Raw genomic sequence first — 461,373 nt, forward strand, 5'->3', positions numbered from 1 at the left:
TATATGAATGCAGAGTTGCTTGGGAATACACAGCACGAACCATGTCCATTAAAACCGGGAAGCAGACGATTTCTTGAGGCCTCAGCCCTTTGTCATCTTCTATAAAATTAACATCTGCACCCATATCCAGCAAATAAGAAATAATTTTTGTATCGCCAAAACCACCACCGCGCTTAATTGCAACTTGTAAAGGGGATTGTCCATCATCGGATTTAGGCGGTGATTTTGCAACACAATTCACAAGTCCAGGATTCTTCTCTAAAATACGTTGTACTTCTATCAAATCATTTTGCCGAATAGCAACAAATAGTTTTTTCATGTTAAGCATCTCCTTTATTGTCTTACTTCGTATGGGATGTAAATATTCTTATATATATGCCTTATAAAAATATTCTTTGTCAACCATCTACTTCTAAAACGTACTACCATGTACCCTACCACAACACCCAGCCTTGTCATTTCCGTTTTTTCCTGCCCTTTTTCTTGCCCGTACTTTTCAAATGCTTGGACTTTTGCAGCACCCGCATCATCACTTCAAATTCAACATCAGTCAGCTTGGTATAGTCAATCCCCAACCGCCGGCAATACAGGGCAGCCTGTTTCTTCTGTGCGCTCCCCTCAATGCTGGAAACAAACTCCATGTCCTGCTTCAATTCTCGCACAAAATCAGTTTCCGGGGCGCTGGTGCTGTCTTGCCTGTGGGTTTCCTTTATGTCTTTGATGATACCGTCCATATCGTCATGAACCGTATGACGGAAATACTCGTCCTCGTTGATGTGGGTAGCGTTCAAGATACGGATATGGCGGTCATGCTTGCCGGGGCGGTATTTCTTTTCTATGGTGTCCCTCGCCAGATTAACATAGGCGTTCAGGTTCTGCACTTGCATACTTGCAATCCCGTCCACATAAATCTCAATGTAAGCCAATAGTTTTACAAAATCCTTGTGCCCCGCCATTTCACAAAGAAGCCGGGTGTTGATGTTCCCACTTTTGAGTAGCTCTATCATTCCATCGCTCAAATGCAGTTCCGCAAGGTCTGCGTTTGGGTGATTTTTTGATTCGGTCAGACCCAGCAGATAATCAGCGGATACGCCGTAAAATTTCGCCAGTGTCACAATGCTGGTGTGGCTAATGTCCTTGTAATCTTCTGTTTCATAGTTGCCCAAAGCAGATTTTGAAATGCCTGTCCGCTGTTCCAACTGTTCCAGCGTCAGGCTCCGTTCCACCCGCAAATCCTTTAACCGCTCCTGTATCGTCAAGGCCACATTCATAGCCGTATCCTCCTTTCCCTGCCTCGATTTTCTGCTTGCCCCCATTATACCATACCTTTCCACAAGCGTGGAAATTTTTCATTTTCAGGCTGTTTTCCAGCCTTGTGGATATACGGGAGGGGCGGTCAAAAAAGTATACACTTAGGTTAGTTCATCGATGGACAGCACAAGTGAATGACCGTCTGAAAGGGATACCACCCGCAGGGGAAGCACCGCCACGAACCACACTTCGGGCCAACTTGGCCCGAAGTCGGGATAGCGTGCCAATACGGGGAAACGCCGCCATAAGGGGGCAGGAACGGCTTTCGGGAGAAACGGCGCAGGACAAAGAAAACGGAGGATCCCCATGAGAGAGAAAATAAAACCCCTAGAGCGCAAGCCGGGACGTTTCCCTGCCCCATATGACACCGGGACAGCGCAGATGGGCAAACGCCCTCATACGCCGGGAGTGCTGCAACTATGACAACGGCAACTGCATTTTGCTGGACGACGGGGAGGAATGTATCTGTGTCCAGAGCATTTCCTATTCCGTCTGCTGTACATGGTTCCGTCATGCGGTTTTGCCGCTGGACAAGCCACTGGAAGCGGAGCTTTTCCATAGCGGTGATGTGAAGCGGTGCGCCGTTTGCGGGGCGGCTATCGTCCCCGGCTCCAACCGTGCGAAATACTGTGAAGCCTGTTCCAAAGAGGTACACCGCAAGCAGAAGAACAAAAGCAACCAAAACAGACGGAACAAAAAGGACAGTTAAGGACTGAAAAGGCCCCATTTTACAAGGTTTTTTGAAGCCCGTTCCGGGGTAGGCGGTATATTTGTACTCCCACCCCGGAAAACGGGCTTCTAACCGTCCACAGGAGGGAGGATTGATAGATTCCCCAACACGCAATCCTACGCTTTGAAAAGCACAAGGGCAACCCGGCAAGGCCGCTGGAAGCCCACCATGAACGGCAGAAAGAGAAATACGCCAGTAACCCGGACATAGACACCAGCCGTAGCAGGTGCAATTTCCATATCGTCAAGCCGCAAGGCAGATACTACCACTTCATTCAAAACCGTATCAAACAGGCCGGGTGCAGGACACGCAAGGACAGCACCCGGTTTGTGGATACCCTGATAACCGCCAGCCCGGAATTTTTCAAGGGCAAATCCCCAAAGGAAACGGCGGCATTTTTCCAGAGGGCGGCTGACTTCCTTATCCAGCGGGTAGGCCGGGACAATATCGTGTCGGCGGTGGTTCACATGGACGAGAAAACGCCTCATATGTACCTGACCTTTGTGCCGCTGATACAGGACAACCGCCTGTCCGCAAAAGAGATTTTAGGCAACCGGGCCAGCCTTTCCAAATGGCAGGACAATTTTCACGCTCACATGGTGGAGAAATACCCGGACTTGGAGCGTGGGGAAAGTGCGTTCCAGACAGGCCGCAAGCATATCCCCACCCGGTTATTCAAACAGGCGGTTTCCATTTCCAAACAGGCAAAAGCCGTTGAAGCGGCACTGGACAATATCGGGCCGCTGAACGCCGGGAAGAAAAAAGAGGAAGCCCTCACCCTGCTGAAAAAGTGGTTTCCCCAGATGGAGAATTTCAGCGTCACCTATCATTACAATGCCAAGGGATTACTCCATACAGAGGCGGAAACCGGAGGCGTGGTAAAGACCTATTCATACGATGCCAACGGCAATCGCACCGGCTTTGAAATGAAAAAAGGCTCCTCTGTGGAAATGAGCCTTGGTTATGACTATGATCGCTTGAACCGGCTGAAAACTGTTATGCGCAGCGGCGCTGTCATTGCGCAGTATAAGTATACCATTGACGGTAACCGAGACACCCTTACTTACACCAGCAATAATAGCTCTATGGTGACCAGTTATAGCTACAACGATGCTAATCTTGTTCTGTCCCTGACAAATCGCAGCGGGAGCAATACTTTGTCCTCCTTCACCTACACCTATGATTTGGATGGGAATCAGAAAAGCAAGACAGCGGCGGTGAAAAACAAGGCCGCCAAGACCACCAACTATACGTATGATACCATGGGGCGGCTAAAGTCCTTACCGTTTATGTGCTGCTGTTACAAACTTGGAAAAATCAATGTTGAAGAATGTGAAGATCGATTAGAAGCGGTACTTATTGAGAATGCAGTGAGGAATAATCACACTATTCTTGACGACTTAGATAAAGTTTTTAGAGAAAATCTCCTAAACAGAGATGATAGTGATGAGTCTAGAAACACCATAACCGCAGTAATTAATGTTATCACGCGACTACAGAATTCACCGTTTTCGGAGATGCGCAATTTTTTATCTTCTGGGTATATGAATTTACTTATATTGTGCCGTCGTTATCAAAGCAATGAATTTGATGTGTTAGAATTTCGGGATCATCTTCAAACAGTAATCGCTTTACCCAACATTTCTATGAATGAAGAGGTAGAGAATCTTTATGAAGAGGCCTTAACTAAGCTGGATGATATTGAATATCTTTATAGTATGGCTAAGGCCGAAGAAATCGGAAAAGAATTCGCAGATAAACTGATAACCGCAATAAACAGAAAATAGACATTGAGCCGCTGGATTCAGATCGAATCCAGCGGCTATGTATTATTAATTATTCAATCCAAGATGGAATAGGGCTATAATCAGCTTAACCAATGGCATAACACAATATTAATCCGACTATCATCTTAAAGTGATAGTAACACCCGAAGTCCTACAGCGTATGGGAAGGCGAAAGCTTAGTACCCCGCACATCACTCCTAAGATTGGAAAGCTGTCTTCATAGATAGAAACATCTCCTTTTAAAAAGGTTCATATTGTTACCCTCCAATATTTTGATTGTAACCTAAGTACTGCATCGATACCGGGTGTTGGTCACGAAAAACAGGTTACGATAGAATAGAAAAAAGGCGCTCTAATTTCTCAAGCGCCTTAAAAGTGTGAAATCTCTCTTGTTTCGCCGACCGAAGCAGATCGGCGTGTTGAAGGAGTAAATACAGGTTACATTTTTTATTGCTCGATCCGTTCTTGCACCGGGCATAGTTTTTTCTTCTGTAACATATCGTGACTAGCATTCCTATTGACAAACTTTTTCGGGTTCAGGTCAAACTTCTCCTGCGAGAAAATGCAAGGTGCTTACTAAGGTGAGTTTACAGCGAATTATAAAACGCCCTCAAGTCCTGCTTTGTATTTTCAGAAAGCTCGGTATCCCTAATATTTTCAATTGCACCCTGAATGCCATAAAGCATATGCAGACAGGCCCCGTCATCGACCTCAATCCTGATGCGGAAAAAGGCTTCTTTGCTTCCCATCTGTATAAGCTGCTGTGATGTATAAACCCCTATCGCATTCAGATTTTTTTCTAAAACCTTGCCCACATTAGGCATTGAAGATAACGTTGCCACAAAACCACCTACTCAAAATATTTTTCCCAAGCCGGGAGTTTTCTCATACTACTTTCAGTTATCTCCCGAGCTGCTTTTTCATCAAAACCCTGTGTTTTGATTATAAAATTAGCCATAGCCTCTTTCTTTTCTTCAAATGACTGCATAGAACCATCTGAGTGGGCACAATGCACACAGTAATCTTTAGCTACATCGCCGTTGGGGTAGTCAGATATTTCCTGCATTGGCATCCCACAAGATATACATACTTTCATTTTTAAAGCCTCCTATTTTCCAATTAATTTTAAAAACATTCCGGTCAGTTCTTCACTATATCTATCAATAAGGGGATCTTCTGGTGAGAATAACTCTTTGTTCTGTAAGTAGTAGTGGATTAATCCCATCCACGTATTAAACAGTAGGTGTATTGGAATATCTTTGATCCCCTGCCTTTCATAATCTTGTTCAATGATTTTACTAAAGTGATAGGCCGTGATCGATTGTAATTTTACTAAGCTGATCCTTGTTTCATCTGGCAACAAATTTTTTTCGGTTATTAACCGAAGATAAAAGTTTTCGTGCTTCGATAAAACATTCAAATGTGTTCTCAGAAACTCTCTAATATCACACTTTTTTTCTGCCAAAGTATGCAACTCAAGCCCCAGACTATCTCCAAAATCCTCTATAACAGCACATAGCAACTCATCTACTGATGGAAAATGCACAAAGATCGTGCCATGCGATACGCCTGCTTCTTTTGCAATTGTGGCAGTTGTTGCAGAAAACCCTTGTTCCGAATACACGATATAAGCTGTTTCAACAATCTTATTTCGTGTATTCTCTTTTTGTAATTGTCTTTTTGATTTCACTCAATAACCTCCAACTCAATGAGTACAAACTCATTATATAGCAAATACAAATTGAAATCAAGATAAAATTTCTTTTTCAGCTTTCCTAAGTGTAATGGGTCAACTGGCGAAACGAATAATAAAGAACAAGAGTACGAAGATTCGTTTCCATAATGCGTTTATCCAATTTAGATCCAAGGCCGCTTTGCTGTCATGAAACGAGAGCATATGATGGACAAAATCAGGAAGAGAGTCCTTTTTTGGGCGTGCGATGAATGTCTTCTTTCCGCCTTATCGGAACGCTAAAGTTTTCTCTTACAAAAAAGCAATCCGGTTTGCATCGTTCAAGCCGGATTTGCTTTGTCTTTGAATAATAAATGCTGTATAATTGAAGCCAGATGAAAAACTGTGGGGCAAAATACAAATTAGCTATGGACACCTGCGCGTGAAAAGATGCACAAAGAAGGAATGATAGTACATGAAAAGAAAGCAGGCACTTTTTTTGATCCTCATTCTGGTTGCTTTACTTATGATAGCCGGGTGCACACCGCCGGAAGAAATCCGTCCTGAAGAACCTGCGGTTTCGGAGCTGCCTGCATCATCGCCTGCCCCTTCTTCATCGGCAGCGGAACTGCCCCGATCGGATAGCGAATCAGCAGAGGTCTCTATTGAGGATGACAAGAACCCTGACGATGACTTTATGAATGACGACGGTTCTATCAATATTGGAGTGAGAGACGCCGCTATTCAGAAGGTCTTGGATTCTGTGGAAGAAGGAACGTATGTAACGTATAGCGCAGTGGGCAACACAGAGCATGTGGAATTACTGAATGAGTGGGTCACGTGCTTTCAAATGGGTGAATCCGCCCAGCCCCTCTATCTTTTTCACTATGGGTATGGCTGGGGCAACGCTTTGAGGTTGCTGGAATACAAGGGGGGCAGCCATTACACGGTGACGGACTGCGTCTCAGGGGAATCGTGGAAATCGGCGGTGATTGTCAAACGCGCTGTGGACTTTGTGTTTGGCACTGACTTGCCACTAAATGAATATATGGCGAAAGCCGAGGCTTGCATTGTACGCCATGTGCCTTATTCGGCGGCAATGCTGAAATATGACCTGGACTTAACCCCCGCATTGGGCAGCATGACAGCAAAAGAAGCCTGCGAACGGGCGATTCTACACAACAGCGATGGTCATTACGGCGGCGGCTATATGGGAGGCGGATGGAGTTCGGATCACTGGGAACCGAAAACTTCTGCGGGTGAGGCCGTTGTGGACGGGTCTAGCGTTGCAACCATTACAGGAGCAGTTGAGTTGATGGGAAGGCCTTGCTATCTGATTACAATTGAATGTGAGATGGTGAATGGCTTTCCCGCGCGGGGGGATCTGGCGATCAGCGCCGATGGAAGACTAATATTCACCGATCATCGTATGGGGGGCGACGATTGGTACAGCTTGAGAACCGATTATGATGAACAGTATATCGTTACGGCACATTGATTCGATAGGGCTGCCAATACGCAAAATCAGCCGAGTGCGTTCTAACTGACAGCCAATCTCTGCTATCTCAAGTGATAACCGAATACAATGAATCTCAAAAAGCTGGCAATGTTGGCGTAGAAAGGCCCTTTTTTCTTGCCAATTCTTGCGTTGGCATAAGGTGAACCCCGGTTTTCGTTGCTGAAAACCGGGGTTCTTTGACACTCTGAAACAGACAGCATATTATGCTGTCTGTATTTTGTTATACCGCTTGTTTTTACCACGACTTTGCCAACAGTTAGACCATATTTGCTTTTCTTGCGCAACAAGCTCCATCATGGAGGAAAGTCTGTGAATCCCAACATTCTCTTTACTGGCTTGTAGGTTTATACTGTCACTCAGAATTTTCTAGTAGTGGATCTCTGCCATCACCTGAGATGCTCCTATTTTCTCTTGAATGAGCCCAGCGCTATACATCCAGTCAATGTTGGTCTCCCAGTTTTCAGCAGTTTGGCTCAAAAAAGGGGCATTGGCAGCTTCCATCAAAGGCAGCAATGTCTGGCAGGATTTCCCTTCCACCGAGGGAGACAAGGGGAAATTCTCCTCATTCTGATTGTCCAGCAAGATTTGCAGGCAAGCCTCCCTATCCGCCTGAAAGTCCTTAAAGCCTTTGGATGAGGCTCGCAGGAAGCCAGCCAGTACCTCCGGCTCGGCTTCAATCATTTCATTACCGGCCAGAAATACGGCCTCATAGTAATTGGGGATGCCATATTCATTGACCATAAAATGGTTTACTTCAAAGCCCTCTTCCTCCATCTGCGGAACCTCGTGGTTCACAAGGCAGCCAATGGTGGCATCCACATTGCCAGTGGTCATGGAGCTCATCAGTTCAAAGCCTACGTTTACCATCTCCACGCTGGAAAAATCCGCACCGCTGGCTTGCATCATGGTCTGTACCAGCGCCTCGCTCAACGCAGTACCGGCATAGCCCACGGTTTTGCCATCAAGGTCTGCGGGCTTCTGGATGTTCTTATCCGCCAGAGACAGGATGATATTCAGGGGCGACTGCACCACAGCACCAATCGACTTCACGCCGATGTTCTGGTTTGCAACTGCTTGAATAACATCATGCTCATAGTATACGCCGATTTCCGCCTTTCCGGCAGCAACCAGTGACAAAGCATCGTTGTCATTGGCAGGAAACTGGATTTTCACATCCAAGCCCTCATCCTTGTAGTAACCACGCTCAATTGCGGTGTATATAAAGGTGTGCAGGGCGTTGGGGTACCAATCCAGTACTACGTTGATTTCCCGGAGCGCCTCCCCTTCTCCTGCGTTTTCCGGCTGGGCACAACCAGTCAGCGGGGTTAGCAACAGCATCGCTGCCAGAAGCAGCACTGTTATCTTTTTCATGGATATTCCTTCTTTCTTTATTGGCCACGCCAGGTTATGAGGCGTTTTTCAAGGATGCTTACAATGGCCACAAGGAGCATGGCTACCACAGACAGCAGTAAGATGGGTGCAAAGACACCGGCTCCATCCAGCTGTGTCATCATACGGCGGCTGAAATAGCCAAGCCCCCTCTGAGCACCCAGCCACTCTCCGATTGCCGCTCCGATGAGAGACAAGGGCACCGCCATTTTGATGGCGGAGAAAAAGTAGGGCAATACAGCCGGGAGCTTTAGCTTCCAGAAAATCTGCCGCTTGCTGGCTCTAAATGTAAAAAGCAGCTCAATCATCTCGGACTTTACCGACCGGAATCCATCAAACACCGTGATGGTGATGGGGAAAAATGTCATCAGCACCGCCACCAGAACCTTGCTCCACAGGCTATAGCCAAACCACAGAACAAAAAGCGGAGCCAACGCCGTAACAGGTATAGTCTGCGATGCGATAATCAGTGGGTATAACGCCTTTTCTGCAACAGGGCATCCATCCATAAGGACAGCAAGCCCCAGCCCCAAAACAACGGAAATCGCAAGGCCGACACCCACCACAGACATGGTTGCAGACAGATGTGCACCAAACAAAGGTTGGCGCAGCTCCCACAGCCGCCGAAGCACCTGCAGGGGACTTGGCAGAATATAGGCCGCATCAATGCTCATGGCAGAAGCCTGCCAGAGCATCAGCAGTGCCAGCGCCAGTGCGGCAGCGGGGAGATTCCCCCGGTTGGATCGTCTCATAGATTATCCCTCCGCAGCATGGCGATCAATTGTTCCTTTAGTGCCAGTATTTCGGGCTGTCGTAGGGTTTGCGGCGTCCGGGGATATTCGGCGGGGACTTGGAAAGAGCGCAGTTGGGTAATGGGTGTTCCCTCCGCCACCAATACCCGACCGGAAAGGAATAGAGCTTCCTCAACATCATGGGTAATAAACAAAATTGTTTTGCGTTCTCGCTCCCATTGCCGGAGCAGCCACTCCCGCATGGTTAGGCGGGTCAGGTAATCCAGAGCAGAAAATGGTTCATCCAGCAACAGAAGGCTGGAGCCGGTGAGTACCGTCCGGGCAAAGGCAGCCCGCTGGCGCATACCGCCGGAGAGCTCTTTTGGAGATTTTTTGCTCCAGTCCTCCAAGCCAACAGCGGCTAGTGCCTGCCTGACACGCAAATCCATTTCCGAATCGGAAAAGCCACCTTGAATCTCCAACGGCAGCCGCACATTTTCCGCCACGGAACGCCAAGGAAACAACATATCCTGCTGAGGCATATAGCCGCAGTAATGCTTCTGGCTTCCAATATTCGTTCCGTCCACCAGTATCTCGCCGCTTTTGGGCTCCAGCAGCTGGTTCACCAGACGAAAAACAGTGCTTTTCCCACAACCGGAGGGACCCACAATGGATACGAACTCCCCCTTCTCCACATGAAAGGAGAGGTCATCAATGATGGAGAAATCCTCCGCCTTATATTGAAAAGCTACGTCTTTAAAGGTCAGCATAGGCTTACACGCTCATTTTCCATGCCATATCCCAGAAAGCACCTTCGTACCGGGAGCATGTGATGAAAATTTCTTCCAGCCGCCGCATTTGTGCTTCGGAATAGTTCGCTGTCAGCCGCTCAAGCAGATCAATTAAGTTCTGGTTCGCCTGCGCATAGCCAGGGTCCGCATAGCCATGTATCCACTCGCCATAAAAGGGATGATCGCCACAGGCAGGATACGCTTTCATCATCTCTTTGGCAATGACCTCGTAGCTCAGCGCACAGGAAAGGATAACCCCGGCAATCTCCCCCGGGCCTTCTTCGTAGGCCACCCGAAGCATGTAGGAAGTATACGAGAGGTTATCCAGAGCCACGGGAGTCTGCTCCGCATCCTTTAGAGAGATGCCAAGCCGCTGCATATAGCCTTTATGAATATCCATTTCGCCATCAAGAATCTGGGATACATAGCTTGCAAACAGGCGCATGGCTCCTATATCTTGTGCCTTGGCCACACCAATGGTGAATACCTTGGCATAGTCAATCAAGTACAGATAGTCCTGCACCATGTAATATTGAAACGTCTCACGATCCAGGGTACCGTTGGCGATCCCCTGAACAAAAGGGTGGGTATGGTAGCCCTCCCATATTTCTTTCGAGGCGTCCAACAGACGTCTCGTTGCTTGCATATTCATTCCTTCGCCTCCTTAGTAAACTCGCCAGTGATAGCGAAAGCGTGGTTCATAGGCCCGGAGCCTGTGCCCAAATCCAGCATGGCCCCCAGTGCCCCGGAGATATAAGCCTTAGCACGCTCCACAGCTGTTTCCAAATCGTAGCCCTTTGCCAAGTTCGAGGCAATAGCGCTGGATAGGGTGCAGCCAGTTCCGTGAGTATTGGGATTGTTGATCCGTTTTCCGTAAAACCATCGGTAATCTCCATCCTGATACAGCAGATCGTTGGCATCGCTCACTTGGTGCCCGCCCTTGCACAGCGCGGCGCAGTGATAGGTCTCACTAATATATTGGGCGGCGGTCAGCATATCTTCTGCACTTTTTACCTTCATGCCAGAGAGGACTTCCGCCTCCGGGATATTCGGCGTCAGCACAGTAGCCAGAGGCAGCAAGTGTTGCTTTAGTGTGACTATAGCATCCTCACTGATAAGTCTTGATCCGCTGGTAGTCACCATCACTGGGTCCACCACAATGTTGACCACCTCATACTGCCTTAGCTTTTGCGCAATTACCATGATAAGCTCCACAGAGGATACCATGCCGATCTTCACCGCATCAGGGCGGATATCGGAAAAAACGCTGTCGATCTGTTGGGCAAGAAATGCTAGGGGAACCTCTAAAATCCCCTGAACGCCGGTAGTGTTCTGCGCAACCAAAGCGGTGATGGCACTCATGGCATATACGCCGTTGGCCGTCATAGTTTTGATATCTGCCTGAATACCGGCGCCTCCGCTGGGATCGGTTCCAGCGATTGATAATGCTGTTCTCATAAGTCAAGAACTCCTTTCATGTTTAAGCACTATTTTTATTGAGCGACAAAGAGTGGTGCCCCCGGTTTGCCGCTATTTCAAGGCTCTCCTACCTGTGAAATCAGTGGAATGTAATGGTTTCATCCGCCAAACGGCAGATTTGATCCCAGTGGTCGTCCTCTTCGGTGTCGTATACAGCTACCACATAAAAATTGGCTTTCTTAGCGGTTTCGATGGCATAGAGGGCATCCTCATATACAGCCATTTCGCTGGGAAGCGTACCCAACCGACTTGCTGCCTCCAGATAAATGTCCGGCTCCCTCTTGCTGGTTCCCATGCTTTCGCAGGAAAGCACAAACTCAAAATAGGAAAGCACCCCTAAGCGTTGCAAACAGACCTCCATAAGATGCTGTGCAGTGGCAGAAGCCACGCACATCCGAACCCCCGCTTGCCTGAGCCGCTCAAGGTGTTCTCTCACCCCCGGCTTTAAAGGGATATCCTTGCGGTAATGGGCATCCATGATGTGATTCATCTCATCTGCAGCAGCCTGGGGTGACACCAGGAGACCAAAGCGGGCCACAAACAGCGCCGCAGACTCGCTCATTGTCAGCGGCCGCATTTCCTCCCGAATGCTCTCCAAGCCTTCCGTGATGCCCTTGGATTCCAGATATTCCTGCCCGAGGCTTCTCCACAGCTGCATCGAGTCAATCAGTGTACCGTCCATGTCAAAAATGGCAAAGGGTTTATGCATGGCCCTGCACCATTTGGTTTGCAAGCGCCAGCAGCTCGGCGGTGGCCGCACCGGGATCATCCGCTGCAAAAATAGCGGATACTACAGCGACGCCATCCACGCCGCTGCCGGAAAGCTGCAAGATATTCTTTTTGGAAATGCCGCCGATGGCGACGGTGGGAACCCGAACGGCATTGCAGATATCCTTGAGGGTTTGGTAAGACATCTGATCCACATCGGTTTTGGTAGAAGTAGAGAACACAGCGCCCAAGCCCAGATAATCCGCCCCATTTTTCACTGCCTCCAGCGCTTCCTCCACGGTGTGCGCCGAAACACCGATGATCATGCCTTCACCCACACGTGCCCGAACGTCGGAGGCAAGCATATCCGCCTGCCCCACATGAACCCCGTCGGCACCGCACTGAATTGCAATATCCACATTGTCGTTGATAATGAACGGTACACCGTACCGTTTGCAGAGATCTGCAAGCGCTATGGCCTCCGCCAAAAATGCATCCCCGTCCAGATCCTTTTCTCTGAGCTGGATGCAGGTAACACCGTTTTTCAGGGCGGCTTCCACCTGCTCATACAGGCTTTGCTCCCCAACCCACGCCCTATCCGTTACTGCATACAGCAGCATTGCCTTTTTATCGCACTTCATAGTTCGCCCCTCTTTCCAGCTCATCCGCAGACAGATTGCAGATGGCATCAATAATATAGTTTCGATAGCTGGAATTGCCGTCCAGCTCGGTCATTCGCTGCTTCGCTTTTTCTCCGCAAAAGCCCATGGCGCAGACTGCGGCGGCAGCCGCTTCCAGCACATGCCCCGGATTGGCCGTTACATACGCCGCGATCAAGGCGGAGAGCTGACAGCCGGTTCCGGTGATTTTGCTCATATCCGCATGGCCATTGCGAATGCAGTATGCTGTGTTCTGGTCAGCAACAATGTCAATCTCTCCGGTGATGGCAATTACTGCGCCGGTCTTTTGGGCAAACGCCTTTGCAAAAGCGATCGCTTCCTCTAAATTTTGCTCGGTGACCCGATCAGAGACATCCGCATCTACCCCTTTGGTGGTGCCGTTTCCGTGGGCAAGAGCCTTGATTTCGGAGATATTGCCCCGAATAACCGCAAACTGAATGTCCTGCAGCAGTTCCAGTGCGGTATCGGTGCGAAGGAAAGATGCCCCCGCCCCCACAGGATCGAGGACTACAGGATGGCCCAGCAAATTTGCCTTTCGTCCGGCGGCAAGCATAGCCGGGATGGTGCGCTGGTTCAGGGTGCCAATATTGATGTTGAGGCCGCCGCAGATCGAAGTAATCTCCTCCACTTCACCCACATCATCGGCCATAATGGGCGAACCACCACAAGCCAAAAGGATATTGGCACAGTCATTCACGGTGACATAATTGGTAATATTGTGGATCAGCGGCGACTGCTTCCGAACATTTTCAAGCATTTCCTTTATCATGATTAGTTTCCTTTCATACTGTCGGCAAATTGGTTGAGGCGAGACTGAATGGTTGCGAGAGCTCCGGTTTTTTTTAGTGAGTAGATCAAAGCCCCCGACAGGAGCGAACCGGCAGCTGTAGAAATAAGGAAAGGGATGATATAGGCATAAAACGCTAAGTCACCGGCTGCTCGTCCCATAAAGAAAATGGCAACCGGATAGGCACTGAGCCCGCCTACAATTGCAGTGCCAAATACCTCAGCGGCCAGTGTCGGAAAAATCTTTTGGCTCTTCCGATACATCAAGCCGCAAAGGAGAGCGCCAAACATACTGCCCGGAAAAGCCATCAGACTGCCAAGACCCAGCAAATTTCGAATCAGGCTTGCACCAAAGGCAACACCCACCCCATAACCGGGGCCGAGCAAAACGGCGCAGAGGATGTTGACCATGTGCTGTACAGGGGCACACTTGCTTCCGAATACAGGAACAGAAAACAAACTTCCGACAACAGCTACCCCACACAAAACTCCCGCAATGGATAGCTTTTGAATATTCAGTTTTTTCATGATGTAAGCTCCTTTTTAATTGTGTTAGCGAAAACGGCAATAACAGCGTCGCTTTCCTTTTAAGTGGAAATGGGCAAGCTTCACCCACAAAGGTCGGTCGAGACTTTCTGGTCTCCTCTCACGCCGGAACACGGCTTCCCATCGCTGTTATACAAGACACAGGGCGCTCCCCCTTGTCCGTCACGGTCACCCGTGAATGCCGCCATCACATCCTTTCAAAAAAAGAGCAATAAAAACAGAGGCCCCCTGATGCAAGGCCTCCGAAAGAATCAAATTATGACTCCCTACGGCGGCATTATCCGCATCAGGTTCCAGGGTCGAAGTTTGGTAACTTCCTCTCAGCCTGTCTCACAAGCTCCCCATTTTTGTTTTGTGTGTTGTTATGAATAAAAATAGGAGACACCGATACGGTGCCTCCGAAAGAATCAGAAAATGATTCCCTACGGCGGCATTATCCGCATCAGGTTCCAGGGTCGAAGCCTAATGACTTCCTCTCAGCCCGCAACACGAGCTCCCCATATCTTAGATATAGTATACTCCATCCAATTTAAAAAAGCAAGACTACTAGTCTGGGGCCCATAAAAGAAGCAGATGTTTCATAATCAAAACAGAAAAAGCTTGTTTCTGTCTTATTACAAGAAAGGGGGGAAATAAATTTTGTGCTCGAGAACATGTTTTGAATTATATTTTATATTCTTACATAATATTCTACGTTTTATTAAAAAATGCTTAAAAGTACTAGAAAAAGTTCAATTTTCCTCTATCAAGAAAATGACATTTTTTGTATAATAAAAACAAAAAAACTATTTATTATTAAAAATAACATTAATTTTGTTTAAAATACGAAACTAAAAATACACTCCAAAGATAATATATAAAATTTAAAATTACTGATAATTATAGCAATATCCATATGCCGGTTTCCTCTTCATGTCATAAATCTGCGAAATACCATTTTTTAAATGTGCTCGTACACTTAAACTAAATTTTGTTGTTTGCAGAGGTATCAACACAACAGGGCAGCTTACTCCTTTGCCCTGCTGTTCGGCAAAGGCTTTTCTAAAATAAGGCGAAGAGCCATTGTATATGGCTTTGCAATATAAATGAAAAAGTCTGGTTTACATCATGACAAAAGAAAGGTGGTCGAGGCATAGCCGAAAGGACAAGACGACAATGGTTGCTATCTATAAAAGGAATTTAAGGAGGATCGTAACAATGAATACTAAGCCATTAAAAAGGGTACTGTCATTGTTAGTGACAATTGTAATGCTGCTGTCGGTTTTCCCTCTCGCCGCGCTTGCGGATGAAGGCGCCTCTAACAGCGAACAAACCAACACTGAACACCTCAAAGATGAAGTTACGGGCAAAGAGGGCGAGAAAGAGAATGAGACTCCAGCCGCTGCATCTGCCGCAGCGCTGGGGCAATCCAGCTCATTTGCTGAGGCAAGGGCCGCTAAAGAGGCTCTATCCGCCATCACATCCGAAAATGATCTTGAGCTTGTGGAGACTCCCGGAGATGGCTTCTTTTTGGGTAACGCTTCGGCCGGAGCGGTCGACATCTATGTGTCTACCAACTCGGATTCAGATAACTATTTCGGTATCCGCCGTGTAGCGGATAACCTTGCCACAGATATCGGCCAAGTCACAGGAAAGGCCGCAGCTGTTAAGACTGGCAGCGAATCCGTCTCTTCTACAGCGGTTATCGTTGGCATGCTGGGAGAAAGCCCCTTGATAGACGGTTTAGCGGCATCCGGCAAGCTGGATGTAAAGGAAATTGAAGGCTTGTGGGAAAGCTATGTCCTTCAGGTCGTTGATAACCCTATGCCGGGTGTCACCAAAGGGTTTATTGTAGCCGGCAGTGACAGGCGCGGCACCATCTATGGCATTTACAAAATCTCCGAGACCATCGGAGTTTCACCCAACGGCTTTTTTGCAGACAGTGTGCCTGTTCGCAAGACAAGCCTGACTCTTTCTGCCGATCGTGTTGTCAAGGGTGAGCCCTCGGTTAAATACCGTGGGATTTTCCTCAACGACGAAAGAAGCACACAAAGATGGCAGAATGAATACAACAACAAAGTATCCCAATACAAAGTTACAGGGCCAGATGCAGCGGTTAACCTGACAGGTTCAAAATGCATCTCCTGCCCTCCCGAAGATAACTGCACCGCCACCGGCGGCAACCACAGCGCAGAAGACTGGTCACCTGTTAATGTAGATGGCGAGCTCTACGCCCCCAGTTACCGCGGGTTCGATTACGAAGGATACTATACCTATGTGTTCGACTTTATCCTGCGTACCGGCGGAAACTATTTATGGCCAACCATGTGGAACAACGCTTTCTGGAAAGATGATCCCATGAACCCCATTATGGCCGATAAATACGGCGTTGTAATGGGCGCCTCGCACCAAGAGTTCATGGGCACCTCCGACAAGGAATGGGTGTGGAGTGACAGCGGCGCCTGGGACTGGATCGGAAACAGAGAAGGCATGATCGATTTCTGGCAGGAGGCCATGAACGAACGGGTAAACATGGAAAACATTTTCCAGTTTGGCCTGCGGGGGCTTAACGACAGCCCAGCCCCGGGCGCTGGATCAACCACACACAATGTCAATACACTGGAGGATGTTGTAAACGAGCAGTACGAAATTCTGCGAAGAGCGCTGGAATACAACAACGACCCAAGACCAATTGAAGATATTCCTAAATCATTGACTGTGTATAACGAGGTCGAGGCCATCTACTATTCCGGCGTTAACCTACCCACCGACATCACGCTGATGCTGATCAACGATAACCAGCAGCACGTGCGCACACTGCCTACCGATAAAATGCGGGAAGAAAGATATGCTGACGGCGGTTTGGGCATGTATTATCACTTCGACTACAATGGCTCTCCACGCTCCTACCGCTGGGTAAACGCCCTGCCCATGGAGAAGGTACGGGAGCAAATGACCATGGCCTATGATTATGGCGTGGATCGCATCTGGATCGTAAACGTAGGTGACCTGAAATTCAATGAGATGCCTATCAACTATTGGATGAAACTGGGCACCGACATTGAAAAATGGGGCGCTTTGGATGGCCCTGAAAACTTCTACCGTAAGTTTGCTTCGCTGGAATTCGGCGAAGAAATGGCGGATGAAGTTGCCGATATTCTGTTCAACTACAGCCAAATCAACGACATCAGAAAGCCTGAATGGCTTGCCTTTAACACTTTCAGCCTCAACTATTTCAACGAAGCTGAAACGATTCTTAACCGTTATCTCGACCTGCGTGAGCGGGCAACATACCTTTTTGAAAATGTAGTACCTGAGTATCAGAAAGACAATTTCTATAACATTGTCATGCATCCTGTGAACGTTTCAAGCAACGCTTGGGAGGTCATGGTCAACCTCCAGAGAAGCAAGCTTTATGCCAACGCCACAACAGCCGGTGGAATTGCAGGGCCGGCGGCCACTGTGGCCAACGATTACGCCACAGTCGCTATGAATGGCGTAACCCGTGACACAGAGTGGATGTGGTATACATACGGTGCGCCCGGTCTCGGTACCCCCACCACACTGGAGGGCGGCGAGGATTACTACACCGTGGCCAACGGCAAGTGGTATGGCTACTATCCCAGACTTTCCAAACAATATCCGCATACAGAGGTTCGGGATGCCAATTCCCACGATGCCAGCCAGAATATTTACTACCTGAATATGGGCACCGGCAACAACGGCTCATGGCAGCATGGAACCTGGCAGTTTAACATCACCCCGGATAAGCTCACCAGTTTCTCGAACGAGCCCAACCCACCCAACTCCGCTACTCAGCAGCTGCGCGGCTGGATTGACAGCCCTGCACAGGCTGCAACCATGGTTGTTCTGCCTCAGTCATGGGATATGGGCTTCTATGATGGGTTTGTCAACAACAATGTGATGAACCTTCCCAATGCAAGAACGGGAAGCATTGACCTGTATCCCTTTGACAGCAATGAGAATGAAACCCGATACGTGGAAGTGGCCAATGCAGGTGCACTGGCGTTTGATTATACAGTCACGGCACCTTCTTGGATCATGCTTGACAAGAAGACCGGCACAATTGGCGGTATAACCGACTCCAACAAGCTGGATCGGGTTCATGTCAGCATCGACTGGTCCAATATTCCCGCATCAGCTATTCAAGATGGCGTTGCAGAAGGCAGCATCACAGTCACCGGTGCCGGTGCTGCGGTTACCGTGAACGTAACAGCCAATGTGTTTGATCCTGCCCTTCTGGATCAGCTGCCTTTGGGAACCTTTGTGGAAACCAACGGCTATGTATCCATCCTTTCCAAAAATTACACCAAATCCGTGGCAGGCTCAGGCTATGCGGAAGACGCCAAATGGACTGTACTGCCAAGGTATGGGCGTGAGCAATCCTCTGTGAAGGTTCAGCCGAGCCTGATCTACGCCCAGCATACCGGCGTTCTTGAACCGGGTGTGGATTCGCCGTATGTGGAATACCCGGTCTATATCGAAACACCCGGCGATATCAGCATCGTTACCCAGTGGGCAGCCACAAATCCTCTGCATCACGAAGAACTGGGCAGCCTTAGATATGGCATAACCTTTGGCAACGACCAACCTCAGATCATCGACATCGTAGTTGAAAACCACGCTGTTCGCGGCACCGGCTGGACAATACCGGTAGAAACGGCAGTTCGTACCCTGACTGCTACATCCTCTCAGTCCGGTATATGCACTTCTGTGCACAAGGTCAGTGAGCCGGGTCTTTATACTCTGCGTGTCTTTATGGTAAACGACGGCATGGTGCTTGAGAAAATACTCGTAGGCACAGAAGCCAGAGACGATATTGTGTCTACCGGCTCCGGTGCCCGTGCCAGAAGTGTCCCCAATATCTTTATTGGCCCCGCACAGGGCGGACCAAGCGGCGGCAACGCTGCCAACAACCCCTATCGGCAAGTTGTCACCAATCCCGCCGCACGCACATCCTTCCTGGGCGCTCCCCAAACCTATTTCAAGAATTCCGGCACAGACGGCAATATGGAGGTTAAAGATATCCCCGGCCCCATTGCCACACGCCCCAACCTTGTCACCGACAACAGGGCTCCCGCCCCGTTGATCAGCGATCCCGTGGTGCTTGCAGGTCGTTCCAGCGCATCTTCCGGCTTAGCCGTTAATGCTTTTGATAACGATTCTGCAACTGTGTGGACACCTTCCACCACTGCCAACGAATGGGTTGCCTTCGACTTTGACCAGCCATATACTTTCGATAGCGTATCGATTACAGAAGTAGGAAACAATGTAAAATCCTTTGCCCTGCAAATGTGGACAGGCACTGCATGGAGCGATATCTTCACCGGAACTACAATAGGGCCTGATTATGGCGAGAAGATATTCCCTGCTACAGGAGCGGTTGCCTCTACCACCTTCACCAGAACCACCAGCCGAATTCGGCTGCTGATTTTAAAAGCAGACGCACCGCCTGTTATCAGCGGCATTCAGTTGGCACCGTTCACCAACCACGCTCTCGGCGGAACAGCCAGTGCAGGTGCAACCACCTCAAATCAAGGCTCCCCTGCCTATGCAATCAGCGGCAACCGTGTGAACAACAGCTCTTCCAGCCGCTGGCAGTCCAACAGCGTACCAAACCACCTCCAAGTAATTTGGGGCGAAGCAAAACCCATTTCAATTGTCAACATGTTCGTTCCCAGAACCGCAACCGGTGTCTCCTATAACCGTGACATCATTTCAACAAACGGTTTCTCTGCCGTTAACTATGAGTATACGGATGATGGCGGCACAACCTGGAAACCCCTTGGGTTGCTGAGAACCAACGGCAAAGCATGGCTGGCTCTTAATCTGCAAACCCCTGTTACTATGAACGGCGTAAGAGCCAAGTTCACCCAAAACGATGCTCACGCCGACAACCTTATTGTTGTTGAGCTTGAGGCACTTCAGGTGCATTCCCTTACGGAGGCATCGACTATAAGCAACATGGATAAGCTCAAGACAGCGCTCACCCAAGCAAAGCTTGTGAGCACCACCGACTGGTCGGAAGAAGACAAGCAGGCCCTTAAGGATGCGATAGCCACCGGACAGGCACTGGTTGATGCAAGCTCCACCGACGATGAGGCGATTCTTGCCGCCATTGCCGCTCTGGAAGCCGCCGCATCGGCACAGCCGATCCCCAGATACGGCTATGTACCTTATGGCACTCCCGAGCTTGCAACCGGAGTCATCGATCCCCTGTGGGACGATGCAAAGAGCCTCCCCGTCGACCGGCACCTGACCATGGCCAACGGGCCTGCCAGCGGTCTTGGCAAGCTTCTGTGGGATGATCAGAATCTGTATGTTCTGGCCGAGATCACCGACCCTGTGCTGAACAACAGCAACAGCAACACCTACCAGCACGACTCGGTGGAAATCTTTGTAGACGAAAACAATTCCAAAGCCAGCTCCTTTGGCAACGGTATGGGCCAGTACCGTGTAAGCTTTACCAACCAGCAGTCCTTTGGCAATACCAGCTACAGCACAGGCTTTGAATCCTGGGCATGGACCACCGACACCGGCTATGTAGTCTTAGCCAAGATTCCCTTTAAGTACTACACACCAGCGGCAAACAAAGAGATCGGCTTTGACCTGCAGATCAACGATGCAGGCGTATCCGGCAGCCGTCAGGATGTGGTCATGTGGTACGATACCTCCGGTTCCTCTTACAACAACGGCTCGGGATGGGGAACTGCCCGGCTGATGGAGAAAGATACTGTTCCGGTTGACAAAACCAACCTGAACGCAGCCATCGCGAAGGCATCCGGCCTGACCGAAGGGGAATACACCGCTGAGAGCTGGGCCGTCCTTGCCAATGCCCTTACAGCAGCGCAGGGCGTAGCGGCCGATACCGCAGCCACTCAGGAAGCGGTTGATTCTGCAGCTCAAACCCTTACCCAAGCCATAGAGGCTCTGGTAAAAGCAGTGGAACCTGTTGACAAGTCTGCTCTGGAAGCCCTGATTGATGAAGCAGAAGGGTTGAAAGAGACCGACTACACCGCTGAAAGCTGGGCAATCTTCGCCAATGCCTTCGCAGCAGCCAAGAGCGCAGCAGCGGATGCTACAGCTACTCAAGAGGATGTCAATGCAGCGGTTATCGCCTTGCAAGGCGCCATGGATGGATTGGCAGAGGTTGATCCCGGTGAGGAAATTCCCGTAACCGCTCTCAAGATCACCGGCAGCTCCACCGTTAAGCGCAACAAGACAGCACAGCTGACCGCCGTAATCACCCCCACCAATGCAACGGATAAAGAGGTTGTCTGGACCTCTGTGAACCCCAACGTAGCGGAAGTGGATGAAAACGGATTGGTAACCGCTACCAGCCAAACCGGCTTTGCTATTATTCAGGCAACGGCCAGCAATGGTGTTACAGCGCAGTTTACGATTCGTGTGACTGCGTAAGGCAAACGATACAGGGCAAGAGATAAAGCAAAGCTTTTGCCCTGTTATAATTTCAAAATTTACAACCATAAAGTCAGTTTAGACCTAAACCATAGCCACCTGTTGGGCACCGATGAGCCAACAGGTGGTCTAATCGAAAAAGTGTCTTAAAACAGAGGAGGATAAAAGGTGAAGAAATTTGTTGCATCTCTGCTCGCATTGCTTATCATTTGCACTACAGTGGGCCCAGTTATTGCCTCGGCCAGCGAGGCGGCCAACGCCGCCCACACGAATTCCGAATCTAAAAATTGGGTCGGAACATGGGCCAGCGCACAGTATTATGGTGACCCAAGTGGCAGTGACGGAGGTGTGAGCAGTGCAGGTACCATAGCGCTAACCTTACCTAACTCTACGCTTCGTCAAATGATCCGCACTTCCGTAGGCGGTGACCAGCTGCGCTTCACCTTCTCCAATGAGTATGGCGCCACGGCAATGACCATTAATGCGGCAAGCGCCGCTAAAGCCAACGGAAGCAACAATACTTCCAGCATTGATGTTTCGACCAATACTGCGATTACTTTTAACAATGGCAGTGCAAGTGTGGTTATTCAACCCGGAGAGTTCATGACATCCGACCTCATTCATTTTCCCGTAAATGCACTTGAAAGAATTGCGGTATCCACGTATTTTGGAGAGACGCCCACAAGAATCAGCTCTCACATAGGCGCCAGAGCCAACAGCTACGTGGAGGCAGGGATAAATGCAACTTCAAATGCAACATTAAGCGGTTCCACCAATACCCATTGGTTTGCTTTGTGTAACGTGGATGTGAAAGCGCCGGAAAAAAACAAGTCAATCGTCTTGTTTGGCGACTCCATCACAGACGGATACGGCGTGACAAATGAACGGTATACACGGTGGGGGGATGTCCTGATGAACAATCTTCAAGGCAACCCAATCACCAGCCATCTTTCTGTCATTAATATGGGTATCGGAACAAACGCCCTGCTCGGCGGTACAAACCCGCTGGCGGCGAAAGACCGGTTTGCAAGAGATGTTTTGAATCAACCGGGTGTTGGTTATGTCGTGTTCTTAATCGGCGTCAACGACCTTCCCGGAAGCTCCCAAACTGCAACGAACATGATCGCCGCTTTTGACACCATGTTTAAAGCCGCAGCGAATAAAGGGATTAAAGTATACGGCGGCACGATATCGCCCCGGGGCTCCACGGCAGCACAGGATGCCAATCGGCAGACTGTAAACGCTTGGATTCGCCAGCAATATGCAGAAGAAAAGATATATGGGCTGGCTGATTTTGATACATTGCTGCGCAATCCCGACAACCAAAGTGCATTGATCCCCTCCTATGCAGCGGATAGTATCCACCCCAATGCGACTGGATATAGTTTGATGGGCGATTATGTGTATTCTTTGATACTGGACGACAGTATGGAAGGGAAAGACGCTCTGGCTGCGTTGATTGCCAAAGCAGAACTTCTTGTGCCGGCAGATTATACCCCTGCTTCTTGGGCCGGTGCGCAAGCCGCCCTTAATGCCGCCAAGATTGTGATGGCAGACGAGGAAGCAACGCAGGATGATGCAGATGCTGCTGCCGTTACCCTACAGGCGGCACTGGATATCCTTGAAGAAAGCAATCTTAAAAAGCTTAAGACAGCGCTCACCCAAGCAAAGCTTGTGAGCACCACCGACTGGTCGGAAGAAGACAAGCAGGCCCTTAAGGATGCGATAGCCACCGCACAGGCACTGGTTGATGCAAGCTCCACCGACGATGAGGCAATTCTTGCCGCCATTGCCGCACTGGAAGCCGCCGCATCGGCACAGCCGATCCCCAGATACGGCTATGTACCTTATGGCACTCCTGAGCTTGCAGCCGGAGTCATCGATTCCCTGTGGGACGATGCAAAGAGCCTGCCCGTCGACCGGCACCTGACCATGGCCAACGGGCCTGCCAGCGGTCTTGGCAAGCTTCTGTGGGATGATCAGAACCTGTATGTTCTGGCCGAGATCACCGACCCTGTGCTGAACAACAGCAACAGCAGCACCTACCAGCACGATTCGGTGGAAATCTTTGTAGACGAAAACAATTCCAAAGCCAGCTCCTTTGGCAACGGTATGGGCCAGTACCGTGTAAGCTTTACCAACCAGCAGTCCTTTGGCAACACCAGCTACAGCACAGGCTTTGAATCCTGGGCATGGACCACCGACACCGGCTATGTTGTGCTAGCCAAGATTCCCTTTAAGTACTACACACCAGCGGCAAGCAAGGAAATTGGATTTGACCTGCAGATCAACGATGCAAGCGCATCCGGTAGCCGTCAGGATGTGGTCATGTGGTACGATCGATCCGGCTCTTCCTATAACAACGGCTCGGGCTGGGGCACCGCCCTTCTGTTGGAAGGCGATGCCGTTCCAGTTGACAAAGCCAGCCTGAATGCGGCCATTGCGAAGGCATCCGACCTGACCGAAGGGGACTACACCGCTGAAAGCTGGGCAATCTTCGCCAATGCTTTCGCAGCAGCCAAGAGCACAGCAGCGGATACCGCAGCCACCCAGGAAGCGGTTGACGAAGCAGTCATTGCCCTGCAAGCAGCTGTGGAAGGATTGGAGAAAGCGGGCGAACCGGGTGAAGAAATTCCCGTAACCGCTCTCAAGATCACCGGCAGCTCCACCGTTAAGCGGAACAAGACAGCGCAGCTTACCGCCGTGATCACACCCACCAATGCAACGGATAAAGAGGTCACTTGGACATCTCTGACACCCGATGCGGCCACAGTGGATGAAAACGGACTGATAACCGCCACCAGCCAAACCGGCTTTGCTATTATTCAGGCAACGGCCGGCAATGATGTTACCGCGCAGTTCACGATCCGTGTGACTGTATAGGCAGAATCTCCTTGATATATAAGAACGACCCATACGGTGCAACCCGTATGGGTCGTTCTCTATTGACCACAGAATTCTTGACAACCATATCTTCACAATCAGAGTGAATCTACATCCCGCCATATGAGCCAATACAGGCTCATTGTGAAATGAGGTAGACCACTACTTCCCTCTTGATCATACATCTGCTTGGCCAACACATACGCCCCCATAGGTATACCAGCTCCCTCCATTGATTTATCTTGCATCCCCCTTCGCGCTGTGCTTTATGTGGCTTGCAGCAGCATCCAATTGCTATCAGAAATGCGGAATGCCGCCTCAACAGAGGTTATGGCGCTTACCGTCAAGACTCCAGCCAAGAACAGCGCTTTTAGCATATCTTTTATTTTGATAAATACAGCACGCTCCGTCTTCATATCTGCCACAATACTTTTTGACATAACAAAAGCCCCGGCTGAGCCGGGGCTTTTGTTATGTATTCAGTTGAATCTTACAGTTTAAAAAGAACTTACTTACGGATTGATAACGCCCTGAACTTCTGCAGAATCAACGTTTTCAGGTGTAACAATCATAACGCCGGTGTCGATTTCCTTCTGGGTAACGGTTCCGCCGTTGGCCAGATCAAGGGCCAGCTTAACGCCGTCATAACCCATGAAATACTGGCGCTGGAGCACGGAGGAAACGTTGTATTCGTTGGAGCGAATCATGGTCTCAATTTCGTTGGAGAAGTCAAAACCGATCATGGTAATATCGGTGCGTTTTGCTTCGGTCAGGCCGGTAACAAAGCCAACGGTAGAGCCGTTGTTAGGGCCAAACACGCCAATGAGGTTGGGATAGGTGGTCAGGAAATCCTGGCAGAAGCCAACTGCCTTGGCAATATCGCCGTCATTGATTTTAACGTCGTCTTTCAGAACCTTCCAAGCTGCCGGAGCTTTGGCATCCCAATACTCGTAGAAGCCTTCAAGACGGTCGTTAATCGCCTGAGAACCGGTGGAACCGGCCTGAATGGCAATAACGCCTTCTTCGGTTTCCGCATGTCCAGCTGCTTTGAGCCTGCGGATCATTTCTTCGGCAGACATACGGCCAGCTTCAATATTGTCGGTCAGCAGAGCGGCGCTGTAGTCATCACCGTCGACTTTGGAATCGATCAGAATGAGGGGAGTGCCGGATGCAAATTGCTCTTGGATTGGTGCTGCAAGAGCGGTTCTATCCAAGGGTGCAATAACAATGCCATCAGCCTTGGCTGATACAGCATCTTGCAGGTAGCGAACCTGGCCTTCAATGTCGGATTCAGCAGTGGTGCCCAGAATAACTACATTGCAGCCTAAATCGGCCCCGGCTTTTTCTGCTCCGGCCTGTACGATGGACCAATACTGATTGCCAAGAACCTTAACAATAACATAGATGGTTTTTTCGCCGCTGGAAGCGGGGTCCGCAGTGGAAGGTGCCGTGGAAGAAGTCGCCGGAGCGGTGCTTGATGCGGGTGTAGGATCGGTGGGACTGCCACCACAGGCTGTCAGTCCCAGTACCATGGTAACGCAGAGAATCAGCGCAAATATCTTTTTCACGATTGCATTTCCTCCTTTAATAATTCTAGCTTTTTGTATTTATAGCTACCGGCTTTTTAAAGAACCGGTTCACTAACTGCTGCAATGGGGTCTGTGCGGTAGAGCCACTCTTGCGGTGACGGTAAACCTCAAGAGCAACGGCGATGACAAGAATAAGACCAATGATAACCTGCTGCCAGAAGGAATTCACCTTGTTCAGGTTAAGGCCATTGCGGATAACACCCATCATCAAGGCACCAATCACGGTGTTAAGGATCGTTCCTTCGCCGCCGGCGATGGAGATTCCACCAAGAACAGCCGCTGCAATGGCTTCCATTTCATAGCCGGTACCGGCTGTGGGCTGTGCGGATTTAAGGCGAGAAGTCACCAAGATTCCACAGATAGCGGCCGAAAAACCGCTCATGCAGTAAGCAAACATACGCGTACCCACCGCATTGATCCCAGAAAGCTTAGCAGCCTCCAAGTTGGAACCGCAGGCATAAATCTGGCGCCCAATGCGGGTCTTGGCCAACAACACACCCACAATAATGGCATAAACCAAGGCGATAATCACGCTGTAGGGCAGCCCATTGGCAAAACGCCCGCCACCCAATAAATAAAACTGAGCCTGTACTTCCTCGCTGGGGATGGTGGTGGTATAAACCGGCGCACCGTTTACAATGGCGTTGGCCATGCCCCGATAAACCCATTGGGTTCCCAGTGTGGCCACAAAAGGCATAACACCCAGAATTTCGATGAAAAAGCCATTCATTATGCCGGTAAGCAGTCCCATCAGCAAGCAGCATATAATGCAGAACCATAAGGGATAGCCCTGTGCCAGCAAAAGAACAACAATGATGCCGGATAATGCCATAGATGCACCTGCCGAAAGGTCATTACCGCCGCAAACCAAACAAAATGTAAGCCCGCAGCCGATAATGGTGTATGTAACGATTTGTTGCAGCAGGTTTTGCAGATTAACAACAGATAGGAACAAACTGGGCTGAAGTGTAGCAAACAAGCTAAACAGCACAATCAGCACGACAGTGGAACTAATAGCCCGCTTCATCGAAACGCCCAGATTGCCGTAAAATCTGACCAATGCATTACCCTCTTTCTTCTCAAGGGTTACGGTTGAAGTAGAGTTTTCCATGATTTACCTTTCCTCCCTATATCAAACGGAGCCATTCGCCGGGAGCTTCCCCCCACACCCCATTTGTGTATGCAGCAAAAAAATTTCGTTTCTGTCTAATGCCCCGCATTGCTGTAAGCGACTGTCGGCGCCTCTTTGCCCTCCAATTTATTGTATCCGGCGGCCAAATAGAGGATTTCTTCTTGGGTGGTTTCCTTTGCCATCAGTTCACCGTTAATGGCTCCCTTGTGAATAACGAGTACCCGGTCACTCATTCCAAGAATTTCAGGCAATTCGGATGAAATCATAACAATTGCCACACCCATGTCGCTGAGCTGATTAAACAGCTGGTAAATTTCGAACTTAGCACCAACGTCAATACCTCGAGTAGGTTCATCCACAATCAGTATCTTCACATCGTTGCAAAGCCATTTAGACAAAACCACTTTCTGCTGGTTTCCACCCGAAAGGTTATTACAGATCTGCCGCAGAGACGGGGTCTTGGTTTTGAGCAGCCGCCGGTATTTCTCGGCGTTGGCAGAGCCTTTTTTATCGTCTACAAAGCCAAACCGGGTGATCTCCCGCAGGTGAGCCATGTTGGTGTTGTATTCCACATCCAACCCAAGAGCCAGACCGTCAAACTTTCGGTTCTCTGTGGCATAAGCCATTCCGTTGCGGATAGCTTGGATGGGAGACCGAATCTTGACCGACTTGCCAAAGAGGGTAATATCCATAGACTCGGATTTATCAGCACCAAACACACAGCGCATAATCTCGGTGCGCCCCGCTCCCACAAGCCCGGAAATGCCTAGGATTTCGCCTTTGTGCACCTTAAAGTAATCAATATGTACCTTGCCGGTGACATGCAGATTGCGAACCTCCAGAGCCACCTCGCCAATCTGGCGATCATGCTTGGGGAATTTATCCTCCAAGGAGCGCCCCACAATCATATTGACCAGTTCGTTCAGGGTAATCTCTTTAAGGCTGCGTGTTCCAATGTATTGGCCGTCCCGCAGAACACTGGCCCGTTCGCAAATCTGGTTCAGCTCCTCCATTCGATGGGAGATGTATACCATGCCCACGCCCTTCTTTTGCAGGTTGCGTATAATATCAAAGAGCTGCGCAATTTCCCGCTCGGTCAAAGTTGCAGTGGGTTCATCCAGCACGAGAATGCGGGAATTATAAGAGATCGCCTTGGCAATTTCCACCATCTGCTGCTTGGCAACGCTCAGGGTGCTCACGGTGGTGTAGGTGTTGATGTCAATGCCCAAATCATCCAGAATCTTTTTGGCTTCCTTGTGCATCTGCTTATCATTAATGAACCCGGCCTTAATATGGGGCCGGCCAATAAAGATGTTATCCGCAACGGTCAGATGCCGGCAAAGGGTCATTTCCTGAAAGATAATGCTGATCCCCAGCTCATGGGCCTTGGATACCGAATCAATCTGCACCGGTTCTCCCTCAATGAAAATAGAACCTGAATCAGCCCGGTAAACCCCTGTCATAATCTTCATTAGTGTGGATTTTCCAGCTCCGTTTTCTCCAACAAGGCCGTGCACCTCCCCTTTGTTGACCGAAAACGATACATTGTCCAGCGCTTTTACGCCCGGGAAGCTTTTACTTATGTTTTCCATGCGGAAAAGCTCATTGCCCATATCTTTTTCTCCCCTTTTTTCTAAAACAATTGCAGGCAAATATATATAGCATGTTATTGGCAGCGTTCGGGCAACTCCCAGATAGCCGCTTTAACTCTATTCCATTATAAGCTTGTATGATTTAACATAAAATAGTAAACAATTTATAAATGATAGTAAATAATTGCTACATTTGGTGGTTGGGCATACCCGGGCACAGGGAAACAACGCTCTCTTATGGTTGGATATTGCGTGATTTCCATTTATGGCCAGGCCCTTTAGCACACTATTAAAAAGGCAATTTCCGCAGCAGGTCAGAAAACGATCTCTCCCACTGAGACTTTCAGGATAATCGCCCTGTTTTGTCAATTTTATTGTTAAATTCTCCTTTGGCAATACATTTTCGCCTTTGCAAAATGATTATAGTAAAATTATGCTGTCTATAGTAATTTTCTCTAATTCCAATCTGAGGTACACCATAAGAAGCCAGAGCGGCGCAAAGCTGCTTCAATGTGTCATAATGACTTTTGCATTAAATCTTCTCTTCGCTTACCGCCGCTAACTGGCAGCTATGGTTTAGGTGTAAACTGACTTTATGGTTGTAAATTTTGAAATTATGACAGGGCAAAAGCTTTGCTTTATCTCTTGCCCTGTATCGCTTGCCTTACGCAGTCACACGAATCGTAAACTGCGCGGTAACACCATTGCTGGCCGTTGCCTGAATAATGGCAAAGCCGGTTTGGCTGGTGGCAGTTACCAGTCCGTTTTCATCCACTTCCGCTACGTTGGGGTTCACAGAGGTCCAAACAACCTCTTTATCCGTCGCATTGGTGGGGGTGATTACGGCGGTCAGCTGTGCTGTCTTGTTCCGCTTAACGGTGGAGCTGCCGGTGATCTTGAGAGCGGTTACGGGAATTTCTTCACCCGGTTCGCCCGCTTTCTCCAATCCTTCCACAGCTGCTTGCAGGGCAATGACTGCTTCGTCAACCGCTTCCTGGGTGGCTGCGGTATCCGCTGCTGTGCTCTTGGCTGCTGCGAAAGCATTGGCGAAGATTGCCCAGCTTTCAGCGGTGTAGTCGGTCTCTTTCAACCCTTCTGCTTCATCAATCAGGGCTTCCAGAGCAGACTTGTCAACAGGTTCCACTGCTTTTACCAGAGCCTCTATGGCTTGGGTAAGGGTTTGAGCTGCAGAATCAACCGCTTCCTGAGTGGCTGCGGTATCGGCCGCTACGCCCTGCGCTGCTGTAAGGGCATTGGCAAGGACGGCCCAGCTCTCAGCGGTGTATTCCCCTTCGGTCAGGCCGGATGCCTTCGCGATGGCTGCGTTCAGGTTGGTTTTGTCAACCGGAACAGTATCTTTCTCCATCAGCCGGGCAGTTCCCCATCCCGAGCCGTTGTTGTAAGAGGAACCGGAGGTATCGTACCACATGACCACATCCTGACGGCTGCCGGATACGCCTGCATCGTTGATCTGCAGGTCAAAGCCGATCTCTTTGTTTGCCGCTGGTGTGTAGTACTTAAAGGGAATCTTGGCTAAGACTACATAGCCGGTGTCGGTGGTCCATGCCCAGGATTCAAAGCCTGTGCTGTAGCTGGTATTGCCAAAGGACTGCTGGTTGGTAAAGCTTACACGGTACTGGCCCATACCGTTGCCAAAGGAGCTGGCTTTGGAATTGTTTTCGTCTACAAAGATTTCCACCGAGTCGTGCTGGTAGGTGTTGCTGTTGCTGTTGTTCAGCACAGGGTCGGTGATCTCGGCCAGAACATACAGATTCTGATCATCCCACAGAAGCTTGCCAAGACCGCTGGCAGGCCCGTTGGCCATGGTCAGGTGCCGGTCGACGGGGAGGCTCTTTGCATCGTCCCACAGGGGATCGATGACTCCGGTTGCAAGCTCGGGAGTGCCATAAGGTACATAGCCGTATCTGGGGATCGGCTGTGCCGATGCGGCGGCTTCCAGAGCGGCAATGGCGGCAAGAATTGCCTCATCGTCGGTGGAACTTGCATCAACCAGTGCCTGTCCGGTGGCTATCGCATCCTTAAGGGCCTGCTTGTCTTCTTCCGACCAGTCGGTGGTGCTCATAAGCTTCGCTTGGGCTAGGGATGCCTTGAGCTTGACCATGCTGGTATCGGCCAGAGTGCTCAGAGCTTGTTGGAGAGCTAGGACAGCTGCATCAACAGCTTCCTGAGTAGCTTCTTCGTCCGCCATTAAGAGCTTGGCAGCGTCAAGGGCGGTTTGTACAAGAGCCCAAGAAGCAGGGGTATAGTCTGTTGGCACCAGAAGCTCGGTCTGGGTAATCAAGTTGCTGAGGGCGTTTTTATTGGTAGGAATCACCCCACCAAACGGAATCTCTTCACCCATGGTTGTAATGGTAAAGTAATCGTAGGATGCATTGAGAGTGTTGGATGTGCCATTCTCGTTCATAGCAACCACGCCAACCTTGGTGGGGGTCTGTCTTAACGTTGTCATGGCTGGGGTTCTGTTGGTGGCTGTGCTGTTATAGATGCGGCAAGGCTTCCAAGTTTGGCCGTCATTGGCAAAGTAACCAAGATAGCTGTTGCCACGCTTTTCGATTCGCAGCCAAATCTTATCCTTATTGGGTCCAGCTGCCAGATTGTTTACATCCGACATCGAGCTGGTAAAGGTAGTGGCTGTTCCATTCTCCTCGCGGATAAACTCAACCACATTGGAAGAACTGCCCCGCTTCCAACTGGTCATCAAATAGTTATTGTCGTCCACATAGGCAATGATGCCGCCCTGCTCACCATTGGAGGCGGGAGCACGGGAGAAATCGATCTTGGTTTCGATAATCCAGTCGCCTTCACCGGGAGCATCCTGCAACAGGATGTTTTGGGCGGTGTTGGTGCTGCCACGCAGATTGCCTGCTTGAGAGGTAATGGTCATGGCTCCCGGAACCGAGGTTAGGCTCCAGTTGGAATTGTTTTCCCGCACCCAAGACCACTTGTAGTCGAGAATGTTGCTCTCAAAATCATCTTTCTTGTTTGCAGGAGGAGCCAGGTTTACCTTGTAGGTCGTAGTTGGTGCACCATTGTTGCTGACCGTAATGGTTGCGGTACCGGGAGCTTTGGTGACCTGATTCACCACCACAGTGGCAGCAGGGTCGCTGGCCACAGCAGAAACCACCGGTGCTGGGTTCTTGGTGTAAGCATCGTAAACAGTTTTGTTACCTGCAAAGGATTCCATAGCTGTTCCGTCGACGCTGATACTTGAAAGAGTGGTATCATACTGGAACTCAAAGGTATAATTCTGTACGATAGAACCAAAGGATTCGCCGGATTCGGAGTTGAAGTAATTGTCTTTGGTCACCTTGACCACTGCAGTATCGCTCATACTGGCAGCCTGTTTGATAATTTCAAACGAAGCGTCTTGGTCGTAAGGAATGACATTGTCAATTGTAGGAACAGTGGTGCCGTAGGGAACATAAATTACATACTTCTGGGTTCCCACACCAGAGGCTGGCGCATTGATGCCGGTGGTGCTGGCAGGCACACTCTGGCTGGGATCAGCAGCCGCCCAGGAGGTGATGGCGCGGCCCAGATCAAATCCACGGTGCTCCTTGCCGCCTGCTTCAATGGTGATAGAAAGTGGCGCAGTGTCGGTAGGCATATCCCGACCGCTTACAATCAGCCAATATTTGATCTGCTCATCACGCCAGCGGGCCATATCAAACTCTTGGCTGATCAGCTTTTTCATGGTGTGTTCCCAGCGGTACTGGTCGATTTTACCTTCCAGATTCTCCCAAGTCTCCCGCAGGTAGGTGGCATACTGCACGCCCTCCTGATTTTTGTAAATCAGGTTTTCCCACATGGTGAGGCCATTTTCCAACTCATAGTCCCAAGGCACATGGTGGAAAGTAAGGAGGTATTCTTCGGGGCAGGTTTCAATGTTGGAGAACATTTCGGTCAGTTCAGGGAAATACTGGTTGGCCAGAGGATAGTATTTTTCATCAACAGAGCCTTCCTTCGGAACAGGCAGGAAATCGGCGATTCTGCCCTCTATGGTGCGGCGGAAACCGATGCCATCCTTGGAGGCTTTGTTATAGTAGGCAGGACCCCAATCGTCTTGGGTAGCGAAATCCCACTGGCCGGGGCCGTAGTGGTCGGTATCGATACTCTGGGATTGCTGGTGCAGAAGGCCATAAGCGCCCTGTGTATCCACAACAGCTTCCCGAGACCCCATCATCATATTTACGAGGGTATCAACGGTTTCTTCGTCGTTGCCCCAGGTCATACGGGTCCACTCATCGGCAATGTCTTCGGCATTGAGTGTCCAGTTCCAACTCTGGCGGCCAAAGGAATATGTATTGGCCTGCAAGAAATTGTGGCCGGTAACCGTTTCGTGATTGCCCATGTTGTTGACACCCACAATGGCAGTATCAGCCTGCCCCTGAGCAGAGCCATCAAGAATATTGCCCACGAGGGTGCCCTCGCCATTGGCGTAGGTATCGGATTTGAAAATTTCCTCCCACATGGTGCCCAGATAGGTCATATAGGTGGAATGCCCCAGATATTCCATGGTAATCTGCAGCTCAATGGCTTGGTTGGTGTTAGTCATCCGGCCAAACATGGGGTGGAAAGGCTCTCGTGACTGGAAGTCGAGGGGCCCGTTCTTTGTCTGGACAAATACATTATCCAAGAAGGATACGTCCCTGTCGTCTTCCGTGTCATCGGCGGGGCCGAATTCCATATAAGCACGGTTGAGACGATCGTTATCCACAGAAGCATCGTACACGAAAGACCGCCAAAACACCGTCACACCCAGCTCACCCAGCTTGGCAGCCATATGGTTGGCGCCTTCCGCATGGGTGTTGCCGTAAGACTGCGGTCCTGCTTGGCCTTCCGAGTTGGCCTTGACAGTATAACCCGCAAAATCGGGAATTTTCTTTTGAATCTGCACAGTCTTGTCATACCACCACTGCTCGTAATCCTTATTGTTGATGTCCATGGTGGTGGAGTTGGCAGCGGTGCCAATCCGGGTGGTTTCGTCTGCCCAGTAGGTCACACCGGTAGAGGTGGTGCCGCCGGTGGTTTGATTGCAAAGGGCAAGAACAGGGTTTGCGTAGTTAACAGACAGGCAAAGCTTAATGCCGTAAGGCCGCAGAAGGTCGGCCAGAGCGGCTTCCTGCCGGATAACATACTCGGTAATCCACGCAGAGTTGGAGTTAACGTTATTCAGGTTAAACTCGTTAATGCCCACCGAAGCAAGAGCACGAGCCGCCACAACATATCGATCCAGAATATTGGGCAGAATAACGGCTCCTGCGTTTTTGTTGCTGTGAGCAACATTTCCGCCGGTGCTGGAGCTCAGCGAAAGATCAAAGTTAAAGAGGAAGCCGCTTTCGCCGTTGAGGCCGCCTTTATCGTAGTTGGTGCCTACGTTATTGCCTGCATAAAAGCGCTCTTTTTCCCAACTGTTAATGCGACGGTGATTCACCTTTGGAAAATCAGAAATATTCAGATCAGAGATGGATTCCTGAGTCTGAATCAAGCGCAGGAAAGCATAGGTGCCATAAAGGGCGCCGATTTCGGTGTTACCGGCAATGACAGTCACCTTACTGCCACTAACGGAAAGTGATTTAATAATATAGCCCTCATCGCCGACTTCGCCCAGTGCGCTGTCTAGGTTCAGCCCGGCAATAATGTCAGAAGTAGCCGGGGTACCAACGATAACAGCACCATCCGAAACTTTAGTTGCCTTGGGGATCTTAGAACCAAGCAGGCCTTCAAAAGCCTGATCCAACTCTATGCGTGCGGCTTCTAAAGTGGTCTGAGGAATGACTTCAGTGGAGCCTGCCGGCTGCTGAAGTCCCTTATAGCCATAGGATTCATAGAACAGGTCTGTCTCGGAGAATTTGTAGAGAGCCGCTGCATTCTCCTCGGGCACAATAATACTCTTAATGGTATTCTTATAAGATTGCAGCAGATCATTATCATCGACCAAAACATACCGCAGCCACATTTCAGCTCCGTTGTAATCGTCGCTGGAACCGGTTACCGTCTTTGCATCCGCCGCAAATGCGATAATACCGCCAAAGAGGTTTAGAGGAATTGCCAAAACCAATACTAGGATTAATGAAATAATTCTTTTTGTGTTCATGAAGAACCCTCCTTCATCGTACTGTTCCATTGCTGTAAGCCTAGCTGTCTGCCTTCCCCTAAGCAAGCCGCAGCCTAGCTAGAAACTCCTGCCCAATGATTTGACATCGCTCCCCATGGAGGAGCCGATGTACTCCCGCAAAATGTCATTCAAAGCTTTTCATAACGCCAAAGAGGATTGTAGGGGGCAATTCTCTCACCTTCTCATCGCTTATAAGGAGGTTATGGCATCCATTGTGCGGTCGGCGACGGAAAGATACCAGCCGGCCTTGCCTTCCGCCAAAGGCACTTATGTACAGCTCATCTGTAAAACCGACGAAGCAATCTCGTCGTCCTTTCACGCCGGAATAGGCAGTGTGCCGACCATTAGCCACTGTTAGTTCCGTAGCTTACCTCTCCCCCTTTCATTTGAATTCAAATCAATTCAATTCATACCAGCAGCAATATACACCACCGACATAAATTTTCTCACCATAAGCTAAGGGGCAACTCCAATATTGATTGTGTGTGAATGTGAGACAATTACAAAACCCTCCTTTATTATTGGGCACGGGCACATTTTTTTAAAATAATATTGCTATTTTAAAAAATAATTTTTAAGACAAAAAACAAAAGCAGCATAACAACCGCCTGTTCTACATTGCACCGGAATATGCGATCTAAAAACAGAAAATTCAAGCAATAGCACTATTTTATTTTGCATATTACCTATAAATACAATAATAAATCGCTCTTTGATTATATAAAAAACACCCTTTTATGGATAGAGGAAAATCGAACGATTTCTAGAACATTTCACCACTTTCTATAAATAACGTCAAATTGAACATAAAATCGGCAAAAACATATGCATAAAATCCAATAAAAAATTGGTATCTAATAGAATAAATACTATTTTTATTCGTTTATGTTCTCGAGCACATATATTAAATAGAATTTTGCAAATTTTATTGACATAACTTCCAAAATATGTTAAAAATATTATAAAGATATGTAAAATTTTACATTTTACGCCAGCTTCAAAAATTTGCGGATATGAAAATCAGAAATTGGGGGAGTGCCGATATGTACAAGATAATTGTGGCAGACGACGAACCCATGACCTGCTCGGTTGTTAGTCAGTTAATCTTCTGTCATTTCCCTCAGGCCGTGGTGCCTGTTGTTGCTGCCAATGGCAGACAGGCGGTAGAGAAAGCAGTAGAATATCAAGCCTCTGTTGTAATTTTGGATATTGAAATGCCGTTGCTCAATGGAATTGAAGCAGGCAAAGAGATCCGAAAGGCTTTGCCTGACTGCCAAATTATCTACCTGACCGCCTATGCCCAGTTTGAGTATGCCCGTCAGGCTATCGTTTTGGGGGCAACGGCTTTTATACTCAAGCCGATTGTAGAAAACGAATTGGTTTCCGCCATCTATCAGGCATTGCAGAAAGTGGAAGCCAACCCTATGGCTTTTTCACAGTCTGAATGTTTCTCCACCCCACAGGAAGAAGCTATGTCATGCGAACATACCGATCGTCTGGCGGCTACAGCCCGGAAATATATAGACGAACAGTATGCCAAGGATCTTACAGTAAAATCCATTGCCCACAGGCTGAATATTACCCCCAATTATTTCAACCGAATATTCAGGCAGTCTTATCACATTTCCTGCATGGATTACATCATCAACCTGCGGATCTCCCAAAGCAAAGAGCTGCTGGAAAACCCTGTGCTGCGAATAAGGGAAATCAGCGCCTTGGTGGGATATGAGGATGCCAATTACTTTGCAAAGCTCTTTCGCAAAAAGGTAGGCGTGACTCCCACCGAATACCGGGACCAACTTTTTTTCGTCGGCTAAGATGCAGGTGAATATTGCAGCGGATACAGATGTGGTAAATATCCCTCAGATAAAATTTTCACGCTTATCATTCATCCAGAAAACTAAATTCAAAGAGGACAGAGCCACCCAATATTTGGATGGCTCTGTCCTCTTTTCAGCTCTTACACAAAAAAGCCACCTAAAATGTAGGTGGCTACAAACTGTGGACATAACTGCCTTTAACTTGAAGACCTTATGGTTTTGATGTGTAATTCTTCCGGAGTCGAATTGATTTCAACGCAGGAATCCCATTTTTTTTGCGCCCGAGTGGCGCAATCCGGGGGGAATATGGAGGGCATTGGATACCCCTCATAAAGGGTGTAGACCTTTGTCTGCACCCACAAGCCACCTGAAATGTAGGTGGCTTGGTATGAATTTCTTTATTGGTTTTTCGCTTCTCCCATAACCCCGGGAGCTTCCTCCAGCCCCATTGCAAAGATTTGCTCAACAATATCCATGTAGTCGGCGGCATATTTTTCATAAAGAGGTCGGCAGAGCTCCTGCATAAGTGCAATGTCTTCTGCCTTTGGAAGAATAACTTCCACGCCATTTTCATAGCATATTTTTTTTGAGCGCTCTGTGCGCTTCCCCCATTCTTGCCGCTGGAACAGGGCGGATTCCTTTGCGCATTCCCGAATAATCTCCATATCTTCATCCGAAAGCTTTTGCAGTGCCTCCTGAGAAATCACCTGCATTTCGGGGACCCGTGTATGCTCGGTCCAATAATAATACTGTGCCACCTCATAATGGGATGTGGATTCATAGGAGGGCCAATTGTTCTCAGCCCCATCAATCCGGCCGGTCTGCAGTGCGGAATAAACATCGCTAAAAACAATGGGACTGGCGGTAGCTCCAATCAGCCTGACCATCTCAGCGGCCATGGTTGATTCCTGCACACGAATGTTCAGTCCCTTAAAATCCCCAAGACTCTCAATGGGCACAGTGGTATAAAAGCTCCGGGAGCCCGCAGTATACCACGAAAGCCCCAGAATGTTCTGCTTCTCGAGGGCACCTAAGAAATGGTTGCCGATTTCACTATCCAACACCTGCCACATGTGTTCCTCGTCACGATAAAGGTAGGGCAGATGCAGTACATTAAAGGATGGCTCAACTTCGGCAAGCTGTGTCAGTGATAGGCGAGCAAAATCAATACCGCCAATGCGCAGCTGCTCAATGCACTCCACCTCGCTGCCCAACTGGGCGCTGTGAAAAACAACGATTTTAATGCGCCCGCCTGTACGTTCCTCCACCAGTTCTGCAAATTTATTGGCCCCTAGTGTGGTGGGATAATCCGCTGCCTGATTTTCCGCATAACGAAAAACGAATTGGGGTACAACTTCATTTTCGCTGCTTAAAGAACGGCCGCACCCTATCTGCACACTCATAAGCAAAGTACAGATAAACAGATAGGAGATGATTCGTTTGCGCTTCATTGTCAGTCTCCTTACATATCACCGGGAAGACATTCTCTCTCCCGGTATTCCGAGGGACATATCCCCACCGCTCTGCGAAACACCTTGGTGAAATAATTGGGGTCCTTATACCCTACTCTTTCGCCAATCTCCCGTATGGTAATATCCGAATTCTGCATCAATTCCTTGGCCGCCTGAATTCTGACATCGGTCAGGTAAGTTATAAAATTGCGCTGAAAGCACTGCTTAAACAGCTTGCTGAAATATGCGCTGGAATAGTTCATGGCCCAAGCAATGCCGGGCAGAAAAATATCCTCGTGATAATGCTGGGCCACATATTGCTGAATCTCATTTTTCACCTTTCGCAGATGCACCGTATCTTTTTCAGTTCCCAGTGCCAACAGCTGATCTGCCAGATAGCACAGCCTGGAGGTTACCGTATGGCTCAGACTTTCTATATCCGTTTGCTCCATTGCGGTGGGAATTACGACATCCGGGATGCTGAGGCCGGTTTGCTGCTTTAAAGATTGTACAGTCTTGGCAAGATGAACATTTAGCCGAATGATGATGGTTTCCCATTCCAATTGCTGGGCAAACAGGCTTCTGACAAAGCCGGATGCGGCTCGCCCAATTTCCTCGATATCACCAAATAAAATGCTGTTTATAATAGGGTTGTCCGAAAATTCTGCCGATTCTGTCTCACCACCATCTTCGTGGATGTTAATCGGGTTTTCGGCCGTGCAGCGCCCCAGCGCAACCTGGGCCTGAAAGCAGGAAAGCTGCGCATATTGAATATTGGAAAAGCTCTTCCCAACTGCCGCAAAAATGGGATACCCCCACAAGGTTTTGGCCGCTTGAGAAATAATAGGCAAATGGGTCAGGGTGGCCGCCTGCGCATCCACCTCCGAATGGTCGCTGACATTGATAATATAGACCTTGCCGTCATAACAATATGCAAAAAGGTGGATATGGGCGGGCCATGTGTTGCGGTGCAGTGCCGAGACGATATCTTTATCACTATTAGCCGAGGCACCATGGAGAACGGCAAAAACACCATTGTTAAAGGCCACACCGTAATTTTCCATCTGGGCTGTCATATATTCAGGGGTAATATGCCCACCCATGATGGTGCGCACAATTTGTTCCTCCACCTGGAGGGAAAGGCTGTGTATCCGTTCTATGGAGCGTTCTTTTTCCGCTTCCCCGTCACGTCGGCAATCAATTTGATGCAGAACCTTATCCAAAGCGCTGCACAGTGCTTGGTCCGTGCAGGGCTTGAGCAGATAATCGGCTGTCCCCAAGGCAATAGCGGTTCGGGCATATTCAAACTCACTGTAGGCGGTCAGCATAATGATTTTACAGTCAGGGAGCTTTTGCGCTATGATCTGAGCCGCCTCCAACCCATTCATGCCAGGCATGTCAATATCCAGGATGGCAAGATCAGCTTCGGAGAGCAGAGCACTTTCCACAGCCTCCCGCCCATTGGTTGCAGCTCTCACAACGCAGCGGTCGCTCAAGTGGTCTTCCAGCACCTGCCTCAGAACCATAAGCTCCAGTCTCTCGTCATCTGCAATCACGATATTATACATAAGCTTCTCCCTCCTTGTGGACTGGCAGAACCAGCCGAACGGATGTGCCCAAACCTATGCGGCTATGCACCCGAAAGCTGCTGTCGGCAAACAGCAGTTCCAGCCGTGACCGCACATTGCCCATGCCTATATGGGAGAGATGCCCTTTATATGCCGCTGTTTCTTCCAGCAGCTTTTGTAATGCTTGCCGGGAGATTCCCATGCCCGTGTCGGTAATTGTAATATGCGAGTATTCGCCTTTCCTGCGAATACGAACCCGCACGCTCCCCCCTTCTTCTTTTGGGGAGATTCCATGGATAATGGCATTTTCCACCAGCGGCTGCAAGGTAAAAACAGGGATAAAAACAGCTTTTTCATCCACCTTACTGTCCATAAAAAAGGTAAGGCGGCTGCCAAATCTGCGCTGCTGGATGTACATATAATCCAGAATAATGTTGATTTCCCGCTCCAAGGGCACAATAGCATCGGAGGCCTGCAAGTTATAGCGAAAAAGATTGGCAAGTTTTTGAATAAGCTCCTCGGTATAGCGGGCCTCCTCTATTTTGGCGGTGCTGCAAATTGTGTTCAGGGTGTTAAACAAAAAATGAGGGTTAATCTGGCTTTGGAGCATGGAAAGCTGCATTGATTTCAACTGCTTTTCCATTTCCATCTCCTGCAAAGCTTTCTGGTGTAAGCGAACCTCCATTTTAATAACTTCCTGAAGGGCTGCAATGTATTCCCGCATGGAGCCTTTCATCTTGTTGAACAGGTTCACCAGCTGACCAATCTCATCCTGATTTTTTACATGAATATCGGGTATATCCAGCTGGTTGTCAGCAATCTGCTGTGCGTTGTTTGCCATCTTCAAAACCGGGCGGATAATTTGTCGCATAACCATTGCGCCCAAAAGGGCGGCTAAAATCAAAATAACAACCGCAAAAGAAATGGTAATCACCGGCAATAACTGTAAGGACTGCATTTTGCGGGCATAGTTGTTGGTGCCTTCGTCCAGCGTTTCTTTCATTAAATCCTGCAAATAGCTGTTGATATAACCTGCGGCATCAAGGGTATTGTAATACTGGTTGGCGTAGGCGGTATCCTTCAGAGCAACCTGCAGCAGCTGTTCGCATTTGCCGCTGTAATACACATAGGCAGTTTGTACTGCCTGCGTTAACAAATATCGCTGCACTCCGGTTTTTTGATAGTCAAGCTTCAACGTGGAAATGGCAGCTTGAGTCTGCTTTTTGGCCGCGTAATATTGAGCAAAATTATCTTCAGTTTTGTTTCGGGAACATGTAATGAAAGCTGAATTTTCAGCTTCAAAGCAAACCAAAGAGTAATTCACCTGATAGCTATCACCCAGAATTTCATTGAAATCCTGCGTGTGAATATAAACTGCGCCTAAGGCAAAAAGGCATATGGTTACAACCATCACCACGATTATTCCAATAAAAATGCCTATTTTATATCGTATCGAAAGGGACAGCCACCAATTCTGGACGCTGCGCCTATATGTCATGTGCAATCACCTGCTTTTTCTTTTACTATATGATAACACATCCGCCGTTTATTTAGTAGACAATCGCCATAAATAAAAATCATTCGCTATATATTTTGGCAATTTTTTGTATCTTTATCTAAATAAAGGCCTAGGGGTAAGGTAAAAAGCATAGAACTAAGCAGCACAAGTTGCGTGACAAGGTACAGCATTTTTAGCGAAGCCTCGTCTATTACCTTGCGCAGCTGGCAGCGGCAGCTTTTGTTTATATCACTTTCTCTGAAGAGGCAAAGCACACTTTATTTTATATTGCCGTTTCCCGATGGCAGTAAATGTCATTGGCTTCTTAGGGCCCTTTACAATTTATTAACAGCCGCCTTACTGTTATAATGGAGAGAGTTTGAATTATTTATAACAATTCTGTAAAATTTTCGATTGACTTTAGGAATTTCCAGATATATACTATGATTTGTATTTTGTTATCCTCAGATTACAATTTCAACTGATCAAAATTCGCCCTTTCGGCGAATTTTCTTTGTTGTTATTGTTTCTAGCGGGTAACTTATCGTATTGATACTTCTTTTTTCTTTCACACCCCATACCCACTTGCCGGAGTTGAGCAGCGTGTGTCCAGGTATGAATGATAAAAAGAATGTAAAAAAGGAGACTTGCATTGCATGAAAAACACAAAAACAGTTTTTAAGACAACGGCAATTCTGTTAGCTGTTTCACTATCCTTTGGGCCTTTTAGCAGAGTTGCATATGCCTCGGATACACCCCTGCAATCCGATCCAGGCACTTCTGAAACATCTCTGTCTGAAGTCCAAACCGAGTATAGCTTGGCTCTGGGGCAATCCGGTGAGCCGGTTTTGGGAGAGTCGGGCGCAGACAACACCACACTTGCCATCACAACTTTGAATATTGCGGCTTTGGATACAATTATTGAAGCAGATGGTATTACATACAAAATTCTCAGCTTACCCCAAGAATCTTCCAAGGGCACTGTGCAGGTGGGCAACGGCTCAACTGCAATCACAGTGGGCTCTTCCAATCTCACTATACCGGATACCATTGCATATGAGGAAAATGAGTATAGTGTGGTTGCAATAGGATACCGTGCCTTTATGCGCCAAACTTCCCTCAAAACCATTTTTTTACCCGATAGCCTTACCTCAGTGGGAGAAAGCGCTTTTTGGGGTAGTGGCCTGACAGAAATTACATTACCCGATACCGTCAATACCGTTGGGAAAAGTGCATTTGCCAACTGCACTTCCCTAAAAACAGCTGTGCTTTCTTCTGGGATGACAGAAATTCCCCAGGAGCTGTTTTCTGCCAGTTCCAGTGAATACGGCTACGAAACCGTATTGTCAAGTGTCACCATTCCCGAGGGTATTACCAGTATTGGTCAGAAGGCCTTTCTGGGCTGCGAAAAACTAAAAACAATAGAAATTCCCGCCAGTGTCACCGTTATTGGAGAAAGCGCTTTTAAAGAGTCTAAACTCACTGCGGTAAACTTTGCGGCAAATAGCCAGTTGGAAGAAATAGGCGCAGAGGCATTTTTGGAGTGTACTTCCTTAACAGAAATCACTCTTCCAGAAGGCCTGCGGCACATCCGTGGAAATGCCTTCAAAAAAACCGGGCTAAAAACAGCAGCACTCCCCTCCAGCCTGGAAACTTTGGAGTATAATACTTTCAGTGACTGCAGCAGCCTTACCGCTATCAACGTAGGAGCAGAAAACACTTATTTTGAAAGTGTGGATGGTGTTCTTTTTACAAAAGGGATGCAGACCTTGCTAAACTATCCCATAAAAAAGGCGGATACCAACTACACAATTCCCGCCAATGTTGAGACTATCCTGAAATATGCATTTAATAAAGCGGCTAACCTTGAGACTCTCTCTTTTGGTTCCGCTGTTACAACAGTTGAAAACAATGCCTTTGAAGGGGCTTCCAAGCTGAAAAACGTTACCATGGGCAACTCAGTAACCTCCATGGGGAAAATGGCTTTTTATAACAACAGCGCATTAGAATCTTTGGTCTTATCCGATAACATCACAGAGATTGCGCAATATAGTATTTACAATTGCAGCAAGCTCAAAGCCATAACCATGCCAGCCAATTTAACTAAAATTAACTCCGGTGGTATTTCCGGAATTGCCAGCGATGCAATTTACACCGTTAAGAACGTAGCTGTAAAGGCAGTGCTCGTAAGTTACGGCATCTCTGAGGCAAATATTGCACTGACCAATACCGAGCCTGAGCCTGTCAGTGAATTCACAGTAGATGGCTTGCTGTATACAGTGTTGACAGCGGCAGAAAACGGCACACCCGGTACTGTTCAGTTGGGCAATGGCAAAACTGCACTGGCAGCCACAGATCAGAACCTGACCATTCTGGCTTCGGTGGAACATCAAGGAAAAAGCTATAATGTTACCACCATTGGCTCTCGTGCTTTTATGGACAACGATCAAATCCGTAAGGTAACCATTAGCAGTGGAATTACCAAAATTGACAATGGCGCTTTTATGCGGTCTTCGCTAACCAGCATTGTAATCCCGGATTCTGTAGAAGAAATCGGCGCCAACGCTTTTATGCTCTGTCAGCAGCTGGGCAATATTTCACTGCCCGCTAACCTAACAAAGATTTCTGAATATACTTTTTCTGCCTGCAAAATGCTCAACAGCATTGTCATTCCTGAGGGTGTTCTCACCATTGAAGCAAATGCCTTCAATCAATGTGAAAGCCTGACCACTGTTTCGCTGCCTGCATCTTTACAGGAAATCGGCGACTCAGCTTTCTGGTCTCTGGAAGCTTTGCATACGGTTAATATTGCTTCGGGCAGCAACCTTAAAAAAATCGGAATAAGAGCGTTTAATTTCTGCAGCGCTTTGACCACCATTGCTTTGCCCCAATCTCTGGAAAGCGTTGGTGAAAATGCCTTTCAAAAGAGCAGCAATCTGGTTATCACTTTCCCCCAAGGCAGTAAGCTCAATTACTTGGGCGACAGTGCCTTTGGATCCACTCAAATGAAGCAGTTTATGGTTCCCGCCACACTGACCAACTTTAACACCAATGCGCTCAATGGGTGCACCAAGCTGACCTCCATTACGGTAGAGGAGGGGAACCCCTCTTACAGCAGCATCAATGGTGTCTTGTTTGATAAAGGTGCATCTACACTGCTCAAATACCCTGCCAGTAAAGCGGAAGAAGAATATACTGTGCCTTCCAGTGTTCGAACAGTAGGAGTTTACGCCTTCCATCAAGCGGCCAACCTGGAAAAGATAACTGTGCAAAGCGGTACTCTCGCAATCAGTTCTTATGCTTTTCAGGATGCAGCCACGCTGAAAACCGTTATCTTGCCTGACAGCATCACCTCTATTGGTAAACTGGCCTTTTACAATTGCAGCAATCTACGTTCTGTTCGCCTTCCGGCAGGCGTGGAAGAAATTGTGGATAACCTGTTCTATAATTGCCCCAAGCTGACTAGCATCGCCATCCCCACAGGTGTTAAAACCATCAATAGCAATGCCTTTGGAGTCTGCGCACAGCTGAGCCAAATTACAATTGAATCGGCTCTAGTTACTTCTATTGCCTCTGGTGCCTTTAGTGGTGTGGCAGCCGATGCTGTTTTTACTGTAAAGACTGAGGCCATCAAAGGACTTTTAGCCAACAGTGGAATTGCAGCAGCAAACATTACTGTGGATAACACCACCCCTCAGCCCATTGCTGAATTTACAGTGAATAATATTGTGTATAAGGTGTTGGCCGATCCCATCGGCGGCAGTAACGGCACAGTCAAAGCTTCTAATGGAGATGCCGCTGCCGGTCAAGTGGTCATTCCTGGTACTGTGCAAAATGCAGGGCTTACTTATGATGTAATTGAAATTGGGAATAACCTGTTCTACAACAATTCCAAGGTGACGAGCATTACAATCTCCGAAAACGTTGTTGCCATAGGTGATCATGCTATCCACGGGTGTGGCAATGTGCTGGATGTAAAACTGCCCGCCAGCTTGGAACGTATCGGAACCAATGGTATTTCCAGCAATATTAAGCTGCGCAGCATCACTTTTGCACAGGGCAGCAAGCTGAAGGAGCTATCGAATGGTTCTCTAAGTGACAATATGGCCTTAACAAGTATTGTAATCCCTAAATCGGTCACCACTACACATGACTATGTTTTGGGTTGGAACTATGGCCTGAAAAGCGTTACTTTTGAAGAGGGAAGCCCGCTGACTAAGCTGAGCAAGGGGATGTTTTTCCGCAATACCAGCTTGGAAACAGCGGTTCTCCCCACCAATATCACAGTAATTGAAGAAGAAGCCTTTTATAGTTGTGGGTCGCTCCAATCCATCGACCTTGAAAAAATAACGCAAATTGGCGAAAATGCTTTTTATGATTGTGCATCCCTTAAATCTGTCGTGATTTCCGATAAAGTTCAAATACTGGAAAGTGGCACATTTTTCCAGGCAAAGTCGCTGGAAACACTGGTCATTGGGCAGGGTGTTACAGAAATTGGAGAATTAATTTCTCATGGTGAACACGAAGCAGAGGGCGTGTTCGATGGAACCATCAGTCTGCGCTCCGTAATCATCCCGGCCAATGTCAGAGTAATCGGAAAAAATGCCTTTAAGGGCGCAGAAAAGCTGGAATTGATTGAGCTGCAAATGGATGTCTTAGAGAACCTTGGTGCCAATGCATTCTATTTGCTGCCTGCCAATGCAAAATTCTATGTTAAAAACCAGGCTGTTAAGGATATGCTGATTACCAGAGGTGCTATTGCCGCCGATTCCATTATTATTGGTATATTAACGACCAATAAAGTGCAGTTGGTTGAGGCAATTAATAAGGCAGCTGTAATTGGTTCCGCTGGTTACACCGCTGCCAGTTATCAAGCATTGCAGCAGGCAATCAGTGCAGCAAGGTCTGTAAATAGCAACACAGCAGCGACACAAGCACAGGTCAATCAGGCGGTTGCCAATCTGACAAATGCGGTGGCTGCACTGGTGCCGATAACAGCAGGCGAAACAAATAAGGAACAGCTCTATCTGATGTTAAGTCTTGCCGAACAGTTCGTCAAAGCACAATACACCGCAACAAGCTATGCAGCTCTGCAAGAAGCGGTTATTTATGCTCAGGCCGTTTATGACAGCCCCAAGGCGGATCAGTTTGCTGCAGATAGCGCGGCGGCAAAGCTAAAGGCAGCTGTTTTGGCACTGGTTCCTGCCTCTGTAGGGGAACCGGCTAATAAAGAGGCTCTCCATTCTTCTCTGATTTTGGCAAAATCCATTCCTGCACAGGGATATACAACCTTCAGCTACGGTAAAATGGAAAAAGCCATTGTGTTTGCGCAGGCTATCTTTGATAACCCCATAACAGCCCAAGGCACAGTGGATCAGGCCACTAACGAATTAACAGCCGCCATATTGGCTCTGAGTAAAATATCCATCGTTGACCGCAGCGATTCCTCTTCAGGGGGCGGATCTTCCGGAGGATCGGGGAGCCGTGCAACTACAGGCAGCTCCACAACCTCCGAAACCAAACCACCGCTTCCTTCTCTACAGCATGTGGAATCTGTATTGGCTGCCAGCACAGGAAGCTGGGTAAATATCAATGCAAGGAATCAGGAATCTGTTAGTTTTTCAGATCTTCGTGCAATGATGAACACCTCCAAAAAACAGAATTCACAAAACCCCAAAACGGTCTTCTTTGTTTCTGATATTGTAGAAAACGGTAAGGTGCTTTCCCGTATTTCTCTGGATTCCTCCAAGGTAGTACCTGGTAAGGGTACCTTTAATCTGGGTATTGCCCTCAACGACTCCACTCTGCAGAGAACCTTCGAAAAATTCTACAACAACGAAATGCAGTTTGTAAGCTTTGCCCAGCAGGATTCATGGGGTATGGAGGTTAAAGTGAGCGTTAAGCTGGATCTTTCCAAGCTGGATACCACTTCTCTTCGTTTCTATTCCTATGACAAGAAAACAAATACCTATGCCCAGTTAACAGCTCCCTCATATTGGGTAGACACCAATGGGTATCTCCACTTTTCTACGGCTCAGGGAAAGGATGTTGTGGTCACGGATTATCCTTTAACCCGAAAATAGACATAGTGGTAGCAGTCTAAAAAGCTCTGGGTAAAAAATCAATATCGAAGCGAGTTGAGGATGTCAATTATGGCATCCTCAACTCGCCTTTTGTTTAGAAAAAGCAATGGGAGCTATCCCCTATTTTTCTTAACCAAAGTTAAAATAGACATTCAGACCCTTCAGTTCCTCAAAGCAGCTCTCCCAAAATGCAGTGGAGCTTCTGTATACATGAGGCAAGATGAAAAGCGGGCCGATAAAAAGAGTGCAGACAAAAGTCTGCACTCTTGATGAAAGCCCCCATATTTAAGAAGGTTCTCTTCTGGCTACAACAACAAAACGCCCGTTTTCGATATGATAAGAGCAGGTCATCAGTGTAATGAGCTCATCGCCATATTTTGTGTCAACGCCTGTATCGTAGAGCGAAAGAGCCTTAATTTGCTCAATATAGGCATTGAATGACTCTTCGCTTTCAGCATTCAAGAAATTATAATGTTTGAACACGGTATCATTCTTAAAATAGACCTGGCTTTCAAACACGGCAACAATGTCATAGTTCTGGGCTTTGTATAGGGTATCAAACTGAATGGTTGGATGATTGCTGTAAAAGGCTTTATCCTTATAAAGGAGCAGTTCTGAAAACATGGTGCTGTTTTTCATGTTGTGGGAATAAATGATTGTATTGGTTCCAAAGGGCTCCACAGAACAGCGCTTATCAACAAAGGGAACGCCGTTTTTGGCCTCCTGCCGGTCAAAACCATGGCTTAAATAAAAATCATCCGCTGTATACATAACAGGATAGTTGATCGCTGTATCAGCTATTTTGATCCATCCAATCATATCAGGGTTCTGTTCATGGAGTTGCCTATATTGCTCCAACACAGTGGGTTCTGGCGGTTCTGTCTCGTTTTGTGCTGTTTCGGCCGCCGCAGCGGATGAGGGAATTGGCGGATTATTGTTTTCTACGATTCCAGCCAAATCTTCAAGTGCTGCTTTTTCTCTCTCATGTTGCCGATAATCGAATAGGAGAATAACAGCCGAATAAGAAAGCATCGCAACCAAAGCAACAATCAGAAGATTGCGCAAACCTGTATATATCTTTTTACTGGACATATTAATATCTTGCTCTGCCTCCCTTTCATGTGCTGCCCAATTATCCTTCCACATACTGAAGTTCTGTCATTTTGCAGATATCCTGTATGCTGTATTTTTTTAAGGAATGAACGATATCATTTTGCACCGTTTCCAGCACTCTATGTACAGAACATTGAACAGTGCCGCTGCCAAATTGGCTGCAAATGCCGCCGTTTCCCAGACAGCGATTGATGCAGATATCGCCCTGCACAGCGGTGATAATATCATAAAGCGTAATATCCTTTGCACTTTGAGCCAAGCGATAACCGCCTCCGGGCCCTTGCACCGATTTAATAAACCCGGCCTGCTTGATGGATGAGGCTACCTTATTGAAATAGCTGTAGGTCAAGCCTAGTCGCTTTGCTGTTTCCGCCGCAGGCAATAGCCGTGGGTCATGCTGTGCCAAGTGAAGGATGATTCGAATTGCGTAATCTGTTGTTAGATAAAGCTTCATGGGATTCACTACTTTCTATGCTGATTTTCCAATATATTTGTCAGTAGTTTGCTTCGGAAAGAGATCCGAGTAAATAATTATACTGAAAAATGGCAGTAATTTGTTCTGCGATGCTCTGAAATTATATTGATGTGTTCCGAATTTTTCTCGCTTAGGTTAAGATATCCTCTCATAACCGGAAAAGATTTTTGTTGAAAAGGGGATAACCGAAGGCAATTTTGCTCATCGGTTATCTCCACAGTCCTTATTCCTTATTGTGCCGCTTTACGCTTCCCTGCCGTGAACAGCATGGTTATACCCAGCAGCGATACCAGACCGCTCCACAGCCAAAAAGAACGCAGGCTGTCTCCACCGGTATTGGGGAGCTCATCCAATTCATTTGAACTAAGAGGGATTTTATCTTCAACAATTTCAATCATTTCGACAGTCGTAGCTTTACGATCGGATTTATCTCTTCCGCTTGTATCGGTGCCTCCACCCGGCTTAGTGTTTCCGCCGGATCCAGACTCGCCCTCGGGTTCCCAGGCAGCCCAGAGGGTTGTATTCTCTGTTACAGTATCTGTTTCAAAATTCCAGAACACTGGGCTGTCGTTTCCATCCAAATAAGCATACCATCCCTTGAACAAAAAGCCATCACGGGTGGGGTCTGCAGGCTGGTCGGTTATGGTGCTTCCAGCAGCAACAGTCACTTTGTAAAAATCATTGTATTCTGTGCCATCAGCTGGATCAAAAACCACAATATAGCTTTTTTCCCATGCGGCCCAGGCGGCCCAGAGAGTTGTATTCTCTGTAACAGTATCCGTTGCAAAATTCCAGAGCACCGGGCTGTCGTTTCCATCCAAATAAGCATACCATCCCTTGAACAGAAAACCATCACGGGTGGGGTCTGCAGGCCGATCGGTTATGGTGTTTCCAGCAGCAACAGTCACTTTGTAAAAATCATTGTATTCTGTGCCATCAGCGGGATCAAAAACCACAATATAGCTTTTTTCCCATGCGGCCCAGAGAGTTGTGTTCTCTGTAACAGTATCCGTTGCAAAATTCCAGAGCACCGGGCTGTCGTTTCCATCCAAATAGGCATACCATCCCTTGAACAAAAAGCCGTCACGGGTGGGGTCTGCGGGCCGATCGGTTATGGTGCTTCCGGCAGCAACGGTCACTTTGTAAAAATCATTGTATTCTGTGCCATCAGCTGGATCAAAAACCACAATATAGCTTTTTTCCCATGCGGCCCAGGCGGCCCAGAGAGTTGTATTCTCTGTAACAGTATCCGTTGCAAAATTCCAGAGCACCGGGCTGTCGTTTCCATCCAAATAAGCATACCATCCCTTGAACAGAAAACCATCACGGGTGGGGTCTGCAGGCCGATCGGTTATGGTGTTTCCAGCAGCAACGGTCACTTTGTAAAAATCATTGTATTCTGTGCCATCAGCGGGATCAAAAGCCACAATATAGCTTTTTTCCCATGCGGCCCAGGCGGCCCAGAGAGTTGTGTTCTCTGTAACAGCATCCGTTGCAAAATTCCAGAACACTGGGCCGTCGTTTCCATCCAAATAAGCATACCATCCCTTGAACAAAAAGCCGTCACGGGTGGGGTCTGCGGGCCGATCGGTTATGGTGCTTCCAGCAGCAACAGTCACTTTGTAAAAATCATTGTATTCTGTGCCATCAGCTGGATCAAAAACCACAATATAACTTTTTTCCCATGCGGCCCAGGCGGCCCAGAGGGTTGTATTCTCTGTTATAGTATCCGTTTCAAAATTCCAGAACACTGGGCTGCCGTTTCCATCCAAATAAGCATACCATCCCTTGAACAAAAAGCCGTCACGGGTGGGGTCTGCGGGCCGATCGGTTATGGTGCTTCCGGCAGCAACGGTCACTTTGTAAAAATCATTGTATCCTGTGCCATCAGCAGGATCAAAAGCCACAATACAGCCTTTTTCCCATGCGGCCCAGGCGGCCCAAAGGGTCATATTTTCTGTTACAGTATCCGTTTCAAAATTCCAGAACACCGGGCTGTGGTTCTCATCTAAGTAGGCGTACCATCCCTGAAAGAAATAGCCATTACGGGTAGGATCTTCGGGCTGGTCTGTCACGGTGCTCCCGGCAGCAACGGTCACTTTGTAAAAATCATTGTATCCTGTGCCATCAGCGGGATCAAAAGCCACAATACAGTCTTCGTCTTCCGCAAAGGCCTGAATGGGAAATATCCCCATAACCATAACAAGCACCAGCAGAAGACTGACCAGCTTGCCTATTGCACCATATTTTTTTTGTTTCATAGTTCCTCCACAATTTTTCATAAGTTTAAATGTTGTTTTTAACAATTGATACCAGCTTCATACTCATATCCATACAACGCCTGTTTACGGGCAAAGTAATGTTGCTTCTACCAGTAGAAAGCTTATTTCCGGCCCATGCCGCCTCACTCCTTCGGTATCAGGGAAGTGTTGACCTTTACAGGTACAGTATAATAAAGCATCTGCTCCAAATGGCGATTGTGTCATGAATGAAGGAGTTCATGTAACGAATTGATGAATTGAATGATATTTTTATTTTTTCAATTTCAAACCTAAAAAACGAGCCCAACACCACCGGTATTTTGGTGGCGTCGGGCTCGTTTATACTGCTTGCTTGCAAAGCCAATTTTAGATAACTTGAGTAAAGGTTTTGATAGCAGGTGCCACAGAACACAGGGCTGCAAATTCCGGAACAAGCGCAGCAAAATGGGCAGATGCGGAATGCTTCTGCAATGCTGCTTGTGATTCCCATGTTTCAAACATCACAAGAACATTTTCATCATCATTGGATTTTGCCAGATCGTAGGCAACACAGCCTTTTTCCAAACGGGTCAGCTTAATCAGCTCATTTGCAATGGATATCGCTTTCTCATAAGCCCCCGCTTTCAATACGAACTCTGCTGTTACTTTGATCATGATAAAAACTCCTTTCAATGACCTATATTTTCTATGTTTGGGGGGTAGGGTATCTTATCGAACACAAATTCCAACCCCAATATAACCGCACACTTTTTATATATCCAAAATATTCCAGAAAACCAAGTGGAATCCGCCCAAAACAGAACAGGTGGCGCAAATCAGCCGGTTAAGCAAGCCAATTCACACATCGGGGTGATCATCGGCCTTTGTTTGCGGAATAAAAACCCGAACCGTAAAGAGTTTGTTTTCAGGAGCAATGTCATATAAAACAAACCCGCCAAGATTTTCAGCAATTTCATTCACAATACCCAAGCCCAATCCATGCATGTCTTTTTCTTCTTTGGTGGTAATCAGCTTTCCAGCATTCTCCACAGTTTCTCCGTTGTAGGAATTTTCAACCTTCAGAACCACCCACGAGGGCTCGGCGGTACTGACAATATGCATAAACCGTTCTGAAACCGGCAGCTTATCGCAGGCTTCCACAGCGTTGGTGGTAAGATTTGAAAAAAGTCGAATTGCATTAAGCCTGGACAAATCTGTGTTGCGGGGAGCAAAAACCTGAAAGGAAAATTCTATTTCCTTTTCGGCACATTGATTGGCCAAATCCTGCAGCATGGCATCCAGCACTACATTGTCGGAATACTTTTTGTGAAGGTGAACTTTTTTCTGCATATCGTCATAAACATCATCAACCAGTGCAATTGCCTTTTCAGCTTCCCCTGCACGGATCAGCGACTTCACCGATGCCATCATTGCTTTGTAGTCATGCCGAAAGGCCCGAAAACTTTCGGTGTATTTCTGATAGGACTTGTAGTGGGCCAGCTGCCGATTATACTGCTGTTCCAGCATCTCACTTTGCAGCCGATATTCCAAAAGCTCTGCACTGTAAATCGATTGGTAGATAGCAAAAACAAGCATGCCTAAGGCCAATACACAGGCTCCAAGGGCAACCTGCACATACCACAAATTGTTGGGTGAAGATTGTCGGCCTGAATTAATGGCCACCAGATTAATCGTCGCCACCATTTCATAGGCCACAATTGTCTTGAGCTGGCCTCTGTTTTTCAGAAAGCGTTTCATCTTATGATCGGGGAAAATAGTTCTGCGCAGAACAGAAAAAGAAAGAAGTGCAGCAGGAAGGGCGGCAAGGGTAATGGCATAGTATGCATCGGCATCGGATAATAGATCACGCCCCCGAAAAATCAAAGCGCCGATGGCTGTGAAGATACCCCGAAAACAATAAGCGCTCAGGATGCTGGTGGCTCCGCCATATACCGCCTGAAGCCAATCCATGCTGGTGGAAAAACGCAGCCCGATGATCATAATAACTATAATAACCGGCATATTCAGCACAAGCAGGCCATGCGCATAAAAAACAGAATAGGATACCACAATCAGGGAAAGGGCCGCCATAAAGGCAGCGAGCTGGATTCGGGAAGCAGGAAAAAGCGACCTATAGTAAAACACAAGCAAAGAGCAATATATAAGAGTGAATAAAATTGAAACATACATCATCTCTTGTTTTCTCCATTGTGCAGATTCTTGTTATAGATATGAAGCCGTTTGATATACTGGGCAAAGGCTTCTTTTAAAGGCTGCATATAAGTGGTTCCCACCGGTATCGTCTCGCCCGTTTTTAATACAATGCTTTGGGCCTGAAACTTAGAGATATACGGCAGGTGCACCAAAAAACCCCGATGAGGCCGCACAAAATGATGATCGGCAAGGTTTCTTTCCAATTTATCCATGCTGCTGTAAAACTCGGCTGTTTTATCGCTTTCATAATGGACTGTTACAAGTCTTCGCCAAATCTCAAAATATGAGATAGCATGGAATGGAATGACACTTGTTTTACCATCAAAAGCATAGCTAAACAGTTCTTCCTCTTTTTGAGAAACATGCTCCGCCGCTCGCAAAAATACACTCTCAAATTTGGCTTGGCTGGTATCCTCTTTAAGCAGATAATGTATGGCATGTACATCAAAAGCCTCGAATACATAATCTTCAAAGCTGGTCAAAAAAATGATCTGTGCATTGCAGCCGCAGCTGCGAAGCTTCCGGGCGGTTTCCATACCATCCATTTTATCCATAAGTACATCCAAATAGATAATGTCCACAGTCTCCGGTGCATCTCCATATTGAAACAGAAGGGATTCTCCGTTTTTAAAGCAAGCAAGCTCCATTTTGATTTGATGCTTTTCGGCTATATCGTGAAGCAATGCAGCACATTGTTTGATCCATTTATTGTTATCATCGCACAGCGCTATTTTCATCATACATAACACACCCTTTATGTTGAAATTCGCAGTCTGCCATTGCACAGACCTAAACTTGCTATAGGATGGGCTTTAACCCCAGTCTATAGCATTTCCCCCTCTTATTTACTGCACAGAATACACTGACTAAAAGCTGTATAGTGCACATTCCTTATTTTTATGAATACTAATAGTATGCCATGCAGCCCCGGAATACACAACGCTTTTGTGCTAATATTTTCATTTTTATGTAACAGGCTTTGGGTGTTGCTCCATTTATTCTATTTTATCCAGAGTTTTATACCGGCTCTTGCTTTTAAAACAGAATTGTATTAAAATGGCGGTGATAAAGGTTATATGAGTATGAAGTCGGTATAGACCGCCTATGGCGGTCAGCGGCAAATGGCCGCTGTTTCAAACCACGTTGTGGTTTTAATGCTATACAATTATAAGGGGTGAGGCATTGTGGATATCCAAACGGCAAAGCTCATGACCGCCATGGTCCAGTATGATCAAGGAGATGCGAAGCGGATTCAGCATTTTATAAAAGTGCACAATTTGGCCGCTGTCATTGGCAAGATGGAAAGCCTTGAAGAAGATATGCAGTGTATCCTTGAAACGGCGGCAATTCTCCACGATATTGGCATTCATATCAGCGAGCAGAAATATGGCTCCAGCAGTGGAAAATATCAGGAAATAGAAGGCCCCGCCGAGGCCGAAAAGCTGATGCTCCAAGTGGGCGGATACTCAAACGAGCAAATAGAGCGTGTAAAATACTTGATCGGGCATCATCATACCTATAAAAACATGGTGGGGCTGGATTATCAGATTCTTGTGGAAGCCGATTTTCTTGTGAATCTTTACGAAGATGCCTCTCCCCATTCGGCTGTGGAAAGTGTACGCTCTAAAATCTTCAAAACCCAAACGGGTATTCGCCTGCTGGATGATATGTTTGGGGAAAAGAGCTGTGAATAGCACACGCTGAAAGACGAAAAAAGCCCTTCCAACACATTAAAAAGCTTATGTCGTCAACTAGGCCGGTCAATTGCAAAGAGAGAAACCCTACACATTCAGTTTGAATCTGTAGGGTTTCTCTCTTTGCATGAGGCTTTATTCGGTTTTGATTACACCGCCTTCAACCATCTAAAATGATTATCCCCCTGAAAAAAACAAACTATAACAGGGCTGGAACCCAATCAGCAGACTCAGGTTCCACAAAAGGTCTGATAATTACAAAATTCAGGTGTGGGCGGCTGTGAAAATTCTTCCTGCTCCGGTGTATATCCATAAGGATTCTCTAAAACGTGAAGGAGCTGATGCATTTTACTGAAATCTCCATTTTCAGCAGCAGCCAACACTTCTTCAACCCGATGATTCCTCGGGGTAATGGCGGGATTATGGCTTTTCATAAGCACTTTGCTTTCTTCCCTGGATTCTGGTTGCCGGCTCAGGCGCTCTTTCCATCGCTGATTCCAAAGATGATACTCGGGGCTGGCAAACAAAGCCTGACCATCGTTTCTATCCAATGTTAACGACTGAAAAGTTTGGCTATAATCCGCCTTGTACTGCTCCATAAGCTTTAAGAGGTCTTGGATCAACACTTTATCTTCAATTTCTTCGTTGCACAGCCCCAGCTTGGAACGCATTCCCGACAGCCAATGAGCCTGATATAGATTCTCAAAATTTGCAATCTCTTTTTGCCCAAGCCTGACAGCCTCATTTGGATCAATGTGCAAAAGGGGCAGCAAGGTTTCAGCAAAACGGGCTAGATTCCATGCGGCCAGCTTTGGTTGATTTCCATAGGCATAGCGCCCATGTATATCAATGGAGCTGAAAACTGTAGCCGGATGGTAGGCATCCATAAATGCGCATGGGCCATAGTCAATGGTTTCACCGCCAATGGCCATATTATCTGTATTCATTACACCGTGAATAAAGCCAACCAATTGCCATTTGGCAATCAAAGATGCCTGCCGTTTTATCACTTCTTTTAACAGCAAAAGATATTTATTCTCGAGAGCGGCAAGGCTTGAGAAATGGCGTGTTATGGTATAGTCGGCTAAGCCGCGGACATTCTCTGCAGTCCCAAACTGTGAAGCATATTCAAATGTTCCTACTCGAATATGGCTTGCTGCAACACGTGTTAAGACCGCTCCGATAAGATCCTTTTCTCGCCTCACCGTTTCTCCGCTGGTGACGACCGCTAAGCTCCTTGTTGTCGGAATTCCCAATGCATGCATTGCCTCACTGATGATATATTCCCGCAGCATGGGGCTTAAAGCAGCTCGTCCGTCACCACCCCGGGAGTATGGCGTAAGCCCGGCACCTTTAAGCTGAATATCAAAGCGTTCCCCAGAAGGAGTTATCTGTTCGCCAAGAAGGATAGCACGGCCATCACCCAGCATAGTGAAATACCCAAACTGATGCCCGGCATATGCCTGCGCCAAAGGCTCGGCTCCCTTTGGAATCTCATTTCCAGCAAACACCTCCAACTGCAAGGGTACTCCTAAAGAAAGCGCCAACACTTGGTTGAAAATAACAAGCTTAGGGGCAGGCGCAATGGCGGGATGCTGTTTTGTGTAGAAAAATTCTGGCAATTCTTTATAGCTATTATGAAAGTTCCAACCTACCTTTTCCAATTTACCATTCTCCCTAAAAGCGATATACTCAACACTGCTAGTATCTACACTATTTGATTTTTTATGTTTTAAATACAGCGCTTGCCTGGTAGGCAGCGGCGACAGATTTCATCAGTCGTTGTAGCTTTAAGGACTGTCCCATGTTTATTATAGGCAGTGAGAAATAAATAGTCCAGCGCTTCCCCGTTTTGGTGCCAAGAGCCGCAATCTTGTTTTAATGCCACTTTAAATAAACATTCGCCTTCTCTTCTGCCTGCGCATTCTATAAGTGCAAGCAGGATGTTGTTATTCTGGAAAAGCGGGGGTATAATGGGTTTAATCGGCTTGCTTGCCTGTATCGATATCCCTTGGCAGCGAGCCATACCTGCCGTCCGGAGGACCCGTGAAATAAAAAGATGTTTGCCGTGGGCAACCATCCATGCCCACATCCCATATGAGCAAAGTATGGTCAAAACAGCTGGAATGAGGCGTTGCCAACAAGCCAATACTTTGTTATACTCAATTTATCCAAACAATTATTCCTTACGAACGGAGACTGCTATGGAACCGAAGACCGAGGATTTTGTCCCAAATTATGTGAAAATTCAAAACTTTATTTTAGATAACATTCAACAGGGCATCTATACTCCCGGAGACAGAATTCCTTCCGAAAATGAATTGGCACAGAAGTTCTCTGTCAGCAGAATCACTGCCAATATGGCTATTAAGGAACTTTCCATTACCGGTGTGGTGGAACGCAAAAAGGGAAAGGGAACCTTTGTCTGCGAGCCTGTGAATCTGCCCACTTCGGCTAAAATGCTTTCGCACAATCTGCGTTTGAACCCTCTGGCTCCCAAACGGCATCATCTGGATCAGGTTCGGATTGTGGAGGTCTATCCCGAGCTGCTGAGCAAGTTCCACTTGCAGGAGCATGCCCTGATGTATGAAATCATTCGTACCATCCGCCGGGATAACGAGCTGATGGCTATTGATTATAGCTATATACCGTTGGATTTGGTTGGTGAGGTACTGATCTACCCAGAGGAAATCAGCAAAAGCTATCTGCACAAATACCTTGAAAAGCACAGCGAATGCCAGCCCACCTATCTGGAAATCTATATAAATACCCCTCGGTATTCTTTTTTGCAAAACGATCATTTGAAATTCGAAGGTGACTGCTCTCTGATTTATTGGGAAACCGATATTTTGGACAAGCAGAAGAAAATCCTCTCCACCACCTTTACCATTTCCCCTGACGGCACAGAAGTTGAGCCTTTTATGTCATTTGCTATCAAGTAATCCTCTTTTTGAGTCAATGCTATAGAAGCGGCCGTCTCTATGCAAAAATACAAAACGATCCCCCCGCTGCTTGATACGGTACCCCGTATGCAGAAAAGCAATGAGGGGATCTATTTTTGCGCGCTTACATGTTTGCGTGGCAATTTTTCACTATGGGAATAAACATAGACTGCTTTCTCATTGTATGGAATCTATGGTGAGATAGGCTTTTCGATTGTGTATTATATATAATTAATAAAAACACGAGCTAAAAATTAGGCAATAATAAACTAAAAACTATTGGACAATTGCAAAACAAGATGTTAATATAGGTTGTATAGATGTATATACATTAAATAGTCAATATATCTATATAAGGAGGAGCTATGACCAGAGAAGAACGTATCAGAAAAGCCCTTGCAGGTGATGAAGTCGACCGTGTTCCCTGTAACGTGTGGATGCACCTTTCAGAGGTGGATCAGGACCCTCGCTCTCTAGCGGAGGCAATGGCCGCTTACAATGAGGAGTATGATTTCGACTTTATTAAAATGATGCCTTTTGGTGCTTACAGCACACAGGATTGGGGCGCAAAAATAAAAATATATTGCGACTGCTACAAAGAACCTGTTATTGTAGAGTCGGGTATTCGGGATGTGCGGGATTATACCTGCATTGAGCCATTATCGGCCACTTATGGCACATGGGGCAAAACACTGCAGGTTGCACAGCATCTTTCAAAGGTGGTTGCTGCAAACACACCATTTTTGCAGACCATCTTCAGCCCTGCCACAACGCTGAAGAAGCTTGCCGGCAACCGCCTACTTGCGGATATGATGGAACACCCTCTCGAAGTGCATCAGGCACTGCGTGCCATTACAGAAACAACTGTTAACTTTGTAAAGGCCAATATTGAAGCAGGTGTAAGCGGCTTCTTCTTTGCCACCCAAACCGCAACCTACGATTATATGACCGATTTGATGTACGCCGAATTCTGCAAGCCCTATGACTTGGAGGTTCTTGATACATACAAAGATCAAACATGGTTTAACGTGATTCATATTCATGGCTCCAACATTATGTTCGACACAGTCAGCCAGTATCCCTGCAATTGCCTCAATTGGCACGACCGGGATACGGCCCCTGATATGAAAACGGCAAGAGAAACTGTATGCAAGACCTTCCTGGGCGGCATACAGGAAGTTCCCAACATTATCAACGGTGTGTTGGATTATGACAGCTTTTTGCGCCGAAGCACACCCGATCAGGTAACCACCCATGTGCAGGAAGCCATTGCTATGGTGGATGGCAGAGGGCTTATCATTGGCCCTGGCTGTGTATGCGACCCCAAAACCACAAAAGAAAACCTTCATGCAGTTAGAAAAGCCGTTGAGCGCCAACCGGTGTTAAGCCAGTCGTAAAATTTTGAGGAGGTGTAGTTATGAATGTTCAGAAGGGCCTAGAAGTTGAAGCAAAAGCAGAGGCAAAAGAATTTCCAAGTGGCTTAGTAATCATTTGCGGATTGATTTTACTTGCCGCACTGTTGACCTACATTATTCCCGGAGGCGAGTATGTAAGAAATACCGTTGACGGCCGAGAAGTGGTTGACCCCAATTCCTTTAGTTATGTAAAATCCACGCCCTCTACCTTAATGGATATTTTCACTTCGATTCCCAAGGGCTTTCAGTCCACCAGCTGGATCTGCTTTTTGATCCTTATTGTGGGCGGAGCCTTCAACGTGATCAGCGATACCGGTGCCATACAGGCCGGGCTCCACTCTCTTTTGCGCAAAAGCAAGGGCAGGGATATTTACTTTATTCCATTTATCGTGCTGCTTTTCTCCATTGTCCCCACAATGATGGGTACATTGGAGGCGTATCTGGCCTTTGTTCCCTTGGGGGTTATGCTGGCACGGTCTATGGGCCTGGATGCGCTGGTGGGTATTGCCATCACCGTTTGCGCAGGCGGTGCCGGTCTGGCCAGCGGCATTACAAATCCCTTTAACATCGGCGTTGCCCAAGGGTTGGTGGGGCTGCCTGTTTTTTCAGCTATGTGGCTGCGTGTGCTGGCCTTTATCGGGTTTAACGCTTCGGTTTCTTTTTGGACCATGAAATATGCCTTGAACGTTAAAAAAGATCCCAGAAACAGCTGGATCTATGACGTTGAGCAAAGAGCCGGCGGAGCTGGTGGCGATATTGAGGCTCCTGAATTTACTCTTCGCAGAAAATTGGTTTTGCTCACCATCTTTGTAGGTATTTCTTATGTCATCTACATGGCTCTTACCGGCGGAGATTTCAAAAATGGAATTCCTGCTGTCTTCCTGATGATGCTGGTTGTGGTTGGCATTATCATGAAATACTCCCCCAACGAAGTATTCCGCCAGTTCGGAAAAGGCGCACAGAGCGTTGTAGGCGGTGTGCTGGTTGTAGGGTTTGCAAAGGCAATTGCCCTTCTGTTGGATAATTCCGGTACCATCGACACCATCATTCATGGTGCTGTGCAGATGCTCAACGGTGCTTCGGGTGTGCTGACTGCGGAAATCATGTATTTGATTGGTCATATCGGTAACTTCTTCATTATTTCCGATGCAGGTCTGGCAACCGTTATTGTTCCTATCCTTTCGCCCATCGGCGATATGGCCGGTATCACCCAGCAGACTGTCTGTGCGGCGGCTATCTTTGGCGGTGCCCTTGGCAACATGATTATGCCAACTTCCCCTCTCACCTCAGGTGCCATTGCCATGGCCGACATCGACTACCGTGTGTATCTTAAATTTGTACTTCGAATATTCCTTACTAACAGTGTGTGGGCGGCCATACTGGTTGCTGTTGCTGCCATTGTTCAGGTAGGACCCTTTTAACAGAGGAGAACATGCACAATGAACGAGCTGCTTAAACGAGCCCTTTCGCTGAAAGATGAGCTGAAAGCAAACCGCAGATATCTGCATCAGCATGCCGAATTGGGTATGCATCTGCCGGTAACAGCTAACTTTGTAGAGGCAAAACTTCAGGAGATGGGTTACGCGCCGCAGCGGCTTGGAGAATATGGGATTATAGCGCAGGCGGGTAAAGGCCATAAAGGCAAAACGATTCTCCTCCGGGCGGATATGGATGCCCTTCCCCTGCTTGAAGAAAGCGGCCTGCCTTTTGCATCACTGACACAAGCAGCCCATTGCTGCGGGCATGACCTGCATACAACAATGCTTTTGGCCGCAGCGAAACTTCTAAAAGAACAAGAAGGCGCCCTTAGGGGAACCATTCGGTTTCTGTTTCAGCCCGGTGAGGAAACCGGCGAGGGTGCAAAAGCGATGATCGAGGCAGGGGTTCTTCAAGATCCCTGCCCCGATGCAGTTGTTGCTTTGCATGTCAATGCCAAAGCGCCGCTGAACCAATTGAGCTATGGAATAGGGCGAACGTTTTCTTCCAATGATCAAATCGACATTGTGGTGCAGGGTGCAGGTGGCCACGCCGCGCGCCCCCATGAGGCTGCCGACCCGATTCAAGCCGCAAATCATATTTGTTTGGCGCTGCAAACAATTCGCATATCCAACATTATGCCCATGGAGCCGTTTATTTTGACCGTAACTGCCATTCAAGGGGGAACCGGCTATAACACCATTCCCGATGCAGTGACCATCAAGGCCACTCTTCGGGCCTATAACGAGGCTATCCGGATTCAGGGGCACAAGCGGATCAAAGAAATTTGCAGCACTACGGCACAAGCCTTGGGAACCACCGCCCGGGTGAGCTTTTCGGCCGGTATCCCGCCCATGGATTGTTCCCCTGATTTCACAAGGGAGCTTCTGGGCTATGCGGGAGAGGTTCTATCCGCCGAAAGCATTGCAAATCAAGGCGAAGTGAAAATGGGGTCGGAGGATTTTGCGTTTATCACCAGCCTTTACCCAGACAGCAGCGGCTATCTCTTTATTGGAGCCGGGCCGGATAAGGCAACCGGATACCCCTATGGGCAGCATAGCTCAAAAGTGGTTTTCAACGAAGATGTATTGCCTTATGGAGCTGCCGTGATGGCGCATTGTGCAGTGAAATGGCTGGAAAATACAGAAAAATAGGCGGGTCTTAATCCACCTGCACCTCCATACGTAAGAAATAGAAAAACAGCTTGCCTTTTTCAGCGGTCATGTGCCAAAAGGTCACTTTGCTGAGAAAAGGCCAAATAAAGGATTGGGAGGATGGAAATGGAAAAGCATTCGGGACTGTATAAGGCTTATGTAGACATTATGGAAAAAGAGCTGGTCCCTGCCATGGGGTGCACCGAGCCGATTGCCATATCATACGCAGCGGCAAAGGCCCGTGATTTGCTGGGAAAGCTGCCGGAACGGGTTGTGGTAGAGGCCAGCGGCAACATCATCAAAAATGTAAAAAGCGTGGTTGTTCCCAATACAAAAGGCCTCAAGGGCATTGAAGCGGCAGCCGCTGCCGGTTTAATCGCCGGGAAATCCGAGCTTCTTCTTGAGGTTATCAGTCAGGTCAATCCGCAGCAGCGCACGGAAATTCAAGATTATCTGCAAAAAAACCTCATTGAAACCCGGGTGGCGGATTCCGATCTTGTCTTTGACCTTATTGTCAGAGTATATGCCGGAAAAGACAGCGCAGTGGTGCGAATTGTCAACGAACACACCAATATCGTATATATGGAAAAGAATGGTGCCATTCTGCTGAAAGATCTGTTCCGCTCATCCGACAGCGATGAAGAGACAAAAGAAAACATCCTGACAGTAGATGGTATTCTGGATTTTGCCGAAACCTGTGATCTGGAAGATGTGCGGCATATTATCAGCCGGCAAATTGAATACAACATCAATATCGCCGAGGAGGGTCTCACAAACGATTGGGGAGCCAACATCGGAAAAATTATTATGAAAAGCAACGATCCAAGTGATATCCGAACAAGAGCCAGAGCCAAGGCCGCAGCAGGCTCGGATGCGCGAATGAGCGGCTGTGAAATGCCCGTGGTGATCAATTCGGGCAGCGGCAATCAAGGTATTACTGTCTCGGTGCCTATCATTGAATATGCAAAAGAGCTGGGCAGCACAGAGGAAGAGCTCTACCGGGCCTTGGTTCTTGCCAACCTGCTGGGCCTGCACCAGAAGGCGGGAATCGGACGTCTTTCCGCCTATTGCGGGGCGGTCAGCGCCGGCTGTGCATCAGCTGCTGGGATTGCTTATCTGATGCATGAAAGCGACTGGGTCATCCAGCATACAGTGGTAAACTGCTTGGCGATTACCTCCGGCATTGTGTGCGATGGAGCAAAGCCCTCCTGTGCTGCCAAAATTTCTTCTGCAATCGAGGCCTCTTTTCTGGCGCTGGAAATGGCCAAAAATGGGCAGCAATTCAAAGGCGGAGACGGAATTGTTAAAAAAGGCATCGAAAACACCATCCAAAGCGTTGCCAAGCTGGGGAAAGACGGCATGAGAGGAACCGATAAGGAAATTCTTCAAATTATGGTAGGCAGTAACTAACCGCACAACCGTTCATCAAGAATATCCGGGAAGTTAGAGCATAGGGCTGGTCTATAGGCTTTAAGCTATTTCTCTCGGGTATCTTTAAGCAAAATGCAGCCCCTATACTTATACCTTTCCAAGAGCAAACTGCTCTCCCTTTTTTAGATCGTTATGATGAAAGTGTGTCATATCGTCTGATCTTGGGGGAACGGTTTGTTTTTTGTTTTGGGCCTATGAACAAAGAGGCCAATATTTATTTTATATCACTGTGAATTTGACATTCCATATTAAATAAAGTTCATTTTCCTAATAACTATAAGGGGCACGGCAAAAATTCTTACTTTAAGACTGCACAAGTTTAAAAACCGGCTGTTGGCAGGCCTAATTGGCATTTCACGCAGAGGCAGGCGGACAGCTCCCCCGTTGCAAAGCGCACACATTTTGGAACAAATAACCGTATGATAAGCTAGACAGCTGTTTGCATTTCCCTACCACCATGTACGGAAGGAGCACCCGGAGCGATGATTGTACAAATAAACAATGTCGACCTGACATACCAAGCGCCGGACGGAGAAATAGATGCGCTGCGCGGGGTTGATTTCGAAATTTACGACAGAGAATTTGTCAGTATAGTGGGACCATCAGGATGCGGCAAATCCACTTTACTGTCTGTAATCGCCGGGCTTGAGCCGGTCTCGGCAGGCTCGGTATATGTAGATGGCGATGCCGTTACGGCACCATCACCCAAGATCGGCTATATGCCTCAAAAAGACCAACTGTTTTCATGGAGAAATATTTGGTCCAACGTCACCTTGGGGCTGGAATTACAGCACCAAAACACAGCGGAACGTCAAAAATATGTTCATGAGCTTTTAGAGCGTTATGGGTTGAGCGAATTTCTTCAAAAAATACCATCCCAGCTGTCCGGTGGTATGCGTCAACGATGTGCACTAATCAGAACCTTGGCAACAGACCCAAAGATACTATTGCTGGATGAACCATTTTCAGCCTTGGATTACCAAACAAGACTGTCTGTGTCCACCGATATCTATACAATTATCCGCCAAGAATGCAAAACTGCTTTGCTGGTTACCCACGATATTTCAGAGAGTATCAGTCTTTCGGATCGGATTATCGTTTTAAGCAAGAGACCGGCTGCTGTAAAATCTATTCACAGCCTTGAGGAGCTGGCCGGAATTTCGCCTATGCAGCGGCGGGATCACCCTGCATTCCGAAAGTATTTCAATACCATCTGGAAGGAGTTGGATATCAATGTCTGAGCCAGCCATCTCCCAACAGCGAAAAATGTACTTAAAAAAGAGAAAGCAAACCAAGGCAACCGTTACCGCACTGCGTATCGGCATTTTGGTCGTTCTGTTTACCGGCTGGGAAATTGCCGCACGTCTGGGCGCCATTGACGCATTTATCGTCAGCAGCCCTTCGAGAATGTGGAATACCTTCATGAGCCTATACCATTCCGGTGATCTGTGGCTTCATGTGGGTACTTCTGTTATGGAAACCATCGTGGGCTTTATCCTTGGTACTTTGGTTGGTACTGTTATAGCCATTTTTCTTTGGTGGAGCAATTTTTTATCCAGAGTGTTAGACCCTTATCTGGTCGTTCTGAATGCTCTGCCTAAAACAGCACTGGGGCCTATCTTTATTGTTTGGATCGGCGCCGGCCCCTCCTCTATTATTGCTATGACACTGGCCATATCCTTGATTGTGACAATTCTCGATATGCACAACGGCTTTTTGGATACCGACCCCCAGAAGATTCGTTTGATGCGTACATTAGGCGCCACTCGAATGCAGATTTTAATGAAGCTGGTGCTGCCCGCAAACTTCACTACAATGATCAATGCCTTAAAGGTAAATGTCGGTTTATCTTGGGTGGGTGTAATCATGGGCGAATTTTTGGTTTCCAAAGCTGGCCTCGGTTACCTGATCGTCTATGGTTCTCAGGTCTTTAAAATGGATCTGGTTATGACAACGGTTTTGATTTTGGCCGCAGCGGCTGCACTTATGTATCAGTGCATCCTGTGGATCGAAAAAATTATGAAAAAACATTTGGGAGTGACAGTATGAAGAAACTACTTGTTCTGGGATTAACGATTGTGCTGCTGGCAACTCTGTTTTTAGGATGCAGCAAAAAACAAGAAGTAACAACGATACAGCTGAATGAAGTGACACATTCCGTGTTCTACGCCCCGCTGTATGCAGCGCTGGAACTGGGCTTTTTTGCCGAGGAGAACCTGAATGTGGAGCTAACCAATGGCGGCGGCGCCGACAAAGTCATGACCGCCGTTTTGGCCGGGCAGGCCGATATTGGTTTTGCCGGACCGGAAGCTTGCCTTTATGTTCTCAATGAGGGCCGAGAGGACTATCCGGTTATCTTTGCTCAGCTCACCAAGCGTGATGGTTCCTTTTTGGTTGGCCGCACGGATGAGGACTTTAAATGGGAAAACCTGAAAGGCAAAACCATCATTGGCGGCCGCAAGGGTGGCGTTCCTGAAATGACGCTGGAATATGTAATGCGTCAAAATGGTGTGATCCCTAATGTGGATGCAGTGGTGGATACCTCTATACAGTTCAACATGATGGCAGGTGCCTTTACAGGCGGCAGCAGTGACTATGTAACCCTGTTTGAACCCATTGCCACCGAGGTTGAGCTGGAAGGCAAAGGTTATGTACTTACCTCCATTGGTCAGGAAAGCGGCGAAATTCCTTACACAGCCTTCTTTGCTTCTCAAAGCTACATCAAGAAAAACCCTGCCACCATACAAAACTTCACCAATGCCGTTGCCAGAGGGCAGAAGTGGGTGCAGGAACATAGCGCAGAGGAGATTGCCAAAGCGATTGTTGACCAGTTCCCCAGCACCGAGCTTGATGTGTTGACCCTCGTTGCCCAGCGCTATAAGGACATTGATGCATGGAACGAAACCCCTGTCATGAAGCAGGAATCCTTAGAGCGTCTCGAAACCGTTATGGAAACCGCCGGTGAGTTGGATAAGCGAGTTGACTTCAATAAGCTGGTGGATAACAGCTTTGCTGAGAAAACAAGCAAATAACCGTTTCTCAAAACACCGAACCAAACATTTCCAACCGAGCGCATCAATCCATAGAAAAACAAGGCTGGCGGTTTATATTCGCTGGCCTTGTTTTAATTCAACATAAAACAACCACCATATTGGCCCCGAATCATTTCAAACAAAGCGTTGCCAAAAGAATATAGAACCTTAAAAATATTATTAATACTCCGGCATAGCTGCATACACAGCGCCGACAAATGCAAAAACCCGTCCAAGAGAATGCACTGATTGGTTCAGTGCATTCTCTTGGACGGGTTTTTGCATATCATCAAGACCTTTTTAAAGACTGTAGAGCTTAATCTGCCACCTGTGCTATTGCTTCGATCTCACACAAAGCACCCTTTGGCAGGGCTTTTACAGCAACACAGCTGCGTGCCGGCTTGGAGGTGAAATATTTGGCATAGACCTCATTGAAGGATGCGAAATCTTCCATGTTTGCAATATAGCAGGTTGTTTTGATCACCTGCTCAAAAGAACTGCCCGCAGCTTGCAAAACAGCACCGACATTTTTGCAGCTTTGTTCGGTTTGAGCGGCTATTCCCTCCAATATATTCCCGGAAACAGGATCTGTGGGGAGCTGCCCGGAAGTATAGACCAATTCTCCCACTACATAGCCTTGAGAATATGGGCCAATCGCACACGGCGCATTGGGAGTGGATACGATTTTCATGTTGCCTTTCCCCTTAATTAAAGATATTACCTACCACTTGGAAGCCGAATCGCATGATGGCCCCGGAACCTAAAGCAGCAACGCCGCAAGCTGGCTGCTATCGGGGATATCCCCTGCGCTTTTGCCGTAATGAACATGAAGCAGCTGGCCCTCACGATTTGCAACAAACAAAGCGGGCAGCTGAAGCTCTTCCCCTTCGTAATCACCATGCTTGATTCCACGGGCGCTGCTTTTTACAATTTTCCCTACTGTTTTAAAATCCAGCATGCCCAAAGTTGCCGAAGCCTTGCCGATCCCGAGCATCGAATACAATGCGCCGTTGGGATCACAGATAATATCAAACGGCAATTCTCCCAGAGAAAGCTGTGCTGCGAGCTTATCAGGGGAAGACTGCAACACAATGAGGATTGCTGTATCCTCGGCAACGATTTGATCGTAGTTTTGTGCGATTTCCTGGATATCCAGCTGGCAAATCGGGCACCCATAATACCGCAGAAACAATATTGCGGTCTTCCGGTTTGCACGCAGCGTGTGGCTCAGCTTTAACCCTGATGCAAAAGGTGTTTGATATTCAAAATCCGGCATGCACTTTCCTGCTGTGAGCTGGCTATTTACTTTCATATCCTTATTCATCGGCCACCGTTGCCGCAAGAGCTGCCTGGGCATGTCTAAGGATGAAAAGGTGCGGCTCATACACAAGCTGAGCGATATGGGAATCATGTCAATGCGTGGGGCCGCAGAAGCGATTATGGAGAAAATCAGCATTTCTAAAACCACTTTATACCGGTATCTTGGTGAATCCGCTAAGTGAAGGCTTGCTGTGGAATATAGCAAATATAAGCGGTGTTTTTAAGGCCGCAACAAAAAAGTGAGAACCTCCAGCTCAACCGGAGGTTCTCACTTTTTTAAATCATTCTTCTTTTGGGCAGTTTCTATCGGATATGCTTTACCGCTGCGCTCTGCACAGCAAGGCCCTGCCTATAGCGCAAAAGATATTCTGCGAAACCCTGCACATCACGTTCCATAGGCTCAACACAGGTGACTTGGGTATCCGCAAAAATCTGTTCCTGCAAATATTGCTCCAAGGGTAAGGCCGAAGCATGGCCAGAAGCAAGATAAGCGGCCAGCAGGGCAATGCCCCATGCTCCACCCTCGCTTGCGCCGGACATCACCGCCACAGGCGCATTCAGTGCTCCCGCCATTAGCTGCTGCCCGACACGCTCGGTCTTGAACAGCCCGCCATGGCCCATCATTCGTGTCAGACGAACCTTTTCTTGCTCGGTTAAAATATCCATTCCGATACGCAGCACAGCCATGGTGGAAAATAAAATGCTGCGCATAAAATTAGGCAAGTTAAAGGCCGCATCCGGCAGACGTGCAAAGAGGGGTCTCCCCTCCTCCAGGGCTGTGATCGGCTCACCGGAGTAATAGTTGTAGCTCAAAAGTCCGCCGCAATCCGGGTCGCCCTGCAGAGCAGTCTCATAGAGCAAATCATAAAGCCGGGGCTTGCTGATCTGCGCACCGGATAAATCAAGCACCTGACGAAACAGCTTGATCCATGCATCCAAATCGCCGGTGCAGTTGTTGGCATGCACCATGGCAACGTTTCGGCCTGCGGGTGTTGCCACAAGATCAATCTCGGGATACATCCGGCTCAGGGGGCCATCCAGCACCAGCATAGCGAAGATGGATGTCCCAGCCGATACATTCCCCGTTCCGGAAGAAACACTGTTTGTCGCCACCATACCGGTGCCCGCATCCCCCTCGGGAGGGCAAAACGGAATACCCGCCCGCAAGGAACCGGATGGATCAAGAAGCCTTGCCCCCGCATCGGTTAAGGCTCCGCCGCTTTGCCCGGCTGTGAGCACACGGGGCAAAACCTGCTCCAGCTTAAAGGAATAACCCCGTTCTGCCAGAATGCGGTCGTAAGTATCCACCATAGAAGCGCTGTAGCCACCGGTTGCATCGTCCACAGGGAACATGCCGGAGGCATCACCAATACCGAGCACCTTTTCGCCGGTCAGCTGCCAATGCACATAACCGGCCAGTGTGGTTAAATAAGAAAGCTCGGCCACATGTTCCTCACCATCCAGCACCACCTGATGCAGGTGGGCAATGCTCCACCTCAGGGGGATATTAAAGGCAAAGGCTTTGGTGAGCTGCTCCGCCGCCTGCTCGGTTGTTGTGTTCCGCCACGTGCGAAAGGCCGCCAACTGCTTCCCTTCGCAATCAAAAGGCAGGTAGCCGTGCATCATGGCGGAGATGCCCATGCTTCCGATTTGAGAAAGCGCTGTGCTGTATTGCTTCTGTACATCCTCAGCCAAATCGGCATAACAGTGCCGCAGGCCGTTCCAAACATCGTCCATGCTGTATGTCCACATGCCATTGATCAACTGATTTTCCCAATCAAAGCTTCCACTGGCAAGAGGGGTGCCGTTCCAGTCAATCAAAACCGCTTTGATCCGGGTGGAGCCAAGCTCAATACCAAGGGAAGTCTGCCCCGCCTCAATATGCTGCTTTGCATTTGCCGCCATACCCGCTGCCTCCTTACTTTATTTTCATCCGGCAGGTGCACCAATGCAGACCTGCACCTTATTCATAGAGTGGGCCATATAGAGCACAGGCTCTGTAATCGGCACCAACGGGATCGGTGGCACCAAAAGCACCCCATGCATGGGGACGGAACAGTGCTTCCTCCGAAAGGTTATGCAGGCTTACGGGAATGCGCAGCATGCTGGCAAGGGTCACCAAATCCGCCCCTACATGTCCGTGGGCGAAAGCGGCGTGGTTGCTGCCCCATGCGGCCATCAGACCGTATACATCCTTGCAGGGGCCATTCTCTGTCAAGCGGGGCGTAAACCAAGTGGTTGGCCAAGTGGGATCAGTACGCTGATCCAGCACCTGATGCACCCCGTCCGGCAGCACAACGCTCCAACCCTCAACAATTTGAATGGTAGCCCCAATGCCTGCGACAAGGTTGAGGCGAATCATGGTCAGCGGCATTTCAGCCTGTGTTTTGAAATGGCTGGAAAAACCGCCGCCGGGGAAATAATCCAGTGCAGCCGGGCACCAGTCGGTGGCTTTAAGGCAGGCATCAACATCCTCATCCTGCATTTCCCACCATTTTTTCATCACACCATTGCCGTTTTCATCCTTGGAGGCACCGGTGGCATCCAGCGCAGCGGAGCCGCTGTTGATCATATGTATAGATCCGTTTGCCGCTCTATCCTGTGGGGTCCATCCGGTAACACGCTCAATGGCATCGGGGCTCCAATAGGTGCGGACATCGGCAAACAGGCTTGCCTTTCCGGTCAGCAGATTGGCAAAGAGCATGCTGATGCCGTTGCTGCTGTCGTTCTCGGTTGCAAAAATAAGGGGTGCTCTTTTCCCGTTCCAATCAAAGCTGGTGTTCAAAATGGCCTCGCAGAAATCCGCGTTAGGCATCCAATCACTCCACATGCGCTGGCCTTGGAATCCGCCCAGAATAGCGTTGCGCCCAAGGGCCGCCTCGTGGTAACCATCTTTGGCAAGAGCCTCGTTGCCGATCATGATGTCACGCATAATCATGCTCATTTTAACAACGGTGGCCAGTTCCTCTGCTTTTTGTTCCTCGCTGTGCTGCCAATCTGCCGGGTTTTTATCAAAGCCGATGGGGCACTTTTCTTTGGCCCATGCATAGGCCTTTTCAAACTCGGCCTTATCATACAGCTCCAACTTCAATCGGCGGCTCACTTCGCTCATATCCACCCATTCGGCTCGAATGCCGAAATAATCCTGCATAAACTGAGGGTCCAAGAAGCTGCCCATAATGCCCATGCTGACAGAGCCGATGCCAACATAAGCCTTGTTCCGCATCTGCCCCACTGCAACGGCACACTGGGCAAATCGTAGAATTTTTTCCGCCACATCCGCAGGGACAGACGGGTCGTCCGCATCCTGTACATCACGTCCATAAATGGAATAGGCTGGCAGGCGGCGCTGGTTGTAGGCGCTCAAAACCGCTGCCAAATAGACTGCGCCCGGCCGCTCTGTGGCGTTGAGACCCCATACCGCCTTGATGGTGAGCGGGTCAAGATCCATTGTTTCGCTGCCATAGCACCAGCAGGGTGTTACGCTCAGGGTAGCGCAGACATCCTCCTTGGCAAACTGGGCAGCACAGCGGGCCGCTTCTTCGCCACCACCAATGGTACAGTCGGAAATCACTACCTTTGCCGGGGTTCCATCGGCATAAAACACCGATGCTTCGATCAGTTCCTTTGCCGCTCTTGCCATCTGCATGGTTTTTTCTTCCAAACCGCTGCGGACTGCCTGCCGACCGTCGATAATCGGTCGAATGCCAATTTTAGGATACTGTTTCATAACAATCCTCCTTTGTTGATTGGTTTCACCGTTATATCTACTTTATAGTTGTATAGGTTTATAACCACTTCATACTCATCTGCGCGCAAGGCGTGTCTGCGAGCTTCGCCCGCAGCTTCAAAATTGCATTGCAGTTTTGAAGCTATATGAGTATATGTTTTGAACAAGCATATAGAACAACTCAGGCTATTTTACTATGCGCTCCCGCAGAGCAAGGGCCGCTTCCTTCATAATCCGTGCATACTCCTGCACCGCTTCATCTGTAGAAAAATCCAGATTGGGTGAGGACATGCTCAGCGCGCCATACAGGGTATTGGAGCCTGTCAGAATGGGCACACCCATACAGCGCAGGCCATATTCGTGCTCTTCACGGTCAAGTGCATAGCCCTGCCTGCGAACGGTACTAATTTCCTCACGAATTACCGCCTCGTCTGTAATGGTATACTCTGTATAGGCAATTCGATCCTGCCGGAGCACCCGCTCCAATTCATCGGCAGGAAGATGCGCCATCATCGCTTTGCCCAGCGATGTGCAATACATGGCGGCTGTCTCGCCAATGATGCTGCGGTAAGGATAGTCATACGCCTTGGCTTGGGGATAGCTGTTGCAGAGATAAAACACTTCTCCATTGCGATACTTGGCAAAATAAGTAATCACATTCAGCTGCTTTGATACATCCTGCATTACATCGTGAAACAGCCTCTGATAGCCCAAGCGCTCATTGATAATGTAGGAAAATTCCAACAGCTTCAGATCCAAGCTGTAACGGCCTGTTTCGGGATTCTGCTCCAAGTAGCCCAGCTGCTCATAAGTAGATACAATGTTGCTTACGCTGCTTTTTCCCATGTTCAGCATCTTGCTGATTTGTGTGATCCCCAGCTCCGGGTTCTTGGAATTAAAGCACTCCAAAACCTTTAAAGCCTTTGCCAGAGACTTTACCTTGGTCTCCTCCATTCTGCTACACCTGCCTATTGATTAATCTTCTCTTAAGGCCTCTCATCCGCTGCTGCTCCACATTTTTCAAAGTATATCGGCAACAAAGTAGCCTTGCAGAGCGTGTATACGGTCATTATACCATACAAGCGAAGCGCTATGGCATAATTGCCCATGGCCATAGGCCGGGCATAAAAATGGTGTGTATAATGACTGCTTTGCAGTTATTATACCCTGTGGGGACCTGTTTAGAAAGAATTTTCATTCTATTATGCACCGATTCTGCGTTTTTTCGCAAATTGGGCCTTTAATTGAGCCTGTTTTCAGGGTTTTTACCATTAAAAACATCCAGAAGTGCCTGCGCTGTCATCAGCCCCACATTTTCACAAGTTGCATAAGTCTCAGCCGCTGTGTGAGGTGTGGCGATAAAGGTATCCAGCTCAAAGAGCGGATTCTCTGTGCCGGCAGGCTCACTCTCATAGACATCAGATGCAGCCGCCAAAAGCCTGCCCCCTGTGAGTGCATTAAACAGGGCACTTTCATCCACCAAAGCACCCCGGGCCGTATTGATGAAAACGGAGCCCGGCTTCATTTTAGCAAAGGTCTCGGCATTCATGATATGCTGTGTCTCCGGGAGGCTGGGCAAATGCATACTCACAATATCCGCCTTTGCAAGCACTTCATCCATGGATACCATCTCGGTGTTAAGCTCTTTCGCCAGCTCCATATTGGGGTACAGATCATATGCAATCAGCTTAACATCAAAACCACTAAGCTTTTTGGCAACCTTCCGGGCGATATCACCAAAGCCCAGAAGTCCCACGCACATGCCGGTTAAATCCCGGCCCATAAACCGTTCCCATGCGCCTTCTCTGGTTGAACGGTTCAGATTCGGAACATTGCGCAGGCAGCTTAACATAAGCGCAATGGCCATCTCTGCTACCGAGCCGGAGTTCATGCCACGGGCATTGCTGACCGCAATACCGTGAGCGGCAGCACTTTGCAAATCAATGTTATCCACCCCAACGCCAAAGCGTGCGATGACTTTCAGCCGGGGAGCCTTTTGGAAGATCGTCTCATCCCAAGTATCCACGCCGGCAACGACTCCATCAATATCCCCGACCACTTGCAGCAGCTCCTCTTGGGTAAAGGGGCGTCCATGGGGGTTTTCAATTACGTTAACACCGTTTTGCTCCAAAAGCTGTTTCGCCTTCTGGCAGTAAATGGAGTAACCTGTTGCAGTGACCAGAACATTTTTGCTCATATTCTTTACTCCCTTTTCTGTATGATCACAGTGCGTCGTATTCTTCCATCACGGCGGCAATTCTGCGCATTTGCTCATCGCTGAGGGTCAGACCCGGCTGGCGCATATAGCGGCTTCCACGGCCTGCCAATTCACCAACGGCCTTAATGCCTGCATTTCCGTTTTTAAATCCGCCAACCGGCACGATTTTATACAGTACATTGATCTTGGCTTGGCACCGGGCTACGGTGGCAGTATCACCGGCCACAGAGGCGTTATACATCTCCACAAATGCCTCTGCCCGTGCGTTGCTCAAACCGGTTACAACACCGTTCGCACCGCAGAGAAGTGCAGGTGCCGCCAGATAATCTTCGCCCTGAATCCATGAAAAGCCTTCCTTGCGGGGGCCAAACAAACCACGGCTGAACTGGCAGAAATCACCGGAAGAATCCTTGACACCAGCCACATTGTCCATCTCGCTCAGTGTGAGAATGGTTTCCAGGGCAATGGGGTTTGCCGTGGCAGAGGGGATGTTATAAACAATAACCGGTGCAAAGGAATGCTCAATAACCCGACGATAGTGCTCCAAAATCACATTCTGGTCGGCGCCATGGTAATAAGGGGTAGTGGAAACTAAGAAATCCGGGTCCAGATCGCTGAAAGCATCGATTTCTTTCAAGGCCGAATGTGTATTGGAGCTGATGGCCGCAAGGCAGATGAACAGATCATGCCCCACCACATTGCGCACACATTTATAAACTTCCTTTTTCTCTTCTATAGATAGGTAAGCACCTTCACCTGTTCCGCCACAAACAAACAGACCGTGAACACCCACATCTTTTAAATACTGCGCCTGCTTTTCCAGCAGGGAAAAGGAAATCTCACCATCTTCCTTCATGGGTGTGACAATGGCGGGAACAACTCCGCGCAGCGTATGTTTTTGGTTTTTACTCATCTTGAAAATCTCCTTATTTTGAATTCTTTCCATTACCAACGGTTAAAGCCACGCATGGTCAGCACCTGGCTGCTCATACCGGCAGAAAGATCGCTTGCCAAGAACAGAATGCCGTTTGCAATGGTTTCAGGCTCAAAAAGGTCGCCCCCCGCCTGCAAGATAAACTCCCGGCGTTCGGATTTCTGGAACAGTTCGGTATCAATAGGGCCGGGGCAGATTGCGTTAACCCGCACGCCCTGACTGCGCATCTCGTCACCTAGTGACATGCTCAGAGCCAATAAGGCGGCCTTAGAAGCGGAATAAGCCGAGCTTCCGGGCAGGCCACGCAGGGCAGCCGCTGAGCACACATTGACAATATTACCCCCGCCTTGCTCCACCATAGCCGGTAAAACCGCCTTGGTTACCATAACGGCTGTGGTCAGATTGGTTGTCATGATACGGTTCCAAATATCCATAGGCATCTCAAGCAGAGGCATTTCCTTAGACATTCCGGCGTTGTTAACCAAAACATCAATGGCTCCATGCTGCTCCAGCACAAACGCTGTCATAGCGGCCACTTCATCCGGGTTTGTAAGGTCTGCAACAAAGCAGCTGGGTTTATGATCGGTGCCTGTGATAGAGGCAGTCGCTTCACGCAGCGGCTCCTCAATATTTCCTACTAAAACCACCTTGGCACCCTGCTGGGCAAACAATCTGGCAACCGCTTTGCCAAGACCGGTGCCTGCGCCGGTAACAACTGCAACCTTATCCTGCAAATTTTTCATACGTCTCTTCCTTTTCAGTTTATATTTTTGTTCAAGCGTTTTTCCTGCCGAATGTCCATATAATAGTTGAAGATCATGAACAAAATCATCAGCGCACCAATGACCAGCTTATTATAATAGGAGTTGATTTGGCGGTATTGTGCCAGCGTGGTGGTAATCAACTGAATCAGCATGGTGCCAAGCACAACACCTTCTACCCGGCCTTGCCCGCCGCTGGGGTTAATGCCGCCAATCATACAAATCAGCACGCCCAGCAATGCATAGCTGCTGCCGTTGACCATATTAACCGAGTTGAAACGGCCCACCATAATCATACCGCCCAACACACTCATACACCCGGCAATGATATAAGGCTTGAATATAATTTCACGGCTGTTGATACCCGCAAACTCGGAGGCTTTCATGCTGGTTCCCGATAAATAAAGCTGCAAACCAAAGCTGGTTTTGTAGAGCAGAAAGGCCATCACAGCCGCACTGATTACATAGACAATCATGGTCAGCGGAATCGGCCCAAAGGTTTTGGTAATCAGCTTTTGATAGGCCTCGGGCACACCGCTGACAGTGGTTCCCTTGGTAAGAATCATGCCGATACCGGTATAAAAGGAGCCTGTGCCAATGGTGGCAATAAATGCCGGCATCTCCAGCCTATAAATCAGAAATCCATTGAATGCACCGCACAGTGCACCAATGCACAGAGCAATAACAAAAGCAAGAAAAATGCCAAGAACTGTTCTGCCTGCTCCTGCGCCTTCCCCAATAAAGCTGCGCATAAAGAAAGTGGCCACTGCGGAGGACAAATTTGCTGTTCCCACCACAGAAAGATCAATGCGCCCTGAAATACGGGTGAGCATAATGCCAAGAGAAATAACACCGAACTCGGGCATTTGGCGAAGCATGTTGCTCACCACAGGCCCGCTGATAATCATCCAATTGTTGCTGACACCGGATAGGATCAACACCCCGAGAAACAAAATGATCAGGCGGGTTAAATGTGCATTGGAAAATCCCGGCTTTTTAATTGTGCTTTGCTTTTCCATTACAGCACCTCTCCCCTCGCTCGCATTTGCTCTTCTTCATTTCGTTTAATGCGTTTTTTGCGCTCCATCATCACCTGAAGGCCGGTTACACCAATGCCTAAGATGATAATGATGCCGGTTGCCGCATTGGCCCAATAGGGAGACAACCCCAGAAGCAGCAAGCTGTTTGTCAGGATAGTGAGAAATACCGTTCCCAGCAGCGCACCGCCGAGTGTTCCAACACCACCGGTAATCCGGACACCGCCCAGCACAACACCGGCAATAATGGTCATTTCGGTGCCATCGGTAAAGACTGTGTTTAAAATCCGGGCTGTAACAACACGGTTATAACCGGCAATACCTGCAAACCCACCAGCAAGTGCATAGACAAGCACCTGCAAAAGCAGTACGTTGAAGCCCACTCGGGAAGCCGCATCAATATTGCCGCCAATGGCATAGAGGCCACGCCCAACCATGGTCTTGTTCATCAGAAACCAAGCCAAAATAATAATGGCAATCGTGGTGATCGCCAAAGCCGGCAAGGTCGCCGAGATGCCTGTTTCGGCGTTGGTTGCTGTAAATAAATAGGTACGGGACCATTTGTTCAGGTTGGCAGGCAGATTGAAAGTCAGATTTTTGAGCGGCCCAAACAAAATGCCCCAATACAGATTGGAGGTACCCATTGTGACAATCATGGCTGGCAGCCGGTAATAGCTGATAAGAAAGCCATTCAGCGCACCGAACAGCCCACCGATAATCAGGCACATCACATAACCCAGCAGCACATTGCCATCACCGCCCGGATCAAGCTGAAGCTGACCAACTACAACAATGTAGGATGTAAGTGCTGAAATCGCCGGAAAGGAAAGATCGATTCCCCCGGAGGCGAGCACCATATATGTACCAACGGCGAAGGTGCAGGGTGTGATGCTGGCCCGAGCCATATCCACCAAATTGTTTGAATCGAAGAACTGGCCGCTTCGGGCCTGAATAATCATACCCAGAACAAAAATAGCCAGCACCATAAAAACCTCATGCCGGGTTAATTTTTCTTTTAGAAATGATTTTGATTTCATTTTCATATCCCCCATCATACGGTATAGAGAATTTTGTTGATCTCTTCTTCGTCGGTGTCACGGGTTACCAGCTCCGCAATAAACCGCCCGTCACGCATAACCATAATGCGGTCGCTGCAGGCCAGCACTTCGGGAATATCATCCGAAATCATAATAATGCTCATTCCCTGCTCAGAAAGTTCACGAAGAATTGCGTGCAGATCAAACTTGGCTCCAATATCAACACCCACCGTTGGGGAATTGAGAATAAAGATTTTCGGTTCCGTAGCCAGCCATCTGGCCAGTATGACCTTTTGCTGATTGCCTCCGCTGAGGGTCGAGACAGCCCGTTCATATTTATCGGTATTCAGGCGCATGGCCTTCATCCACGTGGTCCCTTCTTCTTCCGCCCTCTTCTGATTGATAACACCCAGCTTATTGGTGTGGCTGTCAATATTGGTTACAATGGCATTATCCATAATGGAGCGGCGCATAAACAGCCCTTCTGTTAAGCGATCCTCCGGAATATAACCGATCCCATGCTTTTCCGCATCTTCCACGCCTTTTATAACGGTTTCTTTTCCGTCGATGTAAACGCTCCCGCTATCAGCAGGTGTAATGCCGAAGATGGACTGAGCAAGCTCCGTGCGCCCGGAACCCAAAAAGCCGACGATCGCCAGCATTTCCCCCCGATTGAGAGTAAAGCTTATATTGGAAAAGGCTCCCTTGACCGAAAGGTTTTTAACCTCCATGATCGTATCCTGCTCAATGGTGCGTTCCATTTTAGTAAAACGAAGATCCCGGCCTGTCATATAGTATGTAAAAGAATCTCGTGTCAGCTCGGCCACATTTCCGCTTGTAATATGCTGCCCATTGCGCAAAATGGTGTATTTTTCAGAAATATGGAAGACCTCATCAATCTTATGGCTGACTATAACAACCGCAATTCCCTCTTTTTTCAGCCCGTCGATGACATCATACAGGCGCAGAACCTCTTTATAGGTCAGTGCGGAGGTTGGCTCATCCATCACAATTAGTTTGGCGTTGTGGTGAATGGCTCTGGTGAGTGCCACCAACTGTTTATCCGCAACCGAGAGCTGTTCCACCCGGACATCGGGATCCAAATTCAGGTTCATTTTTTCCAGTGCCGAAGTGGCAATGTGGTTGATGCGCTTTTTATTGACCAGCTTGCGGTTTGTCATAATTTCTGCACTGAGTGCAATATTCTCCCGAACCGTTAAGTTAGGGAAAATAGAAAAATCCTGATAAATAATCTGAATGCCCAGCCGTACTGACTCCAACGGTGTCATTTTTTTGAATTCCTGGCCGTTTATCTCAATGGTACCCGAATCCGCCTCATAAACACCGGATAATATCTTAATGAGGGTCGATTTTCCACATCCATTTTCGCCCGCTAACGCATGTACCTCTCCAGGGTATAGATCTAAATCTACATTCTTTAGCGCCTGAACACCGCCAAAGGCTTTTGAGATTCCCCTCATACGAATAAAAGGTGTAGCCTGCGCTTGTTCCATATCCTTGCCCCACTTCCTCTCACGCATCTTTTCAGGCCTGTATTTCCAACCGATTCTATCGTTGTAAAGGCACTTCACCAACAAAGGCCTGCTGCCATCTCAACAATCCCATTGTCTATAGAATGGCAGCAAGCATTATAGTTGTATAGGTTTAAAACCACAACGTGATTTTAAACAGCGGCAATCTGCCGCTAACCGCCATAGGCGGTCTATACCGACTTCATACTCATCTACACGCAATGCGTATTTACGTGCGAAGCACGCAGCTTCAAAACTGCTATGCAATTTTGAAGCTGTATGAGTATGTCAAAGTTCTTATGCCCTATGTCCGCATCAGTTAGAAGCCGAAGCTTGCCCAGTTTTCGGCGGTAATCAGGTTAATATCGCTGCCGATTACCACGTTGCCGTCCACCTTAACAGCGTCATAGCCTTGGCCAAGGTTAGTGCCTTCGCTAATGGTTTCACCCTGCAAAGTCAGCTTGGCCGCCATGCAGGCAGCATAGGCCGCATTTTTGGGGTCCCATGTGATGCACGATTTAACCGATTCATTTGCGAAATATTGCTCCATATAAGAGGGAATGCCCAAACCGCCTACGGCAACCTTACCAATCAGGTTGGCTTCCTCCAAAGCATTGCAAATGCCGGGCAGATCGCCGGAAGAGGAGGCTTGAATGGCCACAAGATCCGGGTAAGCCTTGATCAGCTCCATGGTTTTTGCCTGTGCACCCTCGAAGCTTTCGGTGGATTCTACCCGCTCAGCTACAGTCAGGTTTGGGAATTTGGCTGCTCTGGCTTCGGCCGCATCTCCCCATGCATTGTGAGAGCCATTGGTGAAGTAACCGACCATATAAACATAAGTACCCGCTTTGTCACCCACCTGCTCTGCGATGGTTTCCATACCAAAGGTGCCAAAATCCTCGCTGGTTACAGCCTCGATGTCATAGTCGGTTTCTTTGCTGGCAGATGCCTCGTGGGTGATAACTTTGATGCCCTGCTCCCGTGCACGTTTCAACGTGGGCTCCATGGCCTCAACATCAAAGGGAACAACAATAATGGCATTAACTCCCTGCGCCATATAGGTTTCAACCAACGCAATCTGCTGGGCCGAATCCTTGGAATCAGGTGCATCGTAAATAACTTCATAGCCAAATTCATCGTTGAACTTGGTTACACCCTCACCCTGACGCATGCCCCAGTTGCTGGTGGCAGATTTTGCGATAAAGGCAATGGTATATACTTCGTCTGCTGTGGAGGTCTTCTCTGCTTCGCTGCCCGCAGGGGCAGAAGCTGCTCCACTGGCAGATGGGGTGTTATTGGCTTGTGCTGCCGAGCCTCCGCCACACGCAACAAGGGTAAACAGCATAACAAGAGTGAGCAGTGATGCAATAAGCTTTTTCATTTTAGGTTCCCCTTCCAATTCTCATAACACGTTTTATTTATACTAGAGTCTTATTTCCCCTGGGCCTATATACCTTTTCCCTCCTTTTATTACAGCAGATACTTTTTTGTGGCACATCGGCCTGTATCAAAGTTGAGCCTAACAGTTTTCGGTGTACCCCATATATCGTACTGCGCGGCACTGAACACCGCTGTTTTTGGTTAGTTGTTCATTATTTATGAACAGTGTTCTTTATATTTTAATATTACCATGACTAAATAGCAATTTCAATTAGCTTTTTTATTAAAGATTCGATTAAAGAATCATATACAATGACAAATTTTTTCAATCAGCGTTCTTTTTTGTTCATATATAACTGTAAAATTTGGCGGAGCCACCCCACTCATACAAGGTCATATTAGCCGCTCGGAACATACAATTGCTTATAGCCCCTAGCCCAGCTTCACCTATGCACTGGATACTTTCCTTTACACCTTGGGGGAAGAGGGGTCTATCCGGTTTCATGCCTCTACATGCGGCCTGTTTGTGGCTTTTGTCGGAGAAGGCACAGAGGCATAGTAGAATCTCATAATAGAGAAAAGGACAGCCTCTGCATAACAGAGACTGTCCTTTTGTGTAAAAATTTATTCAGTTATATGTCGGTCGCGGTACAGTGTTTCAGGCCTAAAAAGCTGCAAGCAGACTTTTCCCTTGCAACACCGGCAGTCCGAAATTCTCGCAGATGGTGGCGCTTATATCATAGAAATTACCATCCGGCAAATGTCCGCCTCCCTGCATGGAGGGGGAATAGGCCAGCAGCGGCACATATTCCCGGGTGTGATCGGTGCCGGGCTGGGTGGGGTCGTTGCCATGATCCGCTGTGATCAAAAGCAGATCATCCTGCCGCAGGCCCTTGATAATCTCAGGGATGCGCCGGTCAAATTCCAGCAGACACTGCCCGTAGCCGGGGGTATCCCGCCTGTGGCCGAATTTGGCATCAAAATCCACCAGATTCAAAAAGCTCATGCCGTTAAAATCCTCGGCCAGCACCGAAATCAGCTGGTTTACACCATCCATATTATCGGAGGTGGGAATGCTCTTGGTAACACCCTGTCCGCTGAAAATGTCGTTGATTTTGCCAATGGCAATCACATCATGGCCACTTCCCTTCATATGATCCATCGTTGTTGCGCCATGGGGCAAAACAGCATAATCGTGCCGGTGGGAGGTGCGAGCAAAATGGCCCGGGGTGCCGATATAAGGCCGTGCAATGATACGGCCAATCAGGTGCGGCGGCTCCAGTGTGATGGAACGCACATATTTGCAGATATCATAGAGCTCTTCCAAGGGGATAATTTCCTCATGGGCGGCGATCTGGAGCACCGGGTCAGCGGAGGTATACACAATCAGGGTTCCCTTTTCCAGCTGCTCCGGGCCGTAATCATCGATAACCTTGGTGCCGCTGTAGGGCAGGTTGCACACAACCTTGCGGCCGCTGTAGGCTTCAATTTTATCCAGCAGCTCCTTATCAAAGCCGTTTGGATAGGTGGGGAAAGGGTTCTTTGTAAGCAGCCCCATCAGCTCCCAATGGCCAGTCATGGTATCCTTGCCGCAAGATTTTTCGGCCAATCTGCCCGCATACCCCTTTTCCGGCAATTTCGGGCCTTTGGCCGCCGCCACAATGCTGGAAAGGCCCATTTTCTCCATATTTTCCAGCAAGACACCGGTCTCTTCTAAAATATGCCCCAAGGTGTTGGCATCGGCATCGCCATACTCACGAGCATCGGGCAGGGCACCCACGCCTACAGAGTCCATTACAACCACATGAATTCGTTTATACATAAAGCACCTCCTGAAAAATGCGCTTTGATTTGGCAGAGAATACAATCATAGTATACTACTTATCTGCGATTAAACAATCGACAAAAATATCCTATTGTTTAATCCGGTAAGCAAAGCTTGCCGCTGCACTGAAAGCGCAGGCAGAACGCATTGAACAACATCTCCACGGGCTGTACCCGCTGCCGCATTTCATGCGGTCTATGGAAAAGTCTTATCAACTTTTCCATAGAAGATTAGTATAAGCCTTTTTTCAGCTTTATTATTAGTATACAAGAATAACCAAGATTTTTACAGGACATATGTCCTCTTACTGCCGTGTTTCCTATAAAAAGGTGAAGATTTTGTCTGTTTTTATCCCCATCCATTACGGGGCACAAACCACCACTTTTGTTCTTTTTGAAAATAGGTTATACTTAAGTGGTCATATGTCCTTTTAAAATAGCAATATGTTTCATAAAATAGAATCAAGGAGACCGAGAAGTATGAATATTTTAGAGAATTTCACCGCTTTGCTGGAAGCCTCTGCACAAGATCAGGTAAACAAGCTGTTTGCGCATTTTCCTGAAGCATTCATGCCTTATCTATCCTTCAAAGAATATGCGGCAGAGCACGTTCTGCTGCGAGCCTATGATAAAGCCGAAAGCATCTGCTTTTTGCTGGCCGGGCAGGTTCGGGCAATCAAGGAGCACGAAAACGGCAGTGTATATTCCTTTGCAAGATTTGAGCCGCTTTATCTTTTTGGGGAATTCGAAGCCTTTGCGGGCACCGCGGTTTTCAAAAGCACCCTCATATGTGAGACAGACTGCTCCATTATGAAAATGCCTGCGGAAATTTTTTTGCAGTGGATGGGGGGCGATGCAAAGGCACTGTTTCTGCGCACCCAAAGCATCACCCAGCAGTTGTTGGAGCAAACCCGCAACGAACGCAGCTATCTGTTTTTTTCGGGGAAAGAAAGGCTGCTCAGCTATCTGGCCGCTGAATATCGCAAAAATCACAAAAATAAGTCTTGTATCATAGAAGCAAGCAGGCAGCAAATAGCCGATGAAATTGGCTTCAGCCTCAAAACAGTTCAGAGAAACCTCAAGGGTTTAAAGGAAAGCGGCCTGATTCAAACCCAAGGCAGGGCAATCAGCTTGGATGAATCCCAGTATGACAAAATTGTTGCTCTTTGCGATGCCAATGCCATGCAAACCATGGAGGAACTATAAAAGAAGTCCTTGTAACAACCAAACCAAAGGGGAGAATTGCAGTGGAAAACCAAGTCTATGACATTATAAGTTCCACACACCTGAATTACCGGCAAAAGCTGAATGCTCTTTGCCTCCAGGCTGAAAACAGCATCGATGTTTTGAGCATATCGCCAAAATTCCAATATTACTACGAGCATGGCGCTCTTTGCGATATGAACGAGGGGCATGCCCCTTACCGCCCCCGCTATGTCATGCCGGATTACCAGAAGTTTGTTCGGCAGGGCAGCGAGTTTTTGAAGCTGGCTCCACCCAAAACATTGGATGAGCTTCTTTCAGCCTTGCAGATTCTTTATCATTATGTTCCTTCCATCACCACCAAGCCGGTTTATCTGGGCAATCTGGATGAGCTGATTGATCCCTTTTTGGAGGGGGTTGACGACAAGGATGCCAAAGAAAAGCTCACCCGGTTTTTGATCTACTGCGACAGAACCATCGCCAATGCCTATAGCCACGCCAATCTTGGCCCCAAGGCTACCCGTGCAGGCAGGCTTCTGCTGGAGCTTGAGCAGGAGCTGCTGCTGGAGGTTCCCAACTTTTCTCTGAAATATGACCCTGACATCACCCCGGATGATTTTGCAGAACAGGCCATACTCTGCTCTCTCAAATGCGGCAACCCCGCCATTGCAAATCACAAAGCCCATAAGGATACCTATAGCTTTGACTACGGCATTTCCTCCTGCTACAACGTGCTGCCTCAAAGGGGCGGCGCCTATACCCTTTCCCGTGTGGTTCTCCCCCGGCTTGCTAAGCTTGCTACAAGCGCCGAGGATTTTGTGGAAAACCTCCTGCCCGATGCCTTGCAGGAGCTGGGCACCTATATGAACGAGCGCATTCGCTTTTTGGTGGAGGATTCCGGCTATTTTAAATCCGACTTTCTGGTCAAGGAAGGTCTGGTGGACAGAGACCGCTTTGTGGGCATGTTTGGCGTTGCCGGATTGTGCGACTGCGTGAACAATTTGCTGAAAGATCAGGATAAGCGCTATGGCCGGGATAAAGAAGCGGATGATCTTGCCGAGCGGATTCTCCAGACCATTGCAAAGTTCACCTCGGAATTTGAAGCCGTTTATTCAGAAGTAGCGGGAAACCGCCTGATGATGCACGCACAGGCAGGCCTTTCCACCGATGAGGGGGTCACCTCCGGTGTTCGCATTTCGGTTGGAGGCGAGCCGGAAAATCTATTGGATCATTTCCGCCACTCGGCCCGATTCCATCAATACTTCCCCACCGGATGCAGTGATATCTTCCCCTTTGATTACACAGCCAACCGCAACCCGGCTGCCCTGCTTGATATTGTGAAGGGTGCCTTCTCCATTGGGGATAAATACTGCGCTTTTTATGGGGCGGATGGCGACCTGGTGCGCATCACCGGCTATCTGGTGAAGAAAAGCGAAATGGAAAAATACAACAGCGGTGAAGTGGTGCTGCAGGATAACATCATCAACGGCAGCAGCAACTATAAGCTGAACCGACTCAAAGACAGGAAGGTACGTGTAGTTTAAAATGGCCAATGCCCCTGTAAATAAAATCCTGCCTTATAGTGTGGTGGATGGAAAAGGCAGCCGGGTGGCTGTGTTTTTGCAGAAATGCAACATCAAGTGCGCCTATTGCCACAATCCCGAAACCCAGAATATGTGCATTCATTGCGGGATTTGTGTCCCTGCCTGCCAGTATGGTGCGCTGCAAACCGTTGACAAGAAAGTGGTCTGGAATCCCCAAAAGTGCGTGAATTGTGATGCCTGTATCGCCGCCTGCCCCCACTATGCCTCACCTAAAATCAAGGATATGTCGGCGGCAGCGGTTTTTGAAAAGGTAAAGGAGAGTATGCCTTTTATCAGGGGAATCACGGTTTCCGGGGGTGAATGCGGGCTTTACCCGGCGTTTTTGACCGAGCTTTTTACACTAGCCCAAGAGCAGGGGCTATCCTGCTTTATGGATACCAACGGCACCATCGATTTATCCCTGTATCCCTCCTTAATGGAGGTTTGCAGCGGCGTGATGCTGGATGTGAAGGCATGGGACCCAGATGTATTTTTCAGTCTGACACAGGGAGATAATTTTGCTGTGAAGCAGAATCTCTCCTTTCTGTTTGCTCTTAATAAACTGGAGGAGCTGCGGATTGTGGTGGTTCCGGGGAAGATGGATGCCAAGGCTGCTATTCTTGGCATTCAGCGGCAGCTTGGCAGAAAAAACGTCAGGGGTATTCCATTGAAGCTGATCTCCTTCCGGCCCTATGGTGTGAAAGGTGATTTTGCCCAACTGGCTCCCCCCTCAAAATCGGAGATGGATGTTCTCTATCGGCTCGCCGCGGATGTGGGTTTTGAAGATATCACGGTGATTTAATAGTATAAAAAGCCTTTCATTTTTATAATGGGAGGCTTTTTTGCTGCTATACCCTTGGAGAAAGGTAAAGCCTGTGTGCTGAAACCAGAAGTTCAGCATACAGGCTTTGACCATGTTGATGCACATTACAGTTAGTATTTATCCGATCCGGCTGACATGGCAAACCCAGTGAAAATATTGGGTATTTCAGACTCAGAAGAGGTGTAAAGAACAGAATCTTGCCTCAAACGGAACCTTTCTACAACGCCATTGAGCACACCAGCCTGTGCGGACATCTCCTCGGATGCGGCGGCCGATTGCTCGGATGCGGCCGAGTTGGCCTGAACCACCTGTGCTATTTGATCAATCCCCGAATTCAGCTCAACGATGGCCTGATTCTGGCTTTCTGAAGCGGCGGCAATCTGCCGAATCCAGTTTTGGTTTTCTGCGGAGGTTTTGGTAACAGCGGCCAGATCGGAATTGGCCCGCTCAACAATTCGGTTGCCCTCCTGAACATTTTGAGAGCTTCCTTCTATAAGGAGCGCGGTTTCTTTTGCAGCAGCTGCTGATTTAGCCGCCAGATTGCGAACCTCGTCGGCTACCACGGCAAAGCCCTTGCCGTGCTGGCCAGCCCTGGCCGCTTCTACAGCCGCATTGAGAGCAAGAATATTGGTCTGGAAGGCAATGTCATCGATTACCTTGATAATCCTTGTAATGTTCTTGGAGCTTTCATCAATGCTCTGCATGGATTCCAAGACACGGTTCATGGAGCCAATGGTGTTGGACATTAAAGCCTCGGATTCACGGGTCAACTCCAATGCCTTTTGAGCAGCGGAGGCATTATCGGCAGTCTGGATACGAACACTATCCAAAGTGGCAGAAAACTCCTCCACACTGGCGGCCTGCTGGCTGGCTCCGGAGGCAAGCTCCTGAGCTCCCTGCGCCACCTGCTGTGCACCTGCGGAAACCTGCCCCGCCGCACCTCTGATCTCGGAAATCAGCTTGTTGTTGCTATCCAGCATTTGAGAAATGGCACGGTTCACTACATCCTTTTCAGAGCGAACCTGAATGCTGCTGGTGTAATCCCCAGTAGCAATAACCGAAAGAACCCCGGCCTGCTCCTGAATGGCACCCGCCATTTCATTAAAGGCTTCTGCCAAAACACCAAGCTCGTCCTTAGAACGTACCTCCAACTGGACATCCACATCACCGAGGGCAATACGCCGGGCCGCCTCTGCCAATTCTTGGGTGGGAGCTGCAACGATATTGGCTATGTAAAGCCCAGCCACAATCGCATATGCTATCGCCACAAGCACCAGCGCTATTGTGACCACAGTTGCAAAAGTTGCAGTGCGGCTGCCCTCTTCAAAGGTTTCCTGGGCATAACGCAGATTATAAGCGCTCAGATCACTGGCACTGGAAAACAATTTTTCCGCTACAGGGAGCACCTCAGCCAGAGACTTATTGACCCCACTCACATCACCACGTTCCGCAGCAACAGCAATGGCCTCAAGAGCTGGCTGATAGCTTTGGCCAAACTGGGTAGAAATATCCTTCAGAAGCTGTTTCTCTTCTCCATGTTTGTCAACGGTAAGGTGGCTATATTGATTCAACAGATCAGAATATGCCGTATTACTTTGGCGGATAGTGTTGGTGTAACCCTTTATTTTTTCGGCATTATCAATATTGATGATAATCTCCCGAACCGCAACACGATTCTCGTAAAGAAGGGCTTCCATTTGTGAAGAATAAATAATCCCCTGTATAGGGCCGGTATACATATACTCCTGCTCATGGTTGAGAATATATAGGCTGATTCCCGCACTAATCCCAACAATTACTGTCAAAAGAGCCACTGTAGAAAATGACAGCAGTAATTTTGTCCGCATTTTTAGATCCTTAAACCTGTTCATTGATACCTCTCCTCAATTTTGGTGTTTTACATCCCTTTGCTTTAAAGCACCTTTTATGGTGGTTTCAAAGCTGCAGTCCCTGCAGAGCACAGGTTAGCCGCAAGTTGATAAGCGAACTGGCCGTACGGTTTGGAGCAATATGTATAAAGCAGGCAAAGCCGCTTCTAAAATGTGGATAAGATCATTACATTCTAATCTGTATATTCATAATTGTCAAGAATCAATCTATACTTTTTTGCTAGATATTGTAAATAAAAATTACCATAAAATCCCATTGTTGACTGGAATTAAGTCACCGACAGCAATTCAGTGACAGCATTATAGTAAAGTAGTATTTCACCAATATATATCTTTTGGCCGCATACCAAAAAGAAAAATTTAGCTAATTTTAATAAAACCCATTGAATTTTTGCCATCTAAGGGTATAATATAATGCTGTGTAGCTGTATCCAAGCCATCCGATTTAGGATAACACAAGCAGCTTACAGAGAGGTTTTTGAAATGCAACACAAACGAATACACCTTAAAGATATTTTCCTTGGGAAAGCTCTGAAAAATGCTGATTTAAGCCACGAAAAGCTTAATCTGGCGTGGGGGCTTCCCATCATGGCTTCAGACGCGGTTTCCTCAGTCGCCTATGCTATAGAGGAAATCCTGCTGGTTCTGGTTCCGGTTTTAGGCTTTGCAGCCGTAGGCTATGTGGATTATGTGGCGCTCCCTATCCTGCTTCTTTTGCTGATTCTGGCTTTTTCTTATTCCCAAATTATTGACAGCTACCCCAATGGCGGGGGCTCATACATTGTTTCTGCTGAAAACATAGGAAAAAAGGCCTCCCTCTTGGCGGCCTCCTCCCTGATTATTGACTATGTCATGACTGTGGCGGTGAGCCTTTCCTCGGCGACAGCTGCTTTTTTGGTGGCTTTCCCCCAATTTATGGAATACCGGGTTCTGGTGGCTCTGCTGTTCCTTTCAGTGATTACCTTGTTGAATCTCAGGGGCATCAGTGAATCTTCCAAGGTATTTGGGATTCCCACCTACTGCTTTATAATTGTAATGTTTCTGCTGATTGTAACAGGCCTGGTTCGTTTTTTCAGCGGAACTCTGGTTCCCATCTCCTACAGCCATACCCTGCCTCAGCAGCAGGCTCTAACCAGCGGTATGCTGCTGCTCCTGCTGCTCAAGGCCTTTTCCTCCGGCTGCTCGGCTCTGACTGGTATTGAGGCGGTCAGCAATGCGGTGCCTTCTTTTAAAGAGCCTTCCACCAAGGTGGCAAAGCATGTGCTGTATGTTCTTGTGGGCATCATTCTATTTATTTTTGGCGGCTCTATTTTGCTGGCTACCCGGCTTGAAGTGGTTCCGGCGCAAGGCCAGACTGTTATTTCCCAGATGGGTGAAGCGATCTTCGGCAAGGGCTTCCTCTTTTATATTCTACAGTTTGCAACCTCTTTGATTCTGCTTCTTGCCGCCAATACAGCCTATAACGGCCTGCCCACTCTGCTGGCTCTTTTGGCTCACGATGACTATATGCCCCATCAGTTTGCCCAACGTGGAAGCAAGCTGAGTTTTTCCAACGGCATTATGTTCATCTTTGTGGTAGGCGGCATTTTGCTGATTGTTTTCAAAGCGGATACTCACCATTTGATCCCCCTGTATTCGGTTGGCGTGTTTCTTTCCTTTACACTGGCACAGCTGGGAATGGTTTTTAGATGGATTAAAACCAAGCAGCCCGGTTGGAGGCATAAGTTCATCATCAACGCTATTGGCACCTTTATGAGCCTTGTGGGTATGGCAATCGTGTTCCTGACCAAATTTGCAGATGGAGCGTGGATGCTGGCCATCGCGATTCCTCTGCTCTCCCTGATCATGCTGTATATTCAAAGGCACTATTCTTTTGTAAAGCAAGATGTCATTATCGATGCCGAGACTGCTAAAAAGCTGTACAAGCCCTGTACAAGTGCCGACCACCTCCCTTGTATTGTGCTGGCCTCCTCCTTCTCCAAGCCTGTTATCAAGGCTCTCAACTATGCCAATACTATGAGCGCCAATGTAACAGCGCTCCACATCTCGGTGGACAGTGAATCCACCGAGCGCTTCAAGCAGCTTTGGGAACAGACCGGGATTGAGGTTCCTTTGGAAATTGTGGAAGCACCCTATCGGGATATTATTCCACCGCTGGAGGAATACATTTCACAGGCGGAAGAAAAACTGGCCAACGGGCCGATTCTTTCGGTGGTGTTTATCAAGTTTGTGGAAAACCGCTTTATGGATAAGATTCTGCACAACCAAACCACCTATTTTATTGAGCGCAAGCTTCGCTCCTATCGGCGGGTTGCTTCGGTAATCATCCCTTATCACTATAAAAAGCCGGAAAAATCCGTTCAGCAATAAAAACAACAAGGCCCGGAAATCAGCGCAGCCCCTCTGCTGATTTCCGGGCCTTTCAGTAAATGTTAGGAGTGATAATATGGCTATTAAAAGTCTTTCCATCCGCATTGAAGAAGAAATGCTCAACAAGCTTCATGTTGTGGCGGATTATGAGGGTTGCTCGGCCAACAGCCAAATTCTGATCCTGATTCGGGATTGCCTTGAAGCATACGAGCAGAAGCATGGAAAAATCGAGCTGTCAGGCGGCTCCAAGCAATAGAGAACCGGTAAGACAGATCTGGGCGAAAAAAATATATTCTGCGCAAAAAATGCGGATACAACTGCCTAAACAATGTCTTTGGCCATATTATTGGGCCAAAGCGGCTGACCATTTTACCCCAACATCGCATATACTGTTTCAGGGTGATTACTGTGACTCCTTGTGAGCTGAACGTATTGATTACGGCACTGACCAACTATTTCTTTACCCATCTTACAACAGATGAATTCTATTGCCTGAGCGTTTTTTTCAATGAGCTGAGCAAATCTATGTTTGCCACCTCCTTGTTTCAAAAACTATGCCCCGGGGATGATTGCAACCGCCCGAAATGACCTCTTCACTTGTATGAAGCCATATGATTTGGGAAAGCTAACGTTAAAATATCCTCAGGAGGTCTTATCATGGCCAAGGCAGGTATGCGCCGCCCTGATCCTAGGGAGCCCCACGGTACTGAAAGCAATCACAAACCTCATTACCCCAAAAACGATGTTCAGCCCGTTCCCGAGCTTCAGGGAAAGGCCAAACACACAAAAGAAAAGGCTGGCCCCATTCAGTAAATTGGGACAAGCTATCCCCCAGAAATATCAAAAGCGCAGAAACGAGGATTCATCCCTCCATTTCTGCGCTTTTTCTCTTTTATATGCCCGTGGGTTTTCTGCTTTGCGGCTCACCGGGTTCAGTTCACCCCAAGTTTTCCTCCGCTCTGCATGCAAAGCCCGTTTTTGCTTTTTTGAAAGTTTTTCCAAAGGAACAAACTTTTCCATACTCTTTCTCCTGTTACTATATATTTGGTTGGTGGCGCAGCATCCAGTTGCGCCATTATCCATTTCATTGCCTAAGCTGATAGAATGAGAGGACAATAGGCCTGGCGGTTATCTCCAAGGACTTCGCGTCCGTTGAAAAGTCAGTCAGTCATCCTCTCGCTCGCAGCGTTCGATTTGTGCAGGTAGAGCCGCCATCCGGCGCGTTCGTGTCATCAAACAGATAGAATCGGCAGTGAGAAAAGGATGGTACGCCAATTGTAAATCTGTGATGGGAGCGTGGGGTTATGAACGCAGTCGGGATAGATATTTCCAAAGGGAAAAGCATGGTGTCGGTTCTTCGTCCCTTTGGGGAGCTGGTGGCAAAGCCCTATGAGGTACGCCACACCTCCAGTGAACTCAGCGAGCTGACAAAGCGGCTGAAAAGTCTGGAGGGCGAGACGCGGGTGGTTCTGGAACACACGGGGCGGTACTATGAACCGGTGGCCCAGATGCTGCATGACGCCGGAGTTTTTGTCAGTGCGGTCAATCCGCTGCTCATCAAGGAATACGGGAATAACTCGCTCCGTAAGGTCAAGACGGACAAAGCGGATGCGCTCAAGATTGCCCGGTATGGCCTTGACAACTGGGCCGAATTGCGCCAACATACTCCTATGGATACGATTCGCTACCAACTGAAAAGCATGAACCGGCAATATGGTCTGTACACCAAGAACAAGACGGCGCTGAAGAACAATCTCATTGCCCTGCTTGACCAGACCTACCCCGGAGTCAACGCCCTCTTTGAAAGCCCCGTTCGTGCGGATGGCAGCCAGAAGTGGGTGGATTTCGCCGCGTCCTTCTGGCACGTGGACTGCGTAAGGGGTATAGGACAGATCTCCTTCGTGGAGCGTTACCGCAAGTGGTGCAAGCGGCACGGATACAATTTCAGTACCGCCAAAGCTGCCCAGATTCACGCGGAAGCGAAAGAACTGATTGCCATGCTGCCGAAAAATCCGCTGTCCAAAGTGATGGTGCAGGAAGCAATTACACAACTGGGTACCGTTTCCAAAACCGTGGAGGTGTTCCGCGCGGAGATGAACCGGCTCGCACAGGAGCTTCCTGAATACGAAGTGGTTATGGGGTTGTATGGTGCCGGAAAATCTCTCGGGCCGCAGCTTATGGCGGAGATTGGCGATGTTCGCCGCTTTGCACACAAGGGCTCCTTGACGGCCTTTGCAGGGGTTGACCCGGGCGCAAACCAGTCCGGAAGCTACGAGGCGAAAAGCACGCGTTCGTCAAAGCGGGGCTCTCCGGAACTGCGAAAGACGCTCTTTATCCTCATGACAATCCTGCTGCAAAAAGCGCCCCCAGACGACCCTGTGTTTCAGTTTTTGAACAAAAAACGAGCCGAGGGTAAGCCCTATCATGTCTACATGACCGCTGGCTGTAACAAATTCCTGCGTATTTACTACGGCAGGGTAAAGGAATACATGAATACTCTGGACAAGCCTGTGGATATGGATTCCACTGGGCTATCTCGCTAAACTCGTTCCGCATAGCTTTGGTCGGCGCTACTGGCGGCGGCCTATTAGTGTTCCACCTTTTCGCGTTGCTGTTTTTCTTCATTTTCCTATTGACTTCTTATTTGCAGGCTTTTCACAACAGATTCAAGGTGGAATGAGTATAGCACAAAAACAAGGTGCCGTCAAAGGAAAACCTCTCCTGCATCCGTTAGGCCAAAACAATCTGGGCGGCATGCCGCCTATTTTGCTTCGCTCTCTTGGCTCAGACCCGAAAGCCGTTTAGTGCATAGAAATAACCCAATCCCACAAAGAAGCAAGAGCGGAGACAGCCAATGAAAAGAGCTCCGCTCAAAAATCTGACCAAACAGCGGAGGGATGAGGGTAATACCCGCATAGGCGCTGGCCATTTGCAGGCTCATAACTCCCTGTGCGTTCTCTTTGCCGAAATAAACCGGGGTTTGGTGCAGCAAAGAAGGAAAAACAGGCGCAAACCCTGTGCCCACCAGCACAAATGCCGCCAATGCAAAGGGAACGGGCAGAGGCAGCAGCAGCAAAATCAGCCCGGTGAACATGGTCGCCTCCCCTATACGAATTAAGCCTTCAGAGCCAATCCGCAGCGAAGCAAAGCCGCTTATAAAACGCCCAAGCGTGATTCCCACAAAGAAAAGGGAGCTCCACCCAGCGGCCGATTCTCCCCCTAGCCCCCGTGTGTTGACTAAATAACTGGCACCCCAAAGCATAAAGGTGTTTTCCGCCGCTGTATAAAAGAAGAAGGCCAGCATAGCACTGGGCGCACCAGCCAGCCGCAAGGAATTAAACAATCCCACTCTTTTTTCCGGGAGCTTCTCGGCCTGATTGGGATTAGGCAAGGCTTTGGCTGCCATTTTTTTCCACATAGGCAGAGAAAAAAGAAGCAGAACCACCAGCACAACCTGAATCATGGCAACGCCAAAATAACCGCTGCGCCAGCCCCCACCCTGCCGGGATAAAAAGGAAATCAGAACCGGCCCCAGCATAGCGCCCACTCCCCAAGAGCAGTGCAGCCAGCTCATATGGTAAGCCTCATAATGCTCAGCCACAAACTCATTGAGGCCGGAATCCACTGCACCTGCACCCAATCCAAGGGGAATAGCAAGAAGCAACAGCCAATAAAAAGACGGCGCATAAGAAAATCCAAGAAGCGCCAGCGCTGTCATGGCAACGCTGACCGCTGTGACTTTTCCGGTGCCAAACCGCTGTATAACTCGGTGAGAAAACAGGCTGGAAACAATGGTGCTGCAGGAAATGGCCACCGAGATATACCCGGCATTTCGCACCGGTACCCCAAAGGTCTGCTGCATCAAAGGCCACGATGACCCCAAAAGAGAATCGGGAAGCCCCAGACTGACAAATGCCAGATAGATGAGTGCCAAAAAAACCATATATAAGTGCCTCCTGCCGCATTTTATTTAGTAATCTTAAAATACCGGGGAGATATTCGAACATAAACAGATGATAGCACTACTACCAAATTCTGTCAATTGTAAAGAGCCAAAGTGTTTTCTTAGCCTTACATGAGACAGACCTTTTGTTGTTTTGCTCTATATATTTCCCTGAAAGATTTTACCTTCTCTTATATATCGCCGATTTTCCCCTCATCAGGTGGACTTGCTGGTAAAAAGTAGTATAATAACCTTATATTTTATAGGAGAATTGTAGCTTTTATTTTTTAACCCCGCTTTTGTCTCACAATCGCTCCCCTCCTTTTTGCGGCATGCGAGGGAGAGCACTTTTTGGCAACATTTCCACGATCTAAGGAGGAGTAGGTGTGTTTATGAAAAGAAAAGACAGCCCAAGCAGCACTTCCGGCAAAAAACTCAAGGGAATGAAGACCCTGCGGTCTAAGATTCTGCTTTTTTTGGGTGGATCTGTTATTCTTTCCTATCTGGCAGTCGGCGGCATGCTGTTAAGCTTAGTAGCAAACTCGGTTTCACATTTGAGCAACAATGAGCTGAGTGCGAAATCTCAATCCGCCGCCAACGACATTAAGGGCTATTTTGAGCGATACCTTGAAGTCTCAAAACAGCTTTCTTCCAACAGCCAAATGGAGGCTCTTTTTAACGGAGTGAAATCAGGCGGAAAAATCGACCGTTATAAGGATTTCACAGCTGTTCGGCGAACTTTGGAAAATGTACATAAATCCAACGAAAGCACCATTCTTTCCGCTTGGGTGGCGGATGTTGATTCCAGCACGCTGGCCCAGTCGGATGGCTATATTTCCGGGTCTGACTTTCATGTAACCCAGCGCCCTTGGTTTTTAGAGCTGGATATTGCAAAGCAGCCCATTATGACCGAGCCTTATGAGGATTTTGTAACCAAATCCCAGATTGTAACCATTGTGGCTCCTGTATTCAAAAGCGGAACACAAGAAATCATCGGGGCAACCGGCGTGGATATTCTTCTCGATGATTTGGCCAAGACAATCCAATCCTACACACTGGGCGATACCGGTTTTTATGTTCTGGTTACCGGAGCCGGCAAGGTTATTTATCACCCTGTGGGCGAGATCATAAACCAAAGTATTCAAGATGCAGATATGTCCCCCAACATCAAGGAGGCACTGCTCTCTAAAAGTGAAGGCAGTGTTGAATATTCTTCTTATGGGGTGGATGCCCACGGCTATGTTACCCCGGTGGGAGACACCGGCTGGGTGGTGGCAACCGGGCTGCCTGCCACTGAATTTTATCAGGAATATACCCAAGTGCTGCGTACTATGCTGATCAGCTTTATCCTTGCACTTGTGCTGGTCTTGATTATTCTGGTGATGATCTCCAACGGTATTGTTACCCCCATCAGGAAGCTGACCAAAACAGCGGATCTTATTGCGGAAGGCCGGCTGGATATAGCGGTGGATGTGCAGACACGGGATGAGATCGGGCGTATGGGAATCGCTCTCAACCGCACTGTTATGCAGCTTAACCAGTATGCCTCTTACATCGCAGAAATCACCCATGTATTGGACCGTATGGCACAGGGCGATATGTGCATTCGCCTTGAGCAGGATTATGCAGGGGAATTTTCCGCCATTAAATCCGCTTTTCATCGTATCTCCGAATCCCTGAACCACACTCTGCTTTTAATCAACACCTCTGCCAATCAGGTGTATTCCGGTTCTTCTCAGGTTTCCAGCGGCGCACAGGCACTGGCAGCCGGTTCCACCCAACAGGCCTCCTCAATCCAGCAGCTTTCTTCTGCCATCCACCTGGTGGCTGATCAAGCTGCCGGGAACGCCGCTAATGTCCGCCAAGCCTCCGAGCATATGGGCGAAGCCGGTGAAAACCTCAGCGAAAGCAACCGCTATATGGAGCATTTGATTACGGCAATGAAGGAAATCGGAGATGCCTCCGCCCAGATCACCAACATTACCAAGGTCATAGAGGATATCGCCTTCCAGACCAACATTCTGGCTCTCAACGCCGCTATTGAAGCCGCTCGTGCAGGTGCTGCGGGTAAAGGTTTTGCCGTTGTTGCAGATGAGGTCCGCAATTTGGCGGCAAAATCCTCTGAGGCTGCCAAAAAGACAGCGGAGCTGATCGGGCATTCCGCCCAAACCGTGGCCAACGGTGAGCAGATCGCACACGACACCGGACTGATTCTGGAGAAAACAGCGAAAAATTCCGCCATGGTGGAAAAGCTGATCAAAGAAATTGATATTGCCTCTGCCCAGCAAGCAAGCGCCATTGAGCAAATTACCCAAGGCCTTTCGCAAGTATCCGCTGTTGTGCAGACCAATGCGGCCACCGCCGAGCAAAGCTCCGCAGCCAGCGAGGAGCTGACCGCACAGGCCTCTATACTCCGTCAGGAGGTTGCCAAATTCCGCCTGGAAGAAGAAACCGCTCAGGATTTTAGCCCGGCCCCTGCCCTTTTCAGTGAACCCAATCGAGCAAACGGGTTTGCTCTGAATGCGCCATCGACAAAATATTAATATGAGCTTCTCTGCTGACAGCTAAAAAAACTGCCCCTGCCGGGTTTCCGGCAAGGGCAATCTTTTTATGCAAGCTATAGAATTAACGATTCACAATAAAGGGGCATTCTTTTCCGCTGAGAACATCAATCAGATTCTGCACCGACATATTGGCCATATTGTTCATAGCCTCGGCAGTGTGAGCAGCGGTGTGAGGAGTCAGCACTACATTATCCAAATCGAACAGAGGAATGTGCTTGGGAGGCTCATCCACAAAAGCATCAATTCCCATGCCGCCCAGATGCCCGGATTTGAGCAGCTCATAGGCTGCGCCATCATCAATAATACCGCCGCGGGCAGTGTTGATAATGATAGCACCCTTCTTCATCTTGCTCATGGCCGCTTTATCCAGCAGGTTGAAGGTTTCGGGAGTGGCAGGCAGATGCAAGCTGATAAAATCAGACTGCTCCAACAACTCATCCAGAGAAACAGGGGTAATGTTGTTGCTCTTGGCATATTCCATGTTCATGAACGGATCATAAGCCAGAACCTTCATGGAAAAGCCCTGTGCACGCTTGGCAACACCCTTGCCGATAGCGCCCAAGCCCAGAATACCAATGGTCTTCTCATAAATTTCCACACCATCGGATTTAAGCCATTTATCTTCCTTCATGCCTTTATCCAGACGGGGAATTTCCCGGGCAACAGCCAGAAGCAAGCCTATTGCCAAATCAGCCACAGCCATGGCGTTGGCGCCGGGGGTATTGGTAACCACAATGCCATTTTCCTTGGCGGCAGCAATATCTACACGATCATAGCCTACGCCATAACGGGAAACCACTTTCAGCTTGGGGCAGGCGTTCAGAACTCTGGTAGTAATAAAATCAATACCGGCTACCATACCATCACAATCCTGAAGCAGCTCTATCAGCTCGTCTTCTTCCAAGGGGCGGTGCTGGGGGTTGATGACAATTTCATCCGCAAATTCCTTCAAAGCGGTCAGAGCAGGGATTTCCTCCTTGGATTTAAAGGAAGATGGTGTACAAAGCACTTTCATAATCAGCATTCCTTTCCATTATTCTAATAACAGGCAAATCGGCACGGTCCGCACAGTCAAAAATCAGTCCCTTTACCGGATGCTGCTGAACGTTTACAAAACGCCCTCCCGCTTGCGGTGTATACAGGGAATAAGGCATCCCCCTATCATCTGCGGAGAGGCTATGTAAATACAAATTTAGTATACCAGCCTGCATGCTCCGTGTCAACGGATTTTCTTCTCTTACCGGCCGTCTTCGCAAGAATTTGTTTAAAGAGATGCACACCCAATCGTTAGGGTTCTGCGAAATAGGGCTGTGCACTTTAAGCTGATTGTGATACAATTACCCAAGAAACGTGCGTAATAATATACCGCTTACAGCTCTAACAAAGTTTTCGCTATAAGATAAGGAGACTGCCACTTGGATATTATTGAAACCCGCCGCCTGCGTCTGCGGCCAATGGAAGAACCGGATGCTCCCGCCCTTTTTCTATGGGCCAGCAGCCCTCATGTGGGGCCGGATGCCGGATGGAAGCCCCACCAAAATGAAGAAGAAAGCCTCCGGGTCATTCGCTCACTGAGAAAACAGGAGGAGCTATGGGCCATCGAAAGCCTGGATACCGCAGAATTGCTGGGCAGTATCAGCCTGCGAGGCGATGCAAGGCGCCGCAGTGTTGCGGGTGCCTATTCCATGGGATATGCGCTGGCGGAAACAGCATGGGGCAACGGTTACATGACCGAAGCGGCCAAGGCGTTGGTTTCCTATACCTTTGAGGTGCATGGTGCACAGCTGCTTTCGGCAGATCATTACCCTCACAACCAGCGCTCCCGGCGGGTGATTGAAAAATGCGGCTTTTCCTATGAAGGTTTGCTGCGCAAGGCGGCCCAGCTCTATGATGGGCAGGTGCTGGATGTGCTGTGCTATTCCATCACAAGAGAGGAATATGCCGCCGGTAAAAAGCACTCTCTTCCCTCACTCATTTCTCTCGGCGGAGCCAAGACTAAAAACTAACTGGTTTTGGATATACCCAACACTTTCTCAATTTACCAACAACAAAAGCCGTCCTTTAAAAGACGGCTAAAAGGGCGACCAAAACTGAGTCATTGATCGAAACGTTTTTTATTCAGTTTACTAAGCTTTATTAAGTAAAATAAGCTTCTCTAACCAACACTCTTGTAAGTGCCAGAGGTCATTCTGCCACATAGAGAGCCTGATTGTTGCCTCTAAGATGGCTGAGAATGCTATCCGGGGGCTGTTGATCGGTAATCATGGCGTTCACGTGTTTGAGAGAGCAAAAGGTCATCAGGGAAACCACATAAAACTTGCTGGCATCCACCAACAGATAAACCTGCTGGCTGTTTTGCGCCACCATGCGCTTAATATCATACTCTAAAGGAGAAGAATGCGTCACATCCCCATTGCTGGAAATACCGGTGGAACTCATAAACGCTTTGCTGATATTAAAACTTTGCAGCACATCAACAGCACTTGGGCCCACAAAAGACAGTGTCTTGCGATCAAGGGTACCGGATAAAGAGAGCACATTGATGTTTTTATAACGCACGGCCCGAACAATCACCTCCAAATTATTGGTGATGATGGTCAGGTTGGGGACATTCTTTAAAAACTCGATCATATGCCGGGTAGTGGTACCCGAATCGATAAAGATAACATCTCCATCCTCAACCAGCTGAGCAGCTTTGGCTGCTATACGCTTTTTGGCCGCCAAATTGCGAACATTGCGCTCATCAAAGGAGGTCATTTCCTTAGCAGTACGGACACTGACCCCGCCATATATTTTACGGATGGTTCCCCGGGCCACAATTTCATCCACATCCCGGCGAATTGTATTCTTGGAAACACCGAATTTCTGGCACAAATTATCCAGCGATACAGTACCATTTTCAAAAATGTAGTTTTCAATCTCGTTAATTCGTTTGGAACGCATATCAGCGTCACCTTTCCCGTCAGCTGCCGGAGCAGCCAAGCATACGATGATAGTCTAGCTATTTAAGTATACATGTAAAGCAAATGCTAGTCAAGTTTCAGATATATTTAATTCGCATTCAACTGTTTTTCAGCAGTATATCTTAATTTTTTTGCAATTTTATTGTATATATTGTCGAATAAAGCTGTAAAAATAAGTGGGGTTTATAGTATAAGCGAATGGATTCGGGAGGATTACGCCAATAATTCTCCAAGTTGTACTTTATAATTACCCAATTGATTCCAATAATATATCCAAGAAGAACTCATTTTTCGATTTGTCAATAGCTTTTTATCGCCGCCACTCTGTCAATACGCCAAATATGGGATGAAAGAAATAGCAGAGAAGGCAAATTCTTCAGTTTAAAAAATCCATAAGGGTTTTGTTGAAAACTTCCGGCTGATCACAATTTAAAGCGTGGCCGCTCTGATCGAAGGGATAGAGAACGCTTTGGGCAATTTCCCGATGCAGCACCTCCGCCATAGAAAAGGAGCATATTCGATCCAACCTTCCATGTAAAATGCCGCAGGGTACACAAATGGATTTCAAATCCGCCTGCACATCTTCATCCCGAAGGGCCTCCAACGCCTTAATGGTGGAATATCCCGCTGCTTCCAAGCAAAGGGAGCGCATCCATTCTTTAAAGGCCGCAGGCGGATTGGAGGCAAAAAGCTGCTCCACAAACTCCCGGACCGTTTCCGGGCGGTCCTGATAAAGACTTGTGATAATGGAATTGACTTCCGCAAGGGTTTTTCCATAGGGGTAGCCGGGCCTCTGCACAAAGGAGGGAGCCGCCGCACCGCACAGAGCCAGCTTCTGAACCCGATACCCTTTATACCTTGCCATATAGCGGATGCAGATCGCTGCACCCATGGAAAAGCCAATAAGCTGCACGCTCGGCACCCCAAGGGAACAGATCACGCTGTGGAGATCATCCGCCATACGGTTATAGCCATAGCCATCCCATGGCCGGTCAGAGCCGCCAAAGCCTCTCAGATCAAGCAGCACACACCGATAGCCCATTTCGGGCAGGACATTGGTTTGCAGCTCATACATATCCATACTTAGGGGCCAGCCGTGCACAAACACACAGGTTTTGCTGCCCCGGGGGTTGATATCCGAAATTTGCAGACGAACATTGCGTTCCACACACAAATAATACATACAGCAGCCTCCCATTTCAAGCGGATACCTTGCAAGTGCTGATCCTGTCTAACCCTATGCGCTCAGGGAAGTCCGCTAGAACCACTATGCTGTCATTTTTCTTGGTGGAGTTGCGCAAACAGCTTGGACGATGTATACTTGCCCTGAAACCACTCAAAGCAAGGAGGAGAAAACGCTGTGAATGCAAAGCAAGACCGTGTCATCCTGCACTGTGACTGCAACGCTTTTTTTGCCAGCGTGGCGGAAATTTCTCATCCTGAGCTTCGCAAAGTACCCATGGCCATCTGCGGTGATCCAGAGAGCCGCCGGGGCATCATTCTGGCCAAAAATCAGCTGGCCAAAGGCTTTGATGTTCAAACCACCGATACAGTCTGGCAGGCACGCCAGAAATGCCCGGAGCTGGTGCTGATGGCCGCTCAGCATCACCTCTATTCCCACTACTCCCGTATCATCAACAGCATTTATGAGCAGTATACCGATCAGGTGGAGCGCTTTGGTATTGATGAAAGCTTTTTGGATGTAACCGGCAGCCTGCACCTGTTTGGCGGCGACGGTGTGGCGCTGGCCCATCAAATCCGCAGGCGTGTGGAAAAGGAAGTGGGCCTGACCATTTCTGTGGGCGTATCCTACAACAAAATTTTTGCTAAGCTGGGCTCGGATTACAAAAAGCCCAACGCTGTCACCCACATCAGCCGCGAGAATTACCATGAAATTGTCTGGCCTCTCCCCGCCTCTGCCATGCTGATGGTGGGGAAAGCCACGCAGGAAAGCTTGGATAAGCTGTATATCCACACCATTGGAGAGCTTGCTGTTGCGGACGAAGAAATGCTCAGCAGGCGGCTGGGAAAGATCGGTTCCCAGCTGCACCTTTACGCCAACGGCTTGGAAGATAGCCCGGTGCTCCATGCCGGTGAGGAACCGGAGCTCCAGTCGGTGGGCAACGGCATGACCTTTCGCCGTGACTTGGTGACTCAGGAGGATATCAAAACGGGCCTGACCGCTTTGGCAGACAGCGTTGCGGTGCGTCTGCGCAAGGCGGGGCTCCAATGCATGACTTTGCAGGTTACCATTAAGGATACCAACTTGAAGGTGATTACCCGGCAGAGAGGTCTGAGAAACCCCACCTTTCTGGCGGCAGAGCTGGCCCGGGAGGGGCTTGAAATTGTGCTTGCTTCTTGGAAAATCGGCGTGCCCATCCGCATGCTGACTCTGACTGCCTCCAAGCTGGTGCCTATCGGCGAGGCCCCCACACAGCTTTCGCTGTTTGAAGCCAATGCTCCGGCGGATACTGCCCGCAGGGAACAGCTTGAAAAGGCTATGGACCGCATCCGTGACCGTTTTGGTGCTGAAAGCATCTCGCCCGGCAGCATTCTGAAAAACGATTTGGGCATTCAGGATCATCACGAAAAAGAGGATTAAAACCCTTTCTTGCTCTAAGAAATAAAAAAGCGCAGACCTCGCACCAATCAAGGTGAAGGGTCTGCGCTTCTTTCGTGATGCAGTCGGTTTATTTCTGCTTTTGCCGACGGCTGAAAACCCAGATACATACAGCGGTGCTGATTCCCAAGAAAGAAAGGAACAAGCCGGTATTCCATCCGGCCGGTGTATAGACCATTTCCACCGTATGCTCGCCTTGTGTCACCGGAACGCCCAGAAAAACTTCTGCTACAGCTTCGGTGGGAATTTCTTTGCCATCCACCTTCACTCGCCAACCATTATCAAAAGGGATGGTGGTGGTGATAATCCCATCGTCGGGAGCGGATAAAGTTCCCCGGAGGGTGCGGTCATCAAAATAAGAAAGCTCCATAGCACTCTCATTGGCCTGCTTAGCCGCTTGCGCCAGCAGTTCTGTATCCATACAGTAAAAATCAGCCGATTGATAGCGCAGGCGGTCGGAATTCACATTAAAAGTAAGGTTTATATTTTCTTCGCTGCCCAATGTCAGCACTCCATCGTGGCGGTAAGAGAAATAAGGCCCAGCCTCCCTATTGTTAATAAAGGTATCCGCCGCCTTGAAATATTTGTTTTTATAAACCTTGATCAAACCATAGGCCGGCTTTCTCTGGGGGTTTTCCACGATAAAACGCAGCTTGGCTCCATCCAGCAAGCTCAGCTTCTCCATTTGAGTAAAGTCTTCGGCTTCAATCTTTTGCAGGTTCGCTGCTTTGATATCCGAAACCTCCAGCGGTGTAAAGATATCGTCGTATTCCTCTCCCAAAAGAGAGCTGAGGAGATAATTCTGAGCCACAAACGCATCGTAGCCCTCCAAGGAAATACCAACAACATCCTCGTTGGCAAAGAATGCCATCGGGAACACAGCGGGGTTCTCATACACATAGGTTTGGCCATCGTAATCCAGAAGGGTATAGTGATTCTCCAGAGGGGTTTCCGACAAGATATATTTGATACCCAGCAGGGAATTGGTCACAGGAGTGGCTGTATTAAAGCGCACCTCATTGATGGTGCCGATATCATAGCCCAAAAGGTGAAGCAGGCGGTTGAGGCGTTGGTCGGTGGTGGTGCTGTAGTGGGAAATCCCCCTATAGCCCAGCCCCATTCCCCCATTGGCGGAGCGCAGCTTTGTCAGCTCCATGCGGTAAAGCCCTTGATCCTGCTGCTGGAGCTTCTTGACAACCGGTTCATACTGCTGGCGATACTCTGTATAGCTTTGATATTCGGTATAGCCGAACTGTTTGGAAATGCCATCAATAATTGTAAAGGAATTGAGATAGGTTTCGCAGCAGATCACGGTGAGCATAAACACCGCCAGCACTCTGGCATTGTAACCGGAGCGCCCTGCCATAAACAGAAGAATGGTATAAATCAGCGCAAAAAGCCCCGTAACAACAAGCTGCTGCCAAGTGACCTCTTCGAACTGCTCCAAAGCCACCAGCCCCAAAATCAACAGCAAAATACCACAGGCCACCCCCAGCACTTTAGCGCTGATTTGCTCAATATGGCTGACACAGCGAAGCCCCATATGCAGCAGTAAAAATCCGAAAACGAAGGAATAACGTGCGGGATACCAAGTGGGATATTCAAAGGCGTGCCATGCCAAATCCAAAGCACTGTAGGAAAAGCTCACCAGCATAAAAAGGGTGAACAGGCCAAAAATCACCTTTTCCCGCCCGGATATGGCCTTGCTGAGGAAGAAGACAATCACCAGCAGCAGTGCCAGCGTTGTGCAGAAAATATTGGGTGAGCCTGAATTGGTCAGCGAATCATAGGCACCCACTGTCATTTTGGCCATCAGTTCAGTGAAGGTATAAGTCAGCTTGTGGGTAATGGTAAGCTCCCACATGCCCTCCTGCCCGTCCCGCAGGTTCATAAAGGCAGGCAGCAAAAGAGCGGCACAGCAGCAGGCCGCTAAAAAAGCCGAACCAACAAAGCGCCCCAGCTTAGCCAGATACTCCCGAAAGCTGTGGCTGTAGCGGCTATCCGCAAAATAAACGGCAGTGAAGTAGAGGAAAATAAAAACCCCAGCCATAAAAGAAATATAGTAGGTGGTGATAAAGATATAGATCAGGCTGAGAAAGAAAAGCCTGCACTTATTTTCCCGCAGAAGCTTTTCCGCTCCCATGGCCACCAGCGGCAAAAAGGCTACTACATCCAGCCACATCAGATTGGAGGTATAGGCCAGATTGTAAGAAAGAAGGCTGTAAGCCACCGAAAAAGCGACGTTCATATGCCCCTTCAATTCAAAGGTATAACGGGTATAACTCGAAAAAAGCAGCCCGGCCAAGCCCAGTTTGAGCAAGGTCATAAGCAATACGGCCTCAGTGATTTTCTCCAACGGAAACAATACAACCAGCAGCAAAAAAGGGCTTGCCGTATAAAAGGCCACCAGCCCCAGCATATCCAGCCCCATGCCCATATTCCAGGAGCGAAGAAGACTCCCCTCTCCCCGGAAAAAACGGTGAATCTGCGCATAATAGTCAATGTATTCGCTATCCATATCCAGAGTCAGCAAAGTGCTGTCTCCAAAAGGGTAGGCGCCTAAAATCATAAATACAGCCAGAGCAATGGCCACCGGCAGAATAAAAGCCAGAAAAAGCTCCCATCGGCCGATTCTGTTCTTTAAATGCATCTTTTCATGTTCTCCTTTGATTTGCTACAGCCAATCCAAAAGGCCGGACAGAAATCTCGTTGTCGTTTTCTTGGCCCTATGTCCTGTACCCAAAAAAACCGCTTTCTATTATACTATGTATTTTTTTCTCAATTATAGTAGAATTCGTTTTTCACTGTGATTTAAAATGTTTTCTATCCTGAGAATGCACCTCCACATCAAGCCTAGTTTTATGGATTGTGCAAATAACTTTATACAATACCGCTCCAGCAAAACAGACCCTATATTTAAAGCCGTTTTGATTGTATGCAGGCCGCACGCTTATGCCTGCCGGTGCACCTCCGATTACATCTGTATGGCTTGGGATCAACAGCGCTGTTTCGAGGCAAATACAATCAGCCCCGGCAGCAAAGGAAAAAAATTCACTATTTCGAAAAAGCCTTTTGTTGCTTAATAAATTAAAAATGAAAATTCCGCAACAAAAACCCCGGCCATAAGCCGGGGTCAGGCTGTTCGTCTTCCTGCAAAAGCATTTGCAGGAAATCCCTTGCAATTTATTAAAATTGCGGTTCTAGCCAAACGTATATGCTTATAATTTCACAGAACAAAATTACACTTTAAGACTCTATTACTATAAAGCCCCCAAGTTAGTTTTGTCAAGAGCCAATTTAACGAGCCACCGGCCTTGTGGGATCAGCAGGCTGCCGTGGCCGAGCAGCCGCAGGTCTTGCGCCTGCCGCCCCAGAACGAACAGCGGCCGTGCGGGTAACCTCTGCCGCCGGATTGGGGATATAGCAGCCATGCAGCAAAAAGCCAGTCAGCAGGCCAAACAGCAGCAGGCTGACGCCTCTATCCAGTGCCATGGCCATACGCACATCCGCAGGAATCAGCGGCGAAGGCCCCAACAGCATGGCGGCATCCGATAAAAACAGCAAAGCCACCAGCACCATATAGCTCAACCGCTTATCCAAAAAAGAGCGTAGGGGAACCACCGCAATCAGAGCATAGGCCAATCCTTTGAGAAGAAGCACCGGAATCAAGCGGATATTTGTGAGCAATACATTAACCAGCTCCGTATCCATTCCTTGGTTTTCAGCTACACCAGAAAAGAAAACCCGTGCAGCCTCAAAGCGCCATTGCAGAAAATACCAGCTTACAAAATACAGGACCACATAAACAACGGTGAGCAGAAGTATTTTCAGAAGAAGCCCCACGACATTCAGCTGATAGCCTGATTTAACTCTGGCCTTTTCGCCATTGGAATCCAATTTGGGGATGCATAAAAAGGCAAGGAGCAAAAGCAGAGCACTAACCACCATTCCTCCTGCCACTGAGACCAGTGTATCGTTGAAGGATGCTGTGCCGGGCGTGCCCTGAAGCAGCAGGCCGCTGAAATTAGGGATAACACACCATGCGCCAAAGCAGGCAAGCAGCAAGGGCAAAAACAGCTTTGGGCCCCTGCCCTCTCCTTCTGAGGCCCCAATAACCGCCGCAGTGGAGCAAATAAAGGCCCCTGCCATCATAAAGCCATATTCCCGAAGGGAAGGAAGCAGCGCGGCAATCTTTTCCCGGTGCTCGCCCGAATAGGGAAGCAGCAGTTGAATAAATACCATAAACGAAGTATATACCACCGCTAAAAGCAGCGCCACAGGTATCTGCCGAAGTATATCGGATGGTGACGAAAGATCAGCTGGCCGGCCGGTGGATCGCAAAGTATTATTAGCCATTATTTATTCCTCCAACCCCCCTGTGGTGTATCCGGGAGCCCCAATTCTATATTTTAAAAACCCAGTGAGCTGCCAATTAAGCGTATCACTGCTTTACATGACTACTATTTATATACTTCGTCACTTATCCCAGAAACTGAACGCGGCAATGTGGAATTTTTCTGAAGTTTTCCTTCTTTCGCCAACAACCCGCTGAATACCTTTGCTGTTTTTTCCATCTCTGTGAATTTAAGCGCATTGCTTTTTAACTAAAAAACGCAAGGCTTTTCGGTCAAAAACCAATATAATATGTATTGACAACCAATTAAATCAGTATTATAATATCGATATAGTCCTCTTATTTATAGAGAGGCTAGATTAAAGGTTGTTTTCTTTTTTAAGCTTGTTTGTTAAATAATTATCCAAATCCCTGTACACCCCGAAACCCGAATAAATCAGCAGGAGGTTTATCAGAATGGCAAGATTTACATTACCAAGAGATCTTTATCACGGTGCAGGTTCTATTGAGAATCTTAAAACTCTTATAGGTAAAAAAGCAATTGTGGTTGTGGGCGGCGGAAGCATGAAGCGCTTCGGCTTCTTAGATACAGTTGTTTCCAACCTGAAGCAGGCCGGTATGGAGGTTCAGCTTTTTGAAGGTGTTGAGCCTGATCCTTCTGTTGAAACTGTTATGAAGGGTGCTCAGGCCATGCGGGATTTTGAGCCTGACTGGATTGTTTCCATCGGCGGCGGCTCCCCTATCGACGCTGCAAAAGCAATGTGGGCTTTTTATGAATACCCCGAAACCACTTTCGAAGATCTGTGCATCCCCTTTAACTTCCCCGCCTTGCGCACCAAGGCTAAATTCTGTGCCATCCCTTCCACTTCCGGCACCGCTACCGAGGTTACCGCTTTCTCGGTTATCACCGACTACCAAAAGGGGATTAAATATCCTCTGGCCGATTTTAACATCACCCCGGATGTTGCCATCGTAGACCCGGATCTGGCTGAAACAATGCCTAAGAAGCTCACCGCTCATACCGGTATGGATGCCATGACTCACGCCATTGAAGCTTATGTTTCCACCTTGAACTGCGATTACACCGATCCTCTGGCTCTGCATGCCATCAAGATGGTCAGCCAGTATCTGGCAGATTCCTACAATGGCGATAAAGAGGCTCGTGCCAAGATGCACAATGCCCAGTGCCTTGCTGGTATGGCGTTCTCCAACGCCCTGCTGGGTATCGTACATTCCATGGCGCACAAAACCGGTGCCGCCTATTCCGGTGGACATATTGTGCATGGCTGTGCCAATGCCATGTATCTCCCCAAAGTTATCAAATTCAACGCCAAGGATAAGACCGCTGCCAAGAGATACGGCGAAATTGCCAAGTTCCTTGGTTTGGAAGGCAAAACCGACGATGAGTTGGTGGATGCTCTTATCGCCCATTTGAAGGGTATGAACAAAACTTTGGATATCCCCTCCTGCATCAAGGATTATGAGGGCGGCATTATCGATGAGAAGGAATTCCTGGAGAAATTGCCTAAGGTTGCCGAGCTTGCAGTGGGCGATGCCTGCACCGGCTCCAATCCCCGCAGCATTACTCCTGCCGAGATGGAAAAGCTCCTCACCTGCTGCTACTACGATACAGAAGTGAATTTCTAATCTTTATTGCCTTTTATAAGAGCAGGATTTATTCCCTGCCCTGAGGCTGCACACAAGAGTTTACACCCCCATAGTTCCCCCGAATTGTGCCCCTTCGGCACAAGATGTGTCTACAGTCTGAGAGCAGGGTTATGCCCTGCTCTCTTTTTTATAGGTATATACAGAAGAGCTGGGCCTCCGGCTAAATCATCCATGCCTATCAGAAGTGTGAAAAAGCTGATTTGTGCCTTAAAAGGTTTCATGCTATACTAGTCTTAACACTTTAAAGGAGAATGAGGATGGAAAGCAAAGCTATGACGGTGACCTGCGCTAAAAACCCACTCATCACCATTGAGGTTACGCCCGGCCACTTTGCCACCAGCAGTTCCCATATCAGCCATTATTTTGATATGAGCGGGCTGAAATCCAGTGTGCTGGTTGCCAAGGATGCGGCCCGGGAGCTGGCAATCCCTTATCTCACACACGATATTGTGGATGCTATCGTATGCCTTGAGGGAACAGAAGCCATTGCCTCTTATCTGGCCCAGGAGCTGCTGGAGGATGGCAATCTGGTTATGAACACCAATGGGGATATCCATGTTCTCACACCGATGAGCAGTGTGAAGGGCAAGCTGATCTTCCATCAGAACATGCGGGAAAAGATTCACGACCGCAATGTTATCATTATGGTGGCCTCGGTAACCAGCGGCAAGACCATTCGCCGTGCACTGGACTGTCTGAGCTATTACGGGGGCAATTTGGTGGGAATTTCGGCGCTGTTCAGCGCTGTGCCGGAAATTGACGGGCAGGAGATTCATTCCCTGTTCACCTGTGAAGATATTCCGGATTACCGCTTTTACCGTTCCTCTGAATGCGAAATGTGCAAAGAGGGCCATGGTCTGGACGCTGTAGTCAACAGTGAGGGCTACACCGAGTGTGCCACATAAAATAAATTTACAAGGAGATGATTCCCATTAATGAACTGACTACCCTGCAAAAATTCTTTTCCAGCATCGGCTTTATGGAGATCACCATTCCGCAGCTGATTATGATTGTTCTGGCTTTGCTTCTGGCGTATCTTGCCATTGTAAAAAAGTATGAGCCACTTTTGCTTCTTCCCCTTGCCTTTGGGATGATGATCGCCAATATACCTTTAGCTTTTCTTTCGGCCCACGATCAGGGTGGTCTGGTTTATTATTTATACCGGGGTATTGAATTGGGAATCTATCCGCCTATGATTTTTCTGTGCATTGGCGCTATGACTGATTTTGGCCCGCTGATTGCTTCCCCCCGCAGTGCCCTCATCGGGCTGGGGGGCCAACTTGGCATCTTTGTGGCTCTCGGCGGCGCACTCTTAGCCGGTAAAGGGCTGGCCGCCATCATTCCAGCCTTTGAGGGCTTCACCATACAGGAGGCTGCGGCTATTGGCATCATCGGCAGCTCGGACGGCCCCACCTCCATCTATGTGGCTGACCGCCTTGCACCGGGGCTTTTGCCCACCATTGCCATTGCCGCCTACTCCTATATGGCACTGGTGCCGCTGATTCAGCCCCCCATTATGCGGGCCCTCACCACCGAGAAGGAACGAATGATTGTAATGCCCGCACCGGAAAAGGTAACCCGCCGCCATCGCATTATCTTCCCGCTGGCCATGACTCTGGCCACTCTTTTGCTGGTGCCCTCCGCAGGCCCGCTGATAGCGATGCTGATGCTGGGTAACCTCTTAAAGGAAAGCGGTGTCACCGATCGGCTGGTGCGCTCTCTGCAAAACGACCTTCTCAATGTTTTAACCCTGCTCATTGGTATTTCCATCGGCGCCACCGCTACAGCGGATCGTATGCTGAACCCCAAAACCCTGTTGGTGATTTTGCTGGGGCTTATCGCTTTCTGCTTTGGAACAGCGGGCGGCGTGCTGGTTGCCAAGCTGCTGTGTAAAGTCACGGGCGGCAAGGTTAACCCATTGATCGGAAATGCAGGTGTTTCTGCCATGCCTATGGCAGCCCGCGTTTCACAAAAAATCGCTCAGGAATACAATCCCTCTAATCATCTTTTGATGCATGCCATGGGCCCTATTGTTTCCAGCACCATCGGCTCGGCCTTGCTGGCGGGTATCTTTATCGCCTTTTGGGGATAAAGCCAACATAAGGTATAAACCAAAAATGCAATTTGGAGACCTGTATGAAGAAAAAAAAGTTGATTATGCCTGCGTTTTTTCTGTGTATTTTTTTGTTTGCCGCCTTTTTCGCAGTTTACAGATATGTAGGAGTAGGCGGGAAAATAGTTAAGATAGAGGCCAACCGGGATAAAGGCTTTTACACAGAGTACTACTTATTTATACCCGATACACTGAATGCAGCCGATCAAACATTCCTGCTTGTAGAGTGCAACAATACAGGCTCTGTGGATGATAACCACAAAACACATAGGGACGCTGCCTATAATACGATTCGGTTCGGCCAATCGAATCGTATCGCACGAAAGCTGGGAGTTCCTTTAATTATACCTTGTTTTGACAGGCCGGAAACGGATTGGCAAATGTATACACATGCATTGGACAGAGACACTCTTTTATGCGAAAATGGTGCCTTATCGAGGATTGACAGACAGTTGAATTCCATGATTGACGATGCAAGAACGGTTCTTCGTGCAAAAAACATTTATGTGCAGGACAAGGTATTGCTTAACGGCTTTTCAGCTTCAGGTAGTTTTGCAAACCGCTTCGCCGCTCTATATCCAGAAAGAGTGGCAGCAGTTGCAGCTGGTGGTTTGAATAGCATGGCGATTCTCCCTATGGATAGTCTCCAAGGTCATGAACTGATTTATCCCGTAGGCATTTCTGATATTAAACAAATTGCCGATTTGACATTTCAGTTGTCTGCATTTGCCAATGTCCCCCAGTATTATTACATGGGTGCAGAGGACGAAAACGACTCCCTTCCATTCGATGATGCCTATTCCAATTTGGAACGCAAAATCATTACGGAGGTTTTAGGCGAGGATATGAAGGTTCGATGGGAAAACTGCCAAAAACTATATGAAAGCCAGAGCATCGAAGCCCAATTTCATACATTTCAAGGAATTGGTCATGAAACCTCGACGGAAATTGACAAAGATATAACTTCGTTCTTTGCGCAAGTCATGGATGAATACAAATAATTTGCTTGATATAATTTAGTGCATCTTATTATCAAGGACACCCAATAAGCATAAATGGGATACGCCTATTATTGGCTCTATATGCCACCCTGTGGCTTGGAGGCACAACATATTGCCTAGGGGAGGCTGGAAGGAAGCTCCTTATGAAAGAGATTTTTAAAAGCCAGAAATTCAAAACACTGCTTTCTTATTTTCTTTTGGCTGTCGCAGTCATTGCCGCTTATAAAATTATACTGGAATTAGAGGTCATCCTAAATTGGATCAGGCAGTTTTCCGGTATTGTTTCGCCTTTCTTTATGGGCTTTGCCTTGGCCTATGTGCTTAGCATTCCCAGTGGTGCCATACAACGTTTTTTGGGTAAAAGCGAAATCCTTTTTCTAAGAAAAAGAAAGAAGTTTTTGAGCATCATGCTCACCTATGTGTTGGCGCTTTTACTTATTGTTTTGATTCTCCGCTTGGTTGTCCCTTCTGTTTACAGCAGCATCCGGCTCTTTCTCTCGAATTTTCAAATGTATTACAACAGCGCCCGTGATTTTATTGATACCATCAACGAGCTGAGCATTATAAACCTTGATATCAGCATGGACAAGCTGGTTGCTTCTATCCGAAGCTTTAGTATGGAACGGCTTTCCGCTTCTATAGGAGCGATTTTCGGGGTTTCCTCTGCGTTATTCAGTGCTTTTCTGGCTGTTGTTTCGTCCATTTACATTTTATCGGAAAAAGAGAAATTCAAGCAGTATTTTACCCGACTGCTCAGAGCCTTTTTGCCCAGCACAGCCTATGACATTATTTTAAAATATACCCGTGATCTGGATCACAACTTTAAACAGTATTTGTATACTCAAACATTGGATGGCTGTATTCTCGGAACCATTGCCACCATCGAGCTCTATCTTCTGGGCTCTCAATATGCGCTGGTGCTGGGGATTATGCTGGGGATTGTAAACTACATCCCTTACTTCGGCTCTATCATCGGTTCGCTGGTAGCTGTCGTAGTGGTGGCTTTTACACAGGGAATTCCCGCCGCTGTTTTAACAGGCGTGATTCTGCTGATTACCCAGCAAATAGACGGCAACATCATCCAGCCCAAATTGATGGGAGGCTCCTTTTCTCTCAGCCCGCTTTTGGTGATCATCAGCATCAGCATCGGGGGTGCACTGGCTGGGATATTTGGTATGATTGCTGCAATTCCCATTGTGGCCGTGCTTAAAAACATTCTCGAGGATGCTGTTTTACATTTTGAAGCACAGAAAAGCCAAGCGAAACAACCCGAATAATAGAAGAAGCCTGCCAGAGTGGTAGGCTTTCTTTATTATTCGAGCCATTCTTTCCGTAATGTACAGGGGTATGCCTTGACTAAGTCCGGTCTTTTTGCCAAGGTGCCGGAAGGGTCAGCAGATATTCCCGGCTTTCAAAGGCTCGGGTGCCGCCAAAGCTGACATACTGCCCATCCCGCTGATAAACAAAACCCACTTTCTCCATAACCTTGCCGGAGTTTGGGTTTTCCTTGGCATGGTGGCCAAAAATACGGTCAACTTTCAGTTCCAGCACGGCAAAATCCAGCATAGCACGTGCTGCCTCGGTGGTATATCCCTGATTCCAGCGGCTCTGCATAATGTTATAGCCTATTTCAAACATACCGTGGTTCTCGTTAAAATTCAGCCCCCCGGAGCCAAACAGCAACCCATCCTCTTTGAGAACAAAACCCCAGACATAGCTTGTGGGGCTTTCCAGATTGGCTTCTTCCATCTTGAGCCAATCCAGTGTATCCTGCACACTCTGGTGCTGCTCCCAAATCATATACCGGGCAACAGCGGGGTCGCTGCTCCATCTTTCAAAAACAGTTTGGGCATCCTCTTGGCGCAGCGGCCGCAAAAGCATTCTTTCGGTTTCCAGTACCGGTGTTTTCATATAGATGATCTCCCCTCTGCGTTTTCATTAAATTGCCAGTCTATTCAGCCCGCCAGCCCTTGCATACATCCACCCAATCCTGAGCCCCCGAATACTGAGAAAGCTCCTCACAGGTCAGCTCAATGGCACTGTTTCCACTGCCGCAGGCGGGAAAAACTGTTTCAAAGCGCCGGAGGGATTCATCCAGGTACACCGGGATATCCTTTGGGATAGCAAAAGGGCATACACCGCCCACCTTATGGCCCACCAGTGAGGCCACTGTCTGGGGGTCAAGCATGCGGGGCTTGGCTCCAAATCGAGCCTTATAGCTTTTGTTATCGATCTTGGCATCCCCCGCTGTTACCAGCAGCAGGCACCCTTCCCCTTCGGAAAAGGAAAGCGTTTTGGCAATGCGGGCCGGAATCACATCCAAAGCCTGCGCTGCCAATTCAACCGTTGCGCTGGAGCTTTCCAGCTCGATGATTTTTGCCTCCATGCCATAAGGCCGAAAATACTCCTTCACCTTTTCAATGGACATTTTGCATTCTCCTTTTTTCTGCCGTTCTTCCTACATATACATTCAAACAGATTGAAAACCAAAGTGTTTTCAAATCTATTTGAATATGCAGGAAGAACAGGCCACTTTGCGGCCCGCAGCCTTTGGCCGCTGGAATAAAAACCAAGTTTTTATTTCTATTCAACTATAGCTGTATTGTATCATAAAAGAGTGCCGCCATGGTATATATTACCTAAATAATTTTTCACTGGATTGAATCCCATACAATTGGTTCCTTTTAAAAGGAATTACAAAGAGCAAAGCACCTGAAATTCTATTGAATGTGCAAAATAAAATCGCTATACTATACAAAGAAAGTGAACTGCAACAACGCAGCTGTTGAATAAAGGGGGCCAAAAAGAATGGATGCTTATAAACGTGCGGTGGCTATGATGGATCGGAAGGATAAGGGGCTGATTGCCTGCGGACTGGCCAGTAATTTGGATTTGCTTATTGGATGGGATGAGGAACTGGTGCAGAGCTGGGTTGACCGGTTCGCCACCGTCCCACGCCACTACGGACAGGCTTTCACCATGGAGGAGGTGGCAAACCTTTTTTTGTATCATCTCCCCCGTGGGGGCACCGAATGCTTTGTTTCCCCGGAAATTGGCAGGCATATTGAAACGGAGGCCAACGTTTCCAATCGTGCCGTGGGCGGAACTGGTACCCACGCCGCTAAGGTGCTTTCCTTGTTGGGCTTTCCTGCTCTGCTGCATATGACTGTGATTTGCAGTCCTTTGCTGGAACACCTCCGCTATCCTTCGCTTTCTATGGCGTCCGCAGAGGGGCCGGTTTCCGGTATGGAATACAACCCGGGAATCGAAATGCAGGCTCCTCACTACATTTTTCAGTTTCCCAAGGGTGCCTGCCTGACCTTTCAGGGCAAAGAATACCGTGCGCCGGTAGCCAACAAAATTATGCTCTCACGCAACGATGTAAACACCCATCTGCCTTTGCAGCCTGAGTTTTTCCATGCACTGCGGGATCGGGAGGATGTACCGGTGCTGCTGCTATCCGCTCTCAGCAATTTGGTGAATAAGGAAGACTTGGTGGGCCACCCCCGCCTACTGGCCAAATATATCTCCGAAATGAAAAAGCCTCCTCTGGTTTATTATGAGTGCGGCCCCTTCCGTGTACCGGACGGGCTCACCTATATGATGGAGAGCTTTCATACCTCCATCGATATTCTGGGATGCAGCGATGAAGAGATTTTTGCTTTGACCGGAGAAACGGATACCAGCGCCGAAGGATTGTATCGTGCATTGTGCCGCACAATGGAAGTTCTCAAGCCACAGAAGGGCCTTGTTCTTCATACCCGGGAAGGGGCTCTTTATTATGGAAATCCTCTGGATTGTGACATTGAAGCTGGGCTTGCCATGGGTGGCTTAACCGCCTCTACAAAGGCGAGGCTTGGGGTATATGGGACCCGTGGGCAGGTGCTGGCGATTCAGGACGAACCCAACAGCCCCTTAGGGGAGGAAATGCGGGCCACTCTTGCCCCTAAGGGAATTATCTTTGTTCCCTCAAAGCCTGTGGAGCACCCCACCGCCAGTATCGGTTTAGGAGATACCTTCACGGCTGGCGTGCTGACCTGTTTTTAATATTGTTTAATTTCAAATGCCATTCTTTCTGTTTAGGGGGAGTGGCATTTTTATATTTTAGAGACCATACCTGGTTTTGATGATTGATATTGCAAAACTTCACTCCTTGTAAAACACTTCTCTAAGGAATTGACGGATTTCAAGTTGACAATTGCCCCAATTTATGTTATTTTTATTTGTGTTGTCAGAACGATTTTCTGGCAAGTTTTAACGAGGTGTAGCGCAGTTTGGTAGCGCGCTACGTTCGGGACGTAGAAGCCGCAGGTTCGAATCCTGTCACCTCGACCAGAAGATTAGGTCAAAATAGATACAAGGCTGAAAAAGCCAGTGTTTATGCGGCCTGACGAGGGTTTTGAATGAAAAATTCAAGACCCTCGTTTTTCATAGATGCACCTCGCTTTTTAACAAGAAAGCGGGGTGTTTCTCGTTTTAGGCCGGAATCAGTCCGGTAAACAATTTAATAAAGCCAATACCCTACAGGGCAATTTTGAAGCGGCTGTGTTCTTCGTAACTGAAAAACACAGCCGCTTTTTTTGCGCCCAAAATCAAAAAGAAAGGATGGATGCACCATGAAAAATGAACTGCAATCCCTGCGGCTATTCAGCCCCCTCTTCCCCCATATCTACCGAAAAAACGAATGGGGTGATCTTGACGATTATCGGGAGGATTTATCTGCCTCCGAGCTTTTAGAATACGAAGATGAAATTCTTGCCCTCATTCAGAAAGAAAAGCTGCCCGATGAGGGTGAGCGTGGCCTCGCCGTTTACCTCGATGATGATCTCAGCCGAAAGGTGTACAGCATCAACCCGACTGTGGAGGAATGGAACGGCGAGCTGTGGGGCGTGACCGTGTCAGCGCCGATGATAAAATGAAGGAAAGTGCCAATTAAAAAATGCAGTTTTCTGGCGGATAGGGATGACATATGATACACTTTTTTCTGTCTGTAAAAAGCAGATAGAAAGGGTGGCAAAATGGAAGGAGACAACTGGATGGACATCCGAAGCGACCGCCAAAAAGGAATGAGCTACACAGAGATCGCCCGCAAGTACAACATAGACCCACGCACAGCAAAACGATATGCCCAGGCCGACACAAAACCGGTGTACAGCCTGACAGATCCCAAGCCATCAAAACTGGATCCATACAAAGAACAGATTGACGTGTGGCTGGAAGAAGCGCCGTATTCGGCGCTGCGGATACTGGAGAAGATCAAGGAAATGGGATTTCCGGGAGAATACTCCATCGTGAAGCACTACGTGCGAGGGAAAAAAGGACAGTTGGATGAGAAAGCAACGGTGCGGTTTGAGACGATGCCGGGGCTACAAGGCCAGGTGGACTGGGCATTCTTTGAAGATCATGTTGTGCTGGAAGATGGGAAACAGAAGAAGCTGTACTGCTTCCTGATGGTGCTGGGATACTCCCGGATGCGGTACATAGAATTTGTGACGGACATGAGCACCAACACGCTGATCCGCTGCCACCAGAACGCATTTCGGTACTTTCACGGCTACCCGGAGGAGATACTGTACGACAACATGAAGCAGGTGGTCGTCAAGCGTCTGCTCCGGCAGGAGGACAGCACGCTCAACCGACAATTTGAGGATTTTGCTGGATTCTACGGGTTCAAGCCGGTATTGTGCCGACCCTACCGGGGCCAGACAAAGGGCAAGGTGGAGCGGACAGTGGCGTTTGTTCGGGATAATTTCATGGTGGGAATCCGGTACAATTCGCTTGACGACCTAAACGGACAGGCCGTGGCATGGTGCAACAAGGTCAATGGGAAAGTGCACGCCACCACAAATGAGATTCCATTTGAGAGGCTAAAAAAAGAGGGCCTCAGCCCCCTTTCCAGAGAATATATCATCGACAAAATCAACCTGCGCCGGGTACAAAAAGACTGCCTCATCTCGTATGCCGGCAATCAGTATTCTGTACCAGCAGAATACGTCGGCAGAGATGTGGCAGTCGTAGCCCTGGACAACATGCTTGCCGCCTACTACGAAGGAAAGCAAATCGCCCTGCACCGCATATCGTACCAGAAAAAAGATATGGTAGTCAATGCCCAACATTACCGAAGATTAACCCTTAAGCAATCATTTGACATCGAAAACACCTTGCTGGACGGCGACAATGTCATTGATTTTCCTATCCGGCCGCCAAGTCTGTCCGCATACGATGAAGTAGCGGAGGTGGCGCAGTATGAGTGAAGTTTTGTACGAGCGACTCAAAGAAAACCTGGAATCCCTCAAAATGCGCAATACCCTGGAGATCATCGACAACTACCTGGAACGAGCTATCAAGGATGAACTCAACATTGTGGATGTCCTCGATCATATCTTCACCGAAGAGGCTAGGAGCAAGCGTCAGAGAGCTTACGAGAAGCAGATTCAGATGTCCGGCTTCCCCATCAAGAAGACCTTGGAGGACTTTGATTTCTCTTTTCAACCCTCCATCGACAAGCGCCAGATCGACGAGCTTTCTACCATGCGGTTCGTGGAGAATGCTGAGAATGTAGTGTTTTTGGGGCCACCTGGCGTTGGCAAAACCCATCTGGCCAATGCGCTGGGTATGGTTGCCGCCAAAAACCGCTACTCCACCTACTACATCAACTGCCATACCCTCATTGAGCAGCTGAAGAAAAGCCACTACGAGAATCGGCTACCAGACAAACTCCGCACCCTCATCCGTTACAAGGTGCTCATCATCGACGAAATTGGGTATTTGCCCATGGATATTCAAGGCGCTAACTTGTTCTTTCAACTCATTGCCAAAAGATACGAGAAAGCCTCTACCATCTTTACCTCAAACAAGACTTTTTCCCAGTGGAATGAAGTTTTTGCCGATGTTACCATTGCTTCCGCTATCCTCGACAGAGTGCTTCACCACTGTACCGTCATCAACATCAAGGGCGAAAGTTATCGCCTGAAAGAGCGCAAAGAGTACATGAAGCAAAAGCAGCAAATCGTCAATACCTTGTTTGAGCAGAACGCTCAGTAATCTAACTTTATACCCGACATTCCTCCCGCCGAAAACCTACAAAATTTATTCGGCGTTTTATTGCAAATTTAAACCGCCGTTGACATCAATATTCCCGCATTTTAGGTTACGAAAAAGGTGAGGACGGTCAGCCCGAAATTGTGCCGGAGGAAGCGGAAATTGTCAAGCGGATTTTCAGGAGCTATTACTCCGGTGCCAGCGTCCGAAAAATAAAGGAATCGCTGGAGGCAGACAACATTCTCTCTCCCACCGGTAAGCAGGAATGGTCAGTTGGCGTACTGCAGTATATGCTCCGGAACGAGCGTTACATCGGCGATGCCCTGCTGCAGAAAACCTATGTAGTGGACTGCCTGACCAAGGAAACCCGGAAAAACAACGGCGAAATCCCCCAGTATTATGTAACTGGAAACCATGAGCCGATTATATCAAAGGATTTATTCAACCTTGTACAGGAGGAAATCGCCCGGAGAGCCGGGAAACGTAAGGTGGCCAAGAAAGCTGTGAAAACCGAAAAAGGAAAATATAGCAGCAAATATGCGCTGACTGAGCTTCTCTGCTGCGGTGAATGCGGGACACAATACCGCAGGGTTACTTGGGCGAGAAATGGCAAGAAAAAGGTGGTCTGGCGCTGTATCAACCGCTTGGAGTACGGCACGAAATACTGCAAGGAATCCCCTACCATTGAGGAAAGCCGGTTGCACCAAGCCATTGTCGCCGCCCTGAACCGGTTGGATGAGGATAAGGCTGATGTCATCGAAACCCTCAAAGCAGGCCTGCAGCTTGCCATCGGTTCACAGGATGATGACAGCTTCAATGAAGCGGCTGTCCAAAACCGTATCGCCGAGCTGCAGAGCGTGATGATGGATTTGGTGGAACTCAGCTCCAAATCCAGCGCCGGTGCAGATTACTTCGAGGCCAAGTTTGAGGAAATCGCAGCGGAGATAAAGGGATTACAGAATCAGCTTGGCGAACACCAAGAGCAGACCATGCTCGCCCAAAACACACAAGCCCGAATTCATGAATTGCTTTACATGATGGAACATACCGATCTCAGCTTGAAAGAATACCGGGAGGATGTAGTCAAGGCTGTGATTGATAAGGTGGAGATTTTATCCGCCGACCGCATCCGGATTACCTTTAAGGGAAATACACAAATGGAACAAGAGCTGCCGGGTGAATAAAGATAGCAGGAGAAGCCGCCACAAATGCTGGCGGCATTTTTCTTTGGGTAGAATTTTTGCTATTTTTCAATTCGTTTCACCATAATACTGTGAATATTTCCATAATTTACACGAATTTGATTGCTTTATTCGCCGCTGCGATATATAATATATACAATATTTATTCGGCAAAGGAACGTTCTAATGGACTATATGACAGCGAAAGAAGCAGCGGAAAAATGGGAAATCACTCCACGCCGGGTACAGGTGCTTTGCGCACAGGGTAAGATACCGGGCGCTGTTCGGTTTGGGGTTACTTGGGCAATACCTAAGGATGCTACGAAGCCTAAGGATGGTCGATATAAAAATGGCGATTAGAAAGAAAGTATATATGGCTGGACAATGCTTCAGAATTGATAGGTTGTTTTATCAACCTTATGCTTAGTTAATTGCTGCTATTGTAAAAAAAGGTAAAATGATTTATATCAAGTGATAAGTAAAACCAGTGAATATGTAAGAAGATTTAAAACAGGTATCCGTAAAATGGGATAAAAGGAGAATATCTATGGCTATTTATCTTCCGCTTGTTAATAAAATGGAAGTAACGGGAATTGACAAAATATTTAAAAATGAGATAGTTGAGATAGATTTCAATAAATCTCTTAGTATTTTATTAGGAGGTAATGGCTTAGGTAAAACGACACTTCTGCAGAGCATAATTTATGCTCTGACAGGTGGCTTGAATACCAAAGAAGTAGAGTCAATTACCAGTCTAAGATGGAATAATGATTTTTTTAAAAAACGTGTGAATCCAGAAATGTTAACGACCGCTGACATTATGATAGACTTCAATTTAGGAAGCTGTAATTTTCAAATAACCAGAGGGATAAATAATAATAAAATCACCTCGTTAATTGTTAATTATCAAACCATAGATGAAGCGTATTTTGAAGAAGAAATTGTTCAAAAGGGTAATTACGATAATTACGATAGTTTTGTTTTTATTGTTAATCGTATGTTATACTTGCCAGAAAGTAGAAGAACCTTGACATGGGATTATGATGCTCAAGTTAGAACCTTAATGATTTTGAGTAATGATATAATTGATGAAAAGAAGTACCGTGAACTGAGGGCTGAAATAAAAAATTTAGATAGTACAAAAAGGCATACCACAGTCAGAATTAATAAAATAGCAGCGTTGGCTGAAAAGGAAACATTAACTCGCACAAAGGCATTAACTCCAGAAAGAGATGAAATGCTCCGCAGAAAAAATGAATTGAGCCAGCAGTTGCAAATATATCTGAATGAAAGAGAAAATCATTCAAATGACTTGAAAAAGTTTGAAGAGAGAAGAGCAATTTTAGCTGAGGAAATCTTAAAAATAACTAATATTATTAGGACGTATGAAGCAGATTTTTTATCTAGAAGTTTATCTCAATATGGTGAAAAAATAAATGTATTGTTTGAAAAAGCTGTAGCTAACGGTATTTGTCCTAATTGTGGAGAAAAAACAGAAACTTATAGGGCGATTGCCCGTGAAAGGGCTTCACTCGGTGAGTGCCTAGTTTGCGGTGTTAAACATCATGAACCCAATCATATTTCAACTAACGAAATAGATGATTGCAATTCTCAGCTCAATGAAAAACTAATAGCGAGAGATAACGCTAATACCCATATTATTCATTTGCGTAATCAAATTCAAACTTTGGATGATAATATTTTTGGAATAAGAAAAGAAGTAAATACAATAGATTATGCATTATTTATAAATGCCGATAATGTTAATGAGGTGAATTCAGAAGAGGAATTCGAAGATATTGAAGTTGAGCATGCAAAATTACTTTCTACTCGAGATGGTTTGGAAAGTGATATTAAAATTAAAACCTCTGAAGCAGATAGGTTATACCAGAGATTTATGAACGATTTTGAAGAAAGATATAAACGTCTATCGGACATCTATAAAACTGTTGCGACCTCGTTTTTAGGGAAAACAGTGACATTAGAATATGAAAATAGCCCAGATAAATTTGTGGAAATAAAATATTTCATACCGGTATTTGATGAAGAAGCAAGAAAAAATCCGGAAGATTGTTCTGAAGCACAAAGATTTTTTTTAGATATTGCATTTAGATTATCGTTAATTGTTTTGAATCAAGAGTTAACAGGTACCAGTGGTACTTTTGTGTGTGAAACACCTGAATCGGCTCTTGATGTTAGCTATGTTAATAATGTTGTTGAGATGTTTTTTGAATTTTTGGAAAAAGATAATAAGCTTATTTTGTCAAATAACATTCAAAAACTAGGCTTAGCACAATTACTAGTCGGTAAATCAAAAAAAGAAAATATGCAATATTCTATTTTTGATTTATTAGAATATGGAAAACTTTCTGAAATTCAAAAGAATTCAACTGAGTTGCTAACAATACGTGATGAAATTTTGAGAGGTATATAGATATGCAATCAGGATTACTTTTAAGGATGCGTGATGTGGCGCTATGCTTGTTTTACGCTAAAAAAAACAAGCAATTATTGACTAAAATACAATTACAAAAATTAATTTATTTGAGTGATTGCCTGCAAATGTTTATGAATACAACTTTATTAGATAAAGGTCATGAAACTTATTTGCACGGGCCATATGATCGAAATATTCAAAACGCTTCAGATATTTTAGTTTTTAGAAATATGGCGGAAATGCATAATATACATTTTTTTGGAGGCAATATATCTTGCCAGTATGAATTGATAGAAAGCGGCGAAAATTGGGTTAAATATTTACGTGAAAATGACCAGACAGCTTTACAAATTTCATCCATAATCGAATGCCTGCTCGAAGTCATAATTAAAAGAGATTTGCTTAGAGAAATAAAAAATATTGTATATTCTGAACCTCTTTTCGTAAAGAATCAAAAAAACGGGTATGGTGTTACTCTTAATTTTAATGATTTGGACGAAAATGACGTGTTTAATTATTTAACAATTATTCTCGATGCATTTCAATTTGAAAAGGAAGCTAGTAAAACGATATTTGTCAGTGATTTGTTTATTGATTATTTGCAAAAACGTATGCAGGCACTGGCAACTAATCAGGAGGTGTAAATAGATGCTATCTGATATGGATAGAGATATTCTTATTCAAACTATTGCTGATTATTCTATTGAATTATCGGGAGTACTTAATATGCCTTTAAATGATTTTAAGTCATGGCTTACTATTTTTTGTGATCAACTGAATACGACTTACATAAATTGCGGAGCAATGGTTGTAGCTTTTGTATTTAAACGGGATTTTATTAGTTCCATTGAGTTAAGTTATGATAACCTTAATAGATTTGCTGAAAGTGGAAAAGAGGTTGTTTGTATTAACTTGGATCATAAGCTAGCTTTGTGTAGTGATCTACAATCGGCGGATGAACTTGAAATTTCTAAATACGGAGAAGCCTCTAAAAATGTAATTTTTCGTTTAGAGGGTGAGCTTCTAAAAATTTATATAGATGGAAGGTTAGCAAAAAGAATTAATATAGCACATCCATTATCAGTTTCAGAAGTGCGTTTTTCCAAGAATTCAAGATCATGCAAGGACTATAAGCTTGTAATTGAAGATCATAGAAAAATGCGTTTAATAAATATAATGGATACGTACTGGAGTGACAAAAAGAATCGAATACTAAAAGGCGGTAGAACTGAAGATATATTTCAGCAATCTCTTTTTGAGTGGTTCCAATTACATATTCATGATGGTCATACAAAAATTGAAACCAAAACAAATGCAGGAGATAGAACCGATATTGATATCTACGCATTTTTTACGGGTCAGCACTATGTTATAGAGGTTAAGTGGCTAGGTATTAATGAACACAATACTAGTTACGATGCTGATAGAATTATTGAAGGCATCGGACAAATTAAGACTTATTTAGAAAGAGAGCCAATTAACGAAGCGTATTTAACATGTTATGATGGCCGACCAGAAGAAGATCATATTACCAATAGTCATGTGGAAGAAACATTAATTCCACCCAAAGGTGACTACATTATAATATTTTTAGAGTCAGAAAGTGCGAGCAAAAAAGGAGAACAATATGCCTATAGAAGCAAATTGGAATCATAATTATACTGGTGACTGCATACCGAATTTCTCAACAAATATGGAATCACCCCGTCATCGATGGTATGAGTTTAAAGAAGGTTTTGGAAATACATTAGTGCATAGAGCTATAAGTGAAACAAGGGCAATAAATAGAAAGAAAACACTGACAGTATTAGACCCTTTTTCCGGGTCTGGAACAACTCCATTAACTGCACTACAAAATGAGTGTAATGCTATAGGGTTAGAGGTCAATCCATTTATGAGTTTTGTTGGAAAGACAAAATGTCAAGCTAAAAACAGTAGTAAAGAAACTCTCATAAAGGAATTGAGTTATATCCTAGATAAAACTCCATTTGAAATTTCAAGCCCATTGGAAAATCAATCTTCGTTTTCACCAAATGGAATCAGAGATAAATGGCTTTTTAACAGGAGCGTTTTACGCGGATTTGAGGCATTAAAACGATATATAAACGAATGCCAGAATAAAGATATTTTTATGCTGGCATTATTTTCAGCGACAATGAAATGTTGCAATGCACAAAAAGATGGTAAATGTTTAAGATATAAAAAGAATTGGGATACTTTTGCATTTTCATCAATAGAACTAAGGAGTATATTTAAACAAGAGAGTTTAAATATAATAAATGACATAGAACAGTCACCTTTATTGGTAGGAAATCGGGATTTTTTTGATGGTGACTCTCGAAAATCTTTGTTGAAAATAGATAGCAGGAATGTTGATTTGGTAGTTTTTTCACCACCTTATTTAAACTCATTTGATTATTCGGATATCTATAGACCAGAACTATTCCTTGGGGGCTATGTGACAAATAATGAGCAGTTAAGGCTAATAAGGAAAGAAACATTACGCTCTCATGTACAATACAAGTGGAATACTATTGATCAAGCTAATTCTGATTGGGCAAAAAACATTTCAGAACAAGTACAAGGAAAAAAAGAATTGTTGTGGAATAAAGATATTCCACAAATGATTGATGCTTACTTCTACGATATGGAACAAATTTTTAAAGAGTCCTATCGAGTTGCAGCCCCTAATGCTCAATTATGGTTTGTTGTTGCTACATCAGCATATGCTGGGGTGGAAATACCTGTTGATCTAATACTAGCTGATATTGCCGTAAAGCAAGGATGGGCGCTAAAAACCGTAAATGCATTAAGGAAATTACGAACATCAAGTCAATGTGCTAATGCTGATGGGCAAAAAATTCGATTAAGAGAGTCTCTCGTTATTTGTCAAAAATGACTTGATATGTAGATGCTTTAAACCTAAAGTATGTATGAGCAATAGCTTGCATCTATTTTGACCTAATGACACAACAGAAAGCCCGCATAAACGTGATGTTTATGCGGGCCTTTTTATTTGTTGTAATAACTATTATGTTTGGTTACACGGTGCAAGGTAAGGTACAATAAATTGCGCAAATTAAAAAAAGATAAAAAGAGACAAGGTTTGCAGTCTTTGATAGAATGAGATAAGGTACAATAAGTTTCGCAAATAAGAAAAGGACAAGGTTTAAGTCTCTGGTAAAATGGGAGTAACGACACCACCATTTTGAAAGGAGACAGAAAACCATGTCCGAGAAAATTGTACAACTAAACGAGGAAGTAATCAAGGTAGAAATCCGGGAACTGGTGCGCAATAGCGTGGAGGAAACACTCAATGGGTTGTTGGAGCAGGAAGCACAGCAACTGACCAATGCCGCGAAATATGAACGCAGTGAGGGTCGACAGGGCTACCGCAGCGGGCACTACAACCGGAATCTGACAACAACGTCAGGGGATGTGGAGCTGAAAATGCCGAAGCTGAAAGGAGTGTCCTTTGAGACAGCGATTATTGAGCGGTACCGCCGCCGGGAAAGCAGCGTAGAAGAAGCATTGATTGAGATGTATCTGGCCGGGGTATCAGTACGGCGAGTAGAGGATATTACAGAGGCATTGTGGGGAAGCAAGGTGTCACCAGCCACGATCAGCGAACTGAACAAGAAAGCGTATGTCCACATTGAAGATTGGCGGGGTCGCCCCTTGCAAGGCGGGAAATACCCATATGTCTATGTGGACGGCATCTACCTTCGCCGCAACTGGGGCGGAGAATATGAGAATGTGGCTATCCTCGTAGCCATCGCAGTCAATGAGGACGGCTACCGGGAGGTGATTGGCGCCGCTGAAGGGATGAAAGAGGATAAAGCAAGTTGGGTGTCCTTCTTCCAATGGCTGAAAATCCGTGGACTTTCTGGTGTCAAGCTCATTGTGGGTGACAAATGTCTGGGTATGCTGGAGGCCGTCTATGAAGTGTTTCCCGACGTCAAATACCAGCGCTGCACCGTGCATTTCTACCGTAATGTATTCTCTGTTACCCCTCGCTCCAAGGTGAAGCTGGTAGCGAAAATGCTTAAGGCTATCCATGCGCAGGAAAGCAAAAAAGCGGCACGGGAGAAGGCGAAAGCCGTTGTGCAAGAACTGCACGCCATGAAGCTGACCCAAGCGGCCAGAAAAGTGGAGGATAGCATTGATGAGACGCTTACCTATGCCGATTTCCCACCCGAACATTGGACACGAATTCGCACGAACAACGTCATCGAACGCCTTAACCGTGAAATCCGTCGCCGTACAAGGGTGGTCGGCGCATTTCCTGATGGAAACTCCGCTCTGATGCTCGTCTGCGCACGTTTGCGCCATGTCGCCGGTACTCAGTGGGGTAACAAGAAATACATGAACATGAAGCATCTTGCTGCTGCAGCAGACGATGCTTTGATCGCTGGTTAATCCCACATTATCAGAGGCTCAAAACCAATTTGCGAAAAACTATTGACACTACCCGGTGCAAAAAAGGATCAATTATTTGCAAGATGCAAGTAAAGATGCAAGTCAGGTATATATGATTTCGTATTTCATTACGCATCTCCTTAAATCCTATTGTGTTTAATCACGATACGAGAATAAAGCTGCAGTATTGGCAGTTTATCTCCGGGTAGAGATGTCACTAGCAACAATTGCTGGTGGCGTTTTTTACAATATTAAGATATAATTGGCTGTAAGTAAAATGCAGAGCATGTATAATCTGTTAGGGTAAGGAGCAATTGAATGGATAATGTGACTCAAAATATAAGTAATTCGAAATGGAAACGCAACGCTGGCTTTTTTATTGGTGGTCAGTTTGTATCTATGTTCGGTTCAATGCTTGTTCAGCATGCCATCACGTGGCATATTACACTTAAAACCCAGTCTGGCGTGTGGATGACGCTGTTCACCTGTGCGGCACTATTGCCTATGGTGCTGGTTTCACCCTTTGCAGGTGTATGGGCTGACCGGTATAATCGAAAGTATCTGGTCAATATTGCAGATGCTGCCATTGCCTTCATTACACTGATTCTTGCGGTGTTGTTTTTGATGGGCTATGAGAACATGTACCTCATGCTGGTTGTGGTTATGGTGCGCAGTTTCGGGCAAGGGATTCAGCAGCCTGCTGTGAACGCTCTCATTCCGCAAACTGTACCTCCTGAGCAGCTCACACGCTTCAATGGAATTCAAAGCTCGGTGCAGTCATTGACTATGTTTGCGGCCCCTATGCTCAGTGGTGTTTTGCTTTCTCTTTTGCCAATCCAATATATTTTCTTTATTGATGTAATTACAGCGGTGATCGGTATATCGGTTGTATTTTTCTTTGTTCATGTTCACCATTCATACGAGAAAAAAGACCTCGATCAAAGTATGGGGGCATACATTGAAGAAATCAAGGTAGGGCTGCGCTACATCGGGGGTAAACCATGGCTGAAGGTGCTAATGGGCTACACCGCTTTCTTTGTTGTGTTTGCAACACCTGCCGCACTGCTCACACCACTACAGGTGGCACGAACCTTTGGGGACGATGTGTGGCGTTTGGCTGCTGTGGAAATTGGATTTGCACTGGGTATGACGGTAGGCGGAATCGCTATATCGATATGGGGCGGTTTTCGGAACAAGGTGCACACAATTATTATGGCGTGTATCGCCTTTGGGTTAACAACTGTGTTATTCGGCGTTGTCCCTAACTTTTGGCTGTATCTGTTTATTATGCTGCTCTGCGGTGCAGCCATGCCCATGTTCAATACACCAGCTATGACTTTGATGCAGACAAATATTGACCCGCAGGTAATGGGGCGTGTGTTCAGCGTATTCATGATGATAAATGGCTTGGCAATGCCAATTGGCATGACAGTTTTCGGCCCTTTGGGTGATGTTGTGAGAATCGAATCTATGTTGATTGTGACAGGGATACTTCTTATCCTTTGTGGCTTTTCATTGTTTTCGTTTAAGTCGCTCAATGAAGTGGGGATTCTGCAAACAGGACAAAGCGAAGCGAATTAAGTGTTTTCTAACAAGACGCGCTTTTATCAGCTTTAGTAACATAATGCCTTCAAAATAACCTTTTATCAGGGGAAGCCAATTCAAAAATGGATTGACTTCCCCTATTTATAGAGTAAAATGAGAAACATACACAATAAGAACTAAAAGAGGACCCACTCATGGAATGAAAATACTGCCCCTGACCATGTATATGAAATTCGGAGGCACCTAAAACGCGATACGCCCTACCCTGATCTGCCTGTTATTGCAAATCCCCAATTTACGCTGGATATTAAACAAGACAATAATTCTATGGAAAAGCTGTTGTCACTGAAAGCCGCCTTATATTACTGTTATCATGGAGGTCTTTATCAACCGGTACAGTAAAAGGCCACACATTTAATTTCATAATTATATAAACTCAAATAAGAAAGAGAGGTAAACAATTTATACTATGAAAAGAATAACAATTTTTGCTTTCCTCATTATCTTATCGCTGATCGTGACAGCATGTGGTGAAAGAACTTCAAACGAACCATCGGCACAAAGTTCAGCAAATCAAATGCAGCAGGAACAAAGCGGTGAAAGCTCAAATCTCCCAAATGAATCCCCTCAGGCAAGCAACGAGGAAGAAAAAAGCCCAGCTGTTTTGACTGATTTTACAGTTGAAATTTATCCCGCTGTTGGCAGTACAGAGCCAGTCGACTCCCCACCGATAACCTTTACCCTGGAAATACCAGGTAGTTGGGTTGCAGAGGAAAACACAAGCGCACAGTATATTTATCATGAAGAAAAGGATAGTGAATTCCCTATTGCTATTATTCAAGGGGATCGAAAAGTCTCTAATCCGCAAAAACCTTTCGAGGATGTCTATGAAGAATTCCCCACCACTGTTTCTATAGCCGAAGTTGATGTTTCAAGCTACCCGGTGCTTCGCCATATTATCAAGGACGACAGCGGAGATACACCTTTCTACGCATACTCATACTATATCTTGGTTGAAGACAGCTTAGTTTCTATTGAGCTTAGAGCTTTTGACAACACCCCGCAGACACAGGAAAAGTGTGATGCGATAGTATCCTCCTTTACAGTGAAGTAGCCTTTCGGTAGCAGAATCTGAATTTATAGGATCTGTTCTACCGAGTGCCCTTATTGGATCAACAGATCCTAATAAGGGTACTCGAGGGTGTAGACTTTTGTCTACACCCTTTATGGGGGGCATCCAATGCCCCCCATATTCCCCCCGGATTGCGCCGCTCCAGCGCAAAAAATGGGATTCCTGCGTCGAAATCAATTCGACTTCGGAAGAATTACGCATCAAAACCATAAGATCTTCAAGTTTAAGGCAGTTATGTCTACAGCCTGGTGTGCTTTCATTGGATCAACAGATCCTAATAAGGGCACTTTGCATTTATTGGGCTTTTTCTCTTTGGGTACAGCTAAGGCTGTGCCCTTTTTTCTTTTAATACAAGCTTTCCGCCAACATAGAACCGCCGGTATTGTTGCCCGGCTTCCCTCTTTCTATAGAGCCGGCATATTATATATCATAAAGGAGGTGATACTATGCCGAGAAGAAACATATTCTGTTACCTATTCCCTCAATTTTGCCGCTCACCGAAACCGCCGTGGCCGCCAAGGCCTCCATGGTCACCTATCTTTCCGGAATCTCCATGGCCGCCCGGCCCTCCTGGTCCTCCATGGCCGCCTGGACCTCCCGGTTCTCCAAGGCCACCCGGCCCTCCTGGTCCTCCAAGACCGCCTGGCCCTCCGGGACCTCCGAGGCCGCCTGGCCCTCCGGGACCTCCGAGGCCACCCCACCCTCCAAGACCGCCAAGACATCCATAATCTCCGGCAATTTAATTCAGGCACATTAAAAACACCGCACAACCCAAGTGGCTGTGCGGTGTTTGAGGGTGTAGCCAAAAGTCTACACCCTCTATGGGGGGCATCCAATGCCCCCCATATTCCCCCCGGATTACGCCGCTCCGGCGCAAAAAGCAGTATTCCTGCGTCGAAATCAATTCGACTTCGGAAGAATTACGCATCAAAACCATAAGGACTTCAAGTTGACGCTGTCCTGTCTACAGTTTGAAATACCGCACAACCCAAGTGGCTGTGCGGTGTTTTTATCAACGTTGCATCTATACTTTTATTGATGAGCAGGGTCAAATCCGATTAAATCCTTAATCACTTCTCCCGCCATCAGCAGGCCTGCTACCGGCGGTACAAAAGGATTGGAGCCGGGAATATCCCGCCGGGCCGTGCATTTACGGATTGTGCCAGAAGGGCAGACACAATGGTTGCGGCAGCTGATTTGCCCATCCTCTACAGGGCGTATGGGCTTTTCTTGGGAATAGATTACTTTCAGCTTATCCACGCCCCGCTTTTTCAGCTCATGGCGCATGACTCTGGCCAGAGGGCACACTTTGGTCTCATAGATATCGGCCGCCTGCAATGCGGCGGCATCCGCCTTATTGCCGGCTCCCATAGCCGAAATCACCGGAACACCGGCACTGCGGCCCCGCATAACAAGCTCAAGCTTCCCTGTAACGGTATCAATCGCATCGAGAATATAATCATACTGGGTAAAATCAAACTGATCGGCTGTATCGGGGGTAAAAAAGCACTGGTGCTTATGAACAACCGCTCGGGGATTAATATCAAGGATTCGTTCCTCAGCCGCATCCACCTTATAGTGGCCGATGGTTTTGTGGGTGGCAAACAGCTGGCGGTTCAGGTTGGTCACACAGACCTTATCGTCGTCAATCAGGTCGAGAGTACCCACACCCGCACGGGCCAGTGCTTCGGCCGCATATCCCCCCACACCGCCGATGCCAAAAATGGCCACCCGGCACTGGCTGAGAATTTTGGTTGCTTCGCTGCCAAAGATCAATTCGGTTCTGGAAAACTGGTTCAGCATTTTATCATTCCTTTTCTGGCCAACAGTTACAATGCTTTAAGCATCCATTATAGGAACTATGACCTGTATCCCAACAATACAGGTCATAGTTTTATTTATAGCCTATTCATAGTAATAACATAGAGATTGTATGATAAATGAGTAGCATTTATCATACGTTCCATCTTATGCCCAGCCTACAGCCATGGCAATTATACCATTCACTTGGTTCATGCTACAATCATAACATGCACGCTGCACCCTGTCAATAACAAGGATAATGCCCCATAAACGACGCAGAAGAGCCTCTATTTCATGGCCTGACTGAGATCGGCGATCAAATCCTCGGGAGCTTCCAAGCCCACAGACAGCCGCAGCAGGCAATCCCCTATACCTTTGGCTTCACGCACTTCCACAGGGATATCCGCATGGGTTTGAAGCATAGGATAAGTAATCAGGCTTTCCACACCGCCCAGACTTTCTGCATATTGAATCAGGGCAACCTTTTCCAACAAATGGTGGGCTGTTTCCCGGCAGTCGGTTTCAAAGGAAAGCATGGCTCCAAAGCCAGAAGCCTGCTTTTGGGAAATCTCATACCCCGGATGCTCCGGCAGACCTGTATAGAATACCTTTTTAATAGGCTTCTGCTCCGAAAGCCACTGAGCAACCACAAGTGCCGTTGCCTGCTGTCTTTCCATACGAACAGGCAAGGTTTTAATGCCCCGAATCAGCAACCAACTGTCAAAGGGAGAGAGACATGCCCCAATGGTTTTGGAAAGAAACCGCAGCCGCTCGGATAAGCCCGCATCGGCGACCACCAAAAAGCCCGCCAGTGTATCGTTGTGGCCTCCCAAGTATTTGGTTCCGCTGTGCAGAACAATATCAGCGCCCAAAGCCAGCGGCTTCTGCAAATATGGGGTAAGGAAGGTGTTATCCACAATCAGCAAAAGATTATGCGCCTTGCACAGCTGAGCGACAGCGGCAATGTCGGTTACCTGCATCATAGGGTTGGTGGGTGTTTCAATGAAAATGGCCTTTGTTTCGGGCTTAATGCATTTTTCCAGCTCATCCAGCCGGGCCGTATCCACAAAGTCGAAGGTAAAGCCATTCTTCATGGAAATATGGTGAAACAGGCGGTGCGAGCCGCCGTAAAGATCATCCGAAGCCACAATGTGGTCCCCCGGCGCAAACAGCCCCATCAATACCGTGACAGCGGCCATGCCGGTGGAATAGGCAATAGCATCACAGCCCTCCTCCAGCTTGGCCATTGTATTTTCCAAGTGCTCTCTGGTGGGGTTCTGGGCTCTGGAATAATCAAAGCCGGTGCTCTGCCCCACGCCGGGATGGGCAAAGGTGGCCGACTGAAAAATGGGCACGCTGATAGCCCCGGTGGTATCGTATTTGTTATCGTTTCCGTGAATACACAGTGTTGAAAAATCCATAGGTTTCTCCTTTGATATAATCAATAGACTTGAAAACGAAACCATCGTTTTCAAACGCAAGCAAAGCTTGCTTTGCGCCAAAGGCGCGGTTTTTGTCTCTTAGTATCCCATTTCCCCGCTTTAAAAAAGCGGGGAAATACAGCAGAATACTGTTTTCAAGTCTGGCTGCTATAAGCAAAATTCAGATATAGAACATATTTGCCTGCTGTGTTTTATACTTTTCGGTATCGCTGACCAAATCAGCAATGGTAACAGCACGCAGAGTTTCTCTCACTCTTTTATCCAGCACATCAAAAGCAGATAACCGCAAGGCCTTTTCGATTTCCGGGGCCTTTTCCGAAACCGTTTCCTGGGTCTGTTCAAACAAAGATGCCTCCACAGCCAGCAACACATCCAGAGCAGTTATCTGCTGCGGCATTCGGGCAAGCTGGTAGCCGCCCTGAGCACCCTTTGTTGACACAACAAGCTGGGCTCTTTTCAGCAGTGAAAAGACCTGCTCCAAATATATTTTTGAGATACCCAGTGTTTCAGAAATATTGATCACTGTGATATACTCGCCATTGTTATATTGCTGCGCCATATTGATTACTGCCGCAAGGGCATATCTTCCTTTGGCCGATATTCTCATAAGATCACCCATTTCATATATAAATGATATGTATTAAATAATAAGGTGCAAAAGGGAACTTGTCAAGAGCAAACCGATAATATCATATAAAACCCATAGAAATAATATAATAAATCGTATTGACATTGGAGCTTTGCCGTAGTATACTGTTTCATATAAAACATATATGAAACATATGCATTGATAAATGGAGGTAAGAGTATGTCTAAGGTTTATAAGAATCTGACTGACCTGATCGGAAAAACCCCCTTGCTGGAGCTTGTTAACTACGAAAAGAAGCATGAACTCCAAGCATCCGTTGTTGGTAAGCTGGAATATTTCAATCCCGCCGGCAGCGTGAAGGACCGTATCGCCAAAGCCATGATTGAAGATGCAGAAGCCAAAGGGCTTCTGGGGCCTGAATCTGTGATCATTGAGCCCACCAGTGGAAACACCGGCATTGGCCTTGCCTCAGTAGCATCGGCCCGGGGCTACCGCATTATTCTCACCATGCCCGAAACCATGAGTGTTGAGCGCCGCAACCTGCTCAAAGCCTATGGAGCCGAGCTGATTCTCACCGAAGGTGCTAAGGGCATGTCCGGTGCCATTGCCAAGGCAGAGGAACTGGCTCAGGAAATTCCCCATTCCTTTATTCCCGGTCAGTTTGTGAATCCCGCTAACCCGGAAATTCACAGAAAAACAACCGGCCCCGAGATTTGGGAGGATACCGACGGCAATGTTGACATTCTGGTGGCCGGTGTCGGCACTGGTGGCACTCTCACCGGAGCCGGCGAGTTTTTGAAAGACAAAAACCCCAATATCAAAATTGTGGCTGTAGAGCCCGATGCTTCCCCGGTGCTTTCCGAAGGGAAATCCGGCCCACATAAAATTCAGGGAATCGGAGCCGGTTTTGTTCCCAAGGTGCTCAATACATCAATCTATGATGAAGTTATTCGTGTGCAGAATGAGGATGCCTTTGCCACAGGCAAGGAGCTTTCCAAAACAGAGGGCCTGCTGATCGGTATTTCTTCGGGTGCAGCTGTCTGGGCAGCAACTGAGCTGGCAAAGCGCCCGGAAAATGCAGGAAAAGTGATCGTGGTCATTCTGCCTGATACAGGTGAACGCTATCTTTCCACTCCCCTGTTTGCCGAATAACATTTTTTCAATCATGCTATTTCTTCTTCAATGGCTCACCTGATTCTTAGGTGGGCTTTTTTCTTTTTTTGAAAAAATTGTGGCTATCCATAACTTTTACAAATTTAAGGTCTACAATCAAACCAAATGCTAAAGCAATTTATCTTTTGTGTAGGCAATCAGGGGGGGCATAGAATGGGATCCTCTATAAAAAACAAACTGCTGCATATTGGCGGTATGACCTGTGTCAGCTGCCAGAATAAAATTGAAAGAAAGCTGAGCAACACAGCGGGAATCAAAAGCGCAAAGGTCAGCTACAATGCAGGAACCGCAGAGGTCACATACGATCAGGATATTATCACCCTCAAAGATATTGATGCCATTATAGAGCGGCTGGGCTACACGGTTGTATCCACCCGCAGGGGCTCGGATTCCGGCAAAAAATCCGTGGCAGGCGTGCTGCTGGTTATTGCTTCGCTTTATTTGCTTTTGCAGCATTTCGGTATTCTTAATTTGCTGGTACCAAGCAAACTAGCTGAAACCAACATGAGCTATGGCATGCTGTTTGTGATCGGCCTGTTGACCTCGGTGCATTGTGTAGCCATGTGCGGAGGAATCAATATATCCCAGTGTATCTCCACCAACCAAGGGGAAGCAGGAAAAAGCGGTGCACTTGCCACCCTCCGGCCAGCTCTTCTCTACAATTTAGGGCGTGTGCTCTCCTATACAGCAATCGGCTTTATCGTTGGTGGCTTAGGCTCCACGATCGCCTTCTCCAACACCATGCAGGGTATTCTCAAGGTGATAGCCGGTTTGATCATGGTCATGATGGGCATCAATATGCTGGGTATCTTTCCATGGCTTCGTCGATTCAGCCCAAGAATTCCCGCTATTTTTGCCCGCCGGATTGATGGGCAGAAAGCCGCAAGCAAAAGCCCCTTTCTGGTGGGGCTGCTCAATGGTTTGATGCCCTGCGGCCCTCTGCAATCCATGCAGATTTACGCCCTTTCCACCGGCAGTGCTTTTGCAGGAGCTTTCTCCATGCTTTTATTCAGCTTGGGAACCGTGCCGCTGATGCTGGGTCTTGGTGCTCTAAGCTCCGCTTTGGGGAAAAAATTCACCAGCAAGGTGATGACCGCCGGCTCGGTTTTGGTGGTTGTGCTGGGCATTGCTATGTTCTCACAGGGCTGGAGCCTTTCGGGGCTGCCATACCCTTCACTTTTTGCAGGCAGCGCCGCCACCCCCGCTGTTACCGATACCAGCGTTAAGGGCACGGATACTGTACAGCTGGTCAACAGCACCCTTTCTCCCGGCCGCTATCCCGCCATTACCGTTCAGGCAGGCACCCCGGTCAAATGGGTTATCGTTGCCCCACAGGGCAGTATCAACGGCTGCAACAACCGTATATTCATCCCGGCATACGGCTTGGAGTATTCCTTTAAAACCGGGGAAAACATCATTGAATTTACCCCCTCTCAAACCGGTACATTCCCCTTTAGCTGCTGGATGGGCATGATTCGCGGCACCATCACGGTTGTGGATGCCGATACAGAAATCCCGCCGCAGAGCGGCACCTCCGATCAAACCGTCCCACAGCAGGGTGGGCTTATAGGGGAACCGGTTCCAGCTGACTATGTGATTCCAACCGATCAACTTGCTATTGCTGAGCATAAGGATACCTTCCAGCAGGTTACCATTGAGCTGACAGATGAGGGCTTCCAGCCAGCGGTAGTAGTGGTGCAGTCCGACATGGAAACCGAGTGGATTATCAACAACACCTCATCAAAATACAGCAATTTTAGCCTGCTTGTCCCCTACTATGCATCACAGGTCTCACTGGCTGCTGAGGCAAACCCGCTTTACCTATACCCCACAGATGATTTTGAATTTTCCAACGGGGATGGCTCCTATTTCGGCTATGTAAAGGTGGTGGAGGATATCAGCAGTATAGACGCTGAAGCGATTCGGCAGGAGGTATCGGATTTTGAAACGGTGATCTGGCCGCCCCAAGCCTTTGGAACCACCGGCGGCGGTGCCCCCAGCTGTCATTAAAAGTTATATCCTTTTTTAACCAAGCCAATAAACATATTCAGGAGGGCTATGAGAATGGCAAAAAACAATAAAACACTTGGCAAATCCTCTATAAATAAAAAAAATACAACTCCCAAAAAGAAGTGGAAGTTACCGGTCGTTCTTGTATCGGTGTTTGCAGTGGTTCTAATTGTGGCCAGCGTTTTGGTTGGCCGTGGAGTTGGCGGAACTGCTGATGTGATTTCCGGGGAAACAGACAATACAAACGGGCAAGATCTTGTAATTCCCACCAGTGAAATATCCGAGACCGCCCGTTTTTATCCAGTGGATGTGGATGGAACACAGCTGGAAGTGGTGGCCGTAAAAGCTTCCGACGGCTCCATTCGAACCGCTTTTAACACCTGCCAGATTTGCTACGACTCCGGCCGGGGCTATTACAAGCAGCAAGGCAATGTGCTGGTTTGCCAGAACTGCGGGAACCAATTCTCCATGGATCGTGTAGAGATTGAAGCCGGCGGCTGCAACCCATGGCCTATTTTTGATGAAGATAAGAGCGTTACCGAGAGCAATATCACGATTCCATATGGTTTTCTTTCAAAATCCAGCGTGATTTTTGCCAATTGGAAAAAGTCTTATTAATGGGTTTTCATAAGCCTGTTTCAACTCGCCAATACTAATGATGCCTTTATCCTTAAAGCAGCTCGATTCTATTGTTTCATTGCTGGAATCCATGTATAATAAATGCAAATGGTATACTCCAAGATACCTCTCACGGCTCAAGACAGCTGATATTCATCACTTCCGCACTCATGCCGTGCGGCTGGCACATCCTTTCTCCACGATGAGAAAGGATGCAAAGAATCGCCAAGGGGGCGCTCCCCCTTGGTACCCCCCAGAGCCAAAATTCAGCTGGCTATAACTTTTGGCATGGTTGATGGTTGTGTCCGTCATGGTTCTTTCAGAAATTAAAGATGGGCTACAAACGTATAACGTGTTGGAGACAGGAGTAAAGCGATGCTGGGCAATGAAAAGAAAAGCATTTTGGTTGTGGATGATGAACCCAAAATAGTGGAGGTCGTTTCCGCCTTGTTTCAAAGCAAAGGTTATCGGGTTTTTTCAGCTGAAAACGGGCTGGCCGCTCTGGAACTGTTCGGCCGCCAGAACATAAGCTTGGTGATTTTGGATTTGATGATGCCCGGGCTTTCCGGTGAGGAAGTCTGCACAGAAATACGAAAAAAATCTCGTGTTCCCATCATTATGCTTACCGCCCGGGTAGAAGAGGAAGATCTTGTGCAGGGGTTAGGGCTGGGTGCCGATGATTACATTACCAAGCCCTTTGGCCTCGGGGAACTGTATGCCCGTGCAGAGGCGGTTCTGCGCCGGGCAGGAGATGATTTGATGCCCCTTGCCAAGCGAAGCTCATGGAGAAACGGTGATTTGATCATTGATTTTGAAAAAGGAACCCTGCAAAAAAGGGAGCACAGCCTGCCCGTAACCCCCACAGAAATAAAACTACTCCTTGCCCTTATAAAATACCCCGGAAAGATATTTACCCGGGAAGAACTGATTGAAGTGGCACTTGGCCATGATTTTGATGGCTATGACCGGGCCATTGACAGCCACATTAAAAACATCCGGCAAAAAATTGAGGATGACCCGAAAAATCCGGTTTATGTTCTCACGGTTCACGGCCTAGGCTACAAGTTTGGAGGCGACTGAAGCTATGAGAAGCCTTCGTTCCCAGCTTTCTCTCTACATCATGACCATTGTGTTGGTCATGGTGGCCTTGGTCAGCTTTCTTGCCAATATAGCGGTAAACCGGCAGTTTGAAGAATACATTGTCAGTCAGGAGCAGCAGCAGAGGGAAAAGATCATCGATGATCTGGAAAATCTCTACAACGGCATGACTCGCAGATGGAATGCCGATTATCTTCACGCCATCGGCATGTATTTGCTTTACGATGGCTATGTTTTATCTGTTTACGATGCTTTCGGGGCCAGTGTCTGGGATGCGGAAAGCCACGATATGGCCTTGTGCCGTGAAATCATGAGCGACATTACCGAACGTATGCGGCAGCGGAACAACAACGGCGGCTTCACCAATTATACCTATGAACTTAAGCAGGGCGAACAAAGAATCGGCACCGCCGCCATCAAGGTTTATGGCCCCTATTTTTTAAGGGAAAATGAATATCATTTTATCAACACCCTCAACGCTCTTTTTTTGATTATTGGTGTTGTATCCTGCATTGTCTCTGTGATTACCGGAACCGTTCTGGCGCACAGAATCGCACGGCCCATCACCAAAACGGCGGAGATTGCCCGGCGTATATCCGGCGGAAACTACAGCATCCGGTTTGAAGGCGCTACGAAAACCCAAGAACTGAGCATGCTTATTGAATCCATCAACAACATGGCCGGCGCTTTGGATCGGCAGGAACAGCACAGAAAGCAGCTGACCGCCGATATTGCCCATGAGCTGCGCACCCCTCTGGCAGCACTCCGTTCTCATCTGGAGGCCATGGCAGATGGCCTCTGGGAAGCCACTCCTGAGCGGCTTGTCAGCTGCGTGGAGGAAGTGAAGCGTTTGAGCAGCCTGATTGTGGATTTAGACCGTCTGGCAAAGCTGGAACAGGATAATGTAAAGCTCAACAAAGCACCCGTTGACTTGCTGGAAATAGCATCCGCAGTCCTTGCCAATTTTGAAAAGGAAGCGGACAATAAAAAGCTAAGCATAACCCTCGATGGAACCGCCACGTGCCTGAATGCCGACCGTGACAGAATGATTCAGGTGGTTACCAATCTGGTATCCAACGCCATTAAATACACCCCAGAGGGCGGGCAAATTCGCATCGAGGTCAAGGATGATAGTGAAAACGGTTTTGTTGTGGTGGAAGACAGCGGCATCGGTATCGCTTCTAAGGATTTACCCTATATTTTTGAGCGGTTTTACCGAACCGATCAATCCCGCAACCGCAAAACCGGCGGAGCGGGCATCGGGCTGACCATTGTAAAATCCATCGTAGAAGCCCACGGCGGCAAGATTACCGCCGAAAGCACCGAGGGAAGCGGCAGCCGATTTACAGTTTGCCTTCCCCAAAAAAGCCGTATACTATAACACAATTTAAAATGAACCATTTCAAATCATGATAACGCACCCCTTCTCACAAGCTATGGAGAAGGGGCATTTCTTTTGGGTTTCCACTTTTAAAGAAGCAGTGTCTGCCTTTTTATCGTGTAATAGCCCAGGAATAAAACACATAAGATGGATAAGCTCCTCTGGTCAACAGAGTGCTCTGTAAAGATTTGTTAAAATTTGTTATGCAGTAAACAACCCCAATACAAGCACTTAATAGCTGGTTGACCAAAGCAATCCTAAAATCTTACTACTATAAAATGAGGTGCATACAATGAGAAAACAACTGGCTCTTTTGCTGGCCTTCACGGCTGTTCTGTTTGCTTTGACAGGCTGCGGCAGCTCAGGCTACAGCACTTCCACCATCTCCCAGGCCGGCTCTTATGCCGTAAGAGAGGATATGGCGGCTCCTGCTGCCGAAAGCCCGATGGTTGCAGAAGCAACGGAAAGTGGTGTAAACAGTCCCACAGCTGCCCCTTCCGGCTACGAGCGTAAGCTGGTTCGCAACATGAACATTACATTGGAAACTCTGACCTACGATCAAGGGCTTGAGGATTTGCGTGCTTTGACCGAGCAGTTGGGCGGCTTTGTGCAAAACTCCCGGATTCAGGGTAAAAGCCTGAATCAAAGCAACCAGCCCCGCACGGCCTATTTCAGCCTGCGCATCCCCTCTGGCAAGCTGGACGAACTTTTGAACCGTATGGGAGAGAGTTTTAACCTCTTGGATGTTTCGGAAAGCACCGATGATTATACAGACCAATATTTTGATACCGAATCCCGGCTTCGCGCTCTTCGCCTGCGGGAAGAGCGTCTCCTTGAGCTGCTGTCCAAAACCGCCCGGCTTGAAGATTTGTTTCAGGTAGAGCAGGAGCTTTCACAGGTGCGTTATGAAATCGAATCGCTCACCGGCTCTCAGCAAAAGATAGACAGCATGGTTCAGCTTTCTACAGTGGAAATAACGCTTTCTGAGGTTGTGGAATATCAAGAGCAGGTAGCGCCGGTTAAAACCTTCGGTCAGGAGCTGAGACAAGCACTTAGAAGCTCCTGGAATGGCTTTGTAAGAGGCTGCCAGCTGTTTGTGCTCACTTTGGCTGCGGCCCTGCCCTATCTGCTGGTTTTGTTTGCAGTGGGCCTTGTGGTATTTCTCATTGCATGGCGGAGCGCAAAAAAACGCCGCTCTGCTCCTCCAATCCCCCCAACTCATACACAAGGGTTTCCCCCTGAGCCGCCGGTAAATCCCGAACAATAAGACTTCTCGTTTTGGTTGCCGCTTCTGCTTTGGCAGGGGCGGCATTTTTTTGCAAATTTAGCCATTAAAATTTCAGTATAGGCTTGACTTTTATAGCGTGGAATGATATTATACTATCTGTTGAGCAATTGGAGAGCACCGCGCCGATTGATCATAAACGACCTGAATATCTGCGCTTGTAGCTCAGCTGGATAGAGTACTTGGCTACGAACCAAGGGGTCAGGGGTTCGAGTCCCTTCAAGCGCGCCAGTCAAAGAGACCGTCTAATTTTTGTAATTAGACGGTCTCTTTGCGTTTTGCACAGCAATACTATAGGCAATCACCTTAAGACAACGCCGGTAAAATTCCCATTGTATTGCTTAGAATTTTTATAAAAGATCCTACAATAGTCACAAAACATTAATATATTGTCGAATTTTGTTGATTTTTGTGTCCGGATATAGTATATATAGTATATATAGTATATATAGTATTATAAGAAAGTAATTCCCTATGTATTTAGGAGATTGCTTAAAAACGGCAAAACCTCCTGTTCATCCATTCGTTTGTTCACTTAGTGCATACTGCAAACCTGCAACCCTATTCTGCGGAGACTGTCACCAGCGCATGCAATATAAAAGCATTCCTGTGTGGTTTTTCTTGTTTTTATATTGTTTCAAGTGGATACATTGAGACAGACATTAAGGAGGAATTAAATGAAGACCTATGCAAACATTCTCCCATCCTCCACCCATTGTGGAGGATATTTTTTTAGTTAGCCTTGGCTATTCTAAATCACAAAATACAATTGGAGGAATCACGGATGAAAAACCCAACCAATACCGAAAAAAAGAAGCGCAAAAAGAAAACAGGAGGCTTCATGAAAAACCTAACCATCAAAAGCAAGCTTATTGCAGGCTTTGGTACTGTGTTGGTTTTAATGCTGGCTTCCACCCTGCTTTCATTTATGAGTCTGAACATAATATTTTCACAGGTTCAGCGCTATCAGCAAGATGCTCTCCCCAACACTGTACGCATCTTAACACTTGATGGCTACAATGTTTCGCTTCAGCGCTACGCAGCCTTAATCTTTGATACAAGTGATAAAACCCAGCGGAAAGCTTATATCGATCAAATTACATCCGAAAAGGAAAATCTTGACGAGATCCTTGAAGAAATCAGACAGTATGCTAACGTCAGCGATGAATCACTGGGGAAAATCGACAACATAATTCAGATCAATAATGAGTGTCAAAGGCAGCTTTTGGAGCTAGCCAATGCCAATACCTCTGTTTCTGATGAAAAAGGAAAGGCATTTCTGATAGCCGAATATGTTCCCAATGCTCTTAAGATGGGTGATGTGGTTAATGAAATTTCCGCAGCCATCGATGCCCGTATGGCAGCACTTAACCAACAAGCCAATCAGGCTAAGCAAATTTCTGCCATTCTCCTGATAGGATCTCTGGTTGTATCGTTTGGTTTTGTAATAGTTGTGGTCACATTGGTTGCGAAATCCATTGCTATCCCTGTGAAAGAAATTGAATATGTATTTGGTGAGATGTCTAAGGGTAATCTGCATCATCAAGTAACCTATGAAGGGCAGGATGAGCTGGGCCGAATGGCTTCTACCATTAGGTCTACCAACGAAATGCTGGTTGCCTATATCCAAGATATTGCCGAAAAGCTGACCTTGCTTTCTAAAGGTGATATGCGCTTTACCGTGGATTTAGATTATGTTGGAGATTTCCATGAGATCAAGCAAGCTATGGTTGATACCGCCTCCGCTCTCAACCAAACCATGCTGGCCATTAAGACATCTGCCGATCAGGTGGGCAGTGGCGCAGAGCAAGTTTCCAGCGCTTCTCAGGCCCTTGCTTCCGGGGCTACTCAGCAGGCTTCAACCATCGAGCAACTGAACTCCTCTATCAGCAATGTGGGGCAGCAGGCCAATAAAAATGCAGACACCGTTAAAAAGGCCTCGGAATATGTGGCGCAGGCAAATGAAGGTATAAAAGCCGGCAACGATTGCATGCAGAATCTCAACGAGGCTATGCAAGATATCAGTAATTCTTCCGTGAAAATCTCCAACATCACCAAAGTAATTGAGGATATTGCTTTTCAGACCAATATTCTGGCTCTGAATGCAGCTATTGAGGCTGCTCGTGCCGGTAGTGCCGGAAGAGGCTTTGCCGTGGTCGCGGATGAGGTTCGAAACCTGGCAGGAAAATCGGCACAAGCAGCCAAGCAAACCTCTGAGCTGATCGATCATTCCACTGTTTTGGTCGCTGAGGGAGAAAAACTTGCCGCTGAGACCTCTGAAATTTTGGAACAAGTGGCGGAAAAGGCCAAACTGATAGAACAATCCACTCAGGAAATCGAAAAAGCTTCTTCGCAGCAGGTCTATGCTATTGAGCAGATTACACAGGGTCTGTCTCAGGTTGCTTCGGTTGTCCAAACCAATGCGGCCACCTCGGAAGAAAGCTCCGCTTCCAGCGAAGAGCTTTCCGCTCAGGCAGAGATGCTGCGCCATGAGGTAGACCGGTTTAAACTTTCCGGCACCAAACTTGCTGCTATGCAGGTGCAGCCTGCTCCGCTCTTTAATGACGTTTCCAAAGAATCCCGCATTTCTTTGGCCCCAGGCAGCAAATATTAGTTCTCTTCCTCAATCGGATATTCCAAATAAAAGAACCCCTTTTCCGGATGGAAAAGGGGTTCTTTTATTTCAGCTATTTTACCCAAATCAAGAATTTCTACTTGGCAGTCCAGCGCTGAAGCTCTTCCGGTGTGGCCAGAACATAGTGCTCACCACCCAGATGATGCTGAACACCCTTGTTGTATACCACGCCTTCTGCTTTTGCATCGTAGCTTTTGGATTCACGGCTTTTTTCCACCTGCGGGTTCGGGCGAGGGATTGCGCTGAGCAGGCTTTGGGTATAAGGGTGAATGGGATTCTCAAAAATCTCATCCGTTGTGCCAGTTTCCACCAAATGGCCCAGATGCAGAACACCGATTCGATCCGAAATATACTTGACCATAGAAAGATCATGGGCGATAAACAGATAGGTTGTACCAGTCTGAGACTGCAAATCCTTCATCAGGTTAACCACCTGTGCCTGAATGGAAACATCCAGGGCACTGATGCATTCATCGGCGATAACCAGCTTTGGATTCATAATCAGCGCCCGGGCAATGCCCACACGCTGTCTTTGGCCGCCACTGAATTGATGCGGATAACGATCGGCGTGTTCAGGTGCAAGACCAACCTTTTCCAGCATTTCTGCTACCTTTGCCTTGCGCTCAGCAGTGTTTTTGCCAATGTGGTGAATCTCCAGACCCTGGCCAATAATCTCCCCCACCTTTTTCCGTGGATTCAGGCAGGACATAGGATCCTGAAAAATCATTTGCATTTCGGTGCGCAACCGGCTGGTAACACCCCGGGTCATCTTCCCGGAAACATCCATACCCCCGAACTCAATGTGTCCGGCAGTGGGATCATACAGACGAATCAAGCTGCGGCCAATGGTGCTTTTACCACTTCCGGATTCCCCAACAAGGCCATAGGTTTCGCCGGGATAAATCACAAAATCCACGCCATCCACAGCACGAACCGTGTGGCCGCCGCTGATCTGAAAATGCTGCTTAAGGCCTTTAACCTTCAAAATAGGCTCAGAGATCGGCATTCAGATCGCCTCCTCTCTTCATCCTTTGGACACGCTGGCGCAGCTCTGCCGGCATTTCCACCTTGGGAGCACGCTCATCCAACAGCCATGTGGCCGCCCAGTGGGTGTCGCTGACCTGAAACATGGGTGGCTCCAAACGCTTGTCTATATGCAAAGCAAACTGGTTGCGGGGCGCAAAGGCATCCCCTGTCACGCCATGCAGAAGATTGGGCGGCGAACCGGGAATGGTATACAGCCGCTCATCGGTGGTATCCAAATCCGGCATGGCGCTGAGAAGGCCCCAGGTATAAGGGTGCCGGGGTTCATAAAAAATCTCCTCAACGGTTCCCTTTTCCACGATTTTGCCCGCATACATAACGTCTACATAGTCGGCGACCTTAGCCACCACACCCAAATCGTGGGTAATGTAAATAACACTGATGCCCCGCTCCTGCTGGATGCGTTTGATCAGCTCCAATATCTTGGCCTGAATGGTCACATCCAAGGCGGTGGTGGGTTCATCGCAGATCAGCAAATCCGGGTCGCATGCCAGCGCAATGGCGATAACCACACGCTGCCGCATACCGCCAGAAAGCTGGTGAGGGTAATTCTTGATACGCTTTTCAGCATCGGGAATCCCCACCTCCTGCAAAAGCTTAACGGCTTTGGCCTTGGCCTCCTGCTTGTTGGCACGGCCATGCCACAGCATACCCTCCATAATCTGCTTGCCAATAGGCATGGTGGGGTTCAAACTGGTCATAGGGTCCTGAAAAATCATGGCCATGCGCTTGCCGCTGATGTGGCGGCGCATTTCTGCCTTTTTCAGCTGGAGAATATCCACGGTTTTGGCGGTGCCGTTATCGTGGCGATAGGTATACAGGATTGAACCGGAATTTACCGTGGCGTTTTTAGCCAAGATACCCATAGCTGCCTTCATGGTAACCGATTTACCGCTGCCGCTCTCCCCCACAATGGCAAGAGTTTCGCCCCGGTAAAGGTCAATATCAACACCGCGAATCGCATGGGAAGGACCTGCCATGGTGCTGAAGGTAATGGAAAGATCCCGTATTTCGATTACTTTTTCTCTGGCTTTCTGTTCCATATACGGCACCTCACATTTCCTTGAGTTTTGGATCAAACGCTTCACGGAGGCCATCCGCCAGCATGTTGAAGCACAGCATCAGCAAAGCCAGCACAACCAGCGGCGGAATGATCTGATAGGGGTGGGTGGTGAAGCTGTTAAAAGCATCACTGATTAGCGAACCCAGACTGCACTGGGGTACCGGAATGCCCAATCCCACAAAGCTCAAAAAGGCTTCGGTGAAAATAGCAGTGGGAATGCTGAACATCAGCTGGGTGATAAGCTGCCCGATAATGTTGGGCAGAATTTCCCGGAAAATAATCGTAAAGCTGCCGGCTCCCAAGGTACGGCTCGCCAGAACAAACTCCTGCTCCTTGAGCTTGAGCATTTCTGCACGGGCAATACGGCTCATGCTGATCCATTCCGTGATAACAAGGGCCAGCACAATGGTGGAAAAACCGGGCTTGAGAACCAAAAGCAGCAGCGTGACTATAACCAGCCGCGGAATGCCGTTGACAATCTCAGCAAAGCGCTGCATGCCGCTATCCACAAGGCCGCCAAAATAACCACTAACCAAGCCATAAGACATGCCAAGGGTCATGTTAATAACGGCACTGACCACAGCGATACCTAAGGAGATGCGGGTGCCCTCCCATACACGGGTCCAGATGTCACGGCCGAGAGTGTCACTGCCAAACCAATAATAAACATCCGGCAGATTCTTATCCTGATAGCCGTTGATCAACTTGGTGCCGCTGGTGGTGCGCAGAGATTCGTTGCCGTTGAAAATACCCATATTCTCCAGAACGGGGATTCTGGGGGCAAAGTTCTTTTGGGAAAGGGCCTGCTCGGAGTAATTGTAGCCGCTCATGCTGGGGCCAAAAGCAGCCAGCAGCATGATAATGATAATCAGGATCAAAGCCGCCACAGCACCCTTGTTGTTTATAAACCGGCGCTGTACATCTTTCCAGTAACTGTCGCTTGAAAAGCCAGAGTCAATGTGTGCTTCCGGCTCTCCGCCAATCAGTTCAAAATCATTGGGCAAAAAGGCCGTATCCTTCCGGGAAATATCCGCGGTATCATTCATGCACACTCACCGCCCTTCACCTTGCGTATACCCAATACACGGGCCCAGCGGCCAAAAAAACCTAACCGGCCGGGGCCTTCACTATCCCCACTTTTGGAAAGACGAATGCGGGGATCAATGATACCGTAAAGCACATCCACAAGCAGCATAATGCCAATGTACATGGCGCTGTAAATAAAGCTAAGTGCGATAACCACATTGTAATCGTTGGACTGTATCGCTGTAACCAGCAGGCTACCCACTCCGGGGATGGCAAAAATCTTTTCCACCACCAAGCTGCCTGTCATCAAATCCACGATCAGCGGAGCCAGAACAGTGATGATGGGAATCAACGCATTGCGCATGGCATGGCGTACAATCAACGGTGCTCCTGTAATACCCTTACTTTCCGCCAGCATCATATAATCGCTTCCCATAACCTCCAGCATTTCATTGCGGGTAAACCGCGCAATGGAAGCCAGAGTGAACATGCTCAGAGCAATACTGGGCATCACCCCGGAAGCAAGCGGTGCTTTGGCGCTATAAAGCATAGGCAGCAGGCTCAGCCGAAAGCCAAGGCTATAGCTGAGGGTCAGAGCAAACACATAGCTGGGCACCGATACACCCAATACCGAAATAACGGTACAGAGCCTGTCCAGCCAAGTGTTATGGTTAAGAGCGGCTACAATACCAAGCAGAAGCCCGACCAGCGCGCCTGCACCAACAGCCATACCGCCTATTTTAATGCTAACAGGCAGACGGCTTTCAATAAGCTGGCTGATGGGGGTGTTCTTGCTGATATTGTAGCTGACGCCCAAATCCCCCTGTACCAGCCTGACCACATAACGGCCAAACTGCACATGAAGCGGCTGATCCAGACCGTATTTTGCATTCAGCACCGCCCGCTGATCATTGGTCAGCTTTTCATCATTAAAAGGCGAGCCCGGCATCAACTGGAGCAGAGTAAACAGCACCAGAGTAATGGCCAGCAGGGTGAACACAGAGATCAGCACGCGCCTGAAGATATAGCGTTTCACGATGTTCCCTCTTTCTGTTTTTTCTAGTTTTACTGCAAAACAGTCGCAAAACCATTTTGAAGCTGCGGCAAATCTCCGCGTTTTGCCGCATTTTCAGCGGCTTTGATCATAATTGGAGCAACCGAGCGTTGCCACCTACTTTTAAACAGCCATATGTATTAAAAATCCACCGACTGATTATACTCAAAAAAAGCGCAACGGCCTTGAGGAATTCAAAGCCGCTGCGCAGGCAGTATCTGGGGAAAGCCAGTACTGTTAACCCTTCACCGCACGCTTATAAACACGGTTCAGAGCAACAGGGTGGAACTCAATGCCCGACACGCCGGTTTTAATCATATTGGCGTCAGCCTTAGTATATAAAGGCACGATCACCGCTTCTTCCATCACGATCTTTTCAGCTTCATACATAGCTTTCCAACGAGCCTCTGCATCGGTGATATAGGCACCAGTGGTGCAATCAGCAATAATAGCATCGTACTTAGGATTGCTCCAGAGACCATAGTTGTTGTTATTATCAGTAGTCCACATGTTCAGGTAGGTCATAGGATCGGCATAGTCAGGTCCCCAACGGGTAAGGCAAACTTCATAGTTACCGGACTGAATATCCTCAACACGCTGTTTCTTGGGCTGAACCTTCAGATTCAGAGTGATACCGGGCAGAGCGCTTTCGATCTGCTCTTTCAGAACAGCGGCTACGTTCTGGGTCTCGGTCTGATCCTCAAGCATCAATTCAAAAGTAAAGCTATCCTGTCCAAGCTCCTGCTTAGCCTTCTCGTAATACGCAGCGGCCTTAGCAACATCATAGGAGCAGACATCTTTAAACAGATTCTGATCACCGCTGAAATCGCTGCCATCCGGGCCGGCGGCAAACTGGGGAGGAACAGCGGTATAGGTGGCAACAGAGCCATCCTTAACAACATCTTCGACAATAGCAACACGGTTAACCGCATTGGTCAAAGCAAGACGGAAGTTTGCATTTGCAAGAGCAGGAATCTTATGGCCGTTCAGGGTGATGTACCACATGTAACCGGCACCAACCACATTCAGTTCAGGATCTTCACCAACCTGATCAACCTGATCACCGCTAAGCTTCACAATGTCAAGATCGCCATTCTGGTAGCTCATGAAAGCCTGCTGGCTGTCTTTGATAACCTGATAATTCAGACCATCCAGCTTCACATTGGCTGCATCATAATATTCAGGGTTCTTGGTCAGAGTAAAGGCCAAAGCAGCAGGCTCGTAGCTCTCAAGAATGAAAGCGCCGTTGCTGAGCACAGTGCTGGGGCTGGTACCAAAGGTACCATCTGCCAGGCCCTCATAAAAGGCTTGGTTAATGGGATAGAAGGTGGGGAAATACATCAGGCTGAGGAAATAGGAAACAGGAACATTCAGCTCAACCTTAAGGGTTTTCTCATCCACTGCGGTTACGCCAAGCTCGGTTACAGGCTTCTCACCGGCAATAATCTCGGCAGCATTTTTAACCTGGCCGATGTCGCTGAGCATATAAGAATACTCAGAGGCAGTTGCGGGATCAGCAGCACGCTGCCAGCCATAAACGAAGTCAGCAGCAGTAACAGGCTCACCGTTGCTCCATTTTGCATTCTCACGCAGATGGAAAGTATAGGTAAGGCCATCCTCGCTCAGGTCATAGGTTTCAGCAATGGCAGAAACAGCCTTGCCTGTTTCATCCATTTGCATAAGCCCATCGGTAAAATCAGCAATGACTTCAAAGCTGGTGCCATCGGTAGCAATCTGCGGATCGAGGCTGGCAACCTCGACTTCTACCATTACATTCAGAACGTTGCCGTTTGTTTGATTAGAAGCTCCACTGGAAGCTCCGGCAGAAGACGATGAACCTCCAGAATTTGAGGATTGACCGCAGGCAGCAAGACTAAGTACCATCAGACCGGCCAGAATCCCCGAAGCTAAGCGTTTGCTCAGTTTCATAAAAAAATTATCTCCTCTCATTTGCAGTAACATGAGCGACATGTTGCAAAATGCCACCCTCTCGTAACAACAAAAAACACTCGTCTCCTGTGTTATGTCAAGACGAGCGCCCTTGCTCTGTTATTGAATTATACAGTTATGGAGAGAAAATGTCAAGTCTTACGCACGTTTTTTCTGAATCCGGCGTCAAAGGGATGCTTTGCAAGCTTTGCCCTCACAGCTCTCAAATAAATCAAAATTTTACAAAAACCGCTGTCTTTTATTGATAAATTCAGATTTATTCCCCCATATTTTCATATGTGTATATTTTCGGTTCGAAAATTCAAAAAACCAAAAAAAATTAGCCGTACTTCGGTTTGGATCACTCCAAAAATTGCATTTTTATTATTATAGTGTAAATACAATGAAGTGCGTAATTGGCCAAAGCGTCACAACAACTATGAAAACAGAGTGTATTCTAGGCGTTTTGCACCGGCTATACCTTATTATAAGAGAGCATCTTTATCGGGCTTGATCTGGTAACAGAAATTTTTCAGAAAAATTGGTAATTTATGAGTTTTTTTATTCAATCATACAATAATTTTACAATAGTGATTATTTGTACAAATTAAGCTTGATAACAGCGATGTATTTCACTATAATGATGAAAAAACTGTTTGAGGAGGATTTAGCATGAACGAAACCACAGTCAACACAAGCACACCACAAGTCAACACTGGAAATTCCTATTTTGATGGTGAGGTTCTTCAGTTTATCGGGCGGAGTATTCTGGCCAGCCTGATTTGCAGCTTCACTTTCAGCATTTGCTTTCCGTGGGCCCTGTGCATGGTCTATGGTTGGAAAATTGATCATACGGTTATCCAGGGCCGGAGGCTGAAATTTGTTGGCACTCCTATGGGCCTTTTTGGAAGCTGGATTAAATGGCTTCTGCTCACTGCCGTTACCTTTGGTATTTATGGCTTCTGGGCTTGTATCAACCTTGAAAAATGGGTAGCCCAAAACACGACTTACGCCGATTAAGTATGATTGAGCAAAAGAGCGCTGTGACAAACCAAGTCGCAGCGCTCTTTTTGATTGATAAAAACAAAGGCATCATCCCACCTTGGTAGCTTTTACGATGCTGTATAAACCAAAAAATTCTGACCCTGCCAAGGCGTTTAAACATATAATAGTATATTGACAGAACAAGGCGATTATGGTATATTCTATTTGTTAACCACACCTAACTAAAACGGCTTGGTTTTAATATTAGGCAATATGTTTTCCTAGGCTAATTCCAAGTTGTGAGTGTCTTTTGATTCCTTATATAAAGGAGGGGCTCCATGCATAAAATCAGCAGTCGTTTTGCCTCGGGCAGCCCGGCTCAAGCACTTTACATACGTTTGTATTGCGCTTCTGCTCCTGTTCTTGAAGGCGTGAAGCCCGCCCTGCTCTTTAACCTGTTCAAAGATGAGCAGACTGTCTGGGAAGAAGTTGGGCATACCCTTCTGGATGATTTAAGGTTGGATGCATTTTGCGTTTATCGAACAAAAGAAGGTTTTTCTACTTTTCTCTTTTATCGAGCAGCTTCCCTTCAATCTCATCTAAACCGCCCGGAAATTAAGGCGTTTTTATCCTCCCGAGGCTATCCTGCCTCTGAATACCTCGCCGATCAGCTGAACTCTCTCAAGGAGCAATACCAAATACACCAATATCCACACGAAATTGGTATTTTTCTGGGTTACCCTTTGGCGGATGTCCGGGGATTCATTCTTCACAAAGGGCGGGATTATAAACTGCGGAAATACTGGAAGGTTTATGGAGATGTGAAAGAATCCCTGCAGCTGTTCACCCTCATTGACTTGGCAAAAAGCCGGGCTTTGCAGTCGGTGGCGGCATATACCTCATAAGCATGATCGTTACTATGATTCCCATTACAATTGCTAACTTTTGAAAGGATGGTATAACAGCATGAACATATCGATTATTTATTGGAGCGGAACCGGTAATACACAGGCTATGGCAGAGCTGATCGCAGAGGGCGCCAGGGAGGCCGGTGCTCAGGTTACGGTTAAGGAAGTCTATTCTGCCTCTGTGGAGGACTTTGCCTCTGCCGATGCCGCCGCTTTGGGATGCCCTTCCATGGGAGATGAATCTCTGGATGATGACTTTGCCGCCTATGTGGATAGCTTGGCTGATAAGGTCTCCGGCAAAAAGCTTGGCCTTTTCGGCTCCTACGATTGGGGCGATGGCCAGTGGATGCGGGATTGGGTTGCCCGCATGAACGATGCCGGTGCTGTTGTAGCAGGAGAAGGCATCATTGTAAACCTCACCCCTGAGGGTGACAGCGCAGAAGCCTGCAAGGAATACGGAAAAGCTCTCGCTTCTATGTAATCTTTTTTACGAACAAACCCCCGCCGTTTTATCCGGCGGGGGTTTGTTCGTGCAGGCGCTTCCACACAATCTATTGGGCCATCCCATGCCCCAATATCCCCTCGGGGTTGCGCCGCCAAAGCACAAAAGGTGGTATTCCTTCGCCAAAGGTCAATTGGACTCAGGAAGAATTACGAAATAGAAAACCTAACAATTTTAATGCTGAGCATAGTATCTATAGTTCAAAACCCCCACCGTTTCATCCGGCGGGGGTTTTTATATTCTGTTTCATAGTCCATGCTTCCTTTTTCAAGCTGCAGTTACTTTTTGCGAAGCTTTTCATATTTATTTTTTGTCGCCATTCCCCCACGGATATGCCGCTCCGATTTGTTTTGTTCCAGAACTACCTTCACGCTGTTATACAGGGATTCGTTAATGGTTTTCAGCCGCTCACTCACATCTTTATGTACAGTGCTTTTGCTTATATTAAACTTCTTTGCAGTTTGGCGAACTGTTGCATTGTGCTTTATGATATACTGAGCCAAGTTGATCGCTCGCTCCTCCGGCATCCCTTTCAAAACGTAACCCTCCCTAATGATAAGTAATATGCTAATATATATGCAGACAGGAAGGGAATATATGTTGAAAAAATCTTGCAACGTTCTGAATGGCAAGCTCTCTCAGTGAAGGCAGACACAAGCACACAAAAACGCCACTCCAAACAGCGGAGTGGCGTTTAAAAACAGGCGGTACAAAGCCAATTTCAGTTCTCTTGCGGATTTTTTCGTCTTTTGAGAAGATCACTTCCCCAGCGGAAGAAAAATACAATATAGCCAAGGCTCATAACGACAATCAGCAGGAGAATGGCAACCTGTATCCATACCCCAAATTTTGGCTCAGTCATGGAAACCCATATCTGAAGCAGCAGCAAAGCCAGATACATCGCAATTTTTACAGGGGCCATACGCACTTTAACAAAGCGCTGGGTGTCCACCGCACGAATCAAAAATACAATAAAGTAGCTGGCGAAGGTGGCAAAAGCCGATCCTGTTGCCCCATATTTCGGAATGAGAAAAACATTGAGCACAATGTTGACAGCCGCCCCCACAAAGGTCGTGACCAAGGCCATTCCATTACTTTTGGCCGCATTGTAGATGGTGCCTAAAAAAGTAACCAAGCAGGAGAAGGAGACAGCCAGAATCAGAAAAGGCGCATACTGCCAAGATGAGTAATATTCCGGGGCCAGCAGGATTTTGGTAATGGGCCGAATCAGCAGAATCAGGCCGGAAGCCGCCATAAAAATAAAGGTACAGTAGGTTCGGAATACATTGGAGAAAAAACGGACGTTTTCCTCTCCCTCATACTCGCTGAAAGCTGAAATCTGCCAAGCCTGAATAAAAATAGCCGAAACCAGTGTGATCATGGTGGGGATTTTGTAAGCAGCACTATAGAGACCGTTGGCCTCCAAGCCCACCATATAGGATACCATATACCGGTCAGAAAGGTTGGTGATCCACCATCCCAGTGCCGTTGGAATCAGCGGCAGTGAATAGCGTAGCATCTCTCTGATTGTCTTTTTATGGATACTGCCAAGCTTTACAAACCGGTGCAGCTTGAGAATCAGAAACAGGCCAAGGGTCGAAAGGCCATCGGAGGCTATTGTGGCCAGAACATATCCTTTTACACCCCAGCCAAAGCCAGCCAAGAACAACACATTAAAGCCCACTGTAGTAATGGTGGTAAACATCCCATCCAGGGCAAACAGCCGCACAAACCCCAAGGAGCGAACAAAGTTGGAGGTCAGAGAGCGCAGGAATGAAGTCAGCACATATAGATAGATCAAAAGAGTGTATTCCGAAATCAGTTCAACCCTATGCAGCAAAGGATACAGTAAAATCAAAACAGCATACCCGGCCAGTTCCACTGCCAAGCCCGCCGAAAAAACCTCTGATTTCCGGTAGGCCTTATCCAGCGTAAACCGGATCACCGATTCAGCCATGCAAAGGGTCACCACCGGCAAAATCAAATTGCAGGTATTGACCACCAAATCCATTGTGCCATAGGATTCCGCTGAAAGCATTCGGGTGTAAAAGGGCATAAGGAAAAACACCAAAAGCTTGGAGCTAAAGGTTCCCAGAGCAAAAACCACGGTATTGGAAACTAGATTTTTATATTTTCCCATAGCGGCTGCGGTTTCACTTCCTAGAGTTGATGTCTGCTCTCCCCTTCTGCAAAACAATGAATACCTTTTGCAGATAAAAGGGACAAAGCCGTTACAGGCGGCGGCGAGGGCGGTAGGAGCTTGTCCGGCGGCGTTTGTTGCGCATGATCATCCAGAAAGAATAAAGGATAATCAAAAGAACAACCAGAACAACAGCAAATTTAAACCAGAAGCTGCCCAGAATGGATTTAAACTTTTCCAAAAACACCAGCACAGGCGTTTCCGCTACCGATTCAGCCGCTACCAGCTTGACCTGCCCAACTTCATCGCCGGAAAGAAGCAGGCGAAGATACCCAACCTCGTCCCCCTTTTGAATGGGAGCATTCAGGCTTTCCGGTACCACCGGAACCAAGGTTACACTGGAGGCCTCAATATCATCGGGAAGCAAAGCGGTAAAGCGTTCTGCTGTCATAACCTGCACAAAATCTTTATCCATGGAAAGCTTTAGTTCCACCTCGGAGACATATTTGCCCTTCTCCACCAAAGCCTTTACTTTAAAGGTATCAAATACCCAATCATACAGCCTCTTGGTTTCGGAAAAGTTCATATCCTGCGCATAGGCGTTACCGCCCGAATCGGCCATGGGTGCCCCCATCACTACCATCAGATAGGTGAAGCCATCCTTGCTGGCCGTGGAGACCAAGCACTTCCCTGCCTGAGGCAAGGTACCGGTTTTAATCCCCTGCAAGGCCGGATAATAATAGCTGCTGGCCGGCACCATCATCTGATTAGTGGTGCGCCATGTCAGATTATCGTGCTTATTGGTGGGCCCGGTTTCATAAGAAGTAGTCGAAACGATATCCATAAATCCCGGCACACTCATGGCATGGCGGGCAATGAGAAACATATCCTTGGCCGTTGTGGTATGGCTTTCATCAAAAAGGCCGTTGGGGTTCACAAAGTTGGTATTGTTTGCTCCCAGCTCCTTGGCCCTCTTATTCATCATTTCAATAAAGGTTTGCTGAGAACCCCCACCCAGATAATCCGCAATAATCAGCGCCGCTTCATTCCCTGAGGGTAACATAAGTGCATAAAGCATCTGGCGCATGGAGAGTGTCTCCCCCATGGAAAGCCCCGCCAGCGAAACCGCACCGTTCTTTTTGACATATTGATAATCGTATAAAAAATCCTGAATATACAGAGGGTATGTTAATAGAGTGCTGTCCAAATCCTCTGTCATCTCCAATGCCAGCAGGCAGGTCATGATTTTGGTCAGCGAAGCGGGATAGGCCGCTTCGTTGGAATTCTTTTCATAGATGAGCGTTTCAGTATCCAGATTATATAGATATACATACTGGGCACTGACCTCATGGGGGGGCGAATAGCTTTGAGCTTGAGCCGTTACTGTCAAAAAAGAACCCAGCACAACCTGAAACAGAAAAACGGCCGCCACCATCAAGCAGTTTTTTTTCACCTGAAAGCCTCCCTTCCGAAATAGGTTGCCCACCATCGGCGCAAACCATCTTGCGCCTGCACAATGCAAGGAGCCACGGCTCCTTGGAAGTGCCTGTGGGCATAATACATATAGTATAGCAGAAACCCGCAGGAATGCCAAGTATGCAGGCGGTAATTGTGCGGCTCTTATCCTAAAATCTTTAAGACCAGCGCCTTGGCAAAGCCAGTGGAAACAGTTGCTTTTTCATTTACGTGTTGATATACTAAAAGGGCTTATAAGGTATAATAACTGCAAAGCATTTATCATACGTTCCATTTTTATGCCCGGCCTATGGCCATGGGCAATTATACCATAACGCTTCGCTTTTATGGTATAATAACCGCAAAGCGTTTATTATACCTTCCATTCTTATGGCCTGCCTTACGGCGATGGCCAAGTATACCATTCACTGCGCTCACGGTATACTACACGCAACACAACGGATGAGGTGACTGTCACGATTTACATAACGGGCGATATACACGGGGACCTTTCCCGCTTTAATACAAAAGGAATGCGCCGCCTCCGCAAGGGCGATACCTTAATTATCTGTGGCGATTTTGGCTTTCTGTGGGAGGATAGTAAGGCCGAACAAAAGGCTTTGCGCTGGATTGGCAAAAGGCGTTACAATGTCTTGTTTGTAGAAGGTACCCACGACAACTTGGACTTGATTGAAAAATACCCTGTCACCGATTGGATGGGCGGTAAGGTGCGAGAAATCTCCGGCAACCTGCGCCAATTGGTTCGCGGCAGTGTTTTCACGCTGGAAAACAGCAAGCTTTTGGCTTTTGGAGGCGGAGACAGCGTCGATGCAGATATGCGGCATGCCGGCGAAACCTGGTGGAGCCGGGAACTGCCCACCCCTGAGGAAGTGGAAATCGCCAGACAGAATCTGGCCCTGCATGAAAACAAGGTGGATTACATTATAACCCACCAGCCCAGCAACAAAATTCACGGGGCTCTCACCATGAAGGATAATGAGCCAAATAATTTGGATGTATTTCTGGATGAGGTTCTGCGCAATTGCAGTTTTACCCGCTGGTATTTTGGCCATTATCATCTGGATCGACTGATTCCGCCCAATCAAGTGGCTGTTTTTAAAGAAATATTGCCGGTTACCCGGAAATAAAAAGGGCTCAGTTATCAGGATTTCAGCCATTTAGGACCGTGCAGGAAAAATAAATGTAAAATCTTGTCCATTTTTTATTAAATATTGGTTGACAACCTGAATTTGATATAGTATAATAAATTCCGTTGCTGATTCGAGTGCATACGACACAGCAACATGTGTGGGAGCATAGCTCAGCTGGGAGAGCATCTGCCTTACAAGCAGAGGGTCACAGGTTCGAGCCCTGTTGTTCCCACCACCTTTTTGGCCCGGTAGTTCAGTTGGTTAGAACGCTAGCCTGTCACGCTAGAGGTCGAGGGTTCGAGCCCCTTCCGGGTCGCCAATTTGCCTCTGTAGCTCAGTCGGTAGAGCAGTGGACTGAAAATCCACGTGTCGTTGGTTCGATTCCGACCGGAGGCACCAGCCGCAAGGTTTTTTGCGGCATTATTTGCGGGTTTAGCTCATCTGGTAGAGCGCCACCTTGCCAAGGTGGAGGTAGCGAGTTCGAGCCTCGTAACCCGCTCCACAATATTGTAAAAAGGTCTATCTTTTGATAGGCCCTTTTACAATATAATAAGTGTATAAAAGGTAGGCTTATGTGTGTTGGTCAAATCTATTGGGTATATTTAGGTACATCTAAATATAGAGTGCTCATTTTAGAAACCAATGGAGAAAAATACACAGTTTCAAAATTATGTCAAACTCCTAAAACGGAAAATGGGTTTTGTTATATAGGGCGAATATCTGGTTCAGATCATGAATATCGAGTAGATATTGATAATTCACGCACTATACAAACTCGATCTTTTCTATCCTACATATGTGACTTACCTTTAGAATTATTTGACAATGTCTATCAAGAGTTTATAAAATCAATTCAGCGTAAAAAGAAAAAGTGTTTCTCAATAGCTTTAAAGGTAGCACCTAAAAAGCATTTATTTAAAAAGCAAAAGAAAATTATAAAATATAAAAAAACATTTGCTAATTATGAGCGAAAATACTATTCAAAGCAAACTTGGTTACCGTTCGGAAATACTCGAATCCGGGTTTTTCGAGGTTAAAAGTATATAAAGGAAGGACGTACCTCTAATACGCCCTTCTCATATATAAACTTTGCTCCATTTCTTCACAGAATCCGTTCCTACCCCTCAGCCTATGGTTGCTCTACAGCAGATTTTGGCCATCTTGGAGTGTATGCAATAGCTGTTACTGTGTAGCAATTAAGCTGATGGTGCGCAGAATGCACACCTCTCAAAAGCACTATGTATCACTTCTGTGGTGGATATTCAGTTGTGGTTTTGTGAATGGAGCAAACACCTTCTTTCTTTGAGGCAGACTATTAATTCCTGTCCCCTATAGCAGTCCAGTCTTATTAATCGGTTGCTGGATGCTGGATCTATTTAAACGCATGGAGCGTCTAAACCAAAAAAGTACAAGAGCCCACAGTCGTTACCACACTTTGCCAGCGGTGTAACATCTGTAAGCTCTTGCAATCTATCTTCAGTCATGATAGAATCACGACAAGAAGGCTCTCACAAGTCTTAGCAGATGCTCGTACATCTCTAAGGCGCAAGTCTGGTTGCTGCGCTAACAGTGGCCAGACCGTGGGGGTCTTATTTTTTTGTCAAAATATTGTTCTTGCCACCTAGTGTAGCAGAAACCCTTTCCAAGCGCAATACCTTTTTTATCTTATGTATCATACCTTTTTGGAATAACGAAAGAATATTTGCAATAAAAGAAAAAAGTAAATTGAATTAAAATAACTGTCACCCATGTTTACACTAGAGCCACAATTGACTTTCTGGATAATCCTATAGAGCATTTACATAGTTCTGTTTTGATTACCTGATTATACTATACACTAAATTACGTTCACAGTCTATTATCTTTATACACTAATTCGAGAGTGTAATTTTGTTATTTCTATACACTTGATTCCGTTCACATTTTGCTTTACAATACTTTTATAAAGGTAGGTGACAATAAACATGCCTATGATATATAAACTTGATGTTTTGAAGGCATTAAAAAAAGCTGGCGTATCAACTTATAGGCTACGTAAAGATAAATTATTAAGCGAATCTACTGTACAGAAATTAAGAACTGGATATCCAATAGCATGGGAGAATATAGAAGCGATCTGCGCCTTGTTAGACTGTCAGCCGGGGGATTTATTAGAATATAAAAAGAGCTAAATTTGCATAACAGCACAAGTCTCCGTGTAATGTTAATTAAAACAGCAGGTAGGGAATAAATACCCCTTACCTGCTGTTTCGTTATAATTTTATTTCTTAACAAAATCCTTGTCGGTTATAATAACGTAACCTTGGTTGGATTCAGTTGTAAATTCAAGTGCTCCATCTTTAAATGTATAATCTGGGCTCTCTATTTTGGAGTAGATATTGTCTTTCTGATTGTAGTTATAAAAAACTAGGCTTTGGGTATTTAGACCGCTTAACTCTGATTTGTAAATCACTCGTAGACTGGCATTAAACTCCCCTAAATGTCCAATGTACACAACATACATTTCATTTGTAAAGTGCTTCTGGAAGTACTCTTTAATTTCTGTGGCAATTTTTTTTGTTGAATCCGTTGTGTTATCATCTATCGAGGTACTACCACTACTCTCAGAACTTGACTCCTCGGAGATGTCGTTAAAATAAACAAGGTTTTCTTCATAGCTTGCAGTACTTGAACTACTTGAAGAACTGCTGCTTCGATTACTTGAGGCACTAGTAGATGCATATGGGCAAACACCATTAGTATGTAGATGTGGAGGATTGCCACCACAGTGGTAATGATAACTTCCTAATCCAGAAACGTTTTTATTATCCTTATGTCCGCCACGTGCGTCTGTCCTACCGGAATGTGCAAGGGGAAAAAGAGATATTGAAAATGCCATAACAAAAATTAGTAGTATACTTATAATTCGTTTCATTTTAAACCTCCTTTTTTGTATAGTATATCATTGCAATACGAAAAAGGCAAATTTTTACAAATTTTATTTAGCTGATATTCTTAAATTATGTCTACTTCTCTGCGATTACTTATTCTCGAGCTTCTTTCCGATATCTTTGTTTGGGCTAAATATAAATATGTTTAATTCATCTAGTCCAATAACTAGCTTGGCTGGGGCTGGGCATGAGATGGCCATGTGTTTTAGATTACAGGTAGTGGTAGCATATCGCCGTTTTGCATAAGAAAAAGGCCACCTATTCGATGGCCTTCTACAGTAGTCCAAATTAAATCCAGCGGCTTTTCATTCTCAGCTACTCAAAAATGTTTTCTATTGGTGGACTTGGTTCCCAGCCCAATAACTTAATGTTATATTGCTCGACAAGTTCTTTTTCACTTATTTCTCCACGCCTAGTAATTTGACCGTCTTCTTCAATATACGACGCATTGGGAAAGGCATGGTCATAATTTGTTTCATCCACATCCCCCATATAATACCAATCTGGACCGGGATCATAATATATTTCTTTGTAGTCATTAACTCTCAGTAGAGAAATTCTCTCATTACCACTAGCTAAATATTTTTTCCATTGGCGGAACTTTCCCCGTCCTTCATCCATTCCTATTCCATTATATTCGCATATTAAAGAATCCTCAACAATTACTTGCATCCCATCTATTTCATATACTAAATGAAAGGGAAACTCTCCATATGTTATTTTGGGAGAAGGAGGATCTGGCAAAGAAAGGGTTCCAAAGTAAACAGTTGCCCATGGAAATAAAAAATATCCAGTTACTAAGAATGCCGTTGCTACTGCAATAAATAATGTCTACATGATAAATTTTTTTATCATTTATAACCTTCTTTCTGTAATGCTTTTCTCACAGCTTCCATATGATGATTTTTTGTTAAAGTACTTATTCTTCGTTTGGGTCTGTCCCACCAATGAATTCTGTATGGCGATGGTAAATACACAGTTGCACCGATTGACGGGCTACCTACGGATTGATGTAGAATTTCATCCTTCACTATATAATTCGTCATACTTGCAGTATAGTTATCTTTTTCCAAACCGTATGTACTATAGTTTGGGTTTGCTGGATTAAAAGTAATGCAATTTTTATCATTGGCCATCGCATTCAAAATAGCTTCTGCGCCACCTTTCGAATGTCCAACCATTGTTATCTCGTTATCTTTATGGCTAGACACGAAGTTAGTCGATTCAGTAATCGAATCTTTTGCATCATCCGAAGCGCCAAAAGGCTGCTGAAAATTATTTCCCCAATTTCCCAAGTTGCTGGTGCCTTTATTAACTAAAGCATATTCGATTGTTCCATCTTCTTTTTGTCTCGAATATACTCCCATTTTTAACCCCTCTTTGTTAGTAATTACGTTGTCTAATTTCCAACCTCCAGAGAGCTTACCCGTTTCCTCATAAATATCTTCTGCCATATATGCAGCTTCTGCTACCGTTGGAGCAAGCCCAGAGCTATCGATGAACATTACCGGATTATTTCCACAGTAAGTATACCAGTTCAACCCATCTCTGGCACCATCCTCGGAAGTAAACCGCCCGCTGGCCGGCACATAGCTCCTGGCCCTTAAATAAACTGTCCCGGCCTCCCGGTCAAAATACTCCCCGCAATAGCGGAAAGGATTCCCATCCAGCTTCTCCGGGTTTTTCTCCACCCCAAAGGCATCGTAATCATAATTCTTGAGGGTGGTTTCCTGTTGATTGGTTCGCTCCACCACATCCCCATGGGCATTGAACAGGTAGTATTGCAGCTGCCCGTCCTGCTCTCTGGCGATGAGGTTTATGCCCCGCAAATACCGTGCGAATATCCGGCCACTTTCACCATACTCCGCCACTATGTTCTGCCCATCCCAGATGTGGGTATGGCTGGTGCCATCGGCAAAACACTTTTTGTGCCGCAGGCCATCCGGGCGGTAGACATAGCTCGTTACCAAGGTATCCCGATACAGGCTTACAAGCTGATTAAACCCATTATACCCTCGCTTTTCCAGAATGACAACATCCTGCCCGAACTTATCCGAATAAAAGCCGACCCGGCCCGGTTTCTTTTTTTCAGGGTCGCCCTGAGGCGTGAGCCGTTCCCATTCCCGATAAAGCTGGTTGCCGTTGTAGTCGTAGCGGTAATGGAAAATCTCCCTTGCGCCCTTGTGGTCGGTTTTAGTTTCGGTTTCCAGACGGTTTCGCAGGTCGTATGTGTAGGCGGTAACAGTGTTTTTGCCGGATGCGTCGGTGACCGTCATGCGGGAGCGGTTGGAGAAGCGGTCATACTGGTATAGAATCCGATTGCCACCTTGCTCCTTTTCTTCGGTGAGTCGGCCAAGGCCGTCATACAGATAATCGGTGGTCTTATCCGCTCGCCCAGAACCCTTGCTGAGCTTGCGAGCTTGGTTGCCGTCCGGGAAGTAGCTGTAGTGGTAGGAGGAACGATGAGCACCACTTTTTTTGTTGGTTAGCTCAGTCACCAGATTGGCGGCGTTGTAAACATACTCGGTGGTGATGCCGCTTTGTGGATAGACAAGACTTTTGCGGTTTCCGTTTTCATCATAGGTGTAGGTGGCAAGACTGTGGCCATCCTTTTTCAGAACCGTAAGCCGATTCTGCCTGTCGTAATCATAGGCAAGAGACAGCTCTGTAACGCCATTCTTACGGAGAATGAAGCTTTTGCGGTTGCCGCACAGATCGTAGGTATAGCTTTTGCTGACCGTATTGGCGGAGCCGGAAAGGCAGACCTCGGTTTGGGAAAGCAGGCGGCCCATGCTGTCGTAGGCATACCGGATGCGAAGCTGGCTGTTTTCCTCCATGGCTGTTTGCCCGGTTTTGGTATAGACATACAAGCGAAAGGCATCCGCCTGCTTTTTCTCGCTGTCGGCGGCTCGCTCACAAAGCACTCTGCCCAAGCCATCATAGGTATAGGTGGTCAGGTCGCCGTTGCGATCCTGTTTGGTGCGCAGCTTTCCGTAAGCATCGTAGCCATAGACTTCGGTACGCCTTTCAGGATTGGAGGGGTTGGGGCTGTTGCCAATGGGATCGGTCATGGTTTGTACGCTGCCAAAGCGGTCATAGGTATAGGTAGTCTTGGCGGCTCCGGCGATGGAACTGCCCAGCATACCGGTATACACAACAGTTTTGTTGCCAAGTGCATCGTACTCGAAACGGGTACGGGTTTGGGTGCTGCCGTCATATAGAATGGTATCCACCACCCGGCTGCAACTGTCGTAGGTATAGCCGGTTTCCCGCCAAAATCCGTCACCCGCAAGGCTTTTCTGGCTGGTGACCTCACCGGAGGGATTGTAGGCATACCGAGTAATCATCCTTTCGGAGCCGTTTAAATCCACCGATTGCTCCAGCAGTCTGCCTGCGGCATCGTGCAGAAAGGTGGTGCTGTTCCCCCGAAAATCCCGGAAGTTTTGCTTGTGACCCAGCGGATTGTAGCTGGTAACAGCGGTAACCGATCCACTCTCGGTCGTTCGGGTCTCGGTTTCCATTCTGCCGGCATAATCATAGGCCCACAGGGTGATATTCCCCAAGGGGTCGGTCTGGGAAATCCGGTTGCCTGCCTGATTGTAGGCGTACCGGGTGACGGCGGCTCCCACCGCTTCTTCCCGCACCCTTTCCAACACATCCCTGAGTACTGTGGAAATCACAGTGGGGGAGTTGGCATCACCGATGACCTCTTTGGTATCTTTTCGCAGTCCCTGGGCCGGGTCAAAGGCATCATCATAGCTGTATCTTTCTTCGTATGGCGTTATGCCCGGCCCGGTTGTGGTCTTGGAAAGGATACGGTCGAAGGCATCGTAGGTATAGGCGGTGGCGGTGGTGCCTTCTGTGCTGTAAGCATATTCACTGGCAAGGCGATTCCGAGCATCATAGGTGTGATAGGTGAGGCAGGTTTCGGGGTTCTGGACATAAGTCCGCTGGATTTTGCCCAGAGGGGTGTATTCCATGCGGTTCTGCCGCAGCAGCTTGCCACTGGCATCCTTTTCCGATACCACAATGTGGTTTTGCGCATCGGAAACCACATACTGGGTTTCTTTGCAGGCTTGATCGGGGTAGGTCTCCCGAATAACCCGGCCAAGCCTGTCGTAGGTATAGTTGGTCACCCGCCCGCTGGGATCGGTCACTCGCAGTGCCCGCCCATGGGCATCCCTACTGTATTTCTCCACCACATCGGGCAGTACTGCGCCGCCTGCATCCTTGAGGCCAATGATTCTCTTTTCGGTTAGGTATACGCCATTATAGATGCTGCTGTCCAGTTGGGGGTTGGCGTTGCTGTAGGAATAGGCAATTACAGCATCGTCCGGGGAAGGCGTAAGGTTGAGGTTGGCATAGTGCCGCTCACTGGAAAGATTGTTGTTTGCATCATACTGATACTGTGTGGCCTCTTTGAGGGTTTCCACGCCGTTTTTCTTTTCATAGACCTTTTTCCACTCCACCAGCTTCTGATCGGAGCGCAGTAAGTATTCCTCCCGGATCTGGGTGGAGGCATCTTTATCCCATAGTTTGCCGATGGGTAGATTGTAGGCGGTATCATAGGAAAAAGTGGTGATACCTTGCAGGGGTAGGGTTTGGGAAAGAACATTCGCTTTGGAATCATAAGTCCAGTGAGATTGCATCGTAATGGTTTTTCCGTTTTGCATACGATTTGCAGTTTCTTCAATGATCAGATCATTGTCGTTGTACCGGAAGCTTTTGGAGGCCACTACGCTTCCGTCTGCTGTGTTCAACCGGGTTTCTTGGCTGGTGCACAAGTGCTTTGGGTTAAACAGATGGGTTGTATATAGCCCGGCGGAATCCCAAACATGCGCCCCGCTGACATAGTATCGTTTCATTTCCTTTTCGCCGATGGTTTGCGTATAGGTCTTAACCTCAAAATCGAAGGTTTCCTTGTCAACCGGATTGGTATCGTGTTGGCTGGTTCGGCTTTCACGGGAGCGAATGGCAAAGAAGGCGGTTTTGGCTCCTTCCCTGAAATCTGCTTCCTTGGTCTGATAGGTGAATACACTCTGGGCCCCTGTGGGATGAGAGATTTTGGTCAGATTCAGATAGGTAAGCTGGCTGGCGTCTTCATCCCAAGAGGATGGAAAGAGATAAACCTCCGCTACATCGGGTGAATAGGTGTATGCGGTCTTTTGGCCCAGAGCATCCGCCGATTCCACCAGTTTGTTCCCTCTGTCAGCCTTATCCACCACATAGGTGTATTCGATTTGGCCGGTGGCTGTGTTTTGCCAAGAAAGGGTGGTTTTGTTTTCGGAGCTTTCCCTCAAAAGCTTGAAGGTGCGCCCAATGGTATCGGTGATCGATTGCAGACCATTTTCGCCAAATACAAAGGAAATGCGGTTTCCAAAGCGATCTTCAATGTAATTCAGTTTTTTGTTTTCATGGAAATGCGCTGTTTTGCCGTCCTTATACTCAACCTTGTAGCGCTGGGTCTGGGAATCCTTTCTGATGCGAATATCAGAGAGGGGATAGGATTTTTCATCGGAGGTGAGCAGATAGTTGCCGCTCTTGCTGAGCTTATAGGCCCTTCCATCCCCTGTATGCAAATAGTCGTAGAAATCTACATCCAGGCTTTTATCTTCGGTTGGAACGCTCTCGATGGAGGGGAAGCTAAAGCTCCATCCATGCCCCAGTCCATACAGGCCGACATTGTGGTTGTTTGCACGGGTGCCGTTCCCATAAGAAACATAATCGGCCTTGGATTCTTCTTTTCTAAGGCGCAGCTTATAAACTATTTTTAGTTTGCCGTTGCCATCCTCGGCGTATTCCACATGCTCGTCATCCTCGTAAAGCTCCCGGGCATTTTGTGCGGCTCTATCACGTATGCCAGCGGATTGAAACGGCCCGCCAATGTCTAGGATATTGTCATCAATGATACTGATGACTTTTCCCTTTTGTGATGTTGTAATATCAAGATGCAGATAGTAAAAGTACTGCTTCCCTCTTTTGCTTTTAATGGAAATGTCCTCAATATTGGCACTGGCCGAATCATACTGTCTTGCAACAACAAGGTCAAAGCCGTTTTTACCGGGAATGACCAAATCGTTCACCGAATACCGTAAGGAACCGCTGTTGAGTGAGATGGCCTCGCAGTCATCCCGCTTATATTGAAAGGGAGCCTCCACATATTCTTTGGGATCGCCCTGTTCCGGCAGATCAGGGATGCTTGATGTTGTAGCGTAGGATGCCATAGCCGATATGGAAATTTCTTGCCGCTGAGTATTTTCTATCAATTTTTTTTTATTCTCCATGGTCTCAAAATCTTGATTATCCATTTGTATGCCTCCTTATCACGATAATTTGATGTCAGCGTTTCCGGTCTGCAAGGCAGTAAACTGTACGGATACTACTAGACCGTCCCATTCATAGCCTTTGGTAAGGGGCTGGGTGTATCTGAACTTCACCTGACCGGCCTTTTGGGAAACCAGTTGGATGGCAGGCTTGTAGGTCTTGCTGACAAAATCGCATTTTCCAGCGGATGTTTCTGAGCCAAGCTCATCCAGCCTCAGCATGGTGGTGGGATATTCTAAAGCCATAACAATGCTCTTAAAATCATCGATATCCTTCGCATGAAGCTGCACTGCATAGCTGGAACCGACTTTAGCAGCAAGGTGAAGACTGTCGTCCCGGTAGAATACGGGAACAATGGGAATCACAGCAGACTGCTGATACTGGGAGCTATCCGTTGAGTTGTATCCCTTGATGCGATATTGAGCGGTTTTCTCATAATAGGGAATCTGGTCGGTGAAGGTAAGGTGCTGCTTGCCATCCGGTGTATACCAATAATCCTTCGGAACAGTACGTCCAGACGGATGGGTGGCCGACTTGCCGGGGCCATTATAAGCACCCACAAAATCTTTGCTCCCCAACTTTCTCTCCAAAACATAGCCAGAAGCGCCATAGAGATCGCTCCAGACAATACCCGCAGATTCGCCCTCATAAAGCGTAAGTACATGGATGCACGGCGGCTTGTATTTTGCAAGACTACGGGGTAACGTATTCCGCAGTGAAGAGGTTAGGTATTCTGAATAATCATCACCGCTGAATGCACGCACACGAAGAATCACTTTCTTTTTGTAGACCGGAAGCTCCACGGTATGGGCAAGGTGGGTCTTGGAATCAGCGGGAAGGTTTTCAAGCTGCTGCCACGTGAGCCCCAACTCCTCAAATTCAGTCCAAGTGAGATGAGGCCCATCCAGACTGCCCCAAGTTAAGCCGTAAGGCGCCTGATCCTCAAATTCCTGCCACGTCCAGCCTCTGGCCTCGATCTGTATCCAAGTCAGGTTTTCGCTGTCAATTTGCGCCCAGTTCAGGCCAACGGACGGTTGCAGCTCGAAATCCTGCCAGCTCCAGCCTCTGGCTTCCATCTGAGCCCAAGTTAGTCCCGTGCTGTCAATGTTCTGCCATGTCAGCCCCTGATCCGGTGCGGGTGTTTTTTCTCCTCTCCCCTTGTAGACTGTAAAACGCACCGGCAGGCGCTTAATTTCTGACCAGTTTAGATTTTTCTGTTCAATTTCCGCCCAGGAACGGTTGTGGTACTCGATGTTCCGCCAAGAAAGCCCCTGTGCAGGCAGTTTTTCAATCTGCGCCCACGTTAGGCCCTGCGCATCGATCTGAATCCAAGTTAAGCCCGCTTCGTCCATGTCCGCCCAAGTTTTGCCGATCAATGCCGCTTCAAAATCCTCGTCATAATGAATATCCAGCTCGTAACCCTCTGCATCCTCCACCGACTCCCAGCTTATGCGAGCCATGCTTTCCTCATAGAGATCGGGGATGTGCAGACAGGTAGGTCTTGTCAACATATGTTCTCCTCCTTTCGATAAAGAAGGCCGCCACAAAATGGGCGGCCTTGTGTAATTGTTGTTTGGATTGGGGTTTGATTTTCTATGCTGACACAAACGTGCATTTAAAAGATGCCGCACGTTTATCTTGTGTATCACCTGTAATCTTATTTATGGTTACACTGCCGTCAATACCGATATATGCAAGGCCAGATGTAACGTTCGCTCCACCGGTAACACCAAACAATGCCGCAGGTATATACAATCCAGATGACGGCCTAAAACCTACAGGTAAGGTTGCAAGAGATGTGCCGATTGGGATTGCCGTGCCATCCGTTTTAACACAATCCAATACGACAATCACAATATCCTCCTGAGTCTTGATGCAATAATTACTTTGTCCGTCACGGCCAGAAACTCCAGTTATAAATGACAAATTGTTCTTTTGTGGCGGCTCGGCGGTAGCAAGGCGTTTCCAAGGCTGCCATGTTAGCCCTACCGCTGTGCGCATATACATCGTATTTTTTACAGCGTTTGAAACACCCATTGCTATCTGTGTGCCATAACCTCCCGCGCCTCCGGTCAGATAAGATATGTGAAAATCATTTCCCGAAACCGGTAGATTACTGGCGTGTCTGCTCACACTCCCAACATAGGGGTACGGTGTGTCAGGTGCATCGTACAATGCCTGCGACATGGCCATAAATTTCACAGTATCGTTTATGTTCACCTTATTTGCCAATTGTGAATCAACAGCAGTAAAAGCATCGTTATAATCCCTCATACTGGGCTTGTCGTTCGCCTCCCATTGCGGGAGATTATAGTTGGCTGTTTTCTTTGAGTAAGACATATTTGAAATTCCTCCTAAAGTGTAAAGTAGCACATCAATTAGAATGCGCTTTTGAAAAGAATATGCATACTTGGAGCTTCTACCGTCTGGCACACTACATCGAATACAAAGCAAGGCTGGTGAGTATCACAGTGGAATATGTAAACCCTGCCTATACCAGCCAAACCCGACCGGCCTGCGGGGAACGAAACCACGCAAAGGACAGATTGTATCAATATCTGAATTTGACTTTAAAAACTTGACATATATCTATTTTGCCAAAAATGTAGCATTAAAATATAGCCTTTTTATAGTCGATGGAAAATACACCTCAACACTTCCATCTAAGCGTATATAAGCATGCCCATAATTGCTGGTATTCCCACTCAATTCACGTGCAAGGCATATACACATAATATTTCTGCTGGGGCGGTATCCTTCAGGTAATGTTGCAATGATAGAACCGGATATTATATCACCAGCATCTTTTCGCATACAATCGATATTGAGGGACACAACTTTATCTTGGGATTTAAAGTATGTAGATTCTCCTGCACTTTTATACTCGGTAGCAAAAGGAATGGCAAGTTCTTGTAGAGGCTCGGCGGTAGCGAGTTCTTTCCATCCGCTCCACGTGCTGTTGTAGCGAGTGCCGAAATATATTCGCTTATAATATAGGCTAATAGCAATGCAAGTTTGATATTTGTCGCTTTCCGAGGTCAAGGGATTGAGAATAAACGTATACCAACCCACACCGCCGCCCACAACTGTAGGAGCGTTGGTGACATTCGATCCGCAATACCATCCACCTGCATTTTTGGCCATAACAGTCAACCAGTCTTGGTTTGAGATATCGCTTGCGGCTTCACCCAGCCCATATCCTACATTTACCTTATTTGTCAATTGTGAATCAACGGCAGTGAAAGCTTCATTATAATCCCTCATACTAGGCTTGTCGTTCGGCTCCCATTGCGGGAGATTATAGTTGGCTGTTTTCTTTGAGTAAGACATATTCAAAATTCCTCCTAAAGTGTAAAGTAGCGCATAAATCCGAATGCGCTTTTCGGATTTACACGCCGTTTTAATTTATAAACATATGTTCTATATTAAATTATAGCATTGAAATTTTACTATGTAAACAGTTAATTAAAAATAAGATTTTTTACGCTCAACAACAGTTTGCAAAAATAACCCCATATATTAGCGCCTTTAAATTTAGAAAAAGCCCCGCATCATTGCGGGGCTTTGTTATGCAGGTATTCGTTTAAGCTGAATATTTTGCCTGTCAAATATCTTATCAAAGTCTGCGTTTTCAGAAAGCCATTCACTTTGTTTGTCAGCTCGCAGCACTACCGGCATACGTTCATGGATATCGGATATCGATTTATTGGCTGCTGTCGTGAGGATTACAAATCGAGGAATGTCTTCTCCCTTAAACTGCTTATAAATCCCGGCCATATACAGAGCCTTTTGCTCTTGTAGAGTAAACAGGTATTTATTTTTATTACCTTTAGTCTTAGGGGTTTCAAATAATGTTAATTGGCTATTTTCTTCTCCCCATTCATAAAAGCCAGTGGAGGGAATCACACAGCGCCAAGCAATCACACTATCCCGAAACATTTTCTTTTCGGTGATTGTTTCGGCCATTGCGTTAATAATCACACCCGAACCCTTAAAATGAGGGAAGCCCCATTGCATGATAGTTGGGATCTGCTGCCCCCCTTCGGCAGCAATAACCGGTGCTATGTTGGTTGGGTATATTTCGCCTGTTTTAATTGATTGGCCATAGAGCTTATCGCTAACCTCTTGAATAATCTGTTGAATCTCTTTTGCTTCTGCCGCAGTAAAACTGTAACGTCCACACATATTCGCTCTCCTCGATTTTGACTCGTTTGTACCCTTTATGACTAAATTCTTCCCTGTTATTTTTATAATACTACCCTTGTTAGTATGAATTGATATGGGGTATAATGGAATAAGTTTACATATATACGAAAATCGTTCAATGCTATGTTAGTACCGTAATGCACAGTTCAGGTAACTACAAGTTAGGCGAAAATAATCGGTAAATAGTGAGGTCGTATAAATGAACTATTTGGATGTTGAAAAAATGGAGGCTTTCATTCAATCGGCAAATATCAGACAAATATCAAAAATATGGGTTAATACTGAAAATATAGTTTGTACTTGGGGTATGTATACTCTTGAAGGATGCTTCCGCGCTATTGATATCTATATTCCTGAAATAAACGAATTCATTGACATAGCAAAAGTACAAAGTAAAGCCTATAAAAATAGAGAAGAAAGAAAGGGTATTAAGCCTGACAGGATAAAGCCACAAACATATGATTATTCACCTCTGGGATTTAAGTTAGAAGGTGTAGAAGATGTTTTCCCGGAAATCATTATCGTCAAAAATAAATTCCGAAAAGCTTTTATGACCGTCCCATCTGGTGTGGAAAAAGCTGAAGCATGGCTTTACCCCTCAGCATTAAATGCGGGAGCAGATTCTGATGTTGAAGCGCTTATATACTTTAAAAGTCAGGGTGAATCGTTTGTTTCATCAAATGATTTAAGCGAAACATGGAGAAAAGCAATCTGTTCTGACGTTGAAAGAGGGTATATATATAATAAGGATGCAAAAATTATAGAGAAAGCTAAGAAAAAAGATATATCATTGGTTGAGCTTGCAGATCTATTTGAACATTCAATTATGCACCCATGTTTTCTAAGTGCCCGAGATGAAGAAGAAGATTTTATATATTCAACTTTTTTTAGAGCAATGGAATGGTTTCAACTGAATGAATACGAACCATGGGCTAATATCTACGCTCAAGAAATATCAACGTTGTATCAAGGTGGAGTTGACCAAGGCTATTCATTGTTACCGTTGTTTTATTATTGTAGATCAGACTTGTTGTTAAGTAAAGCTTCAAAGTTTGGGTTAGAAGCTCTATTATATGGATTATGCGTGGGAAATATTGATTCCTCTAAGCCGTGGAAGCAGTATTGGGATGAACCAGACAAAGCTAAAAGAGATGCTACTTACGTTGATTATGTGCCAACTGCTAGTGTAATTGCTTTCGCTTGGCAACGTATCAACCCAACAAATATAAACAAAGAAGTTTTGGATCAAGCACTATTATTATTGTTCCAAACTCAATTGGTATCAGGAGCTTGGCCGTTGACGTCAGACGATGATAAAGGAAGCATTTTCTCAACTTGTTTAGCAATGACAGCCTTATCTGTAACAAAACCCACAGGATATCAGAGGTATGTTGATAGATCCAAAGAATGGCTATTAAGTCAGCAAAATGAAGTTGGCTGCTGGTATATTCAGGGCGCTCCAGCGATAATGATTAATATTTTGTGCCTTGAAGCCATAAGGCTGGCCGAAGGTAGCAAACATGTAACATATTTGGTTAAAGACTATCAAATTGACACCTCTCTCTTTACCACCAGCATTAGAAAACAAACCGATAAATTTATAATTTTTTGTGAGGGCAATTCTGGCTCAATGAAAAATTCAAATTTTGATGAAAAGTGCTATACCAAAATTTTTTCATTAGAGTTTCCAAACTCAGTATTTTGCTCAGTTGGCTCATGTAAAGATATAGAGTCAGACGATAAATTGTTGTTCGAAACAATTAAAAAAGTAAACCCTTATCACATAATCATTAAGCTGATAGATAGAGATGATCGAAGCTTGGAAGAAATTGAAGTACTTAAACTGCAAGGAATAACGGTACTATCTTTACGTGAACTTGAGTCTTACTTGCTCGAAGATGAAATTATTGAAAAATTATGTATGGTTTGTGATAAACTAGAAAAAGCCGATGAAATTAAAGTAATCAAAGCCGACGCATTAAGACAGTCTATTACTCGTGGTAATCCTACAGATGATTTAAAGTCCGCAGCTGGTTTGTTTTTTACTGAGACGAAGAAAGCTTTAGGGTTAATACAATGCGGAAATGATACGGTGTCTTTTTTGCGTGATACAATGGCTCCCCTACTGACCGAAGAAACCAATACCTATAAACTCCTCAGGAAAGATATTTTTGGTATTTAATAAGCAATATTTATGAATAAACACAGTCTATAATATAAAAATTATGAGCACTAAGTTGTATTACCTTGCAGGTCTACGCAGCAATGTTGTTGCTTCTCTTCCACAAACCAAACCTCAGGCTCAGCTCCGATTTCCAGAAATAGTTTTGTGTTTTGCCGGTATATGTTCTCCTCCTCATTTGACAAAAAAACATTGTAACAAAGGCCAATTCCGCCCGCCTTGGTAGAGGCCCGCCGCTCAGGTTTGCTCGCTTTATCCACCTTGTACTTTTTTCCTTTATGATAAATATAAAGAGGGGTTATATTCCCAAATTCATCTCGATGTTCCACTACCCTGACGTTACATCGTACCCTTTTAACTTCCATCATTGGCCACCTCCATAATAAAATGCACTGTATGTGCTAATGCCTTATCCTAGGTGTCCAATTTGCATAAGATAAAAAAGCCTTTATTAAAAATAACTGACCGGGTGTATAATATGGTCGGTCTTGGGTGCGAATCCCGTGAGCTTGGTATCCTGTAGCACAACGCCTCGCTGGATGCTATAAGGCCCAAAACGCTGTCGCAGGATATCAACCGCCCTTTCTATCTTTTCTTCTTTGTCCGCCCTTTTATTATCCGCAAATATATCCAGCTGCACTGGTGCAGAATCCAGCATAAAGTCAGTTGCTTTAATTCCAACGCTCCGAATGCTATGTTTCCAAGGATACAATTGTCGGAATAATTCCATGGCTGTTTTAGCAATGTCGGTTACCAGCAAGGTGGGTTGCTTAGTTTTCCCTTGTTTGCCATAACCTATAAGCTCAGTATCGCGGACACTAATAGCAACAGTCCGGGCTTTAAAGCCATGTTCCCGCATCCGGGCAGCTACACTTTCGGATAGCACATATACCAGCATTTTAACCTCTTCTTCATTTTCTAGATCACGGATAGTTGTTTGACTATTCCCAATGGATTTAATAAAGCTTTCTTCACCGCATTTTGCGACTGGGGTAATGTCATAGCCATTTGCAAATGTCCAAAGAATTTCTCCCCACTTCCCCATTCGCTCCCTGAGCCACACCAGATCCATCTGAGCAAGCTCACCAATGGTATCAATGTAATGGCGGTGTAGCTTTTTACCGGTCTGCCTGCCCACATAGAGCAGATCAGAGGCAGGCAGACTCCAAGCCACTTGCGTGTAGTTTTCTTTGGATATGACTGTTACAGCATCGGGCTTTTTTATATCGCTGCCCAGCTTGGCAAAAATTTTGTTCCAGCTCACGCCCACCGATACCGTAACACCTAATTCAGCTTTAATCTGATTCCGGATTTTATTAGCGATTGCTTCCCCGCTGCCGTAAAGACCGGTACTGCCGGTTACATCTAACCAAGCCTCATCGATGCCGAACGGCTCTATTTGATCGGTATACTGGCAATAGATATCTCTGGCCATACGGCTAAAACGCAAGTAGCGATCAAAATTAGGAGGCACAAAGACGATCTTAGGACATTTTTGCCGGGCCTGCCATAAAGCCTCACCAGTCTGTACACCAAATCGTTTTGCCATTTGGTTCTTCGCCAGCACAATGCCGTGCCGCTGCTCTGGATCACCACCGACAGCTACCGGAAGATGACGCAACTCCGGGCGGTACAGGCATTCGACAGATGCGTAAAAATTATTCATATCCACATGCAAAACAGAGCGATCCAAAGCAGTTCACCTCTCAAAATAAGAACAGTTGTTCCTGTTTAGTATAGCTAAATTCTAAAATAAAACAAGAGGCAATTGCTGGAACTCTGAAATCCCTGCATATTTTAAGCTTTTACAAAATATTCGCTAATTTACCTAATTAGGTTTAGGGGGGCTGTCCCCCTCTGGAGGGCGTTGCCCTCCATTCACCCCCGCACCCGCTGGGGCTGTTCTTTTCTGAGAGACATTTTGAGGAGAAAATCAAACAAAATAGCTTTGGGTTTTCACCGAGATAGAAATATAACCTACAGGTATAACAGTATTTTCTTTTCTTTATTGTCCGTAGCCTAAGTGGGTATAAATACAGATGCCCAATTATTTACCCACCTAAATTCTTAAAAAAACAGCCCTGCCCGGTTTTGCATAAAAGAGCCAGACGACGCTGCTATTTTTCGGTGCTGTAATCGGTACAACCACCCTGCGCTGAAAAGAAAAAAAGGCAGCCCACAGCTTTTCTGCTATGGACTGTCTTTTACTTTTGCGGTAAAGGGTTAAGAGTGCCTGCCGCTCCCAAAAGGATAGTACACGGAAATTGTTGCATCCAAAAGCCCCACAGAGCTTCAAATAGCGCTTTTTATGAAGTAGGCATAACCTAGACAGGCTTTTGATGGCCATGCGGATTCTTGGCTCTGAAATACCGCATCCTGCCGCTATGGTACTGGCGGAAGGGAAGCCTAAGCCTTTGGTATTTGCACAGCGCAGTATGTACAGGTACACGGCAAAATCACTTTTATTAATTTGGAGGCTAAATATGGCCTTTGGGAGCTTGAACCAGCCGCCTGATGGTCGACGAATACAATAGCTGTTGGATACACGGTATCCACAATAATACCGCTGCCGCTTTGTTACCAGTCCCTTTTCATTCAATCCGGACAGCGCATCCATGATCGTATTGCGAGAGAGGCCTACAGCCGCTGCAATGGTGCTTTGCTTGATGGTTACATAAGGGAGCAGCCAGCATTTGCTGGAGAGATAACAATACACCAGCAGCTCGGAGCTGGTCAAGCCGTATTCAAAGATACTATTACTGATCTTTACAAAGCCTTTTTGCATAGCTGCTCACCCTTTCATTTTTTTAGTCGAACATACCCACCTCCAGCTCATACTCAGAGCCATGTACTTGGTTACGGATCTTATCGCCAGTCAGATATTGTATCTCCATAATTTCGTTACGGCCACGCCCCGAATTGTAGGGAACAAATTCGGGCAGATACTCCAGATAAATGGGGAGATGGGAACGGATCGGCCAATGACCCGCCTTGTTAATCACCCACTCTCCCCGAGAAAGATGAATTATTTCTCCGGGAGCAAGCAAGGGCTTTTTTACCATGGATAGAGTAATGGAGCTACCTCCTCTATCGCTTTTGCTGATACTGCCGCTCTGCACTGTCCGATCATCAAGAGCCTTGCTAAATTCCTCTGATGTTGACCGGGCCATTGGGGCTACAAAGGTAAACATCACCACTTGGCAGCTATCCTTGATAATCTGTGCCTTAGTCTTGCTGTAGCGCTGCTCCATCTGACTGAGGCTTTGCAGAGCCACCAGAGAGCGGATACCCCGGCTACGGGCGGCGGTAAACAGAATATCAATATCCTTAATGGGCGGCATGTTTCCCCACTCATCCCAGAGGTTTAACACAGATCGTGGGAGCTGGCCGCCTCTCTCCTCCGCATAGCCGATCAATTCATTAATCAAATTGCGGATAAACAAACTGGCAAAAAAATGGCGTGTGGTGTTTTCATCCGGGCAGATCAAAAAAATAGCTGTAGGCTGCTCAATAAAGCTTTTGGCATCCAGCTCCGGGGAGTGGCCACACACCAGCTGCTCCAGCTCCGCATCAATGAAGGATACCAGCTTACCAAGCGCCGAAGAAAAAATATTCATGCTGGTTCGCACATCAGCCTTCATGGAGGCTCCCACAAAATTAATGATTCGGTCGTTGTCCACGTTTTCCAGAAGTTCATCCAGCTTGTTTTTCTGCAAATCCTGTGTACTGCCATCATCCAAACCATTCAACTCAATAATGAGCTTAAATACCGATATGATGTGCCTCTCATTTTCTGCCCCGTATTCCGACACCAAAAGAATCAGGCCGGTAATCAGCCCCTTGGAGGTTTCGGTAAAATACTGTGAAGTTTCATTTTGGCTATGGGTTTCCACGTTGTCCACGATGGAGCTGGCCACAATTTTGGCATGGCGCTCTGCCTCTGCATAATACAATACCTTATCCTGTTTATTATCCGCAGCCTTGTATTTATCAATGGCTGCATTAACGTTGTGGATCAAGTTGTTGCGGTAACTGTAAAGCGGATTGCGGAAATCCAAGTACAATACCCGGTAACCAGCCTTGGTCAAATTCTGGCCACAGCTCCGCAGCAGCTCTCCCTTGCTGTCCGTCAGAATCAGGCTGGCACCCAAACCTTTTGTATTGGCCAACACCCGGGCGTTATACTCCACCGTGGGAATATATACGTTCTTGGTCTTACCCGCTCCGGGCGGAGCCACCATTAAAGCGGTGCTGTCGCTGGGATCGATAATCCAGTGGCCGTTCTCAATCCCCACCACCAGACCCGGTACTGTCTCACGGCCCATGGGTACACTTAAATAGGCTTTTTTCTTTTCGGCGGAGGTAGCCCACCGGGCATTGCCATGCTGGCCGTCTCCCACCGTGGTGGAGGCGATGTTGAGTGTGCGGATATTGATGGCCAGAAAGGCGATCCCTGCCGCCACAATGCACTTGGCATACCATAAAAAAGGCAGACACTGCACAACCGTGACAAGGCTGAACTTCCGAAGGATCTCCGAAAGAGAGAATATGATGGTGAAAAGGAAATACACTCCTATAAAACAGAAAATAAATACGATGGTTTTGAAGCGATTAATGGACTTCATAATTAATCCTCCTGCTAAAAAGATAAAAGCGTCAGCTGCTTTCACAGTTGACGCTTAAAAATTTGATCTGTTTTTTATCTGTCGAATTCCATAGTAGGGCCAGATCTCCGGGGCTTTGGTTTCGGCGCTGGATGGAGCATCTGTTCTATCCGATCCCCTAAGCGCTGATTTGTCTCAAGGAGACTTTGATTCTCCCTGTTAAGTGTTTGGTTCTGATTCCTTGAATCATTCAGCTTTTCAGTCAATTGTTCATTTTGCTGCTTGAGTCTATCAATTTCTTCGGCTTTACTTTGATTTTCCTGATTGACACGCAAAAACTCCTCGTGCAAGCCTTTGATAGAATCCACGCTATTGGTAACCAACGCATCCAGACTCTTTTGCTTTTCGGATAGAGCCTCATACCGCATTTGCTGTTTTGCTTTTTCTTCAAGCGTATAATCATACACTTTCTGAGCAGTGTTTTTTGCTTCCTGTGTTACCGCTACTATTCGGTCAAAGGTGCGAATCGACTGATCCTGCTTGACCTGCAAAACATCAAGCTTATCGCCCAGTCCCCCATGTTCTCTGGAAAGGCGATCATGATCTTTGCAAAGAGAATCACCCGAAGAAGAAAGGTTTGATTTAAGATTCTCTATCTTTTCCAGAATAGTTTTGGTTTTACCAAAGTATGCAAAATAGGAGCCAACTAAGGCGACTACGCCAGTGATAACCGCTGCAACAATCGTTTCCATCCACCACACCTCTGAATACAGAAAATTCAGCATAATACTCACTCCATTCTATCTAAATTTGAAGGGCAGGTCAATCTTTACTGCTATTTTCTGTTAGCTTTATTCTTTCGGTTCTTAAAAGTTGGCTCCGGCTCCTGTCTCTTGGCTGTTGACATCCCTCCTAATCCATATCCAGCATAAAATTTGCATTTATATTCCGCTGGGCCTCCTGCTGCTGCCGGAAAGGGACTGTTTCCTCTGTTGGTATGCGGGCAATCTCTGTTTGCAGACCCCTCACAGTAAAATGAAAGGCTTTTTGTATCCTATTGAAGCTACCCTCCAAGCTGTAGTTTGTTTGATCGATCCGTTGGTAACACTGGGTTATGGTTTGTTGATGTTCTTCCCCGGCAGGGAGGCCCAATTGATGCAGAAGCATGACAGAAAGGCCCTCAGCTTCAAACTCTTTTACTGTTGTGGGTTGGGTGCTGGTCTTGTTCATCAGGCCAAGGGACAGCTCGTGACATAGTGCCGATAGCTTGCGGATGTCCTTTAGCTGATTGGACAGCGTAATCTCATTGGTGCCGGGGTTATAATATCCTCCAAGGCCAACGGAATGAGCATCGGCAAAGCCAACCCTAAACTGGGACTTTTCTGCAAATATTCGCAGGCTGTCAAAAAGCTGCCGATGATCAAAATTTTGGTACCCTCTGCTGTAAAATCGGGGGTAATCATCAGGGGGGCAGGTAGTCTGGGAGATGTCAAAGACACGACCCAGTCGATAGGTGATCGTATCCTTAGTTAGAATATTCCCGATAGCGATATCTCGTTTTTCCTGATCGGTTGCATTGCTAATGCCTACACGGTCGCCGTCTGGCCGTACAAAGCTCTTGGAAATAACGGGTGCCCATATGTAAAGTCCCTTTTCGCTTCTCTTAACTGAATACCCCTGTTTGCGCCATTCCTGCTGGCTGGCCACGTGGGTGGCATAGCGATTTTGAACATGAATGGACATTGTATTTTTAAAGGTGTACCGATTAAAGTTAGCTTGGTACCATATCAGTTCTGGAATGATTTCTGGATCTCTTTGATAAGCTTCAATAGTATCTTCAACCACATTTCTTAAATCTTCAAATTTCATTTTTCTTTCCTCCGAAAAAGAAAAGAAGCCGCCAAAAGGCAGCCTCTTTAGAGTTTTAAAAAAGCCATTGCATAATTGAACTGCCCCCAAAGCGGTAGACACAAAATAACGAGCCATATCGTAGAATATCATTAAATTATGCAAGCTGACATCGTTTTTCGTATGGTGTCAGCTTTGATTTTGTTTGAATGCGCTCATAATTATAAAAAGAAATATAATCGGTAATCAGATTCTTTGCTTGCTCAATCGTTTGTGGTCTTTCTCTGTAAATACATTCTGATTTCAAAATTCCAAAGAAATTTTCAGCTGGGGCATTATCAAGCGGGGTTCCTGCTCTTGACATAGACGGCAGAATCGAATATTCTTTAGCCAGGTTAAGATACCCGAGAGAAGTGTATTGAAACCCTTGGTCGCTGTGGAGAATCAGTCCGTCAGCGACCTCTCTTTTTGCCTGCCTGATGGTACGAAAAACAAGCTGCATATCTTGACTGGTAGCCATATCAAAAGCAACAATGTAATTGTCATAAAGGTCTTTGATCATAGACAGATACAAGATACCCTGTTTTGTGAATATGTAAGAAATGTCCGTTACCCATTTCTGGTTTGGCTTATTAGCAACAAAATCTCTGTTCAATTTGTTTTCGTAAGGTTCTAGTTGTCGATGTCGATGATAATACGGCCTTGGCCGACGAATCTGAGCCAGAAGATTGTATTTGTTCATCAACCTCAAAACGGTTTTATGGTTAATTACCAGCCCCATTTCCCTGAGCAACCAGATTTTCACCCGACGATACCCATAAGTATATTTGCTTTTTTCTTGACATTCTTTAATCAGCTTACCAACCGTTTCATCTTTATCCAAATCTGGGAGATGACTCCATTTGTAATAGCCGCTGCGAGATACATCGAAAAACTGACACATTGATTTGATCGAATATTGATTCATGTGTTTTTCAATGACCGCATATTTGACTGCGGCCTTGACTTTCTCCCAGCGGCTTGCAGAAAAGAACGCATTAGCTCATTTTCCATCTTTAATTGCTTGTTTTCTGCTCTTAATTCATCAAGGGTTGTTAATGGCCTGGTTCTTGGCCGTCCTCGCTTGTGTGGTATCTTCAAAGTTTTATCGCTTTGTTCCCGTCTCCAGCTCTGAACTGCGTATCGGCTTATTCCACTTTCTCGGCAAAATCCTCTTAAGCTGATTTCACCTGCATCAATCTTATTTAGTATCTCCTCTTTGATTTTGGGGCTGTAATGTTTCATTCCCTTTTTCCCTGCCATAAAATTTGCCTCCTATCGTAGATTCTATTCTACGATAGGAGGCTCTTTTACTCAATGTCCATTTTTCGGGGTTCTGTTCAAATGCATTGGCTTTTTTAATTAAGTATTGACCTAATTAAAATCCTCTGATACAATTTGATTAGATCATCACCTAATCAAATGGCAGGAGAGGTTGCAAGTGAATAGAACAATAGTATTAAAGTCAATTGCCGATGAAACCCGAATGAAAATCTTAACGTTGCTTTTACAGCATAATTATTGTGTCCGCGCCTTGGCTAATAAGCTGGAACTGACAGAAGCAACCATATCCCAGCACCTGAAAGTCCTGAGAGAAGCGGGATTGCTTGTGGGAGAAAAGCGTGGTTACTTTATGCACTACGATGTTGAACGCTCTGTTTTACATGAGCTAGCCAGCGAGATCGAAGCATTGGCAGCCGTTGAACGTGAATCTTGTACCCCACAAAAGGGCGGATGTAATCCCTCTGAAAATGCAAGGTGTCATGTTAAAAGTGAGTGTGGCGATGACACCAAAGAATTTTGTCATGGTATAAAAAACAGTGAGGGAGAGAAACATCATGGGGATTGTCAATGTCACAAATCTTAAAAAGACATATGGTGATTTTGTAGCGGTAAATGATATCTCATTTGATATTCAGCAAGGGGAGATATTTGGCTTTTTAGGGCCGAACGGAGCAGGTAAAACATCTACCATTAATATGATAATAGGCCTTTCCCACCCCACCGCTGGCAGCATTACTATCGACGGTATTGATGCAAGGAAGCATACAAAAAAAGCGCAAGCCATTATGGGTATTGTGCCTGATGACAGCAACCTTTACGGTGAGATGGATGGCTTTGACAATCTCTGCTTTTGCGCTGCCCTGTATGGGATGGGTAAGGATGAACGAGAATCAAAAGCAAGGCAGCTATTAGAACAATTTCGATTAAACGAAGCCGGAAATCGACCATTCAGAGCATACTCCAAAGGAATGCGCCGTAAACTCACCATAGCTGCGGCTATCATTCATTGCCCACGGATTCTGTTTTTAGATGAACCGACAACAGGTATTGACGTAGAAAGCGCAAGGCAAATTCGTGAAATGATTCTTGAACTTAAAAAGCAGGGCACAACCGTGTTTATCACTACCCACTACATTGAAGATGCTGAGCGTATTTGCGACCGAATCGCTTTTATTGTGAATGGAAAAATCGCAACTATCGGTACTGTCAAAGAACTGATGGAAAGGGTGTCTCATGGCCACGCTATTCAGCTTGCAACTGACGAAGATGTAGGCTATCTTGCTGTTGATTTACAAAATCGTTTTAAAGGAAGTAAGGTTGAAATCAGTGCAGATCATTCTCTGATTATGGTATCGGAGCAACGCATTCCATTGCTGCCAGTTATGGAATACTTTGACGGTAAAGGTATTGCTGTATACGAAGCAAAAGAGCGTTGCCCCTCTCTGGAAGATGTGTTTGTAAAGATAACAGGTATAAAATCTTCCATGCTGAAAAAAGAAAAGGAAAAACGGGGTGGTGTACAATGAAAACTTGGATTGCATTTTGGAACATTCTCAAAAAAGACATCAAAAACTACTACCTGAAACCACCCAATATCAGTTGGGGTATAATTTTCCCTTTATCGTGGACAATGATGCAGTTTATTCGTTCACCAGACGGTAGTATGCTGGAGCTGTTGCCCGGCCTGATTTCCATGAGCATTCTCTTTGGAACGACTTCAATGCTCGCCGTTACAATCACCTTTGAACGCACCGGCAGGTCTTTTGATCGTCTGCTGCTTGCACCAATTAGTCTGAATGTGATGGTTCTAGCAAAAATTATGGGTGCTATACTGTTTGGTATCTTCAACGCTTTTGTTCCGGTTATTTTCGCCTCTTTCTTTGTGAACCTAAGCATCATTCATTGGGGGATTGCTTTGCCAGCAATAGTGATGATTGCCATGACATCCACGCTAATGGGTCTATTGATCGCTGTATCAGCTAAACAAGTTTTTGAAGCACAGACCTACTCAAACTTCTTTAGGTTTCCAATGCTGTTTCTGTGTGGGTTGTTTGTTCCTCTATCCAGTTTACCAATGTTTTTGCGGCCGGTGTCATATTGTTTACCACTTACCTATGGAACCGACATTCTGAACAGTGTGATTACTGGTTCCAATATTCTCAACCCCATATTGTGTTTTGGAATATTACTGGCTTTTTCGGTGGCACTGTTCATGATTAGCCGTTACAACATTAACCACAAGTGGATTGTGTAAATTAGCTTTGGAGTTACGAGTGATATTGTGATTAATCATAGTCAGGTTTTAAGAAACAATGTTAAAATTGCTTGGATAGGTTTGTTCCATCCGCTCATCTATAATGGGATTAGATGATGATATGGCCATCTTCGGCCAGTTGGATATATGGAGCATGGGAAAAGGTGTTGGCGCTGACATGTGTCAGTGATGGGACTGTGTTCTCATTGATATACGCAAGCTGCTGGCCTTCAACGATAGCATAGGCATCCTGTTCCTTGACGTAGATGGTATATATGTCCTTCTCCACATCCACCGACACGGGAGCGATACCAAAGGGCAGCAGCTGTTTGGACAAGGCATCAAGCTGCTTAATTTGTACAAGCTCCGGAAGGCCATGACATTCTTTTAGGTATTCAAATTCCTCAAAAAGTCCGTACTCAAAGAGATCCTGCTCACCTTCCTGTATTTCGTAGTAATGATACCCTAGGCTGGTGTAGCAGATGATCTTGCCGGGCAAATAAAAGCAGCTGTAGGTTTCCGGCTGCTCAAGGCAGCGCTTTTCAAAGTCGGAGAACTGCATAGTTAATTCGTTTTGTGTGTTCATCATTCATTTCCTCTCTTTTTAATATTCATATTGTGTGGATATATTTTTTCTCTTTCGCTGCTGGTGGGTGAATGGGTGCTTCCGCTTACGTTTCTGCTCTGGGGTATCACTCCGGGCCGTGTTGGCCTGCGTGGCCAGCAATGCGCCAAGGCCATAAATCAGGCTGTTGCAAGCTGTCAGCGCCGATGATAAAATGAAGGAAAGTGCCAATTAAAAAATGCAGTTTTCTGGCGGATAGGGATGACATATGATACACTTTTTTCTGTCTGTAAAAAGCAGATAGAAAGGGTGGCAAAATGGAAGGAGACAACTGGATGGACATCCGAAGCGACCGCCAAAAAGGAATGAGCTACACAGAGATCGCCCGCAAGTACAACATAGACCCACGCACAGCAAAACGATATGCCCAGGCCGACACAAAACCGGTGTACAGCCTGACAGATCCCAAGCCATCAAAACTGGATCCATACAAAGAACAGATTGACGTGTGGCTGGAAGAAGCGCCGTATTCGGCGCTGCGGATACTGGAGAAGATCAAGGAAATGGGATTTCCGGGAGAATACTCCATCGTGAAGCACTACGTGCGAGGGAAAAAAGGACAGTTGGATGAGAAAGCAACGGTGCGGTTTGAGACGATGCCGGGGCTACAAGGCCAGGTGGACTGGGCATTCTTTGAAGATCATGTTGTGCTGGAAGATGGGAAACAGAAGAAGCTGTACTGCTTCCTGATGGTGCTGGGATACTCCCGGATGCGGTACATAGAATTTGTGACGGACATGAGCACCAACACGCTGATCCGCTGCCACCAGAACGCATTTCGGTACTTTCACGGCTACCCGGAGGAGATACTGTACGACAACATGAAGCAGGTGGTCGTCAAGCGTCTGCTCCGGCAGGAGGACAGCACGCTCAACCGACAATTTGAGGATTTTGCTGGATTCTACGGGTTCAAGCCGGTATTGTGCCGACCCTACCGGGGCCAGACAAAGGGCAAGGTGGAGCGGACAGTGGCGTTTGTTCGGGATAATTTCATGGTGGGAATCCGGTACAATTCGCTTGACGACCTAAACGGACAGGCCGTGGCATGGTGCAACAAGGTCAATGGGAAAGTGCACGCCACCACAAATGAGATTCCATTTGAGAGGCTAAAAAAAGAGGGCCTCAGCCCCCTTTCCAGAGAATATATCATCGACAAAATCAACCTGCGCCGGGTACAAAAAGACTGCCTCATCTCGTATGCCGGCAATCAGTATTCTGTACCAGCAGAATACGTCGGCAGAGATGTGGCAGTCGTAGCCCTGGACAACATGCTTGCCGCCTACTACGAAGGAAAGCAAATCGCCCTGCACCGCATATCGTACCAGAAAAAAGATATGGTAGTCAATGCCCAACATTACCGAAGATTAACCCTTAAGCAATCATTTGACATCGAAAACACCTTGCTGGACGGCGACAATGTCATTGATTTTCCTATCCGGCCGCCAAGTCTGTCCGCATACGATGAAGTAGCGGAGGTGGCGCAGTATGAGTGAAGTTTTGTACGAGCGACTCAAAGAAAACCTGGAATCCCTCAAAATGCGCAATACCCTGGAGATCATCGACAACTACCTGGAACGAGCTATCAAGGATGAACTCAACATTGTGGATGTCCTCGATCATATCTTCACCGAAGAGGCTAGGAGCAAGCGTCAGAGAGCTTACGAGAAGCAGATTCAGATGTCCGGCTTCCCCATCAAGAAGACCTTGGAGGACTTTGATTTCTCTTTTCAACCCTCCATCGACAAGCGCCAGATCGACGAGCTTTCTACCATGCGGTTCGTGGAGAATGCTGAGAATGTAGTGTTTTTGGGGCCACCTGGCGTTGGCAAAACCCATCTGGCCAATGCGCTGGGTATGGTTGCCGCCAAAAACCGCTACTCCACCTACTACATCAACTGCCATACCCTCATTGAGCAGCTGAAGAAAAGCCACTACGAGAATCGGCTACCAGACAAACTCCGCACCCTCATCCGTTACAAGGTGCTCATCATCGACGAAATTGGGTATTTGCCCATGGATATTCAAGGCGCTAACTTGTTCTTTCAACTCATTGCCAAAAGATACGAGAAAGCCTCTACCATCTTTACCTCAAACAAGACTTTTTCCCAGTGGAATGAAGTTTTTGCCGATGTTACCATTGCTTCCGCTATCCTCGACAGAGTGCTTCACCACTGTACCGTCATCAACATCAAGGGCGAAAGTTATCGCCTGAAAGAGCGCAAAGAGTACATGAAGCAAAAGCAGCAAATCGTCAATACCTTGTTTGAGCAGAACGCTCAGTAATCTAACTTTATACCCGACATTCCTCCCGCCGAAAACCTACAAAATTTATTCGGCGTTTTATTGCAAATTTAAACCGCCGTTGACACTTACAATCTATATAAAATCACGACAAGAAGGCTCTCACAAAGTCTTAGCAGATGCCATTACATCTCTAAGGCGCAAGTCTGGTTGCTACGCTAACAGCGGCCAGACTGTGAGGTCTTATTTTTTTGTCAAAATAGTGTTCTTGCCGCCTAATGCAGCAGAAACGCTTTCCAAGCGCAATACCTTGAAATTGCCCGGAAGTACCACATCGACCCGTAGACGGCAAAGAAGTATGCACAAAGCGATACAAAGCCGGTGTACAGCCTGACAGATTCAAAGCCGTCGAAGTTGGACCCGTATAAGGAACAGATCATGATCTGGCTGGAGGAAGCCCCATACAGTGCGCTACGAATCTGGGAAAAGGTTAAGGGGCATGTGTTTATACTTTGAGTTTCTATAAATATAAATGTCAATGATTTTTTAAATTGGGCTAAACAAAAAAGACGTGTGCATTCTCTGTCAAAATACACACGTCTAAATGTCCCTCGTTATTCAAGGGCCGCGAACTCTAGGTAAAAGAAAAGTCATGGAAAACGAATGCTATGGCTGCCGCTTTGGCAAAGACAAGCGGGATCGAGCCGCTGACCTCTCGAATGCCGGAGCACAACCTCTCAGCACAAAGTTCAGCGATCACCCCATTACGACGCCCTTTTTCAGAATGACATTGGCATACAATGCGGTTTCACCGGTAGTCACCACCGCATAGGCTTTGGATGCCCGCTCATAAAACTCGGTTTTATGTATAGCCACTTCTCTGTTGCCGCCGGGTTCATGATTGCCGATAATTTCCCGATACTGCTCCCAAATCTCTGGAACATAGGGGTCATTGGGTAGCACCGCCATGTAGATGACAGGATTCTCCACATAGCTGTCTAGGGGGAGAAAGCGCAGAATAGCATCCAAAATCTCTGGGATATCGTGTCCGTCACAGCGCACCACCCGCTGGGGATGTCCAAAGCGGGGATAGTTGCCGTCTGCTATCAGTAGCTCGTCGCCGTGCCCCATTTCCATCAGCACCTTGAGCAGTTCGGGGGTGAGAATGCTGGGTATCCCTTTTAGCATAACCTGGTATCCTCCTTACTTTGTAATGGTGCCGTTCAGATCCCACAGATCTTCCCAGCCCTTGGCTTTGTCCCACAAAAACACCTGCCCTTTTATGAGGCGGCAGTTTTTATCCACCGCTGCCAGTACCTTCATCTCCTCGGGAGTGAGGGGGTCTTCCAGTGCGCAGCGCAGGTTGCTTTCATAGTATGCAGGCTCTACTGCAAAGGGAATGGGAATCTGCCCACGCTCAACCGCCCATTTCAGGCAGATAATGGCAGGGTGAACCTTGTGTGCTTTGGCGATTTCCACCAGCTCGGGAATTTCGATATCCACCACATCTTCATCGGTTTTATCCCGGTCAGGCCGCAGGGGTGAGCCGATGGGGCAAAAGCCGATGGGCTGTATCCCTCTTTCAACACAGTACTGGAAAAGCTCCGGCTGCTGGAAGCTGGGGTGCAGCTCCATTTCGATAAGGGCGGGCTGAATGCGGCAGAGGGGCAGCACGGCTTCTAGCTTGGGGATGGTCATGCTGGACATGCCGATGCTCTTGACCAGGCCCATATCCACCAGACGCTCCATTTGCCGCCATGTGTTCATAAAACGCTCTACCGAAAAGGGCTTAGAGTCGGGATTGCGGGCATCGGCATCACAGCCGGGGGCATGATAGTTGGGGAAAGGCCAATGCACGAAAAAGGCGTCTACGTATTCAAGCTTTAGATCCTTGAGAGTTTTGGCAAGGGAAAGCAGCACATCCCCCTGACCATGCATATCGTTCCAGACCTTGGATGTGATGAAGAGCTCATCTCTCTGCACGGTGCCGTCCTGTATGGCCTGGTGAAATACTTCGCCAATCAGGTGCTCGTTGCCGTAAACAGCAGCACAGTCAAAGAGGCGATAACCAAATTGGATGGCACCCTTAACAGCTTTTGAAACCTGGTCGGGGCTGAAACGGTCAGAGCCAAAAGTACCCATGCCGATAGCGGGAATCTGCTGGCCGGTTCGCAGGGTATGCTTGGGTACCAGATCGGGATGAATGGTATTGGACATAATGCATCCTTCTTTCTATTAATGAAGTTGTTTCACTTCTATCTCTTTTTGCAGCTGTGGCACCACGGTGGGGTCAAAGCTGCCGGTTTCCAGGGTCATGGCGTTGGCATTGGCTACAGCAGAGGCAAAGCCCAGCAGTGTGGGGGCATCATATCCATGCAGCAAGCCCACTGCAAAGCCCGCCACCATGCAGTCACCACAGCCGACGGTATTAACCACCTCAAGGGCATCAAGAGCATTGCTTTGGAACACACCCTCTTTGCAGACGAGGATACACCCTTCTTTGCCTAAAGAGATGACCACATATTCAATGCCCCCTGCATGCAAGCTCTGGGCTGACTCAATCAACTCTTGCCGGTTGGCGGGGGCAGCCCCCATGATCTGTGCAATCTCGTCGGTATTAGGCTTGATTAGGGTTGGCCTTTCTGCCACTGCCTGCTTCAGGGGCTGGCCGCTGGTGTCCAGTATCACCGCAACTCCGGCCTGCCTTGCCATTCGCACCAGCGTGGCGTAAATATCGGCGGGCAGATTGCCCGGCACGCTACCCGAAATAACCGTCACACAGCTGGCTGCAAGGGCTGCTTGGTATTGGGTGAGAAAGGCTTCCAGCTCTCGAGGGGAGATATCCTGCCCTGGCTCTAAAAATTCCGTGTGTTTTTGGGTGCGCATATCCCGTACATTGATACAGATACGGGTATTGCCCGCAGCAGCAGTGAAGCTGTCACGAATGCCCGTCTGCCCCAGCAGCTGCCGGATATAGCGGCCGTTGTGCCCACCCAGAAAGCCTGTGGCCTCCACCATTTCACCCAGAAGGGCAATGGCTTTAGAGACATTCAGTCCCTTTCCCCCGGCGGTATCCACCACCTGCCTGACACGCATCACCGATTGGGGATTCATGCTTTCCACCAGATAAAGCTTATCCAAAGAAGCATTGAGAGTCACTGTGGTAATCACCTGCTCACCCCCTTTCAGTTGTTCACCAGCATAACCTTGCCGTGCACTTGGGACGGGTCACGGTATAAGGCAAAGGCTTTGGCCGCATCGCTTAAGGGGAAGGTCTTATAGATAAGGGCAGGGTCAAACTTCAGTTGGCCGGTGGCAAAATAATGGGCGGTAAGCTCCCATTCCTTACCGGGGAAAGGCGCACTATAGCTCATCCAGCTGCCGGTGAGAAAAAATTCTTTGCGGTTCATTTTCTCCCACAATGCGGGGGTAAAGGTCAGTTCAACATGAGGGGTGCCAATGAAACAGACATGGGCTTTATTGCCTGCCAGTTCAAAGGCCATCTTCATGGTTGCGGGGTGGCCTGCTGTTTCAAAAACGTAGTGATAACCGCCCTCTGCGAGAGCCAAGCTTTTTTCGATGAAGCCCTCTTCCCGGGTGTTGATGGTTTCATCAGCGCCCAGCCGCTTGGCAAGCTCCAGCCTGCCGGGGTCGATGTCAAACACAACCACCTTTTTAGCCCCATAGATTTTGGCCCACTGCATGGTAAACAAGCCGATGGTGCCGCCGCCTAAAACAGCCACACAGCCGCCGCCCTTATAGTTGTTGCACAGAAGCCCATGCAACGCCACAGTGGAGGGTTCAAACATGGCCGCCTGTGTATAAGGAATGGACGGGTCATATTTCACGGCGTTAACGGCGGGAATCACCACATACTCCGCAAAGCTGCCCTGCTGACGTGAGCCGATGAAGCTGTAGTGCCTGCACAGCGCATAGTTGCCCTGCTGGCAATCTCCGCAGCGCAGACAGGGCACCAGCGGTGCGCCGGAAACGGTGTCGCCCGGCTGCAGGCCGGTTACATCGTCAGCCACCTCTGTCACATCGCCGGCAAATTCATGACCCAACACAACGGGGTAAAAGTGGGCGCCGCTGTGCAGCACCCGAGGCACGTCAGAGCCGCAGATGCCGGTGGCTCTGACCCGCACCTTGACAGTGCCGGGCTGTAGCTCGGGGTCGGGAAAACCTTCATAACGAATGTCCTCGTTGGCATAAAGTACAGCTGCTTTCATCAGGGGGTGGCCTCCTTTTTCATCAATGGCCCCAGCTGGGTATATAACGCCCGGTAGGTGTCAAAGCCTGCGTTGTATGCAGCTGCGGCAGATTGGTCTGGCTCATGGGTGCGGGTTACCTGAACCGATAACGCCACGGCCTCTTCAAAGCTGGAATAAAAGCCAACCCCTACACCCGCCAATATGGCGGCGCCCAGCACCGTTGCAGTGTCGGAGGATGGCACATCAATGGGCTTGCCGGTGATATCGCTCTTCATCTGAGTCCAGATACGGCTGTTTGCAGCACCACCCATGGCTCGCAGGCGCTCTACCTTAGCGCCGGCTTTTTCCGCTATCATCAGGTTGTGACGCAACGAGTATGCAACACCTTCCATGCTGGCCCGAATCAAATGCCCACGGGTTTTGCTATAATCCAAACCATAGTAAACACCCTTGGCGTAAGGGTTCCAAATAGGAGAGCGTTCACCCGCCATGTAGGGCAAAAACACCAACCCGTCAGAGCCAGGGGCAACCTGCCGGGCAAGCTGATCCATCTCGTACAGGCTGTGGGTGCCTGCATTGCGTGCAGTCTCACGCTCAGCAGCACCCAGCTGCTCTTCAAACCAGCGGATAACACCGCCGCCGCCCACGGTGCCGCCCTGCAGCAGCCACCGGCCGGGCACCACATGATGGCTGAGAATAAGCCTTGGGTCAGCACTGTATTGGTCAATGCAGATGCTCATGCCACCGGCCTGCCCGCCCTGCTCCTGGGTTTCACCGCTGTGTAAAACCCCCGCCCCTAAGGTGCCGCAGGCTGCATCCAGCCCTCCTGCCGCCACCGGAGTGCCCGGGGCTAACCCGCATTGGCGGGCCGCTTCTGGGGTGATATGCCCCACAATCTGGTGGCACTGGGCAATGTCGGGCAATAGGCTTGGGCTGATGCCCAGTTCGCAGCAAAGCTCTTTGTTCCAACTGCCTTTGCGCATATCAAAGCAGTGTAAGCCATAGCCTTGAGAAATATCTTGGCTTATTTCTCCCGTTAGGCGGTACACGATATAGCTGTTTGCCTGCAAAATTTTATCGGCCTTTTTATAAAGCTCTGGTCGGTGAGTTTTGTACCATAAAATTTTGGGCAGCGAATAGGTGGGCTGTAGGGGGTTGCCGCATACCTCAAAGATGGCCTGCTCACCCACAGTTTCTCTTAAGCTGTTACAGATGTCTGCGGATCTGGTATCCATCCAGATAGGGGTGTTGCATAGCAGCTGGCCCTCTTTGTCCAGTGCAATAGCCGACCAGCTTTGACCGTCAATGCCCACCCCAGCAATAGCTTGGGGGGATATGCTGTGTTCGGTTAAAAGCTCGTTCACGGCCCGGCAGATTGCCTGCCACCATTCATCGGGATTTTGCTCTGCCCAACCCTGCCTGGGGTAATAGACGGCATAAGGTGCGTTTGTTTGGGCAACTGCTGTGCCCTGACGGTCAAATAACGCCACCTTACAGGCCGAGGTGCCCACATCAATGGCTAGAATATAGGTATCCATAACGGCTCCTTTCTCAAAACGAAACGTTTCGTTTAATTCGCTAAAGAATGGGCGGTAGCCACCGCCCGACTATGAAACCGTAAAAGCACTCATATCTTTCTGATGGATTCTCCCAATAAAACATCGGTTGACAGGGTAACCACCTGCGGGGCATGGCCGCCATGTTCGTCAAGCTGGGTGAGCAGTATTTCTGCCACTGCTTCACCAATGCCCTCCAAGGGCTGGGTAATGATGGTGAGCCTTGGGCGAATCACACGGGAGAGCTGCTGGTTATCAAAGCCGATGAGCGATATCTGGTTGGGCATTTGCACCCCCAGCTCGTTTAAGGCAATGATAGCACCTAAAGTCATTTCATAGTTGGTGACAAAGGCCGCCGTCATGCCTGGCCGCCTCAGCAGCCGTTTCATGCTTTCATAACCGCCCTGTACCGAATAGTCGCTGTAGACAACCAAAGATGCATCCTGAAGCAGACCATTGGCAAGCATAATCTGGGAGTAACCCAAAAGACGCTGCTGTGAGGTATAAACATCCTGAGGGCCCAGAATGATCCCCACCTCCCGGTGACCTGCCTCCAGCAGCAGGGATGTAGCGTGGGAGGAAGCCCCAACGTTATCCACCAAAACGGCGCTGACCTTGTCTTTCAGGCTGTAAATCATGCGGTCAATGAGCACTACCGGCAGCTTTTTTTCAAATGCAGCGGTCAAATGCATGCCGTCCTTAGAAACCGGCATGCTTATGATACCATCCACCTGTTTGCCCAGCAAAAACCGAACCGCTTCTACTTCACGCTGGGGGTCTGAGCCGCAATCACAGATGATGACGGCATAACCGCTCCTTCGCAGGATTTCCTCCACAATGGTAATAATCGAGGTGATAAACACGTTGCTCAGCTCGGGAATGACTACCCCCACCGTGCGGGAACGGCTGGTTTTAAGCCCTCTGGCAAATTCGTTCACCGTGTAGCCCAGCTTTTCAATGGCTAGTTCAATGGCTGCCTTGTTTTGGTCCAGCACATGACCGCCGTTGAGATATTTTGAAATAGTGGCCAACCCAAGGCCGGTTTCTTTTGCAATGTCTTTCATGGTTGCCATAGCGCTTTTCTCCGTTCTTATAGGGAACCCACTTTTTAACCGGCTCCCAGGGCATTTCTGAAAAGGGAAAAACGGCGGCTATTTCGCTAGGCAAGAGGGCTTTCAAAGCAAAAATCGCAAGAATAATGCATTTATTCCAAGTATTTTTGACGCAAAAAGTGCCTTGCTGAGTAGAAATAGACAAAGTCTTCGGGCTTTCAGATAGCCCCTAGCCTTTATTTTGGCATCCGCAAGCCTGCATGCGCTCCATGACAAACTCTTTTACCCGGTTGCGCCCGGCTGCAGTGTATTTTTTAGGGTCAAAAACATCCGGGCTTTGAGCCAGAACTTCCTTCACACCATCGCTAAACGCAATACGCAGCTCAGTTGCATAATTTACCTTGCAAATGCCTTCTTTGATACATTCTACCACATCTGCATCTGCCAGGCCAGATGCCCCATGCAAAACCAGCGGAATATTGACGCACCTGCGGATCTGTCGAAGCCGCTCGACATCCAGCTTGGGTGTGCCGACATAAAGCCCGTGGGCGGTGCCAATGGCAACTGCCAGAGAGGATATACCTGTGCGGTCTACAAATTCGGCCGCCTCTTGTGGGTTGGTATAACCACCGCTGCCCCCATCCAGGTCGTCCTCCTTGCCGCCCACCTTGCCCAGCTCAGCCTCTACCGGCACGCCGCAGGCTTTGGCCACCTGGACAACCTGTGTGGTCAGCTTAATATTTTCTTCAAAGGGCGAGTGAGAGCCATCAATCATCACCGAGGTGTACCCGGCCTTGATCGCCTGCACGGCCAGCGCAAAACTGTCGCCATGGTCTAGGTGGATAGCCACCGGAACCGAGGCGGTGTGAGCCAGTGAAGAAATCATGCTGCAAAAAAGCTGCACATTGGCAAAGCGCAGGGTGCCGGGGGTGGTTTGCACCATAACAGGGGCGTTAAGTTCCTGGGCGGCGGCCACTACCGCCTGAGCCATTTCCATGTTTTCCACGTTAAATGCCCCTACCGCATATCCGCCGGCTCTGGCATCTAGCAACATTTTGTCAGATGTAACCAAAGGCATAACGATACCTCATTTCTATTATGTATATAGCGAAACGTTTCGCCATTAGTATATCAGCCTGTATAGTCTGCGTCTATTAAAAATACGACTATTACTTGTGACAATAATAGTTATATTTTTAATGCTAAATTGATGGACACTGAACATGGCCTGATTTATACTAGATAAAAAGGCTTAAATAGCAGAGAGGGCTGTTGCATGAAGGTTTTTTCCTTGTTGAAAGAGCGGTTAAGCGGTTATTTTCAGTGGAACAGCCTATGGGTGCTGATTTCATCCACCACAGCTCTCATTGCCGTGGCAGCTGTGCTGGTTATCACTGCAGCCATTAGCAGCCGCTATGACCAGTCCATCAATCGTTCTACCAGGCAGAGCAACAGTCAGATTGTAGACAATGTTGCCACCGCTATTGACAGCTACCTGAAAGAGATGATTGCCGTGTCAGAGGCGGTGGCAGAGCTTTTAGAAAGCAATCCCCAGCAAAGCAGCCTGCAGACGGTGCAGTTCTTTTTGCGTGATGACATTGACACAATTGCGGTGTTTGCCGCCAGCGGTGATCTAATGCTGAAAACCGACGACAGGCCCATCAAGCCTTACGCTCAGCTGAAGCAGCAGGACTGGTTCCGTTCGGTGGCACCCGGAAGCACCAACTATACCCTTTCCAGCCCCCGTGTCCAGCGCCTTTATCGAGGTCAATATCCTTGGGTCATTTCACTAAGCAAGGGTGTGCAGTGGCAAAACCAGGACGATGGAATCCAACAGGGGCTTGTTTTGGTTGACCTGAACTTTAATAATATTAAAGAGCTATGCTCCAAAGAGCTGGGGGATAACGGCTATATCTATATTTTGGGGGCAGACGGCCAGATTGTTTATCACCCCCACCAGCAGGTGATTTATGCCGGCATAACCTCGGACGACATTACCCTTGCGGCAAATTTAGAAGACGGCAGCACCATATTTATGTCGCCCGAGGGCCGCGTGGCGGTAAGTGTGCGCAGCCTGAAAAATGCCGAGTGGAAGATTGTAGGGGTAAGCAGCCTTAACGGATTTTTTTCTTATGACGAGGAAATATCTCGTTATGCCACCATTATTATGGTAAGCGTAGGCACAATAGTCATTCTTTTGGCGGCACTGGTTTCTTTTTTAATCACCCGCCCCATGCGCCGACTTATGTCCCTTATGGCTAAGGTAGAACGGGGCGCACTGGATACCTTTTCGCAGTATAAAGGGGTTTACGAGGTGCAGCAGCTTTCCACCTCTTTTAACCAGATGGTGTATCAAATGAAACACCTTATGGAACAGGTGAGGCAGGAGCAGATTCAGCTGCGTAAAAGTGAGATGAACGCCTTGCAGGCGCAGATAAACCCCCACTTTTTATATAACACGCTGGATTCCATTGTGTGGATGGCCGAAAGCGGCGACCAGCAAAACGTGATTCTGATGATTGATGCGTTGGCACAGTTCTTCCGATTGTCTCTTGCGGGCGGCAAGGAGCTTATCCCCGTGGGTGACGAGCTGCGCCACACCGAAAACTACCTGATTATCCAGAAGATTCGCTACAGCGACCAGTTTACCTACACAATTGATGCACAGCCCGCTATTTTGGCATGCAAAACCTTGAAGATTATCCTACAGCCCATTGTGGAAAACGCTGTGATTCATGGTGTGGGCAATCTGCCCTATCCCGGCACCATCCACATTGGAGCCCAGGCACAGGGCAGTGTTCTGCTGCTTCAGGTAAAGGATAATGGATATGGCATCCGCCCCGAGCTGATTGGGCGTATTTTAGAGGCCAAGCCCTCCAGCAAATCCGGTATAGGGATTTGGAATGTGCAGCAGCGGATCCAGCTGATGTACGGCAAGGAATATGGGCTTACTTACTACAGCGAACCGGACGAAGGCACATGTGTGACCATCCGGCTGCCGCTGGTGCGGGAATGAAAGGAGGAATCCGCCTTGAAAAAATCTGCGCTTATCCTGGCGCTTTTGGCGATGCTGTCGCTGCTTCTCGCCGCCTGCGCCCCCCAAAAAAGCGTGTTTCACATTGAACTGATTGTAAAGGGCACCGAGACGGAGTTTTGGCAGAGTGTGTATGACGGAGCCAAGGCCGCCGCCGGCAACAGCGCACAGCTTTCCTTTTTGGGCCCGGAGGTGGAGAAAGACTATCGCGACCAGGTGGAACTTTTGGCGGGTGCCATTGAGCGGGCCCCTGATGCGGTTATCTTGGCAGCCGGCGACTATTATATAATGGCCGAACCTCTGGAAAGGGTAGTGGATGCAGGCATCCCCGTTATTATGGTGGATTCTGCGGTGGACAGCGAAAAGTGGGTCTCTTTTGTGACCACCGACAATCAGAGGCTGGGCCAGACCCTTGCACAGGAGCTGCAGGCAAGGCTGCCAAACAGCGGCAGCATCGGGGTCATCAGCTTTGTGCAAAGCTCTTATCCTTCGGTGGAGCGTGAACAGGGCTTTCGCTCCACCATGAAAAACAGCACCCGGCACCGCCTGCTTGATACGGTATACTGCGACTCTAACATTGATACCGCCCAAGCGCTGACCCGCCAGCTGGTGGAGCAAAACCCTGATCTGGTGGGTATTGTGGGGCTGAACGCACAGTCGGCTACCGGGGCGGCCAGAGCACTGGAAGAGCTGAGCCGCACCGACATCTTTATGGCAGGCATCGACTGCACGGTGGAGCAAGCCGATTATATGGAGCTGGGCATTATGCAGGCAGCCGTGCTGCAAAACCCCTACGCCATGGGTTATTACAGTGTAAAAACCACCCTGGATCATCTCTCCGGTAAGCTGGTGGAAAAGATGGTGTATACCGATATTCATGTAGTGGATAAAGCAAATCTCTTTGACGACAAATATCAGCAATTAGTCTTTCCTTTTGTCTAGATTTTCACAACAGATGCAAAGAAGGCTCCTTTGTGTGTAAGATTGCGCACAAAGGAGCCTTCTTTTTAGGTAATTGAATAATCATATTTTGAACAAGAAACAGTTATATTTCCCATTCTAACCCTTGGGTGCTTTTGTTACACTAATATTAAGAGGCGAAACGATTCGCTCTGTCAAGTCAAAGAGGAGGTAGCAATGGACGAGCTGCTTAAGATGGTGGGGATTACAAAGCTTTTTCCCGGTGTGCGAGCGCTTAGCGATGTGTCGCTGGATTTGCGCGAGGGCGAGGTGCATGCCTTATGCGGTGAAAACGGAGCAGGTAAATCCACTTTGATGAAGGTACTTTCCGGCGTTTACCGTGCAGATCAGGGCGAACTGCACATAAAGGGTGAAAAGGTGCTGATAGACAGCCCCAAAAAGGCCCAACAGATGGGCATTAGCATTATTTTTCAGGAGTTTAACCTTTGCTCTCACCTGACGGTGGCGGATAACATCTGGCTGGACCGCCAACCCAAAAAAGGTCCCTTTGTTGATGAAAAGGAACTGATACACAAAACCCAGGAGATTCTGGATGATTTGGGACTTTCCATCAAACCCAAAGCCCGTGTGCGCAGCCTGAGTGTTGCCGAGCAGCAAATGGTGGAGATTGCCAAGGCGATCTCATTCCAATCCAAGATTTTGGTGTTGGATGAGCCTACAGCAGCCCTGACAGAGGCGGAAATTGACCGGCTGTTTGCCATTATCCTGCGGCTCAAAAAGCGTGGGGTGGGCATGTTCTACATATCACATCGGCTGGAGGAGCTTTCCAGAATTGCCGACCGGGTATCGGTTATACGGGACGGTGAGTATATCGGCACACGGGACTATAAGGACGTGACCATCGACAGTCTGGTGCAGATGATGGTGGGCCGTGAGCTGAGTGCAAAGTTCCCTGTCTATCAGAGAAAGATCGGCGACATTATCTTTGAAGCACGCAACGTGGAAAATCATCGCGTGCAGGTCGACAAGCTGCAGGTGCGGGCGGGCGAAATTGTGGGTATTGCAGGGCTTATGGGTGCCGGGCGCACCGAGCTGGCCCGTGCTATCTTTGGTGCTGACAAAACCAAAACCAAGGAAATCTTTTTGGAGGGGCGCGCACTGCAAATCAACAGTGTGGATGATGCGGTGAAGCAGGGCATCGGTTATATTACCGAGGACAGAAAACGTGACGGATTGGCTCTTTCTATGACTGTGGAGCGCAATATCAATCTGGCGCATATCCCCAATCTTTGCCGGTTTGGCTTTATTAACGACCAGGCTGCCCAAAAAAATGCGCACAAATTTTCACAGAGCCTGCGCATCAAAACCCCCAGCCTGAAACAACGAGTAAACAAGCTCAGCGGCGGCAACCAGCAGAAGATTGTGCTTGCCAAATGGCTGTGCAACGATATCAAGGTGCTGATTTTTGACGAACCCACCCGGGGCATTGATGTAGGCGCTAAATTAGAGGTTTATGAGCTGATGAACCGTCTGTCAGACCAGGGTGTGGGCATTATCATGATTTCTTCCGAGCTGCCGGAAATATTGGGCATGAGCGACCGGGTGCTGGTGATGCACGATGGTGCTATCCGGGCAGAGCTTTCCAGAGAAGAAGCGACGCAGGAAAAAATACTTTATTATGCGGCCGGTCTGTGTATGGCCATAGAAAAGGGTGCTTAACATGGAAAAAATACTGGATTCGGCAAAAACACCGGTAAAAGAGCAAACCACTAGCTATGCAGATTTTTTACAGAAGGGTCTGGCCTTCGGTGTGCTGGTTCTGTTGTCAATCCTATTCGGCGTATTAACCAAGGGGAATTTTCTGCGGATGGATAATCTGCTGACAGTGGCATTGCAGGTAACACCCTATGCCATCCTTGGTTTTGGCCTTACCTTTGTGCTCATCACAGGGGGGACAGACCTTTCCGCCGGTTCGGTTCTGGGTTTTGGCGGCATTGTTTGCGCCAAGGCAATCACTATGGGGGTTCCCATGTGGCTTGCCATTATCGGTGGTATTACCGTTGGCGCACTGGCAGGGGCCATTAATGGGTTTGCCGTAACCCAAATGAACGTAACCCCCTTTATTGCCACACTGGGTACACAATTTGCTTTTCGCGGATTAACCCAGCTGGCGGGACAGGGCAAGCCTGTTTCCATTCAAAGTATGGACGACAAGGCTGTGGTAGAAACCTTCAAGTTTCTGGGGGGCGGGTCTATCGGTCGGGTGCCTTTCCCTACCATTATCATGCTGGCTATTGCCATATTGCTGGGTATTGTTTTATCACAAACGGGCTTTGGCCGCAGAATCTACGCCGTAGGCTCCAACGAAGAAGCCGCCCGCCTTTCCGGTATTAATGTGTTCCGCACCAAGATGTCGGCTTATATCATCAGCGGCGCGACCGCCGCCTGTGCAGGCATTCTGCTGGCAGCAAGGCTTGCTTCTGCTCAGTCCAACGCTGGTCAGTCCTATGAGCTGGAGGGCATTGCCGCAGCGGTAATCGGCGGAACCTCGGTTATGGGTGGTGAAGGCTCTATACTTGGCACTATCATCGGTGCTTTTGTCATGGGTGTGCTGCGAAACGGCCTGAACTTGGTGAAGGTTGACCCCTTTGTACAGATGATTATCATTGGCGCCATCATCGTGGTGGGTGTTTGGTATGACACACTGCGCCGGAAAAGCCAGTCACTTTAATAAAATCCTGTTATCCTACAAACCACAGAGGTTTGAAAATAATACATAATAAAAAAGGAGAGCTCAGATGAACATGCGTAAGTTGGTCGTATTCCTGTTAGCCGGAGTAATGGTGTTATCGTTATTTTCCGGTTGTGGCTCCAGCGTTTCTCCTGCTCCTTCTGCCCAGACTCCTCCCAGCGCACAGTCCGGTGAATCGGTTATTAAGATTGCACTGATTACCAAAATGGTGGATTCTCCCTATTGGCAGACCGTTAAGAGGGCTGCCGAAGAAAAAGCTGCTCAATTGGGTAATGTTGAGATTACCCATCTTGGCCCCCCCACCGAAGCAGATATCGACAGACAGGTACAGATTGTTGAGACCGCTATCAACGATGATTATGACGGCATTATCCTAGCTGCCAGCGACAAGGACGCCCTCATTGAGCCTGTTAAAAAAGCAAAGGCTGCAGGCATCCCCGTTATTATGATTGACTCCGGCATTTCTGAACCTGTATACGATGCCTTTTTGGCGACCAACAATGTGCAGGCTGGCGCAGAATGTGCCAAGCTGATGGCCAGCCTCATTGGCGAAGCCGGGCAGCTTGCCATTGTTAACTTTGCCGCAGGCACCCAGACCGCCGTTGACCGTGAAACCGGCTTCACCCAAGAGATTAAAGCAAACTATCCCAACATCGAGATTGTGGGCGTACAGTACAGTGATTCTGACCCCATTAAGGCAGCCAACCAGGCCACTGACTTTATTTCGGCATACCCCGACCTGAAGGGCATCTGGGGCGCTAACGACCAATCTGCCGTAGGTGTTGCCCAGGCAGTCAGCGAGCAAGGAAAAGGCGATTCCATTGCAGTGGTTGGCTTTGATAACTCGGATGACATCAAGGCCGGTCTGGCCTCAGGTGCCATCAAGGGAACCGCTGTTCAGATGCCCACCGCTATGGGCTCGGTAGGTGTACAGCTGATACTCGACCTGCTGGCCGGCAACGGCCCGTCCTCCAAGGATGTGGACACCGGCGTCACCATGGTTGACCTGAAAAATCTGAATGACGCAGATATCCAGGCAGTTCTTAATCAATAGTCTTCCAATTTATTCTATACACCCCAAACACCCGGCAAAAATTTTGCCGGGTGTTTGGGGTGTACTGCGCTCAAAACGGCATCTAAAAAATTTCTCTATTGTTTGTTGCTTTTGCCGCAGACCTTAAAAGGGCAAAACTGGTATAATTAATTTAGCATACCATTGCTGCCAGAGTTATGTGGGGCAGTGGTTAACGATAAAGGAGTGGGCTAATGGCTGCCATGGCCTATGTAAGGAGGACGATAAAAGGTGTACAGGCTGATATTTGCAGACGACGAGGCCCTGGTGCGCAACAATGTTACCCGTTTGATTGATTGGGAAAAGCATGGATTTACCTTGATAGGCTGCTGTGCCAACGGCCATGAGCTGATAGAGATGGTAGAGCGGGAACAGCCGGAGCTGGTCATTACCGATGTCAATATGCCTTTTATCAATGGCATTGAGGCATCCCGGCAGATACGCCAGAACCACCCGGGGGTTAAGATTGTATTTTTAACTGGATATAATGAGTTCGAATATGCCCAGCAAGCCATAGACCTGAATGTAATGAAATATATCTCCAAACCGGTTACTGCGGGCAAACTATCTGAAACCCTCCTGGCTTTGAAAAGCAGATTGGATTATGAATATGCGGATAAACGCAATTTTTCAATGCTGCAAAACTTCTATGACCAAAACAAAGCCTTTATGCAGGGCGTGTTTTTAAACAGTCTTCTTACCAGTGGCATAGACGATGAAGAAGCTAACCGTACAGCTGCCAGTTTAGAGCTGAGCTGGCTGCAGGATCAAGGGTATCGAGTGGTACTGCTGCAAAAGGACGATAACCTGAATCGTGAAGAATGGCAAGGCGTTCCTGAGGAGATGCTGAACTTTGCTGTCTACAACATCACGCAAGAGCTGCTGGAAGCGTCCAATCTGGGGACTGCCTTTCTCATGGGCACCAGAGTTGCCATGATTACCTGCCAGAAAGATCGAAGCCTTACCGCATATCAAGGTTTTCTTGAAAACTGCATTGGGGAGATTCAGGCCAATATAAAAAATCACCTTCACTTTACCGTTTCCGCTGGCATAGGCCGTGTTTGTACTGCATTGTCTCAGGTGTGTGAATCTTATGGAGAGGCTGTCTCAGCTCTGGGATACCGCCAGATATACGGCGACAGCCATATAATTTTTATTGATGATATTGAACCCAACCGAAGCAAATCGCTGATTTTTGACCGTTCTATGGAGCTTCGCCTCATAGAAACGGTTAAATCCGGTGACCGAAACAGCTGTTTAAGAGAGCTTGAACAGCTGATTCAACCACCTGACCGAATCCTTTCTCAGTCAATGCGTCTGTTTGGCATGAGTATCTTGTTATGTATTATTCGAGAAGCCGACAGCTCCGGGGCTCTTTGGAACTGGGATTCAGATTGTGCCAAGGTTTTGGAAGCACAGAGCAAAAAAGAGCTGTATCGATTGCTGGTTTCAGCATGTGATCGACTAGCAGAATCTCTCACTGAGTTGCGAAACAACTCTTTTTCAGAAGTGGTGCAGGCAGCCCAAAAATATGTGGAAGAACACTATACGGCACCTGACATTTCTGCAAACACGGTTAGTGATGCTCTTCACCTGAGCGCCAGCTATTTTCGTGCTCTCTTTAAGAAAGAAATGGGCATTACCTTTGGCAACTATCTCACCAAAATCCGCATGCAGCATGCCAAAGAGATGGTTGAGCACAGCGACCTGAAAAATTACCAGATAGCTGAAGCGATAGGCTATAGTGACCCTCATTATTTTAGCTATTGCTTCAAGCGGTTTTTCAATGCTTCTCCCAACGATTTGAGAGGCAGAAATAGTTAGGGGCTATCTGAAGAGCTCTACTCTAAACGCCTCTTTTACCCCTGTTTTTCTACCTGTGACATCAATACCACGCACTCAACGGTATTACCAAAAACCCACAAAGCTCCAGACAGTTATATTAGCATTACCGTAGGCTTTGGGCACGGTGATGGCTTGATACCACTTGATGGTATAGTCACTGTTCAAAACAGCCTCACTCTTAATAATATAGCTCAAAAGGCAAAGGCATACATGCCAAAACCACCAACCACTTACAAAATGATTAAAGAATATGTTGATGAAAAATACAGCTTCAAAGTTCACACATTCAAGTAGATGCTATCAAAGATGCACGAACTTATTTTGAAGTAGTATAGAAAATTAAACACAGATATGAAAATTGCTCTTTACATTTTGTAGAGGGCATTTTTTATGCCCTCTACAGAAAGGAGACTAACAAATTGAACCCAAAGACAATCGCCATCGCCAACCAAATTGTATTACTACAATCACCTTGATCTCTTCCTGTATTTTACCGTATCCCGTTACGGTTTCATAATTATTTCACTATAGTTGTATACGGAAATCATATTGTCTGCCCATAGATAAACTTTATGTTCTCGAGCACTCTAAAAGTAATCGGCATATATTTAGCCCTGTGGAGGCCAGTGATTAACTATTTCGCACCAATTGGTTCATTACGACAATGTTTTAATGTAAGAGCGAAAAAAGTAAAAAAACACAAAATAAAAGTAAAAAAACACATTTTATTACTTTTGTTAATTTGATAAAATGTATGATATCACTATAAAACCAGGTCTTTAGAGCGTATTTATGACAATTGAATTTTAAAACCTTATGCGCCCCAGTTAAAAGTAGCTCTTATGACTGAAACAACCTGCAAATTCTGTGGGCAAACCAATTTGTCAAAGACTTGCGTGGTTTTTTCTTAGTTAAATTTGCTCGTGCACATTCTATTTTTCTAATGGAATTTTGTTTGTGTCATTCAATTTTATGAATATGATAGAGAAGAAACAGCAAGGACAATCGACAGGCAGGAGGTGTTACCATGCGTGGCCCATAAATTACTAGACTGGCAAAATGAGCCGATATGAATCCGCAAGAAAACATACTGACGTTGGACAAGCGATCGAATCTTCACATAAACATGGAGTAAAATCCAACACGAGGAAGGAAGTTGCATAAGTGAAAAGAGCATTCGCGTTATTAATGAGTTTAACTCTCTTGTTTTCAATGATCCCCACAGTTGCCGTATCTGCCGCGCCGAGTACAGAGGGGCTTCTTCTCTACTACAAATTTGATGGAGATTTGACGGATTCTTCCGGCAACAGTCGAAACGGTACATTGAACGGAAGCAATATGTCCTATATTGAAGGGATGGACAACCGGGCGCTCAAACTAAATGGCGCTCAGAACACGACCGTTACCGTTCCATCCTTTCCATCCCAGTCGGCGATCACGATCGCTTCGTGGATTAGAATCGACAGTCTGGCGAATACCTACAATGGAATTTACCATACCAACAGCTGGACAAGCGGCGCTATCCATTACCATATCAGCGGTAGCAGCGGCAAGCTGACGGTCGGAGTTAACGGCAACAGCGATGTGTCTTCCGATTACGCCTTCAGCAAGGGCTCCCTGTGGACGCATACTGCTATGGTCTATGACAGCGCCGACAAGACGGTGAAATTTTATATTAATGGTAAACTAGACTCGACAAGAACGATCGGCAGTCCCGTTGTACTCAACGGGAACACCGCTTTAATCAGCGGATATGGCGATGAAAACCGCGGGCTTGACGGTGCTCTTGACGACTACAGAATTTATGGCCGGGCCTTAAATGGCGCGGAAATCCTGGAGCTGCTCAACGGCATTGATCCTCCAGAGCCGCCGGAGCTGCCGGAGCTGCCCTCCTCCGACGAGTTCAAATATCGCCTTGATGACGCTCTGGGGTTCAATGAAAATACATATAAAACGATTCCCAAGGCGACCGGCACGCAAAACAACTGGTGGGACGGCTCTGTTTCCGCCAACGGCGAAATCGGCTTTATTCAGAGCGGTGACCCGAACGAAGACGTGTTCATCTTTAATAATACCAAAATTGTTTCCGATGGCGCGGATTTCTATGAGACGCCCGTCCTGCATCCGGTACTGGACGCACAGAAAGCGGGTGCGGTCACAAGAGCCAACAACAACGCTTTCCCATGGATCACGCAAACCAATACCTACAGCAATGAACAATACGGAACCGGCTGGGGCACGACATGGCCGCGCCCCTATCAGCCTGCAGCCCAATATCGCATCAAAAACAATGATTACACACAAGAAAACTCGACTGTTTACAACAGATATACAAATTTTGAGACCGGCGAGGTCGGCGTGCAGTGGAAGGATAAGGAGGGGAACGAATGGAACAGGCGTTCCTTTGCGTCCAGAAGCGATGACATCATCGTCACCTATATTGAATCTCCAGATGAGAAAGACCTCAACCTGACGCTGACAATCGACAACTACAGGCAGATAAGCAATGCGAACAACGTAACCCTGCCCATTGATTATGTTGTGACGCAAAAAGAGGGAAAGGTGGTCGCCTACGGCTTGGTCGGAAAGTATGAGGTCGCCAACCGCAAAGGCAGCAAAAATGTCAAAGAGCGCCTCTTTGCGCATGGCGGATGGGGCACCGCCACACAGATTATTACCGATGGCACCGTAGGCTATCAGGCGAACACGCAGCAAATCAGCGGCACAACCTATAACAACCCAACCATTACTGTCACCGGCACCAAATCCCTGATGCTGATCACCAAGGTTGAGCGTCAGGATAGCGGATGCGACACGATCGCCGACGTGAAAGCACTGCTGTATGACAAGCTGGTGGCCGATATTCAGGGCATTGTGAATGAATACAATGTGACCAGTAGCGAAAAGAGTTATCAGGATCTGCTCGCCCCGCACGAGGAGCTGCATGGGGATATGTTCAACAATGTGCGCATTGATCTTTGCGCCACAGAAGAAGAGATCGCCGACAGGTCCTTGACCAACACCCAGCTGATCGCCAAGCAGAACAGCGACAAAAGCAAAATCAACAAGGCGTTTCTTGAAAGAGTTTACAACAACGGCCGGTTTGGCCTTATATGCTCAAGCGGCTATCAGACCGCCCGCCTGGGCGGGATCTGGAACGGCCAATACAGTCCGCAGTGGAGCGGCGACTTCACGCTAGACGCCAACACCAACCTGCAGATATCCGGTATGAACACCGGTAACATGCAAACCGCGGGCCAGGGCTATATCAATTTTATCGTGCGTATGGTCAGCGACTGGGAATCAGACGCAAAAAATGTATACGGCATGACCGATGCCATCAAGGCGCCGCCCCGCGTTGACGGTACCGGCGCGTCCGGAAGCTATCATTTCCTGGACGGTTATCCGCACATCTATGTCAACGGCATTACCGACTGGCTGATTCTTCCGATTTTTGAGTATTGGCAGTGCTACGGCAATCAGCCGATTGAGCTTGGCAAAGATATCGACCTGTCCAAAGGGTCTTACAACTCTGGCACGACAATAGCCGATGTTCTCGACCTGAGCGATGAACGCGTAGCGGAAATCAACGCTTCCGGCTATATGGATCTTGAGCAGGATATCCTGTTACCGTTGTTGGTGAAGACGATGAATTTCTGGTTGCAATTCGCCGATGAACGGTTCTATACCGATGGCGAAGGGAAGCACCATCTCAACGACGGCACGACGCTGTCCCAGGCGGTCGCCGCTGGGGATGAGGATGCCGTGTATCTGTTTACTCCAGGCTATTCGCCGGAAAACACCCCCCAGGGCGGAACCGGCAACTGGGGCGAAAACAGCCGCGGGGCGCTGGCCTACAATACGGCGTTTGACATTTCAGCGGCCTATGACACCCTGTATATGGCGAGAACAATGATCGATGTAATCGATCCCTCCAACAGGGATGACCTGCTGGATTCCTGGGCATCTTTTGAGCAATATATCCCCCCCTACAAATATACATCCGATGGTGCCTTTAAAGAATGGGCCGCAGACGAATTGGGTGAGCGATACAGGCACAGGCATGACTCCCACGCATATCCCGCCTGGCCGGGATATGAGGCGCAGGACGACCTCGAAATCCGCAAAGGCCTTTCGGTTGCGATGGACAAAAGATCGGAGGCCTACAATAACTCTGAGGCAGCCGAATCCCACGGACCGGTGCATAAATTGCTGATTGAAGCCCGTTTGAAACGCGCCAGCGAGGTTGACCGTATTTTGAAATATTTGCTAACAAGCAACTACCAGAATGCGTCAATGACGACCAACCATAACGCGAATAAGACTTCATCGTTCTGCACTGACTCTGCCCACGGTATTTTTGGCGGAGTGAATGAATCTCTGCTGTACTCGGACATGAACGTCATTGAGATCCTGCCGGCGCTGATTCCGACCCTGGACAAAGGCAGTATTACCGGCCTGAGAGCCAGAAACAACACACAGGTTGATAGCATTGTCTGGAATAAGCGAGAGATGAGCGCATCGGTCACCCTGACTCCCGATGCGGATAAGGATACGCTCAAAGTAATGTGCGGCCTCGGCATGAAGTCCGCTAAAATCAAAGGAGAAACACAAACAATCCTAGTTGACGACCTTGGCCGCAAATATGTGGAGGTCCAGCTCGTCACAGGCAACACCGTTACGGTCGACTTTGAGCTGGAAGAGCAAAGTATTACCATTTCCACCGAGAAAGATTTGGATGTCAAGCTGACGTCCGGAGACAGCGTCCAGTTTAACGCCACAATTTACCCCAGCACCTCGGCCCACGTTGGCGTCAATTGGTTTGTGGTAGACGCCGAAACAGGCAATGCTGTCAGTGGCGTGACGATTTCCAGCAAAGGCCTTCTGAATATCAGCAAAACCAATGAGGGTGCAGGCAAGACGTTCAAGGTGTATGCGACAACGAGCGACGGTGTCGCCCAATCCAATGAACTTTTCGTGGAGCTGTCACTCTGGCAGCCGATTGCCGTGCGCATGGAAAGCGAGGACTTTGACTACGGCTTCGGATATTATGTCATTGAAGCCAACAAGGCTTCCGCCAGCGGTAATGCAGAAATCGGTTACGTCGGCGGAGCGAATAACAGGCAGTGCGTGTTCAAGTACGGCGGGATTGATTTTACAGATTTGAAGTCGATCAACCTTATCCGCACTTATGACGGCGCTGTCAGTGTCAAGTTCTATATTGACCTAGATGAGGTCGAAGAAAAGACCTATTTCACAAACTACAACGATAACGTCAGTACACCGCAGGATAGCCGGCGCTATCAGCTTTCCGATGTGTTGATTGATGATACTAAGCTGATCGCAACCGGCTCTATCGCCAGCACCAATAGGGACTACACACTGGAGTTGAGCGAAAAAACAGAAAATACGCATGACCTGTATGTTGTTATCCAGGTGACGAGCGGAACGTATGGCGGAAACTATGACTATATGTTCCTAAACTATGCCTCCGTCAACATGGACGGACTGCTCAAATCGATCGCAAAAGCGCAGGCCCTCAACCAAGCTGATTACACCGCGGACAGTTGGGTTGTCCTTGCCGATGCCCTCGTCAATGCGCAGGCCGTGATGGCTGATGCTGACGCCACGCAAGCCGTGATCGATGCCGCCGCTAAGTCCATTGATAACGCAATCGATGCTCTCGTGAAGATCCCCGTTATCATCGTTGACAAGAAAGCGCTTGACAGCGCCATTGATGAAGCCAAGGCCCTTAATGAGGCAGACTACACCGCCGAGAGCTGGAGCCGCCTTAGGGATGCGCTGGCTAACGCCATCTTCGTGCAGAATGACGCCGATGCCACGCAGGCTGAGGTGGACATCGCCACTGCGGCCATTAAGGAAGCCATCGCCGCACTGGAGGAGCCCACCGATCCCGGCGAAACGGTCGACGTCAAGAAGCTCACAATCAAGGGCGCAGCGACTGTCAAGCGCAATAAAACCGTCGAACTCACCGTCGTTGTCGATCCTACTGACGCCACATTCAAGGACGTCACCTGGACCTCTCTGACACCGGACACCGCCACTGTTGACGCGAACGGCGTCATCACCGGCAACAAGGCAGGCTTTGCCATCATTGAGGCCACCGCGCACAACGGTGTCTCCACCCAGTACACCATCCGCGTCATCGCCTAACCGTATCTCGACTTGCCTTTTGATTTCTTTGGGAGGATGTAAAAACTGTCTTAACGGATTTTCCTCTGTTCCACGGTGTGGAGGCTGTTTTACACCAGCAATGACGCCATCGAAATGGAGGAAAATCCGGTCTGTTTGAAACTTAATATCCGCATAATTACCGGATCCTTGAACCTCGCAACCGGCTATTCAGATTTAATCGGCAGAGGTGCGGCGTTTATTCGTTATTCCATATTAAGAGACTGAAGGCCTGCATGCATCTTTGATCGTAAACAGTACGCAAACGGCGTCCAGTGCGATTGTCTGCCAATGCCCGAAGTACGAGAGCAAGCGAAAAACTGTATAGAAAAGGTACGTTTTTCACGGAAAATGCCGCTTGTGCGCGGCGATACGAGGGGCGGCAATGTGTTTGTATTACTGAGGGCGATTTACTCAATACATGCGGAAAAAGTACCAAAAGCATACCCAAAATCGCAGGGGGCGCGGCTGACCGTCGATCGACGGCCGGCCGCGTCCCTTTTTCGTCCTCTTATGATAATGAAGTTTTTAGGGGGGCTGTTCTTTTTACGAGAGAGGCCTACAGCCGCTGCAATGGTGCTTTGCTTGATGGTTACATAAGGGAGCAGCCAGCATTTGCTGGAGAGATAACAATACACCAGCATCTCGGAGCTGGTCAAGCCGTACTCAAAGATACTATTACTGATCTTTACAAAGCCTTTTTGCATAGCCACTCACCTTTTCATTTTTTAGTCGAACATTCCTCCCTCCAGCTCATACTCAGAGCCGTATACTTGGTTACAGATCTTATCGCCGGTTAGGTGCGGTGTTGCCCTAAAAAATATATTTGTAAAACAACCCACATTTTATCTTCAACGATCCGATAATCATAGTGATAGATAATTCTGTGAGGGGAACACTTTTGTGGATAGAACATATATTTCAGGGGCAAAGCTGCGTATCCCGGCGGTCAGACCCAATTATATCTGCCGGGATATTCCCAATAAGAAGCTGGATGAGGGCTTAAAAAAAGAGCATAAAATATTCCTAATCTCGGTTCCAGCGGGCTATGGCAAAACAACATTGGTTTCTGGCTGGATCAGTCAGTTGGACGAGCCCTGCGCATGGCTTTCTCTAGATAAATACGACAATGATCCGATCAAGTTTATCCGCTATTTGCTGGAGGCAGTCCGAAAGGTCAACAAGAGCTTTGGGGTGACGGTTCAGGATCTGACGAATGCACCAAAGCTGCCGGAAATCGAGACGGTAAGCCTTTATTTAATGAACGAGCTGGAGCAGTTTCCCCAGCCGCTGATTTTGGTTCTGGATAATTATCATGTGATTGAGCACCCATACATCCACGAGATGGTACAAAATCTGCTGGGGTCCCGTTCTCTGCGTTTGATTATTAGCACACGCCAAAAACCACCCATTGCCTTTTCCAGATGGAGGGTTCGGGACAAAATGACCGAGCTGAATTTCTCGGATTTAAAATTTTCTGGTGCGGAGATCAAGGAATTCTTTGGAAAATCTTTCAATATAGTATTTGACGACGATATGCTGCAAACCATCGAAACGCAGACAGAGGGCTGGGCCGCAAGCATGCAGTTGACTGGTTTATCCATAAAAAATATGGATAAGGCTCAGGCAAAAAGATTTATCAAAGAACAGGGCGCCAGCAATCGGTTTATTGCGGATTACCTCATGGATGAGGTGGTGAAAATGCAGGAGGAGCAAACCTGTGGGTTTCTGTATCGGACCTGCATGCTCAAAAAATTCAATCGGGAGCTATGTGTCGCGGTAACAGGCATTGCCGACAGCAAAAAAATCATAGACCGACTGGAAAAAGACAACCTCTTTATTGTTGCGCTGGATCACAGTCATACCTGGTACCGGTATCATCCTCTTTTTTCCGAGTTGTTAAAAGCCAACATGGATGACGACCGCAAGGCGGAGCTTTGTAAGAATGCCAGCCTGTGGTGTGAAGAAAACGGGTTTGCCGAAGAAGCGCTGGAATATGCGCTGGAGGCTAAGGACGGCGAGGCGGCAGCCAGTCTGGTCAAAGGCGAGGCAATTAGCCTTTTTCAGAAAGGGAAACTGAAAACGCTCCTTTCGTGGCTAAACTCCGTATCCGAAATTAATCAGGATAAGGAATCCACCCTTGAGCTATACCGCGCGTGGTGTCTGTTAATTTCGGGGGAAATGGACGAGGCAAATAGGGTGATCGACAGCTTCGCCCACACACAGGACGGCAGCAATCCCGTGATTACGGGGATGGTAAAGGCCGCCATGCCGTTCCAGTACAACAGCGACGATAAGAAAAAAACGCTGCAGTATGCCAAAGATGCTGTTACCGTTATGAAGGATCAGCAGGGCTTATTTTACTACGGAGCATTGATTGCGCTGGGTCACGCCAACGGTTTGAATGGGCATACGCGCGAAGCGGCGGCCTGGAATGCAAAAGCCCATGGTGGCGCATGCAGAAAAGGCTACCTCTTTTTGCAGCTGCTGTCGCTTCATGATCTGGCATTTTATCTCAATTGTATGGGGAGACGGCGCGAAGCCCTCGCCCTATGCGAAAAAACGCTGGAACGCGTAACAGACTCCAGCAAAAATCCGCTGAAGATGATAAAAATAGTCTATTTGTCAATGGGAATGCTGCTGTATGCCTCCAATCAACTGGGGAGGGCCAAAAGCTATCTGGAGGAGGGCATTGCCGCTTATCAGGAGTTGGCCTTTGCCCATCTGATAGGGCTGGGAGAGTGGCATCTGGTGCTGCTGCTTTATCATCTGGGCGAAAAGGAAAAAGCCTTTGAGATGGTATACCGGCTCCAAGCGCATTGCAAGGACCTTTTCGTCCGTAGGATCAGCCTGTTCTTTGAAGCGCTGGAGATGGAGCTGCACTTGCGAGAGGGCAATATCGCAAAGGTCTCCGCGTGGCTTCGCGAGCCGGGTAGCACCTTTGATGCGGTATCGGGAATCTTGGATATCTACCCCTACTTCACGTACATTCGGGCAATGATAGCGCAAAAAGAATTTGACAAAGCCCGGTTAGCCCTCGAGGATAAGCAGACGCTTCTTCGGAAAGAGGGCCGGTATGGAGAGCTGATTACCGTGCTGCTGCTATTGGCGTTGGTCACAAAACATTTGGATAACGAGAGCAAAGCACTTGGCTATGTACGAGAAGCGTTGGCAATGGCTGCGCCCGAGGGCTACGAACGCTACTTTCTTGATGAGGGAAGCGAGCTTCTGGAACTGGCCTACAAAGCAAGAGATGCCGCTCCGGCGTTTGTTGATAAACTATTCCCCAAGAAAGCCAAGAAGCCCCAGGCCCTTGCGGAACCACTCAAAAAAAGAGAAATTGAAATTCTCGTGTTGATTGCCAAGGGGTTATCCAATCACGAGATTGCCGAGATGCTCTACATTACTACCGGAACAACAAAATGGTATATTAAAAACATATTTGCTAAGCTGGGTGTCAATAAACGAACGCAGGCAGTGGATCGGGCAAGACGCCTCGAGATCATCCGTTGACTGCTCTAATCCATGATGCAAAACGAAAAAAGCCTTACTTTTCACCTCCCTTTTGGGAGGTGAAAAGTAAGGCTTTTGATTTATAATAGGAAGAGTCAAAGAATGATAAAAATAATGGTAACATCAAGGAGGAAGTTTAATGATCAACAAAACCATGCCGGTACGCGTACGACCACTTAGATGGTCATTGGTATTATTGGTGCTCGCTCTCGCTTTTTCTGTGACCGCCTGCTCGGGTTCTAGCTTTCCCAAAGCGGAAGAATCGGTCAATGGATTTTTTCAAGCATTAAGCGAAGCAAATCTCGAATCCGCAACGTCCTATTGCGCTTCTGGCTCCGACAATTTTTCGTTTACAGACCCCCAAGAAGAAAAATTTGTAACGCTACTGGTCCAAAAAACAACGCACGAGATTGTATCCTCAGTGGAAGAAGGCAGTACCGCTACCGTTACAGTCAAGGTAACCAATCTGGATCTGGAGCAAATCTTTGAAGAGGTGATGAGCAAGGCCACAGACGAAATGCTGGATGCCGTACTCGCGGGCAAGGATATCTCGGATGAAGAATCAATAGAAATGACCATGAAATACCTGGAGGAAGGCATGTCCGCCCCGGATGCCCCCCTTGTGACAAATGACCTGACAATTACGCTAAACAAAGACAATAGCAAAAAAATGTGGGTCATTGTGGATGATGATGCCTTTGTAAACGGCATTACCGGGAACATGAACGCCATGTTTTAAGGGGCATCTGTTTGGCGCAAGTTTCAACCCCGCACCAGGCTAGCAGTACGTTTTGATTATTAACACAATTACAGTAAAAGAGGAGATTATATGAGAACAGCAGCGGTCGTATTGGTAATAATTGGCACAATTGCATCCATAGCACTTGGAGTAAAGTGGATATCGGATTTTGAAACGTACGAAACAGAAATTGCATCCGTGGAAGAATTCAAGAATGACCCGGATGTTGCCCAAGCCTTGAAAGAGATGCAGGCCGTGCGCAGCTGTGCGTATGCTTTGATTGTATGTGGCATCATTGCTACGGTAACCGTGTTATTAGCAGGAAAAATCGGCAAGCTGGCAGCTGGCATTATATTGGCTTGCGCCATCGTCCCCGCAATTTTCTCGCCAATTTCTCTCGTGTTTACGTTTTTCTTCCTGATTGGAGGCTTGCTGCTTTTCTTTGCAAAGCCCAAAGTCCCCACAAAAACCGCCGCTTAGCAGATTGCCAATCAACGGGGAAATATGCGGCGTTTCCCTAGCAAAAAAACATAAGCGTATGAAGAAATAATTGATATAAAAATGTTGAGCATGGGTTAGCCGATGGAGAAGGCTAACCCATGCTCGTATTCCGTTAAACTCTGAAAGCCGAAATAAAGTCTATCACTTTATCAGATGAATTTCATTTGATAATTGTTTGATAAAATAGTGTATTTCTGTAGAAATACCTATGGAACGCATCATAATACTCGGATTATAATTCACTCTCATCCTCCCACTTGAACAGCACCCCAATTGTTAGACAGTATGATATACTGAAAACAAATGGGGTGCTGTTCAGCAATGATGCGGGGCTTTCAGATCGCCAATAAACCCTTTTCTCAAAAAAAGATGCACAAAAGGGATTTACTGGAACAACAAATACGTAGCCTCAAAAATGACTTTAGGTCATCGGCGAAAAATTCAATTAATACAGAACCTTGTTTTTTGCTGAAAAGGATTTGCATCTCTCCTCGAGCTGTGCATAGCGAAGAACAGAAGCTCCGTCTTCGGATGCTGGGGCCGCTTCCGATGCTGCCGAAGTTTGCGCCGCTCCCCCGCTGGCAACACTTTGGCCGGCACTGGATGGGGTCTGGCCGCATCCTGTTAACAGGATCGACACTATAAATACTATAATCAGTGCTATTGAAAGAACAGGTTTCAACCTCATAATATTGTCTCATCTACAATACGGGCGATAAAAGCCAAGTATAGATGATTTTAAAGCGCTGCCGCTTTGCTGCGAACCCACTCAAGCCGGGCAAGATCAATATTACTGGGGACTGTGCAGTCCGCCCCAAGAATGACACCTGTTTTGCCGGCTTCCTCCAGCAGCTTTTGGGTATATTCCTCCACCTCTGCCTGACTGCCGGTATTGAGCAGGCCGGATTCGGTGTTATTAAATCCGCCAATGACAGCCTTGCCGCCAAAGAGCTTTTTACCTTCCGACAGGCTTACATTTTCAACGGTAACGGCCCAATTGATTGCTTTTGCATTGTAATCCGTATACCAGCTGAGATCGTTGCGGTTGCCCTTGAATCCGCAAATATGCAGGATGTTGTTGCTGCTGACCTCATTGGCTCCTTCAAGAACCTTCTTTTCACTGGGGGCCACAACCTCCTGATAAATCTCCTTGGTGATGCGTGCATCCTGTATGTTTTGAACGCTTAAGTAAATTCCATCCGCTTTGGCGGCAGTGATCACCTGCTGAGAAAGCACCGCCAAATCCTGTGCGATCACATCCAGAGCGTATTTCACGGCTTCTTTATCCTCTGTGATAAAATCGGCCAAAACTTGATTGCCTTTCTCATTCAACAAAATCTTAAAGAAAGTTGCAGGAGCAAATATGTTGTAGAAGGTTGCCAGATCATCGCCAAAGGCATCGGTAAGGGTTTTGACCAGCTCAACCTGCTTTTGAATCCAAGGGTGGTTTACACCAAGGGGCTTTAGCTCCCTTAAATCCCCAGCTTTTTTTGCTTCCAGCAAAATGGGATTGGGATATGCAAAAAAGCCATCACTCATCAGCTTGACAAAATCAGGCCCGAAGTCACCCACAAATTTCTTGTGGCCCTCTATGCTTTTCTGGAGAATATCCGCATTTTCCAGCCCCTGCTTGATTTCCTCGCCCTGAATGAAATGGAACCAAAAACCAACGGGAACTCTTTCGACTTCTTTATTATCAAAGGCATTAAATACAAATTGTTTATTGGACATGGTGATCCTCTTTTCTATATATTTATTTAAAGGGTAAAGGTGTCTGCAAAGCAGCACATTCGATTCATTGAGCTGTAACAACAGTAAACCCTTCGTGCTTTTTTGCCACAAAAAACGGGATTGTTTTTTCTCATTGAATCGATCATTCCTTTCTCGCAATTCAAACATAGTAAATATATAAACATACTATGTATATATATTTAATAGTGTTTATGATAGCACAACAAAATTTGGTTGTCAATCGAATTTAAGCGCTTATCTTTTTATTTTTCTGCGCCTGCACCAGGCGCAGAAAGGCTATTTTTTGCGGCATAAGCTGTTTGTAATTCAAAAAAACGATATCCGGCAAAATTATTTAGCAAAACTCTGGGCCAATAGCTCTAGAGCGTTTAAAGCATGGCCCCGTTTTCACACGCACCGCCCCAGTTGCGACATAGATAGGATTCCATCCACATAGACATATGGGTATTGGCCGCTCTTTAAGGGACGGTTGCACCAGTTCTCGTGGTAAAAATCCTATAGTATCCCAACATCTTAGGAGCCACTGTCTGGAGGAGGCCCTGGCAAATTATTTGTTACCTTAAAATCGCGCGGCAGCATGAGGCAGATCCATTATCCCTTTATGATAGCAACAAGCGGTATCGCTCTTATTTACGTAATTATTACGTAAATATTACTGAAACATGAACGAACCCAATTCCATAATATGATAAGCTTATTATTGCATAGGAAATTCTTTAATAGGGCTATTGATTATAGTATGGAAAGGAATTTGAAGATGAAATTATTTCAACGGTTAATGGCATTCTCACTTGCACTTGCCATAACAATATCAGCGATACCTTCGTTGACATTGTCTGTTTTGGCAGAGGAGGCAACGGAGCTGGGACAGAGTGCAGGCAGAATCCAACCACTCGGTATCAACGGACCATCCGCTTCCATTTTAGGGCAGGATAATCCGAAACAGAATCTTACTTTTACAATCGACATAGAAAATGCATCGGATGTTGCAGATGTTACGGTGCTGTATCAGCAGGCCGCTGACGTGGTTTTTTCGAAAAAGGCTATGTCCGCAACTGACAGCAACACCTATACTGCGGTATTAAATCGTTCCGATATTTGGGCTTCGTCGCTTAAATGGCAGGTACAAGTAAAATACAACAACGAATTAGATTGGCTTTCTTCTCTCAACGATACTGCCATTGTATGCGCAGTGGGTGCACAGCAATCTTCCCCTTTACTGATTACTGAAATTGTACCTACAGCTACAAAGGGATATCATTATACTTATCTGGAAGTTTATAACAACTCCACCCAAACCATTGATTTAAAGGATTACACCGTTTTTAATCAGTGGTCCGACAAAGGCTGGAATGAATGGACCTTTGATGGAAAAAGCCAGAGTGTTTCCAATGGCATTGGCACCAATTATCATCCGGCCGAAAGTATCCCGCTAGCGGCAGGGAACTCCATAATTATGTGGCCTACAAACCAGGCGCACACACTGGAAGATTTTAATAGTTTTTACGGCACCGATGTTCAGCCGGAGCAAATTGTTAAAGTAGCTCATGGCGGCATTTCGCCAACCGATCAGCGCACCTTCAGTATTGGCAAAACCATTAATACAATTGTAGCCACTGCTGTCAGCAACAATGGAAAGGTTGAGGACAATCCGGATAGGAATGTGAATACCAAATATGCGAACCAATATACCTACCGTATAGATGGAAAAGCAGGTTATAAATATACAAAAACTGCAGCACCTACCCCCGGAACGGTCGCAGAATGGCAGATTCCCGATCAACCCTATGATTTGGATGCCGAAAATGCAACCATTCATCCCATTTCAGACAGCGACCTTATCTATCAGGCCAGTTATGGGGCTGCAGACCCTGTAACCATTCAGGCAAAAATTACAGGAGCCTCTTCCAATATCTCCGCTAATCTGTATTACAGCCAGAATAGCTACGAAGTGCGCAAATTAGAAATGGAAAAAGGTGCTGATAGTCTTTTCTCTGTTACGATAAGCCGCAGCGTGCTCTGGGCAGATGACTTTACATGGTATATACAGGCCGATGATGGAACAAATTCGGTAAAAAGTGCGGAAAAGACCAGCGCTGTTGTATCAAACGTTGATTATTCCAGCGTGCCGCCTTTAATTTTCACAGAGGCTGTGCCGGTTTATAAAACAGGCACACAGGCTACATATGCCGAGCTTTATAACAACTCCGATAAAGCCATCAATATGGGCTACTATAATTTATATTATCAGTATCTGGATAGCTCTACAGCGCCTAAGACATGGACAATTTCGACACCGGAGCTCTTGTTGGAACCCGGGAAAACATTGATCCTCTGGCTTAGCAACAACGGTACTGCTGTAGAACAGTTCAACGATATTTTCGATACCGATCTTGAGGAAAACAAAGACATTGTCCGCATTGACTATTCCGGCTTTCACGCCAGCAACTGGCGGAAATTGAGTATCGGCCATACGTTGGAAACTGCGTTTACCCATGCGGAATTTAACGAGAACAATGCTGCCGATGTTACCAGCGGCAGCAATCGATCAGTACAATATACTTATCCTCGAGATGCTTCAAACAAAAGCCTTAAAGTGACCACTCAAAAAGCTCCTTCTCCCGGCAGCGTGGAGGAGTGGCAGGTTCCCCCAGCCGACAAGCGTGCACATTTTGAGGGGTATCCCGAGTATGAGGATACCGGGGCAGCACCGGTAATAACCGCTGTAAATGTTCCCGATGCGGTTAACGAAGGCGAAGAGTATTTTGCCACCTTCCTTTGCAGCGATGCTATAGGCCTTTCCGGTATGACAATTGGCTATCGTTTTGATGGCGAAACCAAGTTAAAAACCATCTATGAAAAAAGCCAGCGGGTGAAGGGAAAGTTTTTTGCACGAATCCCAGCCAACGAGATTCTCAATCACAATTCTATCCAGTTCTATGTAGAGGGATACAATCTTTACCGCAAAACTACAACGCAGACCTACACGGTCAACGTGAATCGCTTGAAGGCAAACGGCCTTCGGCTAAATGTAGGAGACGGGAAGGTTCTGGCAGGAGTCAAAACAATCACTGCCAGCAATGGCGGCAGCAACGCAGACACTCAGATTTTTGTGGAAGGTGAGCAAACCGAAACCCAGCGTGTTTTAGAAAACGGTGCGTTTTTCTCTCTCTCCACCGGCGATCAGAACAATTATTTCAAAAACGCTGTTACAGCCCCTTATGGGGATAATGACCGGGAAATCATCTCTTATTTGGGTAGATGGACCAATTTAAGTTCCCGAGCTGTGCTGGTGGACAACAAATACTTCCAGATCGATGCCAATGGAGATTACTCCATTAAGCTCACAGTATGGGCAGGCGGACAGGGAACTGCATTTGAAGATATCTATAAGCCTGACTTAAACCGCGAAGATTTTACTGTAAGCAACGTGAAACTCGTATTGGTCAATGGCGAAGAATTTCTTCCCCACCGAGCCGTGCAGGATTATCAATATACGGAAGGCTCCTTCTCGCTGGATGTTAAAAATCCCGCTGGCAACCGTATCTATAATGTTGGCGACAGCAAAAACGGAAAAATGGCTCCCAGTTTGGATCTTTACTTCAAAATTCCAAAAGAAAAGCTAACGGCTGTAGGCTACGAACTGGATACAACCAAGCTTTCAGACGGCAAGTATACCATCAAAGCCACCTCTGGCAGCCTCACCCAAACGGCTTCAATCCTTGTAGATAATACAGCGCCCAGCATTGGTGCGGGTATCGAAGAAGGTGCGCTTGTTTCTGGCACGCTCCAAATTAACCCAGAGGTTATCGATGAAAACGGCTTGGATATAAGCCAATATATTGTTTCACTGGATGGCAAAGCCATCACTGTCCCCTATTCTGTGCCCACCCGGGAATTGTCTCCCGGTGCGCACACCCTGCATATTTCCGCTCTGGACATCGGTGGAAATGAAGCACAGAAGACCGTTGCATTTTATACCGACACCAAGGACCCTGCCGGTATTACAGCAAAAGCTGTTGATATCACTGCCAACCAGGCTAAGCTATCTGTTTCGGTAGGTGAGCTAAATGGTTCCAGTGCCGCAGTGGATTTCTATAAGGGCCGGATTTTAACTTTAGAAAACGGAGAGATCTCTGTCACAAAGGGTGTAGGCAATAAGCCCATTGAGGTTGTAAACGGCAATTCTAATATTACCGTGACCTCCCCAGATGGTGATCTGCCTTATCAGATTTTTACCATTCAGGTTGGCAATACAGAAGAAAGCGACAACATTGCAGCAAATTGGAACGGAACAGCCAATTATGCAGATGCCTCCCGAGCTCTTTCCATGTATGTACTGAATCTTGCAAACAATCAATGGGAGCTTCTTTCCCGCGCTGATGCTGCAGGCAATATCAACACCTTCTTCACTGCAAAGAACCATGTGGAAAACGGCGCTGCCACTCTTCTGGTACAGTGCCGGGCAGATGATAACCCCGGCGTTCAGCGTTCTGCGGCCACAATAGCAGCCGCACAAAACGCAGCTAATTCCCAGTGGGATGGCACCGGACGGCCTGATAACTATGACTTTGCTTTTGCGTGGATCACCGATACGCAGTATTATTCCGAAAGCTGGCCGCAGCATTATTTGCAGCAGAACCAGTGGCTGGTGGACAATGCTGATGAATGGAATATCCGTTATACCATGCACACCGGTGATATTGTAGACGAATGGGATATGGATGACCAGTGGCAGCTTGCTGACAAGGCCATGAAAATCTTTGATGACAACGGTATGCGTTATGGCGTTCTCGGTGGTAATCACGATGTTGCAGCTGGTCTGCAGTATTACGACAACTACTGGAAATACTTTGGTACCCACCGCTTTGAAGACAGCCCCATCTATGGAGGAAGCTATAACAACAATCTGGGGCATTACGATCTTGTTACAGAGAATGGGCAGGATTTCATCATTTTATATATGAGCTGGGATATCTACACCAATGAAATCAACTGGATGAATCAGATTCTCCAAAAATACAGCGACCGCAAAGCAATCATCGCAACACACCGCTATACCAACGCCAAATTCGCTTCGGGGAATCCTGATGGGCTTCTGGATTATCAAGGTTATGTATTGCGGGAACAGGTTGTTGCCAAAAACCCCAATGTTTTTGCAGTTCTTAACGGGCATTACCATGGTGCATCCATTCAGGTGGATGGTTTCGATGACGATAGGGATGGCATCAAGGAGCGTTCTGTTTACCAAATCTGCACCGATTATCAGTCGGATGTGGAGGGGGGTTCCCAATATATAAAGTTCCTGTATTTTGATTTACAGAACAATAAGGTGTATATGAATTCCTACTCGCCTTATCGGCAGGACTTCAACTATTTTGATGAACCTAAGCTGGATGCCTTCCCCATCGGGCTCCAAAAAGCCGATTATGATATTTATGAGCTGGATGTGCCGTTCGATACTGCCGCAAAGAGCCTGAATACAAGCCGGTTTACAGCAAGTGTCCTTACACAGGAGGCCATTGGCAAAGCACAAACAGCCACTGAAACAGCACAAGTGCTCTGGACAGGCTTAAAGCCAAATACCAACTACAGCTGGTACGCCGCTGTCACCAACGAAAACGGTGGTTTAAGCACAACTCCTGTTAACGTATTCCGTACCCGGACTGCTACAAACAATGGGGGCGGCCAGAATAGCGGCAGAGATGACAGTAGCGATGACCGGGATACCAAAAAAACTTTGGGAGATACGGTAAAGGCTTCGCCAGATTACAGCGAGGCAGCAACCCATTCTGATGCTTCCGGCAGAATTTCTTTTTCTAAAATTGAGAATGAAATGACTAAAGTGGCCGGTTCTTTTTCCAATTCTGTCACGATTCGTACAAAAAATGCTAAGAGCATCTCCCCTGCAACCATACAAAGCATTCTGAGAAAGGCCGCTGAGCTCAATAAAAACATCACCCTCCATGCGGATACAATGAGCAGTGCGGTGAACGCAGTGCAAGGGCGGCTATACTTAGACCTCACGCAACTGCAAAATACAGCCAGTGATTTACAGCTGGGCGTTTATACCGCCCTTGAGAAGACTGCCAATACAAAAGGTTTTTTTAAAAAATATTTTAATAATTCAATAGAAGTTGTCAGTCTTGCACAGGCAGGTTCCTTTGGAGCAAGATTGCAGGTAGCTGCTAAAGTAGATCTCTCAAAATTGGCAGCTGAAACCCTATTCTTCTACTCCTATAACCAAAATGAAAATACGTATACAAGAATTTCCACACCTTCTTATTCTGTCGACCAAAATGGATATCTACACTTCTATACGCAATTGGGTGGGAGCATTATTATTTCGGATAAACCACTAAATCGCAAATAAGGTGAACTGGAATGGGCGCCTAGATGATTTTGATATTGCCCATCCAGACGGAATCTATTGGTTTGATGGTAGTACGCTTAATCGCCCAAGTTATGTAACGGACGGTATCTTGTTGGTCCGAAATCAAGCAGGATTTACGGTGGGCACCATTGTTTTTCAGACAATTTTAAATAGCGTACATTTGTCTAGCGCTGCGGGAGCGATCAGGTGTTGGTATCCGGGTACGGGATGGACTGGATGGAAACATCTGGCCACCGCCGAACCGCCTCAGAAGTACGATCTGCAATATGCCACCGGGTTTTCCGCTTACACGAAATCAGAGTACTGGAAAAACCAGTTTTCCGAATGCACAGTTATTGCACGGTGTCAATCAAGTGTAGATATTATATCGGGACATGTGATTGCGTTGTTGCCGGAAGGATATTGGCCCACAAGTATCGTATCTGTATTGTGCAGGGTCAAGTATCCCAGTGAAACAGTATTTGGATATGTGGATGTACTCCCAGATGGACAAATTAAAATATATCCCGATCACTTGGTTGCTGGTGCTGCGATAGACATTATTATTAATCCTATTCGGTTTTGACAATTTTCCAAGCGGCACAATAGAAGGCTATTGTGCTGCTGGAAAACAGCATTGCACACATAATTGATCTGTTGCACTCCCGCCTGTTTTTTGATATATGGTTATAGTGCCTGCTGTTGCGCTTATATTGCCACTACGAGAGTTTCCAAAATCATTATTAGATATATACGACATGATATATGCTTCGGATGGACGGTATCCTTCCGGTAGAGTTCCTATTGTTATCTGCTGTAGCGTATTTGCCACAATCATTCCTTGCAGATAGACTATTCCGTACACCTTACAATAGCGAGGCGACAATCCTCCGGCAACTGTTACGCCATTTTGCAAAGATAACGTAATCCATTCCACTGTATCCAAATTCACCTTATTTGCCAAAAGCGAATCAGTTTCCATTTTAGAATAGGTGGTCGCCTTTTCTGCCTTATTTGCCAAAGTCGTATCAATTCCGGCATAAGCCTCATTAAAATCCTGTCGGCTGGGCTTGTCCTCGGGCTTCCACTGGGGCAGGTTATAATGGGCAGTTTTTTCATTGTAAGACATATTCAAATTCCTCCTAAAGTCAAAACCTCCGGCTAAGCCGGAGGCTTGAATAAGCCCTAGAAGGGCACAATACAGACAGTACCCCTAAAGGGGTCCCGAAAGATCTGCCATCCGCATTGCTTTCTCGGGCAACCCCTAAAGGGGTACGTTTTTATGCCTTGGTGTTCTTGCTACCCGTAAACGGGTCAGTGTACTCCTTGAGACTCATCTGATCGGATAGCTCATCTTCCTCCAATTGCTTTTTGATATACTCCTGTATCTGCTTTTTATTCCGCCCTACTGTATCCACATAATACCCTCTTGCCCAGAAATGCCTATTTCCATATTTGTACTTCAAATTTGCATGACGGTCGAATATCATTAAGCTGCTCTTCCCTTTTAGATACCCCATTATCTGCGATACACTAAACTTTGGTGGTATACTGATTAGCATATGGATGTGATCTGGGCATGCGTTCGCTTCTATAATTTCTACCCCTTTTTGATCACACAATTTCCTTAGGATAAACCCTATGTCTGCTTTAATTTCCCGATATATTACTTGTCTCCTGTATTTTGGTGCAAATACTACGTGGTATTGACATCTCCACTTGGTATGTTCTAAACTGTTTATGTCTTTCATTTAAAGACCTCCTCGATTTTTTAGTTAGGTTGGCAGACCTTAACTTTTAATATATCGGGGAGCTTTTTTCTTGTCCATACCTATAAGGTCTTTCTCCACCGGCAAAGCCGGTGGTTCTTAAGCAGTGTAAACAGCGTGTAAATCCGAATGCGCCTTTCGGATTTACACGCTGTTTATGGTTTAAAACATATGTTTTTTATTTAATTATAGCATTGAATCTCCACTGTGGCAACCCTTAAACTAAAATGAATTTGAAACACAGTTGATAAGGTATTATTTTTAAAGTCAACGGCATTCCATTTAAGGCTCAACGCCTCAGATCGTCTGAAACCATTGCAGAGGCACACATACACCATAGGCTTCAATATTTCACTGCCAAATGCATGGATGGCCACACTTTTGTCATCCCATCTGCCCATTCCTTTTGCAGGCAGAAGCAATATATTATATGTCATCCCCATTGCCAAAAACTGCTTCTTTAACGGGCAGTTTTTTTCATCTTGTCATGGGTCTGGCGGTGCCCTCGAAAGAATATTGATCCTGAAAATTGTTCCGGTATTCTTTTGGCGTAATGCCTTCGTTCTTTTTAAATACATGGCTGAAGTAGTTCGGCTCATTGTATCCTATTTCCATTGCGATAGCCGCTAACTTCATGTCGGTTTGTGAAAGCAGTTCCTTTGCTCTCTTAATGCGCAGGGTGGTGAGGTGACTGATAAAAGTATTCCCAAATGTCTGAGAAAATATGGTACTGAAATGAGCGGAGCTCATACCCACATGACGTGCAACGCTGATCAGCGAGATATTGGGGTCGCAATACTGCTTTGAGATATACGCCGCAGCCTGGCTGATGACATGACTGTGTTTGACCAGCTTTCGATTCTCCTGCTTCATTCGAATCGCTTCCATAAGCAGCTCCTGTGCTTGCTTTTCGCAGAAATCCCGCCGGCTGGAGGCTGCAAAGATATCATAAGCACTGCTCAATTGTGCGGCAATATCTTTTTTATCCACATCCGGTTTTGCTGCCGACACGATTTGAACAGCAGTTTTTAGAATATCCACCAACGTGTAATAACGATACAGCATGCTGTTATACTGGTCGCTGTCTGTTCCATCCCAAAATTCACTCATTAGATTGGGGATGTCTTCAGGTGAAGCGTAGAGAAGCCTTTGCCCAAACCTTTCGCCAAATGAACTGCTAAAGCCTACAATATCGGTTGTAATTTGGGCCATATCATTTATATCAATAACCTGCCCCACTGAAACCGCTTGGAGTTTCTTGAGCATGGTGTTGGAAGCATTATAAGCATCCTTTACCAAGCTGACTCGCTGAACAATATTGCCCACCAGCGTGGTGATCAGTATGTCATCGTCCTTCAGTTCGTGGTAAATGATTTTAACAAGAAGATAGGCAGCCTCGTTTAATGAATCTACATTCTTTGCATAGGCAAGCAAGGCCAGCTGATCTGTTCCATCAAAATAATAGAGAGCCGGGTGTCGATTCAGCAAGATCTTGGCTATTTTCTGTTGCCAGTGGATGCTGAGCGAATCTGCACTTTCAAAATGGAACAGAATCACTTGATAAAAAGGATGCACTATTTCAAGTCCCAGAGATGCTGCTCGTTCCAGTATGGGGCCGGTATCAGCACCGCCGAAAAGCATCTGCTGCATAAAATGCTGATACAGCGCAAACTTCACCTCGTCCTTGCTATATCCGGTTGGTAACGCTCCTCTGCTTCGGCTTTGCTCCAACTGCAACGCCATTTTATGAATTGCTTCGGCAAGCTCGGTAGGCCGAACCGGCTTGAGAAGATATAGGTCAACGCCAAGAGAAATTGCTTTCTGAGCCGATTCAAATTCATCATACCCACTAATAATGGCGGTTTTAAGCCACGGCATCATCGTTTTTGCATGGCGAATCAATTCAAACCCATCCAAAAATGGCATCTTAATATCGGTGAGCAAAATATCCGGCATCAGGTCAGTCATCATAGAGAGAGCCATTTCCCCATCCGATGCTTCACCACAAAACGAATATGGCCCTTCCATATTCTCAACCATATCCCGGATATTTTGCCGGATCAGGAGTTCATCTTCCACAACAAAAATCTGATACATTGTCTCACCCCTTCTTGTCATATAATGCACTGTAAGTTTATCCTTGCTAATTTTACCATTAAATTACAGTTTCGTCTACTTAACTAAAGATATTATCATTTTTTCAAAAGAAAATATAGGTTTTGACGTCTCTCTTGGAGATTGCAAAAATTGATATCAGCTTGCCGAAAGAACTTTAATGTCTCCCACTGCTATAAGGACTATACTATAGTCAAACAGTCTGGATAATAAACACATCCCGGCTGCAAAACGATGATCGTTACTTTATTTGAATATTGGAGGAGAAAAAATGAAAAAGCTGTTTTGTATGTTTTTAATCATGACGCTTACTCTTTCACTGGCTGCATGCGGAGGTGCCGCTCCCCTAGAGCCTGCCAGTAGCACTGCTCCGGCCCCCAGCGCCGCTGAACCGCCTAAAGCAGATTCGGGCACCATTACAGTCGGTATTGTCAACAACCCTCCCTCTGAATCCGGCTATCGTGAAGCCAATGTTAAAGATTTTGAAAAAGTATTCGCTGCCGAAAATGGATACGAAGCAAAAACTTTTTACAGCCTCAAAAATGACGAGCAGTTGAATGCCGCCCAGCAGTTTATCACCGACGGCGTGGATTATCTGCTGATATCCGCTGCAGAGACAACTGGCTGGGACAGTGTCCTGAAATCCGCCAAAGAGGCTGGCATCAAGGTCTTCCTGTTTGACCGTAAGATCGATTGTGATGAAAACCTGTTTGAATCCGCTGTTGTTTCCGACATGGCCAAGGAAGGCGACCTCGCCGTTGCATGGCTGAAGGATCAGAAGCTGGATGCCTATAAGGTAATTCACATTCAGGGCGCCATGGGCTCAGATGCTCAGATCGGCCGCACCGGTGCGCTGGACAAGGAATTTGCAGCCGGTACAATGGAGAAAATTGTACAGCAGACAGCCACTTGGGACGAAGCAGAAGCCAAGAAAATTGTGGAATCCGTTATAAACTCCGGTGAGAAATTCAACGTTGTCTATGCTGAGAACGACGGTATGGCAAGAGGCGCTGTTGCCGCTTTGGATGAAGCCGGTATTACCCACGGCAAAAATGGCGATGTTGTTATCATGGGCTTTGACTGCAATACCTGGGCGCTGGAAGAAGTGCTCAAGGGCAACTGGAACTACGATGGTCAGTGCAGCCCCTTCCAGGCCACTGTGATCAGTGACATGATCGCAACACTGGAAAACGGCGGAACCCTCTCACAGAAAATTGTGATTTCGGAAGAAAGAGGCTTTGATGCCGCCACCATCACCCAGGCAGACATTGATACATATGGCTTATAATTAATCGCTTTTTACCATAGCAAAGTAGTTGTGTCAACACTGCGCGGTGCGGATTATGTGGATGGGTTCCGCGTATCCGCACCGTGCATTTTTATGGCACCTCGAAGGGAGCGTTGTCCATGCAAAACGATATTGTCTTGTCTGCACAAAAGATATGCAAAGCCTTTCCCGGTGTAAGAGCCCTACATAATGTGGATTTTACTCTGCGCCAGGGTGAAATCCACGCACTGATGGGAGAGAACGGAGCTGGCAAATCAACTCTGATTAAGGTGTTAACCGGCGTTTATCAAAAGGATGCGGGGCAGGTTAATCTAGCGGGGATAGACAGAGAAATTACAGTAAAATCACCCCAAGATGCTCAAAACATGGGGATCAGCACCGTCTATCAGGAAATAACGCTGTGCCCCAACCTTACTGTGGCCGAAAACATATTCATCGGGCGTGGGAAATACAGCTTTGTGAACTGGAAGGATATGGAGAAGAAGGCCGGGACGATTCTTCAGAACCTTGGAATCCCGGCCAGGCCAAAGCAGCAGCTTGCCAGCTGCTCGCTGGCTGTGCAGCAAATGGTGGCTATTGCCCGCGCCGTGGATATGGAGTGCAAGGTTCTCATTCTGGATGAACCAACCTCTTCACTGGATGAGCAAGAGGTTGGGATGCTCTTCAACCTGATGCGCGATTTAAAAGCCCGCGGCGTGGGTATTGTCTTTGTCACACATTTTCTGGAGCAGGTATATGCCGTTTGCGACAGGATCACAGTCCTGCGAGATGGTGAGCTTGTGGGAGAATATGAAATCAAGGATCTGCCTCAGGTGGATCTGGTTGCAAAAATGATGGGCAAAGAACTGGACGATCTATCCGGGCTGAAAAAAACGCAGGCAGCGCCCGATGAAAGCAGCACTTCTATTTATGAGGCCACCCAGCTTTCCAGTGAGGCATGCGCAAAGCCCTTTGACTTTCGAATCAGCAAGGGGGAGGTCAACGGCTTTACCGGTCTGCTTGGGTCTGGGCGCAGTGAAAGCGTGCGTGCAATTTTTGGTGCAGATCCGGTTACCGGAGGCAAGGTTTTAATGGATGGAAAACCTGTCACCATATCTTCGCCCATTGATGCCATGAAAAATGGCATTGGATATCTGCCCGAGGACCGTAAACACGATGGAATTATCTCTGATCTGTCGGTGCGGCAAAATATTATTCTTGCACTGCAGGTTATGAAGGGGTTTTTCCGGCCAATCTCAAAAGCCAAGGCAGAGGATTTCGCCGAGGAATACATTAAATTGCTAGGGATTAAAACAGCTTCGGCGGATACACCCATCAAGTCTCTTTCCGGCGGGAACCAGCAAAAAGCCATTCTGGCACGCTGGCTGCTCACCAATCCCAGATATTTGATATTGGATGAGCCTACCCGTGGCATCGATGTTGGAACCAAGGCTGAAATTCAAAAGCTTGTGCTGCGTCTTGCCGAGGAGGGTGTAAGCGTTACGTTTATTTCATCCGAAATCGAAGAGATGCTCCGCACCTGTTCCCGGCTCATTGTTATGCGTGACCGCAGTATTGTGGGGGAACTCAGAGGCAGCGAGATTACGCAGGATACCATCATGCACACCATTGCCGGAGAGCTCAGGGAAAACGAGATCACGCAGGATACTATCATGCACGCTGTTGCAAGGGGGAAATAAGATGCGTAGGGGCATATATCGATCAACCGCCTTCAAAAATGAATATTCTCAACTAATTATTCCGCTTATAGCCCTCGCCCTGCTTGTTCTATTTAATCTGCTCAGGGACCCCGGTTTCTTTTCGGTGGGGCTTACCACAAACAATCAGGGGAATACCGTTCTGGCGGGTAACCTGATCAGTATTCTCAACGGAGCCTCTGAACTTGCAATTCTCGCTATGGGGATGACACTGGTAACCGCAGCATGTGGCGGCCAGGATATCAGTGTAGGTGCGGCGGCAGCGATAGCAGGCAGTGTGTTCATCAAGGTTCTGCGCACCAGTGCGATCACACCCGGGACTGTATTGCTTGCCTTTTTGGCGTGCTGCGCCGTTGCGATCATCTTTGGCGCCTTTAACGGAACATTGGTTGCTGTATTTGGTATCCAGCCGATGATTGCCACACTGATCCTGTATACAGCGGGCCGCTCCATTGCCTACTGGATCAACGGCGGTGCCACACCCACCGTTTCCAGCCCGCTGATCAACTCTCTGGGGGGCTTTATTCCGGGGATCCCTATCCCCACTCCGATTTTTATCGTTATATTGTGTGGGATCATTTTTGCCTTGTTGTTTAAGTTCTCATGCCTCGGTCTTTATACACAGGCGGTTGGAATCAATCAACAGGCGGCCCGCCTTAATGGGATCAACACCATCGGCATAAAGCTGCTTTCCTTTGTTATTTTGGGTGTATGTGTCGCTGTTGCGGGTTGTATCAGCGTTAGCAGGCTGGGGCTGATCAACCATGAAACACTGCTCATAGAAATTGAAATGGATGCAATTTTGGCTGTAGCCATCGGAGGAAATGCTCTAAGTGGCGGCAAATTCAAAATGGCCGGATCGGTGCTGGGTGCTTATGCCATTCAGGCGCTGACCACAACACTATACGCCATGAAGGTATCCTCCACAGCAATCAAGGCATATAAGGCGGTTGTGATCATACTGATTGTAGTAATCGGCTCGCCGGTTGTAAAGCGTATTGCTGACCGGCTCTGGACCAATCTATCAAACCAGATCCGCCGTACAAAAGCGCCTGCCATCATGGGAGGAAATCAGCAATGATCACAAATGGAAATACACCAAGCGTGGTAAAGGAACGTTCCAATAGAGAGCCTCTTACAAGCACCCAGTTGCTGCTGACCATAACGGTTTGTATCTTTTTCGGAATGTACATACTGGCCATGACAGTTTGGGGCGGAGGCTTTCTGCGGGCACAACAGCTCTTTGATATATTCAACAACAACGCTTCACTCATCATTATTGCTTGCGGCCTGACCATTGTAATGATTGCGGGTGGCATTGATATTTCTGTAGGCGGAATTACCGCATTGGTGGTCATGTCCTGCGTTGTCCATCTGGATGATGGGGGCGGAAGCATTTTGAGCGCTTCGCTGCTTGCATTGGGGATTGGGCTGGCCTTTGGGCTTATTCAGGGATATCTGATATCCTATCTGGAGATTCAGCCATTTATCGTCACGTTGGCAGGCATGTTCTTTGCGAGAGGGATGACAACCATTGTCAGCCTTGAGCCCCGCACCGCCCAGAATCAAAGCTTTCTGGCACTCAAGGATGCCCGGATAGAAATTCCGTGGCTGGGGCACACAGCGAAGAATGGAGCCTTGATTCCCGCAAAGATAGAGCTGGGTGTAATCATTGCGCTGGCAGTTGTGGTGCTTATTTTTGTAGTTCTGAAATGGTCCAGATTTGGGCGTAATCTTTATGCCGTGGGCGGCAGTCAGCAAAGCGCCTTGATGCTTGGCATTAACGTAAGGCGTACAAAGCTGTTTTCTTATCTTCTCTGCGGATTGCTGGCGGGAATCGGCGGCTTTGTCTTTCTGATGCACACCGGCGCAGGCAACGCCACCAATGCAGCCGGAGGCGAAATGAATGCCATCGCCTCATCCATCATCGGAGGAACCCTGCTCACCGGAGGCGTTGGAAATGTAATCGGTACACTGTTTGGTGTACTCACCTTAACAACCATTAAATCCATCGTTGTTGCTTCCGGTCTGAGAGATCCGTGGTGGCAGAGCATCACCACCGGAGCAATGCTCTGCTTTTTCATTCTGCTGCAAAGCCTAGTCCTCTCAAACCGCGGCAAGCGCGGTTTCAAACCGGCACTTCCCAAGTGGCTGCGGCTGAATAACTTAAAACAATAAGGCGGGAATACAGCATGAACCAACACGAACTGAAACTCATGATTGAAGCGGGCGATACCTCCTTGGGTATCGAACTGGGTTCCACTCGCATCAAGGCTGTGCTCATTGGGGCAAATTGCAAGCCCCTTGCCAGCAGCTTCCACGAATGGGAAAACCAGCTGGATAACGGCATCTGGACCTATCCCATGAGCGCAGTCTGGGCGGGCTTGCAGGACGTTTACCAGAAGCTCGCTGATACTGTCAGAGCTGAATATGGTGTATGTTTAAGGAAAATCGGCTCCATCGGCATATCCGCCATGATGCACGGATACCTGCCCTTTAACGCTGAGGGGGAGCAGCTTGCTCCTTTCCGCACTTGGCGAAACACCATGACAGAAAAAGCATCAAAGGAGCTCACCAAGCGATTTCGCTTCAACATCCCCCAAAGGTGGAGCATCGCACATCTCTACCACGCTATGCTGGAGAAAGAGCCTCATGTGGAGGAGATTGCTTTTCTAACCACGCTGGCAGGCTATGTGCACTGGAAACTGACCGGCGAAAAAATCTTGGGTGTTGGTGAAGCCTCGGGCATGTTCCCCATCGACAGCACTAGCAATGATTTCAGCGGGGATATGATAGACTGTTTTGACGGCATGGCTCAGAAGCTGGGCATCCATTGGAAGCTCAGGGATATCCTGCCTAAAGTATGCAGCGCCGGGGAATCCGCAGGTCATCTGACCGAAGAAGGCGCCCGGCTGCTGGATCCTTCCGGCCGTCTGGAATCCGAAATCCCCTGCTGCCCGCCGGAAGGGGATGCCGGAACCGGTATGGTAGCAACAAACGCCGTTGCACAGCGCACCGGCAATGTCTCAGCAGGCACCTCAATTTTTGCCATGATCGTGCTGGAAAAGCCGCTTGCCAAAGTGTATGAAGAAATTGATATGGTCACAACACCCACCGGCAAGCCGGTGGGCATGGTGCATTGCAACAATTGCACCTCGGATTTCGATGCATGGGTTCGCTTATTTGGTCAGGTCTTGACCGCCATGGGATTCAGCTTTCAAAAGTCTGCACTTTATGATGCCATTTACGCCGAAGCACTCAAAGGAGAACCAGACGGAGGCGGTCTTTTGAGCTACAACTATTATTCCGGTGAACCCATTACCGGCTTTGAGGAAGGCCGCCCTCTCCTTGTTCGCACTCCCAACAGTGCCTTTAGCCTAGCCAATCTTGCCAAAACGCTTCTCTATTCCACCATGGCCACCCTGCGCATCGGAATGAATATTCTCACTGTCGAGGAGGCTGTGGCCGTGGATGTTTTACAGGGGCATGGCGGTCTGTTTAAAACACCGGCAGTTGGGCAAAGCCTGATGGCAGGCGCATTAAATATTCCTATTTCAGTGATGGAAACCGCCGGTGAAGGAGGAGCGTGGGGCATTGCTCTGCTGGCCGACTATATGCGGCGAAAACAAAAGGAAGAAACGTTGGAGGAATATTTGTCTGCACACGTATTCTCCCAAGCCGCCTGCGTAACGGCTGCCCCTAAAAAGAGTGATATTGACGGATTTGCAGACTATTTGACCCGGTATAAAGATGGCCTTGCCATTGAACGGGCCGCCGTGACCCACCTGAAATAAACAGCATAGTGAAGTGAGGGATTATACATGTATGTAAAAAGCCGCGAATTTTGGTTTGTTGCCGGCAGCCAGTTCCTGTATGGACCTGAAACCCTGGCTGCGGTTGAAAAAGATACACAAGCCATGGTTGAGTATATGAACACCGGTGAAAAGCTGCCTTGGCCCGTGGTATACAAGGACACCGTTAAAACGGCCGAGGGTATTGAAAAACTGATTAAAGAGGCCAACTTTGATGATACCTGCGCAGGTATCATCACCTTCTGCCACACCTTCTCCCCTTCCAGGATGTGGATAAACGGTCTTGTCTTATTGCAGAAGCCGTGGCTGCACTTTCATACCCAATTTAATGAGGAAATCCCAAACGATGCCATCGACATGGATTACATGAACCTGCACCAGAGCGCCCACGGTGACCGGGAGCACGGATTTATCGGCGCCCGACTGCGTATGCCCCGCCGCATTGTTGTGGGCCATTGGAAGGACGATGGAGCGCTTGCTAAAATTGCCAAATGGATGCGGGCAGCTGTTGGCGCAGCGGTAAGCAGGAATTTGAAGGTGATGCGTTTTGGTGATAACATGCGTGAGGTGGCTGTCACCGAGGGCGACAAGGTAGAAGCCCAGATCAAGCTGGGCTGGCAGGTGAACACGTGGCCAGTGGGGCAGCTGGCAGAAGCAATGCAGGCCATTACCGATGCCGAGGTGGATTTTAAGATGGCGGAGTACAAAGAGCGGTACGACTTTGCCACCGATGATTTCAGAACGGTACGCTATCAGGCTAGAGAAGAGCTTGCTATGCGCCAGATGCTGGATGCAGAGGGCTGCTTGGCATTTTCCAACACCTTCCAAGATCTGTATGGTATGGAGCAGCTGCCGGGCCTTGCCAGCCAGAACATGATGGCGGATGGGTATGGCTACGGTGGCGAAGGCGACTGGAAGGTCAGCGCCATGACGGCCATTATGAAGGCTATGGGGCAAGGAATGGGCGGCGGCAGTGCTTTTATGGAAGACTATACCTACGATCTAAAGAGCGGTCTTTCTCTTGGCGCACACATGCTGGAGGTATGCCCTTCTCTGGCAGCAGGACGGCCTAAAATTGAAATACATGCTTTGGGAATTGGTGACCGGCAGCCTCCGGCACGCCTTGTATTTGAAGGCAAGGCCGGCCCGGCTATTGTGGTCAGCCTAGTGGATATGGGTGGCCGGTTCAGGCTGATTGTGCAGGATATCGAATGTGTAAAGCCCACCCAGACCATGCCCAATCTTCCGGTGGCCCGCATTATGTGGAAGCCTATGCCCGACCTTGCCACCGGAGCCGAATGCTGGATACTGGCTGGCGGTGCCCATCACACTGTGCTGAGCTACGACTGCGACGCCGAAATGATGCGCGATTGGGCCAGAATGATAGGCATTGAGTTTGCTTACATCAACAAAGACACCGACCCTGTAAAATTTGAGCAGGAGCTTCTGCTGGCAGATATGGCATGGAAGCTGAAGGGATGATGATCCGCTATGTTGGAACAATTGAAAGAAGAAGTGCTGCACGCTAATCTGGAGCTGCCAGAGTATGGCCTTGTCACCTTTACCTGGGGAAATGTAAGCAGTATAGACAGGGAAAGCGGTCTTGTGGTCATTAAGCCCAGCGGGGTAGAATACAGTGCCATGACTGCCAAGGATATGGTTGTGGTGGCGCTGGATACCGGAGATGTGGTGGAGGGCAACTGGAAGCCCTCATCCGATACACCCACCCACCTGGAGCTGTACCGACAGTTTTCCGGATGTGGAGGCATCGTGCACACCCACAGCCGTTGGGCAACCACCTATGCGCAGGCCCACCGGGGTATCCCTCCCCTTGGCACCACACACGGAGACTATTTCTACGGTGAGATTCCCTGCACCCGGCTGATGAACCCAGAAGAAATCGCCGGGGATTACGAGCGGGAAACCGGCAAGGTAATTGTGGAAACGTTCTGTGACAAAGACCCCTTGCACATACCCGCCGTACTGGTTGCCAGCCACGGCCCTTTCGCTTGGGGTAAAAATGCCTCTGAGGCTGTGCATAATGCTGCGGTGTTGGAGGAACTGGCCTATATGGCTTGGCACACCCAAGCAATGCGTCCGGATATCCGGGAGATGCAATCGGAGCTATTGGATAAACACTATCTGAGAAAGCATGGCCAAAACGCCTACTATGGGCAAGGGTAATGTGAAAACGAAAAGGGAAGCGCTGGGGTGAATTGAATCCCGGCGCTTCCCTTTTCTTTTTTCAGTATTCACGGCTATTAATGATCTCTCTGGTAATGGTTCGGGAATCAAAGACCGTTTCCTCCACATAGGTAAATTTCTGTGGAGTTTCACCGGCCTCCAGCTGTTCAATTATATCCCGCACCCGGGGGCCGTGCAGCGGATTGCATTCCACGTTGAGGCTAATGAACCCCTCCAGCGTCATCTCCAGGGCGGCGTGGTTGGCATCAAAAGAAATAACAGTTACATCCTTGCCGGGCCTGAGCCCCACGGTCTTCAAGGCATCAATTACACCATACGCCATGTTATCATTTTCACTGTACACTACATTGATATCAGCATACCGGTTGAGAAAGCTCTCCATTACCTCCTGACCTTTCGCCTGCGTAAACTCACCGCTTTCTCTTGCAAGAAGATTCCAGTTCTCATTGGCCTCAATGCCGGCATCCAGGCCCCCAGTGCGGCCAATTTGCGCAGTAGAACCGAGATTGCCCTGCAAATGAACAATGTTAATCGGCATATTGCCAAACCGCTGTTCCATCCAAGCGGCGGCGGCGTCTCCTTCCTTGCGAAAGTCGGAGCCAATCCAGCAGGTGAACAGGCTCTCATCCTCCACCTCAATCATGCGATCCACAATGATAACAGGAATACCTGCCGCCTTAGCCTCCTGAAGCACAGTATCCCAACCTGTCTCCGTAGTGGGTGCCAGCACAATATAATCCAACTCCTGCTGAATGAAATTGCGGATAGCTGTAATCTGCCGTTCCTGCTTTTGCTGCGCATCATCAAAGATCAGCTTATATCCATCTGCTTCAGCAAAGGCCTCCTGCATACTTCTGGTGTTTGCCGCACGCCAATCGCTCTCTGCCCCAACCTGCGTAAACCCCACAACAATCATGTCATCATAAAGGTGATCATCCACTTGGGTTATGCCACTGGAATACCCACAGGCCATAAGGCCTAAGGCCAACAAGGAATACCCTATCGTCAACAGTAACCTTTTCACTTGATCCTCCCTCCTCACAGGGTGGTCTGAATGTTCTTGGGCAAAAGTATGGACACCGTTGTGCCTTTTCCCAACTCACTTTTGAAAGAAAGGCCGTATTCTTCGCCACAATAAAGCTTGATGCGTTTGTGTACATTCACAAGCCCCAAGCCGGTATGGCGATCTTCATACACCCCCGCCTGAAGCGCGCGCAGCTGCTCCTTATCCATGCCGGCACCGTCATCGCTTATCCGCAGCATAATGTCTTCGCCGCAGCTTTCTCCTGATATGGTAATAAGGCCAATTCCACGTTTGTTTTTGGTACCGTGGTAAATTGCATTTTCTACGATCGGCTGCAACACCAGCTTGGGCACCATACAGTCCAGAAAATCCTCAGGAATATAGATTTTGTAGTTTAGAATATCACTGTAACGAATCTGCTGTATCTCCAAATAACTGGACACCTGATCCCGCTCGGCTCGAAGTGTGATGATGTCTTTCCCTTTATTGAGCGAATGGCGGAAAAACACGGATAAACTGGTCACCATCTTGACTACCTCTGCATACCGGTGGTTTTCAGCCAAAATAGCAATGGAATCCAGCGTATTATACAGAAAGTGGGGATTAATTTGTGCCTGCAGCAGTTCCAATTCCGTGCGATGCAGATATTTTTGATCCTCACGCTGCTTTTCCATCAGAACATTGATGCGGTTCACCATCTCATTGAAGCCTGTATCCAACGTATGTATCTCGGTGCTTCTTGTCTCGATGGGGTCAACCTCAAAAATGCCTTCCCCCAATCTTTGGGCCTTTTGAGCCAGTAAGCCAATGGGCTCAGTAATGCGGCGGGTAAAGCGAACTGAATAAAACAAAATGATAAAGATGAGCAGCAATGCCCCTATAACAGTGATAACGATAACCCCCATGACTCTGCCATCGATCTCACTTTGCAGCTGGGCCAGTTCACGCACCTCATCATCAATGTAATCATGCATATAGGTTTCTATGAGGACAGTGAGGCCTGTTTCACCGCGGATATTGGTGTCTAAAAGCTCCATTCGGTCGTCATATCGCTGGGTTTTGGCTATTTCCAGCATGTATCCCCGCAGGTTTTCGCACATATTCAGCATGCTGCGGATGCGCCAGCGGTTATCACGCAGTTTGGTGGTTTCCTCCAGGCGGTGCAACACCTCTACAGCGTCATCCAGTTCTTTCATGGGCAGTGTCTCCACTGACTGGTCGCTTCTGGGTGTAATAACATGGTTCCACATTTCCAGATCCATCGTATCTTTGAATTCAACATTGAATTCCGCTGCGGTGTTGGCATTTTGCAAGGCGTTGGTGTATTGCCGGTTGATGGAAACCAGCATGAATATCAGTATTGCAATCATCACCAGCAGCGGCACCTCAATGATGAACAACAGCTTGTTCATCTGCTGCGTAATGCTGATGCGTGGTATCGGCTTTTGAACACTGACATCTATCATCAAGTATACCCTCCCGTCCAATGCTATTCCATACTGAGGTTTTTTATCAGCATCAGCCAATAAAATACGGTATATTTCCTCACAAACACCTTCGTCACGCCATTGGCACTGCTTGGGGCTATCCATAGCATGCCCTTCAACATAATACCGTTATTTTTTCGCAGCCTGCCCTTTTTACCTGTGGTTTCTGCCGCAGCAAGTTTTTTTGTTGGGTTCCATTCTTCATTGCTTCATGCGTAGCGTCTTATGCTTTTCAGTTTACTGGTTCTTCTGTTTTTATGCAACTTTTATTTTACAAACAAGATATAGAATGAGCAAACAAAAAATAATTTGTAATCAAAAGATGGATCATGGATTAGCCGATAGATAAGGCTAATCCATGATCCTGTTCAGTTAAGCTCTAAAAACTGCGGTTAAACCTATGCGGTTACGCGAACAGAGAACTGTGCGATAACACCATTGTGAGCCTTGGCTTCGATGATGGCAAAGCCGGTCTTGCTGGTGGCTTTGACAATACCGTTTTGATCCACAGTGGCGATGGCGGGATTCAGAGAAACCCAAGTAACATCCTTGATGGTGGCATTCTCAGGATCGATAACGGCGGTAAGCTTAACAGTCTTGTTTCGCTTAACCGTTTCGTCACCCTCAATGCGGATGGCCTCTACTTCAATGATCTCGCCGGGGTCGATTTCTTTCAGCTGAGCAATTGCATTACGCAAAGCGGCAAGAGCAGAGTCAACGGCACCCTGATCGGCTTGATCATCCGAAAGAACATCCTTGGCCGTGTTCAGAGCGGTTCTCAGAACGGCCCAGGTCTCGGGAGTGTATTCGGCCTGATTCAAGGCTTCTGCCTCTTCTGCCACAGTTTCCAGTTCTGTCTTATCAACAGGGGTGGAATCGGCAGTCAGCTCCACAGTAATGGTGGCCTGAGCGCCTACTGTAAAGGAAGAAGTCTTGGTCTGGTAGCCCTGCGCACTTACAGTGTAGCTGTATTCGCCGGGAGCCAGATCATAAATCAAAGCGTTTGTAGCGGTGGGAGACACAACGTCGCCTGCGCTGTTTCTTACCTCAACGGCTGCATTTGCAGGTGTTACCGCAAAGGTAATGGCGTATTTATCGGCGGGAGCTTGACTTAGATCAACGGTGATGGTCTTGTTGCCATCAGCAGTAAAGGTGGCAGACTTAGTCTGGAAGCCCTCAGCGCTGACAGAATAGTTGTACTGACCGGGAGCCAAGTCATAGATAAGGGCGTTGCTGGAAGTAGGAGCAACCACGGAACCTTCACTGTTGGTTACCACAACCGCTGCGTTTGCAGGAGTGACTGCAAAGGTAATGGTAGAGTTGACAGGCTGGTCATCCTTCTCCATGTGAATGTATTCAAAGGTGGTATTAAACACAGTGCTGGATTCCTGATTGGTTGTGCTGAAGAGCTGGAGCTTGGCGCCATCCATACGGGTGCCGGCAGCAAAAGAATTGGCACGGGAGAAGTTCACGCCATCGGAAGAATAGTAGCCGATGATGTTGGAACCTTCCTTCTGGAGGCGGAGCCAGGCGGTGGTAAAGTTAAAGCCAGTGAAGTTGTTGCTGGATTGGAAACCGCTGTTATACTGCCAGGATGGATTGCTGCCGCCAATCTGGATCATCTTGACCCAGTTGCTGCTGCCGGCGCCGGTGTTGTTAAGGCCGATACCATAGTTGGGGTATCCCCCATCAGGAAGCAGGCGGTCGTTGGTAACCTTGACGGTGACAGTCCAGTCGCCATTGAGAGAGCCGGTATACTGCAGCATGTTGAGTATGCTGGTGGAAGGGAAGTCGTTGCCGCTGGAAAGGTTACTTGCGGGAATGGTGATGCCGGTTTCCGCAAAGGTAGCCTTGTCGTTGGCATTGAGGAGTTCCCAATCAGCAGGCAGGCTGTTGAACCGGGTGGCGCTCTCTGGTACAAAGGTGATTAGGTAAGCATCTGTTTGAGAACCGGAAATGAATTCCACCTTGGCGGATTCCCACAGATTTGTTGCCTGAGTGACTTTAACAGTTACGTCTTTTCTTGTAGACTGAGCGGTAATGGTAGGAATGTCGCCGCTCTCTACAGTGTGGGTATAGGATTTGGTATAGTAATTAAATTCCGAGAAAGGTTCGCCGTCCATGGAAATGGAGTACATGGAACTATAGTCCTTTTTAAGCTCTACTGAGATTACAGCATTTTGGCTTACCTGGATATCTTTAGTTTCTGTTACATACCCTTCAGCACTGGCCGTGTAGGTATAGCTGCCCACAGGCAACTCATAGAAATAACCGCTGATGGGGGTGATCACATTGTCGCTGCTGTCTTTAATTTCAATAACGGTATCTTGCGGAGATACTTTAAACTCCACAAAGGCACTGGATTGAGCCTTGCCGATATTGACATACTCAAAGGTTGTTTTAAAGGGCTGGCTGCCAAAGCAGGTGCTGGCAAACAGCTGCAGCTTTGCTTTATCCAGTGTATTGTTCACCGTAATGGTACGCGTGGTTGTAAAGTTCACACCATCCGATGAGTAGGAACACACGATCGTATTACCTGATTTTGTCAGCCGCAGCCAACTGGTCAGGTAGGGGTGAGCGGTGAAGGTATCGTTGTCGCCGTCGCCTGTAAGGCTTCCCGCTATGGAATTCTGGATGCTATGGGCATTGTTATACCCAAATACATTGACCAGTTTGAGCCAATCATCTCCATTGTGAAGAGCCACACCATATTGTGGATAGTTGCCCTCATCACTCAAGAGTTGATCGTTGGTAACCTTAGTGGTAATTTCCCAATCGCCGGCAAGGGAACCCTTATACTGCAGCGTATTGGTATTATTGCCGTTAAAGTCGCCGCTGCTCGGAATCACTGTGGCGCCAAGGTGACTAAAGCTGGGCGCTGTGCTGCTGGGATTTACGACACTCCATCCGCTGGGCAATGAAGTGAAGCGGGTGGTGCTTTCTGGCACAAAGGTAATCAAATAGGTTTTGCTGCCCGCATCAGAGCTAAACGTAACCTTGGCAGAATCAAACAACGCTGTTGCCTGTGTAACGGTAGCAGTCATGCCCTCTGCAAGGCTGCCGGCAGTAACAGTGGGGATTTCATCTCCCGTTACGGTATAGGTATAGGAGTAAATGCTGGAATTAAACTCCAAGAAATCCTTGCCATCTACTTTAATATCTTCGGGAGGCATAGCAGTAAACTGCACCCGATGGAACTCCCAGATGTTGTTGCTGCCACTTCCCTTCGTTTTAAGGAAGAGAGGATGCTGACCATCCAGATCATCCACCACATCTGCTACATCCAGGCTGACCGTAGTGCGAACCCGGGGCATGTCGGCAGTAATCGGAATAGTTCCCGCTAGCTTGCCATCTCTAAGGGGATCGCCAATATACACCTCGATAGAGCCATCACGGCCAAGAGGAATAATATCAAGATCCAGATGAGTGTGGCTGCCTTCCGGCACATCAATATCAAAGTTGTAATTAACAATACCTACAGTGGAGTTGTTGCGAAGGTTGGTAACATGATTGTTGTTAACAGTCTTGTCACGGTTGGCAACCACATATGGTCCACCCAGCTGATAACAAATAATACCAGCCGAATAGTTCTCATAAGGGTTCAGACCATTCCGTTCCGGACCGGAAGAAGACATATTCACTTGAGGAATGATGACTTTTCCGCCGGGGCCTTCTTCAACCGTAATATCCAAAGGCTCAATTACAGTCTGCCGGGAATAGCCATGGTTGTTGATGGCACGGTGGTAGGTAATATACCACTCGCCATCAGCCTCAAAAAGGCTGCCATGGGTATTGTGGCCATTGTTGGTGCTGGAAGCACCGTCCGGAGTGCGCTGGCCGGCGGCATCTACGATAACTCCTCCGTATGTAAAGGGCCCAAGAGGAGAATCGCCATAAGCGTAAGCAAGCATACACACACCAGTTGAATTGTACTGGGCTTCAGAAGAAAGCCCGCCTCTGGCATAAATAAAGACATACTTATCTTTAATCTTACGCATGGAAGAGGCTTCAAAGAATTGGAAAGGCTCGCTGCTTTTGCGATTTCCTATCATATTGGTGATCGTTTGTGTCCCCGGTTTAATGGAATGCATATTGGTAGGGTCTAGCTCGGCGCCATAAGAGGTTTCAAACCCCCAATAGCCGTATACCCGGCCATCGTCATCCACAAACACGGAAGGGTCAAATCCCAAATCTCCGACTGTATTTGTTTTGGAAGCACTGGCCCAGTTAGTGACCTCAAAGGGGCCGTCTGGCCTGTATGATTTAGCCACCATGGTGTTGCGCCCGCCAGCCTGATTGTTGGGATAGAGGTAATAAGCCGGCACCATTTTGCCGTCTACTTCTTCCATCCGCATTGCCACATCAGGTGCGTAGAGTGTGTCGAAGCCTGTTCCGCTGCTGTTTGGAGAGCGGAAAATAACTCCGGGAGTATCATACAAATTTCCCTCAGGACGCCAATTGGTCAAATCGTCAACAGGAGCCGACCAACAGCTCATATCTGGTCCGCAATATTGGCTGACAGCTGTATCGTGAGAACCATAAACATAAACACGATATTTCCCAGGGTTATCAGGATCTTCAAATACATATGGTTCGCTGTCGGGAATGAATTCCCACATAGGAAGGAATGGATTGATGGCGCTGACATTCATACTTAAGCTGATTACAAAAAGAGCGCTGAGAGTCAACACGGTCACAAATCTCGCTATTTTTTTCATTCTTCAATAGTCATCCTTTCCTTATTGGCGTTGTCCTTACTGGTTTGATTCCTATCCTGATTTTCCCTCCTATCTTTTACCCACTATACTTCGTTGATTGAACCTTTCATGTGCGCACACGAAAAACCCTGTTTTGATCAATTTTATATCAGCAAGCGAAGCACAGGGCCGCCTTAGGGAAGCGCCCCTTTTTGAGAATATCTGCACAGAAGTTTGCTTATGATGCTGTGTAGAACCGAACTCTGTGCCTAAAAGCCGTCTTTCTCACTTCGGCCCAATATTTTCTGCTGATTTTTTGTATTTTGTGTTCGAGCACATGTTGTAAGTAAACAAGCTTGTTTACTTACAACATACCTTATTATTGACAAATATACAATAGTAAAATAAAAAATTATATAAATTTTGTCCTTAACAACATGATTTGTCTATATTTTATAGAACAATTTACAAATAATAAGATGCATATTTTTTTACAAAAAACATACAAATGTGCTCGAGCATATATCCAATATGCATTTTTTACTAATTGCACACAAATGTCCCCTAAGCCGGATTTTTTGTGACCATCTCAAAACCGCTGCAATCCATCAAAAATATTCTGTAATCTTGCGATAAACCTTTTGCGGCACCTCCGTTAAATATTGTTTTATATAAAGCTTGCATAAATTAGAACGAGGCTGCCCTAAAAAAAGAAAATCCTCTCAGGTAAAGCAACGGCCTTGCGGCCCAATTGCTAAAACCTAAGAGGACTTTACATATGAATTTTACGGCCAGAGATATTACCACATAGAGCAAACCCTACGGACTAAAACAGCATAGTCAGTACAATCCAGCCTTTGACTCAATAAAAATCGATAAACAGCTTCTCATTGTGGTCAAAAATATCCGCCTGTATATGATACAGAGCCTCAATGAGCGGTTTTGTAATGATGTCCTTGGGCTTGCCGCTGCAAAGGATTGCCCCCTCTTGCATCACATAAATCCGGTCGCAGCAGCGGGAGGCTGTTCCCAGATCGTGGAGCGCCGCCAAGATGGTCTTGCCGGAACTTTTGAGCATCCGCAGCGTGTGAATCTGGCTGCCGATATCCAGATGATTGGTGGGTTCATCCAGCACAATAATCTCAGTCTGTTGAGCCATAGCCCGTGCGATCAAAGCTCGCTGCTTCTCACCGCCGGATAGATGAAGAAAGCTGTGTTTGGCAAAGGCCTCAATCCCAACACTGCGGATGACCTGCTGTATAATAGCGCTGTCCTGTTCATCCAGCGTATCCAGCATTTTCTTGCTGGGATACCGTCCCATAGATACAACCTCTTCCACGGTAAAGTCGAAGTTGGCGCTGTTTTCTTGGGCAACAACGGCGAGGCGGGAGGCAGCCTGACGGTTTGTAAGCTTTTGGATGTCTTGCCCATACAGCAGTATCTTACCCTTTGCAGGCGATAAGACCTTGTATATGTTTTTCAGCAGGGTTGATTTGCCGCTTCCGTTGGGGCCGATCACTCCTACAAACTCACCCTCTCCCACTTCCATAGATACATCATTTAGTATTGGACGCCCGGCCGCTGTATAGGTTACGCCGTGAACCTCTATCGCTTTTCTCATGATTTCTCACCAAAGGCATAATGCCGGGCTTTGATCATCCACAGAAAGAAAGGCGCACCCAGCATGGAAGTCAGAATACCCACAGGGATTTCTTTCGGAATATCCAGCATACGGGCCGCTACATCCACCCACACAAGGAATATTCCCCCCATTAGTGCGGCCAGAGGAATAACCCGCCGGTGATCGGAACCCACCACCGAACGGACAATATGCGGAATAACCAATCCCACAAAGCCAATGCAGCCGGAAACCGATACACAAACACCTGTAAGCAGGGCTGTAAGCACAATCAGCACCTTGCGCACCACATTGACATTGATTCCAAGGGTTATGGCGGTATCATCCCCCATCATAATGGCATTGAGCGGGGTGGAAAGACAGTACATACCCAAAATGCCCGGTATCAGCACGATGATCATGGGGAGCAAAACCTCCCACTTAACACCTGCCACGCCGCCCAGCATCCAAAAGGTTGCCTCACGAACCTTGGCATCGTCCGGTGCATTGTATACCGTAAAGTTAGTGAAAGCACCGAACATGGCGGATACCGCTACACCAATCAGAATCAATTTAATGGGCGTGATCTCCCTGCCGTTCTTGGAAAGTGTATAGACCAGTGTGATTGCGCCGATTGCACCGATAAAAGCGCAGATATGCACACGGTAAGCACCCAGAAAAGAAAACATTCCGTATGCCATAGCCATAACCGCACCAAAGGAGGCACCGGATGAAATCCCCAATACATATGGGTCAGCCAACGGGTTTTTGGTGAATGCCTGCATTCCAACCCCCGATAAAGAAAGAGCCATCCCCACCATAACCCCCAGCAAAACCCGTGGAGTACGGAGGTGCCAGATAATATTCTGTGTGTTATCGGGAATCCCGCCAACATCAACTGATGGAATCAGGTGGCTCAGCAGCACACGCCAAACATCCGAAAAGCGGATGAATACAGGGCCGATGGCCACACAAAGAACGATCGACAGAAGCAGAAGCACAGACAGCAGAATACAGGCAAGCCGCATGTGCCCTGTCAGAAAGGAACTGATCTGCTTCATGCGAACAAATCGGGATGAAAGCCCTCTGCAAATTTCTCAATGGTATCGGCAATGCGGGAGCTGGCAAAGACCTCCGGCAAGGTGACGACAATAAAATTCTGATTCTGGATCGCCTTGAGGCCGGACAACGCAGGATTGGTGGTTAACTGCTTAATCTTTTCTTCCAAAGTGGTGGTGCCATAATTGTTGATGATGATGATATCGGGGTCGGCTTCCACTACAGCCTCCCAGCTCACAGTATTCCAAGTTTTCTCCAGGTTCTCGAATACATTTATACCCCCGGCATGCCGGATCAGCTTAGAGGTGAAATTGTTGCCCGGTGTATAGGCGCCGCCTTCCATTTCCATATCAAAATTAAACACCTTGATCGGCTCGGCATCCTTCACAACATCCTCTACCACGCTGATGCGGGACTGCATTTCGCTGACAATCGCTTTGGCACGGTCCTCCACCTGAAAAATGCGCCCCAGATTATAGAAATCCTGATAAACATCTTCCACGTCTGCGCCCAGCTTATATCCTTCAATGGAGGCTAAGGACATGATGCCATTCTGCTCCAGTGTGGGGTGATCGGCAATCCCCTTTTGTCCAAAGGCCGAGCTCCGCCCATAGATAAAGTCAGGGTCTAAATCCAACACGACTTCCAGAGAGGGCTGCTCAGAGGTTGTCAGACTGCGCTTGGATTCGTATTTTGCACGGAACGGCTCCGCTACAAGTGCGTTGTTGTAGCTGGTTGCTATAATTTTATCCCCCAGCCCTAAAGCCATCAGCTGTTCGCCGGCATTGGGGTTGGCAGCCAGCACCCGCTCCGGCACATGGGTAAAGGTAACAACAGCCTCGTTATCTGTAACCAGCTCAAAGGGGAATGCATCGCCCGAGTTAGACTGTTCTTCTTGGGCTGAAGAATCGGCATCGACTTGTTCGGATACCGAGCTTTTTGGGTCAGCCGAAGCAGAATCCTCTTTATTTGGTGATGAACATGCGGTAAAGGACAGGATAAGGCATACGGTTAGAACCAGACTGAGTAAAATTTGTTTTGTACGCTTCATTTTTTGCTCCTTTTCTTTGCCTTTGAATATGGATTGCCATTTCAGCACAAAAAAAGTACTGTCTGCAACAAAGCAGGCAGTACGTTTCCGTTTTTACGCACAGCAATAGTTTGCACACAGCCATATCCACGTGGCGCTGCATTAATTGTACACAAGCAGGTCTTCTGACTCGCGCGGTTTTTTCCCTCACCTTCCCAAAGCATGGAGCTTCAGTGGTAAAGGAACCTTAAAATGCGCTTACAGCGGCGGGACCGTACAGGATTTTCACCTGTTTCCCTTTTAACCAGCAAGCTGCTGGCACTTGTGCCTCAATTACTTTATCACCATTCAGGAGGAAAAGCAACCCAATTGTTTCAATACTATGCCCGACCGTGCGATTCATGCTGGCTTTATCTCAGCGGATAGCCAATACCCAAGGCAAAAGCATGGAGCACGGCTTGTAAATCCGGTATATGTATCGGTTCATACATCCATTGCTGAAAGGAAGAAAGCAAGTCTATTCCGGGGATAGCCTCACACCGGGGAGACTTCATCCTCGTGCATCATATATTCAATTAATGCATACACGCCCGCCCATAGCAGTATATCGCTTCCATCCGGCACTTCCATTACCTGTGGGCCAATGGAAAAGAAATCTGTCAATGTTGCGAAACCATCCTGCGTGTGTATCTCCAAGTGGTTTTTCTCGCTCCGCACGACTTGCCATTCGGTACCGCTGTGCACCTGAATGGACATGCCCACAGGATGCGGCGGTTTTGAAATGGAGAAGTAATCGGCATCGGCTGCATACACAGGCCGAGCAGTAGCTACAGTTTGGCTGCCCTGCTTGAGTGTGTATTGCCGATTCTTCCCGGCAGGCTTATCTGGCATATTTGCAATATTTGTTTGATACTGCACCGTTTTGTCTGGGCTCATCACTGCCTTTTCTGAACCGAACACCTTGGCGTTTTTCAATATGGCCAATAGTTTGCCTGTTTCAACCATAAACAACTTTTCAGAAAAGCTATTTTTAATGATAACAGTCACTCTTGTCCCTCCTAAATGAATAGATAGCAGGCCCCTCCTATCACGCCGCTGCCCAACATGATCAGGATTGGATTTGGCTTAAACCTCCGCAATAGGAAGAGTCCTACCGCAAACAGAGCAACAGCAATAAAATCGGTAGAGGCAATATCCCAAGTGAAACCACCGGCACCCCAAAAGGACAGTACAAGGATAGACAAACCCGCAGAGAGAATAAGCGCTACCACAGTTGGCCGCAAGCCCGCCAGCACCCCCTGAATCACAGCTAACTCTTTATACCTGCTGTAAAGCCACGCCACCAGCGACACAATAATGCAGGAAGGCAGGATACAGCCTAGGGTAGCCACCAGTGCTCCTCCCAGACCAGCGATTTGTGTACCCACAAAAGTCGCTGAATTGATGGCAATGGGGCCGGGTGTCATTTCGGAGATTGTGATGAGATCCGTAAACTCAGTCAGGGTCAGCCAGCCATGAAGATCCACAATCTGATTTTGTATCAGCGGCATAGCGGCCATGCCGCCGCCAAAGCTAAATAAGCCGATTTGGAAAAAGCTCCAGAACAGTTGAAGATAAACCATGCCCTACAGGTGCTCCTTTCCCGTTTTCTTATCGTGCAGGCTCACCAGAGCGCCGAGTGTAGCGCAAAAAAGAATGATATAAATAATGTTGATGTGCAGCACAAAATATACGAAGAAAGCCCCCGCCATAATGAGGATAGGCAGTATCTTTTTGGCTTTGATAATTTGACCGCCCATTGTAATCACCACATCGAAAATCACTGCACATACGCCCGCCATCATTCCTTTTAATACGGCACTCACGATGGCGTTGTCACGGAATGCAGCGTAAAACAGCGAGATGACCGACAGAATAATGAGCGGCGGCAGCACAGTGCCAAGAATTGCTATTGCTGCACCGGATATACCCATCAAGCGCCAGCCTACAAGAATGGAAGCATTAACAGCCATTGCCCCCGGCGAAGACTGTGCAATGGCAGCCATATTCAGCATTTCGGTTTCTTCCAGCCACCCTAATTCGTCCACAAATTTTCTTTTCATCAAAGGGATGATGACATATCCACCCCCAAAAGTGAATGCACTCAAAAAAAATGTGGATTTGAACAGCTTTAAATAGTCTTTAAGATTCCTTTTCATGTAATGCCCCCTTCTTTATTAGTATACACCTTAATGGCAGATAATCAAAATAGTATTATTAGATACAATGAATAGCTGTATTAATAAAAACAAATAATTTTCTGATACTGTTTATAATAGGGGAATACAACGTGGGCTCGGGGCACAAATGATTCTAAAATCCGGTGGGTGGCCTCGAGAAATAACCAGCAGAGAGCTTCCGATAAACACAACTCTTGCGATTATTGATATGAACCTTTCCCCGGTGTTCGGGAAATGCACACCCATCTTCAATCTGAATGGGGCTATGTGCTGCAAGGTAAGGCCCGCGTAACGGCTGTTGATGAAAGAGGGCGCGTATTTATTGCAGATTGCAAAGCAGGAGAAGGGTGGTTCTTTCCGGCCAATATTCCCCACTCAATTCAAGGGCTATGTGAGGGATGCAAATTTCTGCTTATATTTGATAAAGGCAGCTATTCTGAAAAAATACATTCTCAATATCCGAATTGTTTTCTCATCTGCCTTTAGATGTTCTATCGGCAAATTTCGGATGTGCAGAATACTAGGTATTTCAGAAATTTTGACTACAAAATCTCTAAACCCTCCAACGCATCAAAAGCGCATTAGATGATTAAAGCTAATGGGGTACACTTTAGCAAGTATACCCCATTAGCTTTTTGTTCTTTTCTTTTTTTCCGGCAAACACTGTCGGGAAAGCTTTATGACTGTCCGGCCTTGGGAGATAGCCTCCTAAGTCTAATATTGCAGCAGCGTATCCTGCAATAGTTTTTGCATATACAAATCTCGCGGATTGTGCAGCACTTGGCTGGCCGCACCGTATTCAACGATGTTTCCGCTGTTCATAACATATGCTGTATCTGCAATTTTCCTGGCTAGGGCAATATCATGTGTGATATACAGCATAGAAAACCCTCTAGTGTTTTGCAGCCCCTTGAGCAGGCGCAGTAAATTGGCAGCGCTGGAAGGATCAAGCATGGCGCTGATTTCATCGGCAATCATCAGCTTGGGATTCATCACCAAAGCCCTTGCAATGGCTACCCTTTGGCGCTGGCCGCCACTGAGGGAATGGCCCTTGCGTTTTAAAAACGCATCATCATAGGGCAGCTGCACCTGTTTCAAAGCGGTTCTGGCCTCGGCAATTCTGTCGGATTTAGAGCCTTTGCGCAGAATATCCAGTGGCTCTCTGACAATTGCCTCTATCGTCAGATTCTCATTGGTGGCAGAGAGCGGATCTTGAAAGACCATCTGAATGCCTTCCGCTTTCCTCGTTTCACTGCTGCCGAATATCTTTCGCCCTTCAAAATAAATCTTCCCCTCATCGACAGGTAGGATACCGCTTAGAATGCCTGCAAGAGTGGTTTTCCCAGAACCAGATTGACCAATCAGAGCGACAATCTCCCCCGCCTTAATTTGAATATCACATCCACGGCAGGCATGGGTTTCATGACTTTTAACACGATAGGTTTTAGAAAGCCCCGTTCCGGAAAGCAGCGTTACAATGCCGCCACGCAGACAGGCAACCCATCTGTCTTCCGAAACAGCCTCCAGCTCAGGATGCTGATGAAGGCAGGCATCGATTCGCTGATTGCATCGGCTGTAAAAGGGGCACTGGTTTTCCTCGGTAATATGTATTTCTCCCGGTATTCCCCACATATCCCGGTAGGGATGCACAGAGGGAGAGGAATAGATCAGCCCACGGGTATAAGGGTGGCTCGGTTCACGCAGAAGCTCATTGGTGCGGCCGGCCTCCACAACATTTCCTGTATACATCACCAAAGTGCGGGAAGTAAGTGCGGCAATAACGGTCAGCTCATGGGAAATCACAATCATAGAGAAGCCGATTTTTTCCCGCAGGTAAATTAAAAGCCGGATAATCTCCTGCTTTGAGACAGAATCAAGGGCCATAGTGGGCTCATCCACAATCAATATCTCGGGATCGCAGGAAAGCGCCATGGCAATTAAAACCTTTTGGCGCATTCCTCCCGAAAGCTGATGAGGATAAGCTTCATACCAATTGGGAGCCAGCCCTACCATCTCAAACAGCGCTTTTGTTTTTGCCTCAGCCTCTTTTTTCCCATACTGTGTATGCTTTATTATGCACTCTGCAACCTGGGCACCAACAGACATTACTGGATTCAAAACATCCAGACTGTTTTGGAATGCGATGGCAATCTTACTCCAGCGATAGGTATCCCGCTCTCGTTCCGAAAAGCCTAAAAGCTCCGCACTATCCAAGTGGATGCTGCCGCCTATATCAGCCCGGGAATCCAAAAGCCCCATAATGGTCATGGCCAAAGTGGATTTCCCACTCCCCGATTCACCGACAATGCCGAGGCTTTCGCCTTTTTCCAGCCGAAAACTAACGTTATGGACTGCATTGATCAAGGCTTCCTGTTTATATCGTACATATAAATTTGAAATTTCCAGAACCGACATAAATAAAATCCAACTTCCTCCGTGATACTTTTATCTCTTGGTGTTGACGATCTGCTCCAAATCACGGCTCAAAAATGATATGGATACTACAAGCAGCATCAGAGCAGCCAGCGGAGCCAATATCCACCACTTCCAGAAATCTGTAAAGTAAATTCCGGGGAAATTAATAGAGCGGTTAAGAATAACCCCCCAGCTTTTTGAGAGGGGATCGCCAAGCCCCAGAAAAGAAAGCCCGGCCTCTGCCACAATAGCATGGCTCATGATTCGAATGATGCTCACCATTATAATGGGCAGGATACCCGGAATAAAATGCTTGATCAGAAGATGCCAGAAGCCCGCTCCATAGCTTTTTGCAGCTGCAATATAGAGTTCGCTGCGCATGGAAAGTATTTTTGCCCGTGCCGTTCGTGCCGGTCTCACCCAAGAAATCAGCGCAATGACAAAAATAATGTTTGCAAGGCTTGCTCCAAAGAAAGCACCCAGCACAATCATAAGGGGAAGCTGCGGAATAGCGGCCATAATATCGCATAGGCTGGTTACGAGCTTGTCTGCCCAGCCGCCATAATAGCCTGCAAGAATCCCCAGCACACTGCCACCGATCCCCGCAAGCAAAGCCGCCGAAAAGCCCACCATCATACTGACAGCCGCTCCATGACATATCTGCGCAAACAGATCAATTCCAAGGTCATCCGTTCCCAACCAGTGCGCAAAACTGGGGGGCATCAGTGATTCTCCACTGGGAACCTGATGGGCATCACCCATAAACAAAAAGGAACTGAAAGACAAAGCCAACAACAGAAGAATGCTCACCATGCCCGCCTTCCCATATGGGCTAAAGGTATACCACAACGAAAGTTTTCGTTTGTTTTCTTTTGGGGCAGCAACCACATCCGTGAAGGAAAAGTGGCTCGGGTCTATCTGGTCTGGGAAACTGCAAATTCGTTGTTTCATTTATCCCACCCGTGGATCAAGCTTTTTATGAATCAGCTCTGCCAGCCAATTCATGAGCAGCACCATAATGGTTATGGTTAAAAAAATCCCCTGAATCAAAACATAGTCCCGGTTGTTTACAGCTTCACGCATCAGCCTTCCAATGCCGGGATAGGCAAACACATTTTCCACCAAAACAGCACCGCCGAATAAGGTTCCCAAGCTCATAAAAAAGCTGGAAACAACCGGTGGCAACGCATTTTTCAGTGCATGGCGGAAAATAACTTTTCTCTTCCCTATCCCCTTGGCCTTCGCTGTGCGGATATAGTCCTTGGAAAGCACGGTCAGCATACTGTTGCGGGATAGCAGAAAAAAGCCACCCACCCGTGTGAGGGTTAATGTGAGAATCGGCAGGAATGCATGGTGGAGAATATCCCCGATTTGTGCCCAGATGGAATCAAAAGAGGCAAACACCGTGCTTCCTCCCGATAGCGGAAACCATTTCATTTGGGCGGCAAAAACAAACAGGAACAGCACGCCAAGCAAAAAAGCGGGAATTTCCGAAATCACAATCATAACGAAATACATAACACGGTCCGCTGCTTGGTCTCGCATCCAAGCCGACACGGCTCCCATGGCCGTTCCGATCACGCTGCTTAACAGCAACGATGAAACCACAATAAAAAGAGTCCATGGAATGCGGGAAAAGATCATCTGAGCCACACTGGTATTGTAATAGATGCTGTATCCCAGATTGCCTCGGAAAAGTTGTGTAAGATAATTCCAGAACTGAGCAGGCAGGGGCTGATCCAGACCATAATAAGCCTTGTATTGATCGATTTGCTGCTGAGAATATGCCGTGGAGACACTCCCATCCTCTACCGAAAGATAAAGGAACGGGTCTCCCGGCATTAATCGAGGCAGAAAGAAATTGATCAAGAGCATCACAATTACAACAAGCAAATAGTGTTTTTTCATAGCTCCTACTTGCGAACCAGATAGGAAAGCTTATTGTGATCGCACTTGCTGTGGTCATACCGGAACATCCAGCCGTCATAGGTTTCGGGGCGGAACACAAAGTTATCCATTGCGCCATGGAGCAGAATCATAGGAACCTCGGCTGCAATTTTTTCCTGAATCTCAAAAATTAGCTCCTTACGCTTGCCTTCGTCCTGTTGGGCCGCCTGCTCCTTAATCAGAGCTGCGATTTCCGGGCTGGACCATCCTTTGATCGTCTTGGCTCCCTCACCGTAAACGATGCGCAGATAATCGGGGTCTCCACCCATACCGCCGGAATTGATAAGCAAAAGCTCATATTCTCCGGTGTTCACTGCATTATCACGGGTTTTGGATTCCACGCTCTCTACGGTAACCTTCACGCCGATATCGGCCAGTGACAGCTTTATAAGCTCCGCCACCTTCATTCCATCGGCGGAATTGTCTGTAAGCAGCTTGAAGGAATAGGTCTTGCCATCCAGCAGCGCACGTGCCGTATCCGCATTATAATCGTATTTGGGCGTGTTTTGGTTATACCACCCACTAACCGGCAAAACATAGCCCTGACTGCTGATCATGGCCGAGCCTCTGGCCGCCTTATCCACCAGTTCCTGACGGTTAATGCCATAAACCAATGCCTGCCGCAAACTGACATCCCGCAGCTCTTCCACCGATTCCATGTTCATCATCAGGCGGTAGCTGTGAAAGGAATGCGCCGTTTTCACCGTATACTTCGGGTTGTTCTGATAGTTGGGCAGAATATCCGCCGGTGCATTGATCAGGTCAATCTCACCATTTTCAAAGGCCAAAACGCTGTCGCTGGCCGGCACCCACTCGATGGCTTCAGCCGCAGGGGTAAGGCCCCAGTATTGCTCAAAGGCAACATAACGGTATGCTCCCTGCTGGGCATCGTAGGTATCCAGCTTATAAGGCCCACTGCCAATCGTGGCATCCTTACCATCATACGCTATCGGGTCATCGACATTCTCCCATATGTGCTTGGGGATAATGCGCATGTTGCCCAGCTTGGTCAGATAGGTATGATCAAAGCGGTTAAAGGTGACCTCTAAGGTATATGTATCCAATGCCTTTGCATCGGTCACAATATATTCACTGCCCACCAAAAGATCATTGGAAACCGGTGGATGGTCTTTGTAGTAAGCCAGGGTAAAAACGGCATCCTCGGCAGTCAACGGCTTGCCATCATGCCAAACTGCGTTTTCCTGCATATGAAAGGTATACACAGTGCCATCACTGCTGATTTCCCAGCTTTTTGCCAGCCAAGGAATCTCTCCGTTTTCGTCTTTTTCCAGCAGTGAATCATACAGAATCTGCATTTTTGACATACCCGGCCCCCGTGCCGCATGCTTAAAGGGATTGGGCAAGCCGGTATCCCCGCCAGCCAGACGCAGTGTCACCGGTTCTGCTTCCGGTGTGGCAACAGCTTCACTTGCTGATGATTGTGCCTGTGGTACACTGGACGGTGCTGCAGGCTCCTGCCCACAGCCAGCCAATCCAGCCGTTAAAACGAGGTATAATAGCCCGGCAAGCAGCCCTGTTGTGAATCTCCGCTTTTTCATCGTCATTTCTCCTTGTTGTATGTATAGTCAATAAACTTGAAAACGAAACCATCGTTTTCAAAAGCAAACAAAGCTTGCTTTGCGCCAAAAGCGCAGTTTGGCCACTATAAACCGTTGGTTTTAAACCTTCCACAAAATCATGGCAAGCGTTGATTTGCTGCTTACCTTAACAACATCCCCCTGCGCATATTTGGCAATGAGATTTTTCAAATCAAACCCCTTGGATTGGGCCTCTGGCGCATAGCGCCTTTCATACTGCTCAATGGCCTCGCCAATGGTATAGGTGGATTTATCTTCCTGCCGTAGGTAAGTAACTTCCGGTTCATATCCTTCCAGCCACAAAAGGTTAAAGACTGCCTGAACTGTAACCCGGTCATTGTGAGGGTCATGGGAGCGCTTTATGCCTAGCTCTTTTATCAAGTAATCAGAGAGCAAATCTCTCCCGGTAATAAACTGGTTCATAAGGCAAAAGCCTTTTGAGACTTCTGACATTTTACGCAGTCCCTCTGGGGAACGTACAGCAGGGCACATGGATGCAAAGGAAAGATCAAATTTTCGGTTCCAGTTCAGGGCGGAAATATCCGCACTTTCCCATTGGGTTTTAACATAGGAAAGATTGGTGAGCCCATGGGTTTGTGCATTGTTCTTGGCAAGCTCCAGCATATTGGAGGAAATATCCGTAACAGTTACATGCTCGGCATGTTCTGCAAAAGGGATAGCATATCTTCCACTTCCCCCTCCAATATCCAAAACAGCTGCACCGGCAAGAATGCCCCATTCCTTCAAAATATTTGTGACTTTCTCAGCCAAGCCGGAACGGTCTTTCTGCTGGGACAAATTAAAGTGCTTGGCCCGTGCATCCCATTTTTCCTCAACTTCGGGAGTTCCTTGGTAATTCCTGCTTAGCATTTCTTCAAAAAAAGATTTTTCCACAAACAATCCCCTTCCTGTGCAGTAGATGATAAAACACGGTTAGGCGCAGCTAACTCTTATGTTGTTTTTTTCTGCCGCCTCTATAGCACAGCGGCAGAAACCATAAAAAGTATAGCAACGGATTTATTCAATGTCAAGCTTAATTAAAAAAACATTTGCTTATATAAATTTTGTCTTATAGTGGATTTGCGCCTCCCCACAGGCTAATCTTGACATCAATCGTGCAGTAGCGTATGCTATTTATATAAAAATTTAAGTTATGATTTGGATACAGCCCAACTGCGCCAATATTTTGTGGGCGATGATCCGGCGGGAAGAAGGCCTTTTTCCAAGTGCTTTCGCTATATCATTAGATGGAGTGTTGATGTGGACGATTTTTTAAAGGTATTTAAGGCGCTATCGGATGGTACTCGTCTGAAAATAATTGATTTGCTTTTGAAGCATGATTTCTGTGTGGGTGCGCTTTCACGCAAACTCGGAATTTCGGAGGCGGCTGTCTCCCAGCATCTTCAGGTTTTGCGGAAAGCGGGTTTAGTCAGCGGCGAAAAAAGAGGCTATTATACGCATTATGACTTGAACCGAGAGCTGTTTACGCAGGCGGCTTCCGCCTTGCAGGATATTGTTGCATACGATGCCCCACGCAAAGGATGCCGCCAGCATTTAACCGGTGATCACCAGCACTGTGCCAATAAAAACCCCCTCGAAAAAAAATAGATACACTTTTTCTGTCGTATATAGATTGTCACTATATGCATCCACTCTGGCAAACAGAAAGAACTCCGCCGCCTGCTTGGCCGCTGCATCCGGGGTGGGAACGGGAAGGATTTCCATAACAGTTATGTCTACAGTCTGAAACCTCCGACATAACCAGAGGCTTTCTCTTATAATATATAAAAAGACGCTTAAATTTCTTAAGCGTCTTTAAAAATAAGGTTTCTTATGTTTCTATGTACGAAACGGATTGGTATCCCCAAAAGCTAGTAGCTTTTCCACTCGCGAAAACTATTCCACATTTTTCTGCGAACGCAGCTTGTGCGGCAAGGGAAAGGCTTTTTTACTATGGCTAAGCCCCATGGAAACAAAACTCTCCGCCATTTTCAGTGCCGTGGTAATGGGGTTAATGCAGGGAACCCCCAACTGGTGCGAAATTTCACGGTCTGCACCGGAAAATGCCAACGAAATACATCCCAGAATAACACAGTCTGCTCTGTCGTGGGTCAGGCATCTTTTAGATTCTTCCGATACACGCTGCAACAGCAGCTCCGGCTGCTGACCAAAGGATAAAATATCCATATCGATGGCACGCACAGAAGAAAGCCGATGTGATGCAACCCCCTTGCTGCGCACCATCTCCTCCAGCATAGGCACCATCTCGGGGGTAGCCGTCACAATGGAAAAGCGATACCCCATGGTTAAGGCAGCACCAACCGAAGATTCAAAAGGCCCTGCCACCGGAATGGTCAGCATTTCCCGCAGAGCATCAATGCCGGGGTCTGCATAACATCCCAGCAAGATGCCGTCGTAACCCGCCTTTTCAGCAGCAACGGCACGCTCTATGGTGCTGGGAATGCTCTGGTATTCTTCTGTAAGAGATTCAATGGAGGGCGGCCCGCCCGGGCAATCCCATGCATCCAGCTGGGTGCCTTCAAACACACATTCACGCAAAATATCCCGCCGGCGAAAAAGCTCTTCTTGCTGCATCTCGCCCGGAACCAAATAAAGCAGCTTTATGGTCAACACTTCCTTTCTCAATGACGCCATCATTACATATTGCAGGTGTTATGCCCAAGCTTTACGCAGAACACGAATGGTGTTCCCGCCCAACACTTTGGCAATTTCTTCTTCAGAATAGCCATGTTTGATCAGCCAGCGGGGAATGTTCCACGAAGCTTCTGTAGTGTTCTCCAGATATTTAACAAAAGGCACCTCTTGGTAGGAATTGCTGGTTTTTTTGGTATCACCTGTGGAAAGAGCGGATGCAAAGGCATGATGCAGCTCCACATGGTCGCCATAGAGGCAATCGGGGCCAAAGGTAACATGATCAATGCCCACCAAGTTTTTGATGTATTCAAAATGCTCCATCACACTTTCAATGTCATGGGTGTTGTGGGTACGGCTCATGGTGGTGTGAGGGGCTGCTTCAATGCCTATTACACCGCCTCGTTTTGCAATAGCAGAAATCAGCTCATCAGTTGCCAAGCGTTTGATATCCCATACACCTCGAGCCCCAATGTGACTGGCAAGTATAGGCTTTTTGCTGTGCATCACAGCTTCATAGGCAGTGCGGGGGCCACAATGGGAGACATCGATCAGCATCCCCACCTTGTTCATACGCTCCACGCAGGCTTTCCCGAATTTGGTCAGGCCGCCGTCGTTATCTTCCTTCAGGCCATTGCCTAGTGCATTGCTTTCGGAATAGGTGATGCCCAGCTGGCGCACACCCAATCCATACAGAATATCAATGCGGTCAAGTTCATTTTCAATAGGCTGTGCGCCCTCTATGCAGGGTACCCATGCCATTTTACCGGCCGCCTTAGCCGCAAAAATATCATCTACCTTTTTGCACTGAACCAAAAAATCCTGATGGGCAATATCGCACAGGCGCATGCCTAAATCATGCAGAATATCAATCCACTTCCAACCGCCGGGGCTGGAAATGATGTTGGTGCCATCCAGCATATTATCAAAAATACAATCCAGATTGGAATAAGATAGCGCCTCATAACCGCACCAGTCCCTTCCCTGCCTTTGAGCGGCATAAAAGCTTTCGAGGCTCAGATCACAGGGAGTAAAATCCGGATGCTCATGCACCGAAATATAGGGATGCTTTTTTATGATTTCACGATAAAAGGCTTCCTGCTCTTGGCTGAGTTCAATAATATGGCGTCCCGCCCAATCCCACTGAAACCACTCTATAACGGGATAGTCCTTCCCGGCTTCCAGATACGAATAGGGCTGATAAGGCCGGTATCCCTTTTTTTGTATTACTTCCATGATAAACCTTCTTTCTTTGCTAAAATGCAGGGCCAACAGCTATCCTCTGTGCAAAACGCCCCCCACTGCCAGGCAGCGGAGGGGCGTTTGAATGTAGGTTTGGCTATGGAATCAGGCCCAAACCTCACGCAGCACGCGCAGCGCATTGCCGCCAAGGACTTTTGCAATTTCCTCTTCTGTATAGCCATGCTTAATGAGCCAGCGGGGAATATTCCAAGAGGATTCGGTGGGGTTTTCCAGATATTTTACGAACTCAACTTCTTCGTAAGGCAAAGTAGATTTGGAGGTATCACCTGTGGAAAGCGAAGCCGCAAACGCATGGTGAACGCCAACATGGTCGCCATAAAGAGTATCCACGCCAAAGCTGACATGGTCAATGCCCACCAGATTTTTTACATATTCAAAGTGTTCCATCACACTTTCAATGTCGTGGGTGCAGTGGGTGGCACTCATGGTGGTGTGGGGCGCTGCTTCGATGCCGATCACACCGCCTTTTTGCGCAATGGCTTTCAGAAGCTCATCATCGGCAAGGCGCTTGATGTTCCAGACACCTTTGGCGCCCAAATGGCTGGCGATAATTGGCTTTTTGCTGTGCATAACAGATTCATAGGCAGTGCGGGTGCCGCAGTGGGAAACATCAATCAGCATACCCACTTTATTCATGCGCTCCACGCACACCTTGCCGAATTTGGTGAGGCCGCCGTCGTTGTCTTCCTTCAGGCCATTGCCAAGTGCATTGCTCTCGGAATAGGTAACGCCCAGCTGGCGTACACCCAAGCCATACAAAATATCAATGCGGTCCACTTCGTTTTCAATGCAGGCGGCACCTTCAACACAGGGAACCCATGCAATTTTGCCAGCAGCCTTAGCAGCGAGAATGTCATCCACCGTTTTGCACTGGATCAAAAAATCCTGATGGGCAATGTCGCACAGGCGCATGCCCAAATCATGGAGCACGTCAATCCACTTCCAACCCCCGGGGCTGGAAATGATGTTCACGCCATCCATCATGTTATCAAAAATGCAGTCCAGATTGGAATAGGAAAGCGCTTCGTAACCGCAGAATTGGCGGCCCTGACGCATTGCATCATAGATTTTATCCATGGTGCTCATATCCTCGGGATAAAAGGTGGGATGGTCATGCAAGGAAATAAAGGGATGTTTTTTGATAAGCTCTTCATACAGAGCCTCCTGCTGGGCATCCAGTTCAATAATGCCGCGGCCTGCCCAATCCCACTGAACCCAGTTGATATCTTTATAGTCTTTGCCGGCTTCCAGATATTGGTAGGGCTTGTAAGGCTTGAAACCTGCTTTTTGATTGATTTTCACAAAGGGCACTTCCTTTCTCTAATTCAAAGGCATAAAAGTACCAGTGAACGCAGAAAGCTTCTGCGGCCACCGGTTCCTTTTTAGGGATTACTTGGCGGAGATTTGGGTGGCAAGGGAGCTGCTCAGATAGCCGTGGTTGCCATATACAGCTTTAAAGCCTTCAAATTTATCGGTGTTTGCCACATAGGTCTGAACCGGCACATAGGTCATGGAAATGGGAATATTCTCAACGGCCAGTTTCTGCCATTCATCCAGCAGCTTAACACGGTCTTCAGGATTGGGGGTGGATTTCATCTGGAGCAGAAGAGCATCCATTTCTTCGTTGTTATAATCCATATAGTTCAGCATCTGCCCAATACCGTAGCAGGTGTAAAGAGTGGTATCTACATCGTCGATGGTTCCCCACATGTTGTAAGAAATATCAAACACACGGCCATTGGTTACTTTTGCAGAGAAGGTGGAAGGATCCACAGGCTCCAAGTTGATTTTGATACCAGCTTGTGCAGCCGCTGTACGCAGAATTTCCATCACATTGTCCACACTCTGAATGGAGGAGCGGTAGGTGATAGAAAATTCCAGCTTTTTGCCATCGGCGCTTTCCAAAATGCCATCGCCATCTGCATCTTTATAGCCGTTTTGTTCCAGCATTGCTTTTGCACCGGCGGGATCATAGGCGGGCTGCTGAATGTTGGCCTTGGTAAATTGCTGATAAACAGGGCTGATTACAGTCTGCATGGCTTTGGCGGCACCGCTCATGCCAACTGCCACCATGGCATCACGCTCAATGCTCATGGCAAGGGCTTTGCGCACATTCACATCCTGCAGCAAGGGGTTGCTTTGAGAGTAGCTGATCTGGCCATAGCCCAGAGATTCAATATCGGTGAGCTGGAAGTTCTCAGAAGCTGCCAGCTGGCTTTTGCTGTTAGGGGAAATGTAGTTGGCGCACACATCAATTTCGCCATTCTGCAATGCCAAAACAGCTGCATTTTCATCGGTATAAACACGGAAGAGAACGTTATCGATCAGCGCACCCTTGCCGTCATTTGCCTGCTTAAAATATTCATTGCGCTTAAGGGATACATATTGGCCATCCACCCATTCGTCGATGTAGTAGGGGCCGTAGCCTGCGCCGCTGTAGGCGTGGTTCAGAGGATCTTCCACCGAAGACCACTCGCTTTCACGCATCAAAGGCAGCCAGTAGCCTGCACCGTTCCAGAAGTTTACATCAGGATCGGAAAGGTGGAACACAACGGTTTTGTCATCCTTCACTTCTGTTTCGGTTACTTTTCCGTAATAGCTATCGAAGAATCCGATTTTGTGCTCTACACCATATTTGGCGCCAAAGGCCAGATCATTTGCTGTTACCGGGGTGCCGTCGTTCCAATAAAGCTCTTTCAGCACAATTGTCCACTGGGTGCTGTCTTCATTGGGGGTAGCGGATTCGGCAAGATAATTGTATTTGGAGCCGGTTTCATCCATGGTCACCAAGTTGGGAACCACAAGGTTCATGATAATGCTGGAGTTGATATCGTTTTGCACCCAGATGTTGGCGCTGATGGGTGCAGACGAAAGACCTGCTGTTAAGGTGCTGCCTTCTTGGGGCTGGGTGGTGGCTGCACCCGACTCACCTTGTGATGCGGCAGAACTGCCCCCGTTTTTGCTTCCAGAGCAGGCAGCCAAAGAAAACACAAGAACTGAGGCCATTGCCGCTGCTAAGAACCTTTTGAAATTCATCAATTTTTACCTCCTAAATTGTTGCTGACAAACTGACTATATGATACTTCGCCAATGAACAAAGGCGGCTTACCTCTGCTCCTGACGATGTTCAATTAAAAAATTACTGCTGGTTTTTTTGGAGCACACGCCCCGGATAACTGGTGAGCGATTCCCCATCCCTCAGTGCTTCCTTGCCGTTTACCAGCACTAAGCTGCATCCGGTTGCGGTCAACAGAGGCGTTTTGTAGTGCATCTGATCCATTTCGGGGTATTTGTAGTTGGGCAAATCAATCACAGCAATATCGGCATAGCAGCCTTCTTCCAAGCGGCCACGCTTTTGAATGCCAAAATGATCGGCCACCATAGAGGTGTTGCGCCGCACAATTTCTTCGTAGGGCACGCCTTTTTTCAAATACATGTTGGTGAAGATGGCAAACCCGCCACGGCGCCGAATTTCATACCAATCGAACGGATCATAGGTGGAATCACCCATAATGGTGTCGCTGCCGACCGAGACATAGGGGTTGGCCATGATGGAATCCTCATGGTCGATAAATTTGGAGGGTACCCCGGCTGCCGGTGCATTGAGCCAAAAAACATAGTTGTTGTCATCGCCCATCAAATCCAGCATGCATTCATCCTCGTGCACGCCCCGCTGGGCGGCAATGTCTCTTACCGAACGGTTTTCCAGTGCAGGATCATCCGAATGCACAATGTAGATTTTATCCTTATCGCCTGCCATGGTGTAGTTTTCCCGCAGAATCAGCTCCCGGCCCTCCGGGGTATGCAAAGCCCGTTTCACGCCTTCAATTCCTTGGCTGAACAGCTCATCGGATAATGCCATGGTGAACAGCAACATGCGTTCTTTGCCGGTGCAATGCCCCACACTGGAGGGAATGGTATCAATTCTTGCCCTTATACCATCCTCTTCAATGGCCTTTTGTGCAGCAGCAAAGGCTTCGGGTACAGTGCTGGCAAGGTGAGAAATCTGAATCTTGCCGCCGGTGCGGCGTCCCACTTCCAAATATTCCAGTGTGGATTCCAAAATACCGATTTTGTGGCGCAAATGAGCAGCAGAGGTGCCGTCATAGGCTTTTATCAGTGCCACCATTTCGCAAAGCTCATCGATATCCGCATAGCGGCTGGGCACATAATCCAGCCCAAAGGAAATGCCAAACATGCCTTGCTCCATATTGTGGCGGATAATGGCCTCAATGGTCGCCTTTTCCTGAGAATCCGGTTTACGGGGCCATGCGCCGTGCATTACATACTGGCGGATGCTGCCATGGCCCATCAGAGTTACAAAATTACAGTTGGTTCCAGTTTGATGCACCGCCTGGCGGTAACCTTCAAAGTCGTGCCATTCGGGCCAAGTTTTCATATAGCGGTCATATTGCCGCAGATTGATCAGCCCGTTGCCCAAATAGTAATCCAGCTGTTGTTTTTTATGCCCAGGAACCACCGAGTGACCACAGTTTCCGTTAATCAGAGTGGTGACACCCTGCTGCAAATATAAATCATATTTCCCATCATCAAAGCACACCCATTCTTCATGCACATGGGGGTCTATAAGCCCGGGAATAACGTACCGACCTGCCGCATCAAAAACCTGTGCGGCCTGCTCCTGAATTTCAGGTGCGATGCGAACAATACGGTCGCCCTTTACTGCAACATCCGCTTTGCTGCCCGCACGCCCCGTGCCATCAATTACAATGCCGTTTTTAATTAGATAATCATACAATTTCATTGCCTCCTGTCATAAAGCGGTTGATCAGCCCCGCCCTTTTGGATTCAAGGTATCGTTTAAAGCCATGCCAAACAAGTTAAAGCACACAACATAAAAAACAATGCACAGGCTGGGCATGAGCCACCACCACCATGGGTTCGGGTTTGCAATAACAGCGTTGGCACCCCACGCCCGCTTGAGCATGGTACCCCAGCTCCATGTAGTGGGGTCCCCCAAGCCAAGAAAGCTCAGGCTTGCTTCGGAAAGAACGGCGCTTGCCATAACCAGCGTGAGATTAACGAACACGGGCCCGGAAGCATTGAGCAAGATATGCTTGAACAAAATGCGTGTCTTTGAAATGCCAAGGCACTGTGCCGCTTCAATATACTGCATCTCTTTGATTTTGAGTGTGCTGCTGCGGGCAACCCGTGCAAGTGAGGGCCACGAGAACACACCCAGAATAACCGCCACATTGGTGATATTCGCTCCCATAATCGCCGCCATAATAATCATGAGGGGCAGCATGGGAATGGTAAGAAAAATATCGATGATGGCATCAATAAAACCGGAAAACCAGTTTTTAAGATACCCCGAAAGCAGCCCCAAGGGAAGGCCAATGGCAGCTGCCACCAGCAGCGCCAGCACAGAAACATAAAGGGAGGTGCGTGCACCCCAAATCAGCTCTGCAAAAATATCCAGACCCAAATTGTCTGTCCCCAGCCAGTGAATGCTGGAAGGGTTCACCAGCACATCTGCCGTGTAGCCTTCTGGCTTTGCCACAAACAAGGGGCCCAGCAGCCCGGTCAGAACGATAAAGACAACTCCGCACAAACCAATGACACCGTTGCGATTGCGCAAAAAGTAATAGAGTGCTGTTTTCCGTTGTTTCATTGTTTATTTTCCTCCCAGTCGGATACGAGGATCCAGCCACGCAACCATAAGATCTGTCAGGAAGTTCATCCCCACCACGGCTACCGCCAGCAGCAAAAATGCACCTTGCAGCACAGGATAATCCAGCGCAGACACCGCATCGTAAATCAAGCGGCCAACACCCGGCCAAGAAAACACCGTTTCGGTTACCACGGCGCCACCCACCATGGTGCCCACCTGCAAGCCAATGGCCGTAACCGTTGGAATCATTGCATTTTTCAGTGCATGCACCGAGATAACCCGGTTTGTGAGATTCCCTTTGGAATAAGCTGTGCGGATATAATCCTCGTGGAGCACCTCAATCATGCTGTTGCGGGTATACATCACCGCATTGGCAAGGTTGGTAATGGTGAGGGCCAGTGTAGGCAAAATCAGATGCTTGTCCACATCCAGCCAATAGGTAAGCCCTTCGGTGCGGGGTGGTGTATAGGCACCGCCAGTGGGAAGAATTTTGAGTCGAAATGAGAAAATATACAGCAGCAAAAAAGAAACGAAGGGTATGAACACCGAAATTCCCAGTGTTACCAGCACGCTGATCACACGGTCTGCCATTTTACCTTTTCTCCTGGCTGCCAGCACACCCACGGGGATACCCACAACCAACACCAAAACCATTACCGAGCTCAGTAGCATCAATGTCCATGGCAGGCGTTCCAGCAAATATTGTGTAACGGGAATGTGCTTGCTAAAGCTGTTTCCCAAATTCCCCTGAAAAAGCTGCCCCAAAAACTTGCCATACTGCACCAGAATAGGCTGATCCAGACCATAGGCCGTAATCATAGCCTCCTTAGCTTCGGGGGTCATTTGCGGGCTCACCATCAACGAAACAGGGTCAGAGGGCATCAGGCGCACAATGAAAAATGTAAGCGAAACAGAAATGAATATGGTAAGCAGACCACGGCAAATGCGGCGAATCAAATAATGGCTCATTGGTTGCCCCCCTCCCTTGCAAAATGGCAGCGTACATAGTGCCCCTCTCCCACTTCCAACAGCTTGGGCTCTTTTTCAAAGCAAACAGGCTCTGCCTTGAAGCACCGCTGGCAAAAACGGCAGCCATTCGGCGGATTAACCGGGCTTGGAATATCGCCTTGCAGCAAAATACGCTCCTGCCGGCTGGCGGTGGAAGGCTCCGGTATTGCCGAAATCAATGCTTGTGTATAGGGGTGAGTATCCTCGCCAAATAGGGCATCATAGGGGGCGATCTCCATTACCTTGCCCAAATACATAACAAGAATGCGGTCGCTGATATAGCGAACAACGGCCAGGTCGTGCCCAATGAATACATATGTGAGGTTGCGCTGCCTTTTCAGCTCGTTAAACAGGTTCAAAATCTGTGCCTGAACCGAAACATCCAATGCTGAAACTGATTCATCGCAAAACAGCAGCCTTGGCTGTGTGGCAAGTGCCCGGGCAATGCCTATGCGCTGCCGCTGCCCGCCCGAAAATTCATGAGGAAAACGGTCATACACCTCGGGCTGCAAACCAATGGTCTGCAAAAGCTCCTGCACCTGTGCTTTGGCATCCGCCTTGGATTTTGCCAGCCCATAGTGAAGCATTGGTTCTGCAATGGCGTCGCCCACTTTAATCTTGGGGTTAAGCGATGCATAGGGGTCCTGAAAAATCATTTGCATCTGGCGGCGCAGATTGGCAGCATCACACTTTTTAAAGTTGGTAATCTCTTTGCCTTCATACAGCACCTTGCCGCCGCTGGTTTTGGTCAGTGCCAAAATGGCACGGGCAAGGGTGGATTTTCCTGAACCGGATTCCCCCACGATTCCCATGGTTTCGCCTTCATAAAGCGTAAACGAAACATCTTCAACCGCATGCACCTTTTGACTGGGGCCAAAGAGAGTTTTGCTTTTTACCGGAAAAAACTTGCTGAGGTTTTGCACCTCCAGAAGCGGCACTTTGTTTTCATGCATCACCGGTCACCTCCCCTTCAAAATTCAGCCAGCACTGCACCAAATGGTCGCTTCCCACCTGTTTGAGGGGTGGCACCTCATCACTGCACTGGTCCATATAGTGAGCACAGCGGTCGGCAAAGCGGCAGCCACTGCCAAAATCATATACTGTCGGCACCGTTCCGGGGATGGTGTAAAGAGGCTCTTTGCTGCTGCGAATGGTGGGAACCGATGCCATAAGCCCTTTGGTGTAGGGGTGCAGAGGGTTATCAAACACAGCTGCCAAGGTGCCCCTCTCCACCGCACGCCCGGCATACATGACAACAATCTCTTCGCAGATTTCAGCCACCACACCCAAATTGTGGGTGATCACTACAAGGCCGCCGCTGCCTTTCAGATGCCGCATCAAATCCAAAATCTGCGCCTGCACCGTAACATCCAGCGCTGTGGTGGGCTCATCTGCAATTAGAAGAGCCGGTTCGTTTATAATGGCCATGGCAATCATGACACGCTGCCGCATACCGCCTGAAAATTCATGGGGATATTGTGAAAGCCGGGTTTCCGGGTTGGAAATGCCTACAGCAGTTAACACTTCCATCACACGCTTTTCCACTTCCTGCTGTGCAAGCTGTGGATGATGGAGCCGCACAATTTCGCTTATTTGAAAACCAATGGTAAGCACAGGATTCAGCGCTGTCATAGGTTCCTGAAAAATCATGGAGATTCGATTGCCCCGCACCTTGGCGATTTCTCTTTCGTCCATTTCCAGCAGATTTCTGCCTTCAAACAAAATTTCTCCGCCCTGAACAACCGCTGCATCCGGCAGCAGGCGCATCATCGAAAGGCTGGTCATACTTTTGCCGCAGCCAGATTCCCCCACAATGCCCAATGCACGCCCCGGCTCCACGTTGAAAGACACTCGATCCAGCAGGTTAAAAACCTGTCCGTCGTCGTCCAAAAAACCCATGCTATACTCTTTAAATTCAACGATGGCTGGCATGATTTTTATTCCCCCATTCCACACGCTTCACTTTATCTTGCTAACTGATAAATTTGATAAAGCGATTTATTTAATTTAAAAGGCCCCATGTGAATAAAAAACAATGGGCGCCTTTGCCTTTAGCTTGTTTATTTATAAAATTAAGTGACATACTATAAATTTAGGTTTTGTAAAGTTAACAATAATTATAATGTAGTTTTGTGCAAGTTGTAAAGGACATAGGTCACATAACAATTGCATAAACATTTTGGCGTTCTCTATGCCCCCTTTCTCTTATTTCACCAAAATATACTCAAAAAAGTTTTGACCCTCAGCTTTTTATTCTTTGCATTGTTCCACGAAGAATACACCGTGAGGGCACAGCTGTAAAATATATGTTTTTTGTGGGGCCTGTTTCTTTACAAACATATGCCGTTTATGTATAATATAAAATTAATTAATGCCCACTGAACAATTCAAAAATACGATGATTAAAACATATATCATATCTTTTTTTGAATTGTATCCGTAAGTTTTCGTGGTCACAGACACCAAAATTTTACGGATTACAAACGATTTTCTTGTGAAAATCGTTTCAGTGGTTGCAGTAAGGAATGTCTTTGTTCATCCGGAAATATCTTTTGCAAAGATATTTCCGGATGAATGACGCGGCCTTTGCCGCATGAACAAATAGAGTACGATTTGTTCAGTAGACATTAATTACAAACCGGCCTAAAATAAGCCGCACAAACGGGATTTGCCGAGCGAACGATAAGGAAAACACATATGAAAATCATCGACGATCTCAGCCTTCTTGAGTTTTATATTGAAAAGTATGGCTTACAGGAGTATTTCACAAAGAATCTTACCCAAATCGCCGCTCTGCACCAATACGATGCAGATGAAATGCTCGCACACGAAGGCCAGTTGTGTGAATACATCTGGATTTTGGTAAAAGGCGAGTGCATGGCGTATGTCTACACCGCCAACAATAAAATCCACTGCGAATGCTACTTCAAGGATGTTAGCCTGCTGGGTGAAGCCGCAACTCTTTGGAATGAGCCCCCCATGAACAATGTGCGCACATTAACCGAGTGCCACATGGTTTCTATTTTTGCCCCCCAATATCGTGAAACACTGCTGAACGATAACAAGTTTTTGCGTTTTGCCGCCTACACACTGGCCCTGCACGTGCGCCAAAACGTGGTTCATTTTGACCCGTTGGAAACCCGTCTGGCCGGGTTTATTTTGGATGCACACAAAAACGGCGTGTTTCGTTATAACCTCACTCAATGTGCCGATATTATGGAAACCAGCTACCGCCACCTGATGCGGGTGCTTCGCATTATGTGCGACAGCGGGATTCTGATCAAAGGCGAGCGAGGCGATTATCACATCTCCGATTGCGACCACCTGCGGCAAGTAGCCAAAGGTGATATTAAACTAAAAGAACCGTGAGAACACCTGTGGTAACAGATAACACAACTCTAAAATTACATTACAGTTGTGAAGCTATATGAGTATATTATCTCATGCACTGGTGACAAAACACAAAACAGCTCGGCCCGGTATAAAACCCGGCCGAGCTGTTTTGGTAGAATTCAAATGGGGCAGTGATTGTGCTTTTGTAAAAACACACCTAAAAATCCAGGGAGAAAATAACCCCTCTCTTTTAGGGCTGTTTATTTACCTGCAACAACCTTTTTGATTTCATCAGCGCTCAGGCCAATGGCACTGGTAACCTTAATCTCGCCCTTGGCAATTTTATCTTGAAGCTCTTTGATCTTGGTTACGTTCTCTTCCCCAATATACTTGGTGAGATTCTCGTTGTAAACGATACCCACAGCATTCTCCCCAAGACCATAAACCACATTTTCGCCAAACGCTACACTGGCAGGATCAGCGGCATAGTCGGAGCAGAGCTTGAAGAGGGCATTGCCTACTTCTTTAAGGCAGGAAGTCATGATGCTGCCCTCCAGGCCGGTTCCTTTCAGGGTAACAAACTGATCGGAATCAACGCCAATGGCTACGCCGCCATTTTCGGTGACTGCTTCGAACACGCCGTTACCAGCGCCGCCAGCTACCTGGAACATGACATCTGCACCACCGGCAATCTGAGCCTTAGCCAAATCCTTGGCTTTAGCAGTATCAGAAAAACCACCGATATAAGCAGTGGATACTTCGATCTCAGGATCAACATAACGGGCACCCTCGGCATAACCAACAAGGAAGTTGTTGATGGTGGCCGAATCATAGGCACCTACAAAACCGATTTTCTTGTCAGGATTGCCCTGCTCAGAGGTGGTGTAGTAGCCAGCTGCTGCACCGGAAAGGAAACCGGCTTCGTTGGCATCGAACACGATGGAAAGAACGTTATCCAAACCACCGGCGGAGAAATCAAGCTCCTGATCAAACAGGATGAACTTGGTGTCAGGGTATTCTTTAGGAATGGTTTCGAAGGCTTCTTTGTTCTGGTAGCCTACTGAAACAATGATATCTGCGCCATTATCGGCTGCATCATAGAAAGCATCAGGCCAGACAGCGTTGTCGGTGCCCATTTCCACAACTTCAACCTCATACTTATCGCCCAGCTCGGCCAGCACTTTCTGGCTGCCTTCATAAGTGGATTGATAGAAGGAAAGATCGTTGATCCAGCCTACACAGACAACCAGCTTCAGCTTTTCACCGGCGGGAGCAGCAGATTCTGCTGCGGATTCGGCACTTTCACTGGCTGTGGGAGCAGGTGCACTCTGGCTTTGGCCGCCGCTTCCGCAGGATGCGAGAACCAAGGTCAGTGCTGCCACCAGCATAAGGCTCAAAATCTTTTTGACTTTTTTCATTTTACGTAAAATCCTCCATTGCTTTAATTTATATAATTACCTGCTTTGGCCCATTCTTACCGGGCTTATTATTGCGTCCCTGCGCTTTTGCAAAAAGCTGATCAGCGTATAAAATACAATAATAAACACATAAGGAATGAGCTCCACCAGATAAGGATCCGTGTTGTTATTCTGCTGATAAATGGATAATGCGTTCCCAAAGCCGTAAAGCAGTGAAGAAGCTATCGCCAGCAGCGGGTTGCTTGCAGCCATGGCGTTGGTGGCCAACGCAATATAGCCCCGGCCCGCAACCATCCCGGAAGTAAAGCGGGAAACATAGCCCATAGAAAGGTAAATACCACCCAAAGAGGCGAACAGCCCGCTCAAAAGCAGCGCCTTATAGCGAATGTCATTGACCTTGATACCCACTGATTCGGCCGCCGCAGGCATCTCACCCACCGCACGCACCTTGATGCCGAATTTGGTGCGACCAAGCACAACAAAAAGCACAATTGCAGAGATAAACGCGACATAGGTAAAAACATTATGCCCAGAAAGAACCTTGCCCACCACCGGAATCTCCGAAACCAGCGGAATGGGAACCGAAGGAAAGGCCGAGGAGGGCAGGGCGTTGGTGCTGGTTTTATCCCCTGTAATGGTGTAAAGGAGGAATACCGAGCCGCCTGTGCAGGCAAGATTCAGCGCCACACCCGCAATGATGCGGTTTGCGCCCAGCCGCATGACAGAAAAAGCCAACAGCATGGTGACCAGAATGCCCGCAGCCATTCCGCAAAGCAGACCAATGTAGATGCTGCCGGTAAATCCACAGCCCAGTGCGCCAAACAACGCCGACACGGTCATGCTTCCCTCCAGCCCCAGATTCATAAGCCCTGAGGCGTTGGCAATCAGCGCCGCCAAGGTGGCGAACAGGATAGGGGTCGTGCAGCGCAGCACCATATACCAAAAATCTTCTGTTAAAAAAATGCTCACAGTTTTCTACCTCTCTGCCACAGCGGCGTTGCTAAGGGCCTCCCGCTCTTCCATCCGCTTTTTCAGCCCGTAGAGAAATCGCTCCGAAGCAATCAGCAGAATCACAAGCCCTTGAATGATGGCAACCAGCTCGGTGGCCACCTTGGCATTGCGGCTCATCACATTGGCACCAACCCGGATATAGGCCAGAAAGAAGGCGGCCAGTGGAATGTTTCTGACTTTCTTCCCGGCCAGAAGGTTAATGAGTATGCCGTCCCACACATAGCTGGGGGCCACATTCCACTCAAACTTGGTGTAAGCGCCGATCATGTGGATGGAACCGCCCAGACCGGCCAGCATACCGCCAATCAGCTGGGATGCGGCAATCACGCCGCCCACCGGGATACCGGCATATTTAGCAAAAGCCGCATTGGAGCCGGTGATGGAAAGCTCCCGCCCATAACGGGAACGGTTCATAACCAACCACATAACAACCACAGCGGCAATCATCAGGATCAGCCCATAATGAATACTGGTCTGGGGAATGAGTGTGCCCAGAGTGGCTGTTTCCTGAAAGGAGATGGAATAGGAACCGTTGTTGGTGTCGATATAGGTATTCCGAATAATCCAGTAGCCCAGATTGAAGGCCACATAGTTCATCATCAGCGAAACAACCAGCTCATTGGCCCCTGTTGCACGCTTGAGCAGCACAGGAATAAGGCTGACCAGCCCGCCAACCACAGTGCCCGCCACAATAATCACAATCTGATGCACCCCCGCCGGGAGAGGCATCCCAATTGCGATCAAAGCAGATACCACCGCCGAAAGATACAAAGAACTGTCGGCAGACATAGAAAACAAGCCGCTTTTGTGCATGACATTAATCGCCATGCCGGAGAAAACCAGCGGAATCAAATCCACGATTACCTTAGAAACATTCCGCCGGGTGCTCAGCGCTCCAAGGAAGAAATTCTGGATTGCCTTCCCGGGATCATCGGCCACCAGTGTAATGATAATGGCCGCAATCAGAAAGGAAAGCGCAACCGCTGTTCCCACCCGCATAATATTATACCAACCGTTTTTCTTGCTCTTGCCCATTGTCGTTTCCTCCCTGTGCGCGGGCTATGCCGTGGCCAGCTTTTCTTGATCATCCTGCTTGAGGCCCAGCATATAAAGGCCCAGCTCTTCCTCGGTGGTGTTCTTCACATCGCTTACCACACCCACAACCTTGCCTTCGCAGACGATGATGATGCGGTCGCTGAGAGCGGTCAGCTCGGTCAAGTCTGCACTGACCAGCAGGAGGGCTTTTTCTTTATCCCTCATCTCCAAAATCTTCTTGTGAATAAACTCCATAGCGCCAACATCCACACCTCGGGTGGGTTGGTTGAGGACAATCATATCAGCATTACTCTCGAATTCCCGGGCAACAATGGCTTTTTGAATATTGCCTCCGGAAAGGCTCTTGATGCTGGTATCCAGACTGGAAGTAACAATCTGATAATCCCCAACCGCCTTGACAGAAAAAGAATCGATTTCCCGGTTGTTCAGCAGCCCCAAGGAGCCGGAAAACTTCCGCAGGAAAGTGGCAATCAAATTATCCCGCACACTCAGCTCGGGGGCACTGCCGTTATAGGCCCGATCCTCGGAGATGTGGGCCATGCCTGCATCACGCACAGTCTTTACAGAATGGTTGGCAATGTTGCTGCCCTTAAAGAAAATCTCGCCGGATTCGGCGGAAAGATTGCCGGTTATAATATTCATGGCCTCCAACTGGCCGTTGCCCTCAATGCCCGCAACCCCCAACACCTCACCCCTATGCAGTGAAAAAGAAAGGTCTTTCAGCCGGTGGGTGCCGAATTTATCGTGATAGTTGAGCTTTTTGGCTTCGAAGATGGTTTCGCCGGGCTTGCAGGGAGCCTGATTGTATTCAATCACCACATCCCGGCCCACCATCAGGCGGGAAATATCCTGCACCGATACATCGGCAACCGAATAGGTTCCAATGGATTTTCCGGCTTTGAGCACGGTGAGCCTATCACAAATCTGCTTGACCTCCCCCAGCTTGTGGGAGATGAAAATGATGGTGTAGCCTTCATGCTTCAGGTTGACCAGCTGGGTAAACAGCTCATCAGTCTCCTGGGGAGTCAGCACCGCTGTGGGCTCGTCCAGTATGATAATGCGGGCGCCCCTGTACATGGTTTTGAGAATCTCCAGCTTTTGCTTCATACCGATGGAGATATCCCGCACCTTTTTTTCGGCATCCACTTGCAGGTTATACTTTTGGGAGATGGCCTTGGTCTGCTCAACAGCCTTTTTACGGTCAACAAACAGGCCGTTGGAAGGCTCCATACCCAAGGTCAGATTCTCCGCCACTGTAAGAGAGGGCACCAGCATTGTGCTCTGCTGAACCATGCCGATTCCGTGTGAAATCGCATCCTGACTGGAAGTGAAGCGAACCTCCTCTCCACTAAGAAGAATGCGGCCGCTTGTAACATCTTCAATCCCGAAGAGACACTTCATCAGTGTGGATTTTCCTGCGCCGTTTTCGCCCACAAGAGCATGAATCTCCCCCTTGCGGATATCAAAGCTGATCTCATGGTTTGCCAATACGCCGCCCGGATATATCTTGGTCAGCTTATCGATTTGCAGCAATATCTCGTTTTCCACGCTTCCACCCCTTCGCTCTATTTCATAGAAAGCCAGCTATCAAGATAGGTCTGCTTATCCTGCTGGAAATTCTCGTTTCGCATTCTGAGCTCCGGGTTCTCAATCAGCTCTAAAACCGAAAGCAAGATCGCCTTGGCAGTATCCAGATAAGTCAACTTTTTATCGGTAATCACAAAGTGGTTGCTGTGGATTCTGCCCTCGTATCCGGCATAGCCAAGCTGAATGGTGGGGATAAGAAAGCCCACATCCCCCATATCACCGGAGGCACCGGAAACGGTTCCGGTCAAAATATCGCTTTTATCGCATACATCCAGCAGGCTGCGGTAAACGATTTCGTTGAGCGCATCCGACTGGCGCAGGGGCATATAGCCAACGGTGCTTTCAATTTCGCATTCCAGCCCCAGCGCCTGGGCACAGGCTTTAGCCGCACGGTCAAACTTTTCCTCTGCGCTGAAAAGAGTTTCGTTGGTGAGGGCCCGCACATAGGATTCCACCACCACAGTATCGGGAATCACATTCATAGCCACGCCGCCGTTGGTGATGATGGGGTGAATCTGAATCCCTGCCTCATAAGGGAACTGCTCATACAGGAAAGAAACAGCCTGCATAAACAGATTGGCTCCATGAAGGGCGTTTTTACCTAAAAAGGGGCTTGCCCCGGAATGCGCCGCCACACCCTTAAAGGTAACCTTTTTGGTAAGGAAACCGGAGAGCACCGAAGCAAAATCGAACTTTTTGGTCAGATCACCCATGGCGTGGGTGCAAAAGACACAGTCGATTCCATCAAAATAGCCATCCCGGATCATGTTCTGTTTGCCGGAATAATAGCGGATTTTCCCCTGTTCCACCAATTTTTGGCGGTATTCCAGCTCAATATACTCCTCAGCAGGGGCGCCCAGATAGGTTACCTTACAGCCCAGCTTGCCTCGTTTCTCCAGCTCATGGAGCACCCGCATAACAGCCAGCATAATGGTGTTCTGTGAGCTGTGCCCGCAGGAGTGAAAAGGGATGGTTTTGCCATTGTCAGAAACAGCGATGGCATCCAGATCGGTAACCAGCCCAATGTGGTAATCACCGCTGCCAATGGTTGCCCGGATGCCGGTCATGGCAATGCCATCCTCATGATCAATGCCTGCCCGATCAAGATACCCTGCAATCAACTGGCTGGTACTCTCTTCCCGAAAACCAAGCTCCGGCAGCTCAAAAAGCTGGTCACCCAGCTCGAAAATTTCCTCCTGTAAAGACAGAAGGAGTTCTTCGGCCTCTCTTTTCCTGCTCAAACGAACACCTCCGAAAATACTTCCTCTTTATTAGCTTTTGCAAAACATGAAAATAAAACGGTTTGTTTTCAACAGCTGAAATACAAAACGTTTAAATATACGGTTGGCATTGTGTATTTTACACTACTATTTTACTACAATTACGGACAACATGCAATCATTGATTGAAGAAAAGGGCCCCATTGCAGATAAACCTCCTTCGCAATGACCCCATTTGTTTCTAGCAAAGAGCCGTCTTTTCGCACCACACCTGTCTTTAAAAACGCATTGTCTAACGGATTGCAAGATTTTTTATTTGGTGATATACTCGATTCATAAGCAAAAATTAAAGGGCCTTTTGTGCCCGGAAGCATGTGAAAGGATTGGCCTTTTTATGAAAATTTTATTTCAAGGTGCCGTGATTATTGGGCACAATGCTGCTATTTCAAACCCCTGTGACATTCTTGTGGAGGAGGGAATCATTCGGCAGATTGCAGATAAAATTGATGCACCCGATGCAGAGCTTGTGGACTGCCACGGAATGGTTCTCTCCCCCGGCCTGCCCAATCTGCACACCCACAGCCCCATGCACATGCTGCGGGGTCTTGCGGAGGATGTTGCCATTGAGGATTGGTTCAACCAGCAGATTTGGCCTTATGAGAGCAAAATTACCGAAGAGGATATTTATTGGGGTTCCATGATGGCCTGCGCCGAAATGATTGACAATGGTGTCACCGCTTTTGCCGACCACTATTTTTCCGCCCAGACCATTGTAAAGGCCGCCATACGCTCCGGCCTGCGTCTGGATTTGGCTGTCACCGCCTTCGGGTTGGATGTGGAGAAGGACATTGCGGATACTCTGGCTCTGCGGGAGCAGTATCAGAACAGCCAGACAGTCAACATCCGTTTCGGGCCTCATTCTCCTTATCTGGTGGCCCCGGATTCTCTCCGAAAACTGACAGATGCGGCTAAAGCCGCCGGTACCGGGATTCATATTCACGCTTCGGAAACCGAATTGCAGGAACAGCAGAGCATAGAAAAATACGGCAAGCGCCATTTCCAGATTATTGCCGAGGCAGGCGGATTTGATGTTCCCTGCATCATTGCTCACGGCCTGTGGGCCAATGAGGATGATTTCCAGCTGGTAGGGCGCGAAACCTTTGTGGCGGCTTGCCCCAAAACCTACCTAAAGCTTGGTGCAGGAAAAGGTCTGCTCTGGGAAAATTGGAAGGCCAAAAATCTCTGTATCGGCACCGACGGCGCAGCCAGCTCCAACAGTGTTCGTCCTTTGGAGCAGGCTCAGTATTTTGCCTTATGCGGCAAGTGGGAAGGCCGTGCTGCTGATTTCCGGGCGGAGGATATTTGGCGTATGCTGATGAACGGCCACAATGCACTGCCTTTTGGCACCGGCAAAATCGCGGAGGGTGCCCCTGCCGATTTGGTGGTGTGGAACCTAAATGCCCCGGCTACCGGGCCGGTTTATTCCCCCATTGCCTCCATTCTTTATAGTGCGGGGGCTCAGCAGGTTGTTCATACTATGGTGGCGGGTAAATTCCTGAAAAAAGATGGTCAGGTGCTGTTGGATATGGACGAGCTTTGCACCAATGCTTCCCGATGCGCCAAAGATCTCTACGAACGGGGCAAGGGCGAGGCGATTGTTCATTTTTAACATTTCTCCATCTGATATCAGCTCGTCATCTCCCTACAGGAATCGGCGACAGAAATCTTTTTCTGGTATTTTAATGACCCGCCAAAGGATTTGGAGATTGAAACCCAGGGAGAATATGCCCCTACTGGTTACTACTGAAAGGCGGGGCGTTCTTCTGCCATTGTGGGGTTATCTATAATTTACAGCGCTAATGGTTCAGGCAAGAATTGCTGCAAACTTCTATCATTCTTGTTTTCTTGAATATTCTACAACATGAAAAAAGGAATCCCCAGGTTTAGCCGGGGGATTCCTTTCTTGATAGTCAAAGCCATTGGGCAAGCAGCTAGATGCCGAGATAAGTGCGCTTAATGCTTTCATTTTCCAGCAGCTCTTCGGCTTTCCCTTCCATAGCAACCCGGCCGGTTTCCAGCACATATCCCCGGTTTGCAACCGAAAGAGCCTGCACCAGATTTTGCTCCACAATCAGGATCGACATTCCCTGCTTGGAAACATCCGCAATAATGGAGAACATTTCTTTCACCACGATGGGGGCAAGCCCCAGAGAGGGTTCATCCAGAATCAACAGCTTAGGCTCCATCATCATAGCCCGGGCAATAGCCAAAATCTGCTGCTGCCCGCCGCTTAGGGAACCGGCCGGTTTTTTTGCACGTTCTTTCAGTATAGGGAACCGATCAAGCTGTTTTGCCATATTTTCGTTTTGGCGTGCATGGCTGTGCTTGTTATAGGCTCCCAGCAAAAGATTATCGGCAATGCTGAGTGTTTCCAAAACACCTCTCCCCTGAGGAATATGAGCGATTCCTAAATTGGCCCGCTGCGAAGTTTTTACTTTAGTCAGGTCAGTGCCTTGATAAACAACCCCGCCTGAAGTGACCGGCACAAAACCGGAGATAATGTTCAGAATGGTGGTCTTCCCTGCACCATTGGGCCCCACCAGCGAGACCACTTCACCTTCCTTGATATGGAGCGATACATCAAAGAGAACCTTGAGGTCTCCATATCCGGCTGAAATGCGGTCTAGTTCCAGCAGCATCTACTCCATCTCCTCTCCGATATAAGCTGTAATAACATCTTTTCTTGCCAGTACCTCCGAAGGGTCTCCTTCTGCCAGAAGCTTTCCCTCATTGAGCACAATGCAGCGGGAGCAAATCTTGAGCACTGCGCTCATCACATGCTCAATAAACAAAAAGCTCATGCCCATCTCCCGGTTGATTCGCTGAATCAGCTGAAGGCTTTCCTCCATTTCGGAAGGGTTCAGCCCACCCAACACCTCATCCAGCATAATCAGCTTAGGGTTATTGGCAAGGATTCTGGAAAGATCCAACCATTTCCGCTTTTCGATGGGCAGCTTGGAGCTCTGAATATCCCGGAGATCATAGAGCCCGGTGCTTTGCAGAATTTCATTTGCTTTAGCGGCAGCCTCCTGCTTGTTTCGGGATTGCAGCGCAATAGTATAAACGTTTTCAAATACGGTCAAGGTGCCGAAAGGCTGGGGAGTCTGAAAGGTTCTGCCAATTCCGGTGCGTGCACGCTCCGCAACACTCATTTTATAAGGAATCTGTTTTTCCTCAAAAAAGATACTGCCAGCATCCGGCCTGTATATGCCCGAAATCAGGTTGACAACGGTTGATTTTCCTGAACCGTTTGGCCCAATCAGGCCAAGGATTTCTCCCCTACGAAGAGAAAAGCTTAGATTTTGCACTGCTTTCAATCCGCCAAAGGAAATGGAGAGGTCTTCGGTCCGCAAAATAGATTCCATATCAGGCCCCTCCCGACTTGGCTTTTTCTTTTTTGCCCCAAGCTTTTTGCCGGAACAGCTGAATCAGTCCATCCGGCATAAACAGAACAATCAGGATGATGCCCAATCCATAAAGCAATTGGCTGCCGCCTCTGGGCCCAAAGAGTACACCCGCAAATTCGATCAGCGGTACCAGAATAAAGGCCCCCATAATCGGCCCCATAATGGTGCCGGTTCCGCCGATAATGGCCACCAGCCCGATTTTCACAGCAACATCGTTTCCGCAAACGCTTGCCGGATCAATAAAGCCCAGAAAGGTTCCGTAAAAAACACCGATGACGCTGGTAATCACCGCACTGAGCTGAAAAGCCCGCAGTTTTACCTTAAAGGTTTCAATGCCCAGAGATTGGGCGGCTGTCTCATTATCTTTAATGGCACGCAGATATTGCCCGGTTTTGGTTTTTTCAAAAATTACGGCAACAAGCGCCACCAAGGCCAGCATAATCAGCATGATGTAATAAAAGGGCACATCGGTTTGGAACATCAGGTTTCCAAAACCGGGTTTGAGCTTATTGGGTGCATACATCCCCGCCGCACCACCTGTTATGCCTTTAAAATAGAGCAGTAGCAGGCGCAATATTTCGGAAAAGGCCATGGTTGCCAACGAAAAATAGGCGCCTGTCAGCTTAAAGGTTCCATAACCGATCATGGTGGCCAAGCAAAAAGAGAGAACCACACCGATCCCGATAGTCAGCCAAGGTGAGATGCCCAAGTATTTCTGGATCATAATGGCTGTATAAGCCCCAATAGCCAGAAAACCGGAATGGCACCATGAAATTTGCCCGCCGTAGCCGCCGATTAGATTCCAAGCACTCCCCAAACCGGCAAAGGCCAGGCAATAGACCAAAATAGAAATATAGTAGTTGCTTTTCACCACCAGCGGAACGCCCAAAAGAATCAGAAGCAATCCAAGGAGAATGAGCGGCTGTCGTTTTAGATTTTTGCGAATCATTATACCGTACGCCTCCTTTGGCCAAACAAGCCTTGCGGCCGGAAATATACAACCAGCAGGAAAAACACAAAGATAGCCGCCGGCCCCAGATCAGGCGATATAAAGGTGGCCACCAGCTGCTCCACTAAGCCGACAAACATGCCGCAGATAAAAGCGCCCTTGATGCTGCCTTCGCCACCCAGCACCACAATCATCAGCGCTGTGGATTTAAAAATCGTTCCCGCTGTGGGCTTGATGTCATAAATGGGTGTCAGCAGAAGCCCCGCTATACCGGCAAGCACAATGCCCATAATAAAGGCAATGGTAAAGGTCCTTTTGGTATCGATCCCCAGCATTTCCGCCACATTGGTTTTTTCCGCCGTGGCCCGCATCACACGCCCCAGAGAGGTGCGGTTCATAATTTCACTGATCACAAAAATCAGAACCAGTGCACAGATAAAAGCAATCAGCTTGGGGACGCTGATGGAATACTCCCCCACATAGATTGACTGTGTGTTAATGGAGGAAGGAATGGTCTTGTAATTGGGCCCGAAGATAATCTGCATGAGGTTTTGCAGAAAAAATGAAAGCCCCACGGTCATGAGAATATAGGCAGTACTGCTCCGGCCCAAAAGTTTTTCAATGGTCAATCGGAAGCAGACATAAGCGGTAACAACCATGGCCGCAATGGCAAAAAGCACCTGCGTATACCCATTTCCTCCAAATACAGCATAGCCGATCCAGGTCATATACATTCCGATCATTAAAAATTCGCCCATGGCAAAGTTGATCATTTTCATAACACCGAAGATTATGGTAACCCCGGTTGAAATCAGAGCATAAATGCCCCCTGCCAGCAATCCGTTGATGATTGCCTGGCCTACAATCCAGCTCACTGCATGCCCTCCTTTTATGCTTTGGATCCCGCTGTGTCAATCAGCCCAAAACCGCAGCTGTTTGCAAGCGCATGACTATATGGCCTGCCTTTGAAAAGCAAGGCAGAGAGGCATCTGGTATCCAAAGGATCCATAAAACCTCTCTGGCAACCATTTTTGCTAGTTCTCTATGTACAGATATTCACGTGAAGCATCCTCACGAGGGAATACGGTGCAGGTAGCAAGGGTTCCATCCTCCAGCTTCTGCCACTGCACAATAACGGGCACTGCGTTAACATTGTTTCCCACTTCATCGAATTTAACATTTCCACGGGCCTGGGTGGTGGGAATATCGGTGGCTCGAATCGCATCCCGCAGGGCAGGGCCTTCGGTTGTGGCGGCACGCTCCAGCGCATCGGCCAGAATCATAATGTTGGCATAAGCGGAAATGGCATGCTCACACATAAAAACGCCGTACTTTTCCCGATAGGCTTCGGGAATCTTTTTCAGCTCCGGGTTATCCTGGACCGAAAGGGTATCCCAGTTGCTCATGGTAACCGAGGTCAAACCAATAACATCGTCTCCCATGGCCGCAGCGGTTTCTGGGAAGTTAAAGCCCGCTCCGCCGCCGATGATAACCGGTGAGTAGTTGATGCTCTTCATTGCATTGATGATCATTTTGGTTTCCTGGGGGAAGCTGGCAATAAGAACCGCCTCTGCGCCGCTGTTTTTCATGTTGGCAACCAGTGCGGAGGCATCGGTCATACCAACGGGGTAGGATTCCTCATAGACCACTTCCATGTTGGCCGCTTCGATCATGGTGCGGTTGCTGTCTGCAATGGAAATACCGAAATCGGAGTTTTCATAAACAATGGCAACCTTGGAGGTGTTTGCGCCATACTGCTCGTTGAGCCACTGGAGGAACTGAACCTGCATCTGGCCAAAGGAGCCGGTTGCACCGCCATAAGCGGTGACCCGGAACAAATACTCAAAGCCTTCCTCTGTCAGGCTGGCGGCGGTTCCCATCAGAATGTAAGGGATTTCGTTTTTCTCCATAATCGGAAGCTGGGGCACCGCATAGGCGCTTCCGCCCACGCCGACAGCCGCTACAATTTTTTTATCAGCCAGCACACGTTCGGTTACTGCCTTGGCCTGCGATACATCAGACATCATGTCGCCATAAACAATTTCCAGCTTACGGCCGCCCATGGATTTAATGCCGCCGTTGTTGTTGATATACTCTACAGCCAGATCTGTGCCTTCCTTATCCCGCATACCCGCATCAGCGTTGGCACCAGAAAGGCTGAAGAACGCGGCCACCTTGATGGGGTCTTGAGAATCACCCGCAGGGGTGCTGCCGGAAGCTGCCTGACTGCTTCCACCTGCGGAGCTTACATTGTTGCCTTGGCAGGCTGAAAGAGAAAACACCAGCATCAGTGCCAGAAGTGCTGTCAAAACTCGTTTAGCTGTGGCTGTTTTACTTGTTTGCATATTGAATAACCTCCAATTCTTATTGAGTGCTCGGTGCCTGCATATATACCGGCGGCGGTTACCGCCCAACATCCCGTCCAAAAGAAATCGGTAAGACTTTGGCGTGCTCTTCCCAGTGTGTTTTTTCATGAAACCGGGGCATTTGCCCGATCATCTCATCTTTGCAGTAAAAGACATCCTGCGCCGAAATGGGGAACTCCACCCGGGTGCCCGTTACAGCCGCTTTGTAGATGCCTGTGATCAGCTCCACAGCCTTGCGGCCTTCAGGGCCGTCAATCATCAATGGTTCCATACCGGATAATGCCTTGATAAAATTGCCGATCTGGGCTGTATGCCCTTCCTCTGCCAGTTCTGGAATTGCATTGTATTGCGCATCCAATTTTCCTATGGCCTCTGTATCCTGCACCGGGAAGCCATTGGGAAGCTCCTTGGAAGCCGCTGTGCGCCAAGGAATTGCCATGCGCCCGCTCTCTGTCTGGAAGATCATTTCCTGCTCTTCTTCGTGGGTAACCAGATTGCAGGTAAACTGTGCCAGGTGGGTGGGATACTCAAAAATGGCCACGCCGGAATCTTCACATTCCGAGTTTTCGTGGGCTACATTGGAAATAACAGCCGTTACCGCCTGAGGCATGCCCAGCATCCACTGCATCACGTCCAGATGATGCACCGCATGGGTGGTAAAACACCCGCCGCCTTCCCTTTCCCATACGCCACGCCAGCGCAGGTTGAAATAGGAATCCCCCCGCCACCACAGCGAATTCACTGTGGCGTGACGAACTGGCCCACCAGTCTTTTGCTCCAGCATCTTTTTGACCTTCATGGTGGGAATCTTATACCGGTTTTGAGAAATAACCGAAAGAATTTTACCGCTTTCTTTTTGTGCCTCAATCATTCGGTCACATTCTTCCAGTGACGCAGCCATCGGCTTTTCCACCAAAACATGCTTCCCGGATTGAAGGGCCGCTATGGCAGTTTCGGCATGCAATCCCTGCGGCAGGCAAATAGAAATGGCATCTATGTGCTGCTGGTTTAAAACCTCACGCAGGCTCCCATAGGCCTGTGCATCCAAATCGGTGCTTTCAATCAGCTCCTGTGCTCTCTGAACATTTTGATCACAGATTGCTGCCACCCTGCAAAGCTCCGGGTATTTTCCATAAGCCTCAACGTGGGCCGGGGCTACCGCTCCCGCTCCAACTATGGCAACTTGCAGCATGGGCCATTCTCTCCTCTCCGGTCTGCCTGTGGTTTGCCTGAATATGGCGAGCCTGCTTTTGGGCCTGAAGTGCAAGCTCAATGGCTAAAAAGGTATGTTCCTGTGTCATGGCAAGCTCGGTGCGTTCCATGCAGTCCTTGATAAACTGCCCAAAAAAGGGAAAACCTGCCTTGCCCGCTGTTTTGAAGTGATACTCGCCTTCACCGTTTACTAAGTAGATATGATCCCCTTCCGGGTCACGGGCAATATCCAGATATTTGCGGATTTCGATATAGCCTTCTGTCCCTTCAATGATAACCCGCCCATCACCCCATGAGCCCAGCCCAGCTGGGGTAAACCAATCTACCCGGAAATATCCTGTGGCACCGTTATCGCAGGTGATGGAGGCATCTCCAAAATCCTGCAGCTTCGGATAAGTAGGATGGGCGAAGTTGCCCACACGGCTTGTTTCGATAACAGCGCTCTTAGCTGAGGTAAAAGCCAGAATCTGCTCGATTTGGTGGCATCCGATATCGGTCAGGATGCCGCCATAACACGCCGGATCAAAAAACCATTCGGGCCGGGTATCCAGTGAGATGCGGTGGGGGCCCCACCCCATCACGTGCTGCACTTTGCCAATAGCACCTTGGCTAATCAGTGCACCTGCATGGGTTGCGGCTTCCACATGGAGCCGTTCGCTGTAATACACACCAAATTTCCGGCCTGTTTCTTTCACGGCCCGGCGTATATCCTCCAGTTGTTCCAAAGTGGTACAGGGCGGTTTGTCTGAAAAAAAATCCTTCTGATGGCGCAGCGCCTCTATACCGATCGCCCCACGGTCACAGGGGATTCCCGCCGAGGCCACCAAGTGTATGCTGTCGGATTCCAAAATCTCTTCCGGGCAGGCGGCTATACCGATATCAGGATACTGCCTGCGAAATGCCTCTATCTTATCGGGGCTTTTATCCCAGACCAGATGCAGGGTTGCCCCGGCCTCCAGCAATCCGTTACACATGCCATAGATATGCCCGTGATCCAAGCCGATGATCCCAACCTGAAATTCCCCTTTGGAACACACCGGCTTGTATTCTCCTGTTGGGGCATAGCCTTGCCCATCTGCCTTCTGCTGCATTTAATTGCCTCACCTCTTGCTGCTGTATTGCTCAAGCCATGTCAAACCGGCCAAAAGCCTATTATAAAAAGGCTTTTACCTCCTGTTACTATATATTTGGTTGGTGGCGCAGCATCCAGTTGCGCCATTATCCATTTCATTGCCTAAGCTGATAAAATGAGAGGACAATAGGCCTGGCGGTTATCTCCAAGGACTTCGCGTCCGTTGAAAAGTCAGTCAGTCATCCTCTCGCTCGCAGCGTTCGATTTGTGCAGGTAGAGCCGCCATCCGGCGCGTTCGTGTCATCAAACAGATAGAATCGGCAGTGAGAAAAGGATGGTACGCCAATTGTAAATCTGTGATGGGAGCGTGGGGTTATGAACGCAGTCGGGATAGATATTTCCAAAGGGAAAAGCATGGTGTCGGTTCTTCGTCCCTTTGGGGAGCTGGTGGCAAAGCCCTATGAGGTACGCCACACCTCCAGTGAACTCAGCGAGCTGACAAAGCGGCTGAAAAGTCTGGAGGGCGAGACGCGGGTGGTTCTGGAACACACGGGGCGGTACTATGAACCGGTGGCCCAGATGCTGCATGACGCCGGAGTTTTTGTCAGTGCGGTCAATCCGCTGCTCATCAAGGAATACGGGAATAACTCGCTCCGTAAGGTCAAGACGGACAAAGCGGATGCGCTCAAGATTGCCCGGTATGGCCTTGACAACTGGGCCGAATTGCGCCAACATACTCCTATGGATACGATTCGCTACCAACTGAAAAGCATGAACCGGCAATATGGTCTGTACACCAAGAACAAGACGGCGCTGAAGAACAATCTCATTGCCCTGCTTGACCAGACCTACCCCGGAGTCAACGCCCTCTTTGAAAGCCCCGTTCGTGCGGATGGCAGCCAGAAGTGGGTGGATTTCGCCGCGTCCTTCTGGCACGTGGACTGCGTAAGGGGTATAGGACAGATCTCCTTCGTGGAGCGTTACCGCAAGTGGTGCAAGCGGCACGGATACAATTTCAGTACCGCCAAAGCTGCCCAGATTCACGCGGAAGCGAAAGAACTGATTGCCATGCTGCCGAAAAATCCGCTGTCCAAAGTGATGGTGCAGGAAGCAATTACACAACTGGGTACCGTTTCCAAAACCGTGGAGGTGTTCCGCGCGGAGATGAACCGGCTCGCACAGGAGCTTCCTGAATACGAAGTGGTTATGGGGTTGTATGGTGCCGGAAAATCTCTCGGGCCGCAGCTTATGGCGGAGATTGGCGATGTTCGCCGCTTTGCACACAAGGGCTCCTTGACGGCCTTTGCAGGGGTTGACCCGGGCGCAAACCAGTCCGGAAGCTACGAGGCGAAAAGCACGCGTTCGTCAAAGCGGGGCTCTCCGGAACTGCGAAAGACGCTCTTTATCCTCATGACAATCCTGCTGCAAAAAGCGCCCCCAGACGACCCTGTGTTTCAGTTTTTGAACAAAAAACGAGCCGAGGGTAAGCCCTATCATGTCTACATGACCGCTGGCTGTAACAAATTCCTGCGTATTTACTACGGCAGGGTAAAGGAATACATGAATACTCTGGACAAGCCTGTGGATATGGATTCCACTGGGCTATCTCGCTAAACTCGTTCCGCATAGCTTTGGTCGGCGCTACTGGCGGCGGCCTATTAGTGTTCCACCTTTTCGCGTTGCTGTTTTTCTTCATTTTCCTATTGACTTCTTATTTGCAGGCTTTTTAATTTTGAATAAAACAAATTCACATAGTAAGTAAACGTTTCCTTATTGAGATATTTTTAGCATACCGCAGAATAATCTGAGTGTCAACCATCCGTTTTGCCAAACTTTTTAAAAACAAATTGTTTATTTTTTATAGTATAAGCCATTATTCTACTAAGTTTTTATAGGAATTAACCTTTTAATTCTTCTTCCTCTTTTTTTAATAGCTATTCACAAAATAATCATCTTGTTATGCCAAGCTATTGGTTGACATTTCTAGACAGACAAGGTAAACTAAAATCAGCATTATAGGACAGGAAACGTTTCCACAATTGGGGAGAGCATATGGATCTTACAGGGAAATTTGCGGTCAAAGAAGAGGTAAAGCTTGCAACCATAAGCGATGTTGCCAAGCTGGCCGGCACCTCCATTGCAACGGTATCTTATGTATTAAACGGCTCCAAGGACCGTTATATCCGCGAGGAATTGCGGGAACGTGTTCTCAAAGCGGCCAGCCAGCTCAATTATGTAAAGAGCGGCTTGGCCAGCAGCCTGAAAGGAAAACAAACAGGGGTGGTAGCGGTGCTGACCCCTCAGTTCAGCAATCACTTCTTTGTGAATGTTTTTATAGCTATCGAAAAAATTGCCAATGCCCAAGGCTATGTGCTTTCCACCTGCAATACCTTTGATGACCCCCAGCAGGAGCGGCAGGTTATGGAGCGCCTGATCAAGCTGCGCCCCGATGGATATCTGATTATTCCCACCGTGGAGGGTGGCCAGAACACCCGGTATATCCGTGAGCTTGGCATGCCTTTCGTTGCCATTGAGCGCCCCTTAGAAAATGTGGAGCACCCTTATGACTTTATCTCCAGTGATAACTTTCAGGCTGGATATGCGCTGGCTGAGCACATGATCAAAATGGGTCACCAGAACATTGCTTTTCTTTTTTGGGATACGGCGGTATCCAATCTAAAGGAACGTGAGGCCGGTTATCTTCAGGCACTGCGGGAGCATGGGATTCCCATTCGGCCGGAGCTGATTCTCAAGAGCAACATCACCCATGAGGAAGGCGCCCGCATGACCCGTGCCATCTTGGAGCAAAAAGACGTTACAGCCATTATTTATGGCCACTATCTGCTGGCCGAAGGCGGCATAAAGGCATTGCGGCAAACTCGACTGCAAATCCCGGCCGATATTTCGGTTGCACTTATTGGCTGCCCCCCTTGGATCAATATGAACGAGCTCAAGGTCACCTGCATTTCGCAGCCCGCTGCCCAAATGGGAGAAAAAGCGGCTGAAATTCTTCTCAAACGCATTGCGGAAGGCAATGTTGGGCAGCGGGAATTTATTCAGGAAATTCTGCCCTGCACCCTTCAATATGGGGAATCCATTCGTGACCTGCGGTGAGGGGGTTCCCTTTCAAAGTTCATCTTTTGTAAGCTTTTGGCCGATTGAATTTATAAGCCAATTTTCCGGAAGCACTCGCAAGATTGCCGATGTTATAAAAAATATACCCTGCTGAAATATAATCAGCAGGGTATATTTTTTATAACGATATGGTATCCATATGTTCAAAATCAAGCACTACATCGGCATTGGTAAAAGGAACCTCAAACAACACCAGTGCAGGCAGTACATCAGGAATGCTCATAATATACTCGGGCATCTTCGCAAGAAACTTACCCTTGATCGCATCCACAGCAATTGTGCTTCTGCGCACCACGGCGTTTTTAACACGGACATGCTCTTCACCATTGCCTGCAATGGTGGTGAACGCCACCCGGGGATTTTCTTCCAGCTCCGCTACCTTTTGGTTATCTGCAAAGCTTGAAAAATACAGAGTTTTCCCTTCCCGGTCATAATAAAAATTAACTATACGAACATTTGGAAGCCCATCCACCGAAGTTGCAAGGGCAATTTCACTCTGCGTTTCCATCATACGCTCAAATTCTTTTCTGTAATCCATTGGCCATTTCGCCTATCTCTTTGTATTTTAATGTGATAAAAGCTTATATCATTCTTTTAACGGGATAACGCAGGATTGTCTTCATTTTTGCTGTATCAACTTTTCTCGGGTCAGAGAGGTAAATTTCGTGGTGACGGCGTGTATCGGAAAGATCATTTTGCAGCCCGTTTTCTGCCATAAATACTTTCATTTTTTCAAGTGTCGCAGGTTCATCATCAAAGCTGCCGTGATGCATACACTGAACACAAAGGCCCTCTGTAAAGGATACAAGCCGTGCTTTTGCGAGAATGAGATGCGGTTTTTTCTTTGCTGTGATTTCACAGGCGGCAGCAAACACCGCATCGGTTACAAACTCGGGCTGGCGAATCATCGATGTCCAACAAAACTTGGATTTGCTGCTGTAATCGAATTCTTCACTGTCGGCCAGCCACCAAAACCCCTCAAGAGGAGGCACAACATATTCGAAATAATCCAGGGGCGCCGGCCCATTCTTGGGCAGCATCTTAATGGCATAAGATAAAGCATACAGCGTTTCAATAGCCCCTTGATATTCACCATTTTCCTCGTTGGGGTTGCCACGGCCATCAAACTGAACAAACTTCATTTCGGGCACATCTATAACCCCAGGCTCTGTTTTTGGCTGATATAATTCTTTAAACTTCTTTTTATAATCCAACTTTTCCATATTCTCTCCTCCAATTTACACACTAAGCATAACGCATTAAAATAGACAGCAGTATGTCATATTAAAGATATCGATCCAATGTTTTTTGCAGTTTTTCTTTTATTTGCAAGCGAATATCTGCCGGCTCCAATACTTCGCAGTGTTCACCAAAGGTAGCGAGATAGTGATACACCCATTCGCCTCGAGGCATAGTCAGCTTTGCCTCAAAACTTCCATCCGGCATCAGCTTATATTCTGGAAATTCATCATAAACCCGGTACGCCATCTCCTTTGAAAAATTCAAAGTAATGGTCACAAAGTTGTCTTGAAAGAGCTTACTTCCATCGAATATTTTCTCGGGCTTCTTCCGGTCAAATTGTTCTTCCAAAATCGCTAAATTTTTAATGCGGCGCAGCTTAAAAAAACGGTAATCGTTTCGCACACGGCAATAAGCATAGAGATACCAGCCCTGCCCTTTGAAGCAAAGCTTCAATGGTTCAACCGTTCTCTGGATGCTTCTTGCACCGCTGTGATAGAAAAATTCCACCGTGTGTTTTTCAAGAATGGCGTTCTTTAATGCAGTAAAAGCTAAGGCTTCTTCCTCACCTTTGGCCCAGCCGGAAAAATCCACTTCCACCCAATCGTGATCAGCGCTCCCAAACAATGAGGATAGCTTTTTTACCGCTGAATTTGTTTTTTCTAAGCGAACAGAATCAACTGCATGCAGGGCAGAAAGAATATCCGCTTTTTCTTCCTCAGTCAGAACTGTTTTATTCAGAACAAAATCAGGTAAAAGTGAGATACCGCCCCCCTTGCCCTTGGTCATATAAACAGGAATACCTGCCGAAGATAAAAGCTCTACATCGCGATAAATGGTGCGAGTCGAAACTTCAAAATATCTTGCCATCTCCCCTGCCGTAATATTCTCCCTATTCAGCAGTAAATACACCATTTCGAAAAGTCTGTTGATCTGCATATCTTTACACCCCTTGTTTCTATTATAAGCAGATAATATGACATTTACAAGGCATATTTAATCTTTACCCTTCTTTCGCTTTTTGCATACAGCTGTCTTCTGTTATCCTTACGCGATACCGCTGAGATTGTTGTGGTTGCCCTTGAATCCGGAAATATTTTGAAGTGAGAATAAACTTTACCCAGAAAATTTATTTAGCAAAACTCTGGGCAAAATAGCGCTTAGGAATGTCCATTGGTGTTTTTTGAGTTTTTATACTAATATTTGACAAAATTAGAGCCACGTGTTATCCTAGTATAAGTTTTGTTATTATTTTATCAAACAAATGCACATTCAATTTTCGTATACTGTTTTTTATCACTTAAAAGAATGAAAGGATGGTAGTTTTATGGGTAAGACGGCGATCATTACAGGAGGCTCAAGGGGTCTGGGCGGTGCCATGACACATAAGCTGGGTGAACTGGGTTACGATGTGGTCATCAACTACAGAAGTGATTCCTCAAAAGGCCTTTCCGATAATCTGGCCAAAGAATTGACTGAACAATATGGTGTAAAAGCGCTGGTAGTTCGCGCCGATGTCAGCAAGTATGAAGACTGCGAAAATCTTGTTAAAACTGCTGTTGATCATTTCGGCAATAAAATCGATGCACTCATCAACAATGCGGGTATTACAAACAACTGCAACTTTATTGATATCACCCGTGAGCAATATACAGCGGTGATCGAAACCAACCTGCTGAGCCTGCTGCACATGTGCCATCTGGCACTACCTTATATGGTGGATCATGATTCCAATATCGTTAACATTTCTTCTATTGGCGGCCTTGTGGGCGTTGCCAATCAGGCTGATTATTGCGCCACCAAAAGCGGTGTTCTTGGCCTGACACGTGCCCTGGCTCTTGAGTTTGCCGCACGAAAAGTGCGAGTGAATGCCATTGCTCCCGGCATGATCATGACCGATATGCTGCGTGGCGTTAACCAAGAAGAGCTAAATGCTTTAGCCGCTTTCATTCCGCAGGGTTATATTGGCGATGTCTCAGATATAGCCGGCTGTATGGCTTATATCCTGACTGCACCTTATGTGACTGGCCAGACTATCTCTCCCAACGGCGGATTTGTAATGCCGTAACCCGATCGAATTTAGTCTATTTCCAAATGAATCGATTAAGAGGGTTTGTCTTCTGCGTAAAACAGGAGACAAGCCTTTTTTATGTATACACCCTGGTTACCGCAGCAAAGAATGACCTTTATTTGCTAAGCGCTACCTCTGCTTTGGCGGAGACCCTCAAACACTTGGGGCAAGTCCCTTCCGAAGCAACCGAAGAAATCATGCTCCATGGGGATACTATAAGCTTCGAGCTTTTCTATGGGTTGATTTTCCATCCGCTATAGGAATTTGAAATTTTTTTGATGATGTGGCGTCATATCCTATTCAAATAGGCTGATTTTTCGACAGAAGCGGTGCAAATATGCCTCTATTCTCTTGACATTTGGCTCTATCCATGCTAGCATTACACACAAATAACACATGATAGAGGTGCGACCGTCATCAGTAGGCTTGGAGCAAAGGGCAGACACCCGCTCCCGCTGAAAGGGGCCTTCGCCGAAGGGATGACCAGCTTGTCTGAACTGCTTTCCCTGGCTTGCCGGAGAATATCCGGCGAACTGCCACACACCTGTGGAGCGCTATCACTGGTATAAAGGCAAGACCTCTTGGAGGTTCACACCAATTTACCATGAACGCATCTCCTCTGGGTGTGTTTATGGTTTTTTTATGTGAAAGAAAAGAGGTCATTGTATGAAAAAGCTCTTCTCACTGCTCCTTACCTTATCCCTTGTCTTGGCTTTGGCGGCCTGCGGTTCCTCCTCTTCAGGCAGCAGCTCCGCTCCTGCTGAGGCACAGGGCACAGATGGCGGCAACACTGTATTCCGGGTGGGCATGGAATGCGCCTATGCGCCTTACAACTGGACACAGATGGACGATGCCAACAACGCTGTTCCCATTTCCAACGTGCCCGGTGCTTATGCCAACGGCTACGATGTGCAAATTGCTAAGAAGATTGCAGATGCCAATGGCTGGAATCTGGAAATTGTCAGCACAGCTTGGGATTCTTTGACCCCTTCTCTCCAGAGCGGAACCATTGACGCAGCCATCGCAGGCCAATCCATGACTGCTGACCGTATGGCGGAAGTCGATATGGCAGGCCCCTATTACTACGCCAACATTGTGCTTGTCACCAAAAAGGACAGCCCCTTTGCAGCGGCCAAAGGCATTGCCGATCTCAAAGGCGGCAAATGCACCGCTCAGTCGGGCACCATCTGGTATGACACCTGCCTGCCCCAGATTCCCGATGCGAATCTCCAGACCGCTTCTGAGACTGCGCCTTCCATGATCATGGCTCTTCAAACCAACACAGTGGACTTTGTGTGCACCGATATGCCCACTGCTATGGGAGCGGTTGCCACCAACCCCGACATGGTGATTCTTGATTTTGCAGGCACCGACGGTGACTTCCAGTTTGCTTCCGAGACTGAGCGGGCCGAAAATGTAAACATCGGTATTTCGGTAAAGAAAGGCAACACCGGGCTGCTGGATGCTATGAATACGGTTCTTTCCGGCATGACTGAGGCTGACTTCACTGCCATGATGGATGCAGCCATTGCTGTTCAGCCCGAGGCCTGATTCTGCTGCGTTACAGCTTCACAACTTCTATGCCAGTGCATATTGCCGTGCTTACCCACAAGTGTGCTCTGCGTGCATGTGGGTAATGCGGTATAGACCCTCTATGGGGGGCATCCAATGCCCCCCCATATTCCCCCCGGATTGTGCCGCCTCGGCACAAAAAGTGGTATTCCTGCGTCGAAATCAATTCGACTACGGAATAATTGCAAATCAGAATGATACCCTCTTCAAGTTAACAGTAGCTCTGTCTACAGTCTGTGGGCGGCGGATTGCCGCCCTTTTCCCATCTTGCGGCTTTAAGCCTATATCACATATCAGCGAAAGGAGCCTATGTGCCAATGGATCAGCTCATACAATTGGGTTCGGACATGGTTCTGCTATGGTCAAAATACGCTCCTGCCTATCTGGGCGGGATGAAAAACACACTGCTTCTGGCCTTGGCAGCCACCGCCATAGGATGCTTTATCGGGCTAGCCTGTGGCATACTCAACACCATCCCCCACTCCAAAAGCGACAGTCTGCTCAAGCGCTTCGCTTTGGGGCTTGTCCGGGTTTTGGTGCGGGCCTATGTAGAGATTTTCCGTGGTACGCCTATGGTGCTTCAAGCGGTGTTCATCTATTACGGTCTCCCCTATTTCTCCGGCAACAGCATGCGCTTTGACAGCATATGGGCGGCGGCTATACTCATTGTTTCCATCAACACCGGGGCTTACATGGCCGAATCGGTTCGCGGCGGTATCATCTCCATCGATCCCGGCCAGACCGAGGCGGCAAAGGCCATCGGCATGAACCACTTCCAGACTATGACAGCCGTTATTCTTCCGCAGGCTTTGCGCAACATTATGCCTCAGATCGGCAATAACTTTATCATCAACATCAAGGATACTTCGGTGATGTTTATCATCGGCTTTACTGAATTCTTTGCTTTTCACCGCTACATTACGGGGGTTAACAACCTGTATTTTCCTTCTGCCGCAATTGAGATGCTGGGTTATCTCTGCATGACCTTGGCCGCTTCCTTCCTGCTGCGCTGGGCAGAAAAGCACATGGATGGCCCTGCCAGCTTTGAGTTGGCTCTGGGTGACCACCTTACATTGACTGCGGGAACCTACCGCCACCGTGGCAGAAGCCATGATCATAAGCACAACCAAGATGGGAGGAAGCCCATATGAGCCAGCCGGTTTTAGAAATTCGCCATCTTTCCAAATCCTTTGGTAACAATGTTGTGCTTCGGGATATTAATTTTACCGTAAGCAAAGGGGATGTAACAAGCATCATCGGCCCCTCCGGTTCCGGGAAAAGCACACTTCTGCGCTGCATTAATCTGCTGGAGGAGCCTACCTCCGGGCAAATTCTGCACCACAACAAGGATGTTACCGCTCATGGAACCAAGGTAACTGCCTATCGTTCCAAGGTGGGTATGGTGTTCCAGTCCTTCAACCTTTTTGAGAATATGACTGTCCTGCAAAACTGTATGGCCGGTCAGGTTCGGGTTCTGAAAAAGAGCAAGGAACAGGCTCAGGCAGATGCTCTTGCTTATCTGGATAAGGTCGGTATGGCCCCTTATATCAACGCAAAGCCCCGCCAGCTCTCGGGCGGCCAAAAGCAGCGGGTTGCAATAGCTCGTGCACTGGCTATGGAGCCGGAGGTTCTTCTGTTTGATGAGCCAACATCCGCCTTAGACCCGGAAATGGTAGGCGAAGTGTTGGAAGCCATGCACAACTTGGCCCGTGAAGGCATGACCATGCTGGTGGTTACCCACGAGATGGCCTTTGCCCGTGATGTCAGCAGCCATGTGGTGTTTATGTCGGATGGTGTGATTTGCGAAGAGGGCGAGCCGCAAGCGCTCTTTACCAACCCCCAGAACCAACGGACAGTGGAGTTCCTTTCCCGCTTCCGTCAGGCATAGAGCCACTGCTCCTCTCTATAGGGGACAGATACTAAAAAAGCCCAAGAAGGACTATCCACTTACTGTGGATAGTCCTTCTTTTGTTGTCTTATTCTTTTGCCTGCTGCCTTTTCCTGCTTTATAGGCTGGCAGAATGTCGTTATTCCTCAGTATGTATGTGTTTTATACCGTTGCCGCATACTTTTCGCCGATGGCATCCAGCTTTTTTTCCAGCAGAGCCTTGACCTCATCGGAGCAGCCTGTGTTGGGACGCACCGGCTCACCCAAATCCAGGCCAATCAGGTTGGCGGCATCCTTGGTGGCAACTGGGAAGGTGGCCTTATCAAACACCATGCGGAAGGGGTTCAGCTTATACTGAGACTCCAGAGCACCCTGAATGTCTCCCTGTGTAAACTGGTTGTAAATAGAGCAAACCAGCTTGGGAACAACATTGGCAGTGGAAGCAACACAGCCCACCGGCTCACCTTTAACCAAGGTGAATTTTTTCGTCAGCAAAATGCGCTTCCCTTTTGTCTCCAGCACCCGATTGCTGTATTCCCGGTTATCGGTCAGGATGATTTTAAGCTCCTGGGGTATCGCTACAGAGCTGACCATCTCGCCCACAGTGGATTCGGCCTTAATCCGTAAAACCTGCTGAGCAGATGGATTGACCATGGTGAAGTGCTGGCTGGAATCCACCGCCACAATGCCATCGGAGGTATAGTTGATGATATTTTTATAAAGGGTGGCCTTTTCGTATGCCCGGCGGTGAATACCCGCCGCACGCTTTGCCTCGGTCAGGCACTGGTAAAAGGAGCTATCCCCACTGATGAGCAGAAGATGATCAACATGGAGCTTTTCAGCAGCGGCACAGGCGCTGGTTCCTCCCAGCACCATCTGGCAGCTATCCCGAAGGGCCTGCCGAAGCAAAATATCCGCTTTCATCTCCTTGTTCAGGCAGTATCCACCGGCCTCCATACCCAACAGCCGTGCTACCCGATCCACATTGTATACCATGCTCAAAGAGGCGATAACCGCCACCTTCTGGCCCGGAAACAGCCTTTTGCATTCCAGCAGATTCTGCACCATATCAAAGCCCTGCACCGCCACCTCCACCAGCGGTATCCCCCGGATACGGCCCTTGAGCAGCTCTGCATAGAGGCCTCTGGCTATGATAACATCCGCATCAAACTTCAAATCCTGAAGCTCTTCCTGCGGAACAGCGTATTCCTCCAATATGTACCTTTCCCCATCAAACACACCTTCCATCTGGTTGTGGCGGGCTAATATCTCCTTTGCCCCCGGTATGAAATTGATGAATGGAACCACCAACGCAATTTTTATCATAACAGCCTCCACCGTGTTTTAAACAGTCCCCTAATGTGAAACATGTGCAAAGCGGATTGGTCACAGACGCTTCCGGCAAGGGTCTTGCCCTCACTTTTATTTTAGCTTTAGCCCCCAAGCTTTGCAACCTGTATTTTACAGCATCATACTGACTCTGCAAATGCCACTACACCTCAAAATCAAGCTGCATATAGCTCGAAAAGGTTGCTCCCTTCTAAGAAGAAGGGAAACCCGTTTCATTGCCATAAAGCAATTCATCCACCTTAAAATTCATTAGCAGGTTAAAGCAGGTATCTGGGTCCGAAAGATCAATGTTGGCCATGCTTTCAATTTTATTCAGGCGGTAAAGCAGTGTATTCCGATGAATGCGGAGCTTTTCAACACAGTAGGCGTGATTTAAAAAGGATACCACAAAGTATTTTAACGTAAGGCAATACTCCGTTTTATTTTGGAGATCATACTCCCGCAAAATCTCTATTGCCGGATGCCCCAGACTTTCCGGCAAAAAATTCTGGCAAATACAGCTCATCAGGTCATCGGTGGCAAACTGCTCATAGCGGAAAATCTTCTGAGAGGAGCCCTCCTTTTTGGCAAAGCCCAGCCGCAGAGCGCTATCGGCCTGCTCTTTAAAAGCCAGAGTCTGCAAAATGTTTTTAAAAGGGTGGCTGAGCCCCACGCCAAAACCATTTTCCAAATAAAAGGCCAATTCAGCAGGTGTTGTGCGGCCCTCAATATCATGCAAATGATCCATATTAAAAAGCAGATAGATGCAATCTTTTTCACAAGTAGAAAAACAATCGGAGAACTGTTTTTTCACCTGCTTAAACACATATTCAAAGTGCAGGGTAAAAACGCTGGTGCTCAAAATGGGTGAGAAAGCGGCCACCCAAAAATACTTCTTTGGAGAATAGGAAAGGCTCCGCATCCACCTTTGCAGGGTTTCCTGCGAGCTGATGGTTTTATCCAGCAGAGCGGAGAAAAACACAGGCTGCAGCGCCTGCGTATCGTAGGAAATATTGGTGGAGCGCTGCAAAACCAAGCCTGCCGCTCGGGCAAACATTTCCAGATAGGTGCTGTCCTCCTCGGTCCAAGCCGATTCATCCTGCAAAACCACAGATATAAAGCCCTGAATGGCCCCATTGGTGGCAATACGGCAAACCATTCGGGGGGTCTCCTTGGCAACGCCCCAGTTGATCAAAACCGCCTTATCGATCTTGCTGCTTTCCTCCAGATAACGGCTGGCAATAAAATCCATGATCAGCGAATCGGAAACCTTTTTAGTCGCACTGATTTGGTCCCATGTTCCCTCTTCAATTGTATGGTGGGGCAGCATGCATAATATGTTATATTGCACATCTATCACAGAGATAGGGTTGCCCCACAGCTTATAGGCTCTAGCGGTCAGCTTCTGAATCGAACCGGATATGCCAATTTCGAAAAGATCTTTATACAAATTTTTCATGTTTTTTTAGTCATATTCCCTTTACTTTGATCATTTTAGCATAACAGCCTATTGTCTCACTGTCAAGTTAATGTTTGTGCATATGCACAAATTAACAGCCCGCGTTTTTTGTATTCGAACATTGTCTCAAACTTAACAAAGTGATAGTATAATAGCTGTCGCCGAATGTTATGTATTTAACAAAGTATCGGCATTTGAGATTAAGATTAGGATATAAGAGGGTAAAAAATGAAACTGTTTGAACGTGCTTCTATCGGATCAGTAAAAATGCGCAATCGCATCATCATGGCTCCTATGGGCAGAAAAACCGCACCCGACGGCGGTTTTGACGATCGAACCATCGCCTATTACGAGGCCCGTGCCAAAGGTGGGGTCGGGGCTATTATTACCGGGCTGAACATCGTCACCACTGAATTTGAAACCCGCCCCTGCTTTGTGCTGGAAACCTATCACCAGTGCGACCGTCTCGGCCTTGCAGCGGATAAGGTGCAGGCCTACGGCGGCAAATTCTTTGTGCAGATCGGACCCGGCTTGGGCCGTGTAGCTTATGCCAACCCCGACCGTGCCCCCTATTCGGCCAGCGCAATCCCCACCCGAAATTTCCCCAATCTGAACTGCCGCCCCCTTTCGGTGGAGCAGATTCAGAAAATCGTCTCCTACATGGCCAGAGGCGCACTGATGGCCAAAAAGGCCGGGGCGGACGGCATTGAGATTCATGCTTACGGCGGCTACCTCATTGACCAATTTCTGACCAAGGCATGGAATAAGCGCACCGATGAATACGGCGGCGATCTGGAAGGCCGGATGCGTTTCTTGAAAGAATGCATCGAAGCCATCCGCAAGGCCTGCGGCCCCCGCTTCCCCATTATTGTCAAGATCACCGTTAACCATTACATAGACAATCCCGAATATCGCCACATTGAAGAGGGCGTGGAGCTTGCCAAGCAGTTGGAAGCCTTGGGCGTGGATGCCATCCATGTGGATACCGGCTGCTACGAAAAATATTATATGCAGGTTCCCACCGTTTATCAGGCACCCGGCTTTGAGCTGGATGATCTGGAAATCATTAAAAAGGCTGTGAGCATCCCGGTTATCGGGCAGGGCAAACTGAACGATGAAAAGGTTGCCGAAGAAGGCTTACAGAAGAATCAGCTGGATTTTGTGGCAATTGGTCACCAGCTGCTGGCCGATCCCGATTGGTGCAACAAGATCAAGGATGGCCGCAAGGATGAAGTTGTTTGCTGTGTGGGCTGCAACGAGTGCCTGTATTCTTCCCTGCAAGGCCGGTTCAGCGATTGCGCTGTCAATCCGATGTGCGGCCACGAGATCGATTATCCCTTTGTTCCCTCCAAGGATGCCAAGAAGCTGCTGGTTGTGGGCGGCGGCCCTGCCGGTATGGAAACTGCGCTGGCAGCAGAAGCTCGTGGGCATCAGGTTGAGCTTTGGGAGATGAGTGACAAGCTGGGCGGCAACCTGATTGCAGCCGGTGCACCCACCTTCAAGAAGGATGTCAACGACTATTTGGAATATCTCAAAAGAAGTCTTGCCAAAAGCGATGTCACCGTTCAGATGAACAAAAAAGGTACCACAGAGGAAATTGTTCAGGGCGGCTATGATTATGTAGCACTGGCTACCGGTTCCCGTGCCTTTATCCCCCCCATTCCCGGTGTGGAAAGCAAAAATGTGCTGACCGCCTTTGATGCCTTCACCGGTAAACCTCTGACCGGTCGTGTTGCCGTAATCGGTGCCGGACTGGTAGGCTGTGAGGCTGCTGTTCATGCATCTGCCACTGCCGATTCGGTGGTTCTGATTGATATTATGCCGGATATCCTCCAAACCGTTGAACATCTCTACAACAACGATCAGTGCCTGCGCCAGATGGTTAAGGATAGCAATGCGCAGCTTTATATGAACGCCACGGTAAAGAAGATCAGCGAGAATGGTTTGGAGTTAACACAAAATGGAGAAACCCTTTCCATTGAGTGTGACACCATTGTCATTGCTTCCGGCTACCGCTCCAATGCCGAGCTGGAAGACCAACTTTATGGGAAAGTGCCCGATGTTCGGCTGCTGGGGGATGCGGTTGCTCCCAGAAAGATTGTCAATGCCGTTTCCGAGGGCTTCCATTACGCACGCATCATGAACTGAATTTGAAAAAAGGTGAGGAGATCGTTATGAACAGCGTATCAAACAAATTGCACCATGGTTGGATCGTCCTGATTAGCTGCTGCTTTATCATGTTCGGCACACTTGGCATTATCGCAAACTGCATGTCTGTTTTCATTGCTCAGGTTAATGCGGATATGGGCTTTGAAATGACCTATTTGGTTCTGTATTTCACCTTTATGACCATCACTCTGGCGCTGTTTCAGCCTGTGGCCCAGAAAATCTTCCAGAAGCTGAATGTAAAGCTTGTGGGCGCTATCGCTGTTATTCTTCCCGCTGTGGGCATGTCTCTCATGACTGTTTATACCAGCGTTGAAGGCTTCTATCTTTCTGGTGTAATCAACGGTATCGGCCTTTCCTTTATCACCTACCTGTTGATTCCCACCCTGATGAACAAATGGTTTGCCGTTAAGCTGGGTCTTGTGATGGGTATTGCCATGGCCTGCTCCAATCTGGGCGGCGCCGTGTTCTCCCCCATTGCGGGCAAGCTGATTGCCACCATGGGCTGGCGCCCCGCCTGCCTGCTGCTGGCTGGCCTGAGCGTTGTGATCTCCCTGCCCTTTGCTCTGTTCGGCATCACCAGAGACCCCAAGGAAAAGGGTCTGGAGCCTTACGGCGCTGATCAGGTATCCAAAGCTGGCAACACCCAGCAGCTCACCGGCCTGACCCTCAAGGAAGCCGCTAAAACACCTTGGCTGTATCTGGTGTTTGTATCCGTTATCGGCATGTTCTTCTTTGCAAACTTCCAGCCCCAGATTGTTAAGTTTGCTACCACAACCGGATTTCCCATTGAAAAGGCTGCTGTTGTGGGCTCCATGCTCATGATCGGTTCGGTTGTGGGTAAGGTAGGGCTTGGCTACATCAACGATAAGCTGGGCACCATCGCCTGTGTTACCATTGGCGGCGGCTGCGGCATTGCCGGTTTGCTGCTGTTCATCATGGGAAGCGAACCTAAGGCTGTGTTCATCGGCGCTGTGCTGTTCGGTATCGGCTTTGCCATGATGTCCATTGTGCCTCCCCTGCTGGTTCGTAAATCCATGGGCTCTCTGCACTTTGCCGCTATCTTCAGCGTGGTTGCCAGTGTGGGTACTGTAACCAGTGCCATCTCCAACCCCATTTACGGTGCAATCTATGAAGGAAACGGCACCTATGTTCCTGGCCTGATTGCAGCTGCTATTTCTATGGGTGTTGTTATCCTGTGCGGCATTGTCATCGGCGGCCGCAAAGCAGCCAGTAAGTAACCCATAAAATTTATATTAAGAAGTGGAGAAGGTACAATGAGCAACAAAACAATTAGCTTTGATGTAACCGGCAAAGTTGCGCTGGTAACCGGAGCCTCCTACGGCCTAGGCATAGAGCTGGCTACCACTCTTGCCGAATATGGTGCAGATATTGCCGTTCTGGCACGGTCTGAGGATAAGCTTCAGGGCGTTGCTGCCCAGATTCGTGAAAAGACCGGCCGCCGGGTGCTGGTGGTTCCTTGTGATATCACCAACGAGCAGATGGTTAAGGATGCAGTCAAGAAGGTTCTGGACGAGTACGGCCATCTGGATATTCTGGTCAACAACTCCGGAACCATCGAGATCAATCCTCCTGAGGAATACACCATGGAGCAGTGGAACAAGGTTATCGGTGTTGATCTCACCGGCGTTTTCCTGATGTGCCGTGAGTGCGTTGCGCAATACATGAAGGGCCATGGCGGGCGCATCATCAACATTTCTTCTGTTTCTGCCTTTGGTGCTTCTGGTGGAGCGATTGCCTACAATGCCGCTAAAGCCGGTGTAGTTCATATGACCCGTTCTATGGCAGTTGCCTGGGCTCCTTATGGCATTTATGTCAACGGTATTGCTCCGGGCCAAATGACCAACGGAGAGATGTCTGCCTCCACTCCTGCCGCAGTGGCAGAAAGAATCATTCAGAAGGTTCCCTTAAAGCGTCTGGGTGCTTACGGTGATCTTTCCGGTGCGTTGATTTTCTTTGCCTCCGACGCTTGCACCTACACGGTCGGTGAGACTGTGCTTTGCGACGGCGGAATGGCGATGGTTCTCTAGAAATAAAAGTTCAGGAGGAATACGGCGGCTTTCACCACTGTATTCCTCTGGGGGTTGGGGTACTATGAAAAATACATCTACGTTCAAAATTGCGTTTCCAATTGCTTCGGTTTGGTTTGCCGCTCTGGTAGGGCCTTCGATGGTTTCCGGCATTTTTGCCACCAGCTATTATACTTCATATGGTGTGTGGGGGCTGATTCTCCCCTGTTTGACCTTTGCTGTGGCCTGCTTTATCATCACTATGGGTGCAGAAACAGTGCGGCGCCAAAAAACATACGATTACAGCTCCTTTTCCAAGGCGATCTACGGAAAAGCCTCCCGCTTTTTCTCTCCGATTTTGGAGGTATACATGGTCATTGCCATGATTGTCAGCGGGAGCGCTGTTGTTGCCATGGGGGCCACACTGCTCCATGAGCTGATCGGAGCACCGCCCATTGTAGGCGCTATCGGTATGTCAGCCATCTGTATGTGCTTGGTGCTGTGGGGCGAAAGCCTGATTCGAAAAAGCTCGGTTGTCATCTCGATGGTTATGATTGGGGGGCTCCTTCTGCTTGCCTTCTTCTCTATCCAATATCGGGCCGGCACTCTTGCAGACATGATATCCAGCGGATATGTTCCTGAAGGGGCTACCATGTCATCCGGCATCCGAAAGGCTTTGGCACTGGGCTTTTCCAACTCCGCCAACGCACTGGTGCTGACCTCGGTGGAGCAGACCGTCACCAAGCGCCGCCACTCCTGGGCTATTGGTGGGATAAGCTTTGTAATGAATGTGGGTGTGTTTGTTATTACCACACTGCTGACCCTGCCCTACTCCCCTGAGGTTTTGTCGGAGCAGATGCCCACCCTCTATATCATTCACCAGTATCTGGCGGCATCGGTGCCGTGGCTGCCTACCGTTTATATGCTGACCATGTTTGTGGCACTTATGGATTCTTCGCAGCTCCATGCGGTAGCATCCCGTACCATGCAGTTTTACCCCAATACCGGTATTTTGCGTGACAATGTGAAGCTCAAAACTTTTTTGACCGGTATTGTCTATTTCGCTATCAGCATTTTGATTTCTATGCTGGGTCTGCGGACCATTGTGGGCACCGGCTACAGCCTGTTGGGATATCTGGCCATTCCGCTGATTGCCGTTCCGGTCTGTATTGTGGCTCCTCTGCGGCGTATGCGCCAGAAAGCCCAGGACTGGAAGGCAAAGGACATTTCTTCTTATACTAAGGTGCAAGACCAATAAAACAAAGCTTTCAAAAAAGCACATTCTCTTTAATGAGAATGTGCCTTTTTTTATGTATACCTTTAATCTTTGATTCTTGGACTTGGATTATCCAAACAGAGCCAGCAGAACACCCGCTGCAACCGCAGAACCAATAACACCGGCCACATTGGGGCCTATAGCATGCATCAAAAGAAAGTTTACAGGGTTGGCTTTTTGACCCTCTACATGAGAAACACGAGCAGCCATGGGAACTGCCGATACACCGGCAGAACCGATCAGCGGGTTGATCTTGCCGTTTGTAAGCCAGCACATCAGCTTGCCCAGTAACAATCCACCAACGGTGCTGAAAATGAAGGCCATCAACCCCAACCCAATGATCTTGAGAGTTTCGGGCCTGAGGAATGTTTCTGCATTGGCAGTGGCGCCAACAGTAACACCAAGGAATATCGTGACAATATTAATCATTGCATTTTGCACAGTATCGGAAAGGCGTTCCACAACACCGGATTCTCGGAACAGGTTACCCAGCATCAGCATGCCGATCAAAGGCGCCACAGAGGGCAGCAGCAGAACACACAGAACCGTGACGATAATGGGGAAGCAGATTTTTTCCAGCTTTGAGACTGTGCGAAGCTGGGTCATCACAATTTCCCGCTCTTTTTTGGTGGTCAGTGCCCGCATAATGGGGGGCTGAATCAATGGAATCAGCGCCATATAGGAATAGGCGGCAACCGCAATGGCCGGCAGCAAATGGGGGGCTAGTTTAGTGGTCAAAAAAATAGCCGTCGGGCCATCGGCACCTCCGATAATTCCGATTGAGGATGCCTCCTGAGGCGAAAAACCCAGCGCAGTCGCAACAATGAAGGCAACACCAATTCCAAACTGGGCACCGGCACCTAAAAACAAGCTGCTAGGCCGTGCAATCAGCGGGCCGAAATCAGTCATAGCGCCTATGCCAAGAAAGATCAGCGAAGGATAAATTCCCAACTTAACACCTTGATAAAGATAATAGAGCAATCCGCCCACCTCAGAGGAGCTGGCAGGTCCCTGCATCATTCCGGTGAGCGGCAGGTTAACCATCAATATGCCAAAAGCGATGGGGAGCAGCAAAAGCGGCTCAAACTTACGTCCAATAGCCAGATAGATCAATACACAAGCGATAACCAGCATCAGAATATGCCGCCAAGTTAAGGCCACAAAGCCAGAGGTCTCCCATAATGTCTGCAAAGCACTTATAAACATAGTATCCCCCTAAATGTCATTCCGAAATTTTGATGTTGCAGCTAGGCGATGTTCTTCTTAATGCTCTCTTCGATTTTGCGTATAAGGAAAGAGAACAACCGCACACACAAACACAGGGCGAAAAGAGTGACAAACACCACAACCATAAGAAAAATAGAGATTCCTATGCTTTCACCTATCGACATAACCTTACCTCCCCCAAATAAATATAAAAGGGCAAGGGCTTACAAGCGAAGCCCCCACCCTAAGCTACAAAACTTGAAAACAGATAAAACAGCGTTTTATCTGCCCAACCGGATTACGACAATATTCCATTTTTATCTCAATAATATCGGAAAATATTCACTTTGTCAACATGATACTATATGCTTTGCGTACTATCCTAAAAAACAGGCAAAACTACTGCAATTCTTACGAAATGTCTTAGGGAAACCGAACCAGATTTGCTATGGCGGCACTTTAGCATCCCTTGCCAAGCCTCGGGGTTTGTCAACAGTACTGTTGGCTCTCTTTTATTGCCTGTCTTTCTCCATATTCTGCTTCGCCAGATATTCCTCACATAGGAGGGGATGAAGTGTGCTGCCTAGGGCATCCCGATAGCCTAAGGAATAACCGGATGCAAAATCATCCCACTGGTTCACAATGCTGTCGGTTCCCTCCTCAACGCCTTCTTCAAACCCAAGTGTATAGGCATCCTTCCACACTTGGCTCATCACATCACGCATCAGTTTGTGGGCAATAAGATACATTATTCTTCTGTAAGCACGTTCCAATATAAACATGTTCATCACCTTGGTGTTAAACTGCTGTTACCACTGGGGCTGCTGCGTTAAGCTGTGTTTTTTATAAAGGCTGCTGCCACGCAGGGAGCGCTTGCCGGCACTATACTGCTGGCAGGCAAACCGAATTAGCTCAACCAGCTCAAACTGATTGGCAAAATACAGCTTATCCCCTTTAACAGTCAGGCGGCCCTGCCATGTATAACGCTGGCAGAAAAGAATCTCCACGCAGCACAGCAATTCGCCTTCTATTTGGGGGGTATACTTTTTCTCAATAAACCAGTGCTTGCAAAGCTCTGGAAACCCCACCTGAGTATAGTCCTTTTCCAAATAGCTACCGACAGCATCATAGAATTCCTGTTCAGAAGAAAAACACTGCATTTCTCCCTCCCGCCACTCTCGCAGGGTACCGGAAAAGCAATTCTCTGTACATTTAATATGAACGAATACAGTCGCATTTGACATTTTCCACACCACCAAATCATTTGGATTGTTTTGAAATGTGCTCAGTTAAGGCTTTTTTCACTTTTTCTCCATATGTAACACCAACAGGAACATCCTCGCCGTTTTTAAGGAGCACTGAACGCCGTTGGACACAGGTGATATACTGCATATTCACCATATAAGAGCGATGGACACGCACAAAGCCTTTTCCACTTAAAAGCTTTTCCAGATCCTCCAAAGTAGCCCAATATCGAAAGGTCTCATTCTCACCAAAGCAGACAGTTACAACTCCCTGCCAAATTTCAAAATGGCTGATCTCATTTAAAGGGACAACCTTGCGCTCGGCACCGTTTTTCAGAATAATTTTTTCCGGCTCCCCATTATCCACGTGGCGAAGTGCAAGCATAAAGACATGCTCAAATTTAACATCGGGTGTATACTCCTTGCGCAAATAATAAAAAGGGAATACCTCAAAGGAATCATAAACACTTTCTGAGCAAACGGTCAGGAATATAATATATGCATTGCATCCCCACTCCCTGAGCTGCTTGGCTGTATCGATTCCATTTATATCTTTCATATAAATATCCAAATAAATAATATCCGCCATATCGGGATAATCGGACATATGGAAAAGCAGGCTTTCCCCACTTTGAAAAGCAGAAATGCTTACCTCAACGTCATTGTTTTCCGATATTTGAACAATTTGCTGCTTGTATCTCTCTAAAACTCTGCTGTCGTCATCACACAAAAACACTGTTATCAATTTTTTATTCGATCCACCTCTAAAATAGCTTTCACGGCTGTCACATTCTGACCTTTTATGTCGTTTTTTCGCACAAACCAGCATTCGGCTTTGCCGCCTATTCTTACTGAATGACTCAAATAGCACGTTGTGTTTCGGGACTTCCCGATAAATGAAACCCACCTGGGTTTTGAATCCATTTGAGATATAATGAAAATTATTGTTTAATTTTCAATTCTATTACTCTCTTGGCCAGTTTTTTAAATTTACAGTTAAAAACTATTCTCAGTAGGTTTTCTGAGGAATCAGCTTTGAAGGTTCCAAAAAAGCCAAATTCCCTGTCTGGATGCTATAGGTGGGATCAATCGGCAGCCATTGGCCATCCAAATAAACCCTGCACCACGCATGATAACTATCCGGCTTCATATAGCCGGAATATCCCATCACCAGCTGTGCCGGAATTCCAGCTGCACGGCACATGGCCACATAGAGCGCTGCAAAATCATAGCAGATGCCTCCTTTGTTTTGAAAGACCTGGTCCAGATCAGGAATATAAGTCGCAGGCGGCGCATTTTCTTTGTACGTAAAATTATCTACTAGAAAGCCACAAATTGCAAGTGCTGTTTCTGCATTGTTTTTTTCACCCGAAAGAAATTTTGCTTTTTTTACTAACTGCATCTCCTCGTTCCAATTGACGATGCGAGAAGCACTTTTGTAGGGTGCCAGTTCATCCTCCAATAACACCGTAATGGTATCTTCCCACAGAGGCTCTGCCTTGGTTGAGGTGATATACAACCGCACCGCCAGCTCATAATCCCCAGAGCCCATTGTTAAAGGTATCTCCACCTCCTTTTCTGTGACGATATGATGCAGATATTCCATGTTCTCCTTGGCAATGCGCACCGAAACATCCTTCTGTGAACCTGTCACCAGCATACGAAGGGTTCCGTACTCCGGCTGAACGCTATATTCGATGCGAATAATATCCCCAGGACTGTAATAGGGGAGAATACCACCCACTGCTTGCGCATTTGCCCAAAGGGTCAGGCACAACGGCAAGAGTAGTAAAATCAACAATCGCAGACTTTTTTTTCTCATAGCTTTCTCTGCCCCCTGCTTTTTTCCATACTCGGTGTCTGATAAGGCAGCTACCTAACCTACACCGGTATAGTATTAAATTTAAAAGGAGACGGCACCACATCATCGTGGTGCCGTCTCGCAGCCATCCATCACGCAACGTCAAGCACCAAAAGCTATCGATCGTGGGTTGCATATTTTTCCATAGCAGCTAGGCTGCAATGGTATTTCAATGGTTACCGGCCAGTGTTGGGGTTAAAATTGCTGTTACCGGTATTTTGATCCCAGTTGGGAATTTCAGAAAGATCGCTTTCATACTGGGCAAGCTCTAAAGTGGGTACTTTTTCTTTGCACATAAAATAATATTCCGAGAAGGGCAGCGTTTCCTTACTGGTGCCCAGATAGCGCATGTCATCCCCATAGACATAGTAAAACTCCACATCTCCCGGAGGAGTCAACGTTACCTGGCCCCCTCCGCCTTCCCGCATATTCACGGTTTTGAGCGCATACACAAAATCCATCACCGGGTAAACCTCGGGGAAATCCTCCTCAAAGCCCGCATCATAGGGGTATTTAATGGAGCAGGTGGCATAGTATTTTTTGCCTTCTTGGGTATTCTTTTTCACCACCACGCCCTGACCGAGATCAAAGGATACTCCACGCACAGAATCTGTCGCTTCGGCCACGATGCCTTCCGCCATATAAATGTAGTCGGTTCCCGCATCAAACTCCATCAAATCCACCATCATTTTGCCGGTGAGGGTGATTGTATAGTTTTCGTTGGTTTTGCCGTCAATGAGCAGGTCAATGTCATAGACAAAATTTTGATCCTTGGTACTGACAAACTCTTCTGCAAACATGACACTGATATAGGTGGTCTTGCCGGTTTTGCTGGTGGAGCCCGCCGCAAAAAAGGGCTTGCCTGCAAATACATCCGTTTCCAACTGGACATAATCCAGCGTTACACTCCCCGCCTGCTTGCGGGTACGCACACGGATATCCCGTTTTGCCTCGCTCATACGCAGGGTTTCCAGAGGGAGGGGGGTTCTGCCGGTGGACCAAGTGAACATATCGGCGGTGAGGGGGATGCGAATTTCATCCCCCGGCCTGACCTCCAAATCATCGTAATCCCCCGACTGCCCCAGTGAGAATACTTCTTCCAAGGTGTGTTCCTCTGAAAAACCATCAATCCGGCCAAAGGAAGAAGCGAAGCTTACCAGACTGCCGGCATGAATCATAAGCACCGTTGCCAGCAAAAGTGAAAACACCCTGCACATTACTTTTTTCTTTGTCATTCTTCTTTTCCTCCTTCGGAATCCTGAACCTCTGCTTTCACCTTTTTGTTGTCAAAAGGAAAGCTGTCGGATTCCAGCTTCTTGCCGTTCATCTCCAGCGGCTGGTCGGTGACAATAACATCGCCGCCCTCTGCTGTTTTAAAATGCAGGAAGTTTTCAGTATCAATGAAATGCTCTGTATCCTTCATGGGGGTTACTTCACCGGTTTCACGGTTATACAGATACAGGTAAAGTTTGGATGTGTTAAAGCCTTTCAAATCCACTGCCGCCGCTACTTCAACGGTGGTGCCATATTCCCCATCCTGATCCAGACAGATAACCGTCTGGTTGCGGTTGGTGAATTTCTCACGGAACAGCTTGGCTGTTTCGCCGGTTTCCACTTCGTGCAGATACACACCGGGATAGATAAACGGCAGAGGACGATCCACCTGAATAAAGATTCGGCCTTCCAGCACCTGGGTGTTTTCGTGGGCGGTGGTATCCAGCTTGAGGGTTACAACGCCCTCACCCAGTTCTTTGCTTTCCAGAGCGCCCTTCTTGCCGCCGGACCATACCAGATCAAAATGATGGCTAGTCAGGTATCCGATATTTTGAAGCGCTACGGATGCATTGTTGGGGTCCTTAGTCGCCGCCACTTGGCTCTGATAGCGCAACACATCAAAAGGAACATAGAAGCGTCCGGTAAAGCCGCCACCTTTGCTGCCGCCTCCTCTGCGGGACCAGTATTTATCGGGGTTGGGCTTTTCTTCAACCTCATCGCCATCCTCCGGCTTCACCGGCGGAGCCTCTCCAACCTTGATAATCGCTACATATCCGGTTTCCACACCCTCACAGTAAAGGGTATATTCATAAACGCCGATGGCGCTGGGAACCGATACGGTGTAGCCAGCCTCCATATCCCTGCCCGCATTGGGCACGGTATAGAAACGGTTATAAATGGGATCATACAAGCTCAATTCGCTAAAGTTGAACAGATAATTCCCCTTAATGGTGATGCGGGATCGGCCGTTGCCGCCCAGCGTTTCTTGCACCGAATCGAAATAGGCAGGGGTTGCGTCAATTCCAGTCAGGTTGGGGACACTGTCGCCAATCTCCACCTCTGTAGTCAGGCCGGTGGCCAAACCATCAAAGTAAACTTCAAACTCATAGATGTCGTTGCGAAGTCCCCCGCTGTGAGCCGGGAAGGGCAGTGTAACCTGACCGGAGCTCACTTTCGTTCCGGGAGTGGGAATGGTATGAACCGTACCCGAGCCATCCTTTGCTTTCAGCTCCAAGGAGGCAATCTCCATGTTGGAGCCGGTCACTCGAATGTCCGAGCTTCCACCCGAGGCTCCCAATCTGGGGGGAGTGGCCGTTACCGCAGTGGGGCCGACCTCCGGTTTTTCCACTTTGATGGTTACCTGACGGCTCACACCATCGGCATTCTCCAGATTATAGGTGTAGGTAATATCCGCCAGAGTGCGGTTGGCAGGCAGAGTAACCGTGGCAGTACCCTTATTGTTGTTGCTGGCAAGACCAGAAAGGAGAATGGAGCCGGCTGCCGGTGTGCCCGAGATGAACATGCCTGCATAATTGTGCAGATGCAGCCCGGATACTGTGAAATGAACCGTTCCTCCCCCATCCGGCAAGGTCAGGCTTTCGCCGCCCGGGGTAGAAGCGCTATCCGAAACGGTAAAGCCGCTGATGTGGGGTGTGGAAGGCTCCACAGTGACAGTGGCAGTTTTGCCCAAGTCATTGGTTCCATCCCACAGGCTTAAGGTATATACCATCGCCGCTGCACTATCGTTGCGGGCGCATACCAACGGCTTAGTCAGAGTTACCTCTCCGTGAGCCGCAGTGGTCAACGAAATATCGCCCTGAGGTACCCCATCCTTCTCTACCTTGACTTTCAGGTCAGTGTAGTGGTAGAGATTTCTTCCCTTCACTGTAAGAGTAGCTGTGCCTCCCTGGAAATCAAAGCTGGTGGGGCTGGCACTGAGACCGTAGCCGTTGCTATCCAGGTCAGTAGCCGCCGAACGAACCACCACCGTGACTGTATGGGTTTGCCCACCCTTGGTGATCTCAAAGTCATAGGTTTTATCCTGCTGGGTGGTGTTTTCCGGTAAAGTAAAGGTACAGGTTGCTTTGGTATTATTGTGGGTGGGGCTCATTGTTTGACTGGAAGGAGCTGCATCCGCTGGAGCACTAACAGTCAGCGGAGCGAAATTATGCAGATGCACACCCTCAAGGTTCAGACTCAGTGTGCCGCCCATTTCATCGGTTTCCAAATTAACGCCTGTGGTTCCGCCAATGGTTCCTTCAAATTTAGTGATGGCGGGGGTAGCCGGAGCAATGGTGACTGTCGCCTTGGCCTTATTCTCGGTTTGGCTTAGGTCGATTGTTCCAGCGAACAGTGTATACGTGTAGGTTTTAGCGGTGTTGGTCATGTTATTGGATACCGCATGATTTTTGATTACCTCAGAAATGCCATGGGCCTCTAGGTCGCCGACAGGAATAGAGATTATGTCAACAGGGGTTCCTCCCTCCGTAACCACAATTCTCAGGTCACTGTAGTTGTGAAGATTCATACCCTTTACGGTCAGCACCACACTGCCTCCCACATAGGTGGCAAAGTTGGTGGGGTTGGCGGTAATTCCGTGATCCGCTTCGGTGAAGCCGGGGGCTGCCGCCGGAACAACTGAATTGGCATTGGAGCCGGCCTGTGTTCCGTTTAGGAACGCTTTATAGGTATAGGTCTTGGCAGTATCGGTGCTGTTCATAGGAACGCTGGTTGCAAAGGTGGCCTCTGTGCCGCCAACGTTCACGCTGATAAGCGAACCACTGCTTCCATTTGTTGCCAGGGTGGTGAAGTTGCTGCCGGGATTCTGCACTTCGAATTTGATTTGGCCGGCAGCAGCATATTGTAGATTTTGGCCTTCCAGCTTAACTGCAACAGCACCGCCGGTGTAATCAGGATGGTTAGCCGGTGTAACAACAAAGGTGTTTAAAGGTGAAACGCTGGGGACCCTTACCTCAAAGCCCTGGTTATAAGGCGTTTTCATGGCATTGCCCTCTGCATTGAGCAGCCCTGCCTTGATGGTGATGGTGTATTCACCTTCGACGAAGCCCCCAGTGGGCGGCTCAACCTTAATGGCTCCCCCACTAGTTTTAGCTGTATAAGTGACAGTGTAATCGGGGCCTGCACTCAAAAGAACACTATCTCGTTTGACTTCTACGAAGTCCCCCACATTACTGGTGCTCAGCATTTGAGTAGAGGCGGCATACAAGGCCTTGTTATCTGTCTGCCCGTTGGAAACAGCCTCAAAAATAAAGCTTCCAGTGGGCTGGGTGTTGTAAATATTATCGATAAAGAAGGCGGGAGCAGAGGGTATATAGGAGCCTATGTAGGGGTCCTCCGCATTATAAGGCACGGTAAAGACATAAGCATCGTTTTTGTTGCCCGCTATATCCACGGCTTGATCTGCCTTAACGGTAAAGCCAACTATATCGCTGTTGTTCAGTCCGGAATCAGGCTGAACGGTCACAACAATGGTTTTGTTATCGCTGGCAGATTTTCGTGCCGCACTGACAATGGTGCAGTTTTGGAGTGTATCCAGCCAGGTTTTGTTGCAACTGCCCAGATTTGCAATCTCCTTATCAAAGGTCAGTTCAACCCCAAACTGGCCTGCGCCAACCGCCGAGGGTGCCTGCTCCGAAACAATCTGGGGGCAGATCAAATCAATATGAAAAGGTGTTATTTTCCCTGAAGTATCAGCATAATTCGAATTTACCATTTCCCATTCGATTTCATAAATACCATCAGCGGTGCAGGGGAAATTATCGTTGGCCGCAACATTGCCAGTGACTGTCTTCCAAACACCGGGCGAGGTTTCCCCCTGTTTATAAATACGGTATTTCCATGAAACAATGCTGTTGTTGGCTCTTGCATCGGGGGTCAGGGTAACAGCCGTATTGTTATAGGGAGTGCTTGCGGTGTTGGTGACCGGGTTACTGCCAAGTGTGCCGCCTTGCCCGGCTGTGGGCTTGGCCTTGTTGACAGTCAATGTAATAGTTTTGCTTTGCACCAGACCCTCAGAGGTACCATTGTCTGCCTTCACCTGAACCGTCACGGTGTAATCTCCTGCGGGGAGGGTGCCCGGATTATTCACAGAAAGGGTAAATGTTTCGCTCCCGCCGACAGCCACACTGCCGCTGGGCTGGGCAACCATGAACTTATCGGCATCGGTACCGGTTAAAGTTACAGGTGCAGCATCCATAAAGGCCAGCTCTTGATCCCCGGTATTTTTAATGGTTACATTTACCGCCTGAGGAGAGCTGCTGCCATAATCATAAGCAGTAAAGCTATCGTTGCCTTCCAATGTGAACGCATAGTTGCGGGAATAGTTGACGACTAAAGGTGTAACAGTATCTGTTACCTTATTGCCTGCAACATCTTGGGCTGCGGTATAGGTTCCATCTGCATTTTTCTTAGCCGCAATGGTAATCTGACCGGTTCCTGTCAGCGGCGGCGCAATGGTTACCCTATATTTACTGAAACCGTCTCCCATCCCAGCGATCATAAATTGGGTTGAAACCACGGTGCCACCGGTTACCACAAGATCGTTAATATCCAGACCGGTAACTTCTTTCTTATCGAACTCAAAGTAAGCAATAAAGTCTCCGGTTACAGGATTGATGCCTCCATTGGATATAATCAGTTCGGGCCCTTGTGTTGTATAAGGCCCAAAGGCTCCGTAGGCGGGGGCTGTTCCATTTACAGGGAAATCCTTGCTGGCGGCTGAAACAAGACCCGAGATTACCTGCCAGTGGATGTAATAATCCGCTGCTTTTGTCGTTTTGGAGAAAGTATGTATGGTTGTGCGTGTCACGCCATTTGATGTGGGTATGCTGAGATTTTTCCAGTCTCTGTCTGCTTCTGGTATATCCGCAAGATTTTTTTGTGTCGAAACCAGATATTCAGCTATCACATCATCCCTGTTGTAAGGAACGGAAAGGCCTGTATGGTCAATCTTAAGTTTCAGGTCTACTGTCTTCCCGTTTTCGTTCTTATCAACAAAGGTGGAAGGCTCAGCTGTAACCTGAATGTGTTTGTAGTTTGTATCCAGTATTGTAACCCTTTGATCTACAGGGCGATTTAATGAAAGAGGCACCAAGGTACCTGTAGAATCGTCATCAAACTTCATGATTACAGTATCCGAATATAAATCCAACGGCTTACCGTTTTTCAACGGAAGGCGTAAAACCAGTGCATCTCCTGGGTTAAGCTGTGTGGGTATAGGCAATAATGGAGAAACGCCATCAGCCTGATAATATTCCAAATCTTTAAAATCTCCAGCGCTGCCACTGTTGACAGCAAAGCTAAGATTTTGGAGTATATCGGTTGCGCTGCTGCTGTATTCTACCTTTAAACCAACCGCATTGGATTTCGCCTGTGCTTCGGTATAACCTTCCTGCAAATCAACAGAAGGAATAGGGGTTATCGTGAGTGGAAGATTTAACAGCGGCAGCTCAATGGTTGCCGCAGCAGTAACCGTACGTTTAACAGGCTTAAAGGGCTTGCCCTCTTGGCCGGTATAGGTGCTGGTAGCATCGGTATAAAAGGTGGCCGCAGTTGCAAGGGTCGCTCTAATTTTATATTCTCCGGGATTAACGCTCAGGGCATTTATTGTTCCCGCAGTATTGGCTGTTTCACCCAGCAGAACCCTTGTAATATCAATACTGTTTTCTATTGGAACCAATCCAAATTTGCTTGCAATAAGAGGCTGCTCGCTGAAATCAGCATATATCTTTGCGTTTTTCTCTTTATGTTGTGTTTGAATAACTAGAATTGGGCTTTGGGGGTCACCCATATAAAATACTTCCGCCGCACCGCCCAGCCCAGCCTTGCCGTTTTGGCCTGTTATTGCAGAGATTTCTGCCGGCGGCATAGCAACAATACTGCTGTCAGGAATATAGGCCCCATTGTTTCCCGAACCATTGGGGCAGCCAGAGCCAATACCTGCTCCATGTGTTCCTCTGGCCTGCGCTGTAACAACACCGCCATAAATAATAATATTACCTGCAAAAAAGCCACCGTTGGAATGGGCCCCGCCAATGGCAGCCCCATGGCCTCCATAACTTTTATCCGTAGCATCCGGATGTGTAGGATGCAACCCGCTATAGGCTGTTACTGTGCCGCTGCCAATGATAATATTACCGCCCGTAGTCTTTGTAAGACTAGAAGCTACATATGAACCGGTTTCAGTATAATATCCAGCAGCAGTTCCCTGCTGAATATTCGGCGCACCGATTCCTGAACCAGCCGCTCCCGTTGTTTCAGCCCATAACGAGCCTCTGCTGTTATCATTGGGATCAATTGAACTGATGGAAATCTGTGCTCCCTGATTCACTTGCAAAGCTGCATAATCCTTATGCGATGTGAACAGCTTATTGTCGCCATCCAACACAATATTCACCTTCGTTACAGGCACTGCGTTGTTGCCGCTATAAACGCCCATGACCTCCATAGGTGGGTCAGAAGTGGTTTTAATGTTTACATTGCTTAACGTGATGGTCCCATTATACCCAGATCGCACTTGAATTGTGTTGGAGGTTTCCACCCCTGTTCCGGTAATGGTATGATCTCCACTGTTCGCTGCAATGATAATGGAGCCGCTGTTGATGTTATAGCCTGCCGCATAGGCCTTTATAGGCGCAAGAACCCCTCCCGGTAAAAGTGTCAGCAGCAAAGCCATTGCCATAACAAAGGAAATCACCCTTTTGACAGCCGCAAAGCCGGGGGAATATAGCTCTTTCAGTTCCATTTTCGCACATCCTCTCAAGTTTTCATTCTCTTGGCGCTTTTTTATGATCGACCTGCGCCTCTATATAAAACCGTTTTGGCAACGAACAAAAGTAAGTTTTGAGCCCTAGATATTCCCAAAATTTGTATAGCTTTTCGACATATTATTCCATAATTCGCTAGTAAAATATATAACATTAAATTTCATAATTTCATAAAATATCTGCCAAATTGCTAAAAATATCCGCTAAATTTCATTCATATTAAAAAACAAGGAATTGCCATTGATACAAATTCCGTTTCTGTATTTTTTCGCCTTAATTTTTGATATAATAAATAGCAATCCGTATAGTGAGCAGCGTTCCGCTCAAAAACGGATTGCTGCTCACTATACGGATTGATTAAGATGATTAAGGCTTGCTATAGGGAATGGGGAAATTATGTTATATACCGCAACATCTATTGTTTTCTATTATTTGCTCTTTCTGATTTATTACCGACAGCTTATACCTCCAAAAAACAACTCCACGTTCCCGATTCTGCTTTCGCTGATCGGTGTAGCAATCCTTTATCTGACTTTGATTTATCGGAATATGTTGTTTCTTACCATTCCCGTTCTTTTGCCAGCCACCTTTTTGGGCATACGCTTTTGCACAGGGATGAGTTTTCTGCAAGCCTGTTTTGCCAGCGGATATTTCCTTTTAAACGCTTATTGCTTTCATTGGGTATTTTTTATGCTGGCCACTCTTCTCTTTCAGAATTTGGATTACAGATTTTATTATTCCTCTGTGCCATTCACACTGTCTGTTCTTCTGGTTGTGTATATTTTTCTGCGCAAAAGCATCTTAAAAGATGAAAAATTCCGCTTGCTGCTGCACAACAGCCGGCTGCTCAAACCAATTGTGGCATATGAAATAGGCGCCTTGGTTAACCTCTGCATCTTCTTTTCCGGGCACTTCCCTTTAGCCAATAAAACGCAGTATACAGCAATCATTTTAGGGGCTTGCGCGCTGATGCTGGGCATGCACATTTATATTGTTTATCAATCTGCTGCAAGTGCGGAACATCTCCTGGAACACCGGCAAAAAATCAAAATATTAGAGGAGCAGTATGCACGGCAATTGCAGCACTATGAATCATACAGAAAGCATATGGAAAGCTTTCGTGCATTCAAACATGATTTTCAAGCCATTATGGCTTCTTTGCGGGCTTTGATTAGTGCCAGAGAAATCGAAAGTGCCCTTGAGTTGATTCAGAGCATTCATAAGAATATTCATAAGCAAGCACAATCTCACAAAAAATATTCCGACAGTGTGGTTTTGGATGCTCTTCTACAAGATTTGGTCGCCAGCTGTGCTGAAAAAGAAATCAGCCTTTCCTTTAAAGTCTTTTCCACTCAGGATACCGGATTATCTATGTTGGATTCGATCCGTATCTTTTATAATCTCACCAGAAACGCTGTGGAAGCCTGCGAAAAAGTGCCTGTAGCCGAACGGTTCATCAAGATCAGCACAAGTAAAAATAAACACTGGGCAACCCTTGAGGTAGCAAACGCATATGACGGCATGTCGATCGTAACCAACGGGAATATGAGCACAACCAAACCTGAACAACAGGAGCACGGCCTTGGCCTTGGAATTGTAAAAGAAATAGCAGAAGAGCTGGGGGGATTTGTGGTTCATGAACTTGACTCTGAAGCGAAAACTTTCTTGATTCGGGCTCATATTCCTCGCCTCAGCGGGGAACCGCTCTGATTTTCGGCCACAAAACAAAAAAGGGAGTACAGTCAAATTGACTGTACTCCCTTTTTTAGCCAGATCCGGAAATGCCGATATACACTATACCAGCGACATAGCCAGCGACATCAGAAGAATAGAAAGTAAGATGGAAAGAGGGTTTAACGTGCTGGCAACTGAGGTTGCTGCATTGAATTTATTCGAATAAATAAGGCAGGCGTTCGGTATGGCCGAAAATACCGAAACAGACAGCACCTGCTTCATAATCGGGGGCCCGGGCAGGAGCCAAACAATAGCTGCAAACAACAAAACACTGCACCCAACCCGCAGGCCCAATATAGAGAGAATATCAACAAGTTCCTCCTTGTTGATGTGCAGCTCAAAGGAAATCCCCAGCATCAGCATCACCAAAGGGGCATTGGCTTTGCCGATAAACCCCGCCAATTCAATAACAGGAGAAGGAAGCGAAAGGCCCACAATCGATAAAACAGTCATGGCCAAATACGCTACAAAAGGAATAGACCCCAGCAGCGATCTAAAAATATCCAGAAGCCGCCGCCCTATTGAAAGATCCTTCTTATTCAATAGGGTTTTGGCTATCGAATAGGTGGTTCCCAGCGTAAAAATAGAATCCCCGGCATCAAACATGCAGAGATACGGAATGCCGGCAGGATAAAAAGACTGTAAAAAAGGGATAGTGATATTACCCACATTGTATCCCGGTGTGTTGATCAAATAGATGCCCCTTATTTCAGGCTTTTTCTTCCGGGAAAACACAGCCGCCATAAGGAGGCAGAACAGATTGCAAAACAATCCGGCTCCCAAGGCCACCATAAACCAAAGTGTAATCTGAACTTGATCAAAACTGCTGACAATTAAAGCCGGTAAGGTTAGATAAAAAACAGCGTTTGCAAAAACATCCCGGTTTTCCTTTTGGAAAACCCCCAATTTTTTCAGCAGGTAGCCCAAGGCTATCGTTACAAGATAAATGGCCGCCTGAAGCCATATATGCACGGAAAAATCCCTCCTTCTGACATAAAAAGGCCACGTCACATCCATTTTGTAAAATGCAACATGGTCTCTCACCTGCGCTTGCAGTATAGAATTCTTGAATGTAGCCTTCTGATGGGCTGTGTGAACTCATATAGAATAATTATATCATAATGGCACCCTACTAACAAGATGACTTGATTAAAAGGCTTAGTGTCTGCCTTCTATACTATCTTGCGTTTATATTCTTGATGGCTTACTCTTTTCATTTTTGAATTTTCTGAAACTATTCCTTTTCTTTGGGAATAATTTTCCCTGTACGAGAGAGCCTATACACAATTCTTTGGTCAAAAATAACGCACGGACATGTCTTAATTGCATTTGATTCATAAATTTTTCATAAATTTTAGTTTCACTATTGCAATACGCCTTTTGTTTATGTATAATATGACTATCAAACAGATTGTTTTTGCATTTTGCAAATCGATTTCCTGCACGATTTGTTCAGGCAAGAATACACTGTTACAAGGTAAGCAAAGGCGCTACCCTTTATTGGGATAGCGCCTTTTTTATTTTTGATTTTTAGGAGGAAAGGCACATGGAAGAGATCTATGAAGCTGTAAACAGTACCGTGTTTTCCGTATGGTTTCTGATTGGAGCAGTGCTTGTGTTCTTTATGCAAGGCGGCTTTGCAATGGTAGAAACCGGATTTACCCGAGCAAAAAATGCCGGTAATATCATTATGAAGAACTTGATGGATTTCTGTATCGGAACTGTCGTCTTTTTATTTTTGGGCTACAGCCTGATGATGTCAGAAAACTATCTTTTCGGCCTCATTGGCATTCCGAACTTGCAGATCTTCACCAACTTCTCAGAGTTCAATTTCTCCAGCTTTGTATTCAATCTCGTATTCTGTGCAACGGCCGCAACCATTGTTTCCGGAGCTATGGCAGAGCGAACCAAATTTTCCGCCTATTGTATATACAGTGGAATCATCAGCTTGGTTGTTTATCCCATTGAAGCAGGCTGGGTGTGGAATCCCCAGGGGTGGCTGGCCAATTTAGGCTACATAGATTTTGCCGGTTCCTCTGTTATCCACATGGTGGGCGGTCTTACCTCTCTGATTGGTGCTATAATTGTAGGCCCCCGTATTGGAAAATACACCACTGATCCCCAGACCGGCAAAAAAATATCCCACGCTATTCCCGGTCACTCGATCACATTGGGTGCCTTGGGTGTGTTTATCTTATGGTTCTGCTGGTATGGATTTAATGGTGCAGCGGCTACGAATCTGGAGCAGCTTGGCTCAATTCTGCTCACCACTACTCTCGCGCCTGCCGTTGCCACCTGTGTTGCCATGGTCTTTACATGGATCAAAAATGGCAAACCCGATGTCTCCATGTCGCTGAACGGCTCCTTGGCCGGTCTTGTTGCAATCACAGCGGGGTGTTCTGTAGTGGATGCCTTCGGCTCTATTGTTATCGGCGCTGTTGCCGGTATTCTAATTGTGGCGGCTGTTGAATTTATCGACATGAAGCTGCATGTTGACGATCCTGTTGGCGCTATCGCCGTTCATGGTGCCAACGGCATATGGGGTACCATTGCAGTTGGTTTATTTGCAACGGATAAGGCACCCCTCGCTTCTACCAACGGGCTGTTCTACGGCGGTGGCTTCGGCCAGTTGGGTATTCAGCTGCTTGGAATTACATCCATCCTCCTTTGGACAGCTATAACCATGACCATCATTTTTTTGATGATCAAAAAATTTCATGGTCTGCGTGTCTGTGCAGAAGACGAAATTCAAGGCCTCGACCTGCCTGAGCACGGCTTGGTAAGCAGCTATGCCGACTTTATGATCGCCGTTCCTATTCCCGAAATGGGCACATTGCCCGCTGTAAAGCCCGCTGTTTCTGTTCCCGCCGAGGTTGCCATTCCGGTTAGGGATGTTTCCAGCGGAACCGCCAAGCTGACCAAAATAACGATCATCACCAACCAAAACCGATTTGCCACTTTGCAGAATCATCTGGATACTCTCGGAATTACCGGTATCACAGTAACCAATGTTTTGGGGTATGGTATGCAGAAGGGTTATCAACAGGTTTATCGCGGTGTTCCCATTGAGGCAAAGCTTTTGCCCAAAGTAAAAGTTGATATTATTATAAGCAAAATTCCTGTTGAGCTGTTGATCAAAACAGTTAAGGATGCTCTTTATACAGGCAACGTGGGTGACGGCAAGATCTTTGTCTACGATGTGGAAAATGTCGTGAAGGTCAGAACCGGCGAAGAAGGCTACGCCGCCCTGCAGGACGAAGATTAATTCCGCTGGTTATGGGCGGCAAAACGCTTCATTCCGCATCCCGCCACAACCTGCCATACAAACCGGTTCTCCGGATTTTATATGGATTTCACTTGACTCCAAGCCTATTTTAGCTGGATATTCCTCTGGCTGAAAACAGAAAAGAGAGAGCTTTCGCTCTCTCTTTTCTGTTGTTGGGCCGCTTATTCCACAGGAGCATAGAAAAAGGTTGTGTTATCCACAATTCTGCACCATGTCTGATGCTCCAAAACATGAATGATCTGGCTGCGGGTTGCGCCCTTTCCAACTGCCTTCGCTATATCCGTAATGCGAATCAGCTGATCGGCATTTTGTTTAAAAACCTCCAGAAGCTGTTCCCGCAAAGCATCTGTGTTGGGGGCAGCCTTTGCTTTTACAGGCTTAAAGCTGGGGCGTTGATCCGGATGCTTTTTAAAATAAAGCGCATACACGGATTTTATCCGGCTCAGCAGAACAGGCGAAATATGAATCAGCTCCGGCAGCTCCTCAAACCGACAATTCACCAAATCCCGCATTCGTTTATAGTTATGCAGCTCGCAGTAATTAAGGAATGAGCTGTAGCTTTCGTTGCAGTAGATTTCCTTGATTTCATCCATTTTGGTATTCCTTTCGCTTTTGATGACACAAATAGCTATTATACCCGGAAACGCTTTTGGATACAACCCTTATTATCCGGCAAGACGTCTTGATCTCGTATGGTTTTTCACCTATATGAGCTTTTGGGCATAACCTATAGTGCAGTCTCTTTTGCAAATACACTATGTTAGGATGAGATTTATGTGGATTTGGCTTTTGCTTTTGCTGGGCGTCGGCGGCTGTGGCCGCAATTGTTCCTGCCGGGGAAATAGCTGTGGATGCGGGAGAAACCAATGCTCCTGCAGACGTGGCTGCTAGCCAATTATATAGAAAGGGGCCGGACGAAAGTCTGGCTCCTTTTTTAGTTTATCGGTTTTTCACAATACAGCACATTGACAATTATTCATATCTTGCTTATACTACCTTGTGAATAGGATAAACAACACGGCCAGCTTTTTTCACCTATGAGATCACTTTTGTCTATCTGGAGCCAAACTATAACGATCAAAGGATACATTATGATAAATTGGAAACGTAAATTTCTCTTTCTGGGAGTGGGTCAGGCTGCTTCAATTCTCACCAGCTCCATCATGCAGATGGCTTTGGTGTGGTATCTCACGCAGCGAACAGGCTCAGCCGCCGTGATCACCATGTCTACTCTCTCCGGTTATCTGCCCCGAGCCATTCTGGGTATGTTCACCGGCGCCTTCATCGACCGATACGACCGCAGAAAGATTATGGTGCTTTCGGATTCGGTTATCGCTTTGGCTGCTGTTTTGCTGGCCGGGGTGGCGCTGTTGACTGAAATCCCCATATGGCTGATTTTCCTGATTTTATGTATCCGCTCTGTGGGGGCGGCTTTTCACTCGCCCTCGCTCAATGCTATTATCCCCTCCATTGTTCCCAAAGAGGAGCTGGCACGGTATGCCGGCTTCCTGCAAGGCTTCGAATCGGTCTCTATGATACTCAGCCCGGCCCTGGCCGCCTTTTTGTTCAGCATATGGGAGCTAAGCGCCATTGTGCTTTTGGATGTTCTGGGTGCCGCCGTTGCTGTTGCCATCGTATTGCTGCTTCGCCTCCCCAAAAGCAATGCCTCCCATTCAACGGAAAAAGTGCATATCTGGCGGGATACCAAAGAAGGCTTGGCAGTGCTGCGCCGGGAAAAGGGTATGATTGCTATACTGGTAATCAGTTCGCTGTATGCCTTTATCTACTTCCCCATTGGCTCTCTGTATCCGCTGATCACCATGACCTATTTTGGCGGCAGTGTGGCCGATTCCAGCGTTGTGGAGATGGTATTTGCCGGAGGCACTCTGGCGGGCGCCCTATTGCTTGGGTGGATCGGCAAGAAAATCCACAAAGTAGCCGCTATCGCTGCTTCCATCGGAATTTATGGGTTGGGCGCAACCTTTTCCGGCCTACTCTCCCCAAGCAGCCTGCCCTTTTTTATTCTCATATCCGGGGTTATGGGCATCACCATCCCCTTTTTCTATGGGCTGCGAACCGCCATTTTTCAGAGCCGCATCCCCAACGAATATCTGGGCAGAGTTCTGTCGCTGGTCTATAGTGTCAGCCTTTTCGCCACACCGGTTGGCCTGCTGATGGGAGGCGGTTTTTCCGAGCTGGCCGGTGTGCAGAATTGCTTCTTGATTTGCGGAATACTGGCACTTTGCTTGGCCTTGGTCATGTTTTTTACACCCTCTATCCGCAATAGCTGCAACGACCCGCAGGAGCCGACTGCGTGATCGGCTTTCATTTAAATAATAGAACAGGCTCCGCTGTATAAAGCGGAGCCTGTTCTATTATTTAGTGTCTTTTGCAGGGGAATCCGACTAAAAAGTCACGGTAAAGCGTATCCATGTGCCTTCCTTCCCTGCCACGGCAATTTTGCCTTTGTGAAGCTCCACCAAGGATTTTGCAATGGCTAATCCAAGTCCATAACCCCCGGTCTGAATGGAGCGGGATGCATCACTGCGGTAAAACCGTTCAAATATCCGCTCTTTTTCCTGCTCGGAAATCCCGGCACCGGTGTTGTATACTTCCAGCACATTTTTCTCGTTTTCCCGCCGCAGAGTAACCTTTATTTGATCTTCTTTTCCCGAATGCTTGATGGCGTTATCCACCAAAATGGCCACAAGCTGCTTAATCTGAGGCTCTCCACCCGTATACCGCAGCCCCTCCGGCACATCATAGTCAAAGTGTTTCCCATCTTCAAAGGCCCTGCTTTCAAATGCCAAAAGGGTGCTCAAAACCGCACGGCTTAAATCAAACTCGGATACCACCAATTGGTTGGCTCCTTCATCCGCTCTGGCCAGTGCAAGCAGGTCGTGAACCAGCCGGTTCATCCGGTCGGCCTGATCTCGGATTTGCTGTAAGCGAATGTTTGCACCGATTTCATTTTCCAGCACATCCACACTGGCTGAAATAATGGTCAGCGGTGTTTTCAGTTCATGGCTGGCATCCGAAACAAACTGGCGCTGCTTGGCAAAGGTTGCCTTCACCGGCCTGACCACCCACCCGGATAAAAGCAGGGAAAAACCAAACAACAGCACACAGGTAATGGCCGTGACAATCAGCGAAATATAAATCAGCTCATCCAGTATTTTGAGCTCCCGGCTGTTTTCCACAAATACGACAATTTTGCCGTAGTCCTTCTCCTCTACAAGATACCGGTAATTGCCATAGGAGCCCTGAACCTTTCCCGTCTCCAGAACCGCCTCCGAATAGGTCACCGCTTCTTCTTTGGTAAAGCCGAACATCATGTCATGCTGCACCTGCAAAACCTGACCCTGCTCATCCAGCTTAACAAAAAACAGACGGGCTGTGCGCATAGACTGGAAATCCGAGTGAGGCGGTTTTTTGGGCTCGGGGGGCTTTTCCCCTTCTGCACGGCTGGGAGGCACTAAAAACTCCACACCATCCTGCTCCACCACCATTTGCAGGAGCTGATCGGCCTGCTCTGCATTGCGGACATACATAAAAATATTCAGAGTTGCCACCAGCACGGTAAAAACCAGCAGCAGAACCCCCATCATAATGCCGATAAATTTGATCTGCAGCCGTTTGATCATTCTGCTTCCTCCATGGTATAACCCACGCCGCGCACTGCTTTAATTTGTAGGGGTGAACCAATTACAGCCAGCTTCTTGCGGATAAAGGAAATATACACCTCAATGGCGTTGTATTCCGCATCGCTCTCATAGCCCCATATTTTTTCAACAAACCGTTCCTTGGGGATAATCTGCCGGTGATTCTGCATGAGCATTTCCATAATCTGATATTCCTTCTGCCCCAACTTCACCGAGCTTCCCTTATAGCTCAGCTCGTAGCTGCGCTTGCCCAGCTGGGTTCCTCCGCAGGCCAGTTCATCACCGGTGAAGTCTCCCTTCCGGCGGGAAATGGCCCGCAGGCGAGCCAACAGCTCACCGGAAACAAAAGGCTTAGTGAGGTAATCATCCGCCCCGATATCCAGACCCGTTATTTTATCTTCCACCTCGGATTTTGCTGTGAGAAGCAGCACCGGGGTGGAGTTGTTTTTTTCCCGCAATGAGCGCAGAACCTCAAGGCCGTTCTTTTTGGGGAGCATGATATCCAATACAATGACATCGTAGATACCGGTCATGGCGTATTCCTCGCCGGAAAGACCATCGCAAACGGCATCCACCGCATATTTATTCTGCTTCATTAGAGCAACCAGCACATCGGAAAGCTGAGGCTCATCCTCTATGATTAATACATTCATAATGAAACCCCTCCTCTTGCCCTTTAATATAATGTCCACTGAACAAATGCGCTTTGCGAAGCGCATTTGCAAACAGAGCATTTTTTGCTCTGTTTGACGGCAAAACAGGCCTGTTTTGCCGTTTCAGATGCATTGATTGACTGCCTGAAAGGATTTGCGGACACACGCCGCAAATCCTTTGTGCAAAGTTTTTTGCCTTATTCGGCAAAAAACCTTGCACCCAAGCAATTCAAAAACGCCGTCAAAGAATTGCTATTGTCGCGTTTTTGAATTGTTCAACAGGTATTATTATAGCAGAAATACTTGAACAAAACTTGAAAGGAATCTCAAGGTATCTTCAAGGCTGCCGGTTTATTCTTGGTGCATAGCCAAACCGCAAGGAGGTTCCACTATGAAAGCAAGACACGAATTCAAGCACAGTCTCAATTATATGGATTACATCATTCTGCGTAACAAGCTCCGGGCTATTCTCCCCCACGATGACAATGTGGATGCAAACGGAGAATATAAAATCCGCAGCCTCTATTTTGATACACCCGGGGATAAGGCGCTGCTGGAAAAACTGAACGGCTTTAACCGCAGAGAAAAGTTCCGCCTGCGCCGCTATAACGATGATACGCAGTTTGTTCGGCTGGAAAAGAAAAGCAAAATCAGCGGCCTTTGCTACAAGCAGTCTGCCAGCCTTTCCCGAGAGGAGGTCAAACTGCTCCTTCAGGGGCAGTGGGATTGGATGATTCAGCAGGAGCGGCCCCTTGTAGCTGAGCTTTACAGCAAAATGAATGGCCAGCTTTTACAGCCCAAAACCATTGTGGATTATGTGCGGGAGCCTTTTATTTATCCGGCCGGTAATGTCCGCATTACCTTTGACCGGGATATCCGCACCGGGCTGCAATCCAAAGCCTTTTTAGACAACGATCTGCCCACCGTTCCGGCAGGGAATGAAATTGTTCTGCTGGAGGTCAAATACGATGAGTTCATTCCGGGCTTTATAGCGGATTTGCTGCAATTGGGCAACCGAAAAGCCTCTGCCTGCTCCAAATACGCCCTATGCCGGATTTACGGCTAAAGCTACAAAAAAATAAATATATAAAGGAGATTGTTTCCATGACATTCAGCGATATTTTTAAATCAAGCTTTCTTGAAAATGTTACCAGCGTTTCCATTCTTGATATGGTGTTATCCCTCGGCCTCGCCTTTGGTCTGGGTGTGTTCATTTTTCTGATCTACAAGAAAACCTTTAAGGGTGTGATGTATTCCGCCAGCTTTGGCGTTTCTCTCATTGCTCTGAGCATGGTCACCACTCTGGTGATTCTGGCTGTCACCAGCAACGTTGTGCTTTCTCTTGGTATGGTGGGTGCCCTTTCTATCGTTCGTTTCCGCACGGCCATCAAGGAGCCGCTGGATATTGTATTCCTGTTCTGGTCCATTGCAGCCGGTATTGTGCTGGCCGCCGGTATGATCCCCTTGGCCGTATTCGGCAGTCTCTTAATCGGCATTACTCTGCTGGTATTTGTAAACCGCAATTCCATGGATACCCCCTATATTGTTGTGCTTTCCTGCTCGGACGCAGAGAGTGAAAAGACGGTGACGGAACAGCTTAAGAGCTTTGTAAAAAAGAGTGTGATCAAAAGCAAAACCGTTAATCAAAGGGGAATTGAACTCAACTATGAAATTCGCCTTAAATCGGAAGATACCGCTTTTGTCAATTCACTGTGCCAGCTGCCCGGCGTACAAAATGTGGTGCTGGTCAGCTATAACGGTGAATATATGGGATAGGAGAATCAACTATGTTAAGGCACAAATACACGACTCCCCTGTGTATCGGCATTGTGGTGATCATGCTGCTGGCAACGGTTCTGTTTGTATTCGGTGAATCCTTTGGGCTATCGGTGGTGCAGACAGAAATGCCCTATGTGGAGTCTCTGTTTGCTACCGACCGTGTCCATACGCTGGATATTGTGGTGGACGAAGAAAGCTGGCAGGAAATGCTGGACAATGCGGCGGATAAGGAATACATTCCCGCCAACATCGTGCTGGATGGTAAATCGGTCAAGAACATCGGCCTGCGCACCAAGGGGAATTCCTCCCTTTCCAGCATTGTAAGCTCAGATTCCGACCGTTACAGCTTTAAAATCGAATTTGACCATTACCAGACGGGCCAGACCTATTACGGTCTTGATAAGCTGGCACTGAACAACATCGTGCAGGATAACACTTACCTAAAAGATTATATCAGCTATCAAATGATGAACGAGTTTGATGCGGATTCCCCACTATGTAGTTTCATTTACATCACAGTCAACGGCGAGGATTGGGGCTTATATCTGGCGGTGGAAGGCATTGAGGAAGCCTATGCCAGCCGAAACTACGGCTCGGATTATGGCCAGATTTATAAGCCCGACAGTATGAATATGATGGGCGGCGGGGGCGGAAATAGAAACAATGATGAAAATGGCGAAATGCCTCAGAGAAACCCGCAGCAGCAAAATACAGAAGAAACCGTCACAGCCCCTGCCCAAATTTCAGCCGAGAACCAGACTGACACTGCTGCTTCTGCGAACCGCCAGAACGGGCCGGGAGGCGGAAGACAGGGCGGTGGACCCGGCGGCGGTGGTATGGGGGGCGGCATGGGCCGAGGCAGCACCGACGTGGCTTTGGTTTATTCCGATGACGAATATGAAAGCTACTCCAACATTTTTGACAATGCCGCCTTTGACATAACCAACACCGACAAGGACCGGCTTATCTCCACTCTAAAGCAGCTTTCAGAGGGAGAAGACCTTGAGGAAATCGTTAACATCCAAGAGGTTCTCCGCTATTTTGTGGTGCATAACTTTGTGCTGAATTTTGACAGCTACACCGGCAGTATGATGCACAACTACTATCTCTACGAAAAAGATGGCATGCTTTCGATGATCGCATGGGACTATAACCTTGCCTTTGGGGCTTTTTCAGGCGGCGGTGGTAATTCCCAAAGTGGAACCGATTCCACCACAGCCCTTATCAATTATCCTATTGATACACCGGTTTCCGGCACCACCTTGGAAGACCGCCCTCTTTTGGGCAAGCTGCTGGAAAATGAAACCTACCTGAATCTCTATCACCAGCTTTTCGGCGAATTTATCTCCAGTTATTTTGAGAGCGGCGAGTTTGAGCAAATGATCGACAGCACCATTTCGCTGATTGCCCCCTATGTGGAAAAAGACCCCACTGCCTTCTGCACCTATGAGGAGTTTACCGAAGCCTCTGCCATGCTCAAGAGCTTCTGTCTGCTTCGTGCCGAAAGTGTCCAAGGCCAGCTTGATGGCAGCATTCCCTCTACCAGCGAAGGTCAAGCCGCAGACAGCAGAAGCCTCATTGATGCTTCTGCTATCGACATCAAAAGTATGGGCTCCAATGGTGGAGGCCAGAATGCCCGCTCCAATGACCAATCCGCCAATGCACAGGAGGGTGAAACCACTTTCACCCCCGGTGACCTAGAAGGCAGCGAACAACCTAATCAAGCGGCCTTTGCTCCCGGCGGCCTACAAGATGGTTACTCTTCCCAAGATCAAGCCTCCGCAGAAAAGCCTATGGAGGATACCTCACAGGATGCTGCACCCACAGAGGAAAATCAGGCATCCGCGCGAGGCGCTCCTCCCAATGGTGGGGGGCAGAACGGCGGGCAAGGCGGAGGCCCACCCGGTAATGCACCACAAGGCTTTGGAGGACAGCAGAAAGCCGCCTCCGGGTTTAATACCCAGCATCTCTATTATTTGCTGGCTGCTCTGCTTCTTTTGACGATGGGCATTGTTCTTGCTAATCGGTTCCGGGTTCATCGGTAATTCTTTTTCACAGATATTCCAAAAACACTCAGGCAAAGCCGTACTGCATCTTTTACTCAGAGAGGCAGTGCGGCTTTATTTGGAGAATCCCTGTATGTAAAAAAAGAAATAGACAGTTATATCCTTACTTGGGTTGGCAGGTATCCGCACAAGCCGATCTCTGGGATGCGATAATACCAAGGCTATCTCCTATTGCACTAAAAAAACTGCTCAATATGTTGACATCATCCATATCAAGATCCTGCGCAATGGCTACAGCGAAGGTTGTGGCAAGATAGGCAAGCCTCTCGCCGGAAACGCATTTGAGTTGAGACACATTTATCACCTCAAGACAGTATATGCCCATAGTGGAAGGAGTGCCTTGTGCTGCCAGCTCAAAATAAAATACTTCTGAAAAGAAAATGCAGCTAAAAATTACACTTTTGGAAAATATGCAATTCAATTGCACGCTAACTGTAACGAGAGACTGGCTGAATATAATCCACAACTAAAAAGCAAAGCGGAAGAATTGATTGCATGAGCAGCGTACTCAGAAGCAAAAAATGTGGGCATTTCTGGCACCACTGGTAACCTTGGCTATTTTGGCGGGCAGTGTATACGTATGGTTTACAGCACAGGGAAAAGCCTCTCAGAATGCGGGCACTGCTAAATTTGATATCGATTACTCCATTTATATTTACGGCAGACTGTCTCGCCTATTGCAAAGCAGTCTGTCTTGTATGTGAGCCTGTATCGCAAAGCGGCATACCCACGCCCCATATCAATGAACATATTGTGGCAATCGGGCTCATATTCATTTTTGCAGGAAAGGCTGGCATAATACGGTTACACTGTAAGCGTCCTTAAGCGTCCTTTTCGGGCCTGAAATGGGCCCAGAGATTTTTGTAAATAAAATGCAAAGTGTTTCTTGACAAACGGCAAAATATAGCTTATAATAGTCAATGTTGCACGGCGCCATAGCCAAGGGGTAAGGCAGAGGTCTGCAAAACCTCTATCCCCAGTTCAAATCTGGGTGGCGCCTCCAATGAATAAGAGGGATCTGTAAGACACATTTATTGTGTTCTTACAGATTCTTTTTCTTGCTTTAAAATTTCTGCTGCTGGAAAAAGCAAATTTCAGAATTTTGAACCTTCTCTCCCCCTTTGACATAGGATAAAGCATAAACTTTTAGGGGGATTTTCATATGCCGCTTTTTTTCTCGGCCTTGCTGCTGTCCATTGCGGCAAGCAGCGATTGTCTGGTTATCGGCCTTAACTATGGTGCCAAGGGCATTCGCATAACCAAAACAGCAAACCTGTTTATGGCAGCAATTTGCTTCGCAGGAACCTATTTTTCCATGCTGGCTGGTGTGGGGCTTGCACTTCTAATTCCGGCTTGGGTGGAATCATTGGTGGGCGGGCTTATATTGATTCTATTGGGTGGCTACATGTTGTGGGGCGCCCTGCGGCCGCATCTGGGGGCCGTTTCAAGGTCAGACCCGCATCAAGTGGATGCAGATCAATCCAAGGCTATTGAACTGCGGGAATCACTGGGCATAAGCCTGTTGCTCTGCATCAACAACATAGGCATCGGCATTGGCGGCAGCGTGGCAGGTGTGGACCCTCTGCTCACCTCCCTGCTCTGTGCTTTCTTCAGCGTACTCTTTATAGGGCTTGGTAACTGGACAGCCGGAAGGTTCGCCCGCACTCCGGCCAAGCTGTTGGAGATTGGTTCCGCCGGCATCCTGATTCTTCTGGGGCTGTATTCACTGCTTCAAATATAGATAATCTTCACTGCATAAAAAATTCCCGCCAGACGGCGGGAATTTTTTTATTGCAACACAGCAGACTTTGTTTTTAATAGCGACCGCGGGCGGTATAGGTGGTATGAAGCACCTCATGCGCCTTATGGCTGCCGGGTTTTCCAAAGAACTCCGCATACAGTGCCTTAACCATGGGGTTCTCATGAGATTTGCGCACTGTGTTTGCTTCATCGCTGGAATACAGCGCGGCGGCACGCAGAGCCTTGAGATCCACGAAATTGCGCACATGGCTTGGCTGAACCGGCTGTCCGCCGCCATTGACACAGCCACCAGGGCAGCCCATAATCTCAATGAAGTGGTAGCTCTTCTCACCGGATTTAATGGATTCCAGCAGCTTCTTGGCATTGGAAAGCCCGGAGGCTACTGCAACATTTACATCCATATCCCCCACCCGGTAGGTGGCTTCCTTGATGGCGGCAGTACCACGAACCTCTTTGAAGTCAACGGCCTCCAGAGGCTTGTCAGTAATCCACTCCACAGCGGTACGCAAAGCGGCCTCCATAACACCGCCAGTGGCGCCAAAGATGGTTCCTGCACCAGAAGCTTCACCCAGAGGGTTATCAAATTCCTCATCGGGCAGTTCGGTAAATTCAAGGCCTGCCCGCTTGATCATACGGCTGATCTCACGGGTGGTGAGTGCGACATCGCAATCCGGCACGCCGGCGGCATTTTCATCCTCACGGCGAACCTCAAACTTTTTGGCAGTACAGGGCATTACACCCACCACAAAAATATCCTTGGGGTCCAGATTCATCTTCTCAGCATACCATGTTTTGGCGATAGCACCAAACATTTGCTGAGGCGATTTGCAGCTGGAAAGATTGGGGATAAATTCCGGGTAATAGTGCTCGCAGTATTTAACCCAGCCCGGCGAGCAGGAGGTAATCAGCGGCAGAGGGCCATTTCCCTTAACACGCTCGATAAACTCGTTTGCCTCCTCCATGATGGTCATATCGGCGGCGAAATCGGTATCAAACACTTTGGCGAAGCCAAGACGGCGCAGAGCGGCCACCATTTTTCCTGCGGCATTGGTGCCCACAGGCATTCCGAAATCCTCACCAATGGTGGCACGGATAGAAGGAGCAGTCTGCACGATTACATGCTTGGTGGGGTCAGCCAGCGCCTTCCAGACCTCGGCAGTCTGGTCCTTTTCGGCTATAGCACCGGTGGGGCAAACCACGATGCACTGCCCGCAGGAAACACAGGGCACCTCATCCAGATTCTGGTCGAAAGCACAGCCCACGTGCGTGCGGAAGCCACGCTCATTGGTTCCGATAACACCCACAGCCTGCTGCTTGGAGCAAGCGGCCACACAGCGGCGGCAAAGGATGCACTTATTGTCGTTGCGGGTCATATGAACAGCGGAATCATCGGTTTCGTAAACGATGTTTTCCCCTTCAAAGACCGTTTCATCGTCCACACCAAACTGGCGGCAAAGGCGCTGCAGCTCGCAGTTGCCATTGCGGATGCAGGAAAGGCACTTGCGGTCATGGGTGGAAAGGATCAGCTCCAAGGTAAGCCTGCGGGATTTGAACACCTTCTCGGTGTTGGTGAAAATCTCCATCCCCTCTGTTACCGGATAAACACAGGCGGCCACAAGGCTTCTGGCGCCTTTGACCTCCACAACGCAGATGCGGCAGGCGCCGATGGCGTTGATATCCTTGAGATAGCACAGGGTGGGTATATCGATGCCGGCTGTGCGGGCCGCCTGAAGAATAGTTGTATTCTGCGGCACAGACAGAGGCATACCATTAATTTGAATATTCAGCATCTTCATTGTTCGGTACACTCCTCTACTATTGCTTGATGATGGCATCGAATCTGCATTTTTCCATACAAGCGCCGCACTTAATGCACTTTGCCTGATCGATGAGATGAACCTGCTTCACCGAACCGGAAATGGCACCGGTGGGGCAGACACGGGCGCAGGCGGTGCAGCCTCTGCACTTTTCGGGAATGATCAGATAGCTCAGCAGATCCTTGCAGACACCGGCCGGGCATCTCTTATCCTGCACATGGGCAATGTATTCATCCCGGAAAAACCGCAGGGTGGAAAGCACAGGATTTGCGGCGGTCTGGCCCAAGCCGCAGAGAGAGTTTTCCTTGATGTGATAGCAAAGCTCCTCCATCTTATCCAAATCGCTCATCGTGCCCTTGCCCTTGGAGATTTTATCCAGCATCTCATAGAGGCGCTTGGTTCCGATACGGCAGGGTGTGCACTTGCCGCAGCTCTCATCCACAGTAAACTCCAGAAAGAACTTGGCAATATCCACCATACAGGTGGTTTCATCCATAACAATCAAGCCGCCGGAGCCCATCATAGAGCCGATAGCCAAAAGATTGTCATAGTCAATTTCAATATCCATATGGGAAGCGGGAATACAGCCACCAGAGGGGCCACCCGTCTGCGCAGACTTGAACTTTTTGCCGCCCGGGATGCCGCCGCCGATTTCTTCCACAATTTCACGCAGGGTGGTGCCCATGGGAACCTCAACCAGACCGGTATTGGTAATCTTTCCGCCCAGTGCGAACACCTTGGTGCCTTTGGATTTTTCTGTTCCGATGCTGCTGAACCAATCCGCGCCCTTGAGAATAATCTGAGGGATATTGGCGTAGGTTTCCACATTGTTGAGAACCGTCGGCTTGCCGAAAAGGCCCTTAACAGCCGGGAACGGAGGCCGGGGCCGGGGCTCACCACGGTGGCCTTCGATGGAAGTCATGAGGGCAGTTTCCTCGCCGCAGACAAAAGCACCGGCTCCCAGCCGAAGCTCCAAATCAAAACTAAAGCCACTGTCAAGGATGTTCTCGCCCAAAAGGCCCATTTCCTTGGCCTGACCCACGGCGATTTCCAAGCGGTGCACGGCGATGGGGTATTCGGCACGGACATAGACAAAGCCCTTGGTGGCTCCAATGGCATAGCCCGCAATACACATGGCCTCAATCAGCGCATGGGGATCGCCTTCCAGGATAGAACGATCCATAAAAGCGCCCGGATCGCCTTCGTCGGCGTTGCAGCAGACATATTTTTGGTCGTTGACCGAAGCCTTGGCAAAGCTCCATTTCATGCCGGTGGGGAAGCCTGCACCGCCTCTGCCCCGAAGGCCGGAGGCCTTCATGACATCGATGACATCATCGGGAGACATTTCAGTAAGCACCTTGGCCAATGCCTGATATCCGTCAAAAGCTATGTATTCGTTGATATCCTCAGGATTGATCAGGCCGCAGTTGCGAAGCGCCACCCGCTTCTGCTTTTTATAAAAGCCGGTTTCCTCCAAAGAGACAATCTCATCCCCATGGATGGTTTCCTCATAGACCAAGCGAGTGACAACCCGGCCTTTCAGGAGATGCTCGGTGACAATTTCGGGAACATCCTCCACCTTGACCATGGAATAAAAGGTTCCCTCGGGATAGACAATCATAATGGGGCCCAAAGCACAAAGCCCGAAGCAGCCAGTCTTGACAATTTTAACTTCATCGGAAATACCGGCCTTGGACAAGTTTTTTTCCAGTTCCCGGATGATGGCTTCGGACCCGGAAGATGTACAGCCGGTTCCACCGCACACCATTACATGTGAGCGTATCATTATTCTTTTACCCCCCGCTTACTACTTGTTGGCAGCGCCGATGGTATACTCGGTTACCACCTTGCCGCCAATGAGATGCTGATGAACCACCTTGATTGCTTTTGCCGCTGTCATATTCACATAGGTAATCTTGGGCTTATCCTTCTCGAAAACCTCCACAACAGGCTCATACTGGCACACGCCGATGCAGCCGGTTTGGGTAATGGCGACCGTATCCAGATTTTCCTTAGCCGCTTCCTCCACAAAGGATTGGAGCACCGGCCGTGCGCCCGCCGCAATGCCGCAGGTAGCCATACCCACCACCACACGGGTCTTTTCTGTTCTGTCATCCCGGATGCCCATGCCAACACGGGCCTTTTCTCGCAGAGCCTTTAGTTCTTCTAATGATTTCATTGATAATCCTCCCTAGAATGTATAGCTGAATCAGCATAATTCCCTTTTTCTTGTTGAGACTATACAGCCAATCTGAACTTAACCCGAAATAAAGATTGTTAAAAAACAGGCAAAATAAGACGTACCAATCTGTTATAAACTCAGCAACTCCCCCTCTATCCCTGTGAGCAAGGAAGCTTGGGTAGCCAAGCCTATATTCATAATTATACAAAACTAGGTATAAAACCGGCCAAATACAGCCGCAAAAAATTCCGCCCAAGGCGGTCATTCGCGCTCATTTGTAGTTGTAAAAAGGACCGTTCTTTGCTCCTGTAGATACTCCTGAATCCACAGGGTGACCTCCGGGCTGTTCAAAGGGATATCGCCCAGCTGCTCCCGCATTTGCCGGGTATCCAACCGCAGTTCTGTGTCATCCTCCCGGTAGCAGTAGACCACATCCAGCTCCGGGTTGCAGGCAATCAGCAGCCGCACCACCCCATCCACATCACCCAGAGGCAGCATGTCAATATGATGCGTGTAAAAAACCGCCGTTACAACGGTTCCCCTGCCCGGCTCAGATTCCACCGAAAAGTGGCCTCCAGTCTGCTGACAAGCCATTTTAAAAAGAGGAAGCCCCAACCCCACCTTACGGGTGGTGCGGGTGGTATAAAAGGGATCCTGCGCCATCTGGGCCTGCTGGGGCTGCATGCCTTTGCCGTTATCCGCCAGAGAAATCTCCAAACAGGAAGCATCACTTTGTGCCAAGATCGAAAGCTCCAACAGAGTTGCTCCCGCCGAAACAGCATTTTGAGCAACATCCATAATGTGCAGCGAAAGCTCCAGCATACAGACACCTCGTATCCCCCGGGTCAAATTAAATCCAATGCAATGAATATCAATATTATAACAAAACCCGTGGAGTAAATCTACTGTTTTTCCGTGCGCAAAATGGGGCTGTAAGCGGATTTAGGCCGGACAGCACCTAAAAATAATCAAAACCTCCGCCATAATAGTGAATATTTTAAATCACTTCCAGCACATTCACTATCTAGATTGGTATATTTTCATAGTTTTCAAGGTTAAAAAACGTCATTTTGCCTTTTAAATTTCCCTCGAAATTCAGCAGGTTATTTTTACAATATTATGAAAATATATACAAACCCTTGGTTTTTGTGATATACTGATAAAAATAGCCGCAGTAGAGTTTCTTAAAAAAATCCCCAACAATTCGGTAGGAGGTTTTTTATGCAGATCAAGGATGTAATCAGGATATTGGATGCAGAAATTATCAGTGGCGGCGATCTTGATCAGGAAATTCAATCTGCCTGCGGGAGCGATATGATGAGCGACGCACTGGCTTTTGTCAAAGAAAGCTCCATGCTGCTCACCGGTTTGATCAATCCGCAGGTCGTGCGCACCTCTGAAATGCTGGATGTTCACTGTATCGTGTTTGTCCGCGGCAAAATACCCGGAACCGATACCATTGCACTGGCTCAGGAAAGGAACATCGTTCTACTCTCAACCCGGCACCGAATGTTCACAGCCTGCGGTCTGCTCTATGAAGGTGGATTGCGAGGTGGTGCGGAGTGACTCCAACCATTTCCAACTGCTTTGAGGTTTCGGGGGAGGATTTTTCACGGGCCGGCGAGGCATCGGGAAAAATCAAAACAATCCTCAAGCAGCTCGGTTATGATAAGGATGCCATTCGGCGGGTTGCCATTGCTATGTACGAAGCGGAAATCAATATGGTCATTCATGCCGGAGGCGGCAAGGCCATGGTGGATATCCATCCCGACCGGGTGGATATTGTGATGGCGGATCAGGGCCCCGGCATACCGGATGTGGAAAAAGCCATGGAAGAAGGCTTTACCACTGCTCCCGACCGCATCCGGGATCTTGGCTTTGGCGCCGGCATGGGCTTGCCCAATATAAAAAAATATGCAGATTCCCTATCCATTGAAACGCAGGTAAATGTAGGCACAACGCTTTATATCACCGTTCGGGCCACCCAGCAATACATTTGATGGGTTCACTATGGATATTCTTTTTGTTACTCAGGTGAGGAAATAGGTTCAGAGCAAGGGAGTGTGAGACCTTGTCAGAATTTTTTCACAGCGTAACCCTGGATGCAGAAAAATGCAGAGGCTGCACCAACTGTCTGCGCCGGTGCCCCACGCAGGCAATCCGTGTGCGGGACGGTAAGGCGAGGATTCTTTCGGAAAAATGTCTGGATTGCGGCGAATGCATCCGTGTCTGCCCTTATCATGCCAAAAAAGCGGTTTTCGATTCGATGGACCGTATGCAGGAGTTTGACTATACCATCGCCTTACCGGCACCCACCCTCTACGGCCAGTTTAATAATTTAAGAAATGTGGATTATGTCCTTACGGGCTTGCTTCAATTGGGCTTTGACAAGGTATATGAGGTCTCCAAAAGCGCCGAGATCATATCGGAGACTACCCGCCGGCTCATGGAGACAGGGAACCTTGCCCGCCCTGTTATCAGTTCTGCCTGCCCTGCTGTGGTGCGTCTGATTCGGGTGCGCTTTCCTAACCTGTGCCATTTGGTGCTTCCACTTGTTTCCCCCATGCATGCGGCCGCTAAAGCCGCCAAAGTGGAGGCTGCCGCACAAACCGGCTTGCCGCTCCAACGCATCGGGGCTTTTTTTATAACCCCCTGCCCGGCTAAGGTTACCGATATCCGCAGCCCTGTAGGCCCCGATCAAAGCTGGGTAGATGGCGCTTTTGCCATATCGGATATTTACCCACGCCTTTTGGAAAAAATGAACCGGGTAGAAATCCCCGAACCTGTAGCGGACAGCGGCGCTTTAGGGGTAAGCTGGGCCAGCAGCGGCGGGGAATCCACCGCTTTGCTCCGGGAAAAATATCTGGCCGCAGACGGCATTGAAAATGTGATTGCGGTTTTGGAAAATCTGGATACCGAGCAGGTAGGTGAGCTGGAATTCATTGAGCTGAACGCCTGTTCCGGGGGCTGTGTGGGCGGTGTGCTCACAGTGGCCAACCCTTTTGTGGCCAAGGCACGGCTTCACCGGCTGCGCAATCATTTGCCGCCTGCCTCCATCCACCCAGAAAGCAATGCTGCTTCCATGAGGTGGGAAAACCCTTTGGAATATACCCGGGTCATGCAGCTTTCCGATAACCTGACCGAAGCCATGACCATGATGCAGGAAATTGACCGGCTCTGTGCTCTTTTGCCGGGTCTGGACTGTGGCTCCTGCGGAGCGCCAACCTGCCGCACCCACGCCGAGGATATTGTAAAAGGGAATGCCCTGCTCAACGACTGCCTGTTTATCCTGCGGGAGCAAGCCGAAGCCGCAGGCATCAATCTTTCCGGCTTATATCACCGTACGCCGGAAGAAACGGAGAAGCCTTTATGACTGTGAAAGAATTAGCTGATTCACTCAATTTGCATGTGATAGCCCAGGGCTCATGGGCAGGACGACCGGTAGCCGGCTGTTATCTGGGCGACCTTTTAAGCCGTGTTATGAGCCACTTGGAGCAGGATCAGGTGTGGATTACCGTAATGGGCAATGTCAATTCGGTTGCGGTGGCCTCCCTAACCGATTGTGCCTGTGTTTTGCTTTGTGAGGATGCGCCACTAACTGAGGATGCTCAAAAAAGGGCTGCCGAAAACAATATTACGGTACTATCCAGTTCAGAGCCTGCCTATACACTGGCTTGCCGCATAGGAAAACTGTTGGAAACGGATCAAAACTAATGTAAGGCTTTATTGTAAGCACAAGGGAGGTATGGGAATGCCCCGCTTTTTCTATGATCTGCATCTTCATTCCTGCCTTTCTCCCTGCGCCGACGATGATATGACCCCTTGGAATCTGGTTCACATGTCTGCTTTGTGCGGCCAGCAGATTATCGCTCTTACCGACCATAACGCAGCGGCAAATTGCTCTGCGGCTCTTGCCGCGGCTTCCTCTGCCGGCATTGTGGTTGTACCCGGTATGGAGCTGTGCACCGCAGAAGAGATTCATATGATTTGCCTGTTTTCTGATCTTGAAGCCGCCCTCGCTTTTGATGAAATAGTCAATAGCAGCAGGCTCTCCATTTTTAACAAACCTGAAATTTTTGGTAATCAACTGGTTGTAAACGATTCGGATGAAATTGTTTCCCAAATCCCTCATTTGCTGGTGGCCGCTACCCAAATCAGTGTGGATGCGCTTTGGGAACTGTGCCAACAGCATAGAGGCATTTGCTTCCCGGCTCATATTGATCGGCAAAGCTATAGCCTTTCCGCTGTTTTAGGCAGCTTTGAGAAGCACCATCCTTTTACTTGTGCGGAGATTTCTTTAGCCGGAAATGTAAGGGAACAAATCGCTTTGCATCCTGCACTGAAGAGCCGGGGCATTCTGCAAAGTTCAGACGCCCACCGTCTGGCCGATATTCCTGACAGCACTCATACCATTGAGCTGGAGGAATGCTCCGCTCCCTGTTTAATCGAAACTTTAATGAAGCCTGATATTGCCGCCCGGCTCGGGATATGTGACAAGAATATGTAAAAGGCAGCCAAGCCAGCGATTGCCGGTTTGGCTGCAATTCGTTCAATCAAATCTTATTTTGTTTAAATCAGGTTACTTCTTTTTACGGCCCAGAACAGCGGCAGATCCCAAAGAGGCAACTGCAAAGGCCAGAGCTATACCAGTGCTGGTGGAACCAGTGTTCGGGTTCTTGCCGATACCAGTGCCGCTGGAAGAGCCAGGAGTGGAGGTAGCTCCGCTGCTGGTTTCAGGGGCAATAATGGTAGTATCGGTGATCTCGGCATCGGTAATTACAAAGGTACCAAGCTGGTTGGCCCGGAAGGTGAGCTCATCGTTGCCCGCATCATAGGTGGGGCTGAGCTTCTCAAGGCGACCGTCGCGGTAAGCATAAAGAACCATCTTTTTAAAGTCGCCGGAAATATCGGAAACGTCAATGGTCATGGTACCGTTGGAGGGCAGATTTACGCCGCCTTTGAAGTTAAGGAATTTGAAATCCTGATTTTCAAAGCGCTCAACGATAGCAGGCACTACATCAAAGTCATAGATGAAGTTGGTGTCGGACATACCGGAGATACGGCCTTCAAAGGTCCAGTCGCCCTCTTCGCCTTCAAGGATAACGGGTCTGTAGTTGTTTTCCTTGGCTACACGGTCAAGCTGCTTCTTGGTGATAACAGGTGCATTCAGGTCAATGGTGAGGATATCGCCCTCGCCATATTGATCAATTACTTCATCAGAAATAGTGCTATAACCAATTTTGAAGGAAGCAGTACCTACACTGCGTTCAGTGGAGGTGTAGCCAGGAACATGCAGGATACCGGTGCTTTGGATCTGGTATTCGGTATCGGTCTTCTTGGTTCCGTAGTTGCTCTTCGTGGTCATTTCAAGGATATACTGTTTTCTTTTGGTCTCGATCTTAGCCGAAGAAACAGCAGAGGTGCCTTTCTTACCGGTCAGTCTCAGACGGTTACCAGTGCCGATATTACCGGTGGTTACACCTTCTGTGACAACGTCATTACCAGAAATGCTGATAACCTGATGAATTTCAAAGGTATAGTCTTCGCCAGGGATCAGACGGCTTTCAGGATAAACGATTTTTCCGGGAGTGCCATCGGTTACATCGATCAGAACCAGATCGCCCACTTTAACCTCAAGGGTGATATCGTTATCGGTATTAACAAGTGGGGCTGTAATTCTGGGAGATGCTTCGGCGGCATCAGCGACATCCACATCAACTGCAACGCCCGGTGCGCTGAGGATGCCTGTTGTATCTTCTGCTGCAAAGGCCATAACGCCCATAGTCAGGGCAGTTGTGAGCGCAAGCAGTAAGGCAAGTACTTTTCTCATTATGAGTTTCCTCCTGTTTTGATGTTTACTTAAATCATGAGCCATAAAGCTCCACACTTAGTATGTGAGAGCAACGCATGGATTAACAGTGGGTTTTGATTCCAATGGCAACTAGTTTTTGGTAATGGGGGCGTAAGGGATTCCCTCACTTGCCATAAGCTGGAAGCCGGGCACAGTAGATTCGGAAGAAACCGTAAAATCATTTGATTGTTCAGCCCGGTTGGGCTGTCTATTTGGTTAAAAAGCAAAATCATTAGATAATCTCTTTAACCGGCTCATGATTACCCGGCATGCCAATTAAAATAAAAAATCACTGTTTGATCCAAAAGGCTCCTTTTTAGTCTCCCCGAATTTTGCACACTAAGCAAGTGAATTTTTTCCTGACTTCTCAAAAAACACGCTTCAGCTGTTGGTTGAAAGGTTTTTTGAAACTATAAAAATTTAAGATTTTATTTTTCCATTCGGTTTGTCTTCTAAATGATGTTTTCTGAATATGTTTTCAGACACATACCGTCAATCCATTGTGTATGGTTTTTCACCGTTCCCAGCAAAAAACGTTGCATTTAATTTGTTTAGCAGGCATTAATAAAAGAAGCCCTCTTTCTTTTCAGAAAGAGGGCTTCTTTTATTTAAGAACTCTGCTTAGAAAGCAGGATAAGCCAAAGGAGCATACTGGGCTTCAATGAAAGCCTTCACCTTTTCACTTTGAAGAGCCTGAACCAAAGCTTTGGTCTTGTCGGACTGCACATCAGCAGAACGAACAGCGATGATGTTGGCATAAGCCTGAGCACCTTGGGAATCGCTGGCTTCCGTGGTGATAAGGCGATCGGTCACACCTGCATCAATGGCATAGTTGCCGTTGATGACTGCAAAATCCACATCCTGAATCGCCCGGGGAATCTGAGCGGCTTCCAGCTCGGTAACCACAACATTTTTGGGGTTCTCCACAATATCCTTAACAGTGGCTTTCAGGCCGATTTCCGGGGTCAGCTTTATAATTCCCAGATGCTCCAGCAGAAGCAGGCCACGAGCGCCGTTGGAGGGATCATTGGGGATGGCAATTTTAGCGCCGTCTGCAACGGCTTCCAGAAGCTTTTCAGGAGAAGAAATATCAATGGCTTTGGCATCCTCACCCGCCTTGCCAAGATAGAAGCCCAAAGGCTCCACATGAATGGATGCGGCAGAGGCAATATCGGTTTTGTTTTCCTCGTTGAATACATTCAGATAAGGCTCATGCTGGAAGAAGTTGGCGTCAAGGTCGCCGGAATCCAATGCCATGTTAGGCAGAACATAATCGGTGAACTCCTGAATGCGCAGATCATAGCCCAAAGCGGCTAAATCTTCTCTTGCCTGCTCCAAAATCTCAGCATGAGGAGCGGGAGAAGCACCCACAGTCAGGGTTTCCAGCTTCACAGGGGCACTGCTTTCAGCAGGAGCGGCTTCACCAGAGGAAGCGGGGGCTGCTTGTGAGCTGGAAGATGCACCAGAGCCGCCGCAAGCGGCCAATACCAGAACCAGAACCAGTGAAAGGGCAACAGCCAGCGTATTTTTCAGTTTAAATTTCATGACAATACCTCTTTTCAGTTAAATGCAATGTTTATTTTAAGCAATTTAAGTGCGGTTGCGTTTATCCAGACGCTTGGCAAGGTACCCGAGACCCAGCTGAATCAGCGCCACCATAACCACCAGCAGAACCACGGTGACCATCATAATATCGGCCTGATACCGGTGAAAGCCATAGCGGATGGCCAAATCACCTAGACCGCCGCCGCCCACCGCTCCGGCCATAGCAGAATACCCAACCAATGTTATAGCAGTTATGGAAAAACCACGAACCAGTGACGGAATACACTCAGGCACCAGCACCTTAAAAATAATTTGCAGCTTGGTGGCGCCCATGGCTTGTGCAGCCTCCACAACCCCTTGGTCGATCTCCTTGAGGGAGCTTTCCACCACACGGGCCACAAAGGGAGCGGCGGCTACCACTAAAGGCACAATGGCGGCTGTAGGGCCTATGAAGGTATGTACCACAAGTCTCGTAAAGGGAATCAGTGCCACAACAATAATAATAAAAGGAATGGAGCGCCCCAGATTGATAATCCAGCCCAGAACAGTATTCAAAGGTTTGTTGGGGGCAATGCCGTCACGTGCTGTCAGCACCAGCAGAATGCCCAAAGGAAGCCCCAGCAAGTAGGAAAACACAGCGGAAACGCCCACCATATAAAGGGTATCCCGAGTGCCTACAGCCAGCTCCGGTAAAAAATTCAGAATCTTCTCCATATTACATCGCCTCCAGCAGCCGCTTTGTGATGGTGGTCTGGGGATCAGAAAGAACCTGTGCGGCCAGCCCTTCTTCCACAAGTCGGTTTTGATCCAGCACAGCCACCCGGTTGCAGATGGCAGATACCACCTTCATCTCATGGGTGATGATAACCACCGTAACCCCCAGCTTTTGGTTAATATCGGTGAGCAAACCAAGAATAGAGCGAGTGGTGAAACTATCCAGTGCCGAGGTGGGTTCGTCACACAACAGAATCTTAGGGTTGGCCGCCAACGCCCGGGCGATAGCGATACGCTGCTTCTGCCCACCGCTGAGCTGAGCGGGATAGCTCTCCGCCTTATCCCACAGCCCCACCAATTGCAGCAGTTCATCGGTTCGGCGGGTAATTTCCTGGCGGGGTGTATGAGTGAGCTCCAGCGGAAAGGCAACGTTTTTGCGGACTGTGCGCTGCATCAGCAGGTTATAGCCCTGAAAAACCGTGCCAATCTGGCGGCGCAGCTCCTCCCGCTCCCGTCCCTTGAGAGAAAAGGCATCCCGGCCTAAAATTTTCACCGTTCCCTCGGTAGGCTGCTCCAGCAAGCCGATCAGCCGCAGAAGAGTGCTTTTGCCCGCACCGCTCATGCCGATCACCCCAAAAATATCCCCCGCTTTAATATGAATGGATACATCCCGCAGCGCCGTTACACCCGCCTGAGGATAGCTTTTGGTGAGGTTGGTTGTTTCAATCAAGTCGGCTACCCCTTTCTCAAAAAGTTTTTAATGTGATATTGGTTTCCGTCAAATTAAATGTTTCCAAAAAGCAGTCTCCGCTATCCGGATTCGCGGAGAAATACAAAAACTCCCATCCTCTGAATTACTTCAAAGGACGGGAGTCGAAACTCTCGTGTTACCACCCTTGTTTGCCCTGCGCTCACACGCAGTGCCTCATCAGGTACGCACAAAATGCTTTGTGTTATACCTTATCGCTATAACGGGCGCTCCCGTCACGACTTAAAGAATCCCAGTGGAATTCCCTTGGCCGTGCGACTCAAAGACCATGTTCGGTGCTTCACCCTGTCGCCTTCTTTCAGCAAATAAAGGCTCTCTGTAGACACTGGAAACGCTTACTCTTCTTCTCACTGCCGTTTTGGAACAAATTCAATTTGTGATTGCATTGTACCACTGTATTTTTCCTTTGTCAAGATGACTTAAAAAATTTCAAAAAAGTTGTTGACATTCCCTTCCAATTGGAGTAAAGTACTAAGTGTATTATAAACATTAGGACACACGTAACACGCCCTTGAGAAAGGAGGTAACAAGTGTTGATAACTTTGGATCTGCAAAGCCGGCTGCCTATTTATGAGCAGCTCAAAAGCAAAATCAGCCAGCTTGTATTGTTGGGCGAGCTGAAACCGGATGATCAGCTGCCTTCTGTGCGCAGTTTTGCCCGAGAGCTGGGTATCAACCCCAACACGGTTCAAAAAGCTTATCAGGAGCTTGAACGTGAGAAAATCATTTATTCCGTGGTGGGTCGGGGCAGCTACATCAGCCCAGATTTTAATCTGAATTTCCAATTGCAGAACAGCCATCTCAACAATATCAAGCAAGCGGTATTGCAAGCCAAAAACAGCGGTATCGAAAAGCAAAAAGTTTTTAATGCGGTTGAAGAAGTGTATAAGGAGGAAAAGTGCCTGTGATACAGACAATCGGCCTTACCAAAAAATTTGGCAGCGTAACGGCACTGGATGATTTTTCTACGACTATTAAGGAAGGCTCCATCTACGGCTTGGTGGGCTCCAACGGTTCCGGTAAATCCACGCTGCTGCGGCTTATCAGCGGAATTTACCGGCCGGATAGCGGTCGCGTTCAGCTGGATGGAAAGGATGTTTTTGAAAATCCCACTGTTAAAAATCGGATTTTTCTTGTATCCGATGATCTCTACTTTTTGCCCCAAGCCACAATGAACGATATGGCAAAATTTTATTCCACCCTTTTTTCCAGCTACAGCGCCGAGACCTACCAAAACATTTGCTCCCGGTTTCCTATTGATGCCAACGCCCGAATCAACACCTTCTCTAAAGGTATGAAACGACAGGTGGCTTTGATATTGGCACTGGCCTGCTGCCCTGATGTGCTCCTGCTGGACGAAGCTTTTGACGGGCTTGATCCGGTCATCCGTATTCTGCTGCGTAAAATGCTGGCAGATCAGATTTCCGAGCGGAATATGTCGGTGGTCATATCCTCCCACAACCTGCGGGAGCTGGAGGACCTATGCGATTTTATGGGTCTATTACATCGGGGCAAAATTATTTTCGAGCGTGAAATCGACGAAGTCAAGCTGGGCTTCTGCAAGGTGCAGGCCGGTTTCCGTCCCATGGTGGAACCGGAAGCTCTGGATCAGCTGAATATCTTGCAAAAGGAACAATCCGGCAGTGTGCTCAACTTGATTGTCCGGGGCAACCGGGAAGATATTCTCGCTCATATGGAAACCCTCTCCCCACTTTTTGTGGAGACAGTCCCCTTGACTTTGGAGGAAGTATTTGTACAGGAAATGGAGGCAGTTGGCTATGACTACAACAAAATCATATTCTGAAAGCAGCCGGATGAAGTCCCTGTTCGGTCTTTCTCTTAAACGAAATCTACCCATAGCTCTTGCCTGCCTCATTGCGCTGTTCTTAATTGTGATGCTGCCCTATTTTTCTTTCTCACCCAGTCACGACTATCTGTTGGATAACCCCTCGGTTTCTCCCGAGCAGCAAACCCAGCTCATCATTAAGCACTACCAGCAAATTTTCTATCTGGGCGCTTATCTCAATGAAGTACAGCCGATAATGGTCACCATTGTACTGGCAGCCCTTGCGGTTTTTACAGCAATTTACAACGGAAGTTATACTCAGAGTAAAAAACAAACTGATTTTTACCATAGTTTGCCAATCCGCAGACCACATCTTTTGGTTACCAACATGCTTTCCAGCAGTTTGGCTGTCCTTGTGCCCTTTGTGGCGGTGATTCTGATTACTTCTGCGGCTCAGATTGTAATGTATTCAAGCTTCAACTGCTTTACCAGCTACTATTTCGGCTTTCTGATATCGGATCTGCTGGCCCAGATTATCGGTTTCTTGGTTGTCTATGCCTTTACCACCTTTATATCGGTGCAGGTTGGAACCATTTTTGATACACTGGCTATCACCGGAGTTTTGGGTATTCTGCCCATTGCCCTTTATGTGATTCCCGGCAGCTTCTGGAATTATTACACCTATGGCGCTCAGTTTGATAGCTTTGAACGCTGCTCGCTGCTTTCGCCTTTCACTTTTTTGTTTGATCGTTTTGTCACCATGGATTATTACAGCGATATAACCACCGTCAACCTAAAGGCTTTAGGTATTGCGGCAGCTCTATGGGCTGTGATTGGCATTGTACTTCTCATCGCCTCAATCGTCCTTTATAATAAAAGGAAAAGTGAGATTGCGGAACAAACCGCTCCGAACGATGTGCTGCAAATGATTTCAAAGGCCTTTGCGGGCTTTTGTGGAGCCTCGCTGTTTCTGGCGATCTTTATGGACCGGGTTCTTGCAGTTAGGCTGCTGGGCATCTTTTTTGGTGCCATTCTTATTGGAACCATCGCTGAGCTGGTTTTCGGGCGTGGCCTGCGCACCCTGCGCAAAAGCCTGCGTGGAATTGTGATTACAGCGCTTGGGCTCTGCTTTGTTTCGCTGGCGCTGTTCTTTGATTGGAGCGGTTATGAATCCAAGGTTCCGGCTCCCGAAGCAGTCCAATCGGTCACCATTAATACCCGGGGACGCTTTAACGATCAATACGATGGCGAAGACGTGATTACCCTCACCGACCCCACCACCATTGCCATTCTAACCGGCACTCACCAGACGGCCGTGGATCGTTATAAGGAATCCGATACCTCCAAAGAAGATCTCTATTCCCTCAATGATTTTAATTATAACAATCTTGTGCTGGAATATCACATGACCAACGGACAAACCATGAAGCGCACTTACGACGTACTTCATCGGGATGCCTCCGCCAGCCTTGTGGCTCTTGAGGCACAAGATGATTTCATTGAAGCCATGCATCCGGTGTTCCCCATGACAGAAGATAAACTGCGTAAAATCACTGTTTCCAACCGGGTGTTCCCCCAGATCAACCATACTTTAATGCCCACTGCGGCTCAGTCAAAGGAGCTTTTGGAGGCATTGCGGCTGGATCTTCTCAATGAGCCCCTCGCGGAAATCACCAACCCCTCCGAGTCTGCTGTGGGATATATTAACCTAAGCTATAAAGTTTTGGAAGAGCAGTTGGGTCGCCGCCGGAATTATTATGCCAACTACGACAAGGATCGGGTTTGCGATATTCTGATCACCCCCACCTATACCAACACACTAAGCTGGCTGAAAAAATATGACCTAATGCAATATATGGCCATGCCCGAAACCATAGAGAAGGCTTATGTGGTATCCAGTGAATGGGCTTCTTATTATTCTGATAACCAAATTAACACAATTTCTGCCTATCAGGATTACAGGGGTGAGGAATATCCCTATATCGCCAAGGCTTTGGAAGAGGCTTCTTTGAGCGGAAGCAATAAGGAAGATCTGGCCTTTATTGTGGTCACCGATCCGGCAGAAATGCAGCATATGTTGGATAAGGCCCGCAATCAGGTTTTCATTGAAGCCCCCAAGGATACTCCTGCTTCTGCGGATCATGTTCTGGTCCTTTTCCAAAACGAGGGCCGTGTTTCTTCCTACAGCTATCTGGCTGTAAAAGACCTGCCGGCATCTGCGGCGGCACAGCTGGATACTCTCTATCGTGAAATAGACGATAAGCCTTACGGGGTCACCTATGAGAGATAAGGCCATTTAGTAATCAAATCCATTGGAAATAACAGCGTTCTGCCTTATGCAGGGCGCTGTTTATCTGCGGAATATAAGCTTCTTTGCTTCCCCACCGGGTATACGCCAAATTTCTCCTGCAAAGTTTGGCAGGCAAATAGAAAAAAGGGGCTTTTCTTTCGGGTGAAATTATAGTATACTATGCAATAGCTTGTCTGTTGCGAAAAAAAGAGACCGGCTCCCCCTTGGAGGAGTCTGGTCTTTTTGACAATTGGGAATATGAGGTGTTTGTGTTGGAATGCGAAGTTTTTACTGCCGGAGTTGAGCCGGGCGCTCCCACAACGGACAATGAGATAAAAATGCTTCTCTGCTATGTGCTGGATCATGCGGAAGATCCCGTGGCCTTTGCACAACTCAACGAGGGCTTGCAGTCAAGTGGCCTGGTAAACTATTTTGAACTTGTGGAAACGCTCGGTGAACTCTCGGCTTTGGGCCACATTGTGGTGAGTGAAGGAAAATACGGGGAAGAGCTGTATCAAATTGCTCCTTCCGGAAGAGATATGGCCAAGGCCTTTACCTCCAATATTCCTTACACAGTGAAGGAAAAAGCGGTAAGGGAATGCAAGAAGGCCCTTAAACGCCGCAAGCGTGCCTCTGAGGTAACAGTCAAAATACAAAGAGTGGATGATGGTTTTAAAGTCACTTTGGGTATCCCGGATGCCACCGGTACCGATTTTATTAAGCTTTCACTTTTTTTACCCAATGAACGGCAATGTGCCGTTGTGAAGCAGAAGTTTCTCAATGATCCTGAATTTATCTACAAGAGCATTATGTCCCTGCTGATGGGCGATAGCCATGTAGTGGGCAGTTTGATGCCCAACCCGGAAAAGCTGTTCGATTGAATTGCACTGCGTTTGATGCAAGCAGCCCGCTCCCAACACTTTTCTTGTTGGAAGCGGGCTGCTTTTCGTTGCGCCTTCTCTATAGCCATAACGATTTACTATAATGTCCACTGAACAAATGCGCTTTGCGAAGCGCATTTGCAAACAGAGCAATTTCCGCTCTGTTTGACGGCAAAACAGGCTTGTTTTGCCGTTTCAGATACATTGATTGACTTCCTGAAAGCATTTGCGGACACACGCCACAAATCCTTTGTGTAAGGTTTTTGGCCGAATACGGCAAAAACCTTACACCTAAACAATTTAAAAACACTGTCAAAGTACTGTTGTTGTCGCATTTTTAAATTGTTCAGCAGACATTACTATAAAGCCTGCATGGCCTGTATAATCTCTTCCTCGCAGCTGCGCATGGCAAGGATGGTTTTTTCAAGCAGTTCATCCAGCTCCCAGCCCAGCATACTGGCACCCCGCTCAATAACCTCCCGGGAGCAGCCCGCTGCAAAGGCAGGGGTCTTATACTTTTTCTTCAGGGATTTCAGCTCCATATCCTGCACACTTTTGGAAGGGCGCATCCGAGCCGCCGCTCCGATCAGGCCAGTAAGCTCATCCACAGCGTATAAAACCTTTTCCATCTGGTGCTCAGGCTTAATATCCACAGTCAGCCCATAGCCATGGCTGCAAACAGCGTGGATCAGCTCTTCCCCTGCGCCGGCCTCCCGCAAAAGCTCCGATGCCTTTATGCAGTGTTCCTGTGGGAACTGCTCAAAATCCACATCATGCAAAAGCCCAACCAGCCCCCAGAAATCAGCCTCCTGGTCGCAGCCAAGCTGAGAAGCATACCACTGCATGGTGCCCTCTAAGGTCAGGGCATGCTGAAGATGGAAAGGCTCTTTGTTATACTTTTTCAGAAGCTCCCACGCTTCTTCTCTTGTCAATCCTGCGTTCATCACAATCCCCCATTTTGTTGTCTTTTCTGCAACGCTCACTTCCAGCAAGCATTATCCTAAAGCCACATCCAAAATCATCATAATGGCAAAGCCTAACATGGTACCCAGTGTGGAAAGATCGGTGTTATCCCCCACCTGCGATTCGGGAATCAGCTCCTCCACCACCACATAAATCATAGCACCAGCGGCAAAAGCCAGAGCATAGGGCAGAATCGGGGTAATCACGGTCACCAAAAGAGCCCCTACCACTGCAAAAACCGGCTCGACAAAACCGGAAAGCTGGCCATACCAAAAGCTTTTGGCTCGGCTCATACCTTCAGTTCGCAGGGGAATGGAAATAGCGGCCCCTTCGGGGAAGTTTTGCAGCCCAATACCAAGGGCAAGGGTTAATGCTGAAACCAGCGCACCTGTATCTCCTTTAGCAATGGCGCCAAAGGCAACACCCACGGCCAATCCCTCGGGAATGTTATGAATGGTAATGGATAGAATAAGAAGAGCACTGCGGCTCAGATTGGTTTTAACTCCTTCGGTCTTGCTGGCAGGAAGACCCAGATGCAGGTGAGGAACCACCTTATCCACGCCCCACAGAAACACGCCGCCCAACAAAAAGCCGACCAGCGCCGGCACAAAGGAAAAGCGCCCCATCCCCTCACTCATCTCAATGGCCGGAGCCAAAAGAGACCAAAAGCTTGCGGCAATCATAACACCAGCCGCAAAGCCCAGCATAACGTGGGTAACCCGTTTATTTAGTTGTTTAAAAAAGAAAACCAGCGCCGCACCCAAAGCCGTAACGCCCCAAGTGAATATTCCGGCTATGCCAGCCATCGCCACGGGATTAAGCCCAGAAAAAGCATTCACTGCCAACACCTCCTTCAGCATTTGTTTTTGCTGCTTAGAATCAAACCATTCTATATGTTTTTAGTATAACTCATATCTTCTTATTTTGCAAAACTCTGCTCATATTTTTGTTAAATAAAAACAAAGCGGAATATTCTAAAGAAGAGCAATTGACACCACCCGCAAAATGTCCTCCCACGGAATCCACCTGCCTATACAAATGACTGTACATAAGTGTATAAATGTGCTATACTTACAATAGAATAACGGCAATTGCCTGTGGGTTTGCATCAAAACATGCATTATAGAAAGACCCACACCTGTATAAACAAAAGCCCGGCTGCCGTTTTGCCCTGGCTGCCGCCATGGGTCACTTTATTATAGCAAAGGGGTGTCACTATGGAAATTACGCTTCGGGAGGCCAGCGAAAACTATCTGGAAACCATTCTCCGTTTAGAGGACGAAAACCGCAGTGTCCGCTCTATTGATGTGGCCACTGCCATGGAGGTTTCCCGTCCCAGTGTCAACAAGGCCATCGGCGTACTCAAAAAGGCTGAGATGGTTGAGCAGCAGCCTTATGGCCGCATTATACTTACAGAAAAAGGCCGCTGCAAAGCTATGGAGGTTACCCACCGCCACAAGCTGCTGAAGGGCTTTTTGATCAACATCCTCAAGGTGGAGGAGCCAACCGCGGATAACGAAGCCTGCCGTATGGAGCACGTAATCAGCGACGATACCTTAAACAAGCTTGCCAAATTTGTGGAAAGCCTTTCTTCTGCGGAAGAAAAATAAAGGTTGGCAGAAAGCCTCTGCATTTTTGGCCCCGATGGTCTGAACTCTGTTTGCAACCCAACATTTATAAGTTTTGTATAGGCTGTTTTCAGGCAGGCGATTGTAGCACACATCGCCTGCCTTTGTTTTGTAGGCAATGCAATTTTGGTGTATCTTTCCCGGCTTGGATGGCAAGGATACCTTAATTCTGTCGAAAGGTGGAGGTGAACTGAATATGGACATTCGGGAGCCTTTTGCCCTTCCCCCCGATGTAAAAATGGTGCTGGATACCCTGGAAGCGGCAGGCTTTGAGGCCTTTATCGTGGGTGGCTGTGTGCGGGATCGGCTTTTGGGTAAAAGCCCTCACGACTGGGATATCTGCACCAATGCCCAGCCGGGAGAGATCATTGCCTGTTTCGGTAAAAACCGGATTATCCCCACCGGAATCACCCATGGCACCGTAACCCTTATCGCACCCGAAATGCCTCTCGAAATTACCACCTACCGTGTGGATGGCCGCTATCTGGATTCCCGCCACCCTGAGCAGGTGAATTTTACCGGCCTCCTGCAGGAAGACCTTGCCCGGCGGGATTTTACAGTCAACGCCATGGCCTATAGCCCAACTCGGGGCCTGATTGACCTGTTCGGCGGCCGGGAGGACTTGGCTCATGGCATTCTGCGCACAGTGGGCAGTCCAAAGGAACGCTTTGAAGAAGATGCCCTGCGCATTCTGCGTTTGTTCCGCTTTGAGGCAAAGCTGGATTTTACCCCGGAGCCGGAAACGCTGGCAGGAGCCATAATCTGCCGGGATGGGCTTTCTCACATTTCATGGGAGCGCAAGGCGGCGGAGCTTTCCGCTATTTTGCTCTCTCCCTACCCCCGCAAGGGTTTGGAGAGAATGATTGAAACCGGCGCCATGGAGTTTGTTCTACCCGAATGGGCTCCCTGCCGGGGCTTTGACCAGCGCAACCACCACCACAGCCTGCTTTTGGACGAGCATATTCTGAAAACGGTGGAATGCTCCCCTTGCAGTCTGGTGGAACGCCTTTGTATGCTGTGCCACGATTTGGGCAAGCCTCAGTCTTTCACCACTTCACAGGATGGTGAAGGCCATTTCTACGGTCACGCCGAAATTGGTGAAGAAATCACCCGCACAGCGCTCACCCGCCTGCGCTACCCCACCGCTTTGGTGGAACGTGTGGCCCGATTGGTGGGACTGCATTCCATTACGCTGGAGCCCAACCCCCGCCAGCTTCGGCGGCTGCTTTCCAAGCTGGGTGAGGAGGGGGTGCATCAGCTTCTGGAGGTGCAGAAGGCCGATACCATGGCAAAGGCTCCCCGGTATATTCAGCCCCGCCTAAAGGTGCTGGCAGCCGCTCAGCGGACGCTGGAGGAGATTATTGCGGCCAAGCACTGTATTTCCCTCTCTGACCTGAAAGTGGATGGAAACCGCCTTATGGCCGCTCTGGGGCTCCCCCCCGGACCGGAGATCGGCAAGCTCTTGCAGGCCCTGCTGGCACAGGTTCTGGAAGACCCCTCTATGAACGAGGAACAGGTTCTGCTGGAAACCGCCAAAAGGCTCAAGGGCGACGACTAAGCCCATCGCTTTACCTATAAAACAGCAAAAAGCCCGGAGCAAGGAATCAACCTTGCTCCGGGCTTTTTCAGCAGAGATACTCCGCCTTACTTACATATGGTAAACATCTTCTGCATGCAGAAGCTTGATGCCTTTTTCCTCAAGAACCCGGACACTGCCGTCGATATCCTCGGTGCGCAGAATCACAAAGGCCTCCCGATCGGTGCGGCTGATAAAGGCATACATATATTCAATGGAGATTTCGGCATCGGACATAACCTGAACAGCCTTTGAAAATGCGCCGGGCTGATCGGGGATGCCCACCGCAATAACATCGGTGAGAGAAACGGTCATGCCCGCTTCCTTCAAAGCCTTGATGGCATCGTCCGGGCGATCCACAATCACCCGCAAAATGCCAAAATCGCTGGTATCAGCAATGGATAAGGCGCGGATGTCGATGCCCGCTTTGCCTATAATATCCGTAATCTGAGCCAGCCTGCCCAACTTATTTTCTACAAAAACTGAAATCTGTTTGATAATCACGGGGTTGACCTCCTTTTATTATGAGCGTTAACCGCTCTATGGTTTTTACTGCGCCAAACTCAAAGCTTGCGGTTATCGGTTACCCTCTTTGCCTTGCCCTCACTGCGGGAGATGGTTTTTGGCTCCACCAGCTTGACCGTTGCGGCCAGCCCCAGCGTGGAAAGCAGTGCCGATTTGATTTTCTTTTCAATGTATTCCAGCGAGCGAACGGTATCCGAGAACATTTCCGCTCCCAGCTCCACCTGCACCTCAAGGGTATCCAGATTGTCGATGCGATCCACCACCAAATGATAGTTGGGTGTGGCCAGATTCAGTTCCAGCAGCACACTTTCAATCTGGGAGGGGAACACATTCACACCACGGATAATGAGCATATCATCGGTACGTCCGCAGGGTTTGCTCATTTTGATCAGCGTGCGCCCGCAGGAGCAGGGCTGGCGGCTCAGGCTGGCAATATCCCGGGTGCGGTACCGCAGAAGAGGCAGAGCCTCCTTGGCAATGCAGGTAAAGACCAGCTCTCCCTGCTCACCATCCGGCAAAACCTCGCCGGTTTCAGGGTTGATGATTTCGGGGATGAATTTATCTTCGTTGATGTGCATGCCGGTTTGCTCACAGCATTCAAAGCTGACACCCGGCCCCATAATCTCCGAAAGACCGTAAATATCATAGGCCTTGATGCAAAGCTGCTCTTCAATTTCTTTGCGCATTTCCTCTGTCCACGGCTCTGCACCGAAAATACCGGCCCGCAGAGGCAGGGACGCCGGATCAATGCCCTTTTCCCGGAGGGTTTCCGCAATAAACAGCGCATAGGAGGGGGTACAGCACAGAATGTTGGAGCCAAAATCCTGTATAATATCAATCTGCCGCTTTGTGTTGCCGGAAGAACAGGGAATGGCGGTGGCTCCCAGCCGCTCCACACCGTAGTGGAGGCCCAAGCCCCCGGTAAAGAGCCCGTAGCCATAGGCTACATGAACAAAGTCGCTTTTGGTTGCCCCTGCCGCTACCAGTGCCCGGGCGGCATCCTCTGCCCAATCGTCAATATCCCGCTGGGTATAGCCGACCACGGTCTGCTTGCCGGTGGTGCCGCTGGAAGCGTGAACACGCACCAGCTGATCCCGGGGAACCGCAAAAAGGCCGAAGGGATAGGTATCCCGGAAATCCTGCTTGACGGTAAAAGGCAGCTTGGAAAGATCATCCACCGATTGGATATCCCCGATGGAAAGACCCATCTCATCCAGCTTTTTCCGGTAAAAGGGAACATTGGTATAGCAGCGGGCCACGGTCTCCCGCAAACGCCAGGATTGCAGCTCCCGCAGCTTTTCACGGCTGGCGCACTCAATTTCCTCGTTGAAATAATGGGGCACTGGTATCAACTCCTTATCCTATACGGAATCTTCTTAAACTATTATACTATTCGTTATGGATGCTCATAGCCAAGAACAAAGGCCCGCTTGTTCATCTCCAAGAACTTTGGCGGCACCACCTTGGTCAAGGCTTTTTCCCACACCTCTTTGGGGTAGGGAAGCTGTTTGGCCAAAGCACCCATCAGAACCACGTTCACTGCCTTGGCATTGCCTGCCTCGGCCGCAACGGCAAGGCCATCCATAGCCAGAAGCTTTACCCCAGCGGCTGTGAGCTCCTCCAGCAGGTTTTGGGGATACTGAGCACTGCCTATGATCACCGGCATCGGGTCAATCTTCTGATCGTTGACCACAATGGTTCCGCCCTTTTTGAGGAAGGGCAGATACCGCACCGCCTCCAGCAGTTCAAAGGCCACCATCACATCGGCTTCGCCTGCATCAATCAAAGGGGAATAAACCTTTTCCCCGTATTTTACATAGGTGACCACCGAGCCGCCCCGCTGGCTCATACCATGAACCTCCGAGACCTTTACATCGTAGCCCTGATCGCAAACCACCTCACCCAGTAGCTTGCTGGCCAAAAGGGTGCCCTGCCCGCCTACACCTACAATCAATATACTGGTTACATCCTTGCTCATTGCTTATTCCTCCCCTTTGATGGCCCCAAAACGGCAAAGGGACACGCACTGCCCGCAGCCGACGCATTGATTGGCATCGATGGAAGCCTTTTTATCATACAGGCTGATGGCCGGGCAGCCGATTTGGAAGCAGGCTTTACAGCCGGTGCAGGCCTCCCGGTTAATGGAGAGGGCTGGCTTATGCACAACGTTTTTCAGCAAAGCGCAAGGCCGCCGGGAAATAATCACAGAGGGCTCCTCTGCGGCCATTTCCTCCTTGATGGCTTCCACACACTCGCTCATATAATAGGGGTCAACCACCCGCACCCGGCCGATGCCCACTGCCTTGGCCAGCGCCTCCAAATCCACCTTGGAGGTGGGGTCTCCCGATAGGGTCAGGCCGGTGGTGGGATTTTGCTGATGGCCGGTCATGCCGGTGATGGAATTATCCAGAATAATGGTGACAGTATTGCCGCCGTTATAGGCCACGTTAATCAGCCCGGTAACGCCAGAATGCATAAAGGTGGAATCCCCGATAACCGCCACAGCCGCCTTGCCGTTTTCTTTGCCCACCGCTTTGCTGTAGCCATGAGCGCCGGGAATGGAGGCTCCCATGCAGACACAGGAATCTATAGCGGCAAGGGGTGCGCCTGCACCCAGTGTATAGCAGCCGATATCGCCGCTGACAAAGGCCTTGTTCTTTTTCAGGGCATAGAAAATCCCCCGATGCGGGCAGCCTGCACACATAACCGGCGGGCGGCCGGGTACCGGGACATCCAACTGAGCGAAATCATTCTTTTGATTCAACAGTTTTTCCCGGATGATGCTTTGGGAAAGCTCTCCGCAAAAGGAAAAGAGCTCCTTGCCAATTACCGGAATGCCGTACTTCTTGCAGTGGGTCTCGATGAAATCATCCAGCTCTTCCACCACATACAGGGTATCCACCTGAGCGGCAAACTCCTCAATCAAGCGAACCGGCAGAGGATACACCATCCCCAGCTTGAGATAGCTGGCATTTTCCCCCAGTGCCTCCCGGGCATACTGGTAGGAAATACCGGAGGTGATCACACCGATTTTTTTGCTGTGGTATTCCACCCGGTTGAGGGGGGAAGTTTCGGCATATTCGGTGAGGCGGCGGGTGCGCTCCTCCACCACCACGTGGCGGGGGCGGGCCATAGCCGGCATCATAACGTATTTTTGCGGGTCTTTTTTGTAGGGAATCAGTTCCTTTTCCTGCCGCTCCTGCACATTGCAGAGGCTACGGGAATGGGATACCCGGGTGGTCAGCCGAAGCAGCACCGGGGTATCAAACTCCTCGGAAAGCGCATAAGCCAGCTTGGTGTATTCAAGACACTCCTGAGAATCCGCCGGCTCCAGCATGGGAACCTTGGAAGCCTTGGCGTGGTTGCGGCTATCCTGTTCGTTTTGGGAGGAATGCATTCCCGGATCATCGGCCACGGCGATTACCAGCCCGCCGTTTACACCGGTATAGGAAACGGTATAAAGGGGATCGGCGGCCACATTCAGCCCCACATGCTTCATAGCGGAAAAGGCTCTTGCCCCGCCCAGCGAAGCCCCGATGGAGGTTTCCAGCGCAACCTTTTCGTTGGGTGCCCATTCGCTGTAAAGCTCCTTATAGCCTACGGCATATTCTGTAATTTCTGTGCTGGGTGTGCCGGGATAGCTGGATACAACCCGAACTCCAGCCTCATACAAGCCCCGTGCCACCGCCTGATTGCCTAATAACAGCTCACTCATCTTCTATGTAACCTCCAGTTGCTTACCTGAAAATCTCAGATTTTACCCCTTAAATCCACAATCCGTTTGGCCTTGCCCTCAAACCGTTCCAGTGTTTTGGGCTGTGCCAGTGAAACCTTTACATCCAGCTGCAAAACCGTTTTCAGCTGGAACCGGACGGTTTCACGAAGCTGCTCCAGCTCCTTGTAGCGTTCCAGCAGGTCTCCGTTGGTAACCTCCACCACAACCTCCAGATTATCCAGATGGTTTTCACGGCGGATAACCAGCTGATAGTGCGGCCCGATATTGGGCACAGAAATCAGCACGCTTTCAATCTGGGAGGGGAACACATTGACCCCCTTAATAATCATCATATCATCGCTGCGGCCCTTGACCTTATCCATACGCACATGAGTACGCCCACAAGCGCAGGGCTCGTAATTGAGGCGGGTGATATCCTTGGTGCGGTAGCGGATCATGGGGAAGCCTTCCTTGGTCAGAGTGGTGACCAGCAGCTCTCCATCCTCGCCGGGTGCCTTGGGTGCCAGCGTTTCGCTATCCACAATTTCGGGCAGGAAGTGATCCTCTGCAAAATGCAGGCCGCAGTGGCACAGGCACTCACCTGATACACCGGGGCCGTTCAGCTCGGTCAGGCCATAGTTATCGGTGCACATAAGGCCAAAGTTTTCGGCTATCACGCTGCGCATTTCATTGGAACAGCCCTCGCTGCCAAAAAGCCCGGTACGCAGCCTAAGCTTATCCCGCAGGCCTCTTTCCCGAACCAGCTCGCTCATATACAGAGCATAAGAAGGGGTGGAAACCAAGGCAGTGGCACCGAAATCCTCCATCAGCATCAGCTGACGCTGGGTGTTGCCTGAGGAAGCCGGAACAATGGCAGCACCGATCTTTTCCAAACCGTAATGAAGCCCCAAAGCACCGGTAAACAGGCCATAACCGAAGGAAATCTGCACAATATCCTCCTCTGTAATGCCCACCGCCACACAGATACGGGCCACCTGATCAGCCCAGTTCTCCAAGTCCTGCCGGGTATAGCCCACCACAATGGGCTTGCCGGTGGTGCCACTGGAGGCATGCATCCGCACGATGTTCTTCATAGGCTTTCCGAAAAGGCCATAGGGGTAGGTATCCCGGAGATCATTTTTGGTGGTCACCGGCAGATACTGCACATCGGAAAGGCTCTTGATCTTATCCGCAGTCACCTTCATTTCAGCCAGCTTTTTGTGGTAGAAGGGTACATTCCGATCGGCATAATCCACTACCCATTTCAGCCGTTCCAGTTGAAGGGCATCCAGCTTAGCCCGGGGCATCGTTTCAATATCTTTTTGCCAAAACATAGTTTCCACCCATCCTGTTCTTTAATTTCAGAACCGCTTGTTGCAGTTCACACCCATCCCCTGGATACTCATAGACAAATGAAACGGTGCCCCGCTTCATTTAGACAGGCTTTGCCTGTCTTGCCGATTCTCCGGCATATGAGTATGAAGAACGAATACGCCGCTTACAGCGGCGTACGGCAAAAATGCCGTACATACCAAACAGTAAATCAGTTTGGTATGTATTCTACTATAAAATTATGCAGCCCATACAAAATCGTTCTGCCTCTGTGCTGAACCCGGAGCTCTCACAAGGAGAAAAAGCTCCGGGCCTACAGAAATCATATAACCTGTATAAGTTTACTATAAAAATATTATAAAAGCAAGGGAAAGGCAGAGTGAATGACTAAGTCAAAGGTCTCTCTTAACGCGATTGACCAAGCCTGCCAACTATGCTATTCTGTGATTAAATATGTACTGTTGGAGGTAATGAAAATGCCTATGGAGTTTAAATATGAAAGCAACCGAATTTTTTTGCCTGGCCCCGATGGTGAGTCGATTGCCTATGTGACCTTCCCCCATGTAAAGGAAGGTGTGGTGGACTTGGACCATACCTTTGTAGACCCTTCTCTGCGAGGGCAGGGTGTGGCGGATCTTCTGATGCAGGCTGCTGTCAAACACATTCAGTCTCAGGGCCTGCGGATACGCCCCACTTGCCCCTATGCAAGAAAGTGGTTCGCAGCCCATGCCAGATACGCCCAGCTGCTGGAAGGGTAATCGTCCCAGCAGCGATTTTCAGATACTGAAAGAATATTGCTTGCACCAATTGGATGTACAATGCCGCTGAGGTATAAATAAGCAAAGCTCCTGTAGGCGATTTGCCTAGAGGAGCTTTGTTTATTGTTTAACCCAGACCTTTGCTATTTTTTCTTCTTTGCAGCAGGTATCTGGCCGCTTTCATATTCATTCATCAGCTTAACCACAAGGCCGCTCAAGACAAGCAAAGCCACAAGGTTAGGCAAAACCATAAAGCCATTAAAAAGATCGGCGAAATCCCAAACCAAGGGAACATCAAGGCCGCAGCCCAGCGCAACCAAAACGGATACCAAGATGGAGTAGACCCGAACGGCGCCCTTGCTCTTAAAAAGGTACTTTACATTGGCAAGACCAAAATAATACCAGCCCACAATGGTTGCAAAGGCAAAGAAAAGGGTGCAGATCGCAATAATCACAGCACCGCCATGACCAAATACAGCAGAGTAGGCATTTTGAGTCAACTCAATACCTGTAATATTGTGGTCACCGGTCAAGACGCCGGTAGTGAGAATAACCAACACAGTGAAAGGCAGCAGCACGATAGTATCAATAAATACACCCATCATGGCAACAAGGCCCTGACGACCGGGGTGATCCACCTTGGCCACAGCATGAGCATGGGGGGTTGAGCCCATACCGGCCTCATGAGTGAACAGACCACGTGCAATACCATACCGAACAGCCTGCTTAATGGTCACACCCAGCGCACCGCCCATAATAGCGTTGGGAGCAAAAGCACCCACAAAGATCTGCTGAAAAGAAGGAATGATCATCTTGTAGTTAACACCAATAACAATAACCGAAGCACCTACAAAAAACAGTGCCATTAGAGGAACAATCTTTTCCGCAACCGATACAATGCGCTGTACGCCGCCTAAGAAGACCAAAAGCGCCAAAAGACCAATCATAGTCCCTGTTACCAGCGGAGGAATATTAAAAGCAACCTGCACAGCCGCAGCCGCTGAGTTAGCTTGTACCATATTTCCCATAAAACCAAGGGCCAAAATCAACAATATAGCAAATATATTGGCAAGAATCTTCCCAAACTTACTGTCGTGAAAGGCAGCTCTTATGTAATAGGCCGGCCCCCCTACAACCTCACCATCGGCAGTTGTAGTCTTGAATTTTTGGGCAAGTATAGTCTCAGCGTAGATAGTGGCCATACCTAAAAATGCACTGACCCACATCCAGAAAACAGAACCCGGCCCGCCCAGCACCATGGCCGTTGCAACACCAGCCAAGTTACCGGTACCGATTTGGGCTGCTACCGCTGTAGCCAAAGACTGAAAAGAGGTCATTCCCTCTTTATCCGCTTTTTTCCCGAAAAAAGTAACCGACCCGAAGGTCTCTTTAAAGCTTTCTTTAAATTTACGCACCTGAACAAACTTCAGACGGATGGTAAAGTAAATACCTATTCCGCATAGAGCAAAAATTAAAACATAATCCCACATTAAATCTTTTACTGCAATTAACAAATCGATCAGACCCTGCACGCACATTCCTCCCTCAATTTTCTGACAACACAAATTTAATTATAGCGGACATCTGTATTTTAGTCAACTACAAGGCAGATAGTTCGTGAAAAATATATCTATCCTGCGGTTATTCTTATGGATGCCATCTTCTATCATAAGAATAACCAGTATATTACCTCCAGCAGAACGAGAGAAATACAAAAAAGGCCTATCAAAAGACAGACCTTTTATAGTATGGAGCTGTTAACGCGATTCGAACGCGTGACCTCATCCTTACCAAGGATGTGCTCTGCCGACTGAGCTATAACAGCATATTTACAAAAGATGGCAGGGGTAGAAGGATTTGAACCCTCGGCACGCGGTTTTGGAGACCGCTGCTCTACCAACTGAGCTATACCCCTCCATACATGGTGGGCCATCAGGGACTCGAACCCCGGACCGACCGGTTATGAGCCGGTTGCTCTAACCAACTGAGCTAATGGCCCGAATCGCCTTATATTGTGCGCCGTTCCGTATGTAAAACAGCGCACATTTCGATCGGTGGCTCCCCAAGTTGGACTCGAACCAACGACCCTGCGGTTAACAGCCGCATGCTCTACCAACTGAGCTATTGAGGAATATAAACAGAAAGATAAAGCAAACGCTTTATCTCCCTGTAATTTGTGCCGACATCTACTTATCTTCCCAGGACGTCACCATCCAAGTATTTTCAGCACAAGTGAGCTTAACTTCCGTGTTCGGAATGGGAACGGGTGGAACCTCACCGTCATCAACGCCGACTTTCAGGGATATACCCTAAAAACTGAACAATGGAAAAAGAAGGGAATGGAAGCGGCCAAACAAAGCAAGCAACACACTTGCAAGGTCAAGCCCTCGACCGATTAGTACCCACAAGCTTAACGCATCGCTGCGCTTACACATTGGGCCTATCACCTTGTAGTCTACAAGGGGTCTTACCTGATTAACTCAGTGGGATATCTTATCTTAAGGTCGGCTTCACGCTTAGATGCCTTCAGCGTTTATCCGTTCCGCACATAGCTGCCCAGCTGTGCCACTGGCGTGACAACTGGTGCACCAGAGGTGCGTCCATCCCGGTCCTCTCGTACTAGGGAAAGCTCCTTTCAAATATCCTGCGCCCACGACAGATAGGGACCGAACTGTCTCACGACGTTCTGAACCCAGCTCGCGTACCGCTTTAATTGGCGAACAGCCAAACCCTTGGGACCGAATACAGCCCCAGGATGCGATGAGCCGACATCGAGGTGCCAAACCTCCCCGACGATGTGGACTCTTGGGGGAGATCAGCCTGTTATCCCCAGGGTAGCTTTTATCCGTTGAGCGATGGCATTTCCACTAACAAACCACCGGATCACTAACTCCAACTTTCGTTACTGCTCGACCCGTCGGTCTCGCAGTTAGGCTGGCTTATGCGTTTACACTCTAATGCACGGTTTCCGTCCGTACTGAGCCAACCTTTGAACGCCTCCGTTACTCTTTTGGAGGCGACCGCCCCAGTCAAACTGCCCACCTGACAATGTCCCCCAGCCAGATTCATGGCTGCAGGTTAGAATTTCAGCATTCCAAGAGTGGTATCCCAAAGGCAACTCCACAAAGACTGGCGTCCTTGCTTCATAGTTTCCCACCTATTCTGTACATGAAATACCGAAATCCAATATCAGGCTACAGTAAAGCTCCATGGGGTCTTTCCGTCTTGTCGCGGGTAACCGGCATCTTCACCGGTACTACAATTTCGCCGGGTGCGCTGTTGAGACAGTGTCCAGATCGTTACGCCATTCGTGCGGGTCAGAACTTACCTGACAAGGAATTTCGCTACCTTAGGACCGTTATAGTTACGGCCGCCGTTTACTGGGGCTTCAATTCAGAGCTTGCACTCCTCCTCTTAACCTTCCAGCACCGGGCAGGCGTCAGCCCGTATACTTCATCTTTCGATTTAGCACAGACCTGTGTTTTTGCTAAACAGTCGCCTGGACCTATTCTCTGCGGCTCAGTTTCCTGAGCACCCCTTCTCCCGAAGTTACGGGGTCAACTTGCCGAGTTCCTTAACAACGCTTCTCCCGTTGGCCTTAGAATTCTCTTCCTACCTACCTGTGTCGGTTTGCGGTACGGGCGTCTATGATATCCCGCAGAGCTTTTCTCGCCTGATTCCACATGTGCTTCCCTACTAATTTTCGGTCCCTTACGCCCGGGGCAACCAACGCCCGGGTCACACGCTTTCTCAGTGTCCCTCTGCTTAAATCATTCGACGGCTACGGAATTTCTACCGTATGTGCATCGGCTACGCTTTTCAGCCTCACCTTAGCTCCCGGCTAACTTGGAGCGGACGAACCTTCCTCCAAAATCCTTAGGTTTTCGGCCATTATGATTCTCACATAATTCTCGCTACTCATTCCGGCATTCTCACTTGTATGAAGTCCACATGCGCTTCCGCTCATGCTTCACCCCGCATACAACGCTCCCCTACCACTCATCCTAAATGGATGAATCCCAAGCTTCGGTATGTCATTTAGCCCCGTTAAATTTTCGGCGCAGGGTCACTCGACCAGTGAGCTATTACGCACTCTTTAAATGTATGGCTGCTTCTAAGCCAACATCCTGGTTGTTTATGCAACCCCACATCCTTTTCCACTCAATGACATTTCGGGACCTTAGCTGTGGGTCTGGGCTTTTTCCCTTTCGACTATGAAACTTATCTCACATAGTCTGACTGCTGTATATGATTATCTGGCATTCAGAGTTTGATAGGGTTCGGTAACCTTTCGGCCCCTAGCCCATTCAGTGCTTTACCTCCAGTAATCTCAATTACAGCGCTAGTCCTAAAACTATTTCGGGGAGAACCAGCTATCTCCGGGTTCGATTGGAATTTCTCCGCTATCCACACCTCATCCACCACCTTTTCAACGGGGGTTGGTTCGGTCCTCCATGACGTTTTACCGTCACTTCAACCTGGACATGGATAGGTCACCCGGTTTCGGGCCCTATGCATGCAACTCCTTCGCCCTATTCAGACTCGGTTTCCCTTCGGCTCCGGACCATAAGTCCTTAACCTTGCTGCATACATACGCTCGCCGGACCGTTCTACAAAAAGTACCCTATCACACATTGACGTGCTCTAGGTGCTTGTAAGCACAGGGTTTCAGGTTCTATTTCACTCCCCTCCCGGGGTTCTTTTCACCTTTCCTTCACAGTACTATACGCTATCGGTCACTGGGGAGTATTTAGGCTTGGAGGGTGGTCCCCCCGACTTCCCACGAGATTTCTCGTGTCCCGCGGTACTCTGGATACTGATAGCTGCTCTCATCTTTCGCTTACGCGACTCTCACGCTCTATGGTATGACTTCCCATTCACTTCTGCTAGACGATTGCAATGCCGTATTCAGTCCATAACCCCAGAGACATTGCTGCCTCTGGTTTAGCCTTCTCCGCGTTCGCTCGCCACTACTTGCGGAATCTCGGTTGATTTCTTTTCCTCGCCCTACTTAGATGTTTCAGTTCAGGCGGTTCCCCTCATACACCTATGAATTCAGTGTATGATGACAGTGCTTTACCACTGCCGGATCGCTCCATTCAGAAATCCATGGATCAAGGCCTATTTGCGGCTCCCCATGGCTTATCGCAGCTTATCGCGTCTTTCTTCGGCTCCCAGTGCCAAGGCATTCACCCTGCGCTCTTTGTAGCTTGACCTTATGTGTTCTTGCTTTGTTCTTCGGCTTCTTTGTAGTAATTTACCCAAACTATACAGTTTCCTGCATAGATTAAATCTTTACTTAAACCTTCTTTTCCATTGTTCAATTTTCAAGGTACATCCGGATTCTCAAAGAATCCATTGGTGGGCTCAAGTGGACTCGAACCACCGACCTCACGCTTATCAGGCGTGCGCTCTAACCACCTGAGCTATGAGCCCATGTAGAACGGTTAGAGTCGGGGCTTCCTCTACTTGTCTCCTGACCCGAAGGTCATGGTGGAGATGAGGAGGATCGAACTCCTGACCCCCTGCTTGCAGGGCAGGTGCTCTCCCAGCTGAGCTACACCCCCATATGGGAGACTTGTAGGCTCGCTTCCCTCTCTTACCCTTTTGAAAGTACTAAAAGTACCTTCAAAATCGAACAACATTAGTGTTTTTGCCAAAACTCAACGAAAGCAATTCTTTTAAAACTCTCATCTATTCTGGTAACAGCTCTTACCTGACCGGATACTACAAAACTTTACGTTTTGTTAGCTCCTTAGAAAGGAGGTGATCCAGCCGCACCTTCCGATACGGCTACCTTGTTACGACTTCACCCCAATCATCAATCCCACCTTCGGCAGCGCCCTCCTTGCGGTTAGGCTACTGACTTCGGGTGTTACCGACTCTCATGGTGTGACGGGCGGTGTGTACAAGGCCCGGGAACGTATTCACCGCGGCGTGCTGATCCGCGATTACTAGCAATTCCGACTTCATGCAGGCGAGTTGCAGCCTACAATCCGAACTGGGACAATTTTTGGGGATTTGCTCCACCTCGCGGTATTGCTTCCCTCTGTTAATTGCCATTGTATTACGTGTGTAGCCCAGGTCATAAAGGGCATGATGATTTGACGTCATCCCCACCTTCCTCCGTTTTGTCAACGGCAGTCCCATTAGAGTGCTCTTGCGTAGCAACTAATAGTAAGGGTTGCGCTCGTTGCGGGACTTAACCCAACATCTCACGACACGAGCTGACGACAACCATGCACCACCTGTATCCACGCCCCGAAGGGCATTCCCTATCTCTAGGGTACTCGTGGTATGTCAAGACCTGGTAAGGTTCTTCGCGTTGCTTCGAATTAAACCACATAATCCACTGCTTGTGCGGGCCCCCGTCAATTCCTTTGAGTTTCAACCTTGCGGCCGTACTCCCCAGGTGGATTACTTATTGTGTTAACTCCGGCACGGAAGGGGTCAGTCCCCCCACACCTAGTAATCATCGTTTACAGCATGGACTACCAGGGTATCTAATCCTGTTTGCTCCCCATGCTTTCGAGCCTCAGCGTCAGTAAAAGCCCAGTAGGCCGCCTTCGCCACTGGTGTTCCTCCTAATATCTACGCATTTCACCGCTACACTAGGAATTCCGCCTACCTCTACTTCACTCAAGAGACCCAGTTTTGGATGCAGCCCCGCAGTTAAGCTGCGGTATTTCACATCCAACTTGAGTCCCCGCCTGCGCTCCCTTTACACCCAGTAATTCCGGATAACGCTTGCCACCTACGTATTACCGCGGCTGCTGGCACGTAGTTAGCCGTGGCTTCCTCACAGAGTACCGTCATTATCGTCCTCTGCAACAGAGCTTTACAATCCGAAGACCGTCTTCACTCACGCGGCGTCGCTGCATCAGGGTTTCCCCCATTGTGCAATATCCCCCACTGCTGCCTCCCGTAGGAGTCTGGGCCGTGTCTCAGTCCCAATGTGGCCGTTCAACCTCTCAGTCCGGCTACCGATCGTCGCCATGGTGAGCCATTACCTCACCATCTAGCTAATCGGACGCGAGCCCATCAAGAAGCGGATTACTCCTTTCATACCATGAAGATGCCTTCTCGGTATTATATGCGGTATTACCGTCCGTTTCCAGACGTTATTCCCCACTTCTCGGCAGGTTGCTCACGTGTTACTCACCCGTCCGCCACTAAGCCAGCCGGAGTGCAAGCACTCCAAAAGGCTTCGTTCGACTTGCATGTGTTAGGCGCGCCGCCAGCGTTCATCCTGAGCCAGGATCAAACTCTTAATTAATTGGTATATTTAAACTCGCATTACTGCAAGTCCAATATCACTTTCAATCAAGCTTTGTCACCCTTTGCTCTCAAACTTACTAGCGTTCGTTCGTTCGCTTTAGGTTTTTCTTAAAAGAATTTTCTAAGGGCTGTTTCTTTCTTATCAAAACAGCTAATGTTGTTCAATTTTCAAGGTGCTTTCTTTTCTCGCCGCCGTCGCTCTCGCTCGAGACAGCTTAGTTATAATACCATGCCACTCCCTTTATGTCAACACCTTTTTAAAGAAAAATCGTAATTTTTCCAATTTCTTTTTCCCGGCTACAAAATGCGTCTTAAATCCCTACGAAAAACCGCATAATAAAAGGAAACAGCACTTATCCCCTCAAAGAGGTTCGAAATGCTGTTTCTTCTTCAGAAACGATTTTCAGGGCTTTACGCCTGCTCAATGGACACACTGCCGGAGGAAATATCCACCTTTAATCTATGGTAAGGGCCCTCACCTACCTGTGCTGACAGATCGGTTCCCACATGGCGGCTGCTGTTATGAGCGGGGAAATAGGTGGCAATTCTACCTGAACTAGCCTCACCGGTGAAATCCAAGCTTGGTTCGCCCGCTAGTTTAAGAATGCACCGGCCAGACTGAGCGTCTACCGAGACATCCCCTGTAATGTTCATACGTTGAATATCCACGCTGCCTGAACTGAGCTGGATACGCCCTCCACCAGTCAAACCATCCATTTTAACTCGACCGGAGCTAAGATCAATGGAAAAAGTCTCACTGAAAACCGGTGCCATAGCTATATTTCCCGATGAAAGCTCTACCCGCAGCTTTTTAACTGTAAGAGGAAGAGCTGAAACCACCTTGCCGGAACTTAAATCCAGATCAAGACTTTCAAGATTCATTTCATCGTGGATTTCCACCGTTCCGGAACTGAGATCAACCGCCAGCCTGCCGCTATACTGCCGAGGAAGATAAATCTCAATCTGGCTGTCTCTGGGCAGAACATTAAAGAAATCGGAATAATCGGGGCGGGAAATCCGGAGGGTTTTCTGAGATTGGCGAAGCTTTACAGCCTGCGAACGGTCTAAACCCCTTCCATAATGAATCACTCGAAGCTGCGGATCATCAGTTACATAAATATCCACACGGTCGGAGGAGAAATCGGCTACAACCAGATCGATACCCTCCATCTCCTGGCTTAGGTCTGTTAAAAGCTGGGATTCGCCTCGTTGGTATGTGATATTTTCCCGCCAGCTTCCCTCTCCAAGCATAGCCGTGAACGCACCTCCTCCTAGGATAAAAAAAAGCAATGTACCCGTTAAAAAAAGCCCAACCACCGACCAGAGCACAATCTGGGCTATCAGAAGTCGTTTCAATTTGTTACCTCCTTCTGTATTCAAAGACCAGCTTGATAATCCGATTCACCACACCGGCAATGAGAAAAACGATCCAGCCCGGGCTCCAAAGGAAAAAGAAAAAGCCCAGAACGAGATAGACAATGACAGTCAGCGACCAAACCACAGACTGTATGGAACGGATCAGAGATTTTTCTCCCTGCTTTTCTACCTGCCATTCTTTGAATTCTTCTACCATAGTTGCATCCCGCTTCACATATTTGGGCCGGGAAAGAGCATTGTAGATCAGGAGCCCGGTGGCAAAAGCCCACAAAGCAAACATGGGCAGGAAGATCAGGTTGTTCAAATTTAGATAATCGCCGATCATGGGAAAGATCAGGCTTATAATGTATATTCCTACAGCAACAGCTATAAGGAGAGCCGATTTTTTCTGCTGCGCTTCGGCTTTGGTATAATCAAAAGCCACATCAGGTTCTTCAAGGCCGCTGATCAGCTCCTCTACATCGCCGATTCCAGCCAGAACAATGCTCATGGCAATCTCATCTTCTTTTCCCTGCTCCAACAGATCCCGGTAGCGTTCTTCCATATTGGTGATCAGCTCTTCTTTCAGGTCAAAGGCTTTTTTAGTTTTGGGTGCATCTTTGAAAAGGTATTCTACATGGCTTCGAATTTTCTCATTCATACATACAGGCTCCTTTATATCATATAGTATCGGCAAGAGTATTCTTCGCTCTATTATATACTCAATAATAGCTTCAAAACTCTTATGCAATTTTGAAGCCGCAGGCTTTGTCCACAAACACGCATGGCGTGCAGATGAATATAAAGTGGGTATAAACAGCCTATGGCGGTTAACAGCAGCTATAGCAGCCGGTCAAGGATGGCTTTCGCTTCCTCCCAATCCTGCTTATTTTTATGATAAGCGGCCCGGCCTGCACTGGTAATGGTATAGTATCGGCGGCGGGCACCGGTTTCTTGATCACCCCAATAAGAAATAATCATTTCATTTTGCTCAAGCCGGCGAAAGGCACTGTATAAAGTGGCTTCCTTGATTTCGTACTGACTGTCTGTTTTTTGCTGAACCGATTTATTGATCTCGTAACCATAACTATCCCCTTCAAGAAGATGTGCCAGAATAATGGTTTCAGTGTGTCCTCGAATCATATCGGAGGTCAACGACACTGCTTTTGCTCCTCTCCGCCGTGGTTTTGGTGGCTTTTCACCAGGATTGACTACTGCTATTATATTCAAATATACTTCGCCTGTCAATGTATATTTAATTTTTATATACTATTCTTAGCTAAATATATTGGCATGCAGGCAATATTCTGTGTTGACAAAGGCATATGAGTTCTATAAAATAATATTAAAGGCTGTATTTGACAAATAAAGCATCGATTTGTGACCAGTTGGTTTTATAGATACAAAGCATATTTAAGATAACCGTTATGTGGGTTTTACCTGCTTTATACACGGTAATATGACTGTAAGACTTCGCCTATTTAAGTGCACATTTGATAACCGATAAACGGGTCTTTATGTGTTTAATTTATATCCAAGGCAGAGCCTTTGTTAACAGCTTCATGCTATGGGTATTGTTTGTTTAAGGGAGCAGGTGCATAACCATATAATAAAGAATGCATCAGGCTCTACAAAATTACGAATCTGCACTTGCAAAACTAGTGAGTGGCTTTGGCCGGATACAGGATTGTTTCTTCTTGTGAATGCAGGCTCTGAGAAAGGCAGCCCTTATTATGCGTTACATCTCAGCTAAAAATCTTAAAGTCGGTATGATTGTGGCCAGCCCTCTTTATGGTAAGAATTTTCACTACCTGATCAGTGAAAACACCTCTTTAACCGAAGAGCGCATCACGCGCATTCAAAGTATGGGCTATCCCGGAGTATACATACAGGATTCTATCTCCAGAGAGGTGGAGGTTCAGGAGCTGATTCCGCAGGAACGGCGCATGGCTATGGTGCAATCCGCCAAGCAAATTCTCTTGCAGGCGGAAGGCGGCCATTTTTTAAATGTAAAAAACCGCCTGACCGACGCTCAGCAAGCCACTTTGGTTTCGCCTGTAATCGATGCAGTCATTAAACACCGTGATGGCATTTCAGACTGGATTGACTTAAAGCCTCACGAGGATTACCCCTATTATCATGCGGTCAACACCACGTTGCTTTCGGCGCTGATCGGCATTGATCTGGGCCTTTCGGGCCCACAGCTTTTTGAACTTTGTCTAGCGGCTCTGCTCCACGATGTGGGGAATATGTTTATACCCAAAAACATTCTATCAAAGCCGGACCGGCTGACAGCAGCAGAATATGCTATTGTAAAAGAGCATGCAGAAAAAGGCTTTCAGTTCTTGCAGGATCAGATGGGCCTGCCCATTGCCTCCTGTATGGGTGCACTGCATCACCATGAATGCTATGACGGCAGCGGCTACCCTTACGGATTGAGTAAGGAGCGCATCTCCATTTATGGCAAAATCATTGCGGTTACCGATAATTACGATGCCATGGTCTCCCAACGCCCCCATCGGGCTCCACTATTCCCCTCGCAGGCGTTGGCTGTGATTGATGAAGGCAGCGGTAAGCTCTATGACCCTGGGGTGGTGGAAAGCCTTCACCGCAAAATCGCTCTGTACCCTGCAGGCACCTGCCTGCAGCTCAGCACCGGCATGCAGGGTATTGTTTATTCCAACAACCCTGAACATCCCGATAAACCCAAGGTGAAACTTCTCAATTCTTCTCCGGCTGCACCGGTTTTTCTGGATTTTGCCAAAGACCCTGTGCAAAACATTAAAATAACACGAATCATTCCTTTATAGTTGAGTCAAAACCTCCGGCTAAGCCGGAGGCTTGAATAAGCCCTAGAAGGGCACAATACAGACAGTACCCCTAAAGGGGTCCCGAAAGATCTGCCATCCGCATTGCTTTCTCGGGCAACCCCTAAAGGGGTACGTTTTTATGCCTTGGTGTTCTTGCTACCCGTAAACGGGTCAGTGTACTCCTTGAGACTCATCTGATCGGATAGCTCATCTTCCTCCAATTGCTTTTTGATATACTCCTGTATCTGCTTTTTATTCCGCCCTACTGTATCCACATAATACCCTCTTGCCCAGAAATGCCTATTTCCATATTTGTACTTCAAATTTGCATGACGGTCGAATATCATTAAGCTGCTCTTCCCTTTTAGATACCCCATTATCTGCGATACACTAAACTTTGGTGGTATACTGATTAGCATATGGATGTGATCTGGGCATGCGTTCGCTTCTATAATTTCTACCCCTTTTTGATCACACAATTTCCTTAGGATAAACCCTATGTCTGCTTTAATTTCCCGATATATTACTTGTCTCCTGTATTTTGGTGCAAATACTACGTGGTATTGACATCTCCACTTGGTATGTTCTAAACTGTTTATGTCTTTCATTTAAAGACCTCCTCGATTTTTTAGTTAGGTTGGCAGACCTTAACTTTTAATATATCGGGGAGCTTTTTTCTTGTCCATACCTATAAGGTCTTTCTCCACCGGCAAAGCCGGTGGTTCTTAAGCAATAGAAATAAAAACAGACCGCAGGAGGCAAAAAGCTTCCTGCGGTTATTTTATGGGACATATGATTGCCCTTGAGGCTATTCTACGGGCCGGTACCTGCCACCCTACAGGCTAACATCCCTTTTCTTCCCCACTAATTTAAAAATACACAGCATCCCAATGCCAAACACCACTCTAGAAGAATTCGTGCGGAACAGTAATCACTTTCTGCCCTCCAACATTTTGAGAGCTGTGGTGAAGTGTGCAAACGGTCATATACTGCAGCAGTATAGTCTATGTGAAGATGAAGAGTTTTGTCGATAAGCCGGACACAGCAAGAGCTGCCCCTTTGGAAAGGGACAGCTCCAAATATGCCACTCTGAGAGAAAAGGATGAGTTCTTTTAACCAGTTGGGTGGTTCTGCAATAATTTCGCTTAGTCTTCTTCCGGCAGTTTCAGGGCAACGTGCAGCTCGTCCAGATTCTTGCTTTCCACTGGTGCAGGGCAGCCGGTCATCAGTTCACTGGAATTTTGCACTTTGGGGAAGGCCATAACATCACGGATAGAAGATTTACCCAGCAGCAGCATAACCAGCCGGTCAAGGCCGAAGGCCATTCCGCCGTGAGGCGGCACACCATACTGGAAGGCCTCTAGAAGGAACCCGAAGCGCTCCTTTGCCACCTGCTCCGAAAGGCCAAGGGCTGCAAACATCCGGCTTTGCAGCTCGGGGTTGTTGATTCGAATTGAACCGCCGCCAACCTCACAGCCATTGAGCACCATATCATAGGCTCTGGCCCGCACATTGCCGGGATCGCTTTCCAGTTTATCCAAATCCTCCAGCTTAGGGGAAGTAAAGGGATGATGTTTGGCCGCATAGCGGTTTTCCTCCGGATCGTACTCAAAGAGAGGGAAATCCACCACCCACAAAAGATCGAAGCTGTTTTCAGGAATCAGACCCAACTTATCCGCCAGATGGCAGCGCAGAGCGCCAATGCTGTTTTGCACCACCTCAGTGTTTTTATCCGCCACCACCAACAGAACATCTCCGGGCTGGCAGTCGGTGCGCTGATGAATAGCCTGTACCTCTTCCGGGGTCAGAAACTTTTCAAAGGAAGAACTGGGTTCTTCGGTCATACGGGTAAAGGCAAGGCCACCGGCCCCGTAGGTTCTGACCACCTCGGTCAGCTTATCCACTTCCTTACGGGTCAGGGTATCGGCAGCACCCTTCACATTAATGGCACGCACACTGCCGCCTGCGGCAATCACCCCAGCAAACACCTTGAATTCACAGCTTGTGAGCAGATCGGTCAGGTTGATCAGCTCCAGCCCAAAGCGGGTATCCGGCTTATCGGAGCCGTAGCGATCCATCGCTTCACTGTAAGGCAGGCGCTTAAAGGGCAGGGTGATATCCATATTTAGAACCTTCTTGAAAACCTGCGCCATAAAGCCTTCGTTGACCGACATGACATCCTCTTCATCCACAAAGGACATTTCCAGATCGATCTGGGTAAACTCCGGCTGGCGATCCGCCCGGAGATCCTCATCCCGGAAGCAACGGGCCACCTGCATATATCGATCATAGCCCGCCACCATCAGCAATTGCTTATAAAGCTGGGGAGACTGCGGCAGCGCAAAGAATTTGCCGGGCTGCACCCGGGAGGGAACCAGATAATCACGTGCACCTTCGGGGGTGGATTTGATCATGATGGGAGTTTCAATTTCCAGAAAATCATTCTGATCGTAGTAATCCCGGGCTTCTTTCACAATCTTATGCCGTAGGATCAGGGAATTCTGCATCTCACTGCGGCGCAAATCCAAATAGCGGTAACGCAGGCGCAGTTCTTCCTTTACATTGGTCTCATCGGTGATTTCGAAAGGAGGGGTCTCCGCCTTGGAAAGAATGCGCAAATCCTCCACAAACAGCTCGATAGCACCGGTAGGGAGCTCCGGGTTTTTGGAGGAACGCTCCCGAATTACACCTTTTGCCATGAGCACATATTCACTGCGCACACTGGCTGCCTTTTTCCGCAGGATTTCGGGGGTGCCATCATCAAAAATCAGCTGTAAAATGCCGCTTCGATCCCGGAGATCGATAAAGACAAGGCTGCCTTTATCCCGAATTTTCTGCACAAAGCCCGCCGCTACGACGGTTTTACCCACATCGCTTTCTCTCAGCCGCCCGCAATAATGGGTACGTTTCAATCCCTGCATAGTATCCATATACTTTATTCTCCCTTTTCTCCGCTTAAATTGGATGCGATTCTTTCCACAATTCCTTCCACTGTCAAAGCAGTGGCACTGCTTTCCCCGGTGGACATTTCCTTAATCTGTGCCGAACCCTCCGTCAGCTCATTATCCCCCAAAATGCAGGAAAAACGTGCGCCCAGCTTATCGGCGTATTTCATCTGCGCCTTAACGCTCCGGCCCATAATATCGCACTGAACCGGCAAGCCGGCCCGCCGAAGCTGCGCCGTCAGCTCCAAAGCAAAGCGCTCCGCTTTTTCACCGATGCTCCCAATATACAGAAGGGGCGCCTTAGGCCCGGGCAAAGGAACGCCCGCTGCCTCCATTACCATAATAATACGCTCAAGCCCCATTCCAAAGCCAAGAGCCGGGGTGGCCGGCCCACCCATTTCGGATACAAGACCATCGTAGCGGCCGCCGCCGCAGACCGTTCCCTGTGCGCCGATGGTATCGGTGATAAACTCAAAAACAGTTTTTGTATAATAATCCAGACCCCGAACAATTTTAGGGTTGATGCTGTAAGGCAAGCCCATGCTTTCAAGGCGAACCTTCAGGCCATCAAAGTGATCACTGCATTCCTCGCATAGGTGATCGAGAATCAGCGGGGCATCCTTGGCAATCGCCTGACAGCCTTCTTCCTTGCAGTCCAGCAAGCGCAGAGGGTTGCGCTCCAAGCGATCCTTGCAGGTTTCGCAAAGCTGTTCCCGATAGGCACCGAAATATTCCCGCAGCTTTTGGTTATAGCCCGGGCGGCACTTGGGGCAGCCGATGGAATTGATGTGGAGGGAAACTCCGCCAATGCCCAGCTCCTCCAAAACCTGCGCCGCCAGATGAATGACCTCTGCATCCGCCGAAGGGGAAGCCGCCCCGAAATATTCGGCACCGAACTGGTGGAACTCCCGCAGTCGGCCAGCTTGCGGCCGCTCGTGGCGGAAACAGCTGACCAGATAGCAGAGCTTGAGGGGGAGGGCCCCGCCCAGCAGGCCGTTTTCCATGACAGCCCGCACCGTTCCGGCGGTTCCCTCGGGGCGCAGGGTAATGGATTCCTTGCCTTTATCAAAAGTATACATTTCCTTTTGCACCACATCGGTGGTTTCACCTACCGAACGAGTGAACAGCTCGGTTTTTTCAATGGTGGGAACCCGAATCTCCTCAATGCCAAAGCGGCGGGCTACTTCCAGCGCCTTGCTTTCCACATACTGCCACTTGGCGGAATCCGGCGGGAATACATCCCGGGTGCCCCGGATCGACTGTATTTTCTGTGCCATATATAAAACCCTTCCTTTCAGGAAACTATCAATGCAATATTTACTCTCCGCTGGAAATCAGCAGGAGAACACAATGACATTTCTTTGACCGCTCTCTTTCTGAGAGGTAAAACGAATCAAGTGGTTTTTCTTTGCCTACTTTCTTTTTTTCAAAAAGAGAGTAGGGGTCCCCGCCGGAGGCCGGAGGCGATAAATGCGTGTGAATATGGTTTTTCTTTGCCTACTTTCTTTTTTTCAAAAAGAGAGTAGGGTTCCCAGCCGGAAGCCGGAGGCGATAAATGCGTGTGAATATGGTTTTTCTTTGCCTACTTTCTTTTTTTCAAAAAGAAAGTAGGCCCTCGTCCCAACGCCAAAAAGCGCATAAGGGACGAGGGCCGAAGGCTCCACGCGTTGCCACCCTTGTTGCTCTGCCCTCAAAGGCAAAACCACTTAAGCCCTTTAACGCAGGAAGTACGGATGCTATGCATCGGCTAGGCGGATGTCTTTCCCTGAACCGGCGGGCTACGGATTTTCAGCTTGCCTCCGCTCTCTGTAAGCCTTGGTCAGGTACTCTTTCTGCCTTTATGCGCCTTTACTAAATGTATAATCAAATTAAAATACAACAGCACTTTGCTTTAATAAGCGCCGCTGCTGCCTGTATTCACAATATCACGCCAATCAAGGTCACCACGCTCAAGAGCATGGATCAAAGCCTCACCGGTTGCAATGTTGGTAGCTACCGGAATATTGCGCACATCACAAATATGCAGCAAATTGTTGGAATCCGGTTCGGCTCCATTGCGGGTAATGGGATCCCGGAAAAACAGGAGCAGATCAATTTCATTGCAGGCAATGCGGGAAGCAATCTGCTGTGCTCCGCCTTGATGCCCGCTGAGAAACTTCACAATCTCCAGCCCAGTGGCCTCGGATACCAGCTTGCCGGTGGTTCCGGTGGCGCAAAGATTATGCCGGCTCAGAATTCCGCAATAAGCGATGCAGAACTGAACCATCAGCTCCTTTTTGGCATCGTGTGCGATCAACGCCACATTCATAGTAAAATCTCCTTCACATGGGGGGAAGGCTTCCCCACTTCTTTATAGCCCAACAAAGGGGCTGCTTACCGTAACGTATAAAGGAATCAGCCAATTATGAGAGAAACCTGCTCCCCCATCAGCCGACCTGCCATTGCACCGAAAATCTGGCCTGCCATGCTCTGCTGGTTCAGCGGCCTGCCCCCAAGGGAGCTTTGGCGTATATCACGGCTGTAAGGGAGAACCCCCATAAGCCGCAGCCCCGCCATATCGATGACATCGTCCAGATCGTGTATGTTGTTGGCCGGAACAAAATTCACAGGCACCTTATTGATAATGAGCCTTGCATTTTCAAAAGCGGCTTGACTGAGAAGCTGGGTCATGCGTCCAACCGCTCTGGCTCCCATCAGCTCCGGGGAGGTTACAGCCAGCACCTGATCCGCTTTCTCTAAAAGCTGGGGAAAAGTGGCCCAACTTATACCGCAATCAATAAAAGTATCATCGAACTGCCCTGCCAGCTGATCCACCACAGCTTTTATCTGCTCATAAGAAGCCGGCCGAAAATGGGTCGCTCCGGGGAGCAGAAACAGCCCCGGCTGAAAGGTGCTTTCCACAACCGCCTGCTGCGGTTCACATCGCCCTTCCAAAATATCACCAAGATCAAAAACGCCATCTTCCATGGTGCCAGTGATAATATCCAAGGATTTCGGCCCCAGCTCCAATAGAAGGATTCGCCGATTCATGCAAGCCAAAGCGGCTCCCAAATAGGCTGTCACACAGGAGGTGCCTGTTCCGCCTTTACCCGATGTCACACATACGATGCTCACAGTATCCCCCTATTCATGAATATTACCATATTATCACAATCATAAGCAAAATAACAGACCCTTTTTCAGAATAAAGAGAATTTTTAACCAAACTTCACCTGAAAAACACAATTATCCTGCCAATTAAGCCGCCGGGCTCTGCTCCGATTCACTGGAAGCAGCATTTTGAGATTCCGGTTTGGAAGAAGCGCTTTCCTCAGGGAGAGAGCTTTCCCCCGACAAAGGAATATCCACCACCTTATCATAGCCAAAATAAGCATCAAAAAGCTCTTTGGCAACCGGTGCACCGGTATAACCGTGCCAGCCCTTTTCAATAATCACCGCTATAGCCACCTGGGGGTCCTCAGCGGGAGCAAAGGCGATAAACACCGAGTTGGGGTAATCGGGAGTCTGAGGGGTACCGGTCTTAGAGGCCACATCCACCGGGTAATTGCCGAAATGCCGGATCGCGGTACCACTGCGGGAGGCCGTGACCATACCGGCGATCACAGTCTCAAAAGCTTCGTCAGGGGCATCCACCCGATCGGCCACAACCGGATCAAAAGCTTCCACCACTGTATCCATAGAATAATCCCGTATTTCCTTAACGATGCTCACCTGCATCCGCTGGCCCCGATTGCCGAGGGTGGCGGCATAATTAGCAAGCTGCAAGGTGGAATACTGATTCAAAAGCTGGCCGATTGCCGACTGGATAACGTCACCGGGATACCAAACCTCGCCCATCTGCGCCTTTTTTACCTCAGGATCAGAGCGCTGCCCGATATATTCAGGAATCTGAATGCCGGTGGACTCTCCCAAGCCCAGTTGTGCTGCAAAATCATTGATGGTGGTGATGCCGGTACGGCGCCCTACATCATAAAAGAAAATGTTGCAGGAAACACTCAAGGCCCGGTTCACATCAATCAGGCCGTGATACCCAAGGCAAGTGGCCGGATAATCGGGATAAAAGGTATACACCCGGGTGCAGTTGACAGTGGAGTGGGCATCAATCACCCCACTGCTCAGACCAGCCAAAGCCACAACCGGCTTAAAGGTAGAACCGGGGGCGTATTTTCCGTTGAGAGCCCGATTAAGGAGAGGGGCCCCCACGGTATCCTGAATCAAAGTGCTGTAATCCTGCCGGTAGGTGGAAAGATCATAGGAAGGATAGGTTACCATTGCCAGCACCTCGCCGGTTTTGGCATTCAGCATCACCGCCGAACCGGCGTTGGCCTCCTTGCCTTCTCCCTCGGGTGCTGTATCCTGCAAGTATTTAATCTGCCGAGCCAAGGCTTCCTGCCCGATTCTTTGCAGCTCCATATCCAAAGTTAAAGAAACCGTGTTGCCCGGTGTGGGGGCAATGGTTTCGGCGGCTTCAATGACCTCGCCGCTGAGACTGATGTATATTTCCCGCTTGCCGTTTTTGCCCCGAAGCTGGGATTCAAACTCCCGCTCAATCCCATTTTTACCGATGATATCATCCATAAGGTAACCGTTCTTTTTCAGCTCGGGATACTCTTCTGCATATATCGCACCGATGGTGCCGATGATGTGGGGCGCAATGGTTCCGTTGGGGTATTGGCGAATGGCGTTTTCCACCACATCCACTCCCGCCAGATCACGGCCTCGTTCCTTAATGGGAATAACCGAGGACATTTGAATGTCGCTGGCAAAGGTATAGGGTACATTCACCGCAAAGCCCCGGCGTTCCATCTCATACCGTACACTGGCAATGCGCCGGGCATCCTGTGGGGAGTACTTCTCCAGCTCATACCGCTCGGTCAGCCAGAAGATAACATCCTCCACCGTGGCATAGGGCTGGGCACCCAAAAAGGCCTTTAGCTTTTCCACATCTCCCTCATACCCGTCTTTAAAGGTATAAGGTGCCGTTTCGGTAATGGGCAGCAGATCGTTCCAATCTTCTCCCAGTTCTTCCAGCAAATTGATCAGCTTAAGAATAATCTCATTCTGCCGATCGGATGGAAAAAACGCCTTATCCACAATCACATCAAAGCCCATGCGGTTCACCGCCAGCGGCTGCCCGTTGCGGTCAACAATCTCGCCCCGCACTGCCTTAACCGTTTGGGTGCTGACATATCCGCCTTCCACCATCTTTTTGTACATCGCGCTGTCGACAATCTGTATGTTGACCAACCGTGCAACAAAAACCACCATCACAGCCACAATCAAAGCGGCCAGAATCCAGCGGCGCAGACGAATGGTGCTAAATTTCATGAGCCTCTCCTTTTTTAATCTCTCAAGGCCGCTTCAAAGCGGCGGAAAATTGCGCGAATCAACCAAAAAAGTAAGGGAACCACCGCCAGTGAATAAACGGCAGTGGGCAGAATCTTTCCGGTGAGAACCATCCAGCTGCTTTCGTATCCCCAAATGCTGTAGGTAAAGAGATAATCGAGGCTTCCCTCCAGAATCAGTGCCACAGCGGCAAAGCCCAAAGCATTGGTCAGGTTGCAGTGGAGCAGATAAATCACCAGCATCCCGGCGGATACACAACAAAGCAGGGTAAGAACCGCCCGAAAGCCAAAAAGGGAAAATCCCCCCATATCGCAGAAAAGGCCGGCCAACGCTCCGAAAATGCCACCCACAAATTCCCCTTCAAACATGGCCACAATAATAGCAGCAGGAATCACCCAAATGGGCTTGACACCTCTGATTTCAAACAGGTGCGGCACACTCTGCAAAACATAAAGCAGAATCAGCATCACACCGTAGGTAATGTATTTCAGTGTATGGACAAGGTGTGTGTTACGCATCCGGTTACTCCAATCCCTGACCTTCAAAGTGGGTGATAACCACCACATCCTTTACGTTGCGGATATCGGCGGCCGGCTTAATGGATGCCACAAGGCTGGTTCCATGGCTGCTGGTGCGCACATCCTCCACCACGCCGATCACCAAATCCTTGGGGTAAAGCGCCCCACCGCTGGTCAGAATCAAATCGCCCTTGGCCACTGTGCTTTCCCGGGGGAGATATTCCATCTGGCACATCCCTTGAGAAGCCATTTCCACTGTGCCGCTGACAATGCCGATATCCCGGGCAGCGCTGGCAAAGGCACCCACATCAATGGAAACATCCAGCAGGGTGATCACCTTGGAATAGGTGGCCCCCACCTCCGAAACATAACCCACCAAACCATCGGGGGTCATAACCGGATCCAGGGGTGAAATGCCATCCACAGAACCTTTGCCGATCATGAAGGAATAAAACCGGTCGCTGGGGTCCCGGGCAATGACCGAGGCCATTTCAATTTCCAGATCAGAAAGCTTTTCCTTTACACCTAGAATCTCCCGGAACTGCTCATTTTCATGCTTCATCCGGTCATATTCCACCTGATTTTCCCGCAGAGAATTGACCTGCTGACGCAGGAATTCATTTTCAGCGGCGATTTCATCGGCCCGCAAAAATTTATCAAAAAATTCGCCGGCACTCCGGGCAAGGGAGGCCGACGCCTGCTGCAGGGGAGTGGTTATAAAGGAAAAAATTTGAGAAAGCAGCGGAGCGGTGCCGCCGGTATAAACGGCCTGAATCATAAAGCCCACCAGCAGAGCCAGAACCGCCAGCAGAATTTTAAAACGTACACTGCTGAGAAAATCCTTCACCCGCCGCCACTCCTTTCCCGCCGGGATATGACTTTCAAGCCCTTAATGGGCCGAAAGCCTCTACTTCCTTTCAGAATCGGCACGGATTTCACTGAGAATCTGAATGTTATCCAGCGCCTTGCCCGCACCCTCGGCTACACAGTCCAGCGGGTTTTCGGCAATGTGCACCGGCATTCCGGTTTCGTGGGTGATCAGCGCATCCAGCCCACGGAGCATAGCGCCGCCGCCGGTGAGAGTGATGCCGTGGTCAATGATATCCGCCGAAAGCTCAGGAGGGGTTCTCTCCAGCGTGGTGCGGATCGCATCCAAGATGGAAGCAACAGGATCGGCAATGGCGATGCGGATTTCCTCCGGGGTAATAAAAATATTCTTAGGCAGGCCATCCACCAGATTACGGCCCTTGATTTCGTATTCTTCTTCCCCTTCGTAGGGGTAGGCAGAACCGATGTTGATTTTGATGTTCTCAGCGGTGCGCTCACCGATAAGCAGGTTGTATTTCTTCTTGATATACTGGATGATGGCGCTGTCCAGCTCGTCACCGGCCACACGAACCGACCGGGAGGCAACAATGCCGCCAAGGGAAATCACGGCCACCTCGGTGGTGCCGCCGCCAATATCCACCACCATGCTGCCGGTGGCTTCGGCTACGGGGAGATTTGCGCCAATGGCCGCCGCCATAGGCTCCTCAATGATGGAAACCTGCTTGGCACCGGCTTTGAAAGCAGCTTCCTTCACAGCCCGGCGCTCCACATCGGTAACACCGGAGGGAATGCAAATAATGATGCGGGGGCGGGAAAACCAGCTGTTGTTCAGCACTTTTTTGATGAAAATCTGGAGCATGCTGGCGGTGATATCAAAATCCGCAATAACGCCGTCCTTCAAAGGACGCACCGCAACAATGGAGCCGGGTGTACGCCCGATAACCTCCTTGGCTTCCTTACCAACATAACGAACTGTATCGTTGCGGATATCCACCGCAACAACAGAGGGCTCCCTCATAATAATGCCTTTGCCCTTCATAAAAATTAAGGTGTTTGCCGTACCCAAATCAATTCCAATATCCTTCGAAAACATGCTGTTTCCCCTTTCGCATCTATGGATTCACCGCAACTTTGGCTAAAATTATACAATATCCCTTTTATTATAACCGTTTATGCGGTTTTTCTCAACAAATTTCTTTCAGCTTCTAAAATTATCTTCCCGAGTCCCTTTCTCGGCTTCAACATACACCCACCAAGGCCCTTCTACCGGCCAGTGGAGCCAAAGCCACCCTGCCCTCTCTGGGTATCCTCCAGCGCCTCCGCCTCCACAAGCTGTGGGGTTGCCACCGGCATAATCACCATCTGGGCAATTCGCTCACCGGGTGCAATCTGGTAATCCTCCTGACCATGGTTGGTCAGGCCCACCATAATTTCACCCCGGTAATCGGAATCCACCACCCCAACTCCATTGGAAGGAACAATCCCCCGCTTGATGCCCAAGCCGCTGCGGCCAAAGACAAAGGCGGCATAGCTCGGCCCCTCCAACTGGATAGCAATGCCGGTAGGCACCAGCACCCGCCCCCCTGCGGGAAGGGTGAGAGGCTGCTCCAAACAGGCACAAAGATCGTAGCCGGCACTGCCCTCAGTGGCTCTTTGGGGCAGCACGGCGGTTGGTTTTAATTTTTGAACACGCAGCTGCTGCATGATAAAAACCGTTCCTTTCACATTGGTTTCTGTGCATCCATTGCGGTTTCTGCCATAGGCAGAGAGCAATTGGCATACCCTGCTTAGGGTGATTTTTCACGCTAAGGCTTCCTTTTTCGGTGCACCCTTGGGGCAACCGAAGTGTATGGGCGAGTGTTACAGAACCCGCCGGTAGTAAAGCCCCCGGGTGATTTCACCCTGTGGCGCACCACCCGAGCGGTAATCGGAGAGAACCTCTCCACAACGCCGGGGGGATTCATCGGTAAAAACAAGAGTAAGGAAGGCAAAGCCCTCCAACTCCTGAGAGCGGTCGGCCAGCCAAAGGGGCAGGCAGTTGTAAATCACCGAGCAGCCCCATTCGCAGTCAACGGGGAACTGGCGTCCGGTGCGGTCGGTAATGGTTTTCCAGCTTTTGCCGCAGGCAGCACAGCCTGTGTTCACCCCCACCGGGCAATTGCGGGTGGTCATGAGGGGCAGGCGGCCATAGGCCAGTATGCCGACCGGCAAAACACTCCCCAGCCTTTTGGCGGCGGGCAGTTCCAGCTCGAAAGAGGCTTCTGTATCCGCCAGGCCCATAGCCGCATATTCACCGGCAGAAAGCCGGTTGGTGATGTTGAGGGAATACCCGCCGTGCAAAACAAAGCCCAGCTCCTGCGCCAGCCGAACGCTGCCCAGATTGCCCACCCAAGCATGGGTTATCCCGGTCTCTTTCACCCGAACCAGCAGTTCCCGGAGGCGCTCATGTCCTTCAAAGGAGATGCGGGGCAGGGCAACCATGATTTTGGCGCTGTATCCTTCAAGCTGCTGGGGGGATAGCTCCGCCGCCAGTTCAGCCGGTATAATGACCTGATCTGCCTTTTCCCACACAGCAGTAACCAGCTGGTTGATACGGCTGACAACCACCCGCAGGGCAGATTCTCCCCCAGACGGGGCAGACCCCAAAGGAGGAATGGGCTGAGGCTGAAAGGCATGGGGCACAGTTTTCCCACGCAGGCCGGTGATTTGCTCAAGAACCTCCCGGCGCAAGGCATTGAGCTGGGAAACCGGCGCCATAAGGCCATCTTCCAGTTTGGCTTCAATTTTTTCTGCAAAGAAGGGGGTTCCCCCTGTTTTTTCCAGTGCGGCAGAGGCCTTCGCCAGATCGGTGGGGGCGGTGCGTGCCTGCTGGGGCGGCTCGCCCTGCGCCCGGGCACTGTTGCCATCCCCATCCTGTGCGGTGAGGGTTACCGGCTCGCCCGCAGCCATGGTCAGCTCAAACCGCAGGGGCACCCGCCCGGTTTCCTTGTGATAAAGACCGGCCAGCCGGGAAAGCACTCCCTGCGCCGCCGTTACATCCTCTTTATCCCGAACACCGAACATTTCACTGCCTAGTTTGCCATCCAGATAGCTGCTGGTAAAGCCGGTGCGGGAAAAGACCGCCCGCAGGCTTTCTACATCGGGGCGTTTGCCCTCCAGCGCCTCACGGCAGGCGGTAACAGCGGCGGCTACATATTCCGGCCTCTTCATACGGCCTTCGATTTTCAGGGAAACCACACCGGCCTCTTTTATGGATTCCAACTTTTCCACCAGCGATAAATCCTTGAGTGAAAGAGCGTGGCTGCTGTTCCCGGCCGCAAAAGGCAGGCGGCAGGGCTGGGCACAAAGACCCCGGTTACCACTGCGCCCACCGATCATACTGCTCATATAGCACTGGCCGGAAACACTCATGCAAAGAGCGCCGTGGACAAAGCATTCCAGCTCCATGGGGCTGCCTGCCGAAATGGCCGCAATTTCCCGGGCGGAAAGCTCTCTGGCCAGAACAGCCCGGACAAAGCCCAGCTCCTCCAGCTTTTTAACCCCATCCAAATTGTGCACCGCCATCTGGGTGGAGGCGTGAAGCGGCAGGGTGGGGGCCACTTTGCGAACCAGCGCCGCCACCGCCAAATCCTGCACAATCAGCCCGTCCACCCCAAGGGCGCAGGCTTCCTCAATCGCTTCCAACAGGCCGTTAAGCTCCCGGTCAAAAACCAAGGTATTCAGGGCAAGATAAACCTTGACACCCCGAACATGGCAAAAGGATACAGCCTGCGCCAGCTCGTCCCCATCAAAATTCTGGGCTCCACGCCGTGCATTAAAGCCTTTGCCGCCCAGATAAACGGCATCGGCACCACATAAAACACCGGCCGTGAGGCTTTCCATCCCCCCGGCAGGTGCTAAAATTTCCATTTTTCTCATCAGCGGGAACCCTTCTTATTGCCCAACAGTCTTTCCAAACGGGCTATTTCCTTGCGGGCATCCTCTGCCTCCATGCGGGCACGGGAAGCCTCCTCCAGATATTCCGCCAGTTGATCCCGAATGCGGTCGGTATCCCCTTTCGCCTTGCGGTAAAGATCCTGATAATTCAGGTTCAGCAGAACCAGCGCCTCTGTAAGGCCCAACCGCCGATTGCTCTGCATCACCCGGCTCAGCTGCTCATTGAGTTCGGTGGCCAGCTCCACCACATATTTTGGTTCCTCTGAGGTGGTAATGGGATATTCCGCCCCTTGTATATAAACGGTAACACGATTGATTTCGCTCATTCTATGGTTCCCCCTTCTGCCCAGCCAGAGCTTTTCGTATGTTCATCACCCGGATTTCAAAAATCCCAGGCGGTAGCATTCCTCATCATTAAAGAATAACGTATTAAAATGATTATACCTCATTCATGCAACTTGTTAAAGGGGTGTCGCAGAGATTTCGACAGTTTTATTTCGCCTTTTATAGATGCCTTTCAGGCCTTTTTTCCTTGTGATGCTATCACTTCTCAAAAACGTGTGTATTATTTAACAAATACAGTCATTGAAAAAGAGAATTTTTATCTATATAATGAAAATCAGCCCACAAAATACCAGCCAGACTGTGTTGGAGTATACCCGAATAATCCAATGCCTTTGCTGCCCGCTGGAAGCGGACTATGAGATGGAGGAACCACCATGAAGCATGCTTATTCCACCAAGGAAATTCAAGAACGCATTGCCGCAAAGCTCACCGGCGAGTTGGGCTGGGATTCCCCCGAGGCCGCCGATGATGCCGCCTATTACAAGGCTGTGGCCCTCGTGGTCAGGGAAATCACCGCTGACCGCCGCCGAAAATTCAAATCCCATAGCCTGGCCGCCGAAAAGAAGCAGGTTTATTATTTGAGTATGGAATTCCTGCTGGGAAGGAGCCTGAAAAACAGCCTTTTCAATTTGGGGCTGACCGAGCTTTTTGCGGAAGCACTGTTCGGAATGCAGGTACGGCTGGAACGGCTTTATGAATATGAGCCGGATGCCGGCCTGGGCAACGGTGGTCTCGGGCGACTGGCCGCCTGCTATATGGATGCCATGGCCACCAATGACATTATGGCGCTGGGCTATTGCCTGCGGTATGATTTTGGCATTTTCAAGCAGACCATTGTGGAAGGCTGGCAGAATGAAGAGCCGGATAACTGGCTCCCTATGGGTGAGGTTTGGATGACACCCCGGCCCAGCCATGCGGTGTCGGTGCATTTTGGCGGGCACATTGAGGAATCATGGGATGATAATTACCATTTAGTCAACCATGTGGGGTATACCACCGTGCAGGCGGTGCCCTATGATATCCGCATCCCCGGCTATAGCAGTGAAGGGGTCAGCACCCTGCGGCTGTGGCGGGCCAAAAGCCCGGCGGCCATGGATATGGAATCCTTCAACCGGGGGGATTATTCTTCTGCTTTTGAGCAGGCCGCCTTTGGGGAGGCCATCACCAAGGTGCTTTACCCCAACGACAACCACGTGGAAGGCAAGCTTCTGCGTTTGCGCCAGCAGTATTTTCTCTGCGCCGCCTCCATCTCGGATATCTGCCGGCGGCATCTCTCGGTTTATGGCTCCTTTGATAACTTTGCCGATAAAAACGCCATTCATATCAACGATACCCACCCCACTCTGGCCATTCCGGAATTGATGCGCTTTCTGCTGGATGATTGCGGTTATGGGTGGGATGCGGCTTGGAGCGTGGTTTCCCGCACCTTTGCCTACACCAACCATACGGTGATGCAGGAGGCCATGGAGGTTTGGGATGAGCCACTTTTCAAAAACCTTCTGCCCCGTATTCATACTATCATCGTGGAAATCAACCGCCGATTCTGCGCTGAACTGTCAGAAACATATCATCTCCCCCAAGAAACGGTGGAGCGTATGTCCATCATCGGCAATCGCCAAATTCGCATGGCCCATCTGGCCGTGGCTGGTTCCCACAGTGTCAACGGGGTATCCAAGCTCCACTCCCAGATTTTGCAGGATGCGGTTTTCGCCGATTTTTACAAAGCATCCCCTGCTAAATTTACCAATGTAACCAACGGCATCGCCAGCCGCCGCTGGCTGATTCAATCCAACCCTTCCCTCACCAATTTGATAAAAGAATCCATTGGCCCGGATTTTGCCAAGGATATGAGCAAGCTGGCAAAGCTGCGGGATTTTGCGGAAGACAAGAGCTTTCTCAAGGAGCTGGCCCGCTCCAAGGAGCAGAACAAGCTGGCCCTTTGCGAATATGTCCGCCAGAAGCAGGGCATTGTGCTCAACCCCCACTCTATTTTTGATACACAGGCCAAGCGGCTCCATGAATACAAGCGCCAGCAGCTCAATGTCCTGCACATTATCAGCCAGTATCTCTACCTTAAAGAAAACCCGGGCGCTGATTTTGTGCCCCGTACCTATTTCTTTGCTGCCAAAGCCGCCCCGGGCTATTTTGTTGCCAAGCAGATCATCAACCTGATCTGCACGCTGGCGGAGCAAATTGAAAAAGATGCGGCAATCCGTGACAAGCTGCGGGTGGTGTTTCTGGAAAACTACTCGGTGACCCTTTCGGAAATTCTCATGCCCGCTACGGAGATATCCCAGCAGATTTCACTGGCGGGAACCGAGGCCTCCGGCACCGGCAATATGAAGCTGATGTTAAATGGTGCCATTACCCTCGGCACGCTGGATGGAGCCAATGTGGAAATTTTGGAGGCTGTGGGAGAAGAAAATATGCTTCTCTTTGGGCTGAAAGCCGCAGAAGCTGCCACCCTGCGGGAGGCAGGCTATAACCCGCTTGATTACTACACCAGCGATCCCGTTCTCAAAAGCGCCGTGGATTATCTGCTCACCGGCTTTGACTCCGATCATTTTGCCGGGCTCCACAGCCTGCTGACCACCTCGGATTATTACATGACCATGGCAGATTTCTCTGCCTACCGGGAAGCACAGCATAAGGCCGCTCAGCTTTACAGCGATCCTTACCACTGGCAGAAAATGTCCCTTATGAACATTGCGGGCAGCGGGATATTCAGCTCTGACCGGGCTATTCTGGAATACGCCCGCAAAATTTGGAAGACGCAAGCATGAGCGGCCCGGTGATTTTTGACAGCCGCAGCCCTCGGTATAAGCGGCCTTTTGGAGCCTTGCGTGCAGGGGAGCCGGTAACCGTAAGCTTCTATCTGCCTAAAACGGCAAAGGTTGCATCGCCTGCTCTGGTGATCTACAAGGCCGATGAGTGGGAAAGCCCCGCCGCCATCATCCCTATGGAACTAAGCGATGTTTCCCTGACTGAAAATGGCTACAGTGGCCGCCTTGCATCCCAAATCACAGGGCTTTATTTCTATTGCTTTCGCTTGAAAATGGACGGTGCTCTTTGCTTTATCAGCAAAGGGGAAGGCAGTCAGGGTATGCTCACTCCCCAACAGGGTGATCTATGGCAGGTGACCGTTTATGAAGAGGCAGGCAACCCCTCTAAAATATTGGGGGATGGCATTCTTTATCAGGTTTTCCCCGATCGATTCTATGCTACCGATGCTGCACCGGGGGTACCCGCCGGGCGCCGCCTGCACCAAAGCTGGGAAGAAATGCCTGACTTTCGTCCCGATACAGAGGGTGAAATCACCAACTCCGATTATTTTGGCGGCAATCTCCGGGGTATTGAGGCAAAGCTGCCCTATCTGGCGGAGCTGGGGGTGACTGCCCTCTATCTCAACCCCATTTTTGAGGCGCACTCCAACCATCGCTACAACACCGCCAATTACCTGAGAATTGACCCCCTGCTGGGTACTGAGGCCGATTTTGAAAGCCTCTGTGCCAATGCGGATAAGCTTGGGATTTCGGTGATTTTGGATGGGGTTTTCAGCCACACCGGAAGCGACAGTGTCTATTTCAACCGGGAGGGCCGCTATGGGCAAGGCGGCGCTTACAACGATCCCGACAGCCCCTACCGGGAGTGGTATGAATTCGAAGTTTGGCCGGAAAAATACGATTGCTGGTGGGGCATTAAAACCCTGCCCAATGTTCGTGAAACTTCCCCTTCTTATCTTGACTTTATCTGCGGCGAAAAAGGGGTGCTGGCCCATTGGATGTCCAAAGGGGCAAGGGGCTGGCGGCTGGATGTAGCGGATGAACTGCCCGATGATTTTCTGGATGCCCTAGCCGCTCAAGTTAAGGCCATTAACCCGGATACCCCGGTGATCGGGGAGGTCTGGGAGAATGCCTCCAACAAAATCAGCTATAGCCACCGCCGCCGATATTTGCAGGGCCGCCAGCTGGATAGTGTGATGAACTATCCTTTCCGTGAGGGCATTATCGATTTTCTGCGCCGGGGAACCGGGCCGGAACTGCTGGAAACGATACTAACCGTTCTTGAACATTACCCCCGCCCGGTGGTGGATTGCCTAATGAACTTTCTTTCCACCCACGATACGCCCCGGGCCATCACTGCACTGGTTGGAGAGGAATTCCACGGTCAAGACCGGGAATGGCAGTTCGCGCACCACTTTTTAGAAGCAGAAACCTATGAGAAGGGGCTGTCTCTGCTGCGGCTAGGGTATCTCTTGCTGTTTGGCCTGCCGGGCAAACCCTGCATCTACTATGGGGATGAAGCCGGAATAACGGGTTATCGTGACCCCTTTAACCGCACACCCTTCCCTTGGGGGCATTCCCAGCCGGAGCTGACCCGCTTTTTCGCCGCCTTGGGGGGTATGCGAAAGCAATATGCAAAAAGCTTTTCCGGGGATTTCATACCCCTGCTTTTTGATGAGAATATGGTCTGCTTTTACTGGCAAAGCACCACAGGGCGGCTGCTGTTTGCGGTCAATCGGGGCCATACACCCCAAGAACTTCCCTTAGCGGTGAATATGCTGCAAAGCCGTGTGCTGCTTGTTACAGGCCAATACGAAAACCGAAGCCTTGCCCCCTTGAGTGGGGCTGTTCTCTGGGCAATGGGTGAAAACTGAATACAGTCTTAGCATCAAAAAAGGAACCACCTATTCATTAGGCGGCTCCTTTTTATTGTTTGGATAAGTTTTTTTACTTAATCTCAAAGCAGCGCTTTACGCCCCCCTCTTTCGGGCAGACTTTATCGCACTGGTAGCAGACCTCGTTCACCAGTTCCTGATCCTTCTCAAAGGCATAGATATTTTCCATAGTTGTAATGGCGATGGCCTGCACCGCCTCCCGTGTAAAGAAAGCCTGATGGGAGGTTACCAGCACATTGGGCAGAGAAAGCAAGCGGGCCAGCTCATCGTTCTGCAAAATCTCATTGGATTTATCCTCAAAGAAATACTCGTTTTCTTCTTCGTAAACATCCAGCCCGGCGGCTCCGATTTTACCGGATTTGAGCCCTTCCAGCAAAGCTTCTGTATCCACCAGCGCTCCACGGGAGGTGTTGATGAGGATGGTTCCCTCTTTCATTTGAGCAACCCTTTCCCGATTGATCAGGTGATAGGTATCCTCTGTCAGCGGGCAGTGGAGCGAAACCACATGGGAAAGAGAAAAAAGCTGATCCAGCGAGACATACTCCACATCCAGATTGGGGTCTGGGTAAGCGTCGTTGGCTAAAACACGCATGCCAAAGCCCTTGAGGATATCAATGAAAATCCGGCCGATTTTACCGGTACCGATGATACCGGCCACCTTATCCCGCAGATCAATCCCCATAAGCCCGTTGATGCTGAAATTGTTATCCCGGGTGCGGACATAAGCCCGGTGGGTTTTGCGGTTCACCGAAAGCAGCAGCGCCGCCGCATGCTCCGCCACCGAAGAGGGCGAATAGCTGGGCACCCGCACCACATGTACCTTTTCGTAGGCCGCCTTGAAATCCACATGATTAAAGCCCGCCGAACGCAGAGCAATCAGCTTCACCTTGTTCTGATAGAGTGTATCAATAACCTGCTGGTTGATAATATCGTTGACAAAGGAGCAAACCACATCAAAGCCTGCACTCAAAACGGCAGTATCCGGGTTCAGCTTGTGTTCAAAATATTTAATGGTATAGCCATATTCCTCCGCCAGCTTATCAAACCACAGCCGGTCATAGGGTTTGGTATCGTAAAATGCGATTTTCATAGTGCTCCCCCTTTTTGTTAACTTTGCTCTTTTGGGTATGTTGAATCATCATACCATGTCTCTCGCTGTTTTTCTATTCCTCTTGGCTTTATTTTACCCCATTTTAAGCATTTTTCCTCATTTTTATGCTATTATAGTTTTCATAAACTAATTTTAAAGCTAGACAGCATACAGGAGGCTCCATATGGCCAAAAAATCCACCCATAAAACCAATGCGATGCGGCTGCTGGATACATCCGGCATCCCTTACAGCATTCTCACTTACGATTGCGATGGCGTAACCTTTGATGGCAAGCTGGTGGCCGAGCAGGTTGGCCTGCCCTTTGCCAGTGTTTTTAAAACCCTTGTTACCGTGGATGATAAAGGCGGCTTTGCTGTGGCTTGTATTCCGGTAGACTGCCACTTGAATCTAAAGGCATTGGCGCAGGCTGCTTCCCGCAAGCGTCTGGAGCTTCTGCCTTTGGAACGTTTGTTGGCTGTCACCGGTTATGTAAGGGGCGGCTGCTCCCCTGTCGGTATGAAAAAGCCTTTGCCCACCTACATCCACAGCTCAGTTCAGGAGCTTGAGCAGGTTGCGGTCAGTGCAGGGCTTCGGGGCATGCAGCTTCTGTTAAAACCGGAGGATCTATTGCAGGCCTGCTCCGGGCAAGTATGCGAGCTCACTCAGGCAGAGTAAAAAACCGTGGAATAAGAGTTTCTTAACCATATTTCATCAAAATGAAATTATTTTTTATTGCATTTTTAAATAAAATAGGTGTGTAGGCTTTTTTCTCTTGGGATTTTTCCTTGCCATAGCAGGCTCTATGGTGTAATATATACTTATGTGCGTGAATGTTTAACAAGGTTTTAAAGGCGGGGAGGGCTGTGCTCTGATCAGCGCTGCGGGCATTTCAAAAGCATATGGACGTGAAAAGGTTCTGGTGGATGTGGAGCTCAGTGTGGGGCAGAGGGAGATCGCCTGCATCGTGGGGCCAAACGGTTCCGGTAAATCCACTTTGCTTTCCATTCTGGCAGGGCTGCTTCGGCCTGACAGCGGCCGGGTTTTGTTTGGAGGCAAGCCACTTAAACCCATAGGTTCCGGCCGGCAGATCGGCTTTGTCCCTCAAAAAGACAGCCTTTTTGAGGAGCTGACTGTAGCGGATAACCTAGCCTTTTGGTCTGCTGCGGCAAAGGTTTCTCTGAGAGAGGCTCTTGCCCGGCCTAGCGTGACCCAGCTAGAACTGAAACCAATGCTAAAAAAACGGGTGGGTGCACTTTCGGGTGGGATGCGGCAGCGCATCTCGCTGGCTGTGGGGCTGCTTGCCAATCCCACGTTGCTGATACTGGATGAGCCTTTTGCCGGGCTGGATCTTTTTTTTAAGCGCCAGCTGATTACACATTTAACAGAGCTGCGAAAAGATGGCGTAACTATCCTGTATACCAGCCACAATGCCGATGAAATCGCCGCCCTGTGTGACAGGGTTTTTCTGCTGATGAACGGCAAAATTGCGCTGACCCGCACCTTGGATACTCTCCCCTCTTCTGCACAGGCGCTCAATCAGTATATTTATACTTTTATAACAGGAGAAACGATATGATGAATCAAGACGAAAACGTCAACCAGCAGCTCCCAGGTTCTGAGCCTCAGGCATCCGGTGCCAATCCACCCGAGCCGAACTCTTTCTCCCCTGAGAGCACCTCTTCTGGTTCTGCTTTCGGCGAGAATCCCGACCAAAGCCCCGACTATTTCGGCGAAACTTCTACGGACAATATCACTGCCAATCCTTTTGCCTCCTCCGATGCATCTGGTGAAAATTTCTGGCAGGCAGGTGGTTCCGAACAGCCTTCAACCCAAGGCCAGCCCCCTATGGGTTACGATCCCAATCAACCCTTTGCCCAAAATCAGACCCCCGAAGGCTATGATCCCAACCAACCCTTCGGCCAAACCCAGCCCCCTATGGGTTATGATCCCAATCAAGCCTATAACGCTCAGGGTTATGGAATGCCTGCTCCCAAGAAAAAACGCAAGGGGCTTCTCATTGGCCTTATCGCTGGGGGAACAGCTCTGGTGGCCGGTCTTCTGGTGTTTTTCTTCTGGAGCAGCATCCTGAAAATGGTTGCTCCCGAAAAATATTTGGCGGCTTCTCTGGCCCGCACCAGCGCCAACATTGCTTCCCGTGACCAGCGCTTCCCGGATTTTGCCCGGTTTGCAGGTAAGCCTGCGGCTCAAGAGTTTGATATCAAGCTGCAATCTCTTGATTTTTTGGATAACGACCCTTCCAGTTTCTATTATCAAAGCTACCGTATGCTGGAGGGCTCCAAGGCCAGCGGTGCCTTTATGCTGGATCCTCAGCAGAAAAAGCTGCTTCTGGAGCTTTCGGTTTCAGCGGCAGGCTATAAAGTGGATAACAACGAGTTCTATATTTCTCCTGAGCTGGTGGCACTTTCGATTCCTACTTTCTATAAGGGTGCCGATTACATCACCATCAATCCTTCCACCTTCCGTGAGGATTGGAACGGTTCCATATTTGGAGAGAATTCCAAGGTTCCTGCGGAATTTGATCTCAAAGAGATCGTCAACAGCATGTTTGGGGCAATTGATGGGCCAAAAGGCAATCTGGATTCCAACACCATTAAATATGGCCAAGGGCTCACTGCCCTTTGGAATGAGTTTGTAAAATCCGGTGAGTTTACTTCCGGTGGAGCCTCCTCCAAGCGGATTGGCGGTAAAACCCAGCAGCTGGATCAAATGGGCTATACCTTCAGCGGCGAGGCACAGAAAGCTCTTTATCAAGGGTTCCTTGGGATTTATAGGGCCTATATGCTGGATACCGCAGCCTCTTATGACGGTATGATTTCTGCCTTTTCCTACAACTCTTTTTCCGAAGAAGAAATTGATCAAATGATTGATCAGCTTTTTAAGGTGGAGTTTCTGGAGGATATGACCGTTACCTTCTACATAAACCAGCAGGGCCTTGTTTCCCGTATGGAAATCCCCTCGTTGATGATGAGCTACCTTGACAGCTACAGCAGCAAATACAATGATGCCCGCTTCGGTTTTGTGCTGGATTTAGCCGGTGAAACCTGTGTGGCCGATGTGATGGAGGCCACTCTGGATATTAAAACCGACTACGCCAAAGCATCCGTGATTTTCTCCCGGGATTCCGGCATTGAAAAGGGTGCCGCCTATGACCTGATGGATTTGGATTTCCGCACCGATGGCAAACGGGATATGAAACTTTATTACGAAGCCAAGTGGGATAAGAACCAAACGGATGGGGAAAATTTCAACCTGGCTGTTGGTGCAGAGGATAAATACTCCGATTATGCCGTGGGGCTTTCCGGCCAGCTGACGGATGAAAAAGACAAAATTATTCTTGCGGATGGGGAGCTTGTTCTGCTCACCGATAACGAGCAGTATATGTCCTTCCGGGGCGGCTACACCCTGCGAACTGCCGATTCTTCCGAAATTGCAGTGGATACCGCCGACAGCATCAGCCTCTTTGAATTTGACTACGAGGAACTGGGTTCCATTTTGGATTCCCTATAAACCAACTGTTAACCGTATAACCTGAAACAGATTGTTAGGAGGGCCTGCCGGTATGTTCATTGTCTCCTTGGCTCTCCGACATTTTGCAACTAAATGGCGGCGCTTTGCGCTTTTTATCGGTCTGACAGCCCTGCTTTGTATAGCGGCAGGGCTGTTAGGCCGTTTCTTTCTCACCCAGCAGCGAGCGGTGGAGCCTGTCTCCATTGTGCTGGTTGATCTGGATGATACCACCGAGACCCGCATGGGCTTTCAGCTGCTCTCGGGAATGGAAAGCTACAGCCAGCTGCTGGTTTTTGAAAAACAGGAGCAGCTAAAAGCACAGGAAATGCTGAGAAACGGCTTGATTACCGCTGTTGTCACCATTCCTCAGGGATTTACGGATAGTATAAAATCAGGAGTTAATACTCCTTTCCGATTGGAATACAGCGAAAAAACGCCTCTTAAATCCCAGCTGGTAGCCGCCTTTGCCCAAAGCTTTGCCGAAATGCTTAAAACCAGTCAGGCCGGCGTTTACACCGCTTTGGAGTATGGCCGTGAACAGGGAGACGATACCCTTTATCCCATGCTTTTTCAATCGATCAATTTAGAATATCTTAGGCTGGTGGGTTACCGGGATGATCTGTTTATCCGCCAGACCCTATCCGTAACCGCCTCGATGGATGCCATGGATTATTACATCCTCTGCGCTCTGGTGTTTTTGCTGGGGCTTTCCCCGGTGCTTTTGTTGGAAAGTGTGCTGGTCTTGCAGTGTCCGGGGGTCACAGGGGGGTTGCGCCGGGCGGGAATCGGAAATTTCCGCAGCAGCCTTGCCCTGCTGGCGGCTCTTTGGGCTGCCTGCCTGTGTGTGGGAGGTTCTCTCAGCCTGCTGCTTTGGGCTTTCGCTCAGGTGGGTGGGCTGGCCTTTGCACCCACTTTTCCCTTTTTTGCGGGACTTGCCGTGATTCTGCTGGCCGTAGCGGCGGCAACACTCTTGATCGCCCGGCTTCTGCCTTCTCCCGGGGCGGGGAGCCTGTGCACAGCGCTGTTTTCTCTAGCGGCACTGTTGGTTTCCGGCGGTATTATTCCCACCGATTATCTTTCCCCAAGGCTCCAGCTTTTGGGCAGGCTGACTCTCAACCGCTGGGCCGTGCCGCTGCTGGGTGAGGGGCTTGCAGGCCGAACGGATTGGAAGGCCTTGGGGCAAACTGGCCTATGGGCTTTGCTGCTGTTTATTACGGCTGTGGCTTTGGCATGGCTGCGCAGCAAAAAGGAGGTGCGGGGATGAGGCTCTTCCTAACCTCTTTTTTCCAGTGCTGCAAGCGGCTATTTCGGCAGCGCGCCTTTTGGGCAATCCTCATACTGCTTCCTCTGGCTGTGCTGGCGTGGGGTCGTCTGACCGCCAAGGAACCGGCAGCGGTGCTGCGGGCGGGTGTGCTGTTTAACCCCGCCGAGGCCACTTTTGGGCGTATATTTGAAAGTCTGCCACAAAACCCCAGCCTGCTTTTTGAAGCCTATACCCCACAGCAGCGTTCCCTTATGGAACAGAGGGTTAAAACCGGCCAGCTGGAGTGTGCTTATCTGCTGGAGGATGCCTTAATAGAGGCCATAGAGCAGGGGCGGCTACAGGAGGCTGTCACACTGCTGCGCCGCCCTTCGTCTATAGCGGAGCCGGTGTTTAATGAAATGCTGTTTGCCGCTGTGCTGGAACAGGCCTCTCCCGCCATTGTCACCCGCCAGCTTGCAGGCTTTTATGGCGATGACCCAGCCGTTTTGGGCGGGCAGGTTAAGGAGCGCCTCCAATGGTACACCGAGCAGGCGCTTTACCTTTCGCCCAAAGAACAAAGCGTAGCTGCGGCCGCTTTGCCTGTTCCCCCTTCCAATCTGCCACGGACAGTGCACGGGCTTATCCTCTGGTTTTTAACCGGGCTGATTCTCTTTTCGCTGCCCCGTTTTATACAGGAAAACGAACGCCCCCTTTGGCGGCGGCTGGGCTATAGGGGACTAATCCCTTATTATGGGGGCCTTTGGCTGGCTCTCACCGGAACGGCTCTTTTGGCAGGCGGAATTGGATTGGGAACCTTGTCGCTGATTTACCCATCAGGGCTTTTGCCTGCGGCGCAGGAGTTTGTGATGCTGTTGCTGTTTTGCAGCGTACTTGCTATACTGGGGATACTGTGGCTCTCACTTCTCCACAAGACGGATGCCCTTTACAGCGGCAGTATTTTCATCCTGATTCTCACCGGTATTTTCGGCGGCGTTTTCTTTAGCTGGCAGGAGATCAGCCCCCGGATAGCGGCTTTCTGCCGCTTTTTCCCCACCGAGCTGTATATGGATGGCCTGCTGTATGATAGCCGCTTTGCCCGAGCGGTGTTGGCGGGTATAAGCGCCGCTGCCGGGCTGGCAACGCTGCTGCGGCTCCGGGTGTGGTTCTTAAAAAGCCGCTGACCCTATTATTTGCATATGAGTATGTATTCACTGTCTCAGGAGGTCAACCAACCATGAAGCTGTATGCTCTTTTGCGCAAATCGCCTTTGCAAACCCATTCTCCCTTTATTCACAACCGCCTTATGGAGCTGCTGGGCATCGATGGCCAGTATGGCGCCATGGAAATTCCCCCGGAGCGCATTCCCAAGGTGGTGGATGCCCTCAAGGTGCTGGGTTATGGCGGCATCAACATCACCATCCCCTATAAGCAAGCCATTATGCCTTATTTGGATGAGATTTCCCCCGAGGCACAGGCCATCGGTGCTGTGAATACCGTGAAGATTGAAGAGGATGGGCGCAGTCGAGGCTTTAACACCGATTATTTCGGCTTTGGCGTTATGCTGGAGCGATCGGGAATCTATGTAAAGGGTAAGGGTGCTGTGCTGTTGGGAGCCGGTGGCGCTGCCAAGGCTCTGATCGCTTATTTGCAGGATCACGGGGCTTCGAGCATTCTGGTGGCCGCCCGCTCACCTGAAAAGCTTGCCATTCTAAAAGAGGAACACCCTGTTATTGAAACCTGTTCCCTAAACGATACAGAAGCGTTAAAGGGTTCTCTCCTGATCAATGCAACACCGGTGGGTCAACCACCCCTGCTGAATGACCTCCCTGTTCCTCGGGAGGTTGTGGAAAAGTTTGAAGCGGTAGCGGATATTATTTCCACTCCACCCCGCACAATACTGCTGGAGCTGGCCGGGGAATTGGGCCTCAAGACTGCCGGTGGGCTTGCCATGGTTGTGTATCAGGCCTGCAAGGCGGAGGAAATTTTTCACCAGTGCTCCATTGATCCAAAGCTAAGCGATCAGGTTTACCGGGAATTGGAGGCCCGGCTCAGCACCCAATAAGGCCTCTCAAGTTTGCCACAATGGAGCCGAAGGTTATTGTAGTGGTTTTGTTCATGGATGAACAGAACTTGTGCTCAGGGAGGATTGATTATGCGCATTCAAACCAATATTATGGCGCTGAACGCCTATCGGAATTTTGGCATAAACGCACAAATGGCTTCCAAAAGTCTGCGCCGCCTTTCCTCCGGCTATCGCATCAACAGTGCCGCCGATGATGCGGCGGGGCTGGCTATTTCAGAAAAAATGCGTGGCCAGATTCGAGGGCTGGAAATGGCAGTCACGAACACTCAAAACGCTGTCTCACTGCTGCAAACAGCAGAGGGCGGCCTGAACGAGGTGCACACCATGCTCACCCGCATGAAGGAGCTGGCTGTGCAATCCGCCAACGGTACCTATGACAATGAGGTGGATCGTCAGGCCCTGAATCTTGAATACCAAGCTCTCAAGGATGAAATCAACCGGGTTTCTTCCTACACCAACTACAACGGCATGAAGCTGTTGGATGGGAGCCTTGGCGGAAAAAAGGGTGCCAATGGCATGCAGGAACTGGGTATAACCGGTATTTCTCTGGGCGGCACACAGGAATACAGCGGTTCCCTGCATCTGAACCTGACTAAAAATGAAGATAACACCTTTACCCTGGCTCTGCGTGCAGAGGATAAGGTTTACACCAAAAAGCTTACCGATATGTCGGACGCTGTGATCACCTTAGAGGATATGACCATCATTACCCTGACCGGCACCTTTGCTGATTTAAAGGATGGGGTTATCAGCTCGATAACGGTAAAGGAGCAGCAGCTTGTGACCGACAAAGCCGTGAGCCGGGCTTCTTCCAGCCGGGGAATCGCTTTCCAGATTGGGGCCAACGGCAGTGAGGATAACCGGGTTTATGCCGCTGTGGATGATACCTCCGCCTATATGATGGGGCTTGGGGATACCGATATCCTCAACCCGGAAAATGCCCGCAAGGCTGTGGATTTGGTGGATGGTGCCACCAATATTGTTTCCCGCTCCCGGGCCCGTTTGGGCGCTATGCAGAACCGCTTGGAGCATACCCTGAACAATCTGGGAACCCAAATTGAGAATCTCACTGCTGCCGAGAGCCGCATTCGGGATGTGGATATGGCCAAGGAAATGATGGCCTATACCAAATACAATATTCTCATGCAGGCCGCGCAGGCCATGATGTCTCAGGCTATGAACCTGCCCAAGCAGCTGCTGGCCATGCTACAGAATTTATAAGGTCAATACCACCAACAATGCGATTAAAATACAATAAAAAATCCTCTCAGGTTTTAGCAGTTAAGCCGCAGGGCTGATGCTTGACCTGAGGGGATTCTTTTTATTTTCATCCTTTTATGCAGCTGCGGCAAGTCGTTTTCTATAGTAAAGGCACTGATTAAGGCAGTGGTCATCCCAAAGAGAGACCCCGGCGGCTGTTTCATGCAGCCAGCATCACCGCCAAAGAACCAATCACATGTATGGCAGGGCGCACATTGGTGCTGGTATCGAAAGCATAGAGGCCCGCTACTGAAAGCCAATATTTAAGGAATACGGCGTGATCTAGGATGCCGCAGGAATTTCATATTTTGCAATTCTGTTGTTTGCATTGGCCAGCATCGGAGAAATAAGTGTAATGAAAAGAGGCGAAAACCGTTTCATCACAGGGGTATAGTTCCATTGGTTCTTGAGCCTAGTGTATGGACACAGGGTGACAAGCTCTTCCGCTTCTTTAACACCCCACTGAAACACAGCGCTCGTCTTTTTAAGAGCATCGTGCTTTTTCTGATTCTTCAATGAAAAGGCCGAGATCAACTCAATCAGGAGCGTGCATCCCGGAAAAGCATCTCGGATCATACCCATCAACCCTTTAATTTCATCCTCTGAAAAATACATAATCAAACCTTCCATAATGATGAGGGTTTCGCCGCCTTTGGCTATTTCTCTGACCCAGTCGCTTTCCAGTGCAGAACAAGCAATCATGGTCTCTCGCTCTACAGTGGGCAATAGCTGTGCTCTTAAATCAGCAGTCGACTGGAAATCAACGTTATACCAGCGAATGCTGCCGTTATCCACTCGATGAAATCGAGTATCCAATCCACAGCCCAAATTGATGCAGGTGCAATTGGGGTGCTGTTTAATGAAGGCGTTTACTTCCTGATCCAAAATAATGGTTCTGGCGGCGCATCCCCATAAGCTCAATTTGCCTTTATCGAATTTGGAGAAATCATAATCCAGCTTTTTCGTCATTTCAATGGCATATTGATCATAAAAATTGTGATTTTCTTTCTGGCTCTCCACTGCTCTGGCATACATGGGAATAAGCATGGTCTCCTGCACACCTGATAATTTGACACTAAGCTTCATTGGGCTTCTTTCCACCTTTCATTTTAGGCACCAAACCAATAAGTTAGTAATGGATAACTTAAAATATAGCATATATTTCAAAGGGAAACAAGTATGCCGGATAACAAAAAGCAAATACAAGTGCAAAATAAAACGCACCCCACAAAGTGAAGTGCGTAAAATGTTTTATCCTGCACCACAGTGTGTTACAAAACGTGTTATTAGGTGTGAATTTGAACTATCGTTTATATAGATGCCGCTTACACCAAGGATAGCACTATGCTTTCATGCTATCCTTGGCTTTGCTCTTTGAACGATTGAACGTTTGTACCTATTATTTATCTCCGGCAATGCAAAGTCCAAAGAAATCGGCGGTGACCGCTGCTCCATGAAGATCGGATTGACGCAGAAGCTCAGTGATTTCGGAGACAGTGTAGGCTGCGTTTAAGGAAGTAACAAGTCCGGGACGTATTTCCTTCGGCTGGGTGGACAAATACACAAGCGCCTTTTTTAATAAATGAACGTCACGTCTCAAGTCGGTGATGCAGTACCGGCCGCCAGGGCGCAGGACGCGGAAAATTTCATGAAAGACACAAAGGGGATTCTCCCATTCGTGCAGAGAGCCGTTGGAAACGACTGCGTCAAAGCTCTCGTCTTCAAAGGGTATTTCCATGCAGTTTCCCAAAACATAGTGGACGGGAATGCCATATTCAGCGGCGTTCTTCTCGGCAATTCGAATCATAGCAGGGCTGATTTCACAGCCGGTAAGAGAGGATAGATTCAGCCTCTTTGCCAGTTCCAAGCCTACATAACCGGGTCCGGGGCCAATCTCCAGCACATCGCCCCCCTTGATTCCGGAAGCGATGATGCCATCTACCCCGTTCCAGCCCTTATCGCGCATACCCCGGGCAAAAAGGTCGAAAACCTCTACGGTAATTTCATTTTGAATGCCCTCGTTGGTTTCAATCACTCTACCCTTAACCATTTGCATCATCCTCCTTTAATTGATTTAGAGATTGCACCGCCCACGCGAGTTCAGCCTCATAATGCTGAATATGGTGCTGAAAAATAATGTTAGCAGAGGTTTGATATCTTTTGGGAATATGGTTTAAAGTTTCTTCTCGATGCATTTTCAGTTTGAATAAAATTTGCTTTAAATTTGCAGCATGGCGGCTCAGGCTGTCCGCAAGTGCTCCATTCTCCAAAGCGTCTGAAAAATACAGTGTGCCATCAATGTCAAAGGTGGGGCGGTATTCAATTTGCAGGGTCTGCAAAAGCAGCTCGTGAAATTTATCCGTGCCTGCGCTACTCACCTGATACACAGTTTTCTCCGGACGCGCCCCCTGCTTGTCGCGTTGGGCAGTGATGAGGCCCGAAGCCTCCATTTTATCCAGATGATAATAGATCGTGGGCAGCTTAACCTGAGTAAAGTCCTCCAACTGCTCTTCTATTAGCTTTTTAATCTGATAGCCATGCTGGGGGCCGAAGCGTAAAAGAAGCCCAAGGATATAAAGTGGAATCATTCAATCACTTCTTTCAAATAGTCAGTGCTGATTATAATTATACTCAGCGCTGACTATTTGTCAAGTAAAAAACCGGGTAGTTGGATTCTAATCTCAACTACCCGGTTTATAAATAATGTTTTATTTTCTCACAAAGCAAATAAAAAGTCATGTATAAGTTCAAATCCTCATACATGACTTTAATTTGCGAGCCACGTTAATTCTGGATATCCTCTTATTTTCAGTTGGAGATTTGAACTATCACTCCTGAACAATCTATACCAGCAAAATAACTATGGTTCTTCAAGAGATGCTTATTCGTTTGTAGGACTATACATGAGAGTCTTCCTTCACACCATTACAGTTTCTCTGGATTAGTTGGCATTAACCCGTATTTTTTTGTAATAGCCAAGAATAAAAATGCTACTACTATACCCATTGTACCGTAGATGGCATCTATAATGTCCGGCGTATTCATAAACCCCATTAACGTTTCGCAAATAAAGTTTCCCGCAATCATAGCCAATCCCAAAATTGCAATGAAACGAAATTTCACGTCCAATAAAAGCCAGGAGTAACCTATGCCCAAATAAGCAATCAAGCTTAAAGATAAATTTGATATGTGTGAATGAATTTCAGAGTTTATTATTACAATATCATTATTAAAAACACTGTACCATCTTGCAAGAGTCAACAGAAAACCTATACAGATTAAAACTGCAAATCCTATGGAAAATAATTTTGTTGAACTATATTTATACGTAATTTTCACACTTTTCTCCTTTCGCATATTTATATTAATTATGTGTATTTCCTCTTATTTAGCATAGAGAAAGAAAAAAGTCATATATGAGTTCAAATCCTCATACATGACTTTAATTTGCGAGCCACGTCAATTCTGGATATCATCCTATTTTAAGATGTGGATTTGAACTATAGACCAAAACACTATATTCAGTGAGTATCATCAATTAATTGCAGAAACTCTTTAATACCAGCGTAATATTCTCTATCAGCAAGCTGTCGTGGGGCAAATAAACCAGTTAACGTAGTAAATAGTTTGGAATTAACCAAATAAGGTCTTAGCATATAATGATCCGTTGAAGATATCCAAGTGACGCTTAAAAATTCCTCAGAAACTTCGTTTTTATATACCCGCTTTGTATCATTACTATCTACATGAATATCTTTTCCACCTAAAAATAGTTTTACAGGACTGTAGAAATACTGTATATCTTCCGTAGCGTCCGATTTGTAATTCTTTGATATAAAATTCCAACGTTCTTTTGTAATGCTTTTGTCTGCATTTTGATTGTTATGGTATTCTTCATATGTTGCATTCTTATCTAGCATCGATATACTCCATAAAAACTCTTCTTTTGCTTGCTCCTGATCTTTAAGAGATTTACCTTCCCTTTTCATTTCGGCCAAAGTATTGTATAAGCCCTGATCCACCCAATTGATAGCTGGTGCAACGAGTATATTAAATGCAATATTTTTATCCTCACGATTGATTTTAGGGATAACCCAACCGGCTTGGCTGGAACCCCACAGTCCTATTTTTTCCAAGTTGATTTCAGGGAGAGTCCTCGCCCAATTGATGACTTCCAATGCTTCCGATGCTCTATCTTCCATTGATTGTGCCAGCCAGTTACCCGAAGAACCATCAATCCCGGGTTTGCTCCAAGAAAGGGAAGCATAGCCCAAACTAGCCAGTTCTTCCCACAAGGGATTATATTGACTGTTGTAAGAGGCATTAGCCGGTCCATCACCATGAATGAAAACAACTAGGCCAACCCTTTCTTTCATTTCTTTTGGCAATACGATACTCCCATTTAGTACACCTTTGGAAGTTGGTATTTGAACAGAAGTAACTTTCATATCAAAAGTATTTTGCTGTATTATAACGACTATGCAGACAAGAATAAAAATGATCATGCCTGCAATCATTTTAATTGATTTTTTCGTCATTTATATAACCCCTTTACATTCTGCTTTTTAGGTTTTGTTTCTTTACTGCAAAATGTGCTATCAAATTAAAAGCTTTTTCATAAAAATCCATTGATTAATTCCTATAAAAAATTTTTTCGAACAATGATTATTATGCTTAATCTCTTGAAATCCCATTCTGCTATACAAATGTTTTGCAGAATTATCAGCTGCGACTGCCAAAGTCAAAGTAGAGTAACTCATTTTAATTAGTAGTTCTTCGCAATAGGATATAAGCTGCTCTCCGATGCCCTTTCCACGCATGGATTTGTCCACAGCGATATGCTCAATATAGCATTCTTGGAAATTGAAAATTTCCAGTATGGATAGCTTAAATAGGAGTAGGAGCATATTTAAAAGCCCGTATTGGCGAATCAGATTGAAAATTGGGACTTTTTTTCGATTTTTTGGTATTGGCCCATATCGTATGAGTATCACGCCTACTATTTTTTCATTCACTTTTGCAACAAAGTGTAAATAGCCGGGGTCTTCAGCTTGTATATCCCAAGTGGAGTATAAGATGCTTTCTATCTCACTTTCATTCAGGCTTTGCCGATGCAAGAATTTACTCTTAAAAGAACTGACTAATAGAGATATAACTTCTTTAAAATCTTTATCTTGATATTTTTCAATGCTGACTTGCATGTAACCATACCTCCTTTGCAATTATCATTTATTGATGTTATACTCATTATAAACTCTCGAGTTGGTCAAGAGTCAATACGCGAATATAGGAGGAAGTATGGAGAAATTCTTAAGAATCGGGCAAGTAAGTAATTTATACGGAATATCGCTTGATACGTTACGCTATTATGACCGCAAAAACTTATTAAAACCAATGGTTGATAAACAGAATGGATACAGGTACTATTCTTTAGAGCAGCTTGATACATTAGAAATGATTTTGGTTGGAAAACACCTTGAAATACCTTTAGAACAAATCAAGGAAAAGATAGAATCTGAAAGTATAGAAGGCTATCTGGACATGATGCAGGAGCAAATTCAGTTTATAGAAGCCAAGAAAGAGGCACTAACAAAACTTGTCCAATATACCACTAAAATGACAAATATGCTGACACATATACAGAACCACACAAACGACAAAACTTTTTCTACGGTTACTTTAGAAAAAAATGTGGATGTTACCATTTTCCAAGTCGATCTTAAAAATGTTCTGAATACCCAAACAACTACAATGATAAACGGAATAGAAGCCTTTGAACAATGGGTCTTTTATTATGTAAATGAGGAAGGAGCAATTACAGAAAACACCCAAGTTGTAGGTCTCTCCATTCATAGTGACATTGTTCATGCGAATGAAATATATAAAAATCTGGATGAAGCAACAAAGCAGGACAGCGTGTCAAAATATTATTTATACGGTGCTTACAGGCACATTAGCTTTTGGGGAAATGAGTCTGATTTAAAGGAGTATCTATATCTGCTTTGTATGCATTTCAAACTAAGAGAGACTACTCTTAATATCAAATTCAGATTTGCTTTACTTCATAAGGATATGAAACACGAATATTGGGCTGACATCTATTTTCCAAATAAGACAGCTGGTTGATATTAGTTTCATATTGAAGATGGCCAGCCCCGCATGTTGAGGAGGGTAGTGTCCAGAATATTGTGTAAACCTCCGAAGTCAGGTAGAATAAAACTATGACTTTGGAGGTTTCGTATTATGGCAAGAAAAGAACGCAGGGACAACAGCAAGCTGCGGGAACTAATGGAAGAGTACGGGGTCAAAACAATGGAGGATGTTCACAACTTCGTGAAGATGCTCACCTGTCAACGGCGGTTTAAATTTGCAATAAAACGCCGAATAAATTTTGTAGGTTTTCGGCGGGAGGAATGTCGGGTATAAAGTTAGATTACTGAGCGTTCTGCTCAAACAAGGTATTGACGATTTGCTGCTTTTGCTTCATGTACTCTTTGCGCTCTTTCAGGCGATAACTTTCGCCCTTGATGTTGATGACGGTACAGTGGTGAAGCACTCTGTCGAGGATAGCGGAAGCAATGGTAACATCGGCAAAAACTTCATTCCACTGGGAAAAAGTCTTGTTTGAGGTAAAGATGGTAGAGGCTTTCTCGTATCTTTTGGCAATGAGTTGAAAGAACAAGTTAGCGCCTTGAATATCCATGGGCAAATACCCAATTTCGTCGATGATGAGCACCTTGTAACGGATGAGGGTGCGGAGTTTGTCTGGTAGCCGATTCTCGTAGTGGCTTTTCTTCAGCTGCTCAATGAGGGTATGGCAGTTGATGTAGTAGGTGGAGTAGCGGTTTTTGGCGGCAACCATACCCAGCGCATTGGCCAGATGGGTTTTGCCAACGCCAGGTGGCCCCAAAAACACTACATTCTCAGCATTCTCCACGAACCGCATGGTAGAAAGCTCGTCGATCTGGCGCTTGTCGATGGAGGGTTGAAAAGAGAAATCAAAGTCCTCCAAGGTCTTCTTGATGGGGAAGCCGGACATCTGAATCTGCTTCTCGTAAGCTCTCTGACGCTTGCTCCTAGCCTCTTCGGTGAAGATATGATCGAGGACATCCACAATGTTGAGTTCATCCTTGATAGCTCGTTCCAGGTAGTTGTCGATGATCTCCAGGGTATTGCGCATTTTGAGGGATTCCAGGTTTTCTTTGAGTCGCTCGTACAAAACTTCACTCATACTGCGCCACCTCCGCTACTTCATCGTATGCGGACAGACTTGGCGGCCGGATAGGAAAATCAATGACATTGTCGCCGTCCAGCAAGGTGTTTTCGATGTCAAATGATTGCTTAAGGGTTAATCTTCGGTAATGTTGGGCATTGACTACCATATCTTTTTTCTGGTACGATATGCGGTGCAGGGCGATTTGCTTTCCTTCGTAGTAGGCGGCAAGCATGTTGTCCAGGGCTACGACTGCCACATCTCTGCCGACGTATTCTGCTGGTACAGAATACTGATTGCCGGCATACGAGATGAGGCAGTCTTTTTGTACCCGGCGCAGGTTGATTTTGTCGATGATATATTCTCTGGAAAGGGGGCTGAGGCCCTCTTTTTTTAGCCTCTCAAATGGAATCTCATTTGTGGTGGCGTGCACTTTCCCATTGACCTTGTTGCACCATGCCACGGCCTGTCCGTTTAGGTCGTCAAGCGAATTGTACCGGATTCCCACCATGAAATTATCCCGAACAAACGCCACTGTCCGCTCCACCTTGCCCTTTGTCTGGCCCCGGTAGGGTCGGCACAATACCGGCTTGAACCCGTAGAATCCAGCAAAATCCTCAAATTGTCGGTTGAGCGTGCTGTCCTCCTGCCGGAGCAGACGCTTGACGACCACCTGCTTCATGTTGTCGTACAGTATCTCCTCCGGGTAGCCGTGAAAGTACCGAAATGCGTTCTGGTGGCAGCGGATCAGCGTGTTGGTGCTCATGTCCGTCACAAATTCTATGTACCGCATCCGGGAGTATCCCAGCACCATCAGGAAGCAGTACAGCTTCTTCTGTTTCCCATCTTCCAGCACAACATGATCTTCAAAGAATGCCCAGTCCACCTGGCCTTGTAGCCCCGGCATCGTCTCAAACCGCACCGTTGCTTTCTCATCCAACTGTCCTTTTTTCCCTCGCACGTAGTGCTTCACGATGGAGTATTCTCCCGGAAATCCCATTTCCTTGATCTTCTCCAGTATCCGCAGCGCCGAATACGGCGCTTCTTCCAGCCACACGTCAATCTGTTCTTTGTATGGATCCAGTTTTGATGGCTTGGGATCTGTCAGGCTGTACACCGGTTTTGTGTCGGCCTGGGCATATCGTTTTGCTGTGCGTGGGTCTATGTTGTACTTGCGGGCGATCTCTGTGTAGCTCATTCCTTTTTGGCGGTCGCTTCGGATGTCCATCCAGTTGTCTCCTTCCATTTTGCCACCCTTTCTATCTGCTTTTTACAGACAGAAAAAAGTGTATCATATGTCATCCCTATCCGCCAGAAAACTGCATTTTTTAATTGGCACTTTCCTTCATTTTATCATCGGCGCTGACACAAAAAACAGGGCCACCTCCTGTATGGGGAAACGGCCCTGTTTTGATATGGGGTCTAAAAAAGCACAGGCTTCATTGCCTGTGTTACTTGATTACGCCAAGCTCTCTTAACACTGCCACGCAGTCCTTGGCGCCCTGAATGTACAGATGCTTCTGGAACTTTACATCCAAATCCGAATTTTGACTTAGATAATGCTCAATTCGGTCTTTCATGCTTTGACTAATTTCAGCGCTGTTCTGGATGCTGTCACTGAGTAAACTTAGTTCCTGCGCCAGATCTTCCGACTCGGGATCTGATTCCCGCAGGACAGCATACGCAAGCTGAAACCGTTCCGCAAGCGCCATATCCAGTAAATCCAAAAGCTTTTCGTCCAACTGCCTCACCTCCTTCAAGCCAACACAATGCCACAGCTTCTGCGGAATAGCTATACCAAAACCCAACAAAGATTTACTATTTCATTTCCATACCAAGGCTCTGGCTGGGACGGTTCAGGCATTGCTCCACCGTCATGCCATTTCGTGGCTCCAGCAGTCCATACTCGGTTTCGAGAGTGCCGCGCTGTTCCAAAAGATACCGTCCGTAGCCTTCGAGATCACAGAATTGGTTTAGCCCATGCTCGCATTCCAAAGGCAGCATCCGTTGGATTTCCTTTTTTGCATACTCTGCAAGAGAATCAGCGTCAGACAAAAGCTCGAATTCCTCTGTCATGGACGTAAGGTCAAGAGCTTCTTCCAGAGAAAGATCACCGGGCGCTTCCTCCAGCATCGCCTTATAGGTCAGCAGGCGAGTTTCCGTTTCGAGCTCCCGTAACTGGCGGGCCAGCTCATTCACCAGACCATAGCAGTCGCCTTCCGATGCATACAGGGCGTCGTTGATTTTTTCAGTCAAAAAGGGAGCCATGCAATCCTCCGCTTAAAATGCACATTCCTCCGGGGAATCAGCGCCAACGGCATCCATCGCTTGATGGAACGCCGCATCTTCGGCAGGGAGCTTCAGGTAAACAGCCGGTGTATCTTCCTGTGCGGGGGCGTTGAAATATCCTTTGGTTACTCGGAGAAGCACGGCGTAATCCGGCTTTACCAGAGGAACAGAATCACCGCTGTGGTATTGGGCGGCAATCTCGCCGTTCTGCACTACGTAGCCGCGTGGGGTAAATACCCCGCCTTCGCCCTCACGCATTTCCTTTCCGATTTTGCCGAAGTCCAGATATGCGTAGACTTCATCCGACACCTTTTCCAGCGCCGGTACAAAATCGTTGTCGGCATAGAACTTTCCGAGTGATTGGTCATCGTGGGCTTCATAGGCAATCTGACAATGCGCCATGCTGTGGGTCATGCTGATGAGCCGCTCCACCGGAATAGGAGCATATTTGAGTTGGACAGCATCCATCATGACCATGCCCTCGAAGCAGTCCAACTCCCATGTGTTCAGGGAAGACAGCCGGTGGGCGAGGTGATTTAGCTCATATAGATTGGTATCGGGGGCGATAATTTGCGGCAGATAGTCCAGCCGACAGCTTAGAACCTCCGTGGAATAAACGGTGTCCCCGGTAATTCTCGCCTTTTCCAATGCATCCGCCAGTTCATAGGGTGTGGCGGGAAGCGTAATTTCTGACGAAGGGTTTGCGCCAGAAGGATTCCAGCGGCTAAGTTCTACTTCAAAGATTTTTCTGTTATCCAAGCCTCATTCCTCCTGTTCATTATTTTTGATTCGTTAAGATGCCGAATATGGAATGGCTACACAAAAACCGCTCCGTCGCACCATTTTTTCATAGCGTTATACAGCAGCAGTACCTTGGTTTGATTGGGTACCTCTTGCGATGTGGCCGGTTTGAACTGCCGAAGCCCGTATTGCCGTTCCCCCTCAAAATATGCGAGGATGCCGATATGGGCGGGACCCCCCGGCAATTCTGGCAGCAAGGGATTTCGGTACGCAGTAGTAATTTTCATTCCCATGAAAGTTATGGCCGTTTTTGCTTTTGAAATCCTGATAGGTAATTTTGACTTCAGAACAGGTGACCATCATCCCGATGCGCCAGTTGTGGCATCGCAGGACACAGCCCCGGCATTTCTGCGCATTTTGCTCTGTACTGCCGTCCCGAAAGCATCTTCCGGGTTCGTGCATCTGCGCCATCAGGCACGGTTCCTTTTCAGAAAACCGCTCCGCATCCACAAGCCTGCAGAGGTATTCCACACTCTCGTAATAGTCCTCAAATCGAATGCTGTCTACAATCCCTGACGGTGTCCACACCTCATCCGCCCACCGGATGGTTCTCTTTTCGGTGTGCAGCTTTGGACGGTAATAGTGGGTCAGCGCCTTAATCCGTTTTGTTAATTCGGTTTCCATCACACAGTCCTCATGACAGCTGCATACCGCCCATCTGCTGACCCTGATCCAGCTCCTCCTGCGTCATGATACTCCAGCTACGATTGCTGCTCCAAAGGCTCACATAAAGCTCATTTTCGCCTATTTTTATAGGGCGCTGTTCAAAGCCCTCACCGAATCCATCCGATGCCTGGCCGGAAGTATACTCCCTGAGCTGTGCCAGTTCCGCATCATTCAAAGCTCCTTGTACCCTGCATTCAGCTACACCCATTAGCTGGCTGCCGACCTGCTCCACTGTGAAAAAGAGAGACTTCACTTTATGACTTATACTGTCGTCCCCATGGTAATACTCCATAAGCCCGCGTTCCGTTTCCTCCGGCCTTCGCTCCTTGAAAATGGCTGCAAGGATTTGATCGTGGTAGGAGAGCACGGTGCGCTGGTCAAGCTCCGTCGGGTATTCCTCCATAGAGCCCCATTCGTCACGCCCGTATTCCATCACGGTAAGCGGCATATACAGCTTGAGGGTTTGGATCGGCTGGGGAATGACCGTGAAGCTGTCCTCACCGGGGATGAGGGCAAGAGTGCGGCCGTTGCTCCATTTCATGTGGATTTGGGCGGCATCGTCTACAAAATTCACTTGGCCCTCCGTTCCGGGCGGCACAGGGGCATAGGGGTCCTTCATCTCCGTCAGACGAATGCGGGTACCGGGCGGATATTGCTCCCTGACTCTTTTCAAGAAATTCTCGTTGTACTTCATTTGTGCGCCTCCTTTGCACGTTTGTTTTTATTGTGAAGCTTCTGCATATCCGTTCTGAGGCAATCGCCCTCCGAGCTATAGCAGATGAAACCGTGGGAAGGGTACGGGCAGCTGCCGCGGCTCTGAAATGGGCCGTAAAAGCCGTTTGTCCGGCGGTATCCTGCCTGTTGTAACGAGACTGTTTGAATCGTAGCAGGCTGTTTGTTTATTTCGCTTGTATCTTACCAGCATCATTTTTCCTTTCCAGAAAACAAAAAAAGCCGGAGAATGAAAGTGCGTTTCTGCGCTCCGATTCTCCGGCTTTAATGATTGTTCTCTTATTTTATTGGGTGGGTATATATATAGCGCCGCTTTCTTTTCGGCTTTGCTGCCGTATCAGAAAGGGCGCTGTGGGTACTCTTTTATTTTTGTTTCTGCGGTAAAACGCTGTGCGTGTGGGTTCAAATCCATGGACTTATCCAAATCACCCCGATGATATCCACGAAATCGAACTCTTTTTGGACGGGCATTTTGAGGGTGAAAAAGCCCGGAAACGCCGGATGTCCTGCGGTTTTCACCGCAGGACATCCATTATTGACGTTAATTATGGTGCCGGCGGTGGGACTTGAACCCACACGATATTGCTACCAACGGATTTTGAGTCCGCCTCGTCTGCCATTCCGACACGCCGGCTAGAGTGTCTGATGCTTTAACAGTATACTATAGCCACAACAAAAAATCAAGTGTTTCGACAAAATTACTGTTGTATCATTTTCAGACAATGGTTCCACCGCCAGATACATAGTCTCCGTTATAAAAAACAGCCGCTTGTCCGGGGGTCACCGCCCGCTGTGGAGTATCAAAAATAACCCGCACCCGGTTTTCTGGGAGTGGCTCAACGCTGGCCAAAGCCGGCTTATGGGTATAGCGTATCTTCACCGAAAGCTTCTGGGGCTCGGTTAGCTCTTCCCAATCGATCAGGTTCACCTGATCCACAATCAGTTCCTTCTGAAAAACCTCATGATTCTCCGCCAAGGTGACAGTATTGTTGACCGGATCAATAGCTTTTACAAATACAGGCCGCCCAAAGGATATCCCCAGCCCTTTCCTCTGGCCAATGGTATAATACCAAATCCCCTTATGCTGCCCCAAAATCTTGCCGGAAGTATCCACAAAATTCCCGGGAGTGCAGAAATTGCCGGTGTATTTGGTCAAAAAATCCGCATAATTCCCTTGTGGCACAAAACAGATATCCTGGCTATCCGGCTTGCTGGAAACCCCAAGCCCCGCCTGTTGGGCAAGCTCACGCACCTGCTCCTTGGAAAGCTCCCCCAAGGGCAGAAGAAGATGGGCCATTTGTTCCTGCGTTAAGCTATAGAGCACATAACTCTGGTCTTTTTTAAGCTGGCTGCACTGGCGCAGGCGGTATCGCCCGGTGGTTTCATCCTTAATAACAGCGGCGTAATGCCCCGTTGCAATACAATCGAAGCCCATTGCCTTGGCCTTTTCCACAAAGGCCCCGAATTTGATATAACGGTTGCAGTCAATACACGGGTTGGGTGTACGTCCAAGCCGGTATTCTTCCACAAAGGGCTTTATCACCGTATCCTGGAACAGCTCCTTGAAGTTCATCACATAATGAGGAATGCCGAGAGCGGCACAAACCTTGCGGGCATCGTTAACATCGTCCAATGAACAACAGCCGGATTCAGGGGCATCCTCCGCCAGCTCAGGGGTCCACAGACGGAAGGTAACCCCCACAACCTCATAGCCCTGCTCCAACAGCAACAGCGCCGTGACAGCACTATCAACGCCGCCGCTCATTCCCACCAAAACCTTCTTCTTATTTCCCATAGATTTCTAAATTCCTTTTATATTGCCGGATGCTTTCTGACAAAAGCTAATTACTTTGAAGCCGCATCCGTGCTATACTGTTGTATATGTAGTGTGGCCTAGTCTCCCCCATTCAACTCAATGGATAGGAGTGAAAATATGCAGCTTGATATTTTGCGCTTTATACAAAGCTTTACACATCCTGCACTGGATATTCTTTTTGCAGGATTTTCCATGCTGAGCGAACCGATCGTGATTGTGCCTCTGCTGGCGCTGACTTATTGGTGTATAGACAAACGCATGGGGCGGTATCTGCTTTTTTCACTCTGCTTTTCACTGTGCATCAATGGAATCATCAAGGATTTTTTCAAGGCACCCCGCCCATTTGGGGAACCGGGTATCACAAGCAGAAGGATATGGTCGGCAACCGGCCACTCCTTCCCCAGCGGGCACACCCAGTCGGCGGCCGCCATATGGGGTGGGGCTTCTTTGTGGGCCAAAAAAAGATGGCTCACCGGCATCGCCATTATTTGCGTGATTGGCGTGGGCCTTTCCCGGCTGTATCTGGGGGTGCACTACCCGGCAGATGCTTTGGCTGGTGCTTTGGCCGGCTTTTTCTGCGCTGCCACCGCTTATTGGATTATAATGAAAAACGATGGAATAAAGTCCATCGTTTGGTTGGGTCTGCTATTGGCCATTGCCATTCTGTGGATTGGCGAATCGAAGGATACCTTTTTTGCTCTGGCTCTTTATATAGGCTTTAGTGCCGGAAGCTGGGTGGAACAGCGTTATATCCACTTTTCTTTACCCACAAACCTGCGCCAAAGCCTACACCGCTTCACATTGGGGCTGGCTTCCACCGGGCTGATCTTTTACCCCATCTACCGGCTCAAAGAGCTTCATCCGGGGCTGGCACCAATCTGCTATGGATTCCTTGCATTTTATGTGGTTGGCCCCTGCACAGCCCTCTTTAAAAAGGCACATGTATAAAAGCCGATCTATTTCTTCTTTTTGTTTTTCCCCTTTTTGGAGGACAGCACACCAAAAACCACAATCAATATAACCGAAACAACCAGAAGCACCGCCACAACACCAAAGCTTTTGACTGCGTCATCCCCTGTAAGAGGATTCAAAGCGGCCAAATTCAAACCACCGGACTGCATAGTTGTGTATAAAATATTTTCCATAATATTCTCCTTGTATAAAGCCCTCGGAACGTGCCGGGCTGATGCATGATTCGACAGAAACCTTCTCTATATATTATAGTACGCCACACAAAGGAAGTCAACGGAGCAAATTGCTTTGAGAGAAAGGTCTGTAGAGGCCGGGCGGGCAATTGAAGTTTATTTTTATGAAAAACGGCTCGCAAAGCCCTTTAATCATCGGCTATGAGCTGCTAAAACCAGTTGATAATTCTGGAAAAATGCTGTATACTGCTAGAGTGGGAGTTTTTGGACAAGCTTTTGCCTAATTGGGTAAATAAGGAAGAAGCTTTTCCTGCCAAATTGGTTTAGATCATTGCTAGAAATCGTTGTATCAGCTGGGAAGTGCTCCATCATCTCCACACTAATGCTATGGAAGGAAAATTACTTATGGAATTGCTATCACAACTTTTTACTGGTATGGAGGCCTTGACTTGGCGCGAACTTGTGATGTATGCCGTTGGGTTGGTATTAATCTGGCTGGCCGTTAAAAAAGACTACGAACCTATGCTTCTTTTGCCAATCGGATTTGGTGCCATTCTGGTGAATCTGCCTTTTGCCACTGCCTGGTCCACTGTGCACGCAGGCGTAGAGAGCGCTGGCTTTTTGAAAACCTTTTATGATGCCGGTATCATTACCGAACTTTTTCCTATCCTGATCTTTATTGGCGTTGGAGCCATGGTTGACTTCACTCCCTTGCTTAAAATGCCCAAAATGCTCTTCTTCGGTGCTGCCGCCCAATTCGGCATCTTTTTCACAGTATTGGTTGCATTGGTTCTTGGGCACTACTTCCCTCACCTGAACATAACCCTTGAGGTTGCCGCTTCCATCGGCGTTATCGGCACTGCCGACGGCCCCACTTCCATTGTTGTGGCACAACGTTTTGCCAAGGAATACATGGGACCCATTATGGTGGCCGCCTACTCTTACATGTCTTTGGTTCCCATCATCCAACCTCCTGTAATTAAAGCGCTGACCACTAAAAAAGAGCGCTTGATCCGTATGGATTATAAAGAGAACAGCATCAGCAAGCTGGCTCTGGTTACCTTCCCCATTGCTGTTACCATCTTGGCCGGTGTTCTGGCTCCCGAGAGTGCTTCTCTGGTCGGTTCCCTGATGTTTGGTAACTTGATTCGTGAGTGCGGTGTTCTGGAGCGTCTCTCAAAGACTGCTCAGAACGAGCTTGCCAATCTGGTCACTCTAGTTTTGGGTATCACCATCGGTTCCACCATGAAGGCTCAGGCTTTCCTTCAGGGGCAAACCATGCTGATTTTGGCTCTCGGCCTTGTTGCCTTTATCTTTGATACCGCTGGCGGCGTGCTGTTTGCCAAGCTGCTGAATGTGTTCAGCAAAGAAAAGGTCAACCCGATGATCGGCGCAGCCGGTATCTCCGCTTTCCCCATGTCCAGCCGTATTGTACAGCGTATGGCCAAGGATGAAGACCCCACTAACTTTATCCTTATGCAGGCTGTCAGCGCCAACGTTTCCGGCCAGGTTGGTTCGGTTATTGCCGGTGGTATGATTCTGCATCTGGTGCCCCTGCTGAATGAAATGCTGATTAAATAATAAGGAGGCTTATCAATATGTCTATGACTGTTATGCAAGCTGGATTGGTGCTTATGGGGCTTGGCCTGCTGGGTGTCTTTACCGTCATCATTCTGCTTTATATACTGATTCTTGTTCTTGGAAAGCTTCCTGTGAACAAATAGCAGTAAATTTCGGAATAAATAGTGAGCAAGGGTCTTGTCTTTGACAAGACCCTGCTTTTTTATTGGGATACCATTGTAAGAGGTTCCGGCATACAGCAGGGAGATGTAGGCACATCTCCCTCAAGCGAAATGGATGCTAAAGCTTGTATTCATTTGGCTGTAGCCTCAGTAGCCAGATAAGGCACAACCTGATCTTCGGTGCCATGAACAAGTTTCGCTTTAGGTATAATATTTCTCATCTTAAACCACCAGAAGTATGGCCAAGGCTCGGATTTCTGGCCCAGATTCAGCATATCTTCTGCCATAGAATCCTGAAAGCTCTTACCTTTCTTCGTTCCTTCGATAAAAGAAAGAAGATGGGTATTGAAAATCGCTTCTTCAGCTCCTTTACAGGTAGCATGCTTTAGCCTTTAATAATCCAGGAGAATAAGCAGGTAAAGCCTCCCACTCATAAAAGGCCGATCCCCCACAGCATTTATACGTTGCGGGTAAACTTCTGCAATGGCATAAGCAGGAGAGGCCCTGTCTGAAATCGCCGCCACATCCAATTGATCCAAGTTAAGTTGCTTAAAAAAGGCTCTAATTAATGGGCCCAATCGGATTACGGAATTCATCACATAATACTCCGATTCGCCATATACAAGGCGAGCAAGGTGGATCATTCCAAAAGGAACATCATTCTTGGCTGCTCAGCAAGTCCTTTTGCAGTAATACCGCCCACGAGCCCGCCCATTCATCTCACCCATAGCCCATATAAACGATAAAGCGCAAGAGCCTAATCAGGAATCTTTCCCGATAAGCTCTTACGCTTCTAAAATGCAGAACGAGCGAGTTTACAGAAACTTAAAAATGCTTAAAATCTCGAATCAATAGTCAGCTACGAAGGTCTTGGCTTTCTCAGAATCAATCCACTCGGTGGGGATACGGATATCCTGAGCGGAGATCTGCTCGCCATTGATATACTTTACAGCTTCTTCAACAGCGATCTTGCCAATCTGGGAGGGGAACTGAGAAGCAGTGCCCAGCTGGTAGCCTTCGTTGATGAGCTTGATGCTGTCGCTGGCACCGTCAATACCGGTTACCAAAATCTCGCCAGGCTTTTTGCCAGCGCCCTTGATAGCGGCGACACAGCCCTGAGCGGAGGGGTCATTCATAGCCCAAACAGCAACGGCATCGGGATCAGACTGCAGGAAGTTGTTCATAACTTCCATAGCCTTGTCGATCTGGCCAGGGCCGTTCTGACGGTTTACAACTTCAATGTCAGGATATTTGGCCAGGATTTCATCGCGGCCTTTCATACGATCAGAAACAGCGGCAGACAGGCTGTTCTCATAGATAACTATCTTGCCTTTGCCATCAAGGGCATCAGCAATAGCCTGCATGGTCAGACGGCCAGCCTGCATGTTATCGGAGATAACAGTGAAAGTAGCTTTCTTGTCCATACCTTTGATACCGGAATCCAACAGAACGATAGGAATACCAGCAGCACTTACCTTATCAACAGCAGCAACGCTGCCTTCAAGATCGATAGCGGTCAGGAAGATAACATCCATCTTCTGGGCAATCATGTCTTCCACGTTGCTCAGCTCTTTGTTAACATCCTGCAGGGAGTCATAAGAAGCCAGCTTGTTCTCAGGATTGAGAGCCAGCAGTTCTTCTTCAACAGCATCTCTTACACGGGCAAAGAAGGGGTTGCTCATGGTCTTAACAGAAATACCAGCGCTGATAGGGGTATCAACGCCTTTTCTGCCGCCGGTGCTGTCAGCAGGAGCAGCGGAAGAAGCGGCCTCAGCTGCGCTGGAAGCAGGAGCTGCACTGGAAGCAGCAGAAGATCCGCTGGAAGAACCGCCGCAGCCGGTCAGTGCGATTGCAGTAATAAATACTACCACCAGCACCAGGGAAAGAACTTTACGTGTCTTGATCATACTCAAAGATCCTCCATAATGTTATGTTTTTTCGAGTTGTTTCTGCATTTTATACAAGCAGTCATTTGTTGACAGTTAATTAAGCCGCCAACAAACAACGGTTTGCCATAAATTCAGGAAATCCTTGCAAATAGCCATCAAAAGGCTTATGCCTTAACTTCCTTCTTCTTGAAGATACCCTTGAAGCTGCCCTTAATAGAGTCAAGATAAACAGCACCCAGAGTAACAACACCTTTGGCAATCAACTGATAGAAGAAATCCAGTTTCATCATATTCATACCATTGTTGATAACACCCATGATCAGAGTACCAATAACGGTGCAGGTGATGGAACCATAACCACCGCCGAAGCTGACACCACCAAGAACCGAAGCTGCAATGGCTTCGCCCTCGTAGCCAGTACCAACAGTAGGCTGACCGGAATACATTCTGGAAGCCAGAACAATACCGGAGATAGAAGCCAAAATGCTGCTCAGAGTAAATACAATGATATAGATTTTCTTAACATTGATACCGGAATGGATTGCAGCCTCTTTGTTACCGCCAGTAGCATACATATGGCGGCCAAACTTACTTCTGGAAAGCATCAGGCCGAAGGCGACAAACAGGGCAACCATCAAAATAACAGGATAAGGCAAATCAAACTGAATGTTGCCAATTGTCCAGCTAAACTGTCCATTACCGAACTTATTGAAAGCTTCGCTGTTGGAAACCACAGGGTAACCAGCAGTAAAGAGGTAAGCAAGGCCTCTGACTATGTTCTGCATGGACAATGTAATAATAAAGAAAGGCAGGGTTGTGTAAGCAACGAACAATCCATTGATGCAGCCAATAATGGCACCAACCAAAAGAGTAATCACAATTGCCAACCACACGGGAAGACCCTTTGATTCAAACAGCACAACCACCAAACAACCGGCAGAAGCAACAGTGGAACCAACAGTCAGGTCAACACCGCCGAGAAGGATAACACAGGTAAGGCCGATGGCGATAATACCATTGATACTAACCTGGCGAAAAACGTTTGTAATGTTGGCCATGGTAAGGAAGTTCTCAGAAAAGAGAGCTACAACAGCGGAAAGAAGAATCAAACCGGAAATTGTTCCCCAATGGCGACGAAAAAATACAGAAATGGAACTGGTGCGTTTATACCCTTTAGCGGTATCTTGAATGCTAGACATTTTTTAATCCCCCTGTCGCATATTTCATAATTTTAACCTGGGTCAGCTCTTCTTCCTTGCTATCAAGGATGCCGGTGACTTCCCCTTCACGCATAACAACAACCCGGCTAGACAGGTTGATTATCTCAGGCAGATCAGATGAAATAAAGATAATTGAAAGGCCTTCAGCTGCCAACGCATTCATCAGGCTATAAATCTCAGCTTTTGCACCCACATCAATACCTCTGGTCGGTTCATCCAGAATCAGGTATTTAGGCTTAGTCGCCAGCCACTTGGCAATAACCACCTTTTGTTGGTTACCACCGCTCAAGTCAGCACAGCGCTGCTGTGGGCCGTGGGCTTTAATGGTCAGCTTCTTGAAGTAGTCGTTCATGATCTCGTTTTCCTTGGTGCGGTTAACGAAAATGCCCTTAATAAACTCATTTACAACAGTCAGAGTCAAATTAAAGCCCACAGTATTTTTAAGCACCAAGCCGGCGCCTTTGCGGTCTTCCGGAACCATTCCGATTCCCTGATCAATGGCATCGCGCGCACGATTAATATGAACTTCTTTGCCTTCAATTAGAATTTGACCAGATTCCAGCTTATCTATACCAAAAAGTGCTCTGGCAAGTTCTGTGCGTCCTGCTCCAACCAAACCGGAGAAGCCGAGAATCTCACCTTTGCGTAGCTTGAAGCTGACATTTTTAAGTTTGCTGTTCACAAGATTTTTGCACTCAAAAACCACTTCTCCACCCACAGGGGTTTCTCCGCCATAGATATCGGTCAGAGGACGGCCAACCATCATCTCAACCAATTCATCTTCTGTGGTTTCCGTGATAACCTTGGTGCCAATGTACTTACCATCGCGCATAACCGTTACACGGTCGCCGATCGCAAAAGTTTCGTTCATACGGTGGGAGACGTAAATAATACAAACGTCCTGAGCCTTAAGAGTTGCCACTGTTTTAAACAGCGCCTGCACCTCACGTTCAGTGAGAGAAGCAGTGGGCTCATCCATGATAACAATTCGGGCATTTTTGGAAAGGGCACCGGCAATTTCCACCATCTGCTGCTGTGCAACAGAAAGAGTTCCTACCATTGTGTCAGCCCGCAGATCCATATCCATGTTATCCAGCATTCTTTGTGCTTCAGACAACATCTTAGTGAAATCTACAAGCATCCCTCCACCAACGGTGGGTTCCTCTCCACGGAAGATATTCTCAGCAATGGTCATGTTGTTACACATGCTGAGCTCCTGATGAATCAGCGAGATACCTTTCGCTTTTGCATCAATCGGGTTGCTGATTTTAACGGGCTGTCCATCAATATAAATGGTTCCGCCATCAGCCTGGTATACACCGCCCAGGATCTTCAGCAAAGTTGATTTGCCTGCACCATTTTCACCCATGAGGACATGAACCTCACCCGGCCGGCATTCAAAACTTAGATTGTCCAGTGCATGCACGCCAAAAAAACGCTTATCAATGTTTTCCATGCGCAGGACAGACTCTTGTGACATATGCGCGTTCCCCCCACCTTAAAAAGCTATTGTATACTGACAAAGGGCTTAAGAAACAACAATTCAATTCCATATACCAACAAAACCATTGGGTAACTTTTTGTGAATACATGATCAAATTCTTATCATTTCCAGAAAAAATCTTACCACAATGCTCAGATTTTGTCAATTGTACAAAACCACCCAAAACGATCTGCAGCTTGCAGAACTATGTCATAAAAATATTGTCGTTTACTGTTATTTAGTTGAATAAAAATTCAAATAAGCTAAAAAAACAACATACTTTTCAGCATCTTTCAGGTATAGGATAGATTTCCCAAATAATCTTAAAACATACATCGTATAATAAATTTGACAAAGTTCCGTCATGAAAGGGCAATACTATCAGAATATATACCCAAAGCATGTGCGAGAATTCTAACACATACCCAATAGGTTGTCAACGAAATAACCCCAAGCGATATTAAATTTCATCATTTGTAATCATTTTAATATAAGAAAGTTTTTAACCAAAAGCAGCTTGTATAAAGGATCATTCTTGCACGAGTTGATCATGAAGCTGTGAATCCGGCGTTACAAACACGGTGGAGTATTGATCATAGATTACCTTGCCGGGTTTGGCACCCGAAGGCTTCTTAACAAATCGAACCAATGTATAGTCCACCGGTACTTTAGAGGAATCTCTAGCCTTGGAATGATAGGCAGCCAAGGCGGCCGCCTCCATTGTAGTTTGCGGAGGAATGGAATCCCCTCCCGACACCACAATGGTATGAGAACCGGGGATATTTTGGGTATGAAGCCACAAATCCGAGTTACGGCTATCCTTTAAGGTTAACTGGTCGTTCTGCAAGTTGTTGCGCCCCACCAATATAGTATACCCTTCGCTGGAACGGTAACGCAGCGGCGGCAGTTTGCCGACTTTTTGGCGCTTTGCTTCACCGGAGCGGCGCAAGTATCCCTGCCCAGAAAGCTCCTGCCGTATTGCAGTCAACTCCGCCTCTGTGGTGCAGCGGGTCAGGGCATCGAAAACCGATTCCACATAAGCCAGTTCCTCCCGGCCATGGGCAATCTGTTGGCGCAAAACCTTTTCCGCTGTATCGGCCTTGCGGTAAAGGGCATAGTAGCGCTGGGCATTCTGCACCGGGGTCAGGCATATATCCAGCTCAATTTCGGTCATGGGGCTTTCTTCTTTAAAGAAATCCTCCACCACGGCCTTGGTATCTCCTTTTTTGAGCGCATACAAATTGGCACTGAGAAGATCCCCTTTTTCCCGCAGGGTCTCCCGGCTTTCACTGCGGAGAAGCTCCTCTTCCTGAGCCGCAATACGCCGCGCAATACGCTCGCTGGTATTCACCAGAAGCTTGAGCAAATCGCCGGAGCGCTGCTTCATCCGCTCCATAGTATCCCGCTGGCGGTAAAAATCATCCAGCAGGCTGCTGCAATCGGGATAAGGGCGGGTCACCATAGCCGGGCCATATTGTGTAATGGAAATAAAGGAAAAATCCCGGGGTCTCCCCTCCGGTTCCAGAACTACAGTGGGTGTCAGGTTACCGCTGGCCAAAGTGGAAATCAGGCTATTCATAAAAAAGACCAGCCTGTCCTTTTGTAAATTGCTCAGGCTGTGGTTGGAGTCTTCCTGCCCTTTCAGAGCAAAGGAGGCCGCTTCCCGGCAAAGAATGGGAGAAAGGCCCATAACATTTTCCAGAACCGCCTTGGAAAGTTCCTGCTCCCGCCCTGTAAGGATGCGCTCCACAGCGGCCTCCCCGGTTGTATCAAGAAGGCTGATTTTATCCTGTAAGGGGGGAAGCTGATACTGCATACCAGGGAGAACCTGGCGTACGCTGGAGGTTTCTAAATCCACCCGTTTGATGGAATCCAAAACCTTTCCATTTTGATTGATCAGCACAATGTTGCTGTGGCGGCCCATAATCTCCACTGCCACTGTAAGTGTAACCAAATCTCCTAATTCATTGACCGCCTCAAAATCCAAAAAGCAAATGCGGTCCAATGCCTGCTGGCGAATATCCAACAGCTTGGCACCACCCAGATGCTTGCGCAGCAGCATACAGAACATAGGCGGCGCCTTGGGATTCTCCGGCGCCTCCTTGGTGAAATGAATGCGGGGGCTGCCCGCCGCCGCACTGATCAGCAGCTTGGAGCTCCCGCCCCGCCACCTGAGATGGAGGATAATTTCCTCTCGGCTGGGCTGTGCAATCTTATCCACCCGGGCACCCAGTGCCACCTCTTTTATTTCATGGAGAACGCCGTGTAAAAATGCGCCGTCCAAAGCCATATCAATCACTCCTTATGTTGGGGCATTGGGCTCTCCCCGGGAAATCAAAAGTCAACGGTTCTCAACAAAGCAAAAGGTTCAGAGCGCCCGGGAAGGATTCTCCGACCGGGCAGAACATTCAACGGATAAACCAGGCAAATCCGCCCGCAGCCACTTGGCCAGTTGGGGAACCACAAGATTTTCAGTGGCAAAATGTCCCGCATCCACCAAGGTAAGGCCCATCTCCCGTGCCTCCAAAAGCTGATGGTGCTTAATATCCGCTGTAACCAATGCCTGTGCCCCCTGCCTGAGAGCCAAAGCGATGTAATCGCCGCCGCTTCCGCCACAGACCGCCACCCGGGTAATCGGGCGGCCTCCGTCCACATACCGCAGCCCATCCAAGTGCAGTGCCTGTTTCACAAAAGCGGCAAAAGCCTGAGGGTTTTTCGGCTGAGCACATTCCCCCACCACTCCCATGAAGATAGAAGTGGTTACCGCCTCGTTTACAAACAAATCGTAGGCCGGTGTTTCATAAGGGTGCGCTTCTTTCATAGCCGCCACCACCTGAGCGGTCTTTTCAGGCGGAACCAGCATTTCGATCCGCAGCTCCTGCACCTTTTCCAAAGCTTCCACCTGCCCAATGGCAGGGTGTGCCCCCTCCATGGGGTAAAACCGACCTTCTCCCTCCAAAAGGAAAGCACATTTAGAATAATTACCCAGCTTACCGGCACCGGCTGCACTCATGGCCTCATAAACGGCCTCGCCGTGGCTTTCCGGAACAAACACCACAATTTTGCGGGCAGCTTGGGTTTGTATAATTTCCAAGGGAGCGGTGTTCTCCAGCTCCAGCGCCTGCGCCAGCAGCGTGTTCACCCCGCCGGGGGCCATATCCAGATTGGTATGAGCCGAAATAACCGAAAGCCCCCGGCTGATACACCGGTAAGGAATGCCTTCTGCCTCCAACCTCTTGATAGGCGAAAAAATCACCGGGTGGTGGGTTATCAGAAGATTGGCCTTCTTTTCCACCGCTTCTTCAATGACAGGGCCAGTTACATCCAGTGCTGTTAAAACACCGGTAACCTGTGTATCCATGCCGCCAATAAGCAATCCGCAGTTATCCCAAGACATGGCCTGCGAAAACGGTGCCCGGCGATCCAGCGCCTGAAGGCACTGTGCAACAGTATACATATAGAAAACCTCCCGGATAGTATTTAAAGTTCAGGTTAATCTGAACTGCTAAGCTATACAAAAACAGTATACCGGATACCACCATAGGGTGTGCAGATCTGTGCCTGCACACCCTATTCTTTATAGTATATCGTGGCTATAGCTATTTTTCCGAAATGAGCCGATGAATTTCATCGGCCAGCTCCTGAAGCTGCTTGGCCTCATCCCCACCCTGCCGGCCACGGTTCAGGCCTTGTGCCTGTTTGCGCAGGCGATCCCGCTGAATCATGAGATAACGGTCTCGGGCGGCATATTGGCTTTGGGGGATTTTGCCCACCAGCTGGAACAGCCTGTCCGGCTGTGTTTTTTGGCCTGTCCAGCTTACCGAAAGAACGGTATAAGCAAACTTGCCCTGCTCCACTGGTATCTCACGGTGAATTTCAAAACCGTTTTCGCACAGCCAGCGCCGCAAAAAAGATGTTTTTGTCATGGGCTGCAGCACCATATGATACCGAGGGTCAAAGCACCAGCCCGCCTGCTCCAGAATAGCGGCAATCTGCTCCCCGCCCATGCCGGCAATGACAATATCCTCTACAGAAAGGGGAGCGATACCAGCCAATCCATCTGCAAGAACCGGTACAATCTGCTCAGAAAGCCCGGCACGAACGATGGTTTTGCGGGATTTTTCCAGTGGCTGGGAATTGATATCACAAGCAAAGCCACCCGGGCACTTCCCCCGCTGCACCAGCGCACAGACCAGATAACCGTGGTCCGCTCCGATATCCGCCACACGGCTTCCCGAGCGGACCAATTCATAAACTGCTGTCAAGCGTTTATCCAGTGCAGTGTATTCCTTCATAATCAGCTTACCCCATTTTCATTGCTTCTAACGCTGGGCGTCTTCCAGAGGCTCTTGGTTAACCGAAGCCCCGGTTATCTGCTGCTGTTCAAACAGACTCAGTTCCCGGCGAATAACGCGGATGCACAGTGCAACCAGATACTGCGTGACAGTCAGCAGCAGCATGGCGCTGATATAGCCTGTGGGTGTTTTGGGAAACAGCACCACCACATAAATCCCCACAACACGGCCCAATGCAAGCGAGACTTCCCTAAATGCAAAGGATTCTCCAAGGCAAAAACGTGCTTTCTCATCCTGTGTGAAAACCGCAAAGGACGAAACACTGGATGCATTGACAACAAAGAGCTGTAGGAAAGCGTTTACAATAGAATAGATCACAATGCTAACGGAATTGAGGCCAAAGAACAGGCAAAACGTTGCTCCCATTAAAAGGCTGGTGGCAATTACCACAAATTTACCGCGAAGATGAGCCGCAACAATCCGCCCATAAACCCAAGCCGCCACAATGGAAGCCGCACCGGTCAAAAAGGTATTGAGGCCTACCAGTCTCTCATCGCTGACAAATTCAAACAAAAGCGTGTTAAGAAAGAACAAAAAAGTTCCCTCCCGGAATCCCCGGATGAACTCGCTGCAAAATACAAAGCGAACTGATTTCCGCTGGCGTACCAGCGAAAGGGCCAGGCGAAACTGAGGTTCCCGGGTTTTGTGCTCAACCGGATACAGCCTCAGAGACATAATAAACTGCATGATCACCGATGCAAACCCAACCCCGAACATAATGCGGTAGCCCAGATAATTGTTGGGGTAAGCCGTAATAACAAAGCCTGAAACGATCGGAATCAAGAGGGTGATGATCCCATTGATCACACCCAGAATACCCACTCCGATATCCCGGTTTCGCTCTGTGGTATAAAGAGTGAGAAGTATATTATGACTACACCAATAAAGGCCGCAGGCCACACCGGAAAGCACAGCCAGATACGGCATATAAACGCCAAGATAATCGGTTAGGATAAACAAGAACAGATACATTATACCATAAAGCACCGCCGAAAGCCTAATGGAGTGCACTGGTGAAAGCCGGTGGGCAATGAGAGCCGAACCATGCATGGCAACGGCTGTCACCACATAAATAATCATCTTATAGTACATAACGCTGTCGGAGTTACCGGTGAGCCTTATCAGCAGCGTATTCATAAAAACGGTTTCCAGCGTAGAATAGAGCCACAAAAACGTGTAAACTTTGGTGAAAATGGGATAAGCTTCTCCCATCCGGTCAAAACCCAAAAATTCTGCAGAGCGCTGTGAAATCCGCCTCAATATTATTTTCATAAACCCTCCGGTATCCTTCTACCGATTCAATATATACTCATGCAGACCGGTTCCGCCTCTAAATGAGTATGAAGAACATATGCACCCTTAAAGCGGCATACAACTGAAATGTCGCATGCACTATATAGATTTAAAACCGCAGCACGGTTTTAAACAGCGGCAATCTGCCGCTAACCGCCAAAGGCGGTCTATACCAACTTCATACTCATATACACTGCGTGCATATGAGTATATAAAAAGGGCCGGCGACAGAAAAAACCGGCCGCCCCGGATGGAACGGCCATCTTTCCCTACACCTTTATCCAACGAAATCACAGGCACAAAATTCCTGTGCAACGTTCGTTCCACATCATTATAGTGGCAGACACCCCATAATGCAAGGTTTTTTAATGAAAATAATGTGACGAAATTTCACCGTAATCAAATGGCTTCTTTAAGCGGTTGAGACAATTTTTTCTTCTGCGTAAGCTGGAAACGCCCCACCAGCCACTTTACATCCTTTTTATCAAAGCTGCCCAAAAAGTAAAGTGTGGTTATGTATACCATTGCTGTGAGAATAATTCCCAATATCAGCGCTGGCGCTACCGGGATTCTTTGATACAGCCAGAGATTGCCCACTGCCTGAAAGCACTGCTGAGCGGCCAGCGCAGCCAATGCAGGTTTGAGCAGCCATTCCCTGAAATTGAAGGAAAGCTGAACCTTGCTCAGCAAACGCCGCAAATTCAATATAGAGGTAAGCAGGTTGCTGATCACCACCATCAGCAAAAATCCCCTGACCCCATCCATGGGAATCAGCAGATAAACCAAACCCACACGGAGCACTGAATCCAAAATGCTGTAGCGCATAGGGCTGACCTGATCCCCCAGACCACCCAAAATGCTGACCACCACCATCTCCAAACACATGAAAGGGCATAAAAAGGCCATAGTACGCAGGGTTTCTCCCACCCGCGGATCACCATATACAGCCATGCCCAGCTCATAGGAAAAGGTAACATAAACGCCCACAATAAAAATACCGATGATGGAGGTAAACTGCAAAAGCTTGGAAACTGTGCGGCCCAAGCCCCGGCTATCCTTGGTAACCGAAAGGCGGGAGATTTCCGGTGTCAGCATGACAACAAAAGCAGAAAGCATGGAAAGCGGAAAGGTCAGCAGCGGCATGGCCATACCACGGAGCAGACCGTAGGTTTCAGTAGCGGCTACGCCGTCACCGGCAAATTTCCGAAAACCGGATACAATAAAGATATCCTCCACCAACCGCAGGCCGGAGCGCACATAGGAGCTGAGAGAAATAGGAATGCAAATGGCAACGATTTTAGACACAACCCCTGTAATATCCGCCTTGCGCCCCGAGGTTACTCCATCCTTTTCGATACGGTAGCCGATAAACAGGAAGAAAAACGAAACGATTTCCCCCAGTGTCATGCCCAACAGAATCAAAGCACAGCCGTATTCCAAGCCCTTGGACATCCAGCTTTCCATAAAAAAGGTGATAAACACAATTTTCAGCATCTGCTCGGTGATCTGATCCAACGCCGGCTTTACTACACTGCGCTTGGCAATTAGATATCCCCGTAAGCAAGCGGTCACCGCCAGAACAGGAAGGCTGGGCGCCAAATATAAAAGGGCCAGCGCCGCTCTGGGCTCGTTTAAATAATTGCGGGCAATCACATCGCCAAAGGTAAACAACAGCCCTCCAACGGTAAGCCCTAAGAACAGAGCAATCGCAATGGCTTTGTGCAGAATTTTCTTTGCGTTGGCAATGTGTCCCAGAGCAAACTGCTCCGCCGTCAGCTTTGAAACAGCAACGCTGACACCCGAGCTTGCAAAGGTGACCATCAGGGTGTAAAGGGATACGATCAGCTGATAAACACCCACCCCCTCCGGGCCAAGAGCTTTGTTGATATAAACCCGAAAGGCAAAGCCCACTATACGGGTTAAAATGGATGCGCCGCTGAGTATCATCGTACCCACAATTACATTCTGATGTTTCATATGCTCCCCACTTCATATATATTGTATATACACCAATGCGCTTTTTTACGCACCGGATTGCAGCCCTTTGGGGCTGTTGTGTCAAACAGTTATAGCTGCTTGACACAAATTCTACTATACAATATATATTAGCGCCTCTCCCCTTTCATGACCAAAGCACAGGCCCATAGAACGCCCCAATGTTATTAGGAGAAACAAAAAAAGGATAGCCCCCGGCGCTAAACCGAAAGAGGCTATCCTTTTTAAACACTTCAGTGAGCTTTGCTTAGGGATTCACTACATTGGTGGATTTTCCAGCAACAAAATCCGCCAAATTCTGCACAGCGATATCCATCAGCCGCTTGCGGCTTTCTTTGGGAGCCCATGCAATATGGGGAGTAATCAGGCAGTTGCTGGCACCCAGCAGGGGGTTATCCGCTTTAATGGGTTCGGTGGAAACCACGTCCATGCCAGCACCGGCAACTTTACCGGAATCCAGCGCTGCACGCAGATCCTCTTCCACAATCAAGGGACCGCGGGAGGTGTTGATGAGAATTACGCCATCCTTCATCTTGGCAATGCTGTTCTTATTGATGATACCGGTGGTGGATTCAAACAGAGGGCAGTGGAGAGAAATCACATCACTCTGAGCCAGCAGCTCATCCAGAGTGACATACTCCGCAATGGCCTTGCCTGCATCGTTGGGATATTCATCATAAGCAAGAACCTTCATGCCGAAAGCCTTGGCCAATGCACCGGCAGATTGGCCGATACGTCCAAAGCCGATAATACCCATGGTTTTGCCTGCCAGTTCAATGAGGGGAAAATCCCAGTAGCAGAAATCCTGGCTGGTTGTCCATTTGCCGGCCTTGACTGTGTCACTGTGGTGGCCCACATGATGGCAGATTTCCAGCAGCAGGGCAAAAACGAACTGTGCCACAGCGGTGGTGCCGTAAGTAGGAATGTTGCAGACAGGAATACCCTTTGCCTTAGCGGCGGCCACATCAACCACATTATAGCCGGTAGCCAAAACACCGATGTAACGGATAGAAGGGCAGGCCTCCAACGTTTCCTTGGTCAACGGTGTTTTGTTGGTGATAACAGCCTCAGCATCACCAATGCGGGAGACAATATCTCCGGGGGCGGTGCGGTCATAAACAGTGAGCGAGCCTAATTTTTCAAAGCCCTCCCAGCTCAGATCACCGGGATTCTCGGTGTAGCCATCCAATACAACAATTTTCATTAGACAAATTCCTTTCCTATTAAACTTTAGCCCAAGCCTGATTCAAAGTGCGCTTGGCATTGGCAATAACCATTTCGGGATCTTCATCACCCCAAGGCTTAACTTCAAAGCTGACAATGCGGGGCTTATCGGCCTGCAGATAACCAATCTCCATGAGAACCCGCAGATATTCGGCCAGTTCATCCACACCGTTGCAGCTGTTGGGGAAACCAAAGCGAGGATGCTGATCACCATAAGCGGCAGCGCCGGGGGTCATAACCGCATTGCCCATATGAGCGTGGCAGATATAGGGAGCCACCGGCAGCAGATTATCCCGAATTGTTTCGTGAATTTGGGGAATGTGGCTGAGATCAACCATCAGACCAAAGTTGCCGCAGGTTTCCCGAACCTCCTCAGCCAAACGTTTGGCCAAAGTGGAGGGCCCAATCAGAGAGCATTTTTCCACATCGTAGTCGAACACTTCCAGATTCACCGGCATATCGCCCTTGCTCTTGGCATACTGGCAAAGCTCAATGCAGGATTCCACCAGCTTTTTGTAGGATTGCTCCCGGGTGGCATCCTCGTATTTGCCCGAAAGGAACGCGAAACTCTGTGCACCGATTGCATAAGCCTCATCGATTTTATCCTTCAGATTGGCCAGTGCAGTCTGCCTCTCGGCTTCATCCAGAGAATTCACATTCTGCTTGGTGCGAAGCAGGCAGGGCTGTGCGCCAAAGGTCATAAAAGCACCGGATTCATTCACCAGTTTGGCAACCTGTGCGCGAACCTCTTTATCTTCAATGTGGGTCAGCTCCAGAGCATCGAAATAATCATCCTCCAGAATCCGGCGAACGGTTTCCAGAACAGGACCTTCTCCTCCCATTGTTGCAGGATAAGCCATAAAATGAATCAGGCCTACCTTCATATACTTGTGCATGGATTCTTTCATGTCGTTTTCCCCTTCCATTTTTAATTATTTTATATCCACATGGGGATTTTGTACAAAACTCTAGCAGCTATTCTGCTGATCCCCAAAGCCAGCTGGGAATACCTGATTGCCGCTGGTTTTTTTTGCTTATTTCAACCTGCGTTTGCAGCTGCTACATCTTTGGTAGAGCTTGCCCAATATATTATACACTAGCTTTGGCAATAGCACAAGATCTCATGGCATAAAATAAGCGCCCCCACCCGAATGGGTGGGGGCGCAGGTGATTTTGAGATTATTGCTCTTCCTTCATCTTGGCATAGCAATCGCTGCAATAAACAGGTCTGTCTTCTCTGGGGCGGAAGGGAACCTTCGCTTCAGAGCCGCAGCCAGCGCAAGTAGCAGTGAACATCTCTCTCTCGGGTCTGGAAGCATTCTTACGGGCATCGCGGCAGCCTTTGCATCTCTGGGGCTCATTAACAAAGCCTCTCTCTGCATAAAACTCCTGCTCGCCTGCTGTGAATACAAACTCAGATCCACATTCTTTGCAATTCAAATTCTTGTCTGCATACATTCTTTTTTTACCTCGCTTAAGCTTAAAAGATTTACCCGTGGATTGAAAAACGTCGAGATTGAGATACAATGCTCTGCTTTTTTTGGGCCAAGGGCATATTTACAGTCCCCAAGAGGGGGACCGGTTGACTATGTGCTGTGCAAAAAGTAATTACCTGGTATAAGTTTTCAGTTTTCTCCTAACTCTTTGCAGTGCGTTATCTACAGCTTTGGTAGTTGTTTGCAGAACAAGAGCAATTTGCTGATAGCTGCCACCATCGAGATAGAGGCGCAATACCTGCCATTCAAAATCAGATAAAAGTGATCGCATAAGCTGCTGCTGCAGCTGTGCAGTTTCCATGTCAATAAACTGCTCTTCAGGCAATTCTGGGATACGGCGGGAGGCTGTTTCCCTAGAAAGCCACTGTTCGTCAGAGATATCAATGTAAACGTTGGTATTTTGATGAGCACTTTTCATATGTTTTTTAACAGCAGTTATCATGGAATTGCCGATGCACCTGAAGGCATAAGTAGAAAACTGAACCTGAAAACGATCATCGTAGCTCTTGGCCGCCTTAAACAGTGCCAGCATACCCTCTTGAAGAAAATCCTCAGGGTCGATTCCCGATACATTGGAATAGCGGGCAGCATGTCTTTTAACAAGGGGCATGTACCGAATCAGCAAACAATCGAAAGCCTGCGTATCCCCCTGCCCAGCAAGGAGAGCCAGCTTCGCATCTGCAATGGTAGTACAATCAGCTTGGCCATCTGCTTTCATGAAACAATCACCAAAAACATTGTTGTATTTTACCTTTCTTATCTTAACTTAATACTAAGTAAAAGTCAATACTTTTGTTAAATTTATTATTGCCTAATTTCCTATTACTATCGCCTTTATTCAACTAAATTAATTTTATATGAGAGACATTCTCAATTTAGTTGTACAATTTGCACAATCAAAGCTTTTTTTGCTTGACATTCTGCCCTTGGTGCCAAATTAAAACCACGATTTTATGCCATTTTCCATAGCTTTTTTGCATTCTATTCACTATGAAAATTACATGAATGTCTACCAGAAAAGGGTAAGTACTTCTAAATTCCATGGTGGGACTACAATTCTTCCACGTATAAAATTCCTTGCATCCCCCTTAAAATATTACGAATTTCCGCATGGCTCTGTTTTTTAGGAAGGCGCAGAGACAAAATAGCAGAAAGAGCCGCATCGGCAGAGGTTCGGCCAACACCAATAATCTCCATATCACTTAGGCGGATGTTGTCTTTTTTGAGGCATTCAATCATCGCACTGATCACCCCATGGCTTTCAAACTCCACATATACCGTCACCACCTGAGACCGGGAGGAAAGATACTGATCCAGATTGTGCAGCACAGCGGACACAAACCAGATAAAAAAGCAAGCCAGCAGCGCTCCTTTATAATAACCAATGCCGATGGCAAGGCCCATACAGGCCGAGGCCCACAGCCCCGCCGCCGTGGTAAGGCCCCTCACCTGATGCTTGCCTGTTACAATAATAGTGCCCGCACCTAAAAAGCCGATGCCACTGATAACCTGCGCGCCCAGGCGGGCCGGGTCGGTAGCAGAATCGTATGTACGAATAATGAAATCGCTGGTCATCATGGTTAAGGCCGATCCAAGGCAGACCAGTATATGTGTTCGGAAGCCTGCGGGGCGGCCCTTGTTCCCACGCTCACTGCCGATAATACCGCCGCAGAGCACCGCCAGCAGCAGCTTGGCGCAAATCGACAAAGCCTCCATATCCACAAACATACCATTCATCCCCTAAAACTATTGAGCGAACATCAATTGATTATAAACTGGCATGTCTTAACTAATTCTTTATCTATATTGTATTTTAACAACAATTTTAGGCTGTGTCAATTTAATAATTTGTATAATTGGTTGATATTTTGTTGGATATCCTGCATTTAAGGCTCTATTTTATATTTTAAATGTTCCACTATAGAAATCCGGCCGAAATCTGGAGAAGTCTGCCCAGATTCCGGCCGGATTGTTGATCCCAAAGGGATGGTATTCAATAAATTAGGCAAGTACTTCCTTCACAGTCTCAGCGATGGAATCATCCTTGCAGTTGGCATAAAACAGCTTGAGGGTATTCGGGCCGCCAAAAGAAGCTTTAACCAGCTCACGGTTGGCATTTTTGAGAATATATTTGATATCCTGATGAGCCACAGCCTTCAGCTCATTGAGGATGCGGGCATTGGTTTTCTCGGAAGCAGCTGCTTCGGGGGGATAACCGCCGCCGCCTTCTTTCTCAAACAGCTTCTCAAAGGTATAGCGAAGGTTGATTTCGCCGCCCCAGCCATAGCCTTTGGCAAAGGGAAGAGAAATGCAGTTGCCGTTGTTGACCTGGGTGAACAGAAATGCATCGGTGGGCTCAGTAACCAAACCGCAGACAACACCGGGCATTGCATTGGAGGCCACACAAGCGCCCTCACCAGTGCCGCAGCCAGTAACCACAAAATCAGCTGCACCGGATTCCAGCAAAGTAGAAATTAGGATTGCAGCCTGATTGTAAGTCATACGGTGATCTTCCAGATTATACTGGCCATAGTTATCAACAGTATGTCCCTTAGACTCAGCAACCTCTTTCAGGGTGTTATAAACAATTTCATTTTTGCTGGATTGGCTCCATTCCATGACAAGAGCAATTTTCATGACAGTGTCTCCTTTTTTGAATCAATGTGTAAAGGATTTTTCCTGTTCATTATAGCACCCGCCACCTGCTCCGTCAATGAATATCCAAACGGTATCTTCTGCTTACTTTTCTTTTATTTGGCAATTATTTGCCATTTTTCGATATAAAAGGAAGAAATGGCCACTGCCTTTTCCAGCCCCCTCAGAACCATCTGCTCATCGTAGTAGCCAAACTTCAACACAGCAGAATGTTGTGTTCCCCCGCTTTTCTAAAGAACGCTAAACCCGAAAACCTGTGCAGGCTTTCGGGTTCAAACATCAAGTCATAGGTCCATGCTTTTTTGCATAGGCGGGTTAACCGTTTGGATTTGCACTCATCTTAATGCAGAAGCCTGCGCCTGCAAAGAGGAAAGACGCTCCCGCACCTGTTCCATAGTGGCAGTTCCAGTAACCCCGATCTGCTGAATGGTCAGCGAAGCGACACAATTCCCCACCAAGGCCGCCTCAGCAGGGGAAAGCCCCAGCGAAAGCCCCAGCACAATCCCCGCATTGGTGGCGTCCCCCGCCCCCACAATATCCACCGGGCCAATTACCGGAAAGGCGGGAATTTCCTGCACCCTTCCCTCTTCAAAAACCAGCGAGCCTCTTTCGCCCATGGTTACAAAAACCGGGCGCTCATTGCGCAGAGCAACCTGACGACCGCATTCCAGAACCATTTCCTGTGAAATCTCACCGTTATGCTCTGGGCGAATGCACCGAACAACCTCCAAATGATTGCACTTCACCAGCATACTGCGGTATTCATCCACAAAGCCCCTGGAATCGGCATAAAAGAATTTTTCCGGCATCTGCCTTGCCATTTCGGATACCTTTTTGCGTATGTGTGTGGTAACCGCCGAATAATCCCGCTCCAAGAACTGATCGGTCACAATCACCGCATGGGAATCCTCCGCAGAAGCCAGCAGAGCCTCCAGCAGCTGCTCCTGCAAATCAGGCGGGGTGGGGTTAAAATTGCGGCTGTCAAAACGGTTCATTTCCGTGTAATGGCCGCTTTTTCCTTTGCGCATGGGCTTTACATAGGTGCTGGTGCATATCTGCCTGCTCAAAACCATTCCCCGGGTTTCGGCACCAATCTTTTCAAGGCAGGCCATCAGGTCATAGCCTTCTCCGTCCATCCCCACCAAGCCCACACAGCCAACTCGGGCACCCAACGCCCTCAAATTGTTCGCAATGGTTCCACCCACACCGGCATATAAGGCTTTTCGATGCACCTGATAAGCTGTCAGGCCGGTTTCCACCGAAGGCTCATCCCGGGCGGGATCGATATACAGGTATTTATCCAAGCAATAATCGCCCATCACAGTGATTTTGCACCGGGAAGCTTCGCTTACAGTTTGGATAATCCTCTCAATGTCAAAGGACATACTTCTCCTCTCCGATCAATGTGTATATTTTTCGGCCGGGTTATTCCTTCCAGCCGGTATCCAGTGCCAAAATTTTGCGGGTCAGGTGCGGAACCGTCAACTGATGCTCCCCCTGAATGTAGTGGCTTTTGCCACCATCCGCCACAGTGCGGGCCAGAATGGTCTTCCACGGGCGGAAGTAATACCGCGGGTCAGTCTTGGGAGGTGCCGCAGAAAAATCATTGCCCTTGATCGCCAGAAGATCAAAAACCGCTGTGGTGAAATGGGCGATTTTTTCTCCTCTCTGGTGGGCTACGTTTCGTGCCATAGCCAAAGCTTTGAGATACACCTCCGGCCCGGCTACTGCCGAACCGAAATTGAGGAACACTCCACCCTCAAGCCGGGTTACGCTCTGGGCATAGATGAGAAAATCCCGGTAAGAGGTCTCCCCCATCGCCGCCCCGCTGCAATTGGGATGCTCGTGGATGATATCGTTGCCGATGCCGATGTGCACCGTGCAGGGAACCCCCAGCTTATAGCCCATGGCCAGCACGCTTTTTTCCCGATAAGGGAAGTTCTGCTCCCATATGTAGCGCCCTACGGCCTCTCCCCAACCCAAACCATCCGCCGCACCCTGCACAATCACATCGTTTAGGAGACCGGTTTCCTGCCAGAGGCCAAACTGGCCTTCGCTGATATATTTAGCCACGCTTTCGCAGGTATCGCCAATCATAGCCAGCTCAAAATCATGGATGGAACCGGCGCCGTTGGTAGCAAAATGGGTCACCAGCCCCCTGCGCATCAGCTCAATCATATGGAGGGCGTTGCCGGTGCGGATGACATGGGCACCATACATCATCAGCACAGTGGAGCTTTGGTCTCGGCGGGCGGCAATCACATCCTGTGCAATACTATCCAAATCAGGGTTTTCAAAAGGCGGAATCGGATCGTCAAGACCGGTGACCACCTGAATGTTTACATCATGAATGCGCTGTTCTAAGGGCAGAATGTTCAGCTGAGAGCGGTCAAAAAGCGGGAAGGGCATTTCAGCGTACCCCCTCTGTGATAAACCGGAGGATGCTTTCGGGGCAGGCAAAATCCGGGATGATAGCATCCGCTCCCGCTTCCAGCAGGCGGCGGCGCTTCCATGCGTTGATGCCCTTGCGCCGAACCTCATCGGTGGCCACGCCAAAGGTATAACCGCCCAAGCCCGCCACCAGCTCAATTTCCACATATCCATCCCCAAAGGAAACCAGCTCAGTGGGATCAATTTTGTTTTCTTCTATAATGCGCTTGATTGCCTGCGTTTTGGTGCAGTTGCTGGCCTGCGTATCCAAAGCGCCCCAGATGCCCCCATCAAACAGCTCACGGATTTTAAGCAGCTGGGCTTCCTCCAGCACATTTTCATGATCAGTGCCACTGGCCAAATAGCATTTGATACCCTGCGCCTGCAAGGCTTTCAGCAAATCCGAAATACCCGGCACAAGATACTGCTCCGGGTCTGCGCCTGCTTTTAAATCCGCATGTCGGTGGGCGATATGAAGCCCCAGCCTGCGCAGATATTCCGCTTTGTATTCCATGGGATCACGGTGGGAACCGCCCCGCTTGATGACCTCTTCATCCAACCGGATACACTGGAAAACGGTTTGCTTGCCTGTCAGGCGATCCACAAAATCCCGCACGCACTGCTGCAATTCCTTCGATTCCTCCGCTCCGGGCGTTTCGGATAGAACCTCGATAAAGTAAGGAATCATAATATCCTGCCAGCCTTCCCGAATCAGGCTGACTGTGCCGTCAAAATCAAACAGCGCCGCTTTGATTTTCCCCGGATGCCGGGGATAACGGACAATTTCCATGCCCCATAAGTCCTCCAAGGTCTGGCGGGTCATGGTGGCCATAGCATGTTCATAGATCATATGCATATCCTCAAGCTGCTCCATACAGTCGGTAGGCGCCAGCAGGATATACTGGCAAAGCTGCCGGATGCGGCCGCCATCCCGGCCGGAGAAGCCGATGGTAATCATCCCCATCTCATTGGCGGCCTCAACCGCTTTTACGATATTGGGTGAATTGCCGCTGCCGCTGAACACCACCAGAACATCCCCCCTTGTTCCCTTGGTGCGAACCTGTATGGAATAAGAATCCTCATAGGCAAAATCGTTGGCCAAGCATGTGATAATAGCGGAGGAATCGGCCAGACTTTCAATGTTAAAGCCTTCCCGGTTGTGGGCACGACACCCCTTGAGGAAATCGTTGGCCATATGGGAAGCGGTGGAACCACTGCCCCCGTTGCCGGCTGTAAAGATCTTCTTCCCCTTGAATTTGGCCTGAATCATCACCTCTATGATTTCAGCCAACAGAGCGAAATTGGTTTTCATTACCTGATCGGCCACCACCTGGGTATAAGCCTGCAAATCCTGCTCAAGGGTTGCTGTGTCAATTTTCATAGCTGTTTCCTCCTTCTATGTAATGGGTGGATGCCGCCTGAACATATCGCTGATCGAGGGATGCTCAGGCGAAATGCAAGGTTTCTATATTGCGGTGATTATATCATAACATGATGTAATTCAAAATGGAATGGGGTTTTTATATTTTTTATTCGGGAATTTAATTCGCAAATTTATATATAAAATAAACAAAATAATTACATATTAATTATATTACTATTAATATTGCAAAATTCTATTGCATATGCTTTTTGTTTGTGCTACTCTATTTGTATCATAACGTGACATAATTCTCATCCAGATTCTTCAGGCAACCAGTATATAAAACGTGCTGCTGTGCCTTTTTCAATGAAGAAAATTGCCGCTATTCACGGTATGTCCGTATGCTGCCGGGTCTTGCCCGCAAGACCCCACATTAATCTGCGACTTTTCGAAGAGCCTGCCGGGTTCTTTGAAATTCGTATAAAAAAACAACATCGACTTACAAAAAGGAGGCAACCATATGAAAAAGACTCTTTCCGCAGCATTGGCGGCAACACTGATGCTGGCCGCCCTTACCGGCTGCGGCGGCGGAGCCGCTCCCGCTGCATCCAGCGCAGCACCTGCCGCACCTGCTGCTCCCGCTTCTTCCTCGCAGGCAGCCGCATCCTCTGCCCCCGCCGCAGCCGACATTACCGTTGGCGTGGCAATCCGCAAATTTGATGATACCTTCCTGACTGAAGAGCGCAATGCCATTTCCGCCAAAGCCGATGAATTGGGCTTTAAGGTGGATATCGTAGATTCCCAAGCCTCGCAGACCACCCAGAACGATAAGGTTGATATGTTCATCACCAAGAAATACAACGCATTGGGCATCAACATGCAGGAGCGCAGTGCCTCCGATCTTGTTATTGAAAAGGCTATGTGCGCCAACATCCCTGTGGTGTTCTTTAACACCGAGCCCTTCCCCGAGCATATGGCCAAGTGGGAAAATGTCTATTATGTAGGCGCGAAAGCCGAAGAATCGGGCACCATTCAGGGGCAGGCGCTGGCCGCTTATTGGCTGGCCAATCCCGATGCAGATAAAAACGGCGATGGCGTTCTTCAGTATGCCATGCTCAAGGGCGAGCCGGGCCATCAGGATGCCGAGCTGCGCACTGAATATTCCATCAAGGCTCTCGAAGCCGCCGGTATCAAGGTAGAAAAGCTGGCCGAAGATACCGCCATGTGGAACCGTGTTGACGGCCAGAACAAAATGCAGGCTTTCCTTGCCGCTCATGGCGATAAGATTGAAGCTGTTCTTGCCAACAACGATGATATGGCTCTGGGTGCTATTGAAGCTCTCAAGGCCGGCGGCTATTTTACCGGTGATAAGTTTATGCCTGTTGTGGGCGTGGATGCCACCGAGCCCGGTAAGGTTGCTATCGAAGAAGGCACCATGCTGGCCACCGCACTCAACGATGCCGTGAATCAGGGCGGCGCAGTTGCCGAGCTGACCCATCTGCTTGCCAAGGGCGAGAAACCCACCAGCAGCAATTTCAGCTACACCGTTACCGATAAACAATATGTCTGGATTCCCTACGTGGCTGTAACCAAGGAAAATCTGGCTGACTTCCGGTAAGCCTGAGCAGAAAGTCTCCCGGAATGCGGGCTTTGTCTGTGTTCCGAGAGGCCGGGCAGTGTAAATAAAGTGCAGGGGCTTTCCATCCCAAGCCAAAAGCCCTGCACTTTCACTGCTTCTTTGTGAGAACAATTCAGCCGGCTCCCAAACGGTGCAGACCCGGTGGAAGGTCTATAGTTGTATAGGTTTAAAACCGAAACGTGGTTTTAAACAGCGGCAATCTGCCGCTAACCGCCATAGGCGGTCTATACCGGCTTCATACTCGATAGAGGAAGGGGAATAAACCGTGGAATACATACTGGAAATGAACGGCATTTCCAAGAACTTTCCTGCTGTAAAAGCACTGGATGATGTTACCCTCAGGGTTCGCCCGGGAACAGTCCACGCTCTTATGGGGGAAAACGGCGCCGGTAAATCCACGTTGATGAAGTGCCTATTCGGTATTTATACCAAAGACAGCGGCACCATCATACTGGATGGCCATGAGGTCAATTTTGTAAGCTCCGGGGAAGCACTGCAAGGCGGGCTGACCATGATTCATCAGGAGCTGCAGCCGGAACCCTTTTTAACGGTAAAGGAGAACATCTGGCTTGGACGTCTGCCCACCTTTGGAATCGGACCGATCCGATTCGTGGATCAGAAAAAAATGTATGCCGACAGCCTCGCCTTTTTAAAGGAGCTGGATATGGATATCGACCCCAATCGGCTGGCCGGGGATTTATCCGTTTCGCAATTACAGGCCATTGAAATTGTCAAGGCAGTTACCTATCATTCCAAGGTGATCATTATGGATGAACCCACCTCCTCCCTCACGGAGCACGAGGTGGAAACACTTTTTAAAATCATTGGTGAACTGCGCTCTCAGGGCGTCTCTATCATTTATATCTCCCACAAAATGGAGGAAATTCTGCGCATCTCAGACGAGGTTTCCATTATGCGGGATGGCAGCATGGTGGGCACTTGGCCCGCCTCTGAGCTGACCACCGACCTGATTATCTCCCGTATGGTGGGCCGGGATTTGAAAAACCGCTTTCCTCCCAGACTTAACAAAGTGGAGGAGGATGTGGTGCTCTCGGTTTCGGATTACACCTCGCCCTTCCCCCACTCCTTCAAGAACATCTCCTTTGAGCTGAAAAAAGGTGAAATTCTGGGAATCGGTGGGCTGGTGGGCGCTCAGCGCACTGAGTTGATCGAGGCTGTATTCGGCATCCGCTCATTGGAAAAGGGGAGCATTCAGGTAGACGGAAAGCCGGTCAAGATTACATGCCCCAACGATGCCATGGCCTGCGGTATGGCTCTGCTCACCGAGGAGCGGCGCAAGACCGGTATTTTCCCGGTGCTCAGCGTGCAGGAGAACATTGTCATTTCCAGCCTGCGGCAGTTTTGCAGCAAGCTGGGCTTTATTCAGGATCGAAGATGCAAGGAGGCCGCCTCAGACAGCACCAAGCGTCTTTCGGTGAAAACGCCTTCCCTTTCCACACCCATCAGCAACCTTTCCGGCGGAAACCAGCAAAAGGCACTGTTTGCCCGGTGGCTGATCACAGAGCCGGATATTCTCCTGCTGGATGAGCCCACCCGTGGCATTGATGTGGGAAGTAAATACGAAATTTATACCATGATGGTGGATTTAGCCAGTCAGGGTAAGAGTATTATTATGATTTCCTCCGAAACCCCCGAATTAATCGGCATGTCCGACCGGATTATGGTAATGTGTGAGGGCAAAAAAGCAGGTGAACTGACCGGAGAGGAAATCGGCGAAGAAGCAATTATGCGGTTGGCAACAAAATACATGGTTTCCCAGCAAAACGAGGGAGTTGCAATATGAAAACAGATCAGGCCGTAAAAAGAAGGCGCCCCTCGGGGGGAAACGCCCTGCATTTTATCCAGCAAAATATTATCTTTGTGGTTCTGCTCATACTCATTGTGGCCATCGCTATTATTAATCCCATGTTTGTTTCACTCAATGTACTCAAGGATTTGCTGATCCAGAACTCCACCCGTTTGATCATTGCCTCGGGAATGGCGCTAATTCTGATTGTGGGCGGCGTGGATCTTTCGGCAGGCCGTTCGGTTGGCCTTGCGGCGGTTATTGCCGCCTCCATGATGCAGACCGCCGATTATTCCCGGCGCTTTTATCCCGATCTGCCTCAGATCAATCTGATTATCCCGGTGGTGATCGCCGTGGCTGTCTGCGCTCTTTTTGGAGGGCTCAATGGCTTTTTGATCACCAAGTTTTCCATCCCCGCCTTTATCGCCACACTGGGAACACAGGTGGCTATCTTCGGCATCAACTCCATCTATTTCGATCTGCCGCCCAACTCTTCCCAACCCATTGGCGGTATCCGCAAGGATTTCACCTACTTTGGCTCCGGGTTTGTGGGGTTTGTTCCGATTATTATCCTGATTGCCTTGCTGATACTGGGAATGGTGTGGTTGATTCTGAAGAAAACCCCCTTTGGCCGCAACATTTACGCCATCGGCGGCAACAAGGATGCAGCCTTGGTTTCCGGCATTAAGGTGGCCTCCACCACTGTGCTGGTTTATGCCATCGGCGGCGCTCTCTTCGGGCTGGCCGGTGTGCTGGAGTGCGCACGCACCGGTGGGGGAACCAACGCTTACGGTGCATCCTATGAATTCGATGCCATTGCCGCCTGCGTGGTGGGCGGTGTTTCCAACACGGGCGGTGTGGGCACCATCCCCGGTATGATTGCCGGGGTATTCATCTTCGGTATCATCAACTATGGCCTTACCTTTATTGGGGTAAATCCTTACTGGCAGATGATTTTCAAAGGGCTTATCATTGTGGCGGCTGTAGGCGTGGATATCAGCAAAAACGTGAAGAAGCGCTAAGGGATCACTCTTTTAAAACCGCCTGAAATAGTGTATACTGGCTGTAAAGTTGAGGTGGGGCCGGGTGCCCTGCCTCCGCTATTGCATTTAAAGAAAGGCACGACAAGGGCTATGAGAAAAGCAGCCAACCACGATACCATGCGCAACGCCAACCTGCTCACAGTGTTCCATACTATCCGCTGTGGCGGGCCCATTACGAAAAAGGAACTCCAGCGTGAGACCGGCCTGAGCTGGGGCAGTATATCCAACATCACCGGCTTTCTGCTGGAAAAAGGCATCATCACCGAGCAGCAGAGTGAAGGTGCCGTGGTGGGGCGCACCCCCATGGGTCTGGATATCAATCTGGAGCACAACCTGATTGTAGGGCTGGATATCAACCTACAGGGTATGACCGGTGTGGTCATTGACCTTAAAGGCAGGCAAAAGCTGGTGGAGGCCGAGCCTCTGCGGGGTGTTTTTCGCCCGGCCATTATGGAGCAGGCCACCGCCATGATTCACCGCCTTCTGGATCAGCTCGCTGACCCGGCGGAGGTGAAGGGAATCGGAATATCTTTCCCCGGCCATGTGGATTCCAAAAAAGGTGTTTCCATCAAAATTCACCATTTTCAGGGGTTTGAAGGCTTTAACCTGCGCCGGTTTTTTCAAGACGAGTTTGGCTTGGAAGTAATCGTGGAGCATGACACAAATTGTTTGGCTGTAGCAGAGCACGATCTGGGCGTGGTGCAGGGTGTGGATAACTTCGTGATTCTGCGCCTTTGCAAGGGCATTGGCATGGGCACCTTTTCTCATGGGCGGCTTTTTCACGGGCGCAGTGGTGCCACCGGCGAGGTGGGGCATATGATCATCAACACCGATGGCCCCCGCTGTCAGTGCGGGCACCATGGGTGTCTGGAATCCTATGCTTCGGTGCACAACATTCTGCGGCAATGTGGTGAGGCCATTCAATTGGGTCTTGCTCCTGTTTTGGAAAAGCTGCTGGAAGGCGATCAGCCCCTGACATTGGAAGCCGCCGCTGAGGCCGCCCGCCAGCAGGAATCCTCGATTTTGCATATTTTCCAACAGGCGGCCGCCTATACCGGCGTGGCTATAGCCAATGTTGTTGCCATTCTAGACCCGGATGTGGTGGTGCTCAGCGGAGAGCTGGCCGCCTATGGGGATTTGTTCCTCCCCAAGCTGATGCAGGTGGCACAGGATAGCTGCTGGCGAACCGCCCCCATTGAGTTTCGGGTGGCACACAACCACTGCTATTCCGCAGCAGTTGGTGCGGCCTCTTTGTTTATTCAAAAGGCATTTCTCAATGCCATAGACGACTACTGAGCGTTCAAATAAAGCCGAACGCTTTATGGGGGGCATCCAATGCCCCCCATATCCCCCCCGGATTGCGGCGCTTTGCCGCAAAAAGTGGAAATCTTACGTCGAAATGAATTCGACGTAAGAAGAATTACGAATAAAAGAACGATCTCGCTTGCTCTAGTCAATGCAAGCAAATTGAAACGCTTGAATAATGAAGGGAGCGGCGCTCCCTTGCCGGGATTTTTTGGGGGAGTGATACGCTTATGCTGATCGGCGCACTGGATATCGGAGGCACCAAAACAATTGTGGCCATTGCAAATGAGCAAGGGCAGATTTTAGCCAAAATCACCTTTGCCACCCATACCGCTGACTTCAAGGAACACGGTCGCCTCTGTATACAGCTTCTGGAAAAGCTGGCTGGTGAATGCTCCGCTGAATTGGCCGACTTGGCAGGAATTGGCGTGAGCATGCCGGGTATGGTGGATTTTGCCCGTGGCTTTTTGCTTCATGCACCCTTCGCCGGGTGGCGGGATGTGGCGGTTGTGGAATACTTCCAGACTATCCTGCCCCAAGGGATTCCGGTTTTCATTGATAACGACACCAACAACTGCGCTTTGGCCGAGGTTTTGTTCGGTGGTTCCGGGGAGCGGGATTACATATGGATGACGGTGAGCACCGGGATCGGGAGCACCTTGATTTCCGATGGCAATCTGATTGCAGGCGCTTCCTTCTGTGCCGGGGAAATCGGGCATTTCAGAGTGGAGGAGCAAAACCCAAGACCCTGCACCTGCGGCAGAGCGGGCTGTCTGGAGGCGCATGCCTCAGGCACTGCAATCGGGCGTATTTTCCGGGAGGCTTTAGCCGATTCCTCTTCCCTGCGCAATCAGCTGGAAGCAAACGGACTGAGCGACGATGCGCCGGGCTGTGCCCAGTTGGCTAAGCTGGGTAACCCTACCGGCATGGAGATTTACCGCCAAGCCGGGGATTATATGGGCAAGGCGCTTTCTTGGGCGGTCAATCTTCTGAATCCCGCCGTGGTTTTTATGGGCGGCGGTGTCTCACGGGATTTGGAACTTCTCCGGCCCGCTATCCTCCACCGCATTGAGGCGGAGGTTGTCCGCCCCAGCAATCGGGTGGGAATACGCCAATCCCAGCTGGGCTACGAAGCCTCTCTTTTGGGGGCGGCGGCTCTTGTGCTCAAAAAACTTTAAAAAATTCTGCAACAACGCCCTCCCTTTTATTGGCTTATTCGCTAATAGAAGGAAGGGCATTTTATTTTACCACAGCTTGGCAATGGGCCTGCTTTCTGAGAAGCAATAGCAATCCCGCAGATAGAATACCCGGCCATGCTTTCAGGCTCCTGCTGATTTGAAGCAGCTCCGGGCGGGTTTTCGCCGCAGTCAAAAGGGCTAAAGCATCCTCTCGCCAGCCTGCAAAGGCAGAAGGCCAAAAGGAAAAATCCGACCATCGGGAAGGAATAAAGCGATCCGGCAAAAGCTGTAATCCATATAGCAGGCCAGCGGTAAACAGAGCATACAGCGCCATCATAGCCAAAAGGGACTGAACCGGATATGCCCGCCTGCTCTTTTTCCAACGCCACACGGCTTCCAGCAGCAACAGCCAAGCGGTAAACACCGGAAGAACAGCAAGCACCTGTGAAAGCTGGGTATAGCTGCTGTTTTTCACCACCAGCACCGGCGAAAGGCCGTGACGCAGAGCAAACAGCTTTCCTTTTTCGCCCCCTGCCAAAGTCAGAGAATCCAGCGGCTGCTTGTTTTTTTCCTGCGGGCGCAGGAGCATTGTGGGTGCTTTCATTTCCATAACCGCCCGCACTGTATAGGCTTGATCTTTATACAGAATCTGCGCCCCCACCGGATCGGCCAAGCCAAACAGTTTCTGGGCGGTTTGGCGGTCAATCAGGCACCCGGTGGTATCCTCCTCCGCCAAAGTTTGAGCTATGGGCAGCACCAGCCGGGTATTGCCAGCCACCCAAAGCACCGCCACATGGCTTTCTCGGCCTATATCCAAGGCCTCCACCCTTTGGTTTTCTACCTGTGCCCAAAGAGAAAAAGGAACCGGCTCTGCCGCCCGCTGTTCCAGCATGATCATGCTTTCCCGGCTTGCGGCTGTCAGCCCGGTCAAGCCCCGCAGAGTGGCAAAATCGCTACTGGAATCGGCTTCCCGCCAGCCCGCCTCCCCCAGCCGCCAGCAAAGCACCGCCAAAAGCAGCAGCACCCATAGAAATGTTTTTTTCAGGAGGCGGCTCCCCATTCCCTGCTTATGACCGCCCATCATGGATTTTCCAAACGGATACGGCCGCCATCCGCCACCGCTTTGGGGGTGGATACAATCACCTTATCCTCCCGGCTCAGTGCACCGGAAACAGCCGCCGTGGTCTCGTTCTGCTCCTGCACCTGCACATCCACCCGCCGTGCCGTGTATTCAGTTCCCAGAGCCGTTTGTGTCTCGACCGCCACAAGTACATACTTTTGGGAGCCATCCGCATACAGGGCCGAAAGGGGCACACAGCTTTCATACACCTGCGACTTTCCCTTGATTTCTGCCGAGGCGTTCATCCCCGGCAGGCCGGCGCCTTCGGGCAAACCCACAGTGAGCTGCCACCCGCCGGCATTTTTAGAGGAGGGTGCAACGGAATCCACCACAAGCCCTTCCAATTTACGGTTTTCGCCTGCAAGACTCAAGGTAACGGGAAAATCCTTTTCCACCCGTTTTTTTTCTGCATCTGTCAGCGGGGCAGCAAGCTCCATGGATTGGTTCTGCAGAATAAAAACAGCAGCCTCCTGGGTGGTCAGCTTACCCGCCTCAGCGGCAAGTCCGGTTACAATGCCGCTCACCGGCGCCAACACCTGCCCTTTGGTCTTCACCGCTTCATATAATGTGGAAAGTTCCAGATTGGCCTGCTGGAGAGAAAGTTTTTTTGTCTCAAGAGAAGCATCCGGCTTTTGGTTTTGAGCATCGTCTATATCCCGCTGCGCCTTCAGGAGAGCCTGATCCCGGTCGGCCAGCGCCTGCTCATAGGCAATGCTGTTGGCCCGGTAGGCAGAGCGCATGGCGTTGTGCTCACTTTCGGTGAAATCGGACTCATCATAATCGCCCCGGTGAACCCCTTCGTATTTGCGCAGATCCTCCTTGGCTGCACGAACCTGCTCGCCCGCCCGCTCTACCTTGAGATCCTCCAGCTCCTTGATGGTTTTATAATCCTCTTTTGCCCGCTCCAGTGTCTTGCCTTGCCGCTCCTGTTCCAGTTGGGTCGCCTGTTCCTGTGCCGCAATCTCCGTTTGCAGACTTTTGACCGTCAGTTGCTTCTGGGCAATCTCCCGCTGGATACCACTGATATCATAAGTAAAGAGCAGGTCCCCTTCTTCCACGGTGTCTGATTCCTGCACAGCCACCTCCCGGACCACCGCCCCGGCTGCACACACCACCGGAATGCCTCCCTTGGCCTGTAGGATGCCCTCTACCATAAGAGTATGCACCACGGTGGAGCGCTTTGGCGTATCGGTCTGCACCACCGGCACAGTAAGGGAATCCGCCGCCCGGGAGATCACGGTACAGCAAAGCATAAGCCCTAAAAATCCAGCCATCATACGAAGTGCCCGCCCTTTTATACTGCTCATCGCCTGTGGGTCAGGGCGGAAATTCCATATCCTTTTCAGTATCTCCACTTGTTTACTCCTTTGCGCCCGAGGCCATAATACCCTGCTCCAGATAGCTCTGCCCATAGAGAAAAACCAATATGGAGGGCAGCAGCGTGATCACCGAAGCCGCCAAAGCCAGACCGATTTTCCCCGCTGTAATCTGGGGCAGATATAGCGAAAGGGGCCACAGGGTTTTGCTTTTTAAAAAGGTCATGGGCTGCTCAATGAGATTCCAGTATTCCAGAAATCCCAGCACCATAGCCGCCGCCACACCGTTTTTGCCCATAGGCAGGCCGATGTGGAAAAAAATCTGCCAACTGCTTGCACCATCGATTTGCGCCGCTTCAATAACCGATTGGGGAATGGCCTTAAAAAAGCGATGCATAATGAAAATGGGAAAGGTAGAAAAAATTGCCGGGAGCAGGATGCTCCAATGGGTATCCAAAAGCCCTGTTCCGTCCATGACCAGATAGCTGGAAACCATGGTAACCTGAAAAGGCATCAGCATCAGGATAATATACAGTGTAAAAAGCCCCCGGCTTCGCCGCCCGGAGCACCGGGCAAACCACCACGCCGCCGGGATTGCCACAAAGGTCTGGCCCAGCAGAGAGCCTGCCGCCAGCTTCACCGAATTCCAAAACATCACAAAGAATTCAGGGGAATCCAGCAAAAGCTCCACATAAGGGGCCAGTGTAGGGTAACAGGGCAAAAGCCGCCAGAAGGCATACCCGGGTGTATCCGAAAGCACAGGCCCCAGATATCCGCTCAGCTCAAGGGCACTCATGAGTGAACCGCCCCCCAGAAAAGCCAAAGGCAGCCACACCAGAAGGGATAAGGCCAGAGGCAAAGCCCCCGGTAAAAGTTTTCGTATCCATTTCAAGGCCTTAGTCCTCCTTATCCCATGCACGGCGCAGCAGCATAATTAAGCCCAAAATCACTAGCGCCACCACCACAGCGGCGGCAGAAAGCTTATCCATAGAAAGCTCCCGGAACCAGTTGTTAAAAAGGTGCTGGAGCTGATAGATGCTGGTGTGGGGGTAATCTCCCCCAATGAGATAAGCCTCCCGGAACACCTTAAAGGCATTGATCAAGGAGAGCACCAACAGGGTATATAAGGTAGGCAGAAGGTTTGGCAGGGTGATCCAGAAAAACATCTGCACATTGCCCGCTCCATCCACGCGGGCGGCTTCATACAGTGAGGGAGAGATACCCGCCAGCCCGGCCAGCCACAGCACCACACAGTAGCCAAGATTCTTCCAGATATAGCTGCCCACCAGCACCCAAAAAGCCATGGGGCTATCCATCCAGCTGACTGCGCTGCCTCCCGCCCCAGTAAGCCAGCCGTTGGTCAGGCCCTGCCCATCAAAAAGCACCTGCCACAGCAGCACCACCGAGGCCACCGGAACCGCCATAGGGATCAGCAGGCTGGTTTTGAAAAGGGCTGCCCGCTCCCCCAGCGCATACAGGCAAAGGGCAACCACAAGCGAAAGGGCAAGCAGAATGGGAATGCACACCCCCAGAAAGCGTCCGGTATTGGCAGCAGCCAGCCGAAAGGCCTTGTTGGCAAAAACCGCTGTATAGTTGGCAAAGCCCACCGCCTGACCACCCATAGCCGAAGCAAAGGAGCGCCGCAGAACATCCCCAAAGGGAACCAGCACAAACAGGGTAACACCCATAAGGCTGGGCAGCAAAAACCAAGGGTTGGTGCCCCCAGAGGGGCGCCGCATTTTTATCTTCTGTTTGATTTTGCCTTCCCCCTTGCTTCCAATGCCCACTCTTTTTATCTCAGCCTAGCATCTATTCCGCCAGATAAAGCTCCAGCTTGGAGGCCAGCCCGGCAAGGGTTTCCTCCAAGGATTTTTCACCCTGAAAATAAGGCTCTGTCTGCTCAATCAAAATCTGGCGTACCACTGTATCCACAGGAGCGGAAACCGAAACCGCCTTGATCATGGCAAGATAAGCCTGCATATTTTCTTCCTCTGGCCATTTGTACTGAATAGCCATCGACTTATAAACCTCCCCTTCACCGTCCTCATCATCGGTGGCAAAGGAAATAGAAATATAAGAACCGTCGTCGTCTTCAGAAAAGGGGGATACACTGTTTTTCTCCAAAGCCTGCACATTCACCGGCAGGCCATCCGCAAAATCGTTGACCAGCACCTGGGATCTGAGCACCGTTTCCACAAAAGCCCGAGCCTCATCCGGCTGACCGGAGGCCGCGGTAACGCCGAGGATGGTTCTGGGCACAAACACCCCCGATGAAGGGAACACCGTGACATGGCCCTTTTCCATTTGCGTGATAGCCGCATCCGGCCCGGCTAAATCCGCCAGACTGTTGAGAGCGCCAAGACCGGCGCCGATGCCCTGGCCTTTCCAATAAAGTGCCTGTTCCAGCATATCTTCGCCTACATACAGTTCGTCCAAACCTTTTTCCCGAAGCTTTTCGGCTATGCGGCCCATTTGGGCTAAATCCACAGCGAAGGCCTGCTGATCCAGTGTGCCATCCTCTAAAAACCAGCTTTTCCCATGTGTGGAGTAAAACACCTCCATAAACTGCGCCGGGTGCACCCCAAGGGTGAAGTCTCCCCGTTTTTCCAGCCAATTCGCCAACTGCTCCATAGTTTCAAGGGGCTGTTCCTGTTCCCCCAGCAGAACCGGTACCGAGAACCGTGCGGGAATGGCATAGATATGGTTATCCTCTTCAAAGGCATTCACGATGTGAGGCAAAAATTCCCCGGATTGTGCCTTTTCGCTGACAACATCCTTTAAATCCGCCAGCACACCCCGCTTGACATAGCTTTCCACCGGAATACCATCCAGCACCAGCACATCCGGGCCCTTGCCTGCCAGAATCTGTGTAGAAAGGCTGCGCAGAGCATCGGCGGGTGTAATGCCGTCACTCCCTGTTATGCCCACCTGATAATCCACCCGCACATCCGGGTTTGCCAGTTGGAAGACACCCATAGCCTGCCGGATGGTTTGGTTATCTTCCAACGAATAAACGCTCAACTGGGTGCTGGGCAGCCGGGGAATGGTGGCATCAAAGGTATAGCGCAGCAGGCGAAAACCCTCCTCCCGCTGGCGGCAAAACACAGTAAAGCTGCCATCTTGATTTTTAATAAGAGCAGAAGGGATTACACTGGGCATACTAAAGGAAACCAAATCCCCTTCAATAAGCCGTTCGGTCACCGCACCATCCAAAAGCATCCGGTAAAGCCCGGTGGAATCCACATAATAAAAGGCACCTTCCTCCCCGCTCCAGGTGAGAGCACGGCCCTTGCCCGATTGTTCCGATGTTGCGCCTTCGTAGGGCAGTTCCTCCAAAAGCTCACCGGTGCTCAGATCATACAGCTTTAACTGATTGTGAAGAGAAATTGCAAGCGTGTTCCCATAAGTAAGAAAATCTCCCTTATACTCCCGATCCTCTAAACCGTCATAGGTATATTTCAGCTTGCCATCTGCAAGGCTTGCCTGATGGATCGAAAAATGGTCATCCACCAGCAAATCCCCATTGGAGGCAAGGCGAAGCTGCCGAGGCTGGATGCCCTCCTCTGTGAAGGTAGGTTCATACCCCATCTCAGTTAAGGAAGCTGCATCTCCATGAAGAAAGCTATAGACAGGCTCCACCGGCTGGCTCTCCGCCTTCTCATCCGCCCTCGCCAATTCCTGTTCCATCACAGCCCTTGCATTGGTAATAGCCTGTAAATACAGATCCCCGCCAGAGGTGAAATCCGCCGCCACAACCACCGCATTATCCAGCTGAGAAATCCACGGCAATTCCACCGTATTCCAGGTTTTTCCATAATCGGCCGATTCCCAAACATCCCACGGCCCAATCATATTGTCGGCCGTGCGGTTGCCAATCAGGCGAAGCTTGCCATTTTCCAACTGGCGGAAGGACTGAACATACCCTATGCCCTGCGGCAGCTCAAGCTCTTCTTCCATATACCGGCCCATGGCAACAGGATCAGTTTGGGCTTCGGAACCGAATGGCTGGCCGCTCTTTTGGCAGGCGGTCAGGGCCAGCAACAGGCTCAACCCCATTACCAGCACTTTTTTCAGGCTTTGTTTCATGGAAATTCCTCCAGTTTCATTCACTCTGCCTGCATTGTACCAAATCAACCTCTAAGAATTCTGGAATCTTTAAAAGCTTTTAGAGGAAAATTACAGACGGGCTGTGGTATACTTAGAACTATAGAAACCAAACTTGAAAACAAGCGCACTTGTTTTCCCGCTTTTTCAAAGCGGGAAAATGGCATACTAAGAGGCGAAAACTGCGCCTTTAGCGCAAAGCAAGCTCTGCTTGCTTTTGAAAACGATGGTTTCGTTTTCAAGTTTATTGACTATATAATGAGTAAATCTTGCGGGAGGCTGCCATGCGTATACTGATGATTGAGGATGATCCCGACCTTTGCGAGATTATCGGCTTTGCCTTAACCCGGGAAGGCTATACCCTAGATCTTTGCAGCTCTGGGGATGAGGGGCTGGAATGGCTGCGCCAGCAGGCCCACGATCTTGTTCTGCTGGATCGGATGCTGCCGGGAACCGATGGCGTAACTTTGCTGAAAATGGCCCGGCAGGAGGGAATCACCACCCCTGTGCTGATGATGACCGCCTTGGGCCAGATTCACGAACGGGTGGAAGGGCTGGATAGCGGAGCGGATGACTATATTGTAAAGCCCTTTGCCGTGGAGGAGCTTTTGGCCAGAATACGGGCCATGAACCGCCGCCCCCGCAGCTGGGAAGGCGAACAGCGGCTGAGTCAGGGCGATGTGGTGTTTGATCCCATGCAAAAGTCACTGGAATGCGGGGATACAAGCTGCAGCCTTTCCAAGCGGGAGGCCGATCTTCTGGAAATACTGCTGAAAAATTTTGGTCAGGTTCTGCCTCGATCCACTCTGTTTGCCCGGGTATGGGGGCCCTATGCTGAGGTGGAAGACGGCAATTTAGAAAACTACATTCATTTTATCCGTAAGCGTCTCCGCTCGGTGGGAAGCCGCCTGAATGTGGTAACCGTGCGGGGTGTGGGCTACTGTGTGGAGGATGGGGATGTTTAAAAGACTACGCCTGCGCCTCACCGTGGTCTGCGCCTTGAGCACCGGGCTGGTGCTGGCTGGGATGGCCATGGCCTCTCTCTATTTTTCGGCGGAGCAGCTGGAGCGCCAATCGGATCAGACCTTTCAAAGCAATCTGAATGCTATTTTCTTTTATCTGCGCAGCCAGCAGGTGATTGACCACACGTGGCTGGGGCAGACAGAAGCGGATAACCGGCTTTACATCCGCATTGAAAGTGGCGAAAATCCGCTTGTTTATACCGGCCAAAACCCGGTGCGGGAATTCTTGACCTCTTTGGCGCAGGAAAAAGCCCTGCGGGAATTCCAATTTGACAGCCGCCAGCCACCTTCTACCACACTGGCGCCGGATATGGTGCTGTTTGAGCTTTCTGTGCCTCAAGGGAATTACCGGGCGGCGGTTTGCTCGGTTCCTTTTGGGCAAAAGTGGCTGGGTGTAACGGTTTTAAAGGATAAGAGCCCTGAGCTGGCCCAAGCCCGGCGGCTGGAAATTGTATTTTTGCTGTGTGTTTTAGTGGCGCTGGCTTGTCTGGCAGGTTTTGCGTGGATTTTTACCGGCATTGCCATTCGCCCCATTGAGGAGGCCCGGCGCAAACAAACCGAATTTGTTTCTGCCGCCTCCCATGAGCTTCGTTCTCCGCTGGCGGTCATCCGGGCCAGTGCGGAAACACTGCCCAGTGTCACAGCGGATAAGGTCCCCTATTTTTCTGAGAAAATTGAAAAAGAATGCGTGCGTCTTTCCCGGCTCACAGGGGATTTGTTGCAGCTGGCGGGTGCGGATAGCCAGCGCTGGTCGGTTACACTGGCTCCCACCAACCCGGAAACATTGGTGCTTTCGGCTGTGGAGCGCTTTGAAGAGCTGGCGGCCGGCAAGCATATTGCCCTTTCTGTCAAGCTGCCGGAACGCTCTATGCCCCGGATTTCCTGCGATGAACAGCGCATCCTGCAGCTTCTGACCATTTTGCTGGATAATGCCCTTTGCTATACCCCCGAAGGTGGAAAAATTCTTGTTTCCTCCTGCCTTTCCCGGCGTGGTATTGTATTCGGTGTAGCGGATAGCGGCCCGGGCATTCCCCCCGACCAACAGGAAAAAATTTTTGAGCGGTTTTATCGGGGTGAAGCCTCCCGCACCAGCAAAGCCCACTATGGCTTGGGTCTTTCCATTGCGCATGAAATTGCCCTGCTTCATAAGGGAAGTTTATCTGTGCAGGAGAGTCCTCTTGGCGGGGCACAGCTCGTTTTGCGGCTCCCTATATAAATGCAGGCCGATGTGAATCATAAAAATTATAAAACTCAATTTACAACAAAGATAACTTAAAAGAAGATCCTGTTCATTTAAAATGACAGCGATCTTCTTTTTATTTTTCAACTGATTTGTAAAGCAAAAAAATGCAGAACTTCCTGCTGCTTCCAGCGGGAATAATCCACATCAAAAGGGCGCAATATATTGCTGTGAATTCATCAATGAGGTGAAGTTTTATGATTACAGTCGCCATTGCCGCAGACCATGATGATAAAAAATTCGGTTATACATTAAATCAAATTTTCAGCCGGTATTTTGCCCTGCAAAAAGAACAAGGCCTATCCCATTCCTTTGTGGTAAAGGATTTTGACAGCCTTTGCTCCGGTGGAGAAGTTCCGGAGGCCTTACTTATTATATACAAAAACATTTGCACCATAAAAAAAGAAAAGATTCCGTCCCAGGCTCTTGCCGTGGTGGATTCAACCAACCGGGAGCTGGTTCATTTTGTTTCTAAAACCAAGCTGCCCGCCATTACCTGCGGCATGGCCTCTATGGATACCATCACACTTTCCAGCATAACCGAGGAAAGCGCTGTGATCAATTTGCAGCGCACCATAACCTGTCTGGATGGGCAGTTGGTGGAGCCGCAGGAAATCCCAATAAAGCTGCACAGTGCAGCCGGTAAATATGCGATCATGGCGGCTGCAGCCGCTTTAATTGCCAGTGGCTGCTTGGATATTTTGACTTCTGGAGGACTTTGACAATTTCTAAAAAAATTTCCAGTTATATAACAAAGCTCAATGCCTATACTAATATTGCAAACGTAAAGCAACAAAAAGTAATTCAAGGAGTGTAATAAAATTATGGCTAACAAACCTATCGTTCCCGAAGCTAAGGAAGCTATGAACAAGTTCAAGATGGAATCCGCCAGCGAAGTCGGCGTGAATCTGAAGCAGGGTTATAATGGCGATTTGACTTCTAAGCAGGCCGGTTCTGTTGGTGGTCAGATGGTTAAGAAAATGATCCAGGCTTACGAGAATTCCATGAAATAAGCTGGGTTTTAAATAACCTTCCGCTTTGCTTTGATGAAAAAATCCCTCCGGCCAAGGCCGAAGGGATTTTTCATTTCATTCCTTTTTGATGCCTTTCAAAACATGCCTTCGCAAAACAATAATGGCAATCACATTTGGCACCGCCATTACCACGTTTAAAAGGTCTGCCAGCAGCCACACCGTTTTCAGGCTGGAAACCGCCCCCCCAACAGCCACAAGAAGAAACAGCAGCCGGTAGATATTCAGGCAGAGCTCCTTCCCTGCTTTATCTCCCGCCAGATAAACAACAGCGCATTCGCCATAGTAGCTCCACCCCAGCAGCGTGGCAACAGCAAAAAACACCAGCGACAGGGTCAGGAACACGCCCCCTACAGGGCCAAAGGTGGATTCAAAGGCAAGTGCTGTCAACGGTGCACCATCCTCTCCGCTGAGCCATAGCGTTCCCCCGCCCGCTGTCAGCAAAACCAGCGCTGTAACGGTGCAGAAGAGAATGGTATCCAAAAAGATTTCGCCAATGCCCCACATCGCCTGAATACGGGGGCTTTTGCAGTCTGCGGCCGCATGTGCCATGGGCGCCGACCCCATGCCCGCCTCGTTGGTAAAGATACCCCGCACGGTACCAAAGCGAAAGGCCTGCATAATGGTATAGCCTGCCACACCGCCCCCTGCCGCACGCAGGCGGAAGGCCTCGGTAAAGATCAAGCGAAAGGCCGCCGGAAGCTGCTCCCGGTTGAGATACAGCAGCATCCCCGCACCGGCCAGATAGGCAACCGAAATCAGTGGAATCACCGCTTCGGTGACCTTTCCAATGCGCTTGAGCCCTCCTAGAATGACCATTCCGGTTATGACCGCTATTCCGATGCCGCTGATCAGAGGCGATATCCCAAAGGTATCCGCCATAGCCGTAGCCACCGAATTCACTTGGGTCATGTTGCCGCTGCCCAGCGACGCAGCAATGCAAACCACCGAAAAAATCACGGCCAGCCCTTTTTTCCCCATGGGCTTTTCCATATAATACATGGGCCCGCCCACATACCGCCCCTGCTGATTCTTCTGGCGGAACTTAACAGCCAAAAATATTTCGGCATACTTGGTCATCATTCCAAAAAAGCCGGTGACCCACATCCAGAAAATAGCTCCCGGGCCGCCCGCTACAATGGCAGTGGCTACACCCGCAATGTTGCCAACCCCCATGGTTCCCGCCAAAGCTGTGGTCATAGCCTGAAAGGGGGAAATGCCTTTCTCTGTTTTTTCGGGTTTTTCCCAAAGGGTACCAAAGGTCTTGCGGATAATTTCCGGTGCTTTGCGGAACTGAAAAAACCCGGTTTTTACTGTCAGATAAACGCCAAGGCCACAGAGCAGAAATACCATTGTTCCATTGACCAGAGCGCTTCCTGCCAGCCTTTCAATCCATTGGGCCAAAAACATAGCGTTTCCTCCATCTATGACTTTTGAAACCTGTACAACTATACATATGGCTTTGCGGCAGGCAAAAATGCCTATTCCATGCCCACATGTATAAAATTTCCTGTTTTGGCCAAAACTGGATATAGCTGTTCCTCAACGACAGAATTTATCCAAGGCCCGGCCTTTGCTTTAAAAAAAGCCCGGCCTATACCCGGGGCGCCATATGTTCCGCAATTTCCCCGGCATCAGAAAGGTGATCGCAATGTTCATGAAAAAAAGCCTTATCAAGCGTATTTCAACAGCACTGGTCTGTATGCTCTGTATGGGCGCTCTGCTTGTTTCTACAGGGGCTCAGGCCCTCACACCCTTCGCTGCCGTGATGGCAGCCGGCGTTTCTTACGACCGCTATGTCCGCTCCGCCCGTTCGCTAAAAAAAGGGGTTGTCAAAAGAACAAAGCTTCCATCTCTCCCTGTAAAAGTAAAGGAAGAAAAGCCTCAGACTTCTGTTCCTGTGCCTGTTCTGCCCAAAGTAACCCCTGCGCCCAAAAAGGAGGAACCCTCCAACGGATTTGTTTTTTGCTCCGAAATTCCACTAAGCCGGGAGCTCCAAGCCTATACCTATTCCCTGTGCAAAGAGCTGGATGTGGAATATGAGCTGGTTCTGGCGCTTATGTGGCAGGAAAGTAAGTTTGACCCCAGTGCAGTCGGTTATAACAAAAACGGCACACAGGATACCGGCATTATGCAGATCAACGACATCAACAGGGGCTGGCTGGCAGCGGATTATGGTATTAAAGATTTAACCGATCCCTATGAGAATATCAAGGCCGGAGCCAGCATTCTTTCCACCTTTGTTCACAAGCATGGTGCCCACAATGCACTGATGGCCTATCAGTTTGGCGAAGGCGGCATGAAAACCCAGCTTGCTAAGGGTGTGGAGACCACCCCCACCATCCAAAGGCTCTACAGCAAGCGGGATGAATTCAAGGCCCTTGTATCCCAGTGTGCCAACATTTGAATGAACGAAAAAAAGAGGCCGTATTTCCCAGCTAAGCTGAGAAACACGGCCTCTTCGGTCTGTCCAAAAAGATCGCAGTTGTTTAAACGGACTGTCTTTTGTTTCGTAATTCTTCCGCAGTCGAATTCATTTCGACGAAGGAATACCACCTTTTGTGCCGGGGCAGCGCAATCCGGGGGGATTATGGGGGGCATTGGATGCCCCCCATATTGTCGATATTTTATCGATAAGCTTAACAATCAGGCAAGGCTCTGGGCAAAGCGGACACCAAATTCACGGGCTGTTTCCAAATCCTTTTCGGTGGGAACAAAGGCAACCTTCAGCGGCTCCTCAAACACATTGGTTTTGAGGGAGGCAAGCCTTGCCGCCACATTGGGAGTTCCTTCACCGCTCCAACCAAAGGAACCGAATACAGCAACCGGGCGCTTGGCAATGTTAACGGCATCCACATGGCTTAAAAGCTGCCAGACAGGGGGAACCGCATCCTTATTGATGGTAGGCGTGCCCACAAGGAAAGCATCGCTTCCATTGAGGCGCTGACCCAGCTCGTCGATATCGTGGTCGATGATATCCAAAAGCTCCACAGCGGCATCGGGCAGAACCTGACGAATCCCCTCCCCAACAGCACAGGCCAAGGCCTTGGTATTGCCATAGGCTGTGCAATAGAAAATCGGAATCTGCTTCTGGCTGCGGGGATCGGGGGTGGACCACTGGCGATACAGCTTCATGGCTTCTGCAATGACTCCCTCTTTGGTCAAGACTGGGCCATGGCTGGTGCAGACAAATTCAAGTTCCAAATCCTTGATTTTATCAAGCCCCTTGATCACATAGGGCTTAAAGGGCCCGAAAATCGCCGCATAATAATAGGCGAAAGCATCCCAATATTTATCCTCATAAGTAACCCGGGTATCCTTCATCTGCGGCTCGCAGTAATGGCAGCCGAGAAAATCGCAGGAAAAGAGCAGCTTATCCTCAGGCACCCATGTAAACATGGAATCCGGCCAGTGCAGGAAAGGGGCGTTTATGAACTGGAGGGTCTTATCGCCAAGAGAAATGCTGTCGCCATCCTTCGCCACCTGCACCTTGAGCTGGGGATTGTTCACAATGTTTTTCAGGTAAATAGCCCCGGCCTGGCTTGCAATAACAGTGATGTTGGGGTTCAGCTCCACCAAACGGGCAATGCAGCCGGAATGATCCGGCTCGTTGTGGTTCATGACCACATAATCGATTGTGGAGATATCGGCGATCTCCCCCACATTATCCAAATAGTACTGCCAGAAATCCCGGTGCGCTGTTTCAATCAGGGCTGTTTTCTCACTGCCCTTGACCAGATAAGAATTGTAGCTGGTGCCATAATCGGTTTTCATAATGACATCGAAAACCCTAAGATTGGGGTTAAGAACCCCCACCGAAAAGATGCCTTTTGTAATCTCCAACATGCTTCTGTCTCCATTCTGCTCCGCTTGCAGGGCGAAGCGGTACTTTTAAAAATCTATACCATCCGAAAAGTTCGGTTATTGGCCCATTGAATCTATATAACAATAGAGTTGCGTGCGGCTAACCAGCCGGAGCACCTCAATAATTCTTCTCTATTCATAACCGGGTCATGCCGGCAATTTTTCTGAAAAAATCAAAAAGCCACCCCGCTTTAAACAGGCGGGATGGCGCTTGTGTAGATCGGTGCTGCGCAGACAAGGCATATTCGCCCGGCGCTCACGCCTGATGCCTAACGCCTCTGCCAAACAAGGCGCAGAACTTCCCGTTTTCTATTCGACTTCAAACATTTCCTTGCCTACACCGCAAACAGGGCAGACAAAATCATCGGGAATATCCTCCCATTTGGTTCCGGGAGCAATGCCGTGCTCCGGTGCACCCTCCTCGGGGTCATAAACATAGCCGCATACTGTGCAAACATATTTTTCCATCAAACATTCTCCTTTCATTAAATGGCTTTAAAAGATTTTTTTCTTAACATTCTCCAGATATTCGCCATAGGTGATGGAATCACCCTCACTCTTAACAGCATCCTTGACATCGCACAAAAAGATGGTATAACCCCCGTCGATATCCATTTTGCTGCTGAGCGTCAGAGCGAAAACCGCCGACACATACTCCCCTAATAAATAAGGGTTGCCCTGGGAATCCAACTCATAGGCAATATCCTGAAATTTATCGGTAACTTTACCGGAGGTAAAGCCAAACCGCTTGATAATATCCGGCCGCACCTGCTTGGAAAAGGTGGTGATGGCCAGAGAACCAGCTTGGAGAATCTGGCTGTGGGTATAGTGATCCTGCGACATGGTCAGAGAGCATTTAAGCGGGCTGTGCCCCACCTGCATCACGGTGTTGATGATACAGCCTGTGGGCTTATCGGTGGTAACGCCGGCCAAGAAAAGGCCGCAGTTGATCTTAAACATTGCGCTTACATCCATATTGTTTCCCCTTCATACCTTCTACATCGGAATAAAGCCGCAGAAGCATTGCCCCTGCAAAGGCTGGGCCCTGCCTGCAAATTTCCAGACGATGCAGAATCACTCGTTCTTTTTTGCAGCCGTTCCCCCCTTTGGAGCGGCCGCTTTTCTGGAAAATCATAACACTATACGGATTAATTATAGTACAAAATCCGCCCTATGTCAAAAGGCTTTTCAAAGGAAACCTCTTAAATTCAGGGGGTCTTGCCTCTCTCTTAGAAGGATAACACCAAAGGGTTTTAGGGCATAGAATAATAATAACCGCGGAATTGGCTTCACCCGGTTCATGCTCTTTGGCACCTCTTCAAAAGCTCCTGTAACAGGGGGTATGGACAAAGCATGTATAATAAGTATAGCAAGGTAACTTTCAAAACAGGAAACGAGGGCATTCAATGGCATTTATATTGCTTGTAATGGCAGCTGGAATGGGTGTGGGGATCTGGATCTCCGGAAAAGAATACAAAGAAAAGCTTTTGAAAATTGCAGGGAAATTTCAGACTGTCAGCCTGTGTGTACTGCTTTTCACAATGGGAAGCTGGCTGGGCGGCAGTGGGGATTTCTGGGAAAGCCTTGGCAAGCTGGGCTTTCAGGGAGCCATTTTGGCATTGGCGGGAATAGCGGGAAGCGTTCTCGCTGTTTTTCTGCTGACAGTGGGTGTGCGAAAGGGGGATTCCTGATGCTGATCCCTCTGCTGCTTTTAGGTGCCGGCATTCTGGCGGGCTGGCTGTTCCCGGTCATCACACAGGTTGGTGACCTTCAAGCAATACATACTATCGCTCTGATCATATTGGTTTTCGCTACCGGAATCGGGATCGGGAGCCAGCGCACCCTTTGGAAGCGACTTCGGAGTATCGGGGCAAAAGCACTGCTGACCCCTCTTGGCACACTGTTTGGGAGTGTGGCGGCCGGCATCGGTGCGGGTTTGCTTCTGGGGCTTTCCGCCAACGAGGCAGGCGCTGTTTCCGCAGGAATGGGCTATTACAGCGTTTCCATGGCTGTGCTCACCGATCTGGGCAATGCACAGCTGGGGGCACTGGCTTTTGTAACCAACATTCTGCGTGAAGTCTTTTCTCTGCTGCTCATTCCGCTGATTGCCCGCAAGCTCCCCTATGTTTGTGCCATCGCGCCTGGGGGCGCCACCGCCATGGATACCACCCTGCCGGTCATCTCCCGGTGTACTGATGAAGAAACGGCGGTGGCGGCGGTGGTCAGTGGTGTGATTCTCACCGGAATTGTGCCGCCTCTGGTTGCCCTTTTGTATGGCGGACTATAGCCCATTCATAACAAATCTGCATTGCCTCCTGAAAACAGGAGGCATCAGACTGTAGACAGACATAAAAATTGTTTAAGCGGACGGTCTCTTTGATTCGTGATTCTTCCGCAGTCGAATTAATTTCGATGCAGGAATCCCACCTTTTGCGCCGAAGCGGCGCAATCCGGGGGGGAATATGGGGGGCATTGGATGCCCCCCATAGAGGGTGTAGACTTTTGTCTACACCCTCATGCCTCCTGAAAACAGGGGGCATTTTTTATCCCCGGCGGCGCAAAGGCTGAACTCTATACATCGTATTCTGAGCGTTTATGGGCTTTTTCCAGCAGAGCAAGGGGTGAGGTAATCGTATCATCGAATGTGGCAATGCCCACCCGCATGCTTAGTTCAATAGAATGGCGGCTGGCGGCATCCTGTATCTGAATCTCCGCCAGCTGATTCTTTACCCTTTCCACCACAATGCTCACCGATTCCGGATCGGTAAACAGCAGAGAACCCCAAGTATAGGGGTCACCCTCCAACAGATAGATTGCGTCCTCCTCCCGGAGGGCGGCAGTAATCTGCCGGGAAACCCGCTTAACCAAATCCAAAAGGCCTTCCTTCCCCAGCATATGCCCCAGCTCACGCTGAAAGCGGAATTCCCAAACCACCAGCACCAGCGACATATGATAGCGCTTGGCAATTTTCATATAAACCGCACAATCCGCTTCAAAAGAGCGGATATTTTTAAGCTCTGTAAGGGAATCTACACCGGAAAGCCGATCAAGCTGTTCTTGCAGCACTCGATTCTGTTCTTCCGCCTGAAAGGTTCGGCGGGTAAAAAAATAAGTGACAGTGGTCATCAGCGGAGACCAGAACATCCAGAAGTAAGTGCTTACAGGAACCTCCACACCACTGGAGGCAGAAGTGAAAATAGTATAAGTCACGTAGGCGAAAATCAGCACCAGATTCACCACCAGCCCCGCAGTCAGCGAGGTGAAATAGGTGAGCATGGCACAGGCGGCGGATACCGCCAGAAGGATAAAGTTCCCGGTCATGGCCTCGGTGTCGCTGCCAATAAAAAAAACGCTGATAAAGAGCAGAAGAAGCATGGCCAAAAAGGAAATATCCACCCCAAGAAAGCGCCTATTTTCTTTCACGGTTCTTCCTCCTTCTATACTTAATGCCCAAAAGAATCAGGGCAAAAACGCCAAGCCCTAGAACGAGTACCCCAGCCAAAGCCAGCAATTGAATATCACGGCGCCCGGCAACCTGCTCCAGAAGGGGCTGGGATTTCTTGTTATCCGCCTTAAAGCGGTAAGACATGGCCTGCGTGTCATCTATAACCACACCGTCACCATAGAGCTGCCACAGGTTATCCGAAAGGCCAAGATACCGGGCGGCCTTGAGCATGGTTGCATCCGTTACACCGCTGACCACCAGAAAGGCCCGCTTTTCCTGACTATAGGGGGAATCCAAAAGCTGGAGCGTTCCCAGCGAAGCGCCGTAGCCGGGGTCCAGCAGTATTTTCTCGTTGGAAAGAATTGTGGTTCCCTCGGGGCTGAATTTAAAGAACAGCTTGTCGTGCTGCTGCTTTAGCAGTTCATTAACCTCCAGCCTGCCGATGCTGATGACATTGGCGTGGGATAAATCCCCGGGCTGGGACATTCTCGCTACCCGCAGCGAACCGGCATTATCCTTTTGGGAGCGGCCCAAGGTGAGCAGGATGCCCCGCATGGCTTCCAAATCCGCTTTTCCCGGCTGATCCGGAACCACCACCACCAGATTATCCAAGCTGTTATCCCGCAGGAAAGGGCTGGGGTAGTTTTCAAACAGCAAGCCGTTTGCTTCCACTGAGGATATTTTCAGCATACTTTCCGGGCTAACCCACGCCCACGGTGTTTCCGCCTGATTGAGGTTGCACCACAAATCCTTGATTTCCAAATCAAAGGAGACCCGCACCGTGAAGCTGCCGCTGACCTCCAAATCCGTGGGAATATCAAAGAGTGCCGTATCCCCTCCGGCTTTATCCATGGTCAGCTTTTTGCTGCCAACCGGCTTGTCGTTTACATAAACCGTGGCCAGGGAGCGGTCAAAATCCAGATTTTCGCTGTAGCGGAAGGCCAAGCTGATCTGGCTGGAATAAGCCAGCCGGCGGTTGGCAGGGTATTCGATATAAAAAGAAGCGTTTTGCCGAAAGGGGCCCTGTACATTGCTGCCGCTCTCGGTAAGGGGCAGATACTCCGCAACTGGGGCAGGCTCCACTATCACCCGTTCCTGCTCCATCACCCGCCGCCATGCGGCCTGTGTCTGCTCCATAAGGGCGCTGTTTGCAAAGCGGAGAGCGGCCGTTTGCAAAGCTTCCTCTTTCTGTGCGGTTACCAGCAGAACACCGGGCTCCCCTGAACTGCCCTCTAAAACCGCAAGCAAGGCACCCTGCTGGGCGGCCTTGGTCTGCTCTTCGGTAAGCCGCTCCCGTATGGAGGGAAAGAGCCGGTCATAGGAAGCGATATAAACACTGTATTTGGATCGGGCAAGGTCTGTCTCTTGCCCGCCTGTATCCAAGCCAATATTTTCATAAGAAAGAGACGCCTGTGAAGAAATCCCGCTTAACATCACGGCCACAGCGGTCAGCTCACTGTCACTGGGCTGCTCAGGAAGAAAAAACATGGTCTGGCGGTTTTCCAAAGCATCGATGCTGGTGAGCTGTTTGTAATAATCCGCCACTGTGCGGCTGGATGCCTGCGGGTAATAAAGCAAAGCCACCGCTGAATTGGCCTTAACCACCATCCAGTTGGCCCCAGCTACATCATCCACGCAAGGCTTGCCATCCTTTGTGCGAACATAGGTGCTGACCGTAATGGAATTCTGACCCTCGTGGATTTTTTCCAATGGTAAAAGCACTTCCAGCCGCTGGTTCCTATGCTCGAGGCTGGGGACAATGCGTGCTGAATAAAAGGGCTCACCATTGAGGGAAACCGTCAGGCTGGAAAGAGCGGAATCCGCCAGCTGGGTAGCGGAATATTCCAACGTGAAGGCCGCATACTGGATATCCCAATACCCTGCATTGAAATATTCCGTGCACTGGGCAAATAAGCCCGCAAGGGAATGCTCGGCCGAAAAAGCCTGCTCGTGGGTCAACAGCCCTTCCCCCTGGGGGATGGGCACGGCAGGCTGTTGCGATTGGCTCGCCTCGGGTGGGGCAGAAGCGGCAGGCTCCTGCCCCGGTGCAGTAGAAGATGCATCTTCCGCCAAAAGGCTGGTTTCAGATTGCGGCGTATTTTCCGGTGGGGCAAGCTGGGCAAAGGCAGGAACACCCATAAGCTGTGAAAGCAAAATCACGCCAAGCCAAAACCGGGCGGCTGTTTTTCTGTTCAACTTTGCACTTCCTTTCATTGAAACCGCTCGGTTTTATACCATTTCGTTTCTCTTTTAAATATAACATCCTTAATGTATTGATACAGCCCATAAAGGGCCACAATCATCCAAAGCTTGGAATAGGTAAAATACATAACCAGAATAATCCCCGCATTGGAAAGGCTCATCTCACCCTTCTCGGTGGTAATGGTCACAAAGGTGCCCAAAACAAACAGCACAATGGCCATAAGCCATAAAAGGTCGCTGAAACCCGCCAGTGTGGTGTGGGCCCAGCCCAATGTGTTCAGCATTAAAACAGAGTCCGAAACCAAAAGTGAAGTCAGCAGCAGAAAATAGATGGATAAAAAGTAGAGGATATCAAACCGAATCCGCTTGGCGGAAGGATCAAACAACAGCGGCAGGTTCTTGATCAGCACATAGATATTCCCCTTAACCCACCGGGTGCGCTGCCGGAACCAAACCTTAACCGTTTGAGGCTCCTGCTCCCAAGTGACCGCCTGTGGCAGAAATTTAATACGGTAGCCCATGCGGTAAATGCGGAAGCTGATTTCTGTATCTTCGGCAATGGCCTTGATATCCCAGCCGCCCATATTCTCCAGAATTTCACGCCGGATGATGAAATTGGTGCCGGGAATGGTGCACAGCCCCATCAGCTTCCAGCGGCCTGCCTGCGCCATCCACTGGAAGGCCAAGGTCTCGATGTTGATGAACCGCGTCAGCAGGCTTGCGTTTTTGTTTCGGGTTCGGAATTTGCCGATCACGGCCCCTAAAGTGGGGTCGGCGCAGATTTCCGCCACCAGCATCCGCAGGGCACCACGTTCAGGTGTATTGTCTGCATCATAAATCACAATATACTCTCCCTCACACTGGCCAAAGCCGATGTTGAGGGCGTTTGACTTTCCCTTGCCGCCTGTAACGCTATCGGTATTGATAATTTTCAGCCTTCTGCCCGGATGCAGGCGGCAAAGCTCATCCAGAAGCTGGGCGCTGTTATCGCTGGAATTGTCGTTGATTACAATAATCTCGTAACGGTCAGGCGGATAATCAAAGGCAAGGAGCGCCCGCACCGTTTCTACAATCACGACCCCTTCGTTGTGGGCGGGAACCATAATGGAAACCATAGGAGCTGTTTTTAGCTCCGGCAGCCTGCGCCTTTCGCATTCCACATAATACCAGTAGCCGCCGATGATCAAAAGAACATTGACCAGCAGCAGCAGCCAGATGCAGATAAGCGCTATAAGCATGAGTATATCCAACAGGTTCAAATGTGAGCCTCCTTCATGATGTTTACGAGAAGCACCAGTGCTATACATAAGCGGTTCTAGCACTTATTGTATCCCTATCAAACGGAATCACTCTTTGGTGTGCATATTGCGGTAGAATTTCCGGCGATACAGCCGCCGGCTCAGGGCAAGCAGCAAGACAAAGACGGCGGCGCTTACCCCCACCACCGCAATCAGAACCACATTGGCACTACCAAACGCCTTCACAAGGCTGGCCGCCGTCTTCTCCCGGTAAGCATAGGGCTCCATAATGGGGCGAGTCTGCTCGAGAATATCCTCCCGCAGGGAAACGGCGGGATAATAAGCGGAAAAATCCAGCCATTTTCTTTCCACCGCCGCAACCGCTTCTGCAAGTGCCTCTGAGCTTTCAAACAAGGGGTATACCACCGCCGTATTCACGGGAAAGGCCCCAAAGGCCCGGGTATCGCTCTGGATGGTTTCCAACTCTTCCATACTGAGTGAAAGCGGTTGAGGCTCCAATTCCCGGAGCTGAATTCCGGCATCAAAAAGTGCTTTTCTGGCTCGGGCCATTTTGGTATCCAAAGGCTCCCGTATCATTTCATAAGGACGCACCACCGGCTCTCCCAGCACAACAGTGGCCCCTCTGGTCTGGGCATACCGCAAAGCGTAGGCATAGCGCTCAAAGGCTGGGTAATCCAGATTATCATAAATGGGGGTAACCTCCAGAATCAACGGAATACCCGCATCGTGAAATGCATCCGCTGTTTCCATGATCAGGCTCAGGTCTGAATATGCATAAATCTCATTCACAAGCAGATAGAGGCTCCCCGCTTCACTGCCAAAGCACCGGCTCAGCAATGCACTCAGCGCCACCCGGCCCAAACCTTCATGGGGCACCCATGGAACATAAGCAAAACCTTCACCTATGACCCCAAAAGGACTTTGCGTGCCTTTGCCTGTTTGCAGCTCACCAAGGGGCTGGCCTGTATATTCGGTAATGACCCGCATGGTGCCCCGCTCAAAAAAAGACTGGGAGTGCTCCCCCAGCCGCAGTGTGGCCCGGGTATCCTCTATCAAAACAGTCTGGATGTCGGGTGGTACTTCGGGCTTCTCCCCCACCGCCACCGCAAAAATTCCGGCCTCCCGGGCATCCAGAAAGGGCTGGCTTTCGGTGGTCACCATATAAGATACACCTGTTAAGCTTTCGGCTGTATAGGCATAAGGCTTCACAAGCTGTGCTTTCTGGCCAGCCGCTTGAATGCTTTCCAAAAGCTCCTT

Annotated in this window: 363 protein-coding genes, 14 tRNA genes, 3 rRNA genes, 2 pseudogenes, 4 riboswitches and 1 other annotated feature (2 of these 387 running past the window's edge); of the genes and pseudogenes, 151 read left to right on the plus strand and 231 right to left on the minus strand. The window is 48.4% G+C overall.

All coding sequences use genetic code 11. The features are described 5' to 3' along the window. Together U6B65_04975 and U6B65_04980 are read right to left on the minus strand one after the other, a co-directional pair. Positions 1-319 carry the start of an ankyrin repeat domain-containing protein gene (locus tag U6B65_04975; GenBank protein WRS28487.1) on the minus strand. Its footprint begins 494 nt before the window's first position, so the window shows 319 of its 813 coding nt (coding positions 1-319); it begins with the start codon at positions 317-319; its stop codon lies beyond the left edge, outside the window. A gap of 136 nt (positions 320-455) precedes the next feature. Next, positions 456-1,271 carry a helix-turn-helix transcriptional regulator gene (locus U6B65_04980; GenBank protein WRS28488.1) on the minus strand — a complete coding sequence of 272 codons (816 nt, stop codon included), beginning with the start codon at positions 1,269-1,271 and terminating at the stop codon, positions 456-458. A gap of 346 nt (positions 1,272-1,617) precedes the next feature. Here U6B65_04980 and U6B65_04985 point away from each other — a divergent pair. Beyond that, positions 1,618-2,020: pseudogene (locus tag U6B65_04985) on the plus strand (cysteine-rich VLP protein). A gap of 119 nt (positions 2,021-2,139) precedes the next feature. Further along, positions 2,140-2,859, plus strand: a pseudogene (gene mobV / locus U6B65_04990) (MobV family relaxase). A 1,556-nt stretch (positions 2,860-4,415) separates the two neighbouring features. Here the strand turns inward: mobV and U6B65_04995 are convergent. Genes U6B65_04995 through U6B65_05005 form a run of 3 tightly spaced genes read right to left on the minus strand, consistent with a single transcriptional unit; the run spans position 4,416 to position 5,518 of the window. Beyond that, positions 4,416-4,670: a TfoX/Sxy family DNA transformation protein gene (locus U6B65_04995; GenBank protein ID WRS28489.1), complete on the minus strand. Its 255-nt coding sequence runs from the start codon at positions 4,668-4,670 to the stop codon at positions 4,416-4,418. A gap of 8 nt (positions 4,671-4,678) precedes the next feature. Continuing rightward, entirely contained in the window at positions 4,679-4,924 is a 246-nt protein-coding gene (locus U6B65_05000; GenBank protein WRS28490.1) for a zinc ribbon domain-containing protein, read from the minus strand. A 12-nt stretch (positions 4,925-4,936) separates the two neighbouring features. Further along, positions 4,937-5,518: a TetR/AcrR family transcriptional regulator gene (locus tag U6B65_05005; GenBank protein ID WRS28491.1), complete on the minus strand. Its 582-nt coding sequence runs from the start codon at positions 5,516-5,518 to the stop codon at positions 4,937-4,939. Between the two features lie 457 nt (positions 5,519-5,975). On the opposite strand from U6B65_05005, the gene U6B65_05010 reads away from it, so the two are divergent. Continuing rightward, positions 5,976-6,998 (plus strand): hypothetical protein, encoded by a 1,023-nt coding sequence (locus U6B65_05010; GenBank protein WRS28492.1) that lies wholly within the window; start codon positions 5,976-5,978, stop codon positions 6,996-6,998. Positions 6,999-7,385: 387 nt separating this feature from the next. Here the strand turns inward: U6B65_05010 and U6B65_05015 are convergent, their stop codons facing one another. The 9 genes from U6B65_05015 to thiW form a co-directional block, all read right to left on the minus strand. Beyond that, entirely contained in the window at positions 7,386-8,390 is a 1,005-nt protein-coding gene (locus U6B65_05015; GenBank protein WRS28493.1) for an ABC transporter substrate-binding protein, read from the minus strand. A gap of 17 nt (positions 8,391-8,407) precedes the next feature. Continuing rightward, on the minus strand, positions 8,408-9,160 hold the full coding sequence (locus U6B65_05020; protein ID WRS28494.1) for an ABC transporter permease: 753 nt from the start codon (positions 9,158-9,160) through the stop codon (positions 8,408-8,410). After that, a complete protein-coding gene (locus U6B65_05025) occupies positions 9,157-9,909 on the minus strand; it encodes an ABC transporter ATP-binding protein (protein ID WRS28495.1) in 753 nt (250 codons plus the stop codon). Before U6B65_05025 ends, U6B65_05020 begins: the two co-directional genes overlap by 4 nt. Before the next feature lie 4 nt (positions 9,910-9,913). After that, positions 9,914-10,582 carry a thiaminase II gene (gene tenA, locus U6B65_05030; GenBank protein ID WRS28496.1) on the minus strand — a complete coding sequence of 223 codons (669 nt, stop codon included), beginning with the start codon at positions 10,580-10,582 and terminating at the stop codon, positions 9,914-9,916. Further along, positions 10,579-11,388 carry a bifunctional hydroxymethylpyrimidine kinase/phosphomethylpyrimidine kinase gene (gene thiD, locus U6B65_05035; GenBank protein ID WRS28497.1) on the minus strand — a complete coding sequence of 270 codons (810 nt, stop codon included), beginning with the start codon at positions 11,386-11,388 and terminating at the stop codon, positions 10,579-10,581. Before thiD ends, tenA begins: the two co-directional genes overlap by 4 nt. Positions 11,389-11,488: 100 nt before the next feature. Beyond that, entirely contained in the window at positions 11,489-12,118 is a 630-nt protein-coding gene (locus tag U6B65_05040; protein ID WRS28498.1) for an HAD family phosphatase, read from the minus strand. Then, positions 12,111-12,758, minus strand: coding sequence for a thiamine phosphate synthase (thiE, locus tag U6B65_05045; protein ID WRS28499.1), 648 nt, complete (start codon positions 12,756-12,758; stop codon positions 12,111-12,113). Before thiE ends, U6B65_05040 begins: the two co-directional genes overlap by 8 nt. Beyond that, positions 12,745-13,566 (minus strand): hydroxyethylthiazole kinase, encoded by an 822-nt coding sequence (gene thiM / locus U6B65_05050; protein WRS28500.1) that lies wholly within the window; start codon positions 13,564-13,566, stop codon positions 12,745-12,747. The genes thiE and thiM overlap by 14 nt, the downstream gene beginning before the upstream one ends. A 2-nt stretch (positions 13,567-13,568) precedes the next feature. Further along, complete coding sequence (gene thiW, locus U6B65_05055; GenBank protein WRS28501.1) at positions 13,569-14,111, minus strand: energy coupling factor transporter S component ThiW; 543 nt, start codon at positions 14,109-14,111, stop codon at positions 13,569-13,571. A 264-nt stretch (positions 14,112-14,375) separates the two neighbouring features. Next, positions 14,376-14,483: riboswitch (TPP riboswitch) on the minus strand. Between the two features lie 48 nt (positions 14,484-14,531). Next, a riboswitch (TPP riboswitch) is annotated at positions 14,532-14,640 on the minus strand. Positions 14,641-15,326: 686 nt separating this feature from the next. Between thiW and U6B65_05060 the strand changes: the two genes are divergently transcribed. Beyond that, positions 15,327-21,548, plus strand: a complete 6,222-nt coding sequence (locus U6B65_05060; GenBank protein WRS28502.1) for a glycosyl hydrolase 115 family protein — start codon at positions 15,327-15,329, stop codon at positions 21,546-21,548. A 168-nt stretch (positions 21,549-21,716) separates the two neighbouring features. Further along, entirely contained in the window at positions 21,717-24,431 is a 2,715-nt protein-coding gene (locus tag U6B65_05065) for a sugar-binding protein (GenBank protein WRS28503.1), read from the plus strand. Positions 24,432-24,697: 266 nt separating this feature from the next. Here the strand turns inward: U6B65_05065 and U6B65_05070 are convergent, their stop codons facing one another. The 5 genes from U6B65_05070 to U6B65_05090 form a co-directional block, all read right to left on the minus strand. Continuing rightward, complete coding sequence (locus U6B65_05070; GenBank protein WRS28504.1) at positions 24,698-24,871, minus strand: hypothetical protein; 174 nt, start codon at positions 24,869-24,871, stop codon at positions 24,698-24,700. Positions 24,872-24,943: 72 nt separating this feature from the next. Next, on the minus strand, positions 24,944-25,999 hold the full coding sequence (locus U6B65_05075) for an ABC transporter substrate-binding protein (GenBank protein ID WRS28505.1): 1,056 nt from the start codon (positions 25,997-25,999) through the stop codon (positions 24,944-24,946). A 25-nt stretch (positions 26,000-26,024) separates the two neighbouring features. Then, positions 26,025-27,131: an ABC transporter permease gene (locus U6B65_05080; protein WRS28506.1), complete on the minus strand. Its 1,107-nt coding sequence runs from the start codon at positions 27,129-27,131 to the stop codon at positions 26,025-26,027. A gap of 95 nt (positions 27,132-27,226) precedes the next feature. After that, on the minus strand, positions 27,227-28,765 hold the full coding sequence (locus tag U6B65_05085) for a sugar ABC transporter ATP-binding protein (protein WRS28507.1): 1,539 nt from the start codon (positions 28,763-28,765) through the stop codon (positions 27,227-27,229). 643 nt (positions 28,766-29,408) lie between these two features. Next, on the minus strand, positions 29,409-34,862 hold the full coding sequence (locus tag U6B65_05090; protein ID WRS28508.1) for a sugar-binding protein: 5,454 nt from the start codon (positions 34,860-34,862) through the stop codon (positions 29,409-29,411). A 1,064-nt stretch (positions 34,863-35,926) separates the two neighbouring features. Here U6B65_05090 and U6B65_05095 point away from each other — a divergent pair. After that, on the plus strand, positions 35,927-36,700 hold the full coding sequence (locus tag U6B65_05095) for a response regulator (GenBank protein WRS28509.1): 774 nt from the start codon (positions 35,927-35,929) through the stop codon (positions 36,698-36,700). Positions 36,701-37,101: 401 nt separating this feature from the next. On the opposite strand, the gene U6B65_05100 is transcribed toward U6B65_05095, so the two are convergent. The 3 genes from U6B65_05100 to U6B65_05110 are packed head-to-tail and all read right to left on the minus strand — an operon-like array spanning position 37,102 to position 41,220. Then, the gene (locus U6B65_05100) at positions 37,102-38,154 is read right to left on the minus strand and encodes a TRAP transporter substrate-binding protein (protein ID WRS28510.1); all 1,053 of its coding nucleotides are present in this window, start codon (positions 38,152-38,154) and stop codon (positions 37,102-37,104) included. An 11-nt stretch (positions 38,155-38,165) separates the two neighbouring features. Beyond that, positions 38,166-39,722: a response regulator gene (locus tag U6B65_05105; GenBank protein ID WRS28511.1), complete on the minus strand. Its 1,557-nt coding sequence runs from the start codon at positions 39,720-39,722 to the stop codon at positions 38,166-38,168. Continuing rightward, complete coding sequence (locus U6B65_05110) at positions 39,715-41,220, minus strand: histidine kinase (GenBank protein WRS28512.1); 1,506 nt, start codon at positions 41,218-41,220, stop codon at positions 39,715-39,717. Before U6B65_05110 ends, U6B65_05105 begins: the two co-directional genes overlap by 8 nt. A gap of 656 nt (positions 41,221-41,876) precedes the next feature. Here U6B65_05110 and U6B65_05115 point away from each other — a divergent pair. Beyond that, positions 41,877-47,303: a leucine-rich repeat protein gene (locus U6B65_05115; GenBank protein WRS28513.1), complete on the plus strand. Its 5,427-nt coding sequence runs from the start codon at positions 41,877-41,879 to the stop codon at positions 47,301-47,303. A gap of 285 nt (positions 47,304-47,588) precedes the next feature. Here U6B65_05115 and U6B65_05120 read toward each other — a convergent pair whose 3' ends face one another. The 6 genes from U6B65_05120 to U6B65_05145 form a co-directional block, all read right to left on the minus strand. Further along, positions 47,589-48,395 (minus strand): class B sortase, encoded by an 807-nt coding sequence (locus U6B65_05120; protein WRS28514.1) that lies wholly within the window; start codon positions 48,393-48,395, stop codon positions 47,589-47,591. Positions 48,396-48,435: 40 nt separating this feature from the next. Continuing rightward, on the minus strand, positions 48,436-48,870 hold the full coding sequence (locus tag U6B65_05125) for an Rrf2 family transcriptional regulator (GenBank protein ID WRS28515.1): 435 nt from the start codon (positions 48,868-48,870) through the stop codon (positions 48,436-48,438). A gap of 251 nt (positions 48,871-49,121) precedes the next feature. Further along, positions 49,122-51,152 carry an InlB B-repeat-containing protein gene (locus U6B65_05130; GenBank protein WRS28516.1) on the minus strand — a complete coding sequence of 677 codons (2,031 nt, stop codon included), beginning with the start codon at positions 51,150-51,152 and terminating at the stop codon, positions 49,122-49,124. 366 nt (positions 51,153-51,518) lie between these two features. Next, a complete protein-coding gene (locus tag U6B65_05135; GenBank protein WRS28517.1) occupies positions 51,519-51,806 on the minus strand; it encodes a putative quinol monooxygenase in 288 nt (95 codons plus the stop codon). Positions 51,807-51,989: 183 nt separating this feature from the next. Next, entirely contained in the window at positions 51,990-53,222 is a 1,233-nt protein-coding gene (locus tag U6B65_05140; protein WRS28518.1) for an ATP-binding protein, read from the minus strand. Between the two features lie 98 nt (positions 53,223-53,320). Then, a complete protein-coding gene (locus tag U6B65_05145; GenBank protein WRS28519.1) occupies positions 53,321-54,085 on the minus strand; it encodes a LytTR family DNA-binding domain-containing protein in 765 nt (254 codons plus the stop codon). A 444-nt stretch (positions 54,086-54,529) separates the two neighbouring features. On the opposite strand from U6B65_05145, the gene U6B65_05150 reads away from it, so the two are divergent. Then, positions 54,530-55,039, plus strand: coding sequence for an HD domain-containing protein (locus U6B65_05150; GenBank protein WRS28520.1), 510 nt, complete (start codon positions 54,530-54,532; stop codon positions 55,037-55,039). A 230-nt stretch (positions 55,040-55,269) separates the two neighbouring features. On the opposite strand, the gene U6B65_05155 is transcribed toward U6B65_05150, so the two are convergent. Continuing rightward, positions 55,270-56,703, minus strand: coding sequence for a YdiU family protein (locus U6B65_05155; protein WRS28521.1), 1,434 nt, complete (start codon positions 56,701-56,703; stop codon positions 55,270-55,272). 540 nt (positions 56,704-57,243) lie between these two features. On the opposite strand from U6B65_05155, the gene U6B65_05160 reads away from it, so the two are divergent. From U6B65_05160 to U6B65_05195, 8 genes are all read left to right on the plus strand, one after another. Continuing rightward, on the plus strand, positions 57,244-57,981 hold the full coding sequence (locus U6B65_05160) for a GntR family transcriptional regulator (GenBank protein ID WRS28522.1): 738 nt from the start codon (positions 57,244-57,246) through the stop codon (positions 57,979-57,981). A gap of 365 nt (positions 57,982-58,346) precedes the next feature. Then, the gene (locus tag U6B65_05165) at positions 58,347-59,378 is read left to right on the plus strand and encodes a uroporphyrinogen decarboxylase family protein (protein WRS28523.1); all 1,032 of its coding nucleotides are present in this window, start codon (positions 58,347-58,349) and stop codon (positions 59,376-59,378) included. A 20-nt stretch (positions 59,379-59,398) separates the two neighbouring features. Then, complete coding sequence (locus U6B65_05170; GenBank protein WRS28524.1) at positions 59,399-60,817, plus strand: Na+/H+ antiporter NhaC family protein; 1,419 nt, start codon at positions 59,399-59,401, stop codon at positions 60,815-60,817. Between the two features lie 18 nt (positions 60,818-60,835). Continuing rightward, positions 60,836-62,026 carry a M20 family metallopeptidase gene (locus U6B65_05175; protein ID WRS28525.1) on the plus strand — a complete coding sequence of 397 codons (1,191 nt, stop codon included), beginning with the start codon at positions 60,836-60,838 and terminating at the stop codon, positions 62,024-62,026. Between the two features lie 126 nt (positions 62,027-62,152). Then, complete coding sequence (locus U6B65_05180; protein WRS28526.1) at positions 62,153-63,436, plus strand: L-serine ammonia-lyase, iron-sulfur-dependent, subunit alpha; 1,284 nt, start codon at positions 62,153-62,155, stop codon at positions 63,434-63,436. Positions 63,437-63,939: 503 nt separating this feature from the next. Further along, positions 63,940-64,698: an ABC transporter ATP-binding protein gene (locus U6B65_05185; GenBank protein ID WRS28527.1), complete on the plus strand. Its 759-nt coding sequence runs from the start codon at positions 63,940-63,942 to the stop codon at positions 64,696-64,698. Next, entirely contained in the window at positions 64,691-65,506 is an 816-nt protein-coding gene (locus tag U6B65_05190; GenBank protein WRS28528.1) for an ABC transporter permease, read from the plus strand. The genes U6B65_05185 and U6B65_05190 overlap by 8 nt, the downstream gene beginning before the upstream one ends. Then, entirely contained in the window at positions 65,503-66,489 is a 987-nt protein-coding gene (locus U6B65_05195; protein WRS28529.1) for an ABC transporter substrate-binding protein, read from the plus strand. Before U6B65_05190 ends, U6B65_05195 begins: the two co-directional genes overlap by 4 nt. 316 nt (positions 66,490-66,805) lie before the next feature. On the opposite strand, the gene U6B65_05200 is transcribed toward U6B65_05195, so the two are convergent. Then, complete coding sequence (locus tag U6B65_05200; protein ID WRS28530.1) at positions 66,806-67,180, minus strand: RidA family protein; 375 nt, start codon at positions 67,178-67,180, stop codon at positions 66,806-66,808. 69 nt (positions 67,181-67,249) lie between these two features. Then, positions 67,250-67,765: a peroxiredoxin-like family protein gene (locus U6B65_05205; GenBank protein ID WRS28531.1), complete on the minus strand. Its 516-nt coding sequence runs from the start codon at positions 67,763-67,765 to the stop codon at positions 67,250-67,252. Positions 67,766-67,844: 79 nt separating this feature from the next. Here U6B65_05205 and U6B65_05210 point away from each other — a divergent pair, with 79 nt between their 5' ends. Continuing rightward, positions 67,845-67,991, plus strand: coding sequence for a helix-turn-helix domain-containing protein (locus U6B65_05210; GenBank protein WRS28532.1), 147 nt, complete (start codon positions 67,845-67,847; stop codon positions 67,989-67,991). Between the two features lie 121 nt (positions 67,992-68,112). On the opposite strand, the gene U6B65_05215 is transcribed toward U6B65_05210, so the two are convergent. From U6B65_05215 to U6B65_05265, 11 genes are all read right to left on the minus strand, one after another. After that, the gene (locus U6B65_05215) at positions 68,113-69,714 is read right to left on the minus strand and encodes an FGGY-family carbohydrate kinase (protein ID WRS28533.1); all 1,602 of its coding nucleotides are present in this window, start codon (positions 69,712-69,714) and stop codon (positions 68,113-68,115) included. 58 nt (positions 69,715-69,772) lie between these two features. Continuing rightward, positions 69,773-71,539: an L-fucose isomerase gene (locus tag U6B65_05220; protein WRS28534.1), complete on the minus strand. Its 1,767-nt coding sequence runs from the start codon at positions 71,537-71,539 to the stop codon at positions 69,773-69,775. 186 nt (positions 71,540-71,725) lie between these two features. Further along, a complete protein-coding gene (locus U6B65_05225; protein ID WRS28535.1) occupies positions 71,726-72,493 on the minus strand; it encodes an IclR family transcriptional regulator in 768 nt (255 codons plus the stop codon). Positions 72,494-72,779: 286 nt separating this feature from the next. Beyond that, on the minus strand, positions 72,780-73,736 hold the full coding sequence (locus tag U6B65_05230; protein ID WRS28536.1) for a phosphoglycerate dehydrogenase: 957 nt from the start codon (positions 73,734-73,736) through the stop codon (positions 72,780-72,782). A gap of 25 nt (positions 73,737-73,761) precedes the next feature. Further along, on the minus strand, positions 73,762-74,670 hold the full coding sequence (locus tag U6B65_05235) for a dihydrodipicolinate synthase family protein (GenBank protein WRS28537.1): 909 nt from the start codon (positions 74,668-74,670) through the stop codon (positions 73,762-73,764). 32 nt (positions 74,671-74,702) lie between these two features. Next, positions 74,703-75,434: an SDR family oxidoreductase gene (locus U6B65_05240; protein ID WRS28538.1), complete on the minus strand. Its 732-nt coding sequence runs from the start codon at positions 75,432-75,434 to the stop codon at positions 74,703-74,705. A gap of 14 nt (positions 75,435-75,448) precedes the next feature. Beyond that, a complete protein-coding gene (locus U6B65_05245) occupies positions 75,449-76,471 on the minus strand; it encodes an ABC transporter permease (protein WRS28539.1) in 1,023 nt (340 codons plus the stop codon). Further along, positions 76,471-77,526, minus strand: coding sequence for an ABC transporter permease (locus U6B65_05250; GenBank protein WRS28540.1), 1,056 nt, complete (start codon positions 77,524-77,526; stop codon positions 76,471-76,473). Before U6B65_05250 ends, U6B65_05245 begins: the two co-directional genes overlap by 1 nt. Before the next feature lie 14 nt (positions 77,527-77,540). Further along, a complete protein-coding gene (locus U6B65_05255; protein ID WRS28541.1) occupies positions 77,541-79,040 on the minus strand; it encodes a sugar ABC transporter ATP-binding protein in 1,500 nt (499 codons plus the stop codon). A gap of 337 nt (positions 79,041-79,377) precedes the next feature. Further along, positions 79,378-80,439 carry a substrate-binding domain-containing protein gene (locus U6B65_05260; GenBank protein WRS28542.1) on the minus strand — a complete coding sequence of 354 codons (1,062 nt, stop codon included), beginning with the start codon at positions 80,437-80,439 and terminating at the stop codon, positions 79,378-79,380. A gap of 663 nt (positions 80,440-81,102) precedes the next feature. Next, positions 81,103-82,260: a phosphopentomutase gene (locus tag U6B65_05265; protein ID WRS28543.1), complete on the minus strand. Its 1,158-nt coding sequence runs from the start codon at positions 82,258-82,260 to the stop codon at positions 81,103-81,105. Between the two features lie 482 nt (positions 82,261-82,742). On the opposite strand from U6B65_05265, the gene U6B65_05270 reads away from it, so the two are divergent. Genes U6B65_05270 through U6B65_05280 form a run of 3 tightly spaced genes read left to right on the plus strand, consistent with a single transcriptional unit; the run spans position 82,743 to position 85,850 of the window. After that, positions 82,743-83,468: a Crp/Fnr family transcriptional regulator gene (locus tag U6B65_05270; GenBank protein WRS28544.1), complete on the plus strand. Its 726-nt coding sequence runs from the start codon at positions 82,743-82,745 to the stop codon at positions 83,466-83,468. A gap of 41 nt (positions 83,469-83,509) precedes the next feature. After that, complete coding sequence (locus U6B65_05275) at positions 83,510-85,009, plus strand: YjjI family glycine radical enzyme (GenBank protein WRS28545.1); 1,500 nt, start codon at positions 83,510-83,512, stop codon at positions 85,007-85,009. A 1-nt stretch (position 85,010) separates the two neighbouring features. Further along, positions 85,011-85,850, plus strand: a complete 840-nt coding sequence (locus U6B65_05280) for a YjjW family glycine radical enzyme activase (GenBank protein WRS28546.1) — start codon at positions 85,011-85,013, stop codon at positions 85,848-85,850. Between the two features lie 131 nt (positions 85,851-85,981). Here the strand turns inward: U6B65_05280 and U6B65_05285 are convergent, their stop codons facing one another. Continuing rightward, a complete protein-coding gene (locus U6B65_05285) occupies positions 85,982-87,742 on the minus strand; it encodes a methyl-accepting chemotaxis protein (protein WRS28547.1) in 1,761 nt (586 codons plus the stop codon). Between the two features lie 501 nt (positions 87,743-88,243). Between U6B65_05285 and U6B65_05290 the strand changes: the two genes are divergently transcribed. The 3 genes from U6B65_05290 to U6B65_05300 all read left to right on the plus strand — a co-directional run bounded on the left by U6B65_05290 (position 88,244) and on the right by U6B65_05300 (position 90,943). Next, entirely contained in the window at positions 88,244-90,130 is a 1,887-nt protein-coding gene (locus tag U6B65_05290; GenBank protein ID WRS28548.1) for an APC family permease, read from the plus strand. A 76-nt stretch (positions 90,131-90,206) separates the two neighbouring features. Beyond that, complete coding sequence (locus tag U6B65_05295; protein ID WRS28549.1) at positions 90,207-90,386, plus strand: hypothetical protein; 180 nt, start codon at positions 90,207-90,209, stop codon at positions 90,384-90,386. A gap of 401 nt (positions 90,387-90,787) precedes the next feature. After that, positions 90,788-90,943, plus strand: a complete 156-nt coding sequence (locus U6B65_05300; GenBank protein ID WRS28550.1) for a hypothetical protein — start codon at positions 90,788-90,790, stop codon at positions 90,941-90,943. 27 nt (positions 90,944-90,970) lie between these two features. Here the strand turns inward: U6B65_05300 and U6B65_05305 are convergent, their stop codons facing one another. Beyond that, positions 90,971-91,150: a hypothetical protein gene (locus U6B65_05305; protein WRS28551.1), complete on the minus strand. Its 180-nt coding sequence runs from the start codon at positions 91,148-91,150 to the stop codon at positions 90,971-90,973. Positions 91,151-91,434: 284 nt separating this feature from the next. Between U6B65_05305 and U6B65_05310 the strand changes: the two genes are divergently transcribed. After that, the gene (locus U6B65_05310) at positions 91,435-92,673 is read left to right on the plus strand and encodes an IS110 family transposase (GenBank protein ID WRS28552.1); all 1,239 of its coding nucleotides are present in this window, start codon (positions 91,435-91,437) and stop codon (positions 92,671-92,673) included. Between the two features lie 218 nt (positions 92,674-92,891). Here U6B65_05310 and U6B65_05315 read toward each other — a convergent pair whose 3' ends face one another. Continuing rightward, the gene (locus U6B65_05315; GenBank protein ID WRS28553.1) at positions 92,892-94,073 is read right to left on the minus strand and encodes an MFS transporter; all 1,182 of its coding nucleotides are present in this window, start codon (positions 94,071-94,073) and stop codon (positions 92,892-92,894) included. Between the two features lie 392 nt (positions 94,074-94,465). On the opposite strand from U6B65_05315, the gene U6B65_05320 reads away from it, so the two are divergent. Next, positions 94,466-96,616 carry a methyl-accepting chemotaxis protein gene (locus U6B65_05320; GenBank protein ID WRS28916.1) on the plus strand — a complete coding sequence of 717 codons (2,151 nt, stop codon included), beginning with the start codon at positions 94,466-94,468 and terminating at the stop codon, positions 96,614-96,616. A gap of 82 nt (positions 96,617-96,698) precedes the next feature. Here U6B65_05320 and U6B65_05325 read toward each other — a convergent pair whose 3' ends face one another. Further along, positions 96,699-97,652, minus strand: coding sequence for a phosphoglycerate dehydrogenase (locus U6B65_05325; GenBank protein ID WRS28554.1), 954 nt, complete (start codon positions 97,650-97,652; stop codon positions 96,699-96,701). 400 nt (positions 97,653-98,052) lie between these two features. On the opposite strand from U6B65_05325, the gene U6B65_05330 reads away from it, so the two are divergent. Further along, positions 98,053-98,643: a GNAT family protein gene (locus U6B65_05330; GenBank protein ID WRS28555.1), complete on the plus strand. Its 591-nt coding sequence runs from the start codon at positions 98,053-98,055 to the stop codon at positions 98,641-98,643. Between the two features lie 178 nt (positions 98,644-98,821). On the opposite strand, the gene U6B65_05335 is transcribed toward U6B65_05330, so the two are convergent. After that, a complete protein-coding gene (locus tag U6B65_05335; protein ID WRS28556.1) occupies positions 98,822-99,580 on the minus strand; it encodes a DeoR/GlpR family DNA-binding transcription regulator in 759 nt (252 codons plus the stop codon). Between the two features lie 396 nt (positions 99,581-99,976). After that, entirely contained in the window at positions 99,977-100,783 is an 807-nt protein-coding gene (locus U6B65_05340; GenBank protein WRS28557.1) for an alpha/beta hydrolase, read from the minus strand. 177 nt (positions 100,784-100,960) lie between these two features. Between U6B65_05340 and U6B65_05345 the strand changes: the two genes are divergently transcribed. Then, positions 100,961-102,202, plus strand: a complete 1,242-nt coding sequence (locus tag U6B65_05345; GenBank protein WRS28558.1) for a DNA polymerase IV — start codon at positions 100,961-100,963, stop codon at positions 102,200-102,202. An 88-nt stretch (positions 102,203-102,290) separates the two neighbouring features. Here U6B65_05345 and U6B65_05350 read toward each other — a convergent pair whose 3' ends face one another. After that, the gene (locus U6B65_05350) at positions 102,291-104,870 is read right to left on the minus strand and encodes a YfhO family protein (GenBank protein WRS28559.1); all 2,580 of its coding nucleotides are present in this window, start codon (positions 104,868-104,870) and stop codon (positions 102,291-102,293) included. Positions 104,871-105,517: 647 nt separating this feature from the next. After that, on the minus strand, positions 105,518-106,576 hold the full coding sequence (locus U6B65_05355) for a hypothetical protein (GenBank protein WRS28560.1): 1,059 nt from the start codon (positions 106,574-106,576) through the stop codon (positions 105,518-105,520). A 454-nt stretch (positions 106,577-107,030) separates the two neighbouring features. On the opposite strand from U6B65_05355, the gene U6B65_05360 reads away from it, so the two are divergent. The 5 genes from U6B65_05360 to U6B65_05380 all read left to right on the plus strand — a co-directional run bounded on the left by U6B65_05360 (position 107,031) and on the right by U6B65_05380 (position 112,633). After that, positions 107,031-108,221 (plus strand): iron-containing alcohol dehydrogenase, encoded by a 1,191-nt coding sequence (locus U6B65_05360; GenBank protein ID WRS28561.1) that lies wholly within the window; start codon positions 107,031-107,033, stop codon positions 108,219-108,221. Positions 108,222-108,499: 278 nt separating this feature from the next. Further along, entirely contained in the window at positions 108,500-109,147 is a 648-nt protein-coding gene (locus tag U6B65_05365; protein WRS28562.1) for a phosphoribosyltransferase, read from the plus strand. Between the two features lie 17 nt (positions 109,148-109,164). After that, entirely contained in the window at positions 109,165-110,334 is a 1,170-nt protein-coding gene (locus U6B65_05370; protein ID WRS28563.1) for a sodium ion-translocating decarboxylase subunit beta, read from the plus strand. A 44-nt stretch (positions 110,335-110,378) separates the two neighbouring features. Continuing rightward, positions 110,379-111,356, plus strand: a complete 978-nt coding sequence (locus U6B65_05375) for an alpha/beta hydrolase (GenBank protein WRS28564.1) — start codon at positions 110,379-110,381, stop codon at positions 111,354-111,356. A 143-nt stretch (positions 111,357-111,499) separates the two neighbouring features. Beyond that, entirely contained in the window at positions 111,500-112,633 is a 1,134-nt protein-coding gene (locus U6B65_05380) for an AI-2E family transporter (protein ID WRS28565.1), read from the plus strand. Between the two features lie 79 nt (positions 112,634-112,712). Here the strand turns inward: U6B65_05380 and U6B65_05385 are convergent, their stop codons facing one another. Together U6B65_05385 and U6B65_05390 are read right to left on the minus strand one after the other, a co-directional pair. Then, positions 112,713-113,267 carry a GNAT family N-acetyltransferase gene (locus tag U6B65_05385; GenBank protein ID WRS28566.1) on the minus strand — a complete coding sequence of 185 codons (555 nt, stop codon included), beginning with the start codon at positions 113,265-113,267 and terminating at the stop codon, positions 112,713-112,715. 40 nt (positions 113,268-113,307) lie between these two features. After that, the gene (locus U6B65_05390) at positions 113,308-113,784 is read right to left on the minus strand and encodes a YbaK/EbsC family protein (protein WRS28567.1); all 477 of its coding nucleotides are present in this window, start codon (positions 113,782-113,784) and stop codon (positions 113,308-113,310) included. A 380-nt stretch (positions 113,785-114,164) separates the two neighbouring features. On the opposite strand from U6B65_05390, the gene U6B65_05395 reads away from it, so the two are divergent. The 14 genes from U6B65_05395 to U6B65_05460 all read left to right on the plus strand — a co-directional run bounded on the left by U6B65_05395 (position 114,165) and on the right by U6B65_05460 (position 129,093). After that, positions 114,165-115,403 carry an ADP-dependent glucokinase/phosphofructokinase gene (locus U6B65_05395; protein WRS28568.1) on the plus strand — a complete coding sequence of 413 codons (1,239 nt, stop codon included), beginning with the start codon at positions 114,165-114,167 and terminating at the stop codon, positions 115,401-115,403. A 211-nt stretch (positions 115,404-115,614) separates the two neighbouring features. Further along, positions 115,615-115,691 (plus strand) — tRNA-Pro (locus tag U6B65_05400). A gap of 281 nt (positions 115,692-115,972) precedes the next feature. After that, positions 115,973-116,275 carry a hypothetical protein gene (locus tag U6B65_05405; GenBank protein ID WRS28569.1) on the plus strand — a complete coding sequence of 101 codons (303 nt, stop codon included), beginning with the start codon at positions 115,973-115,975 and terminating at the stop codon, positions 116,273-116,275. Between the two features lie 117 nt (positions 116,276-116,392). Beyond that, on the plus strand, positions 116,393-117,610 hold the full coding sequence (gene istA, locus U6B65_05410) for an IS21 family transposase (protein ID WRS28570.1): 1,218 nt from the start codon (positions 116,393-116,395) through the stop codon (positions 117,608-117,610). Then, positions 117,603-118,400 carry an IS21-like element helper ATPase IstB gene (istB, locus tag U6B65_05415; GenBank protein WRS28571.1) on the plus strand — a complete coding sequence of 266 codons (798 nt, stop codon included), beginning with the start codon at positions 117,603-117,605 and terminating at the stop codon, positions 118,398-118,400. Before istA (U6B65_05410) ends, istB (U6B65_05415) begins: the two co-directional genes overlap by 8 nt. Positions 118,401-118,540: 140 nt before the next feature. After that, a complete protein-coding gene (locus U6B65_05420; protein WRS28572.1) occupies positions 118,541-119,581 on the plus strand; it encodes a recombinase family protein in 1,041 nt (346 codons plus the stop codon). 183 nt (positions 119,582-119,764) lie between these two features. Further along, positions 119,765-119,938: a helix-turn-helix domain-containing protein gene (locus U6B65_05425; GenBank protein ID WRS28573.1), complete on the plus strand. Its 174-nt coding sequence runs from the start codon at positions 119,765-119,767 to the stop codon at positions 119,936-119,938. A 187-nt stretch (positions 119,939-120,125) separates the two neighbouring features. Further along, the gene (locus tag U6B65_05430) at positions 120,126-122,012 is read left to right on the plus strand and encodes an AAA family ATPase (GenBank protein WRS28574.1); all 1,887 of its coding nucleotides are present in this window, start codon (positions 120,126-120,128) and stop codon (positions 122,010-122,012) included. A gap of 2 nt (positions 122,013-122,014) precedes the next feature. Beyond that, a complete protein-coding gene (locus U6B65_05435) occupies positions 122,015-122,659 on the plus strand; it encodes a hypothetical protein (protein ID WRS28575.1) in 645 nt (214 codons plus the stop codon). A gap of 4 nt (positions 122,660-122,663) precedes the next feature. Further along, the gene (locus tag U6B65_05440) at positions 122,664-123,671 is read left to right on the plus strand and encodes a hypothetical protein (protein WRS28576.1); all 1,008 of its coding nucleotides are present in this window, start codon (positions 122,664-122,666) and stop codon (positions 123,669-123,671) included. Then, positions 123,643-124,914, plus strand: coding sequence for a hypothetical protein (locus U6B65_05445; GenBank protein WRS28577.1), 1,272 nt, complete (start codon positions 123,643-123,645; stop codon positions 124,912-124,914). Before U6B65_05440 ends, U6B65_05445 begins: the two co-directional genes overlap by 29 nt. Before the next feature lie 329 nt (positions 124,915-125,243). Further along, positions 125,244-126,434, plus strand: coding sequence for an IS256 family transposase (locus U6B65_05450; GenBank protein WRS28578.1), 1,191 nt, complete (start codon positions 125,244-125,246; stop codon positions 126,432-126,434). A gap of 318 nt (positions 126,435-126,752) precedes the next feature. Continuing rightward, positions 126,753-128,015 carry an MFS transporter gene (locus U6B65_05455; GenBank protein WRS28579.1) on the plus strand — a complete coding sequence of 421 codons (1,263 nt, stop codon included), beginning with the start codon at positions 126,753-126,755 and terminating at the stop codon, positions 128,013-128,015. 433 nt (positions 128,016-128,448) lie between these two features. Beyond that, on the plus strand, positions 128,449-129,093 hold the full coding sequence (locus tag U6B65_05460) for a hypothetical protein (protein WRS28580.1): 645 nt from the start codon (positions 128,449-128,451) through the stop codon (positions 129,091-129,093). 1,050 nt (positions 129,094-130,143) lie between these two features. Here U6B65_05460 and U6B65_05465 read toward each other — a convergent pair. The 3 genes from U6B65_05465 to U6B65_05475 form a co-directional block, all read right to left on the minus strand. After that, on the minus strand, positions 130,144-130,914 hold the full coding sequence (locus tag U6B65_05465) for a tRNA threonylcarbamoyladenosine dehydratase (GenBank protein WRS28581.1): 771 nt from the start codon (positions 130,912-130,914) through the stop codon (positions 130,144-130,146). Between the two features lie 287 nt (positions 130,915-131,201). Continuing rightward, positions 131,202-132,335, minus strand: a complete 1,134-nt coding sequence (locus U6B65_05470) for a PLP-dependent aspartate aminotransferase family protein (protein ID WRS28582.1) — start codon at positions 132,333-132,335, stop codon at positions 131,202-131,204. A gap of 181 nt (positions 132,336-132,516) precedes the next feature. Continuing rightward, positions 132,517-132,963, minus strand: coding sequence for an Rrf2 family transcriptional regulator (locus U6B65_05475; protein ID WRS28583.1), 447 nt, complete (start codon positions 132,961-132,963; stop codon positions 132,517-132,519). A gap of 201 nt (positions 132,964-133,164) precedes the next feature. On the opposite strand from U6B65_05475, the gene cysK reads away from it, so the two are divergent. From cysK to U6B65_05515, 8 genes are all read left to right on the plus strand, one after another. After that, positions 133,165-134,097 carry a cysteine synthase A gene (cysK, locus tag U6B65_05480; protein ID WRS28584.1) on the plus strand — a complete coding sequence of 311 codons (933 nt, stop codon included), beginning with the start codon at positions 133,165-133,167 and terminating at the stop codon, positions 134,095-134,097. A 174-nt stretch (positions 134,098-134,271) separates the two neighbouring features. After that, positions 134,272-136,128, plus strand: coding sequence for a sulfite exporter TauE/SafE family protein (locus U6B65_05485; protein ID WRS28585.1), 1,857 nt, complete (start codon positions 134,272-134,274; stop codon positions 136,126-136,128). 54 nt (positions 136,129-136,182) lie between these two features. After that, positions 136,183-136,746, plus strand: coding sequence for a DUF2318 domain-containing protein (locus tag U6B65_05490; GenBank protein WRS28586.1), 564 nt, complete (start codon positions 136,183-136,185; stop codon positions 136,744-136,746). A 375-nt stretch (positions 136,747-137,121) separates the two neighbouring features. Then, on the plus strand, positions 137,122-137,826 hold the full coding sequence (locus U6B65_05495) for a response regulator transcription factor (GenBank protein WRS28587.1): 705 nt from the start codon (positions 137,122-137,124) through the stop codon (positions 137,824-137,826). 4 nt (positions 137,827-137,830) lie between these two features. Then, complete coding sequence (locus tag U6B65_05500; protein ID WRS28588.1) at positions 137,831-139,225, plus strand: ATP-binding protein; 1,395 nt, start codon at positions 137,831-137,833, stop codon at positions 139,223-139,225. Between the two features lie 292 nt (positions 139,226-139,517). Further along, on the plus strand, positions 139,518-140,492 hold the full coding sequence (locus tag U6B65_05505) for a DUF4349 domain-containing protein (GenBank protein ID WRS28589.1): 975 nt from the start codon (positions 139,518-139,520) through the stop codon (positions 140,490-140,492). A gap of 172 nt (positions 140,493-140,664) precedes the next feature. Then, positions 140,665-140,741: transfer RNA gene (locus U6B65_05510), tRNA-Arg, on the plus strand. Positions 140,742-141,294: 553 nt separating this feature from the next. Next, entirely contained in the window at positions 141,295-143,124 is a 1,830-nt protein-coding gene (locus U6B65_05515; protein WRS28590.1) for a HAMP domain-containing methyl-accepting chemotaxis protein, read from the plus strand. A 97-nt stretch (positions 143,125-143,221) separates the two neighbouring features. Here the strand turns inward: U6B65_05515 and U6B65_05520 are convergent, their stop codons facing one another. From U6B65_05520 to U6B65_05540, 5 genes are all read right to left on the minus strand, one after another. Beyond that, complete coding sequence (locus tag U6B65_05520) at positions 143,222-144,151, minus strand: ATP-binding cassette domain-containing protein (protein WRS28591.1); 930 nt, start codon at positions 144,149-144,151, stop codon at positions 143,222-143,224. Further along, entirely contained in the window at positions 144,138-145,232 is a 1,095-nt protein-coding gene (locus U6B65_05525; protein ID WRS28592.1) for an ABC transporter ATP-binding protein, read from the minus strand. Before U6B65_05525 ends, U6B65_05520 begins: the two co-directional genes overlap by 14 nt. A gap of 10 nt (positions 145,233-145,242) precedes the next feature. Beyond that, complete coding sequence (locus U6B65_05530; protein ID WRS28593.1) at positions 145,243-146,298, minus strand: ABC transporter permease; 1,056 nt, start codon at positions 146,296-146,298, stop codon at positions 145,243-145,245. Beyond that, entirely contained in the window at positions 146,295-147,314 is a 1,020-nt protein-coding gene (locus U6B65_05535; protein ID WRS28594.1) for an ABC transporter permease, read from the minus strand. The genes U6B65_05530 and U6B65_05535 overlap by 4 nt, the downstream gene beginning before the upstream one ends. 255 nt (positions 147,315-147,569) lie before the next feature. Next, entirely contained in the window at positions 147,570-149,261 is a 1,692-nt protein-coding gene (locus U6B65_05540) for a peptide ABC transporter substrate-binding protein (protein ID WRS28595.1), read from the minus strand. 672 nt (positions 149,262-149,933) lie between these two features. Between U6B65_05540 and U6B65_05545 the strand changes: the two genes are divergently transcribed. The 3 genes from U6B65_05545 (at position 149,934) to U6B65_05555 (ending at position 151,634) form a co-directional block, all read left to right on the plus strand. After that, positions 149,934-150,281, plus strand: coding sequence for a DUF898 family protein (locus tag U6B65_05545; GenBank protein WRS28596.1), 348 nt, complete (start codon positions 149,934-149,936; stop codon positions 150,279-150,281). A gap of 302 nt (positions 150,282-150,583) precedes the next feature. Further along, complete coding sequence (locus U6B65_05550; protein WRS28597.1) at positions 150,584-151,150, plus strand: DUF3793 family protein; 567 nt, start codon at positions 150,584-150,586, stop codon at positions 151,148-151,150. Between the two features lie 61 nt (positions 151,151-151,211). Continuing rightward, complete coding sequence (locus U6B65_05555) at positions 151,212-151,634, plus strand: flavodoxin (GenBank protein WRS28598.1); 423 nt, start codon at positions 151,212-151,214, stop codon at positions 151,632-151,634. A 299-nt stretch (positions 151,635-151,933) separates the two neighbouring features. Here the strand turns inward: U6B65_05555 and spoIIID are convergent, their stop codons facing one another. The 3 genes from spoIIID to U6B65_05570 all read right to left on the minus strand — a co-directional run bounded on the left by spoIIID (position 151,934) and on the right by U6B65_05570 (position 155,248). Further along, a complete protein-coding gene (gene spoIIID / locus U6B65_05560; GenBank protein WRS28599.1) occupies positions 151,934-152,191 on the minus strand; it encodes a sporulation transcriptional regulator SpoIIID in 258 nt (85 codons plus the stop codon). A gap of 185 nt (positions 152,192-152,376) precedes the next feature. Further along, positions 152,377-153,795, minus strand: a complete 1,419-nt coding sequence (locus U6B65_05565) for an oligosaccharide flippase family protein (protein ID WRS28600.1) — start codon at positions 153,793-153,795, stop codon at positions 152,377-152,379. Between the two features lie 91 nt (positions 153,796-153,886). Next, positions 153,887-155,248: a D-alanyl-D-alanine carboxypeptidase family protein gene (locus U6B65_05570; GenBank protein WRS28601.1), complete on the minus strand. Its 1,362-nt coding sequence runs from the start codon at positions 155,246-155,248 to the stop codon at positions 153,887-153,889. A 469-nt stretch (positions 155,249-155,717) separates the two neighbouring features. Between U6B65_05570 and U6B65_05575 the strand changes: the two genes are divergently transcribed. From U6B65_05575 to U6B65_05605, 7 genes are all read left to right on the plus strand, one after another. Next, on the plus strand, positions 155,718-156,398 hold the full coding sequence (locus tag U6B65_05575; protein WRS28602.1) for a metallophosphoesterase: 681 nt from the start codon (positions 155,718-155,720) through the stop codon (positions 156,396-156,398). 162 nt (positions 156,399-156,560) lie between these two features. Next, positions 156,561-156,636 (plus strand) — tRNA-Val (locus U6B65_05580). 7 nt (positions 156,637-156,643) lie between these two features. Beyond that, positions 156,644-156,720 (plus strand) — tRNA-Asp (locus U6B65_05585). A 4-nt stretch (positions 156,721-156,724) separates the two neighbouring features. Continuing rightward, positions 156,725-156,800, plus strand: a tRNA-Phe gene (locus U6B65_05590). A gap of 27 nt (positions 156,801-156,827) precedes the next feature. Next, a tRNA-Gly gene (locus tag U6B65_05595) sits at positions 156,828-156,903 on the plus strand. A 70-nt stretch (positions 156,904-156,973) separates the two neighbouring features. Then, positions 156,974-157,438, plus strand: coding sequence for a hypothetical protein (locus U6B65_05600; GenBank protein ID WRS28603.1), 465 nt, complete (start codon positions 156,974-156,976; stop codon positions 157,436-157,438). A 927-nt stretch (positions 157,439-158,365) separates the two neighbouring features. Further along, a complete protein-coding gene (locus U6B65_05605) occupies positions 158,366-158,572 on the plus strand; it encodes a helix-turn-helix domain-containing protein (GenBank protein WRS28604.1) in 207 nt (68 codons plus the stop codon). 89 nt (positions 158,573-158,661) lie between these two features. Here U6B65_05605 and U6B65_05610 read toward each other — a convergent pair whose 3' ends face one another. The 5 genes from U6B65_05610 to U6B65_05630 form a co-directional block, all read right to left on the minus strand. Beyond that, positions 158,662-159,315, minus strand: coding sequence for a YHYH domain-containing protein (locus tag U6B65_05610; GenBank protein WRS28605.1), 654 nt, complete (start codon positions 159,313-159,315; stop codon positions 158,662-158,664). A gap of 331 nt (positions 159,316-159,646) precedes the next feature. Further along, positions 159,647-160,075 carry a hypothetical protein gene (locus tag U6B65_05615; protein WRS28606.1) on the minus strand — a complete coding sequence of 143 codons (429 nt, stop codon included), beginning with the start codon at positions 160,073-160,075 and terminating at the stop codon, positions 159,647-159,649. 107 nt (positions 160,076-160,182) lie between these two features. Next, a complete protein-coding gene (locus U6B65_05620; protein WRS28607.1) occupies positions 160,183-165,639 on the minus strand; it encodes an RHS repeat-associated core domain-containing protein in 5,457 nt (1,818 codons plus the stop codon). Between the two features lie 15 nt (positions 165,640-165,654). Then, entirely contained in the window at positions 165,655-167,166 is a 1,512-nt protein-coding gene (locus tag U6B65_05625; GenBank protein WRS28608.1) for a cohesin domain-containing protein, read from the minus strand. A gap of 82 nt (positions 167,167-167,248) precedes the next feature. Continuing rightward, the gene (locus tag U6B65_05630; GenBank protein WRS28609.1) at positions 167,249-167,995 is read right to left on the minus strand and encodes a hypothetical protein; all 747 of its coding nucleotides are present in this window, start codon (positions 167,993-167,995) and stop codon (positions 167,249-167,251) included. Positions 167,996-168,057: 62 nt separating this feature from the next. Here U6B65_05630 and U6B65_05635 point away from each other — a divergent pair, with 62 nt between their 5' ends. Further along, entirely contained in the window at positions 168,058-168,237 is a 180-nt protein-coding gene (locus tag U6B65_05635; GenBank protein WRS28610.1) for a zinc ribbon domain-containing protein, read from the plus strand. A gap of 7 nt (positions 168,238-168,244) precedes the next feature. On the opposite strand, the gene U6B65_05640 is transcribed toward U6B65_05635, so the two are convergent. Both U6B65_05640 and U6B65_05645 read right to left on the minus strand, forming a co-directional pair. Then, positions 168,245-168,985 carry a pyocin knob domain-containing protein gene (locus U6B65_05640; GenBank protein WRS28611.1) on the minus strand — a complete coding sequence of 247 codons (741 nt, stop codon included), beginning with the start codon at positions 168,983-168,985 and terminating at the stop codon, positions 168,245-168,247. Between the two features lie 237 nt (positions 168,986-169,222). Beyond that, a complete protein-coding gene (locus U6B65_05645) occupies positions 169,223-169,840 on the minus strand; it encodes an SOS response-associated peptidase (GenBank protein ID WRS28612.1) in 618 nt (205 codons plus the stop codon). Positions 169,841-170,060: 220 nt separating this feature from the next. On the opposite strand from U6B65_05645, the gene U6B65_05650 reads away from it, so the two are divergent. Next, complete coding sequence (locus U6B65_05650) at positions 170,061-172,043, plus strand: hypothetical protein (GenBank protein WRS28613.1); 1,983 nt, start codon at positions 170,061-170,063, stop codon at positions 172,041-172,043. A 50-nt stretch (positions 172,044-172,093) separates the two neighbouring features. On the opposite strand, the gene U6B65_05655 is transcribed toward U6B65_05650, so the two are convergent. From U6B65_05655 to U6B65_05690, 8 genes are all read right to left on the minus strand, one after another. After that, positions 172,094-172,411, minus strand: coding sequence for a hypothetical protein (locus U6B65_05655; protein ID WRS28614.1), 318 nt, complete (start codon positions 172,409-172,411; stop codon positions 172,094-172,096). 83 nt (positions 172,412-172,494) lie between these two features. Further along, positions 172,495-173,736, minus strand: a complete 1,242-nt coding sequence (gene dinB, locus U6B65_05660; protein ID WRS28615.1) for a DNA polymerase IV — start codon at positions 173,734-173,736, stop codon at positions 172,495-172,497. A 366-nt stretch (positions 173,737-174,102) separates the two neighbouring features. Further along, positions 174,103-174,828, minus strand: coding sequence for a helix-turn-helix domain-containing protein (locus U6B65_05665; protein ID WRS28616.1), 726 nt, complete (start codon positions 174,826-174,828; stop codon positions 174,103-174,105). 22 nt (positions 174,829-174,850) lie between these two features. Continuing rightward, a complete protein-coding gene (locus U6B65_05670; GenBank protein ID WRS28617.1) occupies positions 174,851-176,668 on the minus strand; it encodes a type IV secretory system conjugative DNA transfer family protein in 1,818 nt (605 codons plus the stop codon). A gap of 74 nt (positions 176,669-176,742) precedes the next feature. After that, entirely contained in the window at positions 176,743-177,432 is a 690-nt protein-coding gene (locus tag U6B65_05675) for a hypothetical protein (protein ID WRS28618.1), read from the minus strand. Positions 177,433-177,559: 127 nt separating this feature from the next. Beyond that, on the minus strand, positions 177,560-178,516 hold the full coding sequence (locus U6B65_05680; protein ID WRS28619.1) for a hypothetical protein: 957 nt from the start codon (positions 178,514-178,516) through the stop codon (positions 177,560-177,562). Between the two features lie 136 nt (positions 178,517-178,652). Next, positions 178,653-179,462: an IS3 family transposase gene (locus tag U6B65_05685; GenBank protein ID WRS28620.1), complete on the minus strand. Its 810-nt coding sequence runs from the start codon at positions 179,460-179,462 to the stop codon at positions 178,653-178,655. Then, positions 179,459-179,797 carry a transposase gene (locus U6B65_05690; protein WRS28621.1) on the minus strand — a complete coding sequence of 113 codons (339 nt, stop codon included), beginning with the start codon at positions 179,795-179,797 and terminating at the stop codon, positions 179,459-179,461. The genes U6B65_05685 and U6B65_05690 overlap by 4 nt, the downstream gene beginning before the upstream one ends. A 178-nt stretch (positions 179,798-179,975) precedes the next feature. Here U6B65_05690 and U6B65_05695 point away from each other — a divergent pair, with 178 nt between their 5' ends. The 3 genes from U6B65_05695 to U6B65_05705 are packed head-to-tail and all read left to right on the plus strand — an operon-like array spanning position 179,976 to position 182,072. Beyond that, positions 179,976-180,401 carry a metalloregulator ArsR/SmtB family transcription factor gene (locus U6B65_05695; GenBank protein ID WRS28622.1) on the plus strand — a complete coding sequence of 142 codons (426 nt, stop codon included), beginning with the start codon at positions 179,976-179,978 and terminating at the stop codon, positions 180,399-180,401. After that, positions 180,373-181,344, plus strand: a complete 972-nt coding sequence (locus U6B65_05700; GenBank protein ID WRS28623.1) for an ABC transporter ATP-binding protein — start codon at positions 180,373-180,375, stop codon at positions 181,342-181,344. Before U6B65_05695 ends, U6B65_05700 begins: the two co-directional genes overlap by 29 nt. Then, positions 181,341-182,072, plus strand: coding sequence for an ABC transporter permease (locus U6B65_05705; protein ID WRS28624.1), 732 nt, complete (start codon positions 181,341-181,343; stop codon positions 182,070-182,072). Before U6B65_05700 ends, U6B65_05705 begins: the two co-directional genes overlap by 4 nt. Before the next feature lie 109 nt (positions 182,073-182,181). Here the strand turns inward: U6B65_05705 and U6B65_05710 are convergent, their stop codons facing one another. Further along, on the minus strand, positions 182,182-182,661 hold the full coding sequence (locus U6B65_05710; GenBank protein WRS28625.1) for a hypothetical protein: 480 nt from the start codon (positions 182,659-182,661) through the stop codon (positions 182,182-182,184). Between the two features lie 311 nt (positions 182,662-182,972). On the opposite strand from U6B65_05710, the gene istA (U6B65_05715) reads away from it, so the two are divergent. Then, positions 182,973-184,190 (plus strand): IS21 family transposase, encoded by a 1,218-nt coding sequence (istA, locus tag U6B65_05715; GenBank protein WRS28626.1) that lies wholly within the window; start codon positions 182,973-182,975, stop codon positions 184,188-184,190. Beyond that, complete coding sequence (istB, locus tag U6B65_05720; protein WRS28627.1) at positions 184,183-184,980, plus strand: IS21-like element helper ATPase IstB; 798 nt, start codon at positions 184,183-184,185, stop codon at positions 184,978-184,980. Before istA (U6B65_05715) ends, istB (U6B65_05720) begins: the two co-directional genes overlap by 8 nt. Before the next feature lie 714 nt (positions 184,981-185,694). Here the strand turns inward: istB (U6B65_05720) and U6B65_05725 are convergent. The 7 genes from U6B65_05725 to fba form a co-directional block, all read right to left on the minus strand. Next, a complete protein-coding gene (locus U6B65_05725; GenBank protein ID WRS28628.1) occupies positions 185,695-186,126 on the minus strand; it encodes an RbsD/FucU domain-containing protein in 432 nt (143 codons plus the stop codon). 15 nt (positions 186,127-186,141) lie between these two features. Then, positions 186,142-187,155, minus strand: coding sequence for an aldo/keto reductase (locus tag U6B65_05730; GenBank protein WRS28629.1), 1,014 nt, complete (start codon positions 187,153-187,155; stop codon positions 186,142-186,144). Between the two features lie 18 nt (positions 187,156-187,173). After that, a complete protein-coding gene (pfkB, locus tag U6B65_05735) occupies positions 187,174-188,109 on the minus strand; it encodes a 1-phosphofructokinase (protein ID WRS28630.1) in 936 nt (311 codons plus the stop codon). A 14-nt stretch (positions 188,110-188,123) separates the two neighbouring features. After that, positions 188,124-189,167: a galactitol-1-phosphate 5-dehydrogenase gene (locus U6B65_05740; protein ID WRS28631.1), complete on the minus strand. Its 1,044-nt coding sequence runs from the start codon at positions 189,165-189,167 to the stop codon at positions 188,124-188,126. Then, positions 189,167-190,687 carry a xylulokinase gene (xylB, locus tag U6B65_05745; protein ID WRS28632.1) on the minus strand — a complete coding sequence of 507 codons (1,521 nt, stop codon included), beginning with the start codon at positions 190,685-190,687 and terminating at the stop codon, positions 189,167-189,169. Before xylB ends, U6B65_05740 begins: the two co-directional genes overlap by 1 nt. An 89-nt stretch (positions 190,688-190,776) precedes the next feature. Further along, positions 190,777-191,778 (minus strand): LacI family DNA-binding transcriptional regulator, encoded by a 1,002-nt coding sequence (locus tag U6B65_05750; GenBank protein ID WRS28633.1) that lies wholly within the window; start codon positions 191,776-191,778, stop codon positions 190,777-190,779. Between the two features lie 208 nt (positions 191,779-191,986). Continuing rightward, positions 191,987-192,835: a class II fructose-1,6-bisphosphate aldolase gene (gene fba / locus U6B65_05755; protein WRS28634.1), complete on the minus strand. Its 849-nt coding sequence runs from the start codon at positions 192,833-192,835 to the stop codon at positions 191,987-191,989. A 198-nt stretch (positions 192,836-193,033) separates the two neighbouring features. Between fba and U6B65_05760 the strand changes: the two genes are divergently transcribed. The 7 genes from U6B65_05760 to U6B65_05790 all read left to right on the plus strand — a co-directional run bounded on the left by U6B65_05760 (position 193,034) and on the right by U6B65_05790 (position 207,555). Continuing rightward, on the plus strand, positions 193,034-194,773 hold the full coding sequence (locus U6B65_05760; GenBank protein WRS28635.1) for a sensor histidine kinase: 1,740 nt from the start codon (positions 193,034-193,036) through the stop codon (positions 194,771-194,773). A gap of 15 nt (positions 194,774-194,788) precedes the next feature. Continuing rightward, complete coding sequence (locus U6B65_05765; protein ID WRS28636.1) at positions 194,789-195,733, plus strand: substrate-binding domain-containing protein; 945 nt, start codon at positions 194,789-194,791, stop codon at positions 195,731-195,733. 195 nt (positions 195,734-195,928) lie between these two features. Further along, the gene (locus U6B65_05770; GenBank protein ID WRS28637.1) at positions 195,929-197,431 is read left to right on the plus strand and encodes a sugar ABC transporter ATP-binding protein; all 1,503 of its coding nucleotides are present in this window, start codon (positions 195,929-195,931) and stop codon (positions 197,429-197,431) included. A gap of 1 nt (position 197,432) precedes the next feature. Then, positions 197,433-198,443 carry an ABC transporter permease gene (locus tag U6B65_05775; GenBank protein ID WRS28638.1) on the plus strand — a complete coding sequence of 337 codons (1,011 nt, stop codon included), beginning with the start codon at positions 197,433-197,435 and terminating at the stop codon, positions 198,441-198,443. A gap of 67 nt (positions 198,444-198,510) precedes the next feature. Next, positions 198,511-199,518, plus strand: a complete 1,008-nt coding sequence (locus tag U6B65_05780; GenBank protein ID WRS28639.1) for an ABC transporter substrate-binding protein — start codon at positions 198,511-198,513, stop codon at positions 199,516-199,518. Positions 199,519-199,767: 249 nt separating this feature from the next. Beyond that, positions 199,768-201,360 (plus strand): response regulator, encoded by a 1,593-nt coding sequence (locus U6B65_05785; protein WRS28640.1) that lies wholly within the window; start codon positions 199,768-199,770, stop codon positions 201,358-201,360. A 1,185-nt stretch (positions 201,361-202,545) separates the two neighbouring features. Continuing rightward, entirely contained in the window at positions 202,546-207,555 is a 5,010-nt protein-coding gene (locus U6B65_05790; GenBank protein ID WRS28641.1) for a LamG-like jellyroll fold domain-containing protein, read from the plus strand. A 428-nt stretch (positions 207,556-207,983) separates the two neighbouring features. On the opposite strand, the gene U6B65_05795 is transcribed toward U6B65_05790, so the two are convergent. Then, positions 207,984-208,280, minus strand: a complete 297-nt coding sequence (locus U6B65_05795; GenBank protein ID WRS28642.1) for a hypothetical protein — start codon at positions 208,278-208,280, stop codon at positions 207,984-207,986. A gap of 196 nt (positions 208,281-208,476) precedes the next feature. Between U6B65_05795 and U6B65_05800 the strand changes: the two genes are divergently transcribed. The 3 genes from U6B65_05800 to U6B65_05810 all read left to right on the plus strand — a co-directional run bounded on the left by U6B65_05800 (position 208,477) and on the right by U6B65_05810 (position 212,305). After that, positions 208,477-211,086, plus strand: coding sequence for a LuxR C-terminal-related transcriptional regulator (locus tag U6B65_05800; GenBank protein WRS28643.1), 2,610 nt, complete (start codon positions 208,477-208,479; stop codon positions 211,084-211,086). A gap of 139 nt (positions 211,087-211,225) precedes the next feature. After that, entirely contained in the window at positions 211,226-211,825 is a 600-nt protein-coding gene (locus U6B65_05805; GenBank protein WRS28644.1) for a hypothetical protein, read from the plus strand. A 90-nt stretch (positions 211,826-211,915) separates the two neighbouring features. Continuing rightward, positions 211,916-212,305, plus strand: coding sequence for a hypothetical protein (locus U6B65_05810; protein WRS28645.1), 390 nt, complete (start codon positions 211,916-211,918; stop codon positions 212,303-212,305). A gap of 759 nt (positions 212,306-213,064) precedes the next feature. On the opposite strand, the gene U6B65_05815 is transcribed toward U6B65_05810, so the two are convergent. Then, the gene (locus U6B65_05815; protein ID WRS28646.1) at positions 213,065-214,057 is read right to left on the minus strand and encodes a uroporphyrinogen decarboxylase family protein; all 993 of its coding nucleotides are present in this window, start codon (positions 214,055-214,057) and stop codon (positions 213,065-213,067) included. A 778-nt stretch (positions 214,058-214,835) separates the two neighbouring features. Here U6B65_05815 and U6B65_05820 point away from each other — a divergent pair. Both U6B65_05820 and U6B65_05825 read left to right on the plus strand, forming a co-directional pair. After that, the gene (locus U6B65_05820) at positions 214,836-220,451 is read left to right on the plus strand and encodes a metallophosphoesterase (GenBank protein WRS28647.1); all 5,616 of its coding nucleotides are present in this window, start codon (positions 214,836-214,838) and stop codon (positions 220,449-220,451) included. 139 nt (positions 220,452-220,590) lie between these two features. Beyond that, positions 220,591-221,037, plus strand: a complete 447-nt coding sequence (locus U6B65_05825) for a hypothetical protein (GenBank protein ID WRS28648.1) — start codon at positions 220,591-220,593, stop codon at positions 221,035-221,037. Between the two features lie 27 nt (positions 221,038-221,064). On the opposite strand, the gene U6B65_05830 is transcribed toward U6B65_05825, so the two are convergent. The 3 genes from U6B65_05830 to U6B65_05840 all read right to left on the minus strand — a co-directional run bounded on the left by U6B65_05830 (position 221,065) and on the right by U6B65_05840 (position 224,317). Then, positions 221,065-221,580, minus strand: a complete 516-nt coding sequence (locus U6B65_05830; protein WRS28649.1) for a hypothetical protein — start codon at positions 221,578-221,580, stop codon at positions 221,065-221,067. Between the two features lie 151 nt (positions 221,581-221,731). Next, entirely contained in the window at positions 221,732-222,202 is a 471-nt protein-coding gene (tnpA, locus tag U6B65_05835) for an IS200/IS605 family transposase (GenBank protein ID WRS28650.1), read from the minus strand. 495 nt (positions 222,203-222,697) lie between these two features. Further along, entirely contained in the window at positions 222,698-224,317 is a 1,620-nt protein-coding gene (locus U6B65_05840) for a helix-turn-helix domain-containing protein (GenBank protein ID WRS28651.1), read from the minus strand. A 289-nt stretch (positions 224,318-224,606) separates the two neighbouring features. Here U6B65_05840 and U6B65_05845 point away from each other — a divergent pair, with 289 nt between their 5' ends. The 7 genes from U6B65_05845 (at position 224,607) to araD (ending at position 233,316) form a co-directional block, all read left to right on the plus strand. Next, a complete protein-coding gene (locus tag U6B65_05845) occupies positions 224,607-225,623 on the plus strand; it encodes a substrate-binding domain-containing protein (protein WRS28652.1) in 1,017 nt (338 codons plus the stop codon). Between the two features lie 119 nt (positions 225,624-225,742). Beyond that, on the plus strand, positions 225,743-227,302 hold the full coding sequence (locus tag U6B65_05850) for a sugar ABC transporter ATP-binding protein (GenBank protein ID WRS28653.1): 1,560 nt from the start codon (positions 225,743-225,745) through the stop codon (positions 227,300-227,302). Position 227,303: 1 nt separating this feature from the next. Next, complete coding sequence (locus U6B65_05855; GenBank protein ID WRS28654.1) at positions 227,304-228,401, plus strand: ABC transporter permease; 1,098 nt, start codon at positions 227,304-227,306, stop codon at positions 228,399-228,401. Further along, positions 228,398-229,498: a sugar ABC transporter permease YjfF gene (locus tag U6B65_05860; protein WRS28655.1), complete on the plus strand. Its 1,101-nt coding sequence runs from the start codon at positions 228,398-228,400 to the stop codon at positions 229,496-229,498. The genes U6B65_05855 and U6B65_05860 overlap by 4 nt, the downstream gene beginning before the upstream one ends. Positions 229,499-229,512: 14 nt before the next feature. Beyond that, on the plus strand, positions 229,513-231,114 hold the full coding sequence (locus tag U6B65_05865; GenBank protein ID WRS28656.1) for an FGGY-family carbohydrate kinase: 1,602 nt from the start codon (positions 229,513-229,515) through the stop codon (positions 231,112-231,114). A gap of 27 nt (positions 231,115-231,141) precedes the next feature. Then, entirely contained in the window at positions 231,142-232,614 is a 1,473-nt protein-coding gene (gene araA, locus U6B65_05870) for an L-arabinose isomerase (GenBank protein ID WRS28657.1), read from the plus strand. Positions 232,615-232,623: 9 nt separating this feature from the next. Further along, a complete protein-coding gene (gene araD, locus U6B65_05875) occupies positions 232,624-233,316 on the plus strand; it encodes an L-ribulose-5-phosphate 4-epimerase (protein WRS28658.1) in 693 nt (230 codons plus the stop codon). Between the two features lie 61 nt (positions 233,317-233,377). Here araD and U6B65_05880 read toward each other — a convergent pair whose 3' ends face one another. The 9 genes from U6B65_05880 to U6B65_05920 all read right to left on the minus strand — a co-directional run bounded on the left by U6B65_05880 (position 233,378) and on the right by U6B65_05920 (position 246,450). Further along, positions 233,378-234,361: an ABC transporter substrate-binding protein gene (locus tag U6B65_05880; protein ID WRS28659.1), complete on the minus strand. Its 984-nt coding sequence runs from the start codon at positions 234,359-234,361 to the stop codon at positions 233,378-233,380. 14 nt (positions 234,362-234,375) lie between these two features. Next, entirely contained in the window at positions 234,376-235,827 is a 1,452-nt protein-coding gene (locus U6B65_05885) for a sensor histidine kinase (protein ID WRS28660.1), read from the minus strand. 419 nt (positions 235,828-236,246) lie between these two features. Continuing rightward, on the minus strand, positions 236,247-240,566 hold the full coding sequence (locus U6B65_05890) for a family 43 glycosylhydrolase (protein WRS28661.1): 4,320 nt from the start codon (positions 240,564-240,566) through the stop codon (positions 236,247-236,249). 841 nt (positions 240,567-241,407) lie between these two features. Then, positions 241,408-242,166: an ABC transporter ATP-binding protein gene (locus U6B65_05895; protein WRS28662.1), complete on the minus strand. Its 759-nt coding sequence runs from the start codon at positions 242,164-242,166 to the stop codon at positions 241,408-241,410. After that, positions 242,163-243,224 (minus strand): iron ABC transporter permease, encoded by a 1,062-nt coding sequence (locus U6B65_05900; protein WRS28663.1) that lies wholly within the window; start codon positions 243,222-243,224, stop codon positions 242,163-242,165. Before U6B65_05900 ends, U6B65_05895 begins: the two co-directional genes overlap by 4 nt. Further along, positions 243,221-244,273 carry an ABC transporter substrate-binding protein gene (locus tag U6B65_05905; protein WRS28664.1) on the minus strand — a complete coding sequence of 351 codons (1,053 nt, stop codon included), beginning with the start codon at positions 244,271-244,273 and terminating at the stop codon, positions 243,221-243,223. Before U6B65_05905 ends, U6B65_05900 begins: the two co-directional genes overlap by 4 nt. A 136-nt stretch (positions 244,274-244,409) precedes the next feature. Next, positions 244,410-244,593: riboswitch (cobalamin riboswitch) on the minus strand. Between the two features lie 193 nt (positions 244,594-244,786). Next, the gene (locus U6B65_05910) at positions 244,787-245,299 is read right to left on the minus strand and encodes a hypothetical protein (protein ID WRS28665.1); all 513 of its coding nucleotides are present in this window, start codon (positions 245,297-245,299) and stop codon (positions 244,787-244,789) included. An 11-nt stretch (positions 245,300-245,310) separates the two neighbouring features. Further along, a complete protein-coding gene (locus U6B65_05915; protein WRS28666.1) occupies positions 245,311-245,874 on the minus strand; it encodes a chromate transporter in 564 nt (187 codons plus the stop codon). 3 nt (positions 245,875-245,877) lie between these two features. Further along, on the minus strand, positions 245,878-246,450 hold the full coding sequence (locus U6B65_05920) for a chromate transporter (protein ID WRS28667.1): 573 nt from the start codon (positions 246,448-246,450) through the stop codon (positions 245,878-245,880). A 255-nt stretch (positions 246,451-246,705) separates the two neighbouring features. Here U6B65_05920 and U6B65_05925 point away from each other — a divergent pair, with 255 nt between their 5' ends. Further along, on the plus strand, positions 246,706-246,957 hold the full coding sequence (locus U6B65_05925) for a cupin domain-containing protein (GenBank protein WRS28668.1): 252 nt from the start codon (positions 246,706-246,708) through the stop codon (positions 246,955-246,957). A gap of 228 nt (positions 246,958-247,185) precedes the next feature. On the opposite strand, the gene U6B65_05930 is transcribed toward U6B65_05925, so the two are convergent. The 5 genes from U6B65_05930 to U6B65_05950 all read right to left on the minus strand — a co-directional run bounded on the left by U6B65_05930 (position 247,186) and on the right by U6B65_05950 (position 253,325). Further along, positions 247,186-248,886: an ABC transporter ATP-binding protein gene (locus U6B65_05930; protein ID WRS28669.1), complete on the minus strand. Its 1,701-nt coding sequence runs from the start codon at positions 248,884-248,886 to the stop codon at positions 247,186-247,188. Positions 248,887-248,916: 30 nt separating this feature from the next. Continuing rightward, positions 248,917-249,837, minus strand: coding sequence for an ABC transporter permease (locus tag U6B65_05935; GenBank protein ID WRS28670.1), 921 nt, complete (start codon positions 249,835-249,837; stop codon positions 248,917-248,919). Beyond that, positions 249,838-250,794: an ABC transporter permease gene (locus U6B65_05940; protein ID WRS28671.1), complete on the minus strand. Its 957-nt coding sequence runs from the start codon at positions 250,792-250,794 to the stop codon at positions 249,838-249,840. It abuts the gene before it with no gap. Between the two features lie 5 nt (positions 250,795-250,799). Further along, on the minus strand, positions 250,800-252,392 hold the full coding sequence (locus U6B65_05945; GenBank protein ID WRS28672.1) for an ABC transporter substrate-binding protein: 1,593 nt from the start codon (positions 252,390-252,392) through the stop codon (positions 250,800-250,802). A gap of 120 nt (positions 252,393-252,512) precedes the next feature. Next, positions 252,513-253,325 (minus strand): class I SAM-dependent methyltransferase, encoded by an 813-nt coding sequence (locus tag U6B65_05950; protein ID WRS28673.1) that lies wholly within the window; start codon positions 253,323-253,325, stop codon positions 252,513-252,515. A gap of 366 nt (positions 253,326-253,691) precedes the next feature. Between U6B65_05950 and U6B65_05955 the strand changes: the two genes are divergently transcribed. Then, the gene (locus U6B65_05955; GenBank protein ID WRS28674.1) at positions 253,692-254,039 is read left to right on the plus strand and encodes a metalloregulator ArsR/SmtB family transcription factor; all 348 of its coding nucleotides are present in this window, start codon (positions 253,692-253,694) and stop codon (positions 254,037-254,039) included. A 288-nt stretch (positions 254,040-254,327) separates the two neighbouring features. Here U6B65_05955 and U6B65_05960 read toward each other — a convergent pair whose 3' ends face one another. The 9 genes from U6B65_05960 to U6B65_06000 all read right to left on the minus strand — a co-directional run bounded on the left by U6B65_05960 (position 254,328) and on the right by U6B65_06000 (position 264,921). Next, a complete protein-coding gene (locus U6B65_05960; protein WRS28675.1) occupies positions 254,328-255,077 on the minus strand; it encodes an aspartate/glutamate racemase family protein in 750 nt (249 codons plus the stop codon). A 27-nt stretch (positions 255,078-255,104) separates the two neighbouring features. Then, positions 255,105-256,319 (minus strand): membrane dipeptidase, encoded by a 1,215-nt coding sequence (locus U6B65_05965; GenBank protein ID WRS28676.1) that lies wholly within the window; start codon positions 256,317-256,319, stop codon positions 255,105-255,107. A 111-nt stretch (positions 256,320-256,430) separates the two neighbouring features. Further along, complete coding sequence (locus tag U6B65_05970; protein WRS28677.1) at positions 256,431-257,648, minus strand: membrane dipeptidase; 1,218 nt, start codon at positions 257,646-257,648, stop codon at positions 256,431-256,433. 87 nt (positions 257,649-257,735) lie between these two features. Then, the gene (locus U6B65_05975) at positions 257,736-259,382 is read right to left on the minus strand and encodes an ABC transporter substrate-binding protein (protein WRS28678.1); all 1,647 of its coding nucleotides are present in this window, start codon (positions 259,380-259,382) and stop codon (positions 257,736-257,738) included. Between the two features lie 103 nt (positions 259,383-259,485). After that, the gene (locus U6B65_05980; GenBank protein ID WRS28679.1) at positions 259,486-261,105 is read right to left on the minus strand and encodes an amidohydrolase family protein; all 1,620 of its coding nucleotides are present in this window, start codon (positions 261,103-261,105) and stop codon (positions 259,486-259,488) included. A gap of 30 nt (positions 261,106-261,135) precedes the next feature. After that, the gene (locus U6B65_05985; GenBank protein WRS28680.1) at positions 261,136-261,981 is read right to left on the minus strand and encodes an ABC transporter permease; all 846 of its coding nucleotides are present in this window, start codon (positions 261,979-261,981) and stop codon (positions 261,136-261,138) included. A 3-nt stretch (positions 261,982-261,984) separates the two neighbouring features. After that, a complete protein-coding gene (locus U6B65_05990; GenBank protein ID WRS28681.1) occupies positions 261,985-262,950 on the minus strand; it encodes an ABC transporter permease in 966 nt (321 codons plus the stop codon). Further along, positions 262,947-263,942, minus strand: a complete 996-nt coding sequence (locus U6B65_05995) for an oligopeptide/dipeptide ABC transporter ATP-binding protein (protein WRS28682.1) — start codon at positions 263,940-263,942, stop codon at positions 262,947-262,949. Before U6B65_05995 ends, U6B65_05990 begins: the two co-directional genes overlap by 4 nt. Beyond that, complete coding sequence (locus U6B65_06000) at positions 263,935-264,921, minus strand: ABC transporter ATP-binding protein (GenBank protein ID WRS28683.1); 987 nt, start codon at positions 264,919-264,921, stop codon at positions 263,935-263,937. Before U6B65_06000 ends, U6B65_05995 begins: the two co-directional genes overlap by 8 nt. Positions 264,922-265,686: 765 nt before the next feature. Between U6B65_06000 and U6B65_06005 the strand changes: the two genes are divergently transcribed. Continuing rightward, positions 265,687-266,358: a cyclic nucleotide-binding domain-containing protein gene (locus tag U6B65_06005; protein WRS28684.1), complete on the plus strand. Its 672-nt coding sequence runs from the start codon at positions 265,687-265,689 to the stop codon at positions 266,356-266,358. A gap of 224 nt (positions 266,359-266,582) precedes the next feature. Here U6B65_06005 and U6B65_06010 read toward each other — a convergent pair whose 3' ends face one another. Genes U6B65_06010 through U6B65_06030 form a run of 5 tightly spaced genes read right to left on the minus strand, consistent with a single transcriptional unit; the run spans position 266,583 to position 272,635 of the window. Beyond that, a complete protein-coding gene (locus tag U6B65_06010; GenBank protein WRS28685.1) occupies positions 266,583-267,740 on the minus strand; it encodes a BMP family ABC transporter substrate-binding protein in 1,158 nt (385 codons plus the stop codon). A gap of 36 nt (positions 267,741-267,776) precedes the next feature. Beyond that, positions 267,777-268,709 carry an ABC transporter permease gene (locus U6B65_06015; protein WRS28686.1) on the minus strand — a complete coding sequence of 311 codons (933 nt, stop codon included), beginning with the start codon at positions 268,707-268,709 and terminating at the stop codon, positions 267,777-267,779. 6 nt (positions 268,710-268,715) lie between these two features. Further along, positions 268,716-269,786, minus strand: a complete 1,071-nt coding sequence (locus tag U6B65_06020) for an ABC transporter permease (GenBank protein WRS28687.1) — start codon at positions 269,784-269,786, stop codon at positions 268,716-268,718. A gap of 24 nt (positions 269,787-269,810) precedes the next feature. Further along, on the minus strand, positions 269,811-271,355 hold the full coding sequence (locus U6B65_06025; protein WRS28688.1) for an ABC transporter ATP-binding protein: 1,545 nt from the start codon (positions 271,353-271,355) through the stop codon (positions 269,811-269,813). Positions 271,356-271,372: 17 nt separating this feature from the next. Beyond that, a complete protein-coding gene (locus U6B65_06030; protein ID WRS28689.1) occupies positions 271,373-272,635 on the minus strand; it encodes an amidohydrolase in 1,263 nt (420 codons plus the stop codon). A 373-nt stretch (positions 272,636-273,008) separates the two neighbouring features. Here U6B65_06030 and U6B65_06035 point away from each other — a divergent pair, with 373 nt between their 5' ends. Continuing rightward, on the plus strand, positions 273,009-274,283 hold the full coding sequence (locus tag U6B65_06035; GenBank protein ID WRS28690.1) for an amidohydrolase family protein: 1,275 nt from the start codon (positions 273,009-273,011) through the stop codon (positions 274,281-274,283). A gap of 322 nt (positions 274,284-274,605) precedes the next feature. Here the strand turns inward: U6B65_06035 and U6B65_06040 are convergent, their stop codons facing one another. From U6B65_06040 to U6B65_06070, 7 genes are all read right to left on the minus strand, one after another. Further along, positions 274,606-275,313, minus strand: a complete 708-nt coding sequence (locus U6B65_06040; protein ID WRS28691.1) for an ABC transporter ATP-binding protein — start codon at positions 275,311-275,313, stop codon at positions 274,606-274,608. Next, positions 275,314-276,039, minus strand: coding sequence for an ABC transporter ATP-binding protein (locus U6B65_06045; GenBank protein WRS28692.1), 726 nt, complete (start codon positions 276,037-276,039; stop codon positions 275,314-275,316). It abuts the gene before it with no gap. Between the two features lies 1 nt (position 276,040). Further along, positions 276,041-277,030, minus strand: coding sequence for a branched-chain amino acid ABC transporter permease (locus tag U6B65_06050; GenBank protein ID WRS28693.1), 990 nt, complete (start codon positions 277,028-277,030; stop codon positions 276,041-276,043). Continuing rightward, positions 277,030-277,905 carry a branched-chain amino acid ABC transporter permease gene (locus tag U6B65_06055; protein WRS28694.1) on the minus strand — a complete coding sequence of 292 codons (876 nt, stop codon included), beginning with the start codon at positions 277,903-277,905 and terminating at the stop codon, positions 277,030-277,032. Before U6B65_06055 ends, U6B65_06050 begins: the two co-directional genes overlap by 1 nt. A gap of 159 nt (positions 277,906-278,064) precedes the next feature. After that, a complete protein-coding gene (locus tag U6B65_06060; GenBank protein ID WRS28695.1) occupies positions 278,065-279,375 on the minus strand; it encodes an ABC transporter substrate-binding protein in 1,311 nt (436 codons plus the stop codon). A gap of 58 nt (positions 279,376-279,433) precedes the next feature. Beyond that, a complete protein-coding gene (locus U6B65_06065; GenBank protein ID WRS28696.1) occupies positions 279,434-280,588 on the minus strand; it encodes a Gfo/Idh/MocA family oxidoreductase in 1,155 nt (384 codons plus the stop codon). Further along, positions 280,536-281,699: a Gfo/Idh/MocA family oxidoreductase gene (locus U6B65_06070; GenBank protein WRS28697.1), complete on the minus strand. Its 1,164-nt coding sequence runs from the start codon at positions 281,697-281,699 to the stop codon at positions 280,536-280,538. Before U6B65_06070 ends, U6B65_06065 begins: the two co-directional genes overlap by 53 nt. A gap of 356 nt (positions 281,700-282,055) precedes the next feature. On the opposite strand from U6B65_06070, the gene U6B65_06075 reads away from it, so the two are divergent. Both U6B65_06075 and U6B65_06080 read left to right on the plus strand, forming a co-directional pair. Beyond that, on the plus strand, positions 282,056-283,294 hold the full coding sequence (locus U6B65_06075) for an IS110 family transposase (protein WRS28698.1): 1,239 nt from the start codon (positions 282,056-282,058) through the stop codon (positions 283,292-283,294). Between the two features lie 438 nt (positions 283,295-283,732). Then, positions 283,733-284,794: a LacI family DNA-binding transcriptional regulator gene (locus tag U6B65_06080; protein ID WRS28699.1), complete on the plus strand. Its 1,062-nt coding sequence runs from the start codon at positions 283,733-283,735 to the stop codon at positions 284,792-284,794. A 139-nt stretch (positions 284,795-284,933) separates the two neighbouring features. On the opposite strand, the gene U6B65_06085 is transcribed toward U6B65_06080, so the two are convergent. The 3 genes from U6B65_06085 to U6B65_06095 form a co-directional block, all read right to left on the minus strand. After that, positions 284,934-285,353 (minus strand): pyridoxamine 5'-phosphate oxidase family protein, encoded by a 420-nt coding sequence (locus tag U6B65_06085; GenBank protein ID WRS28700.1) that lies wholly within the window; start codon positions 285,351-285,353, stop codon positions 284,934-284,936. 43 nt (positions 285,354-285,396) lie between these two features. Next, positions 285,397-286,038: a GyrI-like domain-containing protein gene (locus tag U6B65_06090; GenBank protein WRS28701.1), complete on the minus strand. Its 642-nt coding sequence runs from the start codon at positions 286,036-286,038 to the stop codon at positions 285,397-285,399. A gap of 61 nt (positions 286,039-286,099) precedes the next feature. Continuing rightward, positions 286,100-286,993, minus strand: coding sequence for a YafY family protein (locus U6B65_06095; protein ID WRS28702.1), 894 nt, complete (start codon positions 286,991-286,993; stop codon positions 286,100-286,102). A gap of 388 nt (positions 286,994-287,381) precedes the next feature. Here U6B65_06095 and U6B65_06100 point away from each other — a divergent pair, with 388 nt between their 5' ends. From U6B65_06100 to U6B65_06115, 4 genes are all read left to right on the plus strand, one after another. Further along, positions 287,382-288,122 (plus strand): SDR family NAD(P)-dependent oxidoreductase, encoded by a 741-nt coding sequence (locus U6B65_06100; protein ID WRS28703.1) that lies wholly within the window; start codon positions 287,382-287,384, stop codon positions 288,120-288,122. Positions 288,123-288,517: 395 nt separating this feature from the next. Further along, a riboswitch (Lysine riboswitch) is annotated at positions 288,518-288,690 on the plus strand. A gap of 101 nt (positions 288,691-288,791) precedes the next feature. Continuing rightward, on the plus strand, positions 288,792-289,676 hold the full coding sequence (locus U6B65_06105) for a transporter substrate-binding domain-containing protein (protein ID WRS28704.1): 885 nt from the start codon (positions 288,792-288,794) through the stop codon (positions 289,674-289,676). A 338-nt stretch (positions 289,677-290,014) separates the two neighbouring features. Continuing rightward, positions 290,015-290,848: an amino acid ABC transporter permease gene (locus U6B65_06110; protein ID WRS28705.1), complete on the plus strand. Its 834-nt coding sequence runs from the start codon at positions 290,015-290,017 to the stop codon at positions 290,846-290,848. Next, positions 290,845-291,585 (plus strand): amino acid ABC transporter ATP-binding protein, encoded by a 741-nt coding sequence (locus tag U6B65_06115; GenBank protein WRS28706.1) that lies wholly within the window; start codon positions 290,845-290,847, stop codon positions 291,583-291,585. The genes U6B65_06110 and U6B65_06115 overlap by 4 nt, the downstream gene beginning before the upstream one ends. Positions 291,586-291,747: 162 nt before the next feature. On the opposite strand, the gene U6B65_06120 is transcribed toward U6B65_06115, so the two are convergent. Then, entirely contained in the window at positions 291,748-292,911 is a 1,164-nt protein-coding gene (locus tag U6B65_06120; GenBank protein ID WRS28707.1) for a dihydrodipicolinate synthase family protein, read from the minus strand. Positions 292,912-293,125: 214 nt separating this feature from the next. Beyond that, positions 293,126-294,373: a helix-turn-helix domain-containing protein gene (locus U6B65_06125; GenBank protein ID WRS28708.1), complete on the minus strand. Its 1,248-nt coding sequence runs from the start codon at positions 294,371-294,373 to the stop codon at positions 293,126-293,128. Positions 294,374-294,601: 228 nt separating this feature from the next. Between U6B65_06125 and U6B65_06130 the strand changes: the two genes are divergently transcribed. The 4 genes from U6B65_06130 (at position 294,602) to U6B65_06145 (ending at position 299,827) form a co-directional block, all read left to right on the plus strand. Beyond that, a complete protein-coding gene (locus tag U6B65_06130; protein ID WRS28709.1) occupies positions 294,602-296,521 on the plus strand; it encodes an NAD(P)/FAD-dependent oxidoreductase in 1,920 nt (639 codons plus the stop codon). Positions 296,522-296,547: 26 nt separating this feature from the next. Next, positions 296,548-297,780: an MFS transporter gene (locus U6B65_06135; protein WRS28710.1), complete on the plus strand. Its 1,233-nt coding sequence runs from the start codon at positions 296,548-296,550 to the stop codon at positions 297,778-297,780. Between the two features lie 36 nt (positions 297,781-297,816). Then, positions 297,817-298,590 (plus strand): SDR family NAD(P)-dependent oxidoreductase, encoded by a 774-nt coding sequence (locus tag U6B65_06140; GenBank protein WRS28711.1) that lies wholly within the window; start codon positions 297,817-297,819, stop codon positions 298,588-298,590. Between the two features lie 64 nt (positions 298,591-298,654). Then, complete coding sequence (locus U6B65_06145; protein ID WRS28712.1) at positions 298,655-299,827, plus strand: hypothetical protein; 1,173 nt, start codon at positions 298,655-298,657, stop codon at positions 299,825-299,827. 87 nt (positions 299,828-299,914) lie between these two features. Here U6B65_06145 and U6B65_06150 read toward each other — a convergent pair whose 3' ends face one another. The 8 genes from U6B65_06150 to U6B65_06185 all read right to left on the minus strand — a co-directional run bounded on the left by U6B65_06150 (position 299,915) and on the right by U6B65_06185 (position 312,194). Then, positions 299,915-301,051 (minus strand): sodium ion-translocating decarboxylase subunit beta, encoded by a 1,137-nt coding sequence (locus U6B65_06150; GenBank protein ID WRS28713.1) that lies wholly within the window; start codon positions 301,049-301,051, stop codon positions 299,915-299,917. A gap of 41 nt (positions 301,052-301,092) precedes the next feature. Next, complete coding sequence (locus U6B65_06155) at positions 301,093-301,236, minus strand: OadG family protein (GenBank protein WRS28714.1); 144 nt, start codon at positions 301,234-301,236, stop codon at positions 301,093-301,095. Positions 301,237-301,563: 327 nt separating this feature from the next. Continuing rightward, positions 301,564-301,833, minus strand: a complete 270-nt coding sequence (locus U6B65_06160; protein ID WRS28715.1) for a hypothetical protein — start codon at positions 301,831-301,833, stop codon at positions 301,564-301,566. A 27-nt stretch (positions 301,834-301,860) separates the two neighbouring features. After that, the gene (locus U6B65_06165) at positions 301,861-302,211 is read right to left on the minus strand and encodes a hypothetical protein (GenBank protein ID WRS28716.1); all 351 of its coding nucleotides are present in this window, start codon (positions 302,209-302,211) and stop codon (positions 301,861-301,863) included. A 100-nt stretch (positions 302,212-302,311) separates the two neighbouring features. Next, the gene (locus U6B65_06170) at positions 302,312-303,031 is read right to left on the minus strand and encodes a LytTR family DNA-binding domain-containing protein (protein WRS28917.1); all 720 of its coding nucleotides are present in this window, start codon (positions 303,029-303,031) and stop codon (positions 302,312-302,314) included. Positions 303,032-303,304: 273 nt separating this feature from the next. Further along, positions 303,305-304,117 carry a transglutaminase-like domain-containing protein gene (locus tag U6B65_06175; protein ID WRS28717.1) on the minus strand — a complete coding sequence of 271 codons (813 nt, stop codon included), beginning with the start codon at positions 304,115-304,117 and terminating at the stop codon, positions 303,305-303,307. A 215-nt stretch (positions 304,118-304,332) separates the two neighbouring features. Next, positions 304,333-305,391 carry a hypothetical protein gene (locus U6B65_06180; protein WRS28718.1) on the minus strand — a complete coding sequence of 353 codons (1,059 nt, stop codon included), beginning with the start codon at positions 305,389-305,391 and terminating at the stop codon, positions 304,333-304,335. After that, positions 305,388-312,194, minus strand: a complete 6,807-nt coding sequence (locus U6B65_06185) for a hypothetical protein (protein WRS28719.1) — start codon at positions 312,192-312,194, stop codon at positions 305,388-305,390. The genes U6B65_06180 and U6B65_06185 overlap by 4 nt, the downstream gene beginning before the upstream one ends. Before the next feature lie 796 nt (positions 312,195-312,990). Between U6B65_06185 and U6B65_06190 the strand changes: the two genes are divergently transcribed. Next, complete coding sequence (locus tag U6B65_06190; protein ID WRS28720.1) at positions 312,991-313,926, plus strand: GHKL domain-containing protein; 936 nt, start codon at positions 312,991-312,993, stop codon at positions 313,924-313,926. 84 nt (positions 313,927-314,010) lie between these two features. Here the strand turns inward: U6B65_06190 and U6B65_06195 are convergent, their stop codons facing one another. After that, positions 314,011-314,922, minus strand: a complete 912-nt coding sequence (locus tag U6B65_06195; GenBank protein WRS28721.1) for an AEC family transporter — start codon at positions 314,920-314,922, stop codon at positions 314,011-314,013. 574 nt (positions 314,923-315,496) lie between these two features. Here U6B65_06195 and U6B65_06200 point away from each other — a divergent pair. Further along, positions 315,497-317,215 carry an ammonium transporter gene (locus U6B65_06200; GenBank protein ID WRS28722.1) on the plus strand — a complete coding sequence of 573 codons (1,719 nt, stop codon included), beginning with the start codon at positions 315,497-315,499 and terminating at the stop codon, positions 317,213-317,215. 182 nt (positions 317,216-317,397) lie between these two features. Here U6B65_06200 and U6B65_06205 read toward each other — a convergent pair whose 3' ends face one another. Beyond that, complete coding sequence (locus U6B65_06205) at positions 317,398-317,829, minus strand: hypothetical protein (GenBank protein WRS28723.1); 432 nt, start codon at positions 317,827-317,829, stop codon at positions 317,398-317,400. Positions 317,830-318,327: 498 nt separating this feature from the next. Between U6B65_06205 and U6B65_06210 the strand changes: the two genes are divergently transcribed. After that, positions 318,328-319,554: an MFS transporter gene (locus U6B65_06210; protein WRS28724.1), complete on the plus strand. Its 1,227-nt coding sequence runs from the start codon at positions 318,328-318,330 to the stop codon at positions 319,552-319,554. A gap of 87 nt (positions 319,555-319,641) precedes the next feature. Here the strand turns inward: U6B65_06210 and U6B65_06215 are convergent, their stop codons facing one another. Both U6B65_06215 and U6B65_06220 read right to left on the minus strand, forming a co-directional pair. Next, on the minus strand, positions 319,642-320,880 hold the full coding sequence (locus tag U6B65_06215) for a HAMP domain-containing sensor histidine kinase (protein WRS28725.1): 1,239 nt from the start codon (positions 320,878-320,880) through the stop codon (positions 319,642-319,644). Beyond that, on the minus strand, positions 320,877-321,551 hold the full coding sequence (locus U6B65_06220) for a response regulator transcription factor (protein WRS28726.1): 675 nt from the start codon (positions 321,549-321,551) through the stop codon (positions 320,877-320,879). The genes U6B65_06215 and U6B65_06220 overlap by 4 nt, the downstream gene beginning before the upstream one ends. A gap of 391 nt (positions 321,552-321,942) precedes the next feature. Between U6B65_06220 and U6B65_06225 the strand changes: the two genes are divergently transcribed. The 3 genes from U6B65_06225 to U6B65_06235 are packed head-to-tail and all read left to right on the plus strand — an operon-like array spanning position 321,943 to position 325,375. Further along, complete coding sequence (locus U6B65_06225; GenBank protein ID WRS28727.1) at positions 321,943-322,617, plus strand: polyphosphate polymerase domain-containing protein; 675 nt, start codon at positions 321,943-321,945, stop codon at positions 322,615-322,617. Between the two features lie 38 nt (positions 322,618-322,655). After that, entirely contained in the window at positions 322,656-323,327 is a 672-nt protein-coding gene (locus U6B65_06230; protein WRS28728.1) for a DUF4956 domain-containing protein, read from the plus strand. A gap of 11 nt (positions 323,328-323,338) precedes the next feature. Further along, on the plus strand, positions 323,339-325,375 hold the full coding sequence (locus tag U6B65_06235; GenBank protein WRS28729.1) for a CotH kinase family protein: 2,037 nt from the start codon (positions 323,339-323,341) through the stop codon (positions 325,373-325,375). A 124-nt stretch (positions 325,376-325,499) separates the two neighbouring features. Here the strand turns inward: U6B65_06235 and U6B65_06240 are convergent, their stop codons facing one another. Further along, the gene (locus U6B65_06240) at positions 325,500-325,691 is read right to left on the minus strand and encodes a DUF6774 domain-containing protein (GenBank protein ID WRS28730.1); all 192 of its coding nucleotides are present in this window, start codon (positions 325,689-325,691) and stop codon (positions 325,500-325,502) included. 634 nt (positions 325,692-326,325) lie between these two features. Here U6B65_06240 and U6B65_06245 point away from each other — a divergent pair. Both U6B65_06245 and U6B65_06250 read left to right on the plus strand, forming a co-directional pair. Then, a tRNA-Cys gene (locus U6B65_06245) sits at positions 326,326-326,399 on the plus strand. Between the two features lie 159 nt (positions 326,400-326,558). Beyond that, positions 326,559-327,137, plus strand: a complete 579-nt coding sequence (locus U6B65_06250; protein ID WRS28731.1) for a hypothetical protein — start codon at positions 326,559-326,561, stop codon at positions 327,135-327,137. Between the two features lie 73 nt (positions 327,138-327,210). Here U6B65_06250 and U6B65_06255 read toward each other — a convergent pair whose 3' ends face one another. The 4 genes from U6B65_06255 to U6B65_06270 form a co-directional block, all read right to left on the minus strand. Further along, positions 327,211-328,953, minus strand: a complete 1,743-nt coding sequence (locus U6B65_06255; protein WRS28732.1) for an NADH-dependent [FeFe] hydrogenase, group A6 — start codon at positions 328,951-328,953, stop codon at positions 327,211-327,213. Positions 328,954-328,972: 19 nt separating this feature from the next. Continuing rightward, positions 328,973-330,760: an NADH-quinone oxidoreductase subunit NuoF gene (gene nuoF / locus U6B65_06260; GenBank protein WRS28733.1), complete on the minus strand. Its 1,788-nt coding sequence runs from the start codon at positions 330,758-330,760 to the stop codon at positions 328,973-328,975. A 21-nt stretch (positions 330,761-330,781) separates the two neighbouring features. Then, positions 330,782-331,153: a (2Fe-2S) ferredoxin domain-containing protein gene (locus U6B65_06265; GenBank protein ID WRS28734.1), complete on the minus strand. Its 372-nt coding sequence runs from the start codon at positions 331,151-331,153 to the stop codon at positions 330,782-330,784. Between the two features lie 264 nt (positions 331,154-331,417). Further along, positions 331,418-331,978 (minus strand): sensor histidine kinase, encoded by a 561-nt coding sequence (locus tag U6B65_06270; GenBank protein WRS28735.1) that lies wholly within the window; start codon positions 331,976-331,978, stop codon positions 331,418-331,420. A 399-nt stretch (positions 331,979-332,377) separates the two neighbouring features. Here U6B65_06270 and U6B65_06275 point away from each other — a divergent pair, with 399 nt between their 5' ends. The 5 genes from U6B65_06275 to U6B65_06295 all read left to right on the plus strand — a co-directional run bounded on the left by U6B65_06275 (position 332,378) and on the right by U6B65_06295 (position 335,663). Then, positions 332,378-332,722 (plus strand): DRTGG domain-containing protein, encoded by a 345-nt coding sequence (locus tag U6B65_06275; GenBank protein WRS28736.1) that lies wholly within the window; start codon positions 332,378-332,380, stop codon positions 332,720-332,722. Continuing rightward, complete coding sequence (locus tag U6B65_06280) at positions 332,719-333,156, plus strand: anti-sigma regulatory factor (GenBank protein WRS28737.1); 438 nt, start codon at positions 332,719-332,721, stop codon at positions 333,154-333,156. Before U6B65_06275 ends, U6B65_06280 begins: the two co-directional genes overlap by 4 nt. Before the next feature lie 71 nt (positions 333,157-333,227). Further along, the gene (locus tag U6B65_06285) at positions 333,228-334,529 is read left to right on the plus strand and encodes a [Fe-Fe] hydrogenase large subunit C-terminal domain-containing protein (GenBank protein ID WRS28738.1); all 1,302 of its coding nucleotides are present in this window, start codon (positions 333,228-333,230) and stop codon (positions 334,527-334,529) included. Further along, a complete protein-coding gene (locus tag U6B65_06290; protein ID WRS28739.1) occupies positions 334,526-334,870 on the plus strand; it encodes a DRTGG domain-containing protein in 345 nt (114 codons plus the stop codon). Before U6B65_06285 ends, U6B65_06290 begins: the two co-directional genes overlap by 4 nt. Positions 334,871-334,907: 37 nt before the next feature. After that, positions 334,908-335,663 carry a PHP domain-containing protein gene (locus U6B65_06295; GenBank protein ID WRS28740.1) on the plus strand — a complete coding sequence of 252 codons (756 nt, stop codon included), beginning with the start codon at positions 334,908-334,910 and terminating at the stop codon, positions 335,661-335,663. A 72-nt stretch (positions 335,664-335,735) separates the two neighbouring features. On the opposite strand, the gene U6B65_06300 is transcribed toward U6B65_06295, so the two are convergent. From U6B65_06300 to U6B65_06315, 4 genes are all read right to left on the minus strand, one after another. Continuing rightward, positions 335,736-336,986 carry an LPXTG cell wall anchor domain-containing protein gene (locus U6B65_06300; GenBank protein WRS28741.1) on the minus strand — a complete coding sequence of 417 codons (1,251 nt, stop codon included), beginning with the start codon at positions 336,984-336,986 and terminating at the stop codon, positions 335,736-335,738. A gap of 642 nt (positions 336,987-337,628) precedes the next feature. Continuing rightward, entirely contained in the window at positions 337,629-338,552 is a 924-nt protein-coding gene (locus tag U6B65_06305; protein ID WRS28742.1) for a MetQ/NlpA family ABC transporter substrate-binding protein, read from the minus strand. Positions 338,553-338,597: 45 nt separating this feature from the next. After that, positions 338,598-339,266, minus strand: coding sequence for a methionine ABC transporter permease (locus tag U6B65_06310; protein ID WRS28743.1), 669 nt, complete (start codon positions 339,264-339,266; stop codon positions 338,598-338,600). Between the two features lies 1 nt (position 339,267). Continuing rightward, complete coding sequence (locus U6B65_06315) at positions 339,268-339,996, minus strand: ATP-binding cassette domain-containing protein (protein WRS28744.1); 729 nt, start codon at positions 339,994-339,996, stop codon at positions 339,268-339,270. A gap of 129 nt (positions 339,997-340,125) precedes the next feature. Continuing rightward, positions 340,126-340,395 (minus strand) — a binding site (T-box leader). 170 nt (positions 340,396-340,565) lie between these two features. Between U6B65_06315 and U6B65_06320 the strand changes: the two genes are divergently transcribed. The 4 genes from U6B65_06320 (at position 340,566) to U6B65_06335 (ending at position 344,992) form a co-directional block, all read left to right on the plus strand. Beyond that, on the plus strand, positions 340,566-340,943 hold the full coding sequence (locus tag U6B65_06320) for a GntR family transcriptional regulator (GenBank protein WRS28745.1): 378 nt from the start codon (positions 340,566-340,568) through the stop codon (positions 340,941-340,943). Beyond that, positions 340,940-341,839: an ABC transporter ATP-binding protein gene (locus U6B65_06325; protein ID WRS28746.1), complete on the plus strand. Its 900-nt coding sequence runs from the start codon at positions 340,940-340,942 to the stop codon at positions 341,837-341,839. The genes U6B65_06320 and U6B65_06325 overlap by 4 nt, the downstream gene beginning before the upstream one ends. After that, positions 341,814-344,111, plus strand: coding sequence for a DUF6449 domain-containing protein (locus U6B65_06330; protein WRS28747.1), 2,298 nt, complete (start codon positions 341,814-341,816; stop codon positions 344,109-344,111). Before U6B65_06325 ends, U6B65_06330 begins: the two co-directional genes overlap by 26 nt. Positions 344,112-344,383: 272 nt before the next feature. Continuing rightward, entirely contained in the window at positions 344,384-344,992 is a 609-nt protein-coding gene (locus U6B65_06335; protein ID WRS28748.1) for a DUF4364 family protein, read from the plus strand. Between the two features lie 359 nt (positions 344,993-345,351). Here the strand turns inward: U6B65_06335 and U6B65_06340 are convergent, their stop codons facing one another. Then, positions 345,352-345,936, minus strand: a complete 585-nt coding sequence (locus tag U6B65_06340) for a hydrolase (protein WRS28749.1) — start codon at positions 345,934-345,936, stop codon at positions 345,352-345,354. Positions 345,937-345,987: 51 nt separating this feature from the next. Further along, positions 345,988-346,761, minus strand: coding sequence for a ZIP family metal transporter (locus tag U6B65_06345; GenBank protein ID WRS28918.1), 774 nt, complete (start codon positions 346,759-346,761; stop codon positions 345,988-345,990). Between the two features lie 411 nt (positions 346,762-347,172). Between U6B65_06345 and U6B65_06350 the strand changes: the two genes are divergently transcribed. Beyond that, positions 347,173-347,565, plus strand: coding sequence for a metal-dependent transcriptional regulator (locus U6B65_06350; protein WRS28750.1), 393 nt, complete (start codon positions 347,173-347,175; stop codon positions 347,563-347,565). A gap of 214 nt (positions 347,566-347,779) precedes the next feature. Continuing rightward, positions 347,780-349,141 carry a CCA tRNA nucleotidyltransferase gene (locus tag U6B65_06355; protein WRS28751.1) on the plus strand — a complete coding sequence of 454 codons (1,362 nt, stop codon included), beginning with the start codon at positions 347,780-347,782 and terminating at the stop codon, positions 349,139-349,141. Positions 349,142-349,231: 90 nt separating this feature from the next. Here U6B65_06355 and U6B65_06360 read toward each other — a convergent pair whose 3' ends face one another. Genes U6B65_06360 through U6B65_06380 form a run of 5 tightly spaced genes read right to left on the minus strand, consistent with a single transcriptional unit; the run spans position 349,232 to position 354,733 of the window. After that, positions 349,232-349,663 (minus strand): ACT domain-containing protein, encoded by a 432-nt coding sequence (locus U6B65_06360; protein ID WRS28752.1) that lies wholly within the window; start codon positions 349,661-349,663, stop codon positions 349,232-349,234. A 59-nt stretch (positions 349,664-349,722) separates the two neighbouring features. Beyond that, complete coding sequence (locus tag U6B65_06365) at positions 349,723-351,027, minus strand: phenylacetate--CoA ligase (GenBank protein ID WRS28753.1); 1,305 nt, start codon at positions 351,025-351,027, stop codon at positions 349,723-349,725. Between the two features lie 53 nt (positions 351,028-351,080). After that, the gene (locus U6B65_06370; protein WRS28754.1) at positions 351,081-351,662 is read right to left on the minus strand and encodes an indolepyruvate oxidoreductase subunit beta; all 582 of its coding nucleotides are present in this window, start codon (positions 351,660-351,662) and stop codon (positions 351,081-351,083) included. Between the two features lie 3 nt (positions 351,663-351,665). Next, entirely contained in the window at positions 351,666-353,399 is a 1,734-nt protein-coding gene (gene iorA / locus U6B65_06375; protein WRS28755.1) for an indolepyruvate ferredoxin oxidoreductase subunit alpha, read from the minus strand. Positions 353,400-353,434: 35 nt separating this feature from the next. After that, entirely contained in the window at positions 353,435-354,733 is a 1,299-nt protein-coding gene (locus tag U6B65_06380) for a phenylacetate--CoA ligase (GenBank protein ID WRS28756.1), read from the minus strand. Positions 354,734-355,207: 474 nt separating this feature from the next. Between U6B65_06380 and U6B65_06385 the strand changes: the two genes are divergently transcribed. Then, the gene (locus tag U6B65_06385; protein ID WRS28757.1) at positions 355,208-355,489 is read left to right on the plus strand and encodes a GNAT family N-acetyltransferase; all 282 of its coding nucleotides are present in this window, start codon (positions 355,208-355,210) and stop codon (positions 355,487-355,489) included. A gap of 143 nt (positions 355,490-355,632) precedes the next feature. Here U6B65_06385 and U6B65_06390 read toward each other — a convergent pair whose 3' ends face one another. The 13 genes from U6B65_06390 to U6B65_06450 form a co-directional block, all read right to left on the minus strand. Beyond that, entirely contained in the window at positions 355,633-357,009 is a 1,377-nt protein-coding gene (locus U6B65_06390; protein WRS28919.1) for a sodium:alanine symporter family protein, read from the minus strand. A 229-nt stretch (positions 357,010-357,238) separates the two neighbouring features. Beyond that, positions 357,239-357,314: transfer RNA gene (locus U6B65_06395), tRNA-Thr, on the minus strand. Between the two features lie 14 nt (positions 357,315-357,328). Next, a tRNA-Trp gene (locus U6B65_06400) sits at positions 357,329-357,404 on the minus strand. Positions 357,405-357,411: 7 nt separating this feature from the next. Further along, a tRNA-Ile gene (locus U6B65_06405) sits at positions 357,412-357,488 on the minus strand. A 56-nt stretch (positions 357,489-357,544) separates the two neighbouring features. After that, positions 357,545-357,620: transfer RNA gene (locus U6B65_06410), tRNA-Asn, on the minus strand. Positions 357,621-357,666: 46 nt separating this feature from the next. Further along, positions 357,667-357,783 (minus strand): 5S ribosomal RNA (gene rrf, locus U6B65_06415). Between the two features lie 81 nt (positions 357,784-357,864). Further along, a 23S ribosomal RNA gene (locus tag U6B65_06420) occupies positions 357,865-360,705 on the minus strand. 143 nt (positions 360,706-360,848) lie between these two features. Continuing rightward, positions 360,849-360,925: transfer RNA gene (locus U6B65_06425), tRNA-Ile, on the minus strand. Between the two features lie 55 nt (positions 360,926-360,980). Further along, positions 360,981-361,056 (minus strand) — tRNA-Ala (locus U6B65_06430). Between the two features lie 192 nt (positions 361,057-361,248). After that, positions 361,249-362,765: ribosomal RNA gene (locus U6B65_06435) — 16S ribosomal RNA — on the minus strand. The 16S, 23S and 5S rRNA genes sit together here with 6 tRNA genes alongside, the layout of an rRNA operon. A 413-nt stretch (positions 362,766-363,178) precedes the next feature. Further along, a complete protein-coding gene (locus U6B65_06440; protein ID WRS28758.1) occupies positions 363,179-364,123 on the minus strand; it encodes a DUF4097 family beta strand repeat-containing protein in 945 nt (314 codons plus the stop codon). 4 nt (positions 364,124-364,127) lie between these two features. Continuing rightward, entirely contained in the window at positions 364,128-364,784 is a 657-nt protein-coding gene (locus U6B65_06445) for a permease prefix domain 1-containing protein (protein ID WRS28759.1), read from the minus strand. Between the two features lie 179 nt (positions 364,785-364,963). After that, positions 364,964-365,284 carry a PadR family transcriptional regulator gene (locus tag U6B65_06450; GenBank protein ID WRS28760.1) on the minus strand — a complete coding sequence of 107 codons (321 nt, stop codon included), beginning with the start codon at positions 365,282-365,284 and terminating at the stop codon, positions 364,964-364,966. A gap of 572 nt (positions 365,285-365,856) precedes the next feature. Between U6B65_06450 and U6B65_06455 the strand changes: the two genes are divergently transcribed. After that, the gene (locus U6B65_06455) at positions 365,857-366,933 is read left to right on the plus strand and encodes an HD-GYP domain-containing protein (GenBank protein WRS28761.1); all 1,077 of its coding nucleotides are present in this window, start codon (positions 365,857-365,859) and stop codon (positions 366,931-366,933) included. Positions 366,934-367,070: 137 nt separating this feature from the next. Here U6B65_06455 and tnpA (U6B65_06460) read toward each other — a convergent pair whose 3' ends face one another. The 12 genes from tnpA (U6B65_06460) to U6B65_06515 all read right to left on the minus strand — a co-directional run bounded on the left by tnpA (U6B65_06460) (position 367,071) and on the right by U6B65_06515 (position 380,832). After that, positions 367,071-367,541 carry an IS200/IS605 family transposase gene (tnpA, locus tag U6B65_06460; GenBank protein ID WRS28762.1) on the minus strand — a complete coding sequence of 157 codons (471 nt, stop codon included), beginning with the start codon at positions 367,539-367,541 and terminating at the stop codon, positions 367,071-367,073. A 537-nt stretch (positions 367,542-368,078) separates the two neighbouring features. Beyond that, positions 368,079-369,863 (minus strand): aspartate--tRNA ligase, encoded by a 1,785-nt coding sequence (gene aspS / locus U6B65_06465; protein WRS28763.1) that lies wholly within the window; start codon positions 369,861-369,863, stop codon positions 368,079-368,081. A gap of 5 nt (positions 369,864-369,868) precedes the next feature. Next, positions 369,869-371,155, minus strand: a complete 1,287-nt coding sequence (hisS, locus tag U6B65_06470; GenBank protein WRS28764.1) for a histidine--tRNA ligase — start codon at positions 371,153-371,155, stop codon at positions 369,869-369,871. A gap of 614 nt (positions 371,156-371,769) precedes the next feature. Further along, positions 371,770-372,186 (minus strand): methylglyoxal synthase, encoded by a 417-nt coding sequence (locus tag U6B65_06475; GenBank protein WRS28765.1) that lies wholly within the window; start codon positions 372,184-372,186, stop codon positions 371,770-371,772. 86 nt (positions 372,187-372,272) lie between these two features. Beyond that, positions 372,273-372,992: a cellulose synthase operon protein YhjQ/BcsQ gene (locus tag U6B65_06480; protein ID WRS28766.1), complete on the minus strand. Its 720-nt coding sequence runs from the start codon at positions 372,990-372,992 to the stop codon at positions 372,273-372,275. Between the two features lie 123 nt (positions 372,993-373,115). Then, the gene (locus U6B65_06485) at positions 373,116-375,206 is read right to left on the minus strand and encodes a penicillin-binding transpeptidase domain-containing protein (protein WRS28767.1); all 2,091 of its coding nucleotides are present in this window, start codon (positions 375,204-375,206) and stop codon (positions 373,116-373,118) included. A 14-nt stretch (positions 375,207-375,220) separates the two neighbouring features. After that, positions 375,221-375,742: a hypothetical protein gene (locus tag U6B65_06490; GenBank protein WRS28768.1), complete on the minus strand. Its 522-nt coding sequence runs from the start codon at positions 375,740-375,742 to the stop codon at positions 375,221-375,223. A 4-nt stretch (positions 375,743-375,746) separates the two neighbouring features. Further along, positions 375,747-376,589 (minus strand): rod shape-determining protein MreC, encoded by an 843-nt coding sequence (gene mreC, locus U6B65_06495; GenBank protein ID WRS28769.1) that lies wholly within the window; start codon positions 376,587-376,589, stop codon positions 375,747-375,749. 60 nt (positions 376,590-376,649) lie between these two features. Beyond that, positions 376,650-377,663 carry a rod shape-determining protein gene (locus U6B65_06500; protein ID WRS28770.1) on the minus strand — a complete coding sequence of 338 codons (1,014 nt, stop codon included), beginning with the start codon at positions 377,661-377,663 and terminating at the stop codon, positions 376,650-376,652. A gap of 170 nt (positions 377,664-377,833) precedes the next feature. After that, positions 377,834-378,274: a dUTP diphosphatase gene (gene dut / locus U6B65_06505; protein WRS28771.1), complete on the minus strand. Its 441-nt coding sequence runs from the start codon at positions 378,272-378,274 to the stop codon at positions 377,834-377,836. Positions 378,275-378,430: 156 nt separating this feature from the next. Further along, on the minus strand, positions 378,431-380,488 hold the full coding sequence (locus U6B65_06510) for a U32 family peptidase (GenBank protein ID WRS28772.1): 2,058 nt from the start codon (positions 380,486-380,488) through the stop codon (positions 378,431-378,433). Continuing rightward, entirely contained in the window at positions 380,488-380,832 is a 345-nt protein-coding gene (locus tag U6B65_06515) for a cell division protein ZapA (protein WRS28773.1), read from the minus strand. Before U6B65_06515 ends, U6B65_06510 begins: the two co-directional genes overlap by 1 nt. Positions 380,833-381,225: 393 nt before the next feature. Between U6B65_06515 and U6B65_06520 the strand changes: the two genes are divergently transcribed. Together U6B65_06520 and U6B65_06525 are read left to right on the plus strand one after the other, a co-directional pair. Further along, positions 381,226-383,634 (plus strand): glycogen/starch/alpha-glucan phosphorylase, encoded by a 2,409-nt coding sequence (locus tag U6B65_06520; protein WRS28774.1) that lies wholly within the window; start codon positions 381,226-381,228, stop codon positions 383,632-383,634. Continuing rightward, positions 383,631-385,508 carry a glycoside hydrolase family 13 protein gene (locus U6B65_06525; protein WRS28775.1) on the plus strand — a complete coding sequence of 626 codons (1,878 nt, stop codon included), beginning with the start codon at positions 383,631-383,633 and terminating at the stop codon, positions 385,506-385,508. The genes U6B65_06520 and U6B65_06525 overlap by 4 nt, the downstream gene beginning before the upstream one ends. A 73-nt stretch (positions 385,509-385,581) precedes the next feature. Here U6B65_06525 and U6B65_06530 read toward each other — a convergent pair whose 3' ends face one another. After that, a complete protein-coding gene (locus U6B65_06530; GenBank protein WRS28776.1) occupies positions 385,582-386,619 on the minus strand; it encodes a 2-hydroxyacid dehydrogenase in 1,038 nt (345 codons plus the stop codon). A 184-nt stretch (positions 386,620-386,803) separates the two neighbouring features. On the opposite strand from U6B65_06530, the gene ybaK reads away from it, so the two are divergent. The 7 genes from ybaK (at position 386,804) to U6B65_06565 (ending at position 394,695) form a co-directional block, all read left to right on the plus strand. Then, positions 386,804-387,295, plus strand: coding sequence for a Cys-tRNA(Pro) deacylase (gene ybaK, locus U6B65_06535; protein WRS28777.1), 492 nt, complete (start codon positions 386,804-386,806; stop codon positions 387,293-387,295). 250 nt (positions 387,296-387,545) lie between these two features. Continuing rightward, positions 387,546-388,196 (plus strand): ABC transporter ATP-binding protein, encoded by a 651-nt coding sequence (locus tag U6B65_06540; GenBank protein ID WRS28778.1) that lies wholly within the window; start codon positions 387,546-387,548, stop codon positions 388,194-388,196. Continuing rightward, entirely contained in the window at positions 388,193-390,148 is a 1,956-nt protein-coding gene (locus tag U6B65_06545; GenBank protein ID WRS28779.1) for a resistance to Congo red protein, read from the plus strand. The genes U6B65_06540 and U6B65_06545 overlap by 4 nt, the downstream gene beginning before the upstream one ends. 52 nt (positions 390,149-390,200) lie before the next feature. Next, positions 390,201-391,412 carry an ABC transporter permease gene (locus U6B65_06550; GenBank protein WRS28780.1) on the plus strand — a complete coding sequence of 404 codons (1,212 nt, stop codon included), beginning with the start codon at positions 390,201-390,203 and terminating at the stop codon, positions 391,410-391,412. Next, positions 391,409-392,572, plus strand: coding sequence for a hypothetical protein (locus U6B65_06555; protein ID WRS28781.1), 1,164 nt, complete (start codon positions 391,409-391,411; stop codon positions 392,570-392,572). The genes U6B65_06550 and U6B65_06555 overlap by 4 nt, the downstream gene beginning before the upstream one ends. A gap of 53 nt (positions 392,573-392,625) precedes the next feature. Continuing rightward, on the plus strand, positions 392,626-393,453 hold the full coding sequence (locus tag U6B65_06560; protein WRS28782.1) for a shikimate dehydrogenase: 828 nt from the start codon (positions 392,626-392,628) through the stop codon (positions 393,451-393,453). Between the two features lie 90 nt (positions 393,454-393,543). After that, positions 393,544-394,695 carry a flagellin gene (locus U6B65_06565; protein ID WRS28783.1) on the plus strand — a complete coding sequence of 384 codons (1,152 nt, stop codon included), beginning with the start codon at positions 393,544-393,546 and terminating at the stop codon, positions 394,693-394,695. Positions 394,696-395,016: 321 nt separating this feature from the next. Here U6B65_06565 and U6B65_06570 read toward each other — a convergent pair whose 3' ends face one another. The 6 genes from U6B65_06570 to U6B65_06595 all read right to left on the minus strand — a co-directional run bounded on the left by U6B65_06570 (position 395,017) and on the right by U6B65_06595 (position 399,935). Continuing rightward, entirely contained in the window at positions 395,017-395,820 is an 804-nt protein-coding gene (locus U6B65_06570; protein ID WRS28784.1) for a class I SAM-dependent methyltransferase, read from the minus strand. Between the two features lie 313 nt (positions 395,821-396,133). Then, positions 396,134-396,784, minus strand: a complete 651-nt coding sequence (locus U6B65_06575) for a class I SAM-dependent methyltransferase (GenBank protein ID WRS28785.1) — start codon at positions 396,782-396,784, stop codon at positions 396,134-396,136. Then, positions 396,777-397,322 carry a PadR family transcriptional regulator gene (locus tag U6B65_06580; GenBank protein ID WRS28786.1) on the minus strand — a complete coding sequence of 182 codons (546 nt, stop codon included), beginning with the start codon at positions 397,320-397,322 and terminating at the stop codon, positions 396,777-396,779. Before U6B65_06580 ends, U6B65_06575 begins: the two co-directional genes overlap by 8 nt. 337 nt (positions 397,323-397,659) lie before the next feature. Continuing rightward, the gene (locus tag U6B65_06585) at positions 397,660-398,073 is read right to left on the minus strand and encodes a hypothetical protein (GenBank protein WRS28787.1); all 414 of its coding nucleotides are present in this window, start codon (positions 398,071-398,073) and stop codon (positions 397,660-397,662) included. Between the two features lie 182 nt (positions 398,074-398,255). After that, on the minus strand, positions 398,256-399,272 hold the full coding sequence (locus tag U6B65_06590; GenBank protein ID WRS28788.1) for a CocE/NonD family hydrolase: 1,017 nt from the start codon (positions 399,270-399,272) through the stop codon (positions 398,256-398,258). Between the two features lie 60 nt (positions 399,273-399,332). Continuing rightward, a complete protein-coding gene (locus U6B65_06595; protein ID WRS28789.1) occupies positions 399,333-399,935 on the minus strand; it encodes a GNAT family N-acetyltransferase in 603 nt (200 codons plus the stop codon). A gap of 97 nt (positions 399,936-400,032) precedes the next feature. Here U6B65_06595 and U6B65_06600 point away from each other — a divergent pair, with 97 nt between their 5' ends. Then, positions 400,033-400,860, plus strand: coding sequence for a MerR family transcriptional regulator (locus tag U6B65_06600; protein WRS28790.1), 828 nt, complete (start codon positions 400,033-400,035; stop codon positions 400,858-400,860). Positions 400,861-400,977: 117 nt separating this feature from the next. After that, a complete protein-coding gene (locus U6B65_06605; GenBank protein ID WRS28791.1) occupies positions 400,978-401,160 on the plus strand; it encodes a hypothetical protein in 183 nt (60 codons plus the stop codon). A 7-nt stretch (positions 401,161-401,167) separates the two neighbouring features. On the opposite strand, the gene istB (U6B65_06610) is transcribed toward U6B65_06605, so the two are convergent. The 9 genes from istB (U6B65_06610) to mnmA form a co-directional block, all read right to left on the minus strand. Beyond that, positions 401,168-401,965, minus strand: coding sequence for an IS21-like element helper ATPase IstB (istB, locus tag U6B65_06610; protein WRS28792.1), 798 nt, complete (start codon positions 401,963-401,965; stop codon positions 401,168-401,170). Next, entirely contained in the window at positions 401,958-403,175 is a 1,218-nt protein-coding gene (gene istA, locus U6B65_06615; GenBank protein WRS28793.1) for an IS21 family transposase, read from the minus strand. The genes istB (U6B65_06610) and istA (U6B65_06615) overlap by 8 nt, the downstream gene beginning before the upstream one ends. Positions 403,176-403,398: 223 nt before the next feature. Next, complete coding sequence (locus U6B65_06620; protein WRS28794.1) at positions 403,399-403,689, minus strand: hypothetical protein; 291 nt, start codon at positions 403,687-403,689, stop codon at positions 403,399-403,401. Positions 403,690-403,765: 76 nt separating this feature from the next. Continuing rightward, complete coding sequence (locus U6B65_06625; protein ID WRS28795.1) at positions 403,766-404,215, minus strand: hypothetical protein; 450 nt, start codon at positions 404,213-404,215, stop codon at positions 403,766-403,768. Positions 404,216-404,227: 12 nt separating this feature from the next. Continuing rightward, the gene (locus tag U6B65_06630) at positions 404,228-404,995 is read right to left on the minus strand and encodes an antirestriction protein ArdA (protein WRS28796.1); all 768 of its coding nucleotides are present in this window, start codon (positions 404,993-404,995) and stop codon (positions 404,228-404,230) included. Between the two features lie 183 nt (positions 404,996-405,178). Beyond that, complete coding sequence (locus U6B65_06635) at positions 405,179-405,661, minus strand: hypothetical protein (GenBank protein ID WRS28797.1); 483 nt, start codon at positions 405,659-405,661, stop codon at positions 405,179-405,181. 10 nt (positions 405,662-405,671) lie between these two features. Beyond that, positions 405,672-406,397, minus strand: a complete 726-nt coding sequence (locus U6B65_06640; protein ID WRS28798.1) for a DUF4314 domain-containing protein — start codon at positions 406,395-406,397, stop codon at positions 405,672-405,674. A gap of 586 nt (positions 406,398-406,983) precedes the next feature. Beyond that, positions 406,984-407,069, minus strand: a tRNA-Leu gene (locus tag U6B65_06645). Positions 407,070-407,150: 81 nt separating this feature from the next. Beyond that, a complete protein-coding gene (gene mnmA / locus U6B65_06650) occupies positions 407,151-408,230 on the minus strand; it encodes a tRNA 2-thiouridine(34) synthase MnmA (GenBank protein ID WRS28799.1) in 1,080 nt (359 codons plus the stop codon). A gap of 138 nt (positions 408,231-408,368) precedes the next feature. Here mnmA and U6B65_06655 point away from each other — a divergent pair, with 138 nt between their 5' ends. After that, positions 408,369-409,199: a phosphatase PAP2 family protein gene (locus tag U6B65_06655; protein ID WRS28800.1), complete on the plus strand. Its 831-nt coding sequence runs from the start codon at positions 408,369-408,371 to the stop codon at positions 409,197-409,199. An 8-nt stretch (positions 409,200-409,207) separates the two neighbouring features. Here U6B65_06655 and U6B65_06660 read toward each other — a convergent pair whose 3' ends face one another. Continuing rightward, complete coding sequence (locus U6B65_06660; GenBank protein ID WRS28801.1) at positions 409,208-409,396, minus strand: hypothetical protein; 189 nt, start codon at positions 409,394-409,396, stop codon at positions 409,208-409,210. Between the two features lie 405 nt (positions 409,397-409,801). Between U6B65_06660 and U6B65_06665 the strand changes: the two genes are divergently transcribed. Both U6B65_06665 and U6B65_06670 read left to right on the plus strand, forming a co-directional pair. After that, on the plus strand, positions 409,802-410,977 hold the full coding sequence (locus U6B65_06665; GenBank protein WRS28802.1) for a sodium ion-translocating decarboxylase subunit beta: 1,176 nt from the start codon (positions 409,802-409,804) through the stop codon (positions 410,975-410,977). Between the two features lie 17 nt (positions 410,978-410,994). After that, the gene (locus U6B65_06670; GenBank protein WRS28803.1) at positions 410,995-411,120 is read left to right on the plus strand and encodes a hypothetical protein; all 126 of its coding nucleotides are present in this window, start codon (positions 410,995-410,997) and stop codon (positions 411,118-411,120) included. Positions 411,121-411,986: 866 nt separating this feature from the next. On the opposite strand, the gene U6B65_06675 is transcribed toward U6B65_06670, so the two are convergent. The 17 genes from U6B65_06675 to U6B65_06755 form a co-directional block, all read right to left on the minus strand. Further along, positions 411,987-413,045 (minus strand): substrate-binding domain-containing protein, encoded by a 1,059-nt coding sequence (locus U6B65_06675; protein ID WRS28804.1) that lies wholly within the window; start codon positions 413,043-413,045, stop codon positions 411,987-411,989. Positions 413,046-413,191: 146 nt separating this feature from the next. Then, positions 413,192-414,226 carry an ABC transporter permease gene (locus tag U6B65_06680; GenBank protein ID WRS28805.1) on the minus strand — a complete coding sequence of 345 codons (1,035 nt, stop codon included), beginning with the start codon at positions 414,224-414,226 and terminating at the stop codon, positions 413,192-413,194. Further along, positions 414,219-415,727, minus strand: a complete 1,509-nt coding sequence (locus U6B65_06685) for a sugar ABC transporter ATP-binding protein (GenBank protein WRS28806.1) — start codon at positions 415,725-415,727, stop codon at positions 414,219-414,221. The genes U6B65_06680 and U6B65_06685 overlap by 8 nt, the downstream gene beginning before the upstream one ends. Before the next feature lie 532 nt (positions 415,728-416,259). Next, positions 416,260-418,020, minus strand: coding sequence for an NFACT RNA binding domain-containing protein (locus U6B65_06690; protein WRS28807.1), 1,761 nt, complete (start codon positions 418,018-418,020; stop codon positions 416,260-416,262). A gap of 78 nt (positions 418,021-418,098) precedes the next feature. Beyond that, a complete protein-coding gene (locus tag U6B65_06695; GenBank protein WRS28808.1) occupies positions 418,099-419,187 on the minus strand; it encodes a Nif3-like dinuclear metal center hexameric protein in 1,089 nt (362 codons plus the stop codon). Positions 419,188-419,329: 142 nt separating this feature from the next. Further along, complete coding sequence (locus U6B65_06700; protein ID WRS28809.1) at positions 419,330-420,025, minus strand: class I SAM-dependent methyltransferase; 696 nt, start codon at positions 420,023-420,025, stop codon at positions 419,330-419,332. Positions 420,026-420,052: 27 nt separating this feature from the next. After that, positions 420,053-421,357 carry an MFS transporter gene (locus U6B65_06705; protein ID WRS28810.1) on the minus strand — a complete coding sequence of 435 codons (1,305 nt, stop codon included), beginning with the start codon at positions 421,355-421,357 and terminating at the stop codon, positions 420,053-420,055. A gap of 420 nt (positions 421,358-421,777) precedes the next feature. Further along, positions 421,778-423,355, minus strand: coding sequence for a polysaccharide biosynthesis protein (locus tag U6B65_06710; GenBank protein ID WRS28811.1), 1,578 nt, complete (start codon positions 423,353-423,355; stop codon positions 421,778-421,780). A 265-nt stretch (positions 423,356-423,620) separates the two neighbouring features. Then, complete coding sequence (locus U6B65_06715) at positions 423,621-424,577, minus strand: D-2-hydroxyacid dehydrogenase (GenBank protein ID WRS28812.1); 957 nt, start codon at positions 424,575-424,577, stop codon at positions 423,621-423,623. A gap of 19 nt (positions 424,578-424,596) precedes the next feature. Continuing rightward, positions 424,597-425,505, minus strand: coding sequence for a TIM barrel protein (locus U6B65_06720; protein ID WRS28813.1), 909 nt, complete (start codon positions 425,503-425,505; stop codon positions 424,597-424,599). Positions 425,506-425,776: 271 nt separating this feature from the next. Continuing rightward, positions 425,777-426,055: a zinc-ribbon domain containing protein gene (locus U6B65_06725; GenBank protein WRS28814.1), complete on the minus strand. Its 279-nt coding sequence runs from the start codon at positions 426,053-426,055 to the stop codon at positions 425,777-425,779. 150 nt (positions 426,056-426,205) lie between these two features. Next, a complete protein-coding gene (locus U6B65_06730) occupies positions 426,206-426,811 on the minus strand; it encodes a sigma-70 family RNA polymerase sigma factor (GenBank protein ID WRS28815.1) in 606 nt (201 codons plus the stop codon). Between the two features lie 332 nt (positions 426,812-427,143). After that, positions 427,144-427,821 carry an MgtC/SapB family protein gene (locus tag U6B65_06735; protein ID WRS28816.1) on the minus strand — a complete coding sequence of 226 codons (678 nt, stop codon included), beginning with the start codon at positions 427,819-427,821 and terminating at the stop codon, positions 427,144-427,146. A gap of 273 nt (positions 427,822-428,094) precedes the next feature. After that, the gene (locus tag U6B65_06740) at positions 428,095-428,730 is read right to left on the minus strand and encodes an RpiB/LacA/LacB family sugar-phosphate isomerase (GenBank protein WRS28817.1); all 636 of its coding nucleotides are present in this window, start codon (positions 428,728-428,730) and stop codon (positions 428,095-428,097) included. A gap of 353 nt (positions 428,731-429,083) precedes the next feature. Next, entirely contained in the window at positions 429,084-430,133 is a 1,050-nt protein-coding gene (locus U6B65_06745; protein ID WRS28818.1) for a PfkB family carbohydrate kinase, read from the minus strand. Between the two features lie 40 nt (positions 430,134-430,173). Then, entirely contained in the window at positions 430,174-431,157 is a 984-nt protein-coding gene (locus U6B65_06750; protein ID WRS28819.1) for a hypothetical protein, read from the minus strand. 1 nt (position 431,158) lies between these two features. Beyond that, positions 431,159-432,559, minus strand: coding sequence for an SIS domain-containing protein (locus U6B65_06755; protein WRS28820.1), 1,401 nt, complete (start codon positions 432,557-432,559; stop codon positions 431,159-431,161). A 502-nt stretch (positions 432,560-433,061) separates the two neighbouring features. Between U6B65_06755 and U6B65_06760 the strand changes: the two genes are divergently transcribed. The 5 genes from U6B65_06760 to U6B65_06780 all read left to right on the plus strand — a co-directional run bounded on the left by U6B65_06760 (position 433,062) and on the right by U6B65_06780 (position 439,513). Continuing rightward, the gene (locus tag U6B65_06760; protein ID WRS28821.1) at positions 433,062-434,159 is read left to right on the plus strand and encodes a galactose ABC transporter substrate-binding protein; all 1,098 of its coding nucleotides are present in this window, start codon (positions 433,062-433,064) and stop codon (positions 434,157-434,159) included. 304 nt (positions 434,160-434,463) lie between these two features. After that, positions 434,464-435,984, plus strand: a complete 1,521-nt coding sequence (locus U6B65_06765; GenBank protein WRS28920.1) for a sugar ABC transporter ATP-binding protein — start codon at positions 434,464-434,466, stop codon at positions 435,982-435,984. Then, on the plus strand, positions 435,981-437,009 hold the full coding sequence (mglC, locus tag U6B65_06770; GenBank protein WRS28822.1) for a galactose/methyl galactoside ABC transporter permease MglC: 1,029 nt from the start codon (positions 435,981-435,983) through the stop codon (positions 437,007-437,009). Before U6B65_06765 ends, mglC begins: the two co-directional genes overlap by 4 nt. 111 nt (positions 437,010-437,120) lie before the next feature. Beyond that, positions 437,121-438,326 carry an ROK family protein gene (locus tag U6B65_06775; protein ID WRS28823.1) on the plus strand — a complete coding sequence of 402 codons (1,206 nt, stop codon included), beginning with the start codon at positions 437,121-437,123 and terminating at the stop codon, positions 438,324-438,326. Positions 438,327-438,565: 239 nt separating this feature from the next. After that, a complete protein-coding gene (locus U6B65_06780) occupies positions 438,566-439,513 on the plus strand; it encodes an ROK family protein (GenBank protein WRS28824.1) in 948 nt (315 codons plus the stop codon). Between the two features lie 61 nt (positions 439,514-439,574). Here U6B65_06780 and U6B65_06785 read toward each other — a convergent pair whose 3' ends face one another. The 5 genes from U6B65_06785 to U6B65_06805 all read right to left on the minus strand — a co-directional run bounded on the left by U6B65_06785 (position 439,575) and on the right by U6B65_06805 (position 446,035). Further along, positions 439,575-440,597, minus strand: a complete 1,023-nt coding sequence (locus tag U6B65_06785; protein ID WRS28825.1) for an ABC transporter permease — start codon at positions 440,595-440,597, stop codon at positions 439,575-439,577. Beyond that, positions 440,594-441,988, minus strand: a complete 1,395-nt coding sequence (locus U6B65_06790; GenBank protein ID WRS28826.1) for a hypothetical protein — start codon at positions 441,986-441,988, stop codon at positions 440,594-440,596. Before U6B65_06790 ends, U6B65_06785 begins: the two co-directional genes overlap by 4 nt. 4 nt (positions 441,989-441,992) lie before the next feature. Beyond that, a complete protein-coding gene (locus U6B65_06795; protein WRS28921.1) occupies positions 441,993-442,832 on the minus strand; it encodes a carbohydrate ABC transporter permease in 840 nt (279 codons plus the stop codon). 13 nt (positions 442,833-442,845) lie between these two features. Beyond that, positions 442,846-443,688, minus strand: a complete 843-nt coding sequence (locus U6B65_06800; protein ID WRS28827.1) for a sugar ABC transporter permease — start codon at positions 443,686-443,688, stop codon at positions 442,846-442,848. Positions 443,689-443,758: 70 nt separating this feature from the next. After that, positions 443,759-446,035, minus strand: coding sequence for an extracellular solute-binding protein (locus U6B65_06805; protein ID WRS28828.1), 2,277 nt, complete (start codon positions 446,033-446,035; stop codon positions 443,759-443,761). A gap of 302 nt (positions 446,036-446,337) precedes the next feature. On the opposite strand from U6B65_06805, the gene U6B65_06810 reads away from it, so the two are divergent. From U6B65_06810 to U6B65_06825, 4 genes are all read left to right on the plus strand, one after another. Then, positions 446,338-447,018, plus strand: coding sequence for a response regulator transcription factor (locus U6B65_06810; GenBank protein WRS28829.1), 681 nt, complete (start codon positions 446,338-446,340; stop codon positions 447,016-447,018). Further along, the gene (locus U6B65_06815; GenBank protein ID WRS28830.1) at positions 447,011-448,291 is read left to right on the plus strand and encodes a HAMP domain-containing sensor histidine kinase; all 1,281 of its coding nucleotides are present in this window, start codon (positions 447,011-447,013) and stop codon (positions 448,289-448,291) included. The genes U6B65_06810 and U6B65_06815 overlap by 8 nt, the downstream gene beginning before the upstream one ends. A 221-nt stretch (positions 448,292-448,512) precedes the next feature. Beyond that, entirely contained in the window at positions 448,513-449,037 is a 525-nt protein-coding gene (locus U6B65_06820) for a hypothetical protein (GenBank protein WRS28831.1), read from the plus strand. A 102-nt stretch (positions 449,038-449,139) separates the two neighbouring features. Further along, complete coding sequence (locus U6B65_06825; GenBank protein WRS28832.1) at positions 449,140-449,328, plus strand: alpha/beta-type small acid-soluble spore protein; 189 nt, start codon at positions 449,140-449,142, stop codon at positions 449,326-449,328. Positions 449,329-449,403: 75 nt separating this feature from the next. Here the strand turns inward: U6B65_06825 and U6B65_06830 are convergent, their stop codons facing one another. Continuing rightward, positions 449,404-450,756 carry a sodium:alanine symporter family protein gene (locus U6B65_06830; protein WRS28833.1) on the minus strand — a complete coding sequence of 451 codons (1,353 nt, stop codon included), beginning with the start codon at positions 450,754-450,756 and terminating at the stop codon, positions 449,404-449,406. A 247-nt stretch (positions 450,757-451,003) separates the two neighbouring features. Between U6B65_06830 and U6B65_06835 the strand changes: the two genes are divergently transcribed. Continuing rightward, a complete protein-coding gene (locus U6B65_06835; protein WRS28834.1) occupies positions 451,004-451,753 on the plus strand; it encodes a lytic transglycosylase domain-containing protein in 750 nt (249 codons plus the stop codon). Positions 451,754-451,992: 239 nt separating this feature from the next. On the opposite strand, the gene U6B65_06840 is transcribed toward U6B65_06835, so the two are convergent. The 3 genes from U6B65_06840 to U6B65_06850 all read right to left on the minus strand — a co-directional run bounded on the left by U6B65_06840 (position 451,993) and on the right by U6B65_06850 (position 454,185). Then, positions 451,993-453,192: an FprA family A-type flavoprotein gene (locus U6B65_06840; protein ID WRS28835.1), complete on the minus strand. Its 1,200-nt coding sequence runs from the start codon at positions 453,190-453,192 to the stop codon at positions 451,993-451,995. A gap of 327 nt (positions 453,193-453,519) precedes the next feature. Continuing rightward, complete coding sequence (locus tag U6B65_06845) at positions 453,520-453,678, minus strand: rubredoxin (GenBank protein WRS28836.1); 159 nt, start codon at positions 453,676-453,678, stop codon at positions 453,520-453,522. Between the two features lie 27 nt (positions 453,679-453,705). Next, positions 453,706-454,185 carry a flavin reductase gene (locus U6B65_06850; protein WRS28837.1) on the minus strand — a complete coding sequence of 160 codons (480 nt, stop codon included), beginning with the start codon at positions 454,183-454,185 and terminating at the stop codon, positions 453,706-453,708. Between the two features lie 431 nt (positions 454,186-454,616). Here U6B65_06850 and U6B65_06855 point away from each other — a divergent pair, with 431 nt between their 5' ends. Together U6B65_06855 and U6B65_06860 are read left to right on the plus strand one after the other, a co-directional pair. Next, positions 454,617-454,901: a LysO family transporter gene (locus tag U6B65_06855; protein WRS28838.1), complete on the plus strand. Its 285-nt coding sequence runs from the start codon at positions 454,617-454,619 to the stop codon at positions 454,899-454,901. Beyond that, entirely contained in the window at positions 454,901-455,497 is a 597-nt protein-coding gene (locus U6B65_06860; GenBank protein WRS28839.1) for a lysine exporter LysO family protein, read from the plus strand. The genes U6B65_06855 and U6B65_06860 overlap by 1 nt, the downstream gene beginning before the upstream one ends. 284 nt (positions 455,498-455,781) lie before the next feature. Here U6B65_06860 and U6B65_06865 read toward each other — a convergent pair whose 3' ends face one another. The 4 genes from U6B65_06865 to U6B65_06880 form a co-directional block, all read right to left on the minus strand. Next, on the minus strand, positions 455,782-456,633 hold the full coding sequence (locus tag U6B65_06865) for a diguanylate cyclase (GenBank protein WRS28840.1): 852 nt from the start codon (positions 456,631-456,633) through the stop codon (positions 455,782-455,784). Next, positions 456,620-458,851 carry a cellulose biosynthesis cyclic di-GMP-binding regulatory protein BcsB gene (locus U6B65_06870; GenBank protein ID WRS28841.1) on the minus strand — a complete coding sequence of 744 codons (2,232 nt, stop codon included), beginning with the start codon at positions 458,849-458,851 and terminating at the stop codon, positions 456,620-456,622. The genes U6B65_06865 and U6B65_06870 overlap by 14 nt, the downstream gene beginning before the upstream one ends. 14 nt (positions 458,852-458,865) lie before the next feature. Next, on the minus strand, positions 458,866-460,116 hold the full coding sequence (locus U6B65_06875; protein WRS28842.1) for a glycosyltransferase: 1,251 nt from the start codon (positions 460,114-460,116) through the stop codon (positions 458,866-458,868). Positions 460,117-460,203: 87 nt separating this feature from the next. Beyond that, positions 460,204-461,373, minus strand: partial view of a hypothetical protein gene (locus U6B65_06880; GenBank protein ID WRS28843.1) — the 3' portion only. Its footprint extends 132 nt past the window's final position; 1,170 of the gene's 1,302 nt are visible here — the last part of the coding sequence; its start codon lies off the right edge, out of view — the gene reads right to left on this strand; it ends in the stop codon at positions 460,204-460,206.

Source organism: Oscillospiraceae bacterium MB08-C2-2, assembly GCA_035621215.1.
Lineage (GTDB): Bacteria > Bacillota > Clostridia > Oscillospirales > Ruminococcaceae > WRAV01.

Bases quoted from the DNA above. Each gene is read 5' to 3' on its own strand.
- U6B65_05215 (WRS28533.1), bottom strand. From the start codon at position 69,714: ATGGCGGCAAATGCAAAGCAGCATATTGAGGCGGGGCAGACTTCCCTT.
- U6B65_05610 (WRS28605.1), bottom strand. From the start codon at position 159,315: ATGAAACGAATTATAAGTATACTACTAATTTTTGTTATGGCATTTTCA.
- U6B65_05190 (WRS28528.1), top strand. From the start codon at position 64,691: ATGTCTGAGCCAGCCATCTCCCAACAGCGAAAAATGTACTTAAAAAAG.
- U6B65_06575 (WRS28785.1), bottom strand. From the start codon at position 396,784: ATGGTTAAGGGTAGAGTGATTGAAACCAACGAGGGCATTCAAAATGAA.
- U6B65_05105 (WRS28511.1), bottom strand. From the start codon at position 39,722: ATGTATAATATCGTGATTGCAGATGACGAGAGACTGGAGCTTATGGTT.
- U6B65_06045 (WRS28692.1), bottom strand. From the start codon at position 276,039: ATGGAATCTATTTTGCGGACCGAAGACCTCTCCATTTCCTTTGGCGGA.
- U6B65_06225 (WRS28727.1), top strand. From the start codon at position 321,943: ATGAAAGCAAGACACGAATTCAAGCACAGTCTCAATTATATGGATTAC.
- U6B65_05385 (WRS28566.1), bottom strand. From the start codon at position 113,267: ATGAAAACACCGGTACTGGAAACCGAAAGAATGCTTTTGCGGCCGCTG.
- U6B65_05650 (WRS28613.1), top strand. From the start codon at position 170,061: ATGAACTATTTGGATGTTGAAAAAATGGAGGCTTTCATTCAATCGGCA.
- U6B65_06370 (WRS28754.1), bottom strand. From the start codon at position 351,662: ATGAGCAAGGATGTAACCAGTATATTGATTGTAGGTGTAGGCGGGCAG.
- U6B65_06115 (WRS28706.1), top strand. From the start codon at position 290,845: ATGAGCCAGCCGGTTTTAGAAATTCGCCATCTTTCCAAATCCTTTGGT.
- U6B65_05995 (WRS28682.1), bottom strand. From the start codon at position 263,942: ATGCATGAAAACAAAGTGCCGCTTCTGGAGGTGCAAAACCTCAGCAAG.
- thiW (WRS28501.1), bottom strand. From the start codon at position 14,111: ATGAAAAAACTGAATATTCAAAAGCTATCCATTGCGGGAGTTTTGTGT.
- U6B65_06845 (WRS28836.1), bottom strand. From the start codon at position 453,678: ATGGAAAAATATGTTTGCACAGTATGCGGCTATGTTTATGACCCCGAG.
- U6B65_06740 (WRS28817.1), bottom strand. From the start codon at position 428,730: ATGAAAATTGCTCTTGTCATGGAATGGAGCCAATCCAGCAAAAATGAA.
- U6B65_05090 (WRS28508.1), bottom strand. From the start codon at position 34,862: ATGAACACAAAAAGAATTATTTCATTAATCCTAGTATTGGTTTTGGCA.
- U6B65_05315 (WRS28553.1), bottom strand. From the start codon at position 94,073: ATGGTTTTTTTGGCACTCATCTATCTGGCATTTGTCAGTCTGGGGCTT.
- U6B65_05750 (WRS28633.1), bottom strand. From the start codon at position 191,778: ATGGCAACCATGAAAGACATTGCAAAAGAAACCGGCCTTGGGTTGGCC.
- U6B65_05520 (WRS28591.1), bottom strand. From the start codon at position 144,151: ATGCCGATCTCTGAGCCTATTTTGAAGGTTAAAGGCCTTAAGCAGCAT.
- U6B65_05920 (WRS28667.1), bottom strand. From the start codon at position 246,450: ATGAAAAGGAATCTTAAAGACTATTTAAAGCTGTTCAAATCCACATTT.
- istB (WRS28571.1), top strand. From the start codon at position 117,603: ATGAGTGAAGTTTTGTACGAGCGACTCAAAGAAAACCTGGAATCCCTC.
- U6B65_06100 (WRS28703.1), top strand. From the start codon at position 287,382: ATGGGTAAGACGGCGATCATTACAGGAGGCTCAAGGGGTCTGGGCGGT.
- U6B65_06085 (WRS28700.1), bottom strand. From the start codon at position 285,353: ATGGATTACAGAAAAGAATTTGAGCGTATGATGGAAACGCAGAGTGAA.
- U6B65_05180 (WRS28526.1), top strand. From the start codon at position 62,153: ATGGAAAAGCATTCGGGACTGTATAAGGCTTATGTAGACATTATGGAA.
- tnpA (WRS28762.1), bottom strand. From the start codon at position 367,541: ATGAAAGACATAAACAGTTTAGAACATACCAAGTGGAGATGTCAATAC.
- U6B65_06595 (WRS28789.1), bottom strand. From the start codon at position 399,935: ATGCAAGTCAGCATTGAAAAATATCAAGATAAAGATTTTAAAGAAGTT.
- U6B65_05840 (WRS28651.1), bottom strand. From the start codon at position 224,317: ATGTATCAGATTTTTGTTGTGGAAGATGAACTCCTGATCCGGCAAAAT.
- U6B65_05260 (WRS28542.1), bottom strand. From the start codon at position 80,439: ATGAAAAAGCTTATTGCATCACTGCTCACTCTTGTTATGCTGTTTACC.
- hisS (WRS28764.1), bottom strand. From the start codon at position 371,155: ATGGCACAGAAAATACAGTCGATCCGGGGCACCCGGGATGTATTCCCG.
- U6B65_05220 (WRS28534.1), bottom strand. From the start codon at position 71,539: ATGAAACAGTATCCTAAAATTGGCATTCGACCGATTATCGACGGTCGG.
- U6B65_05000 (WRS28490.1), bottom strand. From the start codon at position 4,924: ATGAAAGTATGTATATCTTGTGGGATGCCAATGCAGGAAATATCTGAC.
- U6B65_06070 (WRS28697.1), bottom strand. From the start codon at position 281,699: ATGCAGCAGAAGGCAGATGGGCAAGGCTATGCCCCAACAGGAGAATAC.
- U6B65_06165 (WRS28716.1), bottom strand. From the start codon at position 302,211: ATGCAGTGTTTTTCTTCTGAACAGGAATTCTATGATGCTGTCGGTAGC.
- U6B65_05940 (WRS28671.1), bottom strand. From the start codon at position 250,794: ATGAAAAAACACTATTTGCTTGTTGTAATTGTGATGCTCTTGATCAAT.
- U6B65_06705 (WRS28810.1), bottom strand. From the start codon at position 421,357: ATGAAAATAATATTGAGGCGGATTTCACAGCGCTCTGCAGAATTTTTG.
- U6B65_06020 (WRS28687.1), bottom strand. From the start codon at position 269,786: ATGGGCAAGAGCAAGAAAAACGGTTGGTATAATATTATGCGGGTGGGA.
- U6B65_06530 (WRS28776.1), bottom strand. From the start codon at position 386,619: ATGAAAATCGCATTTTACGATACCAAACCCTATGACCGGCTGTGGTTT.
- U6B65_06570 (WRS28784.1), bottom strand. From the start codon at position 395,820: ATGAAGCTTAGTGTCAAATTATCAGGTGTGCAGGAGACCATGCTTATT.
- U6B65_06810 (WRS28829.1), top strand. From the start codon at position 446,338: ATGCGTATACTGATGATTGAGGATGATCCCGACCTTTGCGAGATTATC.
- U6B65_05120 (WRS28514.1), bottom strand. From the start codon at position 48,395: ATGTCCAGTAAAAAGATATATACAGGTTTGCGCAATCTTCTGATTGTT.
- thiE (WRS28499.1), bottom strand. From the start codon at position 12,758: ATGAAGTGCGATAAAAAGGCAATGCTGCTGTATGCAGTAACGGATAGG.
- U6B65_05630 (WRS28609.1), bottom strand. From the start codon at position 167,995: ATGTCTTACTCAAAGAAAACAGCCAACTATAATCTCCCGCAATGGGAG.
- U6B65_06060 (WRS28695.1), bottom strand. From the start codon at position 279,375: ATGCAAACAAGTAAAACAGCCACAGCTAAACGAGTTTTGACAGCACTT.
- U6B65_05705 (WRS28624.1), top strand. From the start codon at position 181,341: ATGAAAACTTGGATTGCATTTTGGAACATTCTCAAAAAAGACATCAAA.
- mglC (WRS28822.1), top strand. From the start codon at position 435,981: ATGAAAACAGATCAGGCCGTAAAAAGAAGGCGCCCCTCGGGGGGAAAC.
- U6B65_06700 (WRS28809.1), bottom strand. From the start codon at position 420,025: ATGAAGGAATACACTGCACTGGATAAACGCTTGACAGCAGTTTATGAA.
- U6B65_04980 (WRS28488.1), bottom strand. From the start codon at position 1,271: ATGAATGTGGCCTTGACGATACAGGAGCGGTTAAAGGATTTGCGGGTG.
- U6B65_05280 (WRS28546.1), top strand. From the start codon at position 85,011: ATGGCCAATGCCCCTGTAAATAAAATCCTGCCTTATAGTGTGGTGGAT.
- U6B65_05470 (WRS28582.1), bottom strand. From the start codon at position 132,335: ATGGATTTTTCAACACTGTGTATTCACGGAAACGATAACAAATACGAT.
- U6B65_06830 (WRS28833.1), bottom strand. From the start codon at position 450,756: ATGTTTTTGGCCCAATGGATTGAAAGGCTGGCAGGAAGCGCTCTGGTC.
- U6B65_05010 (WRS28492.1), top strand. From the start codon at position 5,976: ATGAAAAGAAAGCAGGCACTTTTTTTGATCCTCATTCTGGTTGCTTTA.
- U6B65_06515 (WRS28773.1), bottom strand. From the start codon at position 380,832: ATGAGCGAAATCAATCGTGTTACCGTTTATATACAAGGGGCGGAATAT.
- U6B65_06255 (WRS28732.1), bottom strand. From the start codon at position 328,953: ATGAAGATGCTGAATATTCAAATTAATGGTATGCCTCTGTCTGTGCCG.
- U6B65_06035 (WRS28690.1), top strand. From the start codon at position 273,009: ATGAAAATTTTATTTCAAGGTGCCGTGATTATTGGGCACAATGCTGCT.
- U6B65_05255 (WRS28541.1), bottom strand. From the start codon at position 79,040: ATGGAACAAGCGCAGGCTACACCTTTTATTCGTATGAGGGGAATCTCA.
- U6B65_06670 (WRS28803.1), top strand. From the start codon at position 410,995: ATGTCTATGACTGTTATGCAAGCTGGATTGGTGCTTATGGGGCTTGGC.
- U6B65_05780 (WRS28639.1), top strand. From the start codon at position 198,511: ATGAACATGCGTAAGTTGGTCGTATTCCTGTTAGCCGGAGTAATGGTG.
- U6B65_06635 (WRS28797.1), bottom strand. From the start codon at position 405,661: ATGGAAACCGAATTAACAAAACGGATTAAGGCGCTGACCCACTATTAC.
- U6B65_05675 (WRS28618.1), bottom strand. From the start codon at position 177,432: ATGCTGAATTTTCTGTATTCAGAGGTGTGGTGGATGGAAACGATTGTT.
- U6B65_06215 (WRS28725.1), bottom strand. From the start codon at position 320,880: ATGATCAAACGGCTGCAGATCAAATTTATCGGCATTATGATGGGGGTT.
- U6B65_06550 (WRS28780.1), top strand. From the start codon at position 390,201: ATGTTCATTGTCTCCTTGGCTCTCCGACATTTTGCAACTAAATGGCGG.
- U6B65_05140 (WRS28518.1), bottom strand. From the start codon at position 53,222: ATGGCGGCCCTTTCCCTGATTGTGGTATCCTATTCTGTTTTTTATGCG.
- U6B65_06775 (WRS28823.1), top strand. From the start codon at position 437,121: ATGAGAAAAGCAGCCAACCACGATACCATGCGCAACGCCAACCTGCTC.
- U6B65_05085 (WRS28507.1), bottom strand. From the start codon at position 28,765: ATGGGCAATGAGCTTTTCCGCATGGAAAACATAAGTAAAAGCTTCCCG.
- U6B65_06750 (WRS28819.1), bottom strand. From the start codon at position 431,157: ATGCCCTTCCCGCTTTTTGACCGCTCTCAGCTGAACATTCTGCCCTTA.
- fba (WRS28634.1), bottom strand. From the start codon at position 192,835: ATGCCTTTGGTTACATCTGACAAAATGTTGCTAGATGCCAGAGCCGGC.
- U6B65_06330 (WRS28747.1), top strand. From the start codon at position 341,814: ATGACTACAACAAAATCATATTCTGAAAGCAGCCGGATGAAGTCCCTG.
- U6B65_05985 (WRS28680.1), bottom strand. From the start codon at position 261,981: ATGAAACAACGGAAAACAGCACTCTATTACTTTTTGCGCAATCGCAAC.
- U6B65_06605 (WRS28791.1), top strand. From the start codon at position 400,978: ATGGCAAGAAAAGAACGCAGGGACAACAGCAAGCTGCGGGAACTAATG.
- U6B65_06160 (WRS28715.1), bottom strand. From the start codon at position 301,833: ATGTTTATATTGGAACGTGCTTACAGAAGAATAATGTATCTTATTGCC.
- U6B65_05125 (WRS28515.1), bottom strand. From the start codon at position 48,870: ATGAAGCTTTATCTAACAACAGATTACGCAATTCGAATCATCCTTCAC.
- U6B65_05450 (WRS28578.1), top strand. From the start codon at position 125,244: ATGTCCGAGAAAATTGTACAACTAAACGAGGAAGTAATCAAGGTAGAA.
- U6B65_06050 (WRS28693.1), bottom strand. From the start codon at position 277,030: ATGATTCGCAAAAATCTAAAACGACAGCCGCTCATTCTCCTTGGATTG.
- U6B65_05270 (WRS28544.1), top strand. From the start codon at position 82,743: ATGAATATTTTAGAGAATTTCACCGCTTTGCTGGAAGCCTCTGCACAA.
- U6B65_05965 (WRS28676.1), bottom strand. From the start codon at position 256,319: ATGGAAGTAATACAAAAAAAGGGATACCGGCCTTATCAGCCCTATTCG.
- U6B65_05205 (WRS28531.1), bottom strand. From the start codon at position 67,765: ATGCCGGATTTTGAATATCAAACACCTTTTGCATCAGGGTTAAAGCTG.
- U6B65_06840 (WRS28835.1), bottom strand. From the start codon at position 453,192: ATGTTGGAGATTACAAAAGGCATCTTTTCGGTGGGGGTTCTTAACCCC.
- U6B65_06140 (WRS28711.1), top strand. From the start codon at position 297,817: ATGAGCAACAAAACAATTAGCTTTGATGTAACCGGCAAAGTTGCGCTG.
- U6B65_05365 (WRS28562.1), top strand. From the start codon at position 108,500: ATGGAAAGCAAAGCTATGACGGTGACCTGCGCTAAAAACCCACTCATC.
- U6B65_06205 (WRS28723.1), bottom strand. From the start codon at position 317,829: ATGGATGAAATCAAGGAAATCTACTGCAACGAAAGCTACAGCTCATTC.
- U6B65_06755 (WRS28820.1), bottom strand. From the start codon at position 432,559: ATGAAAATTGACACAGCAACCCTTGAGCAGGATTTGCAGGCTTATACC.
- U6B65_05360 (WRS28561.1), top strand. From the start codon at position 107,031: ATGGCAAGATTTACATTACCAAGAGATCTTTATCACGGTGCAGGTTCT.
- U6B65_05350 (WRS28559.1), bottom strand. From the start codon at position 104,870: ATGCATTTAAAGAACAGAATCGGCCGATGGGAGCTTTTTCTGGCTTTT.
- U6B65_05620 (WRS28607.1), bottom strand. From the start codon at position 165,639: ATGGATAATCAAGATTTTGAGACCATGGAGAATAAAAAAAAATTGATA.
- nuoF (WRS28733.1), bottom strand. From the start codon at position 330,760: ATGATACGCTCACATGTAATGGTGTGCGGTGGAACCGGCTGTACATCT.
- U6B65_05375 (WRS28564.1), top strand. From the start codon at position 110,379: ATGAAGAAAAAAAAGTTGATTATGCCTGCGTTTTTTCTGTGTATTTTT.
- U6B65_05210 (WRS28532.1), top strand. From the start codon at position 67,845: ATGTCTAAGGATGAAAAGGTGCGGCTCATACACAAGCTGAGCGATATG.
- U6B65_06145 (WRS28712.1), top strand. From the start codon at position 298,655: ATGAAAAATACATCTACGTTCAAAATTGCGTTTCCAATTGCTTCGGTT.
- U6B65_06850 (WRS28837.1), bottom strand. From the start codon at position 454,185: ATGGATGTAAGCGCAATGTTTAAGATCAACTGCGGCCTTTTCTTGGCC.
- U6B65_06695 (WRS28808.1), bottom strand. From the start codon at position 419,187: ATGTATACTGTTGCACAGTGCCTTCAGGCGCTGGATCGCCGGGCACCG.
- U6B65_06860 (WRS28839.1), top strand. From the start codon at position 454,901: ATGCTGATCCCTCTGCTGCTTTTAGGTGCCGGCATTCTGGCGGGCTGG.
- U6B65_06350 (WRS28750.1), top strand. From the start codon at position 347,173: ATGGAAATTACGCTTCGGGAGGCCAGCGAAAACTATCTGGAAACCATT.
- U6B65_05340 (WRS28557.1), bottom strand. From the start codon at position 100,783: ATGTATTATTTGTGTGTGGAACGCAATGTTCGTCTGCAAATTTCGGAT.
- U6B65_06720 (WRS28813.1), bottom strand. From the start codon at position 425,505: ATGAAAGAATCCATGCACAAGTATATGAAGGTAGGCCTGATTCATTTT.
- U6B65_05325 (WRS28554.1), bottom strand. From the start codon at position 97,652: ATGAAAGTGCTTTGTACACCATCTTCCTTTAAATCCAAGGAGGAAATC.
- U6B65_05805 (WRS28644.1), top strand. From the start codon at position 211,226: ATGATCAACAAAACCATGCCGGTACGCGTACGACCACTTAGATGGTCA.
- U6B65_06815 (WRS28830.1), top strand. From the start codon at position 447,011: ATGTTTAAAAGACTACGCCTGCGCCTCACCGTGGTCTGCGCCTTGAGC.
- cysK (WRS28584.1), top strand. From the start codon at position 133,165: ATGTCTAAGGTTTATAAGAATCTGACTGACCTGATCGGAAAAACCCCC.
- U6B65_05555 (WRS28598.1), top strand. From the start codon at position 151,212: ATGAACATATCGATTATTTATTGGAGCGGAACCGGTAATACACAGGCT.
- U6B65_06685 (WRS28806.1), bottom strand. From the start codon at position 415,727: ATGTCACAAGAGTCTGTCCTGCGCATGGAAAACATTGATAAGCGTTTT.
- U6B65_05820 (WRS28647.1), top strand. From the start codon at position 214,836: ATGAAATTATTTCAACGGTTAATGGCATTCTCACTTGCACTTGCCATA.
- U6B65_05990 (WRS28681.1), bottom strand. From the start codon at position 262,950: ATGAGCCATTATTTGATTCGCCGCATTTGCCGTGGTCTGCTTACCATA.
- U6B65_05390 (WRS28567.1), bottom strand. From the start codon at position 113,784: ATGTCCATTGAAAAGGTGAAGGAGTATTTTCGGCCTTATGGCATGGAG.
- U6B65_05250 (WRS28540.1), bottom strand. From the start codon at position 77,526: ATGAAATCAAAATCATTTCTAAAAGAAAAATTAACCCGGCATGAGGTT.
- U6B65_05440 (WRS28576.1), top strand. From the start codon at position 122,664: ATGCTATCTGATATGGATAGAGATATTCTTATTCAAACTATTGCTGAT.
- U6B65_05455 (WRS28579.1), top strand. From the start codon at position 126,753: ATGGATAATGTGACTCAAAATATAAGTAATTCGAAATGGAAACGCAAC.
- U6B65_05130 (WRS28516.1), bottom strand. From the start codon at position 51,152: ATGAAACAAAAAAAATATGGTGCAATAGGCAAGCTGGTCAGTCTTCTG.
- U6B65_05230 (WRS28536.1), bottom strand. From the start codon at position 73,736: ATGAGCAAAAATGTTCTGGTCACTGCAACAGGTTACTCCATTTACTGC.
- U6B65_06715 (WRS28812.1), bottom strand. From the start codon at position 424,577: ATGAAAATTGTTGTATTGGATGGCTACACCGAGAATCCCGGTGATCTG.
- U6B65_05490 (WRS28586.1), top strand. From the start codon at position 136,183: ATGGCAAAAAACAATAAAACACTTGGCAAATCCTCTATAAATAAAAAA.
- U6B65_06120 (WRS28707.1), bottom strand. From the start codon at position 292,911: ATGATAAAAATTGCGTTGGTGGTTCCATTCATCAATTTCATACCGGGG.
- U6B65_05020 (WRS28494.1), bottom strand. From the start codon at position 9,160: ATGAGACGATCCAACCGGGGGAATCTCCCCGCTGCCGCACTGGCGCTG.
- U6B65_05890 (WRS28661.1), bottom strand. From the start codon at position 240,566: ATGAAAAAAATAGCGAGATTTGTGACCGTGTTGACTCTCAGCGCTCTT.
- U6B65_06655 (WRS28800.1), top strand. From the start codon at position 408,369: ATGCAGCTTGATATTTTGCGCTTTATACAAAGCTTTACACATCCTGCA.
- U6B65_05135 (WRS28517.1), bottom strand. From the start codon at position 51,806: ATGATCAAAGTAACAGCAGAGTTCGTATTGAAAGCGGGGGCTTATGAG.
- U6B65_05095 (WRS28509.1), top strand. From the start codon at position 35,927: ATGTACAAGATAATTGTGGCAGACGACGAACCCATGACCTGCTCGGTT.
- U6B65_05645 (WRS28612.1), bottom strand. From the start codon at position 169,840: ATGTGTGGACGTTACAGTTTTACTGCGGCAGAAGCAAAAGAGATTCAA.
- U6B65_06640 (WRS28798.1), bottom strand. From the start codon at position 406,397: ATGAAGTACAACGAGAATTTCTTGAAAAGAGTCAGGGAGCAATATCCG.
- aspS (WRS28763.1), bottom strand. From the start codon at position 369,863: ATGGATACTATGCAGGGATTGAAACGTACCCATTATTGCGGGCGGCTG.
- U6B65_06340 (WRS28749.1), bottom strand. From the start codon at position 345,936: ATGAACGCAGGATTGACAAGAGAAGAAGCGTGGGAGCTTCTGAAAAAG.
- U6B65_06660 (WRS28801.1), bottom strand. From the start codon at position 409,396: ATGGAAAATATTTTATACACAACTATGCAGTCCGGTGGTTTGAATTTG.
- U6B65_06600 (WRS28790.1), top strand. From the start codon at position 400,033: ATGGAGAAATTCTTAAGAATCGGGCAAGTAAGTAATTTATACGGAATA.
- U6B65_06690 (WRS28807.1), bottom strand. From the start codon at position 418,020: ATGGCTTTGGACGGCGCATTTTTACACGGCGTTCTCCATGAAATAAAA.
- U6B65_05565 (WRS28600.1), bottom strand. From the start codon at position 153,795: ATGGGAAAATATAAAAATCTAGTTTCCAATACCGTGGTTTTTGCTCTG.
- U6B65_06355 (WRS28751.1), top strand. From the start codon at position 347,780: ATGGACATTCGGGAGCCTTTTGCCCTTCCCCCCGATGTAAAAATGGTG.
- U6B65_06200 (WRS28722.1), top strand. From the start codon at position 315,497: ATGGAAGAGATCTATGAAGCTGTAAACAGTACCGTGTTTTCCGTATGG.
- U6B65_06040 (WRS28691.1), bottom strand. From the start codon at position 275,313: ATGCTGCTGGAACTAGACCGCATTTCAGCCGGATATGGAGACCTCAAG.
- U6B65_05855 (WRS28654.1), top strand. From the start codon at position 227,304: ATGCGTAGGGGCATATATCGATCAACCGCCTTCAAAAATGAATATTCT.
- U6B65_05025 (WRS28495.1), bottom strand. From the start codon at position 9,909: ATGCTGACCTTTAAAGACGTAGCTTTTCAATATAAGGCGGAGGATTTC.
- U6B65_06735 (WRS28816.1), bottom strand. From the start codon at position 427,821: ATGTTTGTGGATATGGAGGCTTTGTCGATTTGCGCCAAGCTGCTGCTG.
- U6B65_06820 (WRS28831.1), top strand. From the start codon at position 448,513: ATGATTACAGTCGCCATTGCCGCAGACCATGATGATAAAAAATTCGGT.
- U6B65_05670 (WRS28617.1), bottom strand. From the start codon at position 176,668: ATGAAGTCCATTAATCGCTTCAAAACCATCGTATTTATTTTCTGTTTT.
- thiD (WRS28497.1), bottom strand. From the start codon at position 11,388: ATGAGAACAGCATTATCAATCGCTGGAACCGATCCCAGCGGAGGCGCC.
- U6B65_06220 (WRS28726.1), bottom strand. From the start codon at position 321,551: ATGAATGTATTAATCATAGAGGATGAGCCTCAGCTTTCCGATGTGCTG.
- U6B65_05935 (WRS28670.1), bottom strand. From the start codon at position 249,837: ATGAAACAACGAATTTGCAGTTTCCCAGACCAGATAGACCCGAGCCAC.
- U6B65_05335 (WRS28556.1), bottom strand. From the start codon at position 99,580: ATGCGTTCCAAACGAATTAACGAGATTGAAAACTACATTTTTGAAAAT.
- U6B65_05740 (WRS28631.1), bottom strand. From the start codon at position 189,167: ATGAAAGCAGCTGTACTTTATGCCAACGAGGACATTCGTTATGAAGGT.
- U6B65_05885 (WRS28660.1), bottom strand. From the start codon at position 235,827: ATGATAGATGTCAGTGTTCAAAAGCCGATACCACGCATCAGCATTACG.
- U6B65_06380 (WRS28756.1), bottom strand. From the start codon at position 354,733: ATGTTTTGGCAAAAAGATATTGAAACGATGCCCCGGGCTAAGCTGGAT.
- U6B65_05730 (WRS28629.1), bottom strand. From the start codon at position 187,155: ATGTCCAATACCATTCATCCCGATCTGGTACCCAAGCATACCCTGCGA.
- istB (WRS28627.1), top strand. From the start codon at position 184,183: ATGAGTGAAGTTTTGTACGAGCGACTCAAAGAAAACCTGGAATCCCTC.
- U6B65_05635 (WRS28610.1), top strand. From the start codon at position 168,058: ATGCATACTTGGAGCTTCTACCGTCTGGCACACTACATCGAATACAAA.
- U6B65_06490 (WRS28768.1), bottom strand. From the start codon at position 375,742: ATGCGTAACACACACCTTGTCCATACACTGAAATACATTACCTACGGT.
- U6B65_05430 (WRS28574.1), top strand. From the start codon at position 120,126: ATGGCTATTTATCTTCCGCTTGTTAATAAAATGGAAGTAACGGGAATT.
- U6B65_05445 (WRS28577.1), top strand. From the start codon at position 123,643: ATGCCTATAGAAGCAAATTGGAATCATAATTATACTGGTGACTGCATA.
- U6B65_05405 (WRS28569.1), top strand. From the start codon at position 115,973: ATGAAAAATGAACTGCAATCCCTGCGGCTATTCAGCCCCCTCTTCCCC.
- U6B65_05930 (WRS28669.1), bottom strand. From the start codon at position 248,886: ATGTCGGTTCTGGAAATTTCAAATTTATATGTACGATATAAACAGGAA.
- U6B65_05300 (WRS28550.1), top strand. From the start codon at position 90,788: ATGGCCAAGGCAGGTATGCGCCGCCCTGATCCTAGGGAGCCCCACGGT.
- U6B65_06000 (WRS28683.1), bottom strand. From the start codon at position 264,921: ATGCCAGCCATCGTTGAATTTAAAGAGTATAGCATGGGTTTTTTGGAC.
- U6B65_06525 (WRS28775.1), top strand. From the start codon at position 383,631: ATGAGCGGCCCGGTGATTTTTGACAGCCGCAGCCCTCGGTATAAGCGG.
- xylB (WRS28632.1), bottom strand. From the start codon at position 190,687: ATGGATACCTATATTCTAGCCATTGATGTGGGCACCTCGGCCTGTAAG.
- U6B65_06345 (WRS28918.1), bottom strand. From the start codon at position 346,761: ATGGCTGGCATAGCCGGAATATTCACTTGGGGCGTTACGGCTTTGGGT.
- U6B65_05110 (WRS28512.1), bottom strand. From the start codon at position 41,220: ATGACATATAGGCGCAGCGTCCAGAATTGGTGGCTGTCCCTTTCGATA.
- U6B65_06275 (WRS28736.1), top strand. From the start codon at position 332,378: ATGCAGATCAAGGATGTAATCAGGATATTGGATGCAGAAATTATCAGT.
- U6B65_06780 (WRS28824.1), top strand. From the start codon at position 438,566: ATGCTGATCGGCGCACTGGATATCGGAGGCACCAAAACAATTGTGGCC.
- U6B65_05235 (WRS28537.1), bottom strand. From the start codon at position 74,670: ATGAGTAAAAACCAAAAACATACGCTGCGCGGAGTTGTTCCCGCCATT.
- U6B65_06150 (WRS28713.1), bottom strand. From the start codon at position 301,051: ATGTTTATAAGTGCTTTGCAGACATTATGGGAGACCTCTGGCTTTGTG.
- U6B65_06785 (WRS28825.1), bottom strand. From the start codon at position 440,597: ATGATGGGCGGTCATAAGCAGGGAATGGGGAGCCGCCTCCTGAAAAAA.
- U6B65_05795 (WRS28642.1), bottom strand. From the start codon at position 208,280: ATGCAAAAAGGCTTTGTAAAGATCAGTAATAGTATCTTTGAGTACGGC.
- U6B65_06235 (WRS28729.1), top strand. From the start codon at position 323,339: ATGTTAAGGCACAAATACACGACTCCCCTGTGTATCGGCATTGTGGTG.
- U6B65_05245 (WRS28539.1), bottom strand. From the start codon at position 76,471: ATGGAAAAGCAAAGCACAATTAAAAAGCCGGGATTTTCCAATGCACAT.
- U6B65_05895 (WRS28662.1), bottom strand. From the start codon at position 242,166: ATGAGAAAAGCGATAGAGGTTCACGGCGTAACCTATACAGCGGCCGGG.
- U6B65_06135 (WRS28710.1), top strand. From the start codon at position 296,548: ATGAACAGCGTATCAAACAAATTGCACCATGGTTGGATCGTCCTGATT.
- U6B65_05165 (WRS28523.1), top strand. From the start codon at position 58,347: ATGACCAGAGAAGAACGTATCAGAAAAGCCCTTGCAGGTGATGAAGTC.
- U6B65_05505 (WRS28589.1), top strand. From the start codon at position 139,518: ATGAGAAAACAACTGGCTCTTTTGCTGGCCTTCACGGCTGTTCTGTTT.
- U6B65_06590 (WRS28788.1), bottom strand. From the start codon at position 399,272: ATGACGAAAAAATCAATTAAAATGATTGCAGGCATGATCATTTTTATT.
- U6B65_06300 (WRS28741.1), bottom strand. From the start codon at position 336,986: ATGAGAAAAGTACTTGCCTTACTGCTTGCGCTCACAACTGCCCTGACT.
- U6B65_05240 (WRS28538.1), bottom strand. From the start codon at position 75,434: ATGAAAAATTTGCAGGATAAGGTTGCAGTTGTTACCGGCGCAGGCACC.
- U6B65_06305 (WRS28742.1), bottom strand. From the start codon at position 338,552: ATGAAATTTAAACTGAAAAATACGCTGGCTGTTGCCCTTTCACTGGTT.
- U6B65_06580 (WRS28786.1), bottom strand. From the start codon at position 397,322: ATGATTCCACTTTATATCCTTGGGCTTCTTTTACGCTTCGGCCCCCAG.
- U6B65_06445 (WRS28759.1), bottom strand. From the start codon at position 364,784: ATGAATGAGAAAATTCGAAGCCATGTAGAATACCTTTTCAAAGATGCA.
- U6B65_06130 (WRS28709.1), top strand. From the start codon at position 294,602: ATGAAACTGTTTGAACGTGCTTCTATCGGATCAGTAAAAATGCGCAAT.
- U6B65_06180 (WRS28718.1), bottom strand. From the start codon at position 305,391: ATGACAAAGAAAAAAGTAATGTGCAGGGTGTTTTCACTTTTGCTGGCA.
- U6B65_06175 (WRS28717.1), bottom strand. From the start codon at position 304,117: ATGAGAAAAAAAAGTCTGCGATTGTTGATTTTACTACTCTTGCCGTTG.
- U6B65_05900 (WRS28663.1), bottom strand. From the start codon at position 243,224: ATGAAGCAGATCAGTTCCTTTCTGACAGGGCACATGCGGCTTGCCTGT.
- U6B65_06805 (WRS28828.1), bottom strand. From the start codon at position 446,035: ATGAAACAAAGCCTGAAAAAAGTGCTGGTAATGGGGTTGAGCCTGTTG.
- U6B65_06710 (WRS28811.1), bottom strand. From the start codon at position 423,355: ATGAAACATCAGAATGTAATTGTGGGTACGATGATACTCAGCGGCGCA.
- U6B65_05860 (WRS28655.1), top strand. From the start codon at position 228,398: ATGATCACAAATGGAAATACACCAAGCGTGGTAAAGGAACGTTCCAAT.
- U6B65_05355 (WRS28560.1), bottom strand. From the start codon at position 106,576: ATGGCTAATAATACTTTGCGATCCACCGGCCGGCCAGCTGATCTTTCG.
- U6B65_05945 (WRS28672.1), bottom strand. From the start codon at position 252,392: ATGAAAAAGCGGAGATTCACAACAGGGCTGCTTGCCGGGCTATTATAC.
- U6B65_06855 (WRS28838.1), top strand. From the start codon at position 454,617: ATGGCATTTATATTGCTTGTAATGGCAGCTGGAATGGGTGTGGGGATC.
- U6B65_06675 (WRS28804.1), bottom strand. From the start codon at position 413,045: ATGATCAAGACACGTAAAGTTCTTTCCCTGGTGCTGGTGGTAGTATTT.
- U6B65_05370 (WRS28563.1), top strand. From the start codon at position 109,165: ATGATTCCCATTAATGAACTGACTACCCTGCAAAAATTCTTTTCCAGC.
- U6B65_06005 (WRS28684.1), top strand. From the start codon at position 265,687: ATGAAAATCATCGACGATCTCAGCCTTCTTGAGTTTTATATTGAAAAG.
- U6B65_05500 (WRS28588.1), top strand. From the start codon at position 137,831: ATGAGAAGCCTTCGTTCCCAGCTTTCTCTCTACATCATGACCATTGTG.
- tnpA (WRS28650.1), bottom strand. From the start codon at position 222,202: ATGAAAGACATAAACAGTTTAGAACATACCAAGTGGAGATGTCAATAC.
- U6B65_06010 (WRS28685.1), bottom strand. From the start codon at position 267,740: ATGAAAAAAGTCAAAAAGATTTTGAGCCTTATGCTGGTGGCAGCACTG.
- U6B65_05070 (WRS28504.1), bottom strand. From the start codon at position 24,871: ATGTCAAAAAGTATTGTGGCAGATATGAAGACGGAGCGTGCTGTATTT.
- U6B65_06745 (WRS28818.1), bottom strand. From the start codon at position 430,133: ATGTCCTTTGACATTGAGAGGATTATCCAAACTGTAAGCGAAGCTTCC.
- U6B65_05175 (WRS28525.1), top strand. From the start codon at position 60,836: ATGAACGAGCTGCTTAAACGAGCCCTTTCGCTGAAAGATGAGCTGAAA.
- U6B65_06290 (WRS28739.1), top strand. From the start codon at position 334,526: ATGACTGTGAAAGAATTAGCTGATTCACTCAATTTGCATGTGATAGCC.
- U6B65_06760 (WRS28821.1), top strand. From the start codon at position 433,062: ATGAAAAAGACTCTTTCCGCAGCATTGGCGGCAACACTGATGCTGGCC.
- U6B65_05395 (WRS28568.1), top strand. From the start codon at position 114,165: ATGGATGCTTATAAACGTGCGGTGGCTATGATGGATCGGAAGGATAAG.
- U6B65_05425 (WRS28573.1), top strand. From the start codon at position 119,765: ATGGACTATATGACAGCGAAAGAAGCAGCGGAAAAATGGGAAATCACT.
- U6B65_06825 (WRS28832.1), top strand. From the start codon at position 449,140: ATGGCTAACAAACCTATCGTTCCCGAAGCTAAGGAAGCTATGAACAAG.
- U6B65_05225 (WRS28535.1), bottom strand. From the start codon at position 72,493: ATGGAGGAGACCAAGGTAAAGTCTCTGGCAAAGGCTTTAAAGGTTTTG.
- U6B65_05115 (WRS28513.1), top strand. From the start codon at position 41,877: ATGAAAAACACAAAAACAGTTTTTAAGACAACGGCAATTCTGTTAGCT.
- U6B65_05915 (WRS28666.1), bottom strand. From the start codon at position 245,874: ATGGTTTATCTTCAACTGTTCTGGAGCTTTTTCCAAATCGGCTTATTT.
- U6B65_05195 (WRS28529.1), top strand. From the start codon at position 65,503: ATGAAGAAACTACTTGTTCTGGGATTAACGATTGTGCTGCTGGCAACT.
- U6B65_05100 (WRS28510.1), bottom strand. From the start codon at position 38,154: ATGAAGCGCAAACGAATCATCTCCTATCTGTTTATCTGTACTTTGCTT.
- U6B65_06065 (WRS28696.1), bottom strand. From the start codon at position 280,588: ATGCTGCAAGTTGCCATAGTTGGAGCGGGAGCGGTAGCCCCGGCCCAC.
- U6B65_05060 (WRS28502.1), top strand. From the start codon at position 15,327: ATGAATACTAAGCCATTAAAAAGGGTACTGTCATTGTTAGTGACAATT.
- ybaK (WRS28777.1), top strand. From the start codon at position 386,804: ATGGCCAAAAAATCCACCCATAAAACCAATGCGATGCGGCTGCTGGAT.
- U6B65_06075 (WRS28698.1), top strand. From the start codon at position 282,056: ATGAACGCAGTCGGGATAGATATTTCCAAAGGGAAAAGCATGGTGTCG.
- U6B65_06185 (WRS28719.1), bottom strand. From the start codon at position 312,194: ATGGAACTGAAAGAGCTATATTCCCCCGGCTTTGCGGCTGTCAAAAGG.
- U6B65_06295 (WRS28740.1), top strand. From the start codon at position 334,908: ATGCCCCGCTTTTTCTATGATCTGCATCTTCATTCCTGCCTTTCTCCC.
- U6B65_06080 (WRS28699.1), top strand. From the start codon at position 283,733: ATGGATCTTACAGGGAAATTTGCGGTCAAAGAAGAGGTAAAGCTTGCA.
- U6B65_05655 (WRS28614.1), bottom strand. From the start codon at position 172,411: ATGATGGAAGTTAAAAGGGTACGATGTAACGTCAGGGTAGTGGAACAT.
- U6B65_05305 (WRS28551.1), bottom strand. From the start codon at position 91,150: ATGGAAAAGTTTGTTCCTTTGGAAAAACTTTCAAAAAAGCAAAAACGG.
- U6B65_05760 (WRS28635.1), top strand. From the start codon at position 193,034: ATGAAGGTTTTTTCCTTGTTGAAAGAGCGGTTAAGCGGTTATTTTCAG.
- U6B65_05265 (WRS28543.1), bottom strand. From the start codon at position 82,260: ATGTATAAACGAATTCATGTGGTTGTAATGGACTCTGTAGGCGTGGGT.
- U6B65_06510 (WRS28772.1), bottom strand. From the start codon at position 380,488: ATGAGAAAAATGGAAATTTTAGCACCTGCCGGGGGGATGGAAAGCCTC.
- U6B65_05725 (WRS28628.1), bottom strand. From the start codon at position 186,126: ATGCTAAAAGGGATACCCAGCATTCTCACCCCCGAACTGCTCAAGGTG.
- U6B65_06155 (WRS28714.1), bottom strand. From the start codon at position 301,236: ATGTCGATAGGTGAAAGCATAGGAATCTCTATTTTTCTTATGGTTGTG.
- U6B65_05625 (WRS28608.1), bottom strand. From the start codon at position 167,166: ATGTTGACAAGACCTACCTGTCTGCACATCCCCGATCTCTATGAGGAA.
- U6B65_05865 (WRS28656.1), top strand. From the start codon at position 229,513: ATGAACCAACACGAACTGAAACTCATGATTGAAGCGGGCGATACCTCC.
- mnmA (WRS28799.1), bottom strand. From the start codon at position 408,230: ATGGGAAATAAGAAGAAGGTTTTGGTGGGAATGAGCGGCGGCGTTGAT.
- U6B65_05495 (WRS28587.1), top strand. From the start codon at position 137,122: ATGCTGGGCAATGAAAAGAAAAGCATTTTGGTTGTGGATGATGAACCC.
- U6B65_05285 (WRS28547.1), bottom strand. From the start codon at position 87,742: ATGAACAGGTTTAAGGATCTAAAAATGCGGACAAAATTACTGCTGTCA.
- U6B65_06485 (WRS28767.1), bottom strand. From the start codon at position 375,206: ATGAAATTTAGCACCATTCGTCTGCGCCGCTGGATTCTGGCCGCTTTG.
- U6B65_05320 (WRS28916.1), top strand. From the start codon at position 94,466: ATGAAAAGAAAAGACAGCCCAAGCAGCACTTCCGGCAAAAAACTCAAG.
- thiM (WRS28500.1), bottom strand. From the start codon at position 13,566: ATGATAAAGGAAATGCTTGAAAATGTTCGGAAGCAGTCGCCGCTGATC.
- iorA (WRS28755.1), bottom strand. From the start codon at position 353,399: ATGAGTGAGCTGTTATTAGGCAATCAGGCGGTGGCACGGGGCTTGTAT.
- U6B65_06265 (WRS28734.1), bottom strand. From the start codon at position 331,153: ATGAAATCATTAGAAGAACTAAAGGCTCTGCGAGAAAAGGCCCGTGTT.
- U6B65_06500 (WRS28770.1), bottom strand. From the start codon at position 377,663: ATGTTTTCGAAGGATATTGGAATTGATTTGGGTACGGCAAACACCTTA.
- U6B65_05700 (WRS28623.1), top strand. From the start codon at position 180,373: ATGGGGATTGTCAATGTCACAAATCTTAAAAAGACATATGGTGATTTT.
- U6B65_06545 (WRS28779.1), top strand. From the start codon at position 388,193: ATGATGAATCAAGACGAAAACGTCAACCAGCAGCTCCCAGGTTCTGAG.
- U6B65_06110 (WRS28705.1), top strand. From the start codon at position 290,015: ATGGATCAGCTCATACAATTGGGTTCGGACATGGTTCTGCTATGGTCA.
- U6B65_05295 (WRS28549.1), top strand. From the start codon at position 90,207: ATGGCTATTAAAAGTCTTTCCATCCGCATTGAAGAAGAAATGCTCAAC.
- U6B65_06270 (WRS28735.1), bottom strand. From the start codon at position 331,978: ATGCTGGAGCTTTCGCTGCACATTATGGATGTTGCTCAAAATGCTGTT.
- U6B65_05545 (WRS28596.1), top strand. From the start codon at position 149,934: ATGAACGAAACCACAGTCAACACAAGCACACCACAAGTCAACACTGGA.
- istB (WRS28792.1), bottom strand. From the start codon at position 401,965: ATGAGTGAAGTTTTGTACGAGCGACTCAAAGAAAACCTGGAATCCCTC.
- U6B65_06730 (WRS28815.1), bottom strand. From the start codon at position 426,811: ATGAAAGCAGATGGCCAAGCTGATTGTACTACCATTGCAGATGCGAAG.
- araD (WRS28658.1), top strand. From the start codon at position 232,624: ATGTTGGAACAATTGAAAGAAGAAGTGCTGCACGCTAATCTGGAGCTG.
- U6B65_05080 (WRS28506.1), bottom strand. From the start codon at position 27,131: ATGGAAAACTCTACTTCAACCGTAACCCTTGAGAAGAAAGAGGGTAAT.
- U6B65_06565 (WRS28783.1), top strand. From the start codon at position 393,544: ATGCGCATTCAAACCAATATTATGGCGCTGAACGCCTATCGGAATTTT.
- U6B65_05710 (WRS28625.1), bottom strand. From the start codon at position 182,661: ATGATGAACACACAAAACGAATTAACTATGCAGTTCTCCGACTTTGAA.
- U6B65_05160 (WRS28522.1), top strand. From the start codon at position 57,244: ATGGAACCGAAGACCGAGGATTTTGTCCCAAATTATGTGAAAATTCAA.
- U6B65_06560 (WRS28782.1), top strand. From the start codon at position 392,626: ATGAAGCTGTATGCTCTTTTGCGCAAATCGCCTTTGCAAACCCATTCT.
- U6B65_05680 (WRS28619.1), bottom strand. From the start codon at position 178,516: ATGAAATTTGAAGATTTAAGAAATGTGGTTGAAGATACTATTGAAGCT.
- U6B65_06625 (WRS28795.1), bottom strand. From the start codon at position 404,215: ATGGCTCCCTTTTTGACTGAAAAAATCAACGACGCCCTGTATGCATCG.
- istA (WRS28626.1), top strand. From the start codon at position 182,973: ATGGACATCCGAAGCGACCGCCAAAAAGGAATGAGCTACACAGAGATC.
- araA (WRS28657.1), top strand. From the start codon at position 231,142: ATGTATGTAAAAAGCCGCGAATTTTGGTTTGTTGCCGGCAGCCAGTTC.
- U6B65_05435 (WRS28575.1), top strand. From the start codon at position 122,015: ATGCAATCAGGATTACTTTTAAGGATGCGTGATGTGGCGCTATGCTTG.
- U6B65_06385 (WRS28757.1), top strand. From the start codon at position 355,208: ATGCCTATGGAGTTTAAATATGAAAGCAACCGAATTTTTTTGCCTGGC.
- U6B65_06680 (WRS28805.1), bottom strand. From the start codon at position 414,226: ATGTCTAGCATTCAAGATACCGCTAAAGGGTATAAACGCACCAGTTCC.
- U6B65_05925 (WRS28668.1), top strand. From the start codon at position 246,706: ATGCACACCCATCTTCAATCTGAATGGGGCTATGTGCTGCAAGGTAAG.
- U6B65_06230 (WRS28728.1), top strand. From the start codon at position 322,656: ATGACATTCAGCGATATTTTTAAATCAAGCTTTCTTGAAAATGTTACC.
- U6B65_05810 (WRS28645.1), top strand. From the start codon at position 211,916: ATGAGAACAGCAGCGGTCGTATTGGTAATAATTGGCACAATTGCATCC.
- U6B65_05530 (WRS28593.1), bottom strand. From the start codon at position 146,298: ATGAATGATACCGCGGATATTTCCCGGAAGGATACGGCCTTTTTGCCC.
- U6B65_05845 (WRS28652.1), top strand. From the start codon at position 224,607: ATGAAAAAGCTGTTTTGTATGTTTTTAATCATGACGCTTACTCTTTCA.
- U6B65_05460 (WRS28580.1), top strand. From the start codon at position 128,449: ATGAAAAGAATAACAATTTTTGCTTTCCTCATTATCTTATCGCTGATC.
- U6B65_05850 (WRS28653.1), top strand. From the start codon at position 225,743: ATGCAAAACGATATTGTCTTGTCTGCACAAAAGATATGCAAAGCCTTT.
- U6B65_05380 (WRS28565.1), top strand. From the start codon at position 111,500: ATGAAAGAGATTTTTAAAAGCCAGAAATTCAAAACACTGCTTTCTTAT.
- U6B65_05185 (WRS28527.1), top strand. From the start codon at position 63,940: ATGATTGTACAAATAAACAATGTCGACCTGACATACCAAGCGCCGGAC.
- U6B65_05485 (WRS28585.1), top strand. From the start codon at position 134,272: ATGGGATCCTCTATAAAAAACAAACTGCTGCATATTGGCGGTATGACC.
- U6B65_06555 (WRS28781.1), top strand. From the start codon at position 391,409: ATGAGGCTCTTCCTAACCTCTTTTTTCCAGTGCTGCAAGCGGCTATTT.
- U6B65_05830 (WRS28649.1), bottom strand. From the start codon at position 221,580: ATGTCTTACAATGAAAAAACTGCCCATTATAACCTGCCCCAGTGGAAG.
- U6B65_05515 (WRS28590.1), top strand. From the start codon at position 141,295: ATGAAAAACCCAACCAATACCGAAAAAAAGAAGCGCAAAAAGAAAACA.
- U6B65_06765 (WRS28920.1), top strand. From the start codon at position 434,464: ATGAACGGCATTTCCAAGAACTTTCCTGCTGTAAAAGCACTGGATGAT.
- U6B65_05975 (WRS28678.1), bottom strand. From the start codon at position 259,382: ATGAATTTCAAAAGGTTCTTAGCAGCGGCAATGGCCTCAGTTCTTGTG.
- U6B65_05770 (WRS28637.1), top strand. From the start codon at position 195,929: ATGGACGAGCTGCTTAAGATGGTGGGGATTACAAAGCTTTTTCCCGGT.
- U6B65_05015 (WRS28493.1), bottom strand. From the start codon at position 8,390: ATGAAAAAGATAACAGTGCTGCTTCTGGCAGCGATGCTGTTGCTAACC.
- U6B65_06125 (WRS28708.1), bottom strand. From the start codon at position 294,373: ATGAAAAATTTGTATAAAGATCTTTTCGAAATTGGCATATCCGGTTCG.
- U6B65_05605 (WRS28604.1), top strand. From the start codon at position 158,366: ATGCCTATGATATATAAACTTGATGTTTTGAAGGCATTAAAAAAAGCT.
- U6B65_06310 (WRS28743.1), bottom strand. From the start codon at position 339,266: ATGGAGAAGATTCTGAATTTTTTACCGGAGCTGGCTGTAGGCACTCGG.
- U6B65_05040 (WRS28498.1), bottom strand. From the start codon at position 12,118: ATGCATAAACCCTTTGCCATTTTTGACATGGACGGTACACTGATTGAC.
- U6B65_05290 (WRS28548.1), top strand. From the start codon at position 88,244: ATGCAACACAAACGAATACACCTTAAAGATATTTTCCTTGGGAAAGCT.
- U6B65_06800 (WRS28827.1), bottom strand. From the start codon at position 443,688: ATGCGGCGCCCCTCTGGGGGCACCAACCCTTGGTTTTTGCTGCCCAGC.
- U6B65_05550 (WRS28597.1), top strand. From the start codon at position 150,584: ATGCATAAAATCAGCAGTCGTTTTGCCTCGGGCAGCCCGGCTCAAGCA.
- U6B65_05665 (WRS28616.1), bottom strand. From the start codon at position 174,828: ATGCAAAAAGGCTTTGTAAAGATCAGTAATAGTATCTTTGAATACGGC.
- U6B65_06105 (WRS28704.1), top strand. From the start codon at position 288,792: ATGAAAAAGCTCTTCTCACTGCTCCTTACCTTATCCCTTGTCTTGGCT.
- U6B65_05905 (WRS28664.1), bottom strand. From the start codon at position 244,273: ATGAAGCGTACAAAACAAATTTTACTCAGTCTGGTTCTAACCGTATGC.
- U6B65_06210 (WRS28724.1), top strand. From the start codon at position 318,328: ATGATAAATTGGAAACGTAAATTTCTCTTTCTGGGAGTGGGTCAGGCT.
- istA (WRS28793.1), bottom strand. From the start codon at position 403,175: ATGGACATCCGAAGCGACCGCCAAAAAGGAATGAGCTACACAGAGATC.
- U6B65_06475 (WRS28765.1), bottom strand. From the start codon at position 372,186: ATGAATGTGGCGTTGATCGCACACGATGCCAAAAAGGAGCTGATGGTT.
- U6B65_06835 (WRS28834.1), top strand. From the start codon at position 451,004: ATGAAAAAAAGCCTTATCAAGCGTATTTCAACAGCACTGGTCTGTATG.
- istA (WRS28570.1), top strand. From the start codon at position 116,393: ATGGACATCCGAAGCGACCGCCAAAAAGGAATGAGCTACACAGAGATC.
- U6B65_05600 (WRS28603.1), top strand. From the start codon at position 156,974: ATGTGTGTTGGTCAAATCTATTGGGTATATTTAGGTACATCTAAATAT.
- U6B65_06095 (WRS28702.1), bottom strand. From the start codon at position 286,993: ATGCAGATCAACAGACTTTTCGAAATGGTGTATTTACTGCTGAATAGG.
- U6B65_06665 (WRS28802.1), top strand. From the start codon at position 409,802: ATGGAATTGCTATCACAACTTTTTACTGGTATGGAGGCCTTGACTTGG.
- U6B65_06250 (WRS28731.1), top strand. From the start codon at position 326,559: ATGCCGCTTTTTTTCTCGGCCTTGCTGCTGTCCATTGCGGCAAGCAGC.
- U6B65_05775 (WRS28638.1), top strand. From the start codon at position 197,433: ATGGAAAAAATACTGGATTCGGCAAAAACACCGGTAAAAGAGCAAACC.
- U6B65_05465 (WRS28581.1), bottom strand. From the start codon at position 130,914: ATGCTGAACCAGTTTTCCAGAACCGAATTGATCTTTGGCAGCGAAGCA.
- U6B65_05640 (WRS28611.1), bottom strand. From the start codon at position 168,985: ATGTCTTACTCAAAGAAAACAGCCAACTATAATCTCCCGCAATGGGAG.
- U6B65_06725 (WRS28814.1), bottom strand. From the start codon at position 426,055: ATGTATGCAGACAAGAATTTGAATTGCAAAGAATGTGGATCTGAGTTT.
- U6B65_05475 (WRS28583.1), bottom strand. From the start codon at position 132,963: ATGAGAATATCGGCCAAAGGAAGATATGCCCTTGCGGCAGTAATCAAT.
- U6B65_05525 (WRS28592.1), bottom strand. From the start codon at position 145,232: ATGGAACAGAAAGCCAGAGAAAAAGTAATCGAAATACGGGATCTTTCC.
- U6B65_05145 (WRS28519.1), bottom strand. From the start codon at position 54,085: ATGATGAAAATAGCGCTGTGCGATGATAACAATAAATGGATCAAACAA.
- U6B65_05540 (WRS28595.1), bottom strand. From the start codon at position 149,261: ATGAAACTGAGCAAACGCTTAGCTTCGGGGATTCTGGCCGGTCTGATG.
- U6B65_06520 (WRS28774.1), top strand. From the start codon at position 381,226: ATGAAGCATGCTTATTCCACCAAGGAAATTCAAGAACGCATTGCCGCA.
- U6B65_05200 (WRS28530.1), bottom strand. From the start codon at position 67,180: ATGAAAATCGTATCCACTCCCAATGCGCCGTGTGCGATTGGCCCATAT.
- U6B65_05310 (WRS28552.1), top strand. From the start codon at position 91,435: ATGAACGCAGTCGGGATAGATATTTCCAAAGGGAAAAGCATGGTGTCG.
- U6B65_05685 (WRS28620.1), bottom strand. From the start codon at position 179,462: ATGAATCAATATTCGATCAAATCAATGTGTCAGTTTTTCGATGTATCT.
- U6B65_05170 (WRS28524.1), top strand. From the start codon at position 59,399: ATGAATGTTCAGAAGGGCCTAGAAGTTGAAGCAAAAGCAGAGGCAAAA.
- U6B65_06455 (WRS28761.1), top strand. From the start codon at position 365,857: ATGCGTTACATCTCAGCTAAAAATCTTAAAGTCGGTATGATTGTGGCC.
- U6B65_05690 (WRS28621.1), bottom strand. From the start codon at position 179,797: ATGGCAGGGAAAAAGGGAATGAAACATTACAGCCCCAAAATCAAAGAG.
- tenA (WRS28496.1), bottom strand. From the start codon at position 10,582: ATGAATATGCAAGCAACGAGACGTCTGTTGGACGCCTCGAAAGAAATA.
- dut (WRS28771.1), bottom strand. From the start codon at position 378,274: ATGCAGCAGCTGCGTGTTCAAAAATTAAAACCAACCGCCGTGCTGCCC.
- U6B65_06090 (WRS28701.1), bottom strand. From the start codon at position 286,038: ATGGAAAAGTTGGATTATAAAAAGAAGTTTAAAGAATTATATCAGCCA.
- U6B65_05815 (WRS28646.1), bottom strand. From the start codon at position 214,057: ATGTCCAATAAACAATTTGTATTTAATGCCTTTGATAATAAAGAAGTC.